The organism is Kaistella soli (genome assembly GCF_019038595.1).
Taxonomy (GTDB): domain Bacteria; phylum Bacteroidota; class Bacteroidia; order Flavobacteriales; family Weeksellaceae; genus Kaistella; species Kaistella soli.
In genome coordinates, this window is the sequence record NZ_JAHOPF010000001.1 from 57,672 (window position 1) to 519,044 (window position 461,373).

Sequence of the window (461,373 nt, forward strand, 5' to 3'; positions counted from 1 at the left end):
TTTTGCCATTGAACTTTTTCTCGATAAATCCGGTAAAGTTTGGGTCAACGAAACCGCGCCGCGATTACACAATTCCGGTCATCAGACTCAGGAAGGTAACGCGAATTCCCAGTTTGAACAGCTGTACAGGGTTTTAAAAAATCTGCCGCTTGCCGACACTGCCGCTTGCGGATTTTCCGGAATGCTGAACCTGGTAGGAGAAGAAAATTTTTCGGGAAAAGTGAAGTATGAAGGTTTGGATGAAGTCCTGAAGCTTCCCAAAACCTATGTTCATCTTTATGGTAAAACCGAAACCAAACCGGGCCGGAAAATGGGGCACATCAACGTATTGGCGGATTCCCGTCACGAACTTTTGGATCAATTAATTCACATCAAATCACTGGTAAAGGTTACTGCATAAGTCTTCCGGTAAACTGGCTGAAATTTTTCCGTAATTAAGAATTTTGTAATAACTTTATTACGATAAAATAATTGATTATGAGTAATATAGCTACAATTCTGGCCCGTAAGGGCAGTTCGTATGTTACGGTAGAGCCGGAACAGACTGTTTTGGAAGCCTTACAGCTGATGGCCGATAAAAATGTTGGCGCGGTAGTCGTAAAAGATGCTGAAAAATACCACGGGATTTTTACCGAAAGAGATTATTCCCGGAACGTTATCCTGAAAAACCGGCATTCTTCTGATACCAAGGTAAAGGAAGTGATGTCTGTCGGCTTACCCGAACTCAATGCACTGGACAGTCTAAATCACTGCATGCAGGTGATGGCAGATCACAATGTGCGCTACCTTCCGGTAATGGAAGACGGAAACATGACCGGCATAATCTCCATTACTGATGTGATCAGGGAAAAAGTGATTTATCAGAAAGAAGTCATCAGGCACCTCAAAGATTATATTCAGGGTTAAGAATAATTTTGCTTTCCGGAATTTTCTACTTCCTTCTAAACATCCCCTTTTGATAATTGGTGATAAACACACCGCAGATAATCAGTACCGTTGCGGTAATGAATGCTGCCGAAATTTCTTCGTTCAGAACCAGCCATCCCAAAAATATCGCGATGATGGTATTGACGTAGGAAAGCAGCGAAATTTGTGTTGGTGAGATTTTCTTTAATGCAAAATGAAATGCAAAATAAGCTGCTACCGAACCAAACACAGCGAGATATACGGTCGCTGCCATACTTCTGAAAGTCCAGGAAGCGACATCAATCCTGTCAGACAGCATAAATCCGAATCCGATCTGTATCACCGCGGAAAAAGCAAACTGGTAAAAGAGATTCAGGGAAATATTCTGCTTTTGAAGATGAAGTTTCTTAGTGAAAATGGAGCCAAGTGCCCATCCGGAAATGGCAATAAAACTGAATAAAACCCCCATCCGGTAATCGGGATTCAGCAAATCCTCCAGACCGTCCTTAAAAATAAGAACGATACCGGTAAATCCCATGATAATTCCTGCCAGCGCACGGTAGGTGAATTTCTGCAGACCAAAAAATATACTACCGAGAAAGATCAGAAGCGGAGAAGCCGCACTGATCAGTGAAGCCAGACTGCTGGAAATATGTTTTTCTGCCACGGTCATCATTCCGTTCGCTACAATCAGCATCAGTATGGAAAACATGATCTGAATCCACAAATTTTTCCACCCGATCCATTTAAGTTCTTTAGAAAACAGCAGGATAATTAACAATAGAGCTGCTGCAATAAACTGACGGATGCCGGCGACAAACCACGGCGGAATACTTTCTACCGCAATACGGATCCCTAAAAATGTAGTGCCCCAAACAACGGCAACAGTAAAAATCGCAAGAACTAATCTGGGGTCTCTGAACATAAAAACTGAAAGTGTGAAAGTTAAATAATCCGCAAAAAATGGCAGGTTTTTTTTGCAACTTTGCAAAGGTAGATTTTAGGAACTGACGGTGCAAAGATTCTTTAAACTGTTTTTTGGAATAATTTTGTTTTGACCCGAGCAATCCATCCGTTTTCGTATATTCCTGAGTTTATTAGAATCCAGAAACAGGAATCGGTGAACCACTGACTCCGCAAAACTTAGATCTCAAAAATATTATTCTGTATCTTTGAAACCTCTTTAATTCGAATAATTAACCGCAATTTTAATTCATGTCAGGATGGCTTTAGAAATCGAAAGGAAATTTTTAGTGAAGGAAAAACTTTGGCAGCAGTCGGACAAACCTTCAGGTGAATTCTTCAGACAGGGTTATTTATTAACGGATCCGGTCAAAACAGTTCGCGTGCGTCAAACGGCTGATAAAGGTTTTATCACCATCAAAGGAATTTCGGTGGGCGCAACAAGAACTGAATATGAATACGAAATTCCTGCTTCAGATGCTGAAGAGCTGCTTAATGAGTTTTCCGGATCCGAACTTTCGAAAACCAGATATAAAATTTTCTTTGAAGGCAAACTGTGGGAGGTCGATGAATTTCTGGGCGATAACGAAGGATTGATTGTGGCGGAAATAGAACTGGAAAGCGAAGACGAAAACTTTGCGCTTCCGGAGTGGGTAGATGTGGAAGTGACTTCGGAGGAAAAATATTACAATTCAAATTTAACCCTTAACCCTTTTAAAAACTGGCCGCTGTAAATTCAGGGAATTCACATTAGACCAAACTAAAAATTAGTTTTGCATCACATGCACGGAGATCAAATTATCATTATCGGAGCCGGTCCCGCGGGATTGATGGCAGCACAGATTTTAGCCGAAAAAGGTTTTAAGGTTCATGTTTATGAACAGAATAAAGCGGCGGCAAGGAAATTTCTGGTGGCTGGAAATGGCGGTTTCAATTTGACACACAGCGAAGAGATCGAAAATTTCGTTCAGAAATACGACGCGGCTGAAATTCAGGATATCGTAAGGCAGTTTGATAATCAGAAAGTCATCAGTTGGCTGGCGGATCTTGGAATTACTACCTATGTCGGGAGCTCGGGAAAGATTTTCCCGACCAAAAATTTCAAGCCCATTCAGGTTTTGAATGCATGGCTGAATACTCTGGAATCATTGGGCGTGGTCATTCATTACGGACAACGGTTTGTTAATTTTGATGATTATTTCGTTTATTTTTGCGGAAATGATAATGAGATAAAGGTCAGGTACTCAAAACTGATTTTGGCGATGGGAGGCGGTTCCTGGAAAAAAACCGGTTCCGATGCCAAATGGATGGATGTTTTAGCTCAAAAAAACATTCAAATAACTTCGCTGCAGCCTGCCAATTCCGGTTACAATACAGATCCCAAACTTCATCATCTGGAAGGGCAGTATCTGAAAAATATTGAAGTTTCTTTTGGAGAAAATAGGAGAGTTGGTGAAATTGTTTTCACTAAATATGGAATAGAAGGGAGTCCGGTTTATTACCTGAACCGGTTTACAAGGAAGCATCATTTTCCTTTAACAGTTCACCTCGATTTAAAACCTAATCTTACAGAAACTGAAATTTTAAAGGAATTACAGGGACCGGATAATAATACTTCTGTATTGAAAAAGAAACTGAAACTCTCTGCAACTGCCATTAATCTTCTGAAAACTTTGGATAAAGGAAGTTACACCAGCCCAGATATTTTAGCCGGCAGAATAAAGCAGTTTCCCATAGAAGTTCTCAGTTTCCGTCCTCTTGATGAAGTGATTTCAACTTCCGGAGGCGTGAGTTTTTCCGCATTAAATTCTAAATTGGAACTGATCGGTTTTCCGAATGTGTATTGCGCCGGCGAAATGATTGACTGGGAAGCGCCAACAGGAGGTTATCTTTTACAGGCCTGTTTCAGTACTGGGTTTTGGGTGGGAAATTCCATTAACGAAGCTTAGAAGTTCCATGGGAGCAGAGCTGAATAATTTTTCTGCTTTCTTAAAAGTCGGATTTTTCCCGCTGAGAAAGCATTTTTATTCCTGCAGCAGCAACTAAGCACAGAATGATCAGCACCACCCACAAAGCGGTATAACTGAAACGGTCGGCAATAAAAGCGCCGCCTGCAGGAGCGATAATTCCCGATAGCGACCAAACGAAAGTGTAGGCGGAAGCATAGCTGGCGCGGGATTCTTCGCCCGCCCTGTTCACCACAAAAGTATTGATAAAAGGCAAAGCCAGCATTTCGCTCACCGTAAGAAAGACAATGGCGATAACCGCAGAAACGATGACGGAAAATACAGGAAAAAGGATCAGGGAAAAGCCGATCGCTGCAATGAATATTCCGACATAAATATACATGACATCTCTTTTTCTGGTCTGAAGATGCTGTACCAGAACCATTTCGAAAACGGCGATGATCATTCCGTTAAGTCCCAGAATACTTCCGATCAAAGATTCATCGATATGCTGAATATCTTTCCAGAAAACCGGTACCAGTTTAAAAACCACCAGAAAGCAGGAAATATAAATCATAATGAGCAGCAGGAATTTCATATATACCGCATCTTTCCACGGAGATTTCGGACTGGCGATCTGGCTGTTTTCTTTATTTTTTTTAATCTGTTTGATTTTCGGCAAAAGTACCATAATTAAAATCCCGACAAGGATATACGTTGATCCTTCCACAAAGAAAAGCAGGTGATAGTCGATCGATGCCAGAATTCCGCCGACAGCCGTTCCTAAACCCATTCCCAGATTCACTGCAAAACGGTTTAAAGAATAAGATTTCGTCATCATTTCCGGTTTTGCATAATATGCAATCGCGGTGAAATTTGCCGGCCGGAATGCCTCACTGAAAAACCCAATGAGAACGGCAACCACGCACAGCATCTGAAAATCGGTGATCCTGGCAAAGAAAATAAACAGCAAGCCGCTGAGAATGCTCGTTACAATCTGCACTGCTCTGAATCCTATTTTTTTAATAAAATAGCCGCTGGATAAAGCACCCAGTACCGCGCCGACCCCAAACAAAGTAATCACCAAACCTGCGTCGGCAAGGCTTCTGCCGAAAATCCGGGTAACATACACACTCATAAAAACCGCCGCCATGGTTCCCATTCTGTTGATGAGCATCACAAGGGAAAGCATCCAGCTTTCTTTGCTCAGTCCGCTGAAAGCTGTTTTGTAAGTGTTGACAATTTTATTGAGCATAAGGAAGAAAAGGAGTTGGAATAAGAACTGCAAAAATAGATAAATTACCGGATCAAAGAATGATTTTCAATTGATTCCGCAGAATTTTTTAACCGTTCAAATGACTCTCTTTTCTGTAATTAAATTTTTATCTTTGAACATCTAATAAAACTTAAATAATGGTCGGAATTATAATGGGCAGCCAAAGCGATTTGCCGGTAATGCAGCACGCAGCAGATTTTCTGAAATCAATGGGAATACCTTACGAACTGACCGTAGTTTCTGCACACAGAACTCCGGAAAGAATGTTCAGTTACGCTAAGTCGGCGAAAGAACGCGGCCTGAAAGTGATCATTGCGGGAGCAGGCGGCGCAGCACATTTGCCAGGAATGGTGGCCAGCTGTACCACTTTACCCGTCGTTGGTGTTCCTATTTTATCTTCCAATTCAATCGACGGATGGGATTCAGTTTTGTCGATTTTACAGATGCCCTCCGGAATTCCTGTAGCAACGGTAGCTTTGAACGGCGCCACGAACGCCGGGATTTTAGCCGCCAAAATCATAGGAATAGCCGATGAAACCGTTTCTGAAAAATTAGAGCTTTATCAGAATTCATTAAAAGATAAAGTGCTGGACACCGTGGAAAAGATTAAGGAAATACATCCTAATCAGTTTGATTAAATCAAACATGAATAAAATTTATATTTTCAGTGGTTTAGGCGTAGATAAAAGAGTTTTCGATAAAATTGATTTCGGAAATTTAGATGTTGAATTTGTTGACTGGATAACACCGCAGAAGAAAGAAAGCATAGAAAATTATGCACGCAGAATTCAGGAAAATATAAAAACAGAAAACCCTATTCTGATTGGTTTATCCTTTGGTGGAATGGTTTCTGTTGAAATTTCAAAAATAAGAAAAACACAAAAAATCATTCTTTTGGCTTCCGCAAAAATTAAAAGCGAACTGCCTTTAATGTATCGGATTTCAGGGATATGCAATCTCCATAAAATGATTCCGAATTCAGTTTTTAAATTTCATACTTTCATCACGAACTGGATGTTTGGTGCGCGTTCAGCTGAGGAAAAAAAGCTATTAAGAAATATTATAAAAGATACTGATCCGGATTTTCTAAGCTGGGCAGTGAATGAAATTGTCAACTGGGAAAACCAAATTACACCTGAAAATGCATTACACATTCATGGAGACAGGGACAAAGTTATCCCGTTGCGAAACGTAAAAGCCGACCATATTATTAAAAATGGAGGTCATTTTATGACAGTGAGTCATTCCGCGGAAATTGGAGTGATGATAAGAAATATACTGAATAATTCTACCAAACAGATCTGAGAAATCAATTAAACAGCCAAAGATATGCTCCGGGAAACTCTTTCGCCCAGTAACTTTCCGAATGCGTTCCGTACTCATCAAATTTGGTTTTAATATTCTTTTCCGGAACTTTCTTTTTTAAAATCTCTACTACTTCTGCAATATCAGAAACCATGTCTTCAGATTCTTTGCTTCCGGCGAGGAAATAAAAGCGGGTGTGTCTGAGTTTTTTAGAATGCTGGTTCAGGTACTGTTTCAGATCATTTTTAGCAAACCAAAAGCTTGGACTGAAAATTCCCAGCTTCCCGAATTTCTCAGGATATTTCATGCCGGCATAAAAAGAGATAAGTCCGCCCATCGACGACCCGATTAATCCGGTGTTTTTTGCGGAAGAACGCGTCCGGTAATGCTGATCAACATAGGGCTTTAAAGTCTGCGCCAGAAAATCAGCATATAAATCGCCTTTTCCGCCGCCATATTTTGCGTTTTTCCAGGGTGAATATTCATTCAGTCTTTCGCTGCCGCCATTATCGATTCCTATAACTATAGCTTGCTTTTCCCCTTTCGCGAAAAGTGCATCCAGCGTTTCGTCCACCTTCCATTCGCCGGAAAACGAAGTCTGTCCGTCAAACAGGTTCTGCCCGTCTTCCATATAGATTACCGGATATCTCTTTTCCGAAGAAGCGTAATCAGACGGAAGATAAATCCAGATTTTTCTGACGGTGTTCAGTTGCGGAATGGAAAAGTTTTCGCTCAGAATCTTCACATTCGGTGTGGCGGTATTTTTCTTTAATTCAGGTTTTGCCCAGGAGATAATTTCGTTTTTAATAAGCTGCTGTTTTCCGGTAAAGGTGAAAACCCTGTTCTCAATTCCTTTCCCTTCTGCATTCCCTTCTGCGGTTTCCCAGCTTCCGCGGGTGAATTTGTATTCTGTTTTACCCTGGTTTTCCGGGATTTCGATGAAATAACTTCCGTCGGCGTCTTTTTTGAGCTGAAATGCAGCATCATTCGGGTTCCAGCCATTCAGCGAAGAAGCCATAAAGATCTGGGTGTTTTGCGGCGTATCTTTTGGAACGGTGACCGAAATTTTGATCTGTGAATGCAGATGAGTCAGCGGGAACAGGAAAAAAAACAGGAAATATTTCATGCGTTGAATATTTTGCGGAAGTTTGATCGGCACCGAAAAAATGCGTCGGCGAAAAGTCAGGGTTTCAGAAAACAGCTAAATTATTTTTTAAAGAACTCCATCAGATCCATATAGTTTTTCTGGTTGACGCCGTGTCCGCTCATATACTCCCGGAAGGAGAAAAAGCAGCTCAGATCATAAAGCAGGTCTGCCGCTTTGCGTCCCCATTCCAGCGGAATTACAGTGTCATCCGTGCCGTGCGAAATAAAAAATCTCAGATGTTGCAGTTTCTTTTTCTCTTTCACGATGTTTTCCAGCAGTTTTTCCTCAGGATAAGCGCTCATGCACGCAATTTTCGAAAAAAGTTCAGGGTGCTGCAATGCAAGTGCATACGCTAAAATCCCGCCCTGAGAAAAGCCGCAAAGATGGGTTTCATTTTCGGTGAGACCGTAGCCGTTGGAAATTTCCATAATGTTTTCCAGGATCCCGTCCAGCGATGCTTTAGCCTGAGGCAGATCGATCCGGTCTTCCTCCTTCATAAGGTCGATGTTGTACCACGAGTAACCTCCAAATTCTGTAGTCATCGGAGCGCGGAAACTTACCACCAGCCAGTCTTCAGGCAGTGTCGGAACGAAAGAAAAGAGATCTTCCTCGTTGCTTCCGTAGCCGTGTATTAAGATCAGAAGTGGGGTTTTCGGGGTGATATTTTGCGGTTCACGAACCAGATATTGTAAATCCATATCACAAAGATATTCTATTTTTTCAGGAGCAACAAGAGCGGTTTTTCTCCGGTTTCCCGTCCGGCTGTCCGCACTCGCTTTTCTATAGCCTCCGCACAAAACCCGCCGCCTATAGAAAGAGCTCAGACAGATGCTCCCATCCGGGCTAAAATAAAGGACCGTTTTTCTTTCAGAAAGCAATAAAAAGCAAAATTTACAATCAATGAAACCTAGGCATAAAAAAAACCGGATTCAAAAATCCGGCTTATTATTTTACAGTTCTCTGGTCACTGCAGGAACAGGTTTCAGTTTAATCAGTTTCATCTTATCCAGCAAAACCATGATCAGATAAGTGACATCGATTTCGTGCCATCTCACACCGCCGAAATTGGCTCTTCCGCCAAACTTGTGGTGGTTGTTGTGATAGCCTTCGCCCATCATCAGCCAGTCAAAGTGGAAAAGATTTTTGGAAGTGTCTGAAACTTTAAAGTTAACATAGCCGTATATATGTCCGAACCAGTTAATGATCACCCCGTGGATGGGGGCCATCATATATGCTACCGGAAGCATGATCCACTGCCACCATGCGGTTGCAAAGAAGTAGAAAAATGCGGTGTAGGCAACGGCCCAGCCGATTCTCGATCCCCATGAACTCGCGAACTTATCAAAACCTTCCCATTGCGGAACATTCTTCGTGAATTTCTCCTCGATGCTTACTTTTTGTTTGTTGATCTGCTGATAAATCGATTTGGTTCTCCACATCATGGTGAACAAATTGTGATCGTATTTCGGAGAATGCGGATCTTTTTCGGTGTCAGCATACGCGTGGTGCATCCTGTGCATAACGCCGTATCCGTAAGCGGAAAGATAGTTGGAGCCCTGCGTTACCCAGGTTAAAATATAACATAGTTTTTCACCGAACTTCGACATTTTGAAGGTTTGGTGTGCTGCGTAACGGTGCAGGAAAAAAGTCTGGAAAAATAGTCCTGAATACCACAGAACAATGATGAAGATAATAATAACCATTAAAAAAAATTTAGCCGTAAAAGTACAAATTTTAAAAAGAACAGATCACTGCAAAAAACAGGATCCTTAGATAAATGCTATGTCAATAATAAAAAAATCCGGAAAATACTTCCGGATTTCTGTTTTATACCGCTTTCACGATAAAGTAATTTTTCTTGCCCTTCTGCAGAAGAAGGAATTTTCCGTCAATAAGGTCTTTTTCCTCAACTTCGAAACTGTCGTTTACTTTCTCCTTGTTGATGGAGATGGCGTTGCTCTGAAGTTCTCTTCGGGCTTCTCCCTTAGATTTCAGAAAACCTGACTGCTCTGAAATCAGATCAATCACGCTGCTTCCCAGTACTTCATTTCTGGCGATTTCTTTTTGAGGAACGCCTTCGAAGACTTCCAGGAAAGTCGCTTCATCCAGACTTACCAGATCTTCAGCGGTGGATCTTCCGAAAAGAATTTCCGAAGCTTTTACCGCTTTCTCGTATTCTTCGCGGTTATGAACCCACACGGTAACTTCCTCAGCAAGTTTTTTCTGTAATTTTCTTTCGTGTGGTGCGGTTTGATGATCAGCAATGAGGTTTTCAATTTCTTCTTTGCTTAAAAAGGTATAGAATTTAATGAATCTTTCCGCGTCTTCATCTGTAGCATTCACCCAGAACTGGTAGAATTTATACGGGGAAGTTCTTTTCGGATCGAGCCAGTAATTTTCCCCGCTTTCAGATTTCCCGAATTTGGAACCGTCGGATTTGGTAATTAATGGAACAGTTAAGGCAAATGCTTCACCTTTGGCTTTTCTGCGGATCAGTTCAGTTCCGGTGGTAATATTTCCCCATTGGTCAGAACCTCCCATCTGAAGTTTCACATTTTTTTCTCTGTACAGATGCAGGAAATCATAGCCCTGCAAAAGCTGATAGGTAAATTCGGTAAAACTCATGCCTTCCGCGCCGCCTTCACCGGTAATTCTTTTCTTTACCGATTCTTTCGCCATCATATAATTCACGGTGATATTTTTACCGATATCACGGATGAATTCAAGGAAAGAAAAGTTCTTCATCCAGTCGTAATTGTTCACCAGTTCGGCCGTATTGGCTTCATTTCCTTCGAAATTCAGGAATTTGGAAAGCTGATTTTTCAGACAGTCCACATAATGGTTAAGGGTAGCTTCGTCCAGAAGATTTCTTTCGTTGGATTTCCCTGATGGATCACCGATCATTCCTGTAGCGCCGCCCACCAGAGCAATCGGCTTGTGACCATACTGCTGAAAATGCGCAAGAACCTTAATAGGAATAAGACTTCCGATATGTAAAGAATCTGCAGTAGGATCAAAACCGATATAAGCGGTAGTGATTTCTTTGTTCAGCTGTTCATCAGTTCCGGGCATCATGTCGGCATACAGACCGCGCCATTTCAGTTCTTCAATAAAGGGATTCATCTTCTAAAAAATTTTAAGAGGCAAAGATAAGATTTTTGACCGGAACTCAAGCGGAAGGTAAATACGCACTTCACTGATTTGAAGGAAATATCTGCAGTACATTCCTAGGGATTTTAACGGAAACAGAAGATCCACGAAAGTTGGTTTTAAGCAGTTGGTGAACAGTCAGAATCAATTTTTGGGCTTTTATTTTTCGTAAATAATTCATAATCAACTGCTTTTGTATAGTGGGATTTAAATTTAAAAGCCTAATTTTGCACCCCGAAAATAAAGATAGAGATATGAAAAGAATTGGCGAGCACAGAAAACTTCTTGGAGTGGACAAAACCGTTACCTTAAAAGAGCTGAAAACAATATACCGGAATACGATGAAAGACGCGCATCCCGACAAATTTGCGAATGACGAAGCCGCAAAACTTGAAGCGGAAGAAAAAAGCAAATCGGTAATCGAAGCCTACCATTTTCTGGTAAGCATCAACCCGGAAACTCAGGAAAAATACAGAGAAGAATATACGGAAACCATTTCCAAATCCATTATTCAGGATTTTTATCATGAAAAATCGATTTTAAAAGTGCAGCATTTCAACGGAAAAATGTACGAGTATATCGGCGTGCCCAGAAATACCTATATCAAAATGGTGAATTCAGATTCTCCGAGCCGTTTTGCCAGAAGGCATATCTACGGCAGTTTCATCTACAGAAAGTCGGGTGAAGCGATGGCGGATTAAGATCTGACTATTCTTATAAATTAAAAAGCACAGTTTTCGCAGGAAGATTGTGCTTTTGCTTTTAAACCTTGACAAGGTTGATTTAAGATTCAGAAAGCTTAACGAGGCTGATATAAGTTTCTGGTTCCATTATCGCTAAATTGCTGGTTTTGTAGTCTTTAATGTTTCTTGTAATGATGACTTTTATATCAGGATCATTTTGTGCAGAAAAATTCTGAAGCGCATCTTCAAAGTCTTTGAATTCTGAATTTAAAGCTTCTAAAACTGCATTTTTATGGGTTGTTAAAACATCAATAATGTTCATTAAAATTTTTAAATGTTCAATTACTTTTTCATGTCTTGCTGTTTTCCTGAGCAGGTAATAAATGTTACTTAGCATAATAGAGGTCACAAAACCTTGAATTTGTCCTGTTTCACACCAACTCAAAATTTGTGCGGCCTCTTGTGAGAAAGGCTTTCTGTCAAACAGAAAATCAAGAATCACGTCCGTGTCAATTAAAACCTTATCCATTACAGGTATTTTTCTGAAAGCCGGTCAGTTAATTCTTTTTTGTAATCGAAATCTTTAGGCATTTTAAATGAACCTTTCAAAGATTCGACAGCAGGAGAGAATTCCTCCTGTTGAGGTATTTCCTTAGCAGTTAGTGCTTTAAGGTAGTTTTCAATGAGATCAGAAAGGCTTCTTTCTTTTTTGCGGGCGTATTTTTTAGCCTTTTCGATGATGGACTGATCGATGGTTAAAGTGAGTTTTGTATTCATCTTAAATATGTTTGAATACAAAGGTACAAAATAAAATAATGCACGTGTTTTTATTGGTGATTTTTGTACGTGCTGTTTTCACTCCAGGGCTTTTCTCTTCAGCACTCTTCCTCTCGGTTCATCGCGTTTTTAACCTTGTCAAGGTTCCAAACCTTGACAAGGTTGATTTTGCTTTTTTTGTACGTGCTGTTTTCGATCCAACGCTTTCCTCTTCAAAAATCTTCTTCTCAGTTCATCGCCTTTTTAACCTTGTCAAGGTTCCAAACCTTGACAAGGTTGATGTGATTTTTGTACGTGCTGTTTTCACTCCAGCGCTTTCCTCTTCAAAAATCTTCTTCTCAGTTCATCGCCTTTTTAACCTTGTCAAGGTTCCAAACCTTGACAAGGTTGATTTGGCTTTTTTTTGACGTACTGTTTTCACTCCAGCGCTTTCCTCTTCAAAACCCTTCCCCTCGGCTCATCACCTTCATACAACGCAACTTCGGAATGAAGGAATTCTGCCGCTGCGGCCGAATCTTTTACCTTGGCGGCACTTCTTTCCAGCATTTCGGTTTCGGAATTTTTTAAAACACTTTCTCTGATGCCTTTTGTGCGCCATTCAGAGTGGGGTCTGCAGGCTTTTGAAATTTCTCTGGCGAGGGAAAGTGCATCCAGCAGCGCCTGATTTGCGCCCTGACCTTTGAAAGGACTCATCGGATGAGCCGCGTCGCCGATGAGGGTCACCGGCCCTGCATTTTCTAATAAATCTGAATGAAGTAATGCTCGGTCGTAAACCGGGTAGCCGGAAATCTGCGCTTCCTGAGTTGCGGATAAGATCTGGGGAATCGGCTCATGCCATGGTGTTCGGCGGAGGGCTTCTTCCTTGAGCGCGGCGGAACCTTTGGCGCTTAAACTTTTGGCATCCTCCTCAAGCATCGGGAAACTCAGCTGCCACATCACCGATTCCGAATCGTAAGGCATGATGTAAATTCTTTCATGTCCGTTGGCGGTTTGAAATACCGTCGCCGAATCCAGCAGAGAACTTTCAACACCGTTAAGCGCACTCAGTGGGCAGATGCCGAGAATCACAATACAGTCCAGATAACGGAGCGGGGAAATTTCATCACCAATCAGAAGGTGGCGTACCGCACTTCGGATTCCGTCGGCGCCTACGACAAGATCAGCTTTTTCGGTTTTTATTTGGCCGTCCGCGAGAAAGCGGAGGTCAGCGCTTCCGTCTTTATTTTCTTTGAAATCAATCAGCTGATGTCCCCATTGCACCATGCCCTGTCCTCCAAGCTGTTCCAGCAGAGCGGAACGCAGCGACTGTCTGGCAATATGAATATTGGTGCGCCTCGGAGATTTTTGGGTTTCAGTCTCCAGCCATTTCCGCATTCCCCATTCCCCAACCACTTTTCCGTCCGGAGTGTGAACCAGATGCCTTGTGGAAATGACTCCTCTGTCCAGACTGAAAATACCGAAGCCCTCAATGGCTTTACTGGCCTGCTGCAGCGTGAGCCCGTATCCCTGAGCCCTCGCATCAAAACTACGGTCGCGTTCGTAAAGGGTAAACGGAATGCCGCGGTGCAGACATGCCACAGCGAGAGCCACCCCTCCGATACCGCCTCCGATGATGGCGACGAGCGGATAGTTTTCAGGATCGGGATCGGGAAATTTTTCTGAAGGAATCAGTCCGGAGCCTGAACAGTTCTGACAGGTGTAAAGATGGGGGACAGGATGAATCGGTGCTTTTCCCTTGCCGTCGCTCTTTTCAAATGCTTGAAGTTCTTTTTGATAACGTTCACGGACACTTTTTCGGATTCTCCGCTTCTTCTTACCAAGGCCCATGCATTCAGGACAGACCGTCCGGCAGGTCCTTTCATTTTCCATCCTGTTCGTTGCTGTATTCATACCGGTTGACTGAATTTTTTGAAGCCGTTTTTCTTATGCTCATAAAGCGCAAAGATAATCATTGTAACAGGAAATTATTTTTAGGGAGTTAGAAAGGTTAATTTATTGCATTTCTTAAAGTCTTCCATTCGATTGATGCAGCACCACATATTCCCATGGCTCCATCGCAAGCGTCATCTTTTGCAGAACCTGTTGTGATCGGCCGGTGAAAAGGTTCTCATAAACTCCCGGATCCAGAGAGGTGTCACATTTTACATTAACATTTTCTTTGCTTAAATTAATAAAGGTCAGTACTTTATCCCCGTTTTTCTCCCGGACAAACGAAATGACCTGATCCGGTTGATCATTCATGATTCTTACCATTTCACCGCCGCGGCTGCCGTTCCAGAGCGCCTGGTTTTGGTGTTTAAGCCCAAAAAGGGTGGTGTAGATGGCTTCGTTTTCATGTTTCTTCCAGACAATGGGATCTCTTTCAAAAAACTTCAGCGAGCGGTCCAGGCCGGCTTCCTGACCGTTATAAACCAAAGGCATTCCGTCCATCATCACGGTAAAAACCGTTACCGCCTTCAGGGCGGCTCCGAAATTACTGTACTGGTGGCCTTCCCAGGAGTTTTTGTCGTGGTTATCAGTGAAATTCAGGCGGATGCCTTCCTTCGGAAAAATCGAGAGATGTTCTGCAATATAAGCTTCGCTGAGCGACCTGACACTTTTATTGCTGACGGCGATCTGATGAAGGATGTTCCACAGTGTCCAGTTATAAGTGGCATCAAAAGCTTTGCGATGAAGTTCCTTGTCTTCAGCCTCTGCCAGCATAAAGACCGGTTTGAGGTCCTCCAGTTCTGCTCTGGCGTTTTCCCAGAAATCAACCGGTACAAAACTGGCCACATCGCAGCGGTACCCGTCGATATCATATTCTTTGACCCAGAATTTCAGGGCTTCGGTCATGTATTTGCGGAGTTCCGGCTTCCGGTAATCAAAATCGATGATGTCATCATAATCGCGCCACAGGGTCGACTGAAATTCACCGTTCCTGGAACGTGCGTACCAGTCGGGATGTTCGGTTGCGAGTGCATTATCCCAACTGCTGTGGTTGGCAACCCAATCGAGAATGACGTACATCCCGTGTTCGTGGATGGCCCTGACCAGGTTCCGGAAATCTGCTTCCGAGCCGAATTCCGGGTTGATCCCCAGATAATCTTTCACCGAATAATAACTGCCCAGACTTCCCTTGCGGTTGACGGTGCCAATAGGGTGCACCGGCATGAGCCAGATAATGTCGATGCCCATCTTCTTCAGCCGCGGAATCTGTTTTTCAACGGCTTTGAAACTGCCTTCCTCTGAAAACTGCCGCACATTAAGCTCGTAGAGGGTGGCATTTTTCACCCACTCCGGGTTTTTGATCTCTACGTAGGTCTTTGGTTGGTAACGGCTGTCGGATTGCGGTGACTTCATAGGGAATAATGAAATATTTACATCAAATTTAATCTTTTAATCATTATTGTCGGCGTAATGCCTGCAAACCTTTAGGCCATAAAAAAGGAAATTTCTGCGCAGCGATAAAGGATAAAAAATTCCCTTGTAAATTTAGGTGTAAAGTTTGCTGAACCAGATATGTAAAAGACCGTCTGCAATAACCGACTTAAAATAATATACAATGATCCCAAAAACAATCCATTACTGCTGGTTTGGCGGACAGCCGAAAAATGAACTGGCCCAATACTGCATCGCCTCCTGGAAGCGCATCCATCCCGGTTTCGAAATTGTGGAATGGAATGAAAGCAATTCCCCGCTGGACGATAATCAATATGTAAAAGAAGCATTTGCGCAGAAAAAATGGGCCTTCGTTTCCGATTATGTACGCTCAAAAATCATGTATGAGCATGGCGGAATTTATATGGACACGGATATGGAACTGAAACTTCCGCTGGATGAATTCCTGAATGAACAGGCGGTATGCGGTTTCGAAGTGAAAGGCGTTCCGTACTCCGCATTCTGGATGGCAGAACCGAAACATCAGCTCGCAAAGGATTTCACAGACTGGTACAGCCGTCAGGAAGGTTTTGAGGAGCGCATCAACACGGATATTTTTTCAGAAATGCTCGAACAGGAATACGGCGCCGACCGTTACGCGGATAAGATCCAGCATCTGAAACACGGCGTCACACTGTATCCGTCGGTCTATTTCTCCCAGGATTTACCGAAGAATTATGTAAGCCACCATTTCAACGGCTCGTGGTTTGGCGGCGATTCTGAAAATACCCACAAAAAAATGGTCAATGTATATGGTCTTCTGGAGCGTCTCGTCAACTATCCCGACGCCGCGAAAGCGGTGAACAGCATTATAAACCAACACGAAATTATCAACGTGAAGGCGGTGCTGGATTTAATCCCTAAAAAGAGCATTGAGGAATATTTAAAATATAATGATTAAATATTGCTTTATCCAGTCTTCTGCTATTCGGTATTAATTATTTTTAAACATGTGTTCGCTTATAAAACCGGTTATAAACCGAAGCCTGCATAAAAAAAATGGGAGTGGAGGACGGAAAAAGGCGTGCAAATAAAAACCCTACCGGGAAGGTAGGGTTGATGAAAATTATGAAAAAGGATTTTACGGTCTGGAAATTAATTTTCCACTCTGTTTTGCTCCGTTTTTACCGGTGAGCTGGTAGAAGTAAACGCCCGCAGGAAGTTTCATTGGTAATGAAGTTGTTTTTTGTGATAAAACGGTCTGTGTTACTTTTGCACCCGCTGCATTGAAAATGGTCAGTGTGGATCCGCCGTCTGCGTTCTCCATTTTGATATTTAAAACAGTGGAGAAAGGATTCGGGAAAAACTGAACTTCTTTGGTTGCAGCTGTATTGGAGCTGGTTGCTAACAGTTCACAGCCGGGAGTCATCTCTGCATTGATCCCAAAAGTGGATATTCCACCGCTGGTACTCAAAACGCGGCCTTCGATCTGCACGCCATTATTGATGATGACAGCACCGTTGTTTCCTATAACAGAACCTTTAAATTTCGTGTAGTCGTTAAGGTTTACTGCGCCATCCACTTTCCAGAAAACATTTTTTGCCTGTGCGCCGTTAATGAGTTCTACGGAAGCGTAAGTGCTTGTTGACAGAGCGCCGTTGATTTTAATAACAAACACGGCATTCGGATTATTCTGTGCATTGAGTGTCACTTTTCCATTAAGTACAGTAGCTGCATTCAGTTGGTAAGTATGTGGCGTCAAAACAAGATCCTGTCCGAAAGCTGCAGGGTAAAGCAGTTCAATATCCGTTGGAAGGTTGTTAATGAAAGTGTATGCATTGTTAAGATCTAATGAAGCTTGAGCGGTAGAAGTATCGGGGATGAGGTGGATTTTACCGTTTACTTTTGTGGCGTCGAATCCTGTGGTAAGGCCTACGTTGGTTCCTACATCACCTGTAATAAAAGTGATTCCGGTATTGGTTAATGAACCGTTTCCGGTGAATACCGTGTAACAGACAACAGTGCCCAACGGCGGTTGAGCCGGACCTGTAAGTACCGGAGATCCGCAGCCAACCGGCTTTCTTACGGTAACTCCCGATACAGTAACTGCACCTGTTGTCGAAAGTGCGCGACCCTCTAATGATACGCCGGAACGAAGGATAATGGCTGCATTATTTGCAACAATGGTTCCTTTCATCGCGGTGTTTGTCGCAAGGTCAACGAGGCCTTCGGTTTTCCAGAACACGTTGCATGCAAGTGCTCCGTTGGTAAGCAGTACCTGTGCGCTTGCTGCTGAGGATAAAGCACCCTGAATTTTAAAGATAAAAAGGGCATTGGGGTTTCCGCCTCCATCAAGGGTTAAGGTATTGTTTAATGTCGCAGTTTGTCCGATGGAGTAAGTTCCCGGAGTAAGTACCTGGCCATTACCTAAAAGGGAAGATGGGAAGAAGTTCGGGATCGCTGCGTTCAGTTGATTGTACGCAATCGTAAGATCAGCGGCGGCAATCATGGTGGTGCCGTCTGAATCGTGCATCACACCATCCACGTTGCCGAAGTTGGTGCTTGAACCGTTATTCGTGCCGACATTTCCTGTAAGATGAGATAAGCCGGTATTCGAAACAGCACCGTTGGTAGAGAAAAGCGCGAAGTTGGCAGTGCTTCCAAGCACCGGAGCCTGCGCTTTGGCGGTCGAATAGAAGCTCATGAAAACAACCGAAGTTGCCAGAAGTATAAATTTTTTCATTCTGTAAATTGGATTAAACTGAGTAGAAGTACAACAGTTCGTCAAAGGTACACGCTTTTTCGAACTATCAATACTTTTTTAATAAAAATAACTGTATTTTAATATTTTATTTTTATTAATTCAGATAATATTAATAATTTTTATTAAATTTTATCCATTTATTTTTATGAATTTATTAATTATTATTAGAGGCGTTGTATGTCCCGGTGGAGAATCATACGTATCATCATTAATGGTCTTTATCACTGCGTTCACTGGGAATCGAATGATCATGACAAAAATGAATACTCCTTTTGCTGGAAAGGGACTTTATTGAAAATTATTTACAAAAAACCTCATTTAAACTGATGTTAAATGAGGTTTTTGATGGCAGGATGAAATCTCCTTTAAAATTATCTTCCGTAATACTTCCCGATCCCCGCCGAATCAAAAGTGAAAGTGTTTTTATTTTCGAGTTTATCCAGTTTTTTGCTGATGGTCAGAGCCCATAAAACAAGTTCTTTGCTGAAGTTCCGGTCTTCGGGGCTCAGCTGATCTGCGTATTCATTAATAAATTCGGAGAGTGGTGCGATGCTTTCGAGTCTGCTGTAAAATTCAGCATCGGTGTCCGTGTAATTCAGCTCCGCGGTATTGTTGTTGAACCACTGGATCAGATCGGTATACGGAGTTTTGATGCCTTCTTTTTCGAGCTTCGGGATGCGCGGGAAAAGCTGTTCAAACTGATTCATCACCGCCTGATCAATGAGGAGTTTCGCCACATGGTCTGCGCCTTCCTGCTCACCTTCGTACACCAGTTCAATCTTTCCGGTAATTGACGGAACAATCGACATAAAGTCCAGGAGTCTGAGCGTGGTTTTTTCGGCTCCGGATTCTATCAGCCGCAGTTTGGCTGCCGCCATCAGATTTTCCATCGCAGAGATCGTGAGTCTTGCACTCACGCCGCTTTTCGCATCCACAAATTCACTTTCCCTAGCCGCGAAGGCCACTTCCTCCAACAGGTTTTTCGCCAAATCCGGAACGGTGATCTGTGCTTTATCTTCAGCAGAGACCTGAGCTTCCTGGTCGGTGATCTGTCTTGCCAAAGCGATGGTTTTCGGATAATGGGTGAAGATCTGGGAGCCGATACGGTCTTTCAGCGGGGTCACGATGCTTCCCCGGTTCGTATAATCTTCCGGGTTTGCCGTAAAAATAAACTGAATATCCAGAGGCATCCTGAGCTGAAAACCACGGATCTGTACATCACCTTCCTGCAGAATATTAAAAAGCGAAACCTGAATCCTTGCCTGCAGATCAGGAAGTTCATTCAGGACAAAAATACAGCGGTTCGCGCGTGGAATCATTCCGTAATGCAGCACGCGCTCATCGGAGTAGGGCAGTTTCAGCGTGGCGGCCTTGATGGGGTCGATATCACCGATTAAATCGGCGACATTCACGTCCGGTGTAGCCAGTTTCTCAAAGAAACGGTGCGAGCGGTGAACCCACGAAATAGGGGTTTCGTCGCCCAGTTCTGCAATAAGGTCACGCGCATATTTGGAGATGGGCTGAAACGGACTGTCATTAATTTCAGAACCTTTGACGATCGGCATATATTCATCAAGCAGACTCACCATGCTTCTCGCAATCCTGGTCTTTGCCTGTCCTCTCAATCCGAGAAGGTTGATGTGATGTCCGGCCAGAATGGCTTTCTTCAGTTGCGGAACCACCGTGTCTTCATATCCCCACAGGCCTTCAAATACAGGTTCTTTCGCTTTAATCTTTGCAATAAGGTTGGCCTGAATTTCCTGATTAATCGTTTGATGAATGTAACCGGAGTCCTTTAATTCTTTAAATGTAATATCGTTTTTCATATTCTAAATGGTGCTTTTATCTCTAAATTTTTAATACAGAATCTGTCAATTGTTCATCCTCTTACATCCAACATCCATCACCCAACACCCCGCATCCAACATCCAACACCCAACACCCAGCACCTCATATCCTCCTGATCCGGTTCCTCTCATAATCCTCAAAGATCATTTCCCCCAGATTGCTGAGTCCGGTCAGAAAAGCTTTCCCCTGATTCTGTGCCGTAAAAGCCTCTACAAATTTTCTTAAATAAGGATCCTGTGCGATCATAAAAGTGGTGATGGGAATTTTAAGCCTTCTGGCTTGCGCGGCTTTGGTGAGGCATTGGGAAACAATCATTTCATCAAGGCCGAAGCTGTTCGTGTAGAGTTCTCCGGTGGGCAGCTTGATGCAGCTGGGTTTCCCATCGGTAATCATAAAAATCTGTTTGTTCGTGTTTCGCTTTCTGCGCAGAATATCCATCGCCAGTTCCAGACCCGCAACGGTATTCGTATGGTAAGGCCCGACCTGCAGATAGGGAAGGTCTTTGATTTTGATCGGCCAGGCTTCGTTGCCGAAAACAATAATGTCGATCGAATCTTTCGGATATTTGCGTTTAATGAGTTCCACCAGCGCCATGGCGACTTTTTTCGCTGGCGTGATGCGGTCTTCGCCGTACAGGATCATGGAATGGCTGATGTCGATCATCAGCACCGTGCTCATCTGGGCTTTGTGACGGGTTTCCTCCATAATAAGGTCATCTTCGGTCATTCTGAGATCAGAAATTCCGTTATTGATCTGGGCGTTCTTGAGGCTTTCCGTCATATTAACCGCCGAAAGGTCGTCACCGTACTGGAAGGCGCGGTTTTCACCGTCGCGTTCGTCACCGATGCCCACTTTTGAGGTGCGGTGGCTTCCGATGCCGGTTTTTTTCAGTTTTCCGAAAATCTGATCGAGGGCAAACTCGCGAAGGGCTTTTTCAAGTTTGGGGGTGAGGATGTTTTTGCCTTTTCCCGTACCGGTATTGCCGTCTTCAGGATTCTTTTCTTCCTTGATGTAGCCGCGTTTTTTCAGATCTTCTTCAAAATCTGCCAGCGTATATTCGTCGGTGAAAATATCGTATTCTTTATCGAGCATTTCGAGCCATTCAAAAGCCTCTTCAATATCACCCGACGTATGGGTGAGCAGATCTTTGAATACCTCAAAAACCCTGTCGAAATGGGAGATCTCCTCAGGACTGTGTTTGGTGAACGTAAAGCCTTTTCTGAAGTTCAGGTCGGTGTTCATAATGGTCTGTTTACGGAGCAAGTTATGGAAATATTATTCCATTGTCTCTGAAAGCACATAGAAAATGATAATGACTGCGATTTTAAAATTTGACTCATCGTTTGGGCTTGGTAATGAGCGGATGGGAGTTGTTAGCAAATTCTGGCAGTTTTCGTGATGAGGTATTTTCTTTATATTTGAGATCAGGCAATTTTAATTTTTAGTAAAAAACAATGTTGACCACCCTGGAACAGTTTATCCTCACCCGTTCATTGGCAGATGAACAGACGCTGCAGAAAATCTCCTCCTGCTTTACCTTCGTAAAGGCGGAGCGGAAACAGATGCTGCTGGATTATCACCAGGTCTGCAGACATTATTATTTCATCACCAAAGGAGCCATGCGCCTTTTTACTACAGATAAAGAGGGGAATGAAAGGTCCAGATATTTTGCTTTTGAAGGAAATTTCGTTACCGCTTTACCCAGTTTTATTGATCAGCTGCCGGCCGAAGAATATTTACAGGCCATTGAACCTTCCGAACTCCTGTGCATTACCAGAGAAGACTTCTATCTCCTGGTGGATACGGTGCCTCAGTTTGCGAAAATTTATACCGAAATTCTTGAACTTGGATTCATCACTGCCCAAAAAAGAATTTACGGTTTTCAGAGTTTCACAGCCCTTGAAAAGGTAAAATGGATGATGCAACATCAGCCCCAGCTGCTGCGCAGGCTTTCCAATAAAATGGCCGCGACTTACCTTGGCATTTCACCCTCTACTTTGAGCAGGGTAAAAGCTCAGCTGTAAAAAAACGTTGACTTAGAGCAACGTTTTTTATTTTTACAGCCGCTACCTTTGCCAAAACCATTTTATGAAAATATTCGCATTAGGAATCGTTTTTATTTCGGCATTGGGGTTTGCACAGAACAGAGTGGACCCCAAAATGCCGCCCCATACTCAATTTGTAAAATCGGTGGATAACCTGACTTTGGACGCCGCCATGGAATTGGCAACAAGAAGTATCAAAAAAGCGGATGCGCTGGAAAAAAAAGTTACGGTTGCTGTTCTGGACGCTTCCGGAGAAATCATCCTCCTGATGCGCGGTGATGGAGTAGGTCCTCACAATACCGAAGCTGCAAGAAGGAAGGCATACACCGCACTTTCTACCAAAACCCCGACGCTGTTACTGATGAGAAATGCAGCCGCTAATCCAGATACCCAAAATCTGAACACCCTCCCGGAACTTCTTCTTTTAAGCGGTGGAACGCCGGTGTGGTACAAAGGTAATGTGATTGGCAGTATTGGCATTGCCGGCGGCGGAAGTGCGGAAAATGACGATCTCATCGCAAAAGCGGCGTCTGTTCCTGATTTGGGAATTCATACAGTAAAATAATATAAACAGATAAAAATGAAAAAAATACTCTTTGCAGCGGTCTTTGCACTGCTTTCAGTCTTCGCATTTGGTCAGAAAACCGGTTATCAGCTTTCAAGCCATATCCTTGATGTGTCTAAAGGCGCTCCCGCGAGTGGAGTCACCATCAGACTCGAACGCTTTACCGAAGCCAGCGGACAGTGGTCTTTGGTAGACGAAAAAATAACCGATCAGAACGGCAGAATCACCGATTTCCTTCCCGGCAACTCCAACACCGGAATTTACAGACTGACCTATTTTACCGCCGATTATTTTAAAAAGAACAAAACCGAAAGTTTTTATCCTTTCATCGAAGTTGTTTTTCAGATCAGGGATCACCAGCATTACCATGTTCCCATCACCCTTTCAGCCTACGGGTATTCGACGTACAGGGGGAACTAGATAAAATAGAGAACAATGGGGAGTCCTGTGGGCTGCACTTTAACGTTCTCAGAAATTTTTTTGATGTGTTTGAACAGGCCGGGGCGTTTTTTCTTTTCGGCCTGGTTCATTTTCAGCAGTCAAAAGAAAAACTTCTGAACATTCCCTCATGGTCAGTGTCGGATTCGATTAAATAAATGAAAATGTTCTACAATACTTTTACACCGTTAATCTCCGGCAAATAGCCAACGGTGCCGTACAACTGCTGAAAAAATCCTTATTTGCTCCTTATAAGGCAAAATAGATAGATTTAAATCTGCTTATTTTTATTATATTTCTTCAAATAAGCAAAATAATGAAGAATTCACGCCTTATTCGATCTGATAAAATCACCTGGAATGTCTGGAATCTGCATTTTTGATCAAGGTCATCCATAAAGTAGATATCACTGCAAAACGCCTGAGACGCATCACCAGCTTTAAAGTATATCTTACCAATCCTTCGCTCCGTACCGCCTTGTTTTCGCCCATAAAGGGAACAGACGACGAGATGGGTAATATGGTAGAAACCGCAATTCTGTCGCAATGGATGCACAGGGATTATCTCGATTTAACTTACGCCCGCTGGAAAGATGGTGAAGTCGATTTGGTATTGATTGATGATAAAAAGTTTAAACCCATTTGGGGAGTTGAGATTAAATGGAGCAACCGATATTTTGAAAAACCTCAGGAATTGTCCAGCCTGATTCAATTCTGTAAAACAAATGGATTCACAAGCTCATTAGTGACCTCAATTGATAAACAGGGGACTAAAAAAACAGGAGAGCTGTCTTTCACTTTTTTACCTGCATCAGTGTATGCTTATAATATTGGTGAAAATACTTTAAGAATGAAATCAACGCTTTATTAATATACGCATGATCCAAAGATACGAGGTCCAAAAGCCTTCTTGCGGAGCAGCGGGAAAAATATCCTGAGGTGGATGAGGTTGCGGGTACCAGCATTTTATAGGACTTTGAATTGTCGAGTCAGGGGCTTATCGGGTAGGGGGATAACTTTGCCAAAGTTTCACACTTTGGCAAAGTTCTGTACTGGATGTGCAGTTGCGCGGGCAGATCACAGAGCGTATGACCGGTATGAAGATCTTAATGATTCGAAACTTCTGTAATATTCCGCGCATGACCGGGGAACTTTTGAAATAATATGTTATTTTTATCCCGCGGAAGACCGTAATTTTTTCACGCATTCACGTTCCCGCTAATCCCAGAAATATCAATCATGACGCCGAAACAAAAAGAACGCATTCAGCTTAAGATTGCAAAAATAAAGAAGGAACTTGCCGCCGATAAAAAGAGGTGGGGAGGCTATTACGACGACAGCCGCGGACTGCGGTATCTGCCCCCGGAACTGTACCTGAAGATACAGGATTATTCGGGCGCACTCCGGTATTTTAACTGGTTCCATAAAAACTTTCCTGATGATTCAGGCTATCCGGTATTTTTATTCGAGTGGACCATTACACTGTTTAAAAAGGGCAAAATTAAAGAGGCAAAGGCCAAGACTTTACAGACCGATCGCGCCAACAGCTGGATTGTTCCTGCTTTTCTGCAGGTGGACAACAGCCGCCCGCCCGCTAAAACATTTTCCAACTGGCAGACCCAGGATGTTGCTGAAGAAATGGGTTATTCAAAGACTGATGCCGAGCTTTCAGATTTTACCTTATGGCTGAATGATTTCGTAAGCGGTGCGGAATTTATCCAGCTCCGCGGCGACCTTTTATAAAGTATCTGCACAGGGGAACCGACACCGGCATCGCCATTACGGTATGGAAAAAAAGCAGTATACTGATCTCCAGTAATAGGGATGCCGTACCTTCAGGTCGGCATAAACTGGGGGAGGCCATGACTTTGCCCAGGGACTGCCTGCCTTCATGCCATCCCGTGATTATCAGTTGAATTCTTCTGCCGTGCTGCGGGGTTTGTTAACAAGTATGGCTGTAAGGGGACGGGAGAGGGTAGTATATTTAAATAGGTAATTTCGTCATAAAAATATTTTTTGTCATGGATATTTAGCGCTTGATAACAAATGTATTATTCTCAATAAGGCTCCGAAGTGAGGACACTTCGGAGAGCGGGGTGAATATTTTAATGTACCGACCTCATAAGGCTACGAAGTGAGGACGCTTTGGGATAGCGGGGACGTATCGGTAGCGGAGGATAACTTTGCCAAAGTTTCAAACTTTGGCAAAGTTCTTTACTGGATATGCATTACGCTGGGTGATCACAGATCCTTTGACAGCTCATATCGTTCACTAAAGTAAATAATGCGAGATTTTGCGATAATCTCGCATTATTTACTTTTTATACTTCGTTTTTATTTTAACTGTGGGTATTTCATAAACGCTTTATGGTTTTCCGTAAATGCGGATAAGGTATTTTCGTTATATTTGGAATTCAGATGAATTGTTTTAAAATGAGACCGTCTGCATTGAAAAACATTTTTCCTTATCAACTTATTTTTACCTTTTCCGAAAAGAACACATGGCAACGAAAACAGCTGCAAAAACAAAAAGTACAGAAGAAATCCTCTGGGATTCTGCCAACAAATTAAGAGGTTCCGTAGAACCTTCTGAATATAAACACGTCGTTTTAAGTCTCATCTTCCTCAAATTTGCCAACGATAAATTCCTCAGACGGCGTCAGGAACTCATCAATGAACACAAAGAAGCTTTTCTGGATATTCCCGAGTTCTATCAGGCAGAAAATGTATTTTATCTCCCTGAAGAATCAAGGTGGACTTTCATTATGGAGAATGCCAAGCAGGAAAACATTACATTGATTGTAGATTCTGCCCTGAAAACCATTGAGCGCACCAACAAATCTCTGGAAGGCGCTTTGCCCGATAATTATTTTTCCCGTCTTGGATTGGATCAGTCTAAGTTCTCGGCTTTGCTGGATACCATCAACAATATTGATACGCTACGCGACGAAGCCCACGATATTGTGGGGCGTGTGTATGAATATTTCCTGAGCAAATTTGCCATTGCCGAAGGAAAAGGAAAAGGGGAATTCTATACGCCAAAGTCTATTGTCAACCTCATCGCCGAAATGATAGAGCCTTACAAAGGGAAAATCTATGATCCTTCCTGTGGTTCGGGCGGGATGTTTGTACAGTCGCTGAAGTTTATTGAAAAGCATAAGGGAAACAAAAAAGACGTTTCTATCTACGGTCAGGAGCTGACCAATACGACCTATAAACTCGCCAAGATGAATCTCGCCATCCGTGGGATTTCTTCTAATCTGGGGAACAAAGCGGCAGATACTTTCGGCGACGACCAGCATAAAGATCTGAAAGCCGACTACATCATGGCGAACCCACCTTTTAATTTAAAAGACTGGCGTGCAGATAGCGAACTGACCACCGACCCGAGATGGGCAGGCTATGAAGTGCCACCGAAATCTAATGCCAATTATGCGTGGATTCTGAATATGATCTCCAAGCTTTCTCAGAATGGTGTGGCAGGATTTATTTTGGCAAACGGTGCTTTGAGTGGTGGTGGCGAAGAATATAAAATCAGGAAGCAAATTATTGAAAATGATTTGGTGGAAGCTATTGTGATTTTACCAAGAGCAATGTTTTATTCTACCGATATTTCGGTGACGCTTTGGATTCTGAACCGCAATAAAAATGAAAGAACTTTTGAAGTGAACGACGGCATTAAAAATTACCGTAACCGAAAAGGCGAAGTTCTGTTTATGGATCTGCGTCAGAAAGGTGAACCATTTGAAAAGAAATTCATTCAGTTTGGTGAAGAGGAGATTACTGCGATTGCTACCCATTATCATAACTGGCAACAACAAGACTGGAAAGAAACCTATCAGGATATTCCTGAATATTCTTACAGTGCCAGTCTGGAAGACATCCGCAAAAAAGATTATTCTTTGGTGCCAAGTAAATATATTGAGTTTGTCAACCGAGATGAAAGTCTGGATTATGATGAGCAGATGCAAAGTTTACAAACTGATTTGAAACACTTATTTGAGCAGGAAAGCCAATTGAAAGAGGAGGTTTCCAATGTTTTTAAAACTTTGGGCTATGAGTTATAAGAGGTTAGGAAATTATATTCGACAGGTTAATGTTCGGAACAGAGATTTGGAAACAGAAGTTCTTTTAGGGGTAAGCATTACTAAAAAGCTGATACCTTCAATTGCCAATGTCATAGGTACGGATATGTCTGTCTATAAAATCATAGAGAAAAGACAATTTGCCTATGGAACTGTGACTTCAAGAAATGGAGAAAAGATTTCCATTGCTTTATCCGATCAATATAATAAAGCGTTGGTTTCCCAAATTTATGTTGTTTTTGAAGTGATTGATATTGAAGAATTACTTCCTGAATATTTAATGATGTGGTTTTCCAGACCTGAGTTTGACAGGTATGTAAGATTCCATTCTCACGGCAGTACGAGGGAAACTTTTGATTGGGCAGATATGTGTGAAGTTGAATTACCTATCCCAGCAATTGAAGAACAGCGACAAATTGTAGCGCAATACCAAAGCATAGCCAACAAAATAAAAGTGAACGAGCAGATTTGCGAAAAGTTGGAAGCTACTGCGCAGGCTTTGTATAAACATTGGTTTGTGGATTTTGAGTTTCCAAATGAAGCGGGAAAACCTTACAAATCTTCCGAGGGTAAAATGGTTTGGAGTGAAGAGCTTGGGAAGGAGATTCCGGAGGGGTGGGAAGTGAACAATTTAAATAAAATTACCAATAAAATTTACAGTGGAGGAACTCCATCAACAGAAAATGATAATTTTTGGAATGGAATATATTATTGGTTTTCTTCTGGTGAAACGGGAAATAGATTTATAATACAAACTGATAAAAGTATAACAGAGGATGGTATAAAAGGTTCAACTACTAAGCTATGTAAAAAATATTGTACAGTAATTGCAACCGCTGGTCAAGGAAAAACTCGTGGACAATCAGCACTTTTATTTACAGATGTTTATATAAATCAATCTGTTATTTGTGTAGAGCCTAAAAAAGATATTTATTCCTTATTCATCTTTATTGATATAAATTCAAGATACAATGAATTGCGAAATAATTCTGATGCTCAAAGTATCAGAGGAAGTATAAATTCAGATGACATTAAAAATTTACGAATTTTAATGCCAACTGATTTATGTTTTGAATTATTTTATTCTAAAATTAAAAATTCATTTGATATTGTTGAAAATAAAAAGTATCAAAACCAAAAACTCACACAACTACAAAGTTTGTTGTTGTCGCGGTTGGCGGTTGGGGAGGAAGTGGGTGCTTAAAATAAAAAACTAAAACTAATAACTATAAAAACTAAAATATGATCAAAAAAATTAATATTAATAACCTTGGATTATTTAAAAATTTTCAATGGGATGTTGCAATTCGAAGTAATCCTGGCAATAATATTATCCCATTGAATAAAGAAAACATTCTTTATGGAAGAAATTATTCCGGAAAAACTACTCTGTCAAGAATAATTAGAGCTTTAGAAACCAAAGAGCTTTCGTCAAAATACCTTGATCCAGAATTTGAAATCATACTATCAAATAATTCAACGATTGATCAATCTAATTTTCACGAGAATACATTAAACGTAAGATGTTTTAACGAGGACTTTATAAAGGAAAATTTAAGTTTTATTATTAATCCTGATTCAGAAATTAAACCATTTGCTATTCTTGGAGAAAATAGCGAAATCGAAGCTCAAATTGAAGCTATTAAAAGTGAATTAGGAGACAGTAATGAAGACTCTAAAACTTTAAAATATAAAGAATTAGATGATTTAACTGAATTAGTTGGCGTACAAAACGCTGAACTTACAAGGTTAAGAAGATCATTAGAAACTCAACTAACTAATAAAGCAACTTCAGCCACTGACAGTATAAAACAACAACATTTAAAGTTTGGTGACATTAATTACAATAAGGCGAAGCTACAACAAGAAATTGATAAAGTTCTTTTACCTGCATTCACGGCAATTGATGCTAGTAAAGAATCTACAAATATTGAGCAGATAGATGAAGTAGAAAAAATAAATGTTTCACATTCTGTTAGTTTTATAAATATTTATGAAAGAGAGCTACCAGAAATAAAATTGGTTTTAGAGCAGACTTTATTAGATAATAATAAAATTGCGGAACTATTAGCAAACTCTAGTATAAATGAGTGGGTTAAAAAAGGATACGATCTTCATTCAGAAGATAGAAATTGTACTTGTAAATTTTGTGGTAATCCTATTTTAGAATCTCGTTGGAAGGAACTCGATAATCATTTTGATGAAGAGTCGAAAAAACTTGAAGATACTTTGAACGTTTGTAAAGTAAAAATTGCAAGAGAAATAGATGCCATCAGTAATATTAAGCTACCAAATAAAGACCTCTTCTATATTAGTTTTCATAGTGAACTAAATGAATGTTCAGATTCATTTAATTCTCACATTTTAAATTATAAAGCAGATTTAGAATTCTTACTTTCAAAAATTGATGAGCGTTTACTTTTAATTCACAGTCCAATTACATATGACTACACTACAACTTTTTCGCAAACCGATTTTTCAGCTACAGTAGAACTTTACAATGATATTAAGAATCGCAACAATGCGTATTCAAATGAATTATCGGGAAAAATTTCTGAAGCAAAAAAAGAGCTTAGACTCTTAGAAGTAAAACGCTTTGTAGATACTATTCAATATAGCACCCAATTACAAAATATTGCAAATAAAGAAATAGAATTTACAAGTAAAGAAACGGAAAGGAAAGAAGTAGATGATTACATAAAATTAAAAGAGAAAGAAATTATTGAATTATCACGTCAATTGAATAATGAAGAAGAAGGAGCAAGAAAAGTAAATGATTATCTACAAAATTATTTTGGTCATCAAAACTTGGAATTGCAAGCAATTGAAGAAGAAGTAGATTCTGATAAAAAGATTAGGTTCAACATTGTAAGAAATGGAGATATTGCGTATCACTTGAGCGAAGGAGAATGTAGTATTATTTCATTTTGCTACTTTATGGCTAAATTAGATGATATTCATACTGCTGGTGAAAAACCCATAATATTGATTGATGATCCTATATCAAGTTTAGATTCGAATCATATTTTTTACATTTATAGTCTAATAAATAATGAATTATTTATAAAAAAACGTTTTGAACAAATTTTTATTTCCACACATAATTTGGAATTTTTTAAATATTTAAAAATGTTGAAATTTTCAAAAGTTGATAGACAGACGCAAAGCGAGTATTTTTTAGTCAATAGATTTGAGAACAAATGCACTATTAGTTTAATGCCTTCCTATTTAAAGGATTATGTTACTGAATTCAATTATTTATTTCATCAGATATATAAATGTGCTAAACACGATACTGTTTCAGATCTAAATCTTGATGTATTCTACAATTTTGGTAATAATTTGAGAAAATTTTTAGAGGTATATTTATTCTATAAATATCCAAGTAAGCTAAATACTTCGGATGGTAATTCGAGCAATAATAAAAGATTAATTAAATTTTTCGGTGAAAACCAAACTGTTTTGTTAATTGAAAGAATAACAAACGAATTCTCGCACTTAGAAGAAAACTCTGGTAGAAGTACCCAACCAATTGATGTACCTGAAATGAAAACAGTTGCAGAATTTATTTTATCTACAATTAGATTAAAAGATGAACAACAATATAATGCACTTTTGGAAAGTATAGGTATATCGCAAGTGATTGAACAAGCTACCGTAAATCCAAATTTAAATTAAAGTAAGAATTAAAAGTAAGAACCAATAATGGACGCATCAAAAAAAACGATCAATGATATTTTTAACGGTAACCGTATTTTAGAAATTCCCTTTTTTCAGAGAGCTTACGTTTGGGGTGAAAAACAATGGGAGAGACTCTTAGAGGATATGGAAGAAGTTTCAAAAACGAACAAACCTTATTTTTTAGGTTCCGTAATTCTTAAACAACAACCAACCTCGTCAGCAAGTAAAGTTGGCGATATTCGAACTTTAATCGATGGTCAACAAAGGTTAACAACATTAAATATTTTTTTTAAAGTTCTGTGTTTGAAAAGTGATAAAAACGCAATGTTTGACAGGACTTTCAGATTAATGACCGATGAACTAGCCTTATCACACAGTCATAATGATATAGATAAGTTTACCGAAGTTTTGTCTATAAATGATTTAGTTGATTTGCCAGGAGAAGATAATATAACCAAATGCTATGGTTACTTTAAAAAATCAATCAATGTTCACAATTTAGATTTTCAAAAAATACTTGCCAATATATTATTTGTTGGAATCGACTTAGATCCAAATGAAGATGAGCAACAAATATTTGATACGATCAATTCTTTGGGGGTTACATTGACAACTGCTGAGCTGTTGAAAAATTATTTTTTCAACCGTGATATTAAACTATACGAAAAGTATTGGAAAAACCTTTTTGAAAAGGATGAAGATGTAAAAAAATATTGGGATCGCGAGATAACAGCTGGTCGAGTAAAGAGAACATTTATAGATTTATTTTTTGATGCATTCCTTCAAATTAAGATACAAGACAAAAGTTTCGGCGTAAAAACTGAAGATAAAATTGCCTATGCTCGTGGCGAACATCTGTTTGAGTCATATAAAGACTTCATTAAAAATTATCTCGATGGAAACAATAATATATTACTAGATGAAATTAAGGAGTATGCAGAAATATTTGCAAAAAACTTTGATTACGAAATCATCAATAGAGAGATATCTTCAAGCAACCATATTGAAAGATTAAATGCTATAATTTTCGGACTAGATAACAGCACATTGATTTCATATGTACTCTATGTTTTAAAAAATGTAACAAATACTGCAGAACGAGATAATATATTCCAGTTCTTAGAGTCATATATTATGAGAAGGATGGTTGCACATACAACTAATAAAAATTATAATCAGTTATTTACGGAAAGATTTATAGGTAACAAGATTCTGACTGTTCAAGCTATTAAAGAATTTATAGAAAAAAGTACAGATACATCTACGTTTATTCCTACAAATGAAGAGGTTTTGGAAGGATTTAATAAATCAATTTTAATCAATAAACAGTCTGCTGGAATTTTATATTTATTAGAATCTAAACATCGAAAATCTCATCTGCATTCTACAGCTTTGTTAGGTATTAGCAAATACAGTTTAGAGCACTTAATGCCTAAAAACTGGTCTAAAAACTGGGGAACATTACCAACCCAAGATGATACAATCAAAAGGAATAGAAAACTGTTGACACTCGGTAATTTAACTATAATCACGCAGTCTTTAAATTCTTCAATACGGGATTCGGATTGGCAAACAAAAAAAGAAGGTAAAGGTGATAAAAAAGGGTTAGAGGACTACGCGTCAGGTCTTGAAACAATGAACAAGTACTTGACACTAAGTATTTGGGATGATAACGCTATAAGTCTACGGGCAAAAGATCTTTATGATATAGCAGAAAAAGTTTGGACAACATAAAAATAAAAATGAAATACACCGAATCCCAATTAGAAAAATCATTTATCCATCTTCTGAAAGAAGAAGGCTATGCGTACGTGAATGGAAAAGATTTAGTTCGGGCATCGCATCAAGAGGTTTTGATTCGGGAAGATTTGAGTGATTTTCTGCTGTCGCGTTATCCTGATTTGGAAACGATAGAATTGGAAACCCTTATCAATGAACTAGCATATCAACCTGCTTCCAATCTCTACGACAGCAATAAATACATTGGTAAACTCTTGGCAGACGGTCTGATTTTTAAGCGACACAATCCTGTAAAAAAAGATTTGCACATCCGCTATATTGATATTGATGAAACCAGTCTTTTGAAAACCAATCGCTTTAAGATTGTGAACCAGCTGGAGATTCAGGGAAAAGAACTTCGTATTCCGGATTTGATTCTGTATATCAACGGGATTCCGGTGGTGATTTTTGAGTTTAAAACTTTGATTGAAGAAAACGTTACGATTTTTAATGCGTACGAACAATTAACCAATCGTTATAAAAGAGATATTCCGGAACTGATGAAATACAATGCGTTCTGCATCATCAGCGACGGCGTGAACAACAAAGCAGGTTCTCTGTTTGCACCGTACGATTTCTTCTATGGTTGGCATAAAATAACAGGCGAAGAAAAGAAAGCACTGACGGGCATTCATACCGCCACCTCCATCGTCCACGGAATGCTGAACAGGAAAAGACTTTGTGATATTCTGCATCATTTCATTTGGTTCCCCGATACGACTAAAAAAGAAGAAAAGATCTTGTGCCGTTATCCGCAGTATTATGCTGCCAATAAACTGTTTAGCAATATCCAAAAGCACCGTAAACCGGAAGGCGACGGAAAAGGCGGAACTTATTTTGGAGCGACAGGTTGCGGGAAAAGTTATACGATGCTTTATCTGTCGAGACTATTGATGCGATCTACGCAATTGGCAAGTCCGACCATCATTATTATCTCCGACCGTACCGATCTGGACGATCAGTTATCAAGAGATTTTACCAACGCCAAGGATTTTATTGGCGATGAAAATATTATCAACATAGAATCCAGAGCCGATCTTCGCACAAAACTACGGGGCAGGGAAAGTGGCGGCGTTTTTCTGACGACCGTTCAGAAATTTGCAGAGGATAGTGAGATTTTAAGTGATCGCACCAATATCATCTGTATCTCCGACGAAGCCCACCGCTCGCAGGTGAATCTGGATTTGAAAGTCCGCATCGATGAAGATGGTGTAAAAAAATCTTATGGTTTCGCCAAATACCTTCACGATTCTCTTCCCAATGCAACGTATGTTGGATTTACGGGAACGCCTATTGATAAGACATTGGATGTATTTGGTCCTGTGGTAGATTCCTACACGATGTTTGAATCGGTGGTGGATGAAATCACGGTTCGATTGGTGTATGAAGGACGTGCTGCAAAAGTCAATCTGAACCATACAAAAGTGGTTGAAATTGAACAGTATTATCAAAATGCTGTAGCAGAAGGCGCTTCGGAATACCACGTGGAAGCCAGCCAAAAAGCGATTGCCAGAATGGAAGTGATTTTGGGTGACCCCGGAAGAATTGAAGCGATTGCGCAGGATTTCATTACGCATTATGAAAAACGAATCGAGGAGAAAGCGACGGTTGCCGGAAAGATAATGTTCGTTTGTGCTTCAAGAGAAATAGCCTACAAACTATTTAAAGAAATCATCAGGCTAAGACCGGAATGGAATGAAAAAAGTCTTGCGGAAAACCTTAGCGAAAAAGAGCAGAAAGACATCAAAGCCATCGAGCGCATCAAAATGGTGATGACCAGAAACAAAGATGACGAAGAGAGTTTGTGGAATCTGCTCGGCAATAAAGAAGACCGAAAGGAACTGGATCGGCAGTTTAAACAGATCCATTCCAATTTCAAAATAGCCATTGTGGTCGATATGTGGCTCACTGGTTTTGATGTTCCGTTTTTGGACACGATTTACATTGATAAGCCCTTGCAAACGCATAACCTGATACAGACGATTTCCCGTGTAAACAGAAAGTTTGAAGGCAAAGACAAAGGTCTTGTTGTCGATTACATCGGCATCAAGAAAAATCTGAACTACGCTTTGGGATTATTTAATAACACCACTGCAGCTGATGATTTTGAAGACCTTGACAAAGCGGTGATTATTGTAAGAGACCAGTTGGATTTACTGAGACAGTTTTTCTATCAGTTTGATACCACAGATTATTTCAAAGGGTCGCCCGTTGAGCAGTTGCATTGCCTGAACCGTGCCTCAGAATTGGTGTTGCTCACAGAAAAGTCTGAAAAGTTCTTTGTGGATATCACCAAAAAACTGAAGGCAGCTTACAATCTCACTTGCGGTTCGGAAATCTTCAATGACAAAGAAACGGATGAGATTCATTTCTACTTTGCCATCAAATCGATTGTCGTAAAGCTGACCAAAGGCGAAGCTCCCGACACCGCACAGATGAATGCCAAAGTGAGCAAAATGGTTGAAGATGCCATCGTCTCGGAAGGTGTGGAAGAGATCTTTAAACTGGATGACAATAAAGCCAATGCGATTGATCTGTTTAACGATAAGTTTTTAGAAAAAATCGACGCCCTTGAATTGCCAAATACCAAGATCAAAATCCTTGAAAGATTACTGAAACAGGCGATCTCTGATTTCAAAAAAGTGAACAAAGTAAAAGGCATCGAGTTTTCGGAAAGGTTACAAAAAATCATCAACAGCTACAACGAGCGAAGCGAAGCCGACCTGCTGGATTACGATGGCATCCAAGCAGATACTTCGGAACAGATTCTCGACCTGATTCTAAAACTTCGTACTGAAATGGCTTCTTTTGAAGATCTCGGCATCAACTACGAAGAGAAAGCGTTTTACGATATTCTGGATATGATCTGTAAGCAATACGGTTTTGACTTCGACAAAGACAAAATGCTGGAACTCGCCAGAGAGATCAAAAAGATTGTAGATGACACCGCGAGATTTCCGGATTGGAGCGACAGAGACGATATCAAAGCTCAGTTGAAGATGGAAATCATTGTCAAACTTCACCAGTTCGGTTATCCACCGATTACGCAGGATGAGGTTTATAAGAATGTGCTGGAGCAGGCGGAGAATTTTAAGAGGAATAAAAATTAAGGAACAAGAATTTTTAATAAAATAACCATACAATGACTTTTTTAGAACTAGCAGAATTAGTTATAAAGGAAGAGAATAGACCTTTGACATCTAGCGAAATATGGAATCTAGCGGTAACAAAAGGATATGATAAGCAGCTAAATTCTCAAGGTAAGACACCGTGGGCCACTTTAGGTGCATTAATTTATGTAAATGCCAAAGATAATCCACGGTCAGTATTTTCAAAAACAGACACACGACCTAAAAGGTTCTATCTGAAAACTATGGAGGATCATGTTGGTCAATATGAAAATACGATTCCAGATGAGCCTATTATAAAAAAGAAGAAGTTCGATTTTCTGGAAAAAGACCTCCATAAGCATTTGACATTTTTTGCTTATTATTATATGCAATGTTATACTAAAACAATAAATCACAGCCTTTCCAGCAAAAAGGAGTTTGGTGAATGGGTTCATCCCGATATGGTAGGATGCTATTACAGAACTCAGGACTGGAAAAAAGAAGTTGGTAACTTTAGTAATGCTATTGGCATAAGGTCAATAGTTTTGTATTCTTTTGAAATTAAAAGAGAATTGAGTTTTTCTAATCTGCGTGAAAGCTTTTTTCAATGTGTATCAAATTCTTCATGGGCAAACGAATCTTATCTTGCTGCAGCAAGAATATCCGAAGATGAAGATTTTATGAAAGAACTTGAACGCCTATCTCTATCGTTTGGGATAGGGGTTATCGAATTAAATACTGAGGAACCTCATTCTTCCGCAATAATAATTCCCGCAAAACACAAAAAAGACTTTGATTTTGAAACTATGAATAAATTAGCGATGAATAGTGATTTCAAAGAATTTCTTGAAACTGTACAAATCGATTACACCAGTGGAAAAATTCATAGTAAAGAATACGATAAAGTATGTGAACTTGAAGAATTAATAAATTATAAAACTCAACATTCATGAAGAAGATGTTCACATTGCGTGGTGTTTCTAACACAGGTAAAACAACAAAGATTAAACAAATTGCACAATGGGTAATTGATAGTTATCCGATTACAAATCCACATAATATAGATACTAAGAAAGGAGAAATTTTAGGGATTCTTAAAGTAAATAAACTTTGTATTGGATTTATAAGTGCTGGTGACGATTTAGCTCAAGTCAAAAAAGTTGAGCAATTATTGTTAGATAATAAAGGTGAGAATGGTAATGGGTGTACTATTGATATAATTATTAACGCTTGCAGAACGCGTGGAGCAGGCCGTAAATATTTGGAAAGTAATTTTAATAGAAAAACAGGTTGGATAAAAACTAATTTATATGTAGAAAGATTTAGTGCATCACAATTGGCTGATATAACCTCGAGGGATTCTCAGATATTTGATGAACTTAAAAGTTGGCTAACAGGTTTAGAAAAACTTTAGTAACAAAAATAAAATCCTGAGATCACTCTCAGGATTTTCATATTATTTAATAAGTTTCTCCAATCTCCCCATCATCTCATCCTTCTCCTTCAACATCCGCTCATACAAAGCGATCTTTTCTTCGTGCAACTCAATTAATTTATCGATTGGATTGATATTGGCATTTTTAATATATAAAGAATGCATTACCGAATTATCATTGTTATTAATTGTATTAGCAATAATATTCACCGCCTGCTCCTCATCAAAATTCTGAAAAGCTTCCACAGGAATTTTCAATACCTCAGATATTTTCTTCAGTAACGGATCTTCAATTACATCTTTTTGCTCCAGCAACGATATTTTCTTTTGGTTCCAGTCCTCACCGAGATCAAAAGCCAAAGCTTCCTGCTTAATGCCCAGCATTTCTCTAAAGCGTTTCACGTTGCGTCCCTGATGTATTTTCTGTTCCATGCGTATTGTTTTTCTGAGCCCTAAAGATAAGACTATCCGTTGAAAAGTAAAGTTAAAAAATTTGAGGTTAATATCCTAATATCGGGAATATATTATCCCTTTTCAGAATAGTATAGCTGTTCATCATTCTTCAACTTCGTACCAAATTAAAGATTAAAGTGATGAAAAAGAAAAAAATAGATTTTGAAGCCAGATTTTGGTCTTCGTATGCAGGAACCTGTCCATTAAGAATAATTGACGAATTGTTTAAGAGCGATACCTTAAGTGAAACGAAAGACCGGTTATATGAACTCATGCATTTTTCCATGAAACCTGAAGTATATTTACCGAATAACCCACCCCTTGTTTTCCATTTTTATACCTCCCTGAAATCATTTTTGCGTGCGGCTTACGTCTTAAATTTAAAGCCAAAAAAAGTGAAACTGAATGCGCCTCCGGATTATGTTTCTCACGTCATGCAGGGTTCGTTATACGATGATGAATACACTGATCCGTTTTTTGTCTTCGAAAGAGCCTTTGAAAACTATTCTCTTCAGCAGTTTGAAGATTTTTTAACCGAGGTAACCTATTATGCCCTGGCTCCATACAGCGATCATCCAAAGGGAAATATCATTTCCCCGTTTTTACATCTTCAAAAAATGCTCGACGCTGCAAGAATCATCAAAGAAAGAAAAATCGAAACATAATACCGCAGAACGGTCAACGCTGATACTTCAAAATCACAGGGATTTTATTTCTTCACCATTTTACGGATAATAAGGTCTCCGGTTTTTGTGGTGAAGGTAACAAAATAAGCACCTTTGGACAGTTTCGATACCTCTGCCGATGTTCTTTTACCGGACATTTCGATTACTGCTTTTCCTGAAAGGTCCGTGATCCTCATATGGGAAATTTCTTCTGAAAAATATAGAGTTTCCCGGACGGGATTGGGATAAAGAACCATCTCGTTTTTGCCGGAATCTCCCACAGCCAGTGTGGTCCCGTTCAGACGGGCAATACGGTTTTGCGGCAGTCCCTGATAGGTGGTAAAATATCCTCCCGTCACATATTTTCCGTCAGACTGTATGGAGATGGATTCTACATTTCCAAGAGTACCGCTAAATCCTGCCCCGGTGTTAAACGCAGAATCAAGACCTCCATCGGTCTTCAACCGTGCAATACGGTTGGAGCTGCTGCCGTTATAGGTCGAAAAACCCCCTCCCAATAGGATTTTTCCGTCAGGCTGTATGGAGATGGCATTAACCGGGAAGTTAAAGCCTGTTCCGGTGCTAAAAGCGGCATCAGGGTCTCCGGCGGTGCTCAGACGCGTAAGATGGTTTTGGCTTATATTTTTATAGGTGTTAAAATAACCTCCCACCAGAATTTTCCCATCCGGCTGTAGGGCAACGGCATCGATTCTTACCGCACCGGCACTGACCCCAAATCCGGTGCCAATGTCGAATGAAGGGTCTAATATCCCACTTGCGGTCAGACGGACCAAATTCTTTTGGGTGATGATGGTGCCGGAATAGGTGAATGATCCGCCTACGAGGATTTTCCCGTCAGACTGTATCGCGATGGTATTGATATCCGAGCTGAACCGCGAACCCGGAGAAAACGAATCCAGGCTGCCGTCAGGATTCAGGCGTGCAATTTGGCTCTGTCCAGTACCGTTATATGAGCTGAACCGGCCGCCTGCCAGGATTTTTCCGTCAGATTGCAGGGCAATGGTGTTGACAAATACGAAACCACCTGCCGGAGTATTAAATCCGCTGCCTGTATTAAAGGTGGCGTCCAGACTTCCGTCGGCATTCAGGCGCGTAATGCGGTTTTGGGTAATGCCGTTATACGAGGTAAAGGTTCCCCCGGCGAGTATTTTTCCATCGGGCTGTAAAGCAAGGGTATTCACATAAACATCCCCAGCGCCGCTGAACCCCGTGCCTGTACTGAAAGAAGGATCAGGACTTCCGTCCGCGTTCAGACGGATGATTCGGTTTTGAATGCTGCCCTGATAGGACGTGAACCAGCCTGCTGCCAGAATTTTTCCGTCTGGCTGTACTGCAGTACTCATGACTGCATTATTAAATCCTGTTCCCACAACAAAGGAAGCGTCCGGATTTCCGTCTGTCTGTGACTGCGCTTTTCCGGTCAACAGAAACAGGAAAAAAACGGTCATAAAGGAAATTTTTGTCATCATCTTAAAACTTAAATTAACATTTACATCAGAAACCGTAATTCCTGTTCAGAGGCAAATATAAGAAAAGCTGGGGTTCGTTTCATATTGATTTGGTTTCGGCTTGGGCGCTGCACAGAGCGGATAGGTTTCTGTGTCATGCCCTGTCAGTTTTTTGCCGCCGCAGAAATCCAATTCCCTCCTGTCATGCGGTATAAATTATTCTCTTCAGGTATAGAATATCTTCATCTCTTAAAAGAACTTAGCAGATCATAAAAACTCATTGATGATGAAAAATAAAAAAATTCCTTTAGAACCTGGCTTTTGGACGGACGACAGTATTACGGACCCATATGAACTGATCGATGCATTTTTCGATTTCCACCACCATGACGGATATAAAAAAGTACTTCAGGAAATGATGGTATTTACGCAGAAAAAAGAAATATGCCGCAAAGAATATCCAGGTCAGATTTTCGTCCTCTACACCGCTTTCCGTTCCTTCCTGCGATCCTGTTACAGATTGCAGTCCAAAGGACACCAATGGAAAATGAAAGAGACTGAACCTGTGGAAGCCGGTTCTAAACTTTACCTTGCATCACTGACGGTAGAGGAGTATCAGGATCCCTTCGCTGTTTTTAAAAATGCATTCACGGAGAAAAGTTTGGAGGAATATGATTTTTTTCTCTGCGAAACAGTTCATTTGGCTTTGTCTCCCTACATCGATCCTTCAGGCATGGATATGATGACGCCTTTTTTCCAGTTCACCAAGATGCTGGACGCTGCGCAGCTTCTGAAGGAAAGGGGAATAGAAAAGATTATCACAAAAGATGACAGATGAGGGACGGGGGATGAGATTCTTCCTTCGTCAGAATGACAGTGAGTGGGTGATAATGAAACAGGTTACTAAAGCAAAGTAAGGTATCATATTCAAGTTAGGAATAGAATATCCCTTTTCAAACTTGAATATCCCTTTTACGTGAAAGAAATTTGTGTCGTAACCTTTAAAAATAAAACACGATGGAAACGAAACAGAAAATCAGCATTCCTTTACCGCATGAGGTCCTCAGAAATCAGATCTCCCAAACCCTTCATGAATTTTCAGTGCTTCAGCTGCATGTATTCAGTTCTGAAAAAACTTTATCTGCAGAAGTATTCATCCTGATGAAAAACCCACAGGATGCAGAAACGCTGCGGGCCAGAAAATGGATCGCAAGGGCGGCAGATGATCACATTATTATCCATATTTCTTATGTGCAGAAAGCAGAATTTCAGTTGAAATGCGGAAATCCCTTTTATCAGTATTACGCTGATCCCTCAGCAATGGTCTGGATGAATGAGGAAGTTGGTGTACCACTGAAAACGCATTCTACAAAGAAAGCGTTTAAGAAAAAACTGAATGTTTTTAAGGAGAAGTTTTATCATGACCATGACCTCCTGATGACAGAAGCCCATAAATTTCACTCCGGCGAAATGTATTCGGCTGCCTTTCAGAATTACCTGACCTTATTGGAGCATCATGTTGAATACCTCGAAAACTTATACATGGGCTGCAATTTTTTTGATCAGGATCTTCACACCAGACTGAAACAGCTGATGCGATATATTCCTGAAATTCAGAAAGTTTTTGTCATGAAAAATGAAAATACTTTTTACCTCATCGGCAAAATGGAGGAATCAGTACGTGAAGCTGAAGGCGGTGGCGAATCTGATATTTATTCAGAGCTTTATGGTGCAGTAAAATCAGCAGAAGCACAGTTGTATAAGATGGTTGCTGATAGATTCTCGCAATTCACCCATATGATTCGCTTCAATAAAAAGTCACCGCAAATAATGAACTGTTATGCGAAAGATACCGAAGTTAAAGATCATCATTTTGAGAATGTATTAAAAACCATTATCACAAAACTTGCACCGGAAGAGATTTACTTATTTCACAGAAAAGAAATATGTTCTCCAAACCCTGAAGAAAAACAATGCATCTATTATCTGCTGGTCATTGGTGACGGAATTGGAAACAGTGCTGTTCAGGATATTCAGCAGTCCGTATCTGACACGTCGAATGGCAGGACTAATATTATTATCCTTGGTCACAGCAGAATATACATACAGAATCATCTGAGTACACATCAACAGATGATGAAGCGGATGATCACCGATGAAAATAAAGTGTATCAATCAAGTAATTTCCACCCAACCATTCACTGGCAGGATTCTGTATGGGAGAATGACTGGGAATTTGATATGCAGTATCGTACTTTGAAAGACTTTGTAGCGCAGTACTTTAACCTTAGGAATCACCTGCAGAATGAGAATCACTGCGGACTTGTACAGTTATTTTCCAACAGCATAATGCGACTGTTACGAATTTACATTTATGCTGCGTTTCCCTATTATATGCCACACTACATAAGTGCATACAGTATATGGAAACTTTGTATTTATGCTGATCCGTCTCTGGAGAAAATCGAATTTTTATTTGAAAAGCTTTCCACTGATTTTTACTGGTTAATCGATTATTATATTAAATATTCAGATAGTAGGGGAAGGTCATCAGGGGAAGAATTAATAATAATGGATGAAATCCTGAACATTCTGACCGAAAAGTTAGATCATTTGGTTAAGGAGAAAAATCTTATTGCGCAAAGCACATGAAAGCAGCAGAAGTCTCTAATGGGCCAAATATCAACCCTAATCGGCTCAAAAGCGAAAGCTTCCGGTAACGGGCGAGTCTTGTCGCGTGGTAAAACAACCTTAAAATCCAACTGCTGAAGCAAAACCGCCACGACTTTTTTGCACTTTTGATCAGCTTGCTTTGAGAAAACTTTTGTGGCTTTTGCGGTTGAGGGTTTAACCACGGAGGGCGCTGAGGTTTTTACGGTGAACACAGAGGGAGTACAGAGATATTCCCATACAGCTTTTTGCACTTTTGATCAGCTTGCTGTGAGAAAACTTTTGTGACTTTGTGGTTAGATTTAACCACAAGGGGCACTAAGGTTCCACGACGAACACAATGGGAAGTGTAGAGGACGATAGCATGCAGCTTTTTTGCACTTTTGATCAGCTTGCTTTGAGAAAACTTTTGTGACTTTTGCGGTTGAGGGTTTAACCACGGAGGGCGCTGAGGTTTTTACGGTGAACACCGAGGGAGTACAGAGATATTCCCATACAGCTTTTTGTATTTTTGATCAGCTTGCTTTGATAAAACTTTTGTGACTTTTGTGGTTGAGGGATTAACCACGGAGGGCGCTGAGGTTTTTACGTTGAACACACAGAGATATTCCCGTACAGCTTTTTGTACTTTTGATCAGCTTGCTTTGAGAAAACTTTTGTGACTTTTGCGGTTAAAAAAGGCAGATCCACGGTTCGTTTTTTTATCCCGGGACAGATGGAGAGGAAACCGAAACCCGGGCATGGGGCTTCGAGAGCCTCAGCCACCATTTGGGAACCTCAGCTGCCATTTGAGACTTATGAATATATAGCCATATCAGGATTGATTGATTAATCTGTATAGTTATTTCAGGACGGGTCACATTTTGGGATGCTCCATAGATGCTTCACGGATGCTTCATGGATACTTCATGGATACTTCATGAGGTGTTCATGAAAAGAGAGGTAAGAAAATAACGAAAATAAAAGAAAGCCGGGGACTTGCCAATGCCCTTAAAAATGAAGCTTATTTGCCATATAGGCTGGCAATTCTCCCGCCTTTAGGCAGTACTGAAACCTTTTTGCTTTAGAGGTCCTCAATCTTCAATCAACTCACCGCTGCCCTCGATCTCATCCTCATCCTCAACCTCAACCTTAACCTCAGCCTCAACCTACTTCCTCCACCGCTTTTCCCGCCACTCGAGCTGCTCCTTTTTCGTAAGGTAGCTCCAGGCGATCACGCGGCTGGTTTTATTGCCTGTTCCGAGCGGGATGGTTTTTACCATCGTGATTTCCATTTCGTTCAGGGTTTTATAGATTTTTTTAAGATTGGATTCCTTGGAAACTAAGGTTGAAAACCAGTAACAGTTGGAAGCAAAATCTTTGCTTTCCCGGATCATATGATTAACAAAGGCAGATTCGCCGCCTTCATAAACCAGTTCGTTGCTCAGACCGGCAAAATTAAGTTCCGGCGTTTTTATCTTTTTTCCGGTTAGATTAGTGGCTTTTCTGTGGCTTCCTTTTTGGGCTTCCTCAGTAGAAGAATGGAATGGGGGATTACAGAAGGTCAGATCAATCTTTTCCTCAGCGGAGATCATTCCGCTGAAAAACTGAGCCGGATCTTCCTGTAACCTGCACTCTATTTTATTTTGAAGGGATGCATTGGAATCCGCGATTTTTTGGGAAGACTCGAGGGATTTCGGATCAATGTCTGAAGCAATGAAATTCCAGCCGTATTCCGTCACGCCGATGATGGGGTAGATGCAGCTGGCGCCCACCCCAATATCCAGAGCCGTAATTTTTTCACCGGTAGGAATACTCCCGAAATTGCTCTGACCTAATAAATCTGCCATATAATGCAGATAATCTGCCCTTCCCGGAATAGGAGGACAAAGGTTTTCTGCAGGGAAATCCCAGTATTCAATGCCGTAATAATGATGGAGCAAAGCTTTGTTAAGCAGTTTAACCGCTTTGGGATTCGCGAAATCTACGGATTCGGCGCCGTATCGGTTCGGAGTGATGTACTGAACCAATTCCGGTTCAGCAGCTTTCAGGGCGTCGAGGTTGTAGGGTTCGCGGTTTTTATTTCTGAGGTGAAGACGCGTCTTCTCCTGGGGTTTCTTTTCGGTGGACATGGTAATTGCTGCTATGGGCGTGGAGAATTCAGACGCCCGTATATTTTTTCACGGTAGTTTCAAAAAGGTCGATATCAAACGGTTTCGCAAGAAAATCATCTGCACCGGCTTCTGCCGCAAGCGCACTGATATTGCTGTTCGCGGAAAAATAAAGCACCGGAATGTTTTTCAGGGCTTCGTTGGATTTCAGCAGCCTCGTCGCCTCAATTCCGCTGATATCCGGCAGCCAGTTATCCATCAGGATAAGATGGGGCATATAGTCAGCCACCTGCTGTTCAACGCTGTTGGTGGAAGGTGAGGTTTTCACTTCACATCCGATGTCTTCGAGAATTTCCGTACAGAGTTCGAGAATCTCGAGGTTGTCGTCGAAAATAAATACCTTTTTGGTTTCTTTTATTGGATTTTTTTCAGTCATTTTCCTAATTTATTAATATAGTCGGGCATTTCCGCGGTGTCCAGCACCGCATCCACAGCCACATGTTCCATAGCGTATTCGGGCATAAAACTCACCACCGCCGACGACGGTTTCTGGATGAGCGCTCTGCCGCCTTTTTCTTTTACTTTTTGCAGCCCGGCAGTGCCGTCGCTGTTGGCGCCGGAAAGCAGCAAACATACCACATTTTCTCCATATACTTCTGCGGCACTTTCAAAAGTGACATCAATGGAAGGCCGTGAAAAATTGACTTTTTCAGAGGCATCCAGAGAAAGTGTTCCGTCATTTTCGATGAGCAGATGATAGTCCGGAGGGGCGATATAAAGGGTTGCGGGCAATAATTTTTCTTTTTCTTCAACTTCTTTTACCCGGAGTTGGGTCTTTGATGCTAAAAGTCCGGTCAGGATGCTGTCTTTCCCGGGTTTGCGGTGCAGCACCAGAATAATGGGAAATGCAAGCAACGGGTTGATGCCCGGCAGTACTTTCAGCAGTACGTCGAGGCTTCCGGCGGATCCGCCTATCACCAGTGCTTTACAGTTTTCCATTTTAATTTATTTTACGCCATATTTTGGCGGATTTCATTCTTTCGTAATTCTTCGAGACGGTGGAAAAGTCCAGCGTCTCTTTGGTCCCAAGGGCCAGATAACCGAATTTTTCCAGACTGTTGTCAAAAAGCTCGAAGACTTTGTTCTGCAGCGGCCTGTCAAAATAAATCAGAACATTGCGGCACAGGATCAGCTGAAACTCATTGAAAGAATTATCCGTCACGAGATTGTGCGTGGAAAAAATAATTTTCGATCTCAGCTCCTCACTGAGTTTCCCCAGAGAATAATTGGCGGCATAATAACCGGAAAAATGTTCGCTGCCGCCTGCCGCGATATAATTTTCCGTATACTGTTTTATTTTGCTCAGCGGCACCATGGCCTGAGCGGCATTTTCTACCACCGCACTGTTGATATCAGTGGCATAGATCAGCGACTTGTGAAGCAGGTTCAGCTCTTTTAAAAAGATGGCAACAGAGTAGGCTTCTTCCCCCGTGCTGCAGCCCGCAATCCAGATCCTGATCAAAGGGTAGGTGCCGAGCTTGGGAAGAACTTCTGTTCTGAGGGCTTTATAAAAAGCAGGGTCCCTGAACATCTCCGTTACATTGATGGTCACCTGTTCCAGGAAGCGTTTGAAATAGCCGGGCTCCGTTCTGATCTTATACCGGTATTCTGCAAAACTTACAAAACGGTCCAGCTCGTAAAGCCGCACAATACGGCGCTTCAGCGAGGCCCGCGAATACCCTGTAAAGTCATACCCGTAAATTTCCAGTACATCGGAAAGAAGGGTTTCGATATGTTCATCACTGTGTTCCGATTTCACGTTTTAAGGGATTAATTGTTGGAGCAGCTTCATCAGTTCATCTACATTCACCGGCTTCGAAAGATACCCGTCAGCACCTGCTTTGAGGCATTTGTCCCGGTCTCCGGTCATCGCCTGAGCGGTTACCGCGATCACCGGAATGTCTTTCAGCGACTCATTGGTTTTCATCTGGCCTATGGCTTCATAACCGTCCATTTCGGGCATCATCATGTCCATCAGCACCACGCCGATGTTTTTATTGTCCGAAAGCATCTGCAGACCCTGTCTTGCGCTGAGCGCGGAAACACACCGGTATTTCTTTGCTTTCAGGACGGCGTTGAGCGCAAAGATGTTTTTGCTGTCATCGTCAATGATAAGAATTTCCTTTTCGCTTTTCATACAGAGAGATTTTAGATTTTGTCATAGAGCCAGACTCTCAGCAGAGAAACCAACTGATCGATGTCCACAGGTTTTGAAATATAGTCGGATGCACCCACCGCAATACATTTTTCCCGGTCGCCCATCATGGCTTTCGAGGTCACCGCCAGCACGGGAAGGTTTTTATACTGATGGTCGGACCGGATCTCCCGGATGGTTTCATAGCCGTCCATTTCGGGCATCATCATGTCCATCAGCACCACATCGATAGCAGGCTCTTTTTCCAGCGCTTTCAGGGCTTCTTTACCGTCCATGGCCGGGATTACTTTCATCCCGTGGATTTCGAGGGCTTTGGTCAGCGAGAAAATATTTCTTACATCATCGTCAGCGATCAAAACGGTTTTGTCTTTCAGGATGTTTCTAAGCTCGCCTTCGTTACCTGAGCCTGATATTCTCTCATGTTTTTTCTTATTCTTTTCTTCTACCAGATGCAGGAAGAGTCCTGCTTCATCCAGAATACGCTGATACGAATAAGCGGTTTTCACCACAATGGAATCCGCGTATTTCTTGATCCGGCTTTCTTCTCCTTTGGAAAGGTTTTTTCCGGTGAACACAATGATGGGAAGCTGCTCCAGCCCTTTGTTTTGCTTGATGGTTTCAAGGGTTTCATACGCCGTTCTGTCCGGCACGCCCATGTCGAGAATTACGCAGTCGATCTCCCGGTTGTGAAGGGATTCGATGCTGTCCGAAACATTATTGGCGATGTCGGTGGTAATATTATTGGCTCTTAAGAAATAGCTTAAGGCTTTCGCATGCTGTTCATTTTCCTCTACGATCAGCACTTTTTTAGGCGACCGGTTCAGGGCGTTTTCCAGCTTGCTGAAAATTTCCTGCATCTGTTCCAGCGCAAAAGGTTTGTTGATGAAATCTACCGCACCTCTCAATAAGCTTTCCTGTTTGAATTTCATGGAAGACATGATGTGAACAGGGATCGGCTTGGTTTCCGGATTCGATTTCAGGGCTTCCATTACTTCCCAGCCATCCATTACCGGCAGCTGAATATCAAGCAGAATAGCCAGCGGTTTGTAATGCTGAGCCATTTCGATACCTGCATCTCCGCGAACCGCCACGATGACTTTATAATTTTTAGTTCTGGAAAAGTCCATAAGAATTTTCGCAAAAGCCGTGTCGTCTTCAATGATCAGAATCACTTTGTCGCCTTTCTGAATATCATCGCGGTCGTCCCCGATCTGCTGAGGAATGCGGTCGCTGATAAAACGTTCGGGCTGGGTGTTTGCTTCTTCCGCCTCGTAAACCGGAGTTTCTTCCTGTACAGGAGCGGGTAAATTCTCTGCTTCATCAATATTCACCGGAACCACAAGCGTGAATTCGCTGCCTTCGCCTTCGGTACTTTTCAGCTGAATTTCTCCGCCGAGAAGTCTTGCGAGTTCGCGGCTGATGGACAGCCCAAGTCCGGTGCCGCCGTATTTTCGCTGTGTAGAGCCGTCCGCCTGCTGGAACGCTTCAAACACCATTTTTATTTTGTCTTTAGGAATACCGATTCCGGTATCGCTGACTTTGAAAAAGACTTTTCCTTTCGCCTCATCCCCGGAAATGTGCAGCGTAATGCTTCCTTCCGAAGTGAATTTGATCGCGTTGGACAGGAGGTTTTTCAGAATCTGCTCCAGACGGAGTTTGTCCGTATGTAAATTTTTTGCCGTCTCAGCATCCGTCACGATGTTTAAGTCCAGATTCTTTTCCTTCGCCATTGGATTAAACAGCATCTGCATATCCGTCGTAATTTCGTTTAGCGGAACCTCGTGGATTTCCAGGGTCATCTTGCCGGATTCAATTTTGGACAGATCCAGAATTTCATCGATCAGCGTCAGCAAGCCCTGACCTGAACTCTGCATGACTTCAGCATATTCAACATACTGGTCATCCAGATCTTCGCTTTCGGTCATCAGTTTGGAAAGCAGGAGGATCGAGTTCAGCGGCGTACGAAGCTCGTGTGACATATTGGCGAGGAACTCCGATTTGTATTTGGTGCTTTGCTCCAGCTCGAGGGATTTCTGCTGAATATCGATATTATGCTGTTCGATCAGGGCATTTTTCTCTTCAAGCAGACTGGTTCTTTCTTCAAGTTCCTGGTTGCTCTGCATCAGCTCTTCCTGCTGAACCCTCAGTTCTTCTTCAGAAGCGAGAAGTTTTTGGGACTGTGCTTCGAGTTCGTCGTTGATATTCTCCAGCTCGGAATGCTGAGTCTGCAGTTCTTCAGACTGCGCCTGGGTTTCTTCAAGAAGTTCCTGAAGTTTAATGCGGCTTTGGGCACTGTAAAAGGCCAGTCCGATATTTCCCGCGACAGCTTGGAGAAATTCAAGCTCACGGGCAGAATAATCGTGCATGGCGCCAAGTTCAATCACCCCAAGAGGTAAATTGTACCGGGTAATGGGGAGCGCAACAATGTTTCTGGGTTTCGTGTTTCCGGTGGCGAAGCTGATGGTAACGCCGTGATCTGGAATGTCCTTCACCACGATTTGTTTTTCAGAGCGGAACGCCTCACCCGAAATGCCCTCACCGATTTTTAAAGGTTTTCTGGCGGCATCATCTGCCAGTGCATAACTTCCGGTAAGATGCAGTTTGTTGTCCTCACCCTGCAGGTAAATCGCAGCTACGTGGCTCTGGGTATTGGCCGTAAGTTCATCCAGAATATTCGCAGCCAGTTTTTCCATGCTTTTGTCTCCCATCATGCGGTCGTTGAGCTGCGCAATGGTAGAACTCAGCCATTCTTTCTCTTCCAGGGTTTTAAATGAGGTCTGAAGCGATTCGGCCATATGGTTCAGCGGACCTGCCACACTGCCCAGGGTTTCCTGAGCGTTTTGGTCCCAAAGGATATTATAATCACCGCCGGAGATTTGTGCCGCTACTTTTTCGATCGCAAGCAGGCGGTTTTCTGTTTCTTCGTTCTTTGCCTCAAGCTCCTGCGTAAGTTTTGTTTTTTCGTTGAAGTCCTGCAGGACTTTGCGGTAAAAAACCAGCGTAATGGTAATGGCCAGAAGCGCCGAAATAATGATCAGCCATGGCGTGTAGGAGGCAAACTGATCCATGGTTTCCGTGCGGGATTTCAGTATGGCCTGTTCTTCTTTCTGCATCACCGATACGGTGTTGCGGATTTCGTCCATGTATTTTTTTCCGCTCAGCAGCTGCTCAGGCTTTAGGGTGTTATGCTCTTTTTTGTAGTTCAGATTTCGGTCCAGAATATCGATTCTCGAGTCAATACTGCGCTGCAGTTTTTCCAGATTTTTGCTCTGAGTATGGGTGTTGGTCACTTCGGCAGATAATGCGTTGATGCCTTCTGATATTTGTTCTTTTGCATTATTATAGGGCTCCAGAAACCGAAGATCTCCGCTTAGCAGATAACCGCGCTGTCCGGTTTCAGCATCTTTTACCAGCGAAAAAACATGATCCAGATCCTGAATGATCCGGTTGCTGTTTTTCACCATCGAAGCACTGTCGATCAGGTTTTTAATACTGATATACGATGCCATCGAGCTTATAAATAAAAGGACCAAAGACAGTCCCAGTCCGTAAAGAAGATTATTTTTAAAATTCATCATTGTTACTTATTGATTTTTTTCCTTCTCAGGATTTACCGGTATTGTAAAATAAAATTCTGAGCCTTCACCGGGTGTGCTGTTAACGCCTACGGTTCCCCCATGTCTTTCTATGATTTCCTGACAGATATAAAGCCCGATGCCCAGTCCCTGAAACCGTTCGGAAGTTTCCTCGATCCTGTAGAATTTGTCAAAGATTTTTTGTTGATGCTCCTCTGGCATGCCCATTCCGAAATCCCGTACCGAAAAGTAAATTTCATCCTCCCGTATCATGGAGCTGATGTGGATTTCTTCGGTGTCGGGTGCATATTTAATAGCATTGGTCATAAAATTAATAATGACCTGTTCAATCCGCATTTCATCAGCGTAAACATTTCCTCCCGCATTTCCTTTCTTTACGAGTTTTATTTGGGGATTCGATTGCTGCATGATTTCAAGAATATGGTCAAGCAGATGATCAAAAGGAAAATATTTTTTATTAAATTTTAATTTTCCGCTTTCAATTTTCGAAATATCCAGAAGATCCGCAATGAGTACATTTAATTTTTCAACCTGATTCTGTACTTTATGCAGTCGGGTTCTTATCGTTTCAATGTCGTTTTTATCCAAACTCCGTTCCAAAAGCTGAATGTATCCCTTAATGCTGGTCATCGGTGTTTTGAGTTCATGACTGGCGATGCTGATGAACTCATCTTTTTTCCGTTCTGCTTCTTTTCTGAACTCAATTTCTGCGCGCAGGGCTTTCTGCATTTCATTCAGGGCACGGCTTTGCTCATAAATTCTGTAGAAGGTTTTTACCTTCAGCAACAGGATATTCATATCAACCGGTTTGCTGATATAATCCAGGCCGCCGGAGGAATATCCTCTGGTAATAAGGTTGACATTGGAGCTGGCAGCGGATAGAAAAATGATGGCGGTTTCTTTTGCTCTGCTGTAACCCGAAATGGTTTCGGCGACTTCAAAACCATCCATTCCCGGCATCTGAACATCAAGAATGATCAGGACATAAGATTTTTTAAGTATTTTTTTCAGCGCTTCTTCCCCGGATGATGCGGTATCCACCTCAAAACCGTTTTTTTCGAGCACTTTTTTTAAGGAGATTATATTTTCTGGAGCATCATCTACGATCAGGATCATTTTTCAATAAATAAATTTAAAATTGAATACATAAGTCTTCAAATATATGAATTTTGAAACTTGTGTAAACCGGCAGTTTTCCGCCGGCCATAATTTTTTTTGCGTTCGCTGATCATATTCTAATGAGGAAAAGCAAGAAGTTCTTTTTCAAGCCTGTCGAAGTTTTCCTCATTTTTCGGTGCAGCTAAACGCCGGATTTTATCACACGCTTCCCGTGTAGCAAAAATCATGCTGAAACTGATTTCAGTCTCGGTTTCGCTGATTTTTTTAAAACCGATTTCCATATCGAACACCGGTTGGGAAATTCTGCTCCAGGTGATGAGGTGGTAAGGCTCCACCGTTTTAAACACCGATGAGTTTTCATAGTGGCCCTGCTCAGGCCCATGCATAGTAAGGATCCATCTGCCGCCTGGCCTCAGATCAAATTCGTGGATGGTGTTGGTAAATCCTTCAGGTCCCCACCAGTTCTTCAGGTGCTGGGGATCGGCAAATGCCTGGTAAACATGTTCTATTGGCGAATGTAAAATTCGTGAACTGAAAATTTTGCGGTCGGAGTCGGAGTTCATGGTCTCTCTTTTTTAAAATGAATTTCAATACTTGTAATTTCTCAATATACGCGCGTTCTCACGCTCATCCTTAACCTCAACCTCAACCTTATCCTCAGCTTCAGCCTCAGCCTCAAAAATAAACAATGATTCCTTTTTCAGCACTTTCCAGAGCTGCTTCTATAATCCTCATATTCTGAATGATCTCACTTCCCGGTGAAGGCAGGTCGGCGCCGAAAACAAGGTGTTCATAGATCTGCTCATAATAATGCATATAATTTCCCGGCTGACTGAGGGTGATGAGTCTTTCCCACATGGAACTTTCATTAAAATAATGAAGAATTCCGTCGGTTTCATGAAGAGGTTCAGTCCAGTCTTCCCCAAAGGTGGGAATGGCGCCGGCAACCAGTTCATCTTCCTGCCTGTCGGTTCTTTCCTGTAAAAAACTTCCTTTATCACCGTGCAGAACATACGCATAATGTGCCTCCTTGCTGAACACTGACGATTTCAGCCTTACCCTGAGCTCATTTTTGTAATAAAGAATGACTTCAAAATAATCATTAGCGTACGCTGTTCCTTTCATGGAAAATACATCGGCAAAAAGTTTTTCCGGGAAACCGAACAGCTGTGTGGCCTGATCGATGAGGTGAGATCCAAGATCATGAAGCGATCCCGATCCTCTCTGTGCCGGATTTTCTTTATGGTCTTTTCCGCTGGCCTGGGTGCGGAACCGGTCAAAACGGATTTCGGCTTCTTTCAGATTTCCGAGTTTTCCTTCTTCCATAATTTTTTTTACCTGAAGATAATCCCTGTCGAATCTGCGGTTCTGATAAACACTCAGGAAAAGGTTTTTCTCTTCCGCAAGCCTTACCAGTTCTTCCGCTTGCTCAACATTAACGGTAAACGGTTTTTCAACAATGACATTTTTTCCCGCTTCTAAAGCTGATTTTGCATATTCAAAATGCGTCTGAACGGGTGTATTCACCACAACCAGATCAACGTCAGCATGCTGAAGCATCTCTTCTACAGACCGGTAAACCGTCGCATCAGGATACTGGGATTTGGATTCTTCTTTCGATCTTTCAACCACCGCAGACATAAAAAATCCCGGATGTTCTTTTAAAAAGGGAGCATGAAAAACTTTCCCGCTCATTCCGAAGGCACAGAGCCCCACTTTTACCAGTTGCATACTTCTAATTTTAAACAAATGTATTGAGAAATACCGGTTTTTAAATGGATGTAATGTTTAAATGATCTTTAAATGACGTTTAAGTCAATCTTAAAAAGGAGGTTTTTCGGACCTGAAACCGGGCTTTCTTTTATCCATTATGGCGGTGAAAATCCATTTTTTTCCTGGCTTAAGGATGGAAAAACGATGGGCAGCGGACAGCTTGAACCTAAACTGAAAGAAAAAAAGAGTCTTCAGGTTTCTCAGGAATATATTTTATTTCATTGATTATCATGAAGATATCCGATTCAAACGGTTACAAACGATAATAAGCAGTTCTCTACCGGCTAATTTTCACAGACCGGTGAATCTTTGCATCAGAGATTCGGGGAAAATCAGTGAGACCCGTTTCTGATGTTTAATTAAAAATTTAAAGCCATGTCACTAAGAAACAAAGTTACCTTGATTGGTAGAACAGGTAAAGAAGTGGAAATCGTAAACTTCGAAAACGGAAAATTAGCAAAAGTAAGCCTTGCAACAACAGATCATTACACCAACGCCCTCGGCGAAAAAGTGGAGGAAACGCAGTGGCATAATCTGGTAGTGAACGGCAAACTGGCCGACATTATGGAAAAATATGTGGACAAAGGAAAGGAAATTGCCGTGGAAGGTAAAATAGTTTACCGGAACTGGGATGATAAAGATGGGGTGAAACACTACTTCACCGAAATCCGTGTCGACCAGATGGTCATGCTTGGCAGTAAATAACAGATTTACTCTGTCAAAGCCCTTTAAAATTTAGTTTTTATAGGCTTTGACAGAGTTTTCCAAATTCTAAAAACACAAAACCATGAAAGTAAAAGTTTTAAAAGTACGGTTGTCAGATGAATTCATCACTTACGACCAAAGTGTTCTCGACCGTTTCCTGAAGGAAAACAACGTGCTGAAATTTGAATCGGCGTTCGTAAAAGACGAGGAAAGTTACTGGTCGGTGATTCTGTATTATGAAGAACCCAAAATGGCCGTTAATGACGCCAGAAATCAGAAATATTCCGTGGAGATCGGTGAGAAACTTAATTCGGATGAAATTAAAATTCTCGATTCCCTGAAGCTTTGGAGAACTGAGAAAGCAAAAAACCAGAATCTCCCCGTCTATTTTATCGCGACCAATAAGGAACTGCTTTCCATCGCCAAATACAAACCTGCCAAAAAAGAGGAATTACTCGAGATCAAAGGTTTCGGCAAGCATAAAATCGAAAATTATGGGGAGGAAATCATTGAGATTTTGGAAAGTGTCTGAATGCATTCCGCCCATTTCTGTATCTGATGGGGATGGGCTTTTTTATTCCTGAAATAAATGAAAGTATAGCAAACTTCTTTTTATTTTTGTAGAAGATTTTTGATGGATGGACCAATACAATTCTTTTTTAAGAAAACATATTTCTGAATTTTACGACCTTACAGAAGAAGAATGGAATTTTGTTTCGGAGTTTTTTACTTTAAAGAAACTTCGGAAACATCAGTTCCTCATACAGCAGGGGCAACAGGTACAGGAAGAGTTTTTAATCGTTTCGGGTTTGGTGAAATCGTATGAGATTGATGAAAACGGAAAAGAAGTCATCATACAGTTTGCGAAGGAAAACTATTGGGTAAGCGATTATTTTGCGTTTCAGTTTCACCAGCCTGCAACCATGAATGTCGACTGTGTGGAAGACTGTACCTTTCTCGCGCTTTCATTTGAGAACCGCGAAATCATCTGTGAAAAAATTCATAAGATGGCCAATTTTTTCCGGAAAAAATCCAACAGGGGCTTTATAGGGCTTCAGCAAAGGGTACTGTCACTGATGAAAGAAACTGCAGAAGAGCGCTATACACAGCTCCTTGACAAAGATCCGGATCTGATACAGCGTGTTCCGAAGAAAATGCTGGCCGCATTTCTGGGGGTAAGCCGCGAAACCTTGAGCCGCTTCTGATTCCTAGCCTGCACTCCTCCGCAAAAGTGAGGTACATCACTTCAAAATGGTGATTCATCACATTTTTTTTTACCTTGCACCATCCGACCTTTGCATCATAATTATAAAAAGAATAGGATGAAAAAAATACTGGTCATCAATGCAGGACAGAATTTCGGGCACAGCGGCGGAAAATTCAATCAGACCGTTACAGACAAAACCGAAAGTTTTTTCAGAGGGATTCCGGGAGTGGAAGTAAAAATTACGCATACCGATTCAGATTATAATCCGGATGAAGAAGTGGAAAAATTGGTGTGGGCAGATTATATTATTTACCACACGCCCATCTGGTGGTTTCAGCTTCCTCACGGTTTCAAAAAATATATAGACGAAGTTTTCACCGCAGGCCATCAGAAGGGCATTTACAGCAGCGACGGACGTTCCAGACAAAATCCGGAAATTAATTACGGCACGGGCGGAATGCTCGCAGGCAGAAAATATATGCTGACCACCAGTTGGAATGCCCCGGAAACAGCATTCACCATTCCGGGAGAGTTTTTCAATGAAACATCGGTCGATGACGGTCCGCTTTTCGGTTTTCACAGAATGAACGCTTTTGTAAGTTTAGAAAGAGTAGCAGGTTTTCATTTCCATGATATTGAAAAAAACGCCGATGTCCCCAATGATATGTTGCGCTATGAAAATCATCTGAAATCTGTTTTCGAAGAAGAACTTTGCGTGCAGTAAGAACTGCGGGCTGCTTCCTTTACAGAAGCAGTTTTTTTTATTTAAAGCCGTCAGCTTGAAAATTGAAGCTGCACTTTCATGAATAGTTTGCCGATATCCTGACAGAGAAAAATGAAATCCTTATTTTTGCAAACGGAAGCAAGAAATATTGCTCATTACTTATTACGCATTACCCATCAGTATGAAGCCAAGTTTAGCCAAAGGTACCCGCGATTTTACCGCAAAGGAAGTCATCAGCAGGAGAGCCATCATCAATACATTACAGAAAAACTTTGAACTTTTCGGTTTCCAGCCACTGGAAACTCCGAGTTTCGAAAACCTTTCCACACTCACCGGTAAATATGGGGAGGAAGGCGACCGTCTGATTTTTAAGATCCTTAATTCCGGCGATTACGCTTCCAAAACCACGGACGAAGACTGGCAGGCTAAAAATTCCCAGAAACTGATTTCCCAGATCTCAGAAAAAGCGCTCCGTTACGATCTTACGGTTCCGTTTGCACGTTTCGTGGCAATGAACCACGGGCAGATGGTATTCCCGTTCAAGAGATATCAGATTCAGCCGGTTTGGCGTGCGGACCGTCCTCAGAAAGGGCGTTTCCGAGAATTTTATCAGTGTGACGCCGATGTGGTGGGGAGCGAAAGTCTGTGGCAGGAAGTAGAGCTGGTGCAGCTGTATCTGAAATCATTCGGTGAACTGAAAATCCCTGTGACCATACATCTGAACAACCGGAAAATTCTTTCAGGTTTGGCGGAATATGCAGGGATTTCCGAACAGCTTATTGATTTTACAGTGGCGCTCGACAAGCTCGATAAAATCGGGAAAGACGGAGTGGTAAAAGAGCTTCTGGAGAAAAATATCTCACAGGAATCTGTTGATAAACTTGATTTCCTTTTCAGCCAGAGTAATGATGCGCTTAAAAATGTATTAGAGCTGAAATCGAAATTCGAAGAAAATGAAACCGGAACCGCAGGCGTGAATGAGCTGGAATTCGTTCTGACCCAATGCCTGGAACTGGGGATTTCTGCAGAGAACCTCAAATTTGATATTACCCTCGCCAGAGGACTCGATTATTACACCGGAGCCATCTTTGAAGTGAAAGCCAACGGTGTCGCCATGGGCTCCATCGGCGGTGGCGGAAGATATGACAACCTTACCGAAGTATTCGGCGTGAAAAATATCCCCGGTATCGGAATTTCATTTGGTTTGGATAGAATTTATCTCGTCATGGAAGAACTTAGATTATTCCCTGAAAGCAATGAGATTTCAGTGAAATATCTGTTTGCCAATTACGGAGATAACGAAGCCGTGGAAGCTTTGAAAATTATTGCAAAACTTCGCGCAAAGGGAATCTCTGCCGAACTTTATCCTGAATCCTCCAAACTGAAAAAACAGTTTACTTACGCTGAGAAAAAAGGAATCCCAAATTTGGTGTTCTTCGGGGAACAGGAGATTGCGGAAGGAAATATTACAGTGAAAAATCTGGCAGACGGCGAACAGAAAACCGTTGCGATTGAAGAATTTTTAAATCAACCTCAACTTTAACCTTAATATCATGTGGTGGATTTATGCTTTGTTATCAGCGTTTTTCGCGTCATTGACCGCCATTTTTGCTAAAATTGGGGTTGAAAATGTGAACTCCAATCTCGCCACAGCAATCCGCACGGTGGTGGTTTTGGTTATGATCTGGCTGATTGTTTTCTGGAAAGATGAAGTGAGGGGAATTACCGAACTTTCCCGTCGAACATGGTTTTTTCTCACCATTTCCGGCGTGGCCACCGGGCTTTCCTGGATTTTCTATTTCAAAGCGCTGCAGATGGGCGAAGTCTCCAAAGTGGCAGGAATTGATAAACTCAGTCTCGCGCTGACCATTGTTTTTGCGGTGATCTTTTTAGGAGAAACCCTAACCTGGAAAACCGCAGTGGGAGCGGGTTTAATAATCGCAGGAACTTTATTTTTGATCTGGAAGTAAGCAGCGGATCATATTTACTGCTGAGTTGCTGAAACTGAAAGACTATGATTTCTTTTCTTCTTTCCCTATGTTTTTACGGAATAAGGATAAGATAAGAAAAAGGGCAACAGCCACATCCACGATATTCCATACGGTTCTTCCCAGGGCTATTTTAAAAAATGGCTGGAAGAGAATGGCCAGCGAAAGAAACACGAATACGAAGTTCCCGTCTTTTCTCTGTGCCGCTGTATAGGCCAAATACCCGAAACCCAACATGTTAACAAACCGCACCAGTTGGTAATACCCATAAGGCATCTTTAAAAGGCAGAGTAGGAGTACTGCCGCAAGGCCGGTTTTGATAACTTTCTCCAGTTCCAGGGAGCGATGGGGTCTTTGTCTTTCCATAATCCTGCTTTTTTTCTTCTTGCTTCTATTTCAAGTTTTGCATAATTGCTGTCCTTTGAATATTTTTTAAAATGCCAGGCCAGGCCGTTTTTTACCAGTTCTTTATTAACATTTACACCATTGGGCAAAATGATTTCGGCGATAATTCTTTTGTTTCGGTCTCTTTTAAAACTGTTGCCAATACTGACATATTTTCCAAAACATAAATCCGATATAAATACTTTGGCTTTATTGCCGAAAGGCTGCTTTTTCTCCGGACAGTCGATGTGTGCGAGCCGTATCACTTCTTCCTTGCCATTCATTAAAATACAGACCGTATCGCCGTCTTTTATTTTGATGACTTTGTAGGTTTGCGAAAACATAAAAATTGGCAGCAGAAAAAATAGCCATCCTAAAAATTTTATCATTAATCCATTTCTTATTTCTGCAAAATTATATTTTTAATTACGGGATCCAAATTACTTGGTAAGTCAGCTCCTTTGATATAGAATTTTTTCACACCCATTGCCTCTAACCAATCAGACCAATATTTTATGATAATATCTTCTTCGAAAGCTCTTCCTTTTTCCGCGTTAATTCCTAATACAACAACTTCCAAATCCTGCAGATTTTCCCTCGCGGGTATAAAACCAAAATGATTTTCTGCAATTAAATCCTTATAATTTGATACGTTTAACTTAGATTTTCTAATAAATTCCGGAGTAAGATATGTTGTTTGATTTTTGTCAATTATCTGGTTATCGACATGATACATATATCCATCTGTAAGAATGATTAATATATTTCTATGTTTTGGAAGAACGCAGTAATCAGCTGCCTTGTTTTTAAAAAAACTCCAGATGTCACTGCCCACAAATTTTTTATCATTAAGAGCTAAGTCATAAATGTTCTTCGAAGAACTTTTGTAAATGGGACTAATCTCGGAAATAGCATTTTTGCTTATATTGTTCTTTGTGAACGACAGTTTCATTTTCTGAGAAAGGGTATTTATGGCACTATTCATAGGCTCAGGTTCAAAAAAGACCTGGATGTTGTCGTTCGTCTGTCTTATTTTGCTGTTTCTAAGATGGGTTTCGAAAGCGGCGCTTATACTTGCAATATAACCTAAATCTCTGTTATAAATTTCCATACTAGGAGTAGGATATTTTACAGGACTAATTCTATCCGATAAATCCAAAAGTATACTGATATTAAGGTTTTTTGCAGGCTGAGGCACAGTTTCTCCCGTTCCAGATGCTGGTTCTATCTCCTCTGCCTTATTACAGTTTTGAAATACAAAAGATAAAATTAATAAGTAAACCCAATATTTGTTTTTCATAATTAGTCGGTTTTAGAGTATATAATATTTTGATTTTGAGGATTAATAAGATTAAGATTGGCTAGATGATTATTGGCAATCATTTCACATTCTTCGATAAGTTTTGCTTTATTTTCTTTAGGCAAGGCTAACTCACCGGCAATTGCCTGATACCAGCCTTCTTTATATTGGCTGTGATAATGCAAATACTGTTTAACGTTCAAGATAAACCCGTCTATTTTATTCTGCAGTTCCTGTATTTTTCCTTTGATCTCAGACATTTTTTGTTTGATGATATCAATTTCTTCCAGAATTTTGGTTTTAGTTTGCTCTGTTTGCAACAGTTCTTCCTGTTTGGTCCTTATAAAACCTTTTATTTTATCAATATTTTCATATTCTTTCATTACCAAGTCGAACACCAGTCCCCAAATGATATACACCACAAACCCCGCGAAAATAATCATCCAAAATTCCGCTTCTCCAACTGCGATCTTTAAATTATAGGGTGAGGATTCCAGCGTTTTATTGAATTCATAAATTTTCTTTTCGATTTGGTAGGCCAGTAATCCGTCGAACAGAAAGGTAATAATGAATAGAGCTGCGAGCCGAAAATTATTTTTAATCCCTTTTCCTTTTTGAATCATATGGATGATATAACCCAGACCTAAAAACACCGAAGGAATAGTTATTACCAATGCGCCTTCGAGCCAGCTGGCTTTCATAGCATCATTAAGGGATTGCGCATCAAAAATTGCAGCGGTGAGACTGTCATCTGAAAAAACTTTAAAAAAAGCAGAATATGTAGCGGAAATATAGAAAACGAACAGATAAATGGTGATTGGCAATAATAAAAACAATCCAATATAAAAAAGTGCGTGCGGCTGTTTGGTATCCGTAATCCCATAAATTTCGGGATTACTTTTCACTTTAGAAATATCCTGTTTAATGTTATTGATTTTCTGATCAGCGCTGACCAATCTGTCGTTTTGAATTGAAAGAGCCGTTTCGGTATTCTTTAGTTCACTTTCCTGTCTTATTTTTTCTTCAACGTAAGGCTGTTTCAATTTTAACTGCTCCTCTTTTAATTTTCTGCACTGATTCTCAAAACTATGATAAACATTTTCCAGACAGGCTTTGAAATTCTGGGGCTGGCCTAAAGCCGTTTTAGAGGCGCCGTAACCACTTTGGTAATAAGTAATACGTACCTGAACTTCATCCTCTCCTTCAAGAACGGACTTTTTTTCTCCTCCATTTTTGTCTGAGATGTTCTTTTTCAATGCGAAAAGATTGCTGATTGCTTCCATACTAATTATTTATATTTTCTAAAACTGAATGAATACTCAGTTCTTTTTTTGCGCAATCCAAAAGGTAATCGCAAATTTGATTGATATTTTCATCCATAAATTCAAAATTTTTGCAAAATTTACGGAGTGTATTGTACTCATCTTCGGTGACCACTCCATCAATCCAAATCATGACAGCCAAATCATACAGATACTCAATTCTTTCATTTAGCTTTTCCGGAATATTCAATCTGAAGACAGGGTCTATGAGAATGTTTTGAAGCTGCTGAACATCAATGCCCCTTTGTTCAGCAAATTTGTAAAGCTGTTTCATTTCTAAAACATCAAAATTTTCGTCTGAACAGGCAATTTGATAAAGTCTTAAAAAGTGACTTTTTAATGCGGTGGAGATGTTTGCGATCATATTGTGGTATTGTTTAATTATTTCTAAACACAGATTTCAATTCCAGATATTCTGATTAAACTTATATGTATATCCAAAACTACATCACCAAATCCTTTCCACATTACGGTTTCCCGTAAACTCCTCCAATAATTTCAAAAAAACTACATTTACAAAAAAAACTCCCATGGAAAATTATATTGAAATCAACCGCAATTCATGGAATGCCAAAGTAGCACCTCACCTCAAATCCCATTTCTATTTCGTGGACGAATTCGTGAAAGGGCGCAATTCTTTAAATTCCATTGAACTGGGCATTTTAGGAGATATTAAGGACAGAGAAATTCTGCACCTGCAGTGTCATTTCGGTCAGGATTCCATTTCACTTTCCCGTATGGGCGCAAAAGTGACGGGGATTGATCTCTCCGACAAAGCCATTGAAGCGGCAAAGGATTTAGCTTTAAAGTGCGGAACGGATACTCAGTTTTTGGTTTCCGACGTATATGACCTGCCTCAGGTTTTAGATCAGAAGTTTGATATCGTGTACACGAGTTACGGTACCATCGGCTGGCTTCCCGATCTGGATAAATGGGCTCAGGTCATTGCTCATTTTCTGAAACCCGGAGGTAAGCTTGTTTTTGTAGAATTCCATCCTGTGGTCTGGATGTTTGATGACGATTTCACTCATGTGAAATACAGTTATTTTAACGAAAAACCCATTGTCGAGACTTATGAAGGAACCTACGCGGATCAGTCCGCAGAGATCGTTCAGGAGTATGTCATGTGGAACCATCCTACTTCCGAAGTGCTCGGCAGTCTGCTGAAAGAAAATCTGCTGCTTACTTCCTTTGAGGAATACGACTGGTCGCCGTATGCATGCTTCCGCCACAACGACGAATATGAAAAAGGAAAATACCGCATTCCGCAGTTGGGGAATAAGGCTCCCCATGTTTTTTCTCTGGTCGCGGAGAAGAAGAATAATGATTAGAAAACCGGATGTGGTTTCAGAATAAGCGACATATTTAAATAAACCGGATATCCTGAAAACAGACTTTATTTAAAAATTTAAAATATTAATTCTGAAATTGGAATTTGCAGCAAAATTTTTGTATCATTGCAAACTGATTTTCGGATTTCATTCCGGATGACGGGGGATTAGCTCATCTGGCTAGAGCGTTAGACTGGCAGTCTAAAGGTGGTCGGTTCGATCCCGATATCCTCCACAGGTAAAGCGCAGAACATAAATTGTTCTGCGCTTTTTTTGTTAGGCGAAATCTGGCTGGAGCGTCAAGAAAGCGTTCGGGAAGGTGGTCGGTTCGATCCCGATATCCTCCACAGGTAAAGCGCAGAACATAAATGTTTTGTGCTTTTTTGTTTTAAGCGTAAATGAGTTCCTGCTTCATAATAGGGCAATGGGCGAAATCTGGCTGGAGCGTCCCGAAAGCTTTCGGGAAGGTGGTCGGTTCGATCCCGATATCCTCCACAGGTAAAACACAGAACATAAATTGTTTTGTGTTTTTTGTTTTAGGCGTAAATTTGGTCTCATGGACAAATATTATGTATATATACTTTATTCGGCAAAATTAAACCGGTACTATATTGGACAGACTCAGGATATTGAAGAGCGTATGCGGAAACATCATTTTTCAAAAGATCATTTTACCGGGAAATCCGATGACTGGGTATTAAAATACACCGAAGGATTTTCAAGCCGGAGTGAGGCCATTGCACGGGAAAGTTCAATAAAAGCGAAGAAGAGCAGGAAGTACATTGAGTTCCTGATTCAAAATAGGGCTGCAGGCGAATAGGTAGCTAGAGCGTCCCGAAAGCGTTCGGGAAGGTGGTCGGTTCGATCCCGATATCCTCCACAGGTAAAGCGCAGAACAGAAATGTTTTGTGCTTTTTTGTTTTAAGCGTAAATGAGTTCCTGCTTCATAATAGGGCAATGGGCGAAATCTGGCTGGAACGTCCCGAAAGCTTTCGGGAAGGTGGTCGGTTCGCTCCCGATATCCTCCACAGGTAAAGCGCAGAACAGAAATGTTTTGTGTTTTTTTGTTTTAAGCGTAAATGAGTTCCTGCTTCATAATAGGGCAATGGGCGAAATTTGGCTGGAGCGTCCCGAAAGCTTTCGGGAAGGTGGTCGGTTCGATCCCGATATCCTCCACTCAAAATGGGTTCCAGCATCAGCTGTGACTCATTTTTTTTTGAATAGTGCCTGCGGCGGGTATTGAATGTTAAAATTTCAAATATTTATTAAATTTCGTACTGAAATACTATCTTTGAAACGGATTTCAACAGGTTAGGTTTTGAAATCAAGTTTACCATTCAAGCAAAAATAATTTATGATATCATACCCGTTTCCTGAAAATGAAGAAGAAAGAATCAAGAAATTGGAATTTTTTAATCTCCTGCATTTGGGAAAGGATCCGGAGCTTGATGTTTTTGCGGAAGGAGCATGCCTGATTGCCGACTGTCCGGCATCGCTCATTGCGATGATGGAAGAAAAAACCCAGACCATACAGAGCTGCGTCGGCATGGATCTCGATTTTGTAGACCGCGAAAACACCATCTGTCAGTATGCCATTGCAAGCAGGGAAGTGCTGATTATCAATGACACTTTCCAGGATCCCAGATCATCGCAGAATCCATTGGTGATCGCCGGCGGAATCCGTTTTTATGCAGGGGTGCCGCTGATCGATGAGGAGGGCTTTGCACTGGGTACCCTCTGCGTGATCGACTATCAGCCTAAAACCATTTCAGAAAAACAGATTTCTTCCCTTAAAAAGATGGGGGAAGCCATTACCAAAATTCTGATCGGAAAGAAAAAAAATCTTCAGGCTGAATATTTTCAGGAAACCTTCAGCATTACCAATAATTTGATTTGTGTTCTGGATAACAGTTTCAAACTCAAAGAGGTGAATCCTTCATTTGAGGAGACGTTCGGCTTAAAGAAACATGAGGCTGTTGATCAGAACTTTTTAAGTATTCTGGGAGACGGGGGTGAAGAATTACGCCGGCTGATGAATAATTTTCCGGGAAATGAGGACGAACTGGTATTTACTGCCACAACCCGGACTGCAGGAAATCACCCTGCGGTCATCGAATGGCATTTAAAACAGAATCAGAATCACACCGAGATTTTTTGTTTTGGAAGAAACATCACCAGACTGGTGGAAGAAAACCAAAAGCTTGAAATCTCCGAACGCCGTTTCAGGAACTTCTTTGAAAATGCCATCGGTCTCATGAGCATGCACGATATGGAAGGCAATATTCTTGCGGTAAACGAAAAAGGACGCGAAACCCTGAATTATTCTGAGGAAGAAACCAAAGGACTGACCTTAAAAAAACTGATGCCAGCACAGCACTGGCCTTTCCTGGAACAGTATCTGGAAAGGGTTAAAGAAAATGGGGAGGACGTTGGGAATATGGTGCTGAAAACAAAAGAGGGTAAGGAGATCATCTGGATGTATCACAATATGGTGGAAACAGATGAAAAAGGAAATCCTTACGTGATGAGTACCGCCCTGAACATTACCGAAAGGGTAGCGCTGGAAAAGGATCTGATGCACACCAGAAAAATTCTTGAGCAGACCAGTGAGGTGGCTCAGGTAGGCGGCTGGGAGGTGAACCTTAAAAACAATACCGTGTTCTGGTCCCGTTCAGCAAGAGAGATTCATAAAGTCAGCAGAGATTTTGTTCCGGATCTCGAAAATGCTTTGAACTTTTATGGCGAAGAAAACGGGGAACGCATGCGTTTTCTGTTTACAAGAGCAGTCACAGAAGGTTTCGCCTATGACGAGGAAGTAAAGCTGAAACGTCAGGATGGCATGGAAATCTGGGTAAGGGTAAAAGGAATCCCTGAGTTTGAAAACGGCGTATGTACCAAAATATTCGGCATTATTCAGGATATTGATGCCTTCAAAAATACCTATCTCGAACTGGCGAAAAAGGAAGCAATGCTGCAGTCCTTCGTCAGTGATGTTCCCAATGCCGTAGCGATGTTTGACCGGGATCTGAATTACCTTACCGTCAGCAAAAACTGGATGGATGAGTTTTCAATGAACGGCATGGAACTCATTGGCAGGCACATCTTTGAGATTTCCCCGAACGCCCCCGAAGAAAGAAAGAAAATATACCGTGATGCCCTGAGAGGCAAAAATTATAAGGACGAAGACCTTACCATACAGGTTCCCGGCAAAGAAGAGCCGCAGCATTATCATCTCGAGGTAAGCCCGTGGTATCTTTCCGAAAAGGTAGTCGGAGGTATTATTGTTTCTGCGCAGAACATGACTGAGGTCGTTAATGCCAATGCTGAGCTTAAAAAAGCCAAAGAAACTGCCGATCTTGCCAACAGAGCAAAATCCGAATTTCTTGCGAATATGAGTCATGAGATCCGTACACCGCTCAATGGCGTGATCGGCTTCTCTGATCTGCTGCTGAAAACGCCGCTCAACGAGATGCAGACCCAGTACCTGAATTATATCAACGAATCCGGCGAAAGTCTGCTGAGCATCATCACCGATATTCTGGATTTTTCCAAAATAGAATCGGGAAAAATGGAACTGCTCATCGACAGATCCAATGTCTATGACCTGGTGAGTCAGGTGGTAAATGTGATTTTGTATCAGTCTCAGCGCAAAGGCATTGAACTGTTGCTGAATATTGAACAGGGACTCCCGAAAACACTGTTTCTGGACGAATCCAGGATCAAACAGGTCCTCATTAACCTGCTCGGGAATGCCGTGAAATTTACCGAACATGGCGAAATTGAGCTGAAGGTGGAGAAACTCAGCATGGATGCAGAAAAGGTCACCCTTCGCTTTGCGGTAAGAGATACCGGGATCGGAATTCCGCTGGACAAACAGCAGCGCATTTTCGATGCGTTTACCCAGGAAGACAGTTCCGTGAGCAAACGCTTTGGCGGAACCGGTTTAGGACTTACCATCTCCAATAATATTCTCAAATATATGGGAAGTCAGCTTACGCTGACCAGCGAAGTGGCAAACGGTTCGGTATTCTGTTTTGAAATCGAAATTCCTTATGAAGCCAATGGTGCAGAAGAAAATACCGATCTTGAAGATTTGCCGGTAAAAAACGTGCTGATTGTTGATGACAATGAAAATAACAGAATCATCATGCAGCATATGCTGGCCTATAAAAACATCGGATCAAAGCTGGCGGCCAACGGGCTGGAAGCCCTCGATATCCTCACGAAAGGCGAACGTTTTGATGTGATTTTAATGGATTATCACATGCCGCATATTTCCGGTCTGGAAACCATTGAGAAAATCAAGAAAATGTTCAGCAGCCAGGAAGAATTGTCACCTTTGGTGGTGCTGCATACTTCCTCAGAAGAGCATGAGGTCATCAATGCTTTCAGAAAGGACGAAAAATCTTACTGCCTCCTCAAACCGATTAAATCTGAAGAACTTTATAATACCCTGAGACGTGCGGTGCAGCACACCGTAAGGGATGCAGGCGAAATCAGCTCTGCACAGGAAAAATCTCAGGCCTCATTATTCCCTTCAGCCTTGAAGGTGTTATTGGTGGACGACAATCCGGTGAACATGGTATTGAACAGTAAAATGATGCAGGCCATCATGCCGGATGCCGATTTAACCGAAAAAACCGACGGTCTTCAGGCACTTGAAGCGTGCAGGGAAGAAACTTTCGGCTTGGTACTGATGGATGTTCAGATGCCCGTGATGGATGGGATCGAAGCCACCAGACAGATCAGGATGCTGTCCGGATATCTCCAGGTTCCCATTATAGGAGTTACTGCCGGCAATGTACTTGGAGAAAAGGAAAAATGCCTGGAGGCAGGAATGGATGATTTCTTGCCGAAACCACTGAGACAGGCCGATCTTTCCGAAATGTTACAGAAGCATCTCACCCGCGAAACAGAGAAAATACCTGCATCTTCAATCCAGCTGGAAAAGCATTTGAGTCTCGACCATCTCAATGAGCAGGTCGGCGATGATGAGGCGTTCCAGGAAATGTTCTTAAATTTGGTCCTCCAGGAACTGAGCAGCTCTGAAGAAAATCTAAAAGCGGCAGCAGACCAAAAAGATACAGAAGAACTGAAAAAAATACTCCATAAACTCAAGGGAACTGCCGGAACTGCCGGACTGTTCAGACTGGCAGAAATGGCCGGTAAATGGGAAAAAGAACTGGATCTTCCTGAATATTCAGCGCTTCACGGAGCGGTTGTTCAGGAGATCAGAACGGGGCTTGAATTAATTAAGGAACTGATAAATTAGAAGAATTATGTTGATTTTAATCGCGGAAGACGACGAACTTATTTTAAAGACCATTGAACATAAATTAGTAAAAGAAGGCTGTGAAGTGATCCTCACCCGCAACGGAAAAGAAGCCATAGAAACCATACAGAATACTGAGGTAGACCTGATCATTACCGATATCATGATGCCTTTTGCATCCGGAATTGAAATTCTTTCCGCGGTGCAGAAAACTGGCAGAAAAACCCCTGTGATTATGCTTTCCAGCATGGGTCAGGAAGAAGTGGTGCTCAATGCTTTCGGGCTGGGCGCTGCCGACTTTATCGTGAAGCCTTTCAGCCCCAATGAGCTGATGCTGAGGATCAAAAGGTTTACTGTTTAAATAATGATATGGTGCTGCTGAATATTACCATTCACGAACTCTTTCTTACTTTTCTCGGCATGCTGGTCGTGGTGCTGCTGTTAATCATTGCAGTGCTCTTTTACAGCTTCAGCCAGTACAGAGAACTGCTGCATATTTCTAACTGGTCGCGCATTATCGATAAAAAGGTATCACAAGTTATCGTCTTCGGAAAAGAGGAAAGCGCCGCCGACGGTGAATTTACGGAAGTTTCAGACAATCCCTCATTCCGGGATCTCTTTCTCGAAAAGCTCGTAGGCTCAGAGAAAAAATTCTCAGGCACCGCCCACGAAGAAATCAAGGATCTTTTCCGTGCGTATAATCTGGAAAAGGAAGCATTCAGCAAGCTCAGCCAAAAAAAAGCCTATCTCATTGCAGGAGGAATTCAGGAACTCACGTCGATGAAAGTGGAAGCCGCGGTTCCCAAAATAACAGCGCTGCTTTCCCATCCTTCTCCCGCGGTGTATCAGGAAGCCCAATATGCAATGGTGGCTTTCAAAGGATTTGAAGGCCTGCGTTTTCTCGATACAGAAACCCATAAAATTTCCGACTGGCAGCAGCTCAGGCTGCTGATTTCGGTGACAGCCATCCCTGAAAACTGTGAGCAGGAAGTAAACGGCTGGCTCCGGAGTCCCAACAACACGGTAATTATTTTCACCCTCAGTCTGCTGAGAAAATTCCAGATGCTGTCATTTTACCCTTCTGTATGGCATTTACTCAGTCATCCTTCTTCTGAGGTAAGGATCCGTGCAGTGCAGACTTTGCTGTCGCTGGAGAATGATCAGACAATGCACGCTCTCGCCGGCTCTTTCCCTGAGCAGCCCCTAGAAGTACAGCTCGAAATTCTCCGCGTGATGGAAATTTCCCGCGACCAGCGTTCTGTGGGTTTTCTGAAGCAGCAGCTTCTGGAACATTCCGCCGCCGGCATCAGGATTCAGGCAGCCGAAGCGCTGTTCACCCTCGGTCATCAGGAATATTTAAACCGGATTTCCCGCGATTCTGAGTCCTCAGAAGAATTAATTCAAATTATCAAACACGCCCTTCAGGAAAAAATATGTTAACCTTTGCACACCTTATCTACGAACTCATCATCTGGCTGTTTTTGATTTACGGTGCCGCCGTAGTCGTCATCTACGGATGGATTGGGATTTATGCCCTCGGCGCGGTCATCCATTATAAAAAGCAGAATACCTTTACCGATTACAGCATTATTGCCGCAAATCCGAATGCACCTGCTTTCAGTCTCATTGCGCCCGCTTATAATGAAGGAATGACGGTGGTGGAAAATGTAAGGTCACTGCTTTCCCTTTATTATCACAATCTGGAAATTATCATTGTGAATGACGGCAGCAAGGACGATTCCATGCAGAAGCTCATCGAAGCTTACGAACTGGAATCAGCTGCGTTCTTCGTTCAGGGAGACATTGAGACCAACGCCATCCGGGGAATCTATAAAAGTAAAAATCCGGCGTTCAGAAAACTCATCGTGGTCGACAAAGAAAACGGCGGTAAGGCAGATGCCCTGAATGTCGGCGTGAATATTTCTTCCGGCGAATATCTCGTCTGTATTGATGTGGACTGTATTCTGGAACAGGATGCGATTTTGAAACTGGCCAAACCTTTCCTGGAGCAGACCGATAAAAAAGTAATTGCCTGTGGCGGGGTCATCAGGCTCGCGAACAACTGTAAGATCGAAAACGGTAAAATCGTGGACGTGAATATTCCCAAAAGCCTTTTGGGAAGAACTCAGGCGCTGGAATATATCCGTGCTTTTGTGCTCGGTCGGATGGCATGGTCGCGCGCTTCGGGACTGATTCTGATCTCCGGAGCTTTCGGCGTATTCGACCGGAAAATTGTGCTGGCATGCGGCGGTTACGACCGCAAGACCGTCGGCGAGGACATGGAACTCGTTGTGAGAATGCGCAAGTATATGGAAGAGAAAAACGAACCCTATGAAGTGGTGACGATTCCCGATCCTTTATGCTGGACCGAAGCTCCCGAAACCAAAGAAATCCTTAAAAAGCAGCGCAACAGATGGATGCGCGGCACCATGGAAACCCTCTGGAAACACCGCAAACTCATGTTCAACCCCAAATATGGCAAACTCGGAATGGTGAGTCTGCCGTACTGGTTCTTTTTTGAATTCCTCGGCCCGCTGGTGGAGTTCTTCGGATATATCGTTTTTATTGTCTTTCTTTTATTGGGAATCATCAGCTGGCCTTTCTTTCTGGTCCTCTTTGCACTGGTGATTTCGACAGGATTTCTATTTTCCATCTATGCGATTTTGGTCGATCTGGTGAGTCATCAGGTGTATAACAAGAGAAAAGATTTCACCACCCTGATCACCACAGCGATTTTGGAACCTTTTTATTTCCACCCTCTCGTCGTCCGCGCCGGGGTCAGCGGATTTATCGACTATTTTAAAAAATCCCATGCCTGGGGAGAAATGACCCGACAGGGCTTCAATCAGACCGCCAAAGACCTGCCGCTGAAGGAAAGGCTGGCAGCCATTTTAAAAGTAGGCCTCAGAAACTGGGGCGTTTTCGCGGCTGTGTTTTTATTTCTTTTCCTGCTCGGCGTTTCTGCGGAGTGGGCTTGGTACCGCTATCATTTTTCCGACCAAAATGATGCGCTTATCGCCAGGAATCTTTTCGTTGAGAATCTCCTGTTTGTTTTCAGACTCATTTTCGGACTGGGAATCATTTACCTGTTGGTGAATTTTGTTAAAGAAAACTGGGCAAAAGCACTGGTCATTATTGCCGGTTCCGCTGTGGTGATCAGTCAGTATCTTCTGTTCATTTATTTCTCTGAATCAAAAAATCTTTTGGGCGCTGACCTTCTGTATTATAATAAAGCTGAAATGAATCAGATCCTGCAGGCCAGCGGAATGCTGAGCACCGGGAATATTGCCTTAGCCTTAATTCTGATTGCCATGGCGGTCATCCCTTTTTGGCTCGCTTCCAGATCTGCTTTCAAAACGGTATACGCAGGCGCGGTGTTCATGGGCCTTGGGCTGCTGGCTTTTTTTATTCCCACAGATGCGTTTGCCCTGAACAATGTGAATGAATTCGACCGCAATGCTGCCAAAAGCAAATGGGCTTACTTCTTTAATTCAAACGTAGATAATGTCGTGAATGAGTATCCTGAAATTGCAGGTTTACTGGGCGGGACAGACAGTTTTGCCGTGAACGCCGAAATGCTGGATCCCAATTTTCCTTTCTGGAGAAAAGAAAATACCCCAGACTTTTTAGGACCTTATATGAATACTTCCGATAAAGTTCCGAACCTCGTGTTCGTGGTGCTGGAAGGAATGGGCCATGCCTACAGTTCTCCTAAAGGATACATCGGAAACTTCACGCCTTTCCTCGATTCCCTGGCAGGAAAAAGTCTCTACTGGGAAAATAACCTGAGTTCTTCGGGAAGAACCTTCTCTGTACTTCCTACGATGACCGGCTCCCTGCCTTTCGGAAAGAACGGATTTATGGAAATTGAAAAAACACCCGGACATTTCAATCTGTTTAATATTCTGAAAAAGAACGGATTTGAAACCTCTTTTTTCTATGGTGGAAACGCGGCATTTGACAGAACCAAAGAGTTCCTGAATTATGCTCAGGTGGATCATATTGTGGATGAAGCTTCTTTTAAAGCTCCCTTTAAAAAACTGCCGGCCAATAACGGAGAAAGCTGGGGATATGAGGACCAGGCCGTATTTTCCAAAATGCTTCAGGTGCAGAAACCCGAAACGAAACCTTATTTCAGTATCATTCTGACGCTGTCGACTCACAGTCCGTTTTTAATCAATAATAATGATTACTACGAAAAATTATATGCGCAGAGAATGCAGTCGGGTCAGCTTTCACTTGAGCAGAAGAAATGGGCAGGCCAGCATAAAAAGCAGCTCGTTTCTGTACTGAATGCCGACGACGCGTTAAAGCGGTTTTTCGATGATTACCGCAAACGTCCGGATTTCGGAAATACCGTTTTTGTTATTACCGGTGACCACAGTATGCCCGAAATTACCCTGCAGTCCAAGATCGACCGTTACCATGTACCGCTGCTGATTTACTCGCCGCTGCTGAAAGAAGCAAAACATTTTAAAAAGATCGTGAGTCATTTTGATGTCGCGCCTTCAATTCTGGCCTATTACCGAAACAACTATCAGCTGAGCACGCCGAAAACCGTGGCTTGGGTCGGAAAAGGACTGAAATCAGATTCAGATCTGACCTCCAGCGGAATCCCGATCATGAAAAGTAAAAATCAGCTGATCGATTTCGAGTACGGTTTTTATCATCTGGAAGACCAGCAGCTGCTGCTTCTGAACAATATGGAAGAGGATGAGGTCAGCGATCCCGCTGCCAACACCAGAGTGAAAAGATATTTCGACGATTTCAAAAGCCGCAACGCCAGATTTTATTCCACCAATCAGCTCATGCCGGATTCGGTCATGGTTAATTTTATGAAAAAAACTTCAGCGAAATTCTAGAACTTTTTCGTGTATCCCAGGGAGAGATCAAACTGGTTTCCTTTAACATTCGGGCGGAATTCCTGATTGAAATACATCGCGGATACTGAAAACAGATTGGTCTTCTGTACCGAAAAATTGTATTCAGCGCCCAGCTTAAAGGTTTTGAGTTTAAAGGTTTCGTTTTCCAGCAGATTGCTCCGGTTCTCTTCAGGGCTGATCCCTGTTCCGGCCTGAAAAGCAAAATAATCCTGGCCTCCTTTCGGGTAGTATCTTACCGTTCCGGTATAGGAATGCGAAATATTCTGATGATCCGGCGTGATATAGGTGCGGATATTGAACCAGAAGTTTTTATAATATTTCCCTACAGATGCGGTATATAACCAGATATTGTCGGTAAAATACAGCTGCCTGTAACCGATTTCCGCTTCAAAACTTTTCGGAAGGTTGGCGTTGAGGGAAGCACCTGTTCTGTATTTCGGGAAAATGCCGACGTCATTCGAATAGCCTGCACCGACATAGAGATAAAACATTTTGGAAAGTTTCGGATAGGCTTCGATTTCAAACTGAGTGCCGCTTTCCGCAAATTTATTGGCATAATTTCCCTTAAGAATAACAGATCCTACCGGCGTCACTCTTTTATAACTGATTCCAGCCATATGCCAGTCGTCGGTAAACTGCTTATCGAAATGGGAATAACTGTAGCTGAGACCTATGGCATTCTTCGCATTCAGATCATTGATTTTTACGGCGAGTTCCCTTGCTTCTGTGTTTTTCGGATTCTGTGCCAGCAGTTTTGCAACCGTCTGATCCGCTGCTTCATAGTTACGGTCTGCAGTCTCGGCTTTGGCTTTCAGCAGGAGAAGCTGTTCCGATTGCGGATGATAAGCCAGCCCCTGATCGAGGATTTCAACTGCTTTTGAATTTTGGTCATTCCAGTATTCCAGGGAAGCATAAGCCAGAAAGAAATCTTCATCCTGCACCTTTTTCTCCAAAAGAGAGGAAAATGCTTTTCTCGCTGCCTCCGTATTTCCGCTCCACGTATACAGCCGTCCTAAAAAGACCGAAATATCAGTATAATCAGGAGACTGTTGCAGCGCCTGCTGCGCAAGAGCGATGGAGGTAGGATAGTCTTTCTGTTCGAAAGCGGCGGTCCTTGCTTTTTGGAACAGCTCATCAGCGCTTAAATTCTGCTGACTGTAAAGGGATAAGGAAAAAAAAAGAAAAACTAAAAATCCAAGGCGCTGTTTCATAAATGGTTACCGTATAAATATTCTTTACTGTTAATCAGATCAGGGAAAAAGAAAATTGCTGTTTTCCCAATAATCCGGTAAAAATAATAATTTGAAAATACATTTCACGCTCTTTGATGAAAATTAAGCGCATAGCGGACATTGGCTCCGTTTTATTTCTTCCGGCTGGGTTAATGAGGACTGAGAAGTGGAAGGCGTGACAAATATCAGGATAATAATAAAAGACATATGAGTGTTTTATTCTCAGCGCTTATTATATTTGCAGGGTAAATAATAACAATGTTTTCTAAAACCTGCGAATACGCCATCCGTGCCCTCATCTATATCGCGCAGCAGTCGAAAGACGGCGGCAGGGTAGGGATCAGAGAAATTTCTTCCGGGATCGGATCCTCCGAATATTTTATTGCGAAGATTCTTCAGGATCTCAGCAGAAAAGGGTTCGTGCAGTCTGCAAAAGGACCGAACGGCGGTTTCTATATGAATGCGGCCAACCTGAGCCAGTCTGTTGCGGATATTGTCCGGGAGATCGACGGGGATAAGCTTTTCTCCGGGTGCGGTTTCGGACTTCATGAATGTTCCGAAGACCACCCATGTCCCATTCACGACCGTTTCGTGCACGTGAGACATCATATTAAAGAAATGCTTGAAAGTTCAAAAATCCAGATGTTCGTTGAAAACCTCGATTTAAAACTGACCTTTCTAAAAGAATAAAAAAAATTTACAATAATAAAACACCAAAAAGTGTTTTATAAATAAAATAGAATAAAAGCTCACCCGACTCCTTAAAAATCTTAACAAACTATATATGACAACTAAAAAATTATGGACCTGGCTTGCCGCGGTCATCATTGGTTCCTTCGCCGTTTTAATTTTCTATGGCGTGGAAATTTACAGAAAAATCCCGCCCGTTCCTGATAAGGTCATCACCACGGGAGGAAAAGTAGTGACCACCGGTCAGGAGATCAAAGACGGCCAGAATGTCTGGCAGTCCATCGGAGGCCAGACGGTAGGAAGCATCTGGGGACACGGTGCCTACATCGCACCCGACTGGAGTGCCGATTACCTGCACCGCGAATCTTTGCTCCTATTGGACAGAATTGCAAAAAAAGACGGTAAAATCTATAAAGACTTGCCGGATGACGAACAGGCAAAATATCAGGTGCTGCTGCGAAAAGAAATCCGGAAAAATACGCTGGATGAAGCTACCAATACCATCACCGTTTCCCCCGAAAGAGCGGAAGTGCAGGCCGAACTGGCGCAGTACTATTCCAAAATCTTCATGAACGATCCGGAAATGGCAAAACTGCGCGATCAGTACGCCATCCCGAAAAATACCGTAAAAGACCCTGAAAGAATGGCGAAAATGAATGCTTTCTTTTCCTGGGCTGCATGGGTATGTATTACCAACCGCCCCGGTGATGAGGTGACCTACACCAACAACTGGCCGCATGATGAGATGATCGGCAACGTAGCCCCTCCGTCGCTTCACCTGTGGTCCGGTCTCAGCGTACTGATGCTTTTAGGCTGTGTAGGATTGCTGGTATTCTATCACGCAAGAAATAAGGAAGAGGAAATCAGTGAATCCCTGCCTCTGGAAGATCCGTTGAGAAACATGAAACCTACCGCATCCATGAGGGCGACCCTGAAATACATCTGGATCGTAGCCCTGCTCATTCTGGTGCAGATGCTGGCCGGAGTCATTACGGCACATTACGGGGTGGAAGGAAGCGCATTCTATGGATTTCCGCTGGATGAATTCCTGCCTCAGTCCGTTTCCCGGAGCTGGCATGTTCAGCTCGCTATTTTCTGGATCGCGACTTCATGGCTGGCTACCGGACTTTATATTGCGCCTGCCGTGTCAGGATACGAACCGAAATATCAGGTCTTGGGCGTTAATGTACTGTTTGCCGCGCTGCTCATCGTGGTTTTCGGCTCTCTAACAGGGCAGTGGCTCGGCGTCATGCAGAAACTCGGCTATGTGGATAATTTCCTCTGGGGACATTCGGGTTACGAGTATGTGGAACTCGGACGCATATGGCAGATCCTGTTGCTCGTCGGTCTGATTCTCTGGCTGGTGCTGATGGTAAGAGCATTGCTTCCTGCCCTCAAAAGAAAAGACGGGGACAGACATTTACTCCTGCTCTTCACCCTTTCCGCAGTAGCGATTGCGATGTTCTATGGAGCCGGACTGATGTACGGAAGACAGACCCACATGGCGATTGCCGAATACTGGCGCTGGTGGGTGGTTCACCTTTGGGTTGAAGGATTCTTTGAAGTGTTTGCTACCGTGGTTGCTGCATTCCTGTTTACCAGACTGGGACTGCTGAGACTGAAAGCTGCGACTCATGCCGTACTTTTTTCGACAATTATTTTCTTGGCAGGAGGTATTTTGGGAACTTTCCATCACCTGTATTTCAGTGCGACCCCAACCGCGGTTTTAGCGCTTGGAGCAACATTCAGCGCACTGGAGATCGTGCCGCTCGTACTGATCGGATTTGAGGCTTATCAGAACTACCAGATCAGTAAATCCACCAAATGGATACAGGCCTACAAATGGCCCATCTACTGTTTCATCGCGATGTGTTTCTGGAACTTTCTGGGCGCGGGAATCTTCGGATTCGCCATTAATCCGCCCATCGCATTATATTACATCCAGGGACTGAATACGACAGCCGTCCACGGTCACGCCGCACTTTTCGGAGTGTACGGAATTCTTGGAATCGGACTGATGATGTTTATGCTGAGAGGTCTGTATCCGGACCGGGAATGGAATGATAAATTAATCGGCTGGGCTTTCTGGCTGACCAATATCGGATTGCTGGTAATGGTTACCATCAGTCTTCTGCCGATCGGCATCATGCAGTCGGTGGCGTCCATCAAGGAAGGATACTGGTATGCCCGTTCCGCGGAATTTATGCAGACCGATATGATGCACACCCTGAGATGGCTGCGCGTACCCGGTGATATCATGCTCGCGGTGGGTGAACTGCTGCTCGTGATCTTCATCATCGGCCTGAAAACCGGCTGGTCGCTCAAAGGAAAAAGATAATAATAAACCTGAAGAACTGTCATCGCAGATGGCAGTTCTTTTTTTAATTAAATACCATGAAAAGAAACGGAAATTTAGTGCCGCTTTCCAGAGACCACCATTTCGGGCTGCTCTACTGCTGGAAAATCCGCGAAGGACTGAAAAAAAATGTTGAGTACTCCAGGATCCGGAAATACATCAATTATTTCTGGCACCACAGCCTCTCCGCCCATTTTGAAATAGAGGACATCGTTCTGCCCGAAACCGAACATACCGGTCTTCAGTTTCTGATGGAGCAGGAACATGCAGAACTCCGGAAACTGGTCAGTTCCATTAACCAGTCGGAAGACGGAAGGCTTCTGGAAGATTTTGCCAAAGCGCTTCACAGCCACATCCGTTTTGAAGAACGCGTCGTATTTCCCCATCTGGAAGCACACCTTTCCGAAGAGCAGATGACCGACATCGGCCTGCAACTCGCAGAAATCCACACCCCTGAAACTGAGAATTATCAGGATCAGTTCTGGAAGTGAGGAGGAGATTTCTTTATTCCCAGCGAAAAGGTTTGGGGATCTTCACCGATAAACCAGCGATATAAGTTGCTTGTACTCACACCCTCACAAAAAAAGCCGCAGAAAACTGCGGCTTTAATCGTATATCTCAGCAAGGATTATTTACCTGCAACAATGTGTAGTTCAAGGTCTACTTCCTGAGAGATCATCCAGTCTTTAGGGTCTCCTTCAGTACCGTAAGCCAATCCCCAATCCTGTCTGTTGATGGTGAATTTAGACTGCAGACTTGCTTTACCGTCAGTAATTTCCACTTTCGCCGGGAAAGTAACGTTTACGGTTTTGTCTTTGATCGTAAGGTTTCCGCTTACTGTTTTGTTCGCACCTTCTGTTTTGCTTTCAGTTCCGGCAGCAAGATCAGATACTTTGGTGATTTCGAATTTTACGCTTGGGTATTTTTCAGCATCGAAGAAATCTGCGCTTTTCAGGTGACCGTCAAGATCAGCTGAAGTTTTTCCTTCGCTTAATTTAGGATCTACAGAAGCAGGGTCAGTTACGAGTGAACTGATATCAGAAGTTAGGCTTCCTGCAGTCAGGTTTCCGTTTTCTACAGAAAGTGTTCCTGTCGTTTTCATGGTTCCGAATCTTGGATTAAGTCCGCCTTTGTGGTAACCGGTCCATTTCACAGCACTGCTGTCAGCATTTACGGTGAACGTTTCGCCGGTATTTTCAGCAACCGTCTGCTCTGTTGCAGTAGATGCGCTGTCTGTTTTAGATTCTTTACATGATACCGCAACTAGGATTGCGGAAAGTGCCAGGATTGATAGCTTTTTCATTTTTAAATATTATTTTGTTAAAATTTCTGTGCAAAAGTAAGCTCCTTTATCCTGGAAGAAATTGATGTATGATAAGAAATGCTGAAAAGGCGGGAAAATGAAAAATGGGAAAAGTACTCATGCTTTTTTCATTCCCTGTTTCCTCCGTGGTTAAAGACAGCCACTATAAAATTCCTCATTGCCTGCTCCGCTAAACCGCCGTACCCTTTGTGGTTAAATAATCTCCGTTCTTGATACCTTCTTATTTTCAACTTTTGTTAAGTTTAAAAAAAAGAAAATATTGAAACATTCTCACATTCCCTGTGTCCTCCGTTTGAACCGCTGTGCCATCTGTGGTTAAACACGTGAAACACCGTCCTGATCTCCTTTTCCTTTTACTTTAAAAACAGGATTTAAAATATGCCTTACCTTTCCGTTAAAGTTTCCCTCTCAGTTTCTTATGCCGCTAAAATTCCGTAATTTTGCCAATCCCGAAAATTCACATTCCGGGAGCATAAAAATGAAAGATCTTAAAGAATATATTGAAGTTTACGGTGCCAGGGAACACAACCTGAAGAATATTTCCGTGAAAATCCCCCGAAACGAACTCGTGGTGATTACCGGTTTATCAGGCAGCGGAAAATCTTCACTCGCTTTCGATACCATTTTTGCTGAAGGGCAGAGACGGTATATCGAAACCTTTTCAGCTTACGCAAGACAGTTCCTCGGCGGCCTGGAAAGACCTGATGTTGACAAGATCGACGGACTTTCCCCGGTAATCGCCATTGAACAGAAAACCACCAATAAAAACCCGCGTTCCACTGTAGGAACGGTTACCGAACTCTATGATTACCTGAGGCTGCTTTTTGCAAGGGTTTCCGATGCCTACTCTTTAAACTCCGGCAAAAAACTCGTGAGTTATACCGAAGAACAGATCATCGACGTCATCCGGGAAAACTATAAGGGCGAAAAAGTAATGCTGATGGCACCGGTGGTGAGATCCAGAAAAGGACATTACCACGAACTTTTCATCCAGATGTCAAAGAAAGGCTACGGCCAGGCAAGGATTGACGGTGAACTGCAGGATATTGAGGCAGACTTAAAACTCGACCGTTACAAAACCCACGATATCGATATCGTCATCGACCGCTGGATCATCGGGGAAAACGCCTCAGAAAACCGGATGGAGAAATCGCTGAAAACGGCCATGCAGATGGGAGAGGGAACCATCGGCATTCAGAAACTCGGAACCGAGGAGATTGAATATTTCTCCAAAAACCTCATGGATGCGGAAAGCGGATATTCGATGGCTTTGCCGGAACCGAATACCTTTTCCTTCAATTCCCCGAAAGGAAGCTGCCCTCACTGTAAAGGGCTCGGCACCATCAAAGAAGTCAACACCGATTATTTTGTCGAGAACCCCAAACTTTCCATCAATCAGGGCGCTTTGGTTCCTCTGAACGATATTAAATCCAATAAATGGATACTTGGACAGCTTAAAAATATTCTTGAAATCTTCGGACTTGGTCTGGCGACGCCGTTCAAAGATATTCCTGCCGAGGCACTGGATTATATCTACCACGGCTGCCATAAAGAATTCAATAAAGATCTGAAGTACGCAGGAATTACAAAGAAAATAAAGGTGAGTTTCGACGGTCTGGTTCCGCTGATCAATGAGATGATCGATGACAAGGACAGCTACGATGCGGTTTTGCTCGAAAGACATTTCACAACTGAAGAAGTTTGCCCCGAATGTAAAGGAACACGGCTTCAGCCATCCAGTCTGAGTTTCAAGATTGACGGTAAAAACATTGCGCAGATCAACGCGCTTTCTTTATCCGACCTTATGGACTGGCTGAATGACGTGGAAGATACTTTCAGCGAAAAACATCAGATTATCGCCCATGAAATTCTCAAAGAAATCAAAACAAGGCTTCAGTTTCTGCTCGATGTAGGGCTGGAATATCTGAGTCTGAGCCGCAGTTCACGTACCCTTTCCGGCGGTGAATCGCAGCGGATCCGTCTCGCAACACAGATCGGATCTCAGCTCGTGAATGTACTGTATATTCTGGATGAGCCGTCCATCGGACTCCACCAGAGGGACAACGAAAGATTGATTAATTCACTGAAACATCTCCGCGATATCGGAAATTCTGTTCTCGTGGTGGAACACGACAAAGACATGATTCTGGAAGCTGATGAGGTGCTGGATATCGGTCCGAGAGCAGGAAAATTTGGTGGTGAAATCCTCTGGCAGGGCAAACCTAAGGACTTATTGAAGGCCGACACCGTTACCGCCGATTATATGACCGGGAAACGGAAGATTGAGATCCCCGAAACCAGAAGACCCGGAAACGGAAAATCGATTGTACTGAAAGGCGCGTCCGGAAATAACCTTAAGAATGTAAATCTTGAGGTGCCGCTCGGGAAACTGGTCGTGGTGACCGGGATTTCAGGCAGCGGAAAATCTTCACTCATCAACGGAACATTATACCCGATTCTCAACAGACATTTCTACCGCAGCGTTCAGGAGCCTCTGCCTTACAAAAAGATTGAAGGTATTGAGCATATCGACAAAATCGTGGATGTGGATCAGGCGCCGATTGGAAGGACGCCGCGTTCCAATCCGGCAACATATACCGGAATGTTTACCGATATCAGAAATCTGTTCGCAGAACTTCCGGAATCGAAAATACGGGCATACAAAGCAGGAAGATTTTCGTTCAATGTCAAGGGCGGAAGATGCGAAACCTGTCAGGGCGGCGGTCTGAAGGTGATTGAAATGAATTTTCTGCCGGATGTGTATGTCCACTGTGAAACCTGCAACGGAAAACGCTTTAACCGCGAAACTCTGGAAGTACGGTACAAAGGAAAATCAATTTCCGATGTGCTGGAAATGACCATCGATGAAGCAACGGAGTTTTTCCAGCCGATCCCGAAAATCTTTGCAAAGGTGAAAACCTTACAGGATGTCGGGTTGGGATATATCACGCTGGGACAGCAGTCTACTACACTTTCGGGCGGGGAAGCACAGCGGATTAAGCTCGCCACCGAACTGGCCAAAAGACAGACAGGAAATACGCTGTATATTCTGGATGAACCTACAACAGGGCTGCATTTTGAGGATGTAAAAGTACTGATGGATGCTATCAGCAAACTGGTAGACCTTGGAAATTCATTCATCATCATTGAACATAATCTGGATGTCATCAAACTGGCGGATCACATCATTGATGTCGGAATGGAAGGCGGTAACAAAGGCGGTGAGATCATCGCGAAAGGAACGCCGGAAGAGGTTGCCAAATCAAGAAAATCATTAACCGCAAAATACTTAAAAAGAGAACTGGAAGCGTAATTTTCACTTTTTTCTTTTAATACATCACCCTGTCAGAATTTAAAATTCCGGCAGGTTTTTTATTCGGAATCAGACGGTAACCCAGAAAAATGTTTTGGCAGAATCTTTGAATAGCATGGGAAACCGGGTTTTTATTTATCTTTAATAAAATTTATCCGTGGAAGACCTTCTGAATATTGTGCTGCGCTCGCTCTGTGTTTACCTTTTCATGGTGGCCGGGATCCGTATTTTCGGGAAAAACCAGCTGTCGCAGCTTAATGCAGGTGACGTTGTGTTGCTGCTGCTTATATCCAATGCCGTGCAGAATGCAATGGTAGGGGAAAATACATCACTTGAAGGCGGTCTCATTGCAGCATCGGTGCTTTTTCTTGCTAATTTTTTACTGAAGAAACTGATGTTCAACAATCCGAAAGTGAAAAGCTTTCTGGAGTCAGATCCGGTCATTCTGATCCGGGACGGAAAATTGCTGAGAGAAAATTTAGTCAAGGCAGAAATTACCGTAGATGAACTGGAAGAGTCCATCCGCGAGCATGGGGTGGAAACAGTGGAAGAGGTGAAACTTTCAGTGATGGAGGTGGACGGCAACATCAGCGTGATTTCGGAAAATGAGACCGATAAACAGATCCATTATTCAAGAATCAAACGAAGAATTAAAAAGAAATACCATTAAAATAATGAACTACGAAATCCGTGATATGCTGCCCGGTGACGGCGCAAAAGTAATTGAGATTTTTGAACAGGGGATCGCAGGAGGTAACGCCACCTTCGATTCCGCTGCACCGAGCTGGGACGCGTGGGACAATAAGTTTTTCAAAATCTGCAGGCTTGTTCTGGAAGATGAGGATGAACATGTGGTGGGATGGGCGGCGCTGCAACCGGTCAGCAGCCGCGATTGCTTTAAAGGCGTGGCGGAAGTGAGCATTTATCTTGCTGATGAAATTCAGGGAAAGGGGTTGGGTTCGATGCTGCTTCAAAGATTAATTCTGTCCAGCGAAGAACACGGATTCTGGATGCTTCAGGCAGGGATATTTCCGGAAAACCAGCCAAGCATCATTATTCATGAGAAGTTCGGCTTCAGAAAAGTGGGCATCCGGGAGAAAATAGGAGAGATGAATGGACGGTGGCGCGATATCGTACTTCTGGAAAGACGCAGCAAGGTCACGGGAGTTTAATGACAAAGCCGAAAGACGCTTCGGAATGGGGTTTCCTGGTTTAAAGGCTGTAATTTTATACTTCATTTTCAAGTTTGGCATTAAGATTGAAACCTGTAAGTAAATCTTTAAAAAATTTAAAAATGAAGAATTTATTTAAAATAGCTGCAGCAGCAGGTTTAGCCTTTACACTGGCTTCGTGCGGTGCAGCAAATGATGTATACGGGAATAGTAATCCCAACAGTTACCCGGGAAACTATCCTACCAACAACGGTACGGTATACAGAACATCTGACGGTACAGTGTACAGACAAGGCGAAATTTACCGGGACAGAAACGGTAACGTATACCAGAACGGCCGCGTGATACAGACCGGTGACGTATACGGCCAGCCTGGTGTTATCACCAGAAACGGAAACTATCCTTCAAACAGCGGTACGGTATTCAGAACGCCAGAAGGTACAGTTTACAGAGAAGGTGAAGTATACCGGGACAGAAACGGTAATGTGTACCGAAACGGCCGGGTGATCAAGAGTGGTGACGTTTACGGCCAGCCGGGCGTTATTGCAAGAAACGGAAACGGGAATGTGTATTATCCTAACAGCGATGCCAAAAGGCTTCCTCCGGGACAGGCTAAAAAAATATATGGCGGAAAAGCCAAAGACTATGCACCCGGACAGATGAAAAAAAGAAACGGTAACTGGAACGATAACAGAGACGGTAACTGGAGAAATGACGATGACAGAAAGTATTCGAAATACGGTGATAAAAAAGACAAAAAGTACAAGAATAAAGAAGGGAAACGTCACGATAACGACGATTAACAATAAAAGAAAGGCGGGAAAATTTTTCCCGCCTTTCTTTTGTATATGTTTCTGGTTTATTTATCGATCGATCCCAAAACTTTCTGGGCAAAACCGTTCAGCGCGTCTCTTTCGCTCATTCCGTTTTTCACATTGCTGTGTACTTCCAGAGCTCCGCAAATATTCGTAATCAATTCCCCCGCAACGTTCAGATCCTCTTCGGTGGTTCCTCTGAATTCTGAAAAAGCTTCCAGAACCTCCAGTGCCGTCTCCAGGTTTTCCGGAGTCTGGGTCTGATAAAACTGTCTGATGATAGGTAATTTCATTATTTTAATTCGTTAAAAAGATTAATAAGACTTTCTGCCTGATTGGTCTGAACCTGGTTTAAAAGTTCACCGTTTTTAAAAACCGCAAAGGTAGGTAGGTTGTCTACTTTTGCCAGTTTTCGGCTTTCAGGAAGTTTCTCTGCATCCACATAATAGAAAGGAATTTCTTCATTTTCTGCCGCCAGTTTTTTAAACTTCGGCTTCATGATTCTGCAGTTTCCACACCATGTTGCACCGTACTGTACAACTACTTTTTCATTGTCCGCAACAATCTGCTGCAAAGCATCTTCTGTTAATTCTGTGTACATTTTATTTAATTTTAATGATGAGGTATTAACGTAATGCAATATGATTTACAGCATTACATTTCTATTGTTATTTGCTCTGATTGGCCAGATATTCTGCCGTTGAAGTTCTGTTGGCCTGCATGGCCTCTTTTCCTTCTTCCCAGTTTGCAGGGCATACTTCGCCGTGTTTCTGTACGTGGGTGTAAGCATCAATCAGTCTTAAAAATTCTTTAACGTTTCTTCCCAAAGGCATATCGTTTACTGCTTCGTGGAAGATTTTCCCCGTTTCATCAATCAGATAAGTCGCTCTGTAAGTTACGTTAGAGCCGGTGTAGAATTCATTTCCTTCTTCATCAAATTCGAAATCCTGATCTACAATTCCTAAAATATTCGCAAGCTGTCTGTGGGTATCGGCAAGGATGGGGTAAGTAACGCCTTCAATTCCGCCATTTTCTTTTGGAGTGTTCAACCATGCAAAATGCACTTCGTTGGTATCGCAGGATGCCCCGATTACTTTCGTGTTTCTTTTTTCGAATTCACCTAAAGCTTCCTGAAAAGCATGAAGTTCTGTCGGACATACAAAAGTAAAATCTTTCGGGTACCAGAATAACAACACTTTCTGTTGGTTTTTGGTTGTTTCTTCAAAAATGTTGATTTTTAAATCATCGCCCATTTCGCTCATAGCGTCGATTGCGATATTCGGGAATTTTTTTCCTACTAATGACATATTAATTGTTTTTAAAAGTTATGCTGCAAAAGTACAATGTTTTTATCAATTGAAAAAGCGCTTCCGATTTATAGTATCTATCGAAGAGAAAGTTTTTAATATAAAACGTCAGTCAGGACGGAGACGCGAAAATTAATAATTGCTTGCATAAATTAACTTGTGTATCACGTGTTTTTATAAGGTAGAATTCATTATTTGCCATGATATTTAAAATAAAACTGTAAATTCACGTTGTTAAATTTATAAACTATGAAAAAAGTTCTCGTTATTCTTTTGGTGGCTTTTATACTGATTCAGTTTTTTCCGATTGATAAGAACAATCCTGCCCCCACTCCGCAGATGGACTTTCTTACGATCAAAAAAACACCGGAAACTACCGCTGCATTAATCCGTAACAGCTGCTACGACTGTCACAGCAACGAAACCAAATATCCGTGGTATACCAATGTTCAGCCTTTCGCCTGGTTCCTCAAAAGCCATATAGATGAAGGCAGGAAAAAACTCAACTTCTCCACTTTTGCGACCTACGAACCTAAACGTCAGGCTCATAAACTGGCGGAAACGGTGGAAATGATTGAAAAAGGAGAGATGCCTCTGGATTCTTATGTGTTGATCCATTCTGAAGCAAAATTAACCGCGCCTCAGCAGCAGGAACTTATCCAGTATTTCAAACGGGTTGAAAGCGACATCCGCACTGCCAATAATTTACCCGCTGAAGAAAAAAAATAAGCGTTAATGATTGATTCCTCCAAATATTATGTTTTTTATGACGGCGAATGCGGCTTCTGCAGTTACTGGATCCGCTGGATTCTTAAAAACGACCGTAAAGATCAGTTTCTTTTTTCTTCGCTTCAGTCGGAATTCGGGCAAAAATTTTTGAATGACAGAGGTTTGGAAAATAAACAGTTCAGCACCCTTTTTCTTTGGAGACCCAACTCCTTTTATTTGACGAAATCTCAGGCTGTTTTGAAGATCGCTAGAATTTTGGGAGGAAAATACGCGCTCCTTGGCAATTTGAATTTTTTCCCCGGTTTTATTTCAGATTCGGTCTATAATATCATATCGGAAAACCGGCTGAAACTGGCTTCTCAGCAATGTCTGGTTCCAACTGAATCCGAAAGGAAAAAGTTTGTCGAAAGCGTGGAATAGAATGTTTACCTGAAAAACAATCTCCATAAGAAATTACACGGAGAACGCTTCGTGCAGGGGCAGGGGCGGAGAACGCGAACGCCCAAAATAAATCTGTTCCGCCAACTTTATACAGCAAACTAATTCTTATATTTGCACCTATGGAATATAATACCAAAAGGACACAACTGCATATGCCCGAATACGGCAGAATCATACAGAATCTTGTTGAGCGCTGCAAAGAACTTTCCACTAAGGAAGAACGGAGCGAAATGGCGGTGGCAATTGTAGATTTCATGGGCCAGAGAAATCCCCAGCTTCGTGATGAAGAAAACTATAAGCACAAACTTTGGGACCATCTTTTCATCCTTTCCAACTATGATTTGGATGTAGATGCGCCGTATCCTTTTCCAACGATAGAAGAACTTCAGGAAAAACCCAAAAGAATGGAGTATCCCAAACTTCAGGGAGATTTCAAATTTTATGGGAAAAGCATCCTTCAGCTGATCGATAAAGCTATTGAGCTGGAAGCCGGCGACGAAAAAGACGCACTCATCCAGGTGATTGCCAACAATATGAAAAAATCCTACAATGTGTATAACAAAGAACATGTGCAGGATGAAGTGATTTTCCGTCATTTAAAGGATCTTTCCGAAAACAGACTCGATCTGACCGGAATTGATTCTCTGGAGAAAAGCAAAATTTATTACGCAACCAACAGGAATAATAAAACCGGCGGAAAAAGCAGTACCAACCAAAATAACCAAAACAAAAGAAGAAATTTTCAACACAATAAAAACCGGAAATAAGCATGAGCGGATCATTTAAGATAAAAGGAGGGAAAAGGTTACACGGGGAAATTACTCCGCAGGGGGCAAAAAATGAGGCGCTGCAGATCTTATGTGCGGTTTTGCTGACTGATGAAGAGGTAAGAGTGAAGAATATTCCCGATATCCATGATGTGAACAGGCTTATTGAAATACTGGGCGACTTCGGGGTAAAAATTAAAAAAAACGGACACGGCGATTTTACTTTCAAATCAGATGCGGTAAACTTCGATTATATCAAATCCAGCGAATTTAAAAAGGACGGATCCAAACTTCGCGGTTCCATTATGCTTTTAGGGCCGATGCTGGCCAGATTCGGGGAAGCGTACATGCCGACGCCGGGCGGTGATAAAATTGGAAGAAGACGCCTGGATACGCACTTCCAGGGATTCGTGGAATTGGGTGCCGAGTTTCATTATGACGAAAAAGAATATCTTTATTCCTTAAAGGCCAAAGAACTCCGCGGCAAGTTTATTCTTCTTGAAGAAGCTTCCGTTACAGGTACTGCAAATATCATCATGGCAGCGGTTTTGGCCAAAGGTAAAACAAGAATTTACAATGCTGCCTGCGAGCCTTATCTTCAGCAGCTCTGCAAAATGCTCAGCAGAATGGGCGCCAATATTTCCGGGATCGGTTCCAATTTATTGACCATCGAAGGAGTAAGTCATCTTCGTGGAACGGAGCACACCATGCTTCCTGATATGGTGGAAATCGGTTCATGGATTGGTCTTGCGGCCATGACAAAATCTGAAATTACTATCAAAAACGTCAACTGGAACGAGCTTGGCGTGATTCCCAATACTTTCAGAAAGCTGGGTATCGATTTGGAACAGCGCGGCGACGATATTTACATTCCCGCACAGGAAAATTATAAAATACAGAAATTTATTGACGGTTCCATTTTAACGGTTTCCGACGCACCTTGGCCGGGCTTCACTCCGGATTTGCTTTCCATCATTCTGGTGGTGGCTACGCAGGCAAAAGGTACGGTTCTCGTTCATCAGAAAATGTTTGAGTCGAGATTATTCTTCGTCGATAAATTGATTGATATGGGCGCGCAGATCATCCTGTGTGATCCGCACAGAGCTACCGTTGTCGGTTTAAATCACGAATCTCCGTTGCGCGGAACAACCATGATTTCCCCGGATATCAGAGCCGGAAACGCGCTGCTGATTGCCGCACTTTCTGCAGAGGGAAATTCAACCATCCATAATATCGAGCAGATCGACCGCGGATACGAAAATATCGACGGAAGACTCAGAGCTTTGGGTGCAGATATCGAAAGAATTTAATGGGAAAAGAATCTTAACATTAAAAAATATAAAAGCCATTTCAGCATTTGAAATGGCTTTTTTTAGGAGCTTGAAGGAGATTATTTCTGTTTGAAACCGGTCCCGCTTTCCACTGTATCTTTTTATTTTTCAGTAAAAAATAAAAAGGATGCCGCTACAATCGGGGCTAAGATGAAGGATCGTTCTTTTGGTTACCAGCCGCCGCCTCCGCCACCGCCACCGCCGCCGCCGGAAAATCCGCCGCCGCCGCTTCCGCTCCCCGAACTTGAAGGCTGAGTGGAAGAACTCGCAATCGACTGGGACAGTGAAGCGTTGAGGCTGTTGGCAAAATTCATGTGCATCATCGAGTTACCGACATACCAACTGGAAACATACTGTTGGTTTTCCATGGCAGAATTTTTAAGCATGCTCTGGAATTTTTCACCCCAAATTTTATCAACCCCCAAAACCATCGCATACGGAAGCATTTTTTCAAAAACTTCAGGAGTCATTTTCGGAGGATTGTGAAACTGAAGGGTTTTTTCTTCGGCGGTTCCGAGATACATTTTGAAGCCGCTGATGAGTGACTTGGTTTCAAGTTTCTCAGGTGTCGGCTGTTTGATGAGGTACTGAAAAAGAACAAAACCGATGAAGCTGAAAATCAGAAAGCCATAGCTCGCATAAAATCCGAGATTTAAAATCCTGTCACTATCGGCAGAAACTGCTGCAGCAAATATTAAAATAAGTCCGCCCGAAATGATTCCGAAAAGAATTTTCACGGCGTTATATCTTTCAAAAAGTAGGGAAAAGAGAACGGTCAGCACAAATATAACTATGCCGATAAAAATTCCTGCCCCCAAGTGATTATCGCTGTAGGTTATTCTGTAACTCAGAAAAAGACCGGTTACATAAAGGCCAATGACAGTGATAAGGGGTAAAATAAGTTTACCCGAATTGTTTCCCTTTTTCAAAAATCTGTCATGCTGATAACTCAGGTTGGCTTTGAAATCCGTCACGGCACTTCCTATTTTGGAGCTGTAATTTCCGTCAAAAGAAATGGTTAGATCTTCTCCGGGAAACAGCTTGTTCATTAAATTGATTTCCTCTAATGGTAAGGTTTGATCGGGATTTTTAAGTTTTTCAAGCGTATATTCTTTACCGCCGAAAATTCCTAAAATTCTTTTATCTTCTTCAATGATTTTAATAAAACCTTTGACTGCCAGATCCACGATCGCTGCTGTGATCATTTGACCGGAATAGTATTCTTTTTCCAGATAGCCCAAAGAAGCAGGGGAAAGATTCTGCGGAGCCGAGAACTGAGGATAGATAACCGGTTTCTGCGGATCGATCCCGAATTTTCTCCAGTTGATGAAGAAGTAGCCCAGCAAACCTAAGGCGGCGAGAATCATCAGTGCTGTCGTTCCGTATTTTTCTAAAAATCCCGGCGGAGGCGGCGGCGTGAAAATCCCTTTTTTAAAGCCGACGGCAATGGTGAGACCTTCGTTCTGCTGAAGTTTCTCCGCGGACCATACAATTGAATTTGATGAAAGTTCTCTGCCTGTACAGTTCGAAGTATTGCTGCCGTAACTTCCGGTGTAACACGATTTCTGTATGATTTCGGCATTTTCAGGTAAAGTGACCTTAGCATGGATTTCATCTACAGGAAAATCCCACAAAGTTCCGTTCACGTTCCAGTAAAATTCATCATAAGTATCAAAGAAACCGATCTGATCTGAAGTTTTGTAAGTCAGTTCGTATTCGTAAACACCGCTCGCGAGCATGTGGTTTTTGTTTCCAAAATAAATGACGAAATCAGAATCTGTTTTTTCAGTGTGATAGTCTTCTTTGGCGCCGTCTCTCTGAACGGAAATAATGTCGTATTTAATTCTGGTTTTCCTGCCGTTGACGTTCCGCCATAAAGGAAGCGAGCGGAAAATTCCTCTGCGGATCTTAATGCCTTCTGCAAAAATTCTGATCTTTTCTGTTACTGTTACATTGGCATCTTTGATGATGCTGATGTCTGCATCGAATTTCAGAATATGCTCGTAATTTTGCTCACGTATAGAGTCAGCATTCAGATCCTGAGCAGACCCGAAACTGAAAACGAACAGGAAAATAAAGAAAAAACGTTTCATATTTAAAACTTAACAGACGGCACAGCGCGTTCTGCAGCATTCTCGAGTTCAAAGAAAGCAGATTTTGCAAAGCTGAATATGTTCGCGATGATATTGCTTGGGAAAGTATCCACCAGAATATTGTTTTCCCGGACGGTCCCGTTATAATACCTCCTGGATTTTTCGATATCGCCTTCCAGAGCAGAAAGTTCACCCTGCAGCTGAAGGAAATTGGTATTCGCTTTCAGATCCGGATACTGTTCTGCAACTGCATTTAAATTCATCATGGCCTGATTCAGGTTTTTTTCTGCGGCTTCCTTTTCCTGTATGGTATTTGCGCTCATCGCTGCGGCTCGCGCGCGGGTCACACTGTCGAAGGTTTCTCTTTCGTGAGTGGCATAACCTTTTACGGTTTCTACCAGATTAGGGATTAGATCGTGGCGTTTTTTCAGCATGACATCGATGCTGCTCCATGCTTCCTGCACCATGGTTCTCAGTTTTACAAGGCGGTTGTAGATGGAAATTCCGTAAAGAAAAAACAGAACGGTTGCGGCAAGAATAATTAAAATAACTGTCATGATATTGAAGTTTTTATGGATTTATTATTGATTTTATATCGAAGTCTATACTGCATGAGTACAGAAAAGTCTCTGAAAGTTACACCATTAGCAGTTAAAAAACGGCAAAAAAAGCTATCTTTGCAAAAATTTTTGGGCTCGAAAAGTTCGAGTAACCCATTCTTAACCGTTTCCATCATGCTTCAGGAAAATCTGATCTGTTGGAAAAGAAACAAATTTTTATGTCGAATATTGTCGCTATCGTTGGGCGCCCCAACGTAGGAAAATCCACACTTTTTAACCGTTTTCTCGAAAGAAGAGAAGCTATCGTAGATTCCACAGCCGGAGTAACCAGAGACCGTCATTACGGAAAATCTGACTGGAACGGAGTAGAGTTCACCGTGATCGATACCGGTGGTTATGAAGTAAATACAGAAGATATCTTCCAGGAAGAAATCACCAAACAGGTTCAGCTGGCGGTAGATGAAGCCACTTCCATTATTTTCATGCTGAATGTGGAAGAAGGGCTTACGGATACCGATCAGGAGATTTTCGAGATGCTTCGCCGCTCCAACAAACCGGTTTATGTAACCATTAATAAAGTGGATTCTGCAAAAGAAGAACTTGACGCTACAGAATTCTATCAGCTGGGAATCGAAAAATATTATACTTTATCTTCTGCAACCGGTTCCGGAACCGGAGAACTGCTCGATGATATCGTAAATGAATTTCCAACAACCGACTATAAAGATCCGTTTGAAGGATTGCCAAAAATCACCATCGCAGGAAGACCGAATGTGGGGAAATCAACCCTTACCAACGCTTTGCTGGATGTTGAAAGGAATATCGTAACCGACATCGCGGGAACAACCAGAGATTCGATTGAAACGTTATACAACAAGTTCGGACACGAATTTGTGTTGGTTGATACTGCCGGAATGCGCCGTAAAGCCAAAGTAAAAGAAGATCTGGAGTTTTATTCCGTGATGAGATCCATCCGTTCCATCGAGTATTCCGATGTTGTAATTATCATGGTGGATGCGACTTTAGGCTGGGAATCCCAGGATATGAATATTTTCGGACTCGCTCAGAAAAACAGAAAAGGAATCGTCATTGTCGTGAACAAATGGGATTTGGTAGAAGATAAAAAAACCAATACCGCACTCGATTTTGAAAATCAGATCAAAGAAAGAATCGGGCAGTTCACTGATATTCCGATCTTATTTGTTTCTGCGTTGACCAAACAGAGAATTCTGAAGGCCGTAGAAGTAGCGATGGAAGTATACGAAAACCGTGCGAAAAAAATTAAAACTTCAAAACTGAATGAAGTAATGCTGCCGATTTTCGAACATACGCCGCCGCCTGCAATCAAAGGAAAATATGTAAAAATCAAATATTGTGTACAGCTACCGACTCCAAGTCCGCAGTTCGTATTTTTCTGTAACCTGCCGCAGTACGTGAAAGAATCGTACAAAAGATTTACAGAAAATCAGCTGAGAAAACAGTTCGGTTTCACCGGTGTCCCAATTGAAATATATTTCCGTCAGAAATAATTTTTTTTAGGAGCTGCAAAATATCAGCTTCTCAGAAAAGCGGTCCCGCTTTCCGCTATATCTTTTACTGCACTCCGTTCCGTAAAAGGATGCCGCTACAATCGGGGCTATAAGATAAGACAGTTGCTCTTCGAAGAGTTTAGATAACGCTTTATTGGCGCGGTTCCGGAACGGAACCGCGCCAATTTATTTTCATTCTCAGTCCAAATAGCAGCTTCCTATCACCAACAGAATTTTTATCATGCGGATTTCAATAAAAATTCACGAACTTTACCGCATAAATAACAACTATGATTACTGTTTTATCTGATCAATTTTCCCTAGTTAATACCTGGATTAACGAACTTAGAAATGTAGAACTGCAAAACGACCGAATGAAATTCCGGAGAAATATGGAAAGAATCGGTGAAATCGCAGCTTTCGAAATCAGCAAAGGCCTGGAACAGAAAGAAATAGAGATTACAACGCCTCTTGATCAGCTTAAAGTAAAAGAAGTTGCCGTTCAGCCCGTTATTACGACGATTTTAAGAGCCGGCGTTCCTTTGTTTCAGGGAATTTTAAACTATCTGGATAAAGCGGACTGCGGTTTCGTGGCAGCCTACAGAAAACACGATGCCAACGATTATTTTTCCATCAAACAGGATTATCTTACCTGCCCCAATATCGACGGAAGACCGCTGATTGTTGCCGATCCCATGTTGGCAACAGGTGCAAGTTTAATTGAAGCCATCAAAGATTTATTAAATCACGGAAAACCTACACAGCTTCATATCGTTGCGGCAATTGCGTCCAAACAGGGCGTGGAAACCATCCAAAAAGAATATCCCGAAGCCAAAATCTGGGTGGGCGTAATTGATGAACATTTAACTTCCAAAGGATACATCACCCCAGGATTGGGCGATGCAGGAGATTTAAGTTACGGTGAAAAACTGCAGCGATAAATCCTTAGCCTTAACCTCGACATTAGTCAACCGCCATCACCAAAACAGAAACTTTGTTGTTTCCGGCTTTCAGAATTTCCCAGGCAACCGAACTCATGGTGTTTCCGGTAGTGAAGACATCATCAATGATCAGAACGTGTTTATTTTCAATGTTTTTGACGATTGAAAAAAGATTTTCGGTTTCGGTTCGGTGTCTTTTATCTTTCAAAGCCTGTGCTTTTTTGTAGAAATTCCGTCTGATTAAATGGTGGTCATAAGGAATTTTGAAGTTTTCCGATAATGTTTCCGTAAAAAGATGAAGCTGATTGTATCCTCTTTCTTTCAGTTTTTTTGGATGCAGCGGAACAGAAATCAATAAATCCGGCTTTTCTTTTCCGAAATCAAGTCTTTCGCTTACCCAGCCGGCGAGCGTTTTTCCTGTCTTTTCTCTGGACGCATATTTAAGCTGATGAACAATTTTACGGCTCAGGCTTTCCTCCTCAAACTGCATCAAAGCAAATGCATTTTCGACCGGAAAAAGCAGCGAACATTTTTCTTTCAAAAGATTGGTTTCAGAAAAATGATGGTGGGTGAAACGGATCTGGTCAAAACAAAGTTCACAGACAAGCTCCGCCCCGTTGATAATTCGGTTGCAGTGCAGGCATCGGTTTGGGAAAAGCAGATTGAGCAGCAAGTTTGTAGAATTTCATTTAAAAATACAAAATTTTGCAACATTCATCATTACATCAGATTTTTTCGGATTTTCGCGATGGATTTTTTCATGTCCTCATTAAAAAGCTCTTTCTCCAGCCGAACCGGCGGCGCCTGTCTCACTTCACAGTCATTAATGCTGCAGGTTTCGCAAGTTACCCCGACATTGATGGTCTTTATCCGGTCGCTTTTTGCAAATTTTATCTTTTTCAGGGAGTTCGTATTTAAAAGAATTCCGATGCAGTAACTTCGGTTGGTACCGTCAGAAAAAGGATTTTTCTGTGAAGTAGAAATAACCAGGTAAGACAGACCGCTGTCTTTATAATGCGAGATCTGCGCGTCGGTAAGGGTTTCGTTTTCTTTTAAACTCACCAGATTTTTCACGGCGATCCACCTTCTGCAGTAGTGTTCATTCGTCGCATTGGCGTGTGGCGCCTGCTGCTGATTAAGATGTAGTTCTTTAAGAATCTGAATTTTATCTGAATTTTTCTTCTTCGTAAAACACAGGTAAAAAAGATCTTTAATCCCAAGTTCGGACGGAAGAACATTGGTGAGACGGTAATAAAATGTTTCGGGAGAATTGGTGAACTGCTCAGTTAAACTTTCAAAAAAGCCGGGTTCCCACTCATCTTCCCTAAAAAAGTCCGTGATTTTTTCCGCCAGCGCTTCTTTAGGAATCAGCAGGCATCCTGCAAAATAGGAAGCGTAAAAATTATTCAGTAAACTTTCAAAACTCGTAAAATCTAACCAGGAATAAGTGTTAGGTCGCGGTGTGAGCTGCAGAACATTAAAACCGATTTCTTTTGCAAAAATAAAAGTTCTTTGGTCTTCATCTAAAATTTCATTCAGCAGCAACAGTTTTTTTTCCGGGATGAATAGCGAACGCAGTTTTCCGGACGCACCGTACTGCTCAAAGTTCAGACTTCTGATTTCATAATGAAACTGTTCTGTTAGAATTTTTTCAAAGTCAGCCGAACTTGGCTTGAAAGAAAACTTGTTTTCAGTGAAATAAATTTGAGCTTTTTCCTCTATTTCGGGGAAGTAATTATCATAAAGTTCCTGAAAACTTCTCAGGACCGCAAAGTAGAACATTTCTTTTCCGAGGTTGTAATTCTGTGAAATTTCAATCAGGGTGTTGATGAATGCGGTTACTTTTTTCGGGGCATCGCTGATGATGCTGATCAGATTGCTTTTATTGATTCCGAAAAGCTCGAGCGGAATTTCCTTGAAAAAATCCGACTGCAGAATTTCAGTGAAAGGCGCCAAACCTTTGTCGAGTTTGGTGGAGACGAGTTCGTCGTACGAGCAGTTCAGTTTTTCGGTAAGCTGGATGATCTTATCATGCTTCGGGAATTTTTTTCCGTTTTCAATTTCATTCAGGTAAGATTTGGACAGGCCGGTTTCATTGGCAAGATCCTGCAGAGACCAGTTTTTTTTCTGTCTTTGCTGCTTGAGTTTCAGTCCGAAAACTGTTTTGATAAATTTGCCGTCGTGCATGATAAGAGTAATAAATTATTTTCCTTTTCCAAATTTATGAAAAAATTAACAGCTGTTCGCATAATATTATTTTAGCGAACGTTCGCTAAAATAAAATATTTTATCTAAGTTTGTAAAACCAAATCTTAAATCATTGAAAATGGAAGCGTTAAGAAAAATTCAGATTATTGCTGAAGACCAGTACTCAGATATTTTTACTCCGGAACTTTCTGAATTTTTAATTCAGTTGCACGAGAAATTTAATCAAGAGAGACTTCACCTTCTGTCCGAAAGAAAAGTAAAACAGCTTGAATTTGATCATCATCATCTTCCTTCTTTTTTACCGGAAACGGAAGAAATCCGGACGTCAGCTTGGGTTTGTAATCCCCTGCCTGAAGATTTGCTCGACAGAAGAGTTGAGATTACCGGTCCGGTGGAACGTAAAATGATTATCAATGCTCTGAATTCCGGCGCTTCCACTTTTATGGCTGATTTCGAAGACAGCAATTCTCCGACCTGGGAAAATTGCATGGAAGGTCAGCAAAATCTCTCAGATGCGGTGAACCGTACCATCGATTTTGAAAATGAAAATGGTAAAAAATATCAACTGAATGAGAAAACTGCGGTTTTGCTCGTTCGGCCAAGAGGTTTGCATTTGGAGGAAAAAAACATTGAAATCAACGGACAGAAAGCTTCTGGTTCTTTAACTGATTTTGGAATTTACTTTTTTAGAAATGCAGAAAAACTGATTCAAAACGGAACCGGACCTTATTTCTATCTTCCGAAACTGGAACATTATCTGGAAGCCAGATGGTGGAATGAAGTCTTTAAATTTTCTCAGAATTATCTTAAAATCCCACAGGGAACAGTAAAAGCGACCGTTCTTATCGAAACCATTACCGCGGCTTTTCAACTCGATGAAATTTTATTTGAACTTCAAGAACACAGTTCCGGACTGAATTGCGGAAGATGGGATTATATTTTTTCCTACATCAAAAAATTCAGAAATCTGCCGGAGTTTCTCGTGCCGGACAGAGATCAGGTGACCATGACTTCACCTTTTATGAGTGCGTATTCAAAACGCGTAATTCAGGTTTGTCATAAAAGAAATGTTCATGCGATGGGCGGCATGGCAGCGCAGATTCCGGTGAAAAACAATGAAGCGGAGAATGAAACGGCTTATGCAAAAGTGCGTGCCGATAAGGAAAGAGAAGTGAAAAACGGACACGACGGAACCTGGGTTGCGCATCCCGGTTTGGTTCCTGTTGCAAAAAAAATATTCGATGATTTGATGCCTGAAGAAAATCAGATTAATAAAAAGTTTGAAGAATATCAGATTTCAGAAGCTGATCTGCTCGAAATTCCAAAAGGAACGGTCACCGAAAATGGGGTCAGGAAAAACATCAACGTCGGAATTCTCTACATCGATTCATGGCTGATGGGAATCGGAGCCGCCGCGCTTTATAATTTAATGGAAGATGCTGCAACCGCTGAAATTTCCAGAACTCAGGTTTGGCAGTGGCTCAAAAATGAAGCAAAACTGGATGACGGAAGAACTTTATTGCCTGCGATGGTTTTGACTTGGCAGGAAGAAGAACTTGAAAAGATCAAAAACTACGTGGGTGAAGAACGCTTTAGTAACGGAAAATTCGGGTTAGCTACAGAAATTTTCGATTATTTGGTACTTAACGATCACTTCGAAGAATTTCTGACCTTGAAAGCCTATCAATTCATTTAAACATTTCAATAAAAAACCAAATCCAAAATAGTATGAAAAACCAGGAACAAATCCGCCGGCTTGAACAGGACTGGCTGGAAAATCCAAGATGGAACGGCATCCAGAGACCGTATTCCGCAGAAGAAGTATTAAAATTGAGAGGTTCTTACCAGCTCGATTACACCATTGCAAAACTCATGTCTGAAAAATTGTGGGAAAAACTGAACAGTCAGGATTTTGTCGCAGGATTAGGCGCGCTTACCGGAAACCAGGCGGTACAGGAAGTAGATGCAGGTTTGGAAGCGATTTATCTTTCAGGCTGGCAGGTTGCGGCAGATGCGAATCTTTCCGGCGAAATGTATCCGGATCAGAGTCTTTATCCCGCGAATTCTGTCCCAAGCGTGGTAAAAAGAATTAATAATGCTTTGCTGAGAGCTGATCAGATTCAGTCGGTCAATGGCGTTGCAGAAGAGGACAGAAAAGAATATCTTGTCCCGATTGTTGCCGATGCGGAAGCGGGTTTCGGCGGAAACTTAAATGCATACGAACTCATGAAGCAGATGATTGAAGCCGGAGCAGCCGGAGTTCATTTTGAAGACCAGTTATCTTCCGCTAAAAAGTGTGGCCATTTGGGAGGTAAAGTTTTGGTTCCGACTCAGGAAGCGATCAATAAATTAGTGGCAGCACGTCTCGCAGCGGATGTTTGCGGAGTTCCGACCATTGTAGTCGCGAGAACTGATGCTGACGCGGCAGATTTGCTGACTTCGGATATTGATAAACGCGATCAGAAATTTGTAACCGGAAAAAGAACGACAGAAGGTTTTTTTGAAGTAAATAACGGAGTAGAGCAGGGAATCAACAGAGGTCTTTCTTACGCACCGTACGCAGACCTGATCTGGATGGAAACCTCAAACCCGGATTTGGATTATGCAAGAAAATTTGCTGAAGGCATCCACGCGAAATTTCCGGGAAAAATGCTGGCCTATAACTGTTCGCCCTCTTTCAACTGGGCTGCGAAACTTTCCGTTCCGGAAATGGAAACTTTCAGGGAAGAACTCGCAAAAATGGGTTACAAATTCCAGTTTATAACGCTTGCCGGATTCCATGCCTTAAATACTTCAATGTTTGAATTGGCGTTGGCGTACAAAAAACGCGGAATGGCCGGTTACAGCGAACTTCAGGAAAGAGAATTTGCTTTGCAGAAAGAAGGTTTCCGCGCGGTGAAACACCAGAGTTTTGTAGGAACAGGATATTTCGATGCGCTTCAAACCGTTATTACAGCAGGAAACTCTTCCGTTGTCGCGATGAAAGATTCCACCGAATCTGCTCAGTTTCATTAAAAAGATTGTAGTTTTTTATTTTGATATTGTTAGTGAATCCTTCCGCCTTTTGCGGGAGGATTTTTAGCTGTTAAATTTCTGTGTTAAAACCTTCCAATTCCAAATTACCGCATTGTCACCTCAAAATATTATCTTTGCAGAATGATTAGAATTACCAAAATTTTCACCTTCGAAACCGCGCATGTTCTTTACAATTACGACGGAAAATGCAAAAATATGCACGGGCATTCCTATAAACTTTTCGTGACGGTCAAAGGAAATCCAATCAATGATCTGGATCATCCCAAAAACGGAATGGTCGTGGATTTTGGCGACATCAAGAAAATTGTAAAATCTGAAATCATCGATCTCTGGGACCACGCAGTTTTGGTAAATGGCGCTTCTCCGCATAGAGATTTGGGTCAGGATCTGGAGCAGAAAGGTCATAAGGTAATTTTCTGCAGTTACCAGCCGACCTGCGAAAATATGCTTTATGATATCGCCGAAAAGATTAAATCAAAACTTTCAGGAGACGTCACTTTGGCTTACCTCAAACTTCACGAAACCGAGAATTCCTACGGAGAATGGTTTGCAGAAGAGAATTAGAAGTTTAAAATAAAGTGTACCGAAAGACATGAAGATCAATCTCGAACCCAATAAAAAAGTTTATTTCGCATCCGACCAGCATTTTGGCGCGCCGAACCCAAAAGAAAGCAAGGTTAGGGAAGAAAAATTCATCCGCTGGCTCGACGAGATTAAAAAGGATGCTCAGGTTCTTTTTCTCATGGGCGATCTTTTTGATTTCTGGCACGAGTGGAACCACGTGATTCCGAAAGGCTATGTGCGGGTTTTAGGGAAACTGGCCGAACTGAAAGATTCAGGAATTGAACTTTTCATGTTTGTTGGAAACCACGATCTGTGGATGAAAAATTATTTTGAGGACGAAATAGGCTGCAAAGTTTTTTTTGATAAACAGTATTTCGAAATCAACGGGAAAAATCTCCTTCTGGCGCACGGCGACGGATTGGGTCCTGGCGATAAAGGCTATAAAAGGATGAAGAAACTTTTTACCAATCCTTTTGCACAGTGGGCATTTCGTTGGCTGCATCCTGATATTGCGATGAAAGTGGCGATTTACTTTTCGACCCAGAATAAAATGATTTCCGGTGAGGAAGACAAAGCTTTTTTAGGGGAAGACAAGGAATTCCTAATCATTTATTCCAAAGAAAAACTGAAAACGGAACCCATTGATTATTTCATTTACGGGCACCGTCATCTCCCGATGGTTCTTGATTTGGAAAACGGCAAAGCGAAATACATTAACCTTGGTGACTGGATTTCTTATTTCACTTACGGTGAATTTCAGGAGGATTTTCAATTGAAAACTTTTGAGGATCAATTTTAATTCCGCGCTTTTCAAAAGTGGTTACCGACGGATTTTTAACGGCAATGTAGCGCTATAAATCTCCGTGACCGCTGCGTAAACACTGTGTCTCCGTGGTAAAAGTATTTAATAAACATGCAAAATATTTTCAACATAAAAACCGAAGCTGATTTTCAGAAAAAATGTCTGGAAACTTTCAGCTATCAATACGAGAACCTAGAGGTTTACCGGAAGTTTGTGGATTATCTGAACATCAATCCGGATGAAATTACTGAAGTAGAAAAAATTCCTTTTCTGCCGATTGAAATGTTTAAAAATCATTTGGTTTTAGATAAAAATTCATCCGCAGAAAATTATTTTCAAAGTTCAGGAACGACACAAATGACGCGTTCCAAACATTATATTGCAGATTTTGGACTGTACGAACAAAGTATTTACGAAAGTTTCGCGCAGTTTATCGGTAAACCGGAAGAGTATATTTTCCTTGGTCTGCTGCCCAATTATTCTGAAAATCCGCATTCGTCTTTAATTTATATGGTCGATTTCCTGATGAAGAAATCCGGAAAACCTGAAAACGGCTACTTTTTGTATAATCATGGTGAATTATTTGAACTTATAGAAAAACTGTCAGGGGAAAACAAAAAAGTTATCCTGTTCGGAGTTTCTTTCGCGTTACTCGATTATCTTGATTTCTGTAACAGTCAATCAATCCACCATTTAAATACTCAGAAACTTACAGTGATAGAAACGGGCGGAATGAAGGGCAGAAAGAAGGAAATGACGAAAGACGAACTTTTGAAAATTTTTCAAATAGGTTTCGACACAGACGGAATTTACTCCGAATATTCCATGACAGAGCTTTTGTCGCAGGCTTATTCTTTGGGAGAAAATATTTACGAAAGTCCAAAATGGATGCGGATTCTCATCAGGAATACCGAAGATCCATTTTCTTACGTTGAAGAAGGAAGAACGGGCGCAATTAATATCATTGACCTGGCAAATATTCATTCCTGCAGCTTTATTGCGACCCAGGATTTGGGTAAGGTTGAAAACGGAAAATTTCAGGTTTTGGGTCGGATTGACCATTCCGATATCCGTGGCTGCAGTCTTTTGGTTTCTTAATTTTTTTGTTTAAATGCTTAAAGTAGAAGAGCTTACTTATAATTTTATCTCGAAGTTTTACGACTTTGAGAAAGATTTGGTGCTGACCAATCATTTCCATTCCGATTGGGAAGCGGATATTTTAATTGTGAATGAAGAAGGTTTCAGTCATGAGTTTGAAATTAAGTTTTCGAAAGCCGATTTCAAAAATGATTTCAAAAAAAATTACCAGAATTCAAAAACGAAAGAAAAATTCCTGAAACACGACAAAATTTCCTGCGGCGATTATATCTGCAACCAGTTCAGTTTTCTCTTGCCCATGGGAATGATCGACGCGGAAAAAATCCCTGAACATTGCGGTATTATTGAATTTGATCATAATCCTGATACTTGGGAAACTGTTTTTTATGAAATCCGGAAACCTAAAAAAGTTCATGAACTGACCTTCTGGAATTTAGTGGATAAAGATTTAATGCTGAAAATAATGGCGAGAAATTTCTATCTGAAAAAGCTTGAAGCCAAAGGTAAATTCGAGGAACTCATACTTCCGCCGAAAATTTTCCAGAAAAAATAAACTTCCCGCGCTGGATTGTAGCATTTTTTTTGATGTTTAAGAAAGGTTTCTAAATCGTTACCTTTATTTTAAACTCACCAGATGGCTTCAAACAAATTCAAAATCATACTTTGGTCCGTAGGAATTCTAATGCTGATTTTTTTAGGATTCTTTCTCTATCAGCTTACCCAGTCGGAATCGGTAAACTCAGTCATGATTCTTCTGATGCTTTTGTTGGGACTTATTTTAGGAGGAGTCATCGCATTCTTAGCATCGAAAAAGTTGGTTTCAGAACCTGCTGTAATCACCGAAAGTTCCCATACGATCGCCGAAAGTATGCGCAAGGTTTTCAAAGTGGTTTCCGCGGAAGGGCATTTCAATGAGATTTACAATTATGAGGAAACCACGAAGCTTTTTAATTTTATTCCTTCCAAAAAGAAAGCTTTGGTAATCGTTCAGGCGAAAGTTTTGGTGGGTTACGATTTCGAAAAATTTCAATGGGAAGTGGATGAAAAGAACAGGAAAGTCAAACTTCTGAATTTTCCCGCACCCGAAATTCTTTCCACCGAAACCGATTACAAATACTACAATATCGAAGAACAGTTCTTTAATCTTTTCAGCAAAGATGATCTCGCGAAAGTGCAGCAGAACGGCAAAAGGCAAGTGATAGAAGCCGCAAAGAAATCGCATCTTCCGGAAGTGGCCGCAGAGCAGATGCGCACTTTGTTAACGGAACTTTTAGCGGGAAAAAATTTCTTTCTGGAAAACGCTTCAAAAATCACGGAAAGCAAAAGCCAGATTGATTATCGTCCGGTAAATGAGGATAGTTAAAACGCTTTTTACCAATCGGTAAATCATTTTAAAATACTTGAACTAAAATGCTTTGGTCTGTTACATTTTAGTACTTTTACATTCTAAAATTTTAAAGTGATGAAATATTTTTACACGTTTGTTCTGGCGCTGCTCCTTCCTTATTTTGCAGCTGCACAGCAGATTATTTCCTACTCGGTAAATCCGTCTAATTTTGACGAAACCGATGCTGTTACCGTTACTTTTACGGTGAATGAAACCAATTTTGGCGTAGGATCTTCCCATGCACTTTATCTCTGGGCCTGGTCTTTTGACTCCAACAATACCAGTGCAGACGCGCCTACCAACGGAACCTGGACAGCATCCAATCCTGCAAATAAATTAACTTACGTTTCGAGTTCCGGCGCTACCGGAACCTATACTTTTACAATGAATACCGTGAAATCATTTTACGGAAACCGGGCAAATCCGCTTTCAAAAATTGGTTTTTTGGTGAAAACAGTAAACGGTTCCGTGCAGTCTCAGGACATCGTGCTGAATGTAGGGAAATTTCAGTTTAATCTCACAAATCCTGCCTCAGGAAGTACCAATGTAGTGAACTCCGGAAATGTAATTAATATTACAGGAAATTCGTCACTTCCGGCAAACTACCAGATAAAAGCGAACGGCGCGACAGTTTATACCAGCCCGACTGCTTCCACCACTTTAAATTATGCCTACACGGTTACTCAGGATGCTAATATAGCTGTAACTGCAACCAATGCATCAGATGCTACAGCAGTGACAAAAAACTTTACGGTTGCGCTTGCTGTTCCGGTGCAGACGGAAGCCATTCCTGCTTATATGAAACAGGGAATCAATTATGTTCCTTCTGATCCTACAAAAGTGGGACTTGCCATCTACGCTCCCGGAAAACCTTATGTTCACGTGATTGGTAGTTTCAATAACTGGACGGTGAGCGGGAATTATCAAATGAAAAAAGATACCGCGAATCCGAATTTATACTGGACTGAAATTACCGGACTTACACCTTCACAGGTTTATACCTTCCAGTACAGAACTGCAGACGGAATTAAAGTAGCAGATCCATATTCTCCTTTAGTGCTTTCGCCGTATGACGATCCGTTCATCAATCAGACTGCAACGGTTTATCCCAATCTTCCGGCTTATCCTGCAGGACAGAATTTCGAAGTTTCTGTCATCCAGACCGCGAAACCAGCGTATAACTGGACGGTTACAAATTTTAACAAACCTGCGAAGGAAAATTTAATTATTTATGAACTGCTTGTCAGAGATTTTACTACACAAAGAACGTGGCAGTCTCTGATTGATAAAATCGCCTATTTAAAATCATTAAAAATCAATGCTGTTGAATTGATGCCGGTGATGGAGTTCGACGGAAACAGCTCTTGGGGATACAATACCGGTTTCCATTATGCTTTGGATAAAGCGTACGGAACCCCGGAAAAATTCAAGGAATTTATCGATCTGTGTCACCAGAACGGAATTGCAGTTATTTTGGATATTGCTTTGAATCACGCTACGGGAAGAAGTCCTATTGAAAGAATGTGGATGATCGATCCGGATGGAGACGGTTTCGGAGATCCTGCCGCTGACAATCCATATTTTAATCAGGTTGCAAAGCACGCTTACAGTGTATTTAATGATTTTAACCATTCAAAACCTGAAACCAACTACTACGTGAACCGCGTCCTCGAACAGTGGATTAAAGAGTATAAAGTTGACGGATTCCGCTGGGATCTGACCAAAGGATTTACCCAGAACTGTACCGCTGCAGATCAGACCTGTACCAATGCCTATCAGCAGGACAGGGTGGATATTCTTAAAACCTACGCAGACTATCAGTGGAGTTATGATCCTACGTCTTATATCATATTTGAACATTTAGGGACTGACGCAGAAGAATCTCAATGGGCAAATTACAGAGTGGGAGAAGGAAAAGGAGTAATGATGTGGGATAAACAGACAGATCCTTATAACCAGAATACGATGGGCTATGCCAGCAACAGTAACTTTAACCGAGTTGATTTTAAAAACCACGCCGGATTTACTGAAAGACGTGCGGACAGCTACGGAGAAAGCCACGATGAGGAAAGAATAATGTATAAGAATATTACATACGGGGCGAGCGGAGCAGGTTATAATGTAAAGGATCTGGCAACAGCACTGCAGAGACAGAAAGCTTACGGTGCGGTTTTTCTTACTGTTCCGGGGCCGAAAATGATCTGGCAGTTTGCGGAACTTGGTTTTGATAAAAGCATCTACACCTGTGAAGACGGAATAACGGTAAATACAGAATCTGATGCCATTCCGGGAGACTGTAAACTCAGTCCTAAACCGTCAGCGTTCGGACTTGCTTATGATACTGATGCTGCACGAAAATCGGTGTATGATACCTGGGCGAAAATTCTCGAACTGAGATTGGCCAACGATGTTTTCAATACGAAAACCTTCAGTGTAGAATCCGGAAACTTAATGCCGAGAATATATATTAATAATGCATCCACGGCGAGTGCGCTGAAAAATGTGGTGATTCTGGCGAACTTCACGGTAAGCGCCCAAAACATTGTGCCTAATTTCCCTTTCACAGGGAATTGGGTAAATTTAATGGATAATACTTCAGTTCCTGTAGCGGATACTGGCGCTCCGATTACCATTGAAGCAGGTGGCTTCCGGATTTTCGGGAACGCTTCTGCGCTGGCAACCGATGAAGCCGGTTCTGTAAAAAATGCAGTTTCATTAATTCTTACTCAAAATCCTGTAACCAACGGAACGGCAAATATCCGTTATACGAATGCGAAAAACGGGACGTTGGCGATTTATGATTTATCCGGAAAACTGATGAAAACGGTTAAGACCTCCAAAGACAATGGTGATCAGGTCATTTCAGTTAATGGATTCAAATCAGGAATGTATTTAATTCAGCTTAAATCTGACAAAGGAGTCGCAGTAACCAAAATGATGGTGAAATAGACCTTCGGAAATATAAAAATGAAAGCGGTCTGCAATGTTGCGGACCGTTTTTTTTAGTACTGAAAATCTTTCGGGGTGTGTTTAATATAGTCTTCCAGAACCTTCATCTGGTCTTTATGACCTAAATTGATCAGTTTCTGATAGCTTTCCGGCTGATTCAAACTGAAAATTTTCTGAGCGGTTTTGTTGGCTCTGATAATGATTTTCGGGAAAACTGAAGTCATTGAAACTTTCGGAATCTGCAGTCTTTCATTAATTTCCCGGTCAAGCAAAAACCAGTTCATGCTCTGATGAAGATTCAGCAGCAGTTTACGCTGAACGGGAAATCTGTAAATCGTGTTTTCAAGATTTTCATCCAGCAAAGCTTTGGCTAAATGTGCAGAATCTGAGTCGCCTTTATCCTGCAAAGAACTCCACAAATAAAGCTGTTCTGCGGCCTGCTGTTTATTTTCCGGAAGATATTCAGCCGGAATTCCAAGGAGATAACCGATATATTTCCATAGATGAAAAACGCCCAGCTCTTCTTTTTCCGAAATTTTCACGCCCAGTTTTTTCAGTCCCTGCATGAAAACAAGGCTGAAACCGGTGTAAGTTGCAATCATATCCCATGTATTGATGGGTTCTCCCCAGTTTTCGCTATCCCAGTTTTCGCTTTTCTCCTTTATTTTTAAACGCGCGTAGGAATGCATCAGACGGGTTCTGACGATTAACTGATAGGCGTCGGAGTTAATTTCCAAAGCGTTCTCGCGGGTAACGTTTACCCAAAATTCCAGCGTGTCTTTTAAACGTTTTACCGCACCTTTTTTAAGCGCTCCCGTGAAAATTAAAGGTTTGTTGAGGTACGCGTAATCGTAACCGCCCATCAGCGTGAAATCGCGGAGAATAATAAGTGCATTGGTTCCGCTTCTCATGCAGAATCTGGCGCCGGTATTTGCGAGGTTTTTATCGAACCAGGCCGGAACTTCCTGCATCTGAATGAAAAGTTTTTTTAAACTTTCCGGTGCGTCGTCGCTTTCAGTAATTTTTGTAGCGGAATATTTCTTGATCAGAGCACTTGCCTGCGGGTACGGAAGTTTCAGATAAGTTGTGCGCACCGCCTCGTCACCAAGCTCATCAATCTGATGATAAAGAAATGAAAACTTTTCGAAGTTATTGATATCGGGTTTAAAATCTGCCCAGTCAAGAAGTTCTTTTCCGTTGCCTTTTTCCCAAAAATTTTTAAAATGCGGAGCGTTGTGAAATCTGGGTTCGGTCTTCATTAATCGTATTTTAAGAAATTTGTGTTTAAAAAATAACTTTCAGAATTGCAATCTTTAAGCCATTAAAGGTAAGAAATATTGAGGCGAAAGTCCAGTAAAAACGATAAATGCCGAATGCTGTGCCGAATAGATTATCTTTGCGGAACTAAAACAGCATCTATGTCTTTCGAATCTTTAGGCTTATCACACAATATTATTAAATCTGTCAAAAAATTAGGGTTTCTGAAGCCGTTTCCCATACAGGAACAAACCGTCCCGGTGATTTTGGCGGGAAAAGATTTAATGGGAATTGCACAAACCGGTTCCGGTAAAACCGCGTGTTTTGTAATGCCGATTCTGGAAAAACTCCAGAATGAAGAGGTGAAAAAAGATCGGAATATCCAGATTTTGGTTTTAGCTCCGACTCGCGAACTGGTGATTCAGATTGATGAGGTTTTCAGAGCTTTTACAGAAAACCTGAAAAGGGAAATCCGGACGATGGCAGTTTATGGCGGAGTTTCGATTAATCCGCAGATGAAAGGCATGTTCGGTGTTGAAATTTTGGTGGCAACGCCGGGAAGATTGCTTGATTTAATTGAGCATAAAGCTTTAAGTATTTCCCAAATCACGCATCTGGTAATTGATGAGGCTGATAAAATGTTCCAGCTCGGATTTGAAGAGGAGATGAACAAACTCTTTGCGATGATGCCTTCAAAGAAACAGACGGTTTTGTTTTCCGCAACTTTAAATGATAAAGTCGAAGAGATTAAAAAACGGCTGACCATCAATCCTGTTCTTGTAGAAATTAAAGCGGAAGAAGTCGATCTCGATAAAATTACGCAGCTTGCCTATCACGTTACTGAAGAAAGAAAAGGTCCGTTTTTGCGGTATTTAATTAAAGAAAAAAACATCCAGCAGGCTTTGGTTTTTACTTCGTCTACGAGAAGTGCGGATAATCTGGCTGAAAAACTCAAGAAAAATAAAATTCCCGCAACGGCTGTTCACGGAAAAAAATCCCAAGGTTCCAGGTCAGGAAATTTACGCGATTTTAAAGAAGGGGAAACTCAAATTCTTGTAGCGACAGATCTTATCGGTCGTGGAATCCACATCGACTCGTTGGAATATGTCATCAATTACGAACTTCCGCGTTCACCGCTGGATTATGTCCACAGAATCGGAAGAACCGGCCGTGCTTTGGAATCCGGAACTGCAATTACCATACTTACAGATGATGAACTGCAGCACTTTCGCGTCATCCAGAAAAAGATGGGGAAAAGAGTAGAACTGATCAGAACGGAAGACATTAATCTTCACGGATTTTAATCTAAAAATCATAAAAAAACCTCCCAAATTGAGAGGTTTTTTATTTTTATGAAAAGTTCCGCGCTTACAAAGAAGCGGAGTGAACCAACATATCTGCTAATTTGTTGGAATAACCCATTTCGTTGTCGTACCAGGAAACCAGTTTCACGAAGTTTGGAGATAACATGATTCCTGCATCTTTATCGAAAACAGAAGTTCTTTTTTCTCCTACGAAATCCTGAGAAACTACAGCGTCTTCAGTATAACCTAAAATTCCTTTCAAATCACCTTCAGAAGCTGTTTTCACAGCTGCACAGATTTCTTCGTAAGAAGTTGCTTTTTCTAATCTAACTGTTAAATCCACTACAGAAACGTCTGCGGTAGGAACTCGGAAAGACATTCCGGTAAGTTTTCCGTTCAGAGAAGGAATTACTTTTCCCACTGCTTTGGCAGCACCTGTAGAAGAAGGAATAATGTTGTTCAAAGCAGAACGTCCTCCTCTCCAATCTTTCATAGATGGTCCGTCAACGGTTTTCTGAGTCGCTGTAGTTGCGTGAACAGTCGTCATCAAACCTTCTACAATTCCGAAATTATCGTGAATTACTTTTGCCAAAGGTGCAAGACAGTTGGTGGTACATGAAGCATTGGATAAAATTTTAATATCGTCCGTTAAATCTTTGTGGTTTACTCCCATTACAAACATTGGCGTATCATCTTTTGGCGGAGCGGAAAGAATAACTTTTTTTGCACCTGCATTGATGTGAGCCTGAGCCGATTCGGTTGATAAAAATAAACCTGTAGATTCTACGATATATTCTGCGCCTACTTCGTTCCATTTAAGGTTGTTAGGATCTTTTTCAGCAGTCACTCTGATTTTCTTTCCGTTAACGATAAGGTCGTTTCCTTCAACAGAAACCTCTCCTTTGAATTCGCCGTGTACAGAATCATACTTCAGCATGTAAGCCATGTATTCAGCATTGATCAGGTCATTAATTCCTACTACTTCGATGTTTTCTCTATCGGCCATTGCTCTGAAAACAAGACGCCCAATTCTACCGAATCCGTTGATTCCTACTTTGATTGTTGACATAATATTTTGTTTATTAATTTATTTGTTGTTAAATATTTATTGAGTTTTTAATTTTTATATCGCCAGTATTTCTGAAAGCTGAAGCAAATCCTGATCGATTTCGTTGTGTTTTTTAATAGCTTCCTCGAAAGGCGTGTACACCATGGTATTCGACTGCATTCCGGCCATTACATTTGTTCTGCCTTCCATCAGGCCAATTACCGCTCCGTAACCCAACCGGCTTGCTAAAACTCTGTCAGCACAGCTCGGGGAACCGCCTCTCTGGATATGTCCCAGAATGGCAACACGGATATCGTAATCCGGGAAGCCGGCTTTTGTCGCTTTCGCAAGATCGTAAATGCTTCCCAGTTTTTCACCTTCCGCCACTACGACGATACTTGAAGATTTTCCTGCCTTTTCCGCTCTTTCAAAAGTTTCGAAAAGATCATCAATGCTGTCCTTTCTTTCGGGAATCAGGATGTCAACTGCACCAGTTGCCAAACCGCTGTTGAGAGCAATAAATCCTGCATCACGGCCCATCACTTCCACAAAGAAGACTCTGTTGTGCGAGGTCGCTGTATCACGGATTTTATCGATGGCTTCCATGGCGGTATTCAAGGCGGTATCATAGCCAATGGTATTGTCGGTACCGAAAATATCGTTGTCAATGGTTCCTGGGATTCCGATAACCTGGATTCCGAATTCTTCATTGAAAACTTTTGCTCCGGTAAAAGTACCGTCGCCGCCGATACATACCAGCCCGTCGATGCCGTGTTTCACACAGTTGTCAAAGGCTTTTTGGCGTCCTTCTTTGGTTTTAAATTCCAGGGATCTGGCGGATCTTAAAATGGTGCCGCCTGCACCGATGATATTTTTTACAGAACGGGGTCCCATCTTGGTGAAATCGTCATTAATCAGGCCGTTGTAGCCTTCTCTTACCCCGAAACATTCAATGTTATAGTGATTTGCAGTTCTTACAACCGCTCTTAGAGCTGCATTCATACCGGGAGCATCACCGCCGGAAGTGAAAACTGCAATCTTTTTTACAGTACTTTCTTTCATAGATAAAAATTTCACTACAAATTTACAAAAAACTACGGTAAATATGAACCTAACATTTGACAGGCTTAAGAATATTACGGAAATGTAATTTACCTCGGTGGCCAGTGTTAAATTTGGTGTTTTGCGAAAAATCATTAGTTTTGCCGAATGTTGAGGAACAGGACATATCGCCGGTTTGCAGCTGTACTCTTTACAGTGGTATATCTTTTCGTGGCACTGTTCTCCCAAAATTTCCACAATCACGGAAGTGGCGAGGTTTTCAAAGACTTTAATTTTAAGAAAACTGAAAGAACCTTTTCCCAAGGTCATTTGTCAATCGGTTTTACTGACTGTCTTTCGTGTCACATTCTCCATGACGGAAACTCTTTGCTGCCTGAACAGTTTCAGTTTGCAGTACTGAAAACTGAAGATTTCCGGAAGCAGATTTTCGCCTATGAGGAGAGATTTGCAACGCTCGGATTCTTTGATGTTCAGCTTCGCGGCCCACCTGTGCTTTTCATTTAAAATATAACATTTTTACACAAAAATGTTGCTTTAAAGGTTTGTAATCAGATCTTTAAGTTTTACGTATTTACTCAATTTAAAAATCAAACATTTAAATGAAATTCATTTTCAATATACTGTTAATCTTTTTCGGATTAACGTTTTTCAGCGCACAGAAAACCTTTAAAATTCAGGGGAAAATCATCGATTTTCATGATAAAGTTCCTCTGAAAGATGCCATCATCAGAATCGGAAATAATATAGAAATGTCAGATCAAAACGGAAGCTTCAGCTTTAATTCCGTTAAAAAAGGAAATTATACATTGACGGCTTATCATCCGGATTGTGAACCGTTTACCGAACAGATTAAGGTAGATAAAGATTTGGAAATCACCCTGAATCTGGAACATCATATTTCCGATATTGAAACCGTGACCATCCACGCAACACACAAAAAGACCAATACTTTAATCGTAAAAACCTTAGATAAGAAAGCAATTGAAAGAAATTCTACCGAAAATTTAGGGAATGTTCTTTCCGGGATTTCCGGAGTTGGAGCTTTAAAAACCGGCAACAATGTCGCAAAACCAATTATCCACGGACTTTACGGAAGCAGGATCTCGATTATCAATAACGGAGTGAAAATGGCTGAACAGGAGTGGGGCGTTGAACATGCACCGAATGTGGATGTATCGCAGTTCGAACACATCGATGTCATCAAAGGTGCGTCAGCATTAAAATATGGCAGCGACGCCATTGGCGGTGTGGTTTTAATGATACCTGAAACTTTCAAAAAAGCTGATACACTGAAGGGTTCTGTAAATCTTTCCGGGATCTCAAATGGCCGCGGAATCGGTTTCGACATGAATATTGTAAAAACCTGGGAAAATGGCTGGGCGGTTAAAACGAACGGCGGTTTCAGGAAACTGGGCGATCTTCACACGCCGGATTATAATCTGATGAACACCGGACTGAATTTCAATTCTTTTGGATTTACCGTACAGAATAACAGCTTTCTGCAGGGAATTTCTTTCGATTACAGCGTAACGGATCAGGAAATCGGTATTTTCCGCGGATCGCATATTGGGAATCTGGAGGATTTTTATAAAGCTTTACATTCTGATGTTCCTGTTTATCAAAGAGATTTTTCGTACTCCATCGACAATCCGAAACAGGATATCCAGCATCATCTTGCGAAAATTTCTGCCTACAAAAGATATAAAGATTTGGGAAAATTTTCGGTTGATTACAGTTTTCAGTACAATCACCGGAAGGAGTTTGATGTGAGAAGAGGTGAGCTTTCAGGAACGCCGTCTCTCGATCTGGAACTTTTTACGAATCAGTTAAATATCAATAATTTAATTGAAAGAAAAAACTGGGATCTGGAAACCGGAATCGATTTAAGTTATCAGTACAATTATTCAACCCCGGAAACGATGGCGAGAAGACTTGTTCCGAATTACACGAAATATTCAGGCGGAATGTATTCGGTCCTGAAATACAGACTATCTCCAAAGTTTAATATTGAAGGCGGTCTGCGTTACGATATAACTCAATATGACGTAAAAAAATGGTACGATGACAAAGATTGGGAGAATCTATATGCTTCGGATTTTGAAAATTTTTATGTGGAAACCGATGGAAACCGAATATTCACAAAACCTGCCCTGAATTATAAAAACCTGTCTTTTAATACCGGTTTCGATTATCATCCTTCAGAAAAATTCAACCTGAAGTTTAATTATGCAAAAGTGGGAAGAACACCGAATATCGCTGAGCTATTCGCTGACGGGCTTCATCATTCCGCGTCCGTTCTGGAAATCGGAAATATGCGCTTAAAAAACGAAGAAGGAAATCAGTTTAATTTGAATATCGATTCTAAACTTAATGTTTTAGGCGGTTTACAGCTTTCGGTAAATCCGTATTCATTTATTACTGAAAATTTCATCAATCAGGTTCCCACCGGAATTCAGAACACGATCCGCGGCGTTTTCCCGGTTTGGAGCTATGAACAGATTGATGCAAGGATGTTCGGAATTGATTTCGACGCGCAGCTCCAGCTCAATGAAAATTTAAGTTACAAAGGACGTTTTGCGTATGTGAACGGAAAAGATAAAACGAATGATCAGCCTTTAATTCTGATGCTTCCGCCGAATTTTTCGAACAGTCTGGAGTTTTCAAAAGCACAGTGGAAAAATTTCTATTTCAAAGTGGAAAACCAAACGTTTTTGCAGCAGAAAAATTTCCCGGTCTTCAACCCCACGATCAATGTATATGAAAATGGAGTAGAAGTGGAAAAAACGCTGGATTTGTCAACTCCGCCGCCGGCTTATTCTCTGTGGAGCATTCAGACCGGACTGGATTTCAGTAAAAACTTTTCCGCTGGATTGAATGTGACGAACCTTTTCGATAAAAATTACAAAGATTATCTGAACAGAATGCGGTTTTTCTCCTATGAAATGGGAAGAAATATCATTCTCAACGTAAAATATAAATTTTAAAACCCAACCTCATGAAATTACTTAAAAATATAAAATATCTGCTCCCCGTTTTTCTTTCTTTCATTGCAATAAGCTGCAGCAGAGCTGATGAAGATGAGGATGTGCTTTCTCAGGAAGATATCTCGAATATTATTCTGAACGTAAAAGATGATGCAACAGGAATTTCGCAGACATATAATTATACAGTAAATTCTGCAACAAATCCCATGATCAGGCTAACTGACGGGAAATCCTACACCGTAGAAACCATCTTTAAAAACGGAAACGAAGATGAAACAGCAAGCATCAAAGCGGCGAAAGATGAACATTTCCTGATTTTCGATTTTCAGGGTTCAGTCATCAGTTTAACAAGGACAGACGATGAATCATCAACGAGAAGCGACGGCGCAAAACTCGGACTGATCACAAAATGGAATGTTATAAAAGCGGTAAATTCACCTTCACCACAATTGGTTTTAACATTAATTCATGATGCAACATCCGTAAATGAAGCCCAAAACGGAACAGCTTTCGGAACAGTGGAAGGTGGGGAAACCGACGCAATGGCCAGTTTTGGTATTAGTAATTGATTTTTAACGTTTTTTAGCAATATAAGATTCTTAAAAGTCTAAAAAAATTACTATTTTTGCAACCTAAAATTTTCAATTAATAACAATGAACGTTACAGCGACAAACCACGATGAAGTAAGCGCGTTACTTACAGTTACATTAGATAAATCAGATTACAAAGATAAAGTTGAAAAACAACTGATTAATTATGCGAAAAATGCGCAGGTTCCCGGATTCAGAAAAGGGAAAGTGCCTTTGAGCATGGTAAGAAAGCAATATGAAGCGGGAATCGCTTTTGAAGAAATCAACAAACAGGTTTCTGATGCGCTGAACAATTATGTAAATGAAAATAAGCTGAGACTGGTAGGTCAGCCTGTTCCGCAACCAGTGGAAGAGTTAAACCACAATGCAGAGCAGTTATCTGTTGCATTTGAAGTGGGTTACGAACCGGAATTCACTATTGATCTGGCTAAATATGAAGCGCCTCATTATAAAGTAGAAGCTTCCGATAAAGAAATCGGACAGAGCATCGAAAATATGCAGAAGCGTTTTGCTGAGAAAGTAGTACAGGAAAACATCGGTGACGATTCTCATATTGCTTTGGAAATCAGCCAGATTGTTGAAGAAGATGCAGAAGGTGAACATCATCATCACCCAAAAAATATAGTAATTGATGCTGAGAAAAAAGAAGCTTTCAAATTGGTGAAAGATCTGAAAATGGACGGATCTGTAACAATTTCTAAAGAAGATTTGCAGAAAAATGAAGAGTTGGCGAAAGAATTAGGATTCAGCAAAGAAGAAGTTGAGCATCTTCACCACAATCAGCAGAAAGTAACTGTAAAAGATTTCTACGGATTGAATTTGGCAGAACTTAATCAGGATTTATTCGATAAAGTATACGGAGAAGGAACCATCAAATCTGAAGAAGAACTGAAAGCGAAAGTAAAAACTGAGCTTGATGAGTATTTCCAGCAGAATGCTGATGTTCATTTCGTGAACAAAGTATTGGAGCAGATCAATGAAAAAGAAGATGTGAAGCTTCCTGAAACTTTCCTTGTAAAATGGTTAATGTTCAGTAACGCAAATATCACTGACGAAAATCAGGCAAAAGAAATCTTCGAAGCAGAAAAGAACCAGTTGAAATATCAGATCCTTGAAGGTAAACTGATGAACGACAACGAAATTAAACTGGAATATACGGACGTTTTGGCGCAGGCTGAGCAGTTGGTAAGAAACCAGTTGGCGATTTACGGTATTCACCATTTATCTGATGAAGAGATTCAGAAATATGCGGTTGAAATGCTGAAAGATCAGGAGCAGATTCGTCAGATTTCTACAGAAGTAGGAATGGCAAAACTGAAAGATGTAATTTTAGAAAAAGCTACAAAAAAGGAAACCAAAATTTCTCACGATGAGTTTTTGGAAGAACTGAAAAAGTAATTTTTCTTCTTAAATAATATAAAATCCGTCTCGGCATTGAGACGGATTTTTTTGTTGATACCCAAAACAACGGATGAACAAATAATGCCTTTTTCATATCCCTTAATATCCCAATCCTTTATGATATAGTAAGGATATAGTATGGTTATAGTATAGATATAGTATGGATACAGTATGATAAATTGCATATTACCTGCAGGTTTCTTAACATCATGAGGAGAGAAAGCAGGAAATACGGTAAACGTTTGTAAGTAATTTAAAATATAATTGGCAGGTACACCATCCGGGATTGAAAAGAGTGGAATGTGGCTGTTAAATGAGATAGGTCTAGGACGGCCGTGGCATATACATATGGTTCTGCATGTATGCTTGTGTATTTAAATATACAAATAAGGCGGGTTGGTATGTTAAACAGTTGTAGAAAATTTAATAACTGAAATACTCCAGATTTTTATTGGAGGTGAGAAAATTCTCCATTTTATCGAGCTGTTTTTCTGAAATATGGAGTTCCAGAGTAAGCAAAATATGATCGAACTCTTTTTCTATAGCGATCTCGTTCAGTTCGCTGGTCATTGCTTTCAGATCTGCTAATATTGTGCTTTTGTAGGTCATGAAATTATGCGTGCTCATCCGCATCTTGAGAATTTTATGATGATGCAGGGGCAAAAAATATTTTGTTAAATATTTCGCGGTATAAATGATGAGAATGGCCGAAATAAGAAAGATAAAGGCGATATAAACCTCTCCAAAACCAATAGCCATTCCGACAGCCGCGGCCATCCAGATAATGCCGGCGGTCGTAAGTCCGTACACGGTGAAACCTTCTTTAAAGATAACTCCCGCGCCGAGAAATCCGATTCCGCTGACGATATAGGAAGCAATTCTTGCGGGATCGCCGCTGCCGGAAACTTTGTACGAAAGAATAGAAAATAAGGTAGAACCGAGGCAAATAACCGTAATGGTTTTCAGACCGGCAGATTTATCTTTCATTTCTCTTTCAAAACCGAGAATCAATCCAGCAAATACAGAAATGAGCGCTTTAAAAACATCTAAAAGTTCAAAATGTTCTGGCATTTTTTATTTAAAGATAAAACTTTTTTACGAACCGAATTCTGCTTTCCATTCTTCTGCCGCGTCGCAAAGCGTGTCGTAAAATTCTTCACCGTATTTTCGGATCAGAGGTGTTTTTAGAAATTTGTAAACCGGAACTTTAAGTTCTTTTCCCAAAATACAGGCGTCGTTACAGATTTCCCATTCATGATAATTCATCGCGGTAAAAGTGGAATATTCAGTGACGCGGATCGGGTAGAGGTGACAAGAAATAGGTTTTTGCCAGTCCACAGCACCGTCTTCATATGCTTTTTCAATACCGCATTTTGTTACGCCTTTTTCATCGAAAATCACGTACGCACATTCTGCACCGTTCACCATAGGAGTTACAAAATCGCCATCGTGCGGATCAATCGTCCATGTTCCCTGCTCTTCGAGAGCTTTCACGCCTTCAGGTCTCAGATAAGGCTTTACTTTATCGAAAATTTTATCAAGAATTTCAGTTTCATATTTTTCTAAGGGTGCCCCTACATCGCCGGCGACGCAACATGCGCCTTTGCATTTACTGAGGTTACACACAAATTCTTCTGCAAAAATATCTTCAGAAATTAATCTGTTTTCAATTTGTATCATCGTTTTTAAATATTGAGGTTGAAATAATTGGCGAGTTTAAACATCACCAGACATATAATAAGCAGCCAGAGCCCTGTTTCCTGCATCCAGTATTTGGGGAGAAATTTAAGCATTCTGCTTAAAATAATGGACGCCGGAAGGGCGAGCAAAAGTAAGTATTCATATACGTTTCCCATGTACAGTACAATGGTGATCAGCTGTGCAAGCGAAAAAATTAATAGAAAAGTATATTTGAATTTACTGTTGGGGCTTTTTTTATTGAAATGTTTAAAATGATCCATCACCGCGTGGATCAGCATTAAAGCCACCGGAATCAGCCAGATCAGATCTTCCAGACCTTTCGATGGTTTAAAGTTATTGAAGGGAAAATAAGCCTCGTTCCATGAGTTCATTCCAAGGAAGTAGGCGATCCCAAAATATGAAAGTACAACCAGAGAAATCCCGAAAAACAAACGGAAGATGTGAAGCCCTACTTTATCTGAAGTTCCGATGATGTGAAAAATCACAAAAATAGTCATTGGCCAGGTCGTCGGGAGGAATACAAAGTTCAAAGCGAGAATTGCTCCTACCAGAATAATGGAGTTTTTTCGCACCATTGTATCATTATCAGTCAGAAGCAGCAAAATAATGGAATTGGTGAAGAGTGAAACCGCAATTCCTATGTCAAGATCTCCCGGATAAAGCGCAAAAATGAAAGCGGTATATAAAAATAAAGGGAGATGAGTTTGGTAATTCAGCGAGATAGCATTAAAACAGAAATATCCCAATGCAACGCCCGCAAAAGTAATTACTGCAGAGAAAATGTCCAACGAGTTGAAATCAAGGAAGTTAAATCCTATTACGATCAAAAGAAGAATGCCTATGTAGACCGGTATTGAAAAAATATTGCTTTCTTTTGAAAGTAATCGAAACATTTTTATTAATTTTGTGCAAAGTTAATTTAAAAAAGGAAAATAATGACGTCTTTCTTTCTCTTCTTAAGCAGTGTATTCAAATGGTCTTTCGGGTTTTTTGAATTTGCAGGAAATTTTGTAAACTGGATTTTATTCTTCGTAGCATCAGCCTTGTTTACCTATTGGTGCTATGTGTTGGTTACCACTTTAGGCGGCGACAAAGACAAAGAATATTTTTCTCCAACCGAAGGACATCATCCTTACTACGATCCGAAGATCAACAAAAAAGGATAACTTAAATAATTGATATTTTTATTATTATAAAAATCCCGGAATTCTGCAATTCCGGGATTTGTTTTATACCAATTTACGCCTTTTAGTGAATAGGAATTACCAAAACCGGAATAGATGAGCGGCGCGTAAGTTCTTTGGTTAAGCTTCCCACAAAAACATCATAAATTCCGCTTCGTCCGTGTGATCCCATCACCATATATCCCGCATTCTTCTCCTTAGCATAATCCAGAATAATATCTCCGGCAACGCCCTGTTTCAGGATGTGCTCACAATCAATATCCTGGGCAAGAATCCGCTGCTGAATGTTGTTTAAACGGAGCAGTTCTTCCTTAATCTCGTTCTGTTCCACTTCCGGGAAATACTGAAATCCCATGTCACCAATAGCAAAACCAATGTCGGCCGGAGCAACGTGAATCAGGCAGATTCTTCCCTGAGTTTCTTTCGCGAATTTTACGGCTCCGCTAATTAATTTATCTGTAGAATCGCCGAAATCGACGGGTAAAACAATATTGATCATGATTTAATTTTTTGTTGATTAAAGTTACAAAAATTTACTGAAACAGAGAAGCGGTCCTACTGAATCCTCAGATCGAAAACTTTCTTTCCTTCCAGAAAACCCTCGAGGATATCATTTTCCGAAACTTTTCCAACACCTTTTGGCGTGCCGGTAAAAATGAGATCGCCGGTTTTTAAGGTAAAATACTGGGAAACAAAAGCAATGATTTTTTCAGGCGGGAAAATCATCATCGAAGTATTTCCGTTCTGCACTTCTTCTTTATTTTTAACTAAAGAAAAATTCAGGTTTTTCATATCGAAATCAGCTTTTTTGTAGAATTCTGAAAGTACCGCGCTTCCGTCGAAACCTTTGGCCAGTTCCCAGGGAAGGCCTTTTGCTTTAAGCTGACTCTGCAGATCTCTCGCCGTGAAATCAATTCCCAGCCCGATTTCCTCAAAATAATTCGCCGCTTTATCTTCCTGAATGTATTTTCCGCCTTTTGAGATTTTCAAAACGACTTCCAGCTCGTAATGCACGTCCTGTGAAAATTCAGGAATGTAAAAATCTGAGCCTTTCTTTAAAACCGCGGTGTCGGGTTTCATGAAAATTACAGGATTTTCAGGAATTTCATTTCCGAGTTCTTTGGCGTGTTCAGCATAATTTCGGCCGATGCAGATGATTTTCATTTCGAGTTTTTTTCTTGATTAAAATTTGCTTTTTAACTGAATTCCGGTCAGAACTTTCTTCGTGTACAAAGGAAAATCAGCATTTTGAATCCACCCGTAATATCCCAGATCTTTTTGGAAAACGTCTTTTACTCTTTGTCCTTTGTATTTTCCGAAACTGAATATTTCCTTCTCATCCGCATCAAAGGCAATAAATCCTGCTAAATCCGCAAATTTATGATGGAAAGAAAACTCGCTCAATCCTGCGATTTCGTTCGGCAAATCTTCGTAATGACCAACCTGCGCGTCAAGAACTTCAAATGTAGCCAACACGTCTGCTTCAGCAGAATGGGCGTTTTCCAGTGTTTTTTTACAGTAAAACTGATAGGCTGCGGTAAGATTCCGCGGTTCCATTTTATGGAAAATCGTCTGCGCGTCTACGAGTTTAAATTTGCTCAAATCAAAATCCAGTCCTGCTCTCAGAAGTTCTTCTGCCAGAAGCGGAACATCAAAACGGTTGGAATTAAATCCTCCCAGATCAGAACCGGCGATCATTTCCATGATTTTTGGTGCAATCTCGCTGAATTTCGGCGCATCTTTCACGTCTTCATCACTGATTCCGTGAACAGCGGTTGATTCTTTCGGAATGTACATTTCCGGGTTTACCAGCCATGTTCTGCTTTCACGGGAAGAATCGGGATTTACTTTCAGGATGCAGATTTCCACAATTCTGTCTTTCGCTACGTTGATTCCGGTGGTTTCCAGATCGAAGATACAGAGCGGTTTATAGAGTTTTAAATTCATTATAGATAATTGATGATAGATTTATTTGAGCTGTTTCTGAAAAATAAGTGAAATTAGAATATAATATAAAATAACCAACGGAATGCCGACAGTTTTAAACAGAATTAAAATCAGTACAGCGCCTATTAACAGAGCGATTTTCGGATAATTATCTTCCAGCTTCATCGACTTGAATTTCATCGCGATCATTTTAACCGGGCTCACTAAAATCCAGGATGAAATAACCGTCAGAATAATGAGCAGTAAAGAATTTTCAAATAAAAACCTGAAACTCTCGGTTTCAAGAAAAGCGTAATAAAGTCCGAAAATCAGAATGGTATTGGAAGGTGTATTTAACCCTTTAAAATAATAAGTCTGTTCTTCATCAAGATTGAAAATCGCGAGTCTCAAACACGAAAACAGCGTAATGAAAAGTCCAAGGTATTTTATTTCAAATGGAAGTTCCGTTCCGAAAAGCTGACTTCCGAAAGGTTCCAAAGCTTTGTACATCGCGATTCCGGGCAGCAAACCGAAGCTTACCATGTCCGCAAGCGAATCGAGCTGAGCGCCAAGGTTGGAATTGGATTTCATGGCTCTTGCAATAAATCCGTCGAAAAAATCAAGGATGAGAGAGATGATGATGCAGATTGCTGTAATGTGGTAATTGCCTGCAAGCAGCTGAATGACACCAATGCTTCCCGAAAATAAGTTCGCCAAAGTAAAAGCGTTGGCCAGATTGTTTTTAATAAAGTTCATAGAAGCAAAAATAAGATTTTTATTAAAATTCCTGAGTTCATTTTTCTGAAAAAAACTAATTAATACGGAAATATGAAATTAATGTAAATTTGCAGCGCTGTTTTTAATAAATTGAATGAAAGATATAAGATTACAGGAGGTTTTTGCTCTTTTTTACAGGATTTTTTTAGCGTTCTTCTTCTATCAGATTGCACGTTTTTTATTTTGGTTTTTCAATAAAAATTTAATCGGGATCGATTCGGTTTCCGATTATTTTAATATTGCTTATCACGGAACCGCTTTTGATACCACGGCGATTCTCTATGTAAATTCCCTTTTTATTCTGCTGAGTTTGGTTCCGCTGGTCATCAATACCAAAACATATTACCAGAAGTTTTTGTTTTACCTCTATTTCATCACCAACGGAATCGCTTATGGAATGAATTTCGGCGATTTTGTGTATTATAAATTCTCACAGGCAAGACTCACAATGGCTGCAATGCACGTTGCGCAGCATGAAAAAAATATCGGGAAGGTGTTTTTGGTTTCTGTTGTTGAACATCCTTTTGTGATTTTCTGGTTTATTGTTCTGATGATTTTCTGGATTTTCCTTTACAGAAAAGTAAAAGTGAAGGAAGAGACGCCGGTAAAGAAATGGCGGTATTTTTCGCTTTCAGTTCTTACTTTATGTATCGTTGCAACACTGGTTGTAGGCGGAATCCGTGGTGATTTCAAACATTCTACAAGACCGATAAATCTGGTGGATGCTAACCGGCACGTGGATAATCCGCTGCAGGCAAATGTAGTTCTGAACAGCGTTTTTTCCTTTTTCAGGACGATGAATACCAATAATTTCCAGGAAGTGCATTTTGTGGATGAAAAGTTCATTAATCAAAACATTAAACCTTATAAACTGTATCAGAGACCAGATGTAGAACCGAAACCGAACATCGTTATTTTCATTATTGAAAGTTTTGGCAAAGAATATTCCGGTGCATTCAACAGAAATACCAATATTAAAAATTTTGTTTCCTATACACCGTTTTTCGACAGTTTGGCTGGGCAGAGTCTGATTGCAACGAATGCTTTTGCCAACGGAAGACAGTCGATCCACGGAATGAGTTCGGTTTTGGCAGGAATTCCGAGTCTGAAGGACGCGTTTACAAGTTCGCCTTATTCCAACCAGAAAATACAGTCGATTGTTTCGGTTTCAAATGAAATGGGTTACGATACTTCTTTTTTTCACGGCGCACCTAATGGTTCAATGGGGTTTCTAGGTTTCGGGAATATTCTCGGGTTCAAACATTATTACGGAAAAAACGAATACAATAACGATGCGGATTTTGACGGAATGTGGGGGATTTGGGACGAGCCGTTCTTTCAGTATTTTGCTAAAACGCTGAACACAAAAAAATCTCCTTTTATGGCAACGATGTTTTCAGCGTCATCGCATCATCCTTTTAAAGTGCCGGAGAAATATCAGGACAAATTCAAAAAAGGTCCGCTGGAAATTCACGAACCGATTGGTTATACCGATTTTGCACTGAAAAAGTTTTTTGAAACCGCAGAGAAAATGCCCTGGTTTAATAATACAATATTTGTTGTTGTAGCAGATCATACGAACCAGATTGCCTATCCCGAATATGAAAAAGCGATGAACCGTTTTGCCGTACCGATTCTGTTTTATTCGCCAAATCCCAAATACAACCTGAAAGGAGAGATTACCGAACCTGCCCAGCAAATGGATATTTATCCTACTTTGGCAGATCTGATGGGTTATAACAAAAAAATCCGAAGTTGGGGAAGAAGCCTGGTTTCCGATAAGAAAGAAGATTATTTAATTGTAAATTCCAGTGGAGTAGAGCAGTTTATGATTGGAAATTATATCTACCTGTTCGACGGAAAAGATTTTACAGGAATTTATGATATCAAAGATTTGGGTTTCGAAAAAAATCTTCTCGGTAAAGTGAAAAATCCTGAGGTAACACTGGGCGAAATGAAAAGCAAGGCTTGGTATCAGGATTATATGAACCGGGTAATTAACCGTAAACTGAATTAAGACTCTGAAATTAAACCGGCGTTTAAATTTTGGGATTTTGGCTTTTCTCTTGTAAACTATGTTACGGATAGTTAAATATTTGGTGTTTAACTTTTTTTAATTACATTTATCCAACTAAAAATTAAAATAATTTATAAAATGAAAAAAATAATTTTCGCTTTCGTTGCTTTATTTTTCGCAACGCTTTCTTATGCTCAGATCGAAGGAAAATGGAAAACCATCGATGATGAAACAGGACAGGCAAAATCTATTGTTGAAATCTACAAAAAATCTGACGGCAAGTACTACGGAAAAGTGTCGCAGCTTTTAATAAAACCTACTCACGAAACCTGTATCGACTGTAAAGACGACAGAAAAAACAAGCCGATTTTGGGTATGGAAATCGTAAGAGGAATGAAAAAAGAAGGTAAAGAATTTACAGGAGGTACCATCACCGATCCTAAAACCGGTAAAACTTACAAATGTAATATCACAAGAGAAGGTGATAAACTGAATGTTAGAGGATATATCGGATTTTCACTGATCGGAAGAAGCCAAACCTGGCATGCTGTAAAATAAACCTGAAAATAAATAAAAAAAAGCAATTCGAAAGAGTTGCTTTTTTTATGTCCAATATCATCTGAAGGTTTGGGAAAAAATCTTTACTTTTGTAGTCTAATTTTTCAATGAATATGAAGGAATATACTTTTCGTGAAGTGATTGCCCAGGCAATGAGCGAGGAAATGCGTAAGGATCAATCAATTTATTTAATGGGTGAAGAAGTTGCTGAATACAACGGTGCTTACAAAGCATCAAAAGGTATGCTCGACGAATTCGGCCCAAAAAGAGTAATCGATACCCCCATTGCGGAGCTCGGCTTTACAGGAATTGCGGTAGGTTCGGCAATGAACGGAAACAGACCGATTGTTGAATACATGACTTTTAATTTTGCTTTGGTTGGTATTGACCAGATCATTAATAACGCTGCCAAAATCCGCCAGATGAGCGGTGGACAGTGGAATTGCCCGATCGTTTTCAGAGGTCCTACGGCGTCAGCAGGTCAGTTGGGTGCAACACACTCTCAGGCGCTGGAAAGCTGGTTTGCAAACACACCAGGTTTAAAAGTAGTGGTTCCTTCAAATCCGTATGACGCGAAAGGTTTATTGAAAGCGGCAATTCAGGACAACGATCCTGTGATCTTCATGGAGTCTGAGCAGATGTATGGAGACAAAATGGAAATTCCGGAAGAAGAATATTATATCCCAATCGGGAAAGCAGATATCAAGAAAGAAGGTAAAGATGTTACTTTGGTTTCTTTCGGTAAAATCATGAAACTTGCCATGCAGGCTGCAGAAGATATGGAAAAAGAAGGTATCTCAGTTGAAGTGATCGATTTGAGAACTGTGCGTCCGTTGGATTTTGATACTGTTATTGCGTCTGTGAAGAAAACAAACAGACTGGTTATTCTTGAAGAAGCGTGGCCGTTTGGATCTGTTTCATCAGAAATTACTTATATGGTGCAGCAGAAAGCATTTGATTATCTGGATGCGCCAATTAAAAGAATTACCACTCCGGATGCGCCGGCACCTTATTCAGCGGCTTTATTTGCCGAATGGTTCCCGAAACTGGAGAAAGTGAAAGAAGAAATCAAGAAAGCAATGTATATCAAAGCATAAACAGAAAACTCCCGAAAGGGAGTTTTTTTTGTTTAAATCGTCATTTAATTACTAAAAATCATTTCTGAATAATTTTTTAATCTAAATTTGTGCATTAAATATTATTAAATAATGTCAGAAGTAGTTGAAGGCGGTCATCATTTTGATACGAAAAAACTCACAGCAATGGGAGTTCTGGTTTCCCTCGGAATTGTTTTCGGTGATATCGGAACCTCGCCGCTGTATGTGATGAAGGCAATTGTGAATGCCAGAAAAGATGGCGGAAGTATGCCTTTTGATGATTATATTGAAGGTGCGCTTTCATGTATCATCTGGACTCTTACCCTCCAAACTACCATTAAATATGTAGTGATTGCTTTAAGAGCCGATAATAAAGGGGAGGGCGGAATTCTTTCTCTGTACTCCCTGGTAAAAAGACTCAAAAAGAAATGGCTCTATGTTATCGCGATTATTGGTGCCGCAACGCTGGTCGCCGACAGTGTGATAACCCCTTCTCTAACGGTAATGTCAGCAGTGGAAGGGCTTAAGATTTACAGTCCGCATACCCCTGTGGTTGCAATTACCCTGATTATTCTGGCAATAGTCTTTTTTATTCAGCAGTTTGGTACTGCATCGATAGGAAAGTTCTTCGGCCCGGTCATGGTACTTTGGTTTCTCGTTCTGGGAATATTTGGGGCTGTGCATGTTTTTGACCATCTCGATATCTTGAAAGCTTTTAATCCCTATTATGCATATAATTTAATCACCCATTCGCCCAGTGCAATTGTGATTATGGGTGCGGTTTTCCTGTGTACCACAGGTGCTGAGGCGCTGTATTCAGATTTAGGACATTGTGGCAAACAAAATATACGCGTGAGCTGGGTTTTCGTAAAAATAATGCTCATTTTGAATTATTTAGGACAGGGTGCCTGGTTGCTTGATAATTATCATCAGGTGGCTGAAGGAATCAATCCTATATTCGGTATTATGCCACAATGGGCTATTCTTCCCGGAGTAATTCTTGCAACAGCGGCGGCGATTATTGCAAGTCAGTCCGTTATTACGGGGTCTTTTACGATGTTTTCAGAGGCGATGTCGGTTTCTTTCTGGCCCAATCAGCAGATTGATTATCCCTCCGGAATTAAAGGTCAGATGTATATTCCGAGAATCAACTGGGGACTGATGGTGCTTTGTTTTATCGTGGTGATTTACTTTAAAAAATCTGAACTCATGGAAGCCGCTTATGGTTTGACCATCACGATTACGATGTTGATGACTACTACACTTCTGTTTTACTGGCTGAGCCGAACCAGAGTAAATAAAATTTTTGCTATCGGATTTGTTACGGTTTATCTTTTCATTGAATTAGGGTTTTTCTATGCTAATGTTATTAAGTTTTTCGATGGAGGTTGGCTTACAATGGCGCTCGGCGGATTTATTGCAACGTGTATGTATGCCTGGTATAACGGACGGCTCATCAAGGGAAAATTTATTAAGTTCGTTAAGCTTGATAAATACGTGTCCATTATTAAAGATTTAAAACTGGATGAAACCATCCCTAAATACGCCACCAATCTGGCTTTTCTGAGCCGAGCAAAAAGAGAGGACGAAATTGAATCCAAAATCATTTACTCGATTCTAAGGAAACAGCCGAAACGTGCAGATCATTACTTTATCTTAAATATTGTAAATCAGGAAGATCCGTTCACTTTTAAGTATACCATTGATGAAATTATGCCTGGAACGATTTACAGAATTAATTTCCTTCTCGGATTTAAGATCGACAGAAGGATTAACGATTATTTCGATCAGGTGTTGGCGGATATGATGGAAGAGGGAAGTATCCCGTCACGAAGCAGTCATCCTTCACTGCGTGCCTTTAACATACCGCCCGATCTTAAATATGTAATTATTGACAACACCTATATCAACGATACTCTGTTAACGGTGAAAGAAAAAATGACGCTCAATATTTATAATTTTGTGAAATATATTGGCAGTGACGATTTCAAAGCTTGGGGAATATCTGCCCATAATGTGGTGGTAGAATCTGCGCCGCTGCTGGATCAGAAGGTGATTACCAAAAAAATTAAGCAGGTTGAATTCAGACATTATAATTCCTAATAATAAATTCCCGATTTTTTTCGGGAATTTTTTTTATGGAAACACCAGGGTTTCCATTTAGAATAAAATCAATAAATTTGTAGATAATTTTTTTGATGAACACTAAACAGAAAGAACTTAATATAACCACGATAAAGGAGGTTTTAAGACAGTATCTGCAGGATAAAGGTTTTAGAAATACTCCCGAACGCTATACGATTCTGGAGGAAATTTACTCCATGGAACATCACTTTAATGTGGATGACCTTTACCTTCTGATGATGCAGAAGAAATATCATGTTTCCAAAGCAACCATCTATAATACGATTGAAATTTTTCTCGATGCAGGCTTAATCCGTAAGCACCAGTTCGGGGAAAAAACACTTACTTCTTCCTCTTACGAAAAGTCTTACTTCGATAAACAGCATGATCATCTGGTGATTTACAAGAAAGATTCAGACAAAGAAATTGAAGAAATCATCGAGTTCTGCGACCCGAGAATTCAGGGAATTAAGGAAGCAATTGAAAACGCATTTGGCGTAACTATTGATTCTCATTCGCTTTATTTTTACGGTACCAAAAAAAATTAATGAAAAAACTTTTCGTTTTATTTCTTTTCATCAGTGCATTTTCTTTTGCGCAGATTGCTACAAAGCCACAGGATCCTTTGGTGAAAGACCCTTATTTCAATACCGCGCAGAAAGCTCCGCAGGGCGAAAAAGTGCGTCTCATCCATTCAGATTTCTTTCAGAAAACACCGGAAAAGTATAGCGGTAACCCATATTTCTCCGGTAATGTACAGTTTGAGCATCAGGGCTCGCTTCTCAGCGCAGATGAAGTAATTTTCTATGAAGAGCAGAATTTTGTAAAAGCGATCGGCAACGTAAAACTTCAAAACGCGGACGGATCTGTAATCACTGCCGGAGAAATGGAGTATGACGGAAACTCACAGAAAGGAATTGCAAGAAAAAATGTGGTGCTTACCGACCCCAAGCAAACCATCAAGACCGAAACACTGTATTACGACAGGCTGTCCAATAAAGCCTATTTCAATACCGGAGGAACTATTTCTGATGCTGCCAATGTGATGTACACCAAGTCGGCAACCTACGATTTGAACTCAAAAATGATCGATTTCACAGGGAATGTCAAAATTAATAATCCCGATTATACGGTAGAAGGTACAAACATTGTTCAGAACCAAAACACCAATACCGCAATTTTCAGCGGACCGACGACGATAACAAACAAGAAAAACCCAGCCAATCTTATTTATACGGAGAAGGGAACCTATAATATGAATTCCAAGGAAGTATATCTGAAGAAGAATTCCAGAATTCATTATAACGATAAAATCCTTACCGGAGACGATATGTATTTCAATCAGATTACCGGATTTGGAACAGCTAAAGGAAATGTAACGCTTCGCGATCCGAAAGAAAGACGGTATATGAAGGGTGGTTACGGTGAAATCTACGAGAAGAAAGATTCAGCGATGATGACGGACCGTCCGTATGCGGTAAAGATTTTAGATAAAGATTCCATGTATTTCTCTGCACAGAAGATTTTAGCGTACCAGAAGATTGATCCGGCAAATCCGTTAAAAAAGAAAAGTTTCCTGAGAGCCTACAAAAAGTCGAGAATGTTTAAATCAAACATTCAGGTGCGGGCAGATTCGCTGGCATTTAATGAAACCGACGGCGTTATGCACCTTTTTGGTAAACCTATTGCGTGGAGCGGCGAAAAACAGGTAACCGGAGATAAGATAGAAGCTTATTTCGATACGGAAAGCGAATATATCGATTCCTTAAAAGTAGTGGGAAATGCATTCGCTATCAGCAAGGCTGACTCACTGAATCTGAAAGACGAATTCAATCAGGTAAAAGGCAAACTGATGACCGTTTATTATAAAGAGAACGAGATCACTCTCGCAAAAGTTATCGGTAATGCGCAGGCAATCACTTATGCCGACGACCAGAATGAGAAAACCAAAGAAACTGAAAGGATAGGAGTTGCGCTTTCAACCTGCGGAACGATAGAAGCAGAGTTCGAAGAAAGACGCGTGCAGATCATTTCCTGTAACGTGGGCGCAAATACGGACATTTACCCGATGAGCAAGATCGCTCGGGAAAAGCGCTTCTTCCCCGATTTTAACTGGAACACCAAAGACCGGCTGCGCAAATGGCAGGACATCTTCCTCGATACTCCTGACTATGAGGAGGTGAAATATCAGTCTGATGATGCCCTCTATAACGCGGCACAGAAAGCCATCGACGACGCCAAGGCAAAAGAAGAGGCGAAGAAACCGAAAAGGGTAAGAAAATAGAACGTTCCGGAGAATTAATGAGTATCGGAAAATACAAGAAAAAACAGAGGCGTTCCGTAGGAACGCTATCTTTTTTAAATTCAAAAATTATATAAAAATGCAAGCTGATTTTTTTAAGTACCAGGCTAAAACCACACAGTTCGCCGCAGGCTTCGAAGTGGAAAAAGCCGAGGGAAGTTACATCTACGGAAAAGACGGAAGAAGATACCTTGATTTTGTTGCCGGAGTTTCCGCCAATACTTTAGGACATTCCCATCCGAAAATTGTAGAAGCTATTAAAACCCAGGCTGAAAAATATCTGCACGTCATGGTTTATGGCGAGTACGCACAGGAAATGCCTGTAAAACTCTGTAAACTTTTAGCAGAGGCAACTCCGGAACCTTTGGAGGTGACCTATCTGGTGAATTCAGGTGCAGAAGCTATTGACGGGAGTTTGAAACTTGCGAAAAGATATACCGGAAGAGAAGAAATTATCTCTTTTAAGAATTCTTATCACGGCAACACACATGGCGCTTTGTCGGTTTCCGGGAATGAATATCACAAACGTGAGTTCCGTCCGCTTTTACCTTTGGTAAGTTTTATCGAATTTAATGAGGAAAAAGACCTGCAAAAAATTACCGATAAAACGGCATGCGTTATTCTGGAAACCATTCAGGGAGCCGCAGGATTTCTTCTCCCTGAAAATAATTATCTGAAGAAACTCAAAGCCCGCTGCGAAGAGGTGGGTGCTCTGCTTATTCTCGATGAAATACAGCCAGGATTCGGACGTACCGGAAAACTCTTTGCTTTCGAACATTACGGAATTGTTCCTGATATCCTCGCCATGGGTAAAGGAATGGGAGGAGGCGTTCCCGTAGGAGCATTTATGAGTTCCAGAAAGATCATGGAAACGTTGTCACATTCTCCAAAACTGGGTCATATCACTACTTTTGGCGGAAACCCTCTTATTGCTGCTGCAAGTTATGCAACACTGAAAGAAGTGCTGGAAAGCGGACTGATGAATGAAGTGGAAAAGAAAGAGCAGCTCTTCCGTGAACTGCTGGTTCATCCTAAAATTAAAAACATCAACGGACGCGGATTAATGCTTGCGGTAAATCTGGGCTCACCGGAATATACGTTGAATGTCGCCAAACGATGTATGGAAAAAGGTCTGGTTGTTTTCTGGCAGCTGTACCGTAATGAATACATGAGAATTTCTCCGCCTTTAACTTTGTCTCCGGAAGAAATCCGGGAAGGATGTGAGATTATTCTGGAAGTTCTCAATGAGGACTGAAAGCCTTTTTCAAAGGAAAAACTGAATAAACTTTTAGCCCCGATTGAACGGCATGTCTGAGCTCTTTTTTGTTGGGTTGCGGCGGTTTCGGTGCAGCCCCAAAAAAAAAGCGAGTAGTGAAAGCGGGTACAGATTATGATGCAAAAATCCATGCTTCGGGCTACATGATATTTCGCACATTTCAGCCAATATTTTGCATATATTAAAAATTAATTTATATATTGCGACACATTAAAAAAAGGCAGAAATATGGCGAAAACGAAAGTGCAGTATGAATTTCCAATGCACTGTCAGTCGGAGATTTTATATGAATATATGGCAAGCGCAGAAGGGCTTTCTGAGTGGTTTGCTGACGAGGTTGTAGAAAAAGGCGATGATTTTTTCTTCAGCTGGAATGGCGGGCCTGCCGAAAAAGCTACGCTGATCCGTTATAAGCCTGAAAGTTTTGTGCGTTTTCGTTGGGAAGAGGATGAAGGAACCAAAAACTTCTTCGAAATGACGATCGTAATTGATGATATTACTGAAGATTTATCACTGAATGTTACCGATTTCTGTGATGCCGGCGACGAAGATGAAAACCAGTTATACTGGGAAAACTTAATCGAAAATCTAAAAATAAAATTAGGCGCGTCTTAATTTTTTTTGAATACCGATAAACTTGATGGACGATTTTTCGTTCATTATTTTTTTAACCTAAACTCAGCTTATTTTGGAACAGCAAATATTTACTTCCGAAAATTTCCAGGCCCAGAACCGCGCATTTCTTTATGGTGATGCGGTGAAGGTTTCTTTTTTTGTCCGCAGTTCTCAGCTTATTATTGCCGAAGAATCCTATTTTTTTCTGATGGCTTCGATGCGAAAAATGAGGATGAATATTCCGCTGACTTTTACGCTGGAATTTTTTCAGAATCTTTTTACTGAAAACGTAATTAATCAAGGTGTTTCGGACGGAATTATCCAACTTTTAATGTACCGGAATTCCGGGGAAGAACAGTTGGAGAAGGCCGAAGTTTCCTTTTATTTTGAGGTGAAAAGCATTGATGATGTTTTAGGAATTCAGGGTGATTTTGAAATGGATTTGATTAAAGAAATCAACGTCAATACCAATCTTCTGAGTAATATCCGTGTTCATTGTCCGGAAAATATTTATGCTGGGATTTACGCGAAGGAAAATGATCTTGATGATGTTATTTTACTGAATCCCAATAAGAGAATTGCGAGAAGTATCTCCGGGAACCTGCTGTTTTTGGAAGGTGATGTGATTAAAATTCCGAAACAGGCGGAAGGCGCCTATATTTCGCCTTTGATGGAGAATTTCGTCACTTTTGTCCATAAAAATAAACTGGCCGATGTTCAGGAAACTGAAATGATCGCTTTCGAATCTCAGAAAGCAGAAGAAATTCTGGTAATTTCAGATGAAAAGGGAATTTTCGCCGTGACAAAAATTCGGAATAAATCGTTCGGGAAAACCAGGTTTACAGACATGGTTGAAAAATGGAAAAGCAACTTCGTCTGAAATTGACAAACCCGGGAAACAACTTTTAAAGAATGTCATTCACCGGGTTTTAGTTTTGGATGTTATGATAGTAACGGAGGATCGTATCTTTAATTATTGAGCGAATGATTAAAGTTTTGTTAAAGTTTCAATGATCAGTTCATCGAAATATCTTCCGGCGCGTTGGCCCAGAGAAGAAATTCGCCGCCCAGATTCTGCATGATGTTTTTCCATAAATGATGGTCGTTAGGCAACGTATAATCCAAATTATACACGTCCACAACCGTCCATATTTTTTTGCGGATTTCGCTTTCCAGCTGTTGCGCGGCCCAGCCGGAATAACCTGAAAATACTTTGATTTCCTCCACGGAGATCTGTTCGCTGATGATTCCGGTAACTACACTTTCAATATCTTCGGTAAGGTAATATTCGTCATTGATTTCGGAAAAATTTTCCGTGATCTTTTTTCCTTTGTTGATGAAAAATATTTTATCATTTTCCACCGGTCCTCCTTCGTAAACATCCACCGGGAAGCCAAAAATGGTAAGCAGTCTGGCGCTCATATTGGTGTTCTTTTTATTCAGAATCAGTCCGAAAGCGCCTTCTTCGTTATGATCCACAATAAGTACCACAGAACGCGAAAAGATATCGCCGGAAATATCCGGAGTGGAAATTAAAATTTTACCTTTGTAAGAATAATTCATCTGATAGGTGAGGCCAAATAGAAAACCTGTAATCAAATGTAATAAAAAAAATTAATGGAAAACCTTCACGACAAAAGAAAAATTTACGAAAAATCCCAACTTCTTGAAAATCATATCAAAGAAAATCCGATGGAGCAGTTCCGGAACTGGTTTCTCGAAGCGGAAGAAAATCCTGATGTTTCTGAAGCGAACGCGATGGCAGTTTCAACACTGGAAAATGACGGCTGTCCGCGCACAAGAATGGTTTTGCTTAAATCTTTTAACTGGGAGGGCTTCGTTTTTTATACCAATTATGAAAGCCGGAAAGGAAAAGCCATTGAAAATAATCACAAGGCATGTCTTCATTTTTTCTGGCCGAATCTGGAAAGGCAGATTATCATTAAGGCCAACTTAGAAAGAGTTGCTGAAAATTTGAGCGACGGTTATTTCTTTTCACGTCCTAAAGGCAGCCAGTTGGGAGCAGTAGTTTCTCCCCAAAGTCAGGTAATTCCGGACCGTAATTTTCTTGAAGAAAAACTGAAAGATCTTGAAAAAGAATTTGAAAATAAAGAAGTGCCGCGTCCGAAAAACTGGGGCGGCTATCTGGCAAAACCGTACGAGATTGAATTTTGGCAGGGAAGGCCGAACCGCCTTCACGACAGGATCATCTATGAACTCCAGGAAAACTTCGACTGGAAGATCTCGCGGCTTGCTCCTTAAAGGAAGCTTTGCAAATTCCTGAAGAAAATAAAATATTGCGGATTAAAATCAAAAGTTTAAGCCAAAAAAAAGCCTCATCAGTTGATGAGGCTTTAAAGTTAGTATAATCTAACGATTATTTTTTCTTAGCACCGCCCATTACTGAATCAGCTAAATCAGCACCAGCTTTAAATTTCGCAACTTTTTTAGCAGCAATTTTAATTGGTTTTTTAGTTGCAGGGTTAATACCTTGTCTTGCAGCTCTTTCAGCTACTGAGAAAGTACCGAAACCTACTAGAGAAACTTTTCCGTCTTTTTGCTTCAAAGTAGTTGTTACATTAGAAATGAAAGATTCAAGAGCAGCTTTAGCAGCAACTTTTGTGATGTTTGCATCTTTTGCGATTGCGTCGATTAATTCAGACTTGTTCATAATATTAATTATTTAGGTTAGTTTTATTGTTAAAGCAAATATAAAACAATTTTCAAATTGCGCAAATTTTTTAGATATATTTAATTAAAAATTGATTAAAATCTTAAATTTAACAGAAACTCATAAATCAGACTGTTGTCAATTAATCAGCGTTTGCGACTTCTAAAATTATGCCAACTCCTTTAGCTGTCGGTGTTTAATGCTTTTTAGTATTTGAAAATCATAATTGTGAATTATTGAATTTGACATCAATATTTTACCTTCATTGAGTATAATCATGCAAAAAAAGTTCATACTGCCCATTCATACTATTATTAACACAGGTTTTTTATAAATAAAGCAATCAATAAAATGTTAATAAATTCTGTTCGTTCTGATTAAAATAATTAAATTTGCGCCATGCTAATTGAAGTTTTTAAATCAAAAATTCACAGAGTACGGGTAACCGAATCTGACCTTAATTATATAGGAAGTATCACCATTGATGAAGACCTTTTGGAAGCTTCTGGAATAATGGTGGGAGAAAGGGTGTTTATTGTGAATGTGAACAATGGTGAAAGATTTGACACTTATGCTATCAAAGGCAAACGCAAATCAGGAGAGATTTGTCTTAACGGACCTGCTGCAAGGCGTGTTCAGCGCGGAGACATTATCATTATTATCGCTTACGCACAGATGACACCGGAAGAAGCAAAAACCTTCCAGCCGAAGATTATTTTCCCTGACGAGAAAACAAATCTTCTTACCTAATTTCTCAATAGAAAATCTACTTCAGTTTTGGAAGAAATCAAAAAACCCAACCCTCTGAAATCGTTCATAACGGTTGCTGTTTCTTTAGCGATCGCCGCACTTTTCATGTGGTTTGCTTTAAAAGGAATGGAATTTAGAAAAATTGCAGGATATTTCGCCAAAGCGAATTATTTCTGGGTTTTTGCTGCCTCAATCTTCGGGATTCTGGCCTATTGGTTCCGTGCGGTCCGCTGGAATCTTTTACTTGAGCCGATGGGCTATAAAATTTCAAACGCCAACGCGTTCTGGACCATCTCTTTCGGATATTTAATGAATCTTACCATTCCCCGAAGTGGTGAGCTTGCACGCTCTACTGCGCTTTTCGGTGTGGAAAAAGTTCCTGTGGACAAATCCTTCGGAACGATTATTCTAGAAAGAGTGGTGGATCTGGTATGTATGGGCGGGTTTCTGCTTTTGACCTTGATTTTCAAATACGACGCAATACTGTCTTTTTATCAGTATGTCACAGTGGAAAAAGGAAAAACACAGCCAACGGCACCAAATAATAATCTGTATTTTTTCCTGGGAGGATTGATTATTCTCGGCATTTTATTTTTGTTGTTAAGAAAAAACCTCCGGAAATTTACGGTCTATCAGAAAGGACTGAATTTCGCGAAAGGAATTTTCCATGGTTTGATGTCGATCTTTAAAATGAAACAAAAGGGAAAATTCATCCTTTTATCAGTTGGCATTTGGATTTCCTATTATCTCGCTGCTTATCTGGTATGTTTTGCACTTCCGGAAACCTCTGCTTTTACCTTTGCTGACGGCTTTTTCATCATCGTTGTAGGAACATTGGGAATGATGGTTCCCGCTTCCGGCGGAATTGGGGCTTTTCATTTTGCGCTGAAGCTTGGTATCATGGCTTTATTTCTTTCTATGGGCAAGAATCCGGAAGAAGGTGGTGAAGCCGGGCTTTCTTACGCATTTATTTCCCACACAATGCAGTTGGTCATTATGATTGTAATGGGAATTGTTTCTATTCCGATGCTTGCCAAAGCGAGAAACCAATTGCTCAAAAACCAGAACTTAAAATAAAAAAAAATCTGCGTCATCTGCCAGTTGTGAAAATCTAACTGGGCGGTGACGCAGATGAAATATTCTTTGAGTTCAGGCTCTATCCAAACGCTCTTTTCAGCAGACTTTCCACTTTCGGTTCGCTTCCTCTGAAATTTTTGTAAAGCTCCATCGGATCTTTTGTGCCTCCTGAAGAAAGCAGGATTTTATATTTGGCGGCGATTTCCGGGTTGAAGATTCCATTTTCTTTAAAATACTGAAAAGCGTCCGCATCTAAAACTTCTGCCCATTTGTAGGAATAATATCCTGCCGAATAACCGCCCTGGAAAATATGTGAAAAACTTGTGCTCATCGCGGTTTCGGGATTTGACGGGTAAAGATTTGAAGCTTTAGTTTCTTCCACTTCGAAGGTTTTGATGTCGCCTACTTTATCTGCGTTGGTGTGGTAAGCGATATCCAGCATTCCGAAACCAAGCTGTCTTAAAGTCTGGTAACCTTCCATGAAATTTTTAGAATCTGATATTTTCTGAATTTTTTCGTCCGGCAAAATTTCTCCGGTTTGATAATGTTTAGCGAAAGTTTTCAGGAATTCTGGTTCGTAACAGAAATTCTCTAAAAACTGCGACGGAAGCTCAACAAAATCCCATTTTACGGATGTTCCAGAAAGGTTCGGATAGGTAGTGTCAGCTAAAACGCCGTGCAGTGCATGCCCGAATTCATGGAAAAGCGTCGTCACTTCCTGAAAAGTCAGTAAGCTTGGCGTATCTGCGGTAGGTTTAGAAAAGTTGCAAACCACTGAAATGTGCGGTCTTGAATTTTCACCGTTTTTCTTGTACTGGTTTTTAAAACTCGTCATCCACGCGCCGGCTCTTTTTCCTTTTCTTGGGAAATAATCAGCGTAAAGAAGCGCTTTGAAAGTTCCGTTTTCAAAAATTTCGTAGGTTTTTACTTCGCCGTGGTATTTTTGAATTTCATTGGTTTCGACAAAACTCATTCCGAAAAGTCTTTCAGCTAAACCGAAAACGGCTTCCTGAACTTTTTCAAGCTGAAAATAAGGTTTCAGTTCTTCATCATCAATATCGAATTTCTGTTTGCGTAGTTTTTCAGCATAAAAAGCATGATCATAACTTTCCATTTCCTCAATTCCGTCTGCTTTTGCAAGAGTTCGGAGTTCTTCAATTTCTTTTTCAGCGTAAGGTTTTGCTTTTTCAAGAAGTTCATTTAAAAACAAAGTAACCTGATCGGGCGATTTGGCCATTCTTTCTTCCAGAACGTAATCAGCGTAATTTTTATAACCTAAAAGTTTCGCTTTTTCCTGCTTTAAACTGATGATTTCTTTAATTAAATTCTGGTTGTCGAATTCATTATTATTAAATGATTTTTTTCCGTTTGCCAAAGCGAGTTCTTTTCTGAGTGCTCTGTTTTCAGCATAAGTCATCAGCGGAAGATAGCTTGGATACTGTAAAGTGACCACAAAACCTTCAAGATTTCTTTCTTTTGCTTCTTCGCGGTACTGCTGAAGGATAGGCTGGGGAATTCCGGCAAGATCTTTTTCTTCCGCAATGTGTTTAAAATAATTATTGGTTTCCGCCAACACGTTCTGCCCGAACTGAAGCGATTTTGTAGAGAGCTCAATGCTGATGTTTTTAAATTTTTCTTTGTCCGCATCGTTCAGCAAAGCGCCGCTTCTTACAAAACCTTTGTAAGTTTCGGTAAGGAGCATTTGCTGTTCTTCGTTGAGATTGTATTTGCCCTTTTGGTCATAGACTTTTTTTATTTTTTCAAAAAGCGCGGAGTTTTGAGAGATCTTTGCAGAGAATTCAGTTAAAAGCGGTGAAACTTCCTGAGCGATTTTCTGGATCTCGTCATTGGTTTCCGCTGAATTTAAATTGAAGAAAATATTAGAAACTACATCGAGTTTTTCGCCGGAAAAAGCAAGTGCTTCAATCACGTTTTCAAAAGATGGCTCAGCAGGATTTTTCACAATGTCATCGATCTCTTTTTCCGAAACTTTAATCAGTTCCTGAAAAGCCGGCAGAAAATGTTCTTCTTTAATTTCAATGAAAGGTGCGGAATGATATGGAGTCTGAAAAGGTATCAATAATGGGTTTTGCATATATAAAAATGTTTTATTGTTTCCGGTTTCGGAAATGAAACGCCGAAACGGTTGATTATAAAAGACAAATTTACTTAAAAATAAATTTTATATTTGTTTTACTAAATAACTAAAAAATAACTTATGAAAACTTTTTTTAAAATTATTCTTGCTATTCTTGCCGTGCTGATTATCGCGATGTTGGTCGTGGGCAAGGCTTATCATTATGAGAAATCGATTGTCATCAATGCTCCTGTAGAAAAGGTTTATGGAAATGCCAGCTCGATGAAAGCCTTCAACCAGTGGAATCCGTGGATGAAACTTGATCCGAATTTAAAGGTGGATTATTCAGGAACTTCAGGCGCGGTTGGTGATAAATACTGCTGGGTTGGAAATAAAGAGGTTGGTGAGGGCTGTCACGAAATTACAGCGTTGGTTCCCAATCAGAAAGTAGGAACGAAAATGCTTTTCAAAAAACCGTTTGAAAGTGACGCAACGTCAGATATTTTGTTTACACCCGAAGGAAATACTACAAAAGTAACCTGGAACATGGATTGCGAACTGGATTATCCGATGAATCTGATGAAGTTTTTTATGGACGGACAGATGGATAAATCTTACGGAGGCGGATTGATCAAACTTAAAGAAATTTCTGAACAGTAAATCATAGACATAATATGAGCCGGGCTTTTGCCCGGTTTTTTTATTTTAAATAGATTCTTATTTAAATATTATGCTGCATGATTTTGAGATTTAGTTCAATTTTTTTTTGATGTTTGAAATGACCTTGAAATAATTACCTTAAATTTGTCGTTGATACCAAAAAAGTAAACTTTTTAAGGGTTAAATTAGATACAGAACATCACAAAAAATTTTAATGAAAAAATTCACTGCCATCGCGCTTATTTCAATAGCATTGGTTTCCTGCAAAAAAGAAACTAAAACCATCACCAAAGTTGATCCCGAAACGGGAAAAACCGTTACCGTAGAAGTTCCTGTACAGGATTCGGCGAAAGCTGAAAATTCTGCAGTTTCAGCGGCAGCGATTAAAGATTCTTTAGGGGTTTATAAACAGTCTTTCAAACTCGAAAAAGGGAAAACTTACCCGCTGATTACTTACCAGAAAGACGTTCAGACGATGACAGCTCCGGACGGTAAAACCCAGAGCGGAACCAGCGAAACTACCGACGAAATGTCTTTCACGGTAAACGGTTTCGACAAAGGAGTTTACGATATCACCATCAACCTTTTGGGGAAAAGAAATTCACAGTCAGCAAACGGAAAATCCATCGTTGTGGATACCAAACTGGCCGAGCCAAAGGAAGAGCAGCTGAAAATGATGTGGAAAGTAAACAAAGCCCTCGTAGGAAACAAACTGAATCTTAAAATGGATGAATCCGGAAAGGTGATTTCAATAACAGGTTTCGATGCAGTATATCCTAAAATTTCAGCTTCTCTGGGAACTGTGATTAAAGATGCGAAACAGAAAGCAGCGTTTGTAAACAGTTTCAAAGAAAGCTTTAACGAAAAAATTCTGAAAGATCAGTTTTCGAAAAATTTAACTTTAATTCCCGCAAAAGGAGCTAAAATTGGAGACAAGTGGTCACAAAGTGAAAATGCCACACCGGACGGAAAAATAAAACTGACCACGAATTACACCCTGAAAAGTGTTGCAAACGGTGTCGCTACCATTGCGGTTGCAGGCGGAATTCCTCATAAATCTGACAAGAAAACTCAGGAAGGAATCACCAGAAGCATGAGTTCCGAACTGTCACAAAACGGAACCATCACCCTTGACCAGAATACCGGATGGATTAAAAACCAGCATATCACTGTGAAAACCACACAGACAGAAACCCTTTCCGACGGTAAACAGACACAGAGCATGAAAAGTGTTTCCAACTCGACTGTCGTTGTAAACCCTGCGAAATAAGCACATTACTAATGGCTAATTAATTATTTCCCATAAAAATGAAATATCTTTTAGAATTAATTCTTGCAACCATCATCATCTTTTTTCTCTGGAATATTTTAAAGAGAATGTTTTTTACGGCTTTTTATAAATTTCCGAGACCGGAAAATAAGGAAAACGCTTCTGCGCAAAAATCTAAAAAGAATCTGGATTCCAAAATCAACTGGGATGCGGAAACGGTGGATTACGAAGAAATTAAGGAAAACGACGAAACCAAAAAATAACACAGAACCCTTTTGAATCTAAAAATTTTGAAAGGGTTTTTACTGATAAAACTAAACATGGCAAAAAATAAAAAACTCATTTTCATTATCGGAAGTATTGTTGCTTTTGTAATTCTGGCTTTGATTTATGCAAATCCTGTTCTGACAGGAAAGCAGCTCTTTCAGCACGACATTGTGCAGTATAAAGGCGGCGCAAAAGAATTGCTGGATTACCGAGCCCAGAACGGCGAAGAAACCTACTGGAGCGATTCCATGTTCGGTGGAATGCCGACTTATCAGATGGGTGCGCAGTTCAAAGGCGATATCATTAAAAACATCGATACGCTCCTGAATTTTTTACCTAAGCCGGCAAATTACATTTTCCTTCTTTTTTCAGGGTTTTTTCTCCTTGGAATGGTCGCGGTAAGAAACTGGAAATATGCACTTTTGGGCGCTACATTCTTCGGGCTTTCAACGTATTTTTATATTGCACTTGCAGCCGGGCATAACGGAAAAATCCATACGGTTGCTTATTTTGCGCCGCTTTTGGCAGGAATACTTTTAGTGTATATCCGTAAAAAATATATCATAGGATTTATTGTAACTGCGCTTTTTATGGGACTGCAGATTGCGGCCAATCACCCGCAAATGACGTATTACCTCTTCATTGCGCTTGGATTTTTATTCCTTTCCGAGCTCATCCGCGCCATACAGGGCAAAACCGACTGGAAACATTTTGGTATTTCCTCCGGAATTCTTGCTTTGGCTTTTGTACTGGGAGTAGGGATGAATTCACAAAGAATCATGGCCAATTCGGAATATGTGACCGAAACTGTCCGCGGTAAACAGATCCTGAATAATAATATTCATTCCTCAGACAAATCGGGGATGGATAAAGAAAGCATGCTGATGTGGAGCTACGGTAAAATGGAGACGTTAAACCTTTTCATTCCCCGTTTAATGGGCGGATCCAGCACTGAAGAAGGTTCTGACCGAATGATGAACCGCGTGCAGGAAATGGTGCAGGAAAATGTTTCCTCGCAGGAGGAAATGAACAGAATTTCCAGAGGTTTCGGTTCGCTGACCTATTGGGGAGAACAGCCGGGAACTTCCGGGCCTGCTTATCAGGGAGCGGTGGTTTGTTTTCTTGCGGTTTTAGGATTTTTCTTCGCGTGGAAAAAGTACAGATACTGGATTTTGGGCGCATCAGTGCTCACCATTCTTTTGGCGTGGGGAAGTAACTTCATGATTCTCTCGGACATTTTTATTGATTTTGTTCCTTTTTATAATAAATTCAGAGCGCCAAGTTCTATTTTGGTTGTCGTTGAACTGTTGTTTCCTTTAATTGCAATGATAGGACTTTACCGGTTTTTCAATTCTGATGAAACTACGGGAACCACTTCTGAAAACATCTTAACAGAAGATTATAAAAAGAAAATTCTAACTTATGTGAGCGCTGGAGTTCTTGGAATTATTTTTTTATTATTGATTTTCGGAAAACCGATTTTAGGATTTCATACCAGTAATGAAAAAACATACCTTCCGCCGTTCCTTCTTGATTTTCTGGTGGATGAAAGATTTAAGATGTTCCGTATTGATGCAATAAAGGCATTGATCTATGTTGGAATTACCGCTGCGGTACTGTTTTTAGCGCTTAAGAAAAAACTGAATCAGAATATTGTGATTGCAGTGATCGGTTTGGTAAGTCTTTTCGATTTATGGAGCGTGAATAAACGCTATCTGAACAATGAGAATTTTATCGATAAAACTTTTACTGAAAATCCTTTCCAGACGGAAAATTCAGAATTACTGATGCAGAAAGTAGGTGATAACAGCAATCTTCAGTCGCTTCTCGCCAATGCGAATGTAAACAGAACTTTAGAAACGATTGCCGAAAAAGACAAAACACATTACAGGATTTACAATCAGGTTTTGGGAACTTTCAGCGAAACCAACACTTCGTATTTCAAGTCTTCGGTCGGAGGATATCATGCGGTGAAACTTCGTCGTTACGATGATCTGATCAATGAATATTTCAGCAAAATGGATACGGTAAAAGTGCCGCGGATTCTGAATATGCTGAATACGAAATACATGATTTTCGGAGATGCAGAAAAACCGCAGGCGGTGGTAAACCCTCAGAACAACGGAAACGCCTGGTTTGTTTCTGAAGTGAAATTTGTGAATTCGCCCAATGAAGAAATTAAGCAAATCGGTGAAGTGGACACGAAGAAAATTGCCGTGGTTTCTAAAGCCGATCAAAAATATTTCGAGGGAAAACCGCTGCAGGCAGATTCTACCGCATTCCTGAACTTAACAAAATATCAGGCCAACGAACTGGTGTTTAAAACCCAGTCGAAAACTCCTCAGCTGGCTGTTTTCTCTGAAATTTACTATCCAAAAGGCTGGAAAATGATGATTGATGAAAAAGAAGTTCCTTATATCAAAGCAGATTATTTATTGCGTGCAGTACATGTTCCGGCAGGAAATCACACGGTAAAAATGATTTTTGAACCTGCAGTAATTCAAACCGGAAAGTTGATTTCGATGATTGCGTTTGGGATTTTCTTAATATTGAGCGGTGCAGGGATATTCTTTCTCTACCGCAAAAGAGACAAAAGAAATATCGAGAATATTTAGTGATCCAAAGATTTAAAAAGTTTTATGATAACCCAAAAATACATCACTGATCTTACCTACAGAATAAATGGAGCTTGTATAGAAGTTCATAAAATTTTGGGGGGCAGGTTTGGCTGAAATAGTTTATCATAAGGCTTTGGAAAAAGAATTTGAGTTGAGAAATATTCAGTTTAAATCTGAATTTATAATTCCGGTTAGTTATAAAGAAGAAAATTTGAATTGTGATTTTAAATGTGATTTTTTAATAGAAGAATTAATTGTCTTAGAGATAAAATCAGTGACTCAAATTTTGGATATTCATAAATCTCAGGTTCTTAATTATATGAATTTATTAAAAGTTCCTAAAGGTATTTTGGTCAACTTTAATGTTAAAAATCTGTATCATCTCGGACAGGAAACTTTTATAAATAAATATTTTGATGAGCTCCATTCATAACATTGTATTTTGCAGTCTTTTGAATAACTGAGTCACAATAAAATCTTTTGTCACTTTTGCGGTAAAACCTCAATGGAAAATAAAAAAATCTTAATTATCACCTATTACTGGCCGCCTGCAGGCGGACCGGGAGTTCAGAGGTGGTTGAAATTTGTAAAATATCTTCCGGATTTCGGGTGGAAGCCTACCGTTTTTATTCCCAAAAATCCGAGTTATCCGATTATTGATGAAACGCTTGCTCAGGAGGTTTCCAAAGATTTGGATGTAATTAAAACCAAGATTTGGGAGCCTTACCAAATCGCGGAATTTTTTGGGAAAGACAATAAAAAATTCAAAGCCGGCCAGTTTGATGTCGGTAAAAACCAAACCTGGAAATCCAGACTTTCGGTTTGGGTACGCGGCAACTTTTTTATTCCTGATGCGCGGGTATTTTGGGTGAAGCCTTCGGCAAAATTTCTGAAAGAATATTTAAAGGAGAATCATTTCGATGCGTTTGTAACGACTGGTCCGCCGCATTCGATGCATTTGATTGGTCTGGAGCTGAAGAAAGAATTTCCGGATCTGAAATGGATTGCTGATTTTCGCGATCCCTGGACCGAAATTTCCTATTACAAGCATTTAAAACTGACCAAATCTTCAGATCAGAAGCACAGGGATCTGGAACAGAAAGTTTTTGAAACCGCTGATATTACGTTAGCCACAAGCTACAGCGATGCTGAAAATTTCCGGAAGAAAGGTGCGAACGCATTTTGTATTACCAACGGTTTTGATCAAGTGGATTCGGAAATTCAGATTAGCGGGAGCAAAAAACAAAAATTCACCTTGAGTTATATTGGAGTTTTAGAGCAGCTGAGAAATCCCGCAGTTCTTTGGCAGGTTTTAAGTGAACTTATTCATGAGAATGCTGATTTTAAAAATGATTTCGAACTGAAGTTTGTCGGCAGAATTGACGATAAAATTCTTGCTGAGATAGAAAGTTCCGTACTTAAAAATTCGGTCAAAAATTTAGGATATTTAGCACATTCTGAAGCGAATATTGAAATGCAGTCTTCCGATTTGCTTTTGATGACGAATTTTCCAAATGAAAGTTCCAAAGGAATAATTCCCGGGAAGATTTTCGAATATTTGGCTACCGGAAAACCGATTGTTTCTTTTGGTCCGAAAGACAGTGACGTAAAGAAAATTCTGGAGGAAACCAACGCCGGAAAACATTTTTCTTATGAAGATTCGGAATATTTGAAGTTATTTATTTTGGAGAAATATAAGAACTGGAAATTGGGTTTAATTACTTCAGACACTCAAAATATTGAAAAGTTTTCCCGAAGAAATCTGACGGAAAGGCTTAGTGAAATTATCTCCTAACTTAAAAAGATTTACAACCGAAGTTGTTTCGGCAATTGGGTTCAATAAAAAATCCGCCTCAGTTTTGAGACGGATTTTTTAGTTGTGCTTAATTGATATTATAACCAACCCATTTCCTGCATCCACTCATCATTGTAGATTTTTCCTACATAACGCGAACCGTGATCGTGAAGCAAAACAACAATAACATCGTCTTTTGTGAACTGATCTTTCATCTGAACTAAAGCAGCGATCGCACTTCCCGCAGAATATCCGCAGAAAATACCTTCTTCTTTTGCAAGTTTACGGGCGTAAATGGCGCCGTCTTTATCGGTTACTTTTTCGAAATGATCAATCACAGACATATCGTAGTTTTCGGGAATAATATCTTCTCCGATTCCTTCTGTAACGTAAGTATAAGCGTGATCGTAATGAATTTCGCCGGTTTCGTGAAATTCTTTTAAAATAGACCCGTAGGTATCTACTCCGATCACTTTTATATCAGGGTTTTTCTCTTTAAAGAATTTTCCGCATCCTGTAACAGTTCCGCCTGTTCCTGCACCAGCAACGAAATGCGTCAGTTTTCCTTCGGTCTGTTCCCAGATTTCCGGAGCAGTCTGCTCATAATGCGCCTGTCGGTTTGATAAATTATCATACTGATTGACATACCAGCCGTTTTCGGTTTCAGCCGCCAATCTCTTGGAAACGGAATAATAGGACCGCGGATCGGTAGGTTTTACATCCGTAGGACAAACGATTACTTCAGCACCCACAGCTCTTAGGATATCACATTTTTCTTTCGACTGTTTTGAGTTGGTTACGAAAATACATTTGTAACCTTTAACGATTGCTGCAAGAGCAAGTCCCATTCCCGTATTTCCGGAAGTACCTTCGATAATCGTTCCGCCGGGCTTCAGTCTGCCGTCTTTTTCAGCATCTTCGATCATTTTTACGGCCATTCTGTCTTTCACTGAATTTCCGGGATTGAAAGTCTCCACTTTTGCAAAAACCAAAGCCGGAAAATCTTCTCCTAAAACTTTGTTTAGCTTAACAAGCGGTGTATTTCCAATAGTTTCGAGGATATTTTTAGCGTATTTCATTATAAAATTTTTAATTTTTAGGAGCTACAAAAGTAGCGATTCTTTTACTTTCTCTGTTTCCTGCTTTTAATTATACTTAATCGCTTTTACAGGAGAAATTTTACTGATCAGATAACTCGGCAGAATAAGTGCAACGGCCGATACAGCAAGAATTCCGAGAGAGATGGAAAGAATATAGAAAATATTGATGTCAACCGGAACCGTGCTCAGGTAATAGTTTTCGGGATTGAGTTTAATCACTCCAAAATATTTCTGAATCAGTAGAAATCCAAGGCCGATAAGGTTTCCGAAAATTAATCCCGGAATCATGATCATTAAGGTATAATTAATAAAAATCGTCCGGATCTGTCCGTTCGTGGCGCCCAAAGTTTTCAGCATTCCGATGGAGTTTGTTCTTTCTATAATTAAAATTAAAAGCACCATCACAATATTAATAATCACGACAACCAGCATGATGAAGATGATGAGCGCAATATTCGTGTCGAAAATCGCGATAAAGTCCATAATCTGTGGATATTCGTCGGTTGCCTTTACGGTGTAGTTTTTGTAACCTGCCAATTCGTCTATTCTTGGAGCGTCTTCGTCAATGTAATTAATGTCTTTAAGAAAAACGTCAATTCCGCCGATTTCGGAAGCTTTCATTCCCTGAATTTTACGTGCGTGATTGATTCCTCCAATGATAAACAGGTCATCAATCATTTTGATGTCGGTTTTATAAATTCCCACTACCTCAAATTTCCGGTAAAGCGGGCTCTGATTTTCTTTGGAAAAAATCGCTACGATGCTGTCCTTTACATTCAGGTGAAGGTCATTGGCGATCTTTTGTGAAATACAGATGTCACTGTTAAAGCCCTTTTCCGTGAAAGCGGGAATTTTCCCGGCGACTAAAAACTTCCTGAATCTCGCAGAATCGAAATCTTTACCGACACCTTTAAAAATAATCCCTGAAAAATTATGTTCATTGCGCAGAATTCCGCTTACAGCAATGTATTTCTGCGTACTGGCCACATCCGGAAGTTCGCCGATTTTTTTTAGCTGAAGTCCTTCATTACTCAGAACTGAGGAATTATAGGAATTGTTGGATTGTTTTGATTTAATGGAAATATGTCCCGAAAAATCGGCCATTCTTTCTTTAATTGCTCTTTTGGATCCGAGACCCGTAGAAACCGTGATCAGCGAAACGATAACGCCCAAAGCCACAGAAAGCCTGCCAATAAACACAATAATCCGTGAAAGATTATTTTTGTTATCTTTGGAAAAAGCAATTTTTTTAGAAAAATATAACGGAAATTTCAAGCGGATGATTTTAACTGCCAAAATTAAAGATTTACTTCTTATTGTGCTAATTTATTTTGGTGTTTGCCAAATGAATTTTGCCCAAAACATTGATAAAAACTGTTTTAAAACCGGCGCCGACCGACCCGAACTTTACCTTCCTCTGCTCAAAAACAAAACCATCGCGGTGGTCACCAACCAAACCGGACTGATGAAAGACAGAACCTTTCTGGTAGATTTTCTGGTGCAGAATCATATTAAAATTAAAACCATTTTTGCCCCGGAACACGGCTTCCGAGGTGATGCTGATGCCGGCGAACACGTGAAAAACGGCGTAGATGCCAAAACCGGAATCCCGATTGTTTCTCTTTATGGCGACAATAAAAAACCCAAAGCTGAACAGCTGAAAGGTGTAGATATCGTTCTTTTTGATATTCAGGATGTAGGTGTTCGGTTTTATACTTATATTTCAACTTTAACCTATGTGATGGAAGCGGGCGCTGAAAATGGAGTAGAAGTGATGCTTCTGGACCGACCAAATCCCCACGACGGTTATACTGACGGCCCGGTTCTCAAAGACCAGTGGAAAAGCTTTATCGGAATGCATAATATTCCTGTAGTTTATGGCTTGACGATGGGCGAGTACGGAAAAATGGTGAATGGAGAAGAATGGCTGAAAAACGGAGTTCAGGCAAAATATACTTTAATTCCCATGTTAGGTTACCATAAAAAGCAGCGCTATGGGGTGTCCGACAAGCCTTCACCGAATTTGCCGAACGATAAAGCAATCAACCTTTACCCGAGTTTATGTTTCTTTGAAGGAACTCAGGTTTCAGTAGGCCGCGGAACAGATTTGCCGTTTCAGATTTATGGCAGTCCATGGACGAAAAATATGCCTTATCAGTTCACTCCTAAACCCAATTTCGGAGCTAAAGATCCTTTCCTGAACGGTAAATTATGTTATGGGGAGAATCTTTCAAATTATCCAGCAGATCTAAGAGACCTTAACATCGAATGGCTTTTGAATGCTTATAAAAACTATAAAAATCCAACTCAGGATTTCTTTTTGAAAAACCTTTTCTTCGATAAGTTGGCGGGAAGTGATGAGCTGAGAAAACAGATCATCGCCGGAAATTCTCCCGAAGAAATTAAAGATTCCTGGAAAAAGGGCTTGGAGGATTTTGAAAAAATCAGGATTAAATATATAATATATGAGGATTAATGATATGTTTTGTGTGAGTCATTTAATTCTTCAGTAATCAAACTTCTGTTTCAGGAGTTTTTTTATTTAGATTTTCCCGACAGGAAGGATGTTTTAAAGATTTCTTATTAATATAATCTGTTTTTTATCAAAAATATATTCAAATAAATTTTGTTATTAATAATGTTTGTTTAAATTTGGTAACAGTTTAATATAAATAACAAACCTTATGAGAGAAAACTACAATGTTTCTGAAAATTCGTTAGATATGACGTATTTCAGATCCCCTCTGAAGATTGCATTATCCTTCTTTTTGTTGGGGTCAGCCTTCACTTTGTCACATGCTCAAAATTTGCGTGCTGCTGAAAATCCATTGGCTTTAGCAAAGCTGAGTTATAACGAGCAGTACAATCAGGCTGCGCTGAAAATGACGCCTTCTCCGGTAATAAAAACAACATCAAAAGGAGTTCCTGCTTTGAATGGAGTTTATACAGTTGGAGTTGGCGGTAACTTTACGACGCTTTCTGCTGCTGTAGCCAGTTTTAATGCTTCGCCGATTACCGGCCCGGTAACATTCAGTTTGTTGGATTCCACTTATCCATCTGAAACTTTTCCTATTGTTATCAACGCGAATGCTGGTTCCAGTGCCACCAACACATTAACTATTAAGCCTGCGGCAGGAGTGGATGCAACCATTTCCGGCTCAGCTCCTGTTCTTTTGAAAATTAACGGTGCTGATTATGTTACTGTAGATGGAAGTAACAATGGCAGCGGAAGTGATAACTTAGTACTGAATAACACCTATCCAAATGGTGCCGATCTACCTGTTTTAGCTTGGGTAGCCAGTACTGCTACGGATGGTGCTGATTACGTAACACTGAAGAATATCAAATTTTTGGGTTTTGACCCTTCCAATACTATTGCGGGTGTCTTGGTTTCAGGTCCAACTTTAGGTGGAGCGGGAACAATTCCAAATAATTATCTGAAAGTGGAGAGTAATACCTTTAACAGAGCTCAAAATGCAATGTTTGTCATCGGGTTGGCAACCAATCAGGATGATGGAGCGGTTATTAAAGATAATACCATAGGTTCATCAAATCCTCTGGAAAGAATGGGTTTCAGGGGTATTGCCGTGCAGAATGCCAAAAATGTGATGATTAGCGGAAATATGATCAATGGAGTAAGTACTTCTTCTACATCTACCTCCTCGGGTATTCTCGTAGGTGCTACAATTAACAATATTACCGTAACCGGTAACCAGATAAATGATGTAAGCAATACGAATACAGGCGGTTATGGTTCTAATGGAATTTATTCCAACGCTGCAACAGGATCCACAAACGTTTTAATCTCCAATAACTTTGTAAGCAATATTTACAGTTATGGTTACCCTTCTCTTGGAGGTGTGGGGGATAACGGTCTGGGAATCGCAGTCGGAGGAGCAGGAACAGATATTAAAATCTACAACAATACAGTGTCACTGAACACCAATCAGACAGTAGCAGGAAGACCTGCAGCACTGAATATTCTCAGTACAGTAACTGCTGGTGCGGTAGATGTAAGAAATAATATTCTTGCCAATAACCAGACTACATCTGGGGAGCGTTATGCAATTTATTCCGGAGCCGCTAACACTGCTTTTGCTAAAATTGATTTTAACAACTATTCTACTACAGGTGCTAACTTAGGATTTATTGGTTCTGCCAGATCCAACTTAGCGGCAATTCAGGCCGGTTTTGGAAGTAATCTGAAATCACTGAATGTTACTCCTGTGTTTACTTCGGGAACAGATCTCCATATGACCGCTGCTAACAGTGCGCTGGATAACAAAGGAACTCCGCTTTTGGATGTTACTGTTGATATCGACGGTGCAGCAAGAAGTGCTACTAAACCTGATATGGGAGCTGATGAATTCAAAGCTTCATTAGCCGGAACTTATACCGTAGGTTCAACTGGTGATTATGCTTCATTGACAAACCCAGGCGGTGTATTTGACGAACTTAACCTTTCGGGAGCTACAGGCAATGTTACATTCGATATTACTGAAGATTTAACAGCCGAAACGGGAGCAAATCCGCTTAATCCAATTGTTGGCGGATATACAGTAACCATTAAGCCAAGCGGAGCTGCAAGGGTAATTTCCGGTACAATGGCTTCGAACGCTTTGATCAGAACAGCTGGAGCAAGTGGTGTCACTATCGACGGTTCGCTTTCTGGTGGTACAGACAGAAGTCTTTCGATAACCAATCTTAGTGTTACTGCACCACAGGTGGTAAGATTCGGAAGTGTAGGTACAGCTACAATGAGTAACAATACCCTTAAAAATACCATCATAACCAATGGTATCAATACTTCAACAGCCGTTGTAATTCATGACAATGCTCTTGCTGCTACAGCTGGGTATTTCAATAATATTACAATTAAAAATAACGTCATTAAGAAAGCTTATATGGCTGTTTACGCTGCATCCGCTGCTGTAGCGGGTAACGGAGGAATTACGGTAAGCGACAACGATCTGTCAACTGCAGGTGCTGATGCTATAGCTTTGGCGGGTATTTATGGACAGGGTCTTGATGGTGCAGTAATTCAAAACAACACTATTGGAAACTTTAATGCAACAGGTGCTTACGCGAGAAGAGGTATTTGGTTAGCAACAGGAGCGGTAAACAGTGTGGTGAGTGGAAACACAATTTCTAACATTAACTCTGGTGCAGCTGCTGGAAGCGGTGCAGTAGGAATTCTGGTATCAAGTACCAATGGCGGTTATAAATTAAACACCAATAATAGTATTGATAATAACAGTATTACTAATGTTTCTTCGGCTTCTACCAGTATAGTTGCGGGAATCCAGTTATTGGGTTCGTCAGCAACCGTTTCTACCAGTGGAGTTTCTTTAACCAGAAATAAAATAACCAATATTAAGAATTCAAATTCCGGAGGTTATGCTTCAGTAGGAATTTATCTTAATGGATATTCAGTTGCAGCCAATGGAGGAGTGAATGTTATGAACAACTTCATTTCAGATGTTGCAAATTATGGTTACAATGGTACTTCGTATCTGGATAATGGAGTAGGTATTACGTTCAATGGAGTAAGTACAGGTTATAAAATTTATAACAATACCATTAACATGGCCACAAACCAAACTATACCAGGTATGACAGCTGCTATCAATGTGCCGTCTTCTATTACTGGAGCGGGAGCTATTGATCTTAGAAATAATATCTTGGTAAACTCTCAAACCACTTCTACCAGATATGCGGTATATAGCGCGGTACCGAACACCGTGTTCAGTAATATCGATAATAATGATTATTACAGTACAGGAAGTGTGGGCTATTTAGGTGGTTCTGCAAGAGCTACATTAGCAGACTGGCAGACCGCAACAGGTAAAGATGTTAACTCACTGAATGTATTACCTGAATTTATGTCTCCAACTGACCTTCACCTTACCATTGCAAATACTGCTCTGGATAATAAAGGAACAGCGCTTGCTGAAGTAACGATCGATATCGACGGTGATGCAAGAAGTGCTACAACCCCAGATATGGGAGCTGATGAATTTAGTATTGCTACTGCAGCAACTGAAAATGTGAAAGCAGGTGTTAAAATTTATCCGAATCCGGTTGTAGATTACGTAAACATCAACAACTCATCCAAAATCGAGTCAGTTGAAGTGTATAACGTAACAGGTCAGAAAATATCATCAAAAACATGGAACGCAAATTCCGGAACTGTTGATATGAGAAGCATGACTCCTGGAATGTACATTATCACTGTAAAATCAGGTAAAGATGTACACACTGTAAAAATTATCAAAAAATAATCAAACACAGTACAATAATTGAAGTCCGGCCTTTGGCCGGACTTTTTTATGTCTTAATGAGAAGGATTCCTTTCGCAGATATTTTTATAGAAAAGAATAAGTTACCGCTCTCATTTTTTATTCATCCGGTAAATCCTCGGCCAGCCTTCTAATTAAAAACTCGCTTTCACCTGCATCGATCCGATGTGAATGGTTCTATCTCCCGAATTTCTGCCTTCATAATTCACATTCAACTGAATAAAAGAATTGATGGACTGTTGTAAAAAAACCGACCAAACCTGGTTTTTCCCCGGCTTCAAACCGTCCAGCATCTGGTTCCCGACAATTGAAAAATTGTTTCCCGTAAAATCATTATTGATGAATGAAAAATTCCCACGCACAGAAGTTTTTCTTCTTTCCCACTGCAGACTTCCGGTAAGGTCGAAGGTTTTCAGGAATTCTTCGCCATCCGCTCTTTTTTTCTGCCTTAAAGCCGAAGAAAGTTCTGCCTGAATCGCTTCTGTGAATTTATAAGTCGCTTTCGGTTTGGTTTCGAAATTATTCAGAACATAATCCCGCGAACTGAAAAGCTGCGACGCATTTTCAATATGGTGAAGCGAATTTTCCCAGTCGACACGGAAATCTTTGCTGAACCAATATCCTAAATTCAGGAAATTGGATGTCTGCGAACGCTCTTCATTGCTGAAATTGGCATTGATTAAATTGTCATTCGCAATAAAACGGTAATTCCCGTTCCAGCCCGATTTTTCTGTCGGATTAAACTGTGCGGAAGCCAGAAAGTTCTGGTTTTTCAGAATTTGGTCTTCATTTTTTTCAAAAGGATTCAATACCAAAACTCTTTCTCTTTTATAAAAGGAATTCTGGGAATTCAATGAAATATTAAAATTCCAGCGCTTCAAAAACTGATTTTCAGAATTGAAAACCACTGATGGGTTTACAAATAACGCCAGCTGCATTTTGTTTTTATTCGACGGAATATAATTTACCGTATTCGTATAAACCCTGATGTATTGCGCCAAATCTGCATATTCAGCGATTTCAAATTCATCAAGCTGCTGTATTCCGTCACCGTTATAATCGGTCCATTTGTAAACGCCCTGTCCGTCGGTCACTTTGATGTACTGAAATTCCCTTTGCGCTTCCTGTCCGTTTCCAAGTTCATAAAAAGCCTGTAAACGCATTCCGTTTCGGAAAAGCTGCTGGTTATAAAGAATATTTCCGACCACAAAGTCCTGATTAAGATTGTCAGACACTTCCTGATTCTGATAATAAAATTTCCGGTAGTGAATAAGGGCATTCAAAGTGGTCTTCTCGGTTTTAATGATTTGGCTTTCTGCCATGATTCCCAAAATATGGTTCATGTTTTCCAAAGAATTATTACGCACGGAATCGTTATCGCGGAAATACATTCTTGTGAGCAGTTTTGTGCGTGCAGAATCACTGATTTTTTTCTGAATGAAAACTTCTTTCCAGCTGAAACTTGTCACATCAAGCTGATTGGTTTCATTGAAGTTTTTCACGTTATGCTCCATACTTCCGCCAATCGCCCAGCTTCCTTTTTCGGTAGAATATTCAGAAATTACTCCGCTTCTTACAAACTTCGTATCCTGAAAAACTGCTTTCGTATCGAGATAAGAAAAATTTCCTTTGGTGTTAAACTTTCCTTTAATCCAGCCAAAATCCAGATCATTTTTAATTCCGCTATAAGAATCTTTTTCGTCCAGATAATTGATTTTATAATTTAAAAATGAAGAATTGTTCCATTGATTCAAAAAGCTGAAAATAAAACGGTTTTGCGTAATCTGATTGAATTCCTGCGCCAAATTGAAATCGCGGGAAAATTCGACATCATTAATTCTGTCCAGAATATGAAACTGCGAATTGATATGCTGGAATTCAAAACTCGGAGTACCTTTCCAGTTGTTTGTAGTAAACATTTTATTCCCGAACACACGTCCTGCATACCCAATATTTTGATTGGAATCTTTCGATGAAAACAGATTCACATCAAAATTACTCAGCGAAACATCAGCACCGATCTTTCCGTCCTTCAGCAAAAATTCAGAATTAGCAGAAAAAACCTGGGTTTTCTGTGGCGAAGGCAGTTTCCGGACAGCTTTGTATTCGCCCATATTGTTGCCAACATACTCGAAAACGCGACCGTTGTTGGTAGTTTGTTTGATTCGGTAATCACCCAGATTCTGGCCAAAATACGTGAACGCCACCTGATATAAAGTTTCTGTCTGATCCGTTGAAAATTCATAGTAATTCCCGTTCGGATCTTGAATTAACTGGTAAAGAATTTTATTCACATCATATTCAGTAACCGTCCCGGACGGCGCATACATCAAATCTGGATTGTTGCCCGCATTGGCTAAAATCTGCTGATCATCCTTGCTTAAATTCAGGGAAAGCGGAGCGTTTTTATTGTCGTTTTCCATAAACCAGTTGAAGCCGTACCGCGCTTTTTCCCTTTCATGCCGGATGCCGCCCGTTACCAAAAATCGGGTGTAATTTCTGTTCGTGTAATTGTAGGAAATGGTAATAAAATTCTGTTTAAAAATTGGTCTGAAACTCGTAAACGTAATTTCTCCGGTATTATAATTAATGACATAATCCTGATTTTCGCCGCGCTTCATTAAAATACCGTCGATAAAAACCTGTTCGGAACCTGAAATGATGGTAATAAACTGCTCGCCGTTTTTGCCGGTAAGACGGTAAGGTCCCTGATTTCCTTCCACACCCTGAAAACGAATGCGGTGAAATTCACTTCTTGCAACACCGGCTGAAAGATCGACGAACGTTTTGTTTTCCTTCCCGAAATTGGTCTCAAACTGCATGCCCATGCTTCGCCGCTGAAATCTGCCGAAATACGTGTTCTCATCCAGCAAATCTAAATGACCCGCACGCAGAACCGACTTATCTTTAATATTGAGCTGCATGTAAATTTTGTCAAACTCTTCCAGAGTTTGCGTGTAACCGTCGGCCTGAATGGGAAGATTGTGATCGGAAATCGAAGCGAGAACCGAAACGTCTTTCGAAAGTTTTCCGGAAATCTGAAGATCCATGGAGCTTTGTACACTTTGTCCCTGGTTGTTCCCAAAAGTAATTCCGCGGATGATGGAGCCTTTGGAATTAAGGTCTCCGAGGATTTGGGAGCGCGTATTTTTTACAAGAACACCTTCGTCGACGATGATTTTATTTTGGGTTCTGATGAAATCAAGAGTGTCTCTGGAGAAAACATCCTTGTCTATTTTTGCCGCAACAACAGAATCTTTCTTGGTGGAGTCTGCTGGAATATTGGGATTTTTCCAGGTGAAAATCTGAGCATTGACATGAATCAATGCAGATAAAGTGAGAATGAAAAATAACAGTTTTTTAGCCAAAGTTCCTTTATGTGGGAGCGGTGTAAAAATAACGAAAAACACGCGTTAAAATTGCAGTTATATAATTAATACTAATTTAACAGTGTTGTTATGATTTATGTAAAAAAGATTGTAGTTTTGCCCGAGAAATTATTAATTATTAAATATTTAAAAAATGAAAAAATTCTATTCTTTATTTGCAGCCGTAGTTTTAGCTGTGAGCGTAAATGCACAAACGACTAAAACTTTAACAATCAATACCGCTAATATTGGAGGTACTACAGTTTTGCAAACAAGTAATTATGGTAGTGGTGCAGAAAGAACTTGGGCTACCAACAGTATTAATTTTGGAGGAAAAGCTATTACTGGTACTGCAGCAAATACACCTGTTACAGGTCCGGCTGGAGCACATATACAGTCACAGGGAAACAACGCGGTATTTTACAACGTTAGTGCTTTGCCTGGGAGAATTGTAAGTGTTACAATTAATTATGTTGGAACAGCAAGAAATTTTGCATTCAGCGGTGGTAATACTTCAAGATTGGTCAATAGTACAGCAGCGGATTATACTGTTACCGGAGGAACAGCAGTAGGTGCTGCAAGTTCTACAGGCTGGACCTCAACAGATTTTGAAGGTACAAATTATACTTATTTTGCAATCAAATCCGCTGTAGGCAACACTGCATACATAACTTCAATCGACATCGTTTACGAAGAAGCTACAATGGCTGTAGACAATGCAAGCGCAATCAAAGCAAACTTAGTAAAAAACACAGTGGTTAACAACGCGATTTTATTTGCTGCGAAAGCTGATGTACAGATTGTTAACATGAACGGACAGGTTGTAAAGTCTGCTTCTGTAAACGAAAATACTTCACTTGAAGTTGCTTCTTTACCAAAAGGCACTTATATCGTTACAGGTAACGTAAACGGTAAAGCAGTTTCCCAGAAAATTATCAAAAAATAATTTTTTACTGAAAAACATAGAAGCCTCCTTTTGGAGGCTTTTTTTGTTAATAAAACATAACATGAATCATGTTTTATTTGGGTATAATAATGATTAACTTTGTAGCAGAAAATACGAAGGGAGGAAATGGTAATCGCTGATGGTATAAAGGTGGAAGTCTTAGGTTTCTTTGAGGAGGGATTAACTTAGTGTTAAATTTTAAATCTTTTATTTTCAATCCAAAAAAATGTGTAATTTAGCAATCCAATTTTTAACAAAAAATTAAATTTTATATTATGAAAAAAATCTTTACAATTTTAGGGGTTTCTGCAGCAGTATTTGCATCTGCACAAACAAATTTATTCACAGGGTCAGATTTCAATGACTGGACTGCGTTCGAATCAAGCTTAGGTTTCGCTCTTAAATCGGGAGAACAAAGCGTAAATGGTGGTATTGGCGGAAGTGGTGCTCTAAAAATCACTGACAATGCGACTACACAAAACATTTATGTGATGACTGCTAGCAAAAACATGAACACAACAGGTATTAATTATATTACCTTGAAAATGAAAGGTGTTGCTGGTGGAATCTCTTTCAACGCTGGAGATGGAACTCCAACTGGAAGCAAGTATTTTAACGTTCCTGCTGGTACAACAAGCAACGTAACTTTGACAGGTACGGGCGCAAACGCTTATACAGGATCTATTAACGCTGCTGATTGGATTACTGTTACATTAGATCTTACAGGTGTTAATTGGGGAGCAACTCCTACTTTTTCTATCAAACTTCAAAAAAGCTCAACTAATGCATTATTCGTAGATGATATCAAAGGTTCTGCAACATTGGCTGTTGGTGATGTTAAGGCTACTAAAGCTAATTTAGTTAAAAATACAGTTGTTTCTAACGAAATCATCTTTGGTGAAACAGCTAAAGTATCTGTATTAAATATGGCTGGACAGATTGTTAAAACTGCTGACGCGTCAGAAAATTCTAGACTTAACGTTTCAGATCTTTCTAAAGGTACGTATGTTGTAACTGCTGTTGTTAATGGAAAATCTGTTTCTCAGAAAATCATTAAAAAATAATTATTCTTTTAGAATTAACGAAGCCACTTCTCAGAAGTGGCTTTTTTTATTTTAAAAAGTGACTGGTCAGAATAAAAATTCTGAGTGAATCATCCTCCATCAGAACCATCCTCTTCTGAAGTAATTGGTCACGGCAGAAAAATTCAGTACCAGAGTAAAACGGATTCTTCTTCCATAATCTTTGAAAGAGGGTTCAAACCCCAAAGAACTCTGAAGCGGGAAATACACTTCCAGAAAATCCGGAATCACCTTTACTTTTACTCCTGAATCCCAGACAAAATGCGAGTTTTGCAATCTGTTTTTATAAACGCCGGCATCAGCATAAACATTAAACCAACGCCAAACATGTGAATCCACATTTACGGAAGTGATCCATTGATTGGCTGTTTTCCCGACCTGCGATTTAAAGCCGCCTTCCGCCACAATCAACTGCTGTGAAAGTAAGCCTGAGACCGCACTTTGTCCTAGAAGTCCATAAGAAAACGCGTAGTTGGAAACTCTTGCTATTCCATAATCGAAAAGATTATTTTTTGTCTTATTCGTGATAAAATAGCCTCCAAAAAATCTGAAACTTATTTTTTTGTCCTGCGCAAATTCCCAGCGGTAAAAAGCTTCTCCTGATATTTTCTGGAAATCTTCCATCCACTGAAGGTTTCCGTTGAGGTATTTCTCATGGATCAGGCTCCGGTCCGAATAGCTGTAACCCAGATTCCAAAGATTATATTTTGCGTACTCGTTTGCAGCAGCCATTTTGGGAGTAAGTTCTTTATCAAAAAAGTTATAGGAAAATCCCAGATTCCTGCCGATATCGCTTCGCGGATTTTTAGTAAAATTAAAATTGACAAATGCCGAAAATTTACGGTAAGTCAAATCGTAATCATAGTGAAAATAAGAACCAGAAACCCCAATATCAAGGCTTCTGTAAAAACTTTCTGCCGGCTGAAAAGAGTAGGCCACACCTCCGGAACCGGTCAGTTTTCCTGTTCCGGTACTGAAATAAGGAGTGAATGAATAATTAAATTTACGGTCGAAAAGAGAGGTGTTTCTGAAGTTTAAACCCAAAAGAACTCTGTCATACGCATTAAAGTTCACTCTCGGATTAAGGTAAATTTCATTAAACTCAGGATTAGGAATGTCTTTAAAAAGCTTGAATTTTATTTTTTTAGTGTTCCTGAATAATCCTTTGGCATAAAGGTAATTATCGCGGAAGTTGTTTTCCGGAAAAATATATCCGCTGTTAACCACGATTTTCTCGGCGTTTGACTGTGGAATATTGTAAATCTGAGGGTCTTTGGAATCATCGGTATCAAACCAGAATTCATTCACCTCGCCGGATTTTGTTTCGGTTTCAATTTTAAATGGAATCGTCTGTTCCGTATTTTTTGCAACTTTTACCTGAAATTCATCACCAATTTTTTCGAACCTTTTCAATTTGAAATTCACGCGGTTTTTCTTTTTGATAAAGTGGTCGAAAAAATCTCCCGAATATCCTGAAGCTAAAGTAAGCTCATCCAGAAAATTCTGTTTGTTAACATGTTGATGGCTGTTCTTTTTTAAATACTCAATGATAAAATCGTCAAATTTTTCGCTTCCCATTTTCTCCGCGATAAAAGAAAACAGACTTCCTGTTTCGAAATGGCTGATGGCTTTTGCATTGTAATTACTTAGATTTTCAAAAGGCTCGGAAATTTTCTGATCAAGATTTTGCGTCATGATATACTGGTAAGCCAGCCCGTACCTTTCCGAAAGTTTCAGCTGTGAAGCATGGAATAATTTCAGAGGCTTAAAACCAAAAATATTAATGTTTTCAGGAAGTTCGCCCAGTAGTTTTTTGTCTTGGTAATACCGTTCGATGTACTGAATTTCAAGATAAGTTTTCAGACCGTTCATCAGCCAGTGATCGTTGTTTTTTTCGAATACTGCGGCCTGTTCTACAATGTTTTTCGACAGAATACTGAAATAGTTCAGATCATTTTTTTCCGATTCGCTGAAAAGTTGGTAACCGAATTTCCAGAATTTAACATCTTCAAGACCTGTAAAATCTTCGTTTTTCCTGAATTTTTCACTGATGAATATTTTATTTGGCAGAAAACCGGTCTTGTTTTTAATGAAATTGAGCTGAAGCGGAAGATAGAATTCAAGATTTTCTTTTTCGGTTTCCGTGAGATGGTATCCGAAATTTACATTTATTTTTTCGCCGTCAATGACTGTTGAAATTGACGAATAGTGATTTTCGGATATTAAGAATTCAGGATCGTTATTGAGTTTTCCCTCAAAGTAATTGGGTTGAATTTCGTTCAGGTTACTTTGGGAAAAATAATTTACAGGGACATCAAGATTCACTTTCCAGTAATTCCCCGGACTTTGGTTTTCCTCAATGTCGATAAAGTTTTTTGAATATTGGTTGGCGTCTTCAAAACCGTCGGGAACAATAAAAAAGTACTTCAGCGCAATTTTTTTTCCGTCACTTCCGTAACCGGTAAATTTCTGCAAAGGCAGATTCAGAACGTAACGCAGTGTAATTTTTATTTGGTATCCGGGTGCCAGTTTTTTAGAAAGCGGAATAAAAATATTTTCCTGTGAAGCATCTATATCAGAAATCACGCGGCCTTCAATTTTGACTTGTAAATTCTCGAGATTGCCCAGTTCTCCAGGTTTTGCAAAGTACATGTCACTTTTTCTGTCTTCCAGTTTTCGCGAAAGAAGCGGCGTGCTCCGGGTTTTGTAGGCAGCAGTCCAGTTGAGTAATTTGATTTGGTCTAAAGGGGAATCGGTATTGTTGAAATAGGTAATCTCCTGGCTTACAGAAATCTGCCTTTTGTTTTCCGCGATTTTAGCTTCGATATAAATACTGTCCTGCTGCGCGGAAACCGCAACAAAACTGGTAATCAGCAAAAAACCACAGAGAAATCCTTTCATTGTATAAATTCAATCAAATATAATGATGTTTTTTTGTACCTCGCAACATTTCTCAGTTCCTATTTTCCGTCAGATATGTATTAAAACGTAGTTTATTTTGGAATAATCAGTATTTTTGAGTAAATCTTCCTGATTGTTTAAATTTTACCATATCGCCGCTGTATTCCTGGTATTCCATTTTCAAGCTGTTTCTTCGCAGGTTGTGGAAACCACCACACCGTTGATCATTGACAAACGCAAATCCACCATCAGAACAAGATTTACGCCGCCGAAAGGTTATTTCTGGGTGAAAGAAGAATCCGGCAGTTTCAGTGAATATCTCGTTAATTTCCCGCTTCATCCGCCGGGTTTTCCGGTACGCGATTTTAAAGCGGTTCCCATTGAAAGACAATTCAGTCATGTTGCCATTCTTAAAATTGATGTAGGAGATAAAGATCTGCAGCAGTGCGCGGATGCATGGATGCGGCTGTATTCAGAATATCTTTGGCTGCACGAAAGAGAGGATGAAGTTGGTTTTGAGTTTACCAGCGGGCAGTTTTTTTCGTGGAATGATTTTAAAAAAGGAGTCCGAACGAAAGAAGTAAAAGACCGTGTCCGGTTTATTAATACAGGAAAAACTGACGATTCTTACGCAGCTTTCAGAGCGTATCTGAATATTATTTTCAGGTATTCAGGAACCATTTCTTTAGACCGGGAATCAAATCCTGTTCTGCAGAATTCGCAGATTAAAACCGGTGACTTTCTGATAAAACCCGGAAGCCCCGGACATTCTGTAATCATTGTAGGTACAGCGAGAAACAGCGTGGGAAAACGCCTTTATCTCTTGGCTGAAAGTTTTATGCCGGCTCAGGATATTCATATTTTAAGAAATCCTTCCAACGCAGGTATTTCGCCCTGGTACGAACTGGATGTAAATGCGCCGCAAACCGTTACTGCAAAGTATATTTTCAAGCCAACCTCTATCAAAAGATTTCGGAGTTTAAAATAAAAAAAAAACGGAAATCCAGTTGCCCGAATTTCCGTCTCCACTATAAAAACTATTAACTATTATTCTGCTGTTAATTCGAAATCACCTTTTATTCTTACCAAATCATTGATCATTGGTGCAGGGAATTTAGGTCCTAAGTCGAAGTCTGATCTTTTCAAAGTTCCTACAACCTGGTAGCCGTAAGTTGTTTTTTTGTTCATTGCGTTCACGGTTGAACCTCTGTAGATAAGCGTTAGAGAAACCGGTTTTGTAACGCCGTGCATCGTTAAATTACCTTTAAGGTTGTAGTAATTCTTTTTTGTTTTTGTTAAAGAAGTACTGGTAAAGTCCATGGTCGGGAATTTTTCTGCTTCAAAGAAATCTGCACTTTTCAGGTGGTTGTCTCTTGCTTCAACGTGAGTGTTGATAGAATGTACATCCGCTGAAAAAGTAAGCGTTGAGTTGACAAAGTTTTTTTGGTTTGCATTGATCGTTAATGCTGCTTTGTCGAAGTTTCCTGTGATGTCGTTGATTCCAAGGTGAATCACGGCAAACTGAATTCTTGAATGTGCGGGATCACTTTTCAAAACCAATTGGGCAAAAGTGGAAACCGAAAACAATAATACGGTAAGAATCGATAATAATTTTTTCATAATACTTTCTTTTATTTTGTTATTGATTGTTGATGCAAAGATATAGCAGCTGATTTACAGTGACATTGATCTAAGATAAGAAAAAAATTAATCACAGTTTCCGTCTCTATCACAGCTTTCTCCCTGGCCGATAATTTGCAGGCCTTTGTCGCCGGCAGAAAATTCGGAATAGGACTTTTCAAGAACTTCTAAGAATAATTCAGGCTGCTGAGCGCCGGAAACGCCATATTTGTCATTAAATACGAAATAAGGAACCGCGTTGATGCCAAGCTGCCTTGCGACAAGACCGTCATGAGATACTTCATGCGCCATTTCATCCGATTGCAGGGCATTTTTAATATCTTCTTCAGCCAAACCTACTGATGTTCCTATTTCGAGTAAAGTGGCTTCATCATCGATATTTTTTGCGGTGATAAACTGAGCTTCAAACAAAGCTTCTTCCATTTCGTTTGCTAAACCTTTCTTCTTCGCCAACTGAATTAGAAGATGGCCTCTGAAAGAATTGGCTACTTTGGAATGATCAAAATTAAAATCGATTCCTGCTTCTTTTCCTGCATTTTTAGCATGTTCGTGCATAGCTTTTGCCTGCGTTACCGGGATGCCTTTCGCTTTCGAGAAATACTCGTAAGGATTGGTTTCCGGCTGTGTTTTCAGGTTAGGATCCAGCTGAAAACTGTGCCAGTTAACTTCAATTTTTTCGCCATCAGGGAACTGTTCCAAAGCTTTTTCGAACTTCTTTTTTCCTACATAACAGAACGGGCAGCGGATGTCACTCCAGATATCTACTTTCATTTTCTTTTTTATTTAATTGATGAATCAAAAGTACAAAGCCTGAATTGAATTTGGGTTGATCTAAGATAAGAAATTTTAATAAGCTGTGGCTGAAAGTTTTAGAAATCAAAACCAGAGGCGCATTACCAAATACCAAAATGCTAATGTAAACAGGGAAAGCGGAATTCCGATGCCGATCATCAGGTTGCAGAGTTTGGGTTCCAGTTTGTGGGAAACAGCGATGATGCTGGCGGTAATCATCGGCGCCATTGCTGATTCCAGAAAGGAGATTTCAACAGTTTCTCCGCTTTGTTTTAAAATGACAAAATAAAGAATGAAAATAAATGCCGGAAAGAGAATTAATTTAAATAAAAGTCCCCAAAACAAGGGTTTGGTATCACCGTCGGGTTTTTGCCATTTCAGCTGACTTCCCACTGAAACCAATGCGAGCGGAACCGTTGTTGCGCCGAGTTTAATGAAAACGTCATCCAGGTCACGGGGAATTTCGATGCTGAAAACATTAAGAATAACTGCTAGAGAAAAGGCAATGAAAGGCGGAAATCTGATGATTTTATTTAAGATTTCAGAGACTGAACTTTTGCCTCCAGAATAAAAATTCGCTACTGCGATTCCAACCGTGGAAAGTGCAACAAATGAACCGGGCTGGTCGGCAAGCATGACCGTTTTCAGACCGCTTTCACCAAAAACCGCCTGTATAACAGGAATTCCTACGAAGGAAGTATTTCCAAATCCCGCGCACATGATCACAGCACCGGTCACCATTTTCGGCCATTTCATTTTTTTGCCCAGAAAGCTGAAAAACACAATGGCCAGAAAGATATTAACCCAGGGTACTGCAACCGGAAAAATCACTTCATAACTTAGGGTGATCTTCGGGATATAATAAAGCGAAAGTGCGGAGAGTGAGATATTGACAACAAAAGCATTCAGTGCCGTATGCCCGTTTTCGGGAAAAAGTTTGGTCTTCTTCAGGAAATATCCGAGGAAAAGGCAGAGAAAAAGTAAAATTAAATTAGACAATTGGGTATGAATTAAACGGGAAAAGTGAATGCAGAAATCCAAAGCCAATTTCTGCTGTTTCTATAACGAGGTTTTCATTAAAAGAACGATATTGCACTTTGCTGTAACGCAGCGCTCTTATCCTGTTTTTATTTGACAAGAGCGCTTCGATTGGATTAAAAAGTTTTTACAGACTGTTGGTGTAGGCATTCCATCCTGCAATTTTATAGCGCAATGCTGCTTTTTCAGCATCATCAGATTTATATATTCCGCGTCCTACAATCATGAAATCTGTTCTTAAGTTTTTAAAGACATGTTCCGGAGTGTTATACTGCTGTCCTTTTCCGTCGCCGGAATCCGCCAGATTTACTCCCGGCGTGAAAAGCAGCAATTCATCAGGAATCTGTTTCTGAGACACACCGCCAATGACATTGGGGTGAGACTGTGCAACTTTAAGCGCTTCCTCCTGATAATTCTTATCTGTTAGAGTGCCTTTCGAAGACATTCCCAATATCGCGACAACTCCCACATTCAAAAAGCAGTCGAGCGAATCGTAACCGCCGATGACATGCGAAGTAACGAAATCTGCCCAGTTGGAAATTTTGTAGATTCCGTAAGAAAACTGAAGTTCCTGGGTATTTCCGATGTCGGCAAATTTGCGGTCTTCCATCAGAAGAAAATTATATTTAGTAGCCAGATCTTTCAGCGGAAGGATGGTGGTATCCGGATCAAAATCGGTGATAATATCGATATGGGTTTTCAGGGCTACGATGTGAGGTCCTACTTTTTCAGCCAGTTCAAGAAGTTCGTGAGTGGAAATAACATCTGCAGAAACAATAAGGTTTGATTTCTTTTCGAGGGAAATTTCAAGCAGTTTTTTTGATACTGAATGGTCTGCGTTTTCGAGTTTCTGTTCGTAAGAAAGCCGCTTCTGCTCTTCAAATTTTACCACATTGCCATTCAGAAAATCATTGATTCTCAATACTTCATCATCAGATAAATGTCCTTCATCTTTAAGGATTTTACACACTTCAGAAATGGTGAAAAGTGTATGTACACGGTAACCTTTGGTTTCAAGCATTTCTTTTCCGCCCTGCTGTCTGTCGAGAACCACAACGATATCAGACACCGAAATCCCCTCATTTTCTATCTCTGGAATCGTTTCGAGCAGTGATTTCCCGCTGGTGATCACGTCTTCCACCAAAAGACAGTTCTGACCTTTAGTATAGATGCCTTCGATCATTTTCTTGGTACCGTAATCTTTCGCCTCTTTTCGTTTGATAATAAGCGGAAGATAGCTTTCTAAAGACATTGCAGTCGCCATCGGAAGCGCAGCGTAAGGAACACCGCAGATAAGATCGAAATTGTCCAGCGGAAGCATATCCAACAGGTAATTCGCGAGGCGTTTTAAAATTTTGGGATCGGAAGCAAGAGGTCGCAAATCCACATAAAAGGGACTTTCGATACCGCTTTTCAGCGTAAATCGGCCGAATTTTATAATACCTAACTGATAACACTCGAGAAAAAACTGTTTTTTATTTTCCATTTACTTTTTACTTTATTACAAAGTTAGGGTTTTCACAGAAACTGCAGGGAAAGTAAAAAGGTTAAAAAATCTTAAAAGACAGCCTCGCGGATCTGTATTTTCAAACGGAAGCCGGATGTATCTGGCTGATGATTTCAGAAATATGCTCTTCATCAGTGCCGCAGCAGCCACCAAAAACATTGATATGGGTAAAAGATTCTTTCAGATTTTTGTATTCTTTGCCTAACTCATGGGGGATCCCGCGGTCCAGCGAGGTAGCTTCATCCAGTTCGGCATGGCTTTTACAGGAGGCGTTTGCTCTGATAGCTTTGATTCGTCGCGTGTAGGGATCATTTTTATTTTTAAGTAGTTCTTGGTGGAAATGCGTGGGATGCGCACAGTTGATCATATAATAAAGAGGAGGGACATCCGTGTTTTCGTCAACTGTTTTAATGACTTCTGCTAAGCTCATTCCGTTCGGGAGTTTGCCGTCGGTTTCTACCGTAAACGAAATAACAGCAGGAAGTGTAAAGTAATTTGCCACACGAGTAACGCCGATTGCTTCTTCTGCGTCCTGCAGTGTAAGTGCCGTAACCCCAGATCAACTGAGGAATGTTTTAATACTTCTATTTGGTGGGAATGATACTGTTGCGCTTCTTCTCTGTTCATGGTGTTTTCCGGAAAATATCCATCTCCCCGCGGACCGAAGCACCCACTGATGAGAATGGTTGGAAGGTCATTTTCAAATTCAGTTTTTAATTCTTTCATAAGTGCGACCGCTTTTTTATTTATTGCGGAGGTGGAAGATCTGGGATAGCCAGTTTTCTCCACCCAATCAGGATTGGCACGCCAGGTGGGAGTTTCTAAAATGAAACTGGTATGGTGCTTTTTCGCAATTTCTAAATACTTTCGGTAGTAATTTCTGAGGGCATCACATCCTTTTTCAGTTTTCATCAGGTCAAAGGCGGCAAAACAGGGAAGATCGAAACCTTCCAGAAAAATAAGTGTTGTTTCCAGTCCGCCGTCTGTTAAAAAAAGTTCATCGGATTCGCTGGGGAAATTTTTGGTGTTTTTTTTCATGGTGTTTGTTTTTTTTGTGATAGATGATATGAAGAGCTTTCAGTTCAGAAATCGGTACTGAAACAAACGGATCTGAAAACAGTTGGTCTTTATAACGGTCTGTTTATGAGTGTTTTGATTTGCTAATTTAAGAAAAAAACTGAACAGTTAACGGAAATGTAATGACGAAAAAAAAGAAGAAGGAGTTTGGTACTTGTAAAAGTACTGAGCATAGAAATTAAATTCTCAACTTTTTTATATTCTGACTAATGTTAAATTTTAATGTTGATAATCAGTATTTTACGATTTCAATATCTCTGTCAGTCAATTCAAATTGAGTGATTTGTTTTTGAATTCAACTTTTCTTGTTAGCTGCTAAAAACAACTTCGTTTTTGAGTAGTGGAATTACAGCTAACGGTTGAGTATTTGTTGGCGGGAATTATTATTACTAAACTTTGTAAATATAACAAAATGAACAGCTGGCGAAAATCTTCAAAATGTAAACCTCAACCCCGCTAATAGAATAGCATGTGTATTCAGTGTTTTTTATTTATAAAGTTTAGGTTCAGTAATTCCTTTCTTTAGAAGAATTTCCTTATTCATTTCAAAATGATTCGTAGTCATCCAATTATAATAATCTTTGAATGACGGTAAGCCATATTCAGCACGAAGTTTGTCAATATTTACACTATCTAAAAGTCCATTTTTCGGAATTGCTTGTCCAACTTCATTATATGTGACCTGTGAACCAAATCTTTGTTTTTGATTTGTGTTTATTGCAACTCTGTCCTCAAGCAATGCATAATCACTTCTGTTTGCATTATTTATTCGAATTTGTTTCCATAATTCTTTTAGCATTTTTTTTTGAAATTTAACATCTTTGTCTGCATGCTGAATTGGGAGCCAAAATTTAACAGAATTTTCTTTTCCAACTTCTTTAAATCCTAAATAGCCATATTTTAAATATAATTTTTTAATCCGTTGTTGGTTGTCAAGTCCAACACTATCTCTTTTCTCTTCAAATATTTTCCACGCTTTTTCATTACCATATTTTTTTATTAAGTCCTCAAATGGAATTCCTGCGTATTTTTGGTCAATCTTACCGATGTAATCAAGTTCAGTATTAATTTTTTCTTTCTCAATATCTGTCAGACTCTTATTTGAAGTACAGCCGAATAAAAGAAATGTCAAAATTATTATTAAATGTTTCATTTGCAAGGATTTTGGTTAACTGTGTATACAACGGTTGGGTGTTTCTGTTGGCGAGGATTATGATACCTGGTTTTTGTAAATATAACGAAAAGAACAATTAGCGAATATTTTTATGATGTTAACTTCAATCCCGCTAATAGAAATACTCTGTTACCAGTTGTTTTGTAGTGGAATTTGCTTTTTAAACCTTCCTTTAAATAGAATTTTGGATCAGGTAATAGAATAGTACAATAGTTAATAATATTCCAAAGGTTTCAAATATAAGATAAATACTTTTTGTTCTTTTTTAAAATCAGCAGGGACAAAAAAATCATCAGTAGCTTCAATTTCATTTTCACTTAAAATTTGATTCACAAGAATTTCATCTTTTTTTTCAAAATAAAACCGAACAAAATCCGTAACCGAGTTAGGAGTTTCAAAATCAATATAGAATTTTACATTTTCTTCTTTTAAAATACTTTCTAAAGTAAGATATTTCCGAAACGGTATATAGAGTCTGAATGTACTTTTGTCAAAGACTGTTGGATTTTTCACGGTTTTGGATTAAAATTGCTGGTAACTCTCAAATATATGAAAATTAAGGGCTAAAATAAGTGTTTATTGATTTTTCACTATCTTTACAACACTTTGGTAAACAGATGATTGTATTATTAATTTTTATTCGGAATCATCATTTTCCGACCCATTAAATTCTTCTTAATCTTTCCCCATAAACGTTTTCTCGAGGTTGAGCCGTAGTTGCGCCGCACTTGCGCCGTAGCATCTTATAGGCTCCTTTAGGGTAGACTCAAGTCATCTTCTACAATGCCTCATATTTTACTCGTGTCAGGTTCGGAAATGATCGCTTTTTTCCGAACCATCTCCGAAACCGTCCCGAACAATAGGAGTAAAAGCTACGGGCTGTAATGCAATCTGGGAGGTATATTCACAAGCTGCAGTCGGTATGCAGTTCGCCTAAAAATTTATATCTTCGTGTAAATTTAATAATCTGTATGAAACGTAACTTTTCTCTACTTCTGGTCCTCACTTCCTTCCTCGCATTTTCACAGGTGGAAGAAAAAAAACTGGACGAACTGATTCAGAACACCATTAAAACCTTCGACGTGCCCGGGATGTCGGTCGGCATTATCAAAGACGGCAAAATGGTTTATGCCAAGGGTTTTGGTCTGAGTTCACTCACCACCAAACAGAAAATGGACGAAAATACCCTGGTGGGAATTGCTTCCAACTCCAAAGGATTTACCGCCACAGCGCTTGCCATTCTGGCGGATGAAGGAAAACTGAATTTTGACGACAAAGTGACCAAATACATTCCGGAATTTCAGATGTACGACCCATACGTTTCGCAGGAAGTAACCATTAAAGATTTACTCACCCACCGTGCCGGACTTGGCCTCGGACAGGGCGACCTCATGTTCTTTCCGGAAGGCGGAAATTTAACCGTAAATGATATCATCCATAACGTCCGTTACCTGAAGCCTGAATATTCTTTCAGAAACAAAATGGAGTATAACAACATTATGTTTATTGTTGCGGGAGAAGTCATCCACAGGGTTTCCGGACTGAGCTGGGCAGAATTTATCGAGCAGAAAATCATGAAACCGGTTGGAATGAATTCCAGTTTCGGAAGCTATAACCGGGCAAAAGCTGCCAAAGTTACCAATATCATCGATGCCCACGCACCGGTGGACGGAAAGGTTATTCAGGTGCCTCACGACTGGAATGAAACAGGCAACGCAGCAGGCGGAATCATCAGTAACATCCGGGACATGGCAACATGGGCCGATTTCCTGATGAACGGCTTTACCACTAAAGAAGGTAAAAAACTTGTCTCCGATAAACAGATCCAGCAGCTGTGGAACCTGCAGATCGCTACACCGGTCGCAATGAAAAACGCTTATGATTCCAATTTTGGAGGCTATGGTTTGGGGTGGTTCCTTACCGACGTAAAAGGCCACAGACAGGTTTACCACACCGGCGGATTAATTGGTACCGTTACTCAGTTTACCCTAATTCCTGATATGAAACTCGGAATCATTGTTCTTACGAATCAGCAGAGCGGGGCAGCTTTCAGTACCGTAACCAACACCGTAAAAGACGCATATCTTGGGATCGAAGACCGCAACTGGCTGAAAACCTATGGTGACAGAACAGCAAAGATGGATGCCGAGTTTACTAAAGGTAAAAAAGAAGTGTATGCCCAGGCCGAAGCATTTAGGAAAGATAAAAATCAGCAGCCAAAGCCGGAACAGTTTGTAGGAACCTATAAAGATGACTGGTTTGGGGAGGTGCTTATTTCACAGGAAGGAAAAACTTATAGAATCTTCTGTAAAAATTCGCCGCGCCTGAAAGGCGAGCTTGTGCCTTATACCAACAATATATTCATTGCCAAATGGGACGACAGAAGTTATGATGCCGATGCTTTCCTTATTTTTAATTATGATGAAAAAGGGAAAGCCCAGTCGGCAAAGCTGAAACCTATTTCAGATGTCACCGATTTCAGTTTTGATTTTGAAGACCTGGATCTGCAGAGAACCAAATAAATTGGAAAGATGCTTAAAACCAAAAAGTCACAAAGAGGATATCTTTGTGACTTTTTTATGATATGGAAATTCAAAATATCAGAACCTGATCTGGGAGGTTTTTGCGTAAAGAAATATTCCTTTGTGACTGTGTAGTTATTTAATATCCTTCGGTTCGTAATAGAATATCAGTTTCTTCTTCGCGCCTTCAAAATCTGACCAAGAGTTACAGTCGATCTGAAATCCTGCAACGCCGCATGTTGGAAGCACAAAAATGTTGTGAGACATCATATTGGCGAAATTGGAAATTCCGTTATTATGTGAAAACATCGCCACCGAATTCACCCCGTCATCCAGGTCATAAATCACCGATTCGAAATTGCTTTCAGAAGGATGATACAGTTTTGGATTGGTTTCGATTCCCAGCTGATAGGTCTGATTAAAGATTTTACACGTACTCAGTGCCCTCAGCGCCGGACTGGAGACCAGCTTTTCAATATGCACATTGTTTTCCTTCATATAGGCCGACATTTTTTCGGCGTCGTGAAGGCCTTTGTCGGCAAGTGGTCTGTCGAAATCATCGGTGTCTTCCGGCCAGTCGCTCTTTGCGTGGCGAACGAGGATAAGTGTTTTCATGCTGAGCTGTTATTTTGGGGAAATAAAATTAATTAAAAAAAAGAGAAGTTGTTAGCTTCTCTTTTCATTTTGCTACAATAAGGTCAGTTAAAGTTAATAATCACTTTCAGTGCTTTTTCTTTCGCAGCATTACCGAATACTTCATAAGCATTCAGCATATCACTGAAATCAAAGCGGTGAGATACCAGTTTTTCGGGCTGCAGTTTTTTGCTTTCTACATTTTTCAGCAGCATAGAAGTGGTGCTGGTGCAGACAAGGCCCATGGTAATCGTTACATTCCTGATCCATAGTTCTTCAATATGCAGTTCCACCGGTTTGCCGTGTACGCCTACATTAGCGAGGTGACCGCCCGGTTTCAGAAGTTTCTGGCAGATGTCAAAGGTGGCGGGAACTCCGACTGCTTCAATGGCCACATCAACGCCTTCAGCGCCGGCTATTCTTTTAACGGCTTCTACGGCGTTTTCTGTGCCGCTGTTTACCACATCGGTCGCACCGAAACTTTTGGAAACTTCCAGTCTTTCCTGATCCAGATCCACCATAATAATTTTTGCAGGAGCAAAAAACTGAGCGGTGAGCAGTGCGGCAAATCCGATGGGGCCTGCACCGACAATCGCTACGGTATCTCCGGGTTTTACGGTTCCGTTCAGTACGCCGATTTCAAATCCTGTAGGTAAGATATCGCTCAGCATTACTGCAGCTTCTTCATTCACGTCATCTTTTAAATGATAGAGCGAGTTTTCACCATGCGGGAATACGGACATATTCTGCCTGAGTTCCATCGATCAAATGCCCCAGAATCCAGCCACCATCCGAGCAGTGCGCATAGAGCTGCTTTTTGCAGTTTTCGCATTTTCCGCAGGAGGTAATACAGGAAATAAGTACTTTGTCTCCTTTTTTAAAGTTTTTCACCGCTTCACCCACTTCCTCTACAATTCCCATTCCTTCGTGGCCGAGAATTCTTCCCGGGGTTACTGCGGGAACATCTCCTTTCAGGATATGAAGGTCGGTTCCGCAAATGGTAGATTTCACCATTTTTACGATCACATCGGTGGATTCTTTGATCACCGGCATCGGACAGTCGACAAGCTCTTTTTGTCCGGGTCCTTTAAATACTAATGCTTTCATTCGCAAAGTGTTTTTTAATTAATGATTAAGACTGCTATTAAAGTTAGGCAGATTATGAACATCACCGTGAAAACTGAAGTTGATAATTATCACTTATTTTTAAATTTTGTGAACAAAGACAAATATTTGTAAATTTGCAGACTATGGGGAAAATAATGGCAGTGGATTACGGTAAAAAACGCTGCGGAATTGCTGTAACCGACGATATGCAGATTATTGCGAGCGGTTTGGATACGGTGGAAACCAAGGATATTTTTGTTTTTTTGCAGAAATATTTCAGCCAGAATACCGTAGATGCAATTGTAGTAGGACTTCCCACAGACCTCAAAGGAAACCTCTCCGAAATAGAAGGGGATATTGTACAATTTATAGAAAAATTTAAAACAGAATATTCTGCGGTGGAAATACATCGTTTTGATGAACGTTTCACTTCGAAAATGGCTTCTTTTTTTATCTCGCAAAGCGGTAAAAGCAAGAAAAAGCGGGAAGAAAAAGGCTTGATTGACAAGGTGAGTGCCACCATCATTCTGCAGAATTTTTTAGAACAGAAACAAAGATGATATTACCAATACGTGCATTTGGCGATGCAGTTTTAAGAAAACACTGTCACGAGATCGATAAAGACTATCCGGAACTTAAAGCTCTGGTGGAGAATATGTATGACACCATGGATTCCGCACACGGAATCGGCTTGGCTGCTCCGCAGATCGGACTCGATATCCGCCTTTTCGTGGTAGATCTTTCACCACTGGCGGAGGATGAAGATTATGCTGATATTGCTGAAGAACTGAAAGATTTCAAGAAAGTTTTCATCAATGCAAAAATCCTGGAAGAATCCGGCGAGGAGTGGAAATTCAATGAAGGCTGTCTTTCAATACCGGACATCCGCGAAGATGTGAAACGGAAAGAAACCATCCTGATCGAATATTTTGACGAAAATTTCGTTAAACATACCGATACATTTTCCGACATGAGAGCAAGGGTGATTCAGCATGAATACGACCATATCGAAGGAATCCTGTTTACAGACCATTTAAGTTCTTTAAAGAAAAAGCTGGTTAAAGGAAAACTTGCCAAAATTTCTCAGGGAGATGTGGCCGTCAATTATAAAATGAGATTTCCGAAGTAAGTAAGGAATCCGCGCAGCGGCAACAGTTTTAAAAGATTCAGAATTTATTCTGACGCGACAAAAAAAATAACAGTTATTAAAAATTCAAACATAAAAAATAAAAAAATGCAGTTAGAAAAAATAATTTCAATTTCCGGAAAACCGGGTCTGTACAAATTGATTTCGCAGTTGAAAAGTGGGTTCATCATTGAGGATGTTTTAACAAAAAAGAAAGTAAGCATCGGCAATACATCTCAGGTAAGTTTGCTGGATAATATCGCGATGTTTACCTTCGATAAGGAAGTTCCTTTGTTTGAAGTTTTCGAGAATGTAGCAAAGAACAACGATTATAAGGAAACGATTTCCCACAAATCTTCTGATGCTGAATTAAGAGCATTCATGACAGAATCTCTGCCTGATTATGACACCGAAAGAGTGTATGTTTCCGACATTAAGAAGCTTGCGCAGTGGTATAACATCCTGAACAAAGCGGGTTATATTACCCCTGAAAGTTTTGTAAAAGCAGAAGTGCCTGCAGAAGAGAAAACTGAGGAACAGCCAGCAGAAATCACCGAGAAAAAAGCAGCTAAAAAAGCAGCGCCCAAAACAGAAAAAGCAGCTGCACCTAAAGTGAAAGCTTCCACTTCTTCTGCGAAAGCAGCGCCGAAAAGCACCCACAGAAAAATGGGATAAATTTAATCGCATTCAAATCAAAAACCTTGTCTTTACCGGCAAGGTTTTTTTGCTTTAATAACGTAAATTTGTACCGTGGCGTCTAACCCGCATTATAATTCTCCTTATCTCCCGCACATGAATACCAAAGAACAGAAACTCGAAGCTTTTTCCCGCCTGCTTGACATTATGGACGATCTCCGTGAAAAATGCCCCTGGGACAGAAAACAGGATTTACAGAGTCTGCGTCATTTAACCCTGGAGGAAGTTTACGAACTTTCCGATGCGCTGCTTCAGGAAGATTTGCCAGAAATTAAAAAAGAACTTGGCGACGTGTTGCTGCATCTGGTGTTTTACGCAAAAATAGGTTCTGAGAAAAACAGTTTCGATATCGCGGACGTCATTAATGCTTTAAATGAAAAACTGATTTTCCGCCACCCGCATATTTACGGTGATACCGAGGTTGCCGATGAAGAAGAGGTAAAGCAGAACTGGGAAAAACTGAAGCTGAAAGAAGGCAACAGATCTGTGCTTTCCGGCGTGACCAAAGGAACACCCAGCATGGTGAAAGCTTACCGCATCCAGGATAAAGTGAAAGGAATCGGTTTTGAATTCCACGATGCTGAAGATGCATGGAAAAAAGTGGATGAAGAACTTGCAGAATTTCATGCTGAAACTGATCCTGATAAAAAAGAGCAGGAACTGGGCGATGTATTTTTTTCTTTAATTAATTACGCCAGAATTACCGGAATAAATCCCGATTCTGCCCTTGAAAGGACGAATATTAAATTTATCACAAGGTTTCAGAAAATGGAGGATTTAGCTCATGATAAAAATCTAAAGCTTGAAGATCTGTCTCTGGAAGAAATGGACGTGCTTTGGGAAGAAGCTAAAAAAATAATCAGCTAAAAAAAATGAAACTTCAGAAACAGATCAGCACACATGTAGAATCTCTTGTCGAAATAAAAAAGACCGAAAGACTCTGGCATTTTCCTTTTCTTGCAGGGATTTGTGTGGGGCTTTGTCTCTTCATCGGATGGTATTTGGGAAGGCCCGCTTATGGTAATCTTTCAAGTATCGGCGCACTGGTAATTCTCTATTTTACTCATGCTTCTCTGAGTAAACGCATGATTCATCTCTGTGTATGTGCGTTTGGTTTCAGTTTGGCTTTTGCGCTGGCTTATATATTCAGTTTTAATGCTTTTCTGAGTGCGGTGGCACTCGGATTTATTGCTTTTCTTTCCCATTTTGTAACGTCTTGGTTCGATATTCCGGCACCGCGTAATTTCTTCTTTATTATGGTGGCAGCGGTGGCAACTTCTATTCCTTTCGAGGTGGAAGCCATTCCGCTGAATGTAGGATTGGTTACAATGGGCGCAATGCTGTCCGTACTTCTGGCATTTTTCTATTCTGTTTTTATTGCAAAAAGAGTAGTGGAGCCCAATTTCAGAAGAAAGCTGAAAAAGAAACGCTACACTCATATTGTAGAGAGCTTAATCCTCGGTTTCGCAATGTTTGCGGGGCTCTTGATCGGTAATTTTTTAGAACTGAAAAGCGCTTACTGGATACCTGTTTCTGCGCTTGCCATTTTACAGGGAAAAGACCTCTTTCATGCTTGGCAGCGGAATCTGCACCGTATTTTCGGAACCTTTATCGGAATCGGCTTAACGTGGTTGATGCTTGCCTCAGAACCGTCGGGGCTTTCACTGGTATTCCTGATCGCAGGACTGCAGTTTGTGGTAGAAATGCTTGTAGTGCGCAACTACGGTTTAGCGGCGGTATTTATCACACCTCTGACAATCTTTCTCGCAGAAAATTCAGGAGGAATGGCGATTAATGTAAACGACTTGATGGCAACGCGCCTTCTGGATACGGTGATCGGAAGTTTAATAGGAGTCCTGGCCGGTTGGCTGCTGCATCACGGCACTTTGGTTTCCAATCTGGAAAGGAAAATAAGGAGTACTACAATCCTGATAAAAAGAAAGTAAAATAAGCGTCATTCAGTGCTCTTCTCGGTTATAGATAAAAATTCAACCACAAAAGAAAACAGTTTTTTGTGGTTGAGTTTTTTTATGACTTGGAAAAAGAGATGCTTATTCGAAATAATGGTGATAGCTTTCCATTGAATGTTCCAGAGCTTCTGTTAATTTTTCTGCTTCCGCTTTGTTGTTGGTTTTAGCCAGCTGCTGTATGGTGTTCATGTGATTCGTAAGCCATGCGTGCAGCACTTCGTGAGATTTTCCGGTCATTGTACAGCTTTTGATGAGTTTTTCATTGGCTGAAGTAAGATCGGCAGCCAGTTTTTTATAATCACCTTTATCGGAATCATAGCCTTTAATCAGTCTTTCCTGTTCCTGAATGAAAGGCAGCATTTCGGTATTGGTTTTCCATTTTTTACCGTTGTCGAGTTCCAGATTTGCAGAAACGTCGGCATGTTCTTCCGATTTTGCTTCGTCAGCATGTTCAGAATGATGATCCGCGGCGGTTTGTTCTGTGGTTATGTGTTCTGTGTGATTTTCCTGTTTCTTCTCACAGGAAACTACAACTGCCAAACCAAATAAGGCCGATAAACTTGCTTTTTTCATTTCTTAAAAATTTTTGTGGTTATCAATAAAAATACTGTAGTTAATACTATTCGAAAAGCCATCGCTCCCAGCGTTTTGTTTTCGTATAAGCCGCCATGATCAATATAGATGAAGAGTGCGATATAAGCGGAAATTAAGATAACGAGTGCAGTAATCAATGGAATTTTTGTCCAGCTTTTATTTTTAAAAATCCCGTAAGCGGATGTTAAATATAGAAATCCACACAGCCAGTTTGCCCACACAATAAAGGGAACAAAATTGCCCTCTTTAGCTCTGATTCCGAACCAGTCGAAAAGGACTGAACTGCTCATAAACAGCGTTAACAATCCGAAAGTGATTAAAAAAAATAGAAATATGATCCGTTTCATGATGGCTTTTTAAAGTTAATGGTTTTATCTCACATCTTATAATGAACTGTATGATTAAGAAGAGGTTAGCATAATAAAATACCGGTTTTGGTGTTTTAATTCGTTTTCCGGTAACGCAGAATCGCCCAAGTGATCACAACCGTTCCCAAAGCTGTTATAAAGACAAAGTGTGGCAGCAGATCAGTGAAGCCGCTGTTCTTTAGGATAATCAAACGGATGCCGTCAACGCAGTAAGTTACGGGATTCAGGTACGCGATATATTTTGCCCAGTCGGTCATGCTTTCGGTTGGGGTGAAAAGTCCGCTCATCAAGACAAAAATCATCATAAAGAAGAACACCACAAACATCGCCTGCTGCTGGGTTTCACTGTAAACCGAAACCAAAAGTCCCATTCCAAGAATCGTGATGAGGTAAACCGAGATGAAGGCATAGAGCAGCAGCAGACTTCCCTGCATCTGAATGCCGTACACAAAAACCGTAACCAGAAGTCCGATGGTGAAGGCTACCATGGCCAACAGCCAGAAGGGGATCAATTTACCAAGGATGAAATCTGTTTTCCTAATTGGCGAAACATTGATCTGTTCGATGGTACCGGTTTCCTTTTCAGATACAATGTTGAGGGCTGTTAAATAACCTCCGATTAAAGTCACCAGGAAGGCAAGAATCCCCGGTACGAGAGAAAGCCGGTAATTGTAGCCTTCGTTGAACCAAAAATTCGGAATGATTTCCAGACCGGAACTGTTTTTGGTGCTTTCCAGTTCCGGACTCATTTTCAGCTGAATTTGTTCATTATAATCCTGCAGAATCTGACCGAGATAACTAGCGGAAAGTCCGGCCTTGGTTCCGTTGATGGCATTGATGGCGAGAAGAACTTTTTGGCTGTTTTCTCTTACAAGATCTTTTTCGAAATTGTTGGGAATTTCAAGAATCAGGTCAGCGCGGTCTTTCTCCACTTCGTCGTAAGCTTTCCGGTAATTTTCGCTGTAAGATGTAATCTTAAAATATCCTGATGCAGTAATTTTGCGGATGAGTTCGCGGGAGAAACCGGATTTGTCATGGTCCACCAAGGCCATTTTAATGTCTTTGATCTCGTAATTGGCAGCGAGTGGAAGTACAACCAGCTGCACCACCGGCATCACGAAAATAATGGCTAGAATGGATCTGTTCCTGAAGATCTGCAGGAATTCTTTCTTGATTAGTATACGGAGCGTTCTAAACATCTTTTAAAATTATTCAAGCCTTATTTTGAATTTTTTCACCGCGATCACAAAAAGAATGGTCATCATTCCGAGAAGAACCAGAACGTGTTTCCAGATAGTTTCCATTCCTGTTCCTTTGATCATGATATTTTTTACAATTTCATAATACCATTTTGCAGGAATAATGTTGCCGGCGATCTGAAGCGGAACCGGCATATTTTCCACCGGGAACATAAAACCGCTGAGCATCAGTGTCGGCAGCATTGTTCCGATAAGTGAAATCAGCATCGCGGTTTGTTGAGTCGCAGTCAGAATTGAAATCACAATGCCGATGAGGAGATTTGTGATGATAAAAATAATGCTGATCGCAAACAGTAGAAATATATTTCCCTCAATTGGTAAATCAAGTACGGATACACTTAATAGCAGAATAGAAATCAGTATAATGACCGATAATATAAAATACGGAATCGCCTTCGCGAGAATAATGACGTAAGGTTTCATGGGCGAAACGAGCAGTACTTCCATGGTGCCGGTTTCTTTTTCCCGCACAATGGCGATCGCCGTCATCAGCACACAGATGATCAGAAGAATAAAAGCCATCACACCGGGAACAAAATTAGGAGCACCTTTCAGTTGCGGATTGTAGAGCATGCGGATTTCGGGCTGAATTCCCAAACGTGGCTGCAGGGTTTGTTTTCCGTAGAAATCTCCAATGATGTTCGACATGAAATTATAAGTCTGATTGGCGAGGTTGAGGTCTGTTCCGTCGTTAATAAGCTGGATTTGTGTTCTTTTACCGGTGACGATGTTTTGGGAAAACTCCGCAGGAATCACGAGGATCATTTTTATTTTTCCGCTTTTGAAAGCGTCTTCCGCTTCGTGAATGGATTTCAGATTAAGGTCAAGATCAAAATATTGGTTTGCGTCAATTTTAGAAACGAGTTCAGCCGAGGTTTGCGTTTTATCCTGATCCAAAACAGCGATTTTGGTGTTCTTCACTTCGGTGCTCAGCGCAAAACCAAACAGCAGGATCTGAACAACGGGCATGCCGAAAAGAATGAGCAAAGTCCTTTTGTCACGCAGCACGTGCAAAAATTCTTTCCGGACAAAAGTTAATAACTGTTTCATTTTATTTATTCTTTTAACCTATATCAGTTCGATCATCTTTGTGACTTTTGGTTTAAAACTAATTACTGCGGCTTAATCAATCTGCGCTGCGTTTTGCGCCTCTTGCCAGTTCATAAAAAAGGTCATCCATACTCTGCGTGCCGAATTGTTTCTTCAAATTTGCCGGTGTATCCAAAGCCGCTATTTTTCCGTCTACCATAATTGAAACGCGGTCGCAGTATTCGGCTTCATCCATATAATGGGTGGTCACGAAAACAGTAATTCCACGGTCTGAAGCTTCGTAAATCATGTTCCAGAACTGCCGCCGTGTTACAGGATCCACACCGCCGGTGGGTTCGTCTAAAAACACAATTTGAGGCTCATGAAAAATAGCGACCGAAAATGCCAGTTTCTGTTTCCAGCCCAGGGGAAGTTCTGAAACCAACTTGTTTTTTTCGTTCTCGAGCCCAAGTTTAACGATAAGCTCGTCACGTTTAATGATTAATTCTTTCTTTGGAATTCCATAGATTCCGCCGAAGAATTCTAAATTCTCTTTCACGGTCAGGTTGCCGTACAGCGAAAACTTCTGGCTCATGTAGCCGATGCTTTTCTTGATTTTTTCAGTTTCCTTATAGACATCAAAACCAGCGACCGTTGCTGTTCCCGAACTTGGAACAGATAAACCGCAGAACATGCGCATTGAAGTGGTTTTTCCTGCACCGTTGGCTCCCAGAAATCCGAAGATCTCGCCTTTTTTTACTTCAAAGCTGATATGGTCAACCGCCGTAAATTCTCCAAAAATCTTTGTGATTTTTTCGGCTTTAATGGCAATATTTGGACTTTCGGAATTCATTTTAATTTGATAATAAGCGGATGAAACTGTCTTCGATGCTTGCTTTTACAGAACTGATTTCTACCTCCTCAAAACCCGCACTTTTTAAATATTCCTGAACGGATGATGTGTTGAAATTTTCACTCCGTTCAACCGTCAGATGCACTGATTCGCCGAAAGCATAGGCGTTTTTCTTTTCAGGAAAGTTTTCTAACGCCCTCAGAACAGCCGAAGTTCTGCCGGCTTTCACATCGAACAGCAGGTCCGGGAAAGTACTGCTGATATTTTCAGGGCTGTCAATGGAAAGTATTTTACCGTGCTGAATGAGCGCGATCCGGTCGCAAAGCGCCGCTTCATCCATATAAGGCGTGGCAACGACCAGGGTGATGCCCTTTTTTTGAAGCCGCTGGAGCATTTCCCAGAATTCCTTCCGGGAAACGGGATCGACGCCGGTGGTAGGTTCGTCCAGAAATAAAATCTTCGGCTGGTGAATCAGGGCGCAGCAAAGGGCAAGTTTCTGTTTCATTCCGCCCGAAAGCGCGCCGGCTTTGCGGTTTTTAAAAGGTTCGATCTGAATATAAATATCTTTGATTAAATCGTAATTTTCGTCGATAGTCGTATTAAAAACACTCGCGAAAAAATTTAAGTTTTCTTCGACGGTCAGATCCTGATAGAGCGAGAATTTTCCGGGCATGTAACCGAGAATCGGTCTGATCTTTTTATAATCTTTCACCATGTCAAAGTCTTCAACAGAAGCCGAACCGGAATCCGGAAGCAGAAGGGTAGTGAGCATTCTGAAAATGGAAGTTTTTCCTGCGCCGTCGGGACCAATCAGTCCGAAAATTTCCCCATGCCCGACCTCAAAACTCACGTCATCCACCGCAAGGATTTTTGATTTTCCCTTGCCGTAGGTTTTGGTGAGATTATTGACTCTGATGGATTTCATTTCACTTGATTCTTTTACTATTTACCGGTCTCCCCAAACTTCACATCGCCATACATCCCGATTTTCAGGAAGCCGTCATTTTTAACATGAATTTTAGTGGCATATACTAAATTCGCTCTTTCGTTTTTGGTCTGTATGGTTTTTGGGGTGAATTCGGCTTTTGAACTGATCCAGTAAATGGTTCCCGGAAATTCTTTGGTTTTTCCGTCTCCCAGATCGATATAGACTCTCACCTGCTGACCGGTTTTCACCTGAGGCAACTGATCTCCGGTGATGAATATTTTTAAAGTCATCAGGTCTAAGCCTGCCATTTTAAAGATCGGTTTTCCGGTAACGGCAAATTCGCCTTCATTCATGTATTTTGTTAGAACCATTCCTGAAATCGGGCTTTCGATCGTATTGTTTTTCAGCTGCTCATCAATCTGTTCCACTTTTTTCTGGGTAGGCTTTCTTTCGCTTAAAACCGCCCGGTTCTGAATTGATACATTTTCTTTTACGCTTGCAATTTGCTGCTTCAGAATATTCAGTTGGCTTTGTGCTGCAGAAATCTGTTTCTGAATAACTTTCACCTGCCCGTTGGCATCATCCAGCTGTTTTCTGGTGGCGGCATCTTTGGCTACTAAATTTGCAGTTCTGTTTCTTTCTCTTACTGCATTGTCAAGCTGTTCATTCAATACGGAAACATTCGCAGACTGTGTAGAAATCTGAGTCTGAAGCACCTGAATCTGAGGAACTGCTGAATTGGTCTTTTGGTCCAGAGCTTCGATACTCGCGACGACCTGTTCCTTTTGCAACTCCACATTTTTTGGATCAATTTCGCCGACTTTTTCGTTTTGCGATAATTGCTGGCCTTCCTCTACACGCAAGTTCAGAATCGTACCCGTGGCTTTGGCAGCAACCATAATTTCATCGGCTTCGAAAGTTCCGGAAGCTTCATAATTTTGGTCTGAATTTTTGCAGGAGTAAATGGCAAGAAAGGCTGCCAAGAGAATATATTTTTTCATCGGAGGATTACTTTTTATTGTTTTTATTGATTCAGCTGCGCTTTAAGATTATATTGTGTCAAAAGATACTGCGTTTCATGAAGGACCTTCTGAAGCCTTGCCAGCTCTTCCGCATTCACTTCCCGAAGATAATCGCTGGTGGTGATTACGCCGTTTTCGAGTTGCGCGAGACTGGCTTTTTTGATGCTTTGTCTTAATAAAATCAGGTCATCATCTTTAGTAATCAGTTGCTGAAGTTTTTCCAAATCTGAATTGTTCTGGACGGTTGAAAAATTCTGATTAAAGAGAAAATTTTCTTTTTGGATTTCGAGATCCTGCTGCTGTGTGTTCAGTAAGGCAAGATCATTTTTTTTGGTATAAAATTCTGAAATAGGAATCTGAAGCCGCACCCCACCAATATAGAAAACATCAAATTCATTTTTAAGCATATTGAAGCCGGGTTTGCCATATCCGCCCTGAAAAAAAGCACCGAGTTTCGGTAGATTTTTAGATTTAATGATTGATTTCTGGGTTTCTAAAGTCTGTTGCTGCAGATTGAATACTTTCAGTTCAGCGCGGTTGTTTTCGCCGGTGAGAAGGAGTTTTTCAGGTTTCCGGAAATCCGTTTTATCATCAATATTTTTTTTAATGAATAAAGCCAGCATCGCAATGTAATTTGTGCGCATTGACTGCAGTTCGATCTGTCTTTGTTCCAGACTGATTAATTGCGCTTTCAGAACATCAGCCTGACTTCTCAAAATGGTGCCGTACTGAAGCTGGGCTGTGGCTTTCTTCAACCCGTTTTCAAGATCGTTTTCTGTGATTTTGGTTTGCTGCAGCTGCTCCTGACTTTGCAGAATACCGAAATAAATCTGGTTGATTCTTTCTTCGAGTTTGTGGAGTTCCACTTCGTTTTTCTGAATTTCGGTTTCAGACTGAATTTTGGCTAGTTTTTTCTGATTGTTAATCATTCCTCCATCAAAAATCTGCTGCTGAAGATCTGCATAAACTTTGTACTGGTCTTTGCTCAGCGGCTCTACCGACATATTGGGAAGAGTAACAGGCAACTGAGTAACTTCGTTCTGATACGTCGCCTGACCGATCACGTTAATTTGGGGAAGCCATGCTTTGGAAGCATTTTCCAGGGAATAGGCTTCAGTTTTCTCTATCAGCGCATTTCTTTTAATGAGGGGAAACTGTTCTCTGGCGAGTAGCTGACATTCTTCCAAACTGAGCGTTTGCTGTGCACTTAAAGAAAGATTCAGCAGAAAAGCGGGTACTATTAAGTATTTTAAAAATTTCATTCTTAAATTTTTAATGAAAAGAAAAGTTGTTAACTGTTAAGAATCATTTTGATCCAGGACGGCACCAAAGTTTTTCTTTCTTCCACAAACTGCTGAAATTCTTCATCATTCATGATGCTGAAATTCTTCAGAATTGGTTTTCCAATAAAAGGAAAGGCCGTCATACCAAGAAAATTGACGATGAAATGAAAAGGATTGAGTCCGGGTTTTTTCTCTTCGATCTGCCTGAGCAGGACTGAAGTTTTAAGAACTTTATCCACCGGAATAAGCGAAGTGATGTTGGACGGTTTTTTCTGGATTTCGCTCAGGATGAATAAGGGAAGATTTGGGTTTTTGGACAGAATCTCAAAATACTTCTCGCTGACCAGATCTATTTTTTCTTCGAGGGTGGATTTTTCATTGCTGACAATGGGAATTATTTTTCCGAAAAGCAAAACAATTTTCACCTTCATCACCTGTTCGAAAAGTTTTTCTTTACTTCTGAAATAGTAATTCAGCAACGCCAGATTAATGCCTGCTTCTTCCGCAATATCCCGGGTTCGCGTTCCTGAAAAACCTTTTTCAGTGAAAACCTTCGAAGCGGAAATAAGGATTTTCTCTTCAGTAGAAATGTCTTTTTCAGGATCCATTTTAAATTTCTTTACACAAAGCTACGTTTATTATTTTGATTTAATCAAATGATTAAATTCATATTTAATAAAAAAAACGCAGCTCCGAAGAACTGCGTTTTAATTATATATTTAATATTTTCTACAAACCAAACTGTCTTGCGAACAGATCCGGGAAGATTCCCAGTGCTACAAGTGCAATAATGATAAATACTGCAACGATATTGTAAGTTAACGGTACTCTTTCAGAAGTTTTGAAACTGCTTTCTTTCGGGAAGAACATTACCATTATAAGGCGCAGATAGTAAGCGATAGAGATTGCTGACCCCAATACCGCGATCAACACCATGAAGGTTCCCATTTTCGGATACTGAATTGCCTGTGCAAAGATGGAGAATTTCCCCATGAAACCTGCAGTAAGCGGAATACCTGCCATCGAAAGCATCGAAAGCGCTGCAGCAACCGCCATAATTGGCTCCGACTGTGCAAGGCCTTTGAACGCGTTGTATGAGGTTTCACGTTTAAGTTTTTCAACCCAAATCAGGCACATCATCACACCAACCGTAGCAATAGAGTAGGCGAATAAATAAAACGCCAGGTTGTATGCGGAAAGGTTATTTAAACCGAAGAAAATCAGACCAAGATATCCAACATGAGAAACTGAAGAGTAAGCTAACATTCTTTTAGCATTGCTCTGTGCAAGTCCCATTGCGTTGGCGAGGAATAAAGTGATAATGATAAGAACCCCTATAATATTGATCCATTCTCCTGCGATTCCTGTAAATGCAATAGTCATTACTTTAAAGAAGGCGAAGAAAGCGGAGATTTTCACTACCGACATCATAAATGCGGTGATGAGTGAAGGCGATCCCTGATAAACATCCGGGCTCCACATATGGAAAGGCGCCATGGATACTTTAAATGCCAGTGCAACCAGCATCAATACTGCACCTACGGCAAACATAATGTCTTTTGGATTTTCAACTGAAAATTCATGGATTTTATAAAGGTCGAAACTTCCTGCACTTCCGTAAACCAGCGCGATTCCGAATAAAAGGAAACCGGTGGCAAACGCACCCATCAGGAAATATTTAATGGAAGCTTCGTTGGAGCGAAGATCAGTCTTGTTACTTCCTGCCAAAACGTAAAGCGGGATCGAAAGGATTTCAATTCCTAAAAACAGCGTTACAAAATTCTGAAATCCAAAAAGAATAACCCCTCCGGAAAGAGAGAACAGCAGCAATGCGTATAACTCCGACTGATGGCTTCTGTGATTGCTGAAAGCAAAACTGCCCAGAAAGAAAAGCAGAAGCGTAATGACAATAGCTACTTTGGTAAACAGGGCCGCATTCGCGCTGAAGTCGAACATTGTTTTATACTGGTTAAAGAAAGAACATTCCGGCTGAAAGCTTACGTAAAATGCAATGATAAGCCCCAAAATACCGATATATCTTGAAAATTTTCCCTTTTCAAAAACCCCTGCAAACAATGCGGCAACTGCGGTAAGGAATATAATGATTAAAACGCTCATTTAATTTAGATTTGAGATTTTAGATTCCGGAGTTCAGATCTGCATCTGTAGCCTTCCTCTTTTAATTCTTAATTATTCAATTTTTCTTAGTTCATCATGGAGGAGAAAATAAATTTCAGCGAACTGTTGACCATTTCGATCAGCGGCTGCGGGAAAAGTCCCAGCAGAATAACAAATACTGCTAAACTCGCCAACACTGAAAATTCTACTCCCGAAAGATCTTTTGCAGAAGAAAGTACCGTCTCATCACCTTCTCCGAACATCGCTTTTCCGTAGAATCTTAAGAGATAAACAGCTGAAAAAATCAGCGTAAGACCGGCAAATATAGCGGCAAGTTTACTGTAGTCAAATACGGATTTGATCAGAATAAATTCTCCGATAAAACCGTTGGTTAAAGGAAGTCCCACAGAACCCAGCAAAATAACCATAAACAGCACTGCAAATTTCGGAGCAGCTTTTGCCAAACCTCCCATCTGACGGATATCTCTGGTTTTGAATCTTTTATAAAGAATGTCAGCACAGTAAAACAGACCTACGACGTTGATACCGTGAGCAAAAGCCTGCACCATTGCACCTTCACCACCTTCTATTGTTAGCGTTCCCTTTACCGTTAAAATCGCAGAAGCCATAATTCCGGCCACAATCAGACCTACGTGCGATAATGAGGAGTATGCGATTAAACGTTTGGAGTCATTCTGGATAATAGCAATCAATGCTCCGTGAACGATTCCTATAATCGCGAGAACCAGAACAATCTGTCCTGAAATCCCGAGGATTGGGTCTGGAGTAATCGGTAAAAGATATCTTAAAAGTCCGTAAACAGCCATTTTCAGCATAATTCCCGAAAGCAGCATTGAACCCTGAGTTGGCGAATAAGTATAGGTATCCGGCTGCCAGGAATGGAAAGGAAAAACCGGAAGCTTCACTGCAAATGCAAAGAAGATGAACCAGAAAATCACAGTCTGCTCAGAAGCATTTAAATTGGCGTTATACAGATCGGTAAGTGCAAATGATGCGGAGTGGGTGTAAACGTAAATCAGCCCGATGAGCATAAATAATGAACCTACAAAAGTGTAAACGAAGAATTTCGTCGTGAACGCAAGTTTTTTGTTTTCCTGTCCCCAGATTCCGGCGATCAGCCAGATCGGAATAAGGGTTACTTCCCAGAAAATGTAGAACAATAATCCGTCCAGCGAAGTGAAAACGCCGATCAGACCAAACTGCATCAACAGAATAAGTCCGTAGAACGTATTTCTGTAACCCGGTTTTTCATTAAATGAGGAAAGGATAATAATTGGAGTTAAGATATTGGTAAGCAGCAAAAGAAGCATGCTCATCCCATCGATCCCGAAATGAAGATTACTTTTGATAAACTGTGACCATGGATAATTGATCTCATACTGCAGAACACCGTCTACGGTAGTTTTATAATCGAAATCCGACAGCATATAAAAAGTGAGAAACATCTGAACCAATGCAATTCCCAACGCCAAAAATTTACTTGCGGGGTTTTTCCACGCGAACACCACTGCAGAACCTACGAGAGGTAATAGTAACAATGTTAATAATAGATACGACATTTACTATTGTAATATAAAGTTAACAATTAAAATAATTCCGATGGCCAGAGACATAATGAGGACATAATTTTCCACATTTCCGTTCTGAAGTCTCTTGGCTGCGCGTCCTGAATCTTCTGCACCGCTTCCGATGAAATCTACGAATCTGTTCAGAATGCCTTTATCGAACATATTTCCTCCTACACCCAAACCTTCAATAAATCTCACGAAGGTTGCATTATTGAGTTCATCCAGGAAAAGTTTCCTGTTTGAGAGTCTTTGCCAACCCGTGTATTCTTCGTCCGGCAAAGCCATTTTCTTCTTATTAACATAGATGTTTTTAACAACAAACCATACTACGAAGAACATTAGAACCGTAAGTCCGAGAAGGATCATTTCTGTTCCGAAATTTACTTCAGGAAGTTCAACATCGTAAACGTAGATTGATTTCAGCCATTCGCCGAGTTTCGCATAATTTCCGTGTCCAATGAAATGAGGAAGATTAATGAAACCGCCCAAAACCGATAATACAGCAAGCACAACCAAAGGAATGGTCATATTTGAAGGGCTTTCATGAAGATGATGTTTCTGTTCTTCGGTTCCTCTGAATTCGCCGTAGAACGTTAAGTAATATGCTCTGAACATATAAATCGCTGTCATAGCTGCGACGATAAACAGAATTACCCAAAGGATAGGGTTTTTCCCATAAACGTTGGTTAAGATTTCATCTTTGGAAATCATTCCCGAAAGGAAAGGAAAACCTGAAATCGCAAGTGTTCCGATAAGGAAAGTGATATGTGTAATTGGAATTTTTTTCTTTAATCCGCCCATGAATCTCATGTCCTGTTCTCCGCTCATCGCGTGAATCACTGAACCTGAACCTAAGAACAGCAACGCTTTGAAAAACGCATGCGTCATCAGGTGGAACATCGCGGTAGTATAAGCGCCAACTCCCAGTGCAACGAACATAAATCCTAATTGCGAAACAGTAGAGTAAGCTAAAACTTTTTTAATATCATTTTGTCTGAGACCGATAAACGCTGCAACCAAAGCAGTTAACAATCCAATGAAGAGAATTCCGTCCATTGTGGTAGGTGCAAGAGAATAAAGGAAGTTAGAACGTACCACCAAATAAATACCCGCAGTAACCATCGTTGCAGCGTGGATTAACGCAGAAACCGGCGTTGGACCAGCCATTGCATCAGGAAGCCAGGTAAACAGAGGAACCTGTGCTGATTTTCCCATAGCTCCAATAAATAAACTAGCCGTAATAAAGATGATTACAGGTGAATCTAATTCAAATTTGGAAGAATTCTGTGCTACAGAAAGGAAATCAACAGCGTTGGTCTGATAAGCGATCATTAAGATCCCGATAATCATTCCAAGGTCACCAATTCTGTTCATGATGAAAGCTTTTCTCGCCGCTGCACCATATTCTTTGTTGGTATACCAGAAGCCGATGAGCAAATAAGAACATAAACCTACACCTTCCCAACCGATGAAAAGAATTAAATAGTTGCTTCCCATTACCAAAAGCAGCATCGAGAAGATGAATAAATTCAGGTAAGCGAAGAATTTATAAAAACCTTTGTCGTGGCTCATGTAACCGATAGAATAGAGGTGAATCAGTGATCCGATTCCGGTGATAATCATAATCATCATTAATGATAACTGATCGATCTGGAAAGCGAAATTCACCTGAATCCCGTTGACTCTGAACCATTCGAAAGCTCTTACGATTACAGGCTGTGAATCTGCATTAAACTGTAAAAACAGACTGACAGCAATACAGAAAGAGGCAAAAACCACGAGTGTTGCGATACTTCCTACCACCATTTTCGGCAGACTTTTTCCTAAAAGACCGTTGATCAGAAATCCGAATAAGGGTAAAAGTATAATTGCGTAAACTAAATTTTCCATCCTTTATTTATCCTCTTAATTTATTAAAAATACTGATGTCCACCGATTTTGTATTCCGGTACATCATTGCGATAATAGCTAATCCTACGGCAACTTCTGCAGCGGCAACCACCATGATAAAAAATACCAGGATCTGCCCGTTACCGTCACCTTTGTAGCTTGAAAATGCAGCCAGTAAAAGATTTACAGAATTCAGCATCAACTCCACACAACCCAAAATAATGATGGCATTTTTTCGGATCAAAACTCCTAAAACTCCCAGACAGAACAATACCGTACTCAGAATAATAAAATATTCCAGCGGGACGGTCTGTATAAATGAATTTACTTCTCCCATAATACTATAAATCTTTTTTACCGATTAATACTGCACCCACAATTCCCGCAAGGATAAGGATGGAAGCCAGCTCAAAAGGCAGTACATATTCGTTAAACAATAATCTCCCAAGGTTTTTGGTCAAACCGATACCCGAATCTACATTTCCGGCAACAGTATTTCCTTTCAAACCTCTGAAAGCGCCTAAAACTCCAATTAAAAGCAATCCGGCAGAAAATACACCGATGAATTTGGTAAGGTTCTGCTTTTTGCTCTCGTCGGCTTTATTTAAATTCAGCATCATCAGAATGTAAAGGAATAAAACCATAATGGCTCCCGCGTAAACGATGATCTGAACAATTCCCAAAAACTGCGCGTTCAGTAAAATATACATCGCCGCAATCGAAAAGAAAGTAACGATCAGGGAAAGGATAGCGTAGAGTGGGTTTCGGGCAAATACAAAGTAAACTGCACTAGTTACAGCCATCAATGCTACAATGAAAAATATAATCTGCTCCATTTATTTTACCGATTTTTTTTGTAATTCGCTCTGTCTGGCGGTAATATCAATTCTCTCATTGATTTTTTCCACCAGCTTATCTTTTCCGTATACGAAACTTCCGCGGTTGGTTTCCACATCCACCAGTCTGTCCGTAAGATATACTGCAGATTTCGGGCACGCTTCCTCACACATTCCGCAGAAAATACATCTCAGCATATTGATTTCATATACTGATGCATATTTTTCTTCTCTGTAAAGATCTTTTTCTTCTTTGGTTCTTTCAGCAGCTGTCATGGTAATAGCTTCTGCAGGACATGCAACAGCGCAAAGTCCACATGCAGTGCAGCGTTCTCTTCCTTCTTCATCACGTTTCAGAACGTGCAGCCCACGCCATACTTTCGCCCGCGGCTTCTCTACTTCAGGATAAGAGTACACTTTTCCTTTAGAACCCTGAAGAGCATGCTTCATGGTGATGGCCATTCCCTTGAAAATTTCCGGGAGGTATATTCTTTCCATAAAAGTCATCTCTTTGTTCGAGACTACTTTAGATCTGTTTGTCAGTTTCATATTGGTCTTGTTTTAGCTGTTGGCTTCTGCTTTCAGCATGAAAACTTATACTTAATTTTAATTGGCAAAAAACACAATTACAGCAGCGGTAATAATTAAATTAACCAATGCAAGCGGAATTAATTTTTTCCATCCAAGGTGCATCAGCTGGTCATATCTGAATCTCGGGATCGTCCAGCGGATCCACATGAAAATAATGATTCCTAATATCACTTTAAACAGCATCGCTGCAATACTTAAAATTCCTGCTACGTTTTCGCCCCAGTTTTCAGAAACCCAGTTAATTCCTGGATAATTGAATCCTCCGAAGAAAAGGGTAGCGATTAATGCATTTGAAATAAACATGTTCACATATTCCCCGAACATGTACTGCCCGAAGTTCATGGAAGAATATTCCGTCATATATCCGTTTACCAGCTCAGATTCGCATTCAGGCAAATCGAAAGGGTGACGGTTTGTCTCTGCCAGAGCAGCAACAAAAAAGATAATAAATGCTAAAGGCTGATAGAAGATATTCCAGTTCATCCCATCTGCCGGGATAAAGCCCCATATTTTTCCGGTTCCCTGAGAAGAGGTGATAAAATGTAAATCTAAACTTCCGGACATCAGAATGATGGAAAGCAAAGAAAGTCCCATCGCCAGCTCGTAGGAAATCATCTGTGAAGATGCACGGATAGCGCCGATTAATGAATACTTATTGTTGGAAGCCCAGCCTCCGATCATCATTCCGTAAACACCGATGGAAACCATTCCTATTAAATAAAGAACTCCCACGTCGATATTCGCCACCTGAATGTCAAAAGAAGTTCCGCCGATATTCAGCGTTTTTCCCCAGGGAATTACCGCTCCGGTAATAAGGGAAACGAACATGGTGATTCCGGGTCCTAAATAGAAAAGAAATTTATCGGCGTTCTGCGGTACAAACCCTTCCTTGAAGAAAAGTTTTCCGCCGTCTGCCAAAGGCTGCAAAAGTCCGAAAGGTCCGGCTCTGTTTGGCCCGATTCTGTCCTGCAATGCTGCCGCCACTTTTCGTTCGCCCCATGTAGAATAGGCAGCAACGCCCATGGATACGGCAAAAAGCACAAGAACTAAAATGATTTTAAAGGTAAGTAAATCCATAAGTTATATCATTTGAAATTTAAATATTGAAGCCAATATTCAAATCATATCATTTTCAAATTAAGTTTTTTTCGTCTTTTTCGCTGATTTCTTTTGCGTCCGGATTATTCAGAAGATTAATCATGTTTTTTGGTTTCTCATAATGGTTCAGCGAGATTACTGAATGTCTGTCGATATGTCTCGGACCTTCAATATTCCAAAGTGTTAAATCTTTTCTTTCGAAACGGCATTCGTTACAGATCCATTCTTCCACTTCATCGTACTGATCTTTTCTTGCAGTAACTCTGATGATCTCTTCACCTTTCATCCATACAACCGCTTTCCCGGAACATTTATCACATTTGCAGGTTGCGTTCATCGGTTTTGTAAACCAAACTCTGCTTGCAAAACGTGCTGTTCTGTCCGTTAAAGCACCTACCGGGCAAACGTCAATGACGTTTCCGATAAAATCATTATCCAGCGCTTTATTTAAGTAAGTGGAGATCTCTGCCTGTTCACCTCTGAAAAGAATTCCGTGCTCGCGCCCTTCAGTCAGCTGATTGGCTGTTAACACACATCTTGCACAAAGGATGCATCGGTTCATGTGAAGTTTAATGTAAGGACCAATATCTTCGGGTTCGAAAGTTCGTCTTTCAAATTCAGTTCTGGTCGCTTCCACGCCGTGTTCATATCCTAAATCCTGAAGATGGCATTCGCCGGCCTGATCACATACCGGGCAATCTAATGGGTGGTTTATCAACAGAAATTCAGTTACCGCTTTTCTTGCTTCCTGAGTTTTTTCTGAGGTAAGATTTTTAACTTCCATCCCGTCCATCACGCTTGTTCTGCAGCTGGCTACCAGTTTTGGCATCGGCCGTGAGTCTGCATCGGAACCTTTCGACACTTCTACCAGACAGGTTCTGCATCTTCCGCCACTGGCTTCCAACGGCTTGTAGTAGCACATTGCAGGCGGCACAGATTTTCCGCCGATCTGTCTGGCTGCTTCCAAAATGGAAGTTCCCGGCAATACTTCGGTGGTCTGTCCGTCGATCGTGATCTTAAATTTTTTAATTTCGTCGCTCATTATATTTGAATTCAAAAATGAATGAATTATTTTTTTCCTGTATTAAATGTATATCCGATTCCGAAATTGACCTGGCCGAAAAAGAAATCCTGAGACGCTTTATCCGGTTTGTTATTTAAGGTTGTTTTGATATCGGGCATATTGATATATCCTACTTTTCCTTCCACTCTTGCCATCCAGTGTTTCCAAAAGATAACATTGATATTGGTTCTCGCATCTGCTCCAAAACCGGCAACATGAAAACGGTCGCTTCTTTCGTTCCCGAAAAGTTTCACATTACTTTTAGGCATCATCATTCCAACTCCGCCGCCATAACTCCAGGCGACATCTATATTTTTTTTATTCAATAGCGTTTGGTATTTTTCCAAACCGACATTGATGTAATTTAATCCGTCCGTATGCTCAAAAGTAAGGAACTGCTCGTCTGCTAAATTTACCTTTCCATTCTGTACCATTGCTGCATAAACCGGATCTGAAATATGACCTTTAAAATCTGCAACCTGATCCTGATCCATCACATATTTCATGTGATCCTGCGCGATCACCAAAGCCAAATTATCTTTAATAAAATAACCCAACCTGAAATTAAACTGCGGAATGGATACCGTTCCGGGATTGATATAATCTAAACTCAAAGCCGAAGGTCGGTCATGTGCCACTACATTTTCCAAAGTGAAATCGTAATCAGCACCTTTGAAACGGATATCTGAATGGGTAAATCCTGCTCTGTTCCAGCCCCAGAAAACAAACATCTGTCCTTTTTTGGATAATGGTCTTATACTGAAATCAAAATCATCAGATATTTCCTTTGTTGAATCCGCTTTTTGGGCGGACGCATAATTTAATCCTACAAACAGGAATACTGCAATTTTAAAGAACTTCTTCATCTTACTCTGCCTTCGCGGCTACAGGGATTGGGTCCGCGTAATTTGCCAGTCCGTAATTTCTTGTTAAAGCTTCAGGGTTATCAATGTGCCACTCGAACTCATCGCGGAAGTGACGGATTGCAGCTGCAACCGGCCAAGCCGCCGCATCACCCAGCGGACAGATTGTATTTCCTTCTATTTTTCTCTGGATATCCCAAAGCAGATCGATGTCTGCCATGGTTCCGTTTCCGGAATCTATTTTTTTAAGAATTTTATACATCCATGGTGTACCTTCGCGGCAAGGAGTACATTGACCGCAGCTTTCGTGGGCGTAAAAATGGGCTAAAGTCATCGTATGTTTTACCACACACTGGTCTTCATCCAAAACGATAAATCCTCCCGATCCCATCATGGTTCCGGTTGCAAAACCACCGTCTGCAAGAGACTCATAGTTCATATATCTCGGTTCTCCGTTGATGGTTTTCAGCAATAAATTAGCAGGAACAATCGGCACGGAACTTCCGCCCGGAATACAGGCTTTCAGTTTTTTACCGTTCGGGATTCCGCCGCAGTATTCATCCGAATAAATAAATTCTTCAACGGTAATCGTCATGTCTATTTCGTAAACACCCGGTTTGTTGATATTTCCGCAGGCTGAGATCAGTTTTGTTCCGGTTGAACGGCCAACCCCAATTTTCGCATATTCTGCTCCGGTAATATTCATGATCGGAACCACTGCAGCGATAGTTTCTACGTTGTTTACTACCGTTGGAGATTCCCAAAGTCCTTTTACAGCAGGGAAAGGCGGTTTCAGGCGCGGGTTTCCTCTTTTTCCTTCGAGGGATTCCAGAAGCGCTGTTTCTTCACCACAGATATATGCTCCGGCACCACGGTGAACGTAGATTTCCAGATCATAACCTGTTCCTAATATATTTTTACCTAAGAATCCTGCTTTTTTAGCTTCTTCAATGGCTTCTTCCAGAATATCGGGAATCCATGAATATTCACCGCGGATATAGATATAAGAAGTATGCGCACCCAAAGCAAAAGACGAAACAATCATCCCTTCAATCAAAAGATGAGGAATGAATTCCATTAAATAACGGTCTTTGAAAGTTCCGGGTTCCGATTCATCGGCGTTTACCACCAGATATCTTGGGATTCCTTCCGGTTTAGCCAGAAAGCTCCACTTCATTCCCGTTGGGAATCCTGCACCGCCACGGCCACGCAGACCGGAAGTTTTCACTTCTTCCACTATTTCGTCCGGTGTCATTTTCAGGGCTTTTTCTACAGCGCTGTAACCGCCCTGTTTGCGGTATACATCGAAGTAACGGATTCCTTCAATATGTGCGTCTTTAAGTAAAAGTTTTTTACTCATTTTATATTAAAATTAATCCAAAGCAATGGCTCCCTGTCTGCAAAGTTCCAGGATTTCATCTACTTTTTCTTTTGTTAAATGTTCATGATAAAATTTGCCGAGCTGCATCATTGGTGCATAGCCGCACGCGCCCAGACATTCCGCTGCTTTCAGAGTGAAAAGTCCGTCAGCTGTGGTTTCTCCGTTCTTAATGTTTAAAGTTTCACGGATATGGTTTAAAATTCCGTCGCTTCCGTTCAGCATACACGGACCGGTTTGGCACACTTCGAGTACATATTTTCCAACCGGCTTCATATTGAACATGGTATAGAAAGTGGCAACTTCGTACACTTCGATCGGTTTGATGCTCAGGAGTTCCGCAACGTAATCCATCACGGGAACATCCAGCCAGCCGCCGAATTCTTTCTGTGCAATGTGCAGGATCGGAATCAAGGCAGATTTTTGCTTTCCTTCCGGATATCTTGCGATAATTTTTTGGACCTGTTCTAATGACTCAGGTTTAAAAGCAATAGTTTCGCTCATTATTATTGATTTGAAATTGAAGACCTGAAATGAGTGATTACAAGTCTTTTTTCTATTTATTTTTAATAAAGGTTTTAAAAACCTTAGAGGAATTTAATTCAATTTATGCATCCAGTTCACCTGCGATGACATTCATGCTGCACATCGTAACAACGGCATCAGATATCATTCCGCCTTTGATCATCTCAGGATATGCCTGATAATAGATGAAACACGGACGTCTGAAATGCAGTCGGTAAGGTGTTCTTCCACCGTCACTTACAAGGTAGAATCCAAGTTCTCCGTTTCCTCCTTCGACACAGCTGTATACTTCTCCTTTAGGAACATCGGTTTCTCCCATCACAATTTTAAAGTGATAGATCAATGCTTCCATATTATTGTAAACATCAGCTTTTTCCGGAAGGTAAAATTCAGGAACATCTGCATGGAAAGGTCCTTCGGGCAGATTTTTATAGGCCTGCTCGATAATTTTTAAACTTTCCCAAACTTCCTGCTGACGCACCATAAAACGGTCGTATGTATCACCGGCAGTTCCTACAGGAATAATGAAATCGAAATCGTTATATGAAGAATAAGGATTGGCAACGCGTACATCGTAATCAACACCTGTTGCACGTAAGTTCGGACCTGTGAAACCGTAGCTCAGCGCTCTTTCTGCAGAGATTGGTCCGGCTTTGATGGTTCTGTCCATGAAAATTCTGTTTCTCTCGTTCAGAGCACAGAATTCACCCCAGATTTTAGGAAATTTTTTAAGCCATGTCTGTAAAAGCTCATGGAATTTCGGAGTGAAATCTCTTTCGAAACCTCCGATTCTTCCCATGTTCGTGGTCATCCTGGCGCCACAAACCTGCTCATACATTTCGTATATTTTTTCTCTTTCCTGGAAGAGGTAAGTAAGTCCTGTAATAGCACCTGCATCCATCGCAATAACGCCGTTACATACCATGTGGTCTGCAATTCTTGCCAATTCCATCATGATGACCCTCATGTAATCAACTCTTTTCGGAACTTCACAGCCGATGAGTTTCTCAACGGTTAAATGCCATCCGATGTTATTGATAGGAGAGGAGCAGTAATTCATCCGGTCCGTAAGGGTGGTAATCTGGGTGAAATTTCTGCGTTCAGAAATTTTTTCGAAAGCACGGTGGATATAACCGATCGTCTGTTCTGAATGGAGAATTCTTTCGCCATCCATCGTAAGGACATTCTGGAAAATACCGTGGGTAGCCGGGTGCGTGGGTCCCAGATTCAGGGTGTAAATCTGCCCGTCAATCTGTTCTTTTGATTCGTGCTGGCTGAGTATATTTGATAGCGCGTTGTCTTTCATGTTTTTACCGTTGATCTTTAATTATCTTCCGAACATTTTATCATCTTTATCCATTCTGGTACCGTCTTCGAGGCGGTATTCCTTAAGCATCGGATGATAACCGATATCTTCCATATTAAGGATTACCCGAAGATCCGGATGTCCTTTAAATTTAATTCCGTAAAATTCAAATGTTTCCCTTTCCATCCAGTTTGCCCCGGCATAAAGATCGGTCATCGAATCTATTTCGGCGTTTTCTTTTGGCATAAAAGCTTTGAGGCGGATCCTGAAATTGGTCATCATGTTATGAAGGTGATAAATCACACCGAGTTCCTTATCAGGATTTTCAGGGTAATGAATTCCGCAGAGATCGGTAAGGAATTTTATTTCTAAAGACGAATCCCTGAGATAGTGAATCACCTTTTTAATGTCTTCTTTCTTTATTTCCAAAGTCAGGAGATCATAAGGTTCGGAATGTGAAATTACTGAATCCGGAAATTCTCTTGTAATGGCTTCTAAAACAAATTCGTTTGTCATTTCCAATTAATTTATGTCGTAGGATTCGAGTAAGTTTTTATATTCAGGCATGTCTCTTCTTCGGATGCTTTCGCTTTCGCAAAGTGCCTGTACCTGCATTACACCTTCAATAATCTGTTCCGGTCTTGGCGGGCAACCCGGCACATATACATCTACAGGAATGATTTTATCAATTCCCTGCAATACAGAATAAGTATCGAAAATACCACCGCTTGAAGCGCAGGCTCCAACAGCGATCACCCATTTAGGTTCTGCCATTTGGGTATAAACCTGTTTCAGTACAGGTCCCAATTTTTTGGATATCGTACCGCAAACCATCAGCATATCAGCCTGTCTTGGGGAGAAAGAGTTTCTTTCCATCCCGAATCTTGAGGCGTCATAAGTGGGGTTCAGTACGGCCATAAATTCAATACCACAACACGAAGTGGCAAAAGGCAGCGGCCAAAGCGAAAATTTTCTGGCCATCCCTATTACACTGCTGAGCTTGGTGGCGAAGAATCCTTCCCCCTCAAAACCTTCCGGCGCTTCAGCATCCATTCTAATGATTGGTTTATTATCAGACATTTTTTGTTTTCTTAAATTAATAAAGTAAATGATTTGGCACTATCTGTCCCAATCCAGAGCGCCCCGCTTCCAAACGTAGATAAATGCAATGAAAAATACGGCAATAAAGGTAAGTACGGCTAAGAATCCTTCTACACCAAATTCACGGATGTTTACCGCGTAGGGATAAAAGAAGACGATCTCAATATCGAAAAGGACGAACAGAACAGCAGTAAGGAAATATTTTACCGAAAAGGGATTTCTGGCATTTCCTTCCACATCGATACCGCACTCAAAACTTTCGTTTTTCTTAACGGAAGTTGCTTTCTGACGGGGTCCTAAAAAGTGGGTTCCTAAAATACACAGAACCACGAATCCAAAACCTACCGCAATCTGAATAATAATTGGGATATAATTTTCAGGTATATTCATATCATTGTTTTCTCTACCTGCAAATTTAAGGAATTAAGTATTATAGAAAAAATTTAAAGGTTCAAATGTGAAAGAAATCATAAATTTAATTGAGAATAAAAAGTAAAAATCACTTCCGGCTGTCTTTTTTCAGTCGTTTTAAAACCAGATACGCGATGTAGCCGATGTACAAAAACAGAAAACTCGCAAAAAGAATGTTGATAAGGCTGTTAATGCGCTCATCAGGCACCTGGAAGAACTGGTTGTAGATCACAAAGGCTGCGATCATTGCGATATAGAAATAGAGTTGCTTTTTCATTTCTTTATAAATTCAAAAATGGTAATCTAAGAGTTGGAGGAACATTAACTGATTTCCATGGAGTAAGTTCTTCTCCGTTTGTGGTTCACAGGGTTATAATCCTGCCACAATACCTGAACGCTTTTGTTTTCCTCAAGCTCAGGATTGGTTTCAGCAAACTTAATTCCCATCCGGTTGAACCTTAAGAAGATCTCTTTAAAAATAATCGCTGTCACGCCCCGTCTTTGATATTCCGGATGAATTCCGATGAGATAAAAATTGGCGCGGTCGTTTTTCTTTCCTGCCTGTAAAAAATGCCACCACCCGAAAGGAAGAAGTTTTCCTTTGGATTTCTGCAGCGCCCTGGAATAGGAAGGCATGGTAATCGCGAAGGAGACCAGCTGATGGTTTTCGTCTTCCACGCAGATCACATAATTCTTGTCGATAAACGGGAAATATTTTTCGCGGTACGTTTTTATCTGTTCGTCGGAAATAGGAGTGTAGGTAGAAAGGGAATTGTAAGTCTGATCTAAAAGTTTGAACATCGGTTCCACCAAAGGAAGAATTTCCTTTTTGTTTTTAAAATCGATAACCTTCAGCTTGTATTTCTGTGCAATCAGTGAACTGAATTTTTCAACTCTTTCAGGAAGAACGGTAGGGAAGTCCATTTCGAATTCCACCCATTCTTTTTCTTTTACCAAACCCAGTTTTTCGATATGCTGCGGATAGTATTCGAAATTATAAAGTCCGATCATTGTTGCCAATTTGTCAAAACCCATTGTCAGCATTCCGGCTTTGTCAAGATTGGTAAAACCCATCGGCCCTTCAATTTTGCCGATGTTTTTTTCTTTGGCGAAATTAATGGCGACATCAATCAGTGCTTTCGAAACTTCAAAATCGTCAATAAAATCGAGCCAGCCAAACCTTACTTTGCTTATGCCCAGCTCTTTTTCTTCTTTGTGATTAATCATCACGGCAATTCTCCCCACAATGTTTCCTTCTTTGTAAGCGAGGAACTGTTTCGCTTCAGAATAGCTTAAAGCCGGGTTTTCTTTTGGATTCCAGATGTTTTTCTCATCGTTGATTAAGGGAGGTACATAATTTTTGCTATTTTTGTAAAGTTCCATCGGAAATCTGATGAAATTTTTTAATTCTTTATCGGTTTTTACTTCAGTTACTGAAATTTCGGACATGTTGTTGTGTTTGAAAAAACAAAGATAATCATTAAAACAAATATCAGAGCTTTGGCACGTTTTTTACATCTTAAAAGCGACTTAAAAATAGAAATAAATTAAGAAAAAATGACAGGGTATTATGTAATTATTGGGCTTTCAATGCTCGTAAGCTGGTTGGTTTCCTCAAGGCTTAAATCAAAATTCGAGTATTATTCGCAGGTACATCTCCGAAACGGAATGTCCGGAAAGGAAGTGGCAGAAAAAATGTTGAGAGACAACGGAATTAATGATGTTAAAGTAATTTCGGTTCCGGGTCAGCTGACGGATCATTATAATCCTGCTGACAAAACAGTAAACTTATCTGAAGGCGTTTATATGCAGAGAAATGCCGCAGCGGCGGCAGTCGCAGCCCATGAATGCGGACACGCTGTACAGCACGCGGTAGGATATTCCATGTTACAGCTCCGATCCAAATTGGTTCCTGTGGTAAGCATCAGTTCCAATTTAATGCAGTTTGTGCTTCTTGGCGGTATCGTTTTAATGGGGGCTACCAGAACCATTGAAAATCCGAACGGTAACACAACCGTGCTTGCTATTGGCGTTGCGATGTTTGCATTAACGACTTTATTTGCATTCGTTACTTTGCCGGTAGAATATGACGCAAGTAACAGAGCGATGAAGTGGCTGAAAGATACGGGAACGGTAACCGCTGAGGAATATGTCGGCGTAAAAGATTCATTAACCTGGGCTGCCAGAACGTATCTGGTTGCAGCGCTAGGATCATTGGCGCAGCTTCTTTACTGGGCATCAATGCTCATGGGAAGAAGAGATTAAAGATTTTGTAAAGTCTCAAATGGACTTGATTTAAAATTTAATCATTAAGAATTAAAAGAATTCAAACGAAATATTCTGCATCTCGGACAACTGCTCCGAGATGCTTTCTTTTTGGGAAGTTTTTATTTTTGCCTTGATGGTGCATTTTTCGTCGGTCAAAAAGTCCTGAATTTTGCCGTCGAATTTATTCAGTAAAGTAAAGATTTGGTTTTGCTGGCTGAAACTGAAAGCAATTTCAATATCGGATTCCAGTTCTTTGGTGATGATCTCTGCTTCTTCCAAAACAAGTTTTGCCGATTCTTTATAGGCTTTTACCAAACCAGATACGCCAAGTTTTGTTCCGCCATAATACCGGACCACAATTAACAGAACATTCGTGATATCATTTGCCAGAAGCTGATTGTAAATGGGAAGTCCGGCGCTTCCGGAAGGTTCACCGTCGTCGTTGGCGCGGTAATTTTCACCTTTCATCCCGAGTCGGAAAGCATAGCAGTGGTGCGTCGCTTTCGGATGTTCCACTCTGATCTTTTCCAGATTTTTTTTCAGGTCATTTTCATCATTCAGAGGAAATACGAAACTGAGAAATTTGCTTCCTTTTTCTTTTAAAAGAACATTTTCTACAGCGGATTTTATGGTATTGAAGGAGAATTCCAAACTTAAAAATTTTTATAAAATTCCATGATATTATCCCGAAAAGTCTCCGTTCTGTAAGATGCGAAATGAAATTCCGGTGCTTTGGTTCCTTTTTCCAGCAGCAGATTTTCATTTTTAATGATAATGGCTTCATCCCAAATACCTGCATCAATAAACTGCTGTAAGGTAAATCTTCCGCCCTCAATGATTACCGATTGAATCTGTTCTTCATAAAGCGTATGCATCAAATGATGAACTAAATTTTCTTTTTCAGTTTTAATAAATTTTATATTTCCTTCCTCTGAATCTTTAACGGAATTAAAAACCAAGGTTTCCGCTTCCTGATTATAAATATTGAAATCTGCGGGAACTTTCAGATCAAAATCAATCAGAATTCTCACCGGATTTCTTCCTGAGATTTCCCGCACCGTTAAAGCCGGGTTGTCAGTTAGAGCCGTATGGGTTCCTACCAGAATCGCATGTTCCTCACTTCTTAACTGATGAACAAACTGTTTGGTTAAAGGATTTCCAATCGGTGTGGGCTGAAAATCTTTATCTAAAAATCCGTCCCCGGACTGCGCCCATTTTAAAATGATATAAGGTCTTTTCTTTTGATGAAAAGTAAAAAAGCGTTTGTTAAGTATCTGACATTCTTTTTCCAGAACTCCGGAAACTACTTCGATACCTGCATTTTCCAGGATCTGTTTGCCTTTGCCATTCACTTTTTCATGAGAATCAAGTGTTCCGATCACTACTTTTTTAAAACCGGTTTCTACAATCTTATTGGCACATGGCGGCGTTTTTCCGTAATGTGAACAGGGTTCCAAAGAAACATAAATCGTGGAATCTTTTAAAAGTTCTTTGTTTTTTACAGCATTTATCGCATTGATTTCAGCATGGTTTTGCCCAGCTTTTTCATGAAATCCTTCTCCGATAATTTCTCCGTTGTAAACAATAACGCTTCCGACCAATGGATTGGGGTAGGTTCTTCCCAAACCTTTTTTTGCAAGTTCGATGCAGCGTCTGATATAGATTTCGTCGGTCATCATGTGATATTTTTTAGCGGCAGGTTTTTCATGAAAAACACCCAACAGTTGCCGGGTGTTTTTAGTTTTAGTAGTCTTGATTTTATTTTCCGGGGACAGCTGCAGCAACTTTTATTTCGGGAATTTTAAATTCAATCATTGTGGCCATTAGATGGTCGCGCTGTTTTGCCAAAGCTTTTGCGGAGCTTTTCAAATCTCCGTACACGCGTTTCGCATAAGACAGAATCAGAAAACTTTGTTGGGTTCCGTTTTCAAACTGCTTGAAGCGGTACACGTTATATTCAATAAAAGGATCGCCTTTTTCGGGCGTTTCGGAGATGAAATAATCCACGATATATTCTTTTCCGTCCGGACTTTCGGTTACGTTTACTTTTGCAAACTTATCCTTTGATGCGCGCTGCTGGATCGCTTCCACTTTCTGTCTTACGGCAAGTTCCATTTCAATCTCCTTATTGAAGAATGAAAAATCAAGAAGCTGGGTAAAATCTCCCAAACTTTCGTCTTTCGGGATATACTGCTCCTGAAAAAGAGTTTTGGAACGCTGCTTTGATTGGGTAAGGAAAAATTCAGTTCCGTCGTATTCAATAGGATTTGGAAAAGAAAGAATGCTTGCGGCGGTTTCCTGCGCTTTCACGAAAGATAACGAGCCGATCAGCAGCAATAAAAATATCTTTTTAAACATCTTTTAATTATTGATTTTCACCACTAAGAATTTTATGAAGACTCTGTTTCATGACCTCAAGCTGACTTTTTTTCTCGTCGATTTTTTCGAAAGTTTCCTTCAGTAAAGGATTTTCGCGTGTTGAGTTGCTGAAGAAGCTCAGGTTGTTTTCCATTTTCACGATTTCAGCTTCCAGATCAGCAATCTGATTTTTGATTTTTCTTGCTTTATCAGTCAGTTGATTTTCAGAAAGACCTTCTTCTTTCAGGTCGTACTCGTGAATTTTGTTAAGTTTCAGTTTTTCTCTCAGCGTTTTATTGAATTCTGTATTAATCGAAATTTTCTCCCGCGGAACTTTTCCGATATTGTTCCAGCTTGTTTTGATATTTTCGATTTTTTCCACACTTCCTTCTTCGTCCGAAATCTCTTTCAGTTCATCAAGAAGCTGTTTTTTATTTTTATAATTTTCTTTCCAGTTGTCGCTTACCGCGTTATTTTTCTCTCTGTAATTGTTGAAAAACGCATTACAGGCTTCACGGAAATCGTCCCAAACTTTATTCGTCATGCTTCTCGGAACGTGACCGATTTTTTTCCAGTCTTCCTGAAGTTTTTTGAAAAGCGGAACCGTAATTTCCCAGTCTTCGGAAAGGCTGTTGTCTTTCGCGGTCTGTATGAGTTTCAGTTTCTCGTCGAGGTTCGTTTGCTGCGAATTTTTCAGCCCTTTGTAGAATTCATTCTTTTTGGTATTGAAATTTCTGAGATGCTGTTTAAATTCATTCCAGTTCTGGTTGGAAACTTTTCTTGGAACGCTTCCCAGTTTAAGGAATTCGCTTCTCAGATCTTCAATTCTCTTGATGGAACTTTGCCAGTAATTGTGATTCGGCTCTTTTTCCGGAGTGCTTATTTTCTTAATTTCCTCGATGATCTTATTTTTCTTTTCGAGGTTTGCGTTCTGCTCTTCGTCAATTTGCGCGGAAAGCTCAGATTTTCTCTCATGAATTTTATTGGAAATTTCTTTGAATTCCTCCCAGGTTTTCTCCCGGAATTCTTCTGCAACAGGTTCTGCCTCTTCTTTCCAGAGTTTGTGCAGATACTGAAGTTCATTCAGTGCTTTCTGTACAGCAGATTCAGTTTCGAGTTGTTTGGCTCTTTCGATGATATGAAGTCTCTTTTCGAGATTATGGGCATATTCCTGCTCCATATATTCCTTGTTCATATCGAGCATCTGATAAAACTGATTCAAATGATGAAAGTAATTGTTATTCAGTAGTTTGAATTCAGATTTAGCCACCTGTCCCGCATTTTTCCAGTGTTCTTTAATCTCGCGGATGGCTTTAAAAAGGTTGGTTCCTGCTTCAGTATTGGTATAAAGATTCTTTAATTTCTCGATGATGTTCTGGCGTTCTTCCAAATTCTTAGAATGGTTTTCTTCCTGTTTTTTGGAATATTCTTCATTCTTTTCGCGGAAGACTGCAATCAGCCCGGAAAGTTTCGCCTGTGCCGGATGATGGAAACTGAAATTTTCTTCAGCGTTTCCCGCAGCAACGAATTCGTTTTTCTGATCTTCGGTTTCGTCGTGAATGAAATGGTTAGCCTGTTCTTTAAGCTGACTGAATTTTCTGAAATTCGCTCCCGCATCTTCTTTATTGATGATGGCTTCCATTTCTTTCAGCACTTCAGGTAATGTTAAATGAGCAACCGTATCCAATTCAGTTTCGTCATGATGTTCTTCGTGAGGTTCGCCGTCGTCGGCTTTGTCGGGATCAATTTCGGAAAGCACTTTTTCCTGAGGAATTTCTACTGATTTCTGAGTGTCGACATCTGCCTGATGTTCCGGTTCTTTCTGTAAAATTTCCGCCGCTTCTTCTTTGTTTGCTGTGCTGGTATCTGATGCCGCTTCTTCTGCCGCAGTTTCTACGTTTTCAGTAGCATCGTTTTCTTCAGGAACTTCTGCAGCATTTTCTGCAGTGGTTTCTGTAGTGTTTTCGGAACTGTTGTCCTGTGTAACCTCTTCCGTAAAAGGTTTTTTCTCATTGTTGTCAGAGATTGAATCTTCTGTAATCATAGCAAACATGGTATTAGAATTAAGCGGCAAAACTTCCTGAATGAAATTTTGTCGGTAAGCAAAGCACTAAATTAACTTTTTTTTATTAAATGTTCCAAATTTCCCAGTTTTTTTCTGCCTGCTGCTCAAGCATATAGAAACCGTTCACTGTTTTGGCGCCTTTTTCCGCAGCTTTTTTAATGAAACTCGTGTAATTTGGATTGTAAATGAGGTCGATAATCAGGTGTTTTTCGGAAATTCCTTCAAACGGAAAATCAAGGCAGTCATCCACATTTGGGAAAGTTCCAACAGGTGTGCACTGAATAATCAGCGGATGTTCAGAAACGGTTTCCGCAGTAAGGTTTTCAAAATTAAGTTCAGTATTTCTTGAAACGGTTTTATAGGGGATATTGTGCTTTTTGAGGACATATTGTACAGCTTTTGCGGCGCCGCCGTTTCCTAAAATCAGTGCGGAATCGTGGGAATCTTTCTTGTGCAGGAGCAGCGTTTTTTCAAAACCGAAAACATCAGTGTTAAATCCTTTTTTTATGTTGTCTTTAATCAAGATGCAGTTTACGGCTCCCGTTTTTTGCGCTTCGTCACTGAGTTCATCCAGATAAGGAAGAATTTTTTCTTTATAAGGAATTGTAACACTAAGACCGGAAAGACCAGCGTTTCCGAAAATGTTTTCCACTTCAGAAATATCCTGTAAATCGTATAGGTCGTAGAAATGATTTTTCAGCATCAGACGCTGAAATTTATCTTCAAAATATTTTTTGGAAAATGAATAGGAAATGTTTTTCCCTATGAGTCCCAATTTTTTCTGTTCCATTCTTCAAAATTAAAAAAAGACCAGCTATAAACTGGTCTTTTGGAGGAATTATTTTTGTGTATTTCGCTTTTAGGTCTTTTTCCTAATGGGCGATTTTAATAAAATCTTAAAATATATTATATCCAAAAATAAGTGAAATGTTTTGGTAATTATTATTCCAGGCCAGGTAGCCATTTGTGATATTCCTTTTGGTATAATATCTTGCCTCAACTGCATATTTATTATTATAATTATAACCAACACCAATGGCAAAATTTGGTTTCGAATCCACGGTCAGGGTTTCATATATTGAATTGTCACTGCGTTTAAATTCAATAGAGGAATTCATCACGAAATCTAAAACGTATTGAGCATTTACAAATAATTTGGATTGGTCGTTCAAGTACATATAATGTCTTATACCTATTGGTATTTCGATAGATTTATAATCTACATCCGCAATAAGTTTGTTGCCCACCAAGTAATTTACATCGCTTGTGTTTTCTGATTTATAATATTGGTAGCTCGGTTCAATAATAATTGACCATTTGTTTTTATTAAACGGGAAAACATACTCTGCCTCTAAGCCAGCACTAAAGGCTAATTTGTTCGAGAGATCTAAATTGATTCGGTTTGAATTGGATAATGAAACACTTGAAGAATTGATTCGCGGTCGAATACTTAGGTTAATTTTCCCTTTATTACTATTTTTAATAGAGGTGTTTTTGTAGTTTGGATCCGAGCATTCGTTGTATTTGATAAATAATTCGGTCAAAGGTTTTTCTTTGTATTCAATCTTTTGTATTTCGTTGCTGGAGATGTTCGGGCAGACTAAATTTTGTTCTAATTGTTTTTTGTAATCAGTATTATAACTCTTGTAAATCACCGATTCTTTTTCTGCTTGATAGGGTTTGTAAATTAACTGCTGAATTTCGTTACCTCCCATTTGGAAAAAATATCTAATCAAATTGCCGTCTGAATATTTATATAAATTCGCATTTCCCGAGGTAAGTTCTTTCAAGAAAAGCTGTTCTTCAATAAATTCAGGTTTTCGTACTTTGCTTAATTTGTTTACATCTTGTGATGATCTGTCTATTTTTACAGTGCTTCTGACATATTTTACTTGATTATAAATTTCAAATTCTTTTACATTCCTGATGTCTGCTGTTTGGATTTTTGCGTCTTCCCCTGTTTTATATTCGAATGATGTTGGGTTGCTTTTCCAACCGATGTTTTTTATCAAGCATTCAGTTTTCTGGTCAGAATTGGTTACGAAATAAGCTTTTTCAAAATGGATCTGAGAAAATGAAAGCATCGAAATAAATAATGCAAAAAATAGAGCTGTTTTCTTCATAAATTTTAGTTGTATATTAATAATTTTATATTCTATTTAAATAGGTTTCTGCAAGGAGGGGTATTAAGCTTGAAGAATTTACTAAAGTAATAAAATTTTTGCTTAGAACAGGGAATAAAAAGACCAGCTGTAAACTGATCTTTGGAGGAATTATTTTTACTGACATTCGTTCTGTTTGATTTCAATTAGGATTAAAAGATTTTAGATCAGTTGTGCCCCTTAAATATTTTTCAGGATATAATCCACCCGTTCTTCGGGTGGTAAAACCGGTACATGAACCAGCGGATAGTGTAAACTTTCGTACACACTGATGATAAGGTGATGGATCCGCAACTGTTCCGATTCATCTTCCAGCCGTGCATAATCATTGGTTAAAGGGAGACGATCTAAAATGAAAACTTTGTGGTACGCATATTTATGGCAGTGCCGCATGAGCAGATCATCATATTTCAAACCTAAAAACTGATAGTACGCCATAGCATCGGGTAAAGCCCGGTCCAGAAAGACCTGTTCATGAGGATCCAAGCTTGACTCTTTGGCAATCTGCATTTTCAGGACGTTTAACTGAAATTCTTTTTTATTCTTCCTTATTTCCTCCACGGTCCGTCCTTTTATTTCCTGCATATCAATATAATGACGGGCAAACTCAATGGTCGTTTTATAGCCTCTTTTTGCAAGGAGGTCCACTACTGCTGTTTTGCCGGTACAGGGTCCGCCTGTTATGACGTTCCAGTTCGTCTGGATTTTTCTGTTTTCCATCGTCAGGAATTCGATTTTTGATTTTACGGAATGACAGTGATTTCAGCATGATCATTCAAAGCGGGAATTTCAGCACCCCAATCATAGACTTTTTTAATTTGATGCTGCAGACCTTCTGCTCCCTCTTTTTCTGCATGAACGATGAAAATATTTTCGGGTTTGGTGGTGAGTTTGCTCATCCAGCCAATTAAACCATTCTGGTCAGCGTGGCCGGATAGTCCTTCGATGTTTTCAATGGCTGCTCTTACCGTAAAATATTTGCCATAAAGCTTCACTTCTTTTGCACCTTCAAGTAAAGCCCTGCCTCTGGTTCCTTCTGCCTGAAATCCTGCCAACATAATGGTAGCACTTGCATCCCCCAAATATTTTGCAAAATAGGTGAGTACCCTTCCGCCTGCTGCCATGCCGCTTCCGGCGATGATGATTTTCGGGCGGGAATCTTTTGCCAAAGCAAGGGTTTCATTAATGGTACCGATAAATGAGATCTCATCACACATCCCGTAATATTCTTCTGGAGAAAGCCTGTGCCAATCTCTGTACTGATGGAATACTTCAAGAACATCCCGGCTCATCGGACTGTCCATATAAATGGGTGTTTTTGACATTTTTCCGCTTTTCTTAAGCTGCCAGAATAGGTACATGAGCTGTTGGGTGCGCTCCACTGAAAAACTTGGGATAATGATGGTACCGTTTCTTTCGGTGCAGCGGTTGATGAGTTCCTGCAAAGCATCAATAACCGGAAGAGCAGGATGCAGGCGGTTTCCGTAAGTGGCTTCAATGAAAAGCAGGTCGGCTTTTTCCGGCTTTTCGGGCGGAAAGAGTAAAGGATCGATTTCCCTTCCAATATCACCCGAGAATACTAAAGTTTTGTCCCCGATTTCCATCTCGATAAACGTCGCACCAATGATATGTCCGTTGTATCTGAAGCGGTAGCGGATATTTTCGTTAATACTTTGCCATTCATTTAAAGGTTTTGATTTGAGTAAAGGCAAAGTTTCTTCTACATCATCAAGGTTATATAAAGGCAGGGCAGGATGGTGCTTTGAATATTTATATTTATTGGCTCGTGCGGTATCTTCTTCCTGAATTTTAGCGCTGTCTTTTAAAATGATTTCCGTGATCTGAAGTGTTGGTAAAGTTCCAATGATATCACCGGAAAATCCTGCTTTTACCAACCGAGGTAAATAGCCGGTATGGTCTAAATGCCCGTGAGTAAGCAGAACCATATCAATTTGATCGGCGGGAAATGCCAGCGGTTCCCAGTTAAGCAGCCGCAGTTCTTTAAGTCCCTGAAACAGTCCGCAGTCAATGAGGATATTTTTTCCGTATGCGGAAATTAAGTGTTTGGAACCGGTGACAGTGCCTGCTGCTCCCAGAAATTTGATTTTGAGTGCGCTCATGATTTTACGTTTTAATGGAGTTGACTGTTGTGGTAAATGGTTCACACAATGCGGTGCATTCGGCCTGTACTTTTTGAAGACGTGGAGATCTCACTCCAATATGTTCCAGAAGTTCGCGGCTGTTCACGATGCTTTTGCACAGCACGATTTTATCATCCAGTAACTGTTGTTTTTCTTTTTGGGTGAGTGTGGTTAACGAAGTGATGGGGTGGAGCCCGGAACGGTCTATCCAGTCTTTCAGTGCATTGTTTTTCGGGTAATCCCAGCTGACCAGCTGCATCCCCATACACTTTGCGTACCGTGCAGCATCTTCCGAAAAGCGGGTATTGGTAATGACCCACCCCTGATCAAACTTTTCAGGCTGACCCGTTGCAACATTCTTTGAAGTGGCCACATCGCGAAATCTTGAATGGAGATACAGTGGTATTTTGATGTCGCATACATATCCGGGCCGGTTATGAAATTTACATTCAATCATGATTTGACCGTCTTCTTTTTTGGCAGTGATATCCACTTCATGGGTAACGCAATGTCCCTGAAGAAAAACACCAACCTGGGTTTTGTATCCCTGAACCTGTAAAAGTTCAGCGACATACCGTTCGAAAGGAAAACCGGAAGGGCCCAGTTCCAGCAGTCCCCTTTTTAGTTTATACCTCGCTGCGACCGGACGGGAAACATTTTTCAGTAAACGGAAGGCAACCTTATGGATTTTGCCCGTCGACATGCCTTCAGCCAGTAACGAAATCACTTCACTGATCACTTCCTCCGTCTCAAAATTATTTGCGCCCGCACGTAAGAGGGATTTTTTAAGTTTCCCAACATTAAATGGCACTTTCTGTCCTGAAGATTTGGTGATGAGTATGCGTTCAGCTTTATTCTTCATGATGGGTAATTTTTAAAATATCAGAAATAACTGCTCAATAATGGAGGTTGCGCCGCAGTAAACAAACTGGTATTGAATTTCAAACTGTTCAATATCAAATGAATAGTGTTTTCGTAATACTAATTTACGAAAAAATGGGTACATCGGAATTACTAAGGGATTACAAAAATGGCCGGAAAAATATTCCGGCCATTGCACTTTTTTAAAGTGATTCTCTGAAAAAAAATACTGAATTTATTTCAGATAGTTTTCTACCAACGCTACCCAATATCTTGCTCCAACAGGTAATAACTCCTGGTTGAAAATATATTGAGGATGGTGAACCATAAAAGTATCGCCGTTTCCTACCATGCAGTAATTTCCTTTCTTTTTTTCAAGCATGAAAGCAAAATCTTCGCTGCCCATATAAGGCTGTGCATCGGTAATCACATTTTCTGCCCCAAAAGTTTGCTTTGCGACATTGGCTGCCCAATGGGTTTCCTCATCAGAATTTACCAGTACAGTTCCCGGAATTCCTTCGCGGATTTCCACCTGACAGTTAAAAGATTCAGCCTGTGCTTTGGTGATTTTTCTCACTTTATCCAGAACCATTTTTCTGTCCTCAGGATCCATATTTCTTATGCTTAGCCGGAGAATTGCTTTCTGTGGTACCGCATTTCCTGCAATTCCGGACTGGAATGCGCCAACATTCACTACTGAAGTATGCCATGGTGAAAGATTTCTGGAAACAATAGTCTGAAGCGCCATGACCAAAGCTGAACCACAAACGATAGGGTCAATACCCAATTCCGGCATAGAACCGTGACTTCCCTTTCCGGTAATTTCGATTTCCCAGTTGTCTACGGCAGCCATAAATTTGCCGGTGTTGAAGTAGAATTTACCCAGTTCAAGCCCCGGCATATTATGCATTCCGAAAACAGAATCCACCGGGAATTTTTCAAAAAGTCCGTCTGCAATCATTGCAGGAGCACCTTCCATGGTTTCTTCACCGGGCTGGAAGAACAATCTTACGGTTCCGTTGAAATTTTTGTTTTCTGATAAATATTTTGCAGCACCCAGCAACATCGTAGTGTGTGCATCGTGTCCACAAAGATGTCCTTTTCCGGGAAAGCCGCTTTTGTAAGGAAGATCATTATCTTCTTCAATCGGTAGCGCGTCGAAATCCGCACGCAAACCGATTGACCTGTTACTTTCACCTACTTTCATTGAGGCTACGAGGCCGGTTTTTCCAACGCCTTCCACGATTTCCCAGCCGCCGATTTCGCGAAGTTTATCTGCGATAAATTTTGAGGTGTTGGTTTCGGTCATTGCCAGTTCCGGCATTTGATGCATATGGTTCATCCAGGATTTCAAGGTTTCCTGTCCTGATTTGATTTTTTCTAAAACTTCTGTACTCATTTTCTTAGAGATATTATTAAAATGTATGATTATTTTTTTTGTTCCAACTCTGAATTTTTATGTTTTGGAACGGTTAATACAATGGAGATGATGGCTAAAACAACCATTAAGAGATTCACACCCAATGCGATCATCGCACCCTGTCTGAGGGCAAGATTATCCTGTCTTCCAACAAAACTGATCAGTCCGTCTATCCATTGAATGGATCCCGCTTAATGCCGTGAAAATTGCTGCTGAAACCGCAACACCCAGTGCTGCACCTAAAGAAGATGCCATCTTATAAATTCCTGCTCCTGCTCCTGCCTGATCTGCCGGAAGGTTTGATAATGCCGCATCCGTAGAAGGGGTCGCATAAAATGCCAAACCTAAACCGAAGAGGGTATATGAGACAACAGCCAGAATTTTATAAGTTCCGGTCATTACCTGGGTTTGCATCAGTAAAATGATAGATAATCCAACGATTAATGAACCCCAGATCATTGGTTTTCTGGCTCCGAATTTCTGCAGAAGTTTTTCACCCACTCTAATGAATGATACGATGGCGATGGCATAACCCAAAGTTAATAATCCGGATTCCTGTGAAGTTAATCCTGCTCCGAGCTGAACTAATGAAAGAGAAACTATCAGGATACCGGCAGTAGCATTCAGAAGGAAATTTGAAATGGTGGCCCCGGTGTAAGTAGAATTTTTGAAAAGTTTGAAATCTACAAATGCACTGGTATTTTTAGATTCAAGTTTATAGAAAATGAAACCAAAAATCGCGAAAGCGGCAAACAAACCCAGTGAAATTCCACTGGTCCATCCAAAAGAACTTCCTTTACTCAGGAAGATCTGCAATCCGATGATGGAAAGCATAAAGGTAATCACACCGGCAAGGTCAAATTTATAATCCCCTTTGGTCTCGCCTTTACTTTCTGGTGTTCCTTTTACCATCAGGAAACCGATAATGGAAATCACCACGGTAGCCCAGAAAATATATCTCCACCCCAGATTGGATGCTACCAAACCGCCGAAAAGGGCACAGAAACCTGAACCTCCCCAAGATCCGATGGACCATAAACTTACTGCCCGCTGTCTCGCGGCACCGTCCCAATATGCTTTTACCAAAGCTAAACTTGCAGGCATCAGTGCGGCGCCTGAAAGTCCCTGAAAGATTCTGCCTGTCATTAAAACAGGAGTTGCCAGCGCTCCGCTGGGTGTTAAAGCCACCATCGCGGAACCGATAATACTGAAAATGAAACCGATCTGTATCATTTTCACACGGCCGATTCGGTCGGCCAAACCTCCCAGAACGACAATGAAGATCCCGGAAAACAGGGAGGTAATGGAAACCGCGATGTTCATCATATTGGGTTCCATTCCAAGATCTTTTGCCATTCCTACGTTGATGTTAAGGGTAGTTTGTGCGAATAACCAGAAGGCTAAAACCCCTAAGATAATTCCGTAAAGCAAACGGTCGTTACCTTTGTAAGCCTGCTGTACTGTTGAATTTTGCATACTATTGTTTTTAAATTATTATGTATTGATTTTTCCTCCGTCCTTCGGAATTTTAATACCGGCTACCACTGCTGAGAGAAGTGCAAACAGCAGAACAGAAGTAAGTGCCAGAATTGCCGCAAGACGGAAGTTGATATTATCCTGTCTTCCTGAAAATATATTTGGAAACCATTCCAGAGTATCCGTGGATTTCGAAACGGCAGTGAAAATTCCAGCTGAAATTGCAATGCCGAAACCCGCGCCGAGTGATGAAGCCATTTTGAAAATTCCTGCCCCAGCTCCCGACTGTTCTGCGGGCAGATTTGAAAGCGCTGCTGTAGTCGCCGGAGTGGCAAAAAACGCCAGTCCTGTTCCGAATAGGGTGAAGGCAACAAGGGCCAGAACTCTGTACGTTGCAACCATGACATGAGTCTGCATCAAAAGAAGGGTTGCCAAAGCCACAATGAGGGAACCCCAAACCATCGGTTTTCTTGCTCCGGTTTTACGCATCAAGCGTTCGCCGGTTCTGATAAAAAGTATGACCGAAACAGCATATCCTAATGTCAGCAAACCTGCTTTCTGTGCGCTGTAATTGGCTGCGGTCTGCATTAATGTTAATGCTACAATGACGATTCCAGCCGCAGCATTCATTAAAAAGTTACAGATGATGGCTCCGGAAAACACTTTGTTTTTAAATAAACTCAATTCAAAAAAATGATTTGCAGAACGTTTTTCATAATAATAGAAAATGGCGAAAGTGACCGCTGCCCCTAAAATCAGAAATATTGAAGTGAAACTCAACCACCCACAAGCGGCACCTTTGGTAATGAACAGTTCAAGACAAATCATCGAAACCAGGAAGATGAGGATTCCGATCCAGTCGGGTCTGTATTTTTCTGAGGATTCTTTTTTGCTTTCCGGAAGGTCTTTCAACAGAAATAGTGCAGTGAAGGCGACAATAACTGAGCAGATAAAAATCCATCTCCAGCCCAAATTTGTAGCCACAATTCCTGCAAAAAGTGCAGAAAGTCCTGATCCTCCGAATGTCCCCATGCTCCAGAAGCTGATGGCGCGCTGCTGTGCAGGGCCTTCCCAAAAAATCTTAAGCAAACCTAAACTTGTCGGCATGATGCAGGCCGCAGAAAGTCCCTGTAATGCACGGCCGGTTAATAAAAGAGGTTCAGCAAATTTTCCGGAAGGAGTAAGCGCGATAATCAATGAGCCGGCGATGCTTAAATAAAGCCCTGATCTGAGAATTTTTGCCCTTCCGATACGGTCTGCCAGACCTCCGAAAACCACCACGAAAATCCCTGAAAACAAAGCGGCAAGCGATACTGCAATATTAACGGTATTCGATGCTATCCCAAGTTCTTTACCCATGACGGAACCGATATTCATCATCGAATTGGCAAAAAGCCAAAACGTGAGAACAGCAAGAATAAATCCTGTAAGAATTCTGTCGTTGCCCTGGTTGGTCAGTGTGTTTTTCATTTTCGGAGTAGTTTATTTCAACTTTAAATTCACGGTGCAGCCACCAACAATGTGAGACATCTTTGAAACGGGATTGTGAGCGAGTTTCACAAAAACCGGAAACGGAACATTCTTATGAATAAGGAAATTATACTGAATTTTCGCCTCCAGATTAGTGATTCCTGCTTCTTTGGCGTAAAGGCCTTTCCAAGGAGTACCGCCTATATAACCGTCAACCTGCCATCCGCGCATTTTAAATCCTGAAGAAATCTCCGCGTAAGAGGAAAAATTTCTTTCACCGTCTGCATTAGCGTCTTTACCCAAAAATATGCTTGCCCATTTCAGCTGCAGTGGAAATTTCTTAAAACGGTAAACCATATAATAATCTACAAAATGTTTGGAAGTGGCAATATTGAAGTCAAAGGGCTTTGAGTGCCAAAAATTGGTTCCGGGAGAATAAATATCCTGTACTGCTACTGAAAATTCAGGTGTAACGCTGTAAATAACGAAAGGCAGAACGGTTTTGTAAATATTGTCAAAAGAAGCTCCGGCGGAAATCCCGAAAGTCCATCTGTTTTTTGCGAAAGTCAGCTGAGGTTCAAAAGAAGGTGCCTCGCCGAAGAGCTTTCCGCGCCCGATGCCCCGCCAGTAATGCTGAGTTACGTATGTAGCACTTAAAGTTATTTTAATAGGATGGGCCACCGTATCAGTTTTAATTATTGTATCGGATTCTGCCTGCTGTGCAGCACATAAACAACTGACGAATACCGCCAACACCAAAAGGAGTAACTTTTTCATTTGAATAAATTATTAATGAAAGCTCACTCTACCTGATCCGTCTGAAATTTTCCAGGAAAATTCTATATGAAATTACGGATTTTTTAGAAGCACGTGAGTTTTATGGTCTTAAATATTTCTTAAAACAGATTGGACCTTATTTAAAACCTTGCGGTTTTTTTTGAAAGATCTGAGAATTCTGCTGTATTTTGGCTCGCGTTGAATGAATCTTTTTAGCGTGCGTCCACGGATTCTTTAGCAGTCAGATGATACTTAAGAGCAGAGTTGGAAAAAAAGGATTAAGAAGCTCGCTTCATTGCTCAGAATTCCTTTTTTAAAACTGACGCAAAGGTAAATTGAAATGAAGTGTCAGAACAAATCAAATCCTATGAGATTTCTCATAACGTTCTGATTATGAGATTTCTCATAATTTAAAATGAAAAAATAATGTTATGAAAGCACCCCGTAATAAGCTGTAAAAACTTGGGAAACGCCTGTTGTAAAAAGATAAATGGCTGAAGTTTTCATGCTGTTATTTTTGAAAATAAAAAGGCCGGAAGAAAAATCTTCCGACCATAAAAGGATTGAAAACCGGTCTTTAATTAAAACCGAAAGTCCTTAAAATTATTGAACAATAAATTTCGCAGTGCTGTTTCCTGCTTTCAAAATGTACATGCCTTTTGGTAAGTTTTTCAAAGTAATCTTACCTGAGTTTTTGAAAGGCTGAGCTACCGTCTGTACCAATTTTCCGGTGAAATCAAAGATCTGTGCTGCAGAGATTTCGGAAAGGTTTTTACCGGTTACGTTGATTTCCCCGTTTTTCACAGGATTTGGATAAATGGAGATGGCATTTTTGTTAATACCGCTTTCATTTACGGCTGCAAGGGCGTAACACGTCCATGTCATATCGTCGATCGCGACTCTGTTGGTGGTGCTTGTGTTCTGTAACGTGATTTCCACTGTTCCGCCAATATTAATTCCGGTTACGACAGTAGTGGTCGCTGTAGAACTGTACGGAACTGTTTTTCCTGTATCGGTACCATTTACAAAGATTTTCAGCGTTCCAGCTGTACCTGAAAATTTAAGTTGAGTTGTTACTTTTAAATCACCAATTCCGTTCGGTACAGAAAGCGCTGTAAGGAAACCGTCTCTTATTGTGATCGCTCTTCCGTTGATAGTCTGATCTGTTCTGGAATCTTCAGAAGTCCATGAAACGCCGTTGCTGGTCCAGTTGTATGTGGAATAAGTGGAAGAGCTTGCCGGGATGGTTTCGAACTTCTCATCGCCACAGTTTAATCCTAAAGCCAATGTAGTTGCCGTAACAGAATTGCTTTGCGGAGAAACATTGTTTCCGCCGTCTTTTGCCACTACGTAAATGGTATAGGTGGTTAAAGGATTTAAATTCGCAATGTTGGTAGAGGTAGAGGAAGTAGATCCCATTAATTCTCCGTTTACATAGATATCATAAGATGTTACTCCGATATTGTCTGTAGAGGCATTCCACTGTATTGCGATGCTATTGGTGCCTACAGAGGTTACCTCTAAATTCGTAGGTGCTGTAGGTGCCTGAGTATCCACTAAAGTAGTTCCTGTAGCGGTGTTGCTTTGAGGGGAAGTGTTTCCTGCTGCATCTGCTGCAATCACGTAGAAGTTATAGGTTGTACCCTGAGTAAGTGCCGAAACAGTTGCAGTAGTAGAACTTGAATTGCTGTGGAAAACTCCGTTAACGTAAATTTTGTAATAAGCAACTGCGATATTGTCGGTAGAAGCTGTCCAGGTTAAGTTAGCAAAGTTGGTAGAGGTGGAGACAACCGCTAAATTCGTTGGTGCAGTCGGAGCCTGAGTATCGATAACCTGAGTTCCCCAAATCTGCTGTACCCATTCCGGGTGATCGATGAAAGGGTTTCTGTTTTTCTGAAAAACAAACGATGCATTGTTTCTTTCGATTTCGGTCGGTGATACCGGATCCTGAATTGCCCAGCTCAAAAGTACATCTTTTTCCCAGCTCTGTAAACCCGGATATGGAGATCCTCCCAGCATATTTCCTGTAGAAAATCCTGACAGCTGGCTTTCATATCTTGTAACAAAATAAAAAATCATCCTTGCGATGTCCCCTTTGAATTCATCGATAGGTTCACAAACTGTTCCGCCGTAACCGGGAGAAGTGCTTGGTCCTACCTTTGTTCCGTTTTTAGAAGTGAAAGATGCATTGGTAACGGCACCAAAAGGATAGTTACTTCTCATTCCGTTTACTTTTCCGTCGGTCGGACGGATGAAGTTGATGTCAGAAACCATCGGAGATTTGGATCCGAAAAAACTTTGAGGCACGACGTGTTCTCTGTTGTAGCAGTCTCCCTCAGCACTGTAATTTCCGCATTTTTTAATCCCGTGTCGGTAAGTATAAGGATCTGTACCGGTAGGATTTTCAGAATACATATCTAAAACTGAACCGTCATTTTCGTAGTAATGATCGGTGTCTGTCGTCGTATATCCTGTGTAAAGACCGTCATAACCATTGTCTTTGTGACCGGCGGTAATGATGGCGCTTAGTTTTGTTTTTAAAGCAGCTCCGGTTAAGCCTTCGGTGCCGCTGTAATAATTGGCGGGTGCCTGAGCAAGTGCTATAGAAAACACGAAGCCAAGCAAAAGAGTTGTGAATTTTTTCATTGAATTATAAATAAAATTGGGGGGCAAAGTTAGCAAAAAAATGAATCGGACGATTTAATTTTTGTTGATATCATTATTAATTTTACGCTATATATGTTTTATGTCATAAAAAGTCCGATTTCACTGAGAATCAAAAAATTATTAATTTCAATAAGAACTGAAAATAGCGTTTATTTTTTACTGAAATTGGAGTTCTATGGCATCAGTATTCACTAAAAAACCGACATCATGATGCCGGTTTTAAATATCTGTAATGTAAAAATCATTTATTCTACCAAAAATTTAACGGACTGCGATTCTGTTTTCAGAATGTATGCACCCTTTGGCGTGTTTTTTAAAATGATCTTGTTTGAGTTTTTAAGATTCTGGTTCACGGTCTGAATCAGTTTTCCGTCGATGGAATAAATCTGGACTGAACCGATCTGATCCAAACCATAACCTGCAAGATGCAGTTCCCCGTTTCTTACCGGGTTCGGATAAACGGAAAGTGTTCGGTCAAATGCAGCAGTTTCGGATGAGGAAAGGGTAGAAGTCCAGATCATGTTAATCCATTCCGGATGATCGATAAAAGGGTTTCTGTTGTGCTGTCTTGCGTAGACGGCGTTGTTTCTGTCAATTTCTCTTTGAGAAACCGGATCCTGCGCTGACCATTTCAGCAGCAAATTAATATACCACTGTTGGAAACCGCGGTTGGTGCTTCCGTCTAACGGGTTGGTTGCGCTTTGATATTGCGAAAAAGAAGCGAGTTTATCTTCATATCGCGTGATGAAATACAAAGACATTCTGGCAAGATCTCCTTTAAACTCATTAATAGGTTCAAAAATAGTCCCGCTATATCCCGGAAAACTGGAGTTTCCTAATTTAGTTCCGTTAGTTGAAGTCCAGCTTGGTGCTGCAGTTTCTCCATAAGGATAATTAGATCTTCTGCTGTTTACATAATAATCTGAAGGAATAACGAAATGCGCGTCATTGGCCATCGGTACGGCTGACTGTCCGCCAAAATTAACTTTCGGAAAACTGTGCTCTCTGTTATAGCAAAATCCTTCGTTGTTTTGGTTCGTACTTCCGCACTGGTTTCCGCCTGCTGTTGACTGTCCCAGATTATATTCATACGCATCCGGACCTGAGGGTTTTTCGGAATACATATCGAGCAAAGTGCCGTTGTTTTCGTAATAATAGTCACGGTCGGAAGTGAAATAGGTCGTCCACAATCCGCCGGTACCGCTGCCGTAACCCAAATCCAAAGCTCCGTTGGAAATGATCTGATTGAGTTTGGTTTTCAGTGAGTATCCAGTCAAACCGGATGTTCCGTCGTAATATCCGGTAGGGATTTGTGCAAAACTGAAGCTTACCGTGAAGACAGCAAGTAATAAAGTAAAGGTCTTTTTCATTGTTTTGAGTAAAATTTTAGGAAAACAAAGTTAAATAAAAAACCTTCTCTCTAAATTTTAATTATTGGTAAAATACGAGCGGTTAATTTTAGAGAAAAACCAGGAAACCCCGAAACCGAAAACTGCTGCAGTAGCACTTACGATAAGATAATTGATGAATCGGATCTGCACAGGAAATGCAAGATCGGTATTGGCTCCCGCTTTAAAAAAACCTGTTTCAATCTGGAAATAGCTGATTGCGGTTCCTAAAAGAAGTCCGCTCAGAATGCCGAAGATTACGATTAAAGTTCCGGTGTAGAAATAAATGTTTCGTAAAGATTTTAAATTCATTCCCAAAGAAATCAGCGATTTTGCCTGCTCTTTTTTGTCAAGCTGCAGAATAATAATGGCCCCAGCCAGGTTGAAAGTCGTAATGAAGATAACCAGAGCAAAAATAAGATAGATGAACAGTTTTTCGGTGTTGATCATTTTCCAGAACGCTGCGTTTTCTTCGGCTTTCGTCTTTACCTCATATTTGTTTCCCAACTGATTCTGGAGGTTCTGTTTTACCAGATCGGCATTTTCAGGATTTTTGAGTTTGATTACAATTTGATATGCTGAGTTCTTAGGCAGATCAAGAAGTTCTCTTGTGAGCTCGATGGGAGATATAATAGTATTGTCGAGCTGGTCGTTCCCAGGAAAAACACCGGAAACGAAAATTTCTCTTTTATTGAAAATATCTTCCTCCTTGCTGATGATTCCTTTTCCCGGTTTGGGCATCATCAGGCTCGCAGCTTCCGAACCTTCACCCACGGGGATGGCAAGTCGGTTATCGAGTTTGTTTTCGATTAAAACTTCGTTGGAATATTTAAAACTCGGGTAGGAGCCGTAAAAAATATTCCTGTGGATAGGATTCACGAAAATATAGGCAGAATCTACACCTCTCAAATTGGCAATATCTCCGTTTTCACGGAAATTGATGTACACCTTTTCTTCAATCACTTTTGAGAAATGCTCAATTTCAGTGTTTGATTTAAGAATTTTTGCGGCTTTATCAATATCAGGAAGTGTTTTTCCCTGTTTGCTTTTCAGTGTAATGTCCGCATGAAGGTTGGCAATAAGATCCTGATTAAGATCTTCCAGCCCTGAAAAAACGGAAATAATAATAAACATTGCAGTTACCGCCACCATCATCGCCAAAGCAGCAAGCCAGGTAATAAAAGTTACCGCCGTGCTTCCTTTTTTGGCAAGAAGATATCTTGTCGCTATATATATTGCAGTGTTTCTCAAGAACTGAAGTTTATCAGGATTTTAAAGTACAGGATTGTCGCCTTCGCCTCTCAGCTCTTTTTCGATTTTTTCCACATCATCCAGAGTAGTGTCGAGATAAAAATTGAGTTCCGGGATAATTCGGACCTGCTTGCTCATTTTCTGGCCAATATAGTTTCTGTACTGGGCCTTGTTCACCAGGATTTCTTTCATAATATCTTTACGGAATTCCTGAGGAAAAATGCTTAAATAGATTTTTGCAATGCTTAAATCTGCTGTTACCTTAACATCCGAAACTGTAACCAAAAAGCTCTGTTTGCTTTCTGAAGCCTGTTTGCGGAAGAGTTCAGCGAAATCTTCCTGTATAATCTGTGCGACTTTTTTCTGTCTGTTGCTTTCGTTCATGGCGCAAATTTACTATTTTTGTTTGAAATATGCCGGAAGATTGAAGAATCAAAACGGCCTGCTGTAACAAAAGTATTTATGAAAATTGAACATCTCGGTATTGCCGTAAAATCCCTGGAAACATCCGATCGGCTGTTTTCAAGACTGTTGGGAAAAGAATTTTATAAGCAGGAAGCTGTAGAACGGGAAGGCGTTAAAACTTCTTTCTATGAAGTGGGGGAAAGCAAAATCGAACTTCTGGAAGCCACCAACGCCGACAGTCCCATTTCAAAATTCATTGATAAAAAAGGGGAAGGCATCCATCACATCGCATTCGGTGTTGAAAATATTGCTTTCGAAATCGAAAGATTAAAGAAAGAAGGGTTTATGTTTATCTCCGAAGAACCGAAGGAAGGAGCCGACAATAAGCTCGTGGTTTTCCTTCATCCCAAGTCCACCAACGGTGTTTTGGTAGAATTATGTCAGGAAAAGCCTTAAAAACTTTTGAAATTTCAAAAAAATATTTACATTTGCACACTCGCAAAACAGAGGGATAAAACCTTTTGTTTTCTGGCCTTGTAACTCAGCTGGTTAGAGTAGCTGACTCATAATCAGCAAGTCCTTGGTTCGAGCCCAAGCTGGGCCACTTGAAATTCCGCAAGTTATTGCGGAATTTTTTTTATTTAATATTTATAAGCTGTTAATAACAATAATTTTGCTGTCTTTATAATATGGTTTGTTCAAGAATTATGTGGCGCGTATTTTCCTATAATTCGTATTCGGTTCGAAACAGTACCATTATTAAAATAGAAACCAATCAAGTATTTAAAATAAACCATGTATTAATAATTATGTAATGAATTATTAATCTGGATTATCAGATGTTTGTAATTCTGGTTCAGCTTTATTAAAAATTTCTAAAACCCTCAATCATCATTGGATTATATTTTGTTTAATGCATAAAAAATGGTAATATTGTTATCATTCCTTATTCACTTAAATATTAAAACATAAATCCTATGAAACCCAGCGTTATCTCAATAGTACTTGGCGGCGGAAGAGGAACGAGATTGTTTCCTTTAACCTATTCACGCTCGAAACCGGCGGTTCCTATTGCCGGGAAATACAGACTGGTGGATATTCCGATTTCCAACTGTCTGAATTCGGGCTTTAACAGGATTTTAGTTTTAACCCAGTTTAATTCTGCATCCCTCAATTCGCATATTAAGAATTCTTACCATTTCGATATTTTCAGCAGAGGTTTTGTGGATATTTTAGCCGCGGAACAGAATGTTGAAAATGATCAGTGGTATCAGGGCACCGCCGATGCAGTAAGGCAGTCGATGAAGCATCTTGCGAAATATGATTATGATTATATACTGATTCTTTCTGGAGACCAGCTTTATCAGATGGATTTTCGCTCAATGATCGATTTTCACTGTAAGAACAAAGGCGATATTACCATTGCAACCATTCCTGTGAACTGCAAAGACGCACCCGGTTTCGGAATTCTGAAATCTGATGATGAGGGAAATATTACTTCTTTTATCGAAAAACCGTCAGCAGATGTTTTGGATAACTGGAAATCGGAGGTTTCGGAAAAAAGCAAATCGGAAGGCAAGGAATTTCTCGCTTCGATGGGGATTTATGTCTTCAGCAAAAATCTTCTCAAAAAAATGTTTGACGAAGATCCCGGCGATGATTTTGGCGGCGAACTTATTCCTAATGCCATAGGTAAATACAAAATGCTGAGTTATCAGTATGACGGATACTGGACGGACATCGGAACTATCGATTCCTTTTTTGATGCCAATATCGACCTTACAAAGGATTTTCCCAATTTCAATCTTTTCAGCAATGCACCCATTTATACCAGAGCAAGGATGCTTCCGCCTTCGAAAATTCTCGGCTCTTATGTGAGTAAAGCGATTTTCGGTGACGGATGTATCATTATGGCAGATAAAATTGAAAATTCGATTGTCGGTAACAGGGGCAGGGTTGACCGTGGCAGTACGCTGATCAATACCTATATGATGGGAGCGGATTTCTATCAGGAAACTCAGGATATTGTATCCAATGACGAGAAGGGGCAGCCCAATTTAGGAGTAGGGAAATACTGCTACATCGAAAAGGCTATTCTCGATAAAAACTGCAATATCGGCGATAATGTGAGGATTATCGGCGGCAAACATCTTCCGGACGGGGATTTTGAAAACTACAGCATTAAAGACGGAATAGTAGTCGTGAAAAAAAATGCGGTGATACCACCGGGCACAATTATTCCTTAAAAAAAACATCAGCTAGGTACTCACGGCAATATTTTTATTGCCGTGTTTTTTTTGCAGAGGTTTTTTGTATTTTTGCCCCATGCGTTGGTTAAAATTTGGGAGTTTAATAGTACTTTTTGTGCTGGCTGTGTATGCCGTTTCTATGACATTCGTTGATGAGGCGAAAAGTATTACTGTTGAAAAAGAGATCAGTTATCCTGTCGATAAGGTTTTTCCGCAATTCAGTAATCTGCAGAATTTTACCAGATGGAATGCTTTCTTTTCCGACAATAAAAATCTAAGCTTTGATTTTTTTATGCCATACGAAGGCCAGGGAAGCTCAATGAGTTATCATGACACGAAAGATCCGGATATTTCCGGCGATCTTTTTATCCGGTACGAAAACCCGAACAGAACCCTGCGTTACCAGCTGTTTGAAGGAAAGGACAGCAATCCCTATTCAATAGATCTGAAATTTAAACCGCAAAACGGTAAAACCGCTGTTATCTGGTATATTCACACCCCCAAACAGTCTTTCCTTAAAAGGTCTCTGAATTTGGTTTCTGAAGATCTTTTCGCAGAGCAAATTGACAAGAGCATGAAGAATCTTTTCAACGTTCTGGGGAATAAGGTGAGTAAGGAACAGCAGCGTGAAAGTTTGAAATTTGACAGTTTAATGGTTGAAGATCAGGACGGGCAGCTTCTTTTGGGCGTGAATGTCAATTCAAAAAATGTTAAAGATGCCCTCTTTAGAAATATCGTCATGAACCACAACAAGACGCTGAATTACATAAAGATGGATTTAGGTAAAAGAGATGACGAATACGGAGAACCCATCTTAATTACCGACGCTGATAATTTCAAAGACAAGGAAGTTTCTTACTTCTACGGAATTCCGCTTTCTAAAAGAATTGGGGTTTCTGATAATAATTTCAGTTTCAGAACTTTGAATGCGTCAAAAAAATATGTGATTTATTACCGCGGAAGTTACAGCGGACGCGTAAAGGCTATTCAGCAGTTATTATTAAAGGCTAAAAAGGATACGATGAGAACCGGGGATCTGCAGCAAACTTTCCTCGAAGAACCTTCGGTTGAAAATAATACCGTCATGAAATTGTCGCTGCCCGTTTTTAGGTAATATAATTCAGTTTTTTTTAGGTCTTTTCGGCTTTAGTACTTCACTTTTTTTTGCTAAATTTGTCTTTTAAATAAAAATCAACAGTTAATCTGTAAATAATGGACAAATATTCATTCCTGAATGCGGCGCATTCGCAGTTAATAGAAGACTTATACCAACAATATTTAAAATATCCCGATTCATTAGAGCCTTCCTGGAAGGCATTTTTTCAGGGATTTGATTTTGCTTTAGAGAACTACAGCGATGAAATCCCGGGGAACTCCTCAGCACCCACTACTTCAAATGCTGTTCAAATCGCAAATCAGGCAGCTTCCAACGGACAGATACCTGATGATATCCAGAAAGAATTTAAAGTTTTAAATTTAATTGAAGCTTACCGACAGAGAGGGCATCTGTTTACCAATACCAATCCCGTAAGAGCGAGAAGACATTATGAGCCGACCTTGGCTATTGAAAATTTTGGGCTTTCCCAGGCGGATCTGTCTCAGAAATTCAATTCTGCTACAGAAATAGGGATGCAGGGCGGAGCAACACTGCAGGAAATTATTAAGCGCCTTGAAAATATTTACTGCGAGTCGATCGGTGTAGAATATATGCATATTAATAATATTGCAGAAAAAGTATACATCAGAAAATGGCTTCAGGTCAATGAAAATCACGCCCAGCTAAACGCTGCCGAGAAAACAGAGATCCTAGGAAAGCTGAATCAGGCAGTTGCATTTGAAAATTATCTTCATACCAAGTTTGTCGGTCAGAAAAGATTTTCACTGGAAGGCGGTGAATCTCTTATTCCTGCTTTGGACCAGCTGATCACCCGTTCATCACAATTGGGCGTTGATGAGGTGGTTTTGGGAATGGCACACCGGGGAAGATTAAATGTACTGACGAATATTTTCGGGAAGTCTTACAAACAGATTTTCTCAGAATTTGAAGGTAAAGAATTTGAAGAAGATGTATTTTCCGGCGACGTGAAATATCACCTTGGCTCATCAAAAAAAATAAAAACAGCTTCCGGCGAAGAAGTATCCATCAACTTAACTCCGAATCCGTCACATCTTGAAACAGTTGCCGCTTTGGTTGAAGGGATCTGCCGTGCAAAAGTTGACGACAAATACAAAGATTACAGAAAAGTTTTACCCATCGTGATCCACGGAGACGGTGCAATTGCAGGTCAGGGAATCGTGTATGAAATTGCGCAGATGATGACTCTGGAAGGCTATAAAACCGGGGGAACAGTTCATATCGTTGTGAACAACCAGGTTTCGTTCACCACCAATTATCTGGACGCAAGATCTTCAACCTACTGTACCGATATTGCAAAAGTAACAGAATCTCCTGTAATGCACGTGAACGCGGATGATGTTGAAGCGGTAGTACATGCCATCAGATTTGCTGCTGATTTCCGTGCAGAGTTTGGAAAAGACGTGTATATCGATCTTTTAGGATACAGAAAATACGGTCATAATGAAGGTGACGAGCCTAGATTTACTCAGCCGAATTTATACAAACTGATTTCTAAACACCTTAACCCGAGAGAGATCTATAAAGATCAGCTGATCAAGGAAGGAATTGTTTCGGATGAAGTGCTGAAGAAGATGGAAACTGAATTCAAAACTCTTTTGGATGCAGATTTTGATGCTTCCAAAGAAATTGAAAAAAACACGATGGATATCTTCATGGCCGATGACTGGAAGCAATATCCAATCGGTCCGAAAGGATCTATGCAGCATCCTGTTAATACAGGTTTTAATCTTGAAGAGCTTAAAAAACTGGCGGTTAAGATGACCACATTGCCGGCAGATAAAAAATTCATCAGTAAAATCACAAGACTTTTCGATAACAGATTGAAAATGATTGAGGCCAATTCTCTGGATTGGGCGCTTGGTGAATGGCTTGCATATGCGACGCTTCTTGTGGAAGGAAACAATGTACGTATTTCAGGAGAAGATGTTGAAAGAGGAACTTTCTCTCACCGTCACGCTGTAGTAAAAACTGAAGATACAGAAGAAGAATATATCCCGTTAAGACATATCACGGAAAGCCGTTTTGATATCTACAATTCGCATCTTTCAGAATATGGAGTTCTGGGTTACGATTATGGTTATGCGATGGCTTCGCCGAACACGCTTACGATTTGGGAAGCTCAGTTTGGAGATTTTGTGAACGGCGCTCAAATTATTGTAGACCAGTATCTGGCTGCCGCAGAAGAAAAATGGAAAATTCAGAATGGTCTGGTGATGCTACTTCCACATGGTTTTGAAGGACAGGGAGCAGAACACTCTTCTGCAAGACTCGAAAGATTTTTAGGACTTTGTGCCAACGAAAATATGACCGTTGCTAACGCAACAACTCCGGCGAACTATTTCCATTTGCTGAGAAGACAGCTGAAGTGGAATTTTAGAAAACCGTTGATCGTCATGACACCAAAATCTCTGCTGAGACATCCAAAAGTAGTTTCTCCGTTGGAAGATTTTGCAACAGGATCTTTCCAGCCAATCATCGATGATGCAACTGCCAATCCTGATAAAACAGAAAAACTTGTACTTTGTTCAGGTAAAATTTACTACGAACTTTTGGCTAAAAAAGAAGAGCTGAACTGCGAAAATATTGCCTTGGTGAGATTCGAACAGCTGTATCCGCTTCAGGTGGATAAAATTGAAGAAATTCTGACCAAATACAGCAACAGAAAAGAGTTGCTTTGGGTTCAGGAAGAACCTGAAAATATGGGAGCATGGGGTTATATTTTAAGGAATTTCAGAAATACTGGGATTCAGGTGATATCTCCGGTTCCGAGCGGTTCCCCGGCACCGGGAAGCCATAAAATGTTCGAAAGAAATCAAAATAACGTGATTAACAGGGTTTTTGACAGAGACGATGCACCAGCCAAAAGGCCGGTAACTGCTTAATTTCAATTTTAAATAATAAACAAAAATATTCACGATGTCAATATTAGAAATGAAAGTCCCTTCTCCGGGAGAATCCATCACAGAAGTTGAAATCGCATCTTGGCTGGTAAAAGATGGCGATTTTGTTGAAAAAGACCAACCGATTGCCGAAGTAGATTCGGACAAAGCAACTCTTGAACTTCCTGCAGAGCAAAGCGGTATTATCACTTTGAAAGCTGAAGAAGGCGAAGTAGTGCAGGTAGGCCAGGTGGTATGCCTTATTGATATGGATGGTGCAAAACCGGAAGGTGCTGCGGCTCCGAAAACAGAAAACGCTGAAGCTCCGCAAGCTGAAGAGAAAGTGGTTGAAAAACCGGCGATCGTTCAGGAAGCTAAAAAAGAAGAGAAACCGGCTGCAAGTTCTTATGCAACAGGAACTCCTTCACCGGCTGCGAAAAAAATTCTTGATGAAAAAGGAATCGCTCCTGCGCAGGTTTCAGGTTCAGGGAAGGACGGAAGAATCACCAAAGAAGATGCTGAAACCGCTAAAGTTCCTGCAATGGGTGCTGCTGCGTCAACAGGTGGTTCCAGAGGTTCTAACACGACCAAACTTTCAGTTCTGAGAAGAAAATTGGCAGCAAGACTTGTTTCTGTGAAAAACGAAACTGCGATGCTGACTACTTTCAATGAAGTGGATATGTCTGAAATTTTCAGATTAAGAAAACAGTACAAAGAAGAATTTTCACAAAAACACGGTATTGGCTTAGGATTCATGTCTTTCTTTACCAAAGCGGTTACCAGAGCATTGCAGATGTATCCTGATGTGAATGCTTCTATTGACGGAGATTACAAGATAAATTATGATTTCTGTGATATTTCTATTGCCGTTTCAGGACCTAAAGGTCTGATGGTTCCGGTTTTAAGAAATGCAGAAACTATGTCTTTCAGAGGTGTTGAAGCGAATATCAAACAGCTGGCAGAAAAAGTAAGAGACGGTAAAATCACTGTGGACGAAATGACAGGCGGTACTTTTACCATTACCAATGGCGGTACTTTCGGATCCATGATGTCAACTCCGATTATCAATCCTCCTCAGTCTGCGATCCTTGGAATGCATAACATTATCCAAAGACCGGTTGCGGTAGACGGGCAGGTGGTAATCCGACCAATGATGTATGTTGCAATGTCGTATGACCACAGAATTATTGACGGTAAAGAATCTGTAGGATTCTTAGTTGCAGTGAAAGAAGCAATCGACAATCCGGTAGAATTTTTAATGAACGGAGACGAGAGAAAAGCTCTGGAGCTTTAATTAATTTCCGGTATTTATAAAATAAATACAATCCCGTCCGTAAAAGGGCGGGATTTTTGTATTGATATCATTAAAATCTAAAAACCAAACGAAATGTTTTCTACCACTACTTTTGATATTAAGGTTACGGTAAGTCCGGAATACGACATAAAGAGCAGTTTTCCCTCAGAAAACCGTTTCGTTTTCCGTTACAATATTACCATTGAAAACCTAAGTGAAAATCCTGTTGTACTTCTGAAAAGGAAATGGCTCATTTATGACGTCGGTTTCGGTTTTACTGAAGTTGCCGGCGAGGGTGTAATAGGTCTGACACCGGAAATTAATCCGGGTGAACAGTTTAAATACTTTTCCAATGTTGTGTTGCGTTCTGGCGTGGGAAGTATGAGCGGAACCTATTACTGTACCAACCTTCTGACCAAAGAAGCTTTGGAAATCGAAATTCCAAAATTCAATTTGATGGCAGAGGTTTTAAGTAATTAAATGGCCGTAATGTCGAATTTTTAATACATTTTCGGGCGAAAAGCTTATTCATTAAGGTTTATTTGACGAAATACTTTGATCACTGAGGGTGGATCATTTGAACATGCTCCGAAGTTCACAATCTACAACTATTAAAGAAATTCCTACTTAAGATTTTCCATCTGAAGAGCGTATTTAAAGCGACTTCATTGTGGAGACGTCTATAAAATCTTCAGGTTTTTTTTCAGCACGTCTTTTACTTCATCATTTCTTGTGACCATTAAATTATTGAAAGCCAGAAGCGATATTTTTGCGCAGACTTCCGCATCAGCGCCGGCTCTGTGGTGATTGAAGGTAATAGCATGATGTTCGGCTAAACTTTTTAATCCGTATTTAGGCAAGTTTTTCCACGACTTTTTAGCAATCTGAATGGAGCACAGATAATCGATTTTCGGTTTAAAAAAACCGTAATAATCCAGACAGCTGCGAAGAACTCCGGCATCGAAAGAAGCATTGTGGGCAATCATAAGATTTCCGTACATCAGATTTTCCGCTTCATGCCAAATATCTTCAAACGTTGGCGAATGCTGCACATCTTCCGGACGGATTCCGTGAACATCAATATTTCTCTGATGAAAATAAGGAAAACTTGGCGGCTTGATGAGCCAGGTCTGGGTTTTTACTATTTCTCCGTTTTCTACGACGCAGATTCCCATTTCACAAGCAGAATGGCGTTCGTGGGTTGCGGTTTCAAAATCGATGGCACAGAAATCTATCATTTTAAGTAGGGCATTTGTTTGTTTTGATTTTTACTGAGGCGGTCCGGCAGGATTTTTCATCACAAAAATTTTCTTTATTTCGCTGTTAAATTCCTCAAAATTTACCAGATCGTGATGGTTTCCGCCCTTTATTTCAATGAATTTTTTTGGAATTTCAGGATGTTCTTTTTCAAAAACTTCAAACAGCTTTTTTCCGGATTTCAGTGGAATCACGGTATCTTTTGTTCCATGAAACTGATAGAGCGGAACTTTGAGACTTAGAATATTTTCATTGGAAAGAAAGTGATAAGTCATTCTCAGCGACACTCTGTCTGTTACTTTCCCCGGAAGCCAACGGTTTGCGATATCCTGAAGATTATAGAATGTGGCTTCCAGAATGACCATTTTAGGCATATAGTCGGCAGCAACTTTCACGGCAAAGGCGCCGCCCAAACTTCTACCGTAAACTACAATTTTTTCTTCGCCATAATTTTTCTTCGCAAAATCATAGAAAAACTGTGCATCTGAATACAGATAATCTTCATTTCTGACACCTGAGCTTTTTCCGTAGCCGCGGTAATCCATTACCAAAACATTATAGCCGTATTGGGTAAATTCTGCCGCGATGCTGCCCCAACGGTGGAGATTGTCGGAGTTCCCGTGGAAATATAATATAACGCCTTTCGGATTATTAATTTTGAAATGCAGCGCATTGATTTTTCCGTCAAAAGGAGTGTCCCAAAGATACTCTTCAAAATCCCCTTCAAAATCAAATTGGTGCTCCTCCGGAAGAACAACCGGAAGAAACACTACTTTTTCCTGAAGGAATTTAAGAAGTTCAGACATCTTTAAAAATTTAAACTGTTTTTAGTTTTGGTGATCAGAATTTTATCTACACGCTGACCATCTTTATCGATAATCTCAAGCTCGAGATCTTCAACTGTTACTTTGTCCCCAACCTGTGCTACGCGGTGATTTTCATTAAGGAAAAACCCGACAATGGTCGTGTAATTATCTTTATTTTCAAACTCGTAATTGAGTTTAAAATACTTGATGAATTCTACGATCGGAACCTGTCCGTCGGCGAGCCAGGAGTTTTCGTCCCGTACCGAAATCCGGTAATCGAAATAGTCGTCATTCACCGTGTCTCCTACCAACGCATCCAGAACGTCATCCATCGTCACCATTCCGACGGTGTTTCCGTACTCATCAATTACAATCCCGTAATGGTTTTTCTGTCTCTTGAAAAGTTCCAGCACTTTATATGCGTAATAGTTTTCATTCAGGAAAACCGGCTGTTTCAGGTGTTTGCTAAGGCTAAAGTTTTTGGGATCGTCTATGGGAAAAAGGTCTTTAAGGAGGACGATTCCGATAATGTCATCGAGGTTGTTTGCTTTGGTTACGGGATAGGCAGCATGTTTGTCGTTGCGTATTTTTCCCAGGACAACCTCCAGCTGTTCATCTATACTAAAAAATGTCATTGCGGTACGGTGGGTGAGCAGAGTGTTTATTTTTCGGTCGCCAAGTTCGAAAACCCGTTCAACGATGTTATGCTCTATTTCATCTATTTCGCCTTCCTGTGCACTTTCTTTTACAATTGATTTTATTTCCTCTTCGGTAATAATACTGTCCAAACCGCTTTTAATTCCCATCAGTTTAAGAAGTAAATTATTAGAAGTGCTGAGCAGCCACACAAAAGGTGAAGTGATTTTAGAAAGGATATCCATCGGCTTTGCAACTAAAGTGATAATACGCTCCGGATGGGTCATTGCAATCCTTTTTGGCAGCAGCTCGCCCAGAAGAATGGATAAATAAGTGATAAAAATAACGATACCGGTTGTGGCCAGGGTTTTGGAATAGGGTTCCAGAATGGGAAAAGTATTTAAGAAATTCTGGAAGTCGGTAGTGAGATTTTCACCCGAATACACCCCAAGTAAAATCCCGATCAGTGTAATGCCAATCTGCACTGTAGAAAGGAATTTGGTCGGATGTCCCGAAAGTTCAAGCGCTTTTTTCGCCCCGGAACTTCCTTTCTTTCCCGCATTTTCAAGTTTAAATTTCCTCGATGAAACCAGAGACATTTCTGACATCGAAAAAATGCCGTTTAACAGTACGAGAAAGATAATAATAATCAGTTCCATTTAAGATTTTAAAAGATACAGCAAAGATAATTCAATTGTTGCGAGTTGAAATAATTATTCGCTCCTGTGATTTACATTCAGGCTCGTCTTTTCTGTGTCGATAAAAACTTTTCTTTCTTCAAAAATTTCTTCCATCACCCGGTGATATTCCTCAAACTGATGGATGTTGATATGCCCCGCTCCCAAAATTACATATAACCGGGTGAGTACCGGATTTATTTCAGAAAGGTCTACCGCAGTACTTATGGGAACCAGCCGGTCATCGCTGCCGTGAATGATTTTGATCGGACAGCGCACATTTTTCAGATATTGGAAAGTAGGAATGTTGTAACGCAGAAAAGGTTTCGCAGGCATAAAAGGCAAATAGCGGTGAACGGTGCGCAGTAAGGAATAGAGCGGGGAAGTAAGGATGAGCAGCCTCGGATTGTTTTTGGAAGCAAGCCTTGCCGCAAAACCTGCACCGAGAGAGCGTCCGTAAACAACGATTTTTTCTTCTGAAAATTCGTTCTTGACAATATTGTAGATAAACTGGGAATCGCGTTTCATCGCTTCAACAGTTCGTTTTCCTGTGCTTTTTCCGAAGCCGCGGTAATCCATCATGATTACTTCGTAACCGAGTCGTGTGAAATCAATGGCAAATTTTCCCCAGCCTTTGATGCTTTTGGTGTTTCCTTTCAGGTATATCACGGCACCTTTCGGCTCGTCCACCTGAAAATGGAGGTAGTTGATTTTTGCGCCCGGTTCAGGTTCCACTGTTTTTTCCTCGGCTTTTAAATTGTCGTAAGCGAATTTGAAATCAGCAGGAAGTTTTTCCGGATGAAAGAAAAATTTATGCTGAAAGAAATAGATAAAAAGGCCGAGGATCAGGATGACAGCGGAAATCGTGACAAGAATAAAGTAAATGTCTGCATTCATTGGTAGTATAAATGTAGCTTTTTTTATTCATTTTCTGGGGAGGTGCATAGAACTTCCTTGTCATTCCGAAGAATTCTGTGCTGTGATTTTTTACAGAAAATGTTTAAAAATTAACCATTTGGTCTGGTAATAATTTTTAATCTGATTATTTCCGCGAAGCTTCAGCGTTCCCGGAACCTGTGCATAAAAACTGAAATGCGCTCTGATGACCGCCCAGAAATGCGGAAAACCCATTTTGATTCCAAAGTAAACCGCGGCTGCGGCATCCAGACAAAGTCTTAGAAAAAGTACCCACAGCAATTTGGGAAAAGGCATATTTTTAAGAAGCATCGAGAAATTGTTCCGGATATTTAGGAAAGTTTTTTGCGGACTTTGCTTGTTCAGCGTTCCGCCGCCAACATGATAAACTGTAGATTTTCCGGTGTAGAAAACTTTCTTTCCAGAATTTTTTAAACGCCAGCAAAGATCAATTTCTTCCTGATGTGCAAAAAACCTTTCATCGAAACCTTTCATCTGCCAAAAATCCTTTGACCTTATAAATAAACAGCAGCCCGATGCCCAGAAAATTTCGGTTTCGTCATTGTACTGGCCCTGGTCTTTCTCAATATTTTCAAAAACCCGTCCGCGGCAATACGGATAACCCAGATTGTCAATCTGGCCGCCTCCGGCACCTGCAAATTCAAAGAAGTTTTTCCGGTTATAATCAAGAATTTTGGGCTGAACCGCCGCAATAGAGATGTTATTTTCAAATAAATTGAGAACTGGTTTCAGCCAGTTTTCGGTCACTTCAACATCGGAATTCAGCAGACAGTAAATTTCCGCATCAATCTTTTTCAAACCTTCATTGTACCCTCCTGCAAAACCGAAGTTTGTCAGATTCCTGATAATTTTTACATTCGGAAAATTCGATGTTAAAAACTGTACAGAATCATCGGTTGAGGCATTATCAATCACATAAATTTCTGCATTTTCGGAATGCGCATTCACGGTGGGAAGAAATTTTTCCAACCAGCTTTTTCCGTTCCAGTTTAATATGGCGATTGCTAAATTCAATTCAGATGATTTGAGATTATTAAATTTCAGTTTCCATTACTTTAATCGCGTGCTGATATTTCCATCTTCTGTGCGACCAAAGATAATTGTCGGGTCTTTTATTAATGTTGTTTTCAAGCAGTTTGTGGAATTTTTTCACCACCTCATGCTCAACAAATTTTTCTCCGTCCGGATAAATTCTGTAGTAGTTGATCTGATAATAGCCTCGCTTCACTTTTTTCATTTCACAAAAAACAAATGCCAGATCCATCCTTGTAGAAAGCTTGTCGTAACCGATAAATGCAGGAGTTCTCTGATTCAGAAAGTTTAAACCGTAAGTTACTTCCGAGACGTGCGGAGTTTGGTCCGCCACAAACATATACACTGAATTTCCGTCATTCTTATTTTTGAAAATGTGACGGATTACTTCTTTCGCTTCTAAAGCCTCGTTGCCAAACCTGTTCCGGATTGCTTTGATCCGTTCTTCCCAAAAATTGCTCTGTACCCTTCTGTAAACGGGAAAACAGTTTTCCTGAGGAATGATGGTTGCCAATGCATTAAACCATTCCCAATTGAAAATATGGCCGGCCAGAAGAATTACATTTTTGTTTTCTGCTTTAGCTTCGTGAAATACATCCTGATTGATATGCTGCACCCGCACGCGGAGCTCGGTGGACGAAACGGTAAACGATTTCAGGGTTTCAACGATATAGTCAGAGAAATTCAGGTAAAATTTTCTCTGTATTTTATTGCGTTCTCCGGGTGTTTTGTGAGGAAAAGAATTCTTCAGGTTTTCGGAGACCACGGTTTTTCTGTAACCCACCAGAATGTAGATTACGAAAAAGATCAAATCTGAAATCAGATACAAAACTTTTAAAGGCAGTTTTGAAAAAAGGATAATTATTTTAAATAGAAAATTCATAAACAGTTTGCAAATTTAGTAATTATAAAGTGGATCATTGGCTCTATTTTTGTTATTTTGCACCGTTAATTTAATTTAAAGATCAATGAAAAACAGTAAAATAAAAGTTTTGGCGTTTTCAGCGCTTCTTATCACGGGTTTAGCTTGCTCCCAAAAAGCAGATTCAAAAATTGAAACGAAGGCTGACGCGGCATCTGTGGCGGTTGTTTCCGACAGTACTGCCATTCTGGAAGCGAAGAAAAAACTTGCAGCAGAAGAGAAAGCAAAGCTTCCTAAACCTTATAATGCAGCCGAAAATGCGGAAGCGAAAATTGCCGAACTGGTAAAACAGGCTAAGGCTGAAAATAAAAACGTGATCCTGCAGGCGGGCGGAAACTGGTGTATCTGGTGTCTGAGATTTAATAATTTCGTGCAGACCACGCCTGAGTTAAAAGAGATTGTAGACAAAAACTACCTATACTACCATTTAAATTATTCTCCGGAAAACAAAAACGCAAAGGTTTTTGCTCAGTATGATAATCCAGGTGAAAAATTCGGTTATCCGGTTTTTATCGTTTTAGATAAAAACGGAAAAATGATTCATACCCAGGACAGCGCAGTGCTGGAGGAAGGAAAAGGATACAGCAAAGAAAAGGTAAAGGAGTTCTTTCTGAAATGGACTACGAAGTCTTAAAATAAAAAAAATCCCGCAGATTTGCGGGATTTTTTTTTACAGTAATTTTTTGATCCAGTTCAGTTTTTTCTCTGTATACGGCGGATATTTAAAATCCGGTTCGCCCCAGGTTGCTCTTTCCAAAACCGCTTTTTGATGCGAGAAAGAGTCAAAGCCGAATTTTCCGTGATAGTTTCCAATTCCGGAATTTCCGACGCCTCCGAAAGGCAGGTTTTCATTGCTCAGATGCATGATGACGTCATTAATACACCCACCTCCGAATGATATTTTGGAACAAAAGTTTTCCTTTTCTTCAGAATTTTTCGTGAATAAATAAGCGGCGAGCGGTTTTTCATTCTCTGCGATTCTGATTAAAGCTTCATTAAAATTGCTGAAGGTTAAAACGGGCAATAGCGGTCCGAAAATTTCTTCCTGCATCACAGGATCTTCCCAGCTTATATTGTATAAAACAGTAGGTTCAATATATCTTTTTTCAGCGTCGTAATTTCCGCCGGTGTAAATTTTTTCCTGCTCAATTAAACTCACCAGTCGGTCAAAATTTCTTTGATTGATAATTTGAGTGTAATGTTCGGATCTGGGAGCATAATTAAATTTCAGAATGTAAGATTTCAAAGCATCCAGAAAACTGTCTTTTACCTTTTCGTCGACTAAAATATAATCCGGAGCGACACAGGTTTGGCCGGCATTCAGGAATTTTCCCCAGACAATTCTTTTTGCAGCCACTTCGAAATCTGCGCTTGACGTGACAATTGCCGGGCTTTTTCCGCCGAGTTCCAGAGTTACGGGAGTTAAATTTTTCGCTGCAGCTTCGTAAACGATTTGTCCCACTTTCGTGCTTCCGGTGAAAAATATCTTGTCGAATTTGAATTTCAAAATCTCTATAATCTCATCCACACCGCCTTGTGCAACAAAAAGATATTCCTCAGGAAAATTCTCATTGATGATTTTAGCCATGGCTTTCATCGTGTTTTCCGCCACTTCACTTGGTTTCAGAACGCAGGTGTTTCCTGCGGCTAAAGCGGTGATCATCGGAGAAAGTGAAAGCTGATAAGGATAATTCCATGCGCCGATCACTAAGGTGCAGCCCAGCGGTTCGCTGTAAATTTTACTCGACCCAAACTGATTGGCAAGGTTTGTTTTTACTTTTTTTGGTTTTGCAAGTGAATTGAGGTTTTTTAAATAAAAATCAATATCCTTTAGAATGAAAGCGATCTCAGTTGTGAAAGTGTCGAACTTTGATTTTCCGAAATCCTTATAAATAGCTTCATATAAGAGCTCTTCATATTTGATGATAAGATCCCGAAATTTTTCCAGATTTCTCTTTCTAAACTTTAAATTCTTGGTCTTCTGGCTGTTGAAAAATGTTCTTTGAGCCACAATTATATCTTCGAAATTCATTACTTTTAATTTATTATTCTAAACAAATTTACTTTAAAAATCACAGATAAAAATAAAATGGATTTTAGAAACAAAACTGTTCTCATTACAGGCGGCTGCTCCGGAATCGGTAAAATAATGGCTAGGAAATCTTTGGAAAGAGGAGCAAGAAAACTGGTGATCTGGGATATTAATGAAGATGCTTTGGCCAAAACCAAGGAAGAATTTTCCGGGATGGGCGGTGAAATTTTAGTTTATATAACTGACGTTTTTAATCTGGATGATATTAAAATTAATGCACAGAAAGTAAGAACGGACGTGGGAAAAGTTGATGTTCTGATCAACAATGCCGGAATTGTTGTTGGTAAGTATTTCCATGAACACACGCACGACCAGATTCATAAAAGTATGTTGATTAACTCCAACGCGTTCATGCACGTCGGTTTGGAGTTTTTATCAGGAATGATGGCTGAAAATTCAGGTGCAATCTGCAACATTGCTTCTTCCGCGGGCTTAATTTCGAATCCTAAAATGTCGGTTTATGCTGCTTCCAAATGGGCCGTTGTAGGTTGGAGTGACAGCCTGCGGTTGGAAATGGAACAACTCGGCAAAAATATTTCTGTTACCACGATTATGCCGTTCTACATCAACACCGGAATGTTCGATGGCGTAAAATCTAAACTGTTGCCAATTCTGGAGCCTGAACCAACTTCCGAAAGAATTATTAAAGCCATTGAAAGCAAAACTAAAATGCTTGCAATGCCATTGCCTTATTGGTTTATCCGTTTGTCCCAGGGAATTTTACCGATCCCAATCTTTGACTGGGTGATGAAGAATGTTTTTGGCGTTTACGATACAATGAAGGATTTCCGCGGACGCTGACAACTACTTTAATTTTAAATTTTAATCATAAAATCGGAAGGATTTGTTGGTGAAAAATTCGCCCGGCTTCTCTGCAAATTCTTTTAATTTTCTTAAATTTGTGCATCTAATAAAGTAAAAAGAAAGAATGAATTCCTACAAAAATCCTCTTGAAGAACGCTATTCAAGTGAGGAAATGCTCTATAATTTCTCCCCGAACAACAAGTTCAGGAACTGGCGGAAATTATGGATCGCTCTTGCCGAAATCGAAAAAGATTTAGGGCTCGACATTTCCGACGAACAGATTGCGCAGCTCAAAGCCAATGCAGATAACATTGATTATGTGAAAGCCGCGGATTACGAGAAAAAATTCCGTCATGATGTGATGGCACATGTGCATACCTATGGTGACGACGCGCCTCTGGCAAAGGGAATTATTCACCTTGGAGCCACTTCTGCTTTTGTAGGAGACAATACCGATTTAATTCAAATGCGGGACGGATTGCTTCTTTTAAGAAAGCAAATGGTCAACGTTATTAAAAATCTTTCAGATTTTGCTTTAAAATACAAAGATCTGCCGACGCTTGGCTTTACCCATTATCAGCCGGCACAGCTTACGACGGTTGGAAAACGAGCGACACTTTGGCTGCAGTCTTTAATTTTAGATTTTGAGGAACTTGAGTTTTTCCTGGAAACACTAAGATTCCGCGGAGTAAAAGGAACAACCGGAACCGCCGCGAGTTTTCTGGAACTTTTTGAAGGCGATTATTCCAAAGTTCAGCATCTGGATAAAGAACTATCAAAACGTTTTGGCTTCGAAAAAGTGTTTGGGGTTTCCGGACAGACTTACGACAGAAAAATCGACGCGAAAGTGATGGCGCTGCTTTCCAATATCGCACAGTCAGCCCATAAATTTACCAATGATTTAAGGCTTTTACAGAATCTAAAGGAAATAGAGGAACCTTTCGAGAAAAACCAGATTGGTTCTTCCGCAATGGCTTATAAAAGAAACCCGATGCGTTCTGAAAGAATTGGAGCGCTGTCCAAATTCGTGATGTCTCTTTCTTCTAGCTCCGCAATGGTAGCTGCAACGCAATGGTTTGAAAGAACACTCGATGATTCCGCAAACAAAAGACTTGCAATTCCGCAGTCATTTCTTGCGATAGATGCCATTCTGCTGATTTGGAATAACATCATGAACGGAATTGTGGTTTACGAAAACCGAATTCACAAACATATTATGGATGAATTGCCGTTTATGGCTACCGAATACATCATTATGGAAGAAGTGAAGGCGGGCGGCGACCGGCAGGAAATTCATGAAACTATTCGCGTTCACTCCATGGAAGCCAGCAAAAAGGTGAAGATGGAAGGAAAGGAAAATGATCTGATTGAAAGAATCATGAACGACTCTTCTCTGAAGCTTGATAAAACCAAATTCATGGAAATTCTCGACCCGAAAAACTTCATCGGTTTTGCTCCGGTTCAGACTGAAGAATTTATCAGGAACGAGGTGCAGCCTATTTTGGATAAATACAGCGACCTGATCGGCTTAGAAGCTGACCTTAAAGTGTAAATTTATGCAGGCGATTTTGTCTGCATTTTTTTTGGTAATTATCTTCAGTAAAATAAAATACTTACGCAGTCCCCCGAAGGGATTTTAAACAAAGAATAGAATTAAATTCTATTAATAAAAGTAAAAATGAAAAAAAGAATCTTCGTAGAGAAACGTGGAATTTTCGATGTTGAAAGTCCAAAAATTTTCAATGAAATAAAGAATATCGGTCCGAATATTCAGGATGTAAAAGTCTATAACATCTATGATGTTTTCGGGATTGACGAAAGTGAACTTAACCTGGTTGTTTTTAATACTTTTGTGGATCCGGTAACCGATATTCTGCATCATGAAAATCCGGCCGGCAATATTCATTTTGCAACAGAATTTTTGCCGGGACAATATGACCAGCGCGCAGATTCAGCAGAACAGTGTATCGCTTTGCTCACTGAAAATGAAAATTCGAAGGTAAGAAGCGGAAAACTGATTGAACTTTTTGGTATCGATCGGTCTGAGGTGGAAAAGATAAAAAATCATCTTATCAATAAAGTTGAAAGTCAGGAAAAAGACCTTTCAAAACTTGAAATTCCGAAAGAAGAAACTCCGGATCCGGTAATTGTTCATGAAGGTTTCATCGGTTATTCTGCTGCTGAACTGCGGAATTTCTATGACGGGCATGGTTTTGCTTTAGGTTTTGATGATCTTGAATTCATCCAGAATCATTTTAAGTCTGAAAATAGAAATCCTACAGAAACCGAACTTAAAGTTCTGGATACCTACTGGAGCGATCATTGCCGTCACACCACTTTTGAAACAGAATTAACTGATATTCAGTTTAATGGATTGTTTAAATCTACTTTAGAAAATATATTCAACGATTATTTAGAAAAAAGAAAGTTTCTGGGACGGGAAGCGAAGCCCATTTCTTTAATGGATTTAGCTACCGTTTGTGCGCGTTATTTTCACAAAACCGGAAAGCTCGAAAATCTTGTTGTTTCCGATGAAATCAACGCATGTACCATAGAAATAGAAGCAGAATTTGACGGTAAAAAAGAACCTTGGTACTTATTATTCAAAAATGAAACTCATAACCACCCCACTGAAATTGAACCATTTGGCGGTGCTTCAACCTGTTTAGGCGGAGCAATCCGTGATCCTTTATCAGGAAGAGCTTTTGTGTATCAGGCGATGCGGCTTTCGGGAGCAGCTGATGTTTTAGAACCGATTTCTGAAACTTTACCGGGAAAACTTCCCCAGCGTACGATTACCAAACAGGCTGCAAACGGCTATTCTTCTTACGGAAACCAAATCGGTTTAGCCACGACTTTAGTGAACGAAATTTATCACGACGGTTACAAAGCAAAGCGAATGGAAGTTGGTTTCGTTGTTGGAGCTGTTAAAAAAGACTGGGTAAGACGGGAGAAACCTCAAGCCGGCGACCTTGTGATTTTATTAGGTGGAGCAACCGGAAGAGACGGCGTAGGTGGTGCAAGCGGAAGTTCTAAAGTTCAGGATGAGACTTCAATCCATACTTTGTCTACCGAAGTTCAGAAAGGAAATGCGGTGGAAGAGCGGAAAATTCAAAGACTTTTCAGAAATTCTGAGGTCACGCGTTTAATTAAAAAATCAAACGATTTTGGTGCTGGCGGAGTTTCTGTTGCAATCGGCGAAATTGCGGATTCGCTCGAAATAAATCTTGATATTCTGCCTCTGAAATATGAAGGTCTGAATGGAACTGAACTGGCCATTTCTGAATCTCAGGAAAGAATGGCGGTTGTAATTGACGCAAACGACAAAGAAAAGTTTATCAGTTTTTGCGAGAAGGAAAATATTAAAGCGGTAGAAGTGGCGAAGGTAACGGATTCCGGAAGAATGCAGATGTTTTGGCAGGGAAATAAAATCGTTGATTTAAGCAGGGAATTCCTGGATACCAACGGCTGCGCAAAATCTCAGCATGCTGAAATTTCTCATTTAAAACCTGTTGAAACTCAAAATATTTCTTTTTCCGGGGAAAATTTCCGGAAAGCACTTTCTGATAAAAATACAGCTTCACAGAAAGGCCTTGCTGAAATGTTTGACGCTTCTGTTGGCGGAACGTCAGTAGCGATGCCTTTTGGCGGAAAATATCAGGAAACGGAAATGGAAGGAAGCGTTCAGACTTTACCGATTCTGAATGCTGAGAATATCGAAACCGTTTCTCTTGCGAGTTGGGGGTTTGATGCTGAAATTTCTGCACAGAATTCCATGATCGGTGCTGCGAATGCCGTGTTGGAAAGTGTCGCCAAAATTGTTGCAATGGGCGGAAATTATAAAAATATCCGTCTGAGTTTCCAGGAATATTTTGAAAAATTAGGAAACGACCCTCAGAAATGGGGAAAACCTCTGGCATCACTTCTCGGTGCATACGATGCCCAAATGAATTTTGAACTCGCTGCAATTGGCGGAAAAGATTCTATGAGCGGAAGTTTTCAGGATATCAATGTGCCGCCGACTTTGATTTCTTTTGCCTGTGCAAATGGCGAAAAGAAAAATATTATTTCTCCGGAGCTTAAAAAAGCCGGCAATAAACTGTATTTCTTCCATCATATTCCTGAGGAAAATGGTTTGCCGGATTATGAAAATTTAAAGAAAGTTTTCAATTTTATTTTTGAAAATATCAAGTCCGGAAAAATTGTTTCTGTTAAAACGGTAAAAGACGGCGGAGTGGCTGTGGCATTGGCTAAAATGAGTTTCGGCAATCAGTTGGGCGCTGAAATTTCATTGGACGAGCAATTGCTTTTAAACAAAAATATCGGCAGTTTAATTATTGAAAGTTCTTCAGATTTGGAAAATGATCTGTTGCAGGTCATCGGTACGGTCAGCCATAATAAAAGTTTAATTATTAATGACCAAGAATTCAGTATTTCAGATTTGTTGCCTGTTTGGAAAGGAACTTTTGAAGGTTTGTTTCCTACTGTTGAAAAGGAAAAAACGGTTATTGAGATCGATGGAAAATTCAGCGCAGTAAATGCAGCCACTGTGAATATCCGTAAACATCATTTGGCCAAACCGAAAGTTTTTGTCCCTGTTTTTCCGGGTACAAACTGTGAATATGAAACGCAGAACGCATTCAGAAAAGAAGGTGCCGAAGTGGCGAGTCTGCCGCTTATCAATCTGAATCACAATCTTCTCAACGAAAGTCTGGATGCCTGGATTTCTGAAATTAATCAGTCGCAGATTTTAGTGTTTTCAGGCGGTTTTTCAGCAGGTGATGAACCGGACGGTTCTGCAAAGTTCATCGTAAACGTTTTAAAGAACGAAAAGATGAAAAATGCGGTTCACCAGCTGCTCGAACGCGATGGGATGATTCTGGGAATATGTAATGGTTTTCAGGCGCTAGTGAAATCGGGGCTTTTGCCTTTCGGGGAAATTCGGGATTTGGATGAAAATTCGCCGACTTTAGCGCACAATGCAATCGGAAGGCACATTTCGCAGATGGTCAATGTCAAAGTGACCAATGACGGTTCGCCGTGGCTGAAAGGAATGCAGGATCAGATTTATACCGTTCCGATTTCTCATGGCGAAGGACGTTTTATGGCTTCGGAAAAGGTGATTAAAGAACTGTACGAAAACGGACAGATTGCAACACAATATATCGACTTCGATGAAAATATCGCTCACGGAATGCCGTTTAATCCTAATAATTCGTTGTTCGGTATTGAAGGGATAACCAGTAAATCCGGGAAAATTTTCGGAAGAATGGGGCATCCCGAAAGATTTGCAGAAGGTTTACTTAAAAACATTCCAACGGTGAATTATCACAATATTTTCAGAAACGGAGTTGAATATTTTAAATAAGCTTTTTAGCTGATAAATAAGAATTATAAGGTTTTTAAATAATAATCTGATTTATAAGTGTATTTCCTTATAAACCGAATATATTAGCTTTTTAACTTATATTTTTAGTTTATAAGTATAATTGCTTATATTTGTAAAATGATTGCCATTATAACCGGGGATATTATCAATTCTCAAAAAAATGATTCTGAACTGTGGCTTCCTAAACTGAAAAATCTTTTAGGAAGCTGGTCAGCAACACCGGAAAACTGGGAAGTGTACCGCGGAGATGAGTTTCAGGTTAAATGTTGTGTTGATGAGGTTTTTCGGAAATGTTTAGTCATTAAATCTTTAATCAGAACTTTTGAAAATTTAGACGTTAGACTGGCAATCGGAATAGGAAACGAAGTTTTTTTATCTGAAAAAATAACCGAATCAAACGGTTCAGCGTATGTTAATTCCGGAAGACTTTTAAACGATATCAAAGCAGAAGGAAAAACTTTGGCGATTAAAACCGAAAACGATAAAGTGAACCGCGATCTCAATATCCTTTTTAAATGGGCTTCCATCGATTTTGATAACTGGACCGTAGCAACGGCAGAAATAATTCACCGGTTGCTCACCAACTCTGAACTCACTCAGGATGAACTGGCGAAAGATTTTAATATTACCCAATCATCGGTCAGTCAAAGAGTTAAACGATCCAATTATGATCTTATTCACGAAACAGATCTATATTTCAGAAAAAAAATAACAGAACTGTAATGATTTTTATTCCCCTCATATTAGCGCATCTATTGGGAGATTTTCTTCTCCAGCCAAATTCATGGGTTGCTGATAAAGAGAGAAAAAAAGCCGGAAGTATTTATTTATATCTCCACGTGCTGGTTCATACCGTTTTTTCTTTCGTTTTTTTGTGGGATTTAAACCTTTGGTGGATCGCCGTGATTATTGGCGTGACGCATTTTCTAATCGACTGGATCAAACTCAGCTTTCAAAATCACAAAACAAAAAGAACGTGGTTTTTTGTGGATCAGCTGCTGCATGTTGCCGTAATATCAGTATTATCAGTGATTTATTTTCCTTATTTCAGATGGGAAGATTTCTTCAATCCGGAAAATTTAAAACTGCTTACTGCCGCTGTATTCTTAACCGTTCCTTCTTCAATATTAATTAAAACTTTAATCTCGATCTGGACGCCGGTTACTGTTGAACACAGCAAATTACAGACTGAATCTCTCGTCAACGCAGGTAAATATATCGGTATTTTAGAACGGCTTTTGGTTTTTGTGTTTATCGTTGTAAACCATTGGGAAGGCGTGGGTTTTATGATTGCCGCGAAATCGGTTTTCAGATTCAGCGATTTGGCAGAAGCGAAGCAGCGTAAACTCACAGAATACGTTTTGATAGGAACATTACTGAGTTTTGGAATTGCTGTGATAACAGGAATTTTAGTTAAAATTTAAGTGAAAAGAATAAAAATAAAATCAAATAAAAAGTAAAAATGACAAAAGGAGCAATGCTTTATGAAGGAAAAGCAAAACAGGTCTTCGAAACGGATCATCCGGATGAAGTGATTGTACGTTTCAAAGATGATGCAACCGCTTTCAACGCACAGAAAAAAGGAAGTGTAGATTTGAAAGGAGAAATGAATAACGCCATTACAACGCTGATTTTCGAATATTTAAATGAAAAAGGAATTCCAACTCATTTCATTAAAAAAATCGATGAAAGAGAGCAGCTGGTGAAAAAAGTACATATTATTCCGTTAGAAATGGTGGTCAGAAATTACTCCGCCGGAAGTATGGCTCAAAGACTTGGAGTTGAGGAAGGCATTAAATCGCCGGTAACCATCTTCGATATCTGCTACAAAAAAGATGAACTGGGTGATCCGTTAATCAACGATCATCACGCGGTTTTTCTTGGCGCTGCGACTTATGATGAGCTTGATGAAATGTACGAGCTTACTTCCGATATCAATGATATCCTGATCGATCTCTTCGATAAAATGAATATCATACTCGTTGATTTCAAAATAGAATTAGGGAAAACCTCCGACGGACAAATTATTCTGGCTGACGAAATTTCTCCTGATACCTGCAGGCTTTGGGATAAAGATACCATGAAAAAACTCGATAAAGACCGTTTCAGAAGGGATTTGGGCGGAGTTACCGAAGCTTATGTTGAGATCTACGAAAGATTGAAAAAAGTTTTGAACAAATAATTTTTTTGGAGAAAAGTAAAAAATGAAAGATTTACAACGACACAGAGATGATTATTTAAACCAGTTTAAAGAAAGAACATACGGAAGAAATCTGCTGAAAACAGAAGACGTTTTTGATGCTCCGTCGGAAGAATGCGGGATTTTCGGGATGTATTCCGATACTGATCTGGATACATTTTCGCTTTCCCAGTTCGGCCTTTTTGCACTGCAGCACCGCGGCCAGGAAGCTTGCGGAATTTCTGTGATGAAAAACGGAAAGATTTTCAATATTAAAGATGAAGGTTTGGTGCTTGATGTTTATAAAAACATCCGCGAACCAGAAACTTTTATGGGAAATTCAGCAATCGGGCATACCAGATATACGACCGCAGGTGACAAGAAGAAGTACAATTTCCAGCCATTTTTTGCGAAGAATGAGTATGATCAGATTATCCTGTCCATCGCACATAACGGAAATTTAACCAATGCTGACGAACTCAAAAAAGAACTGGAGGCAGAAGGTGTGGTTTTCAAAGCAACTTCGGATTCGGAAGTGATCTTAAGGCTGATTCAGAAAAACCTGGATTTAGGCTTAAGAGGCGCCATTAAAGCAACCATGGAAAAAATTGAAGGTGCATATTCAGTGGTTGGAATGACGAGAAATAAATTTTTTGCTTTCCGCGATTTTCACGGAATCCGTCCTTTGGTTTTAGGAGCAATTGATGAAAAAACTTTTGTCGCGGCTTCAGAATCTGTTGCTTTAGACGCGGTAGGTGCACAATATGTGAGAGACATTTTGCCCGGAGAAATTGTCTATACCAGTGAAAATGAAAAAGGCCTGAAATCGTTTTTAGTTAAAGAAAACTGCGAAAACAGGATCTGCGCTTTCGAATATATTTATTTTGCCAGACCCGATTCCACTTTGGAAGGAATCAATGTTCATGAAATCCGCGAAAAATCCGGTATGAAAATCTGGGAGCAGGCTCCTGTGGAAGCTGATATTGTAATTGGTGTTCCCGATTCTGGAGTTCCGGCGGCGATTGGTTTTTCCATTGCGTCAGGCATTCCTTTCCGGCCGGTTCTGATTAAAAACCGTTATATCGGCAGAAGTTTTATTGTCCCGACTCAGGAAATGAGGGAAAGAATTGTCAACTTAAAACTTAATCCGATTGTTTCAGAAATAAAAGGGAAAAGGGTAGTGATCATCGATGATTCCATTGTTCGGGGAACAACTTCGAAACGTTTGGTTAAAATTCTGAAAGAAGCCGGAGTCAAAGAAATTCATTTCCGAAGTGTTTCACCGCCCATTATTGCACCGTGCTATCTGGGAATTGATACACCTTCAAAAAAAGATTTAATCTCCGCAAATATGACAGTTGAGGAATTAAGGGATTATCTTGGCGTAGATTCACTGGAATTTTTAAGTATGGATAATCTCAAAGTTATTTTGGGAAGTTCTAGCCACTGTTTTGGCTGTTTTACGGAAGTGTACCCGGTACCCGCAGGTCCGAGTCCTGATTATACAGATGAATAAAATAAAAAGGTTGGGAATAATTTCCCAACCTTTTTTATATGAATGTAATAAGTGTGTGAGTCTTAGAATTTGTAAGCCAATCCTACTTGGAATACATTGTTTTTCACTGAATCAGATCCGCTTGGTCTGTCTTTAGCGATATCAGTAAGACCTGCTACATATCTTGCAGTTAAGCCTACATTAGGAGTAAAATAGTAACCTGCACCTAAACCAACACCGAAATTAAATCCGTTGATGCTGTCTTTGTAGTTATCAGATTCTGCTAGAGTTTCTCCAGTTGTTTCGTTTTTCACTTTGTCTTTTGCACTTACAGATAATCCAAATTCAGGACCTGCTTCTAAATAGAAACTTGGAGTTGCGTTGTATTGGAACATTACTGGCAATGCGATGTAATCTAAATGAGTTGCAGAAGAAAATTTCTGATTCTGTACTCCGTTTGGAGTTACAACATCCGCATTATAAGTACCTTTTGCACCATACTGAGTATAGATAAGCTCTGGCTGAATGCTGAAGTTTTCTGCTAAAGGAGCATTCATAAATACACCTGCATTAAATCCGATTTTTGATTGCTGATCACTTAGTGATGAATCGTTAGAAAGTGAAGATACGTTCATCCCTGCTTTAATACCAAACTGTTGTGCGAATGTCAATGAACTCATTGCAACTGCTGCACCTAAAAATAACTTTTTCATAATATTAAATTTTAATTAATTTTTTTGTGAATTTGATAATGGCTATTGGGCTAAAAAAAATTGTATTGCTAAAATTTGTTTTATTTAAAAAGCCTTGTCAAATTCACGTTTTTAAATTCGTTTTACATGAAGGAGGTGACAAACGCTGTGCCAAAATCAATTAATTTAAAGAAAAACTAAACAGCAGTTTAAAATTAAATATGTATAAAAAATTGATTTTCAATTAATTAAAATCAAAAAATATACGAAAGAAAATGGAGAAAAAATAATCAGTATTATGCTTTGAATAGCTCTGAATTATTGGGATTAAGCTAAATTCTGGTAAAAATCTAATGTGGAAACGATATTCTGTTCAGGAACTGAGCAGTCAAACTTACAGCTGCCAATTTTATTAATCAGGGAAAAACTGATATTTCCGTCCGTATTTTTTTTATCATTCTTCATCAGACCAATGATATCGGCGGTTGCAAAACTATAGATCGGTATATAAGGATAGAATTTTCTGATGTTTCTGATGATTTCATTTGAAGTCTCTTCGCTGATTAAGTTCTCAAGAAATGAAAGCCTGGTTTCGCAGATCATTCCCAGTGCAACCGCTTCACCGTGCGGAATCTGTTGGTTTCTCTGGAGAAATAAACTTTCAAGTGCGTGCCCGATCGTGTGTCCGAAATTTAAAGTTTTCCGGATATTCTGTTCCCTAAAATCCATTTCCACCACTTTCTGTTTGATCTTCATTGAAGTTTCGATGAATTGGAAAATATCTTCCGGCGTCAGATGTTCTATAGAAATTAAATCGCTCCAGTGTTTTCCGTCCGCAATTAATCCGTGCTTCAGCATTTCCGCAAAACCACTTCTAAGTTCTTCAAAAGGTAAAGTCAGCAAAAAATCCGGGTAAACAAAAATCTGTTCAGGTTCGGCAAAAGTCCCGATCACGTTTTTAAGAAACTGATGATCAATGCCCGTTTTACCTCCAATGGAAGCGTCGCACATTCCTAAAAGTGTCGTCGGAAGATTGATGAATTTAATACCTCTTTTATAAGTGGAAGCTACAAAACCACCCAGATCGGTAATCACACCGCCTCCAAGGTTGATCATCAAAGATTTTCTGTCAGCTTTAAATTCGGAGAGTATTTCCCAAAGCTGGGTCGCGGTTTCAATGGTTTTGAGTTCTTCTCCGGCTTCAATTTCAATAATTTCGAAAGGGATTTCGGTTTCCAGATTGCCCAAAAGCGCGGGAAGACAATATTCATGTGTATGTTCATCAACCAGAATAAAAAGTTGAGAAGGTTTTAGCCCTTCTATAAAAATGTTGAGCTGAGAAAAATTCTGGTCTAAAACTGTAATCATATCATGAAATTTGTCACAAAATTAAACTATAAATTCGTTTTTTCAATTCATATAGTATCGTTAAATTTGCTTAATTTAAAATTACCCATGAGCATTTTCAACAATACCCAAATTGCGTTCGCCGACAAATCCGATTCACAACTCAGAAAAGCATACTGGATGTTCAAAGCCATTGAGCAGCCGGTTGTAACAAAATTGGGAATTTCTGTACTTAATTTTACCGTAGAGAAAAATTTTCCTTTTGTGACCGGAGTGGTTAAACAAACTTTGTTTGAGCAGTTTTGTGGCGGCGAAACCCGCGAGGAAAGCATGAAAGTGGTAAAGCAGATGTTTAAACATCACGTCGGAAGTATTTTCGATTATGCAATTGAAGGTAAAGCCGAAGAAAGTGTTTTTGACGATACCTGTGAAGAAATTAAGCAAAACATCAAATTTGCTGAAGGAAATCCGGCGATCCCGTTTGTGGTTTTTAAACCAACCGGTTTCGGACGGATTGAAATTTATGAAGAAGTAGGAAAAAAGGTTGAACTGACGGCTTCCCAAAAAGAGGAATGGGCTAGAGTAGTGAGAAGATATGAGGAAGTTTGTAAGATGGCATTTGACAGAAATGTAGTATTGATGATTGATGCCGAAGACAGCTGGATGCAGGATGCGACCGATGATCTGGTGAACGAAATGATGGAAAAATTCAACAGAGAAAAAGCCATTGTTTGGAATACCATTCAGATGTACCGAACTGGCAGATTGGAGTATCTCGCGAAAGATTTAGAAAGAGCAAAAGCGAAAAACTATTTCCTGGGCTATAAATTTGTCCGCGGAGCGTATATGGAAAAAGAAAGGGAACGCGCAGCAGCGATGAATTATCCTGATCCGATTCAGCCAACCAAGCAGGCTTCTGACGACAACTATAATGCAGCGATTGATTTTGTGTTGAACAATTTAGACGTTGTTTCCGCATTTTTCGGTACCCACAACGAAAAATCTACCGAACTGGTTATGGATAAAATGAAAGCGATGGGTTTACCTCACGATCATCATCAGATTTATTTTGGACAGCTTTACGGAATGAGCGATAATATTACTTATTATCTCGGTGCAGAAAAATACAATGTCTGCAAGTATCTTCCTTATGGTCCGGTGAAGGATGTTGTACCTTACCTTACAAGACGGGCCCAGGAAAATACTTCAGTTGCCGGCCAAACCGGCAGAGAACTTGGACTGATTGATAAAGAACTGAAAAGAAGAAAAAAGTAAAGGCAGGTTCTATAAGAACGGGCAAGCAGTTTGGGTTTTTTTTCAGACAATAATATAAATAAACGGGCTTTTGCCCGTTTTTGTTTTTAAAATCATCCTTTTAGTTGGTATTCACAGCAAAATTTTTACGGACCAAGAGTTACTTATCAACGCTGTATTTTTTTCATTAAATTTGTCCATGAAAACGGATCCGAGAGATTCTGATTTAACTTAAATCCCCAAATTTCAAACTTGACATTCGCCCAGATTATTTTACCGCTTAACCTTAAAGGAACTTTTACCTACAAAGTTCCGGATGAATTACTTGGGATTATTGAACCCGGAATGCGGGTTTTGGTATCTTTCCGCGGAAAGAAAATTTATACAGGAATTGTCATTGAAATTCACCGCAACGATCCTGAAACTTTTGTCCCGAAAGAAATTATTAATATTCTGGATGATTTTCCGATCTTACCGAAAGAACAGATCCGTTTCTGGCAGTGGCTTTCCGAATATTACCTGTGTAATTTGGGTGAAATTTACCGCTTTGCGTTTCCGTCTTCCTTAAAACTGGAAAGTGAGACGTATCTAAAATTAAAACCGAATGTGACTGTTGATTTTCAGAATCTGGATGTCAACGAAATGTATCTTATTCAGGCATTGGAAGTTCGGCAGCTCATTAATGTAACGGAGATCGAAGCATTTATTCCCAAAAAAGAAATTGTAAAAACCATCAATTCACTCATCGATTTGCAGTACATTGAAATTGATGAAAAAATTGCGGAAAAATACAGAGCGAAAGAAGTAGCATATTTAAAAATAAATGAAGAGGAATTAGGTAAAAGAAAACTTCCGGAAATACTTCTGGAACTTAAACGTTCTCCAAAACAGCAGGAATTCTTCCTTTTACTTCTTGAAAAACATACCGAAAATCCTGAAAACCCTGTAAAAAAATCAGACTTTTTTGAAGAAGGCAATTTTGCACATGCTCAATTGAAATCTCTGGCAGAAAAAAATCTGGTTTACGAGTATTTTATTCAGAAAGACCGTCTGGAAACTTATGAAGGCGAGATAGAGAATATTGAAAAACTCACGGATGCTCAGCTTCTGTCCGGAAAAGAAATTGACGAAGCGTTTGAATCAGGAAAGAATGTTCTGCTGCACGGCGTCACTTCTTCAGGCAAAACACATATTTATTTAGAGAAAATTGAAGAAACAATTGCTGCCGGGAAAAACGTCATATTTCTTCTTCCCGAAATTTCACTTACGAAACAAATTGTTCAGCGTTTAGAAAAAAAATACGGCAAACAGCTTGGCTTTTATCACCAGAAACTTACCGATTTTGAGAAAGTGGAAGTATGGAGAAATGTGAAGAACAATAACCTCAAAATACTTATCGGAACCCGTAATGCGCTGTTTCTTCCTTTCCTGAATTTAGGACTGATTGTGGTGGATGAAGAACATGATTCTGCTTACAAACCGAGAGAAGTTTCCCCATTTTTCAATGCGAAAGATGCGTCGCAGCTTTTGGCAAAATTTTATCATGCACATGTGATTTTAGGGTCAGCAACGCCGTCCGTGGAGTCTTTTTATCTGGCGCAGAAAGACAAACTGAAATATGTTTTCCTTGGCGAACGCTTCGGAAATGTAAAGCTTCCAGAATTTGAACTGATCAATTTTAAAGAAGAACAGGATTCCAAAAAAGTAATGGGGAATTTTTCTTTAAAACTGATAGATGAAATGAAGCGGGAGCTGGAAAGGAAGAAACAGACCATGATTCTTCACAACCGCCGAGGCTACGCTAATGTGATTGAATGTGAAAGCTGCGGCTACGTCAATTACTGTTCAAATTGTGATGTGGTAATGACTTACCATAAATATTCGAATGAGATGAAATGTCATTATTGCGGGCAAAAAGCTTCAAAGCCCAAGGTCTGCCCAAAATGTCATTCTGAAAATCTTAATGAACGCGGCGTTGGCGTAGAGCAGATTCACGAGGAAGTTTCGCGGCTTTTCCCTGATTCAGAGGTTGACAGAATGGACGTCGATTCGATGCGGAAAAAGTTTGCCTACGAAAAATTATACGAGAAAATTGAAGAAGGCGAAACCGATATCGTGGTAGGAACCCAAATGATTTCCAAAGGTCTGGATTTCGATAATATTGAACTGGTCGCGATTCCGAGAGCCGATTCAATGCTGTATGTTCAGGATTTCCGTGCGGAAGAAAGGGCTTTTCAGCTCATCACACAAGTTTCGGGCAGAGCAGGAAGAATTTCCGGTGAAGGTAAAGTGCTGATTCAGACTTACAATCCGCAACATTCTGTCTTTCAGCTAATCAAAGAAAATAATCCTGCTAAAATTTATGATCATTTTCTGGAGGAGAGGAAAAAATTCCACTATCCGCCTTATGTAAAGCTCATTATGATTGAGCTGAAACACCGCAAAGAAGACAAAGTAAACCGTGCTTCTCAGTTTATGGGTTCTATTCTGCGAAAATATTTACCCGAAGAATGCATTCTTGGCCCTGAAAAGTCACCAATCGGGAAACTGAATTTAATGTATCAGTACCAAATTTTACTTAAACTTCCGCGCGGCAAAAAATATGCAGAATTTAAACAGCTGGTTCTGAAAAGTTTCGAAGAATTTGACGAAATAACTGCATATCAGAGCATTAAAAAGATGACTTTTGTCGATTTTTAACTAAATTTAACAAAATTAACGGCGTTTTATTAGGGTGAAAACACGGTACGTCAGCAATAATTTATATTTTTGACCGTTGAAATTATGTTTTGCATTTCATACTTCAACTTAACAAAGAGTTACTCAGATAATCAAACAGTAAAATTAAATGATTCAACTTAAAAATATATTTATCGGCTCTGCGCTTGCGTTTTCGTCGCTTGCATTCGGACAGGGCACATTCGCTTCTTCTAATTATCCTCAATCTTACGACAATCATTCCTCCAATTCCGGCTCGCCGGAAAAATTAATGTCTCCAAAAGAACTGGTGGACATTAATCTTAATTCAATGATGAATGATCCGGTTCTGCGTAACGCATCATGGGGTTTTGTGATCTATGACCCGAAAACCAAAAAAGTAGTCAGTTCGTATAATGAGAATGCTTCTTTGGTGCCGGCTTCTACCACAAAACTTCTGACGACAGAAACTGCAATGAATTTACTGGGGGAAAATTTCCGTTGGAATACCCAGCTGGAATATTCGGGAAATATTGATGCAGAGGGAAATCTTCAGGGAAATCTTTACATTGTTGGAAGCGGCGATCCCTCTCTCGGAACCAATAAAGCAGGAGCATCATCTTACCGTGAAATTATCGCTGATTTTGTAAAAGCGATGGGAGATAAGGGAATTAAGAAAGTGAAAGGTGATATTATTATTCAGACTGCGGTTTTCAAGATCAATAAAACCCAGAAACTTCCTGAGAATATTGTTTGGCTGGAAAACGGAAATTATTACCTGCCGGCAGGATCTACTTTAGACATTAACCCACAAAATGAAAAGCTGATCTCCAAACAGCTGAACCCTTTTGCAGACAATAAAAACTTCTATTACATTTCGCCATATATCAAACAGATGGTATATGCTGATAAATTTGAAGGTGCAGGTTTAACTACTAAATTACCTGACGCGCCTGCTTATCTGGCCAATACGCTGAGAGCAACGATGCTGAAAAGCGGTTTGTCAGTATCCGGAAAGGTAATTACTAAAACTACGGATCTAAATCCTGAAAACAGAGAGATGATTACCGTTTATCAGTCGCCAACTTTAGCCGAAATTGTTTTCTATACCAATCAGCACAGTGATAATGCACTGGCAGAGGCTACATTGAGAATGGTAGGATTTCAGAAAAATGGCGACCAGACACTCGAATCGGGTAGAAAAGTTGTCACTGATCATTTAAATGCAGTAGGTTTTGATACCAACGGTTTAAACTATATTGACGGAAGCGGACTTTCCCGGAATAATCTTGTTACTCCTATTTCTCAGGCTAAATTCCTCACGAATCTGATGGGTGAAAAATATTATAAAACATATTTTGATTCTCTGCCTGTGGGCGGTCAGTCGGGAACTTTGAAAAAATGGTTTTACGGTAACGGCAACGGACAGATTTTTGCTAAGACAGGCACTCTAAATAAAGTAAAGACTCTGGCGGGTTATATGAAAACAAATACCGGCAAAACATTGGTTTTTTCTTTACTGATTAATAATTATGCAGGATCCGTAGATCAGGTAAAAAGCAGAATGGAGCAGATTCTGGAACCTGCGCTGAATCTTTAATCTTCAAACAAAACATAAAATTTTTAACCTTTCAATAATTATTGAAAGGTTTTTTTTAACTTTAGCCAAAAATTAATCTGAATGAAAAAATTTTATGTAATTGCTCTTTCTTTTGTTTTTAGCCATGCTTTTTCCCAAAAACATGAAGAGGCAGACCGAAAAAGTATGATGCAGAACGAGCTCACTACATATTCGAAAATGATCGGATACAATGTGAATCCCAATACCTTAAATTACGACCTAAAATATCAGAGACTTGAACTGGATCTGGATCCGGCGCAGCGGTTTGTAAGCGGCACAGTGACCAGCCATTTTGTTCCTAACCAAAATATTTCAAGTATATACTTTGATCTTTCTGACGGCCTTGCTGTGTCCGAAGTAAAATACCACGGCAGCAACCTAAATTTTACGCAACTGGCGTCAAAAGAATTAAAAATTGATTTTCCCACAAATATTGCATCTTCAACGCTGGATTCGCTGTCGGTAAAATATTCAGGAGTTCCAACCAGTGTGGGGAGTGCCGGAGATGCTTTTACAACATCGACGCAGGGCGGTACTCCGGTTCTGTTTACCCTTTCCGAACCGTACGGAGCTCAGGAATGGTTTCCAACCAAACAAAGTATGAATGATAAGATTGACAAAGTTGATTTTAAAATTACCACACCTTCCCAATATAATGTAGCTGCCAACGGAAAACTCTTTTCGGAAACCCTCATAAGCGGCGGAAAAAAACTAACTTTCTGGCAAACCAATTATCCCATTCCTGCATATCTTATCGGTCTTGGTATCACCAATTACACAAAATTTAATGACACCATGGGCACACCGCCTTTTCCGTTCGTAAATTACGTGTATCCCGCTACTGCTGCTAACGGTACCATTATGTCAAATATCGACTGGACCAAAACGGTGATGAATACTTTTGAGCAGTTTTTTGGACCATATCCATACAGAAACGAGAAGTACGGACATATGGAATTCGGCTGGGGCGGCGGCATGGAGCATGCTACAATGTCATCCATGGGAGCATGGAGCAGAGGAATTATTGCACACGAGCTGGCTCACCAGTGGTTTGGTGATAAAGTTACCTGCGGTGCATGGAATGATATCTGGCTTAACGAGGGTTTTGCAACCTTCGGAGAACATGTCGCGAATGAAAAATTACTGATGACTAATACTCAGTTTATGAGTTATCTGGCAGGAGAAATGAACAGTATCACAAGTTCAACTGGAGGCAGCGTTTACGTTGCAGATGCAAATTTAAATAATATCAACACCATTTTTAGCGGCAGGTTAACTTATTCTAAAGGAGGATATGTGGTACGGATGATAAAATGGATTCTCGGAGAAAATGCATTTTATTCGGCCCTTAAAGATTACCACGCGAGACCCAATCTTGCTTACAGCTATGCCAGGACAGAAGATCTGAAAAATTCACTTTTTCTCTCGACAGGTAAAGATTTTACAGAATTTTTCAATGACTGGATCTACGGACAGGGTTACCCAACTTATCAGATCCGCTGGAACCAAACTGCAGATCAAAACGTAATATTTCAGGTATCACAAACCCAAAGCCATCCTTCTGTAAGTTTCTTCGAAATGCCTTTACCGATTAAGGTAAACGGGACAGGCGGAGAGGTTGCATATCTGGCTCTGAATAATACAGTGAATAATCAGGTGTTTTCTAATCAGGTTAATTTTCCGGTTGCGTCTGTTCAGTTTAATTATGAAAACCAAATCATCCAGAGAAATTCTACTGTAACAAAAGATACAGGTTTTCTTGGCGTGAATGCCAAAAATAAGGATGTCATTAAGATATATCCAAATCCTGTCTCCACTCAGCTTTCAGTTTCCGGAATTACCAAAAACCAGAAATATGAAATTTACAGTTTGGATGGCAAACTGATTAAAACCGGCACCTATTCAGCCGGCCAGATGATCGATGTAAATTCACTTACTAAGGGTGCTTACCTCCTTAAGATAGACAGTCAGAATCTCAAATTTATTAAAGAATAAAGAGAAAGCCTTCAGAAATGAAGGCTTTTTTCTTAAATTAGCACTTCTAAAAATTTCAATTATGATTTCTAAAAATTATCTCGATAACCTGCAGAACGAGTTACAAAATATCAAAAACGAAGGACTTTTTAAAACCGAAAGAATTATCACCTCCCAACAATCCGCGGAGATCGAAGCCAACGGAAAAAAACTGCTGAATTTCTGCGCCAATAATTATCTGGGACTTTCAAATAACCCTCAGGTGATGAAAGCTTCCCAGGATATGATTGAAAGCCACGGCTACGGAATGTCATCTGTCCGTTTTATCTGTGGAACTCAGGATATTCATAAAGAACTGGAAGCTAAGATTTCGACGTTTTTGGGTATGGAAGACACGATACTTTATGCGGCCTGTTTCGATGCGAACGGTGGGGTTTTCGAACCTTTATTTTCTGAAGAAGATGCCATTATTTCTGATGAACTGAATCACGCTTCAATTATTGACGGTGTCCGTTTGTGTAAGGCAGCAAGATACCGTTACAAAAACAATAATATGGAAGATTTGGAAGCTCAGCTGAAGGCAGCTTCTGAAAAAAATCACCGTTTCAGAATCATTGTTACAGACGGTGTTTTCTCCATGGACGGAATTGTTGCCGATTTAAAAGGCGTTTGCGATCTGGCGGAAAAATACGACTGCCTGGTGATGGTTGACGATTCCCACGCTACTGGATTCATCGGAAAAACGGGACGCGGAACTCACGAAGCAAATGAAGTAATGGGCAGAGTGGATCTCATTACCTCAACTTTAGGAAAAGCTTTGGGCGGTGCTTTAGGTGGATTTACGTCCGGAAAGAAAGAAATCATTGATATGCTGAGACAGCGTTCCAGACCGTACTTGTTTTCGAATTCTCTTGCTCCGGGAATCGTGGGCGCAGCGATGAAAGTTCTGGATATGATTTCTGATGATACTTCGCTGAGAGATCAGGTGATGCAGAACGCTGAATATTTCCGAAACGAAATGAAAGCGAAAGGATTTGATATTCCTGATGGTGATGCAGCGATTGTTCCTGTGATGCTTTACGATGCTCCGTTAGCCCAAAAAATGGCGGAAAAACTTATGGATGAAGGAATTTATGTCATCGGGTTTTTCTATCCTGTGGTTCCGAAAGCAAAAGCCAGAATCCGGGTTCAGCTTTCTGCGGCACATACCAAAGAACATTTGGATAAAGCGATTGCCGCGTTTGAAAAAGTAGGAAAAGAACTGAATGTTATCTGATTCAGTCAGACTTAAATGATATAAAACCTTCCGTTTGGGAGGTTTTTTTATTTAAAAGAAAATTTTATAAAGATTTCTAGCACTTGAAATAATCAGCAGAGCGGCTACAAAAATCAGCGCTGTTTTTCTTGGCATTTTACCTGCTAATCTCGCTGCAATGGGAGCTGCTAAAACTCCGCCGATAATTAATCCCGAAATGATCTCAATATTTGAAACACCCAAACTTGAAAAAAAGACAATTGCTGCAGCCAGCGTGACGAAAAATTCCGACATGCTTACCGTTCCGATCACATAGTTGGTTTTTCTTCCTTTGGATAAAAGGGTAGAAGTGACAATCGGTCCCCACCCGCCGCCGCCAAAAGCGTCCATCATTCCTCCCAGAAAGCCAAGTCTTCCCATGTTTGTTTTCTTTTTTATGACGGTTTTCCTGAATGCTAGCCGCGTAATCCGATAGCCCATCAACAGCGTGTAAGTTGCCATTAAACCTTTCGCAAGGTCTTCATATTCGTTGCCGAGATAAATAAGGAGCAGCGAGCCGGCGACCGCGCCAATAATGCCTGGGACAGCCAAATAGAGCAGCATTTTTTTATTTACATTTCCGTATTTATAGTGTGAATATCCGCTCATTGCGCTCGAAAACATTTCTGCAGTGTGAATAGAGCCGGAAATGGAAGGAAGTTTTACACCCATTCCCAACATGAGTGTAGAACTCGTTAAACCATAACCCATTCCTAAAGCACCGTCCACCATCTGCGCGAAAAATCCGATCGCAAGCATCCAGTAAAATTCTTTGGGAATCTCAAAAACAAAATCCTTCGCCTGGGCATAAGAAAAATATTTATCGAAGGCAATACCGAGGAAAAACGCGGCAAAACCCAGCGAAAGGTAAATAACAAGTCTTCTGTATTTTTTCGCTTCTTTGGAATATTGCCATTTCAGTTTCTGGTCATCCTGCAAAGGGCCGTTAGTTTTCGAAATAAAACTTTCAAGTTGAAAATCACTGAGTTCCGGTTTGTTTGCGATGCTGATCAGCACATTTTTCTTTTGGACAATATCAATGATTTCGGTGTAAAAACTGACGCCGCAATCGGTGATTATAGCGATGTGCGCATTATAAAAATCATCTTCAAAGAACCGTCTTTCATGTACTCTGATGTTTTCCTGTTTTTCAGAGAAGTTTTTGATTTCCTCTGAAACAGTTTCAAAAATCAGGCTGATTTCGGTTTTTGGAAAACTTTCAATAAGTAACTGAAGACTTTCAAGAGCTTCAGTTCCGCCGCCTACAATAAGCACTTTCAGGTTTTCCAGGTTCAGGAAAACGCTCAGTGATTTGTTGTGTATTTTGCTTTCAGGCGGCATCAAAAAGATTTATTGTGATGTTCTAAGGGAAAACTATAATTAAACTTTTTAAAATCTACAAAAGCATTACAGCGCCAACCGTAGAATTGCTGGTTTCGTCGACCAGAACTGCACTTCCTGTGGCGTTGTTTTTTTCGAACGCATCGAAAACCAACGGTGATGCAGTTTTCAGTCTTACCTTCACAATTTCGTTCAGTTTTATGGAGTCGGTAACAGGTATCTGCTGCAAAGTATTGACATCAATTTTATATTCAATTTGTTTAACAACAGTTTTGAGGATTCTGCTTTTATGCTGCAGAAAATATTTGTTTCCTTCGATAAATTCCTTTTTGTCAAGCCAGCAAACCAGTGCTTCGAATTCATTTTCAACTTTGGGCTGGTGGTCAGTTTTCACAAAAAAATCTCCGCGACTTACATCAATGTCATCCTCTAAATGAATCACTGCAGGCTGCATCGCGAATACCTCCTCAACTTCAGTTCCGCCGGTTTCCACTTTAGAAATGGTGGTTTCTATATTCTCCGGAAGAATGGTTATTCTGTCGCCTTTTTTATAGGTTCCTGAAATAATCTGTCCTGCATAACCCCGGTAATCATGAAGTTCTTCAGTTTGGGGACGGATGACATACTGAACCTGAAATCTTGCATTTTCATAATCGACATCATTGCTTACTTCAATATTTTCGAGAAACACCAAAAGAGGTTCCTCTTTAAACCACGGCATTTTTTCTGATCTTTCCACGATATTGTCGCCATTGAAAGCGGAAATAGGAAAGTATTCGACATTTTCAAGATCTAAGTTTTCTGCTACTTGTGCGTAATCTTTCCTGATTTTATTAAAAACTTCTTCGGAATAATCCACTAAATCCATTTTATTTACCGCCACTACCACGCGCTTCATCTTCAGCAGCGATGCAATGATTGAATGACGCTTAGTCTGCTCGATAACGCCTTGTCGCGCATCAACCAAAATAATAATGAGTTGGGAATTTGATGCGCCTGTAATCATATTTCTGGTATATTGGACATGTCCCGGAGCATCTGCAATGATAAATTTTCTGTTCGGAGTTGAAAAATAGCGGTAAGCGACATCAATCGTAATTCCCTGTTCTCTTTCCGCACGCAATCCGTCGGTCAGAATGGCTAAATCAATCCCGTCTGAATTTTTGTTTTTCGACTGCTTTTCCAGGGCTTCAAGCTGGTCTACCAATATACTTTTGCTGTCGTATAGCAGTCTTCCGATCAAAGTGCTTTTTCCGTCATCAACACTTCCGGCGGTGATAAATCTTAATATATCCATTTTAAAAAAGTAATAGTTAGGGGGAACGAATGAGGTTTTCTGATTGTTCCGGTTAGAAGTAGCCGCCTTTTTTTCGGTCTTCCATTGCAGCTTCGGTCACTTTGTCGTCAATTCTGGTTTCGCCCCGCTCAGAAATTCGGGACGCTGTAATTTCATTCACCACTTCATCTAAAGTTTCTGCGTTACTTTCTACCGCCGCAGTGCAGGTCATATCACCAACTGTTCTGTAACGCACTTTTTTATTTGCAATGGTGTCATTTTCATCAATGGTAATAAAATCGGAAACCGCAATTAGCTGGCCTTCGTATTCAATTACATCCCGCTGGTGTGCGAAATAAATGGACGGAAGCTGAATTTTTTCTTTGCGGATGTAATTCCATACGTCGAGTTCTGTCCAGTTCGAGATTGGAAAAACCCTTACGTTTTCTCCTTTGTGAATTTTTCCGTTGTAGATGTTCCAAAGTTCAGGTCGTTGCAATTTAGGTTCCCACTGACCGAATTCATCACGGACAGAAAAAAAACGCTCTTTGGCTCTGGCTTTCTCTTCGTCCCGTCTTGCGCCGCCAATACAGGCATCGAACTTAAATTCATCAATCGTGTCGAGCAGCGTATGAGTCTGAAGCCAGTTTCTGGATGCGAATTTACCTTTCGGCTCGGTGAGCTTCTTTTCGCGGATCGTATCTTCCACTTTTCTTACGATGAGTTCAGCGCCTATTTCTTTAGCTAAATTATCGCGGTACTGTAAAGCTTCTGTGAAATTATGTCCCGTATCAATATGAACCAGCGGAAAAGGGATCTTCATCGGCGCAAATGCTTTTTTAGCGAGATGTACCAAGGTTATGGAATCTTTACCGCCACTGAAAAGCAATGCAGGTTTTTCGAACTGGGCAGCAATTTCACGCATGATGAAGATACTTTCAGCTTCTAACTGTTCCAGATAGTCTAATTTATATTTGCTCATATTGATTGTAAAAGTTGGTGAGTACTTTTAAAGAATTTTGATGAAAATAGTAGGAATTATTTTGAATGTAGACCGCACTCTTTCTGGGATTCTTCCCAAAACCAGCGGCCTGCTCTCGGATTTTCTCCCTCAGTGATTGCTCTTGTGCATGGTTTACAGCCTACGCTGATAAATCCTTTTTTATGAAGAGGCAAGTCCTGAACATTATTGGTTTTGATGTAATCTAAAACATCCTGATAAGTCCAGTGGATCAGCGGATTGAATTTGAACAGTTTTTTCTCAGTGTCCCACTCAATCATTTTCATGTTTTCCCGGTTCTCCGACTGTTCGCTCCGTAAACCGGTAATCCATATTTTGGCGCCTTCCAAAGCGCGGTTCAGCGGTTTTACTTTTCGGATGTAGCAGCATTCTTTTCTGTTTTCTACGGAATGAAAGAACGCGTTGATCCCTTTTTCGTTCACATATTTTTCGACGTCCTGCGCATCGGGAAAATACACTTCCGTTTTGGTTTTGTACCGTGCGTTGTTTTGTGAAAGCAGTTCATAATGTTCATAAAAAAGCCTTCCGGTATCCAAAGTGAAAACTTTAATATGAAGCTGATTTCTGAAGATCATATCGGTGATTACCTGATCTTCCTGTCCTAAAGATGTGGAGAAAACAGCGCCTTCAGAAAATTTTTCTGAAATGAGACGTAAACTGTCTTCAGCCGGTAGATTTTCGATGTACAGAATATCTTCTTGTGAAAGCATAAAATAGGGATATGTTGCCGGCAAATTTAGTTTTTAATTATTAATCTACAAAACTGGTAGACTAATAAATCAAAAAAAGCTAATCCTTCAAATCGAGAAGAGATTTTTTTTCCAGCACCGCGAGTGTCGCGTCACGGGCTTCTATTAAAACATCGTGTAATGCACAATGCTTCTCATTGCAGTTGATGCAGTTTTCATAAAAATTAAGGCTTACACACGGCAGCATTGCAATAGGTCCGTTGACAAGACGTATGATTCTGGCAAGAGAAATTTCTTTTGGATTTGCATTGAAAAAATAACCTCCGCCTTTCCCTTTTTTACTGTCAAGAATTTCTGCTTTTTTTAATTCGAGTAGAATATTTTCGAGAAATTTAATTGGGATTTTTTTCTTTTCCGCAATTTCTGAAATCAGAACAGGACCTTCTTCCTGTTTTGCAACAAGATAGGAAAGGGCCCGTAAAGCATACTGTGATTTTTTAGATAACATGTTGTAAAAATAATAAAACCTTCTGAGATAGAAAGTGTCGGCTAAAGACTGAAAAATTCCTTAAGTTCGCAAAACAAAATTTCACTATGTTCAGTAAGCAGGAGGCACAGCAGCTTAAAAAAGATTTTTGGATCGCTTTCGGGAAAAGTTTTCCGAGGAAATGGCTGTTATATGATACCAAAATAAAAGATTTTTCCTTTAAATTTTATGCAGATAACAAAAAAGCAGAAGTTTCCATTGATATCGAAATGAAAGACGAGCTCTTCCGTAATGCTTACTACGAGAAGATTTGGTCTTTGGAGGATCTGTTGAAAGAAGAGGTAGGTGAATTCATGAAAGATGAATTTTACACTTTGGAAAACGGAAAGGTGATCTCCAGAATTTGGGTAACTAAGGAAAATGTTTCGATTTTCAATAAAAATACCTGGCAGGAAATTTTCGAGTTTTTTGTAGAAAAAATGGAAGGCTTTGAAAGATTTTATTACGAATACGAAGATTTCATCAAAGACGTATAAAAGAAAAGGTTTCAAAATATTTTGAAACCTTTTTTTATCTTTTAAAATTATTTACCCGAATTTCTTTTTTCGGAGCCAGAAGAAAAGTGCGCCCAACAAACCGATAATGGCTAACGGAAGAAGTAAATTAATCCATTGCCAGTTCGTTTTTTCTTCATCAATTCTTTGCCTGTCGAGGAGGCGGGCTTCGATATTTCTGTTTCTCAGTTCCATTAAATTGGAATCGTCCAAAAGAAAATCCAGCGCGTTTCTCAGAAACTGTTCGTTCCCGTAAGTTTGTTTTGTAAGCAGATCCTCACCTAAAGGAAGTGGTTTTCCTTTATAAACCTGGTTTCGCCCGACATCACCATCAGCAATAACGATCATTTTATTATCCTTGCTTTGTGCTTTAAAACCCGGATAAGTATTTTTTTCGCTTCTGGACGCATAAGCTGAAGTAAATCTTCCTTCTAAACTTACCGCGAATATTTTCGGTGCAGTAGGTTTGTCGAATTCGCTTAAAGAATCAGCACTTACGATTTCGCCCAAAGCAACATAATTAGGGACCTGTTTCACATTCGTTCTTTCGCTCGATTCGAAAAGTACGCGGGTTTTAATATTTTTTCGTCCCAGCGTATCAATCGAAGTCGGAAATTCAAATTTCACAGGATTGATATTTTTGGTAATCGGGTTTTTGGTCTCCGCAATTCCGAGTGGAAAATAGGGCCAGAGAAAACTGCTGAACTGCGGATTTCCAGCGACTTCTCCGGACACAATTCTGATCAGTGCAGATTTTTTCATGTCTTTCACCAATCCCGGATTTATCCGGATTCCGTAGTTGAAAAAGAAATCTGTAAGATTAGTGTCCATCGGATACGCCATGATTTTTTTCGACTGAAAAAGGGTGTCCATTTCTGCGTTCACGGCATCAATCATCCAAAGGGTTTTTCCGCCGTTCATGATGTACTGGTCCATGATTACTTTTTCGTTTTCAGTAAAAGCTTTTCGGGGCTTGGCAATCACAATGGCGTCCATATTTTTCAGTTTCGGGACGTCAGCTAAGGAAAGTTCTTTCTGGTTTCCGGGAATTATCGGACCGGCATTATAACTCTCGAGCGCCATTTCCATAAAGCCCTGAAACTGCTCCGGACCCAATTCATCCTGATTGATCAGAATTCCGATGTTTTTCTTTTTCTCTTCGGTAATTGCTTTAATATTTGAAGCAAAATTATATTCGAGATTTTCGATGGATCTGGTAAGCTGTTCGGATGCGTCGATTCCGGTTTGATTAATAATTAAAGGAATTGACGCTCCATAAGAATCATATTTAATTGCGGCGAAAGGAAACATTACGATTTCCGAAATTTTGCCGTCTTTCATATCAGGAAGGATAGAAGGCTGCATGCCCATCGCTGCCAATGTATCTTTTGACATTTTGGTTTTTATGGGATCAATGAATCTGAAATCGATTTTAGGATTGATCTTTCTGAATTCCTCAAGCATGAATTTCGTCTCGTTCTGCAGCTGACGGAAACTTGCCGGAAAATCGCCTTCCAGATATACGTCTACTTTGAGCGGTTTTTTTACAGATTCCAGAATTTTTACTGTCGAATCGGAAAGGGTATATCTTTTTTCCTGAGTCAGATCCAGACGTTTGGAAAAAATCCCGAAAACACCGGCTAATAAAAAGACCGCAAGAATAATATAGATGATATTTTTTTTGTTCATTTTTTAATTTCTAAAATAATTTCTGCTACTTTTTCTTTTCCACAAAAATTTTAGCTGAAAACAGAGACACTGCAATCACTAAAAGAAAATAGAAAACATCTTTTGTATCGATCAAACCACGCGTGAATGCAAGAAAATGCTGATAAAAACCAAGAGTCGAGAGGAAATAATCGGCACCGCCCAATAATTTATAACTTGCGAGCTGCTCAATTCCAAAATAGAAGATAAAGCACATGAAAACGCCGAGCAGATAAGCCATGATCTGGTTTTGGGAAAGCGAGGAAGCTAAAATTCCCACCGCGGAGAAGGCGGCAGTTAGAATTATTAAACCAAAATAGCTTCCGAAAGTAGCTCCCAAATCGATATTTCCTTCAGGAACGCCCAAGACGTAAACGGTATAGAGATAAACAAGCGACGGCAGCAAACAGAGAATCCCAACCAGCCAAACGGAAAGGAATTTTCCAAGAACGATCTCAGAGATTTTTACAGGTTGCGAAAAAAGCCAGTTCAGCGTTCCGGACTGTTGCTCTTCCGCCAGTGTTTTCATCGAAACAGCAGGAATAATAAACATCAGCAGCCACGGAACAAGAACAAAATAACTTTGCAGGGAAGCCGTCCCGATATCGAAAATGTTTGAATCATTTTCGAAGAAAAACAAAAAGAGTGTTCCTATGAGACTGAAGGCAGCGATAATCAGCCATGCACTCCAGTTTCCGAAATAGCTCCAAAGTTCCTTTTTAAATATTGCGATCATAATTAAATTCAAATATGAAGATTGAAGTGGGAAATTCGCCCAATAATATTCAAGCTTATTTCTTGTTTTTGTTTACCAGTTTTACAGTCATCAGAATTACAAAGACCAGAACGAAAAATCCTGTGATTAATTGCCACCAGTATTCAATCACCATTGATTTTAAAATGACGGTGAACACCACCAGAAACAGGATAAAAGTTGCAATTTCATTGGCCTGTCTGAGTTTGATGTTTTTGATGGGAAGTATATTTCCGTTAAGATTTTTCATCTGCAGTACTTTTTTCCAGCACCAGTAATGATAAATCCCGAGTCCTAAAAGTAAAGTGAGTTTCAGGTGGAACCATGGCATTTTCATTAATCCAGAATTCAGAATGATTAATGTTACCCCGCTCAAAAGCATGATAACCCCTGCCGGAACGGTGATGATGTTCCAAAGTCTTCTGGCCATAAACACATATTGTTCGCGAAGAACCTGCTTTTTATTTTCATCAAAACCGTCGGTGTCTTTGTAATAAACAAACAACCGCACCAGGTAAAAAATACCTGCGAAATAACTGACCATAAAAATGATGTGAACAGCTTTGAGAATGGTATAAAGCATCTGAAAAATTTAGTGCAAAGATAAAAGATTTTGGTTATAAAAATTGTAAATGGGCATTGTCATAAGTTTCTGTTAAAATCAGTTTTTTAACGTAAAATATAAATTATATTTAGTTTTTTTGCATATTAAATAACACAAATTTATATGTGAAAAAAATTTTCCAATTGTGTTTCAGTTTGGTTTTTTTCTTCATAGGTTTTTCGCAAAATCTAAAGCCAGTTGCTGAAAAGGTTAAGAATTCGCACAATGCGAATAAGACGTTTGTTAAATACAGTTTTTTTACTGCAGATCCGTCCCAGCAGAAGCAAAATATGTATCAAGATGCCGCTGAGGGTATCACTGTAATGAAGTTAAATAAATCGGAAATTCTGCGGGTAACTGCCGAAAAGCCTGACGCACTGGAAATGAGTTTTCCGTTTGAAGGGAAAAATATTACGGTGGAGCTGATAAAAAATAACTTTCTTACCCAGGATTTTAAGGTCAATACTTCAAAAGGCCCTATAAATTATACGCCGGGAGTTTATTATCAGGGAATTGTAAAAGGTGACAACGAATCTCTGGTAGCGATCAGTTTTTTTAATGATGATGTAGTAGGGGTGACCTCCGTGAAAGATGTGGGAAATATAGTTATCGGTAAAGTAAAAAATGCTGAAGATTATGTTTCATACAACGATCAGAAACTTAAGGGCACCAATCCTTTTTCATGTTCTGCAGATGAACTGACTCAAAACCAAAAGCTGACAAAGCCTTCCTATAATCCTCAGACAATGACGGCGATGAAAACCGTGAACTGTGTGAGGATTTATTATGAGGCGGGTTTCGGACCTTACACCCAAAACGGTTCCAGTGTTCCTGCAACGGTAAACTGGGTAACCGCGATGCACAACAATGTAGCCACTTTATTTGCAAACGACGGAATTACCGTTGCTCTCAGCGAGGTTTTTGTATGGACAACTCCTGATCCTTATGCTGGAACTGCCGGGGAAATATTAACTCAGTTTACCGAGAAACGCACTACATTTAATGGGGATGTGGCTCAGCTTTTAAGAAATCCGGCGGGTACAAGTATTGCCTGGGTTAACTCGCTTTGTACGTCTTTTCGACATTCCTATTGCGGTGTAAATTTAGCGTTCAGTAATGTTCCCACCTATTCCTGGAATATCGAAGTAATGACCCACGAAATTGGGCATAATTTAGGATCACCTCATACGCACGACTGTGCCTGGAACGGGAATAATACAAGGATCGACGGTTGCGGACCGGTATCCGGAGATCCCGGAACCGGAACATGTCCTCCCGGACCGCTTCCTACCGGAACAGGGGGAACGATTATGAGTTACTGTCATTTAGTGTCTTCAGTAGGAATTAATTTCGCAAACGGTTTCGGGCCGCAACCGGCAGCCTTAATCAGAAATACCGTAGATTCCAAGGCATGTTTGGGAACTAACTGTATTACTATCTGCCCAGTGACAGTCACCGGATTAACGGTTTCAAACGTTACTGCAAATTCCGCTACTGCCACCATTGTTGACAATACCGCAACCAGCTGGAAATACCGACTCACCACAAATGATGGAACTGTGATCGCCTCGGGATTGACTTCTTCTAAAGTATTAAATTTTACAAATCTTAGCCCAGGAATTTATTACACGATTTCTGTAGGAAATGAATGCTCCGGTCCGCTGGCGTACAGCAACTCGCAGACTTTTCTTACTGACGCAAACTGGTGTACCGGAATAGCTTTTACTGATCCTGGCGGTACCGCTGCAAATTACGGCGATAATATAAATATGACGAAGACGTTCTTTCCTGCCAACCCAAGTGATAAATTAAAACTTACGTTTACGCAGTTTAATACAGAAGCAGGTTTTGATTTTATGGATGTTTATGACGGACCAAGCACTGCTTTTCCAAGATTTTCCAATGGAATCCAGTTAAGCGGAAACACCATTCCCGGTCCTTTTCAGTCTACACATCCGACGGGTGCGATTACCGTGAAATTTGTTTCTGACGGAGCAACAAATGACGCCGGCTGGAATGCTTCGTTCCAGTGCGTCAGTCTTGCAACGGATGAAAATTCGGTAACAAATTCAGTACATATTTCGCAAACAGACGCTAAAAGTATATTCTCGATTACATCAGGAGATAAAATACTTTCATATTCAGTATTTGATGTTTCAGGCAAATTGCTGAAAAATGCCGTTAAGCTGAATGCAACGGAAGGAAAACTTGATCTTTCAACATATCCAAAAGGAACTTATGTGGTGAGTGTAAGCACTGCTAAAGAAACTGTCACAAAGAAAGTAATCAAATAGAACACTTTCTATAAGTATAAACCGCCAGTTCTTATGAACTTGCGGTTTTTTTGTTTATTATGGCGGGAACCATTCAGTAAAGTAGAAGATTTATGTTTATAAAAGACTCTGCCGATTTCATGCCCGTCTTTTATGTTAAAATTGATTTTTTTTGGGAATTTTCAATTTATTTTTAGTTTTTTTGCACCATAACAAATTATAAATTGATAATTATGAAAAGAATTTTCCAATTGTGTTGCAGTTTGGTATTTTTCTCTTTTGGCTTTTCTCAGAATTTGAAACCTATTGCTGAGAAAGTAAAAAATTCGCATACCGCTAACAAAACGTTTGTAAAATACAGCCCCTTCACTGTAGATCCGTCAGCACAGAAGCAGGCGCTTTATAAGGCTGCTGCCGAGGATATCACAGTGATGAAATTAAATTCTACGGAGCTTCAGCGAATTAATTCCGAAAGACCCGAAGCGCTGGAAATGAATTTTCCGTTTGAAGGAAAAAATATTACGGTAGAACTTGTAAAAAACAATTTTTTCACTCAGGATTTTAAACTGAATACCGATAAAGGGTATATCAATTACACTCCAGGCGTTTATTACCAAGGAATTGTAAAGGGTGATAATGAGTCTCTTGTGGCCATTAGTTTTTTTAATGACGATGTGGTTGGAGTTACCTCAATCAAAGATCTTGGTAATATTGTAATAGGTAAAACAAAAAATGCTGACAGTTATGTTTCATATAATGATCAGAAACTGAAAGGAGACAACCCGTTTTCATGTTCAGCAGAAGACCTCATTGAAAACCAGAAAATGCCTGCACCTTCTTACGATCCTAAAACAATGACGGCAAAGAAGACAGATAACTGTGTCAGAATATATTATGAGGCAGGTTTTGGTCCGTATACTCAGAACGGATCTAATGTTACCACTACAACAAACTGGGTAACCGCAATGCACAATAATATTTCTACCTTGTATGCCAACGATGGAATTACAGTTGCTTTAAGCGCGGTTATGGTATGGACAACAACAGATCCTTATGCTGGAACACCTTCAGAAATTTTAAATCAGTTCAGAAATACCCGTACCTCATTTAACGGTGATGTTGCTCAGCTGTTGAGAAATCCTGCGACAACAAGTATCGCCTGGGTAAACGCGCTTTGCGGCCCTTATAAATACTCTTACTCAGGAGTGAATTTTGCTTACGCTAACGTACCAACTTATTCATGGAATATTGAAGCGATGACCCACGAGATCGGTCATAATTTGGGATCACCCCATACTCACGACTGCTCTTGGAACGGAAACAATACAAGAATTGATGGCTGCGGACCTGCATCCGGAAACCCAGGAAATGGAACTTGTGCTGCCGGACCGCTACCTACAGGAAGTGGAGGAACCATCATGAGCTACTGTCACTTGGTTTCTTCTGTTGGAATTAATTTTGCAAATGGTTTTGGCCCCCAACCCGGAGCTTTGATCAGAAATACAGTGAACTCAAAAGGATGTTTGGGAACCGACTGTGTTACATCCTGTGCCCTGACCATAACCGGAATGACTGTTGCAAATGTCACTAACAATTCCGCATCGGCAACCATTATAGACAATACAGCTGCTAGCTGGAAGTATAAACTGGCTAAAATGGACGGTACTGTGGTAGTTTCAGGAGTTAGCTCTTCTAAAGTGCTGAATTTTACAAATCTAAATGAAGGAACCTATTACAATGTATCAGTTGGAACAGAATGTTCAGGTCCACAGGCATATGCTTACGAGCAACTTATCCTTACTGATGCGAACTGGTGCAGTGGAATTCAGTTTACCGATCCTGGAGGCGCAAGCGCAAATTATGGCGACAATCAGATTATTACTAAAACATTTTATCCGGCAAATTCAAGCGATAAATTAAAACTTACGTTTACCGAATTTGATACAGAATCAGGTTTCGATTTTATGAATGTGTATAACGGTCCAACTACAGGTTCGCCAAGGTTTACCAACGGAACTCAGCTAAGTGGCAACACGATTCCTGGTCCTTTCCAGTCCACTCATTCAACAGGTGCGATAACCGTGAGATTTATATCTGATGGAGGTGTATCAGGAACTGGCTGGAATTCTACTTTCGATTGCCTTACTTTAGCAACAGGCGAAACTTCAATGGCTAATTCGGTGAAGATTTCTCAGACTGCTGTTAAAAATATTTTCTCGATTACTTCGAAAGATAAAATCCTTTCCTACTCGGTATTGGATGCGTCAGGAAAACTTGTAAAAAACGCTGTGAAGCTGAATGCAACGGAAGAAAAACTTGATCTTTCAGCATATCCAAAAGGAACTTATGTGATTAGCGTCACTACCGCAAAAGAGACTGTAACAAAGAAAGTAATCAAATAGAAAACTTTCTGTACATAATAAACAGCCGGTTCAGATGAGCCGGCTGTTTTATTTTATTATTCAAATAAATTACTGGAATTCGATGTAAATATTTTCACCCACTTTCAGACCGAACAGGGTTTTTGCTCCGTTTTGGCTGTTGCCTTTATAGATTGTAAGTTCAAGCAATCCGGCATCATTGAAAATGGCCGCTGATTTACCATGAAACTCATGTTCATTTCCCCAGTCGTTTACAAATTCAGTGTACTGACCGTAAATTTTTGAAAGCGCTAAATTCCTGAATTTTACAATGAAACTCTCGAAACCTACCGCGTTTTTGTCAAAGAATTTTTTGCTGATATTCGACACTACATTTCCGAAATTATCGATGTACATAATTTCGCCGATAATCATCTTCTCGTTTTCGCTGAACACAGGTCTTGGAAAAGAAAGCTGTTTTGGATTTTTGAACTTTCTGCCGATTACTTCAGGTAAACCTCCGTTTTTAAGATGAACTGCTACGGGTGCGAAAATATCGGTGGAAGTAAAATTCACTTCATCATCAAACCTGTTATTGAAGGTGATTTCATAAACAGCTTCGGGCTTGATGTCATAAAAAATTAAACTCAAAACCCCGTTGTCTGCCGCGATAAAGTAATGGCCGTCCGCCTGATATAAAATAGATTTTCTCTCTTTGGTATAAAAACTGTCTACAGAAATAATATGAACAGTGCCCTTCGGGAACGAAGAGTAGGAGTTTCTTACGATATATGCAGTCTGAAGGAGATTGTACGCCTGAATTTCGTGAGAAATATCAATGATATTTACATTTTCATTTAAGCTCAGGATTTTTCCTTTCACAGAAGGAACCCTGTGATCTACCAAACCGTAATCTGAAGTGAATGTAATAACAGACATGATGAATTTTAAAGAATCGCAAATTTAACTTAAAAATAAATATTTACCCTTCAATGTGGAAAATAATAATCGGATATTTAAAATTAATTCGATAATTTTAGAAAAAATATTAATCCTAAACATCGCATATGTTTGAACTTAATTATGAAATTACAGGCATCGATGCCAAAACTTTTTACGGTGTAAACAACCAGCATTTTAATTTACTGAAATCGAGTTTTCCTACACTGAAAATTACAGGAAGAGACCATTTTGTGTTTGCGTTGGGCAACACTGAAGCGTTAAATGTACTGAAAAGCAAACTGGATGATATTGTAAACTTTATCTCCGAAAATAATACCATCACCTTAAAGGATCTCGAAAATCTTCTTAATATAAAAGACGAAAACGAAAAACAGTTAGTATTCGATCAGGATATCATCGTAAAGGGAGTTAACGGCAAAATCATTAAAGCCAAAACTACCAATCTGAAAATACTCGTAAAAGAGTGTGAAAAAAAAGATATGGTTTTCGCCATAGGACCTGCGGGCACGGGAAAAACATACACAAGCGTGGCATTGGCTGTGAAGGCAATGCGTGATAAAGAGGTGAAAAGAATTATTTTAACAAGACCTGCAGTGGAAGCTGGGGAGAGTTTAGGTTTTCTTCCTGGCGATTTAAAAGAAAAATTAGATCCTTATTTACAGCCTCTTTATGATGCGCTTCGGGATATGATTCCTCACGAAAAACTGGAAGGTTATATAGAGAAAAAAGTAATTGAAGTGGCGCCTTTGGCTTTTATGAGAGGAAGAACTTTGGATGAGGCTTTTGTGATTTTGGATGAAGCGCAGAATACCACTCATTCGCAAATGAAAATGTTTCTCACCAGAATGGGAATGAATGCCAAATTCATTATTACCGGCGATCCTAGTCAGGTGGATCTGCCGATGCGACAAAAATCCGGATTGAAAGAAGCGATGAGGATTCTGAAAGATGTAAAAGAAATCGGTTTTGTGCATCTTACGGAAGAAGATGTGGTGAGGCATCCGGTGGTAAGAAAAATCATCAACGCTTATGGAAACGAAGAAAAAAGGCAGCGCGAAGAATAATGAGTAATACACACTTCACAGTGTTTTAGACGATTATTATTAATTGTTTGCTGGTATTTTATAATAAATTTTAATAAAAAACGTTAAAAAGTTGTTAATTTCAGAAAAATAAATTTTATATTTGATTAACCAAATAAATTATTAATCATGAAAAAATTATTTTTTGTAGGTGCCTTGGCACTTTTTACTGCAGCGAATGCGCAAACTTTCGGGTTAAAAGCCGGAATGAATGTTTCCAGCTTAACCAACTCGGATGGTGCTAAATCCAAAATTGGCCTTAATGCCGGAGTGTTTATGAATGCACCATTAGGAGAGAGCTTCAGCATACAGCCCGAGCTGCTTTATAATGGTAAAGGAGCAAAAGAAGATGGAAGCGGCGGTACTACCCTGAATCTGGATTATCTCTCTGTTCCGGTGATGTTCCAGTACAATGCTACTCCTCAGTTCTATCTTGAGGCTGGGCCAGAATTCAGTTTTTTAATGAGCGCTAAAGCGAAAGGCGGCGGTGCTACACTGGATGTAAAGGATGAGATCAACAGCTTTGATTTTGGGATCGGATTGGGTGCAGGATATTATTTCATTCCTAATTTTGGTCTTACAGCAAGATATGTCGCAGGCTTTACCGATATTGCAAAAGATAATACGGGAGATTCTGTAAAAAACAATGTATTCCAGGTAGGTTTAGCTTATAAATTCGGTAAGTAAACCTTTTTTAAATAATTTAATCAATCCCGCAGAAACGCGGGATTTTTTATGACAAATGTCATGTTAAAATGTGTTAAAAGCATTTTATATTTGTAGGTCAAATAATTAAATTATGAAAAAACTATTCTTAGTAGGTGCTTTAGCACTTTTTGCAGCGGTTAACGCGCAGACAAAATTTGGGGTGAATGCCGGGATGTTATCAGGTTTTGCAAAAGCAAAAACTCCTATGAGTACTGAAACCAGTAACAGTACAGGTTTTTACGCAGGATTTTTTGCTGATATTGCTGCAGGAAATAATTTTAGAATTCAGCCGGCGCTGAACTTTGCTTCAATTGATAATGCTAATGCATTACAAATCCCTGTAATGGTTAAATATTACGCAGCTCCGAAGTTTAATCTTCAGTTTGGCCCTCAGTTTACTTTCGATCTGGATGAGAATCCAATCCCTGATTATTATAATACACTGAATTTTGGTTTGGCTTTAGGAACAGCTTATGAATTTACAGATAAACTGTTTGTTGAAGCAAGATATTCTTTTCAGCTGAATGACCATTTAAAAAATGCACCAAGCGGATATTCTGTTAAAGCAAATTATTTAAATTTAGGTTTAGGTTATAAGTTTTAAAATTTTTAAAGAGCATAAAAAAAATCCTGAGGAATTATTCTCAGGATTTTTATTTTTTTATGTTCGGTAAGTATTTTTATTTTCCAAAAAGATTACCGCCCATGCCAGGCATTTTCGGCATTCCTTTGCTCATCATTTCCATCATCTGTTTGCCCTGTGGACCCTGCATCATCTTCATCATTTTACCCATCTGATCGAACTGTTTCATCAAAGCATTCACGTCTTCGATTTTTCTTCCGGCTCCTCTGGCAATTCTGTTTTTTCTCTGGGTATTGATAATCGAAGGTCTTCTTCTTTCATCCGGTGTCATGGAGTGAATGATTGCTTCAATATGTTTGAATGCATCATCCTGAATATCTACATCTTTAATAGCTTTGCCCACTCCCGGAATCATTCCCATTAAATCTTTCATATTCCCCATCTTTTTAATCTGATTGATCTGTTTTAAGAAATCATCAAAACCAAATTCGTTTTTGGCAATTTTTTTATGGAGTTTTTTAGCTTCTTCTTCGTCAAACTGTTCCTGAGCTCTTTCTACGAGGGAAACAACATCACCCATTCCAAGGATTCTGTCAGCCATTCTTTCAGGATAGAAAACGTCCAGCGCTTCCATCTTTTCACCTGTTGAAATAAATTTAATCGGTTTTTCAACCACTGAACGGATCGTTAAAGCCGCACCACCTCGGGTATCACCATCCAGTTTGGTAAGAACAACTCCGTCAAAATTCAAGGCTTCATTAAAGGCTTTCGCAGTGTTCACTGCATCCTGTCCGGTCATCGAATCTACAACGAACAGCGTTTCATTTGGTTTAATAAAATAATGAACAGATTTTATTTCGTTCATCATCTGCTCATCAATTGCCAGTCGTCCTGCAGTATCTACTATCACAACATCATGATTGTTCTCCTTCGCAAATTTCACTGCGTTTTCGGCAATTGAAGAAGGATTTAATGCGCCTTCCTCCGTGTAAACAGGAATTCCGGTCTGCGATCCCAAAACTTTCAGCTGTTCTATTGCTGCAGGTCTGTAAACATCACAGGCAACCAATAATGGTTTTTTATTTTTTTTCAGTTTAAGATAGTTCGCCAGTTTTCCGGAGAACGTGGTTTTACCGGAACCCTGAAGTCCTGCAATAAGAATAACGCTTGGTTTTCCGGAAAGATTTATTCCTTCATGGGTGCCGCCCATTAAACCTACCAGTTCGTCATGAACAATTTTGGTCATCAGCTGTCCCGGCGTCAGGCTTGTCAAAACATTCTGTCCTAAAGCGGTGTCCTGAACTCTCTTGGTTAAATCTTTCGCAACTTTATAGTTAACATCGGCATCCACCAATGCACGGCGGATTTCTTTTACCGTTTCCGCAACATTAATCTCGGTGATTTTTCCGCGCCCGGAGATATTGTGAAGCGCTTTATCTAACTTATCCTGTAAACTGTTGAACATTGTTTTATATTTAAGATGGGCAAAAATACAGAAATTTGATGAAATTTAAAATTCAAAATTTTTCTATTGTGCTATAATCATTAGATTTGCAGAAACGAAACAAAATGTCCGACGAAAATCCAACAGAACAGGAATTCAGCAGGGAAGACGAAAAAAAGTTTGAAAAGAACGGTTTCCGGCAATACGGCGTTTATTCAGCCATCGTTTTTCAGATGCTTGCCACGATGGGACTTGCTTTCTGGGGCGGCAAAAAACTCAATGACTATTTCGGGATTGAAAGCAATCTGTTAACCGTCGGAATTGGGTTTTTAGGGATGGGACTCGCTTTTTATAATCTTCTGCATCAGTTGAAAAACGTACAGAACGATGACGAGAAGAAAAGTGGCAGCAGCAAAAATTAAATTCAAAATTTTACTTTTTTTAAATTAAATATCCGCAGATGAAATTAAAAAACAATACGTTATACATTGTCCTATATTTTTTAATGTTTTTTGTCCACTTCGCATTCTGGCAGGTTCTGGAAACAGGTTTCGAAACCACTTTTATTAAATATTACCTTTTTCTGACGCTGCTGTTCACGATGGTGATTACGATTCTTTCAATCATCAAAAAGATATATCCCACTTACATCGGTTTTGCTTTTATGGGTTTGGTAATGTTTAAACTGATGATTATGTTTCTCATCATGAAAAAACTTAATCTGAGCGAAGTCCCTCATTATAAGATTCATTTCATTATCCCGTATCTCATTTCGCTGGCTCTGGAAACCCTGTATTCGGTAAAGTTGATCCAAACTACAGATACCGAGGTACAGGAAAAAGATGAAAAAAATCAGTAAAAATTGATTTTTATATTATGATTATTTGTTCTATTTTTGCAAAACTTTAAAATAAGATATATCAATGCTGAAAAGAGTAGTACTTGTAATAGGTTTTTTATCGACATTTTCAACATCGTTCGCACAGCACGGAACTGTAGAGGCTCCTGCAAACGGAACAGCGGTTACAGCAGCTCCTGCACATGGAACTGAAGCTGCCGCACCGGTTTCTGAAGCTGATAAAATCAAGACGGAGAACAAGAATTTTATTGATCACCACTTGTTGGACGGGCACAGTTTCGATATCATGGTGGCGAAAAATGCAGACGGTACCGAAAAGCACATTGGTTTTCCTCTGCCCGTAATTTTCTATGACAAAGCTAACGGCTTTCATGCTTTTATGAGCTCTGAATTTCACCACGGTGAAGCTACTGTAGAAAGCAAAGGAGGTTATTACAAACTTTCACACGAAAAAATCTATAAAACTGACGCTGCCGGAACTATTAATCTGGATGAGCATCACCACGCAACCAACGAAAAAGTACTGGATCTTTCCATCACGAAAAGTGTTTTGATGATTCTCGTAACCGGTGTACTGATGTTGCTGATCTTTGGTTCAATGGCAAGAAGCTATAAAAACTCATTGGTTCCGACGGGAGTTGGGAAGATATTCGAACCGCTTATTCTGTTTGTAAGAGACGAGATCGCAAAACCAAACATTGGGTCAAAATACAAGAAATACATGGGTTATCTTTTAACGGTGTTTTTCTTTATTCTTTTCCTTAATATTTTTGGTTTGATGCCTTTCGGTATTAATGTTACCGGGAATTTAGCAATCACTTTTGCTTTGGCAGTTGTTACATTTTTAATCACTCAGTTTACCGCGAACAAAAATTACTGGCAGCACATTTTCTGGATGCCGGGATTGCCTTGGCCAATGAAAATTGTCATGATGCCTATCGAGATCGTGGGACTGTTCATTAAGCCTTTCTCACTGTTAATACGTCTTTTTGCAAATATGTCTGCAGGTCACATTATCATCATGAGCTTAATTGCTTTGATATACTACTTCCAGAATGTAATTGCAGGAGTTGCTTTCCCTTTCTTAACCTTCGTTTTATATCTATTGGAAGTATTGGTAGCATTTTTACAGGCGTATATCTTCACGATGCTTTCTGCAGTATATTTCGGAATGGCGAATGAGGAGCATCATCACGAAGAGGCACATCATTAATAGGGATTTGCTTTGGGCGAATTCGCAAAGAAAATAAGAATTCATTTTTATTGGATTCAAAATAAAAGAGACTAATTTTTTAAAATTATATATTATGGAAATTCCAAAAATCATTGGAGCAGGTTTAGTAGTAATCGGAACAGGTATTGGTATCGGTAAAATCGGTGCTGCTGCTTTGGAAGGTATGGCTAGACAACCAGAACAAGCTGGTAAACTTCAAACAGCGATGTTGATCGCTGCAGCTCTTGTAGAAGGAGTTGCTTTTGCTGCATTATTCGCGGTAAACTAAGAAGTTTCTACACAATTTATCACTTGCCGGGAACGGTTGGTTACGGCAGGTGATTATTTTAAAAAATTAAAAATAAATAATAACAATATTTTATTATAACTCATATGGGATTATTAGAAAATTTTTCATCCGGTTTATTTATCATTCAGTCCGTCATCTTTTTGATTTTGCTTCTGGTTCTCTGGAAATTTGCGTGGAAACCAATTATGGAGGCGGTAAATGAAAGAGAAGTAACCATTGTAGATTCCCTTAACCAAGCGAAACTAGCAAAACTTGAAGTTGAAAACTTAAAAGCTGAAAATGAAGTGATCATCCGTGAAGCGAAAGTAGAGCGTGATAATATTTTGAAAGAAGCAAGAGAAATCAAAGACAGAATTGTTGGTGAAGCGAAAGACATCGCAAAAGCTGAAGGTGATAAGATGATCGAACAGGCAAGACAGTCTATCCAGGCGGAAAAATCTGCAGCAATGTCTGAAATCAAAAACCAAATCGGTGTATTGTCTGTAACAATTGCAGAATCGATCTTGAAACAGAAATTGGATAACGACGGCGCACAAAACGCTTTGGTTGAAAATATTCTTAACAAATCTAACTTGAACTAAAATGCTTACAAGTAAAGTAGCAAAAAGATACGCACAGGGTTTGCTTAATTTCACTCAGGAGTCGGGAAGTACCGATGCTGTTTTCGGTGAAATGGGCGACATTGTGAAAACCATTGAGAAATCAAGAGAGCTTCAGAATTTTTTCGGTTCTCCGATTATTGATGTAAAGAAAAAAGTAAGCATCGCGCTGGAAATTTTTAAGGATTTCTCGCCGGTTACCAAAAGCTTACTTCAGCTCATCATCAAACACGGCCGTGAAAACCAGATGCAGAACATTGCGCAGGAATTCATCAACAAAGTGGAGGATATGAAAGGCGTTCAGCGAATTACCTTAACCTCTGCGACAGAACTTTCTTCTGAAAATATCAGCAGCATCCTGAAGTCATCCAATCTGGTGAATCATGATAAGCAGTTTGATGTGAAATCAGTAATCAGTGCTGATATTCTGGGAGGATATATCTTACGTGTTGGTGACCAACAGGTAGATGAATCGGTAAAATCAAAACTGAGCAAGCTTAAAAAAGAATTTCAATTAAATTAAGACAAAAACAACCATAAAATGGCAGAAATAAATCCGGCAGAAGTATCTGCAATCCTTAAACAGCAGTTGGCCAACTTCGACACACAGTCGAATGTGGAAGAAGTAGGAACTGTATTGACCATCGGTGATGGTATCGCTTTGGTATACGGTTTAGAAAATGTTCAGTACGGTGAATTGGTAAAATTCGAAAGCGGTATTGAAGGAATTGTTTTGAACCTTGCAGAAGATAACGTAGGTGTTGCACTTCTTGGTGAATCTAAACTGGTAAAAGAAGGTGATACGGTAAACAGAACCAAAAGAATTTCGTCAATTAAAGTTGGTGAAGGGATGTTGGGCAGAGTAGTTGATACTCTTGGTAACCCTATCGACGGTAAAGGACCAATTACTGGAGATCTTTTTGAAATGCCATTGGAAAGAAAAGCTCCGGGAGTAATCTTCCGTCAGCCGGTAACTGAGCCGCTTCAAACCGGTATTGTTGCAATTGATTCCATGATTCCTGTAGGAAGAGGACAGAGAGAGCTTATTATCGGTGACCGTCAGACAGGTAAAACTACTGTAGCGATCGATACTATTCTTAACCAAAAAGAATTTTATGAGGCAGGGCAACCTGTATATTGTATTTATGTAGCAGTAGGACAAAAAGCTTCTACCGTTGCACAAATCGTTAAAACTTTAGAAGATAAAGGAGCAATGGCTTATACTGTTGTAGTAACAGCTAACGCATCCGATCCAACTCCAATGCAGGTTTATGCGCCAATGGCGGGAGCTTCAATCGGAGAATATTTCCGTGATACTGGTAGACCGGCTTTGATCATTTATGATGATTTATCCAAACAGGCTGTTGCTTACCGTGAGCTTTCTCTATTGTTGAGAAGACCACCGGGCCGTGAGGCTTATCCAGGTGACGTTTTCTACCTTCACTCCAGACTTTTGGAAAGATCTGCAAAAGTAATCGCTGATGATACTATTGCATCTCAGATGAACGATTTACCGGATTCTTTAAGACCAATCGTTAAAGGTGGCGGATCATTAACAGCTCTTCCGATTATTGAAACTCAGGCTGGTGACGTTTCTGCGTATATCCCGACCAACGTAATTTCAATTACTGACGGACAGATTTTCTTGGAATCTGATTTATTTAACTCTGGTGTTCGTCCGGCGATTAACGTAGGTATTTCTGTATCACGTGTTGGAGGTAACGCTCAGATCAAATCAATGAAAAAAGTTTCAGGTACTTTGAAACTGGATCAGGCACAGTACAAAGAATTGGAAGCATTTGCTAAATTCGGTTCTGACCTTGATGCTACAACTCTTGGAGTAATTTCTAAGGGGGAAAGAAACGTAGAAATCTTGAAACAGCCAGTAAATTCACCACTTCCTGTAGATTCTCAGGTCGCAATGATTTACGCAGGTACTGAAAACCTTTTGAGAAATATCCCAATCAGAAAGGTAAAAGAATTCCAGAAAGAGTATGTAGAATTCCTTAGATCAAAACACCCAGATACTATGGCAGCTATCAAGGCAGGAAAAATTGATGACAGCATTACAGGAGTTTTGAAGCAGGCTGCTACAGAACTGGCTTCTAAATACAACTAAAATTAATTCAATATTCAATATTCAGAATGAAAACTTCTGAATATTGAATTTTAAATTTTCAATCCATAGAATGGCAAACTTAAAGGAAATACGCGGAAGAATTACTTCAATCTCTTCTACAATGCAAATCACGAGTGCGATGAAAATGGTTTCGGCAGCGAAACTGAAGAAAGCAACCGATGCTATTGTTATGTTGAGACCTTACTCCGAAAAACTGCAGGAAATTATCGAAAACGTAAGTTCCACAACAGATCTTGAAGGTGTTTCAACTTTCACCGCAGAAAGAGAAGTGAAAAAAGTTCTTTATATTGTAGTTACTTCAAACAAAGGTCTTGCAGGAGCTTTCAACTCTTCGGTAATCAAAGAACTGAACAGCACTATTGGCAATACTCAACACGAAGTAGAAATCCTTTCTGTTGGTAAAAAAGTATATGATGCAGTAAGAAGAACCAGAAAAGTGTACGATAATCAAAGTGCAATTTTTGACGGGATGAGCTTTCAGGTTGTTTCCAACTTTATGGAGCACGTGATGAAAGATTATAAAGAAGAAAAATTCGATAAGGTTTTTGTGATTTATAATAAATTTATTAATGCAGCAACTCAGGAAGTACAGACTGAACAGGTTTTACCAATTGCAATGGCCGAAAAAGAAGGTGCTGCCAATACAGATTATCTTTTCGAACCGAACGCTGCTGAAATCCTTAATGTTTTAATTCCTAAATCGATCAAAACTCAGGTTTACAAAGCGATTCTTGATTCAATTGCATCAGAGCACGGAGCAAGAATGACGGCGATGCACAAAGCAACAGATAATGCTGAAGCATTGAGAAATGATCTGAAAATTTTCTACAACAAAGCGCGTCAGGCAGCAATTACCAATGAAATTCTGGAGATTGTATCCGGAGCGGAAGCACTGAAAAATTCTTAAGGAACAGTATTCAAATAGATAAAAGCACCGAATAATTTCGGTGCTTTTTTAATGATATCCAATGCAGCCAACTGTCACCGTTAGTGAAATGTGAAATTTTTAATTATTAAATTTTATATATCTTTGCATCAAATATTTTAAAAATTTAAATGGACTCAGACGTCGTCAAGCTTTTATTAGCGCTATTCTTAGTTGTACTCAATGGTTTTTTTGTAGCCGCAGAATTCTCTATCGTTAAAGTTCGTTACTCTCAAATACAGCTCAAAGCCGCCGAAGGTAATTCCATGGCGAAGCAGGCAGAGCACATCATCAAACATCTTGATGAATATCTTTCAGCAACACAGCTCGGTATCACACTCGCTTCTCTTGCCTTAGGGTGGGTCGGCGAAAGTGCGATGCATCATGTCATCGAAAATATTTTCCATTACTTCAGTGTAGCCATCGATCAGGCAACGATTACAACGATTTCTCTGGTTTTGAGTTTTCTTTTAATAACGGTAATGCATATCGTTTTCGGTGAATTAATTCCAAAATCAATCGCGATCCGTAAATCGGAATCAACGACCATGGCCATTGCAATGCCTTTAAGAGTATTTTATGTGGTTTTCAAACCTTTCATCTGGACGATGAATAAGATGTCGAACGGGGTATTGCGTTTGATGAAGATTCATCCTGCTTCCGAACACGAAATTCACTCCACAGAAGAGCTTCAGCTTTTGGTGAAACAGTCGGCTGATTCAGGAGAAATCGAGGAAGAAAATTACGAGATCATTAAAAATGCTTTTGATTTTACTGATCACTCTGCAAAGCAGATTATGGTGCCGAGGCAGAACATTTCGTCTATTGATATCGAAGATCCGGTGGAGGAAATCATTTCTAAAATTATGGACGGAGGTTACTCCAGAATACCGGTTTACAGCGGTTCCATTGACAATATTATCGGGATTTTTTATGCTAAGGAAATCATCCGTGAATACATCAAAAGAAAAGGTGAAATTGATCACGTAGTTTTAGAAGAACTCATGCGTGAAGCTTTTTTCGTTGTCGGAAGCAAAAAGATTTCCGACTTACTGAAAGTTTTCCAGCAGAAGAAGCAGCATTTAGCGGTTGTTATTGATGAGTTCGGAGGTACTGAAGGGATAATCACTCTGGAAGATATTCTTGAAGAACTCGTTGGGGAAATTCAGGATGAGGAAGATGATGAGGAAAAAATTGTAGACAAAGTAGGGGAAAATGTTTTCTGGGTTCAGGCGACGCAGCCACTAGACGAGATTAATGAACATTTGCCGAAGAAATTCCCGCTTTCAGAAGACGGGGAATACAATACACTTGCCGGATTTATTCTGCATGAACTGGAAGATATTCCGGAAGAAAATCAGGAATTTAAGATAAATGATTATCACGTAAAAATTCTGAAAATGCAGAATAAGAGTGTTGATCTTGTAGAGCTGGTTTATGAAGAACCGCGAATTGCTGATGATCTTTCAGAAGAAATCAATGAAATTTAAAATTAAGATTCCATGCTTTTTAATTCAATATATCCAACTTTCATAAAAGATTATGAAAAACCGGAGCGGGAATACGAAGAAGACGTTGCCCTGCTGGAAAAAGAAGACGAAGTTTACAAACTCGTTCTCTGGAATGACGATGTAAATACTTTCGATTACGTGATTGAATGTCTCATCGAAATTTGCGGACACACGCTGGAACAGGCCGAGCAGTGTACTATTTTAGTGCATTATAAAGGAAAATGTACCGTAAAAACTGGTAGCCTGGAAGTGCTGAAACCGATGCACGAAAAATTAATATCCCGAAGTTTAACTTCAGAAATTGTTTAAACTAAAGTTTCAGGTTTCTGAAACTTTTTATTTTATTAAAAAATATGAGCACAGTACTTATCATTATTATCGCAGCTACGGCAATCATCAGTTATTTTGGGTTCAACAACCAGGGTGTTTTCGAAAAGTACAAATTCAATGTGGGCGCAATTCTTAGAAATAAAGAATATGTGAGGCTGATTTCAGCAGGTTTTCTGCATGGTGATCTTATGCATTTGCTGTTTAACATGATGACGCTTTATTTCTTTGGGCCAATTGTTATTCAGGCTTTCGGAGATTTGGGCTTTTTAGTTATTTATTTTGGTTCCATTCTTCTTGGGAATCTGTTTTCACTGTATCTGTATAAAAACCAGTCGTGGTATTCGGCGATCGGCGCGAGTGGTGGAGTTTCAGGTATTTTGTTTGCGTCCATCGCCATGATTCCTGATTTGGGAATTTACTTTTTCTTCATTCCGATTCCAATTCCGGGATATATTTTCGGTCTTGTTTACTTCGGATATTCGGTTTACAGCATGCTGAATCCTCGCGAGCACGATAATATAGGACACGCGGCGCACATGGGAGGGGCGTTTTTCGGATTGGTATATGCCGTGGCGCTGCAACCTGCAAGAGCTGTTGAAAACGCGCAATTCCTGGGAATCATGGCGCTTCCATTAATTTATATGGCGTATATGGTTTTCGTAAAAAAGAGAATAGGATAATTTCTTAGGAGCAATAAAAGGGATATCTTCTTTTTAGAAAGTGATCCCGTTTTCCGTTACAATCTTTTAAAAAGTCGCGGCGGCGCAGCCGCCGCGACTTTTTAAAAGGATTTCCACTGCAACCGGGGCTAAAAACTTCTTACGTTTTTCTTTTCACAGGATTTACAACTCACTTTTCGGCGCTCGCTTCGCTCGCGCCTCACATAATTTTTTCGTACAATCGTAAAGATTCTATTTCTTCCCGAAAACAAACCGGTCATTCCCGGAAAGATCTTTCACCAGATGAACTTGGGATAAAACATCAGAAAAAAGACTTCTTGTTTCCTCACCAAGTTTCTGATTGATTTCCAGAAAAACCATTCCCTTTTCAGAAAGATGACTTTTGCAGTCTTCTGCAATTTTTTCATAGAAAATTAAGGCATTGGAAGTTGGTGAAAACAAAGCCATTTTGGGCTCAAATTCCTTTACAGAATCTGCAATTTCAGTTTCTTCCTCAATTCCGATATAGGGCGGATTGGAAATAATGATATCATAAACTTCATTCAGATTTGCATTTAAATAATCCTGATGAATTAAGTTGATTTCCGCATGATGAAAAACTGCATTTTTCTTCGCTGTTTCCAGCGCTTTTTCTGAATAATCAATCGCAGAAACGATCGCGTCAGGAAAATGTTTCTTCAATACCACGGGAATAATTCCGCTTCCGGTTCCAATATCCAGAATTTTGAAAACAGAATTATTCGGTTTCAGTTTCCTGATTTCTCTGATCGCAATTTCCAGAAGTTCTTCTGTTTCCGGTCTTGGAATCAGTACATTTTCATCCACGGAAAATTTCAGACCATAAAATTCGGTTTCACCTAATATCTGCTGAAAAGGTTTTCCGGTTTTCAGTTCAGCGATAATATTTTTAAAATTTTCGAGTTCATCATGTGTGAGATTCCGCTCTGAGGACCGTCTTTGCTGAAATTTATCCAAACCTAAAATTTGGCTGCAGAAAATAGAAAAAAGTTCGTTGTTTTCAGATTCAGAATAAATTGCAGAGAGTTCTTTCTGGAAGAATTGTTTGAGTTCGGAAACGGTCATGATATAAGTTCGTAATTGCGAATTTTAAATATAAATCCTTTTTTTTGAAATTGCTGAAAATTTCCGCTGAAACTTTAAAAAACATTTACCAACAAAGGAAAAATAAGCAAAACTGCCGTACATTGAAAATAAATTTACTAATTTTGAAAAATCGCTCTAATTAAAAAATGAAAAACGCAATATTTGCCTTACTTGCATTACTTTTTGTGGTGTCCTGTGGTACTTCAAAAACTGTTGTAAAGAGAAGTATTCCCACCAAAACCGTCGCCAAAACTCCTGATCTGAAAACGCTGGAATCCAATTTTTCTGGAAAGGTAAATGCGCAGATTCAGGAAGTGCTGAAAGATGCACAGAAATACCTCGGTGCTCCTTACAAATATGCCGGAAATACGTCTGCTGGCTTCGACTGCTCAGGTTTGGTTTCCAAAGTTTTTGACGAAAACAATACCAAACTTCCGCGTCGCTCAGAAGATCAGTCCAATACAGGAAAAGAAATTAATATCAGAGATGCAAAACCGGGTGATCTCGTGTTTTTTGCCACAGCCGGAGGAAGTAAGGTTTCACATGTGGGTATTGTTCACGATATCGGAAACAACGGCGAGGTGAAATTTATTCATGCCTCTACATCGAAAGGTGTTATTATTTCTTCTCTTAACGAAAGATATTGGAACAAAGCTTACCTTTTCGCAAGGAGAGTTTTGTAAATTTGCAGCAATTATCATTTATCAATAATCAAAATCAATTATGTTACAGCAAACCATCGAAAATATTTGGGACAACCGCGAACTTTTAAAAAATGAAGACAGCCAGAAAACGATCCGTGAAGTGATCCGTCAGTTGGATTTGGGAGAACTGCGCGTTGCGGAACCTACAGAAAACGGCTGGAAAGTGAATGAATGGGTGAAAAAAGCAGTCGTGATGTATTTCCCGATTCAGAAGATGGAAACCATTGAAGTGGGACCTTTTGAATTCCACGATAAAATGCCTTTGAAAAGAAATTATGCAGAAAAGGGAGTTAGGGTAGTGCCGCATGCTGTTGCCCGTGAAGGTGCTTTTATCGCTTCAGGAGTAATTTTAATGCCTTCTTACGTGAATATCGGAGCTTATGTAGATTCGGGTACAATGGTGGATACCTGGGCAACTGTAGGAAGTTGTGCGCAGATCGGAAAAGATGTTCACCTGAGTGGAGGAGTAGGTATTGGCGGGGTTTTAGAGCCGCTTCAGGCTGCACCTGTAATCATCGAAGATAACGTTTTTGTTGGGTCAAGATGTATCGTTGTGGAAGGTGTTCACGTGGAGAAAGAAGCAGTTTTGGGCGCGAATGTTGTGCTTACCGCTTCTACCAAAATCATCGACGTTACCGGACCTGAACCGGTTGAAATTAAGGGAAGAGTTCCGGCGCGTTCTGTGGTAATTCCCGGAAGTTATACCAAACAGTTCCCGGCAGGCGAATATCAGGTTCCTTGTGCCTTAATTATCGGACAGCGGAAAGAATCTACTGACAAAAAAACTTCTCTTAACGACGCGTTGAGGGAAAATAATGTAGCAGTTTAAACTTTAATACGACATCATTTGAAAGATAAATTCTTAAAGTTTATTGCAAATCCTCAATATATTTTTGGGATTTATCTTTTGATTTCTGTCGTGTCTGCTGTTCTCAAATATATCGGCGGACCGCTGAAGTATAACAATTACATGATTTTCAAAAATGTTTTTACCAATACTTTAGCACAGAAAAATATTTATCTTTATTATCCTGAAGTACATTTCGATTCCAATCATTACGGTGTTTTTTTCAGCGTTCTGATAGCACCCTTTGCACTATTGCCCGATTGGCTGGGAATCGTTTTATGGAATATTGCGAATACTTCCGTTTTTCTTTTTGCTATACATAAACTTCCATTTTCAAATGCTAAAAAGGCATTTTTTGCCTGGCTTTGCCTGCAGGAGTTTATCACCGCAGCGGTAAGTTTACAGTTTAATATCGCTTTAACAGGATTATTGATGCTTTCTGCAGTTTACGTGTATGAAAGGAAAGAAACAAAATCTGCGATCGCAATCCTTATCGGTTTTTTTGTGAAACTGTACGGAATTTCCGGACTTTCGGCCTTCTTTTTCATGAAGAATAAATGGCGGTTTATCCTCTCATTCGTAGGTTTCGGAATCTTATTTTTAATTTTACCGATGCTGCTTTCGAGACCGCAGTTTGGGATTCAGTCTTATGCTGATTGGTTTCAGTCACTTTCGGAAAAAAACCTTTCCAATCAGGTTTTGGGGAACCGTCAGGATTATTCGCTGATGGGAATCGTCCGGAGAGTTTTAGGCAATGCAGAAATTTCTAATCTGGTTTTTCTTGTTCCCGGAATTCTGGTTTTTGGTCTGCCTTATTTAAGAATTAAACAATACAAAAATCTCCCTTTTCAATTGATGATTTTGGCTTCCACGCTTTTATTCATCGTGCTTTTCAGTTCAGGTTCAGAATCCCCAACTTATATTATTGCTGTTGCCGGCGTGATGATTTGGTTCATTATGCAGAAAGAAAAATCAGCTTTAATTATCGGTCTTTTAATTTTCGTGATCATTCTTACCTGTTTTTCATTTTCAGATCTGTTCCCGAAATTCATCAAAGAAAATTACATCATGAAGTATTCTTTAAAAGCATTACCTTGCTGTATCGTTTGGTTCAGAGTGATTTATGAACTGATGACCAAAGATTTCGCAAAAGATTATAAATTAGATTAATTAAACAGCAGCAGTGAAGAAAATCTCCGTCGTTATTCCCGCTCACAATGAAGAAGGCAATATTTCCTTGATTTATCAAAGGCTAAAAGACGTTTTTTCTAAACTTGAAAATTACAGGTTCGAAATTATTTTTGTGAATGACGGAAGCCGCGATAATACGCAACAGGTAATTGAAGACCTTGCTCAAAATCACGAAGAAGTAAAATACATTGAATTTTCCCGCAATTTCGGCCACCAACCCGCTGTAAAAGCCGGAATGGACTGCTGCACAGGAAACGCAATGATTTCTATGGATGCCGATTTGCAGCATCCGCCCGAATTGATTCCTGAACTGATTAAAAAATGGGAAGAAGGTTTTGATATTGTTTTTACGATCAGAACTTATCCGAAGCAGATTTCAGCTTTCAAACGGAAAACTTCATCCATCTACTATAAATTTTTGACCAGAATTTCGGATGTGAACCTAAGCGAAGGAGGCGGCTCAGATTTCAGGCTTATGGACGCGTCAGTAGTTGATGTGGTCCGAAATATGAATGAAGCCGATATTTTTCTTCGTGGACTTTCAAACTGGATGGGGTTCAGAAGAACCGGCATTCATTTTACCGCCGGTGAAAGAGCGACCGGCGAAAGCAGCTACGACCTCAAAAAAATGATGCGTTTTGCCTTCACGGGAATTACGGCATTCAGTGTAAAACCGCTGTATCTGGCGGCTTATTTGGGTTTCATATTCTCTGCTATTGCGGCGCTGGGTTATGGCATTTATGTCGTTCATTCTTTCATTGCGGGGACCGAAATTTCAGGTTGGGCTTCTCTCATTATGACCGTTGTCTTTTTTGGCGGTGTTCAGCTTATTATCTTGGGAATTATGGGGATTTATCTCGGTAAAATTTTCAAGCAGGTAAAGGAAAGACCGAACTATATTATCCGTTCGAAAAATTTTTAATCATGGTTTTACTCAGTTTTGATATTGAAGAATTCGATATGCCGTTGGAATACAATGGGGAAATTGGTTTTGAAGAACAGCTTTCGATTTCAAGAAATGGACTGCAGAATATTTTGTCATTACTGAAAAAACATCAAGCCAAAGCGACTTTTTTTTCAACCGTAGTTTTTGCCGAAAATAATAAAGATTTAATTCAACAGTTACTTGCAGAAGGTCACGAACTCGCTTCTCACACCTGGTTCCATTCAAAATTTGAAATTGAGGATTTAAAAAAGTCAAGAGAAAGGCTAGCCGAACTTTTCAATACTGAAGTTACAGGCTTAAGAATGCCGAGAATGATGAAGGTGGACGAAAAGGAAGTTGAAAAAGCTGGTTATTTATATAATTCTTCAGTGAATCCTACTTTTCTTCCGGGAAGATATAATAATTTAAAAGTGTCCCGGACTTACTTTAAAGAAGGTTCAGTTTTACAGATTCCGGCGTCGGTTTCGCCCAATTTCAGGATTCCTTTATTTTGGCTGAGTTTTCATAATTTTCCTTTGGGTTTTTACAAGAAACTGGCGAAAGATGTTCTGGATAAAGATCAATATCTGAATGTCTATTTTCATCCGTGGGAATTTGCCGATATTAAAGATGAGAAGTTTAAGCTTCCGGGTTTTACAACCAAAAATACAGGAAAAGCAATGGTAGAAAGATTTGATGAGTTTTTAACTTACTTAAATAAGACGAATTATAATTTCGGAACATTTCAGGAATTTCAAAAAAGTATTCGGTAATGAAAATTGCATTTGACGGTAAACGTTTTTTCAATAACGGATCGGGGCTGGGAAATTATTCCCGGGATCTTGTTCGGATTTTGGCTGCTTATTTTCCGGAACACCAATATCTGCTTTTCAACAAAAATCTATCCGAAAGGGGAAAGGAAATTTTAAATCTTCCAAATGTTTCGTTCAGAGAAATATCGAAAGGAAACCTTTCAAGGCAGTTTAAGATGGGAAAAGACGCTCAAAATGCAGATGCTGATATTTTCCATGGACTTTCAGGCGAGCTTCCTTTAAAATGGACTAATAAACCCATCAAAAAAATCGTCACCATTCATGATTTGATTTTTCTTAGATTTCCGCAATACTACAGTTTTTTCGACCGCAAAATACATTTATGGAAATTCAGGAAAGCTGCAGAACAGGCAGATTTGATCATTGCCATTTCTGAGCAGACCAAACGTGATATCATCAAGTTCCTGAAAGTTCCTGTAAGCAAAATTCGCGTTGTTTACCAGGGTTGTCACCAGTCATTCAAGGAAATCCAGTCTCCGGAATTTTTAAATTCAGTAAAAGAAAAATTTAAGCTTCCGGAAAAATTTATCCTGAATGTTGGAACCATTGAAGAAAGGAAGAATCTTTTAAACATTGTGAAAGCCGTTAACGGAACAGAAATTCCGTTGGTTGTTATTGGAAAAAAGACCAAATATTTCAATAAAGTGGAGCGGTTTATCAAAAAGAATAAACTTCAGAGTCAGATCGTTTTCCTTGAAAATGTTTCGATGGAAGAGTTGGCTGCAATTTATAAACTTGCTGAAATTTTTGTATATCCGAGTTTTTTCGAAGGTTTTGGGATTCCTGTGATAGAAGCGCTTTTTTCCGGAACAGCCGTCATTACAAGCAATACAAGTTGTCTTCCTGAAGCAGGCGGAAAAGATTCGGTTTACATCGATCCTCATAATTGTGCTGACCTGAAATCCAAGATTGTTTTCCTCTGGAATAATGAAGCAGAACGCAAAAGGCGTGCAGAAAAAGGTTTAGAATATGTTCAGAAGTTTAAAGATAAAAATATTACGGATGAGCTTATGAGAATATATAATGAGGTTTTATGTTGACGGAAGATATTTTTAATTATCTTTAAGTTAAATACTACAAAATGAAAAACATTTTATTTTTGACTTTTTTATTTTTTTCTTCTTTACTTTTTTCGCAGGCTTCGGGAGAGGCAATTGCTGAAGGACATTATAAAAGACAGGTTTCAAATGCAGCATATGAAAAGGCATTAAATGAAATGCAAACCAGTGCTAAAAGGAGTGCAGACGAAAAATTAAAACAGCTTAATGAAAAATTTGAATTGAATTTCGCTCAGAACAAAAAATTTAAATCTAAACTGAGTTTGCTTCAGCAAAAAAAAATGAAGATTCAAAGTGAAATTATGGAGTCAAACTCGGAAACCGAAAAACACAAGTTGGACGAAAAAATTTCTACTTTTAATTTGGAAATTGAAAAATTAAATGAGAAAATAAAAGCCAATGAGAGTGAACTTGTAGTTCTTCAGGAATCTTATAATAAAATTATTAAATAACTATAATATTTAACCCTTTGGCTTTTGCTATTTTGAAATGACGATTTTCTTTGTCAATTTCTGGTCTTCAACAGTCATTGTTGCGAAATAAATTCCGCTGGAAAGTTTAGAAACATCAATTTTTTTTGAGTTTTCAGATCGAATGAGAAGTTTTCCTGACAGGTCAGTAATGCTGAATGAAAAGTCTTTTAAGTTCGTATTCAACATTTCAATATTTATTAAATCTGATACCGGGTTCGGATAAATCTGCAAAGACTGGAGCATCTTTTCTGGAGGACAATCGTTGATGGAAAGTCCATTAATTTCTGCAGTCGCGAAATGCTGGACTGCGCCTAACGCGGCTTTGGTGACATTGTAAACAAAGACAGGATCCATATTTACATAAGTATCGCTTGAAGAATGCGGTTTAGTACTTTCATTAAATTCATAAAAACCGGTAATTACTTCTCCGTTTGCCTGGAAAGGCATATAATCTGACCCGTAAGCATACGATAAATTGGTTTGTAACTGCGAATAAAGAGAAACACACGTCATCAGTTCTTGGGTAACTGCATTGGAGGCTGCATTGTTTGTGGCGGGATTATTATTGGTATCACGTTCACACGTGATCGTATTATTTACTTCTCCAGCAACACCTCCAACCTGATCAATATTAAAAATCACCTTAATATCCATTTTAGGATTGGTGGTATTTACAACGGTATTTACATAATTTTGACTTCCGCGAAGTCCCTGTTCCTCTCCTGTAAAATTGATGAATTTTATTGAATATTCTGTGGGTACGTCCTTTAGAATTCTGGCCATCTCGAGGATAACAGAAGTTCCGCTTCCGTTATCATTGACACCTGGTCCCACGATGGTATCGTAATGTCCACAGACAATCACAAATGTATTTGGGTATTTAGTGCCGGTTTTTGTCAGAATGAGATTCTTGGTTATCGTGGTGTTATAAGTGAAAACATTCTCTGAAATCTGAGCTTCGGTGTATCCAAATGTCAGATATTTATTTTTCAGCCAGGTGAATGTATTATTATTGTTTGCACTGCCCGTAGTTTTTACACCTAAATATGCAAACTCAGTAAGATAATTATTAATATTGCTTTGGGTAATTTGGTTGATTCTATTTTGATAGGCCTGTACAAAGGTTTGTGCAGGATAGTATAGTGAGACACAAAGCGCAGAAAGGATAAATGATTTTTTCATTATTTATAATGTAGGTCAAAACTAATAAAAAAATCCCATACAATTTTGCATGGGATTTATAATTGATAACAAAAATTTTACATTTATTTGATTTGATCAACAACTGCTTTGAAAGCTTCAGGGTGATTCATTGCTAAATCTGCTAAAACTTTTCTGTTCAGTTCGATGTTGTTGCTTTTAAGAGCACCCATAAATTGGGAATAAGACATTCCGTGTTCTCTTGCACCTGCGTTGATACGCGTAATCCAAAGGCTTCTGAAATTTCTTTTTTTCTCCTTTCTACCGCGGTAAGCATATTGCATTGCTTTTTGTACGGCGTTTTTAGCTACAGTCCAAACGTTTTTTCTTCTACCGAAAAAACCTTTAGCCTGCTTCATAACTTTTTTTCTGCGAGCTCTTGAAGCTACTGCATTTACTGATCTTGGCATAATCTAAATTGTTTTTTTGAAAAGGGCGGTAATTTATTTCATTACACTTTTTTGCTCCGTTTCAGGGTTAAAATTTCTGAATTTTTTTGAATTCTTATAAACCGATAAGATTTATAAAAACTACTTGATTGCTAATTGACGTAAAACGCTTTTTTCGTCCACAGTAGCAACGTAAGAAGTTTGCGTAAGATTTCTCTTTTGCTTCGTTTCTTTTTTCGTCAAGATGTGGCTTTTGAAAGCACCTTTTCTTTTAATCTTACCGGTACCGGTAAGTTTAAAACGCTTCTTAGCACCTGATTTAGTTTTTAATTTTGGCATTTTTGCTTAATTTTATCTATTTGTTATCAATATCTTTATGTTTTTAAATTTAAAATGATTTAAATCTAAAATCTGCAATTTCTACTTCGCCGGTTTCTTAGGACTCATCATCATGATCATCCTTTTACCTTCCAGTTTTGGCAGCTGATCAACTTTCCCAACGTGTTCCAGTTCCTGAGCCAATTTTAAAAGAAGGATTTCTCCCTGATCTTTAAAAATAATTGAGCGGCCTTTGAAGAAAACATAAGTTTTCAGTTTGGAACCTTCTTCAAGAAATTTTTCAGCATGTTTTTTCTTGAAATCATAATCATGATCATCCGTTTGAGGACCGAATCTGATTTCTTTTACAACAACTTTTACCTGTTTGGCTTTAAGTTCTTTCTGCTTTTTTTTCTGCTCGTAAAGGAATTTTTTATAATCCAGAATTCTGGAAATAAAAGGTTCAGCTTTATCTGAAATTACAACCAGATCCAGCTCCTGGTCTCTTGCAATCTCCAAAGCTTTTGCTAAGGGATACACTCCCGGCTCCACGTTATCACCGACCAAACGTACTTCCTTTGCACGGATCTTTTCATTGATCTGATGCAAATCTTCCTGTACGCGTCTCTGTGGACCTCTACCGCGGTAATTAAATTTCTGTGCTATGGTGTTATATTTTAAAGTTAATTTTAAATCTGAGCTTCTTTTTTGAAATAGGTAATGAAATCTTCAATACTCATTGTTCCTAAATCTCCCTCGCCTCTTCTTCGGACAGAGATGGTTTGGCTAAGTTCCTCACTTTCACCTACAACCAGCATGAATGGAAGCTTTTTCAATTCTGCGTCCCGGATTTTTTTACCCGTTTTCTCATTTCTGTCGTCAATTAAGCCGCAAATATCGTGATTTTCCAGCAATTGTGAAACTTTTTTTGCATAATCAACATATTTTTCGCTGATCGGCAAAATCGTAAACTGGTCCGGAGCCAGCCATAGAGGGAAATCACCCGCTGTATTTTCTAATAGTATAGCAACGAATCTTTCCATGGAGCCAAAAGGCGCTCTGTGAATCATCACCGGTCTGTGTTTTTCGTTGTCGCTTCCTGTATACCACAAATCGAATCTTTCCGGTAAATTATAATCAACCTGAATGGTACCAAGCTGCCAGCTTCTTCCCAGCGCATCTTTTACCATGAAATCGAGTTTTGGACCGTAAAAAGCGGCCTCACCGTATTCGACTTTGGTTTTCAGACCTTTCTTTTCTGCTGCCTGAATAATCGCGTCTTCCGCTTTTTTCCAGTTCTCGTCGGAACCGATGTATTTTTCTTTGTTATCCGGATCTCTTAAAGAAATCTGGGTGACAAAATCTTCAAAGCCTAAGGATTTGAATACATAAAGCGTTAAATCAATTACATTTTCAAATTCAGCCAAAAGCTGATCAGGAGTACAGAATAAATGCGCATCATCCTGGGTAAATCCTCTTACTCTTGTTAAGCCATGAAGCTCACCGGACTGTTCATATCTGTAAACTGTTCCGAATTCTGCAAAACGTTTCGGCAAATCTTTATAAGACCATTGCCCAACTTTATATATTTCGCAGTGATGAGGACAGTTCATTGGTTTCAGCATAAACTCTTCCCCCTCATTTGGTGTTTTGATCGGCTGAAAACTGTCGGCACCATATTTATCCCAGTGACCGGATGTTACATATAATTCTTTGGCACCGATATGTGGCGTCATTACGAATTCATAACCTGATTTTCGCTGAGCTTCTGAAAGAAAATTCTCCAGTTTTTTTCTTAAAGCGGTTCCTTTTGGTAGCCACAAAGGAAGACCTGCTCCCACTTTTTCAGAGAAAGCAAAAATTCCCAATTCTTTCCCCAGTTTTCGGTGATCGCGGCGTTTTGCTTCTTCAAGCCTTTCTAAATATTCGGTTAAATCCTTCTGTTTTGGGAAAGAAATACCATAAACTCTTGTGAGCTGTTTGTTTTTCTCGTCGCCCCTCCAGTATGCACCGGCCGCGTTCAAAATTTTAACCGCTTTTACAATTCCGGTTGAAGGGATGTGGCCTCCACGACACAAATCAGTGAAGTTATCGTGTGAACAGAAAGTAATTTCGCCATCATTTAGATTCGAAATTAATTCGGTTTTATACGGATTGTCTGCATATTCTTTCAACGCATCGGCTTTGGAAACAGGGTAGAGGCTGAAGGTTGCATCTTTCTTCGCGTTTTCCAGCATTTTCTTTTCGATTTTTTCAAAATCTTTTTCGGATAAACTTTCGTCCCCGAAATCTACGTCATAATAAAATCCCTGTTCAATAGCCGGGCCAATGGTAAGCTTTGCTTGTGGATAAAACTCCATGATTGCCTGCGCCAAAAGGTGGGCAGAGGAATGCCAGAAGGCTTTTTTTCCCAAATCATCATTCCACGTCAGAAGCTGTAGCGTAGAGTCTGTCGTTATGGGCGTGGTAATTTCAACCTGTGTTCCGTTTACAATTGCGGAAATGGTGTTTCTTGCCAAACCTTCACTAATTGATTTTGCTACTTCAAGCGGAGTTACCGCGCTTTCAAATTCTCTGATGCTTCCGTCGGGAAGAGTGACTTTTATCATGTTGAACTAAAAATTTAGTTGCAAAAATACGGATTTCCTGCGAAAATTAAAGTGTTTTTCACTTACTATTTTATGAATTTTGAATTGAATTCCAGAAAAGAATTTACCAATTATCTTTTATGTTTTTTTTAGTTTGTAAATTTACAAGTAGAATTAATAATTCTGTGATGAGTTGATAGTGAATAATTTATTGATCTTCGATGAGTGGAAAAAAGAAAACAGCGCTGAGGAAATTCTGGAAAATGATAGGTCCCGGTTTAGTAACGGGAGCCAGCGACGATGATCCTTCCGGAATTGCCACTTACTCGCAGGCCGGTGCCGCATTCGGGTTGGCTACGCTTTGGACCGCCATTGTAGCATTTCCGCTTATGGCCGCGATTCAGCAAATGTGTGCTAAAATTGGCCTGGTTACTTCTCACGGATTGACTGGCACTTTGAAAAAACATTATCCCAAGCCGATACTTTATATCATGCTTCTCTTCAGTTTTCCGGCGATAATAATGAATATAGGAGCCGATATCGCTGCGATGGGAGAAGTAGGTAATCTGTTGTTCCCGGCAATTGAGGCGTCTTTTTTCAGTGTTTTTTTTACGGTCCTCCTGATATTTTTAATCATTTATCTCCCTTACCGAAAAATTGCTTCAACGCTCAAATATTTGTGTATTGTAATGTTGGTTTATTTTGTAGTTCCTTTTCTTTATGAACAGGATTTAATCGAAATTTTAAAAGCTACTTTTATCCCCACAGTTAAATTCGATAAGGAATTTATTGCGATTTTAGTTGGAATTTTGGGCACTACTATTTCTCCTTACTTGTTTTTTTGGCAAACTTCGGTAGAAGTCGAAGAAACGAGAAGCAAGAAAAAACAGTTGGTTATTAATAAAAAAATCATCTATGAAATGAAGACTGATGTTGATTTCGGGATGACTTTTTCTGCGTTGGTAATGTATTTTATTATTTTAACAACTGGGACAGTACTTTATAACAGCAACATCCATCAGATTGATACGGTGGAAGAAGCAGCAATGGCGCTGAAGCCTCTGGCAGGAAACCTCGCTTATCTGCTTTTTGCGATAGGAGTGATAAGCACGGGTCTTATTGCAATACCGGTTTTAGGAGGTTCTCTTTCTTACATTTTTGCTGAAACATTTGGGTGGGAAGAAGGGTTGGATAAGAAATTTCATGAGGCAAAAGGTTTTTATCTCATTATTGCTGTTTCTCTATTGTTGGGACTGTCTTTGAATTATGTGGGAATTTCGCCGATTAAGGCTTTAATTTACACCGCAATTCTCTACGGAATCACCGCGCCGGTTTTAATTGGGATTATTCTGCACATTTCGAACAATAAAAAAATTATGGGAGATTATGTAAACGGAATTTGGATGAATATTCTGGGTTTTGCGGCATTGATTATTATGCTGATTACCTCAGTTCTGTTGTTTTTTATATGACAGATTATAAACAGACAATCACAATAAAGTAAAACAGCGAAAAAATTAATTTTCGCTGTTTTTTTCTGTATTGTCGGTTTTGCCGTCTTTGTGAAGAGTTGAACTTTCTCTGATTTGCTTTTTTACCGTTTTTTCTGAATTTATCTTTTCTGAAGCCGCAGGTATGTTTGCAAAATCCTGATTTTCTTTTTTAGTGTCTGATGCTTTTGTTTTGCTCAGAGATTTGTCATTTTCCATAACAGATTTTTTAAAGTTTCGAAATATCGATCTGACCGGTTTGGTCTTCGATCTTATAATTCAAAGCCTTTGCCAAAACGAAAATACTGTTGAGATTTTCTAAAAGCTGTTTTCTTCCTTCGGCACGTAAACGCTGCTGATTGACAGTTTTGTAAGCATTATCTTTTGCGGATTTAGTTACTTTCTGAAGGTCCTTCTGATTAAAGCGGTCCAAGAAAGAATCATCCATCGACTGAATTTCTACGCTCGGCGTTATTTTAATATCCGCGTTTGGAAGTTCTTTAATAATCAGTTTTTTATTGGCGGAATCTACTTCCAGTTTCATTTTATTTAAGTCGTAGGAAACCTGTGCATTCGTTTTGGTAAAAGTAATCAGTTCTTTTTCCATGTTGGGAAGCATGCCTCCAAGAAGCTGCGAAGTGATTTTAGTTTTCTGCATGCTCGAAAAATCCTGTTCCATCACTACCATTTTGTTCATTTTTCTGATCTGGTTGGTGATAATATAGAAATCGTTCTGAACTTTATCTTCCGTCTTTTTAGTAAGTGCATTCCAGAGTAAAAACACGAACAGCATTGCTATTGCTCCGAGAATGAACGGTAATATTCTTTTGTCTGTTTTCAATTTATTTAAATAAATCTGTGATTGCGGCATTATCTTTTTTCAAAATTTCGAGTAAGTCTCTTTCCAGATATCCTGTCGAAGGACTTTCGATAATTCTACCAATTTCTTTGCCATACTTCTGAACAATAATTGTAGGCACTTTCTGGATATTGTAAACACTTTCCTCACCGCCTGGAGATTCTCTTTTGCGGTTTACTGCAATCAGCGTAAGTTTTTGATCGGGAAAATTCACGGTTTCCAAAATTTTCATCAGACGCGGAACTTCCCGGTGACTGTCTTCGCACCACGTTCCCAAAACCACTGTAATCGCATAAGAACTCAGTTTTTCTTTTTTCAGTTCAGCTACCGCCTTCTGATCGATGGCATATTCGTCATGTTCCTTTACATACCAGTCGCTGTAAGGAGATTGCAGAAGCTGATATTTTTTCTGGGTTCCGAGAAGCATCTTTCCGTCGCTGGTTGTTTCTACTTCACGGTTTAGGACTACTTTCTGTGCGTTACAGGACTGAAGGGTCATCAAAAAAACTGTGGCAACCAATATCGTTTGGGTAAATTTTTTCATCTTAATTAAATATAGATTAAAGTATTGGGATAAGATAGGTTTAAACCTCTAAAATAGATTTTAAATCCGCTGGAGAATAATATTTGTTTTTGAGAACTTTGTAATCAGATTTTCGGTGAACATTGATTTTGTTTCCTGAAATTTCTGAAAATGCATCTTCTCCTTTTTCCTGATAAAAAGCAATAGTTTCATCAGCTTCTTCCTGATTTGCACACGCTTTTGACATGTTGGAACGCTGAACTTCATTAAATAATTCTACAAATTTCTCACCCAAACCGAACTCTAAAACAGCGCCGCTCAAAACATACTGCAAATCGCATAAAGCATCCGCGATTTCTACAATATTATTGTCTGCAATGGCTTCTTTCAGCTCATTCAGTTCTTCCTGAAGCAGGGAAACTCTGAGTTCGCATCTTTCTTTGGAAGGAATTTGCGGAGTGTCCAATATAGGAGCGTTAAAAGTTTTGTGAAATTCTGCAACCTGATTCAGTGAATCTATTTTATCCATTAATTTTTAATTTGAACAAATATAGAAAATCAAAACAGATTTGAAAACTAAAGGCGTTTCGAAAATACTTAAAAGAAATAGAAAATTCCGGAATATTATAGAAAAAAAACACCGAATGGTTCGGTGTTTTAAATTGTTGAATTCAATTAATTTTATTTAGAGATCAGCCTTCCGATCACCAGTTTCTGTATTTCTGAAGTTCCTTCTCCAATGGTACACAGTTTAGAATCCCGGTAATATTTTTCTGCCGGAAAATCTTTCGTATAACCGTAGCCGCCAAAAATCTGTACGCCGTTATTGGCAATTCTGACACATGCTTCAGACGCAAAAAGTTTTGCCATTGCTCCTTCTTTGGTCATTGGTTTTTTAGCGTTTTTCAAAGTGGAAGCGCGTTGGATCAATAATTCTGCAGCATCAATTTCCGTTGCCATATCGGCAAGCATGAAATTAATTGCCTGAAATTCGTTAATGGCTTTTCCAAACTGTTTTCTTTCCAATGAATATTTCAAAGCGGCCTTGTAAGCGCCTCTCGCGATTCCTAAACTTAGAGCAGCGATAGAAATTCTTCCGCCGTCCAGAATTTTCATCGCCTGTTTAAAGCCTGATCCCACTTCGCCCAAACGGTGAGAATCCGGAACTTTTACGTTGTCGAAAATTAATTCAGCAGTTTCCGAAGCTCTCATTCCAAGCTTGTTTTCTTTTTTACCGGAAGAGAATCCGGGCATTCCTTTTTCCAGAACAAATGCTGTGGAATTATTTTTAGCTCCAATTTCTCCCGTTCTGGTCATTACAACGGCAATATCTCCGGAAATTGCGTGAGTGATAAAGTTTTTCGCTCCGTTCAGAATCCATCCGTCGCCATCTTTTACGGCAGTGGTGCTCATTCCTCCTGAATCTGAACCTGTGTTGTGCTCGGTCAAGCCCCAAGCGCCGATTACCTGTCCCGAAGCAAGTTTTGGAAGCCATTTATGTCTTTGTTCTTCGTTTCCGAATTCATAAATATGATTGGTACAAAGCGAATTATGTGCAGCGAGTGAAAGACCGATTGAAGGGTCAACCTGGGAAATTTCATCCAGAATCGTTACATACTCATGATAACCTAAACCTGATCCGCCATATTCTTCAGGAATTACGATTCCCATAAAGCCCATTTCGCCCAACTGATGGAATAATTCAACCGGAAATATCTGGCTTTCGTCCCAGTCCATAATATGGGGACGGATATTTTTTTCTGCAAAATCTTTGGCAGTTTCTGCAATCATATTAATGTTGTCTAAAGTCTCACTGTTCATATATATTATTTGTTTCCAAAGATAATTAAAATGGTGATGCATGAAAATATTTTCTTATTAAAAATGTTAATTAACCGATGCCGTGTTAAAGAAATCGCTGTGTTAGAATCAAAAATTAATTTTATTTTCATTTTCGGCGTCAGTTTATTGTTTAATTTAGCAATCCAAAAATTTAGCAATGAAGAGAATTTTATTTTTGTCTTTTTTAATTCCTTTTGTAGGATTTTCTCAAGCTCCGGCAGGATATTACAACGGAACTTCCGCACTTACAGGTTATGCTCTGAAATCAAAACTTCATGATATTATTTCTGAAAAAAACATCAACTGGCATTACGGAGATTTAACGGCGTTTTACAACCAAACGGATTTGGACAGATATTACGACCATGATGCAAGTAACAATACTATTCTGTTAGATATTTATTCCGAAATTCCTGCGGGACCGGATGCTTATGAATATACCACAGCAAACCTAATAGGTTCGGCTGCGACTGAAGGACTCGGTTGGAACAGAGAGCACATGATGCCGCAAAGCAGTTTCAACAGTAATTATCCGATGTATTCTGATCTGTTTTACGTGGTTCCCACTGATGCGAGAATCAATCAGCTGAGAAGTAATTACCCTTATGGAATGGTGAAAACCACAACGACACCATTTTATACTTTTACCAACGGATCCAGAATTAACAGCAATGCTACGGCAGGATCCGGGTATACAGGAAGGGTTTATGAACCCATCGATGAATTTAAAGGGGATGTTGCACGAAGTCTTCTTTATTTTGCAGTGAGATATGAAGGAAAGCTGAACTCTTTTAATTTCTACAACGGTACTTCGGCTGCCAATGATACAAGTCCTTTGGACGGTACAGAGGAAAAGGCTTTTGAAAACTGGTATGTGGCAATGCTGCTGCAGTGGCATAACCAGGATCCGGTTTCACAAAGAGAAATTGACCGAAACAACGCGGTGTATGCGATCCAGAAAAACAGAAATCCTTTCATCGATCATCCGGAATGGGTGAATGCAATCTGGTCTCAAACTCCTGATGTAATGGCTCCGCAGGCTCCGTCAAATTTGAGCGTGCAGCAGAACAGTGCTTATTTTGTGACTTTAAACTGGTCTCCTTCCCCTGATGCTGACGTAATCGGGTATAAAATTTATCAGAATGGTATCTTAATCGACAATACCAAAAATACAACTATCAGTATCGATCACTTAATGCCAGCTACACCTTATAATTTTACTGTAAGAGCTTATGACAATGGTTATCTGGAATCTCCGGAGAGTAATCTGGTCTCCACAACAACATTAGCTTCCGACATTTACGCAAAAGATTTGCTTATTACGAAATATCTGGAAGGTACTTCCAATAACAAAGCAATCGAAATTACCAATAAAACAGGACATCCGGTGAACCTGAATAAGTATAGGCTCAGCATACAGTTTTACAGCGGTACAAACTATTATTTCCCGGCACCTTATGAACTGGAAGGTATCGTACAGAATAATGCAACCTTTGTGGTTCTGAATCCCAATGCTAATTTTTCATGCATCAATAATGATCAGGCCCGATTTGTAACAGCAGCTCCGCAACTTACATTTTCCGGAAGTCAGTATGTAGAATTGCGTTACGCCTCTGCTACCGTTGATGCTGTGGGGATTAAAAATGCAGGTAATACGGCAGTTTTAGGAGATGTTTCGCTTTACAGGTTAAGTTCTGTGAACCAGCCATCCACTGCTTTTAGCCTTTCCGAATGGGAAAGTTACCCGACTGATTATTGCGAAAATCTTGGAGTCTTGGCAACATCTGATGTCAATAATTATTCGGAAAGTGGCTGGTCAGTTTATCCTAATCCGGTGGTTGGAAATGACCTGTATATAAAAGGAAAACAGCTTGAAAAAGTTCAGAAAGTTTCTGTTTTTGATGTTTCCGGTAAATTAATTAAACAGGAATCCATGCCTTTTAAAAACAAAAATTCTGTTAACGTTCAAAATCTGAAACAGGGAATTTACATTTTGAAACTCGACGATCAGTCTGTGAAGTTTATCAAAAAATAAATCTTTCGAATTGCATTTAAAATCTCCCCAAACTTATTTTTGAGGAGATTTTTTTGATTTAAGAATACGTCTGAAAACTATTTCAAATACAATTTCATTCGTGCTTCATATTCGGGTTTTACTTTAATGAATTTCCAGATTTTCTTTTCATCGGGATAGGAAATTCGGTAATAAATAATTTTGTCAGCGGAGTACTTAAAGTATGGATGATTTTTCAGCCATTCTTCAGGAGCGTCAACCAAAGTGTATTTAGCTACTTTCGAATCATCAAGTTTAGCCGTAATCACAAGTTCCTGAGCTAATTCCTTATCAATGTCGTAAGTGTCCACAATCTGCTGTTTGCTGACGAAACCTCCAAGTTTTTTTCGGTAACCCAGCATCATTCCTGCACTTTTTTCATCAAAGCCGAATTCCAAAAGCTGTTTGTAAGTGATTTGGTTTAAATCAATTTTAGAAAAATCGGTTTTGATTTCCGTAGTATTTTCGTTTTTCGAAACTGAAGAATAGGAGGAAGTAATTTTGGGTTGAGAATTTGCCTTGAAGTTCTCCGGATTTAAAACAATAAAAGGTTTCATTTCCTCAAATTTTTCTTCAGAAATCACAAAGCATCTTTCAATATCTTCCAATGTTTTAAAACTTCCCTTCAGATTCCGGTCCCGGTAATTGATAATGACCTGTGCCTGTTTTTCAGAAAACCCAAATTTTTTCCAGCCTTCCAAATCTGTGCTGTTCGGATCAAAATTCTGGTAATTTATTTTCGCTTTTTCCGGTGCATTTGTTCTGAAATTGGTTTTTCCTGAAAAATTTTCGGGAGTTTTTTGTGGAAGCAAAAGGTAAGGCTCCATTTTCCGGTAATTTTCTTCGCTGATGATAAAACAGTCTTTGAATTTTTCTTTGCTGACGAAACTTCCGCCAAGATAATTTTTATATTTCAGAATTGAATTTGCCTGATTTTCGGTAAAACCCATTTTCTCGAAATCTGCTGCGGTGAAATGATCCGGATTAAATTTCCCCGGAATTCTCAGTTCTTTTTTCTGATAACCTTTATAGTTGTTATATGCGACAAATCTTTTGCCGTTTGAGTTTACAGAGTAATTTGAAGATTTTTCCGGAAGTAAAATATAAGGTTCCAGCTCAGAAAACTTTACCTCGGAAATTGCATAACATTTTTTAAGCTGTTCTTTTGAACTGAATTCACCACCTACAATATTTTTATATTTCAAAATGGTGGCAACCTGTCTTTCCGAGAATCCAAGGTTTTTCCATTCGTTCTCGCTTAAACTGTTCGGGTTGAATTCCTTCAGCGGGATTTTCTCTTCCGTTACATATTCAACATGACTTGCCGTTTCTGGCATGTCTGTATCTTCACTTTTTGCATTAAAATAGAAAAGACCGCATAAAAGAATTGCCCCTGAAGTTGCAAAACCGAAAAAATAATTTTTTGCGGCGGAAAATTGTATAGGTGATCGCATAGTTATTATTTTATGCAAACATAAAATGAATAACCGATTTATTTTAAGGTGAAAAAACCTTTTTAATATGAGGAAAACACCCTTTTAGTAGGGTGAAAAACACCTTTTTTTATTCAGGTTTGTCTACCAGTGAGTCTTTAAGCTTCTGTAGTTCGGCTTTTACAAATTCCAGTCTGTCGATCATGGTAACGGTTTCCGAAATTTTTGAATTGGTCGTCAAAGCGATTCTTGCGCCATCCAAAGTGTACCCTTTTTCTTTTACAAGATGATAGATGATCTGTAGATTCTTGATATCCTGAGGAGTGAAATAGCGGTTTCCTTTTTTATTTTTTTTAGGCTTGATGATAGGGAATTCCTGCTCCCAATATCTTATCAATGAAGCGTTTACATTGAAAGCTTTGGCTACTTCGCCAATTGAATAATAAAGTTTATCAGGTAAGTTGAGTTTCATAAGAAAAGGAAATGTCTCGTTGTAAAGTTAAAAATTTTCGCGATAGAATGTTAATACGCAACCTCCATTTTTACTTTTTTTCCTTTTAACTTTTCGTTTGCTAATTTTTTCAGTAAATCTTTTACTTTTTTACGGTCAACTGCAACATAGGACGTCGTGTCTTTTACTTCAATTAAGCCAATATCGCCTTTTTCAAGTTCTCCTTTTTTGATGAGATAACCAACAATATCTACTTTATTCACTTTGTCTTTTTTTCCGGCGCTGATGTAAACGGTCTGAAAAGGTGTTTTTCCCGGAACTCTGTTGCTTTCTGAAACGTTTTCTTCCGGCGTATTGTTTTTGATAAAAGGGAAGTTTTCATCCTCAGTTATTATTAAATAGGCAAAACCTTTCGCATTCATTCTTGCGGTTCGGCCGTTTCTGTGGATAAAAGCATCTTCTTTTGGCGGTAACTGATAATGAACAATCGATTCCACTTCCGGAACATCCAATCCTCTCGATGCCAAATCGGTGGTAATTAAAATTCTTGCGGAGTCATTTCTGAATTTCAGCAGCGCGCGTTCTCTTTCGTCCTGTTCCATTCCGCCGTGGAAAGTTTCGCGGTCGATTCCTTTTTCTCTTAAAAGTTCTGAGATCCTGTCCACAGCGTCACGGTGATTGCAGAATATCAGTGTTCTCTTGTTTCCGATTTTGCAGATCAGGTGAAATAAGGTGTCTAATTTTTCTTCAGCAGTTGTCATCACTTTTCTCAGCTGAATATCAGGTTTGGAATCGTGAATTTTGAGGAAATTAATTGTTTTTTCATTCTTTAATCCGACAAAATGGGGAATTTTATCCATCGCTGTGGCGGAAGTAAGGATTCGTTGAGTACAGTTTTCTAATTCCTCAATAATGAAATTCATGTCTTCTTCAAAGCCAAGTTCAAGTGCTTTGTCGAATTCGTCTAAAACCAAAGTTTTAATGGTGGATGGATCGAAATTATTATTCCTTAAATGGTAAGCAATTCGTCCCGGCGTTCCAATTAATAGCGCAGGCGCTTCTCTGAAATTATTGATTTCAATCTTTTTATCATGTCCGCCGTAGCAAATCGAGATTTTAAAATCGGTTCCCATAGCTTTAAAAACCTGCTCAATCTGCAAAGCAAGTTCCCGGGCCGGAACCAAAATCATGGCCTGAATTCCGGACACATCACTGCGTAGATTTCTAAGCACCGGAAAGAGAAAGGCCAATGTTTTCCCAGATCCAGTGGGAGATAAGAGGATAATGTCGTTTTCGTTTTCAGTTGAGGTATAGGTAGATTTCTGCATTTGATTCATATCCTGAATCTGCAGTTTTTGATAGATTGATTCTAAATTCATTTTGCAAAGGTAAAAGAATTGGGCTTTGCTAAAAAATGCAGACCTTAATATTATCAATTTTAGTAGCTGTAAGTATTGTGATTATCAAATAATTTCTTAATTTTGCACCACTTTTTGTGGGAGCATTTGGCTGAGTTAAAATATTCAAAACTAACATCTTCCGTATTTTTCACGAACCACATTTAGCCAAGCAGTGAAAAAGAAGGAATACAAAATTTTTAGAAAATGTCAAAAGAGACAAATTCAGCAGAGGTTTTATTAAACCAAAACGTAGCACCAGAACAGTTTGATTGGGATTCTTTCGAATCAGGATTAGATGCTGATGCTAGAAAAGAGAAAAGCGATTTAGAGGAAATCTACAATGGCTCTCTTAACAACCTTCAGGATAACGACGTACTTGTAGGAAAAGTTGTAAGACTTACCGACAAAGAAGCGATTGTTGACATCAACTTCAAATCTGAAGGAGTTATTTCTCTAAACGAATTCCGTTACAACCAAGGTCTTGCTGTAGGTGATGAAGTGGAAGTAATGGTGGACAGAAGAGAAGACAAATCTGGACAGTTACAGCTTTCTCATAAAAAAGCAAGAACACTTAAGGCTTGGGACAGAGTAAACGAACTTCACGAAACTGGAGAAATCGTTAACGGTTTCGTTAAATCAAGAACTAAAGGTGGTATGATCGTAGACGTTCACGGTATTGAAGCATTCTTACCAGGTTCTCAGATCGACGTTAAGCCTATTAAAGATTACGATCAGTTCGTAGGTAAAACAATGGAATTCAAAGTTGTGAAAATCAATCCTGAGTTCAAAAATGTTGTTGTATCTCACAAAGCGCTTATCGAAGCAGATCTTGAAGGTCAGAAGAGAGAAATCATCGGTCAGTTAGAAAAAGGACAGGTTCTTGAAGGAACTGTTAAAAATATTACTTCTTACGGGGTATTCGTAGACTTAGGTGGTGTTGATGGATTGATCCACATTACCGACCTTTCTTGGTCTAGAGTTAACCACCCATCTGAAATCCTTTCAGACGGTGAAACTGTAAAAGTTGTAATCCTTGACTTTGATGACGAGAAAACAAGAATCCAGTTAGGTATGAAGCAATTGGAAGCTCATCCTTGGGATGCTCTTTCTGCTGATATGAAAGTAGGAGACAGAGTAAAAGGAAAAGTAGTTGTTCTTGCTGACTATGGTGCATTCGTTGAGGTTGCTCCAGGTGTAGAAGGATTAATTCACGTTTCTGAAATGTCTTGGTCTACTCATTTGAGAAGCGCAGGAGATTTCGTAAAAGTAGGTGACGAGGTAGAAGCAGAAGTTTTAACACTTGACAGAGAAGACAGAAAAATCTCTTTAGGTATGAAACAGCTTAGCCAGGATCCTTGGTCTAACATCGAAACTAAATATCCAGTAGGTTCTAAGCACGTTGGAACAGTAAGAAACTTTACTAATTTCGGTGTGTTTGTAGAATTGGAAGAAGGTATCGACGGATTGATCTACATCTCTGATCTTTCTTGGACTAAGAAAATCAAGCACCCATCAGAATTCTGTGCGGTTGGCGATAAATTAGACGTAATCGTTCTAGAATTGGATACAGCTGCAAGAAGACTTTCTTTAGGCCACAAACAACTTCTTGAAAATCCTTGGGATAAATTCGAAACTAAATATGCTGAAGGTACTGTACATGCAGGAAAAGCTACTGAAGTTTTCGATAAAGGAGCACAGGTTCAGTTCGAAGATGCTGAAGTTGAAGCTTTCTGCCCATCAAGATTATTAGAAAAAGAAGACGGTTCTAAAATCAAGAAAGGTGAAGATGCACAGTTCAAAGTAATCGAATTCAACAAAGAATTCAAGAGAGTAGTAGTATCTCACACAGGAATCTTCAGAGACGAAGAAAAGAAAAATGTGAAAGAAGCTTCTTCTAAACCAGCTGCCTCTTCAAGCAACGAAGAAAAATCTACACTTGGTGATTTAGATGTATTAGCAGAATTGAAAAAGAAAATGGAAGGAGGAAACTAATTCCTGATTTTTCAACCATAAAAATGGCGCCTCAATAACATGAGGCGTCTTTTTTTTTGCTCAGAATTAAAAGAATATGAAGAGAGAATTGCTTATTTTAATGGTGGAAATATCTCTTCGATAACATTTAGTATTTTTTTGTGTTAAAAATGCAAAACATATCATTTTTTTTTATAAATTCGACGCCAATTAATTAATATATATGAAAAATAGAAATTTACCCTTGAAAATTGCGGCGGTATGTTTGATGTTTTCTTTTGGGACAGCAAATGCTCAGGATTACAAATCCTTAATTCAGAGTCAGCTTTCTGCAAAGAATACCTTTCTGAAACCCAACCTTACCAACTTTGAAATTATCAATCAGGATTTTTCCAAATCTATGAATGCTGATATTGTAAAAATTCAGCAGTCTTTTAACGGAATTCCTGTTTACAATGCGCTTGCAACAGCACTGATTAAAGATAAAAAAGTTAATTACCTTACCGAAAGTTTTGCTAAAAATTATTTAAATGCCTCTCAACCCAGTTCTGCGCGCCCTGCTGCAACCGTTTTTGCAAGTATGGCTAAGAACTTTGGATTGAAAAACAGCAGTGATTATACGTTGCTTAAGTTTGATGACGCAGATTTAGATGGAGTAGCTTTTGCAAAAACCAAATTGGTTTACTGGCAGTCGGAAAACGGTGATTTAAGATTATGTCATCAATATATGTTTGAAGAAAAAGGAACTTCAAACTATTGGGATGTTTTAGCAGACGCGACTACAGGGGATATTTTAAGTAAGGAAAATTTAACACTTTCTTGCAGTTTCCCTCATGGTACCTTTCAGCATGATTATTCGTCGCATGCTCCTGAAGGATTCACTACAGATTTCAGTCATAAATCAGCAGGAGAGTCTGCAGCACCGACGGCTTTAGCGGCACTCGATGCAAGTTATATGGTTTTTCCTCTTCCAATTGAGAGTCCGAACCACGGCAGCAGATCTTTAGTTTCCAATCCATGGTTTTCAGATGCTTCGCCGGATGGATGGCATACAATTGCCGGGTCTACTTATGCAGGATCATACAATACCACGAGAGGAAACAATGTAATGGCTTATGATGATGCAGCAAACGTAAATGGTCCTGGCTCATACGCAGATGGAGGAACGGGCCGTATTTTTAATTTTCCTTTTGTTGCAAATGATACAGCAGGAAATAAAATGGCGGCAATTACCAATTTATTCTACATGAATAATAAGATGCATGATGTTTTCTACCGGTTGGGCTTTACTGAAACAGCAAGAAACTTTCAGGCGTGGAATTTTGGTAAAGGAGGTGCGCAGAATGATTATGTACAGGCTGAAGCACAAGACGGAGGCGGTACCGATAATGCGAACTTTAGCACTCCGTCTGACGGTTCCAGACCGAGAATGCAGATGTATCTCTGGAATCCTGCTTTAATTGAAAGATTTTTTTACAATGCTCCAACTCAGGCGGTGGGAAGACCGGTAAGTACATTGATTTCTACTACTTTTGGTCCTGCACTGACACCAACCGGGGTTACTGCAGATGTTAAGCTTTCACCTGTTCTGGACGGATGTACACCACTTCCTGCCGGATCACTGGCCGGAAAAATCGGTCTAATTGTAAGAGGTACATGTGAATTTCAGGCAAAAGTACAGGCTGCCCAAAACGCAGGTGCTGTAGCTGCTATTATTTACAGCTTGCCCGATTCTACGCCAACTTCCGGTATGGGTGGGACTAATGCTAATATTACCATTCCTTCTGTGCTCATAGAAAACTCTGAGGGTTTATACATAAAAGGTCTTTTAGACGCATCAACGAATGTAAATGTAACTTTAAAATATGATCCTGCAACTCAAAAGATCAGAGACGGAAGTTTCGATAACGGAATCGTTGCGCATGAGTACGGGCACGGTATTTCAACAAGATTAGTAGGATCACTTAGTTCCTCACTAAATAAGGAGCAAATGGGAGAAGGATGGTCAGATTTCTTTGCATTAATGCTTACGAACAGACCTGGTGATAATGCAAGCGTACCAAGAGGAATTGGCACTTATGCAGTTTCTGAACCAAATACCGGAGGCGGTATCCGTCCTGCACCTTATTCCCCTGACTTTGGAATTAATAATTACAGCTATGATGATACGAACGGTATGGAGTATACCAATACTTCCGGGCAACTCGTGCCGGATGTGCATTCCATCGGTTTTGTTTGGGCGACTATGCTTTGGGATCTTCACTGGAAGTACGCAGAAAAATATGGTTATTCGTCAGATGTAATGGCTAATACAACTAATGGCAGTACCAAAGTACTTCAATTGGTTGTTGATGCGTTGAAACTTACCGCTTCCAATCCTGGATTTGTAGCGGGTAGAGATGCAATCTTAGCTGCTGAGGAAAATACCAGTCAAGGTAAAGACAAGTGTATGATTTGGGAAGTTTTTGCGAAAAGAGGATTGGGAGTAAATGCTTCTCCAGGTTCTAATCTTAATATCAATGATCAGGTCGCTGATTATAGTGAGCCAACCCCTGATCCACGTTGTACAACCTTAGCGGCAAGTGATGTGAATGCTGACAAAGCAATCAGCATCTATCCAAATCCTGCGAAAAACGAATTTTTCCTGAAATCAGCTAATAAAGTACTAGGAAAAGTAAACGTTGAAATTTTTGACGCTTCAGGAAAAATGGTTTCCAATCAGAAGATTTCTTCCGCTGAAGCAGTAAATACACAGGCTCTTCCAAACGGAGTTTATGTAGTGAAAGTTTCAGGAGTGGGAGTAAATTACTCTTCTAAATTGCTGATCAAGAAATAATTATTAATTAATATTTCTATAGTCGTCCCGCATTTTGCGGGGCGGTTTTTTATTTATTGACTTTAATATTCGTGCAAACAGAGTAGTGTCCGGTTAGTTTTAAGGGTGGTCTGGGTGATTTTTCAGGATATAATTTTTGTAATTTTCATATGAGAAAACCAATAAAAAATTATTTCTTTTAAAAGAACGCCGACTGGAATGTTCAAAAATCAGTAAATCTTAGCAAGCTATATTTAAACCCGATGCAGTAATTATAAAATCTCTAAAATACAAAAAACCCATCAGATAAAATCTGATGGGTTTTCCTATTGTTGTTGTCTGAATTACTTTTTGTAAGCAGCGTCTTTAATTCTCGCTTTTTTACCTCTAAGGTTTCTGAAGTAGTAAATTCTCGCTCTTTTCACTTTACCTCTTCTGTCTACTTCGATTTTCTGTAGAGCTGGCAAATTGATAGGGAAAACTCTTTCTACACCTACATCACCACTCATCTTTCTGATGGTAAATGTTTTAGTAAGACCAGTTCCTCTTAACTGAATTACAGTTCCTTTAAAGAACTGAGTTCTCGTTTTAGCGCCTTCTTTAATTTCGTAATACACAGTGATGGTGTCACCGGCTTTGAATTCAGGGAATTCGTTTTTAGCAATGTACTTTTCCTGTACGTACTTTAATAAATCCATTTTTATAATAAAAATTTTTTGTCAAGCCAAGCAACATTCACGTCCTTCGTCAGAGGTTGATTAACAGGTTGCAAAAATACTACATTTTTTCTATTTTCCAAATATTTCATTTACAATATCTTAATTTTTTTGTAATTTTTAAGTCGTACTAATAGACAGAGCTTTATCGTAAAGGGTTTATAGTAAAATATCTATATTTACGTTTTTAAGTCGCATGTGAATATTTGGATTACAAATCATCTGCTTATAATTTTATTAGTTCATTTGTTCAAAATAAAAAATAATATGAATCCTGAAAACAACTGGACCCTGCTTATCGGTATTGTACTCTCACTTTATGCTGCCGCCATCATCTTTTTCGTAGTTAGAGGAGCACGTAAAGCAAAAGATATGAAAGATTATGCGGTAGGAAACATCAACTTTTCTCCGTGGATGGTGGGGCTTTCATTAGCAGCTTCCATGACAAGTGCAGCATCTTTTATAATTAATCCCGGATTTATCGCGCTTTATGGAGTTTCAGGATTTATTTCATTAGGTGTAATTCTTCCTTTGGCGGCGTTTGTTTCCCTCGTTATTCTGACTAAAAGTTTCGCAAAAGTAGGGGTTCAGTTCAATGCTAAAACAATGGCCGAATGGATGGGAAACCGTTTCGGAAGCAAAGCATACCGTTTTTTCTTCGCGGTTATGGGTTTGCTGCTCATCTCATTTATCGTCTTAATAAATGTAGGGATTACCAATGTGATTTCGAAGGCGCTTCAAGTAGAACCGTTTTATGTATTGCTGGGAATTACTGTTTTTGTATTCGGATATATGATGTTTGGCGGTGCAAATTCTTTAATGTATACCAACTCCATGCAGGTGTTTTTTAAGCTTGCTGTAGCACTCATCATGCTGGGATCGGGATTCTACCTTTTTAAAGACGGCTTTGCACCTTTTATGCAAAAGCTGCACGACATTGATCCGAATCTAACAGGTTTAAGCAATAAGGAAAGTCCCTTATTCCGGGATTTTTTTGAAATCGTAATTTGCCAGATCATTGTCGGGATGGCCATTGTCTGTCAGCCTCACATCATCACCAAATCTTTGATGCTGAAAAGTCCGTCGCAGGTAAATAAATTTTTACTCAGTGCCATTGTATTTATGATATTTTTCTTTCTTGTAGTGGCAGTAGGTTTTTACGCGAGAATCTTCTTTCCAGATCTTACAGTGGACGGTAAAAAAATGAAAATGGACGAAATAATCTCCAATTATGTGGTAGCAAGATTTTCAGTCTTTGTCGGAATGATCGTGGTTATCGGTTTGGTTTCTGCCGGCCAGGCAACTTTGGAAAGTTTAATACAGTCCATTTCAAGTTCGGTGACGCTGGATATTTTAGAACCGATTTTTGGTGAAGGTGTAACTAAAAACAGCCTTCTCACCAACAAATTCGTTATAATCGTTCTGGCTGCGGTAAGCTTTCTTATCAGTTGGCAGCAGATTGTAAACCCAACTTTAAGCGTAGGGATTTTTGCGCAGATGGGAGTTTACGGATACTTCGGGGCGGCTTTTGTGCCTATTATTTTCGGAACTTTTGTTAAAAATGTAAAAGCTTCTACGGTTTTTACCGCATCGGTAGTGGCTATTATTGTTCATTTCGGAATCTTCTATTTTAAACTCACACCTTACATGAAAGGAACAGTGGGTAATCCAGGAGTTTCTGTGGCGATTGCAATCTGTTGTTCTGTCCTGGTTGCGGTAGTTTTACATATCTTTAACAAAAATAAAGCGGTAGCTTAATGAATGATTTAGACTGGATTGCGAAGTGGGCGGATTATAAGCCCCATAAAACTGCAGTTTCCGATTTGGGAACGGGCGAAACCTTTTCTTATCGGGATCTTCATTATCTTTCGAATGCTGTTGTTTCCTTATTAAAAGATGATTTTAAAGAAGGCGAAAGAATTGCGGTATTAATGGAGCATTCTCCGTTTCTCATTGCGCTTTTTTCGGCATGTCAGCGCTTAGGACTGATATTAGTGCCTCTGAATTACAAGCTTTCAGGAAAAGAAATTTCAGATCAGTTGAACGATTGCGAGCCATCCTTATTAATTTATAGCGAGTTTTTCGAGCATCAGATTTCTTTAATTAAAGATGTTTTTAATACCACTAGATTAATTGCTTTTAAAGATAAAGTACAGAAAAACCTTAAAGAAAAACAAGATTATCATTTTGAAATTAACGCAGAACTTCCTGTTTTTTTGTTTTATACTTCAGGTACAACCTCTTCACCGAAAGGCGTTTTATATACCAACACGATGCTTTTCTGGAACAGTCTGAATACTTCCATGCAGCTGGGAATTACCGAGGAAGATATAACACTGAATATTTTACCTCCGTATCACACTTCCGGATGGAATATTTTTCTTACCCCTTTGCTGCATAACGGCGGCAAGATTGTGATGCAGAGTAAATTCAATGCAGAAAAAGTTGTACATTATCTTGAGGAAGAGAAAATTTCCCTGTTGCTTGCGCTTCCTACGGTTCTTCAGATGATTTCCAAATCTGAAAGTTTTAAAACAGCGGATTTATCTGCTTTAAGATATATTATTTCCGGTGGAGAAGCTATTTCCAGGGAAGTTATTGAACGGTGGAAGTTTGAAAAAAACGTGGACATCCGTCCGGGTTATGGCTTAACAGAAGCGGGACCGAGCATTACCTCGCTTCATCAGGATTTCATTTTAACCAAATCAAATTCGATCGGGAAACCTAATTTTTATGTACAGCTTGACATTGTGGATAGTAAAGGAAATACTGTACAGAACAATCAGCTCGGAGAACTTAAAATAAAGGGCGAAATGGTAACTCCCGGTTACTGGAATAATTCTGTGGCAACCAAAGATAAAATTAAAAATTCGTGGTTTCATACCGGAGATTTGGCCTACCGTGACGAGGAAGGTTTCTACTATTTATGTGGAAGAATGGATGATATGTACATTTCCGGTGGAGAAAATATTTTTCCTCAGGAAATCGAGAAAGTCTTAAATCAGCATCCTCAGATCGATCAGTCTTTAATAATCCCAATGAACGATGAAATCTGGGGCAAAAAAGGAGTCGCTTTTATAAAGACCAATTCTCAGATTACCGATGAAAACATCCGTGACTTTCTCAAGGACAAGCTCGCGAAATTCAAACAGCCAAAAGAATTTTTTCTGATGAAAGATTTTCCTGTAACCGGGTTCGGTAAAATTTCGAGAAAAGATTTAATTAGGATTTTTCATGAAAATAAATATGAAACCCGTTTGTAATATGAAAAAGTTATTCATTTTAGTTCTCCATTTTTTTGTTCTGAACTGTTCTGCACAAAACACCAAAACGATGAAAGAAATACTTTCGCCTTATCATTCAGTCACCAACTTTGTTCAGCTTAAAGAGGGCGATATCGCGTACACCAAAGAAGGAACAGGAAAGAAAACACTGGTTTTTGTGCATGGCTTAAGCAGCAATGCCGATGCATGGTACAGAAACATTGAAGAACTGAAAAAGAATTATACCTGCATCGCGATAGATCTGCCCGGTTACGGAAAGTCTTATAAGAATGCGGAAGCTTTTACTCCAACTTATTTTGCGGAGGTTATCAAAGAATTTTCAGAGAAACTAAAACTTAAAAAATTCACCCTGATCGGTCATTCCATGGGTGGACAGGCATCCATCAGATTTGCGGCAAAATATCCGGAAAAATTAGAGAAACTTATTTTAGTCGCTCCGGCCGGAATTGAAGAATTTTCGGAGTTTGAAGGCAACGCAATGAAATCTGTAATGAAGCAGCAAACCATCATGGCCACTTCTGAGGATCAGATCCAGAGGAATTATCAGCTGAATTTTTTCAAAATGCCGCAAGAAGCGGAACATATGATCGAAGAGAGAAAAAAAATTACCCAAACCACCGATTTTGACCTTCATGCTTTGGCAATTGAAAAAAGTATTGCAGGTATGCTGGATGATGTGGTAATTACTGATTTGCCGAAAGTTAAAACACCTGCTTTATTGCTATTTGCGAAGAATGATATGCTGATTCCCAATAAATATCTTCATCCGCTGATGACCCTGGAAAACGTTGCGGAAAAAGCACAGAAATCTTTGAATGGCAGTAAGCTGATTATTATGGATGAAGTGGGACATTTTATGCAGTTTGAAAAGCCTGCTGAAGTAAACCGTGAAATCGAAGCTTTTATGAGAGGAAAATAATGAAACCGAAACTGCAGATATTTGAAAACTTCAGTAGATCACTTTTGCCGCACGAAGCAAGATATTTGCACAGTTTGGGCAATTTTCAGGATCCGGAAAAACATGAAGTTTTTAAAACCCTCATTAATAATTCCCTGAATCCTGAAGGTAAAATTCCCTTTAATACCGAGATTGATAAGAGAAAATACTACCATATAAAATCTTGGGCTGAAAAAAAACTCATGACCCGTGATGTGGATAAGATCGCAGAATGGCTGCTGGATTTTGATAAAAAGCTTTCCCTGGATTTGGTGAATGCTGAAGAAGAGCAGCAGATCCTTGATTATGTAAAAAATTACAGAGACATTACTTTCAATTTTCAGATTCTTTATCAGATTATGCGCGATTACCGTTCTTATCTCCTGATCAGGATGCGTTATGAAGATCACGTGATCATTTCGGATTTTCTTGAAAAATATAAAGATCCGTACAGCCGCGCCATAAAAATTCAGGAAAAATTGTATCAGGCAACCATTGAAATTACAGATCAGTTTACCCAAAACAAAAGCACTTCGCTGTATTGGGAAAAATGGCTGCATAAAGTTTTTGTTTCGGAAAACATTAATGGCAATAACCGTTACAAAGCATTTATACTTCTAACTTTTTTATACAATAATACCGGAGATTTAGAAAAACTGCAGCAGATTTTTGATGAAATCGACGGGTTTTTCAGTCAGGGAACGCTGTATTGCAGACGGCTGCTTTACAACTATTATTCGAGCAGGGTTCTGCTGCATTCCCGGCAGAGAAATTACGAATCAGCGGTATATTACGGGAAACTTTCGATCCGGCAAATGAATGAGGATATCTTGATGTACGTTAACAATTTGGTGTCTATTTATCTTCGTCTGGGTCAGGATAAAGAAGCTTTAAATTTAATGGAAGAGTACAGAACAGTGTACGAAACCAACCATAATGATTTGCAGAAGATCATCTATATTTCCTATAATCTGCGTGCGCTTACCGAACTTAATTTAAGCAGGAAAGCTGAAAATATAGGAATCTACTTTCTTCAGAAATATGAATCTGAAATCCTTAAACTCCGCTGGCACCACTTTTTTACTTCCTACTTCAATACGCTTTTAAGCAACGAAAACTATGAGGTAATTCTTCAGCTGGACAAGAAATACGGTTTATCCGATTTGGAAGATTTAAGAAAAAATTCAGCCAGCTACGTTCCCAATATTAAATGGGCGGTTTCCGTCGCAGCTTTTCTGGAGAACAAAATTTCAGCCGATAAACTGTATCATACTATTTCTGAAAGCTTTAAAGACTTCAAAATTACCGAGAACAATAACGAACTTCTTGAAAAAAACCTCGTTCTGCTTTCTAAAAACCTTCCGGAACTTAAAGAATTTTTTAAGTCGCATTTGAAATAATTGTACTGGAACAAATGTTCAGGCTTCTGTTTTACTGTTTTCATATTAAGTTCTTCTATAAGTCACATCTCAAAATTTTATATTCTGTTAAATGTTCTTAATCAAGTTCACTTATCATTGTATCAACAATTAAAAAAAATTAATACGATTATGAAAAAATCAGTTATTTTGGCATCCTTGTTAAGCGTGGTTTTTGTGAGTGCACAGGTTGCTGATTCCACAAGAACACGGGATATCGATGAAGTTACCGTTTCTTCCAGCAGAAAAGTACAGAAGGTGGTAGATGTGCCTGCAACGGTAAATATTATCAACGCAAAAGATATTCAGCAGTTTACGAGCTTTAATGTCGGCGAACTTGCCGCAAGACAAAAAGGAGTAGATTTTGTGAGAGCCGGCGTTTTGGGAACAGGAATCAACATCCGTGGGTTTAACTCTGCCTTTAACTCGAAAAACCTCCAGATTACCGATGACAGAATTTCAACCCTTGTTGCTACCGGTCTTCCGTTTGGAACTTTCAGTACGGTAATAAAAGAAGATATTGAAAAAGTAGAGATACTTTTGGGTCCTAACGGAACACTTTACGGTCCCAATGCACATAACGGTTTGGTGAATACTATTTCTAAAAATCCGTTTAAGTCTCAGGGTACGATCATCGCACTTGGAGCAGGAAACCAGAACGTTTTAACTTCAAGAATCCGCCATTCGCAGGAAATCAGCAAAAAAATCGCCTATAAACTGGCTTTTGAGCATATTCAGGGAACGGAATTTAATTACACAGACTCAGTTTATGTAAATAACATCGCTTATCCGGAACTTGATTTGGACCGCGATTTCAACAGTACAAAATTCAACGGACAGGTCAACTATAAAGTAGGTTCGCTTTCAGAATTGGTCGCATATTACGGACACAGTAACAACAATAATATTGCGGTAACGAGTGCCGGAAGGAACCAAATAAAAGACTGGAATATTGATGAGCTTCAGTTGAAATATCTTCATCCGAGATTTTTCTTGAATTCCTACTACCAGTGGAGTAATACCGAGGATACTTATGCAATGAACCAGAGAACGCAAAACTATGTGTCCTTCATTAACGCTGGTTTTTCTCCTGATGTCGCACGGGAGAGATCTTATATGGAACAGTGGTTTGGGGCTTCTCCAACTGCCGGTATAGCTTTGCAGAGAGGTTCACGTTTCAAAGATGATTCCAAAAGATGGGTTGCTGAAGGACAGTATAACAACACCTGGGGCGGATTCACAGTGATCGGAGGGGCGCAGTTCCAAAGAGACATGGCTTTTACGAAAAACACTTATATGCTGGATTTCAACGGACCCATTAATGTCAATCAGTTTGGCGTGTACGGACAGACCGAGTATAAAATTGACGGTTGGGCATTCCTCGCTGCTTTGAGAGTTGATAAGCACGATTATTATGGAACAAACCTGCTTCCAAAAGCTGCAATTACTAAAAAACTGGGTGACGGAACATTCAGGTTAACCTACGGAAAAGGGATGGCGGTGCCTTCACTTTTAAATCTTGAAGGTTATTTATTTGGCGGGCTTATTCTTGGAAACGGTGTTGGATTCACTTTGTCTGACGGATCCAAAATCAATCCGCTGCAGGTGGAAACCATCAATTCATTTGAAGTAGGATATAAAGGCTCGCTGCACAAAAAATTATATATTGACGCAAATGCATATTATAACCTTTCCGAAAATTTCATCAGTCCTTTAACGCAGCTGGCGACTAACGGGAGAACAGTAACTCACCGTGGCGATACGCCTCTTTCGCAGATTCCGGGCGCAAACCCTGCGTATGTATTAACGTATTCCAATTTTGGAAAAGTAGATACTTATGGCGTTGATCTGGGCTTGAGTTATTACTTTACGGATGCATGGAAAGGAGTTGTAAATTATTCTTATTTCGGAAGAAAAATGGATAAAAGTGATATGGCGAATGACGGCAATAAAGACGGAAAAGTGTTAGATACCGATTTACCGGTAAACACTCCGGCAAATAAAGTAACAGTAGGATTAAATTATTCTTCCCCGACGTTCTTTGGTGCTGTTTACGGAAGATGGGTGCAGGATTATGATTTCTTCTCAGGTGTTTCTACGGCCGCTAAAACACAGGATTTAGACGGAAACGGTACAATTGACATTACCGAAAATGCTTATTATGCTCCCGCAAGAACCTGGAATTATGGCGCACTCGGTGGCTTTACGGTAGACATGAATGCAGGATACAATTTCAGCAACGGAATGACGGTCGGGGCCAATGTAAGCAACCTGCTTAATGCAGATATCAGAGAGTTTGCAGGATCGCCTTTCATCAAAAGACTGGTTTCTCTGGAATTCAGATATCAGCTCGATTTTTTCAAAAACAAAAACAATTAAATTTTTTCACCAATGGCTTTAACAACCATTAATGGGATTGATATCGACTATGCAGATGTAGGTGAAGGTAATGTTGTAGTGCTTCTGCACGGTTTAGGATCTACCAAAAAAGACTGGGATTTACAGATCCCGGTCTTATCCCAAAAATTTAGAGTGATAGCGCCGGATTTTCGTGCTCACGGAAATTCCGAAAGAGTTCCAAAGGAGCAGGGCGTTGAAATGATGAGCGAAGATATTTATGAGTTACTGAATTCACTGAGTATTAAAAAGGCTAGTTTCGTCGGCTTTTCTATGGGAGGCGCAGTTTCCTTTCAGATGGCATATTCACATCCGGAAATGGTTGATAAACTGGTAATTCTGAATTCCGGTCCCGATTTTAACAATGCGAAAGATGCTGGTATTGATATTCTGGCAGAAAGAACAAAGATTATTAAGGAACAGGGATTCCGGACATTAGCTAAAACTATTTCTTCAGGGATGTTTCCGGAGGAGAACCAAAAAAAATGGCGCGACGACTTCGAGCACAGGATTGTCAGTAATGATGAGGATGCTTACCTCCATACTTTCGGCCAGCTGATGAAATGGGGAATGAGTGATAAAGTTTCAGAAATTCCTCACAAAACCTTAGTTATTGCTTCCGATATGGATTACACCTCACTGGATTATAAAAAATCCTATGTCGACAGAATGCAGAACGCAAAACTTGTAGTGGTTGAAAACTCACGGCACGGGATTGTTTTAGACCAGGCAGAAAAACTGAATGAAGAACTGATGAAATTCTTATAAAATGAACAGAAAAGTTTTAATTACAGGAAGTACAAGCGGAATCGGTTTAGGCATCGCGGAAGCTTTTGCCAAAAACGGGGACCATATCATCTTTAACGGTTTGGAAAAAAACGGCGCTGAAATCGCGGCTGAAATCGGAAACAGATATGGCGTGAAAACGGCCTTCAAAAATTCCAATCTGATGACTCCGGAAGGAGTTCAGGAATTGGTTGATTTTGCTTACACCGAGTTTGGGACCATAGATGTTTTAGTAAATAATGCAGGAATTCAGCACGTTTCTCCAATCGAGGATTTCCCGTTAGAAAAATATCAGCAGATTATAGCGCTGAATATGAATTCCGTTTTCTACGCGTCCAGAGCAGTATTAAGACAGATGAAGGAACAGCGCTTCGGCAGAATTATTAATATTTCTTCAGTTCACGGTATCCGCGCATCAGAATATAAATCGGCGTATGTTACCGCGAAACACGGTGTGATAGGACTTACAAAGGTTCTGGCTCTCGAAGGTGCTGCATTCAACGTAACCTGTAATGCAATCTGTCCGGGCTATGTGAAAACACCTTTGGTAGAAGGTCAGATTAAGGATCAGGCCATCTTCCATCATATGAGCGAGGAGGAGGTGATCGAAAAAGTGATGCTGAAAAAACAGGCTGTAAAAAGTTTCATTCCTGTTGAGAAATTAGGAGAAATTGCCGTATTTTTATCTGCAGAAAATGCAGCTGCTGTTTCCGGATCGGTTTTTACCTTAGACGGAGGTTGGAGTGCGCAATAATAATTAAATTATGATCGACAAAAGAGTAAAAAACGCAAAAGAAGCCATTGAGGGAATTAGCAACGGAATGACTTTAATGCTAGGTGGATTCGGCCTTTGCGGAATTCCGGAAAACTGTATTAATGCTTTGGTAGAAAGCAATGTTTCAGACTTAACCTGCATCTCAAATAATGCTGGTGTCGATGATTTCGGATTGGGATTATTGCTGCAGAAAAGACAAATCAAAAAAATGATTTCCAGTTATGTCGGCGAAAATGCAGAATTCGAAAGACAGATGCTTTCCGGAGAACTTGAAGTAGAATTAACACCTCAGGGAACTTTAGCTGAAAAATGCCGCGCTGCACAGGCCGGAATTCCCGCGTTTTACACGCCTGCAGGTTTCGGAACCGAGGTAGCAGAAGGGAAAGAAACCAAAGATTTCAACGGGAAAACGCATATTCTTGAACATGCTTACAACGCTGAATACTCCATTGTAAAAGCCTGGAAAGGTGATCACGCCGGAAACTTAATATTCAAAGGAACCGCCCGAAATTTTAACTCACCAATGGCAGGAGCCGGAAAGATCACCATCGCCGAAGTTGAAGAACTGGTAGAGCCCGGCGAACTTGATCCGAACCAAATCCATATTCCGGGAATTATGGTACAGAGAATTTTTCAGGGCGAGAAATTCGAAAAAAGAATTGAGCAGAGAACCGTAAGAAAACGTGACTAAAGAAATAAAAAAAAGCGCTGAAAAAATTCAGCGCTTTTCTTTTTATGCTACAATATTGTCTGTTTTTCTCTCCCCGATCTGCTGTCTCCACATCGCGTAATAAAGTCCTTTTTCATTTAAAAGATTTTCGTGGGAGCCGGTTTCGATAACACGGCCGCGTTCCAGAACAAAAATCCGGTCCGCATGCATAATGGTGCTCAGCCGGTGCGCGATCAGTACGGTGATCTGCTCTTTTTCTTCGGAAATGTTTTTAATCGTGGACGTAATTTCCTCTTCGGTAATGCTGTCCAAAGCAGAAGTTGCCTCATCAAATATCAAAAGGTGAGGTTTTCTCAGTAAAGCTCTGGCAATGGCAATTCTCTGCTTTTCTCCGCCGCTCAGTTTTAGGCCGCCTTCACCGATAACGGTTTCAATGCCTTTTTCCGCTCTTTCCAGTAAAGCCGTACAGCTGGATTTTTGCAGTGCGATACGCAGATCTTCATCACTGGCGTTTGGATTTACGAACAACAGATTTTCTTTTATTGTTCCTGCAAAAAGCTGGGTATCCTGCGTTACAAAACCAATCTGATTTCTTAGTTCGTCAAAATCAAACTCTTTTCCATTGATATGATTAAAGAAAATTGTTCCTTCCAGCGGACGGTAAAGTCCTACTAATAATTTGACCAAAGTACTTTTTCCGGATCCGCTCGGGCCCACAAATGCGATAGTTTCGCCGTTTTTCACATGAAATGAAATGTTATCGATCGCTTTATACTGCGCACTTTGGTGTTTGAAAGAAACATTTTTAAATTCCAGTTCTTCAATTTCACCGATCTGTTTCGGAGTGCTGGGCTTTTCTTCCGCAGGTTTTTTCATCAAAGTGTCGAAATTATGCAGTGATGCTTCCGCTTCACGGTACGAAATAATAATATTTCCTATTTCCTGCATCGGTCCGAAGATGAAAAACCCATAAAACATCAGTGATAAATACTGTCCCGGCGTTACTACGTTTTTAAAAATCAGAAAAAGAAGCGTAAACGTAATCATCTGCTGAAGAAAATTTACCATTGTTCCCTGGATGAAACTTAATGAACGGATGCTTTTTACTTTCTTCAGCTCGAGGCCCAGAATTTTATAAGTATTGTTGTTAAGCCGTATAACTTCCTGATTCGTTAGTCCTAAACTTTTTACGATTTCAATATTTCTTAAACTTTCAGTGGTACTTCCAGCTAAACTGGTAGTTTCGGAAACGATGGTTTTCTGAATGGTTTTAATTCTTTTGCTCAACAAATTGGTCACAAATGCAATAAGAAAAATCCCCACGATATAAACCGGCATGATCGACCAGTGCAGACGGATCGCATATACAGAAACGAAAATGATACTCACCAGAATTCCGAAAAAAACGTTGATGAAATTAGTAATGAATTTAACTGAATCTTCTCTTACTTTGGTTAAAATAGATAAAGTTTCACCACTTCTCTGGTCTTCAAATTCCTGGAAAGGCAGCGCCATAGAATGTTTCAGTCCGTCAGTAAAAATATTGGCCCCGAATTTTTGGGTGATGACATTCACTGTATAATCCTGAAAAGCCTTTGCGATTCTGCTGATCATCGCAGTTCCTATCAGTAAGCCTAAAAAATAAAAGACACCGTGATAAATACTGTCTCCGTAAAAGTACTGATTGAGATTTCGCGGCAGCAGTTTTTCTTTGTCGAAGAAATTGGGATGGGTAACCAGCTGATCCAGAATGTTTCCGGTAATTGCAGGTGCAAATAAAGAAAATACCTGATTGGTTGTGGCTAAAAGCAAAGATAAGACAATCAGCCATTTATGGGGTTTTAGATAATAGAATAAGGTTTTCATTTGTTGAGTCTTGTCTGCAAAAATAATGATATAATTAAAACCGCCGTGTTTATTTTTATTGGACTTGTTTTTCCTTTTGTATTAAAGGTAAAATGTTTAAATTGCAGTTAAACTTTTAATTATGCTCACAAAAGAACAGATCGCACAGAGGATTTCCAAAGAAGTAAAAGACCGCTACTATGTCAATCTCGGAATAGGGATACCAACATTGGTGGCAAATTACGTCCCACAGGATATTTCCGTGGAATTTCAAAGTGAAAACGGTGTGCTCGGGATGGGGCCTTTTCCGTTCGAAGGTGACGAAGATCCGGACCTGATTAATGCAGGAAAGCAGACTATTACCACACTTCCCGGAGCTTCATTTTTCGATTCCGCTTTCAGTTTCGGGATGATCAGAAGCCAGAAGGTAGATCTTACCATTCTCGGAGCAATGGAAGTTTCAGAAAACGGCGATATTGCCAACTGGAAAATTCCCGGAAAAATGGTAAAAGGTATGGGCGGCGCAATGGATTTGGTAGCTTCTGCAGAAAATATTATCGTTGCGATGATGCACGTCAACAAGGCCGGTGAAAGCAAAATCCTGAAAAAATGCACGCTTCCTTTAACCGGAGTGGGCTGTGTAAAAAAAGTAGTGACCGAATTAGCAGTAATGGACGTTACGCCAAATGGTTTCAAACTGCTGGAAAGAGCGCCCGGAGTTTCCGTCGAGGATATTGTAAAAGCCACAGAAGCAGAATTAATCATCGAAGGTGAAATACCCGAAATGCAATTTTAAACAGAATTTAGATCCAAATATTATATCCTTTTCAATTTGAAAAGGATTTTTTTTTTTGGAGCAGGAAGATTCTTTCTTCTTTTGAATTACGGTCCCGCTGTTCATTGCAATCTTTTTTACGGGCGCGGCGAAGCCGCGCCCGTAAAAAAGGATTTCCATTGCCATCGGGGCTAGGAAGAAATTTCATTTTTTTTCAGAAACCACAACAAATTTTCTGAAATTATTTTGATAGGTTAAAAAAAACATTATATCTTTATGATATCAAAACAATATCAAACACTCAAAATTATTAATCATGGAAAAAACTTTAAAACCACTCTCAGGCTACCTTGCTTTGGTTATCAGTCTTCTTCTTTTCGTTGCAGGACTTTATTTATTCATCAATGGCGTTGATCAGAACACCACTTTTGTCATTCTGGGAATTATCTGCTTTATTGCATTTGCCTTTTTTATGAAAGGTTTAATGATTATTCAGCCCAACCATGCACGGGTACTCAATTTTTTCGGAAAATATGTAGGCTCGGTGAAAGATAACGGCCTGTTTTTTATCAATCCTTTATACAATTCTCAGAAAATTTCACTACGTTCCGAAAATCTGCAGGGACAAACCTTAAAAGTGAATGATAAAATGGGAAATCCTATTGAAATTGGTGTGGTAATGGTATGGAAAGTGGGTGATACTTATAAAGCTGCTTTCGATGTTGAACGTTATTCAGATTTCGTGAAAATGCAGAGTGAAGCCGCAGTTCGGCATTTGGCAATGAGTTTTCCGTACGATAATTTAGAAGATGACCACGCTCCGATTACTTTACGGGAAGGCGGTGAAAAAATCAACCAGATCCTGGAACAGGAACTTACAGACAGGCTTTCAAAGGCCGGAATCATCATTCAGGAAGCCAGAATTTCTCACCTTGCCTATGCTTCCGAAATTGCAGGCGCAATGTTGCAGCGTCAGCAGGCAACAGCGATTGTGGCTGCAAGAACAAAAATTGTTGAAGGCGCAGTTGGGATGGTAGATCTCGCCCTGAAAAAACTTTCCGCAGAAAATATTGTTGAACTTGATGATGAAAGAAAGGCGGCTATGGTATCCAATCTTATGGTGGTTCTTTGCGGTGAAAAAGCCGCCCAGCCCATATTGAATGCCGGAACTTTATACAACTAAAAAAATAATCATTTTGGCTAAGAAAAATTTTGTCCTCCGGATAGATGAAGACACCTACAAACTTCTGGAAAAGTGGGCGAATGATGAATTCCGCAGTGTGAACGGACAGATTGAGTTTCTGCTGCACAAAACCCTTGTGGACTCGGGAAGAAAAAGTAAACCAACCGGGTCGGAGAGGAAAAAAAATTAAGACAATTATCATTTAATTATAATAAAGCACAGATTTTATCTGTGCTTTTACTGTTTTATAGATATTTTAATTAAATTCCAATCGTTATTCAAAAATAAAATCTAAAATAGTTTGTTGATTTACAAAAAATATCTAATTTTGCGCTTTAATTTAGATAATAGTGGAGACCAATAATGGATTTATAGTTGTAGTTGCTGAAAGTCAGCACCTTAAATATGTTCCGGCGATTCTGAAAGAAATAGAGGAATCTGCAAAAGAGCGCGGAACCGGAATTGCAAAACGTACAGCTTCATATCTTGAAGAGAAAATAAATGAAGGGAAAGCCGTGATGGCCTTTTCACCTGAAGGTGAGTGGGCGGGTTTCTGTTATATCGAAACCTGGAGCAACAAGACGTATGTTGCGAATTCGGGGCTGATTGTCTCAAGAAATTTCAGGAAAGCTGGTTTGGCTCGGGCTATTAAAGAAGTGATTTTTAATTATTCAAGAACAAAATATCCGGACGCAAAACTTTTTGGCTTAACGACAGGCCTTGCCGTAATGAAAATAAACAGCAATCTCGGCTATAAACCGGTCACCTACTCGGAACTGACGCAGGATGATGTTTTCTGGAGCGGCTGCAAAAGCTGCGTAAACTATGAAATTCTGATGAGCAAAGAACGCAAAAACTGCCTTTGTACCGCAATGCTTTACAACCCGAACGAAATCACAGCAACAGAAATTAAGAATAGTACCAAATCGGAAAATGACCAGAAGTTGTTTTCAAAATTCAAAAAAATAAAGACAATGTTATGGAAAAAGTAGTTTTAGCTTATAGCGGCGGCCTCGATACTTCTTTTTGCGCCGTTTACCTTTCAAAAGTAAAGCAGCTGGAAGTGCATGCGGTAATGGTAAACCTCGGCGGATTTTCCGAAGAGGAAATTAAAAAGACGGAGGAGCGCGCTTATCAGTTGGGCGTAAAGTCTTTCCATGTGATCGATGATGCGGAGAATTATTACGAAAAATGTATCAAATATTTAATCTTCGGGAATGTTTTAAAAAACAATACATATCCGCTTTCGGTAAGTTCTGAAAGAGTTTTTCAGGCAACTGCAATTGCTGATTATGCCAAAAAAATCGGTGCAAAAGCCATCGCGCACGGAAGCACCGGCGCGGGAAATGATCAGGTTCGATTTGACAGTATTTTCCAAATTCTTTTGCCGGAAGTTGAAATCATCACGCCAATCCGCGACCTTAAACTTTCCAGAAATGAGGAAATAGATTTTCTGAAAGAAAACGGTTTCGAAATTAATTTTGAAAAATCACAATATTCAATTAATAAAGGACTTTGGGGAACTTCGGTAGGCGGAAAAGAAACGCTTACTTCAAATCTTTCATTGCCAGAAACCGCTTATCCAACTCAGATTTCAAAAACAGAACCCGAAGAAATGTCTATCACTTTCGAAAAAGGGGAAATTAAAGATGTAAACGGTGAAAAGTTTTCAAAACCGATCGAAGCGATCCAGAAAATCCAGGAAATTGCGCAGACTTTCGGAATTGGCCGCGACACGCACGTTGGCGACACGATTATCGGAATCAAAGGACGTGTAAGTTTTGAAGCGGCTGCTCCATTAATCATTCTGAAAGCGCATCATTTGTTGGAAAAACATACGCTCACTAAAAATCAGCTTTTAATTAAAGACCAATTAAGCATTTCTTACGGAAATTATTTGCACGATGGTTTGGTCCTCGATCCGGTAATGAAAGATTTTGAAGCATTGTTCGAAAGTTCTCAAAAAACCGTAAACGGTACAGTTAAAATTTTACTCAAACCTTATCATTTCAGTTTGATTGGGATTGAATCTCCAAATGATTTGATGTCATCTGATTTCGGTTCTTACGGAGAAATGAACAAAACCTGGACGGAATCTGACGTGAAAGGTTTCTCAAAAATTTATTCGAATGCGCTGAGCATTTATCATCAGGTAAACAACAAGAATTAACATGGAAAAAATAAAAGCAGGAATTGTTGGCGGAACAGGATTTACAGCAGGAGAATTAATCAGAATTTTGCTGTATCACCCAAATGTGGAGATTTCTTTTGTGACGAGCCAAAGTCTTCAGGGATATTTTATTACTGATGTTCATAAAGATCTTGTCGGTGAAACCACTCTGAAATTTGAAAATTTAGCACAACCCGCGGATATCATTTTTCTCTGTCTTCCGCATGGTGAAAGCAAAAACTGGCTTATCGAAAACGAAAAAGGTATTGCTCCAGAAACCAAAATCATCGATCTTGGAAACGATTTTCGCGTTGATGAAGAATGGAACGAAAAGAAATTCATTTACGGACTTTCAGAATTCAACAAAGAAAAAATTGCGAAGGCTTTGTACATCGCGAATCCGGGATGTTTTGCGACCGCAATTCAACTGGGAATTCTTCCGATTCTGAAACAGGAAAAAATTGAAAAAATCCATTGTGTCGGAATTACGGGTTCTACCGGAGCGGGAAAAGCGCTTCACCAGTCACTGAATTTCAACTGGCGAAATGATAATATTTCTCCTTACAAAACCTTTACGCATCAGCATATCGCGGAAATTGAAAAAAGTATTTCCCTGATTTCTGATACCAAAACCGACATTAATTTTATTCCTTGGAGAGGCGATTTTACACGGGGAATTTTCGTTTCCCTGATGATGGAGAGCGATCTGTCTCAGGCCGAAATCGAGGAAATTTATAAATACGCATACAAATATTCAAAATTTGTCTTCGTTTCAGCAAGCCCGATTGATATGAAACAGGTTGCTAACACGAATAAAGCCTTGATTTATATCGAGAAAGTCGGAAAAAATCTTGCGGTTCACGTTGCGATTGATAATCTTTTGAAAGGCGCGTCGGGACAGGCGATCCAAAATATGAATCTGATGTTCGGTTTTAATGAAAAGGCCGGGCTTAACCTTAAACCTTCCGTTTTTTAGTCATGAAATTATTTGATGTATATCCGCTGATGCCTGTAAATATTGTAAAGGCAGAAAACTGTAAACTTTGGGATGAAAACGGAACCGAATACCTCGATTTTTACGGCGGTCACGCGGTAATTTCTGTCGGGCACACGCATCCGCATTATGTGGAAAAAATTCAAAATCAATTGGGTCAGATTGGATTTTATTCAAACTCTGTGATCAATAAACTTCAGGAAGAACTGGCAGAAAAGCTTGGAAAAATTTCCGGTTACGAAGATTACAGTCTTTTCCTTTGTAATTCCGGTGCGGAAGCCAATGAGAATGCGCTGAAAATTGCGTCGTTTACATCTGGGAAAAAGAAATTTATTACGTTAAGAAATTCTTTTCATGGAAGAACTTCCGCGGTGGTTGCTGCAACCGACGATCCTTCGATTGTCGCTCCAGTAAACGAAACCGACAATTTTATTTTCTGTGAATGGAATAATGTTGAGCGATTTACAAAGCTGTTTTTTGAAAATCTTCAGGACTTGGCCGGAGTGATTATTGAAGGAATTCAGGGCATTGGTGGAATTCAGATTCCGACTCAGGAATTGATGGACAAAATTTCGGAATTGTGCTGTGAGAATAACGTTTTCTTCATTTCCGATGAAATTCAGTCGGGTTACGCGAGAAGCGGAAAGTTTTTTGCTCATCAGCATTTCGGTGTAAAACCGGATATCATTACGACCGCAAAAGGAATGGCGAACGGTTTTCCGATCGGCGGCGTACTGGTTTCTCCGAAAATTCCGGCAAAACATAAAATGCTGGGAACCACATTTGGCGGAAATCATTTGGCTTGTGCCGCTGCAATTGCGGTTTTGGAAATTATTGAGAAAGAAAATCTTATTCAGGAATCTTTTGAAAAAGGCGAATATTTAATTCAGAAATTAAAAGAAATTTCGCAAATCAAAGAAATCCGCGGAAAAGGACTTCTTATCGGAATTGATTTTGAAATTCCGGCGTCTCAGGTTTCCAAAAAATTAAGGGAAGAATTTAAAATTTTTGTCGGAAGCGCAACCAATCCTTTAACCATGAGGCTTTTGCCACCACTCACAATTTCTTATCCGGAAATGGATTATTTTATTTCTTCTTTAAAATCAGTCTTAAATTCTATTTAAAAATGAAAAATTTCACTTCAATTAACGATATATCAAATCCTGAAAACCTTGTTCAGGAAGCTCTGGAACTCAAAAAAAATCTTTACGGTTTCGGGGATTTAGGAAAAAACAAAACACTCGGTTTGGTTTTTCTGAACCCGAGTTTAAGAACCAGAATGAGTAGCCAGAAAGCAGGAATGAACCTCGGAATGCAGGTTCAGGTCATTAACGCCGGACAGGATGCCTGGAATTGGGAATTTGCGGAAAATGCTGTGATGGATGGTTCGACGGTTGAAAATATTAAAGACGCCGCAAAAGTTTTAAGCGAATATTGTGACGTGATTGGTTTAAGATGTTTTCCCGGTTTGAAAGACCGCGACGAAGATTACAGCGAGTTTGTGCTGAATTCTTTCATCAAATATGCAACCGTTCCCGTGATTTCTTTGGAATCTGCGACCCGGCATCCTTTGCAGAGTTTCGCCGATTTAATTACCATCCGTGAAAACTGGACTCAACCACAAAAACCAAAAGTCGTTTTATCTTGGGCGCCGCACATCAAAGCGCTTCCACAGGCGGTTGGAAATTCTTTTGCTGAGTGGATGAATGCTGCGGATGTGGATTTTTGTATCGCAAATCCTGAAGGTTACGATTTAAGCGGAGATTTTATAGGCGATGCGAAAGTATATCATAATCAGGAAGAAGCTTTGAAAGACGCTGATTTTGTCTATGTAAAAAACTGGTCGTCTTTTGATAAGTACGGAACGATGCCGGAAGTGAAAGGAAACTGGCTTTTAGGTGAAGAATTTTTGAAAACAAATCCTGAAACAAAATTCATGCACTGTCTTCCGGTACGCAGAAATCTCGAAATGAGTGACGCGGTTCTAGATTCTGCGAATTCTCTGATTTATCAGCAGGCGAATAACAGAACGCTTTCCGCGCAGTTAATCATCAAGAAAATCCTTGAAAATTCTTTTTAAAATGGAAGATTTATATGTCATAAAAATTGGCGGTGAAACCATCAACAGCAAAGATTCGCTGAAAGCCTGTCTGAAAGCAATATCGACGGCGGGAAAAAAGGTGGTTTTAGTACATGGCGGCGGAAAAAAAGTCACCGAACTGGCGCAGAAACTCTTCATTCCCCAACAGATGGTGGAAGGGAGACGGATAACTTCCTTGGAAACTCTAGAACTCTGCACAATGGTTTATGCAGGTCTCATCAATAAAAATATCGTCGCGGGATTATCAGCTGAAAAACTCTTAGCAATAGGACTTTCAGGAGCTGATCTGAACTGTATTGTTTCGAAAAAAAGAGACGCTTCTGTGATTAATTACGGTTTTGTGGGCGACATCGTGAAGGTAGATGAAACAGTTTTTGAAAATTTTATCAGTCAAAATATAATTCCGGTGGTTAATTCGATCAGCATCAGCGAAGAGGGAGAGCTTTTAAATACGAATGCAGATGTTATGGCGGCGGAAATCGCGAAAGCAATGTCGGTAAATTATAAAGTGCATCTCCTTTACTGTTTCGAAAAAAGCGGAGTTTTACAAGATATTACCGATGAAAATTCAGTAATTCCGGAAATTTCAAAGACAGATTTTACACACATGAAAGAAACAAAACAGATTGCCGACGGAATGATTCCGAAACTGCAGACCGCTTTCCGTGCACTGTATCACGGTGTGGATGAAGCAAGAATTCTTAAAAGTGACGCGCTGGAAAATTATTTTACCAACGAAAACCCCGGAACAAATATCAGCTTACATTAATGGAGATTTTAAAAAACGAAGTCAGAAATTTTTTGATTGAATTGATCGAAACGCCTTCTTTCAGTAAAGAAGAGGAAACTACTGCGCTGATTATCGAGAAATATTTGAATCTTAAAAACATTCCGTTTCAGAGAAAGGGAAATAATATCTGGGCAAAGAATCTTTATTTCGATGAAAATTTGCCGACAATTATGCTCAATTCCCATCACGACACGGTAAAGCCAAATTCCGCGTACACACTGGATCCGTTTAAAGCGGTGAAAAAAGACGGCAAAATTTTCGGTTTGGGAAGCAACGACGCAGGTGCAAGTCTGGTGAGTTTATGGGCGGTTTTTACGCACTTTTATGCGCAGAAACTCAAGTATAACTTAATTTACGCAGCCACGGCGGAAGAAGAGATTTCCGGTGAGAACGGAGTGAAATCGATTTTGGAAGATTTAGGAAAAATTAATTTTGCCATTGTGGGTGAGCCTACGAAAATGGATTTGGCGGTTGCGGAAAAAGGTTTGGTTGTTCTAAATTGTGTTTCGAAAGGAACGGCATCTCATGCGGCACACATTAATGATGATAATTCCATTTATAAAGCGGTTCGCGATATTCAGAAAATACAGAATTTTGAGTTTGATAAAATTTCTGAAGTCCTTGGAAAGGTGAAAGCGACCGTTACGATTGTAAATGCAGGTTCACAACACAATGTGGTTCCGGATCAGTGTCATTTTACCATTGATGTGCGCACGAATGAACATTATTCCAATTCAGAAATTGTGGAGATTTTTGAGAAAGAGCTGGAGTCTGAAATTCAACCGAGATCTTTGTCTTTAAATTCTTCAAGAATTGATCTGGATCATCCTTTTGTTTTGGCAGCGCAGAAAGAAAACTGTAATTTATACGGTTCTCCGACGGTTTCAGATCAGGCTTTAATGCCTTTTGACTCTGTGAAAATCGGGCCCGGAGATTCAACGCGGTCTCACACTGCGGATGAATTTATTTACGAAAAAGAACTCGGTGAAGGCATCGAAAAATACATTAAAATCCTCTCTCATATTCTTTAAAAATGGAAAATAAAAAACTTTGGGCGAAAGATTCAGCCAACCAGAATCATTTGGGTATCATCGAAAAATTCACCGTTGGTAAAGACAAAGATTTCGATATTTTATTGGCTCAGTACGATATTCTTGGGACGAAAGCACACTGTAAAATGCTTGCGAAAATCGGTTTTTTAACAGAGGAAGAAAACAGTTCTATTCAAAAAGAGCTGGATGAAATGTATCTTTTGGCAAAAGAAAATCAGTTGCTAATCAACGATGGAGTAGAGGATATTCACAGCCAGATTGAGTTTAATTTAACCCAAAAACTGGGAGATGCCGGAAAGAAAATTCACACAGGAAGATCAAGAAACGATCAGGTTTTATTGGCGATCAAATTATATTTAGCGGCAGAAATCAAAGAAATTGCACAGCTTTCTAAAAATTTATTTGAACGCTTAATTATTTTAGCAGAAACGCACAAAGCTGCATTAATGCCAGGTTACACGCATTTTCAAATCGGGATGCCTTCTTCGTTTGGATTGTGGTTTTCTGCTTTCGCCGAATCTTTATCTGAAGATTTAGAGGTTTTAGCAGCGGCTTTATCCGTAGTTCAGAAAAATCCTTTAGGTTCGGGTGCCGGTTTTGGATCTTCTTTTCCACTGGATCGGGATTTTACAACAAAAGAGCTGAATCTTGAAAAAATGAACATCAATTCGGTTTACGCACAAATGACGCGCGGAAAATCAGAAAAAATCACTGCAATGGCAATGAGTACGGTGGCTGCAACTTTGAGCAAACTTGCATACGATATCTGCATGTTCAGCAATCAGAATTACGGTTTTATCAGTTTTCCGTCCGAACTAACGACCGGAAGCAGTATTATGCCGCACAAAAAGAATCCTGATGTTTTTGAACTGATTCGTGCTAAATCTGCCAGAATCCAAAGTTTACCCAATGAACTCACGCTGCTTACCAATAATCTTCCGTCGGGCTACCACAGGGATTTTCAGCTGACGAAAGAAATTGTTTTCCCGGGAATCCAGGATCTGAAAGACTGTTTAAGTATTTTTGAATTTATGCTGAAACATATTAATGTGAAACCGGATATTTTGAAGGACGAAAAATATGATTATCTTTTCAGTGTCGAAAAAATCAACGAACTGGTGATGAACGGCGCAAGTTTTCGGGAAGCTTACCGTGAAGTGGGCAATTCAATTGAAAACGGAACGTACAGCTACCGGAACGACGACCTGAAGCATACGCACAAAGGAAGTATCGGCAATTTATGTCTCGAAGAAATTTCCCGGAATTTTGAGGAAATCTTCATGAAATTTGAATAAATATATGAAAACATTAGACGCTACGGATCACAAAATTCTCAATTTTCTACAGGAAGATTCTACGGTTTCTGTAAAGGATCTGGCCGAGAAAATCGGGCTTTCCTTCACGGCGACGTATGAAAGAATTAAATCTTTAAAGAACAGCGGTATCATCCGCAAAAACGTAGTGCTGATTGACGCAGAACTGGCAGGATTCGAAATTATGGCCTACTGCAATATCGTGTTGAAAGAACAGTCGAACGAGAAACTTCAGGAGTTTGAAGCGAAGATTAAAGCACAGCCACAGGTTCTTGAGGTGGTGAGTCTTTCCGGACAGTATGATTATGTGATTAAAGTGGTTGCTAAAAACATTAAAGATTATAATAATTTCATGACGACGGTGGTTGCGAATATTCCTAATATTGGTCAGTATCACAGCAATATTGTGCTTTCGGTGATTAAAAATGATACAAAATTTACATTTTAAAATCAGGAATTATTTCCTGATTTTTTTATTTAATTTTGAAATAAATTTAAAGAAATGGCAAAATATAAAATTCAGAAATCCCCTTTCGTAGTTCCCACAACCGACGGAAAACTGATCGAAGAAATCTGGGGAAATTCCACGGGAAATTCAAATATTTCTATTGCACATATGGTCGCACCTCCAAACTGGAGCGAGCCGCATCAGACTCCTGAATTTGACGAATTTACCTACATTATGAAAGGAAAGAAGCAATTCGAAATCGATGGAGAAACCGTAGTTTTAGAAGCTGGACAAAGTATTCTGATTGAAAAAGGAGCCAGAATCCGTTACAGCAATCCGTTTGAAGATCCGTGCGAATATTTAGCGATCTGTCTGCCGGCTTTTTCTATGGATTTGGTGAATCGGGAAGAATAATTACCTTTAAAAACGGATGCCTAAATTTTTTAATTCTTCCTCCAGATTTGTTTCTTCAGTAATATGAACCGTATTAAAGCGCAATGTTTCAGCTACTTCGATATTCCTCGGATTATCGTCGATAAAAACTGATTCTTCCGGTTTCAGCTGATATCTTTGGAGCAGAACTTCCCAGATTTTCGGATCAGGTTTGATGAGCTTTTCAGTGCCGGACACGACGATCTTACCATCGAAAATTTTGAAAAAATCATAGTTTTCCAAAGCGTAGGGAAAGGTTTCTGCAGACCAGTTGGTTAACCCGAACAGTTCATATTCGGAATTTTCAAGTTTTCTCAGGACGTCTACATTTTGAGGAATATCCGATTTTAACATGGTGGTCCAATTATCGTAATAAGCACGGATTTCTTTTTCCCATTCCGGGAATTTTGCGACCTGAAAATCGGTTCCTTCTTTTAAACTTCTCCCGCGGTCCTGCTCAGCGTTCCATTCATCTTCGGCGATGTTTTTAAGAAAAAATTCCATCCTTTCATCATCCTTAAAATAATCTCTGAAAAAATACCTCGGATTCCAGTCCATTACCACGCCTCCAAAATCGAAAATGATATTTTTTATATTGTTTGTCTGCATTGATGTAAAGTTTTAAAATTATTTTTTTCCAATGAAAATACTCAGTAAAGTAAAAATCAAAAGAATGTGAAGATAAAAGGAATACTGCACCAGATCGACATAATTGATCCTGAAACTGCTGAGTGAAACCAAAATAAGGATCTGCGCGCCATAGGGAATCAAGCCCTGAATATAACAGGAAAAAATATCGAGCACAGAAGCACTTTGCTGGGGCTTCAGATCATACTTTTCATTGATTTCTTTGGCTACTTTTCCGGAAATGATAATAGCGATGGTATTATTGGCGACACAAAGATTCGCAACGGTTACTAAACCCCCAATGCCCAAAAGTGCGGTTTTTTTAGAACTGATAATCTTGCTGATGTTTTTAATTAAGAATGAAATTCCTCCTGCTTTTTCTACCAACGCAGCCAAACCGCCCGTGAGGAGTGAGAGAAGGAAAATCTCCGTCATGCTGGTAAATCCTTCATAGGTTTTCTTTGCAAAGCCAATAAAGTCAAAACTTCCGTAACCGAAGCCAAGCAAACCTGCAAAAGCAAGTCCGGCGAACAGAACGACAAATACATTCAGACCGATAAGCGAAAGCACAATGACCAAAATGTAAGGCAATATTAAAATAAGGTTGAAATCTTTAAACTCGCTGATAACCGATGTGTTTTCCTGACTGAAACCCATCACTACTAAAATCAGAACCGTAACCAATGCTGCCGGAAACGCCAGTTTGGAATTGAACCGGAATTTGTCTTTCATCTGACAGCCCAAACTCTGAGTTGCCGCGATCGTGGTATCAGAAATAACGGAAAGGTTATCACCGAACATCGCCCCGGAAAGCAGGCAGGCGCCAATTAATCCTAACGGAGAGCCGCTTTTTTCAGCCAAAGCAATCACAATTGGGCCAAGTGTGACGATAGAACCCACTGAAGTTCCGGAGGCAAACGAAAGAAAAGAGGCAATCACGAAAACACCTACCGGAAAATATGCCGGCGAAACATAATTTAATCCAACATTAACGATAGAATCTACACTTCCGGTCGCAGCAGTTACCGTTGCAAAAGCGCCCGCTAAGAGATAGATAATACACATGGTGAGTATTTTTCCGTCACCGCAGCCTTTCAGGAAGGTATCAACTTTCTGGTTGATTTTCCCTTTCAAAAGGATAAAAGCTGCCGTGATTCCGATCAAAGCTGCTACAGGAGAGGGAAGGGCGTAAAAATCATTATAGTAAATCCCGAAACCCAAAAATACCAGTACAAAGATGAGCAGCGGGAAAATGGAGATCAGGGAAGGGTTTATTTTAATCATGCTGCAAAATTAGTATGCAAAAGGCGAAAAGACATAACGATTCTCGGAAAACTTTGCAAAAACATGCTGTAAACCGTTGCTAAGAATAATTTCTTCAGCACCGATAATCGAGTTGTAGCGGGCAATCTGTTCGAAAGTTTTTTCGGTGATTTTAATTTGGGGAGCTTTGCATTCGACGAGGATTTTCGGTTCCGTTTTTTCGGTAACCAGCAAATCAATTCTCTTTGTTGTTCCGTTCAGTTCGAGTTTTTTTTCCAAAATCAGTGAAGACAGATTTCTTCCTTTTTTCCGATGAAAATAATGCACCCAATGCTGCCGCACCCATTCTTCAGGAGTAAGCAAAAGCCAATTTTTGCGGACCAGATCATAAATAAAAAACTTATCTTTGTCTCTCTTGATTTGGAAATCAAAAGTATCCTCAAAATTCAGTTCCGGAAGTTGCATTTATGAAAGAATTAGATTTAATCCTCAAAAATATTAAAAATAAAGAGTTTCTGCCGATTTATTTTTTCCACGGTGAAGAACCTTTTTTTATGGATGTTGCCGTAAAATCATTTGAAAATGATGTTTTGGAGGAGGATGAAAAAGCTTTTAACCAAACGGTGGTTTATGGTAAAGACACTACTTTCAGCGACGTACTTTCACTCGCAAGACAGTTTCCGATGATGGGTGAAAAGCAGGTCATTATTCTCAAGGAAGCGCAGGAAATCCGGATGACGGAAAAAGAGACAGAAGCGCTGAAAATCTATGCTGAAAACCCTGTCGAATCTACTCTTTTGGTCATTGCCCATAAATATAAAAAAGTAGATTCCCGGAAAAGTTTCGCAAAGACGCTTTCGAAAAACAAGATGCTTTTCCTGAGCGAAAAAATGCGCGATTATGAAGTCCCAAAATGGATTGATCAGGAAATCAGGAGTTTGGGTCTGAAAACAAAACCCAATATTCCGGCTTTGCTTTCAGAATACCTTGGAACCGATTTATCCAGAATCTCCAACGAGCTACAGAAACTCAAAATGATTCTTAAAGGGGACGAAATCCTCGATGAGAAAACCATTGAAACCCACATCGGGATCAGCAAAGAATTCAACGTTTTCGAACTCCTCAAAGCGCTGGGTAAAAAAGACGAAGGCAATGCACTCAGGATCGCCCATTTCGTAGGGAAATCGCCGAAGAACAACCCATTGCCGATGATGATGGGCAACCTTTATAATTTTTTTTCCAATCTTATAATTTTTCATACTTCACCGGGCATTCCTCCGAATGTTTTGGCCGGTCAGCTCAATGTGAATCCGTATTTTATGAAAGATTTTGCTGAGGCGGCGCGGTTTTATAACCTTAAGCACTGCACGCGGATCATTTCAATCCTCCGCGAAATCGACCTTAAAAACAAAGGACTCGGCGCAGTAAATATGGACGAAAGCGAACTGCTTACGGAAATGGTGTATAAAATACTGAACGTCGATAAATATAAAGTAAAAACCTGATGTTAATGAAGTTTGCAACGGAAAGTATTATTTTTATGGCGACTTTTTCCGCCCTCCGTTCCCGCTTTTTTGCTCCATTGCATTCCGCAAAAGAGCTTCACTCAGGTCGGGTCGCGGACACAGTTCTCAGGAAATCCAGTTATTAAAATTAAAACCGGGAAATTTCATCCAATTTAGTTTTAAACCAAATTTCGAATATTGAAAAAATTCATCATAAAATAAACTTCAACCCAAAATAAATAACGATTTTTGAAAATTCAAAATCTTAATCTCAACCTTAATTAATGGAACAGAATATTTTAGACTGCGTGATCGTAGGTTCCGGACCTTCCGGATTTACCGCAGCAATTTATGCAGCAAGAGCCGACCTGAAACCTGAATTGTACACCGGTCTTGAGCCAGGCGGACAGTTAACCACCACCACAGAAGTTGATAATTTCCCGGGATATCCGGACGGCGTTACAGGTCCGCAAATGATGATGGATCTGCAGAAACAGGCCGAAAGATTTGATACCAAAGTTCATTACGAATTAATTACCAAAGTTGAATTTTCAAGGGAAGCAGGCGGTGTTCACAAATTGTGGGCAGGAAATAAGGAGATTTTCGCAAAATCGGTGATTATTTCTACCGGCGCTACCGCAAAATATCTTGGTTTGGATGACGAGAAAAAATATTCAGGAGGCGGTGTTTCTGCATGCGCAACCTGTGACGGATTTTTCTATAAAGGAAAAGATGTTGTAGTAGTGGGAGCGGGTGATACTGCTGCTGAAGAAGCTACTTATCTCGCTAAACTTACGAATAAAGTAACGATGCTTGTAAGAAAACATGAGTTCCGCGCTTCAAAAGCCATGGTTCACCGTGTGGAAAATACGCCCAATATTGAAGTGAAATTCAACCATGAACTGATCGCTATTGAAGGCGAAAATTCTTTAGTTGAAAGAGCGGTGGTTATCAATAACCAAACTCAGGAAACATCAAAAATAGATGTTCACGGTATTTTCATTGCCATTGGTCACAAACCGAATACGGATATTTTTGCAGGTCAGATCGATTTGGATGAGAGCGGATACATCAAAACTGTTCCTGGTTCGAGTTTAACAAATCTGCCGGGCGTTTTCGCAGCAGGAGACGTTCAGGATCATATTTACAGACAGGCAATCACTGCAGCAGGTAGCGGATGTATGGCCGCGATGGATGCAGAGAAATATCTGGCGGAATTGGCATAACTGTCGGAATGTGCCTGTGGCGCATTCAAATTCATTCATGAGAAATATTTTTTACATATTTATCGGTGGAGGTTTGGGAAGTGTGCTGCGCTTCCTGGTATCAAATCATACCCAGAAACTGTGGAACATAAATTCCTTTCCCATGGGAACATTCGTGGTCAATATTATTGGGTGTTTTTTGATAGGGATTTTCAGTTCTTATTTTCTGAAAGCCGATAATTATCTGAAGTTTCTGCTGATCACCGGATTTTGTGGAGGCTTCACCACTTTTTCCACCTTTTCGGCAGAGAATATTTCATTATGGGAAAGCGGAAACTATTTTATTCTGGCAGGATATATTCTGCTGAGTATCGTAGCAGGCTTTGGAGCTGTTTATTTGGGTCTTAATTTATCCAGGAATTAAATTTTTCCCTTTGAATATTAGGTTTTTAACATAAAATTTAAAAAATTATTTGGAGGATAGGCAAAAGCTTTCTATATTTGCACCACTGAAAATGAGAAATCATTTACTGGAGGAATGGCAGAGTGGTCGATTGCGGCAGTCTTGAAAACTGTTGACTGTAACAGGTCCCGGGGTTCGAATCCCTGTTCCTCCGCCCAGTTTTATAAAACCTACTGATTGACAGTAGGTTTTTTTTGTGCTTATTTCTTTCCTCCATTTTCACTAATTTTACACGATGGATCCACTGGAGCAGATTATAGAATTCAAAACATCACCCGAACTTATCGCTAAACTGAAGGAGTACAGCAGCTCAAAGGTGTACAAAGCAGGAGATTTAATTCTGGATGAAAACTCATCGGTCAGGGCCATACCTATTGTAACCAAAGGAACCCTGAAAGTCATGCGCACGGAAGAAGACGGCCGCGAAATTCTTCTCTATTACATTAAAGCCGGTGAAAGCTGCATCATGTCATTTCTGGGCGGAATGCACGATGAAAAAAGTAAGGTGAAAGCTGAAGTGGAAGATGATGCAGAAATCCTTTTTCTGCCGATGGATAAAGTTTCCCTTTTCATTAAAGAATATCCCGAGTGGCTCGATTATATTTTTCGGCTTTATCACAAACGTTTCGAAGAACTTCTGGAAATTGTAAATGCCGTCGCATTCACGAAAATGGATGAAAGACTTCTTTCCCTGCTGCAGAAAAAGAAAGAATTAACAGGAAGCAAAATCCTTAATATTACTCACGAACAGCTGGCCAATGAACTCGGAACAGCCAGAGTAGTGGTTTCAAGACTCTTAAAACAGCTCGAAGAAAGCGGCACCGTAAAACTCGGAAGAAATAAAATTACCCTTATGTAACCAAAGTAACTGTGCAGGTTTCTGACTTGATGCAATTTTGCAGCATCAAATTCAGCAAGCATGGATATATTAGGTTATACAGCCTCAGTTTTTATCGGAATTTCTTTAGGGCTCATAGGCGGCGGCGGAAGCATACTCACCGTTCCGGTTTTGGTCTATCTTTTCCGCATTGATGCTGTGTTGGCTACAACATATTCCCTTTTCATTGTCGGGATGACGAGCGTTGCAGGTTCAGTTTCTTATTTCAAGAAAGGACTGATCAATCTTAAAACCACACTTATATTTGGCGTACCGTCCATACTTTCTGTATTTCTCACCAGAATGTACATTGTCACTGCCATCCCTGAAGTGATTTTTACCACAGGAAATTTCAACTTTACCAAAAACATGATGCTCATGCTGGTTTTTGCGATACTGATGATTTTCGCCTCTTACAGCATGATTAAAAAATGTACCGGTGAAGACTGTTTCCCGTCTGAAGATCAAAAAGTAAAAAACGCAGCAGTGATCCTGCATGGTATTGTGGTGGGGTTTGTAACGGGCCTTATCGGTGCCGGCGGCGGATTTCTGATTATTCCTGCATTGGTCAATTTACTCAAGCTGGATATTAAAAAAGCCATTGGAACTTCGCTTTTCATTATAGCCCTCAATTCTTTATTTGGGTTTGGGGTTTCAGTTTCCCATTCGGTCATTGAATGGAATTTCATCTTAAAAATATTAGGCCTTGCTATTTCTGGTGTTTTTATCGGAAGCTGGCTTTCTACTAAGATTGACGGTAGGAAACTGAAGCCCGCTTTCGGATGGTTTGTTCTCATCATGGGAGTGTATATCATTATCAGAGAAACTTTCATCAATTGATGTTTCCGTTAATTATTCCAATTTAAAAATTCTAACAGTAAAAATTAAATATCATGTCACAGCAACATTATTACGAAGTAAAAGCAGAATGGAAAGAAGGACGTAAAGGAACATTATCTTCCCCGGTCTTGAACGAAACCATCGAATGCGCAACACCACCTGAATTTTCAAACGGAGTCCCCGGTATCTGGTCGCCGGAGCATTTGTACGCCGCAGCCATCAGCAGCTGCTATCTTTCAACTTTTCTGGCGGTTGCCGAAAATTTCAAACTTTCTTTTCAGAATTTTTCATGTAAAACAGTCTGTAAACTGGAAGTCGTAGAAGGAAAATACCAGATCACCGAAGCAGAAATAACGCCTGAACTTCTGCTTGAAAATCCTGAGCAGGACCGAGAAAAAGCTTTAAAAGTTCTCGAAAAATCAAAGGCTGCGTGTTTAGTCACAAACTCGATGAAAACGGCTGTAACGCTGAATACTCACCTTCTGTAACAAAAGTAACTGTGCAGGAAATTGGTTTAAACGAATTTTGCATCACTAAACAAAATAAAAATTGAACAATGAATATCGAACAGATTTATACCGGATGTCTGGCTCAGGGAGCATATTACATCACCTCAAACGGAGAAGCGGCTATCATCGATCCTTTAAGGGAAACTCAGCCTTATATTGACCGCCTCGAAAAAGACGGTGCGAAACTGAAATATATCTTTGAAACCCATTTTCACGCAGATTTTGTGAGCGGACATGTGGACCTGAGTAACAGAGCAGGAGCGGAGATCGTTTATGGCCCTACAGCAAATCCGAAGTTTAAAAGCATTATTGCTGAAAACGATCAGATTTTCGAAATCGGAAATGTAAAAATTAAAGTATTGCATACTCCCGGGCATACCATGGAGAGTTCATGTTTTCTGTTAATTGATGAACATGGGAAAGAATCTGCGCTGTTCAGTGGGGATACCCTTTTTCTCGGCGACGTCGGAAGACCGGATCTTGCCCAGAAAGCCTCGCACCTCACTCAGGACGAACTGGCGGGCTTGCTGTACCAAAGTTTAATTGAGAAAATTATGCCGCTTGCAGATGATATTACGGTTTATCCGGCACATGGAGCCGGGTCGGCTTGCGGAAAAAACATGCAGAAAGAAACAGTAGACACGCTCGGTAACCAGAAAAAGACCAATTACGCCCTTAACCAGCGCAATAAAGAAGCGTTCATTAAAGCAGTAACGAACGGTCTGTTGGCGCCTCCCGCTTATTTCGGAATGAATGTCGCGATGAATAAAAATGGATACGGCAGTTTCGAGCAAGTGCTGAATATGGGAATGACCGCTTTTTCTGCAGATGACTTCGAGATGACCGCAGAAAACAGTGGCGCATTGATTTTGGATACGAGAAGCAATGTAGATTTTGCCAAAGGTTTTATTCCGCAGTCGGTGAATATCGGGCTCAATGGAGATTTTGCTCCTTGGGTAGGTGCCATGATTGTCGACGTAAAACAACCGATTTTATTGGTCAATGACGAAGGTCAGGAAGAAGAAGCAATTACCCGGTTGAGCCGTGTAGGTTTTGACTCTGTTTTAGGTCACTTGAAAGGAGGTTTTTCAGCATGGAAAAACTCAGGAAAAGAAACCGATGACGTGAACAGAATAACTGCAGATGAATTTGCATCGCGTTTTGAAACAGGAAAAAGTATTGTAGTAGATGTCCGCAGGGAAAGCGAATATGCTGCGGAACATGTCGAAGAAGCTTACAGCAAACCACTGGCGTATATCAATGACTGGATTAAAGATGTCGATTCTCAAGAACATTTCTTTCTGCACTGTGCAGGCGGTTACCGCAGCATGATTGCGGCTAGTATTCTGCAGGCACGAGGTTACCGGAATTTTACAGAAGTGGAAGGAGGTTTCAGCGCGATTGTACAAACCAATGTTCCCAGAACTGATTTTATCTGTCAAAGCAAAGTCTTATCACCCAATTCATAATTAAGTATAAATATTAAAGAAGAAATCATGTTTAATTTATTTAAAAATCTTTTTACCCTGGACAACAGCGCTTTGGCTGAGATTATCAACAGCGGAGCCTATCTGGTAGACGTGAGATCTCCCGGCGAGTTCTCCTCCGGAACTGTAAAAGGCGCAGTAAACATTCCGCTGGATGCTATCCCGAAACATTTAGGTAAATTTGCCGGTAAGAAAAACACAGTGGTTTTCTGCAGAAGTGGTAACAGAAGCAGCCAGGCCAAAAGAATCCTGGAACAGAACGGCATCAGTAATGTGAGCAATGGCGGAGCCTGGCAAAATGTACAACAACTCTTAACAAAGTAAACGAAAATATGACAGAACTTATTCAGCAGCCGTGGCCTTGGTATATAGCAGGACCATTGATCGGACTTACCGTTCCGGCGCTGTTAATCCTCGGTAACAAATCATTCGGAATCTCATCTTCGCTGCGGCATATCTGTGCATCGTGCATGCCGGCCAATATTCCATTTTTCAAATACAACTGGAAAAAAGAGGTGTGGAATTTATTTTTTGTCTTCGGAATTTTTATCGGCGGTGTAATTACCATGCTGTTTTTTTCAAATCCTAATCCGATTGAGGTAAACCCCAATTTGGCGAAGGAGCTCGCAGGATATGGTATTACCGATTATAGCAACCTTGTTCCGACAGAACTCATGAACTGGGAATCTCTTTTCACGGTACGCGGTTTACTGATGATGGTCGGGGGCGGCTTCATGGTTGGATTCGGTACCCGTTATGCGGGAGGGTGCACGAGCGGACACTCGATTATGGGAATTGCCAATCTGCAGCTTCCGAGTTTGATTGCCACAGTGTTTTTCATGATTGGCGGCTTTTTGATGGCCAATGTATTACTTCCGATAATTCTTTCTCTTTAAAATTAAAAAAATGCAACAGAATATAGATCCTAAAGACGATCTCGAACTAAGGTCACTGGATACCATGTGTGTGAACGAAAGCCACCTGCAGCACCGCTGGTATCATAATCTCAAATATCTTGTACTCGGAACCCTCTTCGGAATTCTCTTTATCAAAGCTGAGGTAATCAGTTGGTTCCGCATTCAGGAAATGTTCAGGTTACAGTCTTTTCACATGTACGGTATCATTGGCAGTGCTGTTCTGGTCGCTATGATTTCGATATTTCTGATTAAGAAATTCAATGTCAAAACCGTTTATGGAGAAGAAATCGTTTTCCACAATAAGACCTTCAATAAAGGCCAAATCTATGGAGGACTCATTTTCGGCTTAGGCTGGGCACTTACCGGCGCATGTCCGGGGCCGCTTTTTGCTCAGATCGGAACAGGTGCAACCGTGATAGCGGTAACTTTGTTGAGCGCTATTGCCGGAACATGGGTGTATGGATATTTCAGAGAGAAATTGCCTCATTAAACTCTGTAAAACTTTCAAAATAAATCACAAAGAATGAATTCGGAAAGAAAAGCACACTGGGAAAAAGTGTACGAAACGAAAAACCCAGACGAAGTGAGCTGGACTCAGGAAGTTCCGATAACTTCGCTGGAAATGATCCGCTCGTTTAACTTAGACCGTTCTGCAAAGATCATTGATATTGATGGCGGCGACAGCAAACTCGTGGATTTTCTCCTCGATGAGGGATTTGAAAATATTACCGTTCTTGATATTTCCGCGAAAGCGCTTGAAAAAGCCCAGAAAAGGTTAGGTGAAAAAGCTGAAAAGGTGACATGGATCGTGAGCGATATTACGGAATTTAAACCGGATACGACCTACGACATTTGGCATGACCGCGCTACCTTCCATTTCCTGACGGAGGAATGTCAGATTAAAAAGTATGTGGAAATTACTGAACACGCCGTAAGCGGTTATCTTACCATAGGAACATTCTCAGAAAACGGCCCCGAAAAATGCAGCGGTCTGCTAATTAAACAATATTCTGAAGAAAGCTTTGCGAGGTTTTCGGAAAAGGTTTTGAGACTTTAAATTGTCGGCTCGAAAATCATCTGACTCCTTTCGGAACGGAGCAGAATTTTGTGTTCTGCAGTTTTGTAAGGAAAGTATAATCCGTGGAAAATAATTTTTATTTCCGCAAGTAAGGAGCCATTGTACTTTAAATGATTTCTTAGAATCTAGAGTATTGCGGCCAAAGGAAAAACATGTTTTTTTTTTAATTTCAGAAGGTGAAATCAATCTTTGGAATGATTTTCACTGTGAACTTAAATACTTATGTTAACCTTTATAACCAATACTATGAAAATAAAAATCAACGGATTCGAATACACCAAAGAAGAAGTGCTGGAGGGACTTAAAGAAAAAGGTTACCTGATTCTCAAACATACCATTCATGTGGAAAAGTGCATCAACGGCTGTTTTCACGTCAGAAAACACTATCATACCGAATGTGCCCTGAAGGGAGAGGATCTTCCGGATGAAAACACCCAGTGGCACCATGTCGCTTCGAAAGTATTTAAAAGGTTCTACTCTAAACCGCCTCTTGTGTAGTTTTCATCGTTTCGGACAGTTCTCATCCCTTTTTTCAGTAATTTAAACGTAGGTGCTTAGTGACGCTCAATAAAAATATTAGCTGTTTAATATCATTTATTTAGAGATGTCCGTGCATTGCTGCGTTGTGTTTAAATCTTTATATTTGTTCATCTAATCAATACTTTTGTCCCGTCCGTGGACAGAGGTTACCTTATAACCTTTTTTTAAGCATGAACAATAAACCCTTACATCATTTCCACATTCCGGTCATGGGATTGGCTTACACCATCGACAGTCCTATCCGGGTAGCCCAGTACGGTATTTCCTCCGTTGTCTCTATCATCGATGATGAAATTGTAGAGCGAATGAGAGATTTTTACAGCAGCAAATTCAATTTTGATTTTTCTGCAATTTCAATTAAGTCCGAAGATTACCGAGCCAAAAGAGTAACCGCGTATCTTGATCTCATGGACGGTATCGTAAAGAAAAAATTTAATGAGTTTAAGGATGAACTCAGCAAAAATGCGGATGCGCTTCAGAATTTTATGGGTATGCTGCCGAATGCCTCCGATTTTAAGGAAGGTCTGCAAAGTATTCTTGATAAAAAAGATGATCTTGCAGGACAGATTAAAAATTATCTTGAAGCTCATCTCAGTCCGGGTGAAATAGATGTCAACATCATGACAAAAGTGGACAAAGATAACTTTGTGAAAAATGAACAGCTTCCTACCATGTACAACGATGCACATGCATCATTACGTGGTTTTGCAAACAGTCAGCTTTCCAGTTCTGTGGTATTTTCTGCCGGAATGAATCCGCGGCTTTACAGCTATTTGGAAGAGTTTGATGATTTTTATCCGGATAACGCCGGAACGTTGAAAAAGAAGATTATTCTAAAGGTCAGCGATTTCCGTTCGGCAATGATTCAGGGAAATTTTCTGGCAAAAAAAGGACTTTGGGTATCGGAATACAGAATAGAATCAGGATTAAACTGCGGCGGACATGCATTTGCCACCGAAGGCCTGCTGCTTGGACCTATCATGGAAGAATTCAAACAGAAAAAAACTGAACTTCAGACTTCTGCGCATTCACTGATGAGTGCTGCTCTCCAACAGAAAGGCAGAACGGTACCTGCACAGCCTCTTGAGATAAAAATCACGGTACAGGGCGGTGTCGGTACTGCTGAAGAGCATGAATTTTTACTTTCCCATTATGAGGTCGACAGTGTCGGCTGGGGGTCGCCGTTTTTACTCGTTCCTGAGGCTACTTCTGTAGATGTTGAAACCAGAACCCTTTTAGCACAGGCGAAAGAAGATAATTTTTATTTAAGTAATATTTCACCGCTTGGTGTGCCTTTCAATACGGTAAAAGGAACAAGTAACGAGTTCATCAAACAGCACAATATTTCAGGAAATAAGTATGGAAGTTCATGTCCGAAGAAATTTCTGGCTTTAAGTAAGGAATTCGGTCCGAAAGGAACCTGTACCGCTTCAAAAAAATACCAGGACATCAAGCTTGCCGACCTGGAAAGCGAAAAGGAGAATCTGAACCCGAAACAGTATGAAATTCAAAAAAGCAAAATCACCGATAAATCCTGTTTATGTGTAGGATTGGTAAATTCAGCATATATGGAGCAGGGGATTGCGGTAAAAGGCGAAAAGCAGGGAGTAGTGGTGTGTCCGGGGCCCAACCTCAGTTATTTCGATAAAGAGGTGACGCTTTCCGAGATGGTAAGACATATCTACGGAAACGTGAATATTCTTCCTGATCACCGACGTCCTCATGCTTTCATCAATGAACTGAAACTCTATGTAGATTATCTGAAGAAAGAGATTGTTGAATTTTCGGATGAAATTACAAAGTCTCAGGTTAAAAAGTGGGAGGGATTCAAAAATAATTTGCTGAGCGGGATTCAGTACTACGAAGATTTATTTGTGAATACGAGTTTCTTTAAGCCCAATTTGGAATTAATTACTTCTGAATTAAAAGATTTTAAACTGAAAACCGCTCATATTGAAATTCCCCAAATTAAAAGTGAGTAAATAATCATACTTCATCATACAACCGCTTCTGAAAAGAGGCGGTTTTTTTATATCTTGTTTTCCATTAATAGCAATCGTGACTGTGCTTTTAATTTTACAATTTCTGTTTATCTTCGGATCGATTTGCTGTATTTTAGAATTAAGTTTTTTCAGGAACAAGATACATCGGATCCTCCAGAATATTGACCTCAATGATGGCTTCTGCATTTTTTAAAAGGGTAATACAGTCCGGACTTAAATGCTGCAGCCTGACGGTTTTACCGGCATTATGATATCGCTGGGTAATGGCATTCAGGGCTTCGATAGCCGACATGTCAACCACACGGCTTTCCGCAAAATCGATGATAATTTCAGCGGGATCATTCGCTACATCAAACTTTTCTGAAAAATTGGTCACTGAGCCGAAGAACAGCGGGCCGTAAATATCGTAATGCTTTACGCCGTTTTCGTCCACGTGTTTTCGGGCACGGATCCGCTTGGCATTGTCCCACGCAAAAACCAGGGCAGAAATAATCACTCCAATTAAAACTGCCAATGCAAGATTATGAAGGAAAACGGTAATTAAAGTCACCACAATCATTACGAAAATATCAGATCTCGGCATGCGTTTAAAAATTCTCAAACTTGCCCATTCGAAAGTTCCGATGGCTACCATAATCATCACACCGGTCAGCGCTGCCATCGGTAATTTTCCAATGACGGGCGCGCCGACAAGGATAATCACTAATATAGTGAGAGCAGCAACAATTCCAGAAAGTCTTGCGCGCGATCCTGCGGAAAGATTCACCAAAGTCTGCGCGATCATCGGACAGCCGCCCATTCCGAAGAAGAAGCCGTTTAAAATATTGGCACTTCCCTGAGCCACGCATTCTCGGTTAGAATTGCCTTTGGTTCCGGTGATTTCATCCACCAGATTCAGCGTTAAAAGTCCTTCCGTTAAACCAACGGCCGCCATAATCATGGCATAGGGAAAGATGACTTTCAGTGTTTCGAGGTTCAGCGGAATGTTTGGAATGTGGAAAGGTGGTAGACTACCGCTTACCGAAGCAATATCTTCCACCTGTTTGGTATCGATATTAAAGATCATGACGATGGCGAAAACAACTGCAATAGCGACGAGGGATGCCGGGATTTTTTTGGTGAGTTTCGGCAGCAGCAGGACAATGGAAATGGTGAGCGCAACTAAAACTGCCATGATCAGAAACGGTGTTCCTGTTAGCCACTCAGTGTTTCCGTTGACGGTCATTTTAAACTGCTCGAGCTGAGACATGAAGATCACAATGGCAAGTCCGTTCACAAAACCGAACATTACAGGTTGTGGTACCAGTCTTATGAATTTCCCGAGTTTCAATAATCCTACGCCGATCTGCAGCACACCGGCTAAGGCGATGGCGCCGAAAACATATTCCAACCCGTGTGATTTCATTAAGGCGATGAGAACGATAACTGTTGCGCCTGCACCGCCGGAAATCAGTCCGGGTCGTCCTCCGAAAATTGCGGTCACAAGTCCCATAATGAAAGCGCCGTACAATCCAACCAATGGCGGAAAACCAGCTAAAATGGCGAATGAAAGTGACTCGGGAATCATCGTCATTGCGACGGTAAGACCGGCCAGAATTTCAGTGCGGTAGTTTACTTTCTGGGAGAAATCGAACAGGTTCAGAACAGCTTTCATCGGAGTTATTATGCTGCAAAAGTAGGAGTTTGAGAAAGAAAGGACAAATTGCTTCCCTCAAACCAACTCCAGACTAGATTATATAGATAAGACCGGAAAGTGTGTGATATAAATCTAATTTCCATTCAGGCTCCAAATCAAAGCCTTTTCTTTTACCGCGCGGAAAATCGTACTGTGCTCTTCAGTGGGAGCGGGGCTATAATTCCATTTTAAATTGGGGAGGTTTGCCGATTTTAAAGTTTGAGAAATCTGCTGGGTAAATTCGGAAGTGCTTGGTTCTTTGGAACTGGCAAACCATAATTTTTTTTGGCTTCCCGCAGGAAATTTCGTCAAATAGTCTTTCGCCGTTGAGGTTAAATGATGATTGTTCCACCACAGCGAAGGATCAATAGCAATATAATTATCGAACATTTCCGGACTAGTGAAGAAAGTTTCCATGATGAATAATCCGGCCAAAGATTCTCCGATAATGCTTTTTTCCTGCGTCGCTCTGTATTTTCCGTTGATTTCTGGAAAAAGGTCCTCTTTAATAAAATCCCGGAATGTTGCCGAACCTCCTACAACTGCGGCGATTTTTTTATCCTCTTCAACGCTGGTAAATCCAGTGAGATCTCTTCTGCGCTGCGTATTTTCAATTCCGACAAGAATGACCGGGCGGATCCTTTTTTCCTTGATCAGTTTTGCAACGGTATTGGCAAGATGAGGAAAATCTTCCTTAATTCCGCCGTCCGCCATATAAAGAACCGGAAAAGAGGAATTTGTGGACAGGTATTCTGATGGTTTCCAGACATTAATAATTCTTTTTTCACCCAACAGTTTGGAATCCAGTATAAAAGAGTCATGCACCGGAACTGGATCGGTTTGCTGCACGCTGCTTGCGCAGCTGCTGAGTAAAATAAGGAGGAATAAGGACAGATAATGCATTGTTTTTATATGGATGAATTCTGAGGTTCTTAAAGGGTTCCGGATTAAATTAACGGTTTTTTTGAATGTGTCAGTGGTCTTTTTTCATAACAGTAAAAAGCACGGCTTTAACCGCGCTTTGAAAGTTTAGGCCTCGTGGCCATACATTTTATTGTAAAGTTTTATATAGCGTTCTTTTACTGCTTTACGTTTAAGTTTTAGTGTCGGTGTGAGAACGCCGGAGTCAATTGACCAGATTTCCGGAGTGAGTTCGAAAAGCTTGATCTGTTCCCAGCTGCCGAGTTTGGTATTCAGATAGGCAATTTCCTTGCCGATTCTTTCCTTAAGTTCAGGGCTGTTTGCCATTTCTTCCGGCGTTTTTCCGATGTTGATGTTTTTTCTTTCTGCCCAGTGCTGTGCGAAGTTGAAATCGGGCTGCACCAGCGCACATGGCATTTTTTCTCCATCACCTACTACCATAATCTGCTCGATGAATTTCGATGCTTTTGCCTGATTTTCAATCACCTGAGGTGCAATGTATTTTCCGCCTGAAGTTTTGAACATTTCTTTCTTACGGTCGGTGATATGAAGGTAACCTTCTTCATCGATATGTCCGATGTCGCCGGTTTTGAAATAACCGTCTTCTGTGAAAACTTCTTTCGTCATTTCCTCGTTCTTAAAATATCCTTTGAATACGGAAGGACCTTTAACGGTAATTTCCCCGTCTTCCTGAATTTTTACATCCAGATTTTCCAGCACATGACCTACAGTGCCTACTTTTATTTTTCCGAAACTGTTCACTGAAATTACAGGCGAGGTTTCCGTTAATCCGTAACCTTCCAGGATTGGAATTCCGGCGTTCTGGAACATTTTGTTGAGTCGGGGCTGAAGTGCAGCTGAGCCCGAAACCAACGTAATGATGTTGCCACCCAAACCTTCTCTCCATTTGGAAAATACCAGTTTGTCTGCAATAATTTCCTTTAAGCCTGAAGGTTTGCCGAGTTTTTGTTTTGCTTTGTTCACGCCGAGTGCCCAAAGGAAAATTTTTGATTTCAGTCCGCCTGCGCTGGTTCCTTTATCGTAAATTTTATCGTAAACTTTTTCGATCAATCTTGGCACTACCGACATGATGTGCGGCTTCACTTCCTTGATGTTATCGCCCATTTTTTCGATGCTTTCCGCAAAGTAAACGGAGTAGCCGTTATACTGATAAAGATAGAAAAGCATCCTCTCGAAAATATGACATATCGGTAAGAAACTTAAAATCCTGATATCCTGATAATCCAGTCCTTTTACGCGGGGAATTCTTGGATCCGAAGCCAACACGTTCGATACAATATTATGGTGAGTCAGCATAACGCCTTTAGGTTTGCCTGTGGTTCCGGAAGTATAAATAATGGTGGCAAGATCTTCAGAGTTAATGCTGTTGGCCAGATCATCCACTTCATTTTGGGTGCTTTCGTCTTTTCCTAAATCAAGAATTTCGTTCCAGTTCGGTGCGCCGTCTACCTCATCGAAAGTAAAAACTCCTTTCAGCGAAGTAACATTGTTTTTAATCTTCATCACCTTTTCGTAGAGTTCAGTGTCGGAAACAAAACAGTACTGCACTTCAGCATTATTAAAGATGAAATCGTAATCTTCGGGTGAAATGGTCGGATATACAGGAACTGAAACTGCTCCGATCTGGGCAATACCCAAATCCATCACTGCCCATTCCGTGCGGGTTGCTGAAGTAATAAGTGCGATTTTATCGCCGGGCTGAATGCCCAGTTTTAAGAGACCTCTGGAAATTTTGTTTCCCAGATTGATGAAGTCTTTGGTTGAAGTTTTCTCCCATTCGTCATTATATTTCGTATTGAACATGTCTTCGCGGGAGTAATTCTCTGAGGCATGATGAGCAAAATCGAAAATTCGTTTTATAGTCATAGTAAGTTTATTTAGAAAAGATATCGCTGTTAACAAAAATTAACATTGCTTACGGGTAAAAATATCATTTTTATTTTAAACAGCAAAAAGTATTTTTTACTGCCGGTTTCATGAATTTTCGTCATTTTTAAAGGATGGCGAATTTAAATTTCCGCGTTTTTATGAATTATTTGCACCATTAAGATTTAAATTTTTTAATTTTTAGAAAAATTGTAGATTTACGGGCAAACAATTATATACTTTTATGGACTTTAATTTATCTGAAGAACAGTTGATGATTCAGCAGGCAGCAAGAGATTTTGCACAAACAGAACTTTTGCCCGGCGTTATAGAAAGAGACAATGCACAGAAGTTTCCTCACGAACAGGTGAAGAAAATGGGAGAACTGGGTTTCCTGGGAATGATGGTGGATCCAAAATACGGCGGCGCCGGCATGGATAGCGTTTCTTACGTTTTAGCCATGGAAGAAATAGCAAAAATAGATGCTTCAGCTGCGGTTGTGATGTCAGTAAACAATTCTTTGGTATGCGCAGGACTTGAAAAATTCTGCAACGAGGAACAGAAAATGAAGTATCTGAAGCCTTTGGCAAGCGGAGAAGTAATTGGTGCTTTTGCTCTTTCTGAGCCTGAAGCAGGTTCTGATGCTACTTCCCAGAAGACCACAGCTGTAGATATGGGCGATCATTACCTCCTTAACGGTACTAAAAACTGGATTACGAACGGTGGTAACGCAACCTATTACATCGTTATCGCACAAACCGATCCGGAGAAAAAACATAAGGGAATTAATGCTTTCATCGTAGAAAAAGGATGGGCAGGTTTCGAAATCGGGCCGAAAGAAGATAAGCTGGGGATCCGCGGAAGTGATACCCATTCTTTGTTATTCACTGATGTAAAAGTACCGAAAGAAAACAGAATCGGTGAAGACGGATTCGGATTTAATTTCGCAATGGCAGTATTGAACGGCGGTAGAATAGGGATTGCTTCCCAAGCGTTAGGAATTGCTTCCGGTGCTTACGAACTGGCGCTGAAATATGCCAAAACAAGAAAAGCTTTTAAAACCGAAATCATCAATCACCAAGCGATTGCCTTCAAATTAGCCGACATGGCAACCTCCATTATGGCGGCAAGAATGTTGTGTTACAAAGCAGCAACAGAAAAAGATCAGGGAAAAGATATCTCAGAAATTGGCGCAATGGCCAAGTTATACGCTTCTCAGGTAGCGATGGATACTTCCGTTGAAGCTGTTCAGATCCACGGCGGATATGGGTACGTAAAAGAATACCACGTGGAAAGAATGATGCGTGATGCAAAAATCACCCAGATCTATGAAGGAACTTCTGAGATTCAGAAAATCGTGATTTCAAGAAGTATCGCGAAGTAACATTTAAATCACTAAAACGTTCGGCATGAAATATATGTGGATCACCCTTGCAGCAGTTCTGCTGCTTTTATCCGGAACTGTTTACTACAAATATTATTTTGTTTTCGGTGAAGGAGTAAAATCGGGAATTCTAAATTATGCGGTGAAAAAAGGCAATGTCTTCAAAACCTACGAAGGCAAACTGATACAGCAGGGTTTTGGAGCGAATCCGAAAACCGGCAGTTTGACAAGTTATGAATTCGAATTTTCTATTGAAAACGAAGAGATTTTCAAACAGTTTGAAATCAATAACGGAAAAACCTTTGATCTGCATTATAAAGAATATCACGGTGTCATTCCGTGGCGCGGAAATACCACTTATGTAGTCGACAGAATAGTGAATATGAAATAATGAAAAGCCTTCCAATCCGGAAGGCTTTTTTGATTTATTGAATCTTAAATGTTTCTCTTTTGGACCTGAAAATTAAAATAAAACATTCTAATTTTTCGGAAGATACTTCGAATAGTCTGTATCCGTAGTTTCGGTGGGTTTCTCTTCCGGAACAGGATCCGTGGATGTTTGGTTCTGAGTGGGATAATGGGCAGCAGTCTGTTGAGTATTGAGCTGTTCTCTTTCAAATTCTGTCTGCATTTTTTTCTTTCTGTTTTTGCTCACAAAGTACCAGATTCCGCCTGCGATCAGGAATATGGGCCAAAATGGAAGCAATAACAGAACGCCGTCGCCCAATACTTTAAATCCTTTCATAAAAGCGCTGCTGAAGTTGTTGTTATCTTCTTCTTTTTTGGTGTTTTCGAGAGAAGTGCCTGCAATATTCTCATTCTGAATCAAAGTAATTTCAACGTCGCACATTTGTGAGCCTATATAATCTTTCCCTTCAGAAGCCGTACTTTTCGATTTCACGTCACCCAGTTGTGTGGAAAGGTTTTCAACCAGATTGTCGAAATGCTGAAGCGGGATTTTTGCAGTAATATATTCGCGCTGAATACCTTCATTCTGATTGAAGTTTTCGGTGACCAAATCAGCATTGTTTTCCCTTATTTTTTGTCTTAAGACAGCTTTAGCATTATTAAGGTCTTCCACCTGAATTTCCAGTTTGGCTGTTTTTACCAGTGGATCCTTGTCCGCAATTGGCGGAACGGTAACCGAATTGTTTTGATCTGGCTGTGTTGAAGGAGTTTTAGCCGCTGAATTTTCTGACGCAGGATTCTGTTTTTTAGTCTGCTTCAGGATTTTATCGGCTGTTCTTGTAAGGACTTTAATGGTGCTTTCACCGTTTTTTAAAGACTGGTTTGCAGAATCAAGTGTTTTTACTACTTCGGTTCCTACCACTACATTTTTCGTGATTTTCTCAATCTGTTTGTTGATGGAATCGATTCTCCAGCTGCCTGATTTTATCGTGCTGTCGATCGATTTTTTCTGCTTTTGGATTTCGGGAATGATCACTTTTTTTGCGATCCCGTCGGAATCTGTAATGGTTTTGGATATGGAATCCAGGGTTTTGATGCCGTTATTGGCTTTGGTAAACAGGCTATCGGCATGTTTGATGTTATCCGTTGTCTGTTGAATTGAATTTTTATCACAGGAAATTAAAGCACCTGTAATAAAAAATGAAAGAAGTATTTTCTTCATGATTGATTTTGAATTTAAAACAGTGAAACAGAATCAAATAGTATTCCCTAAAAACACTGAAAACATTTAAATAACTGCAGATGAGTCTTTTGCAAATCAATTTACAACCGCTTTACAAAAGCAGAATTAAATTCTCCAGGTAAATAAACCGCCGTTTACCTCTGCACAAAAAAAATCTCCGGCAGAACTGAAGATTTTGATTATTATTTTACTGTGGATTTCTGAATTCACTGATGAAATGCAGTTTCACATTCGGGAATTTCTCCTGGGTCATATGAATCGTAAATGACGAATCTGCAAGGAAAACGGGCTGTCCGTATTTGTCTTTTGCCATGAAACGCTGTTTCAGTCGTGCAAACTCCTTGAATTCTTCTGATTTTTCATCCGCTTCAATCCAGCATGCTTTATGAATGGAAAGCGGCTCGTAATTACATTTTGCGCCGTATTCGTGTTCCAAACGGTACTGGATGACTTCGTACTGTAAAGCCCCGACGGTACCGATGATTTTTCGGTTGTTCATATCCATCGTGAACAGCTGTGCTACGCCTTCGTCCATCAGCTGATCGATTCCTTTTGCGAGCTGTTTCGCTTTCAAAGGATCCTCATTGTTGATATATCTGAAATGTTCCGGTGAAAAACTTGGGATTCCTTTGAAATTAATTTTTTCTCCGGCAGTGAGTGTATCACCGATTCTGAAATTTCCCGTGTCGTGAAGTCCTACAATATCGCCGGGGAAACTTTCATCGACCACTTCTTTTTTGTCTGCGAAGAAAGCGTTGGGTGAAGAAAACTTCATTTTTTTGTTGTCTCTTACCAGCAGGTAATTTTCATTTCTTTTGAATGTTCCCGAAACAATTTTCACAAACGCCAGTCTGTCGCGGTGTTTAGGATCCATATTTGCGTGGATTTTAAAGACAAATCCGGTAAAATCTTTTTCCTCAGGTTTTACAACCCGGGTTTCGGACTCTTTTGGCTGCGGTTTCGGAGCGATATCAATAAAAGCATCCAGTAATTCCCGAACTCCGAAATTATTCAGGGCAGAACCGAAGAACACAGGCTGCAGATCACCGTTCATATAATCTTCACCGTTAAATTCAGGATAAACTGACTGCACAAGTTCGAGTTCTTCTCTTAAATTGGCCGCGGCTTTTTCACCGATCACTTCATCTATTTTCGTATCACTGATATCGTCAAATTTGATCGCTTCGCCAACTTTCTGCTTTTTCTCTTCCAGAAACAGCTGAATATTGTTTTCCCAAATATTATAAATTCCCTGGAAATCAGATCCCATCCCAATCGGTAAAGAAAGCGGACATACGGTTAAACCTAATTTCTGTTCTACTTCATCCAACAAATCGAAAGCATCTTTACCTTCCCGGTCTAATTTATTGATGAAAACCAACATTGGAATATTCCTCATTCTGCAGACCTTAACGAGCTTTTCAGTCTGTTCCTCAACTCCTTTTGCCACGTCGATAACCACAATTACAGAATCTACTGCTGTTAAAGTCCGGTAAGTATCTTCCGCGAAATCTTTGTGACCGGGCGTATCTAAAATATTTATTTTATGGTCTCTGTATTCAAATGCCAGAACGGAAGTCGCGACAGAAATCCCTCTCTGTCTTTCGATTTCCATAAAATCGGAGGTTGCTCCTTTTTTAATTTTGTTCGATTTTACCGCACCGGCCTCCTGAATTGCACCTCCGAAAAGAAGCAGTTTTTCAGTTAAGGTGGTTTTTCCGGCATCGGGATGCGAGATAATTCCGAAGGTTTTTCTTCTTTCTATTTCTTTGATGAGTTCTGACATAATTAAATTTGAATCTGCAAAAATCGTGTTTTTTTATGGAAAATGAAAAAGAAGTTTTTGGTAAGCTTAGATTCGCTTTTTTATCTTTTTAATTTATATTTGTTGAAACTAAATCTAAATGGAAGAAAGCAATCCGCGGAAAAAATATATTTTCGACTGGAAAGGAGCATTTGCGCTTATTGGAGGGATGATTGTAGGAACTGCAGCAATATCTGTTATCAACGTATTTTCTATGTTTGTTTTCAATGAGAATCTGCAGTACAGAGATTTTTATTTAATGATTGTAAATGCAGCGGGTTTTTTGGGAGCGATTTTCGCCTTTGATTATTTTATTGCGCGTCCCCAAACCGGAAGAGCGCTTCATTTCAATCTTTCTCCAACGAATATTGGTACTTACATTTTAATTTTTCCAATGATGCTGGGAATGATGTTTATTGCTGAATTTATTACAGGACAGATTCCCGTTACCGGACCGTTTTTCGGGAAGTATTATGAGTTTTTTACCAGATTAATGGCTCAGATGACGAATGATAAAGCTACCATGGTCGTGCTTGCTGTCATCATGGCACCAGTTTTCGAAGAGATTGTTTTCCGTGGAATTATCCAGAAAGGACTAATTAATAAAGGCATGAAACCATTTTCGGCGATTTTGGTTTCTTCACTGATCTTTGGGCTTGTTCACGGCAATCCGTGGCAATTGGTGGGTGCGGTGATGCTTGGCTGTGTTTTGGGCTTGGTGTATTACAAAACAAAATCGATGCTTCTTCCGATGCTGTTGCATGCTTTTAATAATCTCTGTTCTTCTCTATTAATATTTTACGGAAATACTGAAAGTTTTGCCGAAACCTTCAAAGTCTCCGAATGGTACGTTTTAGGATGCGGAATCATCCTCTTGTCCTTATTTTATTACCTGTTCATGAAAAAATACAGGGTTCATTATTCTGAAAATTAAATTAATTCATTTGCCACCTATATGACCAGAGAAATTCTCATCGCTACCCATAACCAGCATAAAAAAGAAGAAATTCAGCAGATTTTGGGAGAAAATTTTAAAGTGACCTCTTTAACGGATTATGATCTTCACGAGGAAATTGTAGAAGACGGAACTACTTTTCACGAAAACGCATTAATTAAGGCTAAATACTGTTTTGAAAAAACCGGAAAGCCAAGTTTGGGAGACGATTCCGGATTGGTTGTGGAAGCGCTGGACGGAAGACCGGGGATTTATTCCGCACGGTACGCCGGAAACCATGATTTTGCTAAAAACATGGCAAAGGTATTGGAAGAAATGAAAAATGAGGAAAACCGGAAAGCTTATTTTGTTACGGTAATGTGTCTGGTAGATGAAAGCGGGGAGAGGTATTTTGAAGGCCGGGTTTATGGGAATTTAACACGCGAAATCCGTGGTGAAAAAGGCTTCGGTTACGACCCGATTTTTATTCCGGAGGATTACTCAATCACTTTTGCTGAAATGAAAGCGGAGGATAAAAACGCCATCAGTCACCGGAAAGAAGCCATTGAAAAATTCCTTAATTTTCTGAAGGTCTGATTAGTATTTCTGAGTAAAAATTAAATACAGTAGAATTTAAGCGTGAAATCACCCTTAAATTTTCAGTTAAAAATTGTATTTTTGCACCTCACTAAAGAAAAAAGATGTTAGAAAAGATTGATGAATTATTGGTTGAGGTTGGCAATTTCAGCACAGCGAATAAAGATGAAATTGAGCAGTTTCGGATTAAGTACAGCGGTAAAAAGGGAATACTCAACGATATTTTTGCTAAATTCAAGGATGTGCCCAACGAACAGAAAAAAGAATTCGGCCAAAAGATCAACACCCTGAAACAGGCTGTTGAAGCAAAACTTGATGATCTGAAAAATGCTTCCTCTTCTAACCTTATCCTCGAAAAAGACGATTTAACGAAGCCCGGTTTTTCTTCAGAACTTGGGACCCGTCATCCGATTAATCTGGTGAAAAATAAAATTATTGAAATCTTCAAGTCGATCGGTTTTGCTGTTGCAGACGGACCGGAAATTGAAGACGACTGGCATAACTTTACCGCATTAAATCTGCCGGAATATCACCCAGCGAGAGATATGCAGGATACTTTTTTCATCGAAACCAATCCGGATATTCTTTTAAGAACTCACACTTCTTCCGTGCAAATACGTTACATGGAGGAAAATCAGCCGCCGATGAGAATTTTATCACCGGGACGTGTTTTCAGAAACGAAGCGATTTCTTCCCGTTCGCACTGTATTTTCCATCAGATCGAAGGCTTGTATATCGACGAAAATGTAAGTTTTGCAGATTTAAAACAGACCATTCAGTTTTTTACCACTGAACTTTTCGGAAAATCTAAAATCAGAATGAGACCTTCTTATTTCCCGTTCACTGAGCCGAGTGCAGAAGTGGATGTTTACTGGGGTTTGAATTCTGAAACCGATTACAGAATTACCAAAGGAACCGGCTGGCTCGAAATTATGGGCTGCGGAATGGTAGATCCTGCGGTTTTACAGAACGTAAACATTGATGCTGATAAATATTCCGGGTACGCTTTTGGAATGGGAATCGAGCGAATTGTGATGTTATTGTATCAAATGAGCGACATCAGGATGTTCTTTGAAAACGATAAAAGAATGCTGGAGCAGTTCAAAAGTTTATAATTAAGCAGACATTTCTGGGTTGATTTAATTTCAAATATTAATAAAACAAAAACTTCCGGGTAATTCCGGAAGTTTTTGTTTTAAAGTAATACTAGAATTCACTTTTTTTGCTGCAAAGCGAATTTTACTTAAACCAGTGTTTCGCCTGGTTGTAATCGATATAATAAGAAAGTTTCAAAGAAATATTATTCACCATAGGTTCCTCGAAAAGCCTTTTGAAATTTTGATTAAGACCGATTTTAGATTCGTTTAAATAATTTCCCACTGCATTTCTGTACAGTAAAGTTAGCTGACTTCCAGGCGCAAACCACCACGAATACCTCAAATCTACATTCCAGGAATTGAAAGTTCCGTTTCGGTTTTGGGTAAACTGATCGGTATCAGTAACACTTCCGTCCGCATTTAAGGTGTGGAAGCTTTTATAGGTCACTTCAGATAAATAATGTCTGAAGGCAAGATTTACCGCCATTTTATTGTTGAAAGTATATTGTGAGGATATCCCGTTTTCGATGGTGAAGCGGTTTCTTGTCCCGATGAAAATATCGGTGTCATTTTTTCCTACAAAACCCTGATCATTATTGATATAATTAATATTTGCATTATAAAACAAACGCAGCTTATCGGAAAATTTATAGCTTGGACTGATGTCATAAATCAATTGATATCTGCCTTTTTGGTCAAAAGCATAATAATCAACAAAAGTATTCAGGCGGAAATTCTTGCGGCTGTCGGTATTGATATAAACCCACGGGTTGATCATCGCCGGAACTTTCAAATATCTGCCGTTTTGCCGCGGTTCATAAATGTCGTTTTCCCCGAAAGGCCAAATCATCAGTCCGCCGCCAAGACCAAAAAAGTTTTTTTTCGTGGTGTCGAAACTGTTGTGAATAATGAACTGATTGAAAAGATCATTATCAAGCCTTCTCCGGTGTGTTACTTCCAGTCTGTAGCTCAGATTATTCAGATTTCCCTTCGGCTGAAGATAACGGTAAGAATAGATTCCCTGAAAAGACTGAAAATTGGTTCGGTCATAATAACCCAGATCTCCGATGTCATAATCTTTTGTTCTCATGAAATAATTTGCGCCAAAACGGTTTGCACCGGAAACTTTATTGAAACCTCCGGATGTTTCGTTTCCGTGTTTGGTGCCGCCATCCATCACAAAACTTTCTTTTGTTCCGCCGAAATACTGGTATGTATTTTCCTTGTTTCTGATGTCGAAAAGCAGAGCCGTTACATTAGCATCACGAAAGCTGCCGTCTCTTGTCACGTTGGTATTAACTAAAGATACCGACGAGTTTCCTCTGAACCGCTGATCAAGAACCAGAACGTTGTAATTTGACCAGGGTTCGGTAACTTCTTCTCTAATTTCGCCGGTGTTGATGTTTTGAATTTCAGCATTCATCTTTTCAGTCACGGCGTTAAAAAAACCAATCCCGAGACCTTTGTTGGTTCTTCCTGAGATTTTCACTGCATTGAAGAGTTTTACTTTGTCAGGATTTTCAATAAATTCTTCATCCTCGTTCAGTGTTGGCTGATGGGACGGACTTCCGCCGATCCTTCGCGAATAGAAGAGGTTTCCTTTACTGAAAAGCTCAGTTCCTTCCGTGAAGAACGGCCTTTGCTCCTGAAACTGCACTTCGAAAGGTGATAAATTCAAGACCGATTTATCGAAAGAAGTCTGCCCAAAATCAGGAATCAGCGTTAAGTCTAAGGTGAAAGCATCGTTGATGCCGTATTTTACATCCATTCCGCCATTGATATTGGCGGTGGTTTTTCCGTTAAATTTATTGACATAGGTGGACATATAAGGCAGGAAGGAAAGGCGGGTAGGAGGATTTATTTTTTCAACACCGTGCAAAACACCGTCGTAAAGCATATAACTTCCTTTCTTATTGTCAACAAAATTCCAGTCGTAGATAGCGTTGGTTCTTTTAATCAGGCGCAGAAAATTTATTCCCCATTCCTGCACATCATTTTTTGGAAACCGCAGCTCCGAATAAGGAATTTTCATTTCAACCGTCCATCCGGTTTCTGTAATTTTCACTGCGGAAAACCAAACGGCATTCCAGCTGAAATCCTCTCCGAAATCGTTGGTTAATTTCGCATCTGCCTGAACGCCTTCAGGGGTAAGAAGAAACTCTAAACTCTGCTGGTGATCATTGTAACCGTTTAAAGTCACTCCGAAGATGTCATCATTTTCAAGATTGTCTCTTTCTGTAAGTTCGCGCGCAATTTTTCCGGGTTCGTTATCGTAGAGCGTGGCGCCGAAATAAACGCCGGTATCATCATAAAGTATTTTTACTTCCGATCTGAAATTTTCCTCAATTGGCTTTCCATTATTGGGTCGGCGCTCGATAAAATTACTGGCTATGGGAGCATTCTGCCACATTTCTTCATCCAGTATTCCGTCGATTTTCGGCGGAGTGGCTACTTTAACAGCAGTTATCTTTTTTCGGGAAATACTGTCGTTTTCGCTTTTCTGGGAAAAACACATGCTGAAGACAGCGGTAAAGGCAAGAAAGTACAGGCGGGTTTTCATGGAGTTTTATTTCTTGAGAATAAGACAACAAAAAGACACTATTTGTTACATATAAAACAAAAAAAACCGGACGGAGCCGGTTTTGAGTATAATCAGGTTTAAATTTAATTTTAAAAAAAACTTAGCGGGTACTTCACATTTCTGTAGGAATCAAGACTTGCTTTCAGAGATCCCACGGCAAGTTCTGCTTTAATGGCTACAGGAACGTAATTTCTGTCGTTACTTACCCAAAGCGTTACCCCTTCTTTATCCTTAAAGACTCTTCCGCTAATCACCTGCGGTACTATTCTCAGACAGTTTACTGTTCCGAACTTGGTTTTTACATTTTCCGTTCCCACTACTTTCAGCTGAAAAGGGAACAGTTCGTCATCAATCCATACGTTGAGTTTCTTTACACTTCCTATTTTAAGTTCGCTGGAGTCCAGACTTCTAAGATAATAGAAAGCAGAAAGCATGTCCTGCACGCCCTTCACCGATTTTTCAACGGTTGATGTGTTTTTCTCCTTATCGGTTAAAACCAGGGTTTGGTTACTGTGGTTGAAAACCGTTTCGAAATGCTGCGTATAGCCCCCTTCCTGAACATTTCTTACATAGAAACTCGGTAAACCTGTATTGTAATTAATGAAACTTTCGTAATGGTCTTCCACTTTGAAAAATGCGCGCACTGCACCCGTTGTTCTTCCATATCCTTTTACATAAAAGTGAGGCTGGCCTTTGTAGGTGGTTTTGAGGGTGGTTAAGGTGGCTGTTCCAGCATTCAGAATTCCGTAATGAATTCTGTAATTTAAAACTTCACCGGACTGAATATTATCGAACTTTTGGGAAAATCCCAGGGCAAAAAAAAGAATACCCAAAACACTAAAAAACTTTTTCATAGACTTAGTTTTGCAAAAAATTTGCCACAAATATAAAACATTGATTTTATTGAAATTTAAAATGATAATTGTCATTGGTATGCAACCCGCCGTTCTTTTATTTTTCTTAAATTTGCAAAATTAATTTTTTTAAAAAATCATCCATGATTACAAGCGATATATTGATAATAGGAGCAGGACCAACAGGGCTTTTCGCTGTTTTTGAAGCAGGTTTGCTGAAGCTGAAATGTCATTTAATTGATGCACTTCCACAACCGGGAGGCCAGTTAACCGAATTATATCCTAAAAAACCTATTTTCGATATTCCTGGGTTTCCTTCGATTAATGCAGGGGAACTGGTGGATAATTTAATGGAGCAGATAAAACAGTTCCAGCCGGGATTTACACTGGGTGAAACTGCGCAGACTTTAACCAAACTTGAAGACGGCACTTTTGAAGTTATTACCAATAAAGGTACGGTTCATCATGCAAAAGCGGTGGCAATTGCAGGAGGTTTGGGAACTTTCGAACCCAGAAAACCCACTATAGAAAACATCGCCGATTATGAAGAAAAAGGTGTTGAATATTTTATCAAAGAACCGGAACATTTCCGCAATAAGAAAGTGGTGATTGCAGGTGGAGGAGATTCTGCTTTGGACTGGAGTATTTTCCTTTCCAACATCGCCAGTGAAGTCACTTTGATTCACCGTAGAAACGAATTTCGTGGAGCGCTGGATTCTGTTGAAAAAGTTCAGGCGTTAAAAGATCAGGGAAAACTTCATCTCATTACTCCTGCCGAAGTTATCGGAATTAAAGGAGAAGGCAAAGTTTCGGCAATCACTATAGAAAAGGACGGAGAAATTTCAGATCTTGAAACCGATTACTTTATTCCTCTTTTCGGATTAACTCCGAAATTGGGAGATCTTGGCAACTGGGGTCTGAATATCGAAAAAAATGCAATTGTTGTAAATAATGCTTTGGATTATCAAACCAATATTCCTGGAGTTTATGCGATTGGAGATATCAATACTTATCCGGGTAAACTTAAGCTGATTTTGTGTGGTTTTCACGAAGCGACGCTGATGTGCCAGAGTGTATACAACATGCTGAATCCGGGCAAAAAGTTTGTCCTGAAATATACTACGGTAAGTGGAGTGGACGGTTTCGACGGAAGCCGCAAAGAAGCAGAAAAAGCTGTTGTAAAGAAAATCGATTAAGAAATACTGATTATGCAGGACATTAATTTAAAAATAACCGACCGGAACGGCGATACTCATGAAGTAGTGGCTCCTACAGATATGTCGATGAATTTAATGGAAGTCATCCGCTCCTATGAGTTGGCAGATGACGGAACCATCGGTGTGTGCGGCGGAATGGCAATGTGCGCTTCGTGTCAGGTTTATGTAGTGGATGGCGCAGAAAAACTGGTCCCAATGGGCGATGAGGAAGATGCAATGCTTTCTGAGGCGTTTTATGTACAGGATAATTCCCGCTTAGGATGTCAGATTCATATCACTGAAGAAATAGACGGTTTAGAGGTTGCTATTGCACCATATCCATAATAATTCTTAAAAGCAGAAATAAAAAAAATCTCGAAAATTATTTCGGGATTTTTTCTTTTTAATCAGGGTTTTATGCCAATTCCATTTTAGGATTTGCTCCATATCTGTTGTTGCCTGGAGTTCCTTCAGTTGCGTGCAGAATAATCAGCCACACAGCGCCAATAAACGGAATTAAGCATAAAAGCAGCCACCATCCGCTCTTGTCTTGGTCATGAAGTCTTCTTACACTCACTGCTAATCCCGGAATAAATACAGCTAAAACATACACCAGGTAAATGAAGCCGTACGGAATTGCGGGAGCGAAAGTCATATTGAGCATATTGTCTAAGACTGCTGCACATGCTGCAAAAATTAAATTGAAAAGAACATACATCCAATATTCTGTTCTTCTAGATCTTCCACTGAAATCAAAATACTGATTCAATACTTTTAAATACCATTTCATAGTTTATTGTTTTTAAATTTTGTTAAATATAGTTAATTTAATAAACATTAAGCTAAAATTGTATGTAATTATTCAATTCAATTATATTTTGTAAGCTTTAAACAGTCTAATGATCAATATTGAAGTTGAGTATCATTAAACTTTCAGCTTTCCCCGAAATCCGCGCGCAGCATAATAAGAATCTGCTCCGTTGTGGTAAATAAATACCGTTCCGTAACGGAAATCGCCAAAAATTGCTCCACCGAGTTTTCTGATGTTTTCAGGAGTCTGCAGCCAGCTGGAAGTTTTCGTATCGAAATCCCCAAGGTTTTGCAGGTAACGGTAATCCTCTTCTGTCAGGAGCTCGACTCCAATTGAGGACGCTGCATCCAGCGCGTTATTTTTAGGTTTGTTCTCCTTTCTCTTGTCGAGTGCAGCTTTGTCGTAACAAAAACTCCTTCGTTCCTTTGGGCTTTCGTTTGAACAGTCGAAAAAAAGATATTCACCGGAATCTCTGTCAAAACCTACCACATCAGGTTCGCCGCCGGTTTTCTCCATTTTAATGAGGATTTCAAGTTTTTGTGGATTGGCTTCAAGTTTTTGCTGAATTTCAGTCCATTTTAAATTTTTATGGCGATGAGTGTGTTTTTGAAAGCGGTTTTCCAGAATAGAAAGCATTTCAGCAGGAGTGGTAGTTTCGGAAGACATAAGATTAATTTTAAAACCAAAGTTAGGAAATATGAAATTAAAATTTTAGAAATCCACTTTAGGAAAATGTTCTTTTATTAATTCTTTCGTATGTACTTTTAAGTTAAAAAAAAATCCAAAATGCGAAAGCGTTTTGGATTTTCATTTATTATTTTAATTACTTCTTCGGAATCTCTTTTAATATTTCTTTTAAAAATCCCCAGAATTTCTGGGTGGAAGCAATATTGGCTTTTTCTTCGGGTGAATGTGCGCCGCGAATAGTTGGTCCGAAACTCACCATTTCCATTTGAGGATAATTGGCACCGATGATACCGCATTCCAAACCGGCGTGGCATGCCACTACATGAGGTTTGGAACCGAAATCTTTTTCGTAGATTTTTTCCATCAGTTTTACGATTTCCGAACCTGGTTTCGGTTTCCAGCCCGGATAGGATCCGCTGAATTCCACTTTCATTCCGGCAAGTTCGAAGACCGATTTTAGTTGTTCAGCCACCGCGTATTTCGTAGATTCTACTGAAGAACGGGACAGATTTAATATTTTTAATTGCCCTTCTTTCAGTTCTACACGTGCCACGTTGTTGGAAGATTCCACCAAATCCGCAACATCGGGACTCATTCTGTAAACACCGTTATGAGCCGATTTTAAGGCTAAAATGATTTTTCTGGAGTCTTCCTCAGAAATGGCCTGGTCTGCACTTGAAAAGTTTTCGATATTAATCTGTAAATCTTTTTCCACGCCAGCAAATTCTTCAAGAATCTCTTTTTTCAGAGAAGTAAGATTATCAATAAATTCTACAGAATTTCTTACCGATACTACTGCGTTTGCTTCTCTTGGGATGGCATTTCTGAGACCGCCTCCGTCAATAGAAATCAGCTGAATATTCTGATCAGAAATTCCGGGATACAAAAGCCTTCCCAGAATTATATTAGAGTTCCCGAATCCTTTATGGATATCCATTCCCGAATGTCCTCCCTGCAAACCTTTTACTTCAATTTTTACGAGTTGGCCTTTGGCTGCCTCCAGATGATAGGTTTGGGTTGTGGTTACATCAATTCCCCCGGCGCAGCCGATATCGATCTCGTCATCTTCTTCAGTATCCAGATTCAGCAGAATCTCTCCGTGCAGCTGTCCGGGTTTCAAACCCATCGCTCCGGTCATTCCGGTTTCTTCATCAATAGTAAAAAGCGCTTCCAAAGCGGGATGCGGAATGTCAGTACTTTCCAGAACCGACATGATTGAAGCAACTCCGATTCCGTTATCGGCGCCCAGAGTGGTTCCTTTGGCTTTCACCCAGTCTCCGTCAACTTCCATCTGTATTCCCTCGTTTTCGAAATCGAAATTGATGTCGTTGTTTTTTTGATGAACCATATCAAGGTGCGACTGCAGGATGATGGATTTTCGGTCTTCCATCCCCGAAGTTGCGGGTTTTTTGATGATCACGTTGCCTACTTCATCCACATTTGTTTCCAAACCGAGGTTTTCGCCAAAATTTTTAATAAATTCAATTACTTTTTCTTCTTTTTTGGAAGGTCTGGGCACAGCGTTAAGCGCTGCGAAATTCTTCCAGATGAGTTGTGGTTCGAGTTGTGTTATTTCCATTTTCATTTATTTAACCCAAATTTACAAATAAAAATACGCCTCCAAAAACTGAAAGCGTATTTTCTGTATTAAATAAGATTAGCGAAGAGTTAACCTCTTGCTCTTTCCAGAAGTACCATCATCAGAAAACTCAGTACAACCAAAGATTCATCTGAATCATCGATGTCGATCAGCCGGTCGAGCTGGAATTTTCTGCCGAAGAGCGACGGCATTTTTTTAAGCCTGAAATATTCTTTTCCCACATTGTCTTTTACGGTGTAGGAAGGATTTAGAAAGTATCCGGTAAACATCCCAACGACAGGAATTTCACCTACTAATCCGTCAAGAATTTTCGTCCATGCATTGTCTTCATTAATTTGATATTTAACCTGGTCATTCTGATCTACAATATCGTATTGTGATTTCCATATAGACCGCATTCCTCGTCTGGCAAGCCGTCCGAAGTTTTTTCCGCTTTCCAGATCAGTCATGGAATAAGAGGCATTAAAATCAATCCATTGGTTAGCCTGAATTCTGAAAAGTTCTTTCGACCGCGATTCGTCATTAAAAACAATAACGTCTTCTTTCAGTTTAAACATTTTCTGGCGCACGTAAGCAACATAATTTCCGTTCCTGTCCGTAATGTTGAAATCGCTGGAGAGGGTTGTAATTTTGAATGTAAAATCGAGGGGATAATTTAAGTTTTGAAGAACCATAAAAGCTATTTTTTCCAAAGATAATAAAAGGGCTGAAACTTGCATCTTGGCGGATTAAATTTTATTTTTGTGAAATGGATTATCCGAGTAAAGTATTGGCAAAAGCAGTGGAAGAAATATCTGGGCTACCCGGTATTGGAAAAAAGTCAGCTTTAAGATTGGCTTTGCACCTTCTGAAACAGCCGGAAAGTCAGGCAATCGCCTTGGGAGATTCTTTAAAAAAACTCGTTACCGAAATTAAATACTGTAAGGACTGTCATAATTTTTCAGACTCGGAGATTTGTGAAATCTGTATCAATCCCAAAAGAAACGGAGAAATTCTCTGTATTGTAGAGGATGTCCGTGATGTGATGGCTATTGAAAATACAGGAAAGTTCCGCGGGAAATATCTGGTTTTGGGAGGCAAAATTTCTCCTATGGAAGGAATCGGGCCCAATCAGCTTCATATTTCTTCGATTGAGAGAAAGCTGGAAAACGGCGAGGTAAAGGAACTGATATTCGCTTTAAGTGCTACAATGGAAGGCGATACCACGGCTTATTACATTTATAAAAAATTCAAAAATTTCAACGTGAGTTTTTCTACCATCGCCAGAGGTATTTCAGTGGGTGATGAGCTGGAATATGCGGATGAAATTTCGTTGGGCCGGTCAATTCAAAACAGGCTGCCTTACAACGAAAAGGATTAAAATTTAATTGAAATTCCCTATTTTAGCTTTTTATAAATTGTTTTAATAAAAATTTAAAAAGTTTTCAACCGTGATTTCTGTAATTATTCCTGTTTTTAATGCTGAAAAAAGCATAGAAAAATCTTTGGATTCCATTAAGAACCAAACCTGGAAAGGGGATTTTGAAATCATCGCGGTGAATGACGGTTCTACAGACCGAAGCGGAGAAATCATAGAGAATTATAAGCAAAAAAATCCTGAAATGAATATCAGGATCATTCATCAGCAGAATGGCGGCGTTTCCAGAGCGAGAAATGCAGCGCTCAAACTGGCTCAAGGTGAATATATTGCGTTGTTGGATTCCGATGATGAGTGGCTGACGGAAAAGACGGAAAAACAAATGAAATATCTCACCGATCCTCAACTGAATATTGATTTTATCACTACACTTTGGAATGATGAAAAAGTATTGTTTCCTTACCGCGTAGATCCGAAACAGCTGGTGAAAATTACGCTGAAAAAACTTTTGATTAAAATTACCGGACAAACTTCAACGGCACTTTTTAAAAGGAAAATTTTAGAAAATACAGGCTATTTTGATGAAAACCAGCGGTATTCGGAAGACGCTAACTACTGGATGAGAGTCTCTGCAAATAACCAAATGTATCTTTTACCGGAAAAACTGGTGATCGCTGGCGCAGGAAAAAGATCTTTCGGAGCATCAGGACTTTCTGCCAATTTAGCTGAAATGGAAAAAGGCATTCAGAAAAATATTAAAGAAATGCGTCAAACTAAAAGAATTAATATTGCAGAATATATTTTATATTTTGTATTTTCAAAGTTGAAATATATGATGAGACCTTTACGAGCAAAAATATGATGGATAAATTATTTTGGGGATTACGGGCGCTGTGTTATTCGCCGTTTTTTGGGAAATTTGGGTTGCCTTCCTATTTGGGCAAACCGGTATTCCTTAAAGGTATCCGCAACGTATTTATCGGAAAAAAAGTAAGGATTTTCCCTCATCTGCGAATGGAAACTCACAATGGGGGAACAATACACATCCAAGATGATGTCGTGATTTCGCAAAATGTTCATATTACTTCGGCCGGAAACCTACAGATTGGTAAAAGTTCGCTTATTCTGGCGAATGTTTTTATCACTAATATTGATCACGATTATACAGCGATCGGCCAACATGTGGTGAAGCAGAAGATAGCGGTGAAAGAAACTCATATTGGCGAAAACTGCTTTATTGGAATGGGAGCAGCTATTATGGCGGGAACCGTCTTGGGAAAACAGTGTGTGGTAGGTGCAAATTCAGTAGTAAGAGGAACTTTTCCCGACTATTCTGTTATTGCAGGAGCACCGGCGAAAATTGTAAAAAAGTATAATCAGGAAACCCAGATTTGGGAAAAAACAATTGGGTAAATTGAAAAACATATTAATTACCGGAGGTGCCGGATTCATCGGAAGCAATCTGGCTTTAAAGCTGAAAAATCTTGGTTATTCGGTGACGGTTCTGGATAATCTGTCCAGTCAGATTCATGGGGAAAATCCTGAAAAGGATTCACCTTTGTTTCAAAGTATTTCGGGGAAAATTAATTTTATTAAAGGCGACATTACCAACAGGAAAGATGTTGAAAATGCCATTGAAAATCAGGATGCAATCATCCATTTGGCCGCGGAAACCGGAACCGGCCAGTCCATGTATCAGATCGATAAATACAGCCGCGTAAATGTTTTAGGAACTGCCTTGATCCTTGATGTCCTGGTCAATAACAGGAACTCAGTAAAAAAGTTTGTTCTCGCATCTTCCAGAGCGGTTTACGGAGAAGGAAAATACCGGAATTCAAAGTCGGAAAATGTTTATCCTGAGCATAGAAACACCGATCTTATGCAATGTGGGATTTTTGAAATGACGGATGAAAACGGGGAAATTCTTCAGCCCCAGCCAACCGATGAAAACTCAAAACTTCACCCTAGCTCTTTTTACGGCATCACCAAACTTCAACAGGAACAGATGGTGGAAATGGTCTGTCGGTCTGTAGATATCGATTTTGTGATCCTGCGTTATCAAAATGTTTTTGGAGTGGGGCAGTCGCTGCTGAATCCTTACACGGGAATTTTATCAATCTTTTCCACACAGATTTTAAGCGGAAAAAGCATTAATGTTTTTGAAGACGGTTTGCCGACGCGGGATTTCATCAACATTGACGACACCGTAGAAGCAACCAGAAGAAGCCTGGAAATGGAAACTGCCAATAATCAAATCATCAATGTCGGAACCGGAATTGCAACTCCCGTGCTTACTGTTGCGAAAATGTTGGTTGAAAAATATGGGAAGGAAACTGAGGTGAATATTTCGGGAGACTTCAGAATCGGAGATATCCGCCATAATTTTGCAGACTTTTCCAGGCTGAAGAGTCTCTTAAATTTTGAGCCAAAAGTTACTTTTGATCAGGGAATAAACGGTTTTGCTGATTGGGTTTTACAGCAGCCTGTCCACGAAAATAATTTCAGCCGTTCCCTTGAAGAAATGAAGGAAAAAGGCTTCTTGAAATCATGAACCTCAAACAAAAGAAAATACTGTTCTTATCTGCCAGTTTTTTCGGCTACGAAAAAGCCATTATGAAAAGATTGCGCGAACTCGGCGCCGAAGTTGACTTCTTCAACGAGAGACCTTCAGATTCTCTTTTGTCAAAAGGTATTATCAGAGTGAAAAGCGCATTGTATCAAAAAAAGATTAACCGCTATTACCATAAAATTCTGAAACTTACGGAAGGTAAAAATTACGATTATTTTCTTTTGATTAAAGGCGAAACCGTTCCATGCTTTTTTTTGGAAAAGTTTAAGGACAGAAATCCGTCAGCAATTAAGATTTTCTATTCTTATGATGCTGCTACGGAATATCCAAAATTCTTAAAATTGTACCCGTATTTTGACAGGAATTTCACTTTTGAACCTGCGGATGCAAAAAAATATCAGCTGCATTTCCGCCCGCTGTTTTTTTTGAATGAATATTTGGTTTCTGAAGGTAAGGACCAGCCAAAAAATGATATCGCTTTCATAGGAAGTGCCCATACCGACCGTTATCTGATAGGAGAAAAAGTTCGCGAATTCTGTGATAAACTGAATTTGAAACCGTTTTTTTACTATTATGCTCCGGGGAAAACTGCGTTTGTTCTCAAGAAAATTTTCGATAAGAATTTGAAGCAGTTTGATATGAAAAAACTGAGCTTTAAAAAGCTGAAACATTCAGAGATCGCTGAGATTTATAAAGATTCGTTTTCAGTTATGGATATTAATAAACCTTTCCAAAAGGGCTTAACGATGCGGACATTTGAAGCGTTAGCGTCGGGTAAGAAATTGTTGACGACCAATTCAGATATAAAGTATTATCCTTTTTACGAGCCTGAAAACATTCATATTCTTGACAGAAATCAGTTGAGTCTTGAAGCCGGTTTTTTCAATACTGAATTTAAAAGAATAGATGCCGATGTGTTAGATAAAATGTCTCTCGACAGCTGGCTGCACTGTCTGTTTTTTGAAAGTCAGGATGAGTATTGGGGAATTAATAATCTAAAATTTAATTAATTTTTCTGAAAAATTTTTACATACAAAAACGGCCTGGAAATTTTCCAGGCCGTTTTGTATAATGTTTATTTGATTCTTAGTTTCCTGCCGGAGTCGGAGTTTGTACCGGTGCGGTAGTATTGTTTGTACCAGGAGCAGTTTGCGGCGCTGGAGCTTCTGTTCTCACAGGAGCCTGTTTCATTTGTGCGCTCGGTTTTCCTGTTAAAATAACACTCAATAAAATTAAGAACACAATTGCACCACCCAGCATCCATGTGGATTTCTCCATAAAATCATTGGTTCTCTGTACTCCGAACTGAGCAGAAGACGTTCCGCCAAAAGTTCCGGATAAACCTCCGCCTTTTGGATTTTGTGCCATAATAATGATAATTAGTAAGATACTGCAAATCATGATCAGAATCATGAATAATGTAAATATTGTGCTCATTCTATTTTAAATATTAAAGAAGTGCAAATATAATTATTATTTTCAAATATAAAAGATAATTTGTAGTCTTATATCAGTTTAATTTGGAACGGTTTTGGATATTCTGCACCGGGCAAATCAGCAGCAAAACTTTGGGAGGATTAATTAACTATTTACATCATACTAAGTTGCTTAACAGGTTCCGCATATTTTTTTTAAATTCGCACCAATGAAAAATTTTCTCCTTAACAATGTGAGTTTAGACTCTTTAACTACTCTTTTCAGTCAAGCTCCGGTTGCTTTAGCCTTGTTAATGGGAGAGGCGCAGGTTGTAGAAATTGCCAACCAACAAATCCTCGACTTATGGGGTAAGGACGAAAAGGTGATCGGTTTGCCTCTGTTAGAGGCTTTGCCGGAAATAAAAGACCAGGAATTCCCGAATATTCTGAAGGGAGTTTATAATACCGGAATTACATATAAAGGAAACAGCGTGCGCGCGATGATCGAAAAGAGTGGTGTTCTGAGCGAATGCTATTTTGATTTTGTTTATGCGCCGATTTTCAATAACGGTATCATCACGGGAGTCAGCGTAGTGGCAACTGAGGTTACTGAAAAAGTACTTTCGGAACAGAAGCTGCGGGAAAGCGAAATCCGTTTCAAAGAACTGATGGAGATTTCCGATTATTCTACAGGAATCTATACAGGTGAAGACCTTATTATCGATTTTGCGAATGATCAGATGATCAGGACCTGGGGAAAAGATAAGTCGGTAATCGGTAAAAAGCTGGAGGATGCTCTTCCAGAATTGCAGGGACAGCCGTTTATAAAAATCTTAAAGGACATTTTTAAAACAGGTATTCCCTATATCGCGAAGGAAGACAAGGTAGATCTTGTTGTTGATGGGATTTTGCAAAGCTACTATTACAATTTTTCTTACAAACCGCTTCACGATGATCAGGGTGCCGTTTACGCCATTATGAATGTCGCGATGGATGTTACTGAATTGGTAAATGCCCGTAAAAAAGCACAGTCCAACGAATACGAATACCGAACATTGGCAGAAGCAATGCCTCAAATGGTTTGGACTGCCGACGCTTCCGGGAAAATCGATTTCTGCAATAAAAATATGATGGAACTTCTGGACTGTAAGGAGGACGAAATTAAAAATGTTGATTTCACCAGATTAATACATCCTGAAGATCTTATCAGTCTTAAAGCCACTTGGGAAATCGCAGCCAGCAATAAAAGCAATTTCGAACTGGAGTATCGCATGTTAGATATGCAAACGGGCGGATATATCTGGTTCTTAAGCCGCGCCACTCCGGTGGTAGAAAACGGCGAAATCGTAAAGTGGATCGGAACCAGCACGAATATCAATGAATTTAAAAATTTAGTTACCCAAAAAGACACTTTTTTAGGAATTGCCAGTCATGAACTGAAAACACCTTTAACGTCGCTAAAACTTTATGCACAGGTTCTTGAAAGAATGCTAAGAAAGACGGGTGATGAAAAGAATGCTGAATTTGCCAAAAAGATGGATATGCAGGTGATAAAACTCACTTCTTTAATCGGTGATTTGCTGGATGTGACCAAGATCAATTCGGGGAAAATACATCTTAATCAGAGCAATTTTGATTTTGAAAAACTCGTGAAAGAAACAGTGGAAGAGTTGCAGATGTCAACTTTGCATAAAATTGAGCTCTCTACAGAGAATGTAGGTATGGTTTTTGCAGATCAAGAACGTATAAGTCAGGTTATCACCAACTTAATCTCCAATGCTATTAAATATTCTCCTGAGGCGGAGAAAGTGATGGTGGAGATCAAAAATGAAGGAAACTCAGTGAATTTTATGGTGAAGGATTTTGGAATCGGGATGCCTGAAGATAAAAAAGACAGAGTTTTCGAACAGTATTACCGCGTAAGTGGTGATGAACAAAGTACTTTTCCAGGGTTGGGTTTAGGTTTGTATATCGCATCTCAAATTGTTGAGCGATCAGAAGGGAAAATATGGGTTAACAGTATTTTAGGAAAAGGTTCCACATTCTGTTTCTCACTTCCAAAAGTACAAAGTTAAAAAAGCAAAAAGATGAATTCAAAAAAAATAGTAATTGTTGACGATGATGTTTCGATTCTGGATTCGTTAGGTATCATGCTCGATTTCGAGGGCTTTGAAGTAAATGCTTTCGAACGCGGGTCAGAGATTTTCACCTACGTCGAATCCGTTTCAAAACCCGATATCATTCTTTTAGATATGTGGCTTTCCGGTGAAGACGGACGCGATATATGTAAAAGACTGAAGGAAAATGAAATCACCAAAAACATTCCGGTGGTGATGATGTCCGCAAGCCGTGGCTTGGAACATACGGCGATACAGTCGGGAGCCAATGCGTTTATTGCAAAACCTTTCGAAATTGATGAAGTGGTGGATAAGCTCAATCAGCTTACTGCTTAATAATCATCCTAAAAGTAAAAGAAGACAAACCGAAAAGTTTGTCTTCTTCTTTTATATATGTTGGTTAAAAATTTAAACCCGTACCACGTCAAAGCTGAAAGAACTTGAAAAATTCATCTGAAAGTTTGAATTAAGTCTGTATTTTAATTTCTTTGAAATCTCATTAAGAAGATTGAAATAATCAGTCTTATCAGAATCATCAGTCAATAAATTCTGGTTGTTGATTTTTATTCCGCTGTCATCAAAACGGATAAATTCCAATCCATAATGCGAATGAAGTTTTTCTAAAAATTTAAGGTCTTCTAAGGAAAGTATATTTTCTGACATGGCGTATGTTTTTCAATTATGTTAAAAGATTTGCAATAATTGTGCCCTTATAATTTCAAAAAATCACAATCTTCACTTTTTTTAACAAAATTTAATCTGTTCCAAATAAAAACGGCAGCGAAAGCTGCCGTTTTTATTTATTTAATCAATGGATTATTTAAAATCTGAATCTTTCGCCTGATTAACCTGGTAAGATTTCACAGTGAAGTCAACGGGCATACCGCCCATGTTCTGCGAAATTTTATAAGGAAGCTTCACTCCGGAAACGTCTTTATAATCACCAAAAGTGGTAGGTACAGCCATTTCTCCCTGAGGACCTTTCTGCATTTTGGTTTCACCAAGTTTCAAACCTGTCTTTACGCTGTAGTAATAAGTATTTTTACCACCTTTCACGACATAAGCATCTTCATTTCCGAATTTTTCAATTCCCGATAATTTGTGATCTGCTGATGTGGAGAAATTAAGTTCCGGGAAAAGTTCAGGAGAAGCAGTCAGTTCTTTTTTTGCATCTTCAGGAAGTGGATTTTTTTGTCCCTGAGCTTCCATAAAACCTTTCTTACCGTCGAAAACGATCTTCTGCAAAGTGTTGCCCATCATCTTCATTTCCATTTTCATTTTGCTTCCGCGGGCCTGCACCATATTCATGTCCAGATCCATACCCTGAACTTTTGCAGAAGCGTCTGTAGTAATGGTATTTACTTTCTGTACTGCAGGCAGACCTCCGATAGCAGTGATGTATTTATCAACAACCGAAGAAAGCGTTACATTAGCATCCATTTTCTGGCTGGAAGGTTTTGCAGCAGGATTTGCTTCCTTGTCATAATATGTTACTGGGTAACCAAGTTTTTCCAGACTGTCGGAAATATCAGAGCCTTTTCCTGCAACAAAAATACGGCTTTGGTTAGGCAGTATCGTAGATTTTACTGCAGCGGAAACATCAGCTGAAGTTACTTTGTCAATAGATTTCAGATAATTTGCATAGAAATCTGCCGGTAAACTCTGTACTTTTTCATTTAAAGCAAAGCGGGCAATTGTTTCAGGTCTTTCTAAAGAACGGATGAAATCTCCTTTGAGTTTCGCTTTTGCATTCGCAAGTTCTTCAGGTTTTACGGTAGAAATTCCTTTAAGCTCATTCATGAATTCAACGACAGCCTTATCCGTCACTTCGTTTCTTACGCTTGCATTTGCAGAAAAGCTGGGTGAATATTTACTCGCAGTCATTGAAGAATAAGCTCCGTAAGTAAATCCGTTCTTTTCACGAAGGTTCATAAAAAGTCTCGCTTCACCGCCGCCGCCTAAAATGTAGTTGGCAATCATGGAAGGGAAATACTGAGGATCGTTCATCTTCAGATTGGTAATATTTCCTACAGAAACTACTGACTGTACTGCCGTAGGAACGTCTACTACATTGATCTCGGTTTTTGCAAGATTTGATGCCGGTTCCAAAGGAGCGAATTTAGTATTGGATTTTTTCCAGCCGGAAAACGCTTTTTCGATCAGTTTTTTAGTTTCATTAAATTTTACATCTCCAACTACCACTAAATAAGCGTGATCCGGTGCGTAATATTTGTTGTAGATATTCTGAACATCAGCCAGCTGAATGCCAGCGATAGTTGCTTCCGTTTCAAACTCACCTCTGGAGGTATTTTTTCCGTAGGTTAGCGCGCTGGAAACACGGTTTGCAATGGAGGTTGCATTTTTTTCGTCGGCTTTCAGGCCTTCAATCATTCTGTCTTTTGAATTCTGAACCTCGGTAGCTGAAAATTTAGGATTCACGATGGCATCAGCCATTAAACCCAAAACCTGAGGGAAATATTTGGACAGCGTGTTGGCATTTGCGCCGGATGAGGAAAAGTTCAGGTTTGCGCCCAGGAAATCAATTTTTTTGTTGAACTGTTCCTTGCTCAATGTAGTGGTTCCGTTCCCAAGCTGATCGGCCATAATCTCGCTCACTCCAACAATTTTTCCTTCGTAGTAAGGCGGTCTGTCCATGGAAAGGCTCATGTTGACTCTTGGCAGTTTGTTGTTTTCCACAACCATCACAGTAAGTCCGTTTTTCAGTGTGAAAGTTTTGGGTTTTGCAATGTTGATGGTAGGAGTAGGGCCGGGTTTCGGCATTTCGTCCTTATTTATCTGTTGTGCAGATAGCATTCCCGAAAGTAAAAATGCAGCCGCGATATATTTAAAGTTGTATTTCATGGATTTATTTTTTTTCAGGTAAATAATTAATAACAATTCTTTGGTTAGGATTCAAGTACTTTTTTGCAGCATTCATAATATCCTGTCGGGAAACACTTCGGTAAATGTCGATTTCCTTATTGATAAGATTGGTGTCGCCCATCAGCACATGATTGGTAGCCAAAGAACCTGCGATTCCCTGAATAGAGGAGTTTGAGTTTACAAACTGGTTTTCGTACTGGTTCTGAAGTTTCTGATAGTCTTCTTCTGAGATCAATGTGGTCTGCAGTTTTTTAATTTCCGCATCAATATCAGTTTGAAGCGTGTTTTTTGTAGTTGCGCCCATAGGAATAGCAAAAAAAGCAAAAATTCCAGCATCTTCAAGTCCCTGATTAAATGCCTGAACCTGAAGTGCTTTTTTATCTTCATCCACTAATTTTTTGTATAGTACTGAAGATTTTCCGCTGCTCAGATATGAAGAAAGCATATCGAGGATGTACGCATCTTTTTCTCTGTTGGCAGGTGTTCTGTAAGCAAAAACGTAGGCCGGAAGCTGAATATTTTTATCAGTTACTGTCACCTCTTTTTCTTTGGTGATAGGTTCGTCTTTCGGGAAATTTTTCGGAGTAACGCTTCCTTTCGGGATATCGCCGTAATATTCAAGAATCCATTTTTTGGTCTGTTCAGGTTTAATGTCTCCTGCAACTACCAAAGTAGCGTTGTTCGGAACATAGAATTTTTTATAAAAATCCTGAAACTCCGAAAGTTTTGCAGCATTAAGGTCTTCCATAGATCCGATTGTTGACCAATGGTAAGGATGATTCGTGAAAAGATTGTTCTGCACTGCAGTAAAGAGGTTTCCATAAGGCTGGTTATCCATTCTTAAACGCTTTTCTTCTTTTACCACTTCTCTTTGCGTATCTACCCCAATCTGATTGATGGTGCCGCTTTTCATCCTTTCGCTTTCCATCCATAAACCAAGCTGTTCGTTATTGGAAGGGAAAGTTTCGTAATAATAGGTTCTGTCGTTGGTGGTGTTGGCATTATTGGTGCCTCCGTTTGAAGAAACAATTTTAAACCAGTCGCCTCTTTTGATATTTTTGGTCCCTTCGAAAAGCAAATGTTCGAAGAAGTGAGCAAAACCGGTTCTTCCTACCAGTTCGTCTTTTGCCCCTACATGATACATCACGCCTGTAGTAACTACCGGAGCAGTATTGTCCTGATGAAGAATCACATGCAACCCGTTCGGAAGGTCATATTCTTCAAATTTAATTTGCTGTGCGGTGGTACCCATTGCCAGGAACGCAACTGCTACAGCAGAAAGAAGTTTTCTTTTCATATTTAATTCAATTTATTTATTGGTCTTAAAATTACTTTAAATGTTACATATTTAAATTTTTCAGAAATAAAATTTTCCTATTATAAAAGGGGAATTATTAAGCCTTCGATGGTATTGAAAACTTGTCCGGGAGCGGCGTGATTTTATTAATTTGAATGTTTGCCCGTTTCTTAATTATATTATCGTATCTTTGCAGTATAATTTATAAGAGGCAACTGCCTGCTTTCTCTATTACATTTTAGAATTCTACATTTTTTCTTATCAGTTTTCGCTATTCCGCAGCTGCTTTTATACTTTATTACCCGATTATTTTTAGGCTTAAAAGGCACAGGGTGATTTGCTTTGCAAAAAATCGGAGGATAATATGAACAGCTTTTAAAAAAGCTCAGAACAGAACAAACTTAAATACGATAATAATATATGGCAGATTCTTTCTCAAAAAAAGAAAATTTCAAGAAAAAATTACAGAAGCAAAAAGAGAAAACTCTTAAGCGTGAAGAGCGCAAAACCAACAACAACAAAGGGAAAGCTTTAGATGAAATGTTCCTTTATGTTGATGCGAACGGGCAGTTAACAGAAACCCGTCCGGAAGATCAAAATCGCGAGGGTGTAGATCTTAATGATATTCAGCTTGGTGCAGCACCAATAGAAGCTGAAGAGACTCTGAAAACAGGGATTATAACCTTCCTGAGTGATAAAGGTTACGGATTTATTGCAGAAAACGGTACGCAGGAAAATGTTTTCTTCCACGAGAACAACTGTGCACACGCAGTAAAAAAAGGCAATAAAGTTTCTTTCGAAAAGGAAAGATCACCAAAAGGTTTTTCAGCTGTTAACATACAGCTTGTCAAATAAATAATACAAAACATAATTAACAACAATACAATGCAAGAAGGCACCGTAAAATTTTTCAATGAAACCAAAGGTTTCGGATTTATTACTCCGTCTAACGGAGGAGAAGACATCTTTGTTCACACATCAGGTCTTAAATCACAAGTTCGTGAAAACGATAAAGTGGTTTACGAAGTAGAACAAGGTAAAAAAGGATTAAACGCAGTAAATGTAAAATTAGCATAAGCTAACCTTATATATCACTACATAATGAGGCTCCTGTTTGGAGCTTCATTTTTTTTTTAACCGTTTTTTTAAGACCTTCCAAATGCCTTGTTACTTTGAGGTCCGTATATATTTCACTAAATTTGTTCCCCTAAAATTTTTGTTCCAATGGATTACTTGAAAGGATTAAATGAAGCACAGTATGAAGCCGTTACCACGCTGGAAGGACCTTTGATGGTTCTCGCAGGCGCTGGTTCCGGTAAAACACGGGTGCTTACTATGCGTATTGCGCATTTAATAACCAATCTGGTGGATCCTTTCAATATTCTGGCGCTTACGTTTACCAACAAAGCCGCCAAGGAAATGAAAGAACGTATCGCAAAAGTCGTTGGACAAAGTGAAGCAAGATCGCTCTGGATGGGAACCTTTCACTCGGTTTTTGCCAGGATTCTTAGAAGTGAAGCTCATCTTCTCGGTTTTCCTTCAAATTTTACCATCTACGATTCTCAGGATTCTTTGAACGTGATCCGGAAAGTATTGAAGGAGCTTAAAATCGATGCGGATTTATACAAACCGAAAAAAGTTCAGGCGAGAATTTCAAATTACAAAAACAATCTCATCACTGTAAAAGCATATTTCGGAAATCCCGAACTCATCGAAAATGATGAACGTGCCAATATGAAACATATGGGACTGATCTATCAGAAGTATGTTGAAGCCTGTTTCCGGAACGGCGCGATGGATTTTGATGATCTGCTTTTAAGAACCAACGAACTGCTGACGAGATTTCCGGAAGTTCTAGCAAAATATCAGGACAGATTCCGGTATATTTTGGTGGATGAGTATCAGGATACCAACCATTCACAGTATTTAATTGTAAAAGCTCTGGCTTCAAAATTCGAAAATATCTGTGTGGTAGGAGACGACGCACAGTCCATTTACTCTTTCCGAGGTGCGAATATTTACAATATTTTGAATTTTAAAAAAGACTATCCTGATGCGGTGACGGTTTCTTTGGAGCAGAATTACCGTTCAACGCAAAATATCGTAAATGCTGCAAATGTTGTTATTTCTAAAAATGTTCAGCAGTTCAAAAAAAATGTTTTCAGTGAAAATGAAGAAGGTGAAAAAATTAAGGTTTACCGCTCTCTCTCTGATGCTGACGAAGCGAGTTTTGTAGCTTCCAATATTTGGGAGAAGCACAATTCTGAACAGCGAAAATTCACAGATTTTGCCATTCTGTACCGAACAAATTCCCAGACGCGTGCTTTTGAAGATGCGCTGAGAAGGAAAAATATTCCTTACAAAGTTTATGGTGGACTTTCGTTTTACCAGAGAAAAGAGGTGAAAGATCTGGTAGCTTATCTGCGTCTTTTGATCAATGAAAATGATAATGAAGCACTTACGAGAATTATAAATTATCCTGCCCGCGGAATTGGTGAAACTACCCAGAATAAACTGATTGTCTTTGCTGACAGTCAAAATGTTTCTGTTTCCACCGTTCTGGATAATTTAGGACTTTATGCTCCGCAGTTAGGTTTGAATAACGGAATTCTGACAAAACTTGCAGATTTCTGGTCGATGATTAAAGCTTTTCAGGTCATGCTGAAAACCGAAAATGCGTACACCGTTGCGATGGAAGTCGCCAAAAGAACAGGTCTCATTAAATTTCTGAAAGACGATCAAACGCCGGAAGGGATTTCCAGAGTTGAAAACGTTCAGGAATTGATGAACTCTATGCAGGGTTTCATTGAAGAACAGCAGCAGATCGAAGACGGCGATCCTTCGCTTCCCAATTTCCTGGAAAATATCGCACTTTCCGCAGATACGCAGACCGATAAAAAAGAAGATGGTGATCAGGTTTCACTGATGACTATTCACCTTTCAAAAGGGTTGGAATTTCCGATCGTACATTTGGTCGGTCTGGAAGAAAATTTATTTCCGAGTTTTATGAGCTCTTCAACCCGTGAAGAACTGGAGGAAGAACGCCGTTTGTTTTATGTAGCATTGACGAGGGCTGAAAAGCAGGCCTATTTTTCCTATGCAGTTTCGAGATTTCAGTGGGGCAAGATTACAGATGCCGAACCTTCGAGGTTTTTGAGCGAAATGGATTCTGAACATATAGAATTTATCAATCCTGCTGTTGAAAGCCGTTTTATCAACCGTTCAGGTCTGAAATCGAGTATTTTTGATGATGAACCCAGCGAACCGAGATTTTTCAAAAAGAAAGAAGAAAAGAAAAGTATCCAAAGAAGCGAACCGTTACCGATTTCTCAGAATTTGAAACCTGTAGCTACCGCAAAAATTACCAATCCGAGCGGAGTTTCCTCGGAAAATATTGAAGTGGGGGATAAGGTGCGTCACGACCGTTTTGGTGTTGGTGAAGTGCTTTTCCTGGATGGCACAGATCCACAGAATATCAAAGCAAAAGTGAAATTCCAGCATGAAGGGGAGAAGAATCTGATTCTGAAGTTTGCGAAACTCACAAAAATTTAAAACAGAAATAAAAAAGAACGCACCTTTTGGAGCGTTCTTTTTTGTAGGTATTTACATGTTTAAATACTCCTAAAAATTGTCGTCAAGCCGCAATGCTCTGTTTTTAGAATTATTATTTACATCATTTCACCAATTCCTCAAAAAGCCTTTCAAAAGTCGTATCCAGATTCTTTGCTTTTCCCGGATGGGGTCTCGAGGTCTGCACGACAGAACTTCTGACCGCCGTGAGCCAGCGGAATCTTTCCGGAATATCAAGAGCGGCAATTTCCCCGCCGGCTTTTTCGCCTTGTGCAACATGTTTGAAATTTTCAAGATTCTTTAAAATGTCTTCAAAATCAAGTTCAGAATGCATCACCGCAAATTTTTGGGGACAAAGATGAAATTCTACCCGGATGTATTTTTCTTTTTTCGAAAACATCACAAGACCGATGTTGAAAAATTCTTCTCTCTCAACCTTGGGAACAAGCCGTATTACTGCGTATTCGTAAATTTTAACCTCTTGCATTTTTCGCTTCATTTACAAAGTTATCTGAATTCTCGAGTCGGGTTTTCAGGAAATTGAAATAGATCTCTTTTATTTCATCAGGAGAATTATCGGTGTCGTTCCACTGAAGCCATTCTGAAGGGATTAATTCAACAATTTCTCTCAGTTTTTCATCATTTAAAACTGTCTTGGCAAAAGCATTTGCTTCATCCAGCATTGTCGCCTGGGAAAGTAAAACATGATCTTTTATATAAGCAAACGGACTCAGTGCATGCTTTTCAAAATTCATCCATGAATGATGAAAATAAAACGAAGCTCCGTTATCAATCACCCAAAGTTCCTTATGCCATAATAACAGGTTGGTGTTCTTAAAAGTACGGTCGATATTGGTAATAAACGCATCAAGCCACACAATTTTGGATGCGAGAAGCGGATCGATTTTCACGGAAGCGTCGTAGGCAATCGCTCCGGAAAGGAAATGCAGGCCTAAGTTTAGACCTTCGGAAAACTTCAGCAGATCCTGAATTTCTTCGTCTCCCTCGGTTCTTCCGAAATCTACATCAAGATTGGCAAAAACAAGCTCAGGAATTTTAAGTCCCAAAATTTCAGTGATTTTTCCGCCCAAAAGTTCGGAAATCAGCATTTTCACACCGTGTCCGCCACCACGGAATTTCAAAACATATTTAAAATCGTCATCTGCCTCGGCAAGCGCAGGAAGCGAACCGCCTTCGCGCAAAGGCAGAATGTAGCGCATCACCGTAACCGTTCGTAAAGATAAATCTTGCGTCATGAAGCAAAAATACGAAAAACACAGAAGCTGAAAGTTGGAGGGCGAAGTTTTTTACTCTTTCCTAAGGAATAATAAATATAAGATCAATCGTTATGATAAGGTTTCCCTTGAAGAATCTGATCTGCACGGTAAATCTGTTCTACAAAAAAGAGGCGGATCATCTGATGTGTAAAAGTCATTTTAGATAATGACATTTTTTCATTGGCGCGCTGATAGATTTCTTCGGAAAAACCATAGGCTCCGCCAATAAAAAACGATACCTTTTTAACGGAAGAATTCATCCAGTGATCGATTTTTGAGGCAAATTCACGGCTGGTGAACTGTTTTCCTTTTTCGTCGAGAAGAACGATGAAGTCTGAGTTTTCGGTTTGGTTGAGAAACAGTTTTCCTTCTTCTTTCTTAAGAAGTTCTGGCGAAAGATTTTTGGCGTTTTTTACGTCCGCGATTTCTGTAATTTCGAAATTCCAGTGTTTTGGAAGCCGGTTCTGGTAATATTTTACGAGATTACTGATTTCTTTATCGTCGGTTTTTCCAATACATACTAAATTAATCCGCATTTCTTATCTTTGTTCTGCAAATATAGATTAATGGGCTTTAAAACTCCTAAATTCATACTCAAAATACATGAATTTCTTGACGATATTCACATTCCGTTTTTAGGGATTTCGCTTTGGAAAATGTTCGAGATTTACGGACAGGGAGTTTTCAAAATGCAGATCGGAAGAAGTGCAGCGAGTATCTCGTGGAGTTTTTTCCTGAGTCTGTTTCCGTTTATTCTGTTTTTACTGTCGCTGCTGCCGTATCTTCCGCATTACGACAAACTTCAGTTCTATATTTTCGAGGTGCTGATGCATAATATTTTCCCGGCTCATATACAGAAAGATGTCAGCGGATATATACAGACCTTTCTTATTCCGAATATGCAGAATATCAGCAACCTCACCATTATTTTTGCAATGATTTTTGCGGTGAACGGAACGCATTCTTTAATCAACGGTTTTAATCTTAATACCAATCTGCAGAGAGGTGCTGTGAAGGAATATTTGGTGGCTTTTGTAATTACCATCGCATTTATCTTTTTAATTATTGCCTCGCTGCTTGGTATTTATTACAGTGAAGTTGTTCTTAAGCTTTTCACACCGGAAATCAATATCTCCTGGCTGGTCGATAATATGTCGAAGATCATCGGTTTTTTTTCTTTTCCGTTTTTCTATTTTATATTGCTCGCGCTTTTTTACTGGGTAGGCTGTCTGAAAATCACCACTTTCAAACAGGCAATCCCGGGCGCTATTTTAACGACTGTACTTTTTATCGTCCTCACTTATATCTTCGCGATTTATGTTAAAGATTTTGCCCGTTACAACGTGCTTTACGGGTCTATCGGGACGATAATTTTAGTGATGGTTTGGGTAAATCTAAATATCATTCTGATTCTTTTGGGGAACGAACTGAATATCGCCATCAAGAAAGTGAGGGTGGAAAAAATGATCGCTGATGAAGTGAAATTAAACGCATTTCATTTCAATGCAGACCTTCTGCCGGAGCTGGAAGATTCGCCCGATACCCACAAGATCAGGATAGAAGAGTAGATGCTGAAAGTTTTTCCGCTTAAATTGCAATCAGATTTATGCTGAAGTTTTTTTGGAAATAAGTCTTAGTAAGGTATATCCTGCCAATCCTGAAATTACTGAAGCTGCGAGAATTGCGAATTTTGCTTCATCCTGAATTTCCGGGTGATCTTTAAAGGAAAGCAACGCGATGAAAATCGACATGGTAAAACCAATTCCTGCCAAAAGTCCAACACCAATCATTTGATTCCACGAGCTTTTATCCGGCAAAGTGCTTATTTTCAGTTTGATAAAGACGAATGAAAATAAATTAATTCCTATTACTTTTCCTAAAAATAACCCGAGAATTATCCCGTAACCGAAATTCGTAAACAGACTGTCGACCATCCCATCCTTAAAAGTAATATTGGTATTAGCCAGCGCAAAAAGCGGCATAATTAAGAAGTTCACCGGAAGATGAAGTTTTTGCTCCAGCTTTTCAAGGGGTGAAACTTCTGTATCGGAAACATTTGTCGGAATGGTAAAAGCCAGAAGAACGCCTGCAATAGTTGCGTGAATTCCTGAGTGATGCATGAAATACCAGAGGAAAACTCCGGGAATGATATAAAAAATATGTTTCTTAAACTTCAGGAAATTTAATGCTATTAAAATCGTCACCATCAGAGCACTCAAGCCTAAATAATCCCAGTGAATCTGGTCCGTATAGAAAATTGCAATCACCACAATTGCGCCCAAATCATCAACAATCGCCAGTGCAGCCAAAAATATTTTCAACGAAAGCGGAACACGCTTTCCAAGCATTGAAATAATCGCAAGAGAAAATGCAATATCTGTTGCCATCGGAATTGCCCATCCTTTGACATAATCTGTACCCTGATTAAAAAGAAAGAAGATTAGGGCCGGAACCAACATTCCGCCTAATGCAGCAACAATAGGTAATGAGGCGCTTTTGAAGCTGGAAAGTTCGCCTTCCACGATTTCCCGTTTAATTTCCAGACCGACAAGCAAAAAGAAAATGGCCATCAGACCGTCATTAATCCAAATGCTTAGAGAATAATTCAGGTGAAAGATTTGGGTGCCGATTTTGGTATCGAGTAATCTCTGGAAAGCCTCTCCTGCAGAGGAATTGGCAATAATGAGCGAAACTGCAACACAAATAATGAGTAAAATTCCCGATGATTGTGAACTGTGAAGGAATTTTTTGAAATAATTGGTAATAAGCATGAATATTTTTCCTGGTTTAAAGTCGTTTTACGCGTGAAACACCGTTAATGTTTTTCAGCTGTTTGAAGGTTTCTTCCAGTTGGCTTCTGTTTTTCACCTCGAGGTTGATATTACCCAGGAAAATACCGTTGTTCGATTCAATTGACATGCTTTTCATATCCATATTCATCGAGTTACTGATGACTGCGGTGATGTCGTTGATCATTCCCATTCGGTCAAGACCTTCAATTTCAATTTTAATTCTGTTTTTGAAGCTTTCTTCATTCACCCATTTTGCCGGTAAAACCCGGTAGTCATATTGTGCGCGGAGGTTTATCGCGTTGGGGCAGCCGTCATTATGTACTTTTATTCCGTCCGAAATGGTGATAAATCCAAAGATTTTATCTCCCGGAATCACAGTGCAGCATTTGGCAAAAGAATAATTCATCTTTTCTTCGTCTTTGCCGAAAACAATCAGATCCAGATTGGTGTCAGGCGTTTCGGTGAAAAGTTCGTTTTTATTCGGTGACTTTCGGAAACGCTGCATTATATTACTGAAAAGGCTTTTGCCTTCAGTATATTTTTTAATATCACCTGCATCTAAATCTCCGCTCTGAAAACTCAGAAAAAGTTCCTGAGAAGTTTTCAGATTAAAGAATTTCTGCATTTTGTTTATTTCCTCATCATTGAAATTCAGTTTCGCATGACGCAGTTTTCTCTGCAGAATTTCTTTTCCTTCTTCTACCAGATGATTTTTTTCTGAATTAAGGATCGCCTTAATCTTTGATTTTGCTTTCGAGGTAATCACAAAATCCAGCCAGTCTGCTTTCGGTTTTTGATTTTGGGAAGACAGAATATCGACCTGATCGCCGTTTTGCAGAACATAGGAAATGGGAACTAATTTTCCGTTTACCTTTGCGCCAAGACATTTGGTTCCCAAATCTGAGTGTACAGAGAAAGCAAAATCAAGCGCGGTGGAACCGATCGGAAGAATTTTTATTTCCCCTTTTGGAGTAAAAACAAAAACTTCCTTGGAATACAAGTTGAGTTTGATATTATCTAAAAGTTCCGTCGTACTCAGCGACTGTTGGTTTTCCAACACTTCCCGGATTTCCGTTACCCAGGTTTCGAAATTTTTCTCGTCGCTGTTTTGCCTGAAACCTTCCTTATATTTGTAGTGGGCAGCTACGCCTTTTTCAGCGATATCATCCATTCTTTCGGACCTGATCTGTACCTCAATCCATTTTTTATCAGGACCCAAAACGGTTAAATGCAGACTTTCATAACCTGTCGACCGCGGCTGAGTGATCCAGTCGCGCATACGCTGAGGATTGCTGTGGTAAAGGTCTGTAACGATCGAATAGATTTTCCAGGCGAGAAATTTTTCGTTCTTCGCATCAGAACGGTAAATAATTCTGATCGCGTAATTATCATACACTTCATCGAAAGTGACACCCTGTTTCAGCATTTTCCGGTAGATGGAAGAGATTGCTTTTGCCCGGCCTTTTATTGAAAAATTTAAACCTTCGTCTTCGAGCTGTTCCGAAACTTCTTTTTCAAATTCCTGAATGTATTTTTCCCGGCTTTCTTTGGCGAGTTCAAGACGTTGGGAAATATCAAAATAAACATCGGGATTATTGAATTTCAATGACAAATCCTCAAGTTCAGATTTGATGTTGTACAGGCCAAGACGGTGGGCAAGCGGTGCATAAATATACACGGTTTCCGAAGCGATTTTTTTCTGCTTTTCCGGAGTCATGCTTTCCAGCGTCCGCATGTTGTGAAGCCGGTCTGCAATTTTAATCAGTATCACCCGGAAATCTTCGGAAAGTGTCAGCAGAAGTTTGCGATAGTTTTCAGACTGAATGGAGATATTCTGATGGTTCATCACCGCTATTTTGGTGAGGCCGTTTACAATATCAGCAATTTTTTTCCCGAATATTTTTTTGAGGTCTTCGTAGGTGTAATCAGAATCTTCAATAACGTCGTGCAGAAGCGCACATGCAATGGATGTTGCTCCCAAACCGATTTCGTTTGCCACAATTTTCGCCACTTCAATTGGATGGTAAATATAGGGCTCACCGGTTTTTCGGCGCTGGTCTTTGTGGGCATCCAAAGCAATATCGAACGCTTTCCGGATGAGTTTATTCTGTTCCTCATCCAAAGTGCGGTAGGTATTGGAAATTAAATCTTTGTAGCGCGCAAGAATTTCCTTATTTTCCTGTTCTAAGTCGTATACCATTAAGAAAACTGTTTAAGATACGAAAATAAGTAAAAATGCCAGAATATTGGATAAATATACCCAAAAACCTTCATCTTTAAAAGATAAAAAAGTCCGCTTCATCAACTGAAACGGACCTGTTGTTATTCGTCTTTGCCAAAATTCACTTCAGAGTTTATGCCTGAATGCGGATCATGATGCTTTACTTCGGGTGAAGAATATATTTCGGATTTTGCCCTTAGAGCAACAATTCTTTTTATATAATCGAGAGACTGGGCATCCTTAAATTCGATATTCTCAATTAAGTTTTGATGAATCACTTTATTGTCTGCAAAAACCTGATTTGCTTTTTCTATAGAATCCTTTTCTGTTACTTTTACACTTACTGCCAAACTGTCGTCTTCAAGTGAAGCTTCGTCGTTAAAAAAGGACCGCCAAATGGATGTTTTTACTTCTTTTGCAATAGGTTCGGTATGTAAATAAACGATATAATCAGAATCATTGAAACCTGCGTGTTCTAAGTCTTCAGAAATTTTCTTTGACTGACTTTGGCTGTTAAATAAGCCTGTTATAATTGTAGCCATGATTTCGTGTTTGAATATTCCATACAAATTTTACAAAAAAATCAGGATAAAAACAAGATTTTTGTTTCATTTTTAAGCTTTGAAAATTCGTTGCTCTCATGTTTTCCGAATTCATCGTACTTCAGGAAAAGATTATTCGTTATATTTGAAAATAAAAAGGAAAATGAACAGACTCATTCCCATCATTCTGCTGAGTTCGCAGGTTTTTTTTGCTCAGAATATTGCGCAGAAATTAGATGTTGCGACAAAGAATTTACTCAGTTCTCCTGCTGCATATTCTGCAAATCTTTCGGTTTATGTTGCTGATGAAAGCGGAAATTTCGTTTACGAATATCAGGGAAATCAGGGACTTTCAACGGCATCGACCCAGAAAATTTTCACCGCGGCAGCAGCGCTGGAAACTTTAGGTAAAAACTATCAGTATACGACAACAGCTTTATATTCCGGAACGATTTCTGGCGGTAGTCTTTCGGGAAACCTGTTGATTTCTTCGAACGGTGATCCAACTTTAGGAAGCTGGCGTTATGACAACTATAAACCGGAAAATTTCAGAGAAAAACTCATTGGAGCGCTCAAACAGAAAGGAATTTCTAAAATTTCGGGCGATCTGATAATTGATGATTCTTATTTTGATTCTCAAAAAGTTCCCGGCGGATGGCCGTGGAATGATATGGGAAATTATTACGGAGCCGGAGTTTGGGGCGTAAACTGGCGCGAAAACCAGTTCGACATCAGCATGAACGGAAAGGTCATGAAAGGCATAAACATAGATTTGCCCAATGTGAAATGGATCAACGAGGTGAAAACGGACAGCACTTCGGACCAGAGCATCGTGTTTACAGCGCCTTATTCTGAAGTAGCGATGATTAACGGATCTCTGCCGACCAAATCTTCAACGGTTTCGGGAGCGACTCCCAATCCGCCGCTTTCTCTAGGAAGCGAAATCCAAAAATGGCTGAAAGAATCGGGGATTGAGCTTAAAGGAAAAGTAACCTCTGTTTCGATGCAGAAAATTAACGGTGAAAGTGTGACGGCAACACCTAAAAACAATATTCTTCTGGAATATCAGTCTCCGACGTTAGACAAAATCATTTTCTGGTTTCTGAGAAAAAGTATCAACTTTTATGGCGAAACTTTAATTAAAACTTTAGGAAAGGAAAAGAAAAATGAAGGCAGCTTTGACGCCGGAATTTCCTATCTCAAAGATTTCTGGAAAAGCAGGGGAATCAATCCGACAATGATTAATTTTGCTGATGGCAGCGGACTATCCCCGCAAAATTATGTATCAGCAAGAGCAGAAGTACAGTCGCTGCTTTGGAGCAGAAAACAACCGTGGTTCAATAAGTTTTATAATGGTTTTCCTACGCAGGGCAACGGCATGAAAATTAAGAGCGGAACAATGAAAGACACCAAATCCTATGCAGGATACCACACTGCTAAAGACGGAAAAAAATATGTTTTCGCAATCATCATCAACAATTATCAAAACGGTGACATCGATCAGGTTCTGTTTAAAGTTTTAAATGTTTTAAAATAAAGAGTTTTGATGAAACGGAAAAGTTTTCTTTCTAAAATAAATAACTGGATCATCTATCTTTTGCTCACTGCTGCGGTTGCGGGAGTCGTAATTGCGTCGGTCATTCTGATTGATTATTTAAGAAAGGAAGAAATAAAAAGGATTGAACTTTTTGCCACTGCGATGAAATATCAGCAGGAAGAAATTATTGAGGATCCCATGACGCTTGATCTGCTTTTACAGATCAGCAAGACCAATAATACCATTCCGGTGATTGTAACCGATAAAAACAAGAAACCTATTGGTGTTGATTTTCAAAAGAATATTCCCGAAAATGTTCAGAAAGATCCTAAAAAAATGCTCACTTTGCTCCGGAAAATGGAAAGTTCCTACAAGCCCATTGAACTCCAGATGCCTGACGGAAACAACCAGTATGTTTTTTACACCAACTCCAATCTCCTGAACAATTTAAGGTATACCCCATACATTCTGGGATTGCTTGTGGTTGCTTATATTTCTTTCTCGTTCTGGTTTCTGAGGACCATTAAAAAGACTGATGAAGGTTATGTATGGGCAGGCTTGGCAAAAGAAACTGCGCACCAGATCGGAACACCGCTTTCATCCATGATTGGCTGGATCGAAATTCTCCGCATGGAAAACGAAAACAGTGAAGGCGTAAGAGAAATTGAAAACGACATCAACAGGCTGAAAACGATTTCTGAAAGATTTTCGAAAATAGGCTCTGTTCCTGAGCTTAATGATTTGAATATCAATGAGACCCTGCAGCAGAATTTTGATTATCTGAAATCCAGAATTTCAACAAAAGTTCGCTTCATGCTTATTCTTCCCCACCAGAATGTCCTTATCCCACACAACCGGATTCTTCTAAGCTGGGTAATCGAAAATATCGTAAAAAATGCAGTAGATGCGATGAAAGGTGAAGGAAGACTGGAAATAGAACTGTACGAAAAAAATAAATACATCATTGTCGATTTTAAAGATTCAGGTTCAGGGATGACAAATTTTCAGGCAAGAAATGCATTTAAAGCAGGATATTCCACAAAAAGGCGAGGTTGGGGATTAGGATTGTCTCTTGCAAAAAGAGTGATTAAAGAATACCACAACGGCGATATAAAAATCGCCCACACCGAAGTCGGGAAAGGAACCACGTTCCGTATCCAGATGAAAAATTCTTGATTTTTAAGGTAAACCTCTGTTTATCAGTTCATAAATATTATGTAATTTCGTAGGAAACTAATAATATTTATCATGAAAAAACTAATTTTCCTTTCTTTTTTAATAACTTTTATGTGTTCTAATGCACAGATTCTGGACTTGCTGAAAGATAAGGTTAAAGACAAAACAATGTCTTTCGCCGGCGAAAAAGTGATTAATGCCATTACCACTGAAGCCATTACTACCAATTTTAAAGACTGCAATACAACAGACGTGAAAAGTCCAGGTTTTGGAGTGAATGAAAAATTTACCGATCTGTGCAATGAGAAATTTTCTCAGACTGACGGATATATTCTGAAACCCGGCTTCTACCAGATTAAACTGAAAAGCTTCTGTCTGAAAGCAGGAACTTACGCGCCAAGCAAAGGAGATGGATATATTTATGCTCCATTAAAAGGGCCGAAAAAAGAAATCATTGACGCATTAGTGAAAAACTGGTATAACAATCAGGAGATTCCGCAGCAGAAAGTGCAGTCGTTAATTTGGGCAGTTATTGCAAAATCAAGTTTAAAAAATCTGGATAATGAAAGTAAACTGGTAGCAGCTAAACTGCTGTCGAAAGACCAGCTTTTGAAACTTTCAAAAATGGGTCTCGATTTTATTCCCGCAAGCGTTATGGATAAAGCGAAAAGCAATCTTCTGCAGCCCGTGCAGGTCGCTTTGGATGCTGAAAATAAGATCAGAAATTTTTTCAGTACGTCTTCCTCAAATTATGCCGATCTTGAAAGACTTGCAATGATTTCAGGCATCAATCCCGAGAAATCTGACGTGCAGTACGGTACATGGGGTCTGCAGCCCGAAGGATATTGGATATCTTACCAACCGCATGGGTACCGGGAGATGGAGGTGAAAATTTATGTGCCTTCGACCGTATCTTCTGTGAATTTCATTCCGTCCGATCATGTCGCGGTTCCGGCGAACACTTCCAGCCAGAGACTGATGCTTTCGGATATGCTCAACTGTAATTAAACTTAATAAAAAGAGGCGACTTTGTGTAGCCGCCTCTTTTGTCAAATTAAGTTTTATATTTTCTTGTAAATCACGTAGTAATTCGGATTAAATTCCACCGGATTTTCACTGTTCAGTTTCACCGTTTGCCATTCGGTGGTAGGATTGATCAGTTGATTATCTTTAAGCCTCAAAGGAAGCGAAAACTTATCAACCACATTGCTGTAACGGAATTTCAGGATGTTTCCGGTTTGCGAATATTCAAGGTTTGGGATTTTTACCGTTCGTAAATACTGATTGAAAACTGAGGAAAAATCAATACCGGATTTCTGCGAAATATAATCTTCAATCTGCTTCGTCGTGACGGTCTGATGGTAGAAATCCTTATTCAAACCTCTTAAGATCTGCCTGAATTTTTCATCATCATTAATCACCTGTCGAATGGTGTGAAGCATATTGGCGCCTTTAGGATACATATCGCTGCTCCCTTCGTTTCTTATGCCGTAATGCCCGATAATCGGTTTGTCATTCTGAATGCTTTTCCGCACGCCGATAATATACTTTTCTGCAGCGTCTTTATCCATATAGTTTTCTGTGAAAAGGGTTTCCGAATAACTGGTAAATCCTTCATGAACCCACATATCGGCCTGGTCTTTGGCCGTGATATTGTTTGCAAACCATTCGTGACCGGTTTCGTGAATAATAATGAAATCCCAGTTTAGGCCAACTCCGGTTCCGGACAAATCTCTTCCTAAATAACCGTTTGCGTAGTTATTTCCGTACGCAACGCTGCTCTGATGTTCCATTCCCAAATAAGGGCTTTCGACCAATTTATAAGAATCTTCGTAGAAAGGATAAGGCCCGAACCAATATTCAAAAGCCTTCATCATTGGTTTTACCTGCTGGAACTGCTTTTTCGCCTTTTCTAAATTATAATCCAAAACCCAGTAATCTAAATCGAGTTTTCCTTTTTCGCCGTCATAAGAATCTTTAAAATTCACATACTTCCCAACATTCGGAACAATAGAGTAGGCATTGATTGGGTTTTTCACTTCCCAGGTGAAGATATTTCTGTTTTTCTCGCTGGTCTTTTTAATAAGGCGGCCGTTTCCGACACCCACGAGATCTTTGGGCGTAATAATTTTCATCACGATTCCGCGGTCGGGTTCGTCGCTCCAGATATCTTTTACGGGAAGCCAAACGGATGCACCTTCACCTTCCTGAGCAACACTGATAAAAGGGTTTCCGTTATTGTCTTTGCTGAAAACCCAGCCGCCGTCCCAAGGCGCTTTTTTGGCGATCTTCGGATTTCCGGAAAACTGAATGTTGAATGAACAGGTGTCACCTTTCTTAATAGTTTTTTTTGCTTCAATAAAAATGAAATCACCGTCTCTTTTTGAAGTGTATTTTTTATCAGAACCAATCAGTTTATAATTCATCGGCTGCTGCAGATCAATTTGAAATACCGGATTCGTAACATCTTTTGTGATTTCAAAAGTAATTTTATTGGTTCCTGAAACTGATTTTTTATCAAAATCGGGTTCAACGGAAAGTTCATATTTTTTCACATCCCAAAAATTCCTGAATGAAGTGTTGGAGCCTTTCAGGGAATCTTCTCTTTGAGGAGCATCATTTTTTGGGAAGAGATTTTGCGCAGAGGAAATTCCGTACAGTAAAATAAGTGCGGCAAACGTAAGTTTTTTCATATTAATTTTGAGTATAGCGAAAACAAAGATAAATATTATTTGAATGCAGAAAATATCCTTTTCCGCTTTGGCTCGCTTTGTGTTCGGAAAAATGAGTATTTTTGAAAAAATTATCTGAATGAAAATTAGAAACCTTATTGCTGTTTTGGCTTTCACCTTGCTTTTTTCCTGTAATAAAGACAAGGAAATTCTCAATACTTTAAATGAGTATAACACCACAATGGAAGCCAAAGGTTATCATTTTGGTGACGCTTTGGCACTTCCGAAAGAAGTTACTGATAATGCTGAAAGTATTTCGATCAGTTTTGGCGATAAAGAAACTTCCAGCCTTGTCGTAGACCCGAAATTTTTCACTTTGGGTGATAATGCGGTAACTTTTAATATCAAAAAGAAAAACGGAGAATTTCTTACTCAGGATGCTACCATCAATGTTTTTGCTAAAAACCCGGAAGCAAAACTCAGTTATGAGATTGTCAAAGACTATCCCCACGATCCGAAAAATTTCGTTCAGGGATTTCAGATTGAAGGAAATGTAATATATGAATCTGACGGTCAAAACGGCTCTTCGAGAATAATGAAGTATAATCTGGGAACCACAACTCCTTTGGTTTCAACACCGCAGTCTGCAGAGATTTTTTCTGAAGGTGCAGCTATTGTTGGCGACAAAGTATATCAGTTGACCTGGAAGAATAAAAAAGGTTTTGTTTACAATAAAAGCGATTTAAGCCTCATCAGGGAATTTGCTTATCCAAATGTGATTGGCGAAGGTTGGGGTTTAACTTATGACGGTAAAAACCTGATCCTTTCTGACGGAACCAAAAATATCTATTTTCTTGATGTGAATGATCCTTCAAAAATCGTCCGTTATATTTCGGTGGCAGGCAGTACCGAGGCTTACGAGCAGCTTAATGAACTGGAATATCATAATGGGTTTATCTATGCCAACGTTTGGCAAAAACCGATTATCCTCAAAATAAATCCGGCAAACGGCGAAGTGGTAGGAAAATTTGATTTCTCAGAAATTGCAAAACGTCACACGACAAATGAGGACGACGTTCTCAACGGAATCGCTTTCAAAGGCGACAATATGTTGGTCACGGGAAAGAACTGGGACAAGATTTACGAAGTCGTAATCAAGTAAAATTACTGACTGTATCTTAAAATGACGTTTTTATCGACGTCATTTTTTATATTTGATAAAATCATTCAGTTTGAAAATTATACCTTTCATATTCTTTTTTATCTGCTGCGGCTTTTCGGCTCAGCAAAATCTGCCTTTTGACTCTTTGCGATTAAAAGATGTGAAAGATTTATTTGCGGACGATTACGGAAATATTTATCTCTATAAAAGCAAAGATTTCAGTTTTACTAAATATGACTCGCTCGGGAAACAGAAAGGGAAACTGATGTTTGCACTTCCTTTTAAAATTCAGTCGGTGCAGAATCCTTTGAATATTCCTTCTTTTTCGGAAAATGCGCAGGAACTGAAATTATATGATCAGAATTTAAATGAAATTCAAACCGTAAATTTCCGTCAGAAATTTGGAATGATCAAAATGGCGTATGCTGAGGATCTACAGCAGATCTGGCTGCTGGATGAAAGCAGCAAACGTTTGATCCAGTATGCTTTCCGGGACGACAGAATTATCAATTCATATCCTTTTGATATTGATTTTGAGCATATCATCGATCTTCTTGCTTATAACAATAAAGTATACGTTTTAACCAAAAATCATTTTTCTGGCTATAATTTCAAATCAGAAAAAATATTTGAGATTCCTTCCGAAAACGGAAAACGTCTCCGACGGGAGAACGACAATATTCTGGTTCTCAGCAAAAATGCGGTTAAAAAACTCGTCAGCAATTCACTGATTACTGTTTTCAAAGAAGAAAAAGCGCAAATTGTGGATAAAAACTCAGCTTCTAATTTTGTTATCAAAGACAACAAACTTTATCTTTACCCCATTCAAAAAGAGCCGGCAAAGAAGTAAAAATATTTCATTTTTATTATGCTTTACCGGCAAGTTTCACCGAACTTTTAAACAAATTTAGGAATGCACATTGCGGTAACAGGAAATATCGGCGCGGGAAAAACTACATTAACAACGATGTTATCAAAACATTACGGTTGGGATGCGCAGTTCGAGGATGTAGATCATAACCCTTATCTGGAAGATTTTTATGCGGATATGAGCAAGTGGAGTTTTGCGCTGCAGATTTACTTTCTTGGAAGCCGTTTCCGACAGGTTAAAGAAATCCGCGACAGTGGCAAAAATATTATTCAGGACCGAACGATCTATGAAGATGCCCACATTTTCGCTGAAAACCTTAATGATATGAGCCTTCTGACTGACCGTGACTTTAATAATTACTCTGCTGTGTTTGATTTGATGAAAAGTTTCGTTTCGGCACCGGATTTGCTGATTTATCTGAAGTCGGATGTTCCCAATCTGGTAAAGAAAATTTACAAACGCGGACGCGACTATGAAGCAACGATTTCCATTGAATATCTTTCCAAACTCAACCAGAAATATGAAAAGTGGATCTCGGGCTACAAAGAAGGAAAATTGCTGATTATTGAAGTTGATGATTTGGATTTTGTGGAAAGACCTGAAGATTTCGGGTATATTTTGGAAAGAATAGAAACAGAATTGCACGGATTGTTTTAGATTAATGTGAAATGTTAATCTGAGCTTTGACAGCAGGTTTTCAGAAAATTAACATTATATCATTAAAAAACTAAACGTCATGATAAAAGTTCTTTATAATCATTCGTGTTCAAAATCCCGTGCGATTTTAGAGCATCTGGACGAAAATAATGTTCCGTTTGAGATTATAGATTTTGTTGAAAATCCGCTCTCTGAAATGGAACTGAAAACGATTCTGAAAAAACTTAACACCGATGTTCACGGCCTGATCCGTAAAAGTGATCCTTTGTATAAAGAAAAATATGCAGATAAGGAACTGTCAGACGATGAATGGGTAAAGATATTGATTGAAAATCCATCATTAATTCAGCGGCCGATTCTCATCAAAGGGCATATTGCAATGATCGCAAGACCTGTTGAAAATGTAAAATTTTTTATTGAAAATTAATAAATAGAAATTTATTTTAAGCTTTCAAAAGCTTTTTCAAGTTTCGAATATTTAAAATCAAATCCCAGTGATTTGATTTTTTTATTGGAAGCGCGGGTTCCTTCAAGAATAATTGAACTCATTTCCCCAAAAATTAATTTCATAACGAAGCCGGGAACATTGATGGGAAGGAAAGACTTTCCGGAAATATCGGCAAGCGTTTTCATAAACTTTTCATTGGTGGGGATTTCATCTGCAACTGCATTAAATTTTCCCTTTATCTGAGGGTTTTCAAGAGCAAAAACATACATATCGACCAGATCGTCAATGTGGATCCAGTTCATCCACTGTTTTCCCGAACCCACCGCAGAACCGATGTTGAAATCCACTGTCTTTTTCAACATCGGAAATCCACCGCCATTTTTTGCCAAAACCATAGAAGTCCTTAAACACACGACTTTATCAGCTATATCAGAAAAACGATTGGCAGACTTCTCCCAGTCTTCACAAAGTTTTGCCAGAAAATCATGTTTGATAATTCCGGAGTTTTCGTCCAGAATTTGATCAGAAGTAAAAGTTCCGTAATAATTGATTCCTGAAGCGGAAATGAAGGATTTTAGATGAATGTTGTGTTTAACGCAATATTTTTTTAAAAGTTCGGCAGTATTAATCCTGCTGGCGAATAATTCCTTTTTATATTCATCTGTCCATTTTTCACTGATGCTTGCACCGGCAAGATGAATGATAGAATCCAGATTTTCAAAGGCTTTTTCGTCAATAAACTGCTCGGCGATGTTCCACTGAAATTCATCAGGTTTTACAGCATTGCTTCTGGTTAAGATCCGGACCGTATGATTTCTTTCTCTGAGTTTTTTCACTAAAGATTGCCCAATCAGCCCGTTTCCGCCTGTGATCAAAACATTCATTTTTCTTCTGTTTTTCAGCTTTTAAAGCATCATTACGCCCTGGATCTTTCCTACCTCTTTGTAAATTTTAATAACCTGATCTGCGTCAAGCACAAAAGCGTTAATGCTGATGGAAGTATATTTTCCGTTTTTGCTTTCTTTGGTGTTCAGCGTGAACTTTATGTCATCAAAAACCCTGTAGATTTCGGTGTGTTTCGCTTCTTCGTTAGTAATGATGAATTTAAAAAGATAATCTTCCGGAAAATTGTGGGTAGCCTCCAGTTTTTCTTTCAGTGAGGCATAAAATTCGTCCGGATTTAAATTGGTTTGGTTATCAATGATATTGACCATTTCTTTTGTTTTAAGTGTTTAAAAAAAGTTTCCGACAAAGCGGAAACTCAAAATTAAAGATATTTTTTCAGATTACTTCATGCCGCTCAAAGAATTCAGGATTGTTGCTGAATTCTGCTGCTCGTGGCTCTGAATAATATTGAAAAGACCGTTAACCATTTGTTGAGAGGCAAACCTGCTGATTCCGCCAGTAATTGAACTGTTGGAGTTCTGTCCTCCAAAAATGGAACCCAAAATATTGGATCCTGCCAAAGCACTGTTTAATGAACTTACAAGCCCGAACTCATTCAGTTTTGCATCTACCTTCGGTGCAATTGCAGCCATTAACTGTTCAGAAGTTCTTTCTTTGAGAATTTGAGTTGCAGCACCGGTTCCTCCCTGCGCGATTCTTGCCGCGTCCTCCGCAGTAAGACTGTTCACTGCATTCACCAGAATTGGCCGCGAAGTGTCTACGGTAAAAGCCGCAGCCTGCGCGATATATTCTTTTTCTTTTTGTACTAAATTGTTCAGACCCAGTTTCTGTAAAGTGCTGTTCACATCTTTTAGCTGCTGAGGAAGTGCAGCGTCAATAAGCTGATTGGCGAGAAAACTGTCTTTATTGCTGAAAATATTGAGTCCTTTTGTAATTCCTCCCAGAAGAATCTGTTTCAAAACTGCTAAACCTACACTGGATGTGGCCAAAGCCAGGCAGGATTGTGTAGTGGTTCCTAGGGTAGCAACAGCCATTGTTGCCACTAATATTGTATTTCTTCTCATGCTGATTTTTTTTTGAAGTTAATGGGTATTGTTTCTCAAAAATTAAGCCAATTTTAAAAGACCCGAAATCAAGGGATTAACATAATTTTAAATTAAAGTTAACATGATGTTAATTTTATTTTCTAACTTTGAGATAATAAAGCCGAAAAGTTAAATTATAACCCGGATTTTAAAAACAAAAACTACTATATGAAACACATTAATTTAAAAGCACCTTGCTTGGTTGCTGCGTTATACTTCGGTATGAATGTCAGTGCGCAGGTCGTTTCACAGGACTCTTTAAAAGAACAGAAAATTGAAGAGGTGGTGATGATTGGTTATGGGAACCAAAAAAAGGAGAATGTCACCGGAAGTATTGGTTTAATTAGTGCAAAAGATTTGGCAGATAAGCCGAACCCTAATCCAATAAGTTCAATACAGGGTAAGGTTGCGGGTGTGCAAATCTTAAATTCCGGTGCGCCTGGAGGATCGCCGAGAGTGGATATACGGGGGATCAGTTCTATTTCCGGTAAAACGGTATTTATTGTAGACGGGATGATTACCAATGATATTTCGTTTCTGAATCCTCAGGATATTGAATCGATGAGTATTTTGAAAGATCCTTCGAGTTTGGCAATTTTCGGTGCGCAGGCATCAAACGGTGCCGTCATTATTAAAACCAAATCAGGAAAAGGAAAGACTGTATTTAATTTCAACACTTATGTGGGGATAAAAACAGTAACGAATATTCCTAAAATGGTAAATTCTGATCAGTACGTTGAGCTGTATAATGAAAAGCTGAGAAACGATGGCGTGACGGACCCAACTAAATTCTTGGACCGTTCTAAAATTGCAGCAGATACAGATTGGTTTAAAGAAGTTTTCAACCCCGGAATTATTAATTCAACTGATTTTTCTGCTGCCGGAAAACTGAAAGATTTAGGTTATTTTTTAAGTGTAGGATATTTAAATGATGGCGGAACTCTTGCTGCAGGACGTGGCGTGAATTCAGGAAATGATTTCAGGAAATTTACAACAAGAGCGAACCTTACCTATAAAATTAACCCGAACATTACGGTAGGTAATAACTTCACATGGAGTCAAATCAATACCAATAACGCTAATAATCCATTGTTAACAGCATACGGAGCTCCACCGATTTATTATCCTATTAATCCGGCAACAGGGAATTACGATTATTTTTCTGTCGTATCGATAGCCAACCCACGCGCAACTTTGGATTTATTAAGATCTAAGAATGACGAAAACCGTATTTTAGAAAATGTTTGGGGAGAAGTTAAATTCCTGAAAGATTTTACCTTAAGAATCAGTTATGCTTTAGATCATAGAAATATTAATAAATATGACTACAACGCGATAAATAATTATAACCCTAACGGTACTCCAACGAGAGCGACTCTTGAAGATTTCGATCTTTTTTATAAAAGTTATGTTTGGGATAACACGCTTAAATGGAAAAAAACCATAAATAACCATAACTTAGAAATTCTGGGAGGTTTTTCCCGAACTGAGGACCATCATAACGGAGTTTACAGAAAATCATGGGACGTAAATTTTAACGGGAATGACAGTTCACTGGATGTGTTTTCGGGAGCAGATTTGTTCGTTAGAGACAATATCCAATACGCCGGAAAATTAGATCCTTATAAAAACAGAATTGAATCACTTTTTGGCAGAATCAATTATGATTATGCAGGGAAATACTTATTAAATGCATCAGTGAGAAGAGATGGTGCTACAGGTTTTTCTTCCGATGACCGGTATAGAACCTTCCCCGCGGTAAGTGCAGGTTGGGTAATATCCAAAGAAAATTTCATGAGTCAACAGAATGTTTTTGATTTATTAAAATTGAGAGCAAGCTGGGGTAAACTTGGAAATCCGGAAGTGCCAAGAAAGTATACACTTACAACAACGGTTTTCAATGACGGAGCTTATTATGGCGGTGCCGGTTATAATGCGGAAACGATTACAGAAGTAATTGATCCAACGATCGGCTGGGAAACGACAGAAGGTAAAGATTTCGGAATTGAAATGGCTTTTCTGCAGAATAAATTAAAAATTGAAGCGACCTATTTTGACAAAGATTCCAAAGATATAGTGTACGCCATTAATCAGCCAGCGATTTCAGGAGCCAGCAACAACTCCAATTTTGTTACCAATGCTTACTCTTTTAATAACAAGGGTTTTGAAGGTTCTGTAAGTTTTGACAAAAACATCAGTGAAAAAGTGCGTTTTGGGTTGTATGGTAATATCACTACACTTAAAAACCAAATTACTGAGGTTTATGGAGGGTCTTTCAATGAGCCGGGAGCCCATTTATTCGGGAATACATTAGTTAGATTGCAGCTTGGGCAGCCTGTGGGATCTTTCTATGGTTATCAAGTGGAAGGAATTTTCCAGAACCAGAACGAAGTAAATGCTGCTCCAACGCAAAACGGAAAAAAAGCGGGCGGATTCAGATTTGCTGATTTAGACGGCAATGGACTTATTGACGAAAGAGACAAAACATTCCTTGGAAGTCCAGTTCCTAAATTTACTTACGGATTTGGTTTTAATTTAAATGTTTCCGATTTCGATTTTGCGGTAGATTTCCAAGGAGTTTACGGTAATAAAATTTACAATTATAACCGCGAACAGCGTTTTAGTAACGAAAGCTGGGATCTGGATATGTATAATAACAGATGGCACGGAGAAGGAACATCAAATTCCTATGCGATGATCACCAACGACCAGGCTATTATTTTACCCAACAGTTTCTATGTAGAAGACGGAAGTTTCTTCAGAATCAGAAATATTCTAATGGGATATAATTTCTCAAAAAATATTACCCAATCGATGAATATTGAAAAAATGAGGATTTATGTAAGCGCGCAGAATCCATTTACAAGTTTCAAATACCACGGTTTTTCACCAGAAATTCTGAATACGGATAGAGTACAGATGGGAATTGATAATAATATCTATCCAATCGCAGCGATCTACACTTTTGGGATGACTTTAACTTTTTAAAATTGAATTATGAAAAAAATAATATTAGCAGCAGCAATGCTCTCCGTAGTTCTAAGCTGTAAAGATGATTTCTTGGATATTCCTGTAGAAGGACAGACGGAAGCTACAGAATTTTTCCAGACAAAAGATGATGCGATGAAAGCTACCAGTGCAATCTATAGTTTTCTGAGAAGTTGGGACAATTCTGCATTCCCGTACCAGTTTTTATTTGGAGTTCCTGCCGATGATGTGGTGAAGGGTTCTAATCCTGGTGATGCTTCATTTATTAATGTATATGATAATTTCACTTATACACAAAGTGATGAAGGAGTTGCAGGGTACTGGAATGGACAGTGGCAGGCCATTGGAAGATGTAACCAGGTTGTTACCCGGGTTCCTGGTATCGATATGGATGCAAATCTTAAAACCCGTCTTGTTGCAGAAGCAAAAATGTTAAGAGCTTACTTTTACTTCAATCTTGCCCGAATTTATGGTGGTGTTCCGTTATTTGACGGTTTGCAGGAAAATTATAATGTTCCAAGAAAATCACAGGCCGAAGTTTTTGACTTTATCATTAAAGATTTACTTGAAGTTTCGGCAGTTCTTCCTGCAACATATCCTGCTTTAGATCAGGGAAGGGTTACCAAAGGCGCAGCGCTGGGTTTGCTTGCTAAGGTGTATCTTTATAAAAAGGACTGGCAAAAAGCATATGACACTTCCAATCAGGTAATGTCAATGGGATATGCACTGGATCCGAGTTTTAACCATGTTTTCCGTTTAGGAGGCGAGTTCGGTCCTGAGTCTGTTTTTGAAGTAGACTGCAGTTGTGTTCCCGGATTTGGAGGTTCACAGTACGCTGAAGTTCAGGGAGTGAGAAATCAGTTCGGATGGGGCTTCTTTACACCGTCTGCTGCATTGGAAAATGCCTTTGAACCAGGAGATATCAGAAAAGAATTGACAATACTGAGAGAAGGAGAAATAACTCCCGAAGGCGATTTGATTAAAAAAGGTGATCCTCTTTCTGTAGATACTTACAACCAGAAAATTTATGTGCCAATTGCCCAGAATAATAATGCATGTGGCTATGGTTCAGTTCAGAATATTAGAATTTTGAGATTTGCAGAAATTTTGCTTATTAATGCTGAAGCAGCAAATGAGTTAGGAAATACTGCCGCTGCCAAAACTTCACTTAATAAAGTAAGAAACCGTGCACAGCTTGCCGATACAACAGCCGCAACACAAGCAGATTTACGTGCTGCAATTTGGCATGAAAGAAGAGTAGAACTTGCTATGGAAGGTGACCGTTTTGTAGATCTTGTCCGCACTGGGCAGGCCGCAACTGTATTGGCTCCTTATGGTTTTACGGCAGGGAAAAATGAGTTATTCCCAATTCCATTGAAAGAAATTAACCAAAGTAATGGAGTACTGACCCAAAACCCTGGATATTAATTGATGTCATAAAAAAGGCTGCCACATTTTTGATGTGGTGGCTTTTTCATTTATTCAGGCTCATTAAAAAGATTGAAAAAATCATAAATCAAAAAAAATGAAAAAACTCATTGCTGCTGCAATACTTACCTGTTCTTTTTCCCTCTCCTGCACTAATCTGCAGAAAGCCACGGCAGAGTCGGTACTAAAACCTACTCCAGCCGATATACAGTTAATGAACAAAGTGCAGCACGATGCCCTGAAATATTTCTGGGATTTTGCTGAACCTAATTCAATGCTGGGCAGGGAACGGTATCATGAAGACGATATCTACCCGCAGAATGATAAAAATGTAATCACAACAGGTGGTTCAGGATTTGGCTTAATGACAATTATTGTAGGCGTGGAGCGTAATTTTATTCCAAGAAAAGAGGCGGTAAAACGTTTAACAGTAATGGCAGATTTCCTCGCAAATGCCGACCGTCACCACGGCGCATGGTCACACTGGATTGATGGCGAAACCGGGAAAACCGTTCCTTTTGGTAAGAAAGACAACGGCGGAGATTTGGTGGAAACCGCATTTTTAGTCCAGGGAATGATTGCCGTACGCGAATATTTCAAAAACGGGGACGAAGAAGAAAAGCTCCTTGCCAAAAAAATGGACGACCTCTGGAAAGGCGTAGAATGGAACTGGTACACCAAAGGCGGAGAAAAAGTCCTTTATTGGCACTGGTCACCAACTTACGGCTGGGAGATGAATTTTCCCCTTGAAGGATATAACGAATGTCTTGTAACCTACATTTTGGCGGCTTCCTCACCAACCCATCCTATCGATGCGGAAACCTACTACAAAGGCTGGACAAGAAACGGAACCTACACCACGGATAAAACAAAATACGGTCTTCCGCTTTATCTCAAACACAATGGCGCCGAAGAATATGGCGGTCCGCTGTTCTGGTCTCAGTATTCCTATCTCGGATTGGATCCTACAGGTTTGTCAGATAAAACAGTTAAAAATTATTTTGATGTCAATAGAAACCATGTGCTTATTGACTATAAATACAGCGAAGAAAATCCAAAAAACTGGAAAGGTTACGGCAAAAATTACTGGGGTCACACCGCAGGTTATACCAGAAATGAGGACGGGTCAACAGGTTACACAGCACATTCGCCCGCGAACGACAATGGTGTGATCAATCCGACGGCGGCATTAAGCAGCTTTCCGTATACGCCAAAAGAATCGATGGATTTTCTTAGATTTATCTACACCGAAAAACCCGAGTTTATCGGTTCCGCAGGTCCTTACGATGCAACTTCCATACATTACGGCAACTGGTTTACGCCAAGATATCTGGCCATCGATCAGGGAACGATTTCGCCGATGATAGAAAATTACCGCACCGGACTGATCTGGAAATTGTTCATGAATGCACCCGAAATCCGGGAAGGTTTGAAAAATTTAAGTTTTAAATCCGAAAAGTATAACATTAAATAAATGTTTTTTTTGGAGCTTTTCCCCGCTTTCCGCTATATCTTTTGTTCCGCTGCGCTGCACAAAAGGATGCCGCTTCAATCGGGGCTAGGAGCAATTTAATAACAATAAAAATATGAACTTTAAATTAAAATACCTGTCAACAGTTTTTCTTGGATTGGCTTTCATGGTAAATGCTCAGGAAATCAAAGCTGAATTCAATAAGGAAATTAAAAAAGTCCAGAAGATTTCCTATGTTTTAGATTATCCGCAGAACGCAAAAGGAAAAGTTCCCTTGATTGTTTTTCTGCACGGCTCGGGCGAAAGAGGAACCGATTTGGAAATGGTAAAAGCACACAGCCCGTTCACTTACAAGAATTTAATAAAGGAACCGGTGGCTATTTTGGCACCGCAATGTCCGGAAAATGTTTGGTGGGATACTGAAGCGGTGTATTATTTAATTAAAGATATTCAGCAGAAATATAAGATCGACGAATCCAGGATTGTTCTTACCGGGCTGTCCATGGGAGGTTGGGGAACACTGAAGCTGGCCATGGAGCATCCCGAAATGTTTTCCGCGGTCGCTCCGGTCTGCGCACCGGTAGACCGGCTGATGAAAGTGAGGGCCAAACAGTATAAAAATCTGCCTATGAAAATTTTTCACGGGGGAAACGATGATGTTGTATCTCCCGCAAATTCAATCGAAATTTATCAGGAAATAAAGAAATACAATAAAAATGTTGAATTGACAATATTTCCGGATGATAACCACAACTCATGGGATTCCACCTATTCAGATCCGAAACTGTATGAATGGATGCTCTCTCAAAGAAAAAATTAAAATAAAAAGTAAAAGAATATGAAGAACCTGATTTTAATTGCAGCACTGGCGCTGTCACCATGTTTTCTTTCACAGGAAATGGTAACAAAACCTGTTCAGTCTTACCAAACCGAACAGTACAAAGCGAAAAAGAAAATCTTTGTTGATGCGCTTTTATCTAAAATGACCGTCGACGAAAAAATCGGACAGCTTAATTTGCCGAGCGCCGGAGATTTTACGACGGGGCAGGCCCAAAATTCTGACATCGGTAAAAAAATTGAAGACGGCTTGGTTGGCGGACTTTTTAATATCAAAGGAGCCGAAAAGATCAGAGCCGTTCAGAAAGTTGCCGTTGAAAAAAGCCGTCTGAAAATTCCGTTGATCTTCGGGATGGATGTCATTCACGGTTACGAAACCAATTTCCCGATTCCTTTAGGTTTGGCCGCTTCCTGGGATATGAATTTGATTCAGCAGTCGGCACGGGTTGCTGCTAAAGAAGCCACTTCAGACGGAATTTCGTGGACTTTCTCTCCGATGACTGATATTTCCCGTGAACCAAGATGGGGAAGAGTTTCTGAGGGTTCCGGAGAAGATCCATATCTCGGAAGCGAAATCGCCAAACATATGGTGTATGGCTATCAGGGAAAAGATCTTTCGCTGAGTAATACCATTATGGCTTGTGTAAAACATTTTGCGCTTTACGGAGCCGGAGAGGCAGGCCGTGATTACAATACCGTGGACATGAGCCATGTAAGAATGTTTAATGAATATTTTCCGCCTTATAAAGCCGCTGTAGATGCAGGGGTAGGATCGGTAATGGCTTCTTTCAACGAAGTGGACGGAATTCCGGCAACAGGAAACAGATGGCTTCAGACCGATGTTCTGAGAAAGATGTGGGGCTTTGACGGTTTTGTTGTGACTGATTATACCGGAATCAATGAAATGATTGACCACGGAATGGGGGATTTACAGCAGGTTTCTGCCTTAGCTTTGAAAGCCGGAATTGATATGGACATGGTAGGTGAAGGTTTTTTGAAAACTTTAAAACAGTCTTTGCAGGAAGGAAAAGTTACCCAAGCTGAGATCGATTTGGCGGCGAAAAGAATTCTCGAAGCGAAATACGATTTAGGTCTTTTTGATGATCCTTACCGTTATGGCGATGCGAAATTGGCTAAGAAAGAAGTGTACAGCATGGAAAACAGAAATATTGCAAGAAATGCCGCTGCACAGTCAATGGTTTTAATGAAAAATGAAAATGCTGTTCTTCCGCTAAAAAAATCAGGAACCGTTGCGGTAATCGGACCGTTGGTGAATAACTCACTGAACATGGCCGGAACCTGGAGCGTTGCCGCAAAACACGCCGATGCGGTTTCCTTAATGAAAGGTCTGCAGGATAATTTTGGGAAAGAAGTGAAATTTATTTCTGCAAAAGGCGCCAATATAGATTACAGCGAAAAACTTGAAAATATTTACGCAGCCCACGGAAAGTTGACCGACCGTGATAACCGTCCGAAAGAAGTCCTTTTAAAAGAAGCCGTTGATGTCGCCAACAAAGCGGATGTTATCGTTCTGGCAATTGGCGAATCCGCTGAAATGAGCGGTGAATCATCTTCGAGAGCAGAAATTGATATTCCTCAGTCTCAGATTGATCTTTTAAAAGAGCTTAAAAAAACAGGCAAACCAATCGCAGTAGTGCTTTTCACCGGAAGACCTTTGGCTTTGACCAATATGAAAGATATTCCTGATGCTATTCTTAATGTTTGGTTTTCAGGAACTGAAGCAGGAAACGCAATTTCTGATGTCCTTTTCGGGAAAGTAAATCCGTCAGGAAAGCTGCCAATTACGTTCCCAAGAAGTTTAGGGCAGATTCCTATTTATTATAACCATAAAAATACGGGGCGACCTTTAAGCCAGGAAAAGACTGATAAATGCGAGTACGAGAGATTCCGTTCCAATTATATGGACGAATGCAACACACCGCTTTATCCGTTTGGATATGGCTTAAGTTATACGAAGTTTAATTATTCCCCGATGTCGGTTTCAGATTCCAGTCCGAAGGGAAATCAGACCATTCAGGCTTCGGTAACGGTTACCAATTCCGGAAATTACGATGGAGCAGAAGTGGTGCAGCTTTACATCCGCGATATGGTAGGAAGTATCACGCGTCCTGTGAAAGAACTCAAAGGTTTCCAGAAGGTTTTTCTTAAGAAAGGGGAAAGCAAAAAAGTCACTTTCAATATCTCACCAGAAGATCTGAAATTTTACAATAATGCGCTGAAATTCGACTGGGAAGCCGGCGAATTTGACGTCATGATCGGAACCAGTTCTAATGATGTGCAGCACACTAAAATCAACTGGAGTAAATAACCTAAATTAACTGTAAAAAACCGCTTTCATTTTTGTGAAAGCGGTTTTTTTTGTCGGTTATTTATTGCTAATTTTGCCGGTCAATCTAAAACGAAATGTAATGAGAGACAAATTCATTAAATGGGGAATTGTTATTTTAATTTTGGTTTGGGCGACATCGCTGCTTATCAAAGCCCATTACTGGATTCCAATTTTATTAACCTGCATTTATGCTGTAGGAATATACAACTGCTTTCAAACGAAACATGCAATTCTTAGAAACTTTCCTGTAATCGGTTATTTCCGTTACTTTTTTGAGGGGATTTCACCGGAGATGCAGCAGTATTTTATTGAAAGAGAAACAGACGGGAAACCTTTCCCGAGAAACCAGCGTTCTGCTGTGTACCGACGTTCAAAAAACATCAGTGATACCGTACCTTTCGGTACTCAGCTGGAGGTGAACCAGAGAAAGTATGAGGGAATCAAACATTCCATCTATGCAAAATCTCCCAATGAGGAATTGCCCAGAGTTTGGGTAGGCGGCGAGCAGTGTACCCAAAAATACCACGCTTCCTTATTTAATATTTCTGCCATGAGTTTCGGGTCTTTGAGTGACCGTGCCCAGATGTCATTGAACAGAGGTGCCAAAAAAGGCGGTTTTTATCACAATACCGGTGAAGGAGGAATTTCTCCCTACCATTTGGAAGGCGGCGATTTATGCTGGCAGATTGGGACCGGATATTTTGGATGTAGAGACGAACAGGGTAAATTTTCACCGGAAATTTTTAAAAAGAATGTGAGCATTCCTAATGTTAAAATGGTGGAAATTAAAATTTCTCAGGGAGCTAAACCGGGCCATGGAGGGGTTTTGCCGGGTGCAAAAAATACTCCGGAAATTGCGGCGATCAGACACGTACAGCCTGGACTTACCATTATTTCGCCACCTTCGCATTCCGCGTTTTCTGATGCTGCAGGTTTATTGAGATTCGTTCAGGAATTAAGAGAGTTATCTGGCGGAAAACCTGTAGGTTTCAAATTGTGTATTGGTGATACCAAAGAGTTTGAAGATATCTGTGTACAGATGAATGTTCTTAAAATTTATCCTGATTTCATCACTGTTGACGGGGCAGAAGGAGGTACAGGAGCTGCACCGCCGGAATTTTCTGACGGAGTGGGAATGCCTTTGGAACCTGCCTTGATATTTGTGAACAGAACCCTGAAAAACTTTAATCTCCGCGATAAATTAAGAATTATTGCGAGCGGAAAAGTATTGACAAGTCTGGATATTCTGCGCGCAATAGCGATGGGAGCCGATATGTGTAACAATGCGAGAGGATTTATGTTTGCCCTTGGATGTATTCAGGCATTAAGATGTAATACGAATAACTGCCCGACCGGAGTTGCTACACAGGATAAGATGCTTATCAAAGGTCTTGATGTAACGGATAAAAGCGAAAGAGTATATCATTTTCATAAAAATACACTTCACACCTGCAATGAGCTGATTGCGGCTGCAGGAAAAGATTCTTACGATCAGGTAGATGCCGATATGTTTATGAGAGGTGATGAATTCGAACATTTGGCTGATATATATTTCCCGGATATCTTAGGGAATGTAAAGCAGAAAGCGAATCCATATTAATCATACAATGTGAAAAATCCGGTAAGAATTACCGGATTTTTTGTTGGTTATTTTCATCAGATCCGCGGAGATCTTTAAGAAACGAAATCTTCAGTGAGTCATAGAGTGACCGTCTGCTTACCATGAGGGAAATAAGAGAAGAAACCATTCCTGCAAGCATTAAATGAAAGATCAGAGAATGTCTGTCCGTCATTTCCAGAACAATGATAGCGGAGGTGAATGGAGCTCTGGTAATGCCCGTAAGAAATGCCACCATTCCGGCGAGTATTACGACATTGGTTTCGTTCGGCGTTAAATGAATCCAGCCGGAAATGACAGAACCTACACTTGCACCCGCGGAAAGCGCCGGTGCAAAAATTCCTCCCGAACCGCCTGAGGTAAAAGATAACGCCGGTCCTATCATTCTGAAAAACGGGATATACCATTCTTCATGTTTGTTAGCTGTAAAAAGCGTTCTCTCCATAATTTCCTTTCCGGAACCCAATATTTCCCTGTTAACAAAAAAGGCCAGTGCTGCGATAATTAAAGCTGACAGCACTAAAAAAGCTATATGGGCTTTATCGGTTTTTAATCTTTTTTTCCACGCCGTTATTTTCAGCATAACAACGGAAAGCTGACTTGCAAATATTCCACAGATTCCCGAAACTAAAATTACCGGGAACATAATGCTTAATCCTACATCTGCAGTTTTGGGATATCCTAAATAAAGGTAGGAACCAGCTAAAGTCTGCGCCGTTAAACCAGCAATAATTACCGCGGTGAACAGCGCAGTTTTAAAGTAATTAATGTGTGTCTTTGAAAGTTCCTCAACGGCGAATACAATTCCGCCTAAAGGAGTGTTAAATGCTGCGGAAAGCCCGGCTGCTGCGCCGGTCATAATCATGTTTTTCTTTGAAATTTTAGGCCACCAGTCCGGTAGAAGTTCATTTACTTTCCGGAAAACAGATCCCGCAATCTGAATGGTGGGACCTTCCCGGCCTACCGCTCCGCCGCCAATAACCAACGCAACACTGGAGAGGATTTTGAAAATGATGATTTTAACACTCAGAAGATGTCTGATTTTGTAATGTTCTTTCGGGTTTGCCAGCTCTACCGCAGCCATCACCTGCGGAATACCGCTTCCTTTTGCGTAAGGCGCAAATTCCTTTACCAGCCACCACGATAGAACAAAGCTAATGGGTGCAATAATGAAGATCATCCAGGCATTCCAGTCAATGATAAAATTCATCAGTCTTTCGCCCCAGGTAAAAATCTGTGCATACAGAACAGCGAAAACTCCGGTGATCAGTGAACCTATCCAAAAGGGAATAGCCTGTAACAGGTTGTGTTTCAGTTTTTCGTTTTGGAGGTTATCAAAAGATTTTTTAATACTGAGTCGCAGGTAAAGAAAAATTCGGAGCATTAAACAAAATTATCAATTTATATTTAATAGTTCAGGTAATTGCAAAAAAAGAATCCGGTAAAATTAATTACCGGATTCTTTTAAATATGTAAGGAAATCTTATGCTTCTTCAGCAGGAGTTTCTTCTACTTTTTTCGGAGCTGGAGCAGCTTTAGGAGCAGCAGCAACTGGCGGAGCATCAGAAACGATATCGAATGCAAAGTTGTGCTCTACACTTCTGTGAAGTCTGATTAACGCTTCTACTTTACCTGTTCTCTTGATAGTGTTCCCAGGAATTTTGATATATTTTTTGTCAACCGCAACACCTGCTTTAGCCAATTCTTCAGAAAGGTTAGCATTGTTGATAGATCCGAAAAGTTTGTCACCTGCACCTACTTTAGTAGCGATAGTGATAGATGTTTTCTTCAGCTGTTCAACGATAGCGTTTGCAGCAGCAATAAGTTTAGCTTCTTCTTCTTTTCTTGCTTCCAGAGTTGCCTCAAGATTAGCTTTGTTTTTTGGAGTTGCCAAAAGAGCTAAACCTTGTGGTAACAAGAAGTTTCTTGCATAACCTGGTTTTACGTTTACTGTATCGAACTCAAGTCCTAAGTTTTCTACGTCTTTTTTTAGGATAATTTCCATTGTTGTTGTCCTTTTTTAATTAGAAGTTAGGCGTTTTTATGAAACAGCCAACAACTATTTTTGGTTTGTATTATTTTAATAAATCAGCTACATAAGGCATTAAAGCCAAGTGTCTTGCTCTTTTGATTGCAGCAGAAACTTTTCTTTGGTATTTCAAAGAAGTTCCTGTGTATCTTCTTGGTAAAATTTTACCTTGCTCGTTTACGAACTGAAGAAGGAATTTTTCGTCCTTATAATCTACATGCTTGATTCCGAATTTTTTGAATCTACAGTATTTTTTATCAGTTTTTGTGTTGATATCAAGTGGAGTAAGAAATTTTACTTCCGATTCACCTCCAGCAGAGGCTTGTTTAGCCATATCATCTATTGCCATTGTTGTAAATTTTTAGAGGGTTAAAATTAAGCTTTTGCAGTTTTTACTTTGGTTCTTCTTGTTACAGCATACTCGATCGCATGTTTGTCAAGTTTAGTGGTAAGAAAACGGATAACTCTCTCATCACGTTTGAAAGCCAGTTCTAAATCTGCAACTACAGTTCCTTCACCTTTAAATTCGATTAAAGTGTAAAAACCATTCTTTTTCAATTGAATTGGATAAGCCAATTTCTTAAGTCCCCAATTTTCTTTGGCAACGATTTCGCAATTGTGTGAAGTCAAAAGATCTTCGAATTTTTTTACTGCTTCCTCCACCTGTGCGTCAGATAGAACGGGAGTTAAAATGAAAACAGTTTCGTAATTGTTCATAATGTTAAATAAATTTGTTAATTATTTCGAGGTGCAAAAGTAATCATTATTTCCTAAAGTAACAATTTTTCAGTAAAATAAAAAAGGCCTGCTAAATTGCAGGCCTTCGTATTAATTCAGATTAATTTACTTTTTAATCATTTTTACTGACTGAACTCCTTTGTCAGTTTCAATATTCACGACATAAACTCCGGAAGCTAATTTAGATAGATTAACCTGGGATTTTGATGCATTTAGAACATGAGTGGAAACTGATTTTCCGGTAGCGTCAAAAACAGTAATGGATTTCACTTTTTCAGGTGATTCAATGTTAAGAACATCGACTACAGGATTTGGATAAAGCTTAACTGCGTTTTTAGCCTGATCGTTTACTCCTAATGCACCTACCGTAATGGTGTAATCTTCTACCTGGCCAAATGCAGCTCCTGCACAAGGATCAACATAATTGGTAGTACCAAAAATCTTTTTCACTCTCATTCTGGTATTGCCCAAGGTTGCATCTGAAGGTACAGCAAGAGACTGTACAGCCTGTACTGCGTCGGTTCCGTTAGAGTTCACAATAGTTTGTGTAATCTGATATACTTCACCGGCATCATTCAGGACGCCGTTTTGGTTCCAGTCGATAAATACTACAAATCTGTTGGTAAAGTTTCCGTCAGTATTGCCTTTTAATGTAATAGGATAAGAAGATCCCTGTACTACGTTTCCAAAGATTGTTGTGAAGTTTTCATGATCTGGTGTTGCGTTTACCGTTGCTGAAGTTGCGTTGTTGATTCCGGCAAAATTAACGAGTGTAATCGGTTCCGTATTGGAAGTGATTACTATTGGTCCGCAATATGGCGCGAATGGATTGGCCATCGTGGTGAATGAAAATTCTGAACATCCTGTTGCATCTCCGGCACCATTTTTAGCAATAACTTTCCAGTAATAGGTAGTTGAAGCGGCGAGTCCATTTGCTGAAGTAGTTGTACCTGTTACATTTCCAAGCAGGGTCGTAGGGTTCGGAGCAGTACCTAAATACACATCGTAGCTCGCAGGAGCAGGTCCTGTTGAAGCTGCTGTCCAGGAAAGAGTTACCGGTGCTGTATAATCTATTCCGGTTGCAGCATTGGCTGGAGCAACCTGAGTTACACAGTTAGGAGGCGAAGTTGGTGCAAGATTCACTGAAATATTATCTATCAATAAAACAAATTTATCATTTGAATTATTAACAAATGCAACACGTACAGTCGTTCCTGAATATGCTCCAAGATTTGCGGTTCGTGTAACCCATGCAGAATTTTCACCAGCTGTGCTGAATAACTGTACAGTAAAATCACTTACCGTATTTCCACCGTTCGGAGCTAACATTACTTTGTAACCATCAGGAAATAGAGCATCCTGAGCTTTAGCATCCCATTGCAAATAAGTATTTGCAGCAGGAAGTAAAATTTGTGGAGAAACCAGCCAGTCATTAGAGGTGCCGGCAGGGCTGTACCACGAAGAACTCATCGCGGCGAAATCATTATCCGGTCCGCCGTAGTTGGGAGTTGGTCCACCTCTGTTTTTTCTAATCCAGGCACCAGCGTCAAATTCAGCTACTGTAGGATCATGGGTAAGACCGTCGACGTCGATAAGTGTCCAGGCTGCGATACCGGGACCTGCCCCGTCAAAGTTTTCCTGGAAAATTTGTGCATTGCCCAAGAAGGGAATTGCCAGAAATGAGGCAAATAGTAAAATTTTTTTCATAAGTACTAATTTAATTTGGTTAAACTTACTCTCAAAGCTAAGTATAAAAAATTAAATCACCAATGAAAATCATTTATTTTATTGAAATTAATATTAAATTTAATTAATAATTGATAATTTGATAACGGTTTTATGATTTGGATCATACCCGCATCGGAGGATTTAAAATACAAAATCTTTCATTCTGGCAAAAGCAAACTCATTTTCATTCATCCACTGAAGAAAACTTTCCAGTTTGTCCTCCGTTTTTCGTCCGGTGTTGTACCTGCGGTAAAAAGGAATTTTAAATTTAAATTTTTCGTAATCTGTAAACTGCCAGGAGTTGAGATAAATCAGCACAAAATCGTCCTGTTTGATCGTTTCCACCACCATGTTTTGATAAAAGTTCAGTGGAACGGTCTGAAATACAAAATCGTTATAAGGAATCTGCGAATAGGGCGAAATGCTTTCCGGAACGATACTGATCCCGTTTTCTTCAATAATTTCTGTGCTTCTTTCCAGTCTTTTCAGCGGAAAAAGAATATTGGCATTTTCGATATTAGAAATATAGCTGAATTCAAGGTTTTTCAGTTCGCTCACAGAAACGGTGACCTCTTTCTGCCGGATACCGCGGATGAGTTTTTCAATAAAATCTTCGGTTGCTTTCTTGGCGCTTTCGATTTGCTTTATATCAGAATCGGCGTTGTACAAAGAAATTTCATGACCCTGACTTACGATTTTCTTAATTAAAGGCTTCAGTTTTTCTGTGATCGAAATCTCAATAAAAAAAGAAGCCAGTATGTGATGTTTTTCCAAAACCCGAAGAATCTGGGAAACATTGTTTTCAGTGATTTTTAAAATTTCGTCATCAGTAATCCGGTAATTATTTTTAAAATCCCTTTTATTATTAATGATGTTGAAAGTAAGTAAAATCATGCAGATTATTTCCCCAGTTTCACTTTAAGGTTCTTCAGCATATCTTTCGTCATCGCAGTAATATCGAAATCATAGGTTAAACCCCAGTCTTTTTTCGCGATAGAATCATCAATAGAAGCCGGCCACGAATCCGCGATGGCTTGTCTGAAATCAGGCTGATAATCAATTTCAAAACCTGGCATTTCCTTTTTAATTTCTTCCGCGAGTTCTTTTGGAGTAAAAGATAATCCGCCCAAATTATAAGAAGTATGAACAGTTAAACTTTCTTTTGGCGCTTCCATCAGTTTTAAAGTAGCATTGATGGCATCATCCATGTAAAGCATCGGCATAGCGGTGTCTTCGGAAATGAAACTCGTGTACTTTCCTTCCTCCACAGCTTCGTAGAAAATCTCTACAGCATAATCGGTAGTTCCGCCACCTGCAGGTGTTTTCCAGGAAATCAAACCGGGATAACGGATGCTTCTCACATCTACACCAAATTTATCATGGTAATATTCGCACCATTTTTCACCTGCCATTTTCGAAATTCCGTAAACAGTAGTTGGATTCAAAACAACATCCTGACCTACATTTTCTTTAGGGATCCCCTTTCCGAAAACAGCAATAGAACTGGGCCAGAATACTTTTTTCAGCAGACCTTCCTTAGCCATTTCACAGAAATTCAGCAACGGTTCGATATTGAGTTTCCACGCAAAAAGCGGCTGTTTTTCAGAAGTTCCGGAAAGTAGGGAGGCCAAATGATATACTGTAGTGATTTCGTAATCTTTTACCACCTGTCTCACCAATTGGGTATTGGAAACATCCATCCGCTCATAAAATCCTGCAGAAGTAAGGTTTTTGTCCCAACGGTCGAGGCCTGAAGCCACAACGTTTTCTGCGCCGTGAATTTCCACTAATCTGTTGGTAAGTTCGGTGCCGATTTGTCCCAGAGCACCGGTAATAAGAATTTTTTCCGTGTAGGATTCCATTTTTAGAATTTAGAATTAGATTATAGCAAATTTAAAAATTTTAAGGAATTTTCAGGGATGAATTCCTTAAATAATTATCAGGGCGACAATTTCCGTCTTCCACTCCCAATTTTTTTGGCGGCGGCGAAGCCGCCGCCAAAAAAGATTTCCGTTCAAGCCGGTCGCAATTTGGTTTTATCATAAAGCATTCAGCAATTGTTTATTCATTTTCCTTACTTTTACTCAAACTTTTAAAAATGAAAAAACTGCTCTTTTTCCTTATTCTCTCGTCTCAGTTTGCATTCTCTCAATTCACAGATATTAATATCGTTAAGGAAATCCGGTCCAAAGACAAAGGTTTGGTGGTTTCTGCGCATCCGCTGGCGAGTGAAGCCGGGGCAAAAATGATGAAAATGGGCGGCAACGCTTTTGATGCCGTAATTGCCACTCAGCTGGCGTTAGCGGTGGTTTATCCGCAAGCCGGAAACATTGGTGGCGGCGGTTTTTTGGTTGGAGTAAAAAACAATGGTGAGAAATTCACTATTGATTTTCGGGAAACAGCACCTTCAAAAGCCTCCCGTGATATGTATCTCGACAAAAACGGAAATGCGAATACCGATCTTTCCCAAAACGGAAGATTAGCTGTCGGGATTCCCGGTTCGGTGGCAGGTTTTTATGCCACATTAAAGCACGCGAAACTACCTATGGAAAATCTTATTCAGCCCGCAATCGATTTAGCGGAAAAAGGATTTGCTGTTACTGAAAAAGAAGCTAGACTTTTGAACAGCCAGATGGAATATTTCAACCGGCACAACAAATTACAAACCGTCTTCCAGAAAAAAACGCCGTGGAAACAGGGCGATATTCTGATGCAGAAAGATTTAGCGGAAACACTGAAACGCATTCAGAAGAGCGGTGAAAAAGGTTTTTATGAAGGAAAAACAGCGGAATTGATTGCTGAAGAAATGAAACGCGGAAATGGAATCATCACTTTAAATGACCTGAAAAACTATAAAGTAGCGCAAAGAAAACCTATTGTTTTCGATTATAAGGGAAATGAAATCGTCTCCATGCCTTTGCCGTCAAGCGGTGGAGTTTTATTGGCCCAAATGTTAAAAATGTCAGGTTTTGAGAATTTGGAGCAGTATCAGCAAAACTCAACCGAGGCAGTACAGATTATGGTGGAAGCAGAAAGACGCGCTTTCGCTGACAGAGCGGAATTTATGGGCGATCCCGATTTTATAAAAGACCAGACCGAAATGCTTATTTCTGATGAATATTTAAAGAACCGTTGGAAAAGTTTCAGTAAAAATCAGGCAACGCCAAGTTCGGAAGTAGGGAAAATAACGCCGCAGCCCAAAGAATCTACCGAAACCACGCACATTTCTATTATAGATAAAGAAGGAAATGCGGTGGCGGTCACTACAACCCTGAACGGACTTTACGGAAGCAAAGTGGTTGTTTCCGGTGCCGGATTTTTCCTGAACAATGAAATGGACGATTTCTCCATAAAACCGGGAGTTCCGAATATGTTTGGTGCCGTGGGCGGGGAAGCCAATTCCATTAAAGCCGGAAAACGGATGCTGAGTTCAATGACGCCAACGATCGTGCTGAAAAACGGAAAACCTTTTATTGTAGTGGGTACGCCGGGTGGAACGACCATTCCGACTTCGGTCTATCAGTCGGTGGTGAATGTTATTGATTTTAAACTCAATCCAAATATGACTGTTAATTCACCAAAATTTCATCATCAGTGGCTGCCTGAAAGTGTCATGGTAGAAAAGAATTTCCCGGAAACAACAATTAAAAATCTGGAAAAAATGAATTACAAAATTGAAAGGGTTGCTCAAATCGGGAGAACAGAAATGATCGTGGTTGATGAAAATGGAAACGCCACGGCAGTTGCAGACGGTAGAGGAGATGATTCGGTGGCGGCAGAATAATTTTATATGGTAAAAAATAAAGAAAACAGAGATTTTATAAGAACAAAAGTACTTTCATATAAACCCGATTTTAATTTAGAAATTTTAGAACTCGGTTTAGAGGAATTTGAGGTTTGGAACTGTAAAAGCGGGGAGTTTATTTTAAAAGCGGGTGAGATATGTAAAAGGATTTTCATGGTTGAAAACTCAATTACACGCTGCTATTTTGTGGATAAGGACGGCGAGGAAAGGACGGTTTGGCTGGAAGAGCAAAGTACTGTGATTACGGAATATGAAAGCTTCAGTTCACAGACAGTCAGCAAATGCGATATCTGCTGTTATGAAGATTCTGCGGTTTATTCGATCGATAAGGAAAATTTAATGAAGCTTTACGCAAGATATCACGACTGGGCACTGTTTGGATTACTGGTAATGGAAGAGCATTATGTCAATCTGCTGAAATTCGGAAATACAATTAATTTTAATAATGCAAGTGAAAATTATGATCTTGTAGAAAGCTATTTCTCCCGGTATTTAGATGTGGTGCCTCTCAAACATCTTGCTTCCTGGCTCAACATTTCTGCAGTACATTTATCCCGGATTCGTAAAGAAAGAATTAAATTACGGTAAATAAACAAATGTTAAGTGATATTTAATATCGCCATAATATCTTTGTAATGATTGCAGAACACAAATGATGAAATGAAATTATAGCAATCGCATTATTTTCTTGCCTTTGTTGTATCGATTGATAATTGTACAACAAAGCGCAAGTTTTTTAAGCTTCTGAAGCATTTATTTTCCTGCCAGTTTCTTTAGCATTCCATTAAAAATAAGTCCGTGGAAAGGCAGGACAGAATACCAGTATAATCTTCCCGATAATCCCAGCGGACGGAAAGTAGCTTCCTGATAAAGCCTGCCGTTTTTAATTTTAAATTCCAGCCATGCTTCGCCGGGAACTTTCATTTCAGCGAACAGAAGCAGTCGCTTTTCTTCTTTATCGGCATACAGCACGCGCCAGAAATCTACCGAATCACCGGCTTCAAGATGGTTTAGATTTCTTCGTCCACGTCTTAAACCGACACCTCCAAAAAGTTTGTCTAAAAATCCGCGGATCCTCCAAAGAAAATCTGCATAATACCATCCGGTTTTTCCGCCAATGCTGAAAATACGTTCCAGTGCGGCAGTTTCATCGTCAACTTCCATGTTACGTTTATCGGTAAAACAGCCTTCTGCAGGAACTTCCAGATATTGCCAGACTTTCCGGTCGTGAAACTGATTGCTGAATGAATCGAACCAGCTCGACAACACATCATTCTGCTTAATTTTATCGAATGCCATCCTGATCGCCTCTTCGTAGGAAAAAAGGTGAATATTGAGTTGTTCTGCGAGGTTGTTTTTGTTGGCTACAACATCAATTTTCATGGAATCCACCAAATTTTTCGCTAAAGGATAACTTGTAGAAGTCACGAAATATAGCCAATAGGAAGACAGCCGCGGTGTCATCACGGGCACGATAAAAATCTTTCTTTTCAGCCCGCGGATTTTAGCATACTGCAGAAGCATCTGTTTGTAAGTCACAACATCGGTTCCGGCAATATCATAATGCTGATTGTAAGTGAATTTCTTACCCAGAACTCCAACTAAAAACTGAATCACATTCCGTATGGCAATAGGCTGACATTTGGTTTCCAGCCATTTCGGCGTTATCATTACGGGTAATTTTTCGACCAGATCCCGGATGATTTCAAAAGAAGCACTTCCTGATCCCACGATTATACCGGCGCGAAGACTCGTTAAACTGTATCTTTCACTCTGTAAAGCTTCCTCTACATTTTTTCGCGACTGAAGGTGTTTGGAAAGCTTTTCTTCATTAATGATTCCCGTTAGGAAAATAACCTGTTCTGCTTCCGTTTTTTCTAAAGCCTTGCGGAAATTATCAGCTGATATTTTTTCCTTTTCCTCAAAATCTCCTTCTCCGGAAGACATGGAATGAATTAAATAATAAGCATAACCAATATCTTTCGGAATATTATCTAATGTTTTTTCATCTAGAAAATCGTTTTCAATCACTTCAATCTGGTCTAATCTGTCCTTGAACAGTTTTAAACCAAACCTGTTTTTGTCTCTTACAGAACATACGATATGATGGCCTTCCTCCAGTAACTGAATCAAAAGCCTTTTGCCGATATATCCGGTGACGCCTGTAAGAAGTATTTTCATGATATAATGAGTTTTTCAAGAATTCGGTAACGGCTTTCGAAGATAAATTTCACTTTATTCCTCACGATTCTTCCTGCAATGAGTTCGCCAAAAATACCAAAAGGCATTTTAAAATTCACAATGTCAGTCATTAATACTTTTCCCTCCTCAATCTCCTGAAAATGATGTTCGTGATGCCACATCGCATACGGGCCGAAACGCTGTTCGTCCACGAAAAATTTTTCCTTAACCAGATGGGTGATTTCAGTAATCCAGTTGCTTTTTACCAGAGGAAATATCCCAATTTTGTAAGTGATGATCTGTCCCTGATAAGTTTCGCTTCCGGGATGATTGGTGATGTGAAAATTCATTTCTTCAGGCGTAATCTTATCAAGATTCGTCGGGATAGTAAAAAATTCCCATGCCTTTTTTAAAGAAATCGGCAGAAGCTGTTCGGAAGTCAGCGTGTAAATTCCCGACTGTTTGGTGATGGTAATTTTCATTGATTTGTTGATATCGGATTCCATTTTGTTTTAAAGTATTCAAAAACCAAAACGATACTGTATAAAAGGGTAAAACAGTAAAAACTGTCTTCGAGCGGCATAGTTCCGACGCGGATTCCCAGGTTTTCGGAATTGTCGTAAAATACTACGGGATTTTCAGAATAATTTCCCGTTAAAGCATTGTTTACAAAGAAAAAAGGAATGTAAATTATAATAAAACTCAAATAAAACCTTTGCGCATCTTTCCATTTAAAAATAATCTGAAGCAGCATCAGCAAAGCAAAAAGACCAAAACTGCAGACCGTATAAATTTTATCATAATTAAACACAGCGACTACAAAACTCAGAGCAAAAAAGAAATAACTGATCCATTGCGTTGGCTTTTCTTTCAGAACAATTTTAGGAAGAAAATATTCCAGGGCATAATGAATAAAAACGCTGGCGTACGGGATTAGCAGGAAAAAAAGATATTCTTCGAGCGGCATTTTAAAGATCCGGATTCCGATTAAATAGTCATCGTTGAAGCCCCAGACTTTCTTATGGGTAAAATAAATGTCCCAGGCTATAAAAAACAATCCCACGAGCAATATGGCTGTGAAAAACGCTTTCCAGTACTGAATGAAATGCATTTTCTTTCTTTCAAAACTGAAAATGAAAGGAATTGAAAAACTTAAAATATCCAGTAACAGATAGTAATACGATTGCAAAATTGTTTTTTTTATGAGGTTGATAATTTGGCTTCCCTGAAATATTTTAGCGGGACGAAGAGCATTCCGAAGCATTCTCCGTCTTCTTTATTCAGGTGTTTGTGGTGAATTTTATGAGCTTTTCTTAAACCTCGGAAATACCAGTTATTCGTTTTGTCAAACCATTTAAAACGTCGGTGAATCAGAACATCATGAACCAGAAAATAGCAGATTCCGTATAATAATATTCCGAGTCCTACGAAAAACATCCAGTTGAGTTCTCCCCGGGTTCCAAAATAAAACAGCAAAATACTTGGGGTTGCAAAAATCACAAAAAAGAAATCGTTTTTTTCGAAAACATGCGGATAACCGGGTTGATGATGGTCTTCATGGAAATACCAGCCCAAACCGTGCATGATGAATTTATGCGTAAGCCATGTAATGCCTTCCATTGCTGTAAAAACTGCTAAAGTAAGCAATATATATCCTGTCGTTTCCATTAAAATTATATTTTAAAATGCATCTTAATTCTTTTCACTAAATCTTCGTCATTCGATTTTTTGTACTCAGACAGAATAAAAGTTCTGTCGCTGCTTAAATCCTTATTATATCCAAGAAACGAAGGAGTTTGTTCCTGAGAAATATACCGCATAAAACGGATTTCCAGATTTTTCGGATCTTTAATTACTGCGCTTTCAAGTGCTTTTTTACCTTTGTTAAAATACGAAAATTTGCTTAGCGGATTTACAGCATGTTTAGCCATAAAGAAATTCCCGACTGCATAAAAGGCTTCAAAAATCGGTTTTTTGGTTTTGTGATAATTTTCACTTGAATTCGTAATCAGAGATTTGGTCGCGCTCTCAGATTTTTCCCCCTTTTGGAGAAGGACTCTCAAATCCGATAAATCCTGTGCGTTAACCGTCATCGCAAAAAAACAAACTAAGATTAAAAAAACTTTTTTCATGATAAATCTTAGACTAATTTAAGATTTTTATTCAGCACCATTTCTCCGAAAAGATATATTTTTCTCGCATTGGAAACGCTGATTCTTTTGGTAAGCAGAAGTTCAGGTCTTGTTCTCCTGATTTTTTTAAACAGATTGATGTAGTATTTGTACGCCATGAAAACTGCAATTCTGCTCGAAATTGGAAGCATTTTAATTCCGGTAAAAGCGTGCTCGAAATCTTTTGCAATATCTTTTTCAATCTCTTTTTTGTCTGCTTCGCTGAATTTTCTGAAATCAACATTCGGGAAATAAGTACGGTTCAGATCATTAAAATCTGCACTGATATCCCTTAAAAAATTTATTTTCTGAAAGGCCGCTCCCAAACTTTGAGCGTAAGGCTTCATTTTATTATAATCGTCAACATTGCCGTTCACAAAAACCTTCAGACACATCAGACCAACGACTTCCGCCGAACCATAAATATACTCGTTATATTTTTCGTCATTCAAATCTTTAATTTCACCCAAATCCATTTTCATCGAATGCAGAAATGCATCCACCAGATGCTGAGGAATGTTTTTTTCTTTCTGAGTCAGACAAAATGAATGTAGTATAGGATTAAGCGAAATGCCGTGCTGAAGCGCCGAACGGTAACTCTGTTCAAATTCATCCATCAATTGCGCTTTGTCGAAACCGTGAAAAGTATCCACGATTTCGTCTGCAAATCTTACAAATCCATAGATATTATAAATGTGCTGTCTGATTTCCGGCTGAAAAAGGGTAGAAGCCCAGGAAAACGAAGTGCTGTATTTTTGGGTCACTATTTTGGACGAGAGCCCGCAGACGTTATTAAAAATTTCTAAACTGTTCATCGTGTTATGTTTTTAGAGAATACGGTTTTTGTTTTTAAGGATGTAATCGGTCACTACTTTTCCTGATATTAAAGCAGGTGGAACGCCGGGGCCGGGAACGGTCAGCTGGCCGGTATAAAATAAATTCTTAATCTTTTTATTGTCAATCTGAGGTCTCAACACTGAAGTCTGCAATAAGGTGTTTGCGAGTCCATACGCGTTTCCGCGGCAAGAATGATACCGTTCTTTAAAATCGTTAACGCCAAAACTTTTCATGAAAATAACGGCACTGCGGAGGTTTTCTCCTGTGTTTTTTTCAATTCTGTCCATAATCAGCTCAAAATACTGATCGTGAATTTCCTTTGAATCCTCTAAATCTACCGCAACCGGGATAAGAAAGAATCCGATCTCTTTTCCTTCCGGACAAAGATCCGGGTCTGTTTTACTTGAAAAATTAGCATAGAACAAAGGTTTCTTCGGCAATGATTTGGTGTCATAAATTTCTTCAGCGTGCTGCTCAAAATCGGTATCGAAAAAAAGATTGTGATGCTGAAGCTGAGGAACCTTTCTGTCAAATGCGACATAATAAAGAAAGGACGAAGGAGCAAAAGTTTTTTTCTGCCAGTAATCTGCAGAATAATTCTTTTCATCTCTATTCAGGAGGGTTTCGGTGTGTGCATAATCTGCTCCGGAAATCACAATATCTGCTTCAAATATTCCAGTTTCAGTAATGACTGATTTGGCTGAATTATTTTCGGTCTGGATTTTTAAAACTTTCTCATTCACTAGAAATTTCACTCCCAATTCTTCCGCCAGTTTCTGCATCCCTTTTGCTACGGCATTAAAACCGCCTTTCGGATACCAGGTTCCCATACCAAAATCAGCATGATTCATAAAATTGTAGAAAGCCGGAGTATTGTTAGGTTTTGCACCAAGAAATAAAACCGGAAATTCCAGAATACTTCTGAGCTTAGGGTTTTTAATATTTTTACGAACCGTTTCAGAAATGTTATGAACAAAAAGAGGAAGGCGTTTCGCTGTTTCCACACTTACCAGCTCCAGTACAGATTTTCCCGGATTGTAAACAAGATCCTGCATCGCAATTTCATAGTTGGACTTTGCCTTCTTCATGAAAGTTCTCAAATGCCTTGCGCTTCCGTTTTCAATCCTGTCAAAAGTTTCAATGATTTCTTCAGGTTCATCAGAAATATCGATGAAATCATTTTTGCCAAAATAGACACGGTAGCCCGGGGAAAGTTTTTCCAGTTGATAGTAATCTGAAACCTTTTTGTTGAAATCAGCAAAGAAACGTTCAAAGATATCCGGCATCCAGTACCAACTTGGTCCCATGTCGAATTTAAAACCATCAATTTCCATCAAAGAAGCACGGCCGCCAATCTGTTCGTTTTTTTCTAAAACGGTTACTTCAAACCCCGCTTTTGCCATGTAGCACGCGGAAGCAAGTGAAGAAAATCCTGAGCCGACGATGATGATTTTTTTCATAAAATTTAATAATGGAACAAAACTATACTTTTATTTTTTAATTAGAAAATAAATTTACTAATTTTGTTATTCAAATTATCAATGATGAGCATTTTTAAATCTTATAGGAGTAAATTTCAATTTTCTAAAATCGGATAAGTTTTGCATATTAAATATAATACGAAATACCGTACATTACGCGAAAATTTTTACCTCCGTAAATTGTGCAGTATCTTTGCGGGAAATAATTGCGTTTTCCTGTTTTGGGTTGAAATCATATAAATGATAACAACAATCAAGGTTACGGAAATTAAATACATACAAATGGAGTTAGATTTAATCATTGATGTTTTGAAAGAACTGGATGATTTTCGGAAAAATCATCCCAACCAGACAGGTTTGGATGATTTTAGACTTTACCTTAATCAAAAAGCGTACGAAAAAGAAAATCCAAGAAATTTAACCGAAAAATTTGATCTCGATGTTTACGATCTTGAAAATGAAATTGCAAAGCAGGTGATTATGCTCGGAAGATATTCGAAACAGCTGATCCGAAAGTCACTGGAAACGCATCCTGATCTTGTAAATGAAGATTTCACTTACCTTTTCAGAATGATGGATTATGACAGCCTCACTAAGATGCAGCTCATAGAGAAGAATGCCCACGAGAAACAGACAGGTATTGAAATCATAAAGCGTTTGGTTAAAAACGGTCTCTTAGCAGAAAGCCCAGACCAGAACGATAAAAGAAGCACCCGGATTTCAGTAACAAAAAAAGGAAAAAGCGTTTTTCTGGAGTCCATGAAGGATATTACCGTGGTTTCGAAGATCATGTGCGGACAGCTGAATAAAAAGGAAAAAGAGAATCTCCTGAGTTCTCTTAAAAAACTCAACACTTTCCATCATACGGTTTATTCCAACTTTAAAAACGAAAATACGAACGAAATTCTCAAATTAATATAAAAATGTCCGGCGGAATTTCCATTTTCTGGTTCAGAAGAGATTTACGGTTGGATGACAACCACGGGCTTTTTCAGGCTTTGAAATCTGAAAATAAAGTGCTTCCTGTTTTCATTTTTGATACTGAAATCCTTTCAAAACTTGATGATAAAAAAGACAGAAGAGTAGATTTTATTTTTCAGACGCTGCAAAATATCAACCGCGTTTTAGAAAAAACAGGAAAATCCATAAAAGTTTTCCACGGCAAGCCGCTCGAAATTTTTAAATACCTGACCGAAAATTATTCCGTGGAGAAGGTTTTCTGCAACGAAGATTACGAACCGTCCGCCATTAAAAGGGATTTGGAAATCAGGGCGTTTTTAAATCAAAAAAATATAGAATTTCAGTCGTTTAAAGATCAGGTGCATTTCCACAAAGATGAAATACTGAAAGCCGATCAATCGCCTTATACCGTTCACACGCCTTATTTCAAACAGTGGCTTTTAAAATATAATGCAGAAGAAATAAAAAATTATCCCTCTGAAAAGTTCTTGCATAATTTGGAAGATGTGGAAAGACAGGAGTTTTCACTGGAAAAAATTGGTTTTCATAAAACCGGTCTGCAGTTTCAAAGTCCTGTAGTGAATGTCGAAATTCTAAAACATTACCACGAAACCCGCAATTTTCCGGCAACCAAAACTTCAGAAATGAGTGTTCATCTGCGTTTCGGTACCATCAGCGTCCGCGTATTGGGAAAAGTAGCTTCATCTCTTAACGAGACTTACCTCAAAGAACTGATCTGGCGGGAATTTTTTATGCAGATTCTGTATCATTTTCCGCAGGTTGTTAATCTTGCATTCAAACCAAAATACGAAGGAATTTCCTGGCTGTACAATGAAGAAAACCTGAAAAATTGGCAGCAAGGTAAAACCGGTTTTCCTTTGGTAGATGCAGGGATGCGTGAGCTGAACGAAACGGGACTGATGCATAACAGGGTGAGAATGCTTTGTGCAAGTTTTCTCATCAAACATCTATTGACCGACTGGCGGATTGGCGAAGCTTATTTTGCAGAAAAACTGCTCGATTATGATTTGTCAGCCAATAATGGAAACTGGCAGTGGAGCGCAGGTTCGGGTTGTGACGCAGCGCCGTATTTCCGGATTTTTAATCCCGAAGAACAGCAGAAAAAGTTTGACCCAGATTTTGTGTACATAAAAAAATGGGTGAAAGAGTTTGGAACTTCAGCATATCCCAAACCGATGGTCGACCATAAGTTTGCCCGCGAAAGAGCTCTGGAAACGTATAAAAAAGGCCTGCAGGAATTACTGTAGAATTTTTAAGCTCTTTGGCTGCACTTTTATTTTTACCGGCGATTTGATGTTGTTGAATTCCCCGTCAAGATGCCAGTTTGTGGTGTTTACCTCAAATTCGATTTCAGCGACAGGAAGGTAGGTGACATAACTGTCATCTTTCAGCCTTTTTGTAAACATCCGGAACGCAAAAAAAGGCGAGTAGGTGAGGGGAAACTTCTTTACCAGCACTACATCCACCAAACCGTCGCTTTTGCTGGCTTTGGGCGCAATATAGGCGTTATTCCCAAACTGCCGGGTGTTTGCAATGTTCAGCATCAGATATTTCCCGTTGTACTGCTGAAAATTTTCAGTTAAAAACTGAACATTGATCGGTTTGTAATTAAAGAAAGTCTGGATAGAAACTTTAATATAATTTTTAAAGCCGCGCTCTGTTTTTTCGAATTCTTTTACTACTTTCCCGTCGAAACCTGTTCCTGAAACATTGATAGAGAGTTTTCCGTTTACCGTAAAAGTATCAATTTCCTTGACCTTTCTGTTGCTTAGTTTGGCTAAAAGTTCGTCGAGATTTTTGGAAAACTTTGTTTCGTTGGAAAAACCGTTTCCAGATCCTGCAGGAAATATAGCGAGAATTTTATCACTATCAATAAGCTTTTGTGCAACCGTCGAAATGGTACCGTCACCGCCTACCGCAACAAAAATATCGGTGGTGGCAAAATTTTCATCAATAAAATTGAAAGTTCCTTCAATAGAATCTGAAATGTAAAACAGCGGATTGTTTACCTTTTTTTGCAGAGCATTGAGAAAAGGAGCATAGTTTTTTTTCGCCGAAAAAGGATTAATGATAAAGGCAACGTTTTCCATGAGTGCAAAAATAGAAAAAAACTTGTGTAAAAGACTTGCTTTAGGTTTTATAGATTCATTTTGTTTCTGAAGTCAGCATTCAGAAAAGGTTTGATTTCAGAAAAAGGAATTTTGATAAGAACAGGTCCGGCTGCATAGGCCGCTATCTCATATTGGTTATAAAGGAAAAAGAGATGCTCTTTGTCGAAATAGAAATTGTTGTTTAAAGGGATTTCTTTCACCAAAAGCATTTTTGCCTGGCCTTTTTCCAGATCATTTTTTAAGAAATGATCCATCAGAATACGTCCCCAGATTTTCGCATCACGGACTTTTAAGACATCCGTAAGCTGTATGGTTCTATTATTTTTCACATCGAAAACCTTATAAAGCTCGTTATAATATCCGTGCGCACCGCCTGTATAACCGCTGCTGGTGTATTGAAGCGTCATATAATCGTTCAAAGTGGAAAACAGTTTCATGTCTGAGGTCTGGTTCCAAGTCTGCTTAAAATCGGGTTTCCAGTCCTGCAGAGATTCTTTGGTTCCTTCATAAAAGGTCTGTTTTTGCAGATTTAATTCAGCCAGAAGACTTGCTTTGGAATACGCTTTAAGTTTGATATTCGCTGTGGAATAAATACTGTCCAGCAAAGTCTTGTTTTTAAGATTGGGAAAGAATAAAACCGTTGATTGAAAAGCCGCGGTGAGATTTCTGTCAATTTTCAGCGAGTCGTGAATTTTTACAGAATCGGTATCAAAAACATTGGTAACAGCTTTGTTGGTTTCGGTCTTTTCCGCCTGAACGGAGGTTGATTTTTCCGGTTTTGTACAGCTTAAAAATAATAAGATAAACAGGGAAGAAAGGGCGGTGATATTTTTCATTTTTTCAGGGTTATGTTTAAATTTTGGAGCAAAAAACCGTCCAAAAGTGAACGGTTTTTTTATAGGCTGTATGTTAAATCATATTACACATCGATTTTTGCGTATACCGCATTTTTCTCGATAAATTCTCTTCTTGGAGGTACTTCATCACCCATCAGCATGGAGAAAACGTTGTCGGCTTCTGCCAGGCTTTCAATAGTTACCTGCTTAAGGATTCGGTGTTCTGGGTTCAGAGTAGTTTCCCAAAGCTGCTCAGGATTCATTTCCCCAAGACCTTTATAACGCTGTACGTCAACACCTTTTCCGTCCGGAGCCATTTCCAGCGTGAATTCTTCACGTTCTTTTTCGTTGTAGGCATACACTTTTTTATTTCCTTTTTTAAGTAAATATAAAGGCGGTTGCGCGATATAGATATATCCGTTTTCGATGAGTTCTTTCATGTAACGGAAGAAGAAGGTAAGGATCAAAGTTGAAATGTGAGAACCATCGATATCAGCATCGGTCATAATCACTACTTTATGATATCTTAATTTAGTGATATTTAATGCTTTGCTGTCTTCTTCAGTTCCAACTGAAACGCCGAGAGCAGTATAAATATTCTTGATTTCTTCATTGTCATAAACCTTATGAAGCATGGATTTTTCAACGTTGAGAATTTTACCTCTTAACGGAAGAATTGCCTGGAAATGACGGTCACGGCCTTGTTTCGCCGTTCCACCTGCGGAATCTCCCTCGACAAGGAATAATTCTGAAATTGCAGGATCTTTGGAAGAACAGTCGGAAAGTTTCCCTGGAAGTCCGCTTCCTCCCATTGGAGATTTTCTCTGAACAAGTTCTCTTGCTTTTTTAGCTGCCTGTCTTGCTTTTGCCGCTAAAACTACTTTCTGAACGATAAGTTTTGCCTCATTTGGATTTTCTTCCAGAAAGTTGGTCAGCATTTCGCCTACGATCTTGTCAACAGCACCGGAAACTTCAGAGTTTCCAAGTTTTGTTTTAGTCTGGCCTTCAAACTGAGGTTCCATCACTTTTACAGAAATCACAGCCGTTAATCCTTCACGGAAATCATCACCGGTAACTTCTACTTTCTCTTTTGCAGGAAGCCCAATTTCATCAGCAAATTTCTTTAAAGTTCTTGTCAAAGCTCTTCTGAAGCCTGCAAGGTGAGTTCCGCCTTCATGGGTATTGATGTTATTGACATATGAATGCAGATTTTCGGTATAAGAAGTGTTGTATCTCATTGCCACTTCCACAGGAATACCGTCTTTTTCGCCTTCCATGAAAATTACATTATTCATGATGCTTTCGCGGTTTCCGTCGATATATTCTACAAATTCTTTCAAACCTCCTTCGGAGAAAAACAGGTCATGTCTGGCATTTCCTTCTTCATCTTTTTCTCTTTCATCGGTGAGTGATATTCTGATTCCTTTATTCAGATAAGAAAGCTCACGCATTCTGTTCGCTAAAGTATCATAATTGAAAATTAATTCCTGAAAAATGGTATCATCAGCCTGGAAGAAAACTTCAGTTCCACGTTCTGTAGTGGTTCCGATTTCTTTTACATCTTCAAGGGCTTTCCCCTTTGAATATTTCTGCTGATAGGTTTTTCCGTTTCTGTTTACCGTTGCAATAAGCGAATTGGAAAGGGCATTTACCACGGAAACCCCAACTCCGTGAAGACCACCGGAAACTTTGTAGGAATCTTTATCAAATTTTCCACCGGCTCCGATTTTGGTCATAACAACCTCTAAAGCGGATTTTTGTTCTTTTTCGTGAAAATCCACCGGAATCCCACGGCCGTTATCTTTTACAGAAATACCTTCGCCCTCATGAATCACCACCGAAATGGTGTCACAATGTCCCGCTAAAGCTTCATCGATCGAGTTATCCACAACTTCATAAACCAAGTGATGCAAACCTCTTAAACCTACATCACCGATGTACATTGAAGGCCTCATTCTTACGTGCTCCATTCCTTCCAAAGCCTGGATGCTGCTCGCTGTATATTCTTTTTGACTCATATTTTTTCTTTTTCCAACAGAAACGATGTTGGTTTTACAATAATTTTCAATTAAATTTTTGCTTGTTTTCGGTCTTTTTTATTATTTCAAAAGACCAACAAATATACTGATTTTTATCCGAATATGAAACTTAAAAACTTTCTGAAATCGGGGAAGTTTTCCACAAAAAAAGTCCCCTTACTGTCGGGGACTTTTTATAGGAAAGAAGTATAATTTTAAGCAAGTTTCATTAAAACAGCCTCATCAGTTTTTTCGACTTTTATTAAATTATATTTCGTAAGATTTTTGGTGGCTTTGTCCCATTTTTTACCTGAAAGCTGGCTTTTTGCTTTTACGTCGGCAAGAATCATCGGTTCTTCCTGAGAATTGAGAATTTCCAGAACCAATTTCTCCTCTTCATCCAATTCAAATTGAGGTACGGCTTTTTCCGGTTTCATTTGCGGGAAGAATAAAACCTCCTGAATGGACGGATTATTCGTTAAAAACATGATCAGACGGTCCATCCCGATGCCTAAACCTGAAGTTGGCGGCATACCGTATTCAAGTGCGCGGAGGAAGTCGTTATCGATGAACATTGCCTCATCGTCACCTCTTTCAGAAAGCGCCATTTGCGATTCGAAACGTTCTCTCTGGTCAATCGGGTCATTTAATTCTGAATACGCATTTGCGATTTCTTTTCCGCAAACCATTAACTCGAATCTTTCCGTTAAACCTTCTTTGCTGCGGTGTTTTTTTGTTAAAGGCGACATCTCAATCGGATAATCGGTGATGAATGTAGGCTGAATAAAATTCCCTTCACACTTCTCTCCGAAAATTTCATCAATTAATTTTCCTTTGCCCATTGTTTCATTCACCTCAACTCCAATGGATCTTGCGAAATCAAAGAGTTCTTTTTCGGATTTTCCGGTGATATCAAAACCTGTAAATTTCTGAATGGCTTCCGTCATTGAAATTCTTGGATAAGGCGCTTTCCAGTTAATGGTGTGTTCCCCAAAAGTGGATTCAGAATTTCCGTTAACCTGAGTGGCGCAAAACTCCAGTAATTTCTCAGTGAAATCCATCATCCAGTTGTAGTCTTTGTACGCAACATAAATTTCCATTGCGGTAAATTCCGGGTTATGGGTTCTGTCCATTCCTTCATTTCTAAAGTTTTTGGAAAACTCATAAACACCGTCGAAGCCACCAACAATTAATCTTTTCAGATATAATTCGTTCGCAATTCTTAAATATAACGGAATATCCAAAGCATTGTGATGCGTTATAAAAGGTTTTGCAGCAGCGCCACCCGGGATCGACTGTAAAATTGGGGTTTCCACTTCGAAATATCCGGCGTCATTAAAATAAGTTCTCATGGCGTTGAAAAGTTTTGTTCTCTTCACGAAAACTTCTTTTACATGCGGATTTACGGTTAAATCTACATAACGCTGTCTGTATCTTAGTTCCGGATCGTTGAAGGCGTCAAAAACATTTCCGTTTTCGTCTGTTCTTGGTTGCGGAAGCGGTCTTAAAGATTTCGTAAGGATTTTGAAATTCTCTACTTTTACCGTCATTTCTCCAACCTGAGTATTGAAAAGTTCACCTTCAATCCCGATGATGTCACCGATATCTAAAAGATGTTTGTAAACCTCGTTATAAAGGGTTTTATCGTCACCGGTACAGATTTCATCACGGTTAAAATACACCTGAATTCTTCCTTCTGAATCCTGCAGCTCAGCAAAACTCGCTTTCCCCTGAATTCTTCGGCTCATCAGTCTGCCTGCGATCTGCACTTTTTTGCCTTCAGTAAAGTTTTCCTTAATGGATTTTGTAGATTCCGTGATTTTATATTCTTCAGCAGGAAAAGCATCGATTCCCATTTTTTGTAGGGTTGCCAACTTTTCTCTTCTGATCAATTCCTGTTCTGATAACTGCATGTTTTCTTGCTTTTTAAGTCTGCAAATTTAGTGATTTTCTCTGAATTCCTGATGGGTTTTTACACAAAAAAAGCAGCCGCTGACGGACTGCTTTTAAAAAAGAGTTTCTGAGATTATTTAGCTGCAGCAGAATCTGCAACGGTTGCTGTCGCAGCAGGCGCAGGAACCGTAGCTGCACTGTCTGTTACCGTTACTTCAGGTTCTTCCAGCATGGTGTTGCTTTCTGTTGCTGTTTCTTTTTTCGCGCAGCTTGCCAATACCAAACCACCGATGAATGCGATTGCAAATAATTTTTTCATAATTAATTTAAATTTTTACAAAAATAAAGATTTACTTATTAATGTTCAATTTTAGATCAAAAGATTGTGAAAAATAGGCATGTACTTATTTTTAATTAAAGTAATTACAAATTAATAACTTGCTCATTCTTACCAGACTATAATGTGTAACTTTGCATTGTGAAACGGCCGATTATATATTTCTTTCTCTCCATTTACCTCTTATCTTTTACAGAGGCAAAACAGTTGCTGAAATTTCCTAATCTGGTCGAACACTATATTTCTCATACCATCACCAACAAAAATACCACACTCATATCCTTCGTTAAAATGCATTATGTGGATAAACATGTTGTTGACTCCGATTACAGACAGGATATGAAACTTCCGTTCAAAACCCACGAAGCAAATACTTTTGTGGTGAATCCGCTTACCATTCCCGAAAATTTCGGATTTGCGGTAAATATTCCCAAGCTTTTCAAAGAAAAAACACTTATTTTTTCATACAGTCCCAATTATGCTTCCAATCCGTTAGCATCCATTTTCCGTCCGCCGATTTTAGTTTAAGCAGTAATCAAGCACAAGAAATATTTTCAATAAAACTGTTATTGAAGAGGTTTCGCGATTCATTATTATTTAAATTCTAAAATCATACAAAATGAACAATACACATCTGCATTTGGTAGTTAACCATTTGCCAATCATATTTCCTGTAGCAGGACTGATTATTCTTCTCATCGGTATTTTTACAAAAACCGAAATTTCCAAACGTAACGCATATATCACTTTTATTTTGGGCGCTCTTGCTTCAGTAGCCGCGATGGCCACAGGCGAAAGTGCCGAAGAAGGCGTAGAACATCTGCCTGGCGTCGCTGAAAGTCTGATCAAAACCCACGAAGAAGCTGCTGAACTTTTTGCCGGTCTGTCGTATGTCTTAGGCGGTCTCAGTGCAGGAGCGCTTTTCGCGAGTTTCAAAAGCTATACATTTTCTAAAATAATGCCTTTTGTCGTCGGTCTATTTGCTTTGGCAACATTATTCTTTGCGCAAAAAGCAGGCACCACAGGTGGAGAAATCCGTCATACGGAAATCAGAAGCGGCTCTGCAGTGCAAAACGGAAACACATCTGAGCATGGAGACGATAATGATTAATATCACTTTAAAGATTTTTATATCGTAAGGCTCTTAAAATGAGCGTATTAGTTTGTAAATTTATTATGGTTATTAATTATAAAGTGAAAAAATGTTAGACAAAATCATAAGTTTTTCCATAAAAAATAAGCTGATCATCCTCTTGATGACCCTGGGCTGGATTATTTATGGAATTATAGAACTCAGAAAATTACCTATTGATGCGGTACCTGATATTACCGATAATCAGGTACAGCTTATCACCTCATCGCCGAGCCTCGGAGCTCCCGATGTGGAGCGTTTCATCACTTTTCCTTTGGAACAGTCGATGAACAACATTCAGGGCATTAAACAGATGCGGAGTTTTTCCCGCTTCGGGCTCTCGGTAGTAACCATTGTTTTTGAAGAAGGAGTCGATCTTTATCTCGCAAGACAGCAGGTTTCGGAACGCCTCCAGAATGTTTCCAAAGACATTCCGAGGTCGCTCGGTGTTCCGGAAATGGCACCAATTTCAACAGGTCTTGGCGAAATCTATCAGTACATCCTCAGGCCGAAAACCGGCTACGAACACCGCTATAATGCCATGGAACTGCGAACCATTCAGGATTGGGTGGTGAGAAGACAGCTTTTGGGAACCGATGGCGTTGCTGATGTGGCAAGTTTTGGCGGAAACCTCAAACAGTATGAAGTTGCAGTGAATCCGGCTCAGCTTAAATCGATGGGAGTAACAATGCAGGAGGTTTTTGCGGCACTGGAAAACAATAATCAGAATACCGGAGGTGCTTATATTGAAAAAGGTCCCACTATTCTTTACATCAGAACAGAAGGTTTAATGGGAAAAATTAGAGACATCGAAAAAACCGTAGTCAAAAACCTTCCGGACGGAACACCTGTCCTGATTGAAAATATAGGAAAAGTGCAGTATGGAAACGCCATCCGGTACGGTGCAATGACCTATAACGGAAAAGGGGAAGTGGCAGGTGCGGTAGTAATGATGATGAAAGGCGCCAATTCAAATGAAGTAATCGGAAAAGTAAAAACAAGGATCGAAGAAATCAGGAAAACCCTTCCGGAAGGCGTGGTGATTGAACCTTTCCTTGACCGGACAAAAATGGTTAATAACGCCATCAGCACGGTGTCGAAAAATCTGGTGGAAGGCGCTCTGATCGTTATATTCGTATTGGTAGTTTTTCTTGGGAACCTTCGGGCCGGATTTATTGTTTCCTCTGTTATTCCGCTGGCGATGCTTTTCGCGTTCATCATGATGAATATGTTTGGCGTCAGCGGAAACCTGATGAGTTTGGGAGCTCTGGATTTTGGTTTAATTGTGGACGGCGCTGTGATTATTGTTGAAGCCATTCTTCACCGGCTGCATGGGCCTACACTTCAACACAAAAGTTTGCTTACCACAAAAGAAATGGACGAAACAGTGCAGGCTTCTGCTGGTAAAATGATGAATTCAGCGGTGTTCGGGCAGATCATTATTCTGATGGTTTATCTTCCGATTCTCACCCTTGAAGGGGTAGAAGGAAAAATGTTCAAACCCATGGCGCAGACGGTAATTTTTGCACTTTTAGGAGCATTTATCCTGTCTTTGACCTATGTTCCGATGATGAGCGCCCTGTTTCTGTCAAAGAAGATATCGCACAAAAAGAATTATGCAGACCGGATGATGGAAAAGCTGGAAGCGGCCTACGATAAAATTCTTAAAAAAGTTTTAAAATATCAGAATCCATTGTTCTTCAGTGTTATAGGTCTTTTCTTTGTTTCCGTTTTTGTAATGACCAAATTGGGCGGCGAATTTATTCCAACCCTTCCGGAAGGTGATTTTGCTGTGGATACCAGAGTTTTGCCGGGAAGTAACCTGAAGACTTCCACAGAAGCGGTTTTGAAAAGCCAGCAGATTCTTTTGAATAAATTTCCTGAAATTGAAAAAATTGTGGGGAAAACCGGAAGCAGCGAAATCCCTACGGATCCGATGCCTATTGATGCAAGCGACATGATGATTATCCTGAAACCGCGGAAAGAATGGACTTCAGCGAAATCATATAATGAACTTTCCGAAAAAATGTCTGCGGAACTCAAGAAAAATCTTCTCGGCGTTACGTATTCTTTCCAGTATCCGGTGAATATGAGGTTTAATGAACTGATGACCGGAGCAAGACAGGATGTGGTTTGTAAGATCTTTGGTGAAAATTTAGACTCCCTGAAAGTTTACGCTGAAAAACTCGGTGAAATTTCAAAGAAAATTAATGGAGCCGAAAATATTTATGTGGAACCGATTTCCGGAATGCCGCAGATTGTTATTGAATACAATCGTGCGGCTCTTTCGCAATACGGACTGAGCATTGGTGACGTCAACAGAATGGTGAATACTGCTTTTGCAGGCCAAAGTGCGGGATCTGTTTTTGAAGAGGAAAAAAAGTTCGATCTGGTCGTTCGCTTAGACGGTGAACTCCGGAAAAATGTGGAGGATGTGAAAAACCTGCTGATTGCGTCACCTTCCGGTGGGGAAATTCCTTTAAATGCTGTGGCAACGGTAGATGTAAAGGAAAGTGTAAACCAGATTCAGCGCGAACAGGCGCACCGCAGGATCATTGTGGGTTTCAACGTGAAGGGTCGCGACATAAAATCTACCGTTACAGATCTACAGCAGGTAGTTGATAAGGAGCTCAAGCTTCCCGTCGGTTACACTATTAAATATGGCGGAACTTTCGAGAACCTTCAGCAGGCGCAGAAACGTCTGGGAATCGCAGTTCCGGTGAGTCTGGCCTTAATTCTCCTGATGCTGTATTTTGCTTTCAGTTCAGTCAAATACGGACTGATTATTTTTACAACAATTCCACTGTCAGCCATTGGCGGCATACTTTCCCTCTGGCTCCGCGGAATGAATTTCAGTATTTCTGCAGGTGTTGGTTTTATCGCACTATTTGGGGTCGCGGTGCTTAACGGAATTGTGTTGATTGCCGAATTCAACCGTCAGAAGGAAATCCATTCAGATTTGAATGAAGTAGTGCGGATCGGAGGAAAAATGAGACTGAGGCCGGTGTTAATGACGGCTTTGGTTGCCTCACTGGGATTTCTACCAATGGCTTTAAGTCAGGGCGAAGGTGCAGAAGTGCAGAGACCGCTCGCTACGGTTGTGATCGGCGGTTTGCTGCTGGCAACTTTCCTTACGCTATTCATTTTGCCAACCGTTTACATATGGTTTGAAAAACATTTTCCACAAAGGAAAAAAAACTTTAATCTGGATGAATAAATTTAAAATAATGAAAAGTAAATATTTCAATACCATATTTCTGGTTTTCTGTATTCAGATTTTTTCCCAGACGCCGGTTTCATTAGAGACCGCGTACGAAAAAGCACTGGTGAACAATCTAAATCTGAAGTCCGGACAACTGAAAACAGAGTATCAGGACAGGATTAAAAAATCTGCTGTTGCGATCGACCCGCTGAGTATTACCGGGGAAATCGGCCAGATGAATTCCGCGTATGCGGACAACGCCGTTTCCGTACATCAGACACTGAGGTTGCCTAAGTTCTACAAAACCCAGAAACAGGTTTTAATAGAAGAGTGGAAAAATACGATGCTGGCCGCTGATGTTCAGAAAATGTACTTGAAAAGGGACCTCGCATTGGTTTATAATACCCTGAATTATCTGGATGAAAAGCAGAAACTTCTGGAGAAAACCGACAGCATTTATTCCGGATATCACAGGAGGGCAGAACTTCGTTTACGCGCCGGTGAAAGCAATATCCTGGAGAAAACAACAGCAGAGAATTACAGAAGTCAGGCTGAAATTCAACTGCAGAGCTTAAAACAAGACCGTCAGTTATCGTTGCTTCAGTTTAATTATCTCATTAATGATGCTGATTCCTATTCCAATGAAAAAGGCGGTTTCTACGATATGGAAATCTCAGATTACGGAATTTACGTAGGAAATCCAGCCGTTCTTAAACAGTTTGAACAGCAGAAAAACATTGAAAATGCAAAACTGAATGCAGAAAAAACGAAGCTTTTACCAAGTTTTAATTTTGGCGTAACCTCCGCAACACAGTATGGGTTTGGGGCAGATGAGAGATTCTACGGCCACGGAAAACGTTTTCAAAGCGGAATGATCGGTGTTGGTCTGCCTGTATTTAATACTGCGCAGAAATCATTGATTGAAGGTCAGAAAATCAATCAGCAGATAGCAGAAAACAATTATCAGATTGCCGTTAAAAATCTGAAAAATCAGTATGCGATTACCTTTGGCGAATATCAGAAAATGAAGTCAGAACTTGATTATTACAGAAGCAATGGCCTGAAAAACGCGGAAACCATTATGTTTACGGCAAATCTGCTTTTAAAGGAAGGCGAAATAGATTACCTCGAATACACCATGCTCGTCAATCAAAGCCTCGGAATTCAGAACCGATACATTGACACCCAAAAGCTGATTAACGAAAAACTAATTGAACTGAACGCTTTAAAAGGCGAATAATTTAAACGATTAAAAATGAAAAAACTCATAACAATAATAAGTACTGCCGCGCTCATTTTTTCCTGCTCAACCAAAGAAGAAACGGAAGTGAAACAGACTTTTGCAGTCACGGGCGACCAGATCACCCTCACCAACCTGCAGCATAAAAACGCAGGTATAGAAACCAAAATCCTTGATAACAGAAATATTGCCAGCAAGATTATGCTGCCGGGACAGATCAGCGTCCCTCCGGAAGCCATGTCAGGTGTTTCATCTGCATCCGGAGGTATAGTGAAAATCGCCAGGTTTATGCCCGGAAATTATGTATCGAAAGGTCAGACACTGGCAGTTGTCGAAAATCCGCAGCTGGCAAAACTCCAGCAGGATTATCTTCAAGCAAAATCCAGCCTCGGCTATGCGCGGAAAGATTATGAAAGACAGAAATACCTTAACCAGTATCAGGCAAGTTCCAACAAAGTTACCCAGCGTGCAATGAGTGAGGAACAAAACCAAAGTGCAGCATTGCGCGGAATAGCCTCGCAGCTTCAATCTTATGGAATCAGTCCCGGAAAAGTAAGTGCGGGAAATATTCAGAAAAGCACTGCGGTTACAGCACCGATTTCCGGCTATGTATCCAACGTGAATGTTACCGTGGGACAGTATGTTTCGCCTGCCGAAGTGCTTTATACTATTGTCAACAGCAGCCGGACTCATCTGGAACTGAAGGTTTTCGAAAAAGACCTGAATAAAATTTCGGTAGGACAGCGGGTATATGCTTTTACCAACCAAAATCCTGAGAAAAAGTACGCTGCCACAGTCAAACTCATCGGCAAAGATTTCGCCGCAGACCGCAGTGTCTTGGTGCACTGTGATTTAATTGATAACGATCAGTCTTTAATACCCGGAACTTTTATGAATGCTGAAGTTGAGGTGAACGCCGAAGAAGGTTTTGTAGTGCCCGACGATGCTATTGTAACCTGGGAAAACAGACAGTACATCTTTGAAGAAGTGAAACCCAAAAGTTTCAGAATGTTTCCTGTCACCATCGGAAATTCAGAAAACGGATATACAGAACTTTCGAACTTCGACATGAAAAACGCCGGTAAAAAGTTTGTAATTAAAGGCGCTTACACCCTGTTAATGGCCATTAAAAATGTAGAAGAGTAATAAAACTCTTGAGTTTTTAAACTGTATAAAAATCAGTAATCCAGTGTTTTATGAATTAAAAATGATTAAATTTGTATAAAGCGCTGGATTAAAACTGATATACTTGTTATCAACCTCTTAAAAACAGTAAATAATGAACTTAAAAAACATACAGACAGAAGTTGATGCTTCTTTTCTTTACCGAATTTTAGCTGAAAAAGAAGAAAATAAGAATGTAAAAGAGGTCTTCCGGCAAATGAGTGAAATTGAAAAATCTCATGCTTTGGCATTCCTGAAAAAGACAGGGCTCACCGAAAACCAGATGCCGAAACCGTCCGGAAGGGCAAAAACTTTAAAGGTCATCGGTTCATTAATTGGTTACGATTATGTTCTTGGTGTGTTAATGGATACTGAAAAAAGCCTTGCAAATTCGGTGGGAAAAGCCAGAATAAAAACCGGCACACCGGCGTCTGTTTCCGATACTTCGCATGTGAAAATTTTGGAAACTGTCCTGGAAAACAATCCTGAAGTTGCCGGCAATGTGCTTTCAAGATTTGAAAAAAGACACCGTTCGGTGGGAGGAAATGCTTTAAGAGCTGCGGTTTTAGGCGGAAATGACGGTTTGGTTTCCAATTTTTCTCTCGTGATGGGAATTGCGGGAGCGACTTCCGGACAAAGTGAAGTTTTGCTGACAGGTTTGGCCGGTTTGTTAGCCGGAGCACTTTCCATGGCGCTTGGCGAATGGATTTCGGTACAGAGTTCAAAAGAACTTTACGAGAACCAAATGTCTCTGGAAATGGATGAACTGGAAGTGAATCCTGAAGGCGAACTGAAAGAAATCGCCCTCATCTACCGCGCAAAAGGAATACCGCAACAGCAGGCAGAAAAAATGGCTGATCAGATGATGAGTGATAAATCTTCAGCGCACCAGTTTCTGGTGCAGGAGGAGTTGGGAATAAACGTTGAAGAATTAAAAGGATCCGCGATGGAAGCAGCTTTAGCATCGTTTTTCCTTTTTGCAGTGGGCGCTATCATTCCGGTTATTCCGTTTTTCTTTTGGGGCGGAACCAAAGCTATTGTTTTCAGCGCAGGATTCAGCGCAGTCGGTTTATTCCTGATTGGTTCGGCAATCACGCTGTTCACCGGAAAAAGCGTCTGGTTCTCGGGAATGAGACAGGTCATTTTCGGTCTTTTGGCGGCGGCAATAACCTTTGCGATCGGAAGACTTATTGGAGTTTCTGTGATGGGGTAATTTAAAATTCTGAAAAAAATTCTGTTTTTTTGAAAAACATTTCTATATTTGTCCCAATGAAAACGATCAACAATACAAACTGGTGGTGGCCTCAAAACTTTCAAAGTCTTGAGCACTGTTCTTTTGTGTAAATATATCCCAACAAAAAAATAAGAAGACTTTGACATTGCGTTAAAGTCTTTTTTTATTTTTAAAACCCAGGAATTACAATGAAATTTAATCAACATATTAAACTGAAAACCACCGTAAAATCTACACTGAGCGATCTTTTTACGCCCATCGGAATTTACCTCAGGCTTCGCGACCAGTTTCGGGATACCATCCTTTTAGAAAGCGCCGGAAATCAGAATACCGCCAATAATTTTTCATTTATCGCAGTGAATGCCATTGCCGGAATCGAAATCAGAAATTATCAGGAAGCACAGATTAAATTCCCGCTTGAAAGCGCCGAAAAAATCAATATAGAAAAGGAAAAACTTACTGATCTACTTCAGAATTTTTCAAAAACATTTGAATGCCAGGAGCCGAATTTACCTGTCGGAAAATCTGCACAGGGATTTTTTGGTTATACTTCTTATGATGCAATTCCGTTTTTCGAAAATATTAAATTTAAAGAGGTTTCAGAGGAAAACAGAATTCCATTGTTGCGTTACCGCCTTTATCAGTACGTGATTGCCATTAATCACCACAATGATGAAATGTTTCTGATTGAAAATAAAATTGAAGGTTTAAAATCTGAAGCTGCAGTCATTGAAAATTTAATCCAGCAAAAAAATGCCCCGATTTTCCCGTTTGAAAAAACAGGAGAGGAAGAATCAAATTTGACCGATGAAGAATACAGAAATTCAGTGGAAACAGCAAAAAAACACTGTTTCCGCGGGGATGTTTTTCAGTTGGTTTTGAGCCGCAGATTTCAGCAGAAGTTTGTTGGCGATGAATTCAATGTTTACCGCGCCTTACGGAATATCAATCCATCGCCTTATCTGTTTTTCTTTGATTATGGAGATTATAAACTGATAGGTTCAAGTCCTGAAAGTCAGCTGATCATCAAGGATAATCACGCCATTATTCATCCGATCGCCGGAACTTTCAAACGGACCGGAAACATAGAGGAAGATTTAAAGGCCGCGGAAGAACTTAAAAAAGACGCAAAAGAAAATGCTGAACATACGATGCTTGTTGATCTGGCGAGAAATGATTTAAGTATTCTCGGGAAAAATACTAAAGTTTCCAAACTGAAAGAAATCCAGTTTTTCTCTCATGTGATTCACATGGTCTCGGAAGTAACAACCGAAATTTCCGAAGAACAGAATCCTTATGAAATGATCGCCGCTACCTTTCCTCAGGGAACATTGAGCGGCGCCCCAAAATACCGCGCCATGCAGCTTATCGATGACTATGAGAAAACCTCACGGAGCTATTATGGCGGCTGTATCGGATTTGTCGGTTTCGACGGAAGCTGCAATCAGGCGATTATGATCCGCACATTTTTAAGCAAAAACAATACTTTGTATTATCAGGCCGGCGCCGGAATTGTCGCGAAATCACAGGCGGAACTTGAACTCCAAGAGGTAAACAACAAGCTTGGAGCTTTAAAGAAAGCAATTCTGAAAGCAGAAAAACTCGCTTAAATCATTATCCACAATTAATAAATCCACATGAAAATATTAGTCTTCGACAATTACGACAGTTTTACCTACAATCTCGTTCAGATGATTGAACAGATTATCGGTGAAAAAGTAGAGGTTTTCAGAAACGATCAGATCTCTTTGGAAGAAATAGAGAAATACGACAAGATTATTCTTTCACCGGGTCCGGGAATTCCCGAAGAAGCCGGAATCTTGCTTGATGTTATTAAAAAATATGCGCCTATAAAATCAATTCTCGGAGTTTGCCTTGGTCAGCAGGCAATTGCAGAGGCTTTTGGCGGAAGCTTGATCAACCTTTCAGAAATCTATCACGGTGTTGCGACGGAATCCACGCAGATTAAGGAACATAAAATTTTCAGGAATTTACCTGAGACTTTGGAAGTTGGCAGATATCATTCGTGGGCAGTAAATCCTGAAGATTTCCCTGAAGAACTAGAAATCACAAGCATCGATAAAAACGGAATGATCATGAGTTTGAAACACAGAACTTACGATGTTCACGCTGTTCAGTATCACCCGGAAAGTATTTTAACGCCGGATGGAAAGCAGATTTTGGAAAACTTTCTTAATGATTAATTGTTGATAACTATTTGTTAATTATTAATTATCAAATTCTAACCACTAACCATTAAAAATGAAACAGATTTTACAATATTTATTCAACCACAATACGCTTTCAAAAGCTGAAGCGAAATCCATTCTCACTGAAATTGCCCAAAACAAATTCAATGAAAATGAAGTCACCGCATTTGTTACGGTTTTTCTGATGCGCAGCATTACGCTCGAAGAAATGGAGGGTTTTCAGGAAGCGCTTCTGCGGCTTTCTGTAACGGTTGATTTGGGAACCGAAGATTTGGTGGATATCGTAGGAACCGGCGGTGACGGGAAAGATACGTTCAATATTTCTACGCTCGCAAGTTTTGTGGTGGCCGGAACCGGTCAAAAAGTCGCGAAACACGGCAATTACGGCGTTTCATCCATTTCAGGTTCGTCCAATGTGCTGGAAGAGCTCGGCTATAAGTTTAAAACCAGCTCAGAAGATTTACGTGGAGATTTGTTTAAAGGAAATATCTGTTTTCTTCACGCGCCGCTGTTTCATCCGGCCTTACGCTCGGTCGCGCCTTTAAGAAAAGGATTGGGCTTAAGAACGTTCTTCAATATTCTGGGTCCGCTGGTCAATCCTGCAAAACCTAAGTTTTCGATGATTGGAGTGTACAGTTTAGAAATTGCTCGGATTTATCAGTATCTGCTGCAGAAAAAACAGGATAATTTTCTCCTCGTTCATGCACTCGACGGTTACGACGAGATTTCACTGACTTCAGATACCAAGATTTTCGATAAATCCGGAGAATATATCTTTTCTGCCCAGGAATTGGGATTTAAAAATACAGACGCCGAAAGTATTTTCGGGGGAAGTACTAAGCAGGATGCAGCAAAAATTTTTAAATCCGTTCTGGAAGGTAATGGATCTTACGAACAGAATTCGGTAGTGCTTGCCAATGCGGCTATGGCTTTAAAAAACACAGAAAAATACGGTGATTACAGCGATTGTCTCGCTTTGGCTGTAGAAAGTTTAGAAAGCGGAAAAGCGCTCAAAAGCTTACAGAATATATTAAATTAACAGCTGGAAATGAATATTTTAGATCAGATTATCGCAGCGAAGAAGAAAGAAATTCAGGTTTCAAAATCTCAAATTTCAGTGGAGCAGCTGAAAGATTCCGAGTTTTTTGACCGTGAAACTTTTTCATTAAAAGAAAGCCTGAAATCAAAATCGGGAATCATTGCAGAATTCAAACGGAAGTCACCGAGCAAAGGAATTATCAGCGAAAAAGCTAACGTTTTGGAAGTGGCAAAGTCATATGAAAACTTTGGCGCGAGCGGAATTTCAATTTTAACGGATTCTGATTTTTTTGGTGGAAATTTTGTGGATATTTTAAAGGTCAGAAAAGAAATTAATATTCCGGTTTTGAGGAAAGATTTCATGATTGATGAATATCAGTTTTATGAAGCAAAATCCATCGGGGCGGATGTTGTTTTATTAATAGCTGCCTGTCTGTCAGCAAGTCAGGTTCATGAATTTACAGAACTGTCACATCAGTTGGGTTTAGAAGTCCTGCTCGAAATACACACTGAAGATGAACTCATGCATTTCAATAATAACGTTGATTTAGTGGGAATTAATAACAGGAATCTGAAAGATTTTAAAGTGGATCTGCAGCATTCCGTTAACCTTAAAAATCTTTTGCCCGAAGGTACCTTATACGTTGCAGAAAGCGGAATTTACAGCGTGGAAGATTTTAAATTCCTTAAAGAAAAAGGCTTTGACGGTTTCTTAATGGGTGAATATTTTATGAAAAATGAAAATCCCGGGACAGCTTTTGAAGAATTTATAACCAAAATATCATCATGAAACTGAAAATTTGCGGCCTTACAAAGCCTGATCAAATTCAGGAATTAATTGATCTGAAAACCGACTTTCTGGGCTTTATATTTTATGAAAAATCTCCCAGATATGTTTTAGATCATTTAAGCTTAAACGAGATTTCAGGAATTAATCATGCTGGAAAAGTGGGAGTTTTTGTCAATGAGACAGTAGAAAATATTGCGGCAGTTGCTGAAGATGCAGCGTTGAATTATATCCAGCTTCATGGCGACGAAGACGAAAACTATATTACTGAATTGCGTAGTAAATTAAATAGCGAAATTAAAATCATTAAAGTGATAAGAATCGGAAACCAAACCACCGAAGAACTTCAAAAAACCATCAACCATCAACCCTCAGCCATCAACTTTATTCTTTTCGATACCGATTCAAAAGTATTTGGCGGTACAGGAAAAACATTTGAATGGCAAATTTTAAACAGTATAGAAATCACCAAGCCCTACTTTTTGAGTGGCGGAATTTCTTTGGAAAATATCAGTCAGCTATCAACTATCAACCATCCACCTTTTTCACTGGACATCAATTCAAAATTTGAAACCGAACCCGGCGTAAAAGATCTTCAAAAAATAAAACAATTCTATGAAAAATTATAAGAATCCTGACGAAAACGGCTATTACGGCGAATTTGGCGGCGCCTTTGTTCCCGAAATGCTTTTTCCAAATGTGGAGGAATTACAGAATAACTATCTCAACATCATCGAATCTTCTGAATTCAAAGAAGAGTTCCGGGATTTATTAAAAAACTACGTCGGGAGAGCCACACCATTATATTTTGCAGAGAATCTCAGTGAAAAATACCAGACTCAGATTTATCTTAAAAGAGAAGATTTGAATCATACCGGCGCACACAAAATCAACAATGCTTTAGGACAGGCTTTGCTTGCCAAAAAACTGGGAAAACACCGGATTATAGCGGAAACCGGAGCCGGACAACACGGTGTCGCTACCGCAACAGCATGCGCACTGCTCGGTTTGGAATGTATCGTTTACATGGGCGAAGTCGATATTGCAAGACAGGCTCCAAATGTAGCGAGAATGAAAATGCTCGGCGCCACTGTGATTCCTGCAACTTCAGGATCCAAAACGCTGAAAGATGCGGTGAATGAAGCTTTACGCGACTGGATCAACAATTCCACAACAACGCACTACATCATCGGAAGTGTGGTGGGTCCGCATCCTTTTCCCGATTTGGTGGCAAGGTTTCAAAGTGTGATTTCAGAAGAAATAAAATGGCAGCTGAAAGAAAAAATTGGCAGGGAAAATCCCGATTATGTAATGGCATGTGTGGGCGGCGGAAGCAATGCTGCAGGAACTTTCTACCATTTCGTGAATGAAGAGGATGTAAAACTTATCGCTGCAGAAGCCGGCGGTTTTGGTGTGGATTCCGGTAAATCTGCAGCCACGACATTTCTCGGAACTTTGGGCGTTTTGCATGGCAGCAAAAGTCTGGTGATGCAGACAGAAGACGGTCAGGTGATCGAACCGCATTCCATTTCCGCGGGACTGGATTATCCGGGAATCGGACCATTTCATGCGAATCTGTTTAAAGAAAAAAGAGCGGAATTTTTCTCCATCAATGATGATGAAGCTTTAAAATCTGCGATGGAACTCACGAAACTGGAAGGCATCATTCCTGCTTTAGAATCTGCTCACGCTTTAGCCGTTCTGGAAAAGAAAAAATTCAGGGAAGACGATGTCGTCGTGGTCTGCCTGAGCGGTCGCGGAGATAAAGACATGGAAACTTACCTTAAACATTTGTAGCAGTATTTGGGCGCCTTAATCCGCCTTCCGCTCCCGCTTTTTTGTTCCGCTCCGCTGCACAAAAAGAGCTCCGCTCACGTCGGGGCGTGGGTTTCGGTATTTTAAGAATATTTAGTAAAAACAAGAATTATGACTAACACAGATAACATCCAGCATCCAGCATCCAACATCCAACACCACAAAAAACTCAATATATACTTCACTGCCGGAATTCCCGGACTGGAAGACACTACAGAAGTTCTGAAAATCATCCAAAGTTCCGGTGCGGAAATGGTGGAAATCGGGATGCCTTACTCCGATCCTGTTGCTGACGGTCCGGTAATTCAAAAGGCGCATGAACTAGCACTTCTTAACGGAATGACGATCGTTAAACTTTTTGAACAGCTGAAATCTATAAAATTAGAGATTAAAATACCTGTTGTTTTAATGGGGTATATCAATCCCGTTTTGAGTTTCGGTTTTGAAAATTTTTGTCACGAATGCGCTGAATCAGGAGTTTCTGGATTAATTATTCCTGATCTTCCGCCAATCGAATTTGAGAAAAATTACAGACAGATTTTAGAAAAATACCAGCTCAATTTTTCTTTTCTGGTAACGCCGGAAACTTCGGATGAACGCATCAGATATCTGGATTCTTTAAGTTCAGGATTTTTGTACGCGGTGTCCAGTTCGTCTACAACGGGAAACGCTTCGAAAGAAATCAATAACGGACAATACCTGCAAAACCTCGCTGCGCTGAATTTGAAAAACCCGGTAATGATTGGGTTCGGGATAAAGAGTAAAGATGATTTTCAAAAAGTAACAGCAAATGCGGCGGGAGGAATTATCGGAACTGCGTTCGTGAATATTCTTTTGCAGAAAGGAGATTGGAAAGGAAAAGGCGCAAGTTTTATTCGAAGCATAATAAATTAATTTTGTATTTTTGCGGTGGATAAAATAGTTTGTGATTTAATCATTTTCCTGAAGCAGGAATTGATAAAAGATTTACTTTTTTCTCTTAGAATGAGGGTTTTCACGATTCTAAAATATTATTACAAGACATGACAGCGTTACAGAACAGAAGGTTAAAATTTGAGGAATTGGGTTTGATGGATTATGAACCAGCCTTCAGTTATCAGGAAAAATTAATGAAGGAAATCATCGATCTGAAACTGAAAAACCGAGCCAGAACAGATGGAGAATACGAAGAAACACCAAATTATCTTTTGTTTGTGGAACATCCGCACGTTTATACTCTAGGAAAGTCCGGCGATGAACATAACATGCTGGCTAATGCTCAGAAACTCGAAGAAATCAATGCCACATTTGTGAAGACCAATCGGGGCGGAGACATCACTTATCACGGTTTCGGCCAGTTGGTAGGTTATCCCGTTTTGGATTTGGATAATTTTAAATCCGACATCTTTCTATATATGAGAAATCTGGAGGAAGTAATCATCCGGACCATTGCTGAATACGGACTGAAAGGCGAAAGAAGTGAGGGCGAAACCGGCGTTTGGCTGGATGTGGGCAAACCTTACGCCCGCAAAATTTGCGCAATGGGCGTGAAAACTTCAAAATGGGTGACGATGCACGGTTTCGGGTTAAACGTGAACACGGATCTGCGGTATTTCGAATATATCATTCCGTGCGGAATTAAGGATAAAGCCGTTACCTCGCTAAAACGCGAACTCGAAAGAGAATTCTCTGCGGGGGAAATTGTAGAATTGAAGACGAAAATAAAAAAACACTTCATGGAAGTGTTTGATGCTGAATTGTATTAAAAAAGTTTCGATCCCCGGTAAACCTCCGAAGCACTTTCAAAGAGAGGAGCCGCGCTTTTCCGGAATTCAAAAAGATTTTCCGAAGCGTTGTGCTGGTGATGGTGTTCCTCAGTTTCCCAAAGTTCTACCAGGAAAAAAATGCCCTTATTTTCGCTGTCTTCAATCAGATCGTACTGCAGGCAGCCTTCTTCTTTACGGGTTTCAAATACTAATTTTTTCAAAAGTTCAATAGCGTCCATCATGTAATTTTCTTTGAAACGGAAGAGGGCGACGATGTATAAATTCTTCATTTTTCTTTTGGATTATGAATGCAAATTTAATCATTGAATTCTGAAAATACTCCAAATATTTTTCCACAATCAGTTCTGGTTTTTTGTCTTACTTAATCATTACAAAAAAACCAAAAATCTGGCTTAAAAATTCAGATTTCGTTAATCAGCAAAAATTTTTATCTTTGTCAAAACCGAATTAATAAAAATGGCAGAATATAAATTATTACTTCCTTCAATGGGAGAAGGTGTGATGGAAGCGACAATCATCAGTTGGCTGTTCAGCGAAGGAGATATGGTGAAAGAAGACGATTCTGTCGTTGAAATCGCGACCGACAAAGTAGATTCCGATGTTCCTACACCGGTTTCAGGAAAAATTATTAAAATTCTGAAACAGAAAGATGAAGTAGCCAAAATTGGAGAGGCAATTGCCGTTCTTGAAGTTTCAGGTGCCGGTGAACCGGTTGCTGAGCAAACGCAGCAACCTAAATCTCATGCCGACGTACAGACTGAAATTCCACAGCTTTCAGCCGACGAAGTAAAAGAACTGGAACAGCCATTGGCGAAGTCTGCGGGCCAGAATTTCTCAGGTGATATCTATCTATCTCCTTTGGTTAAAAATATAGCACAGCAGGAAAATATTTCCGAAACCGAATTACAGTCTGTTAAAGGAAGCGGATTGGAAGGCAGAATCACGAAAGAGGATATACTGGCTTATGTAGCTGACAGAGCAAACAAACCGGCTCAGACTGCTGCTGTAGCTGCTCCGACTCAAACTCCGACTCAAACTCCGGTTTCCGCTCCGGCTCCGGTTGCTGTTCCGGTTAAAGTAGGAGAGGGAGATGAAGTGATCCAGATGGACAGAGTGCGGAAAATTATCGCCGATGCGATGGTGAATTCCAAAAGAATTTCTCCTCACGTTACCTCATTCATCGAAACTGACGTAACGAACGTTGTAAAATGGAGAACGAAGCATAAAGATTTATTCGAGAAAAGAGAAGGTGAAAAACTCACTTACATGCCGATTTTCGTGAAAGCAATTGTGAAAGCCATTCAGGATTTCCCTCTGATTAACGTGTCAGTTGACGGTGACAAAATTATCAAAAAGAAAAACATCAATATCGGAATGGCAACCGCACTTCCGGACGGAAATTTAATTGTTCCTGTGATTAAAAACGCTGATCAGCTTTCCCTTTCAGGTCTTGCAAAAGCGATCAACGACTTGGCTTACCGCGCAAGAAATAAAAAACTGAGACCCGAAGATACGCAGGGCGCCACTTACACCATTTCCAATGTGGGAGGTTTTGGCAATTTAATGGGAACGCCTATTATTCCTCAGCCCCAGGTTGCTATATTGGCGGTGGGAGCTATTGTGAAGAAGCCTGCTGTACTTGAGACGAAGGACGGCGACGTTATCGCGATCCGTAACCTGATGTTCATGTCACATTCTTACGATCACCGTGTAGTGGACGGTTCTTTGGGCGGAATGTTCCTGAAACATGTCCACGATTATTTACAGAATTGGGATTTGGATACAGAAATCTAAAATAAAATTGTTTTCAATAAATACTAAACCTTCGGAAATTTCCGGAGGTTTTTTTTGAAGCTTTTTCCCGCTTTCACTACTCGCTTTTTTCGGCGGCGGCGAAGCCGCCGCCGAAAAAGAGCTCAGACATGCCGTTCAATCGGGGCTATGGTAAGTTTTTTCTTGCAAAAACCCGATGAAAATCATTATTTTTGATCTTTAAAATACAGAAAAATGTTCCAGATCAGAAAAGCAACAGAAAATGATACTCCCGTTATATTTGATTTAATTAAAAAACTGGCGGTCTATGAAAAATTGGAAAATGATGTCATCACCTCTGTTGAAGAACTCAGAAAGAATATATTCAGCAATAATTTCGCGAAAGTTTTAATCGCTGAAGAAGACGGAAACCCCGTGGGATTTGCGCTCTATTTTTACAATTTTTCCACCTTTGTCGGCAAGCCGGGGATTTATCTTGAAGATTTATTTGTAGAGCCTGAACACCGCGGAAAAGGCTACGGAAAGTCCCTGCTGATCGAATTGGCAAAAATAGCAAAAGACGAAAACTGCGGCCGCTTCGAATGGTCGGTACTGGACTGGAATACGCCATCTATCGAATTCTACAAAGCATTGGGAGCCAAACCGATGGAAGAATGGACAGTTTTCCGGCTGGATGCAGCCGGAATATCAGATTTGGCGGAAAAATAATGAATTAAAGAATCTTCGCAACCTCGCCGCAAAGCCATTCCAGCATTTCGCGGTCTTCGTTCGTGAAAGGATTCAAAGTGTGGGAATCAATATCGATCTGCCCGATGTTTTCACCGTCTTTAATAATCGGAACCACGATTTCTGCTTTGGTATCGATGGAACAGCTTAAGTAATTGTCCTGTTCATGGACATCAGGAACTACGAATGTCTCATTGGAAACAGCCACCTGTCCGCAAATTCCTTTTCCGAAAGGAATAACGGTGTGATCGGTTTCAGCACCCACATAAGGACCTAAAATCAATTCCTCTTTATCACCGTTTTTAAAGTAAAATCCTGTCCAGTTAAAGTACGGGATTTCCTGATCGAGGAGGAAACAGATTTTCTGCAGTTTAGCTTCCGTATTATGATTCGGGCTTTCCAGAATAGAGGAAAGTCTTTTTTTGATTTCAGACATGATATTTTTTAAGAAAATTCTTTAAGTTTTAATTCTTCCTTGTAACCGAACATTCCGCGTTCTTTGATCATTTCGGCAACGCCGTCCGGTACCTGTTTTTCCCAGCCGGTTTCGTGATTGGCAATTTTATTGAGGATTTCGCGTGAGTAAATTTCAGAGTAGTCTGGATTATAGTCTTTAATATCCACAATGCGCTGATTCAGTTTGAAATATTTATACAATTCTTTAAGGTTGTCATGAACCTTTAAATTGTTGGAAGTCAGTAGTTCATGGGTTTCAGGATCTTTGTAAGGATATAGATAAACCCTCATATCCTGTTTGAAAAACTTACCGAAAGCCTCCAGAATGCCTCCTGACAGGTTTTTATAGTAATCCTCGTCAAAGACGTCGAGAAGATTGTTAACGCCCATTGCAACGCCTATTTTTCCGTTCGTATAATTGGCAAAATAATCAATAAGACGGTAATATTCTGAGAAATTCGAAATGATGACCGTATAACCTAACTTCGCAAGTACATCAACCCTGTCAAGGAAATCGCGCTCGTCAATATCGCCTGCTGCTCTTAAATTGGAAATGGTAATTTCAAAAAGCACTACTGTTTCTTCAAAACTGCAGTTGGAATCTTTCATGAACATCTCGAGCCCTCTCTCGAACATATCAATATTCACAAGGGTTACAGGGCGGAAACTTCCGCGCACTGCGAAAATGTTTTTCTTATAAAGAATATCCGCAGGAAGCATATTGTTTCCTTCCGGATTGAAAATCACAGCATCAGTCATCCCGTTTTTCACCAGCTGCAGACTCATCAGTCGGTTGTCAACATAAGTAAAAGCAGGTCCGCTGAAATCGATCATATCGATCTCCACATTGTCGGTCGAAATATCATCGTATAAAGATTCAATCAGCTTGCGGGGATTATCTGAGAAATTATAAGCACCGTAAATTAAATTGACCCCAAGACTTCCCAAAGTTTCCTGCTGCAGCGTCGCATCATTTTCCATAAACTTTACGTGGAAAACAATTTCATTATAATCTTCCTTCTCATCGAGCTGAAAACGTAAACCCACCCAGCCGTGACCTTTCATCGTTTTGTTGAAATTGATGGTCGTTACCGTATTGGCATAGGAAAAGAATTTTCTGCCTGGGTTGTTTTCCCGCGTCAGCCGTTCTTCAATTAACGAAACTTCATACCGGAGCATCTTACGGAGACGGTTTTGCGTAACATATCTGTTCTTGGCTTCCTTTCCGTAAATGGCATCACTGAAATCTTTGTCATATGCCGACATCGCTTTTGCGATCGTGCGCGACGCGCCACCGGCTCGGAAAAAATGCCGAACAGTTTCCTGACCGGCGCCAATCTCGGCAAAAGTTCCGTAAATATTGGCGTCTAAATTAATGGCTAAAGCTTTCTGTTTGGGTGTCAGTTGTTGATTAAGCACGGGCAATTTTAATTTTGCGTAAAATTAAGAATTATTCACGCAATAACATAATTTTTCTTGCAGATGCTCGTAAGTAGGGCACATGATCTTTGTCTTATATGCATTGGAAAAGATTCGCATAAAACTGATAGGGAAGAGTTGCCGAAATTTCATTATTTGTTAAGAGAGTAAGTGCTATTTTACTATTTTTACAGATAAATAACAGTCATTAAGATATGAAGTTGAAATTTTTAGGAACCGGTACTTCGCAGGGGATTCCTGTCATTGGCTGCCATTGTGAAGTTTGCACATCATCAGATCCCAGAGATAAACGTTACCGTTCGTCGGCTTTGGTCACTACAGATGGCGGCAAAAAAATTCTGATCGACTGTGGTCCGGATTTCCGGATGCAGATGCTGGATAATAAAGAAGACCATCTGGACGCAATTCTGCTAACCCACGAACATAACGACCATGTGATCGGGTTGGACGACGTGAGACCTTTGATTTTCCGCACCGGAAAAGATGTATCCCTGTACTGCGTCAAAAGAGTTGGTGATGAAGTAAAGCAGAGGTTTTCGTACGCATTTGCCAATGTGAAATATCCCGGTGCTCCTTCTTTTGAAATGCACGAAATCGATAAAGAGTTCAGTCTGTTTGATGCCGAAGTGATTCCTGTAGAAGTGATGCATTATAAGATTCCGATATTGGGTTTTAAGTTTAAGAATCTCGCATATATTACGGATGCAAGTTATATTTCAGAGATCGAAAAGGAAAAACTGAAGAATCTGGATTATTTGATACTGAACTGTATCCGAAAGGAGAACTTTCACCCTGCACACTTCATTTTACCGCAGGTTTTGGAACTTTTTGAGGAACTGAAACCTAAGAAAATGTATCTTACGCATATTTCCCACCATCTAGGCAGGCATGGTGAAACACAGAGTGAACTTCCTGAAAACGTGTATCTTGCTAATGACGGACTGGAGCTGGATTTTTAATGTAGTAAAATTTAGTTTTCAGATTCTCAGATCAATGCGGCTCAACTTCGCATTAATATTGAAAAATTATCATAAATAGTTTTTCGGAAATAAAAAAAATTCTATATTTGCACACCAATTTAAAGCTGCCCGGTTGGCGGAATTGGTAGACGCGCTAGACTCAAACTCTAGTATCGAAAGATGTGCCGGTTCGATTCCGGCACCGGGTACAAAACCTCTGTTTCATTGCAGAGGTTTTTTTGTGCGATCATCTGTCTATATATTAGATGAGGGCGTAAATCAGACTGAAAGAGTTTAATATTAGTTTGGCTTCATAACGTCCACCGGTCCAAACATTTAATTCCTATTAATATATGTGCCTAAATAACTAAAATTTATTAATAAACGTCATTCAGCACAATTCTTTCTATAAATATATCTTTTATTTTCACATATTTATATTCTTTGATATGACTTCTGTCACGCTTTATTAAATGGATGTTTAAAATTCTTTTTAACATTATTTAACGTTGCATTCTTTTTTTTAAGTATAAACTATAAATTATTTCATATTTTAGTAAATTATTAAATAATATACGGTTTTTATTGTTTATAATTTAATCATCTTCCGCAATAAGATATATGTCATATGAATTTAAAGCTGTTTTATTATGGATTTGATAAATATCGTTCTATCTTTGTAGTACAAAATAAGGGAACAGATAAATAACGATAATTATTAAATTTTAGAAACATGAAAAATTTAGCAAACTTCAAAATCTTGGTTTTAGCATTCGGACTTTTTTCCGGCCTTGTAGCTGCACAGAAAATTAGCAGTAAAACAGTTAAAACTACCGTTACAGGAACTTCAACCATGCACGACTGGTCTATGACTTCCACAGCAGGATCTTTCTCCGGAAACGTTGCAGGAAACACCATTACCGATATTACTTACGGAATGGGTTCTAAGACACTAAAAAGCGGAAAAGGAGCAATGGACAGCAATGCTTATAAAGCGCTGCAAGCTGACAAGTATCCTAACATCACTTTTACTGCGACTTCTGTAAATATGGGTAAAGGAACAATGACAGGAAAACTTACAGTGACCAACGTAACTAAAACAGTAAGCTTCCCGGTAACTGTAGCCAAAAGCGGTAACAATTACACCATCACAGGAACAGAATCTATCAAATTAACTGATTACGGAGTGACTCCACCATCATTTATGATGAACACTGTGAAAACTGGTAACGATGTGAAAATCACAGTAAATGTGGTAGCCAACTAATTTAAATATAAAAATTAAAATTTTAAGAATATGAAAACTATGTTAATGAGAGCTTCAATGCTTGCAGTACTGTTCTCCGGAGTAAGTGTACTAAACGCTCAGGAAACTACAACTTCAATGAGAGACTATCTGGCTCCGGAAAAAACAACCCGTAACATCTTTGAAGATCCAAAAGGAGAATCTCCTGAGTATGATGGAGTACAAGTTTCAGTAGGCGGCGATTTCGCTTTACAGTTCCAGGCTTTGGATCATTCCACAAAAGCAGCTTTAGGTAAAGATTATGTACTCAATACAATGGGTAGCGATTTCAACTTGCCGACTGCGAATTTAGATATCAACGCTTACCTTGCAAAAGGAGTGAAAATGCATTTGAGAACTTATCTTTCTGCACGTCACCACAACGAAGCTTGGGTAAAAGGAGGATATATCCAGGTTGACAATCTTGACTTTATTTCTAAAGGATTTTTGGAAAATGTAATGAAAGATGTTAGACTGAAAGTGGGTATGGACGAAATCAACTTCGGGGATGCACATTTCAAAAGAACTGATAATGCTGAAGCAATCAACAATTCATTTGGTGAAAACAACATCATGGATTCCTTTACAACACAGGCATTCGGAGAGGTTTATTACTACAAAAACGGTTTCATGGGTATGTTAGGGGTTTCTAATGGTAAACTTAACCAGACTGCTACTAAAGGAACTGCCGACAACAAACCGTCTATCTATGCAAAATTAGCATATGACAAACAGATTCAGGAGGATTTAAGATTGAGATTATCCGGATCAGTAATTAAAACCAACGGTTTAAGCACTAACGGTAAATTATACGGAGATGACAGAGCGGGTTCAAGATATTATTATCTTTTATTGGTAACCAACACCGCAAACAGTGCGTTATCTGATGCAATGGGTACTTCAAATCAGGCAACTGGTAGATTTGACCCTGGTTTCAAAGAAATGACAGCTGTTCAGATTAACCCATTCGTTAAATACAAAGGTTTGGAATTCTTCGGAACATACGAATATGTAACCGGTAACAAATTGCTCAACGCTACTACTAAGAGAGATTCAGATGGTACTTATAACCAGTATGCAGGAGAGTTATTGTACAGATTCGGTGGAAAAGAACAGTTCTACTTAGGAGGAAAATACAACTCTATTAACGGTAAAGATTTTGATGGAGCTGCAGAAAGAAAAATCGACAGATTCAACATCGCAGGCGGTTGGTTTATGACTAAAAACGTTCTTGCTAAAGTGGAATATGTAACTCAGAAATACAACGAAAGCACTGTATGGGATGTAATGGATACCTCAGTACCAAAACAACAGAAATCAGCACTTTCAGGAGGTAAATTCAATGGAATTATGTTCGAAGCAACCATAGGTTTCTAATTTTTAATATTTCTTTGGAAAGGGGTTTTGTTCAAACCCCTTTCTTTTTAAAAAGCCATGAAAAATAAACTCATCATATTGCTGCTAAGTATCTTCCCGGTGCTTCTGTTCTCCCAAAACAACGGAGTGGAAATTACAGGATGGACCAACGTAAGTACTTTCAAATGCACGAATGACAATTTCAAGAACTCAGGTTCGATCTACTCATTCAGCGGAAACCAACTTCCAAATGTGCAGCTGCAGGTTAACGATTTCGACTGCAGAAACAAAATGATGACTTCGGATTTCCGGAAAACCCTGAACTCAGAAAAATATCCGGTATTAACCATTAAATTTCTGAATTTCCGAAAAACGACAGCCAACAGATTTTCAGCGACCGTAGAAGTGAAAATGATGACGGTAACCAAAAAATATGCAATCGAATTCAGTGAGTATAACAACAGCCTACTTGGCAACAAAAGGTTGAAGTTTTCAGATTTCAATATCATACCGCCGAAAAAAATGGGAGGCATTGTTTATGTGAAAGACGAAATCGATTTATTTTTCAGTTTGGCCATTAAAGATTAAATAAGACCTAAAAAAAATATTAAAAACGCATCACCACAAATTCAATCAAATTAAATTTTTTCATAATTGATGTCTTTTGATAGTAAACTCCCTTATTGCGGGAGTTTTTTTATGGGTAATGCTGAAAAATTCCACGGTCGGTGGGAGTCCAAAGCGCCGCTTTTTGTCCGGCTGCTTTCAGACCGCTGTTCGTCCAGGTATTGCAGGTTTCAAGGAAATTATAACTTCCTTTAGCATCATAAAAAGCGTCATTTTTTCCGTAAACCGCATCCGTTTTGATGAGGATTGGCTTTCCGTTTTGGTCGCGGTCAAATTTATTCCGGATGAAATGTATTAAATCTAAATACTGCTGATGGGTCAAAGTCAGTTTTTTGCAGTCTTTACCTTCAGTCATTTTAGCGTAAAAGGTACAGTGCATCGCAGATTCGCCCAGCCAGAATGCAGCTTTAAAAGCCGTTGAAAATTTCAGTTCTGCCCAGGTTGGGGTATCGAGATAGAAACCTTTATCGCCCCAACCGATGGAAAGGTAATTGAAATCGGTCCTTTTTGAAATCGTGTTATCGAAAGGTATTTCTTTGCTCCAGTCGATTTCCGCAGATTTTATCGGAACAACCAGATCTGTATGAACACCGTTTGTCAGAATGTATACGGTAATATTCTGGGGTTCAGAAACAGGTTTTTTCGCAATTTCGATATAAGGAATTAAAAATCCGCAGAGAACATAAACGGCGATTACACCAATAATCGCCCAAATTGTTTTAAGAATGACGAGAACGGTTTTCTTCATTTTTCAAATGTAATAAAAAATTAATATTTAATTATTCGCAGAGTATTGTTGTATCTGAAAATAATTATTACATTTAATCATCACAAAAACGATGATATATGCCAAAAAACTCTAAAACGGTTAAAAGATTCAAAATCCGTGTAAAAAAAGCACCAAAAAGAACTCAGAAAAGACACTGATTTTTGCAGGATTTTTTTCTCCAAAATCACTGTCAGTTTTAACGGAAAGTGTTCGTGAATAATCAGGCAAGCTTTAATAAAATTTAGTTACAAAGTTGTTTGCCTGTATCGGAAACCGAAAATTTCCGGAAGCATTACTATCCTAAGAATTCAATGTTTCGCTTCAACCCTGCAAACTTTGTCCTTTTTACTGGGGACTTTCGGAAAATTTCCGAGAACAGCTCCTGCGTCAGTTCTTTCCAGTCCTCCTTTCTGTAATTTTTAAGAAAATCATTAGGTTTGAATTTTTCCTGGTGATGAGGTGATGAAAAGCGGTTCCAGGGACACAAATCTTGACAGATATCACAGCCGAACATCCAGTCTTCCATCTTGTCTCTGAAACTTTCAGGGATCTCGGTTTTAAGCTCGATTGTTGCGTAGGAGATGCACTTGCTTCCGTCGATTATTTTGTCAGAGACAATAGCATCTGTTGGGCAGGCCTCAATACATTTTGTGCAGGTTCCGCAGTGATCGGTAGTTGCGTAATCTTCCTGAAGTTCCAGATCACAGATGATTTCCGCCAGAAAATAAAAGGAACCGCTCTGTTTGGTGATGAGGTTGGCATTTTTTCCCACCCAGCCAATTCCGGATTTTCTTGCCCAGCTTCTCTCCAGAACCGGCGCCGAATCGGTAAAAACCCTGCAGTGAAAATCGCCAATTTCTTCCTTAAGTTCAGCAACCATTTCCTGCAGGATTTCTTTGATGATTTCATGATAATCCTGGCCGTAAGCATATTTTGAAATCTTATAGGTTTCAAAAGCTGAAATCTTTTCTTCCGGGAAATAGTTATAGGAAAGCGAAATCACCGATTTGGAACCTTCTACCAAAATAGTAGGATCCAGCCTTTTATCGAAATGGTTTTCCATGTAGGACATTTCCCCGTGATAATTTTTACTCAGCCAGCTTTCAAGTGGACGTGCGTCTTCCTCAAGAAATCCTGCTTTGGAAATCCCACAGTTCTGGAAGCCAAACTTTTTCGCTTTGGCTTTAATGAGTGCTGAATATTTTTCTGGTAATGCGTTCATTTTTATTAGTGCAAAACTAACATTATTTCATAAATTTGTCTTAGAAATGCTGATGAAGGTTAATGTTTTAGAATTCAATCTTCAGAAAGCTTTTAAAGATAACCTTAAATTAAATTATTATGTCATTAGTAGAGGTATTACAGTCAGGAAACTATCACTTAATCGATGTCCGCGAGCCTATGGAGTTGGAAATGGATGGCCATATTGAAGCAGCGCAGAATATCCCTTTAGGGGAACTGGAAGACAGAAAGCAGGAAATTCTGAACCTGAGTGGATTTAAAATTTTCTTTTGCAGAAGCGGAAACAGAAGCGGAAAAGCAGTGGATTATTTCAAATCAGAAGGAATGACAGATGTTTATAATGGCGGAGGTTACGAAACAATGAAAGAAACTTTAGAAAGTTTGTAAACTTTAATATAGAAATTGGAAGAGTCAGATTGAAGAATCTGGCTCTTTTTTTTGCTCACAAATTAAAAATTCGGAGAATTATACTTAAAAAATGAATGCAGAATATAAATGGATGTTTAATTTTTTGGCTGTGATTATCAGTTGCTTAAAGCTGGTTTGTGTCCCGGATGATAATGCTGATAAGGGTTTTGGCACGATTTTGACAAGGAACTAACCTGTAAAACTTAAAATTTAAAATTATGAATTCAATGAAGAAAACAATCCTAGCATTAGGATTAATGTCAGCAGGTTTAGTTAGTGCACAGAATGCAGATATGAGAAACATGATTAAAGTAGGAGTAAATGGCGGTTTGGCAGTTCCTGCTGAAAATGCCGGCGGAAATTTAGGTTTGGACGTTTCTTATCAGAATCTTGTTACTCCCGGATTTGGTTTAGGTATCGCAACCGGTTATAGCCATTTCTTTGGAAAATCCAACACGGTAAACGGTGTAAACATTGATAACAATGATTTCGGCGTAGTTCCTGTAGCAGCTTTGATCAGAGTTTATCCTAAACAGTACGGATTTTACCTTGGAACTGATCTAGGTTACGGATTTATCGTGGGCGACAGCAAAGTTGCAGCAAATAATACTACCGACAGACCAGACGGCGGTTTCTATATCAAACCTGAAATAGGATACCACAACGAAGACTGGAATTTCTCCCTGCAATACCAGAAAACTTTCACCGGAAGCAAAGGTGAAATTGGTGATCAGAAATACAACGCCGGTGCAATTGGTGTAGGTGTAGGTTACAACATTCCGTTAGGAAAATAAGAGGAAAACCTCAGTTATATAAATTAAACCTTCTTAATGTCAGTGCTTAAGAAGGTTTTTTATTTTTTCTGATATTTTTTAAAAACAATTATTATCTTTGGTAAATAACATTATTAAAATGGAAACTAAGAATAAATTTAAGCTTTTTTTGCCCGCTATTGCAGAGGAAAGTAATAATAATATCGCTGTGGTTTCGGCCGATATACGGAGCGAAGTAACTTATTTGGCGCTTTATATCACCGAGAATAAAAAGGTGAATTTAAAAAATGAAAGCACCTACGTAACTAAAGATTTCGCTTCATTTTCAGAAATGGTTAACCGCTTTGTTTCAGACTTTTCCCTCTCCAATATTTCCAAAATTGCAGTCGCGGTTCCCGGTCCTGTGATCGGCGGAAAAAGTGTACCGCTGCGTTTGCCGTGGAAACTGGATGCAGAAGAAATTAAAAGAGATACGAATGTCGAGAAAGTTTATCTGATCAACGATTTGGAAGCATCGGCTTACGGCTTGGGAAATGATGATGAAAGCCATTTTCTAACGATTCATCAGTCGGAAGATTTTACACCCGGAAATATCGCGGTTTTAGCGCCAGGCGCTGGTTTGGGAGAATCGGCTTTGTTTTGGGACGGCAACTGTCTGAGACCTTTCGCAACGGAAGGCGGCCACTGTGAATTTTCCCCGAGAACAACCGAAGAAGTGGAATTTTATCACTTTCTGCAGAAGATTTACGGAATTGTAACCTGGGAGTCAGTACTTTCCACTTCAGGTTTATTCAATATTTACCGTTTTCTGAGAGATGTGAAACAGCAGAAACAGCCGGATTGGCTTACAAAGGAAATCGACGCCGGAAACTTTACCCAAGCAGTAATTAACGGCGCTTTGGAAAACAAAGACCGCATCTGCAACATGACTATCGATACTTTTCTCGTTTACCTTGCCCGTGAAGCGAACAGTTTGGTTTTGAAACTGAAAGCAACTGGAGGTTTGTTTCTGACAGGTGAAATTCCGGTGATGCTACAGCGTTATCTGAAAAACGATCTGTTTTACAAAAACTTCATCGTCAGTGATAAAATGGAAGTTTTACTGCAGGATATTCCTATCTACCTGGTAAAAGACGAAAAAACGATTATCAACGGCGCAGCGCTGTATGCCGCTTTTTCTTAAGAACAAAAAAAATAGCAATAATAGACTTCGGCAAATGCCGGAGTTTTTTTATATGCAAGAGGTAGTAAAATAATATTATTATTAAATTTTTTTGAAATATTACCATACATCAAGAGGATATTCGGTTTTCAAAGAATACTTTTGCATCAAGATTTTAACTAAGAAAAAATAAATGAAAAAATTAGCATTATTAGCGGTTTTAGCGGGAGGTTTAGCTTTCGGGCAGTCTAAAAAAGTAGTGGCATCTGATGTTCACTGGTGGGGATATAAAATTGCAAAAACTGAAGCATCTTCGCATGACGGAACAGTAAACGTAAAATCAGGAAACATCGTAATGAAAGGAAACCAGGTTGCTGGCGGATCTTTTGTTTTGGACATGACTTCTATTAACGCAACCGATTTGTCAGGAGAATATCAGACAAAATTAAACGGTCACCTTAAAAACGGAGATTTCTTCGAAGTGGACAAATACCCTACAGCGACTTACACCATTACTTCG

428 protein-coding genes, 4 tRNA genes and 2 pseudogenes (2 of these 434 running past the window's edge) are annotated in these 461,373 nt (G+C 39.8%); 237 read left to right on the forward strand and 197 right to left on the reverse strand.

Features of this window, described 5'->3' with window-relative positions; genetic code table 11:
• On the forward strand, positions 1–400 hold the 3' end of the coding sequence (locus KSK37_RS00275; protein ID WP_217198746.1) for a 5-(carboxyamino)imidazole ribonucleotide synthase. It extends 707 nt beyond the left edge of the window; only the last 400 of its 1,107 coding nucleotides appear in the window; its start codon lies beyond the left edge, outside the window; the stop codon is at positions 398–400.
• A 77-nt stretch (positions 401–477) separates the two neighbouring features.
• Positions 478–906, forward strand: coding sequence for a CBS domain-containing protein (locus tag KSK37_RS00280; protein WP_217198747.1), 429 nt, complete (start codon positions 478–480; stop codon positions 904–906).
• A 25-nt stretch (positions 907–931) separates the two neighbouring features.
• Here KSK37_RS00280 and KSK37_RS00285 read toward each other — a convergent pair whose 3' ends face one another.
• Positions 932–1,831 carry a DMT family transporter gene (locus KSK37_RS00285; RefSeq protein ID WP_217198749.1) on the reverse strand — a complete coding sequence of 300 codons (900 nt, stop codon included), beginning with the start codon at positions 1,829–1,831 and terminating at the stop codon, positions 932–934.
• 298 nt (positions 1,832–2,129) lie between these two features.
• Here KSK37_RS00285 and KSK37_RS00290 point away from each other — a divergent pair, with 298 nt between their 5' ends.
• Both KSK37_RS00290 and KSK37_RS00295 read left to right on the forward strand, forming a co-directional pair.
• Positions 2,130–2,603, forward strand: coding sequence for a CYTH domain-containing protein (locus KSK37_RS00290; RefSeq protein ID WP_217198751.1), 474 nt, complete (start codon positions 2,130–2,132; stop codon positions 2,601–2,603).
• 48 nt (positions 2,604–2,651) lie between these two features.
• Positions 2,652–3,818: a BaiN/RdsA family NAD(P)/FAD-dependent oxidoreductase gene (locus tag KSK37_RS00295; RefSeq protein ID WP_217198753.1), complete on the forward strand. Its 1,167-nt coding sequence runs from the start codon at positions 2,652–2,654 to the stop codon at positions 3,816–3,818.
• Between the two features lie 40 nt (positions 3,819–3,858).
• Here the strand turns inward: KSK37_RS00295 and KSK37_RS00300 are convergent, their stop codons facing one another.
• Positions 3,859–5,070, reverse strand: coding sequence for an MFS transporter (locus KSK37_RS00300; RefSeq protein ID WP_217198754.1), 1,212 nt, complete (start codon positions 5,068–5,070; stop codon positions 3,859–3,861).
• A 158-nt stretch (positions 5,071–5,228) separates the two neighbouring features.
• On the opposite strand from KSK37_RS00300, the gene purE reads away from it, so the two are divergent.
• Positions 5,229–5,729: a 5-(carboxyamino)imidazole ribonucleotide mutase gene (gene purE, locus KSK37_RS00305; protein WP_217198755.1), complete on the forward strand. Its 501-nt coding sequence runs from the start codon at positions 5,229–5,231 to the stop codon at positions 5,727–5,729.
• A gap of 7 nt (positions 5,730–5,736) precedes the next feature.
• Positions 5,737–6,396 (forward strand): alpha/beta fold hydrolase, encoded by a 660-nt coding sequence (locus KSK37_RS00310; protein WP_217198756.1) that lies wholly within the window; start codon positions 5,737–5,739, stop codon positions 6,394–6,396.
• Positions 6,397–6,400: 4 nt separating this feature from the next.
• On the opposite strand, the gene KSK37_RS00315 is transcribed toward KSK37_RS00310, so the two are convergent.
• The 4 genes from KSK37_RS00315 to tyrS form a co-directional block, all read right to left on the reverse strand.
• Complete coding sequence (locus KSK37_RS00315) at positions 6,401–7,522, reverse strand: alpha/beta hydrolase-fold protein (protein ID WP_217198757.1); 1,122 nt, start codon at positions 7,520–7,522, stop codon at positions 6,401–6,403.
• Positions 7,523–7,602: 80 nt separating this feature from the next.
• Positions 7,603–8,241 carry an alpha/beta hydrolase gene (locus KSK37_RS00320; RefSeq protein ID WP_217198759.1) on the reverse strand — a complete coding sequence of 213 codons (639 nt, stop codon included), beginning with the start codon at positions 8,239–8,241 and terminating at the stop codon, positions 7,603–7,605.
• Positions 8,242–8,493: 252 nt separating this feature from the next.
• On the reverse strand, positions 8,494–9,246 hold the full coding sequence (locus KSK37_RS00325) for an acyl-CoA desaturase (RefSeq protein ID WP_217198760.1): 753 nt from the start codon (positions 9,244–9,246) through the stop codon (positions 8,494–8,496).
• Between the two features lie 124 nt (positions 9,247–9,370).
• A complete protein-coding gene (tyrS, locus tag KSK37_RS00330; RefSeq protein ID WP_088358476.1) occupies positions 9,371–10,666 on the reverse strand; it encodes a tyrosine--tRNA ligase in 1,296 nt (431 codons plus the stop codon).
• Between the two features lie 281 nt (positions 10,667–10,947).
• Here tyrS and KSK37_RS00335 point away from each other — a divergent pair, with 281 nt between their 5' ends.
• Entirely contained in the window at positions 10,948–11,394 is a 447-nt protein-coding gene (locus KSK37_RS00335; protein ID WP_088358475.1) for a KTSC domain-containing protein, read from the forward strand.
• Between the two features lie 82 nt (positions 11,395–11,476).
• Here KSK37_RS00335 and KSK37_RS00340 read toward each other — a convergent pair whose 3' ends face one another.
• Both KSK37_RS00340 and KSK37_RS00345 read right to left on the reverse strand, forming a co-directional pair.
• Positions 11,477–11,905, reverse strand: a complete 429-nt coding sequence (locus tag KSK37_RS00340; protein WP_217198761.1) for a PIN domain-containing protein — start codon at positions 11,903–11,905, stop codon at positions 11,477–11,479.
• Positions 11,905–12,153, reverse strand: coding sequence for a DUF6364 family protein (locus tag KSK37_RS00345; RefSeq protein WP_217198762.1), 249 nt, complete (start codon positions 12,151–12,153; stop codon positions 11,905–11,907). Before KSK37_RS00345 ends, KSK37_RS00340 begins: the two co-directional genes overlap by 1 nt.
• Positions 12,154–12,191: 38 nt before the next feature.
• Between KSK37_RS00345 and KSK37_RS00350 the strand changes: the two genes are divergently transcribed.
• Positions 12,192–12,560, forward strand: a complete 369-nt coding sequence (locus KSK37_RS00350) for a hypothetical protein (protein ID WP_217198763.1) — start codon at positions 12,192–12,194, stop codon at positions 12,558–12,560.
• Between the two features lie 10 nt (positions 12,561–12,570).
• On the opposite strand, the gene KSK37_RS00355 is transcribed toward KSK37_RS00350, so the two are convergent.
• Together KSK37_RS00355 and KSK37_RS00360 are read right to left on the reverse strand one after the other, a co-directional pair.
• Positions 12,571–14,043 (reverse strand): FAD-dependent oxidoreductase, encoded by a 1,473-nt coding sequence (locus KSK37_RS00355; protein WP_217198766.1) that lies wholly within the window; start codon positions 14,041–14,043, stop codon positions 12,571–12,573.
• 114 nt (positions 14,044–14,157) lie between these two features.
• A complete protein-coding gene (locus KSK37_RS00360) occupies positions 14,158–15,495 on the reverse strand; it encodes an alpha-amylase family glycosyl hydrolase (protein WP_217198768.1) in 1,338 nt (445 codons plus the stop codon).
• Between the two features lie 202 nt (positions 15,496–15,697).
• Here KSK37_RS00360 and KSK37_RS00365 point away from each other — a divergent pair, with 202 nt between their 5' ends.
• Positions 15,698–16,474: a glycosyltransferase family 32 protein gene (locus tag KSK37_RS00365; RefSeq protein ID WP_217198770.1), complete on the forward strand. Its 777-nt coding sequence runs from the start codon at positions 15,698–15,700 to the stop codon at positions 16,472–16,474.
• A 180-nt stretch (positions 16,475–16,654) separates the two neighbouring features.
• Here KSK37_RS00365 and KSK37_RS00370 read toward each other — a convergent pair whose 3' ends face one another.
• The 3 genes from KSK37_RS00370 to KSK37_RS00380 all read right to left on the reverse strand — a co-directional run bounded on the left by KSK37_RS00370 (position 16,655) and on the right by KSK37_RS00380 (position 21,367).
• A complete protein-coding gene (locus KSK37_RS00370) occupies positions 16,655–18,256 on the reverse strand; it encodes an ice-binding family protein (RefSeq protein WP_217198772.1) in 1,602 nt (533 codons plus the stop codon).
• 392 nt (positions 18,257–18,648) lie between these two features.
• Entirely contained in the window at positions 18,649–20,103 is a 1,455-nt protein-coding gene (locus KSK37_RS00375; RefSeq protein ID WP_217198774.1) for a sigma 54-interacting transcriptional regulator, read from the reverse strand.
• A gap of 124 nt (positions 20,104–20,227) precedes the next feature.
• The gene (locus tag KSK37_RS00380; RefSeq protein ID WP_217198776.1) at positions 20,228–21,367 is read right to left on the reverse strand and encodes a vWA domain-containing protein; all 1,140 of its coding nucleotides are present in this window, start codon (positions 21,365–21,367) and stop codon (positions 20,228–20,230) included.
• Positions 21,368–21,579: 212 nt separating this feature from the next.
• On the opposite strand from KSK37_RS00380, the gene KSK37_RS00385 reads away from it, so the two are divergent.
• The 12 genes from KSK37_RS00385 (at position 21,580) to KSK37_RS00440 (ending at position 37,241) form a co-directional block, all read left to right on the forward strand.
• Positions 21,580–22,149, forward strand: a complete 570-nt coding sequence (locus tag KSK37_RS00385; protein WP_217198778.1) for a Crp/Fnr family transcriptional regulator — start codon at positions 21,580–21,582, stop codon at positions 22,147–22,149.
• Positions 22,150–22,213: 64 nt separating this feature from the next.
• On the forward strand, positions 22,214–22,735 hold the full coding sequence (locus KSK37_RS00390; RefSeq protein ID WP_217198780.1) for a GlcG/HbpS family heme-binding protein: 522 nt from the start codon (positions 22,214–22,216) through the stop codon (positions 22,733–22,735).
• A gap of 15 nt (positions 22,736–22,750) precedes the next feature.
• Positions 22,751–23,155, forward strand: a complete 405-nt coding sequence (gene uraH / locus KSK37_RS00395; protein WP_217198781.1) for a hydroxyisourate hydrolase — start codon at positions 22,751–22,753, stop codon at positions 23,153–23,155.
• Positions 23,156–23,536: 381 nt separating this feature from the next.
• Positions 23,537–24,043 (forward strand): DUF4143 domain-containing protein, encoded by a 507-nt coding sequence (locus KSK37_RS00400; protein WP_425513991.1) that lies wholly within the window; start codon positions 23,537–23,539, stop codon positions 24,041–24,043.
• A 368-nt stretch (positions 24,044–24,411) separates the two neighbouring features.
• The gene (locus KSK37_RS00405) at positions 24,412–24,915 is read left to right on the forward strand and encodes a tetratricopeptide repeat protein (RefSeq protein WP_217198782.1); all 504 of its coding nucleotides are present in this window, start codon (positions 24,412–24,414) and stop codon (positions 24,913–24,915) included.
• Positions 24,916–25,673: 758 nt separating this feature from the next.
• Positions 25,674–27,239 carry a type I restriction-modification system subunit M gene (locus KSK37_RS00410; protein ID WP_217198783.1) on the forward strand — a complete coding sequence of 522 codons (1,566 nt, stop codon included), beginning with the start codon at positions 25,674–25,676 and terminating at the stop codon, positions 27,237–27,239.
• 46 nt (positions 27,240–27,285) lie between these two features.
• Positions 27,286–28,461 carry a restriction endonuclease subunit S gene (locus KSK37_RS00415; RefSeq protein ID WP_217198784.1) on the forward strand — a complete coding sequence of 392 codons (1,176 nt, stop codon included), beginning with the start codon at positions 27,286–27,288 and terminating at the stop codon, positions 28,459–28,461.
• A gap of 38 nt (positions 28,462–28,499) precedes the next feature.
• Positions 28,500–30,935, forward strand: coding sequence for an AAA family ATPase (locus tag KSK37_RS00420; protein WP_217198785.1), 2,436 nt, complete (start codon positions 28,500–28,502; stop codon positions 30,933–30,935).
• A 27-nt stretch (positions 30,936–30,962) separates the two neighbouring features.
• Positions 30,963–32,672: a DUF262 domain-containing protein gene (locus KSK37_RS00425; RefSeq protein ID WP_217198786.1), complete on the forward strand. Its 1,710-nt coding sequence runs from the start codon at positions 30,963–30,965 to the stop codon at positions 32,670–32,672.
• A gap of 8 nt (positions 32,673–32,680) precedes the next feature.
• Entirely contained in the window at positions 32,681–35,827 is a 3,147-nt protein-coding gene (locus KSK37_RS00430; protein ID WP_217198788.1) for a type I restriction endonuclease subunit R, read from the forward strand.
• A 32-nt stretch (positions 35,828–35,859) separates the two neighbouring features.
• A complete protein-coding gene (locus KSK37_RS00435) occupies positions 35,860–36,780 on the forward strand; it encodes a COG2958 family protein (protein WP_217198790.1) in 921 nt (306 codons plus the stop codon).
• On the forward strand, positions 36,777–37,241 hold the full coding sequence (locus KSK37_RS00440; protein WP_217198792.1) for a hypothetical protein: 465 nt from the start codon (positions 36,777–36,779) through the stop codon (positions 37,239–37,241). Before KSK37_RS00435 ends, KSK37_RS00440 begins: the two co-directional genes overlap by 4 nt.
• A gap of 42 nt (positions 37,242–37,283) precedes the next feature.
• Here KSK37_RS00440 and KSK37_RS00445 read toward each other — a convergent pair whose 3' ends face one another.
• Complete coding sequence (locus tag KSK37_RS00445) at positions 37,284–37,694, reverse strand: helix-turn-helix domain-containing protein (RefSeq protein ID WP_217198794.1); 411 nt, start codon at positions 37,692–37,694, stop codon at positions 37,284–37,286.
• A gap of 161 nt (positions 37,695–37,855) precedes the next feature.
• Here KSK37_RS00445 and KSK37_RS00450 point away from each other — a divergent pair, with 161 nt between their 5' ends.
• Positions 37,856–38,380: a hypothetical protein gene (locus KSK37_RS00450; protein ID WP_217198797.1), complete on the forward strand. Its 525-nt coding sequence runs from the start codon at positions 37,856–37,858 to the stop codon at positions 38,378–38,380.
• Positions 38,381–38,424: 44 nt separating this feature from the next.
• Here the strand turns inward: KSK37_RS00450 and KSK37_RS00455 are convergent, their stop codons facing one another.
• Positions 38,425–39,849 carry a T9SS type A sorting domain-containing protein gene (locus KSK37_RS00455; protein WP_217198799.1) on the reverse strand — a complete coding sequence of 475 codons (1,425 nt, stop codon included), beginning with the start codon at positions 39,847–39,849 and terminating at the stop codon, positions 38,425–38,427.
• 283 nt (positions 39,850–40,132) lie between these two features.
• Here KSK37_RS00455 and KSK37_RS00460 point away from each other — a divergent pair, with 283 nt between their 5' ends.
• Both KSK37_RS00460 and KSK37_RS00465 read left to right on the forward strand, forming a co-directional pair.
• The gene (locus KSK37_RS00460; RefSeq protein WP_217198800.1) at positions 40,133–40,687 is read left to right on the forward strand and encodes a hypothetical protein; all 555 of its coding nucleotides are present in this window, start codon (positions 40,133–40,135) and stop codon (positions 40,685–40,687) included.
• 179 nt (positions 40,688–40,866) lie between these two features.
• On the forward strand, positions 40,867–42,501 hold the full coding sequence (locus KSK37_RS00465; protein WP_217198801.1) for a hypothetical protein: 1,635 nt from the start codon (positions 40,867–40,869) through the stop codon (positions 42,499–42,501).
• Positions 42,502–43,667: 1,166 nt separating this feature from the next.
• Here KSK37_RS00465 and rlmF read toward each other — a convergent pair.
• From rlmF to KSK37_RS00510, 9 genes are all read right to left on the reverse strand, one after another.
• Positions 43,668–44,630 (reverse strand): 23S rRNA (adenine(1618)-N(6))-methyltransferase RlmF, encoded by a 963-nt coding sequence (gene rlmF, locus KSK37_RS00470; protein ID WP_217198802.1) that lies wholly within the window; start codon positions 44,628–44,630, stop codon positions 43,668–43,670.
• Positions 44,631–44,658: 28 nt separating this feature from the next.
• Complete coding sequence (locus tag KSK37_RS00475) at positions 44,659–45,045, reverse strand: response regulator (RefSeq protein WP_217198803.1); 387 nt, start codon at positions 45,043–45,045, stop codon at positions 44,659–44,661.
• Positions 45,042–45,608, reverse strand: a complete 567-nt coding sequence (locus tag KSK37_RS00480; protein ID WP_217198804.1) for a chemotaxis protein CheB — start codon at positions 45,606–45,608, stop codon at positions 45,042–45,044. The genes KSK37_RS00475 and KSK37_RS00480 overlap by 4 nt, the downstream gene beginning before the upstream one ends.
• 1 nt (position 45,609) lies before the next feature.
• A complete protein-coding gene (locus tag KSK37_RS00485; protein ID WP_217198805.1) occupies positions 45,610–46,428 on the reverse strand; it encodes a CheR family methyltransferase in 819 nt (272 codons plus the stop codon).
• Between the two features lie 3 nt (positions 46,429–46,431).
• The gene (locus tag KSK37_RS00490) at positions 46,432–46,806 is read right to left on the reverse strand and encodes a response regulator (protein ID WP_217198806.1); all 375 of its coding nucleotides are present in this window, start codon (positions 46,804–46,806) and stop codon (positions 46,432–46,434) included.
• An 11-nt stretch (positions 46,807–46,817) separates the two neighbouring features.
• Positions 46,818–50,402 carry a response regulator gene (locus KSK37_RS00495; RefSeq protein ID WP_217198807.1) on the reverse strand — a complete coding sequence of 1,195 codons (3,585 nt, stop codon included), beginning with the start codon at positions 50,400–50,402 and terminating at the stop codon, positions 46,818–46,820.
• A gap of 6 nt (positions 50,403–50,408) precedes the next feature.
• Entirely contained in the window at positions 50,409–51,536 is a 1,128-nt protein-coding gene (locus KSK37_RS00500) for an ATP-binding response regulator (RefSeq protein ID WP_217198809.1), read from the reverse strand.
• Between the two features lie 119 nt (positions 51,537–51,655).
• A complete protein-coding gene (locus KSK37_RS00505; protein ID WP_217198811.1) occupies positions 51,656–52,102 on the reverse strand; it encodes an SRPBCC domain-containing protein in 447 nt (148 codons plus the stop codon).
• 112 nt (positions 52,103–52,214) lie between these two features.
• Positions 52,215–53,270 (reverse strand): Gfo/Idh/MocA family oxidoreductase, encoded by a 1,056-nt coding sequence (locus tag KSK37_RS00510; RefSeq protein ID WP_217198812.1) that lies wholly within the window; start codon positions 53,268–53,270, stop codon positions 52,215–52,217.
• A 72-nt stretch (positions 53,271–53,342) separates the two neighbouring features.
• On the opposite strand from KSK37_RS00510, the gene KSK37_RS00515 reads away from it, so the two are divergent.
• The 7 genes from KSK37_RS00515 to KSK37_RS00545 all read left to right on the forward strand — a co-directional run bounded on the left by KSK37_RS00515 (position 53,343) and on the right by KSK37_RS00545 (position 57,918).
• Positions 53,343–53,537 (forward strand): hypothetical protein, encoded by a 195-nt coding sequence (locus KSK37_RS00515; RefSeq protein WP_217198813.1) that lies wholly within the window; start codon positions 53,343–53,345, stop codon positions 53,535–53,537.
• A gap of 150 nt (positions 53,538–53,687) precedes the next feature.
• On the forward strand, positions 53,688–54,017 hold the full coding sequence (locus tag KSK37_RS00520) for a single-stranded DNA-binding protein (protein WP_088358447.1): 330 nt from the start codon (positions 53,688–53,690) through the stop codon (positions 54,015–54,017).
• Positions 54,018–54,099: 82 nt separating this feature from the next.
• Positions 54,100–54,549 (forward strand): HRDC domain-containing protein, encoded by a 450-nt coding sequence (locus tag KSK37_RS00525; RefSeq protein WP_217198814.1) that lies wholly within the window; start codon positions 54,100–54,102, stop codon positions 54,547–54,549.
• 106 nt (positions 54,550–54,655) lie between these two features.
• On the forward strand, positions 54,656–55,222 hold the full coding sequence (locus KSK37_RS00530; RefSeq protein ID WP_217198815.1) for a Crp/Fnr family transcriptional regulator: 567 nt from the start codon (positions 54,656–54,658) through the stop codon (positions 55,220–55,222).
• 117 nt (positions 55,223–55,339) lie between these two features.
• Positions 55,340–55,948: an NAD(P)H-dependent oxidoreductase gene (locus KSK37_RS00535; RefSeq protein WP_217198816.1), complete on the forward strand. Its 609-nt coding sequence runs from the start codon at positions 55,340–55,342 to the stop codon at positions 55,946–55,948.
• Between the two features lie 181 nt (positions 55,949–56,129).
• Positions 56,130–57,491, forward strand: coding sequence for a histidine--tRNA ligase (hisS, locus tag KSK37_RS00540; protein WP_217199395.1), 1,362 nt, complete (start codon positions 56,130–56,132; stop codon positions 57,489–57,491).
• Between the two features lie 10 nt (positions 57,492–57,501).
• Entirely contained in the window at positions 57,502–57,918 is a 417-nt protein-coding gene (locus tag KSK37_RS00545) for an EamA family transporter (RefSeq protein WP_217198817.1), read from the forward strand.
• A 42-nt stretch (positions 57,919–57,960) separates the two neighbouring features.
• Here KSK37_RS00545 and KSK37_RS00550 read toward each other — a convergent pair whose 3' ends face one another.
• The 5 genes from KSK37_RS00550 to KSK37_RS00570 are packed head-to-tail and all read right to left on the reverse strand — an operon-like array spanning position 57,961 to position 61,306.
• A complete protein-coding gene (locus tag KSK37_RS00550; protein WP_343216965.1) occupies positions 57,961–58,302 on the reverse strand; it encodes a DUF6804 family protein in 342 nt (113 codons plus the stop codon).
• Positions 58,215–58,709 (reverse strand): thermonuclease family protein, encoded by a 495-nt coding sequence (locus tag KSK37_RS00555; RefSeq protein ID WP_217198818.1) that lies wholly within the window; start codon positions 58,707–58,709, stop codon positions 58,215–58,217. Before KSK37_RS00555 ends, KSK37_RS00550 begins: the two co-directional genes overlap by 88 nt.
• A gap of 11 nt (positions 58,710–58,720) precedes the next feature.
• Positions 58,721–59,620, reverse strand: a complete 900-nt coding sequence (locus KSK37_RS00560; protein WP_217198819.1) for a hypothetical protein — start codon at positions 59,618–59,620, stop codon at positions 58,721–58,723.
• A 2-nt stretch (positions 59,621–59,622) separates the two neighbouring features.
• On the reverse strand, positions 59,623–60,903 hold the full coding sequence (locus KSK37_RS00565) for an ABC transporter permease (RefSeq protein WP_217198820.1): 1,281 nt from the start codon (positions 60,901–60,903) through the stop codon (positions 59,623–59,625).
• Position 60,904: 1 nt separating this feature from the next.
• On the reverse strand, positions 60,905–61,306 hold the full coding sequence (locus tag KSK37_RS00570) for a TerB family tellurite resistance protein (protein WP_217198821.1): 402 nt from the start codon (positions 61,304–61,306) through the stop codon (positions 60,905–60,907).
• 166 nt (positions 61,307–61,472) lie between these two features.
• Between KSK37_RS00570 and KSK37_RS00575 the strand changes: the two genes are divergently transcribed.
• Both KSK37_RS00575 and KSK37_RS00580 read left to right on the forward strand, forming a co-directional pair.
• Complete coding sequence (locus KSK37_RS00575) at positions 61,473–62,273, forward strand: class I SAM-dependent methyltransferase (RefSeq protein WP_217198822.1); 801 nt, start codon at positions 61,473–61,475, stop codon at positions 62,271–62,273.
• A 161-nt stretch (positions 62,274–62,434) separates the two neighbouring features.
• Positions 62,435–62,508 (forward strand) — tRNA-Ala (locus KSK37_RS00580).
• 153 nt (positions 62,509–62,661) lie between these two features.
• Here the strand turns inward: KSK37_RS00580 and KSK37_RS14120 are convergent.
• Entirely contained in the window at positions 62,662–62,787 is a 126-nt protein-coding gene (locus KSK37_RS14120; RefSeq protein ID WP_281418135.1) for a hypothetical protein, read from the reverse strand.
• 42 nt (positions 62,788–62,829) lie between these two features.
• On the opposite strand from KSK37_RS14120, the gene KSK37_RS00585 reads away from it, so the two are divergent.
• From KSK37_RS00585 to KSK37_RS00605, 5 genes are all read left to right on the forward strand, one after another.
• Complete coding sequence (locus KSK37_RS00585) at positions 62,830–63,093, forward strand: GIY-YIG nuclease family protein (protein WP_217198824.1); 264 nt, start codon at positions 62,830–62,832, stop codon at positions 63,091–63,093.
• Between the two features lie 534 nt (positions 63,094–63,627).
• The gene (locus KSK37_RS00590) at positions 63,628–67,545 is read left to right on the forward strand and encodes a response regulator (protein WP_217198826.1); all 3,918 of its coding nucleotides are present in this window, start codon (positions 63,628–63,630) and stop codon (positions 67,543–67,545) included.
• 7 nt (positions 67,546–67,552) lie between these two features.
• Positions 67,553–67,906: a response regulator transcription factor gene (locus KSK37_RS00595; RefSeq protein ID WP_217198828.1), complete on the forward strand. Its 354-nt coding sequence runs from the start codon at positions 67,553–67,555 to the stop codon at positions 67,904–67,906.
• An 8-nt stretch (positions 67,907–67,914) separates the two neighbouring features.
• Positions 67,915–68,985: a HEAT repeat domain-containing protein gene (locus KSK37_RS00600; protein ID WP_217198830.1), complete on the forward strand. Its 1,071-nt coding sequence runs from the start codon at positions 67,915–67,917 to the stop codon at positions 68,983–68,985.
• On the forward strand, positions 68,979–72,407 hold the full coding sequence (locus tag KSK37_RS00605; protein WP_088358438.1) for a sulfatase-like hydrolase/transferase: 3,429 nt from the start codon (positions 68,979–68,981) through the stop codon (positions 72,405–72,407). The genes KSK37_RS00600 and KSK37_RS00605 overlap by 7 nt, the downstream gene beginning before the upstream one ends.
• On the opposite strand, the gene KSK37_RS00610 is transcribed toward KSK37_RS00605, so the two are convergent.
• The gene (locus KSK37_RS00610) at positions 72,404–73,639 is read right to left on the reverse strand and encodes a YaiO family outer membrane beta-barrel protein (protein WP_088358437.1); all 1,236 of its coding nucleotides are present in this window, start codon (positions 73,637–73,639) and stop codon (positions 72,404–72,406) included. The genes KSK37_RS00605 and KSK37_RS00610 overlap by 4 nt on opposite strands.
• Positions 73,640–73,918: 279 nt before the next feature.
• Between KSK37_RS00610 and KSK37_RS00615 the strand changes: the two genes are divergently transcribed.
• The 3 genes from KSK37_RS00615 (at position 73,919) to KSK37_RS00625 (ending at position 77,197) form a co-directional block, all read left to right on the forward strand.
• Positions 73,919–74,350 carry an RrF2 family transcriptional regulator gene (locus KSK37_RS00615; protein ID WP_217198832.1) on the forward strand — a complete coding sequence of 144 codons (432 nt, stop codon included), beginning with the start codon at positions 73,919–73,921 and terminating at the stop codon, positions 74,348–74,350.
• A gap of 94 nt (positions 74,351–74,444) precedes the next feature.
• The gene (locus tag KSK37_RS00620) at positions 74,445–76,688 is read left to right on the forward strand and encodes a nitric-oxide reductase large subunit (protein WP_217198834.1); all 2,244 of its coding nucleotides are present in this window, start codon (positions 74,445–74,447) and stop codon (positions 76,686–76,688) included.
• Positions 76,689–76,744: 56 nt separating this feature from the next.
• The gene (locus tag KSK37_RS00625) at positions 76,745–77,197 is read left to right on the forward strand and encodes a hemerythrin domain-containing protein (protein ID WP_217198835.1); all 453 of its coding nucleotides are present in this window, start codon (positions 76,745–76,747) and stop codon (positions 77,195–77,197) included.
• Between the two features lie 137 nt (positions 77,198–77,334).
• Here the strand turns inward: KSK37_RS00625 and KSK37_RS00630 are convergent, their stop codons facing one another.
• Positions 77,335–78,009: a YceI family protein gene (locus KSK37_RS00630; protein ID WP_088358433.1), complete on the reverse strand. Its 675-nt coding sequence runs from the start codon at positions 78,007–78,009 to the stop codon at positions 77,335–77,337.
• A 499-nt stretch (positions 78,010–78,508) separates the two neighbouring features.
• Here KSK37_RS00630 and uvrA point away from each other — a divergent pair, with 499 nt between their 5' ends.
• The 4 genes from uvrA (at position 78,509) to KSK37_RS13995 (ending at position 83,318) form a co-directional block, all read left to right on the forward strand.
• A complete protein-coding gene (gene uvrA / locus KSK37_RS00635; RefSeq protein WP_217198836.1) occupies positions 78,509–81,343 on the forward strand; it encodes an excinuclease ABC subunit UvrA in 2,835 nt (944 codons plus the stop codon).
• A 157-nt stretch (positions 81,344–81,500) separates the two neighbouring features.
• Positions 81,501–82,013 (forward strand): DUF421 domain-containing protein, encoded by a 513-nt coding sequence (locus tag KSK37_RS00640; protein WP_217198837.1) that lies wholly within the window; start codon positions 81,501–81,503, stop codon positions 82,011–82,013.
• 4 nt (positions 82,014–82,017) lie between these two features.
• The gene (locus KSK37_RS00645; RefSeq protein WP_217198838.1) at positions 82,018–82,515 is read left to right on the forward strand and encodes a GNAT family N-acetyltransferase; all 498 of its coding nucleotides are present in this window, start codon (positions 82,018–82,020) and stop codon (positions 82,513–82,515) included.
• 122 nt (positions 82,516–82,637) lie between these two features.
• Entirely contained in the window at positions 82,638–83,318 is a 681-nt protein-coding gene (locus tag KSK37_RS13995; RefSeq protein ID WP_246566127.1) for a lipoprotein, read from the forward strand.
• A 56-nt stretch (positions 83,319–83,374) separates the two neighbouring features.
• On the opposite strand, the gene KSK37_RS00655 is transcribed toward KSK37_RS13995, so the two are convergent.
• The 3 genes from KSK37_RS00655 to KSK37_RS00665 form a co-directional block, all read right to left on the reverse strand.
• Positions 83,375–83,623 (reverse strand): DUF6952 family protein, encoded by a 249-nt coding sequence (locus KSK37_RS00655; protein WP_088358429.1) that lies wholly within the window; start codon positions 83,621–83,623, stop codon positions 83,375–83,377.
• Positions 83,623–83,931, reverse strand: a complete 309-nt coding sequence (locus KSK37_RS00660) for a thioredoxin family protein (RefSeq protein ID WP_088358428.1) — start codon at positions 83,929–83,931, stop codon at positions 83,623–83,625. The genes KSK37_RS00655 and KSK37_RS00660 overlap by 1 nt, the downstream gene beginning before the upstream one ends.
• Positions 83,932–83,998: 67 nt before the next feature.
• A complete protein-coding gene (locus tag KSK37_RS00665) occupies positions 83,999–84,637 on the reverse strand; it encodes a peroxiredoxin (RefSeq protein WP_217198839.1) in 639 nt (212 codons plus the stop codon).
• A 249-nt stretch (positions 84,638–84,886) separates the two neighbouring features.
• Here KSK37_RS00665 and KSK37_RS00670 point away from each other — a divergent pair, with 249 nt between their 5' ends.
• The 4 genes from KSK37_RS00670 to murA all read left to right on the forward strand — a co-directional run bounded on the left by KSK37_RS00670 (position 84,887) and on the right by murA (position 87,884).
• Positions 84,887–85,366 carry a heme-binding domain-containing protein gene (locus KSK37_RS00670; RefSeq protein WP_217198841.1) on the forward strand — a complete coding sequence of 160 codons (480 nt, stop codon included), beginning with the start codon at positions 84,887–84,889 and terminating at the stop codon, positions 85,364–85,366.
• Between the two features lie 6 nt (positions 85,367–85,372).
• Positions 85,373–85,786, forward strand: coding sequence for a thiol-disulfide oxidoreductase DCC family protein (locus tag KSK37_RS00675; protein ID WP_217198843.1), 414 nt, complete (start codon positions 85,373–85,375; stop codon positions 85,784–85,786).
• 140 nt (positions 85,787–85,926) lie between these two features.
• Positions 85,927–86,574: a DUF4290 domain-containing protein gene (locus tag KSK37_RS00680; RefSeq protein WP_217198845.1), complete on the forward strand. Its 648-nt coding sequence runs from the start codon at positions 85,927–85,929 to the stop codon at positions 86,572–86,574.
• 2 nt (positions 86,575–86,576) lie between these two features.
• Complete coding sequence (murA, locus tag KSK37_RS00685) at positions 86,577–87,884, forward strand: UDP-N-acetylglucosamine 1-carboxyvinyltransferase (RefSeq protein WP_088358423.1); 1,308 nt, start codon at positions 86,577–86,579, stop codon at positions 87,882–87,884.
• Between the two features lie 191 nt (positions 87,885–88,075).
• Here the strand turns inward: murA and KSK37_RS00690 are convergent, their stop codons facing one another.
• Both KSK37_RS00690 and KSK37_RS00695 read right to left on the reverse strand, forming a co-directional pair.
• Positions 88,076–89,998, reverse strand: coding sequence for a DUF2207 domain-containing protein (locus tag KSK37_RS00690; RefSeq protein WP_217198847.1), 1,923 nt, complete (start codon positions 89,996–89,998; stop codon positions 88,076–88,078).
• 2 nt (positions 89,999–90,000) lie between these two features.
• Complete coding sequence (locus tag KSK37_RS00695) at positions 90,001–90,555, reverse strand: LemA family protein (RefSeq protein WP_217198849.1); 555 nt, start codon at positions 90,553–90,555, stop codon at positions 90,001–90,003.
• A 221-nt stretch (positions 90,556–90,776) separates the two neighbouring features.
• Between KSK37_RS00695 and der the strand changes: the two genes are divergently transcribed.
• Together der and upp are read left to right on the forward strand one after the other, a co-directional pair.
• Complete coding sequence (gene der, locus KSK37_RS00700; protein WP_088358419.1) at positions 90,777–92,087, forward strand: ribosome biogenesis GTPase Der; 1,311 nt, start codon at positions 90,777–90,779, stop codon at positions 92,085–92,087.
• A 290-nt stretch (positions 92,088–92,377) separates the two neighbouring features.
• A complete protein-coding gene (gene upp, locus KSK37_RS00705; protein WP_217198851.1) occupies positions 92,378–93,028 on the forward strand; it encodes a uracil phosphoribosyltransferase in 651 nt (216 codons plus the stop codon).
• A 22-nt stretch (positions 93,029–93,050) separates the two neighbouring features.
• On the opposite strand, the gene KSK37_RS00710 is transcribed toward upp, so the two are convergent.
• Together KSK37_RS00710 and KSK37_RS00715 are read right to left on the reverse strand one after the other, a co-directional pair.
• Complete coding sequence (locus KSK37_RS00710; protein ID WP_217198853.1) at positions 93,051–93,701, reverse strand: ComF family protein; 651 nt, start codon at positions 93,699–93,701, stop codon at positions 93,051–93,053.
• A 47-nt stretch (positions 93,702–93,748) separates the two neighbouring features.
• On the reverse strand, positions 93,749–95,215 hold the full coding sequence (locus KSK37_RS00715; protein ID WP_217198855.1) for a helix-turn-helix domain-containing protein: 1,467 nt from the start codon (positions 95,213–95,215) through the stop codon (positions 93,749–93,751).
• 139 nt (positions 95,216–95,354) lie between these two features.
• Between KSK37_RS00715 and aceB the strand changes: the two genes are divergently transcribed.
• The 8 genes from aceB (at position 95,355) to KSK37_RS00755 (ending at position 105,072) form a co-directional block, all read left to right on the forward strand.
• On the forward strand, positions 95,355–96,932 hold the full coding sequence (aceB, locus tag KSK37_RS00720; protein WP_217198857.1) for a malate synthase A: 1,578 nt from the start codon (positions 95,355–95,357) through the stop codon (positions 96,930–96,932).
• Between the two features lie 32 nt (positions 96,933–96,964).
• Positions 96,965–98,251 (forward strand): isocitrate lyase, encoded by a 1,287-nt coding sequence (gene aceA, locus KSK37_RS00725; protein WP_217198859.1) that lies wholly within the window; start codon positions 96,965–96,967, stop codon positions 98,249–98,251.
• A 141-nt stretch (positions 98,252–98,392) separates the two neighbouring features.
• Entirely contained in the window at positions 98,393–98,836 is a 444-nt protein-coding gene (locus tag KSK37_RS00730; RefSeq protein ID WP_217198861.1) for a 6-pyruvoyl trahydropterin synthase family protein, read from the forward strand.
• Positions 98,837–98,864: 28 nt separating this feature from the next.
• A complete protein-coding gene (locus tag KSK37_RS00735) occupies positions 98,865–99,635 on the forward strand; it encodes a UDP-2,3-diacylglucosamine diphosphatase (protein ID WP_217198862.1) in 771 nt (256 codons plus the stop codon).
• Positions 99,636–99,749: 114 nt separating this feature from the next.
• Positions 99,750–100,736 carry a LuxE/PaaK family acyltransferase gene (locus KSK37_RS00740; RefSeq protein WP_217198863.1) on the forward strand — a complete coding sequence of 329 codons (987 nt, stop codon included), beginning with the start codon at positions 99,750–99,752 and terminating at the stop codon, positions 100,734–100,736.
• A gap of 13 nt (positions 100,737–100,749) precedes the next feature.
• Positions 100,750–101,289, forward strand: coding sequence for a hypothetical protein (locus KSK37_RS00745; RefSeq protein WP_088358409.1), 540 nt, complete (start codon positions 100,750–100,752; stop codon positions 101,287–101,289).
• Positions 101,290–101,370: 81 nt separating this feature from the next.
• A complete protein-coding gene (locus tag KSK37_RS00750; RefSeq protein WP_217198864.1) occupies positions 101,371–102,099 on the forward strand; it encodes a DUF4230 domain-containing protein in 729 nt (242 codons plus the stop codon).
• A 99-nt stretch (positions 102,100–102,198) separates the two neighbouring features.
• A complete protein-coding gene (locus KSK37_RS00755; protein ID WP_217198865.1) occupies positions 102,199–105,072 on the forward strand; it encodes an alpha-amylase family glycosyl hydrolase in 2,874 nt (957 codons plus the stop codon).
• A gap of 53 nt (positions 105,073–105,125) precedes the next feature.
• On the opposite strand, the gene KSK37_RS00760 is transcribed toward KSK37_RS00755, so the two are convergent.
• The gene (locus KSK37_RS00760) at positions 105,126–106,331 is read right to left on the reverse strand and encodes an oxygenase MpaB family protein (RefSeq protein WP_217198867.1); all 1,206 of its coding nucleotides are present in this window, start codon (positions 106,329–106,331) and stop codon (positions 105,126–105,128) included.
• A gap of 159 nt (positions 106,332–106,490) precedes the next feature.
• Here KSK37_RS00760 and KSK37_RS00765 point away from each other — a divergent pair, with 159 nt between their 5' ends.
• Positions 106,491–107,633 carry a DEAD/DEAH box helicase gene (locus KSK37_RS00765; protein ID WP_217198869.1) on the forward strand — a complete coding sequence of 381 codons (1,143 nt, stop codon included), beginning with the start codon at positions 106,491–106,493 and terminating at the stop codon, positions 107,631–107,633.
• 64 nt (positions 107,634–107,697) lie between these two features.
• Here KSK37_RS00765 and gap read toward each other — a convergent pair whose 3' ends face one another.
• On the reverse strand, positions 107,698–108,702 hold the full coding sequence (gene gap, locus KSK37_RS00770; protein ID WP_088358404.1) for a type I glyceraldehyde-3-phosphate dehydrogenase: 1,005 nt from the start codon (positions 108,700–108,702) through the stop codon (positions 107,698–107,700).
• A 54-nt stretch (positions 108,703–108,756) separates the two neighbouring features.
• Positions 108,757–109,743: a 6-phosphofructokinase gene (gene pfkA, locus KSK37_RS00775; protein WP_088358403.1), complete on the reverse strand. Its 987-nt coding sequence runs from the start codon at positions 109,741–109,743 to the stop codon at positions 108,757–108,759.
• 195 nt (positions 109,744–109,938) lie between these two features.
• Here pfkA and KSK37_RS00780 point away from each other — a divergent pair, with 195 nt between their 5' ends.
• From KSK37_RS00780 to KSK37_RS00795, 4 genes are all read left to right on the forward strand, one after another.
• Positions 109,939–110,247, forward strand: a complete 309-nt coding sequence (locus KSK37_RS00780) for a hypothetical protein (protein WP_217198872.1) — start codon at positions 109,939–109,941, stop codon at positions 110,245–110,247.
• Between the two features lie 95 nt (positions 110,248–110,342).
• Positions 110,343–112,727, forward strand: coding sequence for a TonB-dependent receptor (locus KSK37_RS00785; protein ID WP_217198875.1), 2,385 nt, complete (start codon positions 110,343–110,345; stop codon positions 112,725–112,727).
• A gap of 11 nt (positions 112,728–112,738) precedes the next feature.
• Positions 112,739–113,296: a hypothetical protein gene (locus KSK37_RS00790; protein WP_217198877.1), complete on the forward strand. Its 558-nt coding sequence runs from the start codon at positions 112,739–112,741 to the stop codon at positions 113,294–113,296.
• Positions 113,297–113,381: 85 nt separating this feature from the next.
• Positions 113,382–114,716: a trigger factor gene (locus KSK37_RS00795; protein WP_217198879.1), complete on the forward strand. Its 1,335-nt coding sequence runs from the start codon at positions 113,382–113,384 to the stop codon at positions 114,714–114,716.
• 426 nt (positions 114,717–115,142) lie between these two features.
• On the opposite strand, the gene KSK37_RS00800 is transcribed toward KSK37_RS00795, so the two are convergent.
• From KSK37_RS00800 to KSK37_RS00810, 3 genes are read right to left on the reverse strand one after another with little or no spacing between them, the layout of a single operon-like run.
• Positions 115,143–115,790, reverse strand: a complete 648-nt coding sequence (locus KSK37_RS00800) for an MgtC/SapB family protein (protein ID WP_217198881.1) — start codon at positions 115,788–115,790, stop codon at positions 115,143–115,145.
• Positions 115,791–115,814: 24 nt separating this feature from the next.
• Positions 115,815–116,399, reverse strand: a complete 585-nt coding sequence (locus KSK37_RS00805) for a DUF3109 family protein (RefSeq protein ID WP_217198883.1) — start codon at positions 116,397–116,399, stop codon at positions 115,815–115,817.
• Between the two features lie 5 nt (positions 116,400–116,404).
• Positions 116,405–117,313 (reverse strand): DUF6427 family protein, encoded by a 909-nt coding sequence (locus KSK37_RS00810; protein WP_217198884.1) that lies wholly within the window; start codon positions 117,311–117,313, stop codon positions 116,405–116,407.
• A gap of 42 nt (positions 117,314–117,355) precedes the next feature.
• Between KSK37_RS00810 and KSK37_RS00815 the strand changes: the two genes are divergently transcribed.
• Positions 117,356–117,586: a hypothetical protein gene (locus KSK37_RS00815; protein WP_088358395.1), complete on the forward strand. Its 231-nt coding sequence runs from the start codon at positions 117,356–117,358 to the stop codon at positions 117,584–117,586.
• A gap of 82 nt (positions 117,587–117,668) precedes the next feature.
• Here the strand turns inward: KSK37_RS00815 and KSK37_RS00820 are convergent, their stop codons facing one another.
• Genes KSK37_RS00820 through KSK37_RS00835 form a run of 4 tightly spaced genes read right to left on the reverse strand, consistent with a single transcriptional unit; the run spans position 117,669 to position 120,286 of the window.
• Complete coding sequence (locus tag KSK37_RS00820) at positions 117,669–118,103, reverse strand: universal stress protein (RefSeq protein WP_088358394.1); 435 nt, start codon at positions 118,101–118,103, stop codon at positions 117,669–117,671.
• Positions 118,104–118,159: 56 nt separating this feature from the next.
• Complete coding sequence (locus KSK37_RS00825) at positions 118,160–118,768, reverse strand: fumarylacetoacetate hydrolase family protein (RefSeq protein ID WP_217198886.1); 609 nt, start codon at positions 118,766–118,768, stop codon at positions 118,160–118,162.
• A gap of 18 nt (positions 118,769–118,786) precedes the next feature.
• Positions 118,787–119,551 (reverse strand): 3'-5' exonuclease, encoded by a 765-nt coding sequence (locus KSK37_RS00830; protein WP_088358391.1) that lies wholly within the window; start codon positions 119,549–119,551, stop codon positions 118,787–118,789.
• A gap of 21 nt (positions 119,552–119,572) precedes the next feature.
• A complete protein-coding gene (locus KSK37_RS00835; RefSeq protein ID WP_217198889.1) occupies positions 119,573–120,286 on the reverse strand; it encodes a CDP-alcohol phosphatidyltransferase family protein in 714 nt (237 codons plus the stop codon).
• A gap of 115 nt (positions 120,287–120,401) precedes the next feature.
• Here KSK37_RS00835 and KSK37_RS00840 point away from each other — a divergent pair, with 115 nt between their 5' ends.
• From KSK37_RS00840 to KSK37_RS00880, 9 genes are all read left to right on the forward strand, one after another.
• Entirely contained in the window at positions 120,402–122,324 is a 1,923-nt protein-coding gene (locus tag KSK37_RS00840; RefSeq protein ID WP_217198891.1) for an LTA synthase family protein, read from the forward strand.
• A 138-nt stretch (positions 122,325–122,462) separates the two neighbouring features.
• Positions 122,463–122,882, forward strand: coding sequence for a DUF2147 domain-containing protein (locus KSK37_RS00845; RefSeq protein WP_088358388.1), 420 nt, complete (start codon positions 122,463–122,465; stop codon positions 122,880–122,882).
• A 113-nt stretch (positions 122,883–122,995) separates the two neighbouring features.
• Positions 122,996–123,979: a pyruvate dehydrogenase complex E1 component subunit beta gene (locus KSK37_RS00850; RefSeq protein WP_217198893.1), complete on the forward strand. Its 984-nt coding sequence runs from the start codon at positions 122,996–122,998 to the stop codon at positions 123,977–123,979.
• 111 nt (positions 123,980–124,090) lie between these two features.
• Positions 124,091–126,082: a KUP/HAK/KT family potassium transporter gene (locus KSK37_RS00855; RefSeq protein WP_217198894.1), complete on the forward strand. Its 1,992-nt coding sequence runs from the start codon at positions 124,091–124,093 to the stop codon at positions 126,080–126,082.
• A gap of 95 nt (positions 126,083–126,177) precedes the next feature.
• Positions 126,178–126,651: a Fur family transcriptional regulator gene (locus tag KSK37_RS00860; protein ID WP_088358386.1), complete on the forward strand. Its 474-nt coding sequence runs from the start codon at positions 126,178–126,180 to the stop codon at positions 126,649–126,651.
• Entirely contained in the window at positions 126,651–128,387 is a 1,737-nt protein-coding gene (locus KSK37_RS00865) for an OstA-like protein (protein WP_217198895.1), read from the forward strand. The genes KSK37_RS00860 and KSK37_RS00865 overlap by 1 nt, the downstream gene beginning before the upstream one ends.
• Before the next feature lie 97 nt (positions 128,388–128,484).
• Positions 128,485–129,660: an aspartate aminotransferase family protein gene (locus KSK37_RS00870; protein ID WP_088358384.1), complete on the forward strand. Its 1,176-nt coding sequence runs from the start codon at positions 128,485–128,487 to the stop codon at positions 129,658–129,660.
• Positions 129,661–129,909: 249 nt separating this feature from the next.
• Positions 129,910–130,296, forward strand: a complete 387-nt coding sequence (locus tag KSK37_RS00875; protein ID WP_088358383.1) for an START-like domain-containing protein — start codon at positions 129,910–129,912, stop codon at positions 130,294–130,296.
• Between the two features lie 73 nt (positions 130,297–130,369).
• Positions 130,370–131,176 (forward strand): aminotransferase class IV, encoded by an 807-nt coding sequence (locus tag KSK37_RS00880; protein WP_217198896.1) that lies wholly within the window; start codon positions 130,370–130,372, stop codon positions 131,174–131,176.
• Between the two features lie 134 nt (positions 131,177–131,310).
• Here the strand turns inward: KSK37_RS00880 and KSK37_RS00885 are convergent, their stop codons facing one another.
• On the reverse strand, positions 131,311–131,859 hold the full coding sequence (locus tag KSK37_RS00885) for a YqgE/AlgH family protein (protein WP_088358381.1): 549 nt from the start codon (positions 131,857–131,859) through the stop codon (positions 131,311–131,313).
• A gap of 54 nt (positions 131,860–131,913) precedes the next feature.
• On the opposite strand from KSK37_RS00885, the gene pdxH reads away from it, so the two are divergent.
• Entirely contained in the window at positions 131,914–132,558 is a 645-nt protein-coding gene (gene pdxH, locus KSK37_RS00890; RefSeq protein ID WP_088358380.1) for a pyridoxamine 5'-phosphate oxidase, read from the forward strand.
• Positions 132,559–132,673: 115 nt separating this feature from the next.
• Here pdxH and KSK37_RS00895 read toward each other — a convergent pair whose 3' ends face one another.
• The gene (locus KSK37_RS00895) at positions 132,674–132,967 is read right to left on the reverse strand and encodes an HU family DNA-binding protein (protein WP_088358379.1); all 294 of its coding nucleotides are present in this window, start codon (positions 132,965–132,967) and stop codon (positions 132,674–132,676) included.
• 399 nt (positions 132,968–133,366) lie between these two features.
• On the opposite strand from KSK37_RS00895, the gene panD reads away from it, so the two are divergent.
• On the forward strand, positions 133,367–133,717 hold the full coding sequence (gene panD / locus KSK37_RS00900; protein ID WP_088358378.1) for an aspartate 1-decarboxylase: 351 nt from the start codon (positions 133,367–133,369) through the stop codon (positions 133,715–133,717).
• A 27-nt stretch (positions 133,718–133,744) separates the two neighbouring features.
• Positions 133,745–134,794 carry a lysylphosphatidylglycerol synthase transmembrane domain-containing protein gene (locus tag KSK37_RS00905; protein WP_217198897.1) on the forward strand — a complete coding sequence of 350 codons (1,050 nt, stop codon included), beginning with the start codon at positions 133,745–133,747 and terminating at the stop codon, positions 134,792–134,794.
• Between the two features lie 79 nt (positions 134,795–134,873).
• Here the strand turns inward: KSK37_RS00905 and KSK37_RS00910 are convergent, their stop codons facing one another.
• Positions 134,874–136,889: a M3 family metallopeptidase gene (locus KSK37_RS00910; RefSeq protein ID WP_217198898.1), complete on the reverse strand. Its 2,016-nt coding sequence runs from the start codon at positions 136,887–136,889 to the stop codon at positions 134,874–134,876.
• A 123-nt stretch (positions 136,890–137,012) separates the two neighbouring features.
• Here KSK37_RS00910 and KSK37_RS00915 point away from each other — a divergent pair, with 123 nt between their 5' ends.
• From KSK37_RS00915 to KSK37_RS00940, 6 genes are all read left to right on the forward strand, one after another.
• Positions 137,013–137,531 carry an SRPBCC family protein gene (locus tag KSK37_RS00915; RefSeq protein ID WP_246566130.1) on the forward strand — a complete coding sequence of 173 codons (519 nt, stop codon included), beginning with the start codon at positions 137,013–137,015 and terminating at the stop codon, positions 137,529–137,531.
• A 214-nt stretch (positions 137,532–137,745) separates the two neighbouring features.
• Positions 137,746–138,801: a DUF6263 family protein gene (locus tag KSK37_RS00920; RefSeq protein ID WP_217198900.1), complete on the forward strand. Its 1,056-nt coding sequence runs from the start codon at positions 137,746–137,748 to the stop codon at positions 138,799–138,801.
• A gap of 38 nt (positions 138,802–138,839) precedes the next feature.
• Positions 138,840–139,064, forward strand: a complete 225-nt coding sequence (locus KSK37_RS00925; RefSeq protein WP_217198902.1) for a hypothetical protein — start codon at positions 138,840–138,842, stop codon at positions 139,062–139,064.
• Between the two features lie 57 nt (positions 139,065–139,121).
• On the forward strand, positions 139,122–141,683 hold the full coding sequence (locus KSK37_RS00930; protein WP_217198904.1) for a YfhO family protein: 2,562 nt from the start codon (positions 139,122–139,124) through the stop codon (positions 141,681–141,683).
• 109 nt (positions 141,684–141,792) lie between these two features.
• Positions 141,793–142,119: a GxxExxY protein gene (locus KSK37_RS00935; RefSeq protein ID WP_246566136.1), complete on the forward strand. Its 327-nt coding sequence runs from the start codon at positions 141,793–141,795 to the stop codon at positions 142,117–142,119.
• Positions 142,120–142,191: 72 nt separating this feature from the next.
• Positions 142,192–143,481, forward strand: coding sequence for a glycosyltransferase (locus tag KSK37_RS00940; protein ID WP_217198905.1), 1,290 nt, complete (start codon positions 142,192–142,194; stop codon positions 143,479–143,481).
• 98 nt (positions 143,482–143,579) lie between these two features.
• Here KSK37_RS00940 and KSK37_RS00945 read toward each other — a convergent pair whose 3' ends face one another.
• Positions 143,580–144,560 (reverse strand): PLP-dependent cysteine synthase family protein, encoded by a 981-nt coding sequence (locus KSK37_RS00945; RefSeq protein WP_217198906.1) that lies wholly within the window; start codon positions 144,558–144,560, stop codon positions 143,580–143,582.
• A gap of 66 nt (positions 144,561–144,626) precedes the next feature.
• Positions 144,627–145,856: an ABC transporter permease gene (locus tag KSK37_RS00950; protein WP_217198907.1), complete on the reverse strand. Its 1,230-nt coding sequence runs from the start codon at positions 145,854–145,856 to the stop codon at positions 144,627–144,629.
• 4 nt (positions 145,857–145,860) lie between these two features.
• Here KSK37_RS00950 and KSK37_RS00955 point away from each other — a divergent pair, with 4 nt between their 5' ends.
• Both KSK37_RS00955 and KSK37_RS00960 read left to right on the forward strand, forming a co-directional pair.
• Entirely contained in the window at positions 145,861–147,057 is a 1,197-nt protein-coding gene (locus KSK37_RS00955; RefSeq protein WP_217198908.1) for an exo-beta-N-acetylmuramidase NamZ family protein, read from the forward strand.
• Between the two features lie 208 nt (positions 147,058–147,265).
• Entirely contained in the window at positions 147,266–150,862 is a 3,597-nt protein-coding gene (locus KSK37_RS00960; RefSeq protein WP_217198909.1) for a T9SS type A sorting domain-containing protein, read from the forward strand.
• Between the two features lie 152 nt (positions 150,863–151,014).
• Here KSK37_RS00960 and KSK37_RS00965 read toward each other — a convergent pair whose 3' ends face one another.
• Entirely contained in the window at positions 151,015–154,248 is a 3,234-nt protein-coding gene (locus KSK37_RS00965) for a hypothetical protein (protein WP_246566144.1), read from the reverse strand.
• Positions 154,249–154,402: 154 nt separating this feature from the next.
• Between KSK37_RS00965 and KSK37_RS00970 the strand changes: the two genes are divergently transcribed.
• Together KSK37_RS00970 and KSK37_RS00975 are read left to right on the forward strand one after the other, a co-directional pair.
• Positions 154,403–155,194, forward strand: a complete 792-nt coding sequence (locus KSK37_RS00970) for a T9SS type A sorting domain-containing protein (protein WP_217198910.1) — start codon at positions 154,403–154,405, stop codon at positions 155,192–155,194.
• A gap of 275 nt (positions 155,195–155,469) precedes the next feature.
• A complete protein-coding gene (locus KSK37_RS00975; protein ID WP_088358366.1) occupies positions 155,470–156,258 on the forward strand; it encodes a T9SS type A sorting domain-containing protein in 789 nt (262 codons plus the stop codon).
• A 99-nt stretch (positions 156,259–156,357) separates the two neighbouring features.
• Here KSK37_RS00975 and KSK37_RS00980 read toward each other — a convergent pair whose 3' ends face one another.
• Positions 156,358–159,177 carry a gluzincin family metallopeptidase gene (locus KSK37_RS00980; protein WP_217198911.1) on the reverse strand — a complete coding sequence of 940 codons (2,820 nt, stop codon included), beginning with the start codon at positions 159,175–159,177 and terminating at the stop codon, positions 156,358–156,360.
• A gap of 133 nt (positions 159,178–159,310) precedes the next feature.
• Between KSK37_RS00980 and KSK37_RS00985 the strand changes: the two genes are divergently transcribed.
• Complete coding sequence (locus KSK37_RS00985) at positions 159,311–160,165, forward strand: DUF4846 domain-containing protein (protein WP_088358365.1); 855 nt, start codon at positions 159,311–159,313, stop codon at positions 160,163–160,165.
• A gap of 59 nt (positions 160,166–160,224) precedes the next feature.
• On the opposite strand, the gene KSK37_RS00990 is transcribed toward KSK37_RS00985, so the two are convergent.
• The 8 genes from KSK37_RS00990 to KSK37_RS01025 all read right to left on the reverse strand — a co-directional run bounded on the left by KSK37_RS00990 (position 160,225) and on the right by KSK37_RS01025 (position 166,919).
• A complete protein-coding gene (locus KSK37_RS00990; protein ID WP_217198912.1) occupies positions 160,225–160,797 on the reverse strand; it encodes a YceI family protein in 573 nt (190 codons plus the stop codon).
• Between the two features lie 87 nt (positions 160,798–160,884).
• Positions 160,885–161,589 (reverse strand): DsbA family oxidoreductase, encoded by a 705-nt coding sequence (locus tag KSK37_RS00995; RefSeq protein WP_217198914.1) that lies wholly within the window; start codon positions 161,587–161,589, stop codon positions 160,885–160,887.
• 105 nt (positions 161,590–161,694) lie between these two features.
• Positions 161,695–162,609 (reverse strand): AEC family transporter, encoded by a 915-nt coding sequence (locus KSK37_RS01000; protein ID WP_217198917.1) that lies wholly within the window; start codon positions 162,607–162,609, stop codon positions 161,695–161,697.
• A 166-nt stretch (positions 162,610–162,775) separates the two neighbouring features.
• A complete protein-coding gene (gene pyrF, locus KSK37_RS01005; RefSeq protein WP_217198919.1) occupies positions 162,776–164,134 on the reverse strand; it encodes an orotidine-5'-phosphate decarboxylase in 1,359 nt (452 codons plus the stop codon).
• Positions 164,135–164,234: 100 nt separating this feature from the next.
• On the reverse strand, positions 164,235–164,657 hold the full coding sequence (locus KSK37_RS14125; protein WP_343216966.1) for a homocysteine S-methyltransferase family protein: 423 nt from the start codon (positions 164,655–164,657) through the stop codon (positions 164,235–164,237).
• On the reverse strand, positions 164,612–165,193 hold the full coding sequence (locus KSK37_RS14130) for a homocysteine S-methyltransferase family protein (RefSeq protein WP_217198921.1): 582 nt from the start codon (positions 165,191–165,193) through the stop codon (positions 164,612–164,614). Before KSK37_RS14130 ends, KSK37_RS14125 begins: the two co-directional genes overlap by 46 nt.
• A 526-nt stretch (positions 165,194–165,719) precedes the next feature.
• Positions 165,720–166,385, reverse strand: a complete 666-nt coding sequence (locus tag KSK37_RS01020; protein ID WP_217198923.1) for a DUF6624 domain-containing protein — start codon at positions 166,383–166,385, stop codon at positions 165,720–165,722.
• 234 nt (positions 166,386–166,619) lie between these two features.
• The gene (locus tag KSK37_RS01025; protein ID WP_217198926.1) at positions 166,620–166,919 is read right to left on the reverse strand and encodes a hypothetical protein; all 300 of its coding nucleotides are present in this window, start codon (positions 166,917–166,919) and stop codon (positions 166,620–166,622) included.
• A gap of 458 nt (positions 166,920–167,377) precedes the next feature.
• On the opposite strand from KSK37_RS01025, the gene KSK37_RS01030 reads away from it, so the two are divergent.
• Positions 167,378–168,928: a serine hydrolase gene (locus KSK37_RS01030; RefSeq protein WP_217198927.1), complete on the forward strand. Its 1,551-nt coding sequence runs from the start codon at positions 167,378–167,380 to the stop codon at positions 168,926–168,928.
• Positions 168,929–169,063: 135 nt separating this feature from the next.
• Here the strand turns inward: KSK37_RS01030 and KSK37_RS01035 are convergent, their stop codons facing one another.
• From KSK37_RS01035 to KSK37_RS14005, 3 genes are all read right to left on the reverse strand, one after another.
• Positions 169,064–169,543: a SixA phosphatase family protein gene (locus KSK37_RS01035; RefSeq protein ID WP_088358358.1), complete on the reverse strand. Its 480-nt coding sequence runs from the start codon at positions 169,541–169,543 to the stop codon at positions 169,064–169,066.
• A gap of 83 nt (positions 169,544–169,626) precedes the next feature.
• Positions 169,627–170,304 carry a zinc-binding dehydrogenase gene (locus KSK37_RS01040; protein WP_246566146.1) on the reverse strand — a complete coding sequence of 226 codons (678 nt, stop codon included), beginning with the start codon at positions 170,302–170,304 and terminating at the stop codon, positions 169,627–169,629.
• Complete coding sequence (locus KSK37_RS14005; RefSeq protein WP_246566148.1) at positions 170,282–170,668, reverse strand: alcohol dehydrogenase catalytic domain-containing protein; 387 nt, start codon at positions 170,666–170,668, stop codon at positions 170,282–170,284. The genes KSK37_RS01040 and KSK37_RS14005 overlap by 23 nt, the downstream gene beginning before the upstream one ends.
• Positions 170,669–170,811: 143 nt before the next feature.
• Between KSK37_RS14005 and ruvX the strand changes: the two genes are divergently transcribed.
• The 5 genes from ruvX (at position 170,812) to KSK37_RS01065 (ending at position 174,436) form a co-directional block, all read left to right on the forward strand.
• Positions 170,812–171,228 carry a Holliday junction resolvase RuvX gene (ruvX, locus tag KSK37_RS01045; protein WP_217198930.1) on the forward strand — a complete coding sequence of 139 codons (417 nt, stop codon included), beginning with the start codon at positions 170,812–170,814 and terminating at the stop codon, positions 171,226–171,228.
• Entirely contained in the window at positions 171,225–171,797 is a 573-nt protein-coding gene (gene def, locus KSK37_RS01050) for a peptide deformylase (protein ID WP_088358355.1), read from the forward strand. Before ruvX ends, def begins: the two co-directional genes overlap by 4 nt.
• 105 nt (positions 171,798–171,902) lie before the next feature.
• Positions 171,903–172,469, forward strand: a complete 567-nt coding sequence (locus KSK37_RS01055) for a DUF5606 family protein (RefSeq protein WP_088358354.1) — start codon at positions 171,903–171,905, stop codon at positions 172,467–172,469.
• 117 nt (positions 172,470–172,586) lie between these two features.
• Positions 172,587–173,357 (forward strand): nucleoside triphosphate pyrophosphohydrolase, encoded by a 771-nt coding sequence (mazG, locus tag KSK37_RS01060; protein ID WP_217199399.1) that lies wholly within the window; start codon positions 172,587–172,589, stop codon positions 173,355–173,357.
• A 5-nt stretch (positions 173,358–173,362) separates the two neighbouring features.
• Entirely contained in the window at positions 173,363–174,436 is a 1,074-nt protein-coding gene (locus KSK37_RS01065; protein ID WP_217198931.1) for an FUSC family protein, read from the forward strand.
• Positions 174,437–174,541: 105 nt separating this feature from the next.
• Here the strand turns inward: KSK37_RS01065 and KSK37_RS01070 are convergent, their stop codons facing one another.
• From KSK37_RS01070 to KSK37_RS01195, 26 genes are all read right to left on the reverse strand, one after another.
• On the reverse strand, positions 174,542–175,033 hold the full coding sequence (locus tag KSK37_RS01070; protein WP_217198932.1) for a hypothetical protein: 492 nt from the start codon (positions 175,031–175,033) through the stop codon (positions 174,542–174,544).
• Positions 175,030–175,401: a hypothetical protein gene (locus tag KSK37_RS01075; protein ID WP_217198933.1), complete on the reverse strand. Its 372-nt coding sequence runs from the start codon at positions 175,399–175,401 to the stop codon at positions 175,030–175,032. The genes KSK37_RS01070 and KSK37_RS01075 overlap by 4 nt, the downstream gene beginning before the upstream one ends.
• A gap of 95 nt (positions 175,402–175,496) precedes the next feature.
• Complete coding sequence (locus KSK37_RS01080) at positions 175,497–176,621, reverse strand: ABC transporter permease (RefSeq protein WP_217198934.1); 1,125 nt, start codon at positions 176,619–176,621, stop codon at positions 175,497–175,499.
• Positions 176,622–176,630: 9 nt separating this feature from the next.
• Positions 176,631–177,731 (reverse strand): ABC transporter permease, encoded by a 1,101-nt coding sequence (locus KSK37_RS01085; RefSeq protein WP_217198937.1) that lies wholly within the window; start codon positions 177,729–177,731, stop codon positions 176,631–176,633.
• 76 nt (positions 177,732–177,807) lie between these two features.
• Positions 177,808–178,563, reverse strand: coding sequence for an ABC transporter ATP-binding protein (locus KSK37_RS01090; protein WP_217198939.1), 756 nt, complete (start codon positions 178,561–178,563; stop codon positions 177,808–177,810).
• A gap of 1 nt (position 178,564) precedes the next feature.
• Positions 178,565–179,488, reverse strand: a complete 924-nt coding sequence (locus KSK37_RS01095; protein ID WP_217198941.1) for an ABC transporter ATP-binding protein — start codon at positions 179,486–179,488, stop codon at positions 178,565–178,567.
• 17 nt (positions 179,489–179,505) lie between these two features.
• Positions 179,506–180,492: an HlyD family secretion protein gene (locus tag KSK37_RS01100; RefSeq protein WP_217198943.1), complete on the reverse strand. Its 987-nt coding sequence runs from the start codon at positions 180,490–180,492 to the stop codon at positions 179,506–179,508.
• A gap of 23 nt (positions 180,493–180,515) precedes the next feature.
• On the reverse strand, positions 180,516–181,775 hold the full coding sequence (locus tag KSK37_RS01105; protein ID WP_217198946.1) for a TolC family protein: 1,260 nt from the start codon (positions 181,773–181,775) through the stop codon (positions 180,516–180,518).
• Positions 181,776–181,804: 29 nt separating this feature from the next.
• The gene (locus tag KSK37_RS01110) at positions 181,805–182,404 is read right to left on the reverse strand and encodes a TetR/AcrR family transcriptional regulator (RefSeq protein ID WP_088358343.1); all 600 of its coding nucleotides are present in this window, start codon (positions 182,402–182,404) and stop codon (positions 181,805–181,807) included.
• 121 nt (positions 182,405–182,525) lie between these two features.
• Complete coding sequence (locus KSK37_RS01115; protein WP_217198949.1) at positions 182,526–183,914, reverse strand: NADH-quinone oxidoreductase subunit N; 1,389 nt, start codon at positions 183,912–183,914, stop codon at positions 182,526–182,528.
• Positions 183,915–184,000: 86 nt separating this feature from the next.
• On the reverse strand, positions 184,001–185,494 hold the full coding sequence (locus tag KSK37_RS01120) for a complex I subunit 4 family protein (protein WP_217198950.1): 1,494 nt from the start codon (positions 185,492–185,494) through the stop codon (positions 184,001–184,003).
• Between the two features lie 3 nt (positions 185,495–185,497).
• Positions 185,498–187,393: an NADH-quinone oxidoreductase subunit L gene (gene nuoL, locus KSK37_RS01125; protein ID WP_217198951.1), complete on the reverse strand. Its 1,896-nt coding sequence runs from the start codon at positions 187,391–187,393 to the stop codon at positions 185,498–185,500.
• A 7-nt stretch (positions 187,394–187,400) separates the two neighbouring features.
• Positions 187,401–187,730 (reverse strand): NADH-quinone oxidoreductase subunit NuoK, encoded by a 330-nt coding sequence (gene nuoK, locus KSK37_RS01130; protein ID WP_088358339.1) that lies wholly within the window; start codon positions 187,728–187,730, stop codon positions 187,401–187,403.
• Between the two features lie 4 nt (positions 187,731–187,734).
• On the reverse strand, positions 187,735–188,229 hold the full coding sequence (locus tag KSK37_RS01135) for an NADH-quinone oxidoreductase subunit J family protein (protein WP_088358338.1): 495 nt from the start codon (positions 188,227–188,229) through the stop codon (positions 187,735–187,737).
• Complete coding sequence (locus KSK37_RS01140; RefSeq protein ID WP_088358337.1) at positions 188,230–188,778, reverse strand: NuoI/complex I 23 kDa subunit family protein; 549 nt, start codon at positions 188,776–188,778, stop codon at positions 188,230–188,232.
• Between the two features lie 57 nt (positions 188,779–188,835).
• Positions 188,836–189,897: an NADH-quinone oxidoreductase subunit NuoH gene (gene nuoH, locus KSK37_RS01145; RefSeq protein ID WP_088358336.1), complete on the reverse strand. Its 1,062-nt coding sequence runs from the start codon at positions 189,895–189,897 to the stop codon at positions 188,836–188,838.
• Positions 189,898–189,952: 55 nt separating this feature from the next.
• Positions 189,953–190,960: an NADH-quinone oxidoreductase subunit G gene (locus tag KSK37_RS01150; protein ID WP_088358335.1), complete on the reverse strand. Its 1,008-nt coding sequence runs from the start codon at positions 190,958–190,960 to the stop codon at positions 189,953–189,955.
• Between the two features lie 26 nt (positions 190,961–190,986).
• Positions 190,987–191,847, reverse strand: coding sequence for a hypothetical protein (locus tag KSK37_RS01155; RefSeq protein WP_088358334.1), 861 nt, complete (start codon positions 191,845–191,847; stop codon positions 190,987–190,989).
• A 1-nt stretch (position 191,848) separates the two neighbouring features.
• Positions 191,849–193,204: an NADH-quinone oxidoreductase subunit NuoF gene (gene nuoF / locus KSK37_RS01160; protein WP_217198952.1), complete on the reverse strand. Its 1,356-nt coding sequence runs from the start codon at positions 193,202–193,204 to the stop codon at positions 191,849–191,851.
• Positions 193,205–193,216: 12 nt separating this feature from the next.
• Positions 193,217–193,726 carry an NADH-quinone oxidoreductase subunit NuoE family protein gene (locus KSK37_RS01165; RefSeq protein ID WP_088358332.1) on the reverse strand — a complete coding sequence of 170 codons (510 nt, stop codon included), beginning with the start codon at positions 193,724–193,726 and terminating at the stop codon, positions 193,217–193,219.
• A gap of 103 nt (positions 193,727–193,829) precedes the next feature.
• Positions 193,830–195,053: an NADH-quinone oxidoreductase subunit D gene (locus tag KSK37_RS01170; protein WP_217198953.1), complete on the reverse strand. Its 1,224-nt coding sequence runs from the start codon at positions 195,051–195,053 to the stop codon at positions 193,830–193,832.
• Positions 195,054–195,074: 21 nt separating this feature from the next.
• Complete coding sequence (locus tag KSK37_RS01175) at positions 195,075–195,569, reverse strand: NADH-quinone oxidoreductase subunit C (protein ID WP_217198955.1); 495 nt, start codon at positions 195,567–195,569, stop codon at positions 195,075–195,077.
• A 6-nt stretch (positions 195,570–195,575) separates the two neighbouring features.
• Positions 195,576–196,133 (reverse strand): NADH-quinone oxidoreductase subunit B, encoded by a 558-nt coding sequence (locus tag KSK37_RS01180; RefSeq protein ID WP_088358326.1) that lies wholly within the window; start codon positions 196,131–196,133, stop codon positions 195,576–195,578.
• A gap of 39 nt (positions 196,134–196,172) precedes the next feature.
• Positions 196,173–196,544: an NADH-quinone oxidoreductase subunit A gene (locus tag KSK37_RS01185; RefSeq protein ID WP_088358324.1), complete on the reverse strand. Its 372-nt coding sequence runs from the start codon at positions 196,542–196,544 to the stop codon at positions 196,173–196,175.
• 109 nt (positions 196,545–196,653) lie between these two features.
• Positions 196,654–196,842 (reverse strand): hypothetical protein, encoded by a 189-nt coding sequence (locus KSK37_RS01190; protein ID WP_217198956.1) that lies wholly within the window; start codon positions 196,840–196,842, stop codon positions 196,654–196,656.
• A 44-nt stretch (positions 196,843–196,886) separates the two neighbouring features.
• Positions 196,887–198,014 carry a GNAT family N-acetyltransferase gene (locus KSK37_RS01195; RefSeq protein ID WP_088358320.1) on the reverse strand — a complete coding sequence of 376 codons (1,128 nt, stop codon included), beginning with the start codon at positions 198,012–198,014 and terminating at the stop codon, positions 196,887–196,889.
• A 108-nt stretch (positions 198,015–198,122) separates the two neighbouring features.
• Here KSK37_RS01195 and KSK37_RS01200 point away from each other — a divergent pair, with 108 nt between their 5' ends.
• The gene (locus tag KSK37_RS01200) at positions 198,123–198,830 is read left to right on the forward strand and encodes a zinc metallopeptidase (protein WP_217198957.1); all 708 of its coding nucleotides are present in this window, start codon (positions 198,123–198,125) and stop codon (positions 198,828–198,830) included.
• Between the two features lie 51 nt (positions 198,831–198,881).
• On the opposite strand, the gene KSK37_RS01205 is transcribed toward KSK37_RS01200, so the two are convergent.
• From KSK37_RS01205 to rbfA, 17 genes are all read right to left on the reverse strand, one after another.
• Positions 198,882–199,484 carry a YigZ family protein gene (locus tag KSK37_RS01205; RefSeq protein WP_088358316.1) on the reverse strand — a complete coding sequence of 201 codons (603 nt, stop codon included), beginning with the start codon at positions 199,482–199,484 and terminating at the stop codon, positions 198,882–198,884.
• Positions 199,485–199,486: 2 nt separating this feature from the next.
• Positions 199,487–200,509 (reverse strand): bifunctional diaminohydroxyphosphoribosylaminopyrimidine deaminase/5-amino-6-(5-phosphoribosylamino)uracil reductase RibD, encoded by a 1,023-nt coding sequence (ribD, locus tag KSK37_RS01210; RefSeq protein ID WP_217199400.1) that lies wholly within the window; start codon positions 200,507–200,509, stop codon positions 199,487–199,489.
• Positions 200,510–200,591: 82 nt separating this feature from the next.
• A complete protein-coding gene (locus KSK37_RS01215) occupies positions 200,592–201,191 on the reverse strand; it encodes a hypothetical protein (RefSeq protein ID WP_217198958.1) in 600 nt (199 codons plus the stop codon).
• A gap of 7 nt (positions 201,192–201,198) precedes the next feature.
• The gene (locus tag KSK37_RS01220; RefSeq protein WP_217198959.1) at positions 201,199–203,235 is read right to left on the reverse strand and encodes a DUF349 domain-containing protein; all 2,037 of its coding nucleotides are present in this window, start codon (positions 203,233–203,235) and stop codon (positions 201,199–201,201) included.
• Between the two features lie 85 nt (positions 203,236–203,320).
• On the reverse strand, positions 203,321–204,046 hold the full coding sequence (locus tag KSK37_RS01225; RefSeq protein ID WP_217198961.1) for a shikimate dehydrogenase family protein: 726 nt from the start codon (positions 204,044–204,046) through the stop codon (positions 203,321–203,323).
• Between the two features lie 106 nt (positions 204,047–204,152).
• Positions 204,153–205,268 carry a porin family protein gene (locus tag KSK37_RS01230; protein ID WP_217198962.1) on the reverse strand — a complete coding sequence of 372 codons (1,116 nt, stop codon included), beginning with the start codon at positions 205,266–205,268 and terminating at the stop codon, positions 204,153–204,155.
• A 330-nt stretch (positions 205,269–205,598) separates the two neighbouring features.
• A complete protein-coding gene (locus KSK37_RS01235; RefSeq protein ID WP_217198963.1) occupies positions 205,599–206,138 on the reverse strand; it encodes an AAA family ATPase in 540 nt (179 codons plus the stop codon).
• Positions 206,139–206,161: 23 nt separating this feature from the next.
• Positions 206,162–207,538 carry an MBL fold metallo-hydrolase RNA specificity domain-containing protein gene (locus tag KSK37_RS01240; protein WP_217198964.1) on the reverse strand — a complete coding sequence of 459 codons (1,377 nt, stop codon included), beginning with the start codon at positions 207,536–207,538 and terminating at the stop codon, positions 206,162–206,164.
• 4 nt (positions 207,539–207,542) lie between these two features.
• A complete protein-coding gene (locus tag KSK37_RS01245; RefSeq protein WP_217198965.1) occupies positions 207,543–208,421 on the reverse strand; it encodes a restriction endonuclease in 879 nt (292 codons plus the stop codon).
• Between the two features lie 234 nt (positions 208,422–208,655).
• Positions 208,656–209,819 carry a M20 aminoacylase family protein gene (locus KSK37_RS01250; RefSeq protein WP_088358304.1) on the reverse strand — a complete coding sequence of 388 codons (1,164 nt, stop codon included), beginning with the start codon at positions 209,817–209,819 and terminating at the stop codon, positions 208,656–208,658.
• A gap of 156 nt (positions 209,820–209,975) precedes the next feature.
• Positions 209,976–211,316, reverse strand: a complete 1,341-nt coding sequence (locus KSK37_RS01255) for an MFS transporter (RefSeq protein WP_217198967.1) — start codon at positions 211,314–211,316, stop codon at positions 209,976–209,978.
• A gap of 18 nt (positions 211,317–211,334) precedes the next feature.
• Positions 211,335–212,786 (reverse strand): MFS transporter, encoded by a 1,452-nt coding sequence (locus tag KSK37_RS01260; protein WP_217198968.1) that lies wholly within the window; start codon positions 212,784–212,786, stop codon positions 211,335–211,337.
• A 12-nt stretch (positions 212,787–212,798) separates the two neighbouring features.
• A complete protein-coding gene (locus KSK37_RS01265) occupies positions 212,799–213,563 on the reverse strand; it encodes a hypothetical protein (protein WP_217198969.1) in 765 nt (254 codons plus the stop codon).
• Between the two features lie 603 nt (positions 213,564–214,166).
• The gene (locus KSK37_RS01270; RefSeq protein ID WP_217198970.1) at positions 214,167–216,209 is read right to left on the reverse strand and encodes an endonuclease; all 2,043 of its coding nucleotides are present in this window, start codon (positions 216,207–216,209) and stop codon (positions 214,167–214,169) included.
• A 266-nt stretch (positions 216,210–216,475) separates the two neighbouring features.
• Complete coding sequence (locus tag KSK37_RS01275) at positions 216,476–217,600, reverse strand: endonuclease (protein ID WP_217198971.1); 1,125 nt, start codon at positions 217,598–217,600, stop codon at positions 216,476–216,478.
• Positions 217,601–217,657: 57 nt separating this feature from the next.
• A complete protein-coding gene (locus KSK37_RS01280) occupies positions 217,658–218,869 on the reverse strand; it encodes an ABC transporter permease (protein ID WP_217198972.1) in 1,212 nt (403 codons plus the stop codon).
• Between the two features lie 21 nt (positions 218,870–218,890).
• Entirely contained in the window at positions 218,891–219,253 is a 363-nt protein-coding gene (gene rbfA / locus KSK37_RS01285; protein WP_088358291.1) for a 30S ribosome-binding factor RbfA, read from the reverse strand.
• A gap of 78 nt (positions 219,254–219,331) precedes the next feature.
• Here rbfA and mce point away from each other — a divergent pair, with 78 nt between their 5' ends.
• From mce to apaG, 7 genes are all read left to right on the forward strand, one after another.
• Complete coding sequence (gene mce, locus KSK37_RS01290) at positions 219,332–219,730, forward strand: methylmalonyl-CoA epimerase (RefSeq protein ID WP_217198974.1); 399 nt, start codon at positions 219,332–219,334, stop codon at positions 219,728–219,730.
• A 74-nt stretch (positions 219,731–219,804) separates the two neighbouring features.
• Positions 219,805–219,878: transfer RNA gene (locus KSK37_RS01295), tRNA-Ile, on the forward strand.
• Between the two features lie 373 nt (positions 219,879–220,251).
• Positions 220,252–221,520: a glucose-1-phosphate adenylyltransferase gene (locus tag KSK37_RS01300; protein WP_088358288.1), complete on the forward strand. Its 1,269-nt coding sequence runs from the start codon at positions 220,252–220,254 to the stop codon at positions 221,518–221,520.
• Positions 221,521–221,599: 79 nt separating this feature from the next.
• Positions 221,600–222,637 (forward strand): SRPBCC family protein, encoded by a 1,038-nt coding sequence (locus tag KSK37_RS01305; protein WP_217198975.1) that lies wholly within the window; start codon positions 221,600–221,602, stop codon positions 222,635–222,637.
• A 98-nt stretch (positions 222,638–222,735) separates the two neighbouring features.
• On the forward strand, positions 222,736–225,543 hold the full coding sequence (locus KSK37_RS01310; RefSeq protein WP_217198977.1) for a 2-oxoglutarate dehydrogenase E1 component: 2,808 nt from the start codon (positions 222,736–222,738) through the stop codon (positions 225,541–225,543).
• A 34-nt stretch (positions 225,544–225,577) separates the two neighbouring features.
• The gene (gene odhB, locus KSK37_RS01315; RefSeq protein ID WP_217198979.1) at positions 225,578–226,834 is read left to right on the forward strand and encodes a 2-oxoglutarate dehydrogenase complex dihydrolipoyllysine-residue succinyltransferase; all 1,257 of its coding nucleotides are present in this window, start codon (positions 225,578–225,580) and stop codon (positions 226,832–226,834) included.
• A 93-nt stretch (positions 226,835–226,927) separates the two neighbouring features.
• Positions 226,928–227,314 carry a Co2+/Mg2+ efflux protein ApaG gene (apaG, locus tag KSK37_RS01320; protein WP_217198981.1) on the forward strand — a complete coding sequence of 129 codons (387 nt, stop codon included), beginning with the start codon at positions 226,928–226,930 and terminating at the stop codon, positions 227,312–227,314.
• Between the two features lie 200 nt (positions 227,315–227,514).
• Here apaG and KSK37_RS01325 read toward each other — a convergent pair whose 3' ends face one another.
• The 6 genes from KSK37_RS01325 to KSK37_RS01350 form a co-directional block, all read right to left on the reverse strand.
• The gene (locus KSK37_RS01325; protein ID WP_246566150.1) at positions 227,515–228,072 is read right to left on the reverse strand and encodes a 3'-5' exonuclease; all 558 of its coding nucleotides are present in this window, start codon (positions 228,070–228,072) and stop codon (positions 227,515–227,517) included.
• Positions 228,073–228,102: 30 nt separating this feature from the next.
• The gene (locus tag KSK37_RS01330) at positions 228,103–228,897 is read right to left on the reverse strand and encodes an alpha/beta hydrolase (protein WP_217198983.1); all 795 of its coding nucleotides are present in this window, start codon (positions 228,895–228,897) and stop codon (positions 228,103–228,105) included.
• 2 nt (positions 228,898–228,899) lie between these two features.
• Positions 228,900–230,192, reverse strand: coding sequence for a hemolysin family protein (locus tag KSK37_RS01335; RefSeq protein WP_217198985.1), 1,293 nt, complete (start codon positions 230,190–230,192; stop codon positions 228,900–228,902).
• 54 nt (positions 230,193–230,246) lie between these two features.
• Complete coding sequence (locus KSK37_RS01340; protein ID WP_088358276.1) at positions 230,247–231,107, reverse strand: alpha/beta hydrolase; 861 nt, start codon at positions 231,105–231,107, stop codon at positions 230,247–230,249.
• A gap of 90 nt (positions 231,108–231,197) precedes the next feature.
• Complete coding sequence (locus KSK37_RS01345) at positions 231,198–232,160, reverse strand: glycosyltransferase family 2 protein (RefSeq protein WP_217198986.1); 963 nt, start codon at positions 232,158–232,160, stop codon at positions 231,198–231,200.
• Between the two features lie 19 nt (positions 232,161–232,179).
• Positions 232,180–233,061 carry a lysophospholipid acyltransferase family protein gene (locus tag KSK37_RS01350; protein WP_217198987.1) on the reverse strand — a complete coding sequence of 294 codons (882 nt, stop codon included), beginning with the start codon at positions 233,059–233,061 and terminating at the stop codon, positions 232,180–232,182.
• A gap of 85 nt (positions 233,062–233,146) precedes the next feature.
• Between KSK37_RS01350 and KSK37_RS01355 the strand changes: the two genes are divergently transcribed.
• Positions 233,147–233,734 carry a thioredoxin family protein gene (locus KSK37_RS01355; RefSeq protein ID WP_088358271.1) on the forward strand — a complete coding sequence of 196 codons (588 nt, stop codon included), beginning with the start codon at positions 233,147–233,149 and terminating at the stop codon, positions 233,732–233,734.
• Between the two features lie 36 nt (positions 233,735–233,770).
• Here the strand turns inward: KSK37_RS01355 and KSK37_RS01360 are convergent, their stop codons facing one another.
• Positions 233,771–235,132 carry an aldehyde dehydrogenase gene (locus tag KSK37_RS01360; protein WP_217198988.1) on the reverse strand — a complete coding sequence of 454 codons (1,362 nt, stop codon included), beginning with the start codon at positions 235,130–235,132 and terminating at the stop codon, positions 233,771–233,773.
• 57 nt (positions 235,133–235,189) lie between these two features.
• Here KSK37_RS01360 and KSK37_RS01365 point away from each other — a divergent pair, with 57 nt between their 5' ends.
• From KSK37_RS01365 to purF, 7 genes are all read left to right on the forward strand, one after another.
• Positions 235,190–235,993: an SDR family oxidoreductase gene (locus tag KSK37_RS01365; RefSeq protein WP_217198989.1), complete on the forward strand. Its 804-nt coding sequence runs from the start codon at positions 235,190–235,192 to the stop codon at positions 235,991–235,993.
• Positions 235,994–236,120: 127 nt separating this feature from the next.
• Complete coding sequence (gene purB, locus KSK37_RS01370) at positions 236,121–237,548, forward strand: adenylosuccinate lyase (protein WP_088358266.1); 1,428 nt, start codon at positions 236,121–236,123, stop codon at positions 237,546–237,548.
• A 126-nt stretch (positions 237,549–237,674) separates the two neighbouring features.
• On the forward strand, positions 237,675–241,364 hold the full coding sequence (locus KSK37_RS01375) for a phosphoribosylformylglycinamidine synthase (RefSeq protein WP_217198990.1): 3,690 nt from the start codon (positions 237,675–237,677) through the stop codon (positions 241,362–241,364).
• A 138-nt stretch (positions 241,365–241,502) separates the two neighbouring features.
• Complete coding sequence (locus KSK37_RS01380; RefSeq protein ID WP_217198992.1) at positions 241,503–242,108, forward strand: SatD family protein; 606 nt, start codon at positions 241,503–241,505, stop codon at positions 242,106–242,108.
• Positions 242,108–242,809: a DUF3307 domain-containing protein gene (locus tag KSK37_RS01385; RefSeq protein ID WP_217198994.1), complete on the forward strand. Its 702-nt coding sequence runs from the start codon at positions 242,108–242,110 to the stop codon at positions 242,807–242,809. The genes KSK37_RS01380 and KSK37_RS01385 overlap by 1 nt, the downstream gene beginning before the upstream one ends.
• A gap of 38 nt (positions 242,810–242,847) precedes the next feature.
• On the forward strand, positions 242,848–243,567 hold the full coding sequence (gene purC, locus KSK37_RS01390) for a phosphoribosylaminoimidazolesuccinocarboxamide synthase (RefSeq protein WP_088358259.1): 720 nt from the start codon (positions 242,848–242,850) through the stop codon (positions 243,565–243,567).
• A 22-nt stretch (positions 243,568–243,589) separates the two neighbouring features.
• Positions 243,590–245,080, forward strand: a complete 1,491-nt coding sequence (gene purF / locus KSK37_RS01395; RefSeq protein ID WP_217198996.1) for an amidophosphoribosyltransferase — start codon at positions 243,590–243,592, stop codon at positions 245,078–245,080.
• A gap of 62 nt (positions 245,081–245,142) precedes the next feature.
• On the opposite strand, the gene KSK37_RS01400 is transcribed toward purF, so the two are convergent.
• Positions 245,143–245,772: a porin family protein gene (locus tag KSK37_RS01400; protein ID WP_217198998.1), complete on the reverse strand. Its 630-nt coding sequence runs from the start codon at positions 245,770–245,772 to the stop codon at positions 245,143–245,145.
• A 306-nt stretch (positions 245,773–246,078) separates the two neighbouring features.
• Positions 246,079–247,119 carry a 3-dehydroquinate synthase gene (gene aroB, locus KSK37_RS01405; protein WP_217199001.1) on the reverse strand — a complete coding sequence of 347 codons (1,041 nt, stop codon included), beginning with the start codon at positions 247,117–247,119 and terminating at the stop codon, positions 246,079–246,081.
• An 87-nt stretch (positions 247,120–247,206) separates the two neighbouring features.
• Between aroB and KSK37_RS01410 the strand changes: the two genes are divergently transcribed.
• From KSK37_RS01410 to kbl, 5 genes are all read left to right on the forward strand, one after another.
• Positions 247,207–248,373, forward strand: coding sequence for a proline dehydrogenase family protein (locus KSK37_RS01410; RefSeq protein WP_217199003.1), 1,167 nt, complete (start codon positions 247,207–247,209; stop codon positions 248,371–248,373).
• A gap of 231 nt (positions 248,374–248,604) precedes the next feature.
• The gene (priA, locus tag KSK37_RS01415; protein ID WP_217199004.1) at positions 248,605–251,052 is read left to right on the forward strand and encodes a replication restart helicase PriA; all 2,448 of its coding nucleotides are present in this window, start codon (positions 248,605–248,607) and stop codon (positions 251,050–251,052) included.
• A gap of 148 nt (positions 251,053–251,200) precedes the next feature.
• Positions 251,201–252,649: a D-alanyl-D-alanine carboxypeptidase/D-alanyl-D-alanine endopeptidase gene (dacB, locus tag KSK37_RS01420; RefSeq protein WP_088358247.1), complete on the forward strand. Its 1,449-nt coding sequence runs from the start codon at positions 251,201–251,203 to the stop codon at positions 252,647–252,649.
• An 81-nt stretch (positions 252,650–252,730) separates the two neighbouring features.
• Positions 252,731–254,665: a M1 family metallopeptidase gene (locus KSK37_RS01425; protein ID WP_217199005.1), complete on the forward strand. Its 1,935-nt coding sequence runs from the start codon at positions 252,731–252,733 to the stop codon at positions 254,663–254,665.
• Between the two features lie 61 nt (positions 254,666–254,726).
• Positions 254,727–255,920, forward strand: a complete 1,194-nt coding sequence (gene kbl, locus KSK37_RS01430) for a glycine C-acetyltransferase (RefSeq protein ID WP_217199006.1) — start codon at positions 254,727–254,729, stop codon at positions 255,918–255,920.
• 51 nt (positions 255,921–255,971) lie between these two features.
• Here the strand turns inward: kbl and KSK37_RS01435 are convergent, their stop codons facing one another.
• From KSK37_RS01435 to KSK37_RS01455, 5 genes are all read right to left on the reverse strand, one after another.
• Positions 255,972–257,279 (reverse strand): TSUP family transporter, encoded by a 1,308-nt coding sequence (locus KSK37_RS01435; protein WP_217199008.1) that lies wholly within the window; start codon positions 257,277–257,279, stop codon positions 255,972–255,974.
• A 55-nt stretch (positions 257,280–257,334) separates the two neighbouring features.
• Entirely contained in the window at positions 257,335–258,576 is a 1,242-nt protein-coding gene (locus KSK37_RS01440) for a sulfate adenylyltransferase subunit 1 (RefSeq protein WP_217199010.1), read from the reverse strand.
• A 52-nt stretch (positions 258,577–258,628) separates the two neighbouring features.
• On the reverse strand, positions 258,629–259,537 hold the full coding sequence (cysD, locus tag KSK37_RS01445; RefSeq protein ID WP_217199012.1) for a sulfate adenylyltransferase subunit CysD: 909 nt from the start codon (positions 259,535–259,537) through the stop codon (positions 258,629–258,631).
• 56 nt (positions 259,538–259,593) lie between these two features.
• Positions 259,594–260,286, reverse strand: coding sequence for a phosphoadenylyl-sulfate reductase (locus KSK37_RS01450; RefSeq protein WP_217199013.1), 693 nt, complete (start codon positions 260,284–260,286; stop codon positions 259,594–259,596).
• 79 nt (positions 260,287–260,365) lie between these two features.
• Positions 260,366–260,773 (reverse strand): RrF2 family transcriptional regulator, encoded by a 408-nt coding sequence (locus tag KSK37_RS01455; protein WP_088358237.1) that lies wholly within the window; start codon positions 260,771–260,773, stop codon positions 260,366–260,368.
• 86 nt (positions 260,774–260,859) lie between these two features.
• On the opposite strand from KSK37_RS01455, the gene KSK37_RS01460 reads away from it, so the two are divergent.
• Positions 260,860–261,288, forward strand: a complete 429-nt coding sequence (locus KSK37_RS01460; RefSeq protein ID WP_217199014.1) for a DUF4268 domain-containing protein — start codon at positions 260,860–260,862, stop codon at positions 261,286–261,288.
• A gap of 51 nt (positions 261,289–261,339) precedes the next feature.
• On the opposite strand, the gene gldG is transcribed toward KSK37_RS01460, so the two are convergent.
• The 3 genes from gldG to KSK37_RS01475 are packed head-to-tail and all read right to left on the reverse strand — an operon-like array spanning position 261,340 to position 264,350.
• Complete coding sequence (gene gldG, locus KSK37_RS01465; RefSeq protein WP_217199015.1) at positions 261,340–262,995, reverse strand: gliding motility-associated ABC transporter substrate-binding protein GldG; 1,656 nt, start codon at positions 262,993–262,995, stop codon at positions 261,340–261,342.
• 25 nt (positions 262,996–263,020) lie between these two features.
• Positions 263,021–263,749: an ABC transporter permease gene (locus tag KSK37_RS01470; RefSeq protein WP_217199017.1), complete on the reverse strand. Its 729-nt coding sequence runs from the start codon at positions 263,747–263,749 to the stop codon at positions 263,021–263,023.
• 55 nt (positions 263,750–263,804) lie between these two features.
• Positions 263,805–264,350, reverse strand: coding sequence for a CopD family protein (locus KSK37_RS01475; protein WP_217199020.1), 546 nt, complete (start codon positions 264,348–264,350; stop codon positions 263,805–263,807).
• A gap of 311 nt (positions 264,351–264,661) precedes the next feature.
• On the opposite strand from KSK37_RS01475, the gene KSK37_RS01480 reads away from it, so the two are divergent.
• Positions 264,662–266,665 carry a M12 family metallo-peptidase gene (locus KSK37_RS01480; RefSeq protein ID WP_246566152.1) on the forward strand — a complete coding sequence of 668 codons (2,004 nt, stop codon included), beginning with the start codon at positions 264,662–264,664 and terminating at the stop codon, positions 266,663–266,665.
• A 212-nt stretch (positions 266,666–266,877) separates the two neighbouring features.
• On the forward strand, positions 266,878–269,046 hold the full coding sequence (locus KSK37_RS01485; protein WP_217199024.1) for a M12 family metallo-peptidase: 2,169 nt from the start codon (positions 266,878–266,880) through the stop codon (positions 269,044–269,046).
• A 69-nt stretch (positions 269,047–269,115) separates the two neighbouring features.
• On the opposite strand, the gene KSK37_RS01490 is transcribed toward KSK37_RS01485, so the two are convergent.
• Positions 269,116–269,943 (reverse strand): SAM hydrolase/SAM-dependent halogenase family protein, encoded by an 828-nt coding sequence (locus KSK37_RS01490; protein ID WP_217199026.1) that lies wholly within the window; start codon positions 269,941–269,943, stop codon positions 269,116–269,118.
• Positions 269,944–270,071: 128 nt separating this feature from the next.
• Here KSK37_RS01490 and KSK37_RS01495 point away from each other — a divergent pair, with 128 nt between their 5' ends.
• The 3 genes from KSK37_RS01495 to KSK37_RS01505 all read left to right on the forward strand — a co-directional run bounded on the left by KSK37_RS01495 (position 270,072) and on the right by KSK37_RS01505 (position 272,361).
• On the forward strand, positions 270,072–271,031 hold the full coding sequence (locus KSK37_RS01495) for a PhoH family protein (RefSeq protein ID WP_217199028.1): 960 nt from the start codon (positions 270,072–270,074) through the stop codon (positions 271,029–271,031).
• A 147-nt stretch (positions 271,032–271,178) separates the two neighbouring features.
• Complete coding sequence (locus tag KSK37_RS01500) at positions 271,179–271,736, forward strand: porin family protein (RefSeq protein ID WP_088358228.1); 558 nt, start codon at positions 271,179–271,181, stop codon at positions 271,734–271,736.
• Between the two features lie 112 nt (positions 271,737–271,848).
• Positions 271,849–272,361, forward strand: a complete 513-nt coding sequence (locus tag KSK37_RS01505) for a porin family protein (RefSeq protein ID WP_088358227.1) — start codon at positions 271,849–271,851, stop codon at positions 272,359–272,361.
• A 76-nt stretch (positions 272,362–272,437) separates the two neighbouring features.
• Here the strand turns inward: KSK37_RS01505 and ffh are convergent, their stop codons facing one another.
• Complete coding sequence (ffh, locus tag KSK37_RS01510; protein WP_088358226.1) at positions 272,438–273,805, reverse strand: signal recognition particle protein; 1,368 nt, start codon at positions 273,803–273,805, stop codon at positions 272,438–272,440.
• Positions 273,806–273,909: 104 nt separating this feature from the next.
• On the opposite strand from ffh, the gene KSK37_RS01515 reads away from it, so the two are divergent.
• The 11 genes from KSK37_RS01515 (at position 273,910) to KSK37_RS01565 (ending at position 282,351) form a co-directional block, all read left to right on the forward strand.
• Entirely contained in the window at positions 273,910–274,206 is a 297-nt protein-coding gene (locus KSK37_RS01515) for an AtpZ/AtpI family protein (protein ID WP_217199030.1), read from the forward strand.
• 38 nt (positions 274,207–274,244) lie between these two features.
• Positions 274,245–274,643: a hypothetical protein gene (locus KSK37_RS01520; RefSeq protein WP_217199033.1), complete on the forward strand. Its 399-nt coding sequence runs from the start codon at positions 274,245–274,247 to the stop codon at positions 274,641–274,643.
• A 64-nt stretch (positions 274,644–274,707) separates the two neighbouring features.
• Entirely contained in the window at positions 274,708–275,856 is a 1,149-nt protein-coding gene (atpB, locus tag KSK37_RS01525) for a F0F1 ATP synthase subunit A (RefSeq protein WP_088358223.1), read from the forward strand.
• A gap of 94 nt (positions 275,857–275,950) precedes the next feature.
• Positions 275,951–276,145, forward strand: coding sequence for an ATP synthase F0 subunit C (gene atpE, locus KSK37_RS01530; protein ID WP_088358222.1), 195 nt, complete (start codon positions 275,951–275,953; stop codon positions 276,143–276,145).
• Between the two features lie 104 nt (positions 276,146–276,249).
• Positions 276,250–276,747 (forward strand): F0F1 ATP synthase subunit B, encoded by a 498-nt coding sequence (atpF, locus tag KSK37_RS01535; protein ID WP_217199034.1) that lies wholly within the window; start codon positions 276,250–276,252, stop codon positions 276,745–276,747.
• A gap of 1 nt (position 276,748) precedes the next feature.
• A complete protein-coding gene (atpH, locus tag KSK37_RS01540) occupies positions 276,749–277,288 on the forward strand; it encodes an ATP synthase F1 subunit delta (RefSeq protein ID WP_217199035.1) in 540 nt (179 codons plus the stop codon).
• Between the two features lie 18 nt (positions 277,289–277,306).
• Positions 277,307–278,884: a F0F1 ATP synthase subunit alpha gene (gene atpA / locus KSK37_RS01545; protein WP_217199036.1), complete on the forward strand. Its 1,578-nt coding sequence runs from the start codon at positions 277,307–277,309 to the stop codon at positions 278,882–278,884.
• Between the two features lie 70 nt (positions 278,885–278,954).
• On the forward strand, positions 278,955–279,812 hold the full coding sequence (atpG, locus tag KSK37_RS01550) for an ATP synthase F1 subunit gamma (protein ID WP_088358218.1): 858 nt from the start codon (positions 278,955–278,957) through the stop codon (positions 279,810–279,812).
• 149 nt (positions 279,813–279,961) lie between these two features.
• The gene (locus KSK37_RS01555; RefSeq protein WP_088358217.1) at positions 279,962–281,320 is read left to right on the forward strand and encodes a hemolysin family protein; all 1,359 of its coding nucleotides are present in this window, start codon (positions 279,962–279,964) and stop codon (positions 281,318–281,320) included.
• A 12-nt stretch (positions 281,321–281,332) separates the two neighbouring features.
• On the forward strand, positions 281,333–281,650 hold the full coding sequence (locus KSK37_RS01560; RefSeq protein ID WP_088358216.1) for an ATP-dependent Clp protease adaptor ClpS: 318 nt from the start codon (positions 281,333–281,335) through the stop codon (positions 281,648–281,650).
• Positions 281,651–281,694: 44 nt separating this feature from the next.
• A complete protein-coding gene (locus KSK37_RS01565; protein ID WP_217199037.1) occupies positions 281,695–282,351 on the forward strand; it encodes a rhomboid family intramembrane serine protease in 657 nt (218 codons plus the stop codon).
• 231 nt (positions 282,352–282,582) lie between these two features.
• Here KSK37_RS01565 and prmC read toward each other — a convergent pair whose 3' ends face one another.
• The gene (gene prmC / locus KSK37_RS01570; RefSeq protein ID WP_217199038.1) at positions 282,583–283,434 is read right to left on the reverse strand and encodes a peptide chain release factor N(5)-glutamine methyltransferase; all 852 of its coding nucleotides are present in this window, start codon (positions 283,432–283,434) and stop codon (positions 282,583–282,585) included.
• A gap of 167 nt (positions 283,435–283,601) precedes the next feature.
• On the opposite strand from prmC, the gene KSK37_RS01575 reads away from it, so the two are divergent.
• The 7 genes from KSK37_RS01575 to KSK37_RS01605 are packed head-to-tail and all read left to right on the forward strand — an operon-like array spanning position 283,602 to position 289,465.
• Positions 283,602–284,138, forward strand: a complete 537-nt coding sequence (locus KSK37_RS01575) for a C40 family peptidase (RefSeq protein ID WP_088358213.1) — start codon at positions 283,602–283,604, stop codon at positions 284,136–284,138.
• Between the two features lie 37 nt (positions 284,139–284,175).
• Entirely contained in the window at positions 284,176–284,988 is an 813-nt protein-coding gene (locus KSK37_RS01580; protein ID WP_088358212.1) for a 2,3,4,5-tetrahydropyridine-2,6-dicarboxylate N-succinyltransferase, read from the forward strand.
• Positions 284,989–285,006: 18 nt separating this feature from the next.
• Positions 285,007–286,176: a glycosyltransferase family 87 protein gene (locus KSK37_RS01585; protein WP_217199040.1), complete on the forward strand. Its 1,170-nt coding sequence runs from the start codon at positions 285,007–285,009 to the stop codon at positions 286,174–286,176.
• 13 nt (positions 286,177–286,189) lie between these two features.
• Positions 286,190–287,119: a glycosyltransferase family 2 protein gene (locus KSK37_RS01590; protein WP_217199042.1), complete on the forward strand. Its 930-nt coding sequence runs from the start codon at positions 286,190–286,192 to the stop codon at positions 287,117–287,119.
• A gap of 2 nt (positions 287,120–287,121) precedes the next feature.
• Positions 287,122–287,895, forward strand: coding sequence for a polysaccharide deacetylase family protein (locus KSK37_RS01595; protein WP_217199043.1), 774 nt, complete (start codon positions 287,122–287,124; stop codon positions 287,893–287,895).
• On the forward strand, positions 287,895–288,995 hold the full coding sequence (locus KSK37_RS01600; RefSeq protein WP_217199044.1) for a glycosyltransferase family 4 protein: 1,101 nt from the start codon (positions 287,895–287,897) through the stop codon (positions 288,993–288,995). The genes KSK37_RS01595 and KSK37_RS01600 overlap by 1 nt, the downstream gene beginning before the upstream one ends.
• 41 nt (positions 288,996–289,036) lie before the next feature.
• The gene (locus KSK37_RS01605; protein WP_217199045.1) at positions 289,037–289,465 is read left to right on the forward strand and encodes a hypothetical protein; all 429 of its coding nucleotides are present in this window, start codon (positions 289,037–289,039) and stop codon (positions 289,463–289,465) included.
• A 27-nt stretch (positions 289,466–289,492) separates the two neighbouring features.
• Here KSK37_RS01605 and KSK37_RS01610 read toward each other — a convergent pair whose 3' ends face one another.
• The 5 genes from KSK37_RS01610 to thrS all read right to left on the reverse strand — a co-directional run bounded on the left by KSK37_RS01610 (position 289,493) and on the right by thrS (position 294,002).
• On the reverse strand, positions 289,493–290,668 hold the full coding sequence (locus KSK37_RS01610; protein ID WP_217199046.1) for a M20/M25/M40 family metallo-hydrolase: 1,176 nt from the start codon (positions 290,666–290,668) through the stop codon (positions 289,493–289,495).
• 83 nt (positions 290,669–290,751) lie between these two features.
• Positions 290,752–291,096, reverse strand: coding sequence for a 50S ribosomal protein L20 (gene rplT / locus KSK37_RS01615; RefSeq protein WP_088358205.1), 345 nt, complete (start codon positions 291,094–291,096; stop codon positions 290,752–290,754).
• 120 nt (positions 291,097–291,216) lie between these two features.
• Entirely contained in the window at positions 291,217–291,414 is a 198-nt protein-coding gene (rpmI, locus tag KSK37_RS01620) for a 50S ribosomal protein L35 (RefSeq protein ID WP_088358204.1), read from the reverse strand.
• An 81-nt stretch (positions 291,415–291,495) separates the two neighbouring features.
• Positions 291,496–292,002, reverse strand: a complete 507-nt coding sequence (infC, locus tag KSK37_RS01625) for a translation initiation factor IF-3 (protein ID WP_144069814.1) — start codon at positions 292,000–292,002, stop codon at positions 291,496–291,498.
• Positions 292,003–292,082: 80 nt separating this feature from the next.
• Positions 292,083–294,002: a threonine--tRNA ligase gene (thrS, locus tag KSK37_RS01630; protein WP_217199048.1), complete on the reverse strand. Its 1,920-nt coding sequence runs from the start codon at positions 294,000–294,002 to the stop codon at positions 292,083–292,085.
• A gap of 200 nt (positions 294,003–294,202) precedes the next feature.
• On the opposite strand from thrS, the gene KSK37_RS01635 reads away from it, so the two are divergent.
• Complete coding sequence (locus KSK37_RS01635; RefSeq protein WP_217199050.1) at positions 294,203–295,453, forward strand: NRAMP family divalent metal transporter; 1,251 nt, start codon at positions 294,203–294,205, stop codon at positions 295,451–295,453.
• Between the two features lie 45 nt (positions 295,454–295,498).
• Here KSK37_RS01635 and KSK37_RS01640 read toward each other — a convergent pair whose 3' ends face one another.
• The 5 genes from KSK37_RS01640 to KSK37_RS01660 all read right to left on the reverse strand — a co-directional run bounded on the left by KSK37_RS01640 (position 295,499) and on the right by KSK37_RS01660 (position 298,674).
• A complete protein-coding gene (locus KSK37_RS01640) occupies positions 295,499–295,690 on the reverse strand; it encodes a hypothetical protein (RefSeq protein ID WP_217199051.1) in 192 nt (63 codons plus the stop codon).
• 10 nt (positions 295,691–295,700) lie between these two features.
• Positions 295,701–296,312, reverse strand: coding sequence for a DUF4230 domain-containing protein (locus tag KSK37_RS01645; RefSeq protein ID WP_217199053.1), 612 nt, complete (start codon positions 296,310–296,312; stop codon positions 295,701–295,703).
• A 1-nt stretch (position 296,313) separates the two neighbouring features.
• Positions 296,314–296,874 carry a TlpA family protein disulfide reductase gene (locus KSK37_RS01650; RefSeq protein WP_217199055.1) on the reverse strand — a complete coding sequence of 187 codons (561 nt, stop codon included), beginning with the start codon at positions 296,872–296,874 and terminating at the stop codon, positions 296,314–296,316.
• A 40-nt stretch (positions 296,875–296,914) separates the two neighbouring features.
• Positions 296,915–297,382 carry a pyrophosphohydrolase domain-containing protein gene (locus KSK37_RS01655; RefSeq protein ID WP_217199057.1) on the reverse strand — a complete coding sequence of 156 codons (468 nt, stop codon included), beginning with the start codon at positions 297,380–297,382 and terminating at the stop codon, positions 296,915–296,917.
• A 152-nt stretch (positions 297,383–297,534) separates the two neighbouring features.
• Complete coding sequence (locus KSK37_RS01660; RefSeq protein WP_217199059.1) at positions 297,535–298,674, reverse strand: acyl-CoA dehydrogenase family protein; 1,140 nt, start codon at positions 298,672–298,674, stop codon at positions 297,535–297,537.
• 178 nt (positions 298,675–298,852) lie between these two features.
• On the opposite strand from KSK37_RS01660, the gene KSK37_RS01665 reads away from it, so the two are divergent.
• Positions 298,853–300,730: an endonuclease gene (locus KSK37_RS01665; RefSeq protein ID WP_217199060.1), complete on the forward strand. Its 1,878-nt coding sequence runs from the start codon at positions 298,853–298,855 to the stop codon at positions 300,728–300,730.
• A gap of 77 nt (positions 300,731–300,807) precedes the next feature.
• Here the strand turns inward: KSK37_RS01665 and KSK37_RS01670 are convergent, their stop codons facing one another.
• From KSK37_RS01670 to KSK37_RS01680, 3 genes are all read right to left on the reverse strand, one after another.
• Entirely contained in the window at positions 300,808–302,202 is a 1,395-nt protein-coding gene (locus KSK37_RS01670; protein WP_217199061.1) for a ComEA family DNA-binding protein, read from the reverse strand.
• 109 nt (positions 302,203–302,311) lie between these two features.
• Complete coding sequence (locus KSK37_RS01675) at positions 302,312–302,653, reverse strand: MerR family transcriptional regulator (protein WP_088358194.1); 342 nt, start codon at positions 302,651–302,653, stop codon at positions 302,312–302,314.
• A 50-nt stretch (positions 302,654–302,703) separates the two neighbouring features.
• Complete coding sequence (locus tag KSK37_RS01680; protein WP_217199062.1) at positions 302,704–304,011, reverse strand: DEAD/DEAH box helicase; 1,308 nt, start codon at positions 304,009–304,011, stop codon at positions 302,704–302,706.
• Between the two features lie 225 nt (positions 304,012–304,236).
• Between KSK37_RS01680 and rpsA the strand changes: the two genes are divergently transcribed.
• Positions 304,237–306,024 carry a 30S ribosomal protein S1 gene (gene rpsA / locus KSK37_RS01685; RefSeq protein ID WP_088358192.1) on the forward strand — a complete coding sequence of 596 codons (1,788 nt, stop codon included), beginning with the start codon at positions 304,237–304,239 and terminating at the stop codon, positions 306,022–306,024.
• Between the two features lie 202 nt (positions 306,025–306,226).
• A complete protein-coding gene (locus KSK37_RS01690) occupies positions 306,227–308,839 on the forward strand; it encodes a T9SS-dependent M36 family metallopeptidase (protein WP_217199063.1) in 2,613 nt (870 codons plus the stop codon).
• Between the two features lie 323 nt (positions 308,840–309,162).
• Here KSK37_RS01690 and rplS read toward each other — a convergent pair whose 3' ends face one another.
• Positions 309,163–309,516, reverse strand: a complete 354-nt coding sequence (rplS, locus tag KSK37_RS01695; RefSeq protein WP_088358190.1) for a 50S ribosomal protein L19 — start codon at positions 309,514–309,516, stop codon at positions 309,163–309,165.
• A 285-nt stretch (positions 309,517–309,801) separates the two neighbouring features.
• Here rplS and KSK37_RS01700 point away from each other — a divergent pair, with 285 nt between their 5' ends.
• The 8 genes from KSK37_RS01700 to KSK37_RS01735 all read left to right on the forward strand — a co-directional run bounded on the left by KSK37_RS01700 (position 309,802) and on the right by KSK37_RS01735 (position 319,822).
• Entirely contained in the window at positions 309,802–311,292 is a 1,491-nt protein-coding gene (locus KSK37_RS01700) for a sodium:solute symporter family transporter (protein WP_217199065.1), read from the forward strand.
• Entirely contained in the window at positions 311,292–312,797 is a 1,506-nt protein-coding gene (locus KSK37_RS01705; protein ID WP_217199067.1) for a class I adenylate-forming enzyme family protein, read from the forward strand. The genes KSK37_RS01700 and KSK37_RS01705 overlap by 1 nt, the downstream gene beginning before the upstream one ends.
• 1 nt (position 312,798) lies before the next feature.
• Complete coding sequence (locus tag KSK37_RS01710) at positions 312,799–313,737, forward strand: alpha/beta fold hydrolase (RefSeq protein WP_217199069.1); 939 nt, start codon at positions 312,799–312,801, stop codon at positions 313,735–313,737.
• A complete protein-coding gene (locus KSK37_RS01715) occupies positions 313,737–315,155 on the forward strand; it encodes a tetratricopeptide repeat protein (RefSeq protein ID WP_217199070.1) in 1,419 nt (472 codons plus the stop codon). Before KSK37_RS01710 ends, KSK37_RS01715 begins: the two co-directional genes overlap by 1 nt.
• A gap of 150 nt (positions 315,156–315,305) precedes the next feature.
• On the forward strand, positions 315,306–317,552 hold the full coding sequence (locus KSK37_RS01720; protein WP_217199072.1) for a TonB-dependent receptor plug domain-containing protein: 2,247 nt from the start codon (positions 315,306–315,308) through the stop codon (positions 317,550–317,552).
• Positions 317,553–317,564: 12 nt separating this feature from the next.
• Positions 317,565–318,338, forward strand: a complete 774-nt coding sequence (locus tag KSK37_RS01725) for an alpha/beta fold hydrolase (RefSeq protein WP_217199074.1) — start codon at positions 317,565–317,567, stop codon at positions 318,336–318,338.
• A gap of 1 nt (position 318,339) precedes the next feature.
• Entirely contained in the window at positions 318,340–319,110 is a 771-nt protein-coding gene (locus KSK37_RS01730) for a 3-hydroxybutyrate dehydrogenase (protein ID WP_217199075.1), read from the forward strand.
• A 10-nt stretch (positions 319,111–319,120) separates the two neighbouring features.
• A complete protein-coding gene (locus KSK37_RS01735; RefSeq protein ID WP_088358182.1) occupies positions 319,121–319,822 on the forward strand; it encodes a CoA transferase subunit A in 702 nt (233 codons plus the stop codon).
• 42 nt (positions 319,823–319,864) lie between these two features.
• Here the strand turns inward: KSK37_RS01735 and KSK37_RS01740 are convergent, their stop codons facing one another.
• A complete protein-coding gene (locus KSK37_RS01740) occupies positions 319,865–321,667 on the reverse strand; it encodes an ABC transporter ATP-binding protein (RefSeq protein ID WP_217199076.1) in 1,803 nt (600 codons plus the stop codon).
• A gap of 121 nt (positions 321,668–321,788) precedes the next feature.
• Between KSK37_RS01740 and KSK37_RS01745 the strand changes: the two genes are divergently transcribed.
• From KSK37_RS01745 to KSK37_RS01805, 13 genes are all read left to right on the forward strand, one after another.
• Positions 321,789–322,442, forward strand: a complete 654-nt coding sequence (locus tag KSK37_RS01745; protein ID WP_088358180.1) for a CoA transferase subunit B — start codon at positions 321,789–321,791, stop codon at positions 322,440–322,442.
• 295 nt (positions 322,443–322,737) lie between these two features.
• On the forward strand, positions 322,738–323,604 hold the full coding sequence (locus tag KSK37_RS01750; RefSeq protein WP_088358178.1) for an SPFH domain-containing protein: 867 nt from the start codon (positions 322,738–322,740) through the stop codon (positions 323,602–323,604).
• Complete coding sequence (locus KSK37_RS01755; protein ID WP_246566158.1) at positions 323,582–323,794, forward strand: type II toxin-antitoxin system antitoxin; 213 nt, start codon at positions 323,582–323,584, stop codon at positions 323,792–323,794. The genes KSK37_RS01750 and KSK37_RS01755 overlap by 23 nt, the downstream gene beginning before the upstream one ends.
• 160 nt (positions 323,795–323,954) lie before the next feature.
• The gene (locus KSK37_RS01760) at positions 323,955–324,596 is read left to right on the forward strand and encodes an N-acetyltransferase (protein WP_088358177.1); all 642 of its coding nucleotides are present in this window, start codon (positions 323,955–323,957) and stop codon (positions 324,594–324,596) included.
• Complete coding sequence (gene argG, locus KSK37_RS01765) at positions 324,584–325,774, forward strand: argininosuccinate synthase (RefSeq protein WP_217199077.1); 1,191 nt, start codon at positions 324,584–324,586, stop codon at positions 325,772–325,774. The genes KSK37_RS01760 and argG overlap by 13 nt, the downstream gene beginning before the upstream one ends.
• A 1-nt stretch (position 325,775) precedes the next feature.
• A complete protein-coding gene (gene argC / locus KSK37_RS01770; protein ID WP_088358175.1) occupies positions 325,776–326,750 on the forward strand; it encodes an N-acetyl-gamma-glutamyl-phosphate reductase in 975 nt (324 codons plus the stop codon).
• A 2-nt stretch (positions 326,751–326,752) separates the two neighbouring features.
• Positions 326,753–327,892 carry an aspartate aminotransferase family protein gene (locus tag KSK37_RS01775; protein WP_217199078.1) on the forward strand — a complete coding sequence of 380 codons (1,140 nt, stop codon included), beginning with the start codon at positions 326,753–326,755 and terminating at the stop codon, positions 327,890–327,892.
• Positions 327,893–327,894: 2 nt separating this feature from the next.
• Positions 327,895–328,848, forward strand: coding sequence for a Rossmann-fold NAD(P)-binding domain-containing protein (locus KSK37_RS01780; protein WP_217199079.1), 954 nt, complete (start codon positions 327,895–327,897; stop codon positions 328,846–328,848).
• A gap of 1 nt (position 328,849) precedes the next feature.
• Positions 328,850–329,638 (forward strand): acetylglutamate kinase, encoded by a 789-nt coding sequence (gene argB / locus KSK37_RS01785; protein ID WP_217199082.1) that lies wholly within the window; start codon positions 328,850–328,852, stop codon positions 329,636–329,638.
• Positions 329,638–330,690 (forward strand): M20 family metallo-hydrolase, encoded by a 1,053-nt coding sequence (locus tag KSK37_RS01790; protein ID WP_217199084.1) that lies wholly within the window; start codon positions 329,638–329,640, stop codon positions 330,688–330,690. The genes argB and KSK37_RS01790 overlap by 1 nt, the downstream gene beginning before the upstream one ends.
• 2 nt (positions 330,691–330,692) lie before the next feature.
• Positions 330,693–332,006 carry an argininosuccinate lyase gene (argH, locus tag KSK37_RS01795; RefSeq protein ID WP_217199086.1) on the forward strand — a complete coding sequence of 438 codons (1,314 nt, stop codon included), beginning with the start codon at positions 330,693–330,695 and terminating at the stop codon, positions 332,004–332,006.
• A 4-nt stretch (positions 332,007–332,010) separates the two neighbouring features.
• Entirely contained in the window at positions 332,011–332,472 is a 462-nt protein-coding gene (locus KSK37_RS01800) for an Lrp/AsnC family transcriptional regulator (RefSeq protein ID WP_088359391.1), read from the forward strand.
• A 54-nt stretch (positions 332,473–332,526) separates the two neighbouring features.
• Complete coding sequence (locus KSK37_RS01805) at positions 332,527–332,886, forward strand: cupin domain-containing protein (protein ID WP_217199089.1); 360 nt, start codon at positions 332,527–332,529, stop codon at positions 332,884–332,886.
• A gap of 6 nt (positions 332,887–332,892) precedes the next feature.
• Here KSK37_RS01805 and KSK37_RS01810 read toward each other — a convergent pair whose 3' ends face one another.
• From KSK37_RS01810 to KSK37_RS01820, 3 genes are read right to left on the reverse strand one after another with little or no spacing between them, the layout of a single operon-like run.
• On the reverse strand, positions 332,893–333,513 hold the full coding sequence (locus tag KSK37_RS01810) for an HAD family hydrolase (RefSeq protein ID WP_217199091.1): 621 nt from the start codon (positions 333,511–333,513) through the stop codon (positions 332,893–332,895).
• Between the two features lie 18 nt (positions 333,514–333,531).
• Positions 333,532–334,815, reverse strand: coding sequence for a Na+/H+ antiporter NhaC family protein (locus tag KSK37_RS01815; protein WP_217199092.1), 1,284 nt, complete (start codon positions 334,813–334,815; stop codon positions 333,532–333,534).
• Positions 334,816–334,824: 9 nt separating this feature from the next.
• The gene (locus KSK37_RS01820) at positions 334,825–335,259 is read right to left on the reverse strand and encodes a type I restriction enzyme HsdR N-terminal domain-containing protein (RefSeq protein WP_088358167.1); all 435 of its coding nucleotides are present in this window, start codon (positions 335,257–335,259) and stop codon (positions 334,825–334,827) included.
• Between the two features lie 2 nt (positions 335,260–335,261).
• Between KSK37_RS01820 and holA the strand changes: the two genes are divergently transcribed.
• The 14 genes and pseudogenes from holA (at position 335,262) to KSK37_RS01890 (ending at position 346,197) form a co-directional block, all read left to right on the forward strand.
• Positions 335,262–336,299, forward strand: coding sequence for a DNA polymerase III subunit delta (holA, locus tag KSK37_RS01825; protein WP_217199093.1), 1,038 nt, complete (start codon positions 335,262–335,264; stop codon positions 336,297–336,299).
• Positions 336,300–336,583: 284 nt separating this feature from the next.
• Positions 336,584–337,525, forward strand: coding sequence for a thioredoxin-disulfide reductase (trxB, locus tag KSK37_RS01830; protein ID WP_088358165.1), 942 nt, complete (start codon positions 336,584–336,586; stop codon positions 337,523–337,525).
• Positions 337,526–337,562: 37 nt separating this feature from the next.
• On the forward strand, positions 337,563–337,928 hold the full coding sequence (gene crcB / locus KSK37_RS01835) for a fluoride efflux transporter CrcB (protein WP_088359390.1): 366 nt from the start codon (positions 337,563–337,565) through the stop codon (positions 337,926–337,928).
• Positions 337,929–338,036: 108 nt separating this feature from the next.
• Positions 338,037–338,121 (forward strand) — tRNA-Ser (locus KSK37_RS01840).
• Positions 338,122–338,202: 81 nt separating this feature from the next.
• The gene (locus tag KSK37_RS01845) at positions 338,203–338,826 is read left to right on the forward strand and encodes a Crp/Fnr family transcriptional regulator (protein ID WP_088358164.1); all 624 of its coding nucleotides are present in this window, start codon (positions 338,203–338,205) and stop codon (positions 338,824–338,826) included.
• 60 nt (positions 338,827–338,886) lie between these two features.
• Positions 338,887–339,684: a sulfite exporter TauE/SafE family protein gene (locus tag KSK37_RS01850; protein WP_217199094.1), complete on the forward strand. Its 798-nt coding sequence runs from the start codon at positions 338,887–338,889 to the stop codon at positions 339,682–339,684.
• Between the two features lie 53 nt (positions 339,685–339,737).
• Complete coding sequence (locus tag KSK37_RS01855) at positions 339,738–340,172, forward strand: OsmC family protein (protein ID WP_217199095.1); 435 nt, start codon at positions 339,738–339,740, stop codon at positions 340,170–340,172.
• Between the two features lie 68 nt (positions 340,173–340,240).
• The gene (locus KSK37_RS01860; protein ID WP_217199096.1) at positions 340,241–341,662 is read left to right on the forward strand and encodes an MBL fold metallo-hydrolase; all 1,422 of its coding nucleotides are present in this window, start codon (positions 340,241–340,243) and stop codon (positions 341,660–341,662) included.
• A gap of 27 nt (positions 341,663–341,689) precedes the next feature.
• A complete protein-coding gene (locus KSK37_RS01865) occupies positions 341,690–342,004 on the forward strand; it encodes a rhodanese-like domain-containing protein (RefSeq protein WP_217199098.1) in 315 nt (104 codons plus the stop codon).
• A gap of 8 nt (positions 342,005–342,012) precedes the next feature.
• On the forward strand, positions 342,013–342,576 hold the full coding sequence (locus KSK37_RS01870; RefSeq protein ID WP_217199100.1) for a YeeE/YedE family protein: 564 nt from the start codon (positions 342,013–342,015) through the stop codon (positions 342,574–342,576).
• Positions 342,577–342,586: 10 nt separating this feature from the next.
• Positions 342,587–343,087, forward strand: a complete 501-nt coding sequence (locus tag KSK37_RS01875; RefSeq protein ID WP_088358158.1) for a DUF6691 family protein — start codon at positions 342,587–342,589, stop codon at positions 343,085–343,087.
• 33 nt (positions 343,088–343,120) lie between these two features.
• A pseudogene (locus KSK37_RS01880) lies at positions 343,121–343,734 on the forward strand (class I SAM-dependent methyltransferase).
• Between the two features lie 187 nt (positions 343,735–343,921).
• Positions 343,922–344,173 carry a hypothetical protein gene (locus tag KSK37_RS01885; protein WP_144069813.1) on the forward strand — a complete coding sequence of 84 codons (252 nt, stop codon included), beginning with the start codon at positions 343,922–343,924 and terminating at the stop codon, positions 344,171–344,173.
• A 212-nt stretch (positions 344,174–344,385) separates the two neighbouring features.
• Positions 344,386–346,197, forward strand: a complete 1,812-nt coding sequence (locus KSK37_RS01890; RefSeq protein ID WP_217199102.1) for a hypothetical protein — start codon at positions 344,386–344,388, stop codon at positions 346,195–346,197.
• 139 nt (positions 346,198–346,336) lie between these two features.
• Here the strand turns inward: KSK37_RS01890 and KSK37_RS01895 are convergent, their stop codons facing one another.
• From KSK37_RS01895 to KSK37_RS01905, 3 genes are all read right to left on the reverse strand, one after another.
• Positions 346,337–347,872 carry a SulP family inorganic anion transporter gene (locus KSK37_RS01895; protein ID WP_217199104.1) on the reverse strand — a complete coding sequence of 512 codons (1,536 nt, stop codon included), beginning with the start codon at positions 347,870–347,872 and terminating at the stop codon, positions 346,337–346,339.
• 114 nt (positions 347,873–347,986) lie between these two features.
• Positions 347,987–348,805 (reverse strand): alpha/beta hydrolase, encoded by an 819-nt coding sequence (locus KSK37_RS01900; RefSeq protein ID WP_217199402.1) that lies wholly within the window; start codon positions 348,803–348,805, stop codon positions 347,987–347,989.
• Between the two features lie 117 nt (positions 348,806–348,922).
• Positions 348,923–350,701, reverse strand: coding sequence for an AMP-dependent synthetase/ligase (locus KSK37_RS01905; protein WP_088358153.1), 1,779 nt, complete (start codon positions 350,699–350,701; stop codon positions 348,923–348,925).
• A gap of 244 nt (positions 350,702–350,945) precedes the next feature.
• Here KSK37_RS01905 and KSK37_RS01910 point away from each other — a divergent pair, with 244 nt between their 5' ends.
• Both KSK37_RS01910 and KSK37_RS01915 read left to right on the forward strand, forming a co-directional pair.
• The gene (locus tag KSK37_RS01910; protein ID WP_217199106.1) at positions 350,946–352,085 is read left to right on the forward strand and encodes an acyl-CoA dehydrogenase family protein; all 1,140 of its coding nucleotides are present in this window, start codon (positions 350,946–350,948) and stop codon (positions 352,083–352,085) included.
• 25 nt (positions 352,086–352,110) lie between these two features.
• Positions 352,111–352,476, forward strand: coding sequence for a hypothetical protein (locus KSK37_RS01915; protein WP_217199108.1), 366 nt, complete (start codon positions 352,111–352,113; stop codon positions 352,474–352,476).
• 87 nt (positions 352,477–352,563) lie between these two features.
• On the opposite strand, the gene KSK37_RS01920 is transcribed toward KSK37_RS01915, so the two are convergent.
• Positions 352,564–353,715, reverse strand: coding sequence for a DUF4349 domain-containing protein (locus KSK37_RS01920; RefSeq protein ID WP_217199109.1), 1,152 nt, complete (start codon positions 353,713–353,715; stop codon positions 352,564–352,566).
• Positions 353,716–353,923: 208 nt separating this feature from the next.
• The gene (locus KSK37_RS01925) at positions 353,924–355,522 is read right to left on the reverse strand and encodes a peptide chain release factor 3 (protein ID WP_217199110.1); all 1,599 of its coding nucleotides are present in this window, start codon (positions 355,520–355,522) and stop codon (positions 353,924–353,926) included.
• A gap of 118 nt (positions 355,523–355,640) precedes the next feature.
• On the opposite strand from KSK37_RS01925, the gene KSK37_RS01930 reads away from it, so the two are divergent.
• From KSK37_RS01930 to pheS, 3 genes are all read left to right on the forward strand, one after another.
• Positions 355,641–356,474, forward strand: a complete 834-nt coding sequence (locus KSK37_RS01930; protein WP_217199111.1) for a CPBP family intramembrane glutamic endopeptidase — start codon at positions 355,641–355,643, stop codon at positions 356,472–356,474.
• Positions 356,475–356,495: 21 nt separating this feature from the next.
• Positions 356,496–357,071: an RdgB/HAM1 family non-canonical purine NTP pyrophosphatase gene (gene rdgB / locus KSK37_RS01935; protein WP_217199112.1), complete on the forward strand. Its 576-nt coding sequence runs from the start codon at positions 356,496–356,498 to the stop codon at positions 357,069–357,071.
• A 104-nt stretch (positions 357,072–357,175) separates the two neighbouring features.
• The gene (pheS, locus tag KSK37_RS01940) at positions 357,176–358,186 is read left to right on the forward strand and encodes a phenylalanine--tRNA ligase subunit alpha (RefSeq protein WP_217199113.1); all 1,011 of its coding nucleotides are present in this window, start codon (positions 357,176–357,178) and stop codon (positions 358,184–358,186) included.
• A 124-nt stretch (positions 358,187–358,310) separates the two neighbouring features.
• Here the strand turns inward: pheS and KSK37_RS01945 are convergent, their stop codons facing one another.
• Positions 358,311–360,728, reverse strand: coding sequence for a DUF5916 domain-containing protein (locus KSK37_RS01945; protein WP_217199114.1), 2,418 nt, complete (start codon positions 360,726–360,728; stop codon positions 358,311–358,313).
• Between the two features lie 110 nt (positions 360,729–360,838).
• Positions 360,839–361,603, reverse strand: coding sequence for a DUF3108 domain-containing protein (locus KSK37_RS01950; protein WP_217199117.1), 765 nt, complete (start codon positions 361,601–361,603; stop codon positions 360,839–360,841).
• Positions 361,604–361,746: 143 nt separating this feature from the next.
• Here KSK37_RS01950 and KSK37_RS01955 point away from each other — a divergent pair, with 143 nt between their 5' ends.
• Positions 361,747–362,799, forward strand: a complete 1,053-nt coding sequence (locus tag KSK37_RS01955) for an NAD(P)/FAD-dependent oxidoreductase (protein WP_088358143.1) — start codon at positions 361,747–361,749, stop codon at positions 362,797–362,799.
• Between the two features lie 12 nt (positions 362,800–362,811).
• Positions 362,812–363,144, forward strand: a complete 333-nt coding sequence (locus KSK37_RS01960) for a 2Fe-2S iron-sulfur cluster-binding protein (protein WP_217199119.1) — start codon at positions 362,812–362,814, stop codon at positions 363,142–363,144.
• A 70-nt stretch (positions 363,145–363,214) separates the two neighbouring features.
• On the opposite strand, the gene KSK37_RS01965 is transcribed toward KSK37_RS01960, so the two are convergent.
• From KSK37_RS01965 to KSK37_RS01980, 4 genes are all read right to left on the reverse strand, one after another.
• Positions 363,215–363,589 carry a DUF805 domain-containing protein gene (locus tag KSK37_RS01965; protein ID WP_217199121.1) on the reverse strand — a complete coding sequence of 125 codons (375 nt, stop codon included), beginning with the start codon at positions 363,587–363,589 and terminating at the stop codon, positions 363,215–363,217.
• Between the two features lie 135 nt (positions 363,590–363,724).
• A complete protein-coding gene (locus tag KSK37_RS01970; protein ID WP_217199123.1) occupies positions 363,725–364,276 on the reverse strand; it encodes a DUF4256 domain-containing protein in 552 nt (183 codons plus the stop codon).
• 157 nt (positions 364,277–364,433) lie between these two features.
• Entirely contained in the window at positions 364,434–365,876 is a 1,443-nt protein-coding gene (locus tag KSK37_RS01975) for an aminoacyl-histidine dipeptidase (RefSeq protein WP_217199125.1), read from the reverse strand.
• Positions 365,877–365,965: 89 nt separating this feature from the next.
• The gene (locus KSK37_RS01980; protein WP_088359388.1) at positions 365,966–366,571 is read right to left on the reverse strand and encodes an LURP-one-related family protein; all 606 of its coding nucleotides are present in this window, start codon (positions 366,569–366,571) and stop codon (positions 365,966–365,968) included.
• A 74-nt stretch (positions 366,572–366,645) separates the two neighbouring features.
• Between KSK37_RS01980 and recR the strand changes: the two genes are divergently transcribed.
• From recR to KSK37_RS02005, 5 genes are all read left to right on the forward strand, one after another.
• Positions 366,646–367,257 carry a recombination mediator RecR gene (recR, locus tag KSK37_RS01985; protein WP_088358140.1) on the forward strand — a complete coding sequence of 204 codons (612 nt, stop codon included), beginning with the start codon at positions 366,646–366,648 and terminating at the stop codon, positions 367,255–367,257.
• 70 nt (positions 367,258–367,327) lie between these two features.
• Positions 367,328–368,116 carry a glycosyltransferase family 2 protein gene (locus tag KSK37_RS01990; RefSeq protein ID WP_217199127.1) on the forward strand — a complete coding sequence of 263 codons (789 nt, stop codon included), beginning with the start codon at positions 367,328–367,330 and terminating at the stop codon, positions 368,114–368,116.
• On the forward strand, positions 368,113–368,667 hold the full coding sequence (locus tag KSK37_RS01995; RefSeq protein ID WP_246566172.1) for an acyltransferase: 555 nt from the start codon (positions 368,113–368,115) through the stop codon (positions 368,665–368,667). The genes KSK37_RS01990 and KSK37_RS01995 overlap by 4 nt, the downstream gene beginning before the upstream one ends.
• Before the next feature lies 1 nt (position 368,668).
• Positions 368,669–369,805, forward strand: a complete 1,137-nt coding sequence (locus KSK37_RS02000; protein WP_217199130.1) for an NAD-dependent epimerase/dehydratase family protein — start codon at positions 368,669–368,671, stop codon at positions 369,803–369,805.
• A complete protein-coding gene (locus KSK37_RS02005) occupies positions 369,802–370,833 on the forward strand; it encodes a WaaS/CpsH family glycosyltransferase (protein ID WP_217199131.1) in 1,032 nt (343 codons plus the stop codon). The genes KSK37_RS02000 and KSK37_RS02005 overlap by 4 nt, the downstream gene beginning before the upstream one ends.
• A gap of 76 nt (positions 370,834–370,909) precedes the next feature.
• On the opposite strand, the gene secG is transcribed toward KSK37_RS02005, so the two are convergent.
• Entirely contained in the window at positions 370,910–371,260 is a 351-nt protein-coding gene (gene secG, locus KSK37_RS02010; RefSeq protein ID WP_217199133.1) for a preprotein translocase subunit SecG, read from the reverse strand.
• A 208-nt stretch (positions 371,261–371,468) separates the two neighbouring features.
• Between secG and KSK37_RS02015 the strand changes: the two genes are divergently transcribed.
• Positions 371,469–373,313, forward strand: coding sequence for a PAS domain-containing sensor histidine kinase (locus KSK37_RS02015; RefSeq protein WP_088358135.1), 1,845 nt, complete (start codon positions 371,469–371,471; stop codon positions 373,311–373,313).
• Positions 373,314–373,325: 12 nt separating this feature from the next.
• Positions 373,326–373,691, forward strand: coding sequence for a response regulator (locus KSK37_RS02020; protein ID WP_088358134.1), 366 nt, complete (start codon positions 373,326–373,328; stop codon positions 373,689–373,691).
• Positions 373,692–373,763: 72 nt separating this feature from the next.
• On the opposite strand, the gene KSK37_RS02025 is transcribed toward KSK37_RS02020, so the two are convergent.
• The 3 genes from KSK37_RS02025 to KSK37_RS02035 all read right to left on the reverse strand — a co-directional run bounded on the left by KSK37_RS02025 (position 373,764) and on the right by KSK37_RS02035 (position 377,535).
• Complete coding sequence (locus tag KSK37_RS02025; RefSeq protein WP_217199136.1) at positions 373,764–374,018, reverse strand: hypothetical protein; 255 nt, start codon at positions 374,016–374,018, stop codon at positions 373,764–373,766.
• 153 nt (positions 374,019–374,171) lie between these two features.
• A complete protein-coding gene (locus tag KSK37_RS02030) occupies positions 374,172–376,217 on the reverse strand; it encodes a M16 family metallopeptidase (protein ID WP_217199138.1) in 2,046 nt (681 codons plus the stop codon).
• A gap of 4 nt (positions 376,218–376,221) precedes the next feature.
• Entirely contained in the window at positions 376,222–377,535 is a 1,314-nt protein-coding gene (locus tag KSK37_RS02035) for a M16 family metallopeptidase (protein ID WP_088358132.1), read from the reverse strand.
• Between the two features lie 420 nt (positions 377,536–377,955).
• Between KSK37_RS02035 and KSK37_RS02040 the strand changes: the two genes are divergently transcribed.
• The 3 genes from KSK37_RS02040 (at position 377,956) to KSK37_RS02050 (ending at position 381,087) form a co-directional block, all read left to right on the forward strand.
• Positions 377,956–378,390: a cold-shock protein gene (locus KSK37_RS02040; RefSeq protein WP_088358131.1), complete on the forward strand. Its 435-nt coding sequence runs from the start codon at positions 377,956–377,958 to the stop codon at positions 378,388–378,390.
• A 30-nt stretch (positions 378,391–378,420) separates the two neighbouring features.
• Positions 378,421–378,612 carry a cold-shock protein gene (locus KSK37_RS02045; protein WP_088358130.1) on the forward strand — a complete coding sequence of 64 codons (192 nt, stop codon included), beginning with the start codon at positions 378,421–378,423 and terminating at the stop codon, positions 378,610–378,612.
• Positions 378,613–378,759: 147 nt separating this feature from the next.
• Positions 378,760–381,087: an ATP-dependent helicase gene (locus KSK37_RS02050; protein ID WP_217199140.1), complete on the forward strand. Its 2,328-nt coding sequence runs from the start codon at positions 378,760–378,762 to the stop codon at positions 381,085–381,087.
• A 121-nt stretch (positions 381,088–381,208) separates the two neighbouring features.
• Here KSK37_RS02050 and KSK37_RS02055 read toward each other — a convergent pair whose 3' ends face one another.
• From KSK37_RS02055 to rlmH, 3 genes are all read right to left on the reverse strand, one after another.
• Positions 381,209–381,592 (reverse strand): DUF3037 domain-containing protein, encoded by a 384-nt coding sequence (locus KSK37_RS02055; protein WP_217199142.1) that lies wholly within the window; start codon positions 381,590–381,592, stop codon positions 381,209–381,211.
• Positions 381,579–382,361: a HipA family kinase gene (locus tag KSK37_RS02060; RefSeq protein WP_217199145.1), complete on the reverse strand. Its 783-nt coding sequence runs from the start codon at positions 382,359–382,361 to the stop codon at positions 381,579–381,581. The genes KSK37_RS02055 and KSK37_RS02060 overlap by 14 nt, the downstream gene beginning before the upstream one ends.
• 83 nt (positions 382,362–382,444) lie before the next feature.
• The gene (gene rlmH, locus KSK37_RS02065) at positions 382,445–382,918 is read right to left on the reverse strand and encodes a 23S rRNA (pseudouridine(1915)-N(3))-methyltransferase RlmH (protein WP_217199147.1); all 474 of its coding nucleotides are present in this window, start codon (positions 382,916–382,918) and stop codon (positions 382,445–382,447) included.
• 30 nt (positions 382,919–382,948) lie between these two features.
• Here rlmH and KSK37_RS02070 point away from each other — a divergent pair, with 30 nt between their 5' ends.
• Entirely contained in the window at positions 382,949–383,950 is a 1,002-nt protein-coding gene (locus KSK37_RS02070; RefSeq protein WP_217199149.1) for a YihY/virulence factor BrkB family protein, read from the forward strand.
• A 36-nt stretch (positions 383,951–383,986) separates the two neighbouring features.
• Here KSK37_RS02070 and nhaA read toward each other — a convergent pair whose 3' ends face one another.
• From nhaA to KSK37_RS02085, 3 genes are all read right to left on the reverse strand, one after another.
• Positions 383,987–385,153: a Na+/H+ antiporter NhaA gene (gene nhaA, locus KSK37_RS02075; RefSeq protein ID WP_217199152.1), complete on the reverse strand. Its 1,167-nt coding sequence runs from the start codon at positions 385,151–385,153 to the stop codon at positions 383,987–383,989.
• 16 nt (positions 385,154–385,169) lie between these two features.
• Complete coding sequence (locus KSK37_RS02080) at positions 385,170–387,374, reverse strand: RelA/SpoT family protein (RefSeq protein ID WP_088358123.1); 2,205 nt, start codon at positions 387,372–387,374, stop codon at positions 385,170–385,172.
• 122 nt (positions 387,375–387,496) lie between these two features.
• On the reverse strand, positions 387,497–387,937 hold the full coding sequence (locus KSK37_RS02085; RefSeq protein ID WP_088358122.1) for a hypothetical protein: 441 nt from the start codon (positions 387,935–387,937) through the stop codon (positions 387,497–387,499).
• 163 nt (positions 387,938–388,100) lie between these two features.
• Between KSK37_RS02085 and dacB (KSK37_RS02090) the strand changes: the two genes are divergently transcribed.
• The 3 genes from dacB (KSK37_RS02090) (at position 388,101) to KSK37_RS02100 (ending at position 391,658) form a co-directional block, all read left to right on the forward strand.
• Complete coding sequence (dacB, locus tag KSK37_RS02090) at positions 388,101–389,474, forward strand: D-alanyl-D-alanine carboxypeptidase/D-alanyl-D-alanine endopeptidase (protein WP_217199154.1); 1,374 nt, start codon at positions 388,101–388,103, stop codon at positions 389,472–389,474.
• 9 nt (positions 389,475–389,483) lie between these two features.
• Positions 389,484–390,650, forward strand: a complete 1,167-nt coding sequence (locus tag KSK37_RS02095; protein WP_088358120.1) for a sensor histidine kinase — start codon at positions 389,484–389,486, stop codon at positions 390,648–390,650.
• A gap of 72 nt (positions 390,651–390,722) precedes the next feature.
• Positions 390,723–391,658 carry a hypothetical protein gene (locus KSK37_RS02100; RefSeq protein ID WP_217199156.1) on the forward strand — a complete coding sequence of 312 codons (936 nt, stop codon included), beginning with the start codon at positions 390,723–390,725 and terminating at the stop codon, positions 391,656–391,658.
• A 53-nt stretch (positions 391,659–391,711) separates the two neighbouring features.
• Here the strand turns inward: KSK37_RS02100 and KSK37_RS02105 are convergent, their stop codons facing one another.
• Positions 391,712–393,343, reverse strand: a complete 1,632-nt coding sequence (locus KSK37_RS02105; RefSeq protein ID WP_217199158.1) for a M1 family metallopeptidase — start codon at positions 393,341–393,343, stop codon at positions 391,712–391,714.
• 118 nt (positions 393,344–393,461) lie between these two features.
• On the opposite strand from KSK37_RS02105, the gene KSK37_RS02110 reads away from it, so the two are divergent.
• The 4 genes from KSK37_RS02110 (at position 393,462) to KSK37_RS02125 (ending at position 396,439) form a co-directional block, all read left to right on the forward strand.
• Positions 393,462–394,484, forward strand: coding sequence for a glutaminyl-peptide cyclotransferase (locus KSK37_RS02110; RefSeq protein ID WP_217199160.1), 1,023 nt, complete (start codon positions 393,462–393,464; stop codon positions 394,482–394,484).
• Between the two features lie 160 nt (positions 394,485–394,644).
• The gene (locus KSK37_RS02115; RefSeq protein WP_343216970.1) at positions 394,645–395,334 is read left to right on the forward strand and encodes a hypothetical protein; all 690 of its coding nucleotides are present in this window, start codon (positions 394,645–394,647) and stop codon (positions 395,332–395,334) included.
• A 63-nt stretch (positions 395,335–395,397) separates the two neighbouring features.
• Entirely contained in the window at positions 395,398–396,012 is a 615-nt protein-coding gene (locus tag KSK37_RS02120) for a deoxynucleoside kinase (RefSeq protein ID WP_088358116.1), read from the forward strand.
• A 79-nt stretch (positions 396,013–396,091) separates the two neighbouring features.
• The gene (locus KSK37_RS02125; protein WP_217199164.1) at positions 396,092–396,439 is read left to right on the forward strand and encodes an ArsC/Spx/MgsR family protein; all 348 of its coding nucleotides are present in this window, start codon (positions 396,092–396,094) and stop codon (positions 396,437–396,439) included.
• An 11-nt stretch (positions 396,440–396,450) separates the two neighbouring features.
• Here KSK37_RS02125 and KSK37_RS02130 read toward each other — a convergent pair whose 3' ends face one another.
• From KSK37_RS02130 to KSK37_RS02140, 3 genes are all read right to left on the reverse strand, one after another.
• The gene (locus tag KSK37_RS02130) at positions 396,451–397,344 is read right to left on the reverse strand and encodes a TIGR01777 family oxidoreductase (RefSeq protein WP_217199165.1); all 894 of its coding nucleotides are present in this window, start codon (positions 397,342–397,344) and stop codon (positions 396,451–396,453) included.
• A gap of 21 nt (positions 397,345–397,365) precedes the next feature.
• Entirely contained in the window at positions 397,366–397,674 is a 309-nt protein-coding gene (locus tag KSK37_RS02135) for a DUF493 domain-containing protein (RefSeq protein ID WP_088358113.1), read from the reverse strand.
• A 72-nt stretch (positions 397,675–397,746) separates the two neighbouring features.
• Positions 397,747–398,430, reverse strand: coding sequence for a DUF4197 family protein (locus tag KSK37_RS02140; protein WP_088358112.1), 684 nt, complete (start codon positions 398,428–398,430; stop codon positions 397,747–397,749).
• Positions 398,431–398,619: 189 nt separating this feature from the next.
• Between KSK37_RS02140 and KSK37_RS02145 the strand changes: the two genes are divergently transcribed.
• The 6 genes from KSK37_RS02145 to KSK37_RS02170 all read left to right on the forward strand — a co-directional run bounded on the left by KSK37_RS02145 (position 398,620) and on the right by KSK37_RS02170 (position 409,125).
• A complete protein-coding gene (locus tag KSK37_RS02145) occupies positions 398,620–401,439 on the forward strand; it encodes a SusC/RagA family TonB-linked outer membrane protein (RefSeq protein ID WP_217199168.1) in 2,820 nt (939 codons plus the stop codon).
• A 9-nt stretch (positions 401,440–401,448) separates the two neighbouring features.
• Positions 401,449–402,867 (forward strand): RagB/SusD family nutrient uptake outer membrane protein, encoded by a 1,419-nt coding sequence (locus KSK37_RS02150; protein ID WP_217199170.1) that lies wholly within the window; start codon positions 401,449–401,451, stop codon positions 402,865–402,867.
• Between the two features lie 97 nt (positions 402,868–402,964).
• Positions 402,965–404,341, forward strand: a complete 1,377-nt coding sequence (locus KSK37_RS02155; RefSeq protein ID WP_217199172.1) for a glucoamylase family protein — start codon at positions 402,965–402,967, stop codon at positions 404,339–404,341.
• A 112-nt stretch (positions 404,342–404,453) separates the two neighbouring features.
• Complete coding sequence (locus KSK37_RS02160; protein WP_217199174.1) at positions 404,454–405,158, forward strand: carboxylesterase family protein; 705 nt, start codon at positions 404,454–404,456, stop codon at positions 405,156–405,158.
• A gap of 18 nt (positions 405,159–405,176) precedes the next feature.
• The gene (gene bglX / locus KSK37_RS02165; protein WP_217199176.1) at positions 405,177–407,504 is read left to right on the forward strand and encodes a beta-glucosidase BglX; all 2,328 of its coding nucleotides are present in this window, start codon (positions 405,177–405,179) and stop codon (positions 407,502–407,504) included.
• A 100-nt stretch (positions 407,505–407,604) separates the two neighbouring features.
• Entirely contained in the window at positions 407,605–409,125 is a 1,521-nt protein-coding gene (locus tag KSK37_RS02170; protein WP_088358108.1) for an FMN-binding glutamate synthase family protein, read from the forward strand.
• A 28-nt stretch (positions 409,126–409,153) separates the two neighbouring features.
• On the opposite strand, the gene KSK37_RS02175 is transcribed toward KSK37_RS02170, so the two are convergent.
• From KSK37_RS02175 to KSK37_RS02205, 7 genes are all read right to left on the reverse strand, one after another.
• The gene (locus KSK37_RS02175; protein ID WP_088358107.1) at positions 409,154–410,527 is read right to left on the reverse strand and encodes a chloride channel protein; all 1,374 of its coding nucleotides are present in this window, start codon (positions 410,525–410,527) and stop codon (positions 409,154–409,156) included.
• A gap of 99 nt (positions 410,528–410,626) precedes the next feature.
• Complete coding sequence (gene rplI / locus KSK37_RS02180) at positions 410,627–411,148, reverse strand: 50S ribosomal protein L9 (protein WP_217199177.1); 522 nt, start codon at positions 411,146–411,148, stop codon at positions 410,627–410,629.
• A gap of 70 nt (positions 411,149–411,218) precedes the next feature.
• On the reverse strand, positions 411,219–411,521 hold the full coding sequence (gene rpsR, locus KSK37_RS02185; protein WP_088358105.1) for a 30S ribosomal protein S18: 303 nt from the start codon (positions 411,519–411,521) through the stop codon (positions 411,219–411,221).
• A gap of 26 nt (positions 411,522–411,547) precedes the next feature.
• A complete protein-coding gene (rpsF, locus tag KSK37_RS02190; protein WP_088358104.1) occupies positions 411,548–411,889 on the reverse strand; it encodes a 30S ribosomal protein S6 in 342 nt (113 codons plus the stop codon).
• A 126-nt stretch (positions 411,890–412,015) separates the two neighbouring features.
• On the reverse strand, positions 412,016–413,617 hold the full coding sequence (locus tag KSK37_RS02195; protein ID WP_217199178.1) for a T9SS-dependent choice-of-anchor J family protein: 1,602 nt from the start codon (positions 413,615–413,617) through the stop codon (positions 412,016–412,018).
• 162 nt (positions 413,618–413,779) lie between these two features.
• A complete protein-coding gene (locus KSK37_RS02200) occupies positions 413,780–414,532 on the reverse strand; it encodes a polysaccharide deacetylase family protein (protein ID WP_217199180.1) in 753 nt (250 codons plus the stop codon).
• A 5-nt stretch (positions 414,533–414,537) separates the two neighbouring features.
• Entirely contained in the window at positions 414,538–415,500 is a 963-nt protein-coding gene (locus KSK37_RS02205) for an NAD-dependent epimerase/dehydratase family protein (RefSeq protein WP_088358101.1), read from the reverse strand.
• A 236-nt stretch (positions 415,501–415,736) separates the two neighbouring features.
• On the opposite strand from KSK37_RS02205, the gene ggt reads away from it, so the two are divergent.
• On the forward strand, positions 415,737–417,422 hold the full coding sequence (ggt, locus tag KSK37_RS02210; RefSeq protein ID WP_217199182.1) for a gamma-glutamyltransferase: 1,686 nt from the start codon (positions 415,737–415,739) through the stop codon (positions 417,420–417,422).
• A 6-nt stretch (positions 417,423–417,428) separates the two neighbouring features.
• The gene (locus KSK37_RS02215; RefSeq protein ID WP_088358100.1) at positions 417,429–418,031 is read left to right on the forward strand and encodes a Crp/Fnr family transcriptional regulator; all 603 of its coding nucleotides are present in this window, start codon (positions 417,429–417,431) and stop codon (positions 418,029–418,031) included.
• A 165-nt stretch (positions 418,032–418,196) separates the two neighbouring features.
• On the opposite strand, the gene KSK37_RS02220 is transcribed toward KSK37_RS02215, so the two are convergent.
• Genes KSK37_RS02220 through KSK37_RS02250 form a run of 7 tightly spaced genes read right to left on the reverse strand, consistent with a single transcriptional unit; the run spans position 418,197 to position 424,092 of the window.
• Complete coding sequence (locus KSK37_RS02220) at positions 418,197–419,624, reverse strand: SDR family oxidoreductase (RefSeq protein ID WP_217199185.1); 1,428 nt, start codon at positions 419,622–419,624, stop codon at positions 418,197–418,199.
• Positions 419,621–420,130, reverse strand: coding sequence for an SRPBCC family protein (locus KSK37_RS02225; RefSeq protein WP_246566174.1), 510 nt, complete (start codon positions 420,128–420,130; stop codon positions 419,621–419,623). Before KSK37_RS02225 ends, KSK37_RS02220 begins: the two co-directional genes overlap by 4 nt.
• A complete protein-coding gene (locus KSK37_RS02230) occupies positions 420,103–420,813 on the reverse strand; it encodes a lycopene cyclase domain-containing protein (protein ID WP_217199186.1) in 711 nt (236 codons plus the stop codon). Before KSK37_RS02230 ends, KSK37_RS02225 begins: the two co-directional genes overlap by 28 nt.
• Before the next feature lie 11 nt (positions 420,814–420,824).
• Positions 420,825–421,292, reverse strand: a complete 468-nt coding sequence (locus KSK37_RS02235; RefSeq protein WP_088358097.1) for a sterol desaturase family protein — start codon at positions 421,290–421,292, stop codon at positions 420,825–420,827.
• Positions 421,293–421,297: 5 nt separating this feature from the next.
• Positions 421,298–421,756 carry a hypothetical protein gene (locus KSK37_RS02240; RefSeq protein WP_217199188.1) on the reverse strand — a complete coding sequence of 153 codons (459 nt, stop codon included), beginning with the start codon at positions 421,754–421,756 and terminating at the stop codon, positions 421,298–421,300.
• A gap of 8 nt (positions 421,757–421,764) precedes the next feature.
• Positions 421,765–422,610, reverse strand: coding sequence for a phytoene/squalene synthase family protein (locus KSK37_RS02245; protein WP_088358095.1), 846 nt, complete (start codon positions 422,608–422,610; stop codon positions 421,765–421,767).
• Positions 422,611–422,622: 12 nt separating this feature from the next.
• The gene (locus KSK37_RS02250) at positions 422,623–424,092 is read right to left on the reverse strand and encodes a phytoene desaturase family protein (RefSeq protein WP_217199190.1); all 1,470 of its coding nucleotides are present in this window, start codon (positions 424,090–424,092) and stop codon (positions 422,623–422,625) included.
• Positions 424,093–424,395: 303 nt separating this feature from the next.
• On the opposite strand from KSK37_RS02250, the gene KSK37_RS02255 reads away from it, so the two are divergent.
• Positions 424,396–425,034 (forward strand): MarR family winged helix-turn-helix transcriptional regulator, encoded by a 639-nt coding sequence (locus KSK37_RS02255; RefSeq protein WP_217199192.1) that lies wholly within the window; start codon positions 424,396–424,398, stop codon positions 425,032–425,034.
• A gap of 2 nt (positions 425,035–425,036) precedes the next feature.
• Positions 425,037–426,341, forward strand: a complete 1,305-nt coding sequence (locus KSK37_RS02260; RefSeq protein ID WP_217199194.1) for a cryptochrome/photolyase family protein — start codon at positions 425,037–425,039, stop codon at positions 426,339–426,341.
• Here the strand turns inward: KSK37_RS02260 and KSK37_RS02265 are convergent.
• From KSK37_RS02265 to KSK37_RS02285, 5 genes are all read right to left on the reverse strand, one after another.
• A complete protein-coding gene (locus KSK37_RS02265) occupies positions 426,333–427,184 on the reverse strand; it encodes a diacylglycerol/lipid kinase family protein (RefSeq protein WP_217199196.1) in 852 nt (283 codons plus the stop codon). The two genes, KSK37_RS02260 and KSK37_RS02265, sit on opposite strands and share 9 nt — an antisense overlap.
• Before the next feature lie 47 nt (positions 427,185–427,231).
• Positions 427,232–428,041: an RsiV family protein gene (locus KSK37_RS02270; protein WP_217199198.1), complete on the reverse strand. Its 810-nt coding sequence runs from the start codon at positions 428,039–428,041 to the stop codon at positions 427,232–427,234.
• A gap of 83 nt (positions 428,042–428,124) precedes the next feature.
• Positions 428,125–430,059 (reverse strand): DNA topoisomerase (ATP-hydrolyzing) subunit B, encoded by a 1,935-nt coding sequence (gyrB, locus tag KSK37_RS02275; protein WP_217199199.1) that lies wholly within the window; start codon positions 430,057–430,059, stop codon positions 428,125–428,127.
• A 215-nt stretch (positions 430,060–430,274) separates the two neighbouring features.
• Positions 430,275–431,972 (reverse strand): lysine--tRNA ligase, encoded by a 1,698-nt coding sequence (lysS, locus tag KSK37_RS02280; RefSeq protein ID WP_088358088.1) that lies wholly within the window; start codon positions 431,970–431,972, stop codon positions 430,275–430,277.
• A gap of 113 nt (positions 431,973–432,085) precedes the next feature.
• Complete coding sequence (locus KSK37_RS02285; protein WP_088358087.1) at positions 432,086–432,271, reverse strand: hypothetical protein; 186 nt, start codon at positions 432,269–432,271, stop codon at positions 432,086–432,088.
• A 225-nt stretch (positions 432,272–432,496) separates the two neighbouring features.
• On the opposite strand from KSK37_RS02285, the gene KSK37_RS02290 reads away from it, so the two are divergent.
• The 13 genes and pseudogenes from KSK37_RS02290 (at position 432,497) to lipB (ending at position 447,856) form a co-directional block, all read left to right on the forward strand.
• Positions 432,497–432,817, forward strand: coding sequence for a hypothetical protein (locus KSK37_RS02290; protein ID WP_217199201.1), 321 nt, complete (start codon positions 432,497–432,499; stop codon positions 432,815–432,817).
• Between the two features lie 91 nt (positions 432,818–432,908).
• Positions 432,909–433,400 (forward strand): DUF2231 domain-containing protein, encoded by a 492-nt coding sequence (locus tag KSK37_RS02295; protein ID WP_217199202.1) that lies wholly within the window; start codon positions 432,909–432,911, stop codon positions 433,398–433,400.
• Positions 433,401–433,491: 91 nt separating this feature from the next.
• Positions 433,492–437,863, forward strand: a pseudogene (locus KSK37_RS02300) (CusA/CzcA family heavy metal efflux RND transporter).
• A 15-nt stretch (positions 437,864–437,878) separates the two neighbouring features.
• A complete protein-coding gene (locus KSK37_RS02310) occupies positions 437,879–439,009 on the forward strand; it encodes an efflux RND transporter periplasmic adaptor subunit (RefSeq protein ID WP_217199206.1) in 1,131 nt (376 codons plus the stop codon).
• A gap of 133 nt (positions 439,010–439,142) precedes the next feature.
• Positions 439,143–440,240 carry a VIT1/CCC1 transporter family protein gene (locus KSK37_RS02315; protein ID WP_217199208.1) on the forward strand — a complete coding sequence of 366 codons (1,098 nt, stop codon included), beginning with the start codon at positions 439,143–439,145 and terminating at the stop codon, positions 440,238–440,240.
• A 209-nt stretch (positions 440,241–440,449) separates the two neighbouring features.
• The gene (locus KSK37_RS02320; protein ID WP_217199210.1) at positions 440,450–441,871 is read left to right on the forward strand and encodes an anthranilate synthase component I family protein; all 1,422 of its coding nucleotides are present in this window, start codon (positions 440,450–440,452) and stop codon (positions 441,869–441,871) included.
• Between the two features lie 27 nt (positions 441,872–441,898).
• A complete protein-coding gene (locus KSK37_RS02325) occupies positions 441,899–442,465 on the forward strand; it encodes an anthranilate synthase component II (RefSeq protein WP_217199212.1) in 567 nt (188 codons plus the stop codon).
• Positions 442,466–442,523: 58 nt separating this feature from the next.
• Positions 442,524–443,510: an anthranilate phosphoribosyltransferase gene (gene trpD / locus KSK37_RS02330; RefSeq protein WP_217199214.1), complete on the forward strand. Its 987-nt coding sequence runs from the start codon at positions 442,524–442,526 to the stop codon at positions 443,508–443,510.
• 9 nt (positions 443,511–443,519) lie between these two features.
• On the forward strand, positions 443,520–444,299 hold the full coding sequence (gene trpC, locus KSK37_RS02335; RefSeq protein ID WP_217199215.1) for an indole-3-glycerol phosphate synthase TrpC: 780 nt from the start codon (positions 443,520–443,522) through the stop codon (positions 444,297–444,299).
• Positions 444,296–444,925 (forward strand): phosphoribosylanthranilate isomerase, encoded by a 630-nt coding sequence (locus KSK37_RS02340; protein WP_217199217.1) that lies wholly within the window; start codon positions 444,296–444,298, stop codon positions 444,923–444,925. The genes trpC and KSK37_RS02340 overlap by 4 nt, the downstream gene beginning before the upstream one ends.
• Entirely contained in the window at positions 444,912–446,093 is a 1,182-nt protein-coding gene (trpB, locus tag KSK37_RS02345) for a tryptophan synthase subunit beta (RefSeq protein WP_217199218.1), read from the forward strand. The genes KSK37_RS02340 and trpB overlap by 14 nt, the downstream gene beginning before the upstream one ends.
• Positions 446,094–446,222: 129 nt before the next feature.
• The gene (trpA, locus tag KSK37_RS02350; RefSeq protein WP_217199220.1) at positions 446,223–447,005 is read left to right on the forward strand and encodes a tryptophan synthase subunit alpha; all 783 of its coding nucleotides are present in this window, start codon (positions 446,223–446,225) and stop codon (positions 447,003–447,005) included.
• Between the two features lie 128 nt (positions 447,006–447,133).
• Positions 447,134–447,856, forward strand: a complete 723-nt coding sequence (gene lipB, locus KSK37_RS02355; RefSeq protein WP_217199221.1) for a lipoyl(octanoyl) transferase LipB — start codon at positions 447,134–447,136, stop codon at positions 447,854–447,856.
• On the opposite strand, the gene KSK37_RS02360 is transcribed toward lipB, so the two are convergent.
• Positions 447,853–448,146, reverse strand: coding sequence for a putative quinol monooxygenase (locus KSK37_RS02360; protein ID WP_217199223.1), 294 nt, complete (start codon positions 448,144–448,146; stop codon positions 447,853–447,855). The genes lipB and KSK37_RS02360 overlap by 4 nt on opposite strands.
• A gap of 187 nt (positions 448,147–448,333) precedes the next feature.
• Here KSK37_RS02360 and KSK37_RS02365 point away from each other — a divergent pair, with 187 nt between their 5' ends.
• The gene (locus tag KSK37_RS02365; RefSeq protein ID WP_217199224.1) at positions 448,334–449,671 is read left to right on the forward strand and encodes a dihydrolipoamide acetyltransferase family protein; all 1,338 of its coding nucleotides are present in this window, start codon (positions 448,334–448,336) and stop codon (positions 449,669–449,671) included.
• Positions 449,672–449,884: 213 nt separating this feature from the next.
• A complete protein-coding gene (locus tag KSK37_RS02370; RefSeq protein WP_217199226.1) occupies positions 449,885–450,358 on the forward strand; it encodes a GNAT family N-acetyltransferase in 474 nt (157 codons plus the stop codon).
• A 4-nt stretch (positions 450,359–450,362) separates the two neighbouring features.
• Here KSK37_RS02370 and KSK37_RS02375 read toward each other — a convergent pair whose 3' ends face one another.
• Together KSK37_RS02375 and KSK37_RS02380 are read right to left on the reverse strand one after the other, a co-directional pair.
• On the reverse strand, positions 450,363–450,812 hold the full coding sequence (locus tag KSK37_RS02375) for a GAF domain-containing protein (protein WP_217199228.1): 450 nt from the start codon (positions 450,810–450,812) through the stop codon (positions 450,363–450,365).
• Between the two features lie 8 nt (positions 450,813–450,820).
• On the reverse strand, positions 450,821–452,257 hold the full coding sequence (locus KSK37_RS02380; RefSeq protein WP_088358069.1) for a nicotinate-nucleotide adenylyltransferase: 1,437 nt from the start codon (positions 452,255–452,257) through the stop codon (positions 450,821–450,823).
• Between the two features lie 209 nt (positions 452,258–452,466).
• Between KSK37_RS02380 and KSK37_RS02385 the strand changes: the two genes are divergently transcribed.
• The 5 genes from KSK37_RS02385 to KSK37_RS02405 all read left to right on the forward strand — a co-directional run bounded on the left by KSK37_RS02385 (position 452,467) and on the right by KSK37_RS02405 (position 456,460).
• A complete protein-coding gene (locus KSK37_RS02385) occupies positions 452,467–453,231 on the forward strand; it encodes an MBL fold metallo-hydrolase (protein WP_217199229.1) in 765 nt (254 codons plus the stop codon).
• Positions 453,232–453,358: 127 nt separating this feature from the next.
• A tRNA-Leu gene (locus KSK37_RS02390) sits at positions 453,359–453,440 on the forward strand.
• Positions 453,441–453,964: 524 nt separating this feature from the next.
• On the forward strand, positions 453,965–454,498 hold the full coding sequence (locus tag KSK37_RS02395) for a YceI family protein (RefSeq protein ID WP_217199231.1): 534 nt from the start codon (positions 453,965–453,967) through the stop codon (positions 454,496–454,498).
• Between the two features lie 30 nt (positions 454,499–454,528).
• On the forward strand, positions 454,529–455,893 hold the full coding sequence (locus KSK37_RS02400; RefSeq protein ID WP_088358066.1) for a hypothetical protein: 1,365 nt from the start codon (positions 454,529–454,531) through the stop codon (positions 455,891–455,893).
• A 57-nt stretch (positions 455,894–455,950) separates the two neighbouring features.
• Entirely contained in the window at positions 455,951–456,460 is a 510-nt protein-coding gene (locus KSK37_RS02405; protein ID WP_217199233.1) for a YceI family protein, read from the forward strand.
• A gap of 109 nt (positions 456,461–456,569) precedes the next feature.
• On the opposite strand, the gene KSK37_RS02410 is transcribed toward KSK37_RS02405, so the two are convergent.
• Positions 456,570–457,247, reverse strand: a complete 678-nt coding sequence (locus KSK37_RS02410; protein ID WP_217199234.1) for a TIGR02117 family protein — start codon at positions 457,245–457,247, stop codon at positions 456,570–456,572.
• Positions 457,248–457,563: 316 nt separating this feature from the next.
• The gene (gene queG, locus KSK37_RS02415; protein WP_217199236.1) at positions 457,564–458,490 is read right to left on the reverse strand and encodes a tRNA epoxyqueuosine(34) reductase QueG; all 927 of its coding nucleotides are present in this window, start codon (positions 458,488–458,490) and stop codon (positions 457,564–457,566) included.
• A gap of 119 nt (positions 458,491–458,609) precedes the next feature.
• Here queG and KSK37_RS02420 point away from each other — a divergent pair, with 119 nt between their 5' ends.
• The 4 genes from KSK37_RS02420 to KSK37_RS02435 form a co-directional block, all read left to right on the forward strand.
• On the forward strand, positions 458,610–458,897 hold the full coding sequence (locus KSK37_RS02420; RefSeq protein WP_088358062.1) for a rhodanese-like domain-containing protein: 288 nt from the start codon (positions 458,610–458,612) through the stop codon (positions 458,895–458,897).
• Positions 458,898–459,136: 239 nt separating this feature from the next.
• Entirely contained in the window at positions 459,137–459,712 is a 576-nt protein-coding gene (locus KSK37_RS02425; protein WP_217199237.1) for a porin family protein, read from the forward strand.
• Between the two features lie 118 nt (positions 459,713–459,830).
• Positions 459,831–460,874 (forward strand): glucokinase, encoded by a 1,044-nt coding sequence (locus KSK37_RS02430; protein ID WP_217199238.1) that lies wholly within the window; start codon positions 459,831–459,833, stop codon positions 460,872–460,874.
• Positions 460,875–461,046: 172 nt separating this feature from the next.
• On the forward strand, positions 461,047–461,373 hold the 5' portion of the coding sequence (locus KSK37_RS02435) for a YceI family protein (RefSeq protein ID WP_088358060.1). It continues 240 nt past the right edge of the window; 327 of the gene's 567 nt are visible here — the first part of the coding sequence; the start codon lies at positions 461,047–461,049; its stop codon lies beyond the right edge, outside the window.

Bases quoted from the DNA above. Each gene is read 5' to 3' on its own strand.
- KSK37_RS01725 (WP_217199074.1), top strand. From the start codon at position 317,565: ATGGCTTTAACAACCATTAATGGGATTGATATCGACTATGCAGATGTA.
- KSK37_RS01265 (WP_217198969.1), bottom strand. From the start codon at position 213,563: ATGAAAAAGTTACTCCTTTTGGTGTTGGCGGTATTCGTCAGTTGTTTA.
- KSK37_RS01740 (WP_217199076.1), bottom strand. From the start codon at position 321,667: ATGAAAACCTTATTCTATTATCTAAAACCCCATAAATGGCTGATTGTC.
- KSK37_RS01365 (WP_217198989.1), top strand. From the start codon at position 235,190: ATGGATTTTAGAAACAAAACTGTTCTCATTACAGGCGGCTGCTCCGGA.
- KSK37_RS00380 (WP_217198776.1), bottom strand. From the start codon at position 21,367: ATGAACACCGACCTGAACTTCAGAAAAGGCTTTACGTTCACCAAACAC.
- nhaA (WP_217199152.1), bottom strand. From the start codon at position 385,153: ATGCTTATTACCAATTATTTCAAAAAATTCCTTCACAGTTCACAATCA.
- atpF (WP_217199034.1), top strand. From the start codon at position 276,250: ATGGGATTATTAGAAAATTTTTCATCCGGTTTATTTATCATTCAGTCC.
- KSK37_RS02365 (WP_217199224.1), top strand. From the start codon at position 448,334: ATGGCAGAATATAAATTATTACTTCCTTCAATGGGAGAAGGTGTGATG.
- KSK37_RS00550 (WP_343216965.1), bottom strand. From the start codon at position 58,302: ATGGAAAGACAAAGACCCCATCGCTCCCTGGAACTGGAGAAAGTTATC.
- nuoH (WP_088358336.1), bottom strand. From the start codon at position 189,897: ATGGATTTACTTACCTTTAAAATCATTTTAGTTCTTGTGCTTTTTGCC.
- KSK37_RS00490 (WP_217198806.1), bottom strand. From the start codon at position 46,806: ATGAAAAGCGAAAAGGAAATTCTTATCATTGACGATGACAGCAAAAAC.
- KSK37_RS01475 (WP_217199020.1), bottom strand. From the start codon at position 264,350: ATGCTTTATACCATTCTCAAAGCTGTTCACATCATTTTTATGGTCAGT.
- KSK37_RS01225 (WP_217198961.1), bottom strand. From the start codon at position 204,046: ATGGAACAGAAAAAATTGGGACTCATAGGGAAAAACATTTCCTATTCA.
- argG (WP_217199077.1), top strand. From the start codon at position 324,584: ATGGAAAAAGTAGTTTTAGCTTATAGCGGCGGCCTCGATACTTCTTTT.
- KSK37_RS00970 (WP_217198910.1), top strand. From the start codon at position 154,403: ATGAAAAAATTCTATTCTTTATTTGCAGCCGTAGTTTTAGCTGTGAGC.
- rpmI (WP_088358204.1), bottom strand. From the start codon at position 291,414: ATGCCAAAATTAAAAACTAAATCAGGTGCTAAGAAGCGTTTTAAACTT.
- KSK37_RS01095 (WP_217198941.1), bottom strand. From the start codon at position 179,488: ATGAAATCCATCAGAGTCAATAATCTCACCAAAACCTACGGCAAGGGA.
- KSK37_RS01855 (WP_217199095.1), top strand. From the start codon at position 339,738: ATGTCACAGCAACATTATTACGAAGTAAAAGCAGAATGGAAAGAAGGA.
- KSK37_RS01505 (WP_088358227.1), top strand. From the start codon at position 271,849: ATGAAAAAACTATTCTTAGTAGGTGCTTTAGCACTTTTTGCAGCGGTT.
- KSK37_RS02025 (WP_217199136.1), bottom strand. From the start codon at position 374,018: ATGTCAGAAAATATACTTTCCTTAGAAGACCTTAAATTTTTAGAAAAA.
- KSK37_RS00895 (WP_088358379.1), bottom strand. From the start codon at position 132,967: ATGAACAAGTCTGAATTAATCGACGCAATCGCAAAAGATGCAAACATC.
- KSK37_RS00675 (WP_217198843.1), top strand. From the start codon at position 85,373: ATGATTGATTCCTCCAAATATTATGTTTTTTATGACGGCGAATGCGGC.
- KSK37_RS01945 (WP_217199114.1), bottom strand. From the start codon at position 360,728: ATGAAAACCCGCCTGTACTTTCTTGCCTTTACCGCTGTCTTCAGCATG.
- KSK37_RS00555 (WP_217198818.1), bottom strand. From the start codon at position 58,709: ATGATAAAATTTTTAGGATGGCTATTTTTTCTGCTGCCAATTTTTATG.
- KSK37_RS01065 (WP_217198931.1), top strand. From the start codon at position 173,363: ATGAAACTTCAGAAACAGATCAGCACACATGTAGAATCTCTTGTCGAA.
- KSK37_RS02430 (WP_217199238.1), top strand. From the start codon at position 459,831: ATGGAAACTAAGAATAAATTTAAGCTTTTTTTGCCCGCTATTGCAGAG.
- KSK37_RS01690 (WP_217199063.1), top strand. From the start codon at position 306,227: ATGAAAAATAGAAATTTACCCTTGAAAATTGCGGCGGTATGTTTGATG.
- KSK37_RS02055 (WP_217199142.1), bottom strand. From the start codon at position 381,592: ATGCAAGAGGTTAAAATTTACGAATACGCAGTAATACGGCTTGTTCCC.
- KSK37_RS02060 (WP_217199145.1), bottom strand. From the start codon at position 382,361: ATGACGCAAGATTTATCTTTACGAACGGTTACGGTGATGCGCTACATT.
- argB (WP_217199082.1), top strand. From the start codon at position 328,850: ATGGAAGATTTATATGTCATAAAAATTGGCGGTGAAACCATCAACAGC.
- KSK37_RS01495 (WP_217199028.1), top strand. From the start codon at position 270,072: ATGTTTGAACTTAATTATGAAATTACAGGCATCGATGCCAAAACTTTT.
- uraH (WP_217198781.1), top strand. From the start codon at position 22,751: ATGAAAAAAATACTCTTTGCAGCGGTCTTTGCACTGCTTTCAGTCTTC.
- KSK37_RS00315 (WP_217198757.1), bottom strand. From the start codon at position 7,522: ATGAAATATTTCCTGTTTTTTTTCCTGTTCCCGCTGACTCATCTGCAT.
- trpA (WP_217199220.1), top strand. From the start codon at position 446,223: ATGACTAACACAGATAACATCCAGCATCCAGCATCCAACATCCAACAC.
- panD (WP_088358378.1), top strand. From the start codon at position 133,367: ATGCTAATTGAAGTTTTTAAATCAAAAATTCACAGAGTACGGGTAACC.
- KSK37_RS01185 (WP_088358324.1), bottom strand. From the start codon at position 196,544: ATGAATATACCTGAAAATTATATCCCAATTATTATTCAGATTGCGGTA.
- KSK37_RS00585 (WP_217198824.1), top strand. From the start codon at position 62,830: ATGGACAAATATTATGTATATATACTTTATTCGGCAAAATTAAACCGG.
- KSK37_RS00545 (WP_217198817.1), top strand. From the start codon at position 57,502: ATGTGGTGGATTTATGCTTTGTTATCAGCGTTTTTCGCGTCATTGACC.
- rplT (WP_088358205.1), bottom strand. From the start codon at position 291,096: ATGCCAAGATCAGTAAATGCAGTAGCTTCAAGAGCTCGCAGAAAAAAA.
- KSK37_RS02105 (WP_217199158.1), bottom strand. From the start codon at position 393,343: ATGAAAAAACTTACGTTTGCCGCACTTATTTTACTGTACGGAATTTCC.
- KSK37_RS01310 (WP_217198977.1), top strand. From the start codon at position 222,736: ATGGACAAATATTCATTCCTGAATGCGGCGCATTCGCAGTTAATAGAA.
- prmC (WP_217199038.1), bottom strand. From the start codon at position 283,434: ATGACCGTTTCCGAACTCAAACAATTCTTCCAGAAAGAACTCTCTGCA.
- mce (WP_217198974.1), top strand. From the start codon at position 219,332: ATGAAAATTGAACATCTCGGTATTGCCGTAAAATCCCTGGAAACATCC.
- KSK37_RS01165 (WP_088358332.1), bottom strand. From the start codon at position 193,726: ATGAGCGAAACTATTGCTTTTAAACCTGAGTCATTAGAACAGGTCCAA.
- KSK37_RS02070 (WP_217199149.1), top strand. From the start codon at position 382,949: ATGGGCTTTAAAACTCCTAAATTCATACTCAAAATACATGAATTTCTT.
- KSK37_RS00690 (WP_217198847.1), bottom strand. From the start codon at position 89,998: ATGAAACGTTTTTTCTTTATTTTCCTGTTCGTTTTCAGTTTCGGGTCT.
- KSK37_RS00525 (WP_217198814.1), top strand. From the start codon at position 54,100: ATGAAAGTAAAAGTTTTAAAAGTACGGTTGTCAGATGAATTCATCACT.
- KSK37_RS00465 (WP_217198801.1), top strand. From the start codon at position 40,867: ATGGAAACGAAACAGAAAATCAGCATTCCTTTACCGCATGAGGTCCTC.
- KSK37_RS00575 (WP_217198822.1), top strand. From the start codon at position 61,473: ATGGAAAATTATATTGAAATCAACCGCAATTCATGGAATGCCAAAGTA.
- KSK37_RS01085 (WP_217198937.1), bottom strand. From the start codon at position 177,731: ATGAAACAGTTATTAACTTTTGTCCGGAAAGAATTTTTGCACGTGCTG.
- gldG (WP_217199015.1), bottom strand. From the start codon at position 262,995: ATGAACAAAAAAAATATCATCTATATTATTCTTGCGGTCTTTTTATTA.
- KSK37_RS01895 (WP_217199104.1), bottom strand. From the start codon at position 347,872: ATGAAAGCTGTTCTGAACCTGTTCGATTTCTCCCAGAAAGTAAACTAC.
- KSK37_RS13995 (WP_246566127.1), top strand. From the start codon at position 82,638: ATGAAGAATTTATTTAAAATAGCTGCAGCAGCAGGTTTAGCCTTTACA.
- KSK37_RS00515 (WP_217198813.1), top strand. From the start codon at position 53,343: ATGACGTTTAAGTCAATCTTAAAAAGGAGGTTTTTCGGACCTGAAACC.
- KSK37_RS01885 (WP_144069813.1), top strand. From the start codon at position 343,922: ATGAAAATAAAAATCAACGGATTCGAATACACCAAAGAAGAAGTGCTG.
- KSK37_RS00630 (WP_088358433.1), bottom strand. From the start codon at position 78,009: ATGAAAAAGCTATCAATCCTGGCACTTTCCGCAATCCTAGTTGCGGTA.
- KSK37_RS01665 (WP_217199060.1), top strand. From the start codon at position 298,853: ATGAAGAGAATTTTATTTTTGTCTTTTTTAATTCCTTTTGTAGGATTT.
- KSK37_RS00885 (WP_088358381.1), bottom strand. From the start codon at position 131,859: ATGAATTATTCTTACAAAGGTAAAATTTTAATTTCCACTCCGGATATT.
- KSK37_RS01215 (WP_217198958.1), bottom strand. From the start codon at position 201,191: ATGTTTAAAAAGATATTTTTATTGCTGCTGATCGGCTCGTTATCTTTC.
- KSK37_RS00345 (WP_217198762.1), bottom strand. From the start codon at position 12,153: ATGAATACAAAACTCACTTTAACCATCGATCAGTCCATCATCGAAAAG.
- KSK37_RS02095 (WP_088358120.1), top strand. From the start codon at position 389,484: ATGAAACGGAAAAGTTTTCTTTCTAAAATAAATAACTGGATCATCTAT.
- KSK37_RS00980 (WP_217198911.1), bottom strand. From the start codon at position 159,177: ATGAAAGGATTTCTCTGTGGTTTTTTGCTGATTACCAGTTTTGTTGCG.
- dacB (WP_088358247.1), top strand. From the start codon at position 251,201: ATGATTCAACTTAAAAATATATTTATCGGCTCTGCGCTTGCGTTTTCG.
- KSK37_RS01860 (WP_217199096.1), top strand. From the start codon at position 340,241: ATGAATATCGAACAGATTTATACCGGATGTCTGGCTCAGGGAGCATAT.
- KSK37_RS00955 (WP_217198908.1), top strand. From the start codon at position 145,861: ATGATTTTAACTGCCAAAATTAAAGATTTACTTCTTATTGTGCTAATT.
- KSK37_RS02265 (WP_217199196.1), bottom strand. From the start codon at position 427,184: ATGGAAAACGTTGCCTTTATCATTAATCCTTTTTCGGCGAAAAAAAAC.
- KSK37_RS00730 (WP_217198861.1), top strand. From the start codon at position 98,393: ATGATTAGAATTACCAAAATTTTCACCTTCGAAACCGCGCATGTTCTT.
- bglX (WP_217199176.1), top strand. From the start codon at position 405,177: ATGAAGAACCTGATTTTAATTGCAGCACTGGCGCTGTCACCATGTTTT.
- KSK37_RS01865 (WP_217199098.1), top strand. From the start codon at position 341,690: ATGTTTAATTTATTTAAAAATCTTTTTACCCTGGACAACAGCGCTTTG.
- KSK37_RS01805 (WP_217199089.1), top strand. From the start codon at position 332,527: ATGGCAAAATATAAAATTCAGAAATCCCCTTTCGTAGTTCCCACAACC.
- KSK37_RS02195 (WP_217199178.1), bottom strand. From the start codon at position 413,617: ATGAAAAAAATTTTACTATTTGCCTCATTTCTGGCAATTCCCTTCTTG.
- rbfA (WP_088358291.1), bottom strand. From the start codon at position 219,253: ATGAACGAAAGCAACAGACAGAAAAAAGTCGCACAGATTATACAGGAA.
- KSK37_RS01335 (WP_217198985.1), bottom strand. From the start codon at position 230,192: ATGGAACTGATTATTATTATCTTTCTCGTACTGTTAAACGGCATTTTT.
- cysD (WP_217199012.1), bottom strand. From the start codon at position 259,537: ATGAGCAAATATAAATTAGACTATCTGGAACAGTTAGAAGCTGAAAGT.
- KSK37_RS00865 (WP_217198895.1), top strand. From the start codon at position 126,651: ATGAAAAAACTTTTCGTTTTATTTCTTTTCATCAGTGCATTTTCTTTT.
- KSK37_RS01905 (WP_088358153.1), bottom strand. From the start codon at position 350,701: ATGACTATAAAACGAATTTTCGATTTTGCTCATCATGCCTCAGAGAAT.
- KSK37_RS02030 (WP_217199138.1), bottom strand. From the start codon at position 376,217: ATGAAATACAACTTTAAATATATCGCGGCTGCATTTTTACTTTCGGGA.
- KSK37_RS01435 (WP_217199008.1), bottom strand. From the start codon at position 257,279: ATGCCGCCTGAAAGCAAAATACACAACAAATCACTGAGCGTTTTCCTG.
- KSK37_RS00430 (WP_217198788.1), top strand. From the start codon at position 32,681: ATGAAATACACCGAATCCCAATTAGAAAAATCATTTATCCATCTTCTG.
- KSK37_RS00570 (WP_217198821.1), bottom strand. From the start codon at position 61,306: ATGATCGCAAACATCTCCACCGCATTAAAAAGTCACTTTTTAAGACTT.
- KSK37_RS00870 (WP_088358384.1), top strand. From the start codon at position 128,485: ATGCAAGCTGATTTTTTTAAGTACCAGGCTAAAACCACACAGTTCGCC.
- KSK37_RS00350 (WP_217198763.1), top strand. From the start codon at position 12,192: ATGCACGTGTTTTTATTGGTGATTTTTGTACGTGCTGTTTTCACTCCA.
- KSK37_RS02080 (WP_088358123.1), bottom strand. From the start codon at position 387,374: ATGGTATACGACTTAGAACAGGAAAATAAGGAAATTCTTGCGCGCTAC.
- KSK37_RS01100 (WP_217198943.1), bottom strand. From the start codon at position 180,492: ATGAAAAAATATATTCTCTTGGCAGCCTTTCTTGCCATTTACTCCTGC.
- KSK37_RS01070 (WP_217198932.1), bottom strand. From the start codon at position 175,033: ATGAAAAAAGCAAGTTTATCGGCCTTATTTGGTTTGGCAGTTGTAGTT.
- KSK37_RS00480 (WP_217198804.1), bottom strand. From the start codon at position 45,608: ATGGAAAACTGTAAAGCACTGGTGATAGGCGGATCCGCCGGAAGCCTC.
- KSK37_RS00995 (WP_217198914.1), bottom strand. From the start codon at position 161,589: ATGAAAGTAGATATCTGGAGTGACATCCGCTGCCCGTTCTGTTATGTA.
- KSK37_RS01485 (WP_217199024.1), top strand. From the start codon at position 266,878: ATGAAAAGAATTTTCCAATTGTGTTGCAGTTTGGTATTTTTCTCTTTT.
- KSK37_RS02325 (WP_217199212.1), top strand. From the start codon at position 441,899: ATGAAAATATTAGTCTTCGACAATTACGACAGTTTTACCTACAATCTC.
- rdgB (WP_217199112.1), top strand. From the start codon at position 356,496: ATGACCAGAGAAATTCTCATCGCTACCCATAACCAGCATAAAAAAGAA.
- uvrA (WP_217198836.1), top strand. From the start codon at position 78,509: ATGAAAGATCTTAAAGAATATATTGAAGTTTACGGTGCCAGGGAACAC.
- KSK37_RS00790 (WP_217198877.1), top strand. From the start codon at position 112,739: ATGAAATTACTTAAAAATATAAAATATCTGCTCCCCGTTTTTCTTTCT.
- KSK37_RS01720 (WP_217199072.1), top strand. From the start codon at position 315,306: ATGAAAAAATCAGTTATTTTGGCATCCTTGTTAAGCGTGGTTTTTGTG.
- KSK37_RS00655 (WP_088358429.1), bottom strand. From the start codon at position 83,623: ATGAAATTACCTATCATCAGACAGTTTTATCAGACCCAGACTCCGGAA.
- KSK37_RS01755 (WP_246566158.1), top strand. From the start codon at position 323,582: ATGCCGGAACTTTATACAACTAAAAAAATAATCATTTTGGCTAAGAAA.
- KSK37_RS01975 (WP_217199125.1), bottom strand. From the start codon at position 365,876: ATGGAAATAACACAACTCGAACCACAACTCATCTGGAAGAATTTCGCA.
- KSK37_RS01380 (WP_217198992.1), top strand. From the start codon at position 241,503: ATGATTGCCATTATAACCGGGGATATTATCAATTCTCAAAAAAATGAT.
- KSK37_RS01640 (WP_217199051.1), bottom strand. From the start codon at position 295,690: ATGGAAAATGACAAATCTCTGAGCAAAACAAAAGCATCAGACACTAAA.
- KSK37_RS00745 (WP_088358409.1), top strand. From the start codon at position 100,750: ATGCTTAAAGTAGAAGAGCTTACTTATAATTTTATCTCGAAGTTTTAC.
- aceA (WP_217198859.1), top strand. From the start codon at position 96,965: ATGAAAAACCAGGAACAAATCCGCCGGCTTGAACAGGACTGGCTGGAA.
- KSK37_RS14005 (WP_246566148.1), bottom strand. From the start codon at position 170,668: ATGAAAGCATTAGTATTTAAAGGACCCGGACAAAAAGAGCTTGTCGAC.
- thrS (WP_217199048.1), bottom strand. From the start codon at position 294,002: ATGATAAAAGTCACTCTTCCCGACGGAAGCATCAGAGAATTTGAAAGC.
- KSK37_RS02220 (WP_217199185.1), bottom strand. From the start codon at position 419,624: ATGAAAATACTTCTTACAGGCGTCACCGGATATATCGGCAAAAGGCTT.
- KSK37_RS02255 (WP_217199192.1), top strand. From the start codon at position 424,396: ATGGAGTTAGATTTAATCATTGATGTTTTGAAAGAACTGGATGATTTT.
- KSK37_RS00695 (WP_217198849.1), bottom strand. From the start codon at position 90,555: ATGACAGTTATTTTAATTATTCTTGCCGCAACCGTTCTGTTTTTTCTT.
- KSK37_RS02045 (WP_088358130.1), top strand. From the start codon at position 378,421: ATGCAAGAAGGCACCGTAAAATTTTTCAATGAAACCAAAGGTTTCGGA.
- KSK37_RS00435 (WP_217198790.1), top strand. From the start codon at position 35,860: ATGACTTTTTTAGAACTAGCAGAATTAGTTATAAAGGAAGAGAATAGA.
- KSK37_RS01270 (WP_217198970.1), bottom strand. From the start codon at position 216,209: ATGAAAAAATTCACAACTCTTTTGCTTGGCTTCGTGTTTTCTATAGCA.
- trxB (WP_088358165.1), top strand. From the start codon at position 336,584: ATGGAACAGAATATTTTAGACTGCGTGATCGTAGGTTCCGGACCTTCC.
- KSK37_RS02395 (WP_217199231.1), top strand. From the start codon at position 453,965: ATGAAAAATTTAGCAAACTTCAAAATCTTGGTTTTAGCATTCGGACTT.
- KSK37_RS02125 (WP_217199164.1), top strand. From the start codon at position 396,092: ATGATAAAAGTTCTTTATAATCATTCGTGTTCAAAATCCCGTGCGATT.
- atpH (WP_217199035.1), top strand. From the start codon at position 276,749: ATGCTTACAAGTAAAGTAGCAAAAAGATACGCACAGGGTTTGCTTAAT.
- murA (WP_088358423.1), top strand. From the start codon at position 86,577: ATGAGCGGATCATTTAAGATAAAAGGAGGGAAAAGGTTACACGGGGAA.
- KSK37_RS01240 (WP_217198964.1), bottom strand. From the start codon at position 207,538: ATGAGCGCACTCAAAATCAAATTTCTGGGAGCAGCAGGCACTGTCACC.
- KSK37_RS01735 (WP_088358182.1), top strand. From the start codon at position 319,121: ATGATCGACAAAAGAGTAAAAAACGCAAAAGAAGCCATTGAGGGAATT.
- KSK37_RS01775 (WP_217199078.1), top strand. From the start codon at position 326,753: ATGAAATTATTTGATGTATATCCGCTGATGCCTGTAAATATTGTAAAG.
- KSK37_RS01135 (WP_088358338.1), bottom strand. From the start codon at position 188,229: ATGGAGCAGATTATATTTTTCATTGTAGCATTGATGGCTGTAACTAGT.
- KSK37_RS00325 (WP_217198760.1), bottom strand. From the start codon at position 9,246: ATGGTTATTATTATCTTCATCATTGTTCTGTGGTATTCAGGACTATTT.
- KSK37_RS00920 (WP_217198900.1), top strand. From the start codon at position 137,746: ATGAAAAAATTCACTGCCATCGCGCTTATTTCAATAGCATTGGTTTCC.
- KSK37_RS01820 (WP_088358167.1), bottom strand. From the start codon at position 335,259: ATGCAACTTCCGGAACTGAATTTTGAGGATACTTTTGATTTCCAAATC.
- KSK37_RS00425 (WP_217198786.1), top strand. From the start codon at position 30,963: ATGGACGCATCAAAAAAAACGATCAATGATATTTTTAACGGTAACCGT.
- KSK37_RS00740 (WP_217198863.1), top strand. From the start codon at position 99,750: ATGCAAAATATTTTCAACATAAAAACCGAAGCTGATTTTCAGAAAAAA.
- KSK37_RS01330 (WP_217198983.1), bottom strand. From the start codon at position 228,897: ATGTCTGAACTTCTTAAATTCCTTCAGGAAAAAGTAGTGTTTCTTCCG.
- recR (WP_088358140.1), top strand. From the start codon at position 366,646: ATGGATTATCCGAGTAAAGTATTGGCAAAAGCAGTGGAAGAAATATCT.
- KSK37_RS01190 (WP_217198956.1), bottom strand. From the start codon at position 196,842: ATGAAAAAGCAACTCTATTTCTATATCGCAATGATCGCAGCCTTTGTG.
- KSK37_RS02310 (WP_217199206.1), top strand. From the start codon at position 437,879: ATGAAAAAACTCATAACAATAATAAGTACTGCCGCGCTCATTTTTTCC.
- KSK37_RS00405 (WP_217198782.1), top strand. From the start codon at position 24,412: ATGACGCCGAAACAAAAAGAACGCATTCAGCTTAAGATTGCAAAAATA.
- KSK37_RS00410 (WP_217198783.1), top strand. From the start codon at position 25,674: ATGGCAACGAAAACAGCTGCAAAAACAAAAAGTACAGAAGAAATCCTC.
- KSK37_RS00620 (WP_217198834.1), top strand. From the start codon at position 74,445: ATGACAACTAAAAAATTATGGACCTGGCTTGCCGCGGTCATCATTGGT.
- KSK37_RS00915 (WP_246566130.1), top strand. From the start codon at position 137,013: ATGAAAACTTTTTTTAAAATTATTCTTGCTATTCTTGCCGTGCTGATT.
- KSK37_RS01375 (WP_217198990.1), top strand. From the start codon at position 237,675: ATGAAAAAAAGAATCTTCGTAGAGAAACGTGGAATTTTCGATGTTGAA.
- KSK37_RS00750 (WP_217198864.1), top strand. From the start codon at position 101,371: ATGGCTTCAAACAAATTCAAAATCATACTTTGGTCCGTAGGAATTCTA.
- KSK37_RS01500 (WP_088358228.1), top strand. From the start codon at position 271,179: ATGAAAAAATTATTTTTTGTAGGTGCCTTGGCACTTTTTACTGCAGCG.
- KSK37_RS00615 (WP_217198832.1), top strand. From the start codon at position 73,919: ATGTTTTCTAAAACCTGCGAATACGCCATCCGTGCCCTCATCTATATC.
- KSK37_RS02035 (WP_088358132.1), bottom strand. From the start codon at position 377,535: ATGAAAAGAAAACTTCTTTCTGCTGTAGCAGTTGCGTTCCTGGCAATG.
- KSK37_RS01710 (WP_217199069.1), top strand. From the start codon at position 312,799: ATGAAAAAGTTATTCATTTTAGTTCTCCATTTTTTTGTTCTGAACTGT.
- ribD (WP_217199400.1), bottom strand. From the start codon at position 200,509: ATGACCGACGAAATCTATATCAGACGCTGCATCGAACTTGCAAAAAAA.
- nuoL (WP_217198951.1), bottom strand. From the start codon at position 187,393: ATGGAAAATTTAGTTTACGCAATTATACTTTTACCCTTATTCGGATTT.
- KSK37_RS00475 (WP_217198803.1), bottom strand. From the start codon at position 45,045: ATGACTGAAAAAAATCCAATAAAAGAAACCAAAAAGGTATTTATTTTC.
- KSK37_RS01275 (WP_217198971.1), bottom strand. From the start codon at position 217,600: ATGAAAAAGACCTTTACTTTATTACTTGCTGTCTTCACGGTAAGCTTC.
- KSK37_RS01255 (WP_217198967.1), bottom strand. From the start codon at position 211,316: ATGCAAAATTCAACAGTACAGCAGGCTTACAAAGGTAACGACCGTTTG.
- KSK37_RS01875 (WP_088358158.1), top strand. From the start codon at position 342,587: ATGCAACAGAATATAGATCCTAAAGACGATCTCGAACTAAGGTCACTG.
- KSK37_RS01555 (WP_088358217.1), top strand. From the start codon at position 279,962: ATGGACTCAGACGTCGTCAAGCTTTTATTAGCGCTATTCTTAGTTGTA.
- KSK37_RS00855 (WP_217198894.1), top strand. From the start codon at position 124,091: ATGTCAGAAGTAGTTGAAGGCGGTCATCATTTTGATACGAAAAAACTC.
- KSK37_RS00335 (WP_088358475.1), top strand. From the start codon at position 10,948: ATGAAAAGAATTGGCGAGCACAGAAAACTTCTTGGAGTGGACAAAACC.
- KSK37_RS00450 (WP_217198797.1), top strand. From the start codon at position 37,856: ATGAAAAAGAAAAAAATAGATTTTGAAGCCAGATTTTGGTCTTCGTAT.
- KSK37_RS01925 (WP_217199110.1), bottom strand. From the start codon at position 355,522: ATGTCAGAACTCATCAAAGAAATAGAAAGAAGAAAAACCTTCGGAATT.
- KSK37_RS01080 (WP_217198934.1), bottom strand. From the start codon at position 176,621: ATGTTTAGAACGCTCCGTATACTAATCAAGAAAGAATTCCTGCAGATC.
- tyrS (WP_088358476.1), bottom strand. From the start codon at position 10,666: ATGAATCCCTTTATTGAAGAACTGAAATGGCGCGGTCTGTATGCCGAC.
- purE (WP_217198755.1), top strand. From the start codon at position 5,229: ATGGTCGGAATTATAATGGGCAGCCAAAGCGATTTGCCGGTAATGCAG.
- KSK37_RS02340 (WP_217199217.1), top strand. From the start codon at position 444,296: ATGAAACTGAAAATTTGCGGCCTTACAAAGCCTGATCAAATTCAGGAA.
- KSK37_RS14130 (WP_217198921.1), bottom strand. From the start codon at position 165,193: ATGAAAAAAAACACCAAAAATTTCCCCAGCGAATCCGATGAACTTTTT.
- KSK37_RS02085 (WP_088358122.1), bottom strand. From the start codon at position 387,937: ATGGCTACAATTATAACAGGCTTATTTAACAGCCAAAGTCAGTCAAAG.
- KSK37_RS00370 (WP_217198772.1), bottom strand. From the start codon at position 18,256: ATGAAAAAATTTATACTTCTGGCAACTTCGGTTGTTTTCATGAGCTTC.
- KSK37_RS00595 (WP_217198828.1), top strand. From the start codon at position 67,553: ATGTTGATTTTAATCGCGGAAGACGACGAACTTATTTTAAAGACCATT.
- KSK37_RS01970 (WP_217199123.1), bottom strand. From the start codon at position 364,276: ATGTCTTCCGAAACTACCACTCCTGCTGAAATGCTTTCTATTCTGGAA.
- KSK37_RS01790 (WP_217199084.1), top strand. From the start codon at position 329,638: ATGGAGATTTTAAAAAACGAAGTCAGAAATTTTTTGATTGAATTGATC.
- KSK37_RS02245 (WP_088358095.1), bottom strand. From the start codon at position 422,610: ATGAACAGTTTAGAAATTTTTAATAACGTCTGCGGGCTCTCGTCCAAA.
- KSK37_RS02400 (WP_088358066.1), top strand. From the start codon at position 454,529: ATGAAAACTATGTTAATGAGAGCTTCAATGCTTGCAGTACTGTTCTCC.
- KSK37_RS00625 (WP_217198835.1), top strand. From the start codon at position 76,745: ATGAAAAGAAACGGAAATTTAGTGCCGCTTTCCAGAGACCACCATTTC.
- KSK37_RS00495 (WP_217198807.1), bottom strand. From the start codon at position 50,402: ATGATGAATTTTAAAAATAATCTTCTTTACGGACTGGGACTGTCTTTG.
- apaG (WP_217198981.1), top strand. From the start codon at position 226,928: ATGTTTTCTACCACTACTTTTGATATTAAGGTTACGGTAAGTCCGGAA.
- KSK37_RS01515 (WP_217199030.1), top strand. From the start codon at position 273,910: ATGTCCGACGAAAATCCAACAGAACAGGAATTCAGCAGGGAAGACGAA.
- KSK37_RS01220 (WP_217198959.1), bottom strand. From the start codon at position 203,235: ATGATTACAGAAGATTCAATCTCTGACAACAATGAGAAAAAACCTTTT.
- aroB (WP_217199001.1), bottom strand. From the start codon at position 247,119: ATGATTACAGTTTTAGACCAGAATTTTTCTCAGCTCAACATTTTTATA.
- KSK37_RS01200 (WP_217198957.1), top strand. From the start codon at position 198,123: ATGACAGGGTATTATGTAATTATTGGGCTTTCAATGCTCGTAAGCTGG.
- KSK37_RS00610 (WP_088358437.1), bottom strand. From the start codon at position 73,639: ATGAAACAGCGCCTTGGATTTTTAGTTTTTCTTTTTTTTTCCTTATCC.
- KSK37_RS00590 (WP_217198826.1), top strand. From the start codon at position 63,628: ATGATATCATACCCGTTTCCTGAAAATGAAGAAGAAAGAATCAAGAAA.
- dacB (WP_217199154.1), top strand. From the start codon at position 388,101: ATGAACAGACTCATTCCCATCATTCTGCTGAGTTCGCAGGTTTTTTTT.
- KSK37_RS01910 (WP_217199106.1), top strand. From the start codon at position 350,946: ATGGACTTTAATTTATCTGAAGAACAGTTGATGATTCAGCAGGCAGCA.
- KSK37_RS00715 (WP_217198855.1), bottom strand. From the start codon at position 95,215: ATGCACGACGGCAAATTTATCAAAACAGTTTTCGGACTGAAACTCAAG.
- KSK37_RS00760 (WP_217198867.1), bottom strand. From the start codon at position 106,331: ATGAAGACCGAACCCAGATTTCACAACGCTCCGCATTTTAAAAATTTT.
- KSK37_RS01325 (WP_246566150.1), bottom strand. From the start codon at position 228,072: ATGATAGATTTCTGTGCCATCGATTTTGAAACCGCAACCCACGAACGC.
- nuoK (WP_088358339.1), bottom strand. From the start codon at position 187,730: ATGGGAGAAGTAAATTCATTTATACAGACCGTCCCGCTGGAATATTTT.
- KSK37_RS01120 (WP_217198950.1), bottom strand. From the start codon at position 185,494: ATGTCGTATCTATTATTAACATTGTTACTATTACCTCTCGTAGGTTCT.
- KSK37_RS01960 (WP_217199119.1), top strand. From the start codon at position 362,812: ATGCAGGACATTAATTTAAAAATAACCGACCGGAACGGCGATACTCAT.
- rpsF (WP_088358104.1), bottom strand. From the start codon at position 411,889: ATGAACAATTACGAAACTGTTTTCATTTTAACTCCCGTTCTATCTGAC.
- KSK37_RS02005 (WP_217199131.1), top strand. From the start codon at position 369,802: ATGAACCTCAAACAAAAGAAAATACTGTTCTTATCTGCCAGTTTTTTC.
- KSK37_RS02110 (WP_217199160.1), top strand. From the start codon at position 393,462: ATGAAAATTAGAAACCTTATTGCTGTTTTGGCTTTCACCTTGCTTTTT.
- KSK37_RS01340 (WP_088358276.1), bottom strand. From the start codon at position 231,107: ATGAATGCAGACATTTACTTTATTCTTGTCACGATTTCCGCTGTCATC.
- KSK37_RS02235 (WP_088358097.1), bottom strand. From the start codon at position 421,292: ATGGAAACGACAGGATATATATTGCTTACTTTAGCAGTTTTTACAGCA.
- pfkA (WP_088358403.1), bottom strand. From the start codon at position 109,743: ATGAAAGAAAGTACTGTAAAAAAGATTGCAGTTTTCACTTCCGGCGGT.
- KSK37_RS02100 (WP_217199156.1), top strand. From the start codon at position 390,723: ATGAAAAAACTAATTTTCCTTTCTTTTTTAATAACTTTTATGTGTTCT.
- crcB (WP_088359390.1), top strand. From the start codon at position 337,563: ATGAGAAATATTTTTTACATATTTATCGGTGGAGGTTTGGGAAGTGTG.
- KSK37_RS00455 (WP_217198799.1), bottom strand. From the start codon at position 39,849: ATGACCGTTTTTTTCCTGTTTCTGTTGACCGGAAAAGCGCAGTCACAG.
- KSK37_RS00930 (WP_217198904.1), top strand. From the start codon at position 139,122: ATGGCAAAAAATAAAAAACTCATTTTCATTATCGGAAGTATTGTTGCT.
- KSK37_RS02120 (WP_088358116.1), top strand. From the start codon at position 395,398: ATGCACATTGCGGTAACAGGAAATATCGGCGCGGGAAAAACTACATTA.
- rplI (WP_217199177.1), bottom strand. From the start codon at position 411,148: ATGGAAATTATCCTAAAAAAAGACGTAGAAAACTTAGGACTTGAGTTC.
- KSK37_RS01440 (WP_217199010.1), bottom strand. From the start codon at position 258,576: ATGGATATATTAAGATTTATCACCGCCGGAAGTGTTGATGACGGAAAA.
- def (WP_088358355.1), top strand. From the start codon at position 171,225: ATGATATTACCAATACGTGCATTTGGCGATGCAGTTTTAAGAAAACAC.
- kbl (WP_217199006.1), top strand. From the start codon at position 254,727: ATGATTTCTAAAAATTATCTCGATAACCTGCAGAACGAGTTACAAAAT.
- KSK37_RS00535 (WP_217198816.1), top strand. From the start codon at position 55,340: ATGAAAAAAATACTGGTCATCAATGCAGGACAGAATTTCGGGCACAGC.
- KSK37_RS01660 (WP_217199059.1), bottom strand. From the start codon at position 298,674: ATGAACAGTGAGACTTTAGACAACATTAATATGATTGCAGAAACTGCC.
- KSK37_RS01140 (WP_088358337.1), bottom strand. From the start codon at position 188,778: ATGAAACTGACAAACAGATCTAAAGTAGTCTCGAACAAAGAGATGACT.
- KSK37_RS01675 (WP_088358194.1), bottom strand. From the start codon at position 302,653: ATGAAACTCAACTTACCTGATAAACTTTATTATTCAATTGGCGAAGTA.
- KSK37_RS01115 (WP_217198949.1), bottom strand. From the start codon at position 183,914: ATGAGCGTTTTAATCATTATATTCCTTACCGCAGTTGCCGCATTGTTT.
- rpsR (WP_088358105.1), bottom strand. From the start codon at position 411,521: ATGGCAATAGATGATATGGCTAAACAAGCCTCTGCTGGAGGTGAATCG.
- aceB (WP_217198857.1), top strand. From the start codon at position 95,355: ATGGAAGCGTTAAGAAAAATTCAGATTATTGCTGAAGACCAGTACTCA.
- KSK37_RS01680 (WP_217199062.1), bottom strand. From the start codon at position 304,011: ATGAATTTAGAATCAATCTATCAAAAACTGCAGATTCAGGATATGAAT.
- KSK37_RS01425 (WP_217199005.1), top strand. From the start codon at position 252,731: ATGAAAAAATTTTATGTAATTGCTCTTTCTTTTGTTTTTAGCCATGCT.
- KSK37_RS01810 (WP_217199091.1), bottom strand. From the start codon at position 333,513: ATGCAGACAAACAATATAAAAAATATCATTTTCGATTTTGGAGGCGTG.
- trpD (WP_217199214.1), top strand. From the start codon at position 442,524: ATGAAACAGATTTTACAATATTTATTCAACCACAATACGCTTTCAAAA.
- KSK37_RS02360 (WP_217199223.1), bottom strand. From the start codon at position 448,146: ATGAAGAATTTATACATCGTCGCCCTCTTCCGTTTCAAAGAAAATTAC.
- KSK37_RS00340 (WP_217198761.1), bottom strand. From the start codon at position 11,905: ATGGATAAGGTTTTAATTGACACGGACGTGATTCTTGATTTTCTGTTT.
- KSK37_RS00420 (WP_217198785.1), top strand. From the start codon at position 28,500: ATGATCAAAAAAATTAATATTAATAACCTTGGATTATTTAAAAATTTT.
- KSK37_RS01105 (WP_217198946.1), bottom strand. From the start codon at position 181,775: ATGAAATTTTTAAAATACTTAATAGTACCCGCTTTTCTGCTGAATCTT.
- KSK37_RS00365 (WP_217198770.1), top strand. From the start codon at position 15,698: ATGATCCCAAAAACAATCCATTACTGCTGGTTTGGCGGACAGCCGAAA.
- KSK37_RS00310 (WP_217198756.1), top strand. From the start codon at position 5,737: ATGAATAAAATTTATATTTTCAGTGGTTTAGGCGTAGATAAAAGAGTT.
- KSK37_RS00645 (WP_217198838.1), top strand. From the start codon at position 82,018: ATGAACTACGAAATCCGTGATATGCTGCCCGGTGACGGCGCAAAAGTA.
- KSK37_RS00975 (WP_088358366.1), top strand. From the start codon at position 155,470: ATGAAAAAAATCTTTACAATTTTAGGGGTTTCTGCAGCAGTATTTGCA.
- KSK37_RS02385 (WP_217199229.1), top strand. From the start codon at position 452,467: ATGAAGTTGAAATTTTTAGGAACCGGTACTTCGCAGGGGATTCCTGTC.
- KSK37_RS00925 (WP_217198902.1), top strand. From the start codon at position 138,840: ATGAAATATCTTTTAGAATTAATTCTTGCAACCATCATCATCTTTTTT.
- KSK37_RS02040 (WP_088358131.1), top strand. From the start codon at position 377,956: ATGGCAGATTCTTTCTCAAAAAAAGAAAATTTCAAGAAAAAATTACAG.
- KSK37_RS00680 (WP_217198845.1), top strand. From the start codon at position 85,927: ATGGAATATAATACCAAAAGGACACAACTGCATATGCCCGAATACGGC.
- atpG (WP_088358218.1), top strand. From the start codon at position 278,955: ATGGCAAACTTAAAGGAAATACGCGGAAGAATTACTTCAATCTCTTCT.
- KSK37_RS02150 (WP_217199170.1), top strand. From the start codon at position 401,449: ATGAAAAAAATAATATTAGCAGCAGCAATGCTCTCCGTAGTTCTAAGC.
- KSK37_RS01870 (WP_217199100.1), top strand. From the start codon at position 342,013: ATGACAGAACTTATTCAGCAGCCGTGGCCTTGGTATATAGCAGGACCA.
- KSK37_RS00460 (WP_217198800.1), top strand. From the start codon at position 40,133: ATGATGAAAAATAAAAAAATTCCTTTAGAACCTGGCTTTTGGACGGAC.
- lysS (WP_088358088.1), bottom strand. From the start codon at position 431,972: ATGCAGTTATCAGAACAGGAATTGATCAGAAGAGAAAAGTTGGCAACC.
- KSK37_RS01040 (WP_246566146.1), bottom strand. From the start codon at position 170,304: ATGTCCGTATTCCCGCATGGTGAAAACTCGCTCTATCATTTAAAAGAT.
- KSK37_RS01460 (WP_217199014.1), top strand. From the start codon at position 260,860: ATGTTCAGTAAGCAGGAGGCACAGCAGCTTAAAAAAGATTTTTGGATC.
- KSK37_RS01670 (WP_217199061.1), bottom strand. From the start codon at position 302,202: ATGCGATCACCTATACAATTTTCCGCCGCAAAAAATTATTTTTTCGGT.
- KSK37_RS01845 (WP_088358164.1), top strand. From the start codon at position 338,203: ATGGATCCACTGGAGCAGATTATAGAATTCAAAACATCACCCGAACTT.
- KSK37_RS01155 (WP_088358334.1), bottom strand. From the start codon at position 191,847: ATGAAGAAGTTCTTTAAAATTGCAGTATTCCTGTTTGTAGGATTAAAT.
- KSK37_RS01750 (WP_088358178.1), top strand. From the start codon at position 322,738: ATGGAAAAAACTTTAAAACCACTCTCAGGCTACCTTGCTTTGGTTATC.
- KSK37_RS02155 (WP_217199172.1), top strand. From the start codon at position 402,965: ATGAAAAAACTCATTGCTGCTGCAATACTTACCTGTTCTTTTTCCCTC.
- KSK37_RS02420 (WP_088358062.1), top strand. From the start codon at position 458,610: ATGTCATTAGTAGAGGTATTACAGTCAGGAAACTATCACTTAATCGAT.
- KSK37_RS02410 (WP_217199234.1), bottom strand. From the start codon at position 457,247: ATGAAGAAAACCGTTCTCGTCATTCTTAAAACAATTTGGGCGATTATT.
- pheS (WP_217199113.1), top strand. From the start codon at position 357,176: ATGTTAGAAAAGATTGATGAATTATTGGTTGAGGTTGGCAATTTCAGC.
- atpE (WP_088358222.1), top strand. From the start codon at position 275,951: ATGGAAATTCCAAAAATCATTGGAGCAGGTTTAGTAGTAATCGGAACA.
- KSK37_RS00820 (WP_088358394.1), bottom strand. From the start codon at position 118,103: ATGATCAATATTGTTTTACCCGTCGATTTCGGCGATTCTACAGATAAA.
- KSK37_RS01490 (WP_217199026.1), bottom strand. From the start codon at position 269,943: ATGTCTGTTATTACATTCACTTCAGATTACGGTTTGGTAGATCACAGG.
- KSK37_RS01410 (WP_217199003.1), top strand. From the start codon at position 247,207: ATGAGCATTTTCAACAATACCCAAATTGCGTTCGCCGACAAATCCGAT.
- KSK37_RS00375 (WP_217198774.1), bottom strand. From the start codon at position 20,103: ATGAAAAACGATATTACATTTAAAGAATTAAAGGACTCCGGTTACATT.
- KSK37_RS01305 (WP_217198975.1), top strand. From the start codon at position 221,600: ATGCGTTGGTTAAAATTTGGGAGTTTAATAGTACTTTTTGTGCTGGCT.
- rlmF (WP_217198802.1), bottom strand. From the start codon at position 44,630: ATGTCCACCGAAAAGAAACCCCAGGAGAAGACGCGTCTTCACCTCAGA.
- KSK37_RS00600 (WP_217198830.1), top strand. From the start codon at position 67,915: ATGGTGCTGCTGAATATTACCATTCACGAACTCTTTCTTACTTTTCTC.
- queG (WP_217199236.1), bottom strand. From the start codon at position 458,490: ATGAACGCATTACCAGAAAAATATTCAGCACTCATTAAAGCCAAAGCG.
- pdxH (WP_088358380.1), top strand. From the start codon at position 131,914: ATGGAAAACCTTCACGACAAAAGAAAAATTTACGAAAAATCCCAACTT.
- KSK37_RS14120 (WP_281418135.1), bottom strand. From the start codon at position 62,787: ATGTTCTGTGTTTTACCTGTGGAGGATATCGGGATCGAACCGACCACC.
- KSK37_RS00605 (WP_088358438.1), top strand. From the start codon at position 68,979: ATGTTAACCTTTGCACACCTTATCTACGAACTCATCATCTGGCTGTTT.
- KSK37_RS00875 (WP_088358383.1), top strand. From the start codon at position 129,910: ATGGCGAAAACGAAAGTGCAGTATGAATTTCCAATGCACTGTCAGTCG.
- KSK37_RS00560 (WP_217198819.1), bottom strand. From the start codon at position 59,620: ATGAAAAACAAATATTGGGTTTACTTATTAATTTTATCTTTTGTATTT.
- KSK37_RS02270 (WP_217199198.1), bottom strand. From the start codon at position 428,041: ATGAAAAATATCACCGCCCTTTCTTCCCTGTTTATCTTATTATTTTTA.
- KSK37_RS00835 (WP_217198889.1), bottom strand. From the start codon at position 120,286: ATGAACTTTATTAAAAACAATCTGGCCAACGCTTTTACTTTGGCGAAC.
- KSK37_RS01800 (WP_088359391.1), top strand. From the start codon at position 332,011: ATGAAAACATTAGACGCTACGGATCACAAAATTCTCAATTTTCTACAG.
- KSK37_RS02020 (WP_088358134.1), top strand. From the start codon at position 373,326: ATGAATTCAAAAAAAATAGTAATTGTTGACGATGATGTTTCGATTCTG.
- KSK37_RS01575 (WP_088358213.1), top strand. From the start codon at position 283,602: ATGAAAAACGCAATATTTGCCTTACTTGCATTACTTTTTGTGGTGTCC.
- KSK37_RS02140 (WP_088358112.1), bottom strand. From the start codon at position 398,430: ATGAGAAGAAATACAATATTAGTGGCAACAATGGCTGTTGCTACCCTA.
- KSK37_RS01730 (WP_217199075.1), top strand. From the start codon at position 318,340: ATGAACAGAAAAGTTTTAATTACAGGAAGTACAAGCGGAATCGGTTTA.
- KSK37_RS02240 (WP_217199188.1), bottom strand. From the start codon at position 421,756: ATGAAAAAAGTTTTTTTAATCTTAGTTTGTTTTTTTGCGATGACGGTT.
- KSK37_RS00910 (WP_217198898.1), bottom strand. From the start codon at position 136,889: ATGCAAAACCCATTATTGATACCTTTTCAGACTCCATATCATTCCGCA.
- KSK37_RS02015 (WP_088358135.1), top strand. From the start codon at position 371,469: ATGAAAAATTTTCTCCTTAACAATGTGAGTTTAGACTCTTTAACTACT.
- KSK37_RS01180 (WP_088358326.1), bottom strand. From the start codon at position 196,133: ATGTCTGATAATAAACCAATCATTAGAATGGATGCTGAAGCGCCGGAA.
- KSK37_RS02260 (WP_217199194.1), top strand. From the start codon at position 425,037: ATGTCCGGCGGAATTTCCATTTTCTGGTTCAGAAGAGATTTACGGTTG.
- ggt (WP_217199182.1), top strand. From the start codon at position 415,737: ATGAAAAAACTGCTCTTTTTCCTTATTCTCTCGTCTCAGTTTGCATTC.
- KSK37_RS02375 (WP_217199228.1), bottom strand. From the start codon at position 450,812: ATGTCTGAAATCAAAAAAAGACTTTCCTCTATTCTGGAAAGCCCGAAT.
- KSK37_RS01175 (WP_217198955.1), bottom strand. From the start codon at position 195,569: ATGACAAACGAATTTGTTTTAGAAGCCATTACAAGAGAATTTCCGGAT.
- KSK37_RS01635 (WP_217199050.1), top strand. From the start codon at position 294,203: ATGAGTGGAAAAAAGAAAACAGCGCTGAGGAAATTCTGGAAAATGATA.
- KSK37_RS00945 (WP_217198906.1), bottom strand. From the start codon at position 144,560: ATGAAATACGCTAAAAATATCCTCGAAACTATTGGAAATACACCGCTT.
- KSK37_RS01650 (WP_217199055.1), bottom strand. From the start codon at position 296,874: ATGAAAAAATTTACCCAAACGATATTGGTTGCCACAGTTTTTTTGATG.
- KSK37_RS00530 (WP_217198815.1), top strand. From the start codon at position 54,656: ATGGACCAATACAATTCTTTTTTAAGAAAACATATTTCTGAATTTTAC.
- upp (WP_217198851.1), top strand. From the start codon at position 92,378: ATGATTACTGTTTTATCTGATCAATTTTCCCTAGTTAATACCTGGATT.
- mazG (WP_217199399.1), top strand. From the start codon at position 172,587: ATGAATACCAAAGAACAGAAACTCGAAGCTTTTTCCCGCCTGCTTGAC.
- KSK37_RS01245 (WP_217198965.1), bottom strand. From the start codon at position 208,421: ATGAAGAATAAAGCTGAACGCATACTCATCACCAAATCTTCAGGACAG.
- KSK37_RS00755 (WP_217198865.1), top strand. From the start codon at position 102,199: ATGAAATATTTTTACACGTTTGTTCTGGCGCTGCTCCTTCCTTATTTT.
- KSK37_RS01400 (WP_217198998.1), bottom strand. From the start codon at position 245,772: ATGAAAAAGTTATTTTTAGGTGCAGCAGTTGCAATGAGTTCATTGACA.
- KSK37_RS00295 (WP_217198753.1), top strand. From the start codon at position 2,652: ATGCACGGAGATCAAATTATCATTATCGGAGCCGGTCCCGCGGGATTG.
- KSK37_RS01815 (WP_217199092.1), bottom strand. From the start codon at position 334,815: ATGATTAAAATAAACCCTTCCCTGATCTCCATTTTCCCGCTGCTCATC.
- KSK37_RS00805 (WP_217198883.1), bottom strand. From the start codon at position 116,399: ATGATACAAATTGAAAACAGATTAATTTCTGAAGATATTTTTGCAGAA.
- KSK37_RS01705 (WP_217199067.1), top strand. From the start codon at position 311,292: ATGAATGATTTAGACTGGATTGCGAAGTGGGCGGATTATAAGCCCCAT.
- KSK37_RS02295 (WP_217199202.1), top strand. From the start codon at position 432,909: ATGAACAATACACATCTGCATTTGGTAGTTAACCATTTGCCAATCATA.
- ffh (WP_088358226.1), bottom strand. From the start codon at position 273,805: ATGTTCAACAGTTTACAGGATAAGTTAGATAAAGCGCTTCACAATATC.
- KSK37_RS00850 (WP_217198893.1), top strand. From the start codon at position 122,996: ATGAAGGAATATACTTTTCGTGAAGTGATTGCCCAGGCAATGAGCGAG.
- rplS (WP_088358190.1), bottom strand. From the start codon at position 309,516: ATGGATTTATTAAAGTACGTACAGGAAAAGTACATTGCTAAAAACGAA.
- KSK37_RS01655 (WP_217199057.1), bottom strand. From the start codon at position 297,382: ATGGATAAAATAGATTCACTGAATCAGGTTGCAGAATTTCACAAAACT.
- KSK37_RS00510 (WP_217198812.1), bottom strand. From the start codon at position 53,270: ATGCAACTGGTAAAAGTGGGGCTCTGTGCCTTCGGAATGAGCGGGAAA.
- KSK37_RS02205 (WP_088358101.1), bottom strand. From the start codon at position 415,500: ATGGAATCCTACACGGAAAAAATTCTTATTACCGGTGCTCTGGGACAA.
- KSK37_RS01995 (WP_246566172.1), top strand. From the start codon at position 368,113: ATGATGGATAAATTATTTTGGGGATTACGGGCGCTGTGTTATTCGCCG.
- KSK37_RS01745 (WP_088358180.1), top strand. From the start codon at position 321,789: ATGCTCACAAAAGAACAGATCGCACAGAGGATTTCCAAAGAAGTAAAA.
- KSK37_RS02320 (WP_217199210.1), top strand. From the start codon at position 440,450: ATGAAATTTAATCAACATATTAAACTGAAAACCACCGTAAAATCTACA.
- purF (WP_217198996.1), top strand. From the start codon at position 243,590: ATGAAAGATTTACAACGACACAGAGATGATTATTTAAACCAGTTTAAA.
- KSK37_RS01715 (WP_217199070.1), top strand. From the start codon at position 313,737: ATGAAACCGAAACTGCAGATATTTGAAAACTTCAGTAGATCACTTTTG.
- KSK37_RS00825 (WP_217198886.1), bottom strand. From the start codon at position 118,768: ATGAAAATCATCTGCATCGGCCGAAATTATGCTGAACACGCCAAAGAA.
- argH (WP_217199086.1), top strand. From the start codon at position 330,693: ATGGAAAATAAAAAACTTTGGGCGAAAGATTCAGCCAACCAGAATCAT.
- KSK37_RS01595 (WP_217199043.1), top strand. From the start codon at position 287,122: ATGGTTTTACTCAGTTTTGATATTGAAGAATTCGATATGCCGTTGGAA.
- KSK37_RS00665 (WP_217198839.1), bottom strand. From the start codon at position 84,637: ATGTCATTAGTAGGAAAAAAATTCCCGAATATCGCAATCGACGCTATG.
- KSK37_RS02160 (WP_217199174.1), top strand. From the start codon at position 404,454: ATGAACTTTAAATTAAAATACCTGTCAACAGTTTTTCTTGGATTGGCT.
- KSK37_RS01260 (WP_217198968.1), bottom strand. From the start codon at position 212,786: ATGAAAAACACACTGACCAACCAGGGCAACGACAGAATTCTTACAGGA.
- KSK37_RS01565 (WP_217199037.1), top strand. From the start codon at position 281,695: ATGAGCACAGTACTTATCATTATTATCGCAGCTACGGCAATCATCAGT.
- KSK37_RS02315 (WP_217199208.1), top strand. From the start codon at position 439,143: ATGAACTTAAAAAACATACAGACAGAAGTTGATGCTTCTTTTCTTTAC.
- gyrB (WP_217199199.1), bottom strand. From the start codon at position 430,059: ATGAGTCAAAAAGAATATACAGCGAGCAGCATCCAGGCTTTGGAAGGA.
- KSK37_RS01955 (WP_088358143.1), top strand. From the start codon at position 361,747: ATGATTACAAGCGATATATTGATAATAGGAGCAGGACCAACAGGGCTT.
- holA (WP_217199093.1), top strand. From the start codon at position 335,262: ATGAAAGAATTAGATTTAATCCTCAAAAATATTAAAAATAAAGAGTTT.
- KSK37_RS02285 (WP_088358087.1), bottom strand. From the start codon at position 432,271: ATGAAAAAATTATTTGCAATCGCATTCATCGGTGGTTTGGTATTGGCA.
- KSK37_RS01195 (WP_088358320.1), bottom strand. From the start codon at position 198,014: ATGTCCGAAATTTCAGTAACTGAAGTAAAAACCGATAAAGAATTAAAA.
- KSK37_RS01150 (WP_088358335.1), bottom strand. From the start codon at position 190,960: ATGAGCGACGAAATTAAAAAATTTAAGATCACGATCGACGGACAGACC.
- KSK37_RS02135 (WP_088358113.1), bottom strand. From the start codon at position 397,674: ATGGTCAATATCATTGATAACCAAACCAATTTAAATCCGGACGAATTT.
- atpB (WP_088358223.1), top strand. From the start codon at position 274,708: ATGCTGAAAAGAGTAGTACTTGTAATAGGTTTTTTATCGACATTTTCA.
- lipB (WP_217199221.1), top strand. From the start codon at position 447,134: ATGACAGCGTTACAGAACAGAAGGTTAAAATTTGAGGAATTGGGTTTG.
- KSK37_RS00290 (WP_217198751.1), top strand. From the start codon at position 2,130: ATGGCTTTAGAAATCGAAAGGAAATTTTTAGTGAAGGAAAAACTTTGG.
- KSK37_RS00765 (WP_217198869.1), top strand. From the start codon at position 106,491: ATGTCTTTCGAATCTTTAGGCTTATCACACAATATTATTAAATCTGTC.
- KSK37_RS01360 (WP_217198988.1), bottom strand. From the start codon at position 235,132: ATGAATTTCGAAGATATAATTGTGGCTCAAAGAACATTTTTCAACAGC.
- KSK37_RS01035 (WP_088358358.1), bottom strand. From the start codon at position 169,543: ATGAAAACACTTATCCTCGTTCGCCACGCAAAGAGCGACTGGCCGGAA.
- KSK37_RS00660 (WP_088358428.1), bottom strand. From the start codon at position 83,931: ATGTACACAGAATTAACAGAAGATGCTTTGCAGCAGATTGTTGCGGAC.
- KSK37_RS01030 (WP_217198927.1), top strand. From the start codon at position 167,378: ATGAAACGTAACTTTTCTCTACTTCTGGTCCTCACTTCCTTCCTCGCA.
- KSK37_RS00445 (WP_217198794.1), bottom strand. From the start codon at position 37,694: ATGGAACAGAAAATACATCAGGGACGCAACGTGAAACGCTTTAGAGAA.
- KSK37_RS01090 (WP_217198939.1), bottom strand. From the start codon at position 178,563: ATGAATTCCGAAAGTCCAAATATTGCCATTAAAGCCGAAAAAATCACA.
- KSK37_RS01890 (WP_217199102.1), top strand. From the start codon at position 344,386: ATGAACAATAAACCCTTACATCATTTCCACATTCCGGTCATGGGATTG.
- KSK37_RS00815 (WP_088358395.1), top strand. From the start codon at position 117,356: ATGACGTCTTTCTTTCTCTTCTTAAGCAGTGTATTCAAATGGTCTTTC.
- KSK37_RS01965 (WP_217199121.1), bottom strand. From the start codon at position 363,589: ATGAAATGGTATTTAAAAGTATTGAATCAGTATTTTGATTTCAGTGGA.
- KSK37_RS01470 (WP_217199017.1), bottom strand. From the start codon at position 263,749: ATGATCGCAATATTTAAAAAGGAACTTTGGAGCTATTTCGGAAACTGG.
- KSK37_RS02130 (WP_217199165.1), bottom strand. From the start codon at position 397,344: ATGAATGTTTTGATCACAGGCGGAAACGGGCTGATTGGGCAATCTTTA.
- KSK37_RS01480 (WP_246566152.1), top strand. From the start codon at position 264,662: ATGTATCAAGATGCCGCTGAGGGTATCACTGTAATGAAGTTAAATAAA.
- KSK37_RS01930 (WP_217199111.1), top strand. From the start codon at position 355,641: ATGGAAGAAAGCAATCCGCGGAAAAAATATATTTTCGACTGGAAAGGA.
- KSK37_RS00385 (WP_217198778.1), top strand. From the start codon at position 21,580: ATGTTGACCACCCTGGAACAGTTTATCCTCACCCGTTCATTGGCAGAT.
- trpB (WP_217199218.1), top strand. From the start codon at position 444,912: ATGAAAAATTATAAGAATCCTGACGAAAACGGCTATTACGGCGAATTT.
- KSK37_RS00830 (WP_088358391.1), bottom strand. From the start codon at position 119,551: ATGAATTTAAAACTCTATAAACCGCTCTGTATCTTCGATCTGGAAACC.
- KSK37_RS00280 (WP_217198747.1), top strand. From the start codon at position 478: ATGAGTAATATAGCTACAATTCTGGCCCGTAAGGGCAGTTCGTATGTT.
- KSK37_RS01450 (WP_217199013.1), bottom strand. From the start codon at position 260,286: ATGCTTTCACAAGAAGATATTCTGTACATCGAAAATCTACCGGCTGAA.
- KSK37_RS00845 (WP_088358388.1), top strand. From the start codon at position 122,463: ATGAAAAAAATAATTTTCGCTTTCGTTGCTTTATTTTTCGCAACGCTT.
- ruvX (WP_217198930.1), top strand. From the start codon at position 170,812: ATGGGGAAAATAATGGCAGTGGATTACGGTAAAAAACGCTGCGGAATT.
- KSK37_RS01020 (WP_217198923.1), bottom strand. From the start codon at position 166,385: ATGAAACATTTAATAATAATTTTGACATTTCTTTTATTCGGCTGTACT.
- KSK37_RS01355 (WP_088358271.1), top strand. From the start codon at position 233,147: ATGAAAAACAGTAAAATAAAAGTTTTGGCGTTTTCAGCGCTTCTTATC.
- KSK37_RS00440 (WP_217198792.1), top strand. From the start codon at position 36,777: ATGAAGAAGATGTTCACATTGCGTGGTGTTTCTAACACAGGTAAAACA.
- argC (WP_088358175.1), top strand. From the start codon at position 325,776: ATGGAAAAAATAAAAGCAGGAATTGTTGGCGGAACAGGATTTACAGCA.
- purC (WP_088358259.1), top strand. From the start codon at position 242,848: ATGACAAAAGGAGCAATGCTTTATGAAGGAAAAGCAAAACAGGTCTTC.
- KSK37_RS00810 (WP_217198884.1), bottom strand. From the start codon at position 117,313: ATGTTTCGATTACTTTCAAAAGAAAGCAATATTTTTTCAATACCGGTC.
- KSK37_RS00505 (WP_217198811.1), bottom strand. From the start codon at position 52,102: ATGAACTCCGACTCCGACCGCAAAATTTTCAGTTCACGAATTTTACAT.
- KSK37_RS01950 (WP_217199117.1), bottom strand. From the start codon at position 361,603: ATGAAAAAGTTTTTTAGTGTTTTGGGTATTCTTTTTTTTGCCCTGGGA.
- KSK37_RS00320 (WP_217198759.1), bottom strand. From the start codon at position 8,241: ATGGATTTACAATATCTGGTTCGTGAACCGCAAAATATCACCCCGAAA.
- purB (WP_088358266.1), top strand. From the start codon at position 236,121: ATGAATTCCTACAAAAATCCTCTTGAAGAACGCTATTCAAGTGAGGAA.
- KSK37_RS02405 (WP_217199233.1), top strand. From the start codon at position 455,951: ATGAAAAATAAACTCATCATATTGCTGCTAAGTATCTTCCCGGTGCTT.
- KSK37_RS02200 (WP_217199180.1), bottom strand. From the start codon at position 414,532: ATGATTTTACTTACTTTCAACATCATTAATAATAAAAGGGATTTTAAA.
- KSK37_RS02370 (WP_217199226.1), top strand. From the start codon at position 449,885: ATGTTCCAGATCAGAAAAGCAACAGAAAATGATACTCCCGTTATATTT.
- KSK37_RS01385 (WP_217198994.1), top strand. From the start codon at position 242,108: ATGATTTTTATTCCCCTCATATTAGCGCATCTATTGGGAGATTTTCTT.
- KSK37_RS01455 (WP_088358237.1), bottom strand. From the start codon at position 260,773: ATGTTATCTAAAAAATCACAGTATGCTTTACGGGCCCTTTCCTATCTT.
- KSK37_RS01700 (WP_217199065.1), top strand. From the start codon at position 309,802: ATGAATCCTGAAAACAACTGGACCCTGCTTATCGGTATTGTACTCTCA.
- KSK37_RS00500 (WP_217198809.1), bottom strand. From the start codon at position 51,536: ATGATCCTGATCGTAGATGATGCTCCAGAAAATATAATCTCCTTAAAA.
- odhB (WP_217198979.1), top strand. From the start codon at position 225,578: ATGTCAATATTAGAAATGAAAGTCCCTTCTCCGGGAGAATCCATCACA.
- KSK37_RS00300 (WP_217198754.1), bottom strand. From the start codon at position 5,070: ATGCTCAATAAAATTGTCAACACTTACAAAACAGCTTTCAGCGGACTG.
- KSK37_RS00940 (WP_217198905.1), top strand. From the start codon at position 142,192: ATGGAAAATAAAAAAATCTTAATTATCACCTATTACTGGCCGCCTGCA.
- KSK37_RS01560 (WP_088358216.1), top strand. From the start codon at position 281,333: ATGCTTTTTAATTCAATATATCCAACTTTCATAAAAGATTATGAAAAA.
- KSK37_RS01915 (WP_217199108.1), top strand. From the start codon at position 352,111: ATGAAATATATGTGGATCACCCTTGCAGCAGTTCTGCTGCTTTTATCC.
- KSK37_RS01980 (WP_088359388.1), bottom strand. From the start codon at position 366,571: ATGGTTCTTCAAAACTTAAATTATCCCCTCGATTTTACATTCAAAATT.
- KSK37_RS01055 (WP_088358354.1), top strand. From the start codon at position 171,903: ATGCAGTTAGAAAAAATAATTTCAATTTCCGGAAAACCGGGTCTGTAC.
- KSK37_RS00860 (WP_088358386.1), top strand. From the start codon at position 126,178: ATGAACACTAAACAGAAAGAACTTAATATAACCACGATAAAGGAGGTT.
- rpsA (WP_088358192.1), top strand. From the start codon at position 304,237: ATGTCAAAAGAGACAAATTCAGCAGAGGTTTTATTAAACCAAAACGTA.
- rlmH (WP_217199147.1), bottom strand. From the start codon at position 382,918: ATGCGGATTAATTTAGTATGTATTGGAAAAACCGACGATAAAGAAATC.
- KSK37_RS02215 (WP_088358100.1), top strand. From the start codon at position 417,429: ATGGTAAAAAATAAAGAAAACAGAGATTTTATAAGAACAAAAGTACTT.
- KSK37_RS01610 (WP_217199046.1), bottom strand. From the start codon at position 290,668: ATGAAAAAATCATTTATCCTTTCTGCGCTTTGTGTCTCACTATACTAT.
- KSK37_RS01170 (WP_217198953.1), bottom strand. From the start codon at position 195,053: ATGAAAGACAACGCGCTATCAAATATACTCAGCCAGCACGAATCAAAA.
- KSK37_RS02145 (WP_217199168.1), top strand. From the start codon at position 398,620: ATGAAACACATTAATTTAAAAGCACCTTGCTTGGTTGCTGCGTTATAC.
- KSK37_RS00990 (WP_217198912.1), bottom strand. From the start codon at position 160,797: ATGAAAAAATTATTATCGATTCTTACCGTATTATTGTTTTCGGTTTCC.
- KSK37_RS02225 (WP_246566174.1), bottom strand. From the start codon at position 420,130: ATGGAATCCGATATCAACAAATCAATGAAAATTACCATCACCAAACAG.
- KSK37_RS00360 (WP_217198768.1), bottom strand. From the start codon at position 15,495: ATGAAGTCACCGCAATCCGACAGCCGTTACCAACCAAAGACCTACGTA.
- der (WP_088358419.1), top strand. From the start codon at position 90,777: ATGTCGAATATTGTCGCTATCGTTGGGCGCCCCAACGTAGGAAAATCC.
- KSK37_RS00390 (WP_217198780.1), top strand. From the start codon at position 22,214: ATGAAAATATTCGCATTAGGAATCGTTTTTATTTCGGCATTGGGGTTT.
- KSK37_RS02250 (WP_217199190.1), bottom strand. From the start codon at position 424,092: ATGAAAAAAATCATCATCGTCGGCTCAGGATTTTCTTCACTTGCTTCC.
- KSK37_RS01110 (WP_088358343.1), bottom strand. From the start codon at position 182,404: ATGGATCCTGAAAAAGACATTTCTACTGAAGAGAAAATCCTTATTTCC.
- KSK37_RS02425 (WP_217199237.1), top strand. From the start codon at position 459,137: ATGAATTCAATGAAGAAAACAATCCTAGCATTAGGATTAATGTCAGCA.
- KSK37_RS02175 (WP_088358107.1), bottom strand. From the start codon at position 410,527: ATGCTCCGAATTTTTCTTTACCTGCGACTCAGTATTAAAAAATCTTTT.
- KSK37_RS01780 (WP_217199079.1), top strand. From the start codon at position 327,895: ATGAAAAATTTCACTTCAATTAACGATATATCAAATCCTGAAAACCTT.
- KSK37_RS01600 (WP_217199044.1), top strand. From the start codon at position 287,895: ATGAAAATTGCATTTGACGGTAAACGTTTTTTCAATAACGGATCGGGG.
- pyrF (WP_217198919.1), bottom strand. From the start codon at position 164,134: ATGGAAAATAAAAAACAGTTTTTTCTCGAGTGTTATCAGTTAGGTATT.
- KSK37_RS01235 (WP_217198963.1), bottom strand. From the start codon at position 206,138: ATGGAAAACAGAAAAATCCAGACGAACTGGAACGTCATAACAGGCGGA.
- KSK37_RS00800 (WP_217198881.1), bottom strand. From the start codon at position 115,790: ATGCCAGAACATTTTGAACTTTTAGATGTTTTTAAAGCGCTCATTTCT.
- KSK37_RS00840 (WP_217198891.1), top strand. From the start codon at position 120,402: ATGAAAGATATAAGATTACAGGAGGTTTTTGCTCTTTTTTACAGGATT.
- nuoF (WP_217198952.1), bottom strand. From the start codon at position 193,204: ATGAGTAAAAAACTTTTACTTAAAGACGCACATATTGAAGGAATCCGT.
- KSK37_RS01250 (WP_088358304.1), bottom strand. From the start codon at position 209,819: ATGAGTACAGAAGTTTTAGAAAAAATCAAATCAGGACAGGAAACCTTG.
- KSK37_RS00285 (WP_217198749.1), bottom strand. From the start codon at position 1,831: ATGTTCAGAGACCCCAGATTAGTTCTTGCGATTTTTACTGTTGCCGTT.
- KSK37_RS00960 (WP_217198909.1), top strand. From the start codon at position 147,266: ATGAGAGAAAACTACAATGTTTCTGAAAATTCGTTAGATATGACGTAT.
- KSK37_RS00795 (WP_217198879.1), top strand. From the start codon at position 113,382: ATGAACGTTACAGCGACAAACCACGATGAAGTAAGCGCGTTACTTACA.
- KSK37_RS02170 (WP_088358108.1), top strand. From the start codon at position 407,605: ATGAGAGACAAATTCATTAAATGGGGAATTGTTATTTTAATTTTGGTT.
- KSK37_RS00735 (WP_217198862.1), top strand. From the start codon at position 98,865: ATGAAGATCAATCTCGAACCCAATAAAAAAGTTTATTTCGCATCCGAC.
- KSK37_RS01850 (WP_217199094.1), top strand. From the start codon at position 338,887: ATGGATATATTAGGTTATACAGCCTCAGTTTTTATCGGAATTTCTTTA.
- KSK37_RS02050 (WP_217199140.1), top strand. From the start codon at position 378,760: ATGGATTACTTGAAAGGATTAAATGAAGCACAGTATGAAGCCGTTACC.
- KSK37_RS00565 (WP_217198820.1), bottom strand. From the start codon at position 60,903: ATGGAAGCAATCAGCAATCTTTTCGCATTGAAAAAGAACATCTCAGAC.
- KSK37_RS00520 (WP_088358447.1), top strand. From the start codon at position 53,688: ATGTCACTAAGAAACAAAGTTACCTTGATTGGTAGAACAGGTAAAGAA.
- KSK37_RS00355 (WP_217198766.1), bottom strand. From the start codon at position 14,043: ATGAATACAGCAACGAACAGGATGGAAAATGAAAGGACCTGCCGGACG.
- KSK37_RS01605 (WP_217199045.1), top strand. From the start codon at position 289,037: ATGAAAAACATTTTATTTTTGACTTTTTTATTTTTTTCTTCTTTACTT.
- hisS (WP_217199395.1), top strand. From the start codon at position 56,130: ATGAAGCCAAGTTTAGCCAAAGGTACCCGCGATTTTACCGCAAAGGAA.
- KSK37_RS01075 (WP_217198933.1), bottom strand. From the start codon at position 175,401: ATGAAACGGATCATATTTCTATTTTTTTTAATCACTTTCGGATTGTTA.
- secG (WP_217199133.1), bottom strand. From the start codon at position 371,260: ATGAGCACAATATTTACATTATTCATGATTCTGATCATGATTTGCAGT.
- trpC (WP_217199215.1), top strand. From the start codon at position 443,520: ATGAATATTTTAGATCAGATTATCGCAGCGAAGAAGAAAGAAATTCAG.
- KSK37_RS00785 (WP_217198875.1), top strand. From the start codon at position 110,343: ATGAAATTCATTTTCAATATACTGTTAATCTTTTTCGGATTAACGTTT.
- atpA (WP_217199036.1), top strand. From the start codon at position 277,307: ATGGCAGAAATAAATCCGGCAGAAGTATCTGCAATCCTTAAACAGCAG.
- KSK37_RS01350 (WP_217198987.1), bottom strand. From the start codon at position 233,061: ATGAATTTTCTATTTAAAATAATTATCCTTTTTTCAAAACTGCCTTTA.
- KSK37_RS00670 (WP_217198841.1), top strand. From the start codon at position 84,887: ATGAAAAAAGTTCTCGTTATTCTTTTGGTGGCTTTTATACTGATTCAG.
- KSK37_RS01300 (WP_088358288.1), top strand. From the start codon at position 220,252: ATGAAACCCAGCGTTATCTCAATAGTACTTGGCGGCGGAAGAGGAACG.
- KSK37_RS01520 (WP_217199033.1), top strand. From the start codon at position 274,245: ATGAAATTAAAAAACAATACGTTATACATTGTCCTATATTTTTTAATG.
- gap (WP_088358404.1), bottom strand. From the start codon at position 108,702: ATGTCAACAATCAAAGTAGGAATCAACGGATTCGGTAGAATTGGGCGT.
- KSK37_RS01920 (WP_217199109.1), bottom strand. From the start codon at position 353,715: ATGAAGAAAATACTTCTTTCATTTTTTATTACAGGTGCTTTAATTTCC.